Annotated in this window: 402 protein-coding genes, 4 tRNA genes, 3 rRNA genes, 17 pseudogenes and 1 riboswitch (1 of these 427 only partly in view); of the genes and pseudogenes, 244 read left to right on the top strand and 182 right to left on the bottom strand. The window is 52.3% G+C overall.

Annotated elements, in window-relative coordinates; translation table 11 throughout:
- The first annotated feature begins 30 nt into the window (after positions 1–30).
- The 9 genes and pseudogenes from HV350_RS26735 to HV350_RS20675 all read left to right on the top strand — a co-directional run bounded on the left by HV350_RS26735 (position 31) and on the right by HV350_RS20675 (position 8,479).
- Positions 31–246: pseudogene (locus tag HV350_RS26735) on the top strand (DUF2575 domain-containing protein).
- Positions 247–253: 7 nt separating this feature from the next.
- A complete protein-coding gene (ribF, locus tag HV350_RS20710; RefSeq protein ID WP_016155656.1) occupies positions 254–1,192 on the top strand; it encodes a bifunctional riboflavin kinase/FAD synthetase in 939 nt (312 codons plus the stop codon).
- 37 nt (positions 1,193–1,229) lie between these two features.
- Positions 1,230–4,046: an isoleucine--tRNA ligase gene (ileS, locus tag HV350_RS20705; protein ID WP_016155657.1), complete on the top strand. Its 2,817-nt coding sequence runs from the start codon at positions 1,230–1,232 to the stop codon at positions 4,044–4,046.
- Complete coding sequence (gene lspA, locus HV350_RS20700; protein ID WP_003018932.1) at positions 4,046–4,543, top strand: signal peptidase II; 498 nt, start codon at positions 4,046–4,048, stop codon at positions 4,541–4,543. The genes ileS and lspA overlap by 1 nt, the downstream gene beginning before the upstream one ends.
- Before the next feature lie 117 nt (positions 4,544–4,660).
- On the top strand, positions 4,661–5,110 hold the full coding sequence (fkpB, locus tag HV350_RS20695) for an FKBP-type peptidyl-prolyl cis-trans isomerase (RefSeq protein ID WP_003018929.1): 450 nt from the start codon (positions 4,661–4,663) through the stop codon (positions 5,108–5,110).
- Between the two features lies 1 nt (position 5,111).
- Complete coding sequence (ispH, locus tag HV350_RS20690; RefSeq protein WP_016155658.1) at positions 5,112–6,062, top strand: 4-hydroxy-3-methylbut-2-enyl diphosphate reductase; 951 nt, start codon at positions 5,112–5,114, stop codon at positions 6,060–6,062.
- A gap of 66 nt (positions 6,063–6,128) precedes the next feature.
- Positions 6,129–7,043, top strand: a complete 915-nt coding sequence (gene rihC, locus HV350_RS20685; RefSeq protein ID WP_016155659.1) for a ribonucleoside hydrolase RihC — start codon at positions 6,129–6,131, stop codon at positions 7,041–7,043.
- Between the two features lie 97 nt (positions 7,044–7,140).
- The gene (locus HV350_RS20680; RefSeq protein WP_047414460.1) at positions 7,141–7,704 is read left to right on the top strand and encodes a glucose-6-phosphate isomerase family protein; all 564 of its coding nucleotides are present in this window, start codon (positions 7,141–7,143) and stop codon (positions 7,702–7,704) included.
- Positions 7,697–8,479 (top strand): glucose-6-phosphate isomerase family protein, encoded by a 783-nt coding sequence (locus HV350_RS20675; RefSeq protein WP_047414458.1) that lies wholly within the window; start codon positions 7,697–7,699, stop codon positions 8,477–8,479. Before HV350_RS20680 ends, HV350_RS20675 begins: the two co-directional genes overlap by 8 nt.
- Before the next feature lie 748 nt (positions 8,480–9,227).
- Here the strand turns inward: HV350_RS20675 and HV350_RS20670 are convergent.
- Genes HV350_RS20670 through HV350_RS20650 form a run of 5 tightly spaced genes read right to left on the bottom strand, consistent with a single transcriptional unit; the run spans position 9,228 to position 13,541 of the window.
- Positions 9,228–10,046 (bottom strand): PTS system mannose/fructose/sorbose family transporter subunit IID, encoded by an 819-nt coding sequence (locus HV350_RS20670; RefSeq protein WP_181629241.1) that lies wholly within the window; start codon positions 10,044–10,046, stop codon positions 9,228–9,230.
- Complete coding sequence (locus HV350_RS20665; protein ID WP_016151644.1) at positions 10,046–10,846, bottom strand: PTS sugar transporter subunit IIC; 801 nt, start codon at positions 10,844–10,846, stop codon at positions 10,046–10,048. Before HV350_RS20665 ends, HV350_RS20670 begins: the two co-directional genes overlap by 1 nt.
- A gap of 10 nt (positions 10,847–10,856) precedes the next feature.
- A complete protein-coding gene (locus HV350_RS20660) occupies positions 10,857–11,351 on the bottom strand; it encodes a PTS sugar transporter subunit IIB (RefSeq protein WP_049268603.1) in 495 nt (164 codons plus the stop codon).
- A gap of 11 nt (positions 11,352–11,362) precedes the next feature.
- Positions 11,363–11,791 carry a hypothetical protein gene (locus HV350_RS20655; RefSeq protein ID WP_016155663.1) on the bottom strand — a complete coding sequence of 143 codons (429 nt, stop codon included), beginning with the start codon at positions 11,789–11,791 and terminating at the stop codon, positions 11,363–11,365.
- Between the two features lie 4 nt (positions 11,792–11,795).
- Positions 11,796–13,541: a class I mannose-6-phosphate isomerase gene (locus HV350_RS20650; RefSeq protein ID WP_181629240.1), complete on the bottom strand. Its 1,746-nt coding sequence runs from the start codon at positions 13,539–13,541 to the stop codon at positions 11,796–11,798.
- Positions 13,542–13,728: 187 nt separating this feature from the next.
- Between HV350_RS20650 and HV350_RS20645 the strand changes: the two genes are divergently transcribed.
- The 5 genes from HV350_RS20645 to caiF all read left to right on the top strand — a co-directional run bounded on the left by HV350_RS20645 (position 13,729) and on the right by caiF (position 21,210).
- The gene (locus HV350_RS20645; RefSeq protein WP_181629238.1) at positions 13,729–14,736 is read left to right on the top strand and encodes a LacI family DNA-binding transcriptional regulator; all 1,008 of its coding nucleotides are present in this window, start codon (positions 13,729–13,731) and stop codon (positions 14,734–14,736) included.
- Positions 14,737–14,869: 133 nt separating this feature from the next.
- The gene (gene dapB / locus HV350_RS20640; protein WP_181629236.1) at positions 14,870–15,691 is read left to right on the top strand and encodes a 4-hydroxy-tetrahydrodipicolinate reductase; all 822 of its coding nucleotides are present in this window, start codon (positions 14,870–14,872) and stop codon (positions 15,689–15,691) included.
- A 455-nt stretch (positions 15,692–16,146) separates the two neighbouring features.
- The gene (gene carA, locus HV350_RS20635; RefSeq protein WP_103283466.1) at positions 16,147–17,295 is read left to right on the top strand and encodes a glutamine-hydrolyzing carbamoyl-phosphate synthase small subunit; all 1,149 of its coding nucleotides are present in this window, start codon (positions 16,147–16,149) and stop codon (positions 17,293–17,295) included.
- Between the two features lie 17 nt (positions 17,296–17,312).
- Entirely contained in the window at positions 17,313–20,540 is a 3,228-nt protein-coding gene (gene carB, locus HV350_RS20630; RefSeq protein ID WP_016151650.1) for a carbamoyl-phosphate synthase large subunit, read from the top strand.
- A 274-nt stretch (positions 20,541–20,814) separates the two neighbouring features.
- Positions 20,815–21,210, top strand: a complete 396-nt coding sequence (caiF, locus tag HV350_RS20625; RefSeq protein ID WP_016151651.1) for a carnitine metabolism transcriptional regulator CaiF — start codon at positions 20,815–20,817, stop codon at positions 21,208–21,210.
- 42 nt (positions 21,211–21,252) lie between these two features.
- On the opposite strand, the gene caiE is transcribed toward caiF, so the two are convergent.
- The 6 genes from caiE to caiT all read right to left on the bottom strand — a co-directional run bounded on the left by caiE (position 21,253) and on the right by caiT (position 28,383).
- Entirely contained in the window at positions 21,253–21,849 is a 597-nt protein-coding gene (gene caiE, locus HV350_RS20620) for a carnitine operon protein CaiE (RefSeq protein ID WP_047358347.1), read from the bottom strand.
- Positions 21,850–21,909: 60 nt separating this feature from the next.
- The gene (gene caiD, locus HV350_RS20615) at positions 21,910–22,695 is read right to left on the bottom strand and encodes a crotonobetainyl-CoA hydratase (RefSeq protein ID WP_000004376.1); all 786 of its coding nucleotides are present in this window, start codon (positions 22,693–22,695) and stop codon (positions 21,910–21,912) included.
- Positions 22,696–22,749: 54 nt separating this feature from the next.
- Positions 22,750–24,303, bottom strand: coding sequence for a crotonobetaine/carnitine-CoA ligase (gene caiC, locus HV350_RS20610; RefSeq protein WP_181629235.1), 1,554 nt, complete (start codon positions 24,301–24,303; stop codon positions 22,750–22,752).
- Positions 24,304–24,365: 62 nt separating this feature from the next.
- Positions 24,366–25,583, bottom strand: a complete 1,218-nt coding sequence (caiB, locus tag HV350_RS20605) for an L-carnitine CoA-transferase (RefSeq protein ID WP_019078349.1) — start codon at positions 25,581–25,583, stop codon at positions 24,366–24,368.
- Between the two features lie 105 nt (positions 25,584–25,688).
- The gene (gene caiA / locus HV350_RS20600; protein ID WP_003018898.1) at positions 25,689–26,831 is read right to left on the bottom strand and encodes a crotonobetainyl-CoA dehydrogenase; all 1,143 of its coding nucleotides are present in this window, start codon (positions 26,829–26,831) and stop codon (positions 25,689–25,691) included.
- Positions 26,832–26,865: 34 nt separating this feature from the next.
- Positions 26,866–28,383 carry an L-carnitine/gamma-butyrobetaine antiporter gene (gene caiT, locus HV350_RS20595; protein ID WP_047498325.1) on the bottom strand — a complete coding sequence of 506 codons (1,518 nt, stop codon included), beginning with the start codon at positions 28,381–28,383 and terminating at the stop codon, positions 26,866–26,868.
- 481 nt (positions 28,384–28,864) lie between these two features.
- On the opposite strand from caiT, the gene HV350_RS20590 reads away from it, so the two are divergent.
- The 9 genes from HV350_RS20590 to folA all read left to right on the top strand — a co-directional run bounded on the left by HV350_RS20590 (position 28,865) and on the right by folA (position 37,156).
- Positions 28,865–29,635, top strand: coding sequence for an electron transfer flavoprotein FixA (locus HV350_RS20590; protein ID WP_047498327.1), 771 nt, complete (start codon positions 28,865–28,867; stop codon positions 29,633–29,635).
- A gap of 15 nt (positions 29,636–29,650) precedes the next feature.
- Complete coding sequence (locus HV350_RS20585; RefSeq protein ID WP_016155671.1) at positions 29,651–30,592, top strand: electron transfer flavoprotein subunit alpha/FixB family protein; 942 nt, start codon at positions 29,651–29,653, stop codon at positions 30,590–30,592.
- A 49-nt stretch (positions 30,593–30,641) separates the two neighbouring features.
- Positions 30,642–31,928 (top strand): FAD-dependent oxidoreductase, encoded by a 1,287-nt coding sequence (locus tag HV350_RS20580; protein ID WP_016151658.1) that lies wholly within the window; start codon positions 30,642–30,644, stop codon positions 31,926–31,928.
- A complete protein-coding gene (gene fixX, locus HV350_RS20575) occupies positions 31,925–32,212 on the top strand; it encodes a ferredoxin-like protein FixX (protein ID WP_000203736.1) in 288 nt (95 codons plus the stop codon). Before HV350_RS20580 ends, fixX begins: the two co-directional genes overlap by 4 nt.
- A gap of 109 nt (positions 32,213–32,321) precedes the next feature.
- Positions 32,322–33,665 carry an MFS transporter gene (locus tag HV350_RS20570; RefSeq protein WP_181629233.1) on the top strand — a complete coding sequence of 448 codons (1,344 nt, stop codon included), beginning with the start codon at positions 32,322–32,324 and terminating at the stop codon, positions 33,663–33,665.
- Positions 33,666–33,755: 90 nt separating this feature from the next.
- Positions 33,756–33,989: a YgdI/YgdR family lipoprotein gene (locus HV350_RS20565; RefSeq protein WP_003018880.1), complete on the top strand. Its 234-nt coding sequence runs from the start codon at positions 33,756–33,758 to the stop codon at positions 33,987–33,989.
- Positions 33,990–34,092: 103 nt separating this feature from the next.
- Complete coding sequence (gene kefF, locus HV350_RS20560) at positions 34,093–34,623, top strand: glutathione-regulated potassium-efflux system oxidoreductase KefF (RefSeq protein WP_016151660.1); 531 nt, start codon at positions 34,093–34,095, stop codon at positions 34,621–34,623.
- Complete coding sequence (gene kefC / locus HV350_RS20555) at positions 34,616–36,478, top strand: glutathione-regulated potassium-efflux system protein KefC (RefSeq protein ID WP_016151661.1); 1,863 nt, start codon at positions 34,616–34,618, stop codon at positions 36,476–36,478. The genes kefF and kefC overlap by 8 nt, the downstream gene beginning before the upstream one ends.
- Positions 36,479–36,676: 198 nt before the next feature.
- The gene (folA, locus tag HV350_RS20550) at positions 36,677–37,156 is read left to right on the top strand and encodes a type 3 dihydrofolate reductase (protein WP_016151662.1); all 480 of its coding nucleotides are present in this window, start codon (positions 36,677–36,679) and stop codon (positions 37,154–37,156) included.
- Between the two features lie 94 nt (positions 37,157–37,250).
- Here the strand turns inward: folA and apaH are convergent, their stop codons facing one another.
- The 6 genes from apaH to lptD are packed head-to-tail and all read right to left on the bottom strand — an operon-like array spanning position 37,251 to position 43,996.
- On the bottom strand, positions 37,251–38,099 hold the full coding sequence (gene apaH, locus HV350_RS20545) for a bis(5'-nucleosyl)-tetraphosphatase (symmetrical) ApaH (protein ID WP_094760778.1): 849 nt from the start codon (positions 38,097–38,099) through the stop codon (positions 37,251–37,253).
- A 10-nt stretch (positions 38,100–38,109) separates the two neighbouring features.
- Entirely contained in the window at positions 38,110–38,487 is a 378-nt protein-coding gene (gene apaG / locus HV350_RS20540; RefSeq protein WP_003018867.1) for a Co2+/Mg2+ efflux protein ApaG, read from the bottom strand.
- 2 nt (positions 38,488–38,489) lie between these two features.
- Positions 38,490–39,311, bottom strand: a complete 822-nt coding sequence (gene rsmA, locus HV350_RS20535; protein WP_003018865.1) for a 16S rRNA (adenine(1518)-N(6)/adenine(1519)-N(6))-dimethyltransferase RsmA — start codon at positions 39,309–39,311, stop codon at positions 38,490–38,492.
- A complete protein-coding gene (gene pdxA / locus HV350_RS20530; RefSeq protein WP_181629231.1) occupies positions 39,304–40,296 on the bottom strand; it encodes a 4-hydroxythreonine-4-phosphate dehydrogenase PdxA in 993 nt (330 codons plus the stop codon). The genes rsmA and pdxA overlap by 8 nt, the downstream gene beginning before the upstream one ends.
- The gene (gene surA, locus HV350_RS20525; RefSeq protein ID WP_016155672.1) at positions 40,296–41,582 is read right to left on the bottom strand and encodes a peptidylprolyl isomerase SurA; all 1,287 of its coding nucleotides are present in this window, start codon (positions 41,580–41,582) and stop codon (positions 40,296–40,298) included. Before surA ends, pdxA begins: the two co-directional genes overlap by 1 nt.
- Before the next feature lie 53 nt (positions 41,583–41,635).
- Positions 41,636–43,996 (bottom strand): LPS assembly protein LptD, encoded by a 2,361-nt coding sequence (gene lptD / locus HV350_RS20520; RefSeq protein ID WP_049042515.1) that lies wholly within the window; start codon positions 43,994–43,996, stop codon positions 41,636–41,638.
- 343 nt (positions 43,997–44,339) lie between these two features.
- Here lptD and djlA point away from each other — a divergent pair, with 343 nt between their 5' ends.
- Positions 44,340–45,155 (top strand): co-chaperone DjlA, encoded by an 816-nt coding sequence (gene djlA / locus HV350_RS20515; RefSeq protein ID WP_005124510.1) that lies wholly within the window; start codon positions 44,340–44,342, stop codon positions 45,153–45,155.
- A gap of 94 nt (positions 45,156–45,249) precedes the next feature.
- Here the strand turns inward: djlA and rluA are convergent, their stop codons facing one another.
- The 3 genes from rluA to polB all read right to left on the bottom strand — a co-directional run bounded on the left by rluA (position 45,250) and on the right by polB (position 51,357).
- Positions 45,250–45,909, bottom strand: coding sequence for a bifunctional tRNA pseudouridine(32) synthase/23S rRNA pseudouridine(746) synthase RluA (rluA, locus tag HV350_RS20510; RefSeq protein ID WP_016151668.1), 660 nt, complete (start codon positions 45,907–45,909; stop codon positions 45,250–45,252).
- Between the two features lie 11 nt (positions 45,910–45,920).
- The gene (gene rapA, locus HV350_RS20505) at positions 45,921–48,827 is read right to left on the bottom strand and encodes an RNA polymerase-associated protein RapA (RefSeq protein WP_019078355.1); all 2,907 of its coding nucleotides are present in this window, start codon (positions 48,825–48,827) and stop codon (positions 45,921–45,923) included.
- Positions 48,828–49,005: 178 nt separating this feature from the next.
- Positions 49,006–51,357 (bottom strand): DNA polymerase II, encoded by a 2,352-nt coding sequence (gene polB / locus HV350_RS20500; RefSeq protein ID WP_181629229.1) that lies wholly within the window; start codon positions 51,355–51,357, stop codon positions 49,006–49,008.
- 600 nt (positions 51,358–51,957) lie between these two features.
- Here polB and HV350_RS20495 point away from each other — a divergent pair.
- Positions 51,958–52,341: a DUF4751 family protein gene (locus tag HV350_RS20495; protein ID WP_016155677.1), complete on the top strand. Its 384-nt coding sequence runs from the start codon at positions 51,958–51,960 to the stop codon at positions 52,339–52,341.
- A gap of 44 nt (positions 52,342–52,385) precedes the next feature.
- Here the strand turns inward: HV350_RS20495 and araD are convergent, their stop codons facing one another.
- The 3 genes from araD to araB are packed head-to-tail and all read right to left on the bottom strand — an operon-like array spanning position 52,386 to position 56,361.
- Complete coding sequence (gene araD / locus HV350_RS20490) at positions 52,386–53,081, bottom strand: L-ribulose-5-phosphate 4-epimerase (RefSeq protein WP_047498360.1); 696 nt, start codon at positions 53,079–53,081, stop codon at positions 52,386–52,388.
- Positions 53,082–53,138: 57 nt separating this feature from the next.
- Positions 53,139–54,641 carry an L-arabinose isomerase gene (araA, locus tag HV350_RS20485; protein ID WP_103928900.1) on the bottom strand — a complete coding sequence of 501 codons (1,503 nt, stop codon included), beginning with the start codon at positions 54,639–54,641 and terminating at the stop codon, positions 53,139–53,141.
- Between the two features lie 10 nt (positions 54,642–54,651).
- Positions 54,652–56,361 carry a ribulokinase gene (araB, locus tag HV350_RS20480; protein ID WP_046276051.1) on the bottom strand — a complete coding sequence of 570 codons (1,710 nt, stop codon included), beginning with the start codon at positions 56,359–56,361 and terminating at the stop codon, positions 54,652–54,654.
- Positions 56,362–56,700: 339 nt separating this feature from the next.
- Between araB and araC the strand changes: the two genes are divergently transcribed.
- A complete protein-coding gene (gene araC, locus HV350_RS20475; protein WP_003018834.1) occupies positions 56,701–57,546 on the top strand; it encodes an arabinose operon transcriptional regulator AraC in 846 nt (281 codons plus the stop codon).
- 119 nt (positions 57,547–57,665) lie between these two features.
- On the top strand, positions 57,666–58,433 hold the full coding sequence (locus HV350_RS20470) for a DedA family protein (RefSeq protein WP_016155679.1): 768 nt from the start codon (positions 57,666–57,668) through the stop codon (positions 58,431–58,433).
- Between the two features lie 49 nt (positions 58,434–58,482).
- Here HV350_RS20470 and thiQ read toward each other — a convergent pair whose 3' ends face one another.
- From thiQ to sgrR, 4 genes are all read right to left on the bottom strand, one after another.
- Positions 58,483–59,184 carry a thiamine ABC transporter ATP-binding protein ThiQ gene (gene thiQ / locus HV350_RS20465; RefSeq protein WP_016151677.1) on the bottom strand — a complete coding sequence of 234 codons (702 nt, stop codon included), beginning with the start codon at positions 59,182–59,184 and terminating at the stop codon, positions 58,483–58,485.
- Positions 59,168–60,778 carry a thiamine/thiamine pyrophosphate ABC transporter permease ThiP gene (thiP, locus tag HV350_RS20460; RefSeq protein ID WP_141895900.1) on the bottom strand — a complete coding sequence of 537 codons (1,611 nt, stop codon included), beginning with the start codon at positions 60,776–60,778 and terminating at the stop codon, positions 59,168–59,170. The genes thiQ and thiP overlap by 17 nt, the downstream gene beginning before the upstream one ends.
- Positions 60,754–61,737 carry a thiamine ABC transporter substrate binding subunit gene (gene thiB / locus HV350_RS20455; protein ID WP_181629227.1) on the bottom strand — a complete coding sequence of 328 codons (984 nt, stop codon included), beginning with the start codon at positions 61,735–61,737 and terminating at the stop codon, positions 60,754–60,756. Before thiB ends, thiP begins: the two co-directional genes overlap by 25 nt.
- Positions 61,738–61,770: 33 nt before the next feature.
- Positions 61,771–61,873, bottom strand: a riboswitch (TPP riboswitch).
- 239 nt (positions 61,874–62,112) lie between these two features.
- Positions 62,113–63,768: an HTH-type transcriptional regulator SgrR gene (gene sgrR / locus HV350_RS20450; protein WP_016155682.1), complete on the bottom strand. Its 1,656-nt coding sequence runs from the start codon at positions 63,766–63,768 to the stop codon at positions 62,113–62,115.
- A 99-nt stretch (positions 63,769–63,867) separates the two neighbouring features.
- Here sgrR and sgrT point away from each other — a divergent pair, with 99 nt between their 5' ends.
- Complete coding sequence (sgrT, locus tag HV350_RS20445; RefSeq protein WP_016151681.1) at positions 63,868–63,990, top strand: glucose uptake inhibitor SgrT; 123 nt, start codon at positions 63,868–63,870, stop codon at positions 63,988–63,990.
- Positions 63,991–64,105: 115 nt separating this feature from the next.
- Complete coding sequence (locus HV350_RS20440; protein ID WP_065554749.1) at positions 64,106–65,284, top strand: sugar efflux transporter; 1,179 nt, start codon at positions 64,106–64,108, stop codon at positions 65,282–65,284.
- Between the two features lie 45 nt (positions 65,285–65,329).
- Here HV350_RS20440 and leuD read toward each other — a convergent pair whose 3' ends face one another.
- Genes leuD through leuA form a run of 4 tightly spaced genes read right to left on the bottom strand, consistent with a single transcriptional unit; the run spans position 65,330 to position 70,011 of the window.
- A complete protein-coding gene (leuD, locus tag HV350_RS20435) occupies positions 65,330–65,935 on the bottom strand; it encodes a 3-isopropylmalate dehydratase small subunit (RefSeq protein ID WP_016151683.1) in 606 nt (201 codons plus the stop codon).
- Positions 65,936–65,945: 10 nt separating this feature from the next.
- Positions 65,946–67,346, bottom strand: a complete 1,401-nt coding sequence (leuC, locus tag HV350_RS20430) for a 3-isopropylmalate dehydratase large subunit (protein ID WP_019078363.1) — start codon at positions 67,344–67,346, stop codon at positions 65,946–65,948.
- A 2-nt stretch (positions 67,347–67,348) separates the two neighbouring features.
- Complete coding sequence (gene leuB / locus HV350_RS20425) at positions 67,349–68,440, bottom strand: 3-isopropylmalate dehydrogenase (protein ID WP_181629225.1); 1,092 nt, start codon at positions 68,438–68,440, stop codon at positions 67,349–67,351.
- A complete protein-coding gene (gene leuA / locus HV350_RS20420; RefSeq protein WP_016151686.1) occupies positions 68,440–70,011 on the bottom strand; it encodes a 2-isopropylmalate synthase in 1,572 nt (523 codons plus the stop codon). The genes leuB and leuA overlap by 1 nt, the downstream gene beginning before the upstream one ends.
- Positions 70,012–70,842: 831 nt before the next feature.
- On the opposite strand from leuA, the gene leuO reads away from it, so the two are divergent.
- From leuO to mutT, 23 genes are all read left to right on the top strand, one after another.
- The gene (gene leuO, locus HV350_RS20410; protein WP_016151687.1) at positions 70,843–71,790 is read left to right on the top strand and encodes a transcriptional regulator LeuO; all 948 of its coding nucleotides are present in this window, start codon (positions 70,843–70,845) and stop codon (positions 71,788–71,790) included.
- A 318-nt stretch (positions 71,791–72,108) separates the two neighbouring features.
- On the top strand, positions 72,109–73,833 hold the full coding sequence (ilvI, locus tag HV350_RS20405) for an acetolactate synthase 3 large subunit (protein WP_016151688.1): 1,725 nt from the start codon (positions 72,109–72,111) through the stop codon (positions 73,831–73,833).
- Positions 73,834–73,835: 2 nt separating this feature from the next.
- On the top strand, positions 73,836–74,327 hold the full coding sequence (gene ilvN, locus HV350_RS20400) for an acetolactate synthase small subunit (protein ID WP_003829566.1): 492 nt from the start codon (positions 73,836–73,838) through the stop codon (positions 74,325–74,327).
- A gap of 175 nt (positions 74,328–74,502) precedes the next feature.
- Positions 74,503–75,507: a catabolite repressor/activator gene (gene cra / locus HV350_RS20395; RefSeq protein WP_101700752.1), complete on the top strand. Its 1,005-nt coding sequence runs from the start codon at positions 74,503–74,505 to the stop codon at positions 75,505–75,507.
- 613 nt (positions 75,508–76,120) lie between these two features.
- Positions 76,121–76,579 carry a division/cell wall cluster transcriptional repressor MraZ gene (gene mraZ, locus HV350_RS20390; RefSeq protein WP_005124560.1) on the top strand — a complete coding sequence of 153 codons (459 nt, stop codon included), beginning with the start codon at positions 76,121–76,123 and terminating at the stop codon, positions 76,577–76,579.
- Between the two features lies 1 nt (position 76,580).
- Positions 76,581–77,522 carry a 16S rRNA (cytosine(1402)-N(4))-methyltransferase RsmH gene (gene rsmH / locus HV350_RS20385; RefSeq protein ID WP_016155687.1) on the top strand — a complete coding sequence of 314 codons (942 nt, stop codon included), beginning with the start codon at positions 76,581–76,583 and terminating at the stop codon, positions 77,520–77,522.
- The gene (gene ftsL, locus HV350_RS20380) at positions 77,519–77,884 is read left to right on the top strand and encodes a cell division protein FtsL (RefSeq protein ID WP_006686695.1); all 366 of its coding nucleotides are present in this window, start codon (positions 77,519–77,521) and stop codon (positions 77,882–77,884) included. The genes rsmH and ftsL overlap by 4 nt, the downstream gene beginning before the upstream one ends.
- 15 nt (positions 77,885–77,899) lie before the next feature.
- Positions 77,900–79,666 carry a peptidoglycan glycosyltransferase FtsI gene (gene ftsI / locus HV350_RS20375; RefSeq protein WP_016151691.1) on the top strand — a complete coding sequence of 589 codons (1,767 nt, stop codon included), beginning with the start codon at positions 77,900–77,902 and terminating at the stop codon, positions 79,664–79,666.
- Positions 79,653–81,140, top strand: coding sequence for a UDP-N-acetylmuramoyl-L-alanyl-D-glutamate--2,6-diaminopimelate ligase (gene murE / locus HV350_RS20370; RefSeq protein ID WP_016151692.1), 1,488 nt, complete (start codon positions 79,653–79,655; stop codon positions 81,138–81,140). The genes ftsI and murE overlap by 14 nt, the downstream gene beginning before the upstream one ends.
- Positions 81,137–82,495, top strand: coding sequence for a UDP-N-acetylmuramoyl-tripeptide--D-alanyl-D-alanine ligase (gene murF, locus HV350_RS20365; RefSeq protein WP_181629223.1), 1,359 nt, complete (start codon positions 81,137–81,139; stop codon positions 82,493–82,495). The genes murE and murF overlap by 4 nt, the downstream gene beginning before the upstream one ends.
- A complete protein-coding gene (mraY, locus tag HV350_RS20360; protein ID WP_016151694.1) occupies positions 82,489–83,571 on the top strand; it encodes a phospho-N-acetylmuramoyl-pentapeptide-transferase in 1,083 nt (360 codons plus the stop codon). The genes murF and mraY overlap by 7 nt, the downstream gene beginning before the upstream one ends.
- Positions 83,572–83,573: 2 nt before the next feature.
- Positions 83,574–84,890, top strand: a complete 1,317-nt coding sequence (murD, locus tag HV350_RS20355; protein ID WP_181629221.1) for a UDP-N-acetylmuramoyl-L-alanine--D-glutamate ligase — start codon at positions 83,574–83,576, stop codon at positions 84,888–84,890.
- The gene (ftsW, locus tag HV350_RS20350; RefSeq protein WP_016151696.1) at positions 84,890–86,134 is read left to right on the top strand and encodes a cell division protein FtsW; all 1,245 of its coding nucleotides are present in this window, start codon (positions 84,890–84,892) and stop codon (positions 86,132–86,134) included. The genes murD and ftsW overlap by 1 nt, the downstream gene beginning before the upstream one ends.
- Complete coding sequence (murG, locus tag HV350_RS20345) at positions 86,131–87,198, top strand: undecaprenyldiphospho-muramoylpentapeptide beta-N-acetylglucosaminyltransferase (RefSeq protein ID WP_181629220.1); 1,068 nt, start codon at positions 86,131–86,133, stop codon at positions 87,196–87,198. The genes ftsW and murG overlap by 4 nt, the downstream gene beginning before the upstream one ends.
- A gap of 51 nt (positions 87,199–87,249) precedes the next feature.
- Positions 87,250–88,725, top strand: coding sequence for a UDP-N-acetylmuramate--L-alanine ligase (murC, locus tag HV350_RS20340; RefSeq protein WP_016151698.1), 1,476 nt, complete (start codon positions 87,250–87,252; stop codon positions 88,723–88,725).
- Positions 88,718–89,638: a D-alanine--D-alanine ligase gene (locus HV350_RS20335; RefSeq protein ID WP_181629218.1), complete on the top strand. Its 921-nt coding sequence runs from the start codon at positions 88,718–88,720 to the stop codon at positions 89,636–89,638. The genes murC and HV350_RS20335 overlap by 8 nt, the downstream gene beginning before the upstream one ends.
- Before the next feature lies 1 nt (position 89,639).
- Positions 89,640–90,473: a cell division protein FtsQ gene (gene ftsQ, locus HV350_RS20330; protein WP_003018758.1), complete on the top strand. Its 834-nt coding sequence runs from the start codon at positions 89,640–89,642 to the stop codon at positions 90,471–90,473.
- Positions 90,470–91,732, top strand: a complete 1,263-nt coding sequence (gene ftsA, locus HV350_RS20325) for a cell division protein FtsA (protein WP_003018755.1) — start codon at positions 90,470–90,472, stop codon at positions 91,730–91,732. Before ftsQ ends, ftsA begins: the two co-directional genes overlap by 4 nt.
- A gap of 186 nt (positions 91,733–91,918) precedes the next feature.
- Positions 91,919–93,070, top strand: a complete 1,152-nt coding sequence (gene ftsZ / locus HV350_RS20320; protein WP_003018753.1) for a cell division protein FtsZ — start codon at positions 91,919–91,921, stop codon at positions 93,068–93,070.
- A gap of 100 nt (positions 93,071–93,170) precedes the next feature.
- Positions 93,171–94,088, top strand: a complete 918-nt coding sequence (lpxC, locus tag HV350_RS20315; RefSeq protein WP_006686706.1) for a UDP-3-O-acyl-N-acetylglucosamine deacetylase — start codon at positions 93,171–93,173, stop codon at positions 94,086–94,088.
- A gap of 285 nt (positions 94,089–94,373) precedes the next feature.
- Positions 94,374–94,880, top strand: coding sequence for a secA translation cis-regulator SecM (secM, locus tag HV350_RS20310; RefSeq protein ID WP_181629217.1), 507 nt, complete (start codon positions 94,374–94,376; stop codon positions 94,878–94,880).
- 59 nt (positions 94,881–94,939) lie between these two features.
- Positions 94,940–97,645, top strand: a complete 2,706-nt coding sequence (gene secA, locus HV350_RS20305) for a preprotein translocase subunit SecA (RefSeq protein WP_016151702.1) — start codon at positions 94,940–94,942, stop codon at positions 97,643–97,645.
- Positions 97,646–97,701: 56 nt separating this feature from the next.
- On the top strand, positions 97,702–98,091 hold the full coding sequence (mutT, locus tag HV350_RS20300; RefSeq protein ID WP_016155691.1) for an 8-oxo-dGTP diphosphatase MutT: 390 nt from the start codon (positions 97,702–97,704) through the stop codon (positions 98,089–98,091).
- An 89-nt stretch (positions 98,092–98,180) separates the two neighbouring features.
- Here mutT and yacG read toward each other — a convergent pair whose 3' ends face one another.
- Genes yacG through coaE form a run of 3 tightly spaced genes read right to left on the bottom strand, consistent with a single transcriptional unit; the run spans position 98,181 to position 99,748 of the window.
- Positions 98,181–98,375 carry a DNA gyrase inhibitor YacG gene (gene yacG, locus HV350_RS20295; RefSeq protein ID WP_049269180.1) on the bottom strand — a complete coding sequence of 65 codons (195 nt, stop codon included), beginning with the start codon at positions 98,373–98,375 and terminating at the stop codon, positions 98,181–98,183.
- 9 nt (positions 98,376–98,384) lie between these two features.
- On the bottom strand, positions 98,385–99,128 hold the full coding sequence (gene zapD / locus HV350_RS20290) for a cell division protein ZapD (protein WP_016151705.1): 744 nt from the start codon (positions 99,126–99,128) through the stop codon (positions 98,385–98,387).
- A complete protein-coding gene (gene coaE, locus HV350_RS20285) occupies positions 99,128–99,748 on the bottom strand; it encodes a dephospho-CoA kinase (RefSeq protein WP_046275369.1) in 621 nt (206 codons plus the stop codon). The genes zapD and coaE overlap by 1 nt, the downstream gene beginning before the upstream one ends.
- A gap of 225 nt (positions 99,749–99,973) precedes the next feature.
- Here coaE and HV350_RS20280 point away from each other — a divergent pair, with 225 nt between their 5' ends.
- Entirely contained in the window at positions 99,974–101,017 is a 1,044-nt protein-coding gene (locus HV350_RS20280) for a GMP reductase (RefSeq protein ID WP_003829510.1), read from the top strand.
- Positions 101,018–101,072: 55 nt separating this feature from the next.
- Here HV350_RS20280 and hofC read toward each other — a convergent pair whose 3' ends face one another.
- From hofC to nadC, 4 genes are all read right to left on the bottom strand, one after another.
- Positions 101,073–102,275: a protein transport protein HofC gene (hofC, locus tag HV350_RS20275; RefSeq protein ID WP_181629216.1), complete on the bottom strand. Its 1,203-nt coding sequence runs from the start codon at positions 102,273–102,275 to the stop codon at positions 101,073–101,075.
- The gene (gspE, locus tag HV350_RS20270; protein WP_181629215.1) at positions 102,265–103,650 is read right to left on the bottom strand and encodes a type II secretion system protein GspE; all 1,386 of its coding nucleotides are present in this window, start codon (positions 103,648–103,650) and stop codon (positions 102,265–102,267) included. The genes hofC and gspE overlap by 11 nt, the downstream gene beginning before the upstream one ends.
- Positions 103,651–103,659: 9 nt before the next feature.
- Positions 103,660–104,097: a prepilin peptidase-dependent pilin gene (gene ppdD / locus HV350_RS20265; RefSeq protein ID WP_181629213.1), complete on the bottom strand. Its 438-nt coding sequence runs from the start codon at positions 104,095–104,097 to the stop codon at positions 103,660–103,662.
- Positions 104,098–104,339: 242 nt separating this feature from the next.
- Complete coding sequence (nadC, locus tag HV350_RS20260; RefSeq protein WP_047358402.1) at positions 104,340–105,233, bottom strand: carboxylating nicotinate-nucleotide diphosphorylase; 894 nt, start codon at positions 105,231–105,233, stop codon at positions 104,340–104,342.
- Between the two features lie 87 nt (positions 105,234–105,320).
- On the opposite strand from nadC, the gene ampD reads away from it, so the two are divergent.
- Both ampD and ampE read left to right on the top strand, forming a co-directional pair.
- Positions 105,321–105,884 carry a 1,6-anhydro-N-acetylmuramyl-L-alanine amidase AmpD gene (gene ampD / locus HV350_RS20255; RefSeq protein WP_016151712.1) on the top strand — a complete coding sequence of 188 codons (564 nt, stop codon included), beginning with the start codon at positions 105,321–105,323 and terminating at the stop codon, positions 105,882–105,884.
- Positions 105,881–106,735, top strand: a complete 855-nt coding sequence (gene ampE / locus HV350_RS20250; protein ID WP_016155697.1) for a beta-lactamase regulator AmpE — start codon at positions 105,881–105,883, stop codon at positions 106,733–106,735. The genes ampD and ampE overlap by 4 nt, the downstream gene beginning before the upstream one ends.
- An 81-nt stretch (positions 106,736–106,816) precedes the next feature.
- On the opposite strand, the gene HV350_RS20245 is transcribed toward ampE, so the two are convergent.
- The 3 genes from HV350_RS20245 to aroP all read right to left on the bottom strand — a co-directional run bounded on the left by HV350_RS20245 (position 106,817) and on the right by aroP (position 110,704).
- The gene (locus HV350_RS20245; RefSeq protein WP_181629211.1) at positions 106,817–107,767 is read right to left on the bottom strand and encodes a family 43 glycosylhydrolase; all 951 of its coding nucleotides are present in this window, start codon (positions 107,765–107,767) and stop codon (positions 106,817–106,819) included.
- Positions 107,767–109,173: an MFS transporter gene (locus HV350_RS20240; RefSeq protein ID WP_016151715.1), complete on the bottom strand. Its 1,407-nt coding sequence runs from the start codon at positions 109,171–109,173 to the stop codon at positions 107,767–107,769. The genes HV350_RS20245 and HV350_RS20240 overlap by 1 nt, the downstream gene beginning before the upstream one ends.
- 157 nt (positions 109,174–109,330) lie before the next feature.
- Entirely contained in the window at positions 109,331–110,704 is a 1,374-nt protein-coding gene (gene aroP, locus HV350_RS20235; protein ID WP_087121850.1) for an aromatic amino acid transporter AroP, read from the bottom strand.
- A gap of 564 nt (positions 110,705–111,268) precedes the next feature.
- On the opposite strand from aroP, the gene pdhR reads away from it, so the two are divergent.
- The 5 genes and pseudogenes from pdhR to traT form a co-directional block, all read left to right on the top strand.
- Positions 111,269–112,033: a pyruvate dehydrogenase complex transcriptional repressor PdhR gene (pdhR, locus tag HV350_RS20230; RefSeq protein ID WP_003018699.1), complete on the top strand. Its 765-nt coding sequence runs from the start codon at positions 111,269–111,271 to the stop codon at positions 112,031–112,033.
- 162 nt (positions 112,034–112,195) lie between these two features.
- The gene (gene aceE / locus HV350_RS20225) at positions 112,196–114,859 is read left to right on the top strand and encodes a pyruvate dehydrogenase (acetyl-transferring), homodimeric type (RefSeq protein ID WP_016151717.1); all 2,664 of its coding nucleotides are present in this window, start codon (positions 112,196–112,198) and stop codon (positions 114,857–114,859) included.
- 14 nt (positions 114,860–114,873) lie between these two features.
- Complete coding sequence (gene aceF, locus HV350_RS20220; RefSeq protein WP_016151718.1) at positions 114,874–116,766, top strand: pyruvate dehydrogenase complex dihydrolipoyllysine-residue acetyltransferase; 1,893 nt, start codon at positions 114,874–114,876, stop codon at positions 116,764–116,766.
- A 175-nt stretch (positions 116,767–116,941) separates the two neighbouring features.
- Positions 116,942–118,366, top strand: coding sequence for a dihydrolipoyl dehydrogenase (gene lpdA / locus HV350_RS20215; protein WP_003018686.1), 1,425 nt, complete (start codon positions 116,942–116,944; stop codon positions 118,364–118,366).
- A gap of 58 nt (positions 118,367–118,424) precedes the next feature.
- Positions 118,425–118,616 (top strand): annotated as a pseudogene (traT, locus tag HV350_RS20210) (complement resistance protein TraT); the annotation flags it as partial.
- Between the two features lie 50 nt (positions 118,617–118,666).
- On the opposite strand, the gene HV350_RS20205 reads toward traT, so the two are convergent.
- Complete coding sequence (locus tag HV350_RS20205; RefSeq protein WP_047499851.1) at positions 118,667–119,461, bottom strand: DUF2950 family protein; 795 nt, start codon at positions 119,459–119,461, stop codon at positions 118,667–118,669.
- Positions 119,462–119,471: 10 nt separating this feature from the next.
- Positions 119,472–121,073 (bottom strand): DUF3300 domain-containing protein, encoded by a 1,602-nt coding sequence (locus HV350_RS20200; protein WP_181629209.1) that lies wholly within the window; start codon positions 121,071–121,073, stop codon positions 119,472–119,474.
- Positions 121,074–121,520: 447 nt separating this feature from the next.
- On the opposite strand from HV350_RS20200, the gene acnB reads away from it, so the two are divergent.
- From acnB to HV350_RS20185, 3 genes are all read left to right on the top strand, one after another.
- Positions 121,521–124,118 (top strand): bifunctional aconitate hydratase 2/2-methylisocitrate dehydratase, encoded by a 2,598-nt coding sequence (gene acnB / locus HV350_RS20195; protein ID WP_016151723.1) that lies wholly within the window; start codon positions 121,521–121,523, stop codon positions 124,116–124,118.
- A 174-nt stretch (positions 124,119–124,292) separates the two neighbouring features.
- Complete coding sequence (yacL, locus tag HV350_RS20190) at positions 124,293–124,655, top strand: protein YacL (RefSeq protein WP_016155706.1); 363 nt, start codon at positions 124,293–124,295, stop codon at positions 124,653–124,655.
- Positions 124,656–124,768: 113 nt separating this feature from the next.
- Positions 124,769–125,983 (top strand): rhomboid family intramembrane serine protease, encoded by a 1,215-nt coding sequence (locus HV350_RS20185; RefSeq protein WP_181629208.1) that lies wholly within the window; start codon positions 124,769–124,771, stop codon positions 125,981–125,983.
- 13 nt (positions 125,984–125,996) lie between these two features.
- Here the strand turns inward: HV350_RS20185 and HV350_RS26730 are convergent.
- From HV350_RS26730 to HV350_RS20180, 3 genes and pseudogenes are all read right to left on the bottom strand, one after another.
- Positions 125,997–126,212 (bottom strand): annotated as a pseudogene (locus HV350_RS26730) (hypothetical protein); the annotation flags it as partial.
- 19 nt (positions 126,213–126,231) lie between these two features.
- A pseudogene (locus HV350_RS26725) lies at positions 126,232–126,428 on the bottom strand (polyamine aminopropyltransferase); the annotation flags it as partial.
- 63 nt (positions 126,429–126,491) lie between these two features.
- Positions 126,492–126,839 (bottom strand): YacC family pilotin-like protein, encoded by a 348-nt coding sequence (locus HV350_RS20180; protein ID WP_003018667.1) that lies wholly within the window; start codon positions 126,837–126,839, stop codon positions 126,492–126,494.
- Positions 126,840–126,992: 153 nt separating this feature from the next.
- Here HV350_RS20180 and cueO point away from each other — a divergent pair, with 153 nt between their 5' ends.
- Both cueO and HV350_RS20170 read left to right on the top strand, forming a co-directional pair.
- Positions 126,993–128,609, top strand: coding sequence for a multicopper oxidase CueO (cueO, locus tag HV350_RS20175; protein WP_181629206.1), 1,617 nt, complete (start codon positions 126,993–126,995; stop codon positions 128,607–128,609).
- A gap of 121 nt (positions 128,610–128,730) precedes the next feature.
- Complete coding sequence (locus HV350_RS20170; protein ID WP_016155709.1) at positions 128,731–129,252, top strand: hypothetical protein; 522 nt, start codon at positions 128,731–128,733, stop codon at positions 129,250–129,252.
- Positions 129,253–129,286: 34 nt separating this feature from the next.
- Here the strand turns inward: HV350_RS20170 and HV350_RS20165 are convergent, their stop codons facing one another.
- Positions 129,287–131,677, bottom strand: a complete 2,391-nt coding sequence (locus HV350_RS20165; protein ID WP_181629204.1) for a glucose/quinate/shikimate family membrane-bound PQQ-dependent dehydrogenase — start codon at positions 131,675–131,677, stop codon at positions 129,287–129,289.
- A 203-nt stretch (positions 131,678–131,880) separates the two neighbouring features.
- Here HV350_RS20165 and hpt point away from each other — a divergent pair, with 203 nt between their 5' ends.
- The gene (gene hpt, locus HV350_RS20160) at positions 131,881–132,417 is read left to right on the top strand and encodes a hypoxanthine phosphoribosyltransferase (RefSeq protein WP_016151732.1); all 537 of its coding nucleotides are present in this window, start codon (positions 131,881–131,883) and stop codon (positions 132,415–132,417) included.
- A 70-nt stretch (positions 132,418–132,487) separates the two neighbouring features.
- On the opposite strand, the gene can is transcribed toward hpt, so the two are convergent.
- Complete coding sequence (gene can / locus HV350_RS20155) at positions 132,488–133,177, bottom strand: carbonate dehydratase (RefSeq protein ID WP_016151733.1); 690 nt, start codon at positions 133,175–133,177, stop codon at positions 132,488–132,490.
- A 101-nt stretch (positions 133,178–133,278) separates the two neighbouring features.
- Between can and HV350_RS20150 the strand changes: the two genes are divergently transcribed.
- The 4 genes from HV350_RS20150 to HV350_RS20135 all read left to right on the top strand — a co-directional run bounded on the left by HV350_RS20150 (position 133,279) and on the right by HV350_RS20135 (position 136,807).
- On the top strand, positions 133,279–134,205 hold the full coding sequence (locus HV350_RS20150; RefSeq protein ID WP_046275357.1) for an ABC transporter ATP-binding protein: 927 nt from the start codon (positions 133,279–133,281) through the stop codon (positions 134,203–134,205).
- Positions 134,202–134,972 (top strand): ABC transporter permease, encoded by a 771-nt coding sequence (locus tag HV350_RS20145; RefSeq protein WP_003829467.1) that lies wholly within the window; start codon positions 134,202–134,204, stop codon positions 134,970–134,972. The genes HV350_RS20150 and HV350_RS20145 overlap by 4 nt, the downstream gene beginning before the upstream one ends.
- Positions 134,973–135,075: 103 nt before the next feature.
- Positions 135,076–135,516, top strand: coding sequence for a PTS sugar transporter subunit IIA (locus tag HV350_RS20140; protein ID WP_016151735.1), 441 nt, complete (start codon positions 135,076–135,078; stop codon positions 135,514–135,516).
- A gap of 61 nt (positions 135,517–135,577) precedes the next feature.
- Positions 135,578–136,807: a polysaccharide deacetylase family protein gene (locus tag HV350_RS20135; RefSeq protein WP_016151736.1), complete on the top strand. Its 1,230-nt coding sequence runs from the start codon at positions 135,578–135,580 to the stop codon at positions 136,805–136,807.
- A 6-nt stretch (positions 136,808–136,813) separates the two neighbouring features.
- On the opposite strand, the gene panD is transcribed toward HV350_RS20135, so the two are convergent.
- The 9 genes from panD to thpR all read right to left on the bottom strand — a co-directional run bounded on the left by panD (position 136,814) and on the right by thpR (position 143,974).
- Entirely contained in the window at positions 136,814–137,194 is a 381-nt protein-coding gene (gene panD, locus HV350_RS20130; protein ID WP_000621526.1) for an aspartate 1-decarboxylase, read from the bottom strand.
- A gap of 95 nt (positions 137,195–137,289) precedes the next feature.
- A complete protein-coding gene (gene panC, locus HV350_RS20125; protein WP_016151737.1) occupies positions 137,290–138,144 on the bottom strand; it encodes a pantoate--beta-alanine ligase in 855 nt (284 codons plus the stop codon).
- A gap of 125 nt (positions 138,145–138,269) precedes the next feature.
- Positions 138,270–139,061, bottom strand: coding sequence for a 3-methyl-2-oxobutanoate hydroxymethyltransferase (panB, locus tag HV350_RS20120; RefSeq protein ID WP_003829230.1), 792 nt, complete (start codon positions 139,059–139,061; stop codon positions 138,270–138,272).
- Positions 139,062–139,181: 120 nt separating this feature from the next.
- Positions 139,182–139,661: a 2-amino-4-hydroxy-6-hydroxymethyldihydropteridine diphosphokinase gene (folK, locus tag HV350_RS20115; protein ID WP_016151739.1), complete on the bottom strand. Its 480-nt coding sequence runs from the start codon at positions 139,659–139,661 to the stop codon at positions 139,182–139,184.
- Positions 139,658–141,052, bottom strand: coding sequence for a polynucleotide adenylyltransferase PcnB (gene pcnB, locus HV350_RS20110; RefSeq protein ID WP_203457720.1), 1,395 nt, complete (start codon positions 141,050–141,052; stop codon positions 139,658–139,660). Before pcnB ends, folK begins: the two co-directional genes overlap by 4 nt.
- Positions 141,053–141,123: 71 nt before the next feature.
- A complete protein-coding gene (gluQRS, locus tag HV350_RS20105; protein ID WP_181629203.1) occupies positions 141,124–142,020 on the bottom strand; it encodes a tRNA glutamyl-Q(34) synthetase GluQRS in 897 nt (298 codons plus the stop codon).
- 70 nt (positions 142,021–142,090) lie between these two features.
- Positions 142,091–142,546 (bottom strand): RNA polymerase-binding protein DksA, encoded by a 456-nt coding sequence (gene dksA, locus HV350_RS20100; RefSeq protein WP_003018625.1) that lies wholly within the window; start codon positions 142,544–142,546, stop codon positions 142,091–142,093.
- A gap of 177 nt (positions 142,547–142,723) precedes the next feature.
- The gene (sfsA, locus tag HV350_RS20095; protein WP_016151742.1) at positions 142,724–143,428 is read right to left on the bottom strand and encodes a DNA/RNA nuclease SfsA; all 705 of its coding nucleotides are present in this window, start codon (positions 143,426–143,428) and stop codon (positions 142,724–142,726) included.
- Between the two features lie 15 nt (positions 143,429–143,443).
- On the bottom strand, positions 143,444–143,974 hold the full coding sequence (gene thpR, locus HV350_RS20090) for an RNA 2',3'-cyclic phosphodiesterase (RefSeq protein WP_016155716.1): 531 nt from the start codon (positions 143,972–143,974) through the stop codon (positions 143,444–143,446).
- A gap of 73 nt (positions 143,975–144,047) precedes the next feature.
- Here thpR and hrpB point away from each other — a divergent pair, with 73 nt between their 5' ends.
- The 6 genes from hrpB to fhuB all read left to right on the top strand — a co-directional run bounded on the left by hrpB (position 144,048) and on the right by fhuB (position 155,334).
- A complete protein-coding gene (gene hrpB / locus HV350_RS20085) occupies positions 144,048–146,477 on the top strand; it encodes an ATP-dependent helicase HrpB (protein WP_181626505.1) in 2,430 nt (809 codons plus the stop codon).
- 135 nt (positions 146,478–146,612) lie between these two features.
- Positions 146,613–149,153: a bifunctional glycosyl transferase/transpeptidase gene (mrcB, locus tag HV350_RS20080; RefSeq protein WP_016151745.1), complete on the top strand. Its 2,541-nt coding sequence runs from the start codon at positions 146,613–146,615 to the stop codon at positions 149,151–149,153.
- 232 nt (positions 149,154–149,385) lie between these two features.
- The gene (gene fhuA, locus HV350_RS20075; protein ID WP_016155718.1) at positions 149,386–151,620 is read left to right on the top strand and encodes a ferrichrome porin FhuA; all 2,235 of its coding nucleotides are present in this window, start codon (positions 149,386–149,388) and stop codon (positions 151,618–151,620) included.
- 47 nt (positions 151,621–151,667) lie between these two features.
- Positions 151,668–152,465, top strand: coding sequence for a Fe3+-hydroxamate ABC transporter ATP-binding protein FhuC (fhuC, locus tag HV350_RS20070; protein ID WP_003845793.1), 798 nt, complete (start codon positions 151,668–151,670; stop codon positions 152,463–152,465).
- Positions 152,465–153,355: a Fe(3+)-hydroxamate ABC transporter substrate-binding protein FhuD gene (fhuD, locus tag HV350_RS20065; RefSeq protein WP_049042714.1), complete on the top strand. Its 891-nt coding sequence runs from the start codon at positions 152,465–152,467 to the stop codon at positions 153,353–153,355. Before fhuC ends, fhuD begins: the two co-directional genes overlap by 1 nt.
- Entirely contained in the window at positions 153,352–155,334 is a 1,983-nt protein-coding gene (gene fhuB, locus HV350_RS20060) for a Fe(3+)-hydroxamate ABC transporter permease FhuB (protein ID WP_019078398.1), read from the top strand. Before fhuD ends, fhuB begins: the two co-directional genes overlap by 4 nt.
- Positions 155,335–155,434: 100 nt before the next feature.
- On the opposite strand, the gene hemL is transcribed toward fhuB, so the two are convergent.
- On the bottom strand, positions 155,435–156,715 hold the full coding sequence (gene hemL / locus HV350_RS20055) for a glutamate-1-semialdehyde 2,1-aminomutase (RefSeq protein WP_016151749.1): 1,281 nt from the start codon (positions 156,713–156,715) through the stop codon (positions 155,435–155,437).
- 168 nt (positions 156,716–156,883) lie between these two features.
- Between hemL and clcA the strand changes: the two genes are divergently transcribed.
- The 3 genes and pseudogenes from clcA to erpA all read left to right on the top strand — a co-directional run bounded on the left by clcA (position 156,884) and on the right by erpA (position 158,731).
- A complete protein-coding gene (gene clcA, locus HV350_RS20050) occupies positions 156,884–158,305 on the top strand; it encodes a H(+)/Cl(-) exchange transporter ClcA (protein WP_019078400.1) in 1,422 nt (473 codons plus the stop codon).
- A 23-nt stretch (positions 158,306–158,328) separates the two neighbouring features.
- Positions 158,329–158,394 (top strand): annotated as a pseudogene (gene yadW, locus HV350_RS26545) (small protein YadW).
- The gene (gene erpA / locus HV350_RS20045) at positions 158,387–158,731 is read left to right on the top strand and encodes an iron-sulfur cluster insertion protein ErpA (protein ID WP_003018581.1); all 345 of its coding nucleotides are present in this window, start codon (positions 158,387–158,389) and stop codon (positions 158,729–158,731) included. Before yadW ends, erpA begins: the two are co-directional and overlap by 8 nt.
- Before the next feature lie 119 nt (positions 158,732–158,850).
- On the opposite strand, the gene HV350_RS20040 is transcribed toward erpA, so the two are convergent.
- The 3 genes from HV350_RS20040 to mtnN are packed head-to-tail and all read right to left on the bottom strand — an operon-like array spanning position 158,851 to position 161,003.
- Complete coding sequence (locus HV350_RS20040) at positions 158,851–159,474, bottom strand: TRIC cation channel family protein (RefSeq protein ID WP_006686772.1); 624 nt, start codon at positions 159,472–159,474, stop codon at positions 158,851–158,853.
- 37 nt (positions 159,475–159,511) lie between these two features.
- On the bottom strand, positions 159,512–160,312 hold the full coding sequence (gene btuF, locus HV350_RS20035) for a vitamin B12 ABC transporter substrate-binding protein BtuF (protein ID WP_016155723.1): 801 nt from the start codon (positions 160,310–160,312) through the stop codon (positions 159,512–159,514).
- The gene (mtnN, locus tag HV350_RS20030) at positions 160,305–161,003 is read right to left on the bottom strand and encodes a 5'-methylthioadenosine/S-adenosylhomocysteine nucleosidase (protein ID WP_016151752.1); all 699 of its coding nucleotides are present in this window, start codon (positions 161,001–161,003) and stop codon (positions 160,305–160,307) included. The genes btuF and mtnN overlap by 8 nt, the downstream gene beginning before the upstream one ends.
- A gap of 83 nt (positions 161,004–161,086) precedes the next feature.
- Between mtnN and dgt the strand changes: the two genes are divergently transcribed.
- The 3 genes from dgt (at position 161,087) to cdaR (ending at position 165,473) form a co-directional block, all read left to right on the top strand.
- The gene (dgt, locus tag HV350_RS20025; protein WP_016155724.1) at positions 161,087–162,604 is read left to right on the top strand and encodes a dGTPase; all 1,518 of its coding nucleotides are present in this window, start codon (positions 161,087–161,089) and stop codon (positions 162,602–162,604) included.
- Positions 162,605–162,733: 129 nt separating this feature from the next.
- Entirely contained in the window at positions 162,734–164,167 is a 1,434-nt protein-coding gene (gene degP, locus HV350_RS20020) for a serine endoprotease DegP (RefSeq protein WP_016151754.1), read from the top strand.
- A gap of 148 nt (positions 164,168–164,315) precedes the next feature.
- Entirely contained in the window at positions 164,316–165,473 is a 1,158-nt protein-coding gene (gene cdaR / locus HV350_RS20015) for a DNA-binding transcriptional regulator CdaR (protein WP_016151755.1), read from the top strand.
- Positions 165,474–165,515: 42 nt separating this feature from the next.
- Here cdaR and HV350_RS20010 read toward each other — a convergent pair whose 3' ends face one another.
- The 4 genes from HV350_RS20010 to map all read right to left on the bottom strand — a co-directional run bounded on the left by HV350_RS20010 (position 165,516) and on the right by map (position 170,449).
- On the bottom strand, positions 165,516–165,902 hold the full coding sequence (locus HV350_RS20010; RefSeq protein ID WP_003018562.1) for a DUF3461 family protein: 387 nt from the start codon (positions 165,900–165,902) through the stop codon (positions 165,516–165,518).
- A 109-nt stretch (positions 165,903–166,011) separates the two neighbouring features.
- Entirely contained in the window at positions 166,012–166,836 is an 825-nt protein-coding gene (dapD, locus tag HV350_RS20005; RefSeq protein ID WP_003829186.1) for a 2,3,4,5-tetrahydropyridine-2,6-dicarboxylate N-succinyltransferase, read from the bottom strand.
- Positions 166,837–166,867: 31 nt separating this feature from the next.
- Positions 166,868–169,540: a bifunctional uridylyltransferase/uridylyl-removing protein GlnD gene (gene glnD, locus HV350_RS20000; RefSeq protein ID WP_181629201.1), complete on the bottom strand. Its 2,673-nt coding sequence runs from the start codon at positions 169,538–169,540 to the stop codon at positions 166,868–166,870.
- A 114-nt stretch (positions 169,541–169,654) separates the two neighbouring features.
- On the bottom strand, positions 169,655–170,449 hold the full coding sequence (gene map, locus HV350_RS19995; RefSeq protein ID WP_181629199.1) for a type I methionyl aminopeptidase: 795 nt from the start codon (positions 170,447–170,449) through the stop codon (positions 169,655–169,657).
- Between the two features lie 449 nt (positions 170,450–170,898).
- On the opposite strand from map, the gene rpsB reads away from it, so the two are divergent.
- The 20 genes from rpsB to tilS all read left to right on the top strand — a co-directional run bounded on the left by rpsB (position 170,899) and on the right by tilS (position 194,599).
- Positions 170,899–171,624, top strand: coding sequence for a 30S ribosomal protein S2 (gene rpsB / locus HV350_RS19990; protein ID WP_016151758.1), 726 nt, complete (start codon positions 170,899–170,901; stop codon positions 171,622–171,624).
- Positions 171,625–171,758: 134 nt separating this feature from the next.
- Positions 171,759–172,610, top strand: coding sequence for a translation elongation factor Ts (gene tsf, locus HV350_RS19985; RefSeq protein WP_016151759.1), 852 nt, complete (start codon positions 171,759–171,761; stop codon positions 172,608–172,610).
- 145 nt (positions 172,611–172,755) lie between these two features.
- Positions 172,756–173,481 carry a UMP kinase gene (pyrH, locus tag HV350_RS19980; protein ID WP_005132114.1) on the top strand — a complete coding sequence of 242 codons (726 nt, stop codon included), beginning with the start codon at positions 172,756–172,758 and terminating at the stop codon, positions 173,479–173,481.
- Positions 173,482–173,620: 139 nt separating this feature from the next.
- The gene (gene frr / locus HV350_RS19975; RefSeq protein WP_016151760.1) at positions 173,621–174,178 is read left to right on the top strand and encodes a ribosome recycling factor; all 558 of its coding nucleotides are present in this window, start codon (positions 173,621–173,623) and stop codon (positions 174,176–174,178) included.
- 219 nt (positions 174,179–174,397) lie between these two features.
- Positions 174,398–175,594 (top strand): 1-deoxy-D-xylulose-5-phosphate reductoisomerase, encoded by a 1,197-nt coding sequence (gene ispC / locus HV350_RS19970; protein WP_046275346.1) that lies wholly within the window; start codon positions 174,398–174,400, stop codon positions 175,592–175,594.
- 312 nt (positions 175,595–175,906) lie between these two features.
- Positions 175,907–176,665: a (2E,6E)-farnesyl-diphosphate-specific ditrans,polycis-undecaprenyl-diphosphate synthase gene (gene ispU, locus HV350_RS19965; protein ID WP_003018543.1), complete on the top strand. Its 759-nt coding sequence runs from the start codon at positions 175,907–175,909 to the stop codon at positions 176,663–176,665.
- A 12-nt stretch (positions 176,666–176,677) separates the two neighbouring features.
- A complete protein-coding gene (gene cdsA, locus HV350_RS19960; protein ID WP_016151762.1) occupies positions 176,678–177,535 on the top strand; it encodes a phosphatidate cytidylyltransferase in 858 nt (285 codons plus the stop codon).
- An 11-nt stretch (positions 177,536–177,546) separates the two neighbouring features.
- Complete coding sequence (rseP, locus tag HV350_RS19955) at positions 177,547–178,899, top strand: sigma E protease regulator RseP (protein WP_181629197.1); 1,353 nt, start codon at positions 177,547–177,549, stop codon at positions 178,897–178,899.
- Positions 178,900–178,928: 29 nt separating this feature from the next.
- The gene (gene bamA / locus HV350_RS19950; RefSeq protein ID WP_016151764.1) at positions 178,929–181,343 is read left to right on the top strand and encodes an outer membrane protein assembly factor BamA; all 2,415 of its coding nucleotides are present in this window, start codon (positions 178,929–178,931) and stop codon (positions 181,341–181,343) included.
- 122 nt (positions 181,344–181,465) lie between these two features.
- Positions 181,466–181,951 (top strand): molecular chaperone Skp, encoded by a 486-nt coding sequence (skp, locus tag HV350_RS19945; RefSeq protein WP_016151765.1) that lies wholly within the window; start codon positions 181,466–181,468, stop codon positions 181,949–181,951.
- Between the two features lie 3 nt (positions 181,952–181,954).
- Positions 181,955–182,980, top strand: coding sequence for a UDP-3-O-(3-hydroxymyristoyl)glucosamine N-acyltransferase (lpxD, locus tag HV350_RS19940; RefSeq protein WP_003018531.1), 1,026 nt, complete (start codon positions 181,955–181,957; stop codon positions 182,978–182,980).
- 103 nt (positions 182,981–183,083) lie between these two features.
- The gene (fabZ, locus tag HV350_RS19935; RefSeq protein ID WP_003018528.1) at positions 183,084–183,539 is read left to right on the top strand and encodes a 3-hydroxyacyl-ACP dehydratase FabZ; all 456 of its coding nucleotides are present in this window, start codon (positions 183,084–183,086) and stop codon (positions 183,537–183,539) included.
- A 3-nt stretch (positions 183,540–183,542) separates the two neighbouring features.
- The gene (lpxA, locus tag HV350_RS19930) at positions 183,543–184,331 is read left to right on the top strand and encodes an acyl-ACP--UDP-N-acetylglucosamine O-acyltransferase (protein ID WP_003018525.1); all 789 of its coding nucleotides are present in this window, start codon (positions 183,543–183,545) and stop codon (positions 184,329–184,331) included.
- Entirely contained in the window at positions 184,331–185,479 is a 1,149-nt protein-coding gene (gene lpxB / locus HV350_RS19925) for a lipid-A-disaccharide synthase (RefSeq protein ID WP_080859352.1), read from the top strand. The genes lpxA and lpxB overlap by 1 nt, the downstream gene beginning before the upstream one ends.
- Entirely contained in the window at positions 185,476–186,072 is a 597-nt protein-coding gene (gene rnhB / locus HV350_RS19920; protein ID WP_019078405.1) for a ribonuclease HII, read from the top strand. The genes lpxB and rnhB overlap by 4 nt, the downstream gene beginning before the upstream one ends.
- 24 nt (positions 186,073–186,096) lie before the next feature.
- Positions 186,097–189,579 (top strand): DNA polymerase III subunit alpha, encoded by a 3,483-nt coding sequence (dnaE, locus tag HV350_RS19915; protein WP_094760743.1) that lies wholly within the window; start codon positions 186,097–186,099, stop codon positions 189,577–189,579.
- A 12-nt stretch (positions 189,580–189,591) separates the two neighbouring features.
- Positions 189,592–190,551 (top strand): acetyl-CoA carboxylase carboxyl transferase subunit alpha, encoded by a 960-nt coding sequence (accA, locus tag HV350_RS19910; protein WP_003018513.1) that lies wholly within the window; start codon positions 189,592–189,594, stop codon positions 190,549–190,551.
- Positions 190,552–190,650: 99 nt separating this feature from the next.
- Positions 190,651–192,789, top strand: a complete 2,139-nt coding sequence (ldcC, locus tag HV350_RS19905) for a lysine decarboxylase LdcC (protein WP_181629196.1) — start codon at positions 190,651–190,653, stop codon at positions 192,787–192,789.
- Positions 192,790–192,855: 66 nt separating this feature from the next.
- Complete coding sequence (locus HV350_RS19900) at positions 192,856–193,245, top strand: VOC family protein (RefSeq protein ID WP_016151771.1); 390 nt, start codon at positions 192,856–192,858, stop codon at positions 193,243–193,245.
- Positions 193,246–193,306: 61 nt separating this feature from the next.
- Positions 193,307–194,599 (top strand): tRNA lysidine(34) synthetase TilS, encoded by a 1,293-nt coding sequence (gene tilS / locus HV350_RS19895; protein ID WP_181629194.1) that lies wholly within the window; start codon positions 193,307–193,309, stop codon positions 194,597–194,599.
- Positions 194,600–194,653: 54 nt separating this feature from the next.
- Here tilS and rof read toward each other — a convergent pair whose 3' ends face one another.
- Positions 194,654–194,914 (bottom strand): Rho-binding antiterminator, encoded by a 261-nt coding sequence (gene rof / locus HV350_RS19890; RefSeq protein WP_016151773.1) that lies wholly within the window; start codon positions 194,912–194,914, stop codon positions 194,654–194,656.
- Positions 194,901–195,101 carry a YaeP family protein gene (locus HV350_RS19885; RefSeq protein WP_003018499.1) on the bottom strand — a complete coding sequence of 67 codons (201 nt, stop codon included), beginning with the start codon at positions 195,099–195,101 and terminating at the stop codon, positions 194,901–194,903. Before HV350_RS19885 ends, rof begins: the two co-directional genes overlap by 14 nt.
- Before the next feature lie 188 nt (positions 195,102–195,289).
- Between HV350_RS19885 and HV350_RS19880 the strand changes: the two genes are divergently transcribed.
- From HV350_RS19880 to nlpE, 3 genes are read left to right on the top strand one after another with little or no spacing between them, the layout of a single operon-like run.
- Positions 195,290–195,835 (top strand): YaeQ family protein, encoded by a 546-nt coding sequence (locus HV350_RS19880; RefSeq protein WP_046275338.1) that lies wholly within the window; start codon positions 195,290–195,292, stop codon positions 195,833–195,835.
- Positions 195,832–196,254 carry an alternative ribosome rescue aminoacyl-tRNA hydrolase ArfB gene (gene arfB / locus HV350_RS19875; protein ID WP_016151775.1) on the top strand — a complete coding sequence of 141 codons (423 nt, stop codon included), beginning with the start codon at positions 195,832–195,834 and terminating at the stop codon, positions 196,252–196,254. Before HV350_RS19880 ends, arfB begins: the two co-directional genes overlap by 4 nt.
- Before the next feature lie 30 nt (positions 196,255–196,284).
- Positions 196,285–196,986, top strand: a complete 702-nt coding sequence (nlpE, locus tag HV350_RS19870; protein WP_087121852.1) for an envelope stress response activation lipoprotein NlpE — start codon at positions 196,285–196,287, stop codon at positions 196,984–196,986.
- A 47-nt stretch (positions 196,987–197,033) separates the two neighbouring features.
- Here nlpE and HV350_RS19865 read toward each other — a convergent pair whose 3' ends face one another.
- The 7 genes from HV350_RS19865 to metN all read right to left on the bottom strand — a co-directional run bounded on the left by HV350_RS19865 (position 197,034) and on the right by metN (position 203,505).
- Entirely contained in the window at positions 197,034–197,858 is an 825-nt protein-coding gene (locus HV350_RS19865; RefSeq protein WP_181629192.1) for a YaeF family permuted papain-like enzyme, read from the bottom strand.
- A 52-nt stretch (positions 197,859–197,910) separates the two neighbouring features.
- A complete protein-coding gene (proS, locus tag HV350_RS19860) occupies positions 197,911–199,629 on the bottom strand; it encodes a proline--tRNA ligase (RefSeq protein ID WP_016151778.1) in 1,719 nt (572 codons plus the stop codon).
- Between the two features lie 113 nt (positions 199,630–199,742).
- Positions 199,743–200,450, bottom strand: coding sequence for a tRNA (N6-threonylcarbamoyladenosine(37)-N6)-methyltransferase TrmO (gene tsaA / locus HV350_RS19855; protein WP_181629190.1), 708 nt, complete (start codon positions 200,448–200,450; stop codon positions 199,743–199,745).
- Entirely contained in the window at positions 200,447–200,851 is a 405-nt protein-coding gene (rcsF, locus tag HV350_RS19850; RefSeq protein ID WP_016151780.1) for an Rcs stress response system protein RcsF, read from the bottom strand. Before rcsF ends, tsaA begins: the two co-directional genes overlap by 4 nt.
- A gap of 116 nt (positions 200,852–200,967) precedes the next feature.
- Positions 200,968–201,783, bottom strand: coding sequence for a methionine ABC transporter substrate-binding lipoprotein MetQ (metQ, locus tag HV350_RS19845; RefSeq protein WP_047417107.1), 816 nt, complete (start codon positions 201,781–201,783; stop codon positions 200,968–200,970).
- A gap of 44 nt (positions 201,784–201,827) precedes the next feature.
- Positions 201,828–202,481, bottom strand: a complete 654-nt coding sequence (locus HV350_RS19840) for a methionine ABC transporter permease MetI (RefSeq protein ID WP_016151781.1) — start codon at positions 202,479–202,481, stop codon at positions 201,828–201,830.
- A complete protein-coding gene (gene metN, locus HV350_RS19835) occupies positions 202,474–203,505 on the bottom strand; it encodes a methionine ABC transporter ATP-binding protein MetN (protein ID WP_016151782.1) in 1,032 nt (343 codons plus the stop codon). The genes HV350_RS19840 and metN overlap by 8 nt, the downstream gene beginning before the upstream one ends.
- Before the next feature lie 189 nt (positions 203,506–203,694).
- Between metN and gmhB the strand changes: the two genes are divergently transcribed.
- The 7 genes from gmhB to dkgB all read left to right on the top strand — a co-directional run bounded on the left by gmhB (position 203,695) and on the right by dkgB (position 210,767).
- Positions 203,695–204,261 carry a D-glycero-beta-D-manno-heptose 1,7-bisphosphate 7-phosphatase gene (gene gmhB / locus HV350_RS19830; protein ID WP_016151783.1) on the top strand — a complete coding sequence of 189 codons (567 nt, stop codon included), beginning with the start codon at positions 203,695–203,697 and terminating at the stop codon, positions 204,259–204,261.
- Positions 204,262–204,625: 364 nt separating this feature from the next.
- Positions 204,626–206,167: ribosomal RNA gene (locus tag HV350_RS19825) — 16S ribosomal RNA — on the top strand.
- A gap of 85 nt (positions 206,168–206,252) precedes the next feature.
- Positions 206,253–206,328 (top strand) — tRNA-Glu (locus HV350_RS19820).
- 220 nt (positions 206,329–206,548) lie between these two features.
- Positions 206,549–209,455, top strand: a 23S ribosomal RNA gene (locus HV350_RS19815).
- Positions 209,456–209,551: 96 nt separating this feature from the next.
- A 5S ribosomal RNA gene (gene rrf / locus HV350_RS19810) occupies positions 209,552–209,667 on the top strand.
- The 16S, 23S and 5S rRNA genes sit together here with 2 tRNA genes alongside, the layout of an rRNA operon.
- Before the next feature lie 55 nt (positions 209,668–209,722).
- Positions 209,723–209,799 (top strand) — tRNA-Asp (locus tag HV350_RS19805).
- 164 nt (positions 209,800–209,963) lie between these two features.
- Entirely contained in the window at positions 209,964–210,767 is an 804-nt protein-coding gene (dkgB, locus tag HV350_RS19800; RefSeq protein WP_019076057.1) for a 2,5-didehydrogluconate reductase DkgB, read from the top strand.
- Between the two features lie 20 nt (positions 210,768–210,787).
- Here the strand turns inward: dkgB and yafC are convergent, their stop codons facing one another.
- Positions 210,788–211,702 (bottom strand): DNA-binding transcriptional regulator YafC, encoded by a 915-nt coding sequence (gene yafC, locus HV350_RS19795; RefSeq protein ID WP_016155740.1) that lies wholly within the window; start codon positions 211,700–211,702, stop codon positions 210,788–210,790.
- 104 nt (positions 211,703–211,806) lie between these two features.
- On the opposite strand from yafC, the gene HV350_RS19790 reads away from it, so the two are divergent.
- The 3 genes from HV350_RS19790 to HV350_RS19780 all read left to right on the top strand — a co-directional run bounded on the left by HV350_RS19790 (position 211,807) and on the right by HV350_RS19780 (position 214,761).
- Positions 211,807–212,982 (top strand): MFS transporter, encoded by a 1,176-nt coding sequence (locus tag HV350_RS19790; protein WP_016151799.1) that lies wholly within the window; start codon positions 211,807–211,809, stop codon positions 212,980–212,982.
- 131 nt (positions 212,983–213,113) lie between these two features.
- Positions 213,114–213,914: an endonuclease/exonuclease/phosphatase family protein gene (locus HV350_RS19785; protein ID WP_029139415.1), complete on the top strand. Its 801-nt coding sequence runs from the start codon at positions 213,114–213,116 to the stop codon at positions 213,912–213,914.
- A gap of 76 nt (positions 213,915–213,990) precedes the next feature.
- Positions 213,991–214,761 (top strand): class I SAM-dependent methyltransferase, encoded by a 771-nt coding sequence (locus HV350_RS19780; RefSeq protein WP_046274997.1) that lies wholly within the window; start codon positions 213,991–213,993, stop codon positions 214,759–214,761.
- 49 nt (positions 214,762–214,810) lie between these two features.
- Here HV350_RS19780 and mltD read toward each other — a convergent pair whose 3' ends face one another.
- A complete protein-coding gene (gene mltD / locus HV350_RS19775; RefSeq protein ID WP_029139416.1) occupies positions 214,811–216,169 on the bottom strand; it encodes a murein transglycosylase D in 1,359 nt (452 codons plus the stop codon).
- 71 nt (positions 216,170–216,240) lie between these two features.
- The gene (gene gloB / locus HV350_RS19770; protein WP_181629188.1) at positions 216,241–216,996 is read right to left on the bottom strand and encodes a hydroxyacylglutathione hydrolase; all 756 of its coding nucleotides are present in this window, start codon (positions 216,994–216,996) and stop codon (positions 216,241–216,243) included.
- 33 nt (positions 216,997–217,029) lie between these two features.
- On the opposite strand from gloB, the gene HV350_RS19765 reads away from it, so the two are divergent.
- Positions 217,030–217,752 carry a class I SAM-dependent methyltransferase gene (locus tag HV350_RS19765; RefSeq protein ID WP_016151804.1) on the top strand — a complete coding sequence of 241 codons (723 nt, stop codon included), beginning with the start codon at positions 217,030–217,032 and terminating at the stop codon, positions 217,750–217,752.
- On the opposite strand, the gene rnhA is transcribed toward HV350_RS19765, so the two are convergent.
- The gene (gene rnhA / locus HV350_RS19760) at positions 217,749–218,216 is read right to left on the bottom strand and encodes a ribonuclease HI (RefSeq protein ID WP_016151805.1); all 468 of its coding nucleotides are present in this window, start codon (positions 218,214–218,216) and stop codon (positions 217,749–217,751) included. The genes HV350_RS19765 and rnhA overlap by 4 nt on opposite strands.
- A gap of 64 nt (positions 218,217–218,280) precedes the next feature.
- On the opposite strand from rnhA, the gene dnaQ reads away from it, so the two are divergent.
- Both dnaQ and HV350_RS19750 read left to right on the top strand, forming a co-directional pair.
- Positions 218,281–219,009 carry a DNA polymerase III subunit epsilon gene (gene dnaQ, locus HV350_RS19755; protein ID WP_029139417.1) on the top strand — a complete coding sequence of 243 codons (729 nt, stop codon included), beginning with the start codon at positions 218,281–218,283 and terminating at the stop codon, positions 219,007–219,009.
- Between the two features lie 134 nt (positions 219,010–219,143).
- Positions 219,144–219,220 (top strand) — tRNA-Asp (locus HV350_RS19750).
- A 156-nt stretch (positions 219,221–219,376) separates the two neighbouring features.
- Here HV350_RS19750 and HV350_RS19745 read toward each other — a convergent pair.
- Together HV350_RS19745 and HV350_RS19740 are read right to left on the bottom strand one after the other, a co-directional pair.
- Entirely contained in the window at positions 219,377–219,895 is a 519-nt protein-coding gene (locus HV350_RS19745; RefSeq protein ID WP_016155747.1) for a hypothetical protein, read from the bottom strand.
- A 1-nt stretch (position 219,896) separates the two neighbouring features.
- Positions 219,897–220,580, bottom strand: coding sequence for a winged helix-turn-helix domain-containing protein (locus tag HV350_RS19740; protein WP_225622992.1), 684 nt, complete (start codon positions 220,578–220,580; stop codon positions 219,897–219,899).
- 749 nt (positions 220,581–221,329) lie between these two features.
- On the opposite strand from HV350_RS19740, the gene HV350_RS19735 reads away from it, so the two are divergent.
- Positions 221,330–221,878: a fimbrial protein gene (locus HV350_RS19735; RefSeq protein WP_016155749.1), complete on the top strand. Its 549-nt coding sequence runs from the start codon at positions 221,330–221,332 to the stop codon at positions 221,876–221,878.
- Positions 221,879–221,947: 69 nt separating this feature from the next.
- Positions 221,948–222,382 carry a fimbrial protein gene (locus HV350_RS19730; protein ID WP_249418044.1) on the top strand — a complete coding sequence of 145 codons (435 nt, stop codon included), beginning with the start codon at positions 221,948–221,950 and terminating at the stop codon, positions 222,380–222,382.
- Between the two features lie 10 nt (positions 222,383–222,392).
- Here HV350_RS19730 and HV350_RS19725 read toward each other — a convergent pair.
- Positions 222,393–223,090, bottom strand: a protein-coding gene (locus tag HV350_RS19725) for an IS1-like element IS1B family transposase (RefSeq protein ID WP_095033700.1) whose coding sequence is annotated in 2 segments (ribosomal slippage) — positions 222,393–222,841 and positions 222,841–223,090 — 699 coding nt in all. Because the reading frame shifts where the segments join, the coding sequence is not laid out codon by codon here.
- 224 nt (positions 223,091–223,314) lie between these two features.
- Here HV350_RS19725 and HV350_RS19720 point away from each other — a divergent pair.
- From HV350_RS19720 to HV350_RS19690, 7 genes are read left to right on the top strand one after another with little or no spacing between them, the layout of a single operon-like run.
- Positions 223,315–225,786: a fimbria/pilus outer membrane usher protein gene (locus HV350_RS19720; protein WP_181629185.1), complete on the top strand. Its 2,472-nt coding sequence runs from the start codon at positions 223,315–223,317 to the stop codon at positions 225,784–225,786.
- 26 nt (positions 225,787–225,812) lie between these two features.
- A complete protein-coding gene (locus tag HV350_RS19715) occupies positions 225,813–226,589 on the top strand; it encodes a fimbria/pilus periplasmic chaperone (RefSeq protein WP_046275745.1) in 777 nt (258 codons plus the stop codon).
- 12 nt (positions 226,590–226,601) lie between these two features.
- Positions 226,602–227,207: a fimbrial protein gene (locus tag HV350_RS19710; protein WP_019076065.1), complete on the top strand. Its 606-nt coding sequence runs from the start codon at positions 226,602–226,604 to the stop codon at positions 227,205–227,207.
- Positions 227,204–228,268 carry a fimbrial protein gene (locus HV350_RS19705; RefSeq protein ID WP_181629183.1) on the top strand — a complete coding sequence of 355 codons (1,065 nt, stop codon included), beginning with the start codon at positions 227,204–227,206 and terminating at the stop codon, positions 228,266–228,268. Before HV350_RS19710 ends, HV350_RS19705 begins: the two co-directional genes overlap by 4 nt.
- Before the next feature lie 9 nt (positions 228,269–228,277).
- Positions 228,278–228,820: a fimbrial protein gene (locus HV350_RS19700; protein ID WP_047357614.1), complete on the top strand. Its 543-nt coding sequence runs from the start codon at positions 228,278–228,280 to the stop codon at positions 228,818–228,820.
- 1 nt (position 228,821) lies between these two features.
- Complete coding sequence (locus tag HV350_RS19695; protein ID WP_181629181.1) at positions 228,822–230,489, top strand: Wzy polymerase domain-containing protein; 1,668 nt, start codon at positions 228,822–228,824, stop codon at positions 230,487–230,489.
- A 1-nt stretch (position 230,490) separates the two neighbouring features.
- The gene (locus HV350_RS19690) at positions 230,491–231,210 is read left to right on the top strand and encodes an EAL domain-containing protein (RefSeq protein WP_016155757.1); all 720 of its coding nucleotides are present in this window, start codon (positions 230,491–230,493) and stop codon (positions 231,208–231,210) included.
- Positions 231,211–231,225: 15 nt separating this feature from the next.
- Here HV350_RS19690 and HV350_RS19685 read toward each other — a convergent pair whose 3' ends face one another.
- The 3 genes from HV350_RS19685 to fadE form a co-directional block, all read right to left on the bottom strand.
- Positions 231,226–231,636, bottom strand: a complete 411-nt coding sequence (locus HV350_RS19685) for a Spy/CpxP family protein refolding chaperone (protein WP_016155758.1) — start codon at positions 231,634–231,636, stop codon at positions 231,226–231,228.
- A gap of 177 nt (positions 231,637–231,813) precedes the next feature.
- Positions 231,814–232,581 (bottom strand): amidohydrolase, encoded by a 768-nt coding sequence (locus tag HV350_RS19680; RefSeq protein WP_016151813.1) that lies wholly within the window; start codon positions 232,579–232,581, stop codon positions 231,814–231,816.
- Positions 232,582–232,691: 110 nt separating this feature from the next.
- Entirely contained in the window at positions 232,692–235,136 is a 2,445-nt protein-coding gene (gene fadE, locus HV350_RS19675; protein ID WP_181629179.1) for an acyl-CoA dehydrogenase FadE, read from the bottom strand.
- A gap of 239 nt (positions 235,137–235,375) precedes the next feature.
- Here fadE and lpcA point away from each other — a divergent pair, with 239 nt between their 5' ends.
- Together lpcA and HV350_RS19665 are read left to right on the top strand one after the other, a co-directional pair.
- The gene (lpcA, locus tag HV350_RS19670; protein ID WP_016155760.1) at positions 235,376–235,954 is read left to right on the top strand and encodes a D-sedoheptulose 7-phosphate isomerase; all 579 of its coding nucleotides are present in this window, start codon (positions 235,376–235,378) and stop codon (positions 235,952–235,954) included.
- 149 nt (positions 235,955–236,103) lie between these two features.
- The gene (locus HV350_RS19665) at positions 236,104–236,871 is read left to right on the top strand and encodes a class II glutamine amidotransferase (RefSeq protein ID WP_016151816.1); all 768 of its coding nucleotides are present in this window, start codon (positions 236,104–236,106) and stop codon (positions 236,869–236,871) included.
- On the opposite strand, the gene dpaA is transcribed toward HV350_RS19665, so the two are convergent.
- Complete coding sequence (dpaA, locus tag HV350_RS19660) at positions 236,842–237,582, bottom strand: peptidoglycan meso-diaminopimelic acid protein amidase (RefSeq protein ID WP_016151817.1); 741 nt, start codon at positions 237,580–237,582, stop codon at positions 236,842–236,844. The two genes, HV350_RS19665 and dpaA, sit on opposite strands and share 30 nt — an antisense overlap.
- 349 nt (positions 237,583–237,931) lie before the next feature.
- Between dpaA and HV350_RS19655 the strand changes: the two genes are divergently transcribed.
- Entirely contained in the window at positions 237,932–238,693 is a 762-nt protein-coding gene (locus tag HV350_RS19655) for a C40 family peptidase (protein ID WP_016155761.1), read from the top strand.
- Positions 238,694–238,731: 38 nt separating this feature from the next.
- On the opposite strand, the gene HV350_RS19650 is transcribed toward HV350_RS19655, so the two are convergent.
- Genes HV350_RS19650 through HV350_RS19620 form a run of 7 tightly spaced genes read right to left on the bottom strand, consistent with a single transcriptional unit; the run spans position 238,732 to position 244,989 of the window.
- The gene (locus HV350_RS19650; protein WP_016151819.1) at positions 238,732–240,825 is read right to left on the bottom strand and encodes a flagellar biosynthesis protein FlhA; all 2,094 of its coding nucleotides are present in this window, start codon (positions 240,823–240,825) and stop codon (positions 238,732–238,734) included.
- Positions 240,809–241,948 carry a flagellar biosynthesis protein FlhB gene (gene flhB, locus HV350_RS19645; RefSeq protein ID WP_053389582.1) on the bottom strand — a complete coding sequence of 380 codons (1,140 nt, stop codon included), beginning with the start codon at positions 241,946–241,948 and terminating at the stop codon, positions 240,809–240,811. The genes HV350_RS19650 and flhB overlap by 17 nt, the downstream gene beginning before the upstream one ends.
- Complete coding sequence (gene fliR / locus HV350_RS19640; protein WP_046275396.1) at positions 241,938–242,720, bottom strand: flagellar biosynthetic protein FliR; 783 nt, start codon at positions 242,718–242,720, stop codon at positions 241,938–241,940. The genes flhB and fliR overlap by 11 nt, the downstream gene beginning before the upstream one ends.
- Before the next feature lies 1 nt (position 242,721).
- Positions 242,722–242,994 (bottom strand): flagellar biosynthetic protein FliQ, encoded by a 273-nt coding sequence (locus HV350_RS19635; RefSeq protein WP_016151822.1) that lies wholly within the window; start codon positions 242,992–242,994, stop codon positions 242,722–242,724.
- Between the two features lie 12 nt (positions 242,995–243,006).
- A complete protein-coding gene (fliP, locus tag HV350_RS19630) occupies positions 243,007–243,765 on the bottom strand; it encodes a flagellar type III secretion system pore protein FliP (RefSeq protein WP_131380679.1) in 759 nt (252 codons plus the stop codon).
- A complete protein-coding gene (locus HV350_RS19625) occupies positions 243,762–244,133 on the bottom strand; it encodes a FliM/FliN family flagellar motor switch protein (RefSeq protein WP_016151824.1) in 372 nt (123 codons plus the stop codon). The genes fliP and HV350_RS19625 overlap by 4 nt, the downstream gene beginning before the upstream one ends.
- Entirely contained in the window at positions 244,126–244,989 is an 864-nt protein-coding gene (locus HV350_RS19620) for a FliM/FliN family flagellar motor switch protein (RefSeq protein WP_019076071.1), read from the bottom strand. The genes HV350_RS19625 and HV350_RS19620 overlap by 8 nt, the downstream gene beginning before the upstream one ends.
- Positions 244,990–245,583: 594 nt before the next feature.
- On the opposite strand from HV350_RS19620, the gene HV350_RS19615 reads away from it, so the two are divergent.
- From HV350_RS19615 to HV350_RS19575, 9 genes are read left to right on the top strand one after another with little or no spacing between them, the layout of a single operon-like run.
- Positions 245,584–246,570 carry a sigma-54 dependent transcriptional regulator gene (locus tag HV350_RS19615; protein ID WP_137380715.1) on the top strand — a complete coding sequence of 329 codons (987 nt, stop codon included), beginning with the start codon at positions 245,584–245,586 and terminating at the stop codon, positions 246,568–246,570.
- Positions 246,571–246,617: 47 nt separating this feature from the next.
- Positions 246,618–246,980 (top strand): flagellar hook-basal body complex protein FliE, encoded by a 363-nt coding sequence (locus HV350_RS19610; protein ID WP_029139418.1) that lies wholly within the window; start codon positions 246,618–246,620, stop codon positions 246,978–246,980.
- 4 nt (positions 246,981–246,984) lie between these two features.
- Entirely contained in the window at positions 246,985–248,664 is a 1,680-nt protein-coding gene (gene fliF / locus HV350_RS19605; protein ID WP_142417612.1) for a flagellar basal-body MS-ring/collar protein FliF, read from the top strand.
- Positions 248,642–249,658 (top strand): flagellar motor switch protein FliG, encoded by a 1,017-nt coding sequence (locus tag HV350_RS19600; protein ID WP_003838846.1) that lies wholly within the window; start codon positions 248,642–248,644, stop codon positions 249,656–249,658. The genes fliF and HV350_RS19600 overlap by 23 nt, the downstream gene beginning before the upstream one ends.
- 3 nt (positions 249,659–249,661) lie before the next feature.
- Complete coding sequence (fliH, locus tag HV350_RS19595; RefSeq protein WP_016151829.1) at positions 249,662–250,372, top strand: flagellar assembly protein FliH; 711 nt, start codon at positions 249,662–249,664, stop codon at positions 250,370–250,372.
- On the top strand, positions 250,365–251,705 hold the full coding sequence (gene fliI, locus HV350_RS19590) for a flagellar protein export ATPase FliI (RefSeq protein ID WP_046275400.1): 1,341 nt from the start codon (positions 250,365–250,367) through the stop codon (positions 251,703–251,705). The genes fliH and fliI overlap by 8 nt, the downstream gene beginning before the upstream one ends.
- 2 nt (positions 251,706–251,707) lie before the next feature.
- The gene (locus HV350_RS19585) at positions 251,708–252,145 is read left to right on the top strand and encodes a flagellar FliJ family protein (RefSeq protein ID WP_181629177.1); all 438 of its coding nucleotides are present in this window, start codon (positions 251,708–251,710) and stop codon (positions 252,143–252,145) included.
- Between the two features lie 49 nt (positions 252,146–252,194).
- Positions 252,195–252,875 carry a class I SAM-dependent methyltransferase gene (locus HV350_RS19580; protein ID WP_181629175.1) on the top strand — a complete coding sequence of 227 codons (681 nt, stop codon included), beginning with the start codon at positions 252,195–252,197 and terminating at the stop codon, positions 252,873–252,875.
- A 41-nt stretch (positions 252,876–252,916) separates the two neighbouring features.
- Positions 252,917–253,315 carry an adenylyltransferase/cytidyltransferase family protein gene (locus HV350_RS19575; RefSeq protein WP_181629174.1) on the top strand — a complete coding sequence of 133 codons (399 nt, stop codon included), beginning with the start codon at positions 252,917–252,919 and terminating at the stop codon, positions 253,313–253,315.
- A 64-nt stretch (positions 253,316–253,379) separates the two neighbouring features.
- Here the strand turns inward: HV350_RS19575 and HV350_RS19570 are convergent, their stop codons facing one another.
- The 7 genes from HV350_RS19570 to flgA form a co-directional block, all read right to left on the bottom strand.
- Positions 253,380–254,549, bottom strand: coding sequence for a hypothetical protein (locus HV350_RS19570; protein ID WP_181629172.1), 1,170 nt, complete (start codon positions 254,547–254,549; stop codon positions 253,380–253,382).
- A gap of 42 nt (positions 254,550–254,591) precedes the next feature.
- Positions 254,592–255,794: a CDP-glycerol glycerophosphotransferase family protein gene (locus HV350_RS19565; RefSeq protein WP_181629171.1), complete on the bottom strand. Its 1,203-nt coding sequence runs from the start codon at positions 255,792–255,794 to the stop codon at positions 254,592–254,594.
- A 34-nt stretch (positions 255,795–255,828) separates the two neighbouring features.
- Positions 255,829–258,390 (bottom strand): glycosyltransferase, encoded by a 2,562-nt coding sequence (locus tag HV350_RS19560; protein WP_181629169.1) that lies wholly within the window; start codon positions 258,388–258,390, stop codon positions 255,829–255,831.
- A 56-nt stretch (positions 258,391–258,446) separates the two neighbouring features.
- Positions 258,447–259,391, bottom strand: a complete 945-nt coding sequence (locus HV350_RS19555; RefSeq protein ID WP_181629167.1) for a lysine-N-methylase — start codon at positions 259,389–259,391, stop codon at positions 258,447–258,449.
- Positions 259,392–259,526: 135 nt separating this feature from the next.
- The gene (locus HV350_RS19550; protein ID WP_137379577.1) at positions 259,527–259,955 is read right to left on the bottom strand and encodes a flagellar protein FlgN; all 429 of its coding nucleotides are present in this window, start codon (positions 259,953–259,955) and stop codon (positions 259,527–259,529) included.
- Positions 259,956–259,967: 12 nt separating this feature from the next.
- On the bottom strand, positions 259,968–260,255 hold the full coding sequence (gene flgM / locus HV350_RS19545; protein WP_181629166.1) for a flagellar biosynthesis anti-sigma factor FlgM: 288 nt from the start codon (positions 260,253–260,255) through the stop codon (positions 259,968–259,970).
- 96 nt (positions 260,256–260,351) lie between these two features.
- The gene (gene flgA / locus HV350_RS19540) at positions 260,352–261,122 is read right to left on the bottom strand and encodes a flagellar basal body P-ring formation chaperone FlgA (RefSeq protein WP_047498459.1); all 771 of its coding nucleotides are present in this window, start codon (positions 261,120–261,122) and stop codon (positions 260,352–260,354) included.
- A gap of 82 nt (positions 261,123–261,204) precedes the next feature.
- Here flgA and flgB point away from each other — a divergent pair, with 82 nt between their 5' ends.
- The 12 genes from flgB (at position 261,205) to HV350_RS19480 (ending at position 271,274) form a co-directional block, all read left to right on the top strand.
- Positions 261,205–261,552, top strand: a complete 348-nt coding sequence (flgB, locus tag HV350_RS19535) for a flagellar basal body rod protein FlgB (protein WP_016151840.1) — start codon at positions 261,205–261,207, stop codon at positions 261,550–261,552.
- Positions 261,553–261,554: 2 nt separating this feature from the next.
- A complete protein-coding gene (gene flgC / locus HV350_RS19530; protein WP_016151841.1) occupies positions 261,555–261,986 on the top strand; it encodes a flagellar basal body rod protein FlgC in 432 nt (143 codons plus the stop codon).
- A complete protein-coding gene (locus HV350_RS19525) occupies positions 261,986–262,852 on the top strand; it encodes a flagellar hook capping FlgD N-terminal domain-containing protein (protein WP_181629164.1) in 867 nt (288 codons plus the stop codon). The genes flgC and HV350_RS19525 overlap by 1 nt, the downstream gene beginning before the upstream one ends.
- A 26-nt stretch (positions 262,853–262,878) precedes the next feature.
- Entirely contained in the window at positions 262,879–264,081 is a 1,203-nt protein-coding gene (gene flgE / locus HV350_RS19520) for a flagellar hook protein FlgE (RefSeq protein ID WP_046275408.1), read from the top strand.
- Positions 264,082–264,090: 9 nt separating this feature from the next.
- Positions 264,091–264,828: a flagellar basal body rod protein FlgF gene (locus HV350_RS19515; RefSeq protein ID WP_016151844.1), complete on the top strand. Its 738-nt coding sequence runs from the start codon at positions 264,091–264,093 to the stop codon at positions 264,826–264,828.
- 30 nt (positions 264,829–264,858) lie between these two features.
- Positions 264,859–265,644 (top strand): flagellar basal-body rod protein FlgG, encoded by a 786-nt coding sequence (gene flgG, locus HV350_RS19510; protein WP_019076088.1) that lies wholly within the window; start codon positions 264,859–264,861, stop codon positions 265,642–265,644.
- 68 nt (positions 265,645–265,712) lie between these two features.
- Complete coding sequence (gene flgH / locus HV350_RS19505) at positions 265,713–266,378, top strand: flagellar basal body L-ring protein FlgH (protein WP_029139421.1); 666 nt, start codon at positions 265,713–265,715, stop codon at positions 266,376–266,378.
- 14 nt (positions 266,379–266,392) lie between these two features.
- Complete coding sequence (locus tag HV350_RS19500; RefSeq protein ID WP_016151847.1) at positions 266,393–267,514, top strand: flagellar basal body P-ring protein FlgI; 1,122 nt, start codon at positions 266,393–266,395, stop codon at positions 267,512–267,514.
- Positions 267,515–267,522: 8 nt separating this feature from the next.
- Positions 267,523–267,825, top strand: coding sequence for a rod-binding protein (locus tag HV350_RS19495; RefSeq protein WP_029139422.1), 303 nt, complete (start codon positions 267,523–267,525; stop codon positions 267,823–267,825).
- Positions 267,826–267,923: 98 nt separating this feature from the next.
- Positions 267,924–269,300: a flagellar hook-associated protein FlgK gene (gene flgK, locus HV350_RS19490; RefSeq protein WP_047357628.1), complete on the top strand. Its 1,377-nt coding sequence runs from the start codon at positions 267,924–267,926 to the stop codon at positions 269,298–269,300.
- 17 nt (positions 269,301–269,317) lie between these two features.
- Positions 269,318–270,247 (top strand): flagellar hook-associated protein FlgL, encoded by a 930-nt coding sequence (gene flgL, locus HV350_RS19485; RefSeq protein WP_019076091.1) that lies wholly within the window; start codon positions 269,318–269,320, stop codon positions 270,245–270,247.
- Between the two features lie 25 nt (positions 270,248–270,272).
- A complete protein-coding gene (locus HV350_RS19480) occupies positions 270,273–271,274 on the top strand; it encodes a flagellar hook-associated protein (protein ID WP_181629162.1) in 1,002 nt (333 codons plus the stop codon).
- Here HV350_RS19480 and HV350_RS19475 read toward each other — a convergent pair.
- Together HV350_RS19475 and HV350_RS19470 are read right to left on the bottom strand one after the other, a co-directional pair.
- Entirely contained in the window at positions 271,271–271,750 is a 480-nt protein-coding gene (locus HV350_RS19475) for a hypothetical protein (RefSeq protein ID WP_016151851.1), read from the bottom strand. The genes HV350_RS19480 and HV350_RS19475 overlap by 4 nt on opposite strands.
- A complete protein-coding gene (locus HV350_RS19470; protein ID WP_181629161.1) occupies positions 271,728–272,678 on the bottom strand; it encodes a winged helix-turn-helix domain-containing protein in 951 nt (316 codons plus the stop codon). Before HV350_RS19470 ends, HV350_RS19475 begins: the two co-directional genes overlap by 23 nt.
- A gap of 555 nt (positions 272,679–273,233) precedes the next feature.
- Between HV350_RS19470 and lafA the strand changes: the two genes are divergently transcribed.
- The 11 genes from lafA (at position 273,234) to dinB (ending at position 282,518) form a co-directional block, all read left to right on the top strand.
- Complete coding sequence (lafA, locus tag HV350_RS19465; RefSeq protein WP_181629159.1) at positions 273,234–274,148, top strand: lateral flagellin LafA; 915 nt, start codon at positions 273,234–273,236, stop codon at positions 274,146–274,148.
- Positions 274,149–274,344: 196 nt separating this feature from the next.
- Positions 274,345–275,670, top strand: a complete 1,326-nt coding sequence (gene fliD, locus HV350_RS19460) for a flagellar filament capping protein FliD (protein ID WP_049040790.1) — start codon at positions 274,345–274,347, stop codon at positions 275,668–275,670.
- 33 nt (positions 275,671–275,703) lie between these two features.
- Positions 275,704–276,096: a flagellar export chaperone FliS gene (gene fliS, locus HV350_RS19455; RefSeq protein WP_003843794.1), complete on the top strand. Its 393-nt coding sequence runs from the start codon at positions 275,704–275,706 to the stop codon at positions 276,094–276,096.
- Between the two features lie 4 nt (positions 276,097–276,100).
- On the top strand, positions 276,101–276,418 hold the full coding sequence (locus HV350_RS19450) for a hypothetical protein (RefSeq protein ID WP_016151855.1): 318 nt from the start codon (positions 276,101–276,103) through the stop codon (positions 276,416–276,418).
- Positions 276,415–277,590, top strand: a complete 1,176-nt coding sequence (locus HV350_RS19445; protein ID WP_181629157.1) for a flagellar hook-length control protein FliK — start codon at positions 276,415–276,417, stop codon at positions 277,588–277,590. The genes HV350_RS19450 and HV350_RS19445 overlap by 4 nt, the downstream gene beginning before the upstream one ends.
- 7 nt (positions 277,591–277,597) lie before the next feature.
- The gene (locus HV350_RS19440; RefSeq protein WP_047357630.1) at positions 277,598–278,068 is read left to right on the top strand and encodes a flagellar basal body-associated FliL family protein; all 471 of its coding nucleotides are present in this window, start codon (positions 277,598–277,600) and stop codon (positions 278,066–278,068) included.
- 20 nt (positions 278,069–278,088) lie between these two features.
- Complete coding sequence (locus tag HV350_RS19435) at positions 278,089–278,805, top strand: FliA/WhiG family RNA polymerase sigma factor (protein WP_046275416.1); 717 nt, start codon at positions 278,089–278,091, stop codon at positions 278,803–278,805.
- Between the two features lie 29 nt (positions 278,806–278,834).
- Positions 278,835–279,698: a flagellar motor stator protein MotA gene (gene motA, locus HV350_RS19430; protein WP_181629156.1), complete on the top strand. Its 864-nt coding sequence runs from the start codon at positions 278,835–278,837 to the stop codon at positions 279,696–279,698.
- 2 nt (positions 279,699–279,700) lie between these two features.
- Positions 279,701–280,699, top strand: a complete 999-nt coding sequence (gene lafU, locus HV350_RS19425) for a putative lateral flagellar export/assembly protein LafU (RefSeq protein WP_016151860.1) — start codon at positions 279,701–279,703, stop codon at positions 280,697–280,699.
- A gap of 55 nt (positions 280,700–280,754) precedes the next feature.
- Entirely contained in the window at positions 280,755–281,396 is a 642-nt protein-coding gene (locus HV350_RS19420) for a hypothetical protein (RefSeq protein ID WP_016151861.1), read from the top strand.
- Between the two features lie 66 nt (positions 281,397–281,462).
- A complete protein-coding gene (dinB, locus tag HV350_RS19415) occupies positions 281,463–282,518 on the top strand; it encodes a DNA polymerase IV (protein ID WP_047357632.1) in 1,056 nt (351 codons plus the stop codon).
- 53 nt (positions 282,519–282,571) lie between these two features.
- On the opposite strand, the gene pepD is transcribed toward dinB, so the two are convergent.
- Positions 282,572–284,029 carry a cytosol nonspecific dipeptidase gene (pepD, locus tag HV350_RS19410; protein ID WP_016151863.1) on the bottom strand — a complete coding sequence of 486 codons (1,458 nt, stop codon included), beginning with the start codon at positions 284,027–284,029 and terminating at the stop codon, positions 282,572–282,574.
- Between the two features lie 261 nt (positions 284,030–284,290).
- Between pepD and gpt the strand changes: the two genes are divergently transcribed.
- From gpt to crl, 3 genes are all read left to right on the top strand, one after another.
- The gene (gene gpt, locus HV350_RS19405; protein ID WP_003031380.1) at positions 284,291–284,749 is read left to right on the top strand and encodes a xanthine phosphoribosyltransferase; all 459 of its coding nucleotides are present in this window, start codon (positions 284,291–284,293) and stop codon (positions 284,747–284,749) included.
- 98 nt (positions 284,750–284,847) lie between these two features.
- On the top strand, positions 284,848–286,092 hold the full coding sequence (frsA, locus tag HV350_RS19400) for an esterase FrsA (RefSeq protein WP_016155767.1): 1,245 nt from the start codon (positions 284,848–284,850) through the stop codon (positions 286,090–286,092).
- Between the two features lie 57 nt (positions 286,093–286,149).
- Positions 286,150–286,551: a sigma factor-binding protein Crl gene (crl, locus tag HV350_RS19395; protein ID WP_016151866.1), complete on the top strand. Its 402-nt coding sequence runs from the start codon at positions 286,150–286,152 to the stop codon at positions 286,549–286,551.
- 57 nt (positions 286,552–286,608) lie between these two features.
- Here crl and phoE read toward each other — a convergent pair whose 3' ends face one another.
- Entirely contained in the window at positions 286,609–287,664 is a 1,056-nt protein-coding gene (gene phoE, locus HV350_RS19390; protein ID WP_016151867.1) for a phosphoporin PhoE, read from the bottom strand.
- A gap of 289 nt (positions 287,665–287,953) precedes the next feature.
- Between phoE and proB the strand changes: the two genes are divergently transcribed.
- The 6 genes and pseudogenes from proB to HV350_RS19360 form a co-directional block, all read left to right on the top strand.
- The gene (gene proB, locus HV350_RS19385) at positions 287,954–289,057 is read left to right on the top strand and encodes a glutamate 5-kinase (RefSeq protein WP_003031373.1); all 1,104 of its coding nucleotides are present in this window, start codon (positions 287,954–287,956) and stop codon (positions 289,055–289,057) included.
- An 11-nt stretch (positions 289,058–289,068) separates the two neighbouring features.
- A complete protein-coding gene (gene proA / locus HV350_RS19380) occupies positions 289,069–290,322 on the top strand; it encodes a glutamate-5-semialdehyde dehydrogenase (protein ID WP_181629155.1) in 1,254 nt (417 codons plus the stop codon).
- A gap of 280 nt (positions 290,323–290,602) precedes the next feature.
- A complete protein-coding gene (locus HV350_RS19375) occupies positions 290,603–291,322 on the top strand; it encodes a Crp/Fnr family transcriptional regulator (RefSeq protein WP_047498426.1) in 720 nt (239 codons plus the stop codon).
- 595 nt (positions 291,323–291,917) lie between these two features.
- Positions 291,918–292,505 carry a common pilus major fimbrillin subunit EcpA gene (locus tag HV350_RS19370; RefSeq protein ID WP_181629153.1) on the top strand — a complete coding sequence of 196 codons (588 nt, stop codon included), beginning with the start codon at positions 291,918–291,920 and terminating at the stop codon, positions 292,503–292,505.
- A 53-nt stretch (positions 292,506–292,558) separates the two neighbouring features.
- On the top strand, positions 292,559–293,236 hold the full coding sequence (locus HV350_RS19365) for a hypothetical protein (RefSeq protein ID WP_046276284.1): 678 nt from the start codon (positions 292,559–292,561) through the stop codon (positions 293,234–293,236).
- 47 nt (positions 293,237–293,283) lie between these two features.
- Positions 293,284–293,709: pseudogene (locus HV350_RS19360) on the top strand (fimbrial biogenesis outer membrane usher protein); the annotation flags it as partial.
- A gap of 16 nt (positions 293,710–293,725) precedes the next feature.
- On the opposite strand, the gene HV350_RS19355 reads toward HV350_RS19360, so the two are convergent.
- A protein-coding gene (locus tag HV350_RS19355; RefSeq protein ID WP_103215986.1) for an IS1-like element IS1A family transposase occupies positions 293,726–294,423 on the bottom strand; the annotation gives its coding sequence in 2 pieces (ribosomal slippage) (positions 293,726–294,174 and positions 294,174–294,423; 699 coding nt in all).
- 57 nt (positions 294,424–294,480) lie between these two features.
- Between HV350_RS19355 and HV350_RS19350 the strand changes: the two are divergent.
- The 8 genes and pseudogenes from HV350_RS19350 to HV350_RS19315 all read left to right on the top strand — a co-directional run.
- Positions 294,481–296,553: pseudogene (locus tag HV350_RS19350) on the top strand (CS1-pili formation C-terminal domain-containing protein); the annotation flags it as partial.
- Between the two features lie 4 nt (positions 296,554–296,557).
- Positions 296,558–298,174: a fimbrial protein gene (locus tag HV350_RS19345; RefSeq protein WP_181629151.1), complete on the top strand. Its 1,617-nt coding sequence runs from the start codon at positions 296,558–296,560 to the stop codon at positions 298,172–298,174.
- Positions 298,171–298,866, top strand: coding sequence for a fimbria/pilus periplasmic chaperone (locus HV350_RS19340; protein ID WP_181629150.1), 696 nt, complete (start codon positions 298,171–298,173; stop codon positions 298,864–298,866). The genes HV350_RS19345 and HV350_RS19340 overlap by 4 nt, the downstream gene beginning before the upstream one ends.
- A gap of 144 nt (positions 298,867–299,010) precedes the next feature.
- The gene (locus HV350_RS19335) at positions 299,011–299,742 is read left to right on the top strand and encodes a winged helix-turn-helix domain-containing protein (RefSeq protein WP_141874846.1); all 732 of its coding nucleotides are present in this window, start codon (positions 299,011–299,013) and stop codon (positions 299,740–299,742) included.
- Positions 299,717–300,190: a hypothetical protein gene (locus tag HV350_RS19330; RefSeq protein ID WP_141874847.1), complete on the top strand. Its 474-nt coding sequence runs from the start codon at positions 299,717–299,719 to the stop codon at positions 300,188–300,190. Before HV350_RS19335 ends, HV350_RS19330 begins: the two co-directional genes overlap by 26 nt.
- 342 nt (positions 300,191–300,532) lie before the next feature.
- Entirely contained in the window at positions 300,533–301,981 is a 1,449-nt protein-coding gene (locus HV350_RS19325; RefSeq protein WP_181629147.1) for an EAL domain-containing protein, read from the top strand.
- 313 nt (positions 301,982–302,294) lie between these two features.
- Positions 302,295–302,639: an isoprenylcysteine carboxylmethyltransferase family protein gene (locus tag HV350_RS19320; protein WP_249418018.1), complete on the top strand. Its 345-nt coding sequence runs from the start codon at positions 302,295–302,297 to the stop codon at positions 302,637–302,639.
- 165 nt (positions 302,640–302,804) lie between these two features.
- Positions 302,805–302,880, top strand: a tRNA-Thr gene (locus tag HV350_RS19315).
- Positions 302,881–303,261: 381 nt separating this feature from the next.
- Here the strand turns inward: HV350_RS19315 and ykfI are convergent.
- The 13 genes from ykfI to HV350_RS19250 all read right to left on the bottom strand — a co-directional run bounded on the left by ykfI (position 303,262) and on the right by HV350_RS19250 (position 310,488).
- The gene (ykfI, locus tag HV350_RS19310) at positions 303,262–303,603 is read right to left on the bottom strand and encodes a type IV toxin-antitoxin system toxin YkfI (protein WP_008324514.1); all 342 of its coding nucleotides are present in this window, start codon (positions 303,601–303,603) and stop codon (positions 303,262–303,264) included.
- A 20-nt stretch (positions 303,604–303,623) separates the two neighbouring features.
- Positions 303,624–303,941: a type IV toxin-antitoxin system YeeU family antitoxin gene (locus HV350_RS19305; RefSeq protein WP_008324516.1), complete on the bottom strand. Its 318-nt coding sequence runs from the start codon at positions 303,939–303,941 to the stop codon at positions 303,624–303,626.
- A gap of 12 nt (positions 303,942–303,953) precedes the next feature.
- Entirely contained in the window at positions 303,954–304,181 is a 228-nt protein-coding gene (locus HV350_RS19300; RefSeq protein WP_008324517.1) for a DUF987 domain-containing protein, read from the bottom strand.
- Positions 304,182–304,189: 8 nt separating this feature from the next.
- Positions 304,190–304,666 carry a RadC family protein gene (locus HV350_RS19295; RefSeq protein ID WP_000811693.1) on the bottom strand — a complete coding sequence of 159 codons (477 nt, stop codon included), beginning with the start codon at positions 304,664–304,666 and terminating at the stop codon, positions 304,190–304,192.
- A gap of 15 nt (positions 304,667–304,681) precedes the next feature.
- Positions 304,682–305,140 carry an antirestriction protein gene (locus HV350_RS19290; protein WP_000211838.1) on the bottom strand — a complete coding sequence of 153 codons (459 nt, stop codon included), beginning with the start codon at positions 305,138–305,140 and terminating at the stop codon, positions 304,682–304,684.
- Positions 305,141–305,237: 97 nt separating this feature from the next.
- Complete coding sequence (locus HV350_RS19285) at positions 305,238–305,477, bottom strand: DUF905 family protein (protein WP_000194654.1); 240 nt, start codon at positions 305,475–305,477, stop codon at positions 305,238–305,240.
- Between the two features lie 76 nt (positions 305,478–305,553).
- Positions 305,554–306,021, bottom strand: coding sequence for a protein YkfB (gene ykfB / locus HV350_RS19280; protein WP_001547765.1), 468 nt, complete (start codon positions 306,019–306,021; stop codon positions 305,554–305,556).
- A gap of 22 nt (positions 306,022–306,043) precedes the next feature.
- Positions 306,044–306,487, bottom strand: coding sequence for a YfjS/YafY family lipoprotein (locus HV350_RS19275; RefSeq protein WP_001547764.1), 444 nt, complete (start codon positions 306,485–306,487; stop codon positions 306,044–306,046).
- On the bottom strand, positions 306,487–306,723 hold the full coding sequence (gene ypjK, locus HV350_RS19270) for a protein YpjK (RefSeq protein ID WP_001115854.1): 237 nt from the start codon (positions 306,721–306,723) through the stop codon (positions 306,487–306,489). Before ypjK ends, HV350_RS19275 begins: the two co-directional genes overlap by 1 nt.
- Before the next feature lie 36 nt (positions 306,724–306,759).
- Positions 306,760–307,461 carry a WYL domain-containing protein gene (locus tag HV350_RS19265; RefSeq protein ID WP_008324530.1) on the bottom strand — a complete coding sequence of 234 codons (702 nt, stop codon included), beginning with the start codon at positions 307,459–307,461 and terminating at the stop codon, positions 306,760–306,762.
- A 217-nt stretch (positions 307,462–307,678) separates the two neighbouring features.
- Complete coding sequence (locus HV350_RS19260; protein ID WP_032654809.1) at positions 307,679–308,500, bottom strand: DUF932 domain-containing protein; 822 nt, start codon at positions 308,498–308,500, stop codon at positions 307,679–307,681.
- A 91-nt stretch (positions 308,501–308,591) separates the two neighbouring features.
- Entirely contained in the window at positions 308,592–309,455 is an 864-nt protein-coding gene (locus HV350_RS19255) for a GTPase family protein (RefSeq protein WP_001548935.1), read from the bottom strand.
- 106 nt (positions 309,456–309,561) lie between these two features.
- A complete protein-coding gene (locus HV350_RS19250; RefSeq protein WP_032654813.1) occupies positions 309,562–310,488 on the bottom strand; it encodes a hypothetical protein in 927 nt (308 codons plus the stop codon).
- A 449-nt stretch (positions 310,489–310,937) separates the two neighbouring features.
- On the opposite strand from HV350_RS19250, the gene HV350_RS19245 reads away from it, so the two are divergent.
- The 6 genes and pseudogenes from HV350_RS19245 to appA all read left to right on the top strand — a co-directional run bounded on the left by HV350_RS19245 (position 310,938) and on the right by appA (position 316,288).
- Positions 310,938–311,144: an AlpA family phage regulatory protein gene (locus HV350_RS19245; protein ID WP_032654816.1), complete on the top strand. Its 207-nt coding sequence runs from the start codon at positions 310,938–310,940 to the stop codon at positions 311,142–311,144.
- A gap of 404 nt (positions 311,145–311,548) precedes the next feature.
- The gene (locus HV350_RS19240; RefSeq protein WP_008325050.1) at positions 311,549–312,160 is read left to right on the top strand and encodes an inovirus Gp2 family protein; all 612 of its coding nucleotides are present in this window, start codon (positions 311,549–311,551) and stop codon (positions 312,158–312,160) included.
- A 537-nt stretch (positions 312,161–312,697) separates the two neighbouring features.
- Positions 312,698–313,657, top strand: a pseudogene (locus HV350_RS19235) (cytochrome ubiquinol oxidase subunit I); the annotation flags it as partial.
- An 11-nt stretch (positions 313,658–313,668) separates the two neighbouring features.
- Positions 313,669–314,805, top strand: coding sequence for a cytochrome d ubiquinol oxidase subunit II (gene appB, locus HV350_RS19230; protein WP_032654819.1), 1,137 nt, complete (start codon positions 313,669–313,671; stop codon positions 314,803–314,805).
- Between the two features lie 12 nt (positions 314,806–314,817).
- The gene (cbdX, locus tag HV350_RS19225; protein ID WP_000270305.1) at positions 314,818–314,910 is read left to right on the top strand and encodes a cytochrome bd-II oxidase subunit CbdX; all 93 of its coding nucleotides are present in this window, start codon (positions 314,818–314,820) and stop codon (positions 314,908–314,910) included.
- A gap of 79 nt (positions 314,911–314,989) precedes the next feature.
- Entirely contained in the window at positions 314,990–316,288 is a 1,299-nt protein-coding gene (gene appA, locus HV350_RS19220) for a bifunctional acid phosphatase/4-phytase (protein ID WP_016239723.1), read from the top strand.
- Positions 316,289–316,407: 119 nt separating this feature from the next.
- On the opposite strand, the pseudogene HV350_RS19215 reads toward appA, so the two are convergent.
- From HV350_RS19215 to HV350_RS19185, 7 genes and pseudogenes are all read right to left on the bottom strand, one after another.
- Positions 316,408–317,100: pseudogene (locus HV350_RS19215) on the bottom strand (polysaccharide biosynthesis tyrosine autokinase); the annotation flags it as partial.
- 148 nt (positions 317,101–317,248) lie between these two features.
- Complete coding sequence (locus HV350_RS19210; protein ID WP_181500131.1) at positions 317,249–318,229, bottom strand: IS5-like element ISKpn26 family transposase; 981 nt, start codon at positions 318,227–318,229, stop codon at positions 317,249–317,251.
- Between the two features lie 125 nt (positions 318,230–318,354).
- A complete protein-coding gene (locus tag HV350_RS19205; RefSeq protein WP_000780222.1) occupies positions 318,355–318,636 on the bottom strand; it encodes a helix-turn-helix transcriptional regulator in 282 nt (93 codons plus the stop codon).
- Positions 318,617–318,946, bottom strand: a complete 330-nt coding sequence (locus tag HV350_RS19200; RefSeq protein ID WP_000493286.1) for a type II toxin-antitoxin system RelE/ParE family toxin — start codon at positions 318,944–318,946, stop codon at positions 318,617–318,619. Before HV350_RS19200 ends, HV350_RS19205 begins: the two co-directional genes overlap by 20 nt.
- Positions 318,947–319,993: 1,047 nt before the next feature.
- Positions 319,994–321,016 (bottom strand): IS110 family transposase, encoded by a 1,023-nt coding sequence (locus HV350_RS19195; RefSeq protein ID WP_103283512.1) that lies wholly within the window; start codon positions 321,014–321,016, stop codon positions 319,994–319,996.
- Between the two features lie 160 nt (positions 321,017–321,176).
- Positions 321,177–321,422, bottom strand: coding sequence for a hypothetical protein (locus tag HV350_RS19190; RefSeq protein ID WP_255467584.1), 246 nt, complete (start codon positions 321,420–321,422; stop codon positions 321,177–321,179).
- 39 nt (positions 321,423–321,461) lie between these two features.
- The gene (locus HV350_RS19185; protein WP_001067855.1) at positions 321,462–322,166 is read right to left on the bottom strand and encodes an IS6-like element IS26 family transposase; all 705 of its coding nucleotides are present in this window, start codon (positions 322,164–322,166) and stop codon (positions 321,462–321,464) included.
- Positions 322,167–322,527: 361 nt separating this feature from the next.
- Here HV350_RS19185 and HV350_RS19180 point away from each other — a divergent pair, with 361 nt between their 5' ends.
- The 7 genes and pseudogenes from HV350_RS19180 to HV350_RS26720 form a co-directional block, all read left to right on the top strand.
- Positions 322,528–324,210 carry a methyl-accepting chemotaxis protein gene (locus tag HV350_RS19180; RefSeq protein WP_103283513.1) on the top strand — a complete coding sequence of 561 codons (1,683 nt, stop codon included), beginning with the start codon at positions 322,528–322,530 and terminating at the stop codon, positions 324,208–324,210.
- 99 nt (positions 324,211–324,309) lie between these two features.
- Positions 324,310–324,627 carry a hypothetical protein gene (locus HV350_RS19175; protein ID WP_086550888.1) on the top strand — a complete coding sequence of 106 codons (318 nt, stop codon included), beginning with the start codon at positions 324,310–324,312 and terminating at the stop codon, positions 324,625–324,627.
- Positions 324,628–324,647: 20 nt separating this feature from the next.
- Positions 324,648–324,950: pseudogene (locus tag HV350_RS19170) on the top strand (transposase); the annotation flags it as partial.
- A gap of 67 nt (positions 324,951–325,017) precedes the next feature.
- Complete coding sequence (locus HV350_RS19165) at positions 325,018–326,169, top strand: IS30-like element IS30 family transposase (protein ID WP_001254932.1); 1,152 nt, start codon at positions 325,018–325,020, stop codon at positions 326,167–326,169.
- A gap of 9 nt (positions 326,170–326,178) precedes the next feature.
- Positions 326,179–326,604, top strand: a pseudogene (locus tag HV350_RS19160) (IS3 family transposase); the annotation flags it as partial.
- Between the two features lie 672 nt (positions 326,605–327,276).
- Positions 327,277–328,785, top strand: a complete 1,509-nt coding sequence (gene ltrA, locus HV350_RS19155) for a group II intron reverse transcriptase/maturase (protein WP_181630676.1) — start codon at positions 327,277–327,279, stop codon at positions 328,783–328,785.
- 80 nt (positions 328,786–328,865) lie between these two features.
- Positions 328,866–329,044: pseudogene (locus HV350_RS26720) on the top strand (DDE-type integrase/transposase/recombinase); the annotation flags it as partial.
- Between the two features lie 174 nt (positions 329,045–329,218).
- On the opposite strand, the gene HV350_RS19145 reads toward HV350_RS26720, so the two are convergent.
- From HV350_RS19145 to HV350_RS19125, 5 genes are all read right to left on the bottom strand, one after another.
- Positions 329,219–330,223 carry a LacI family DNA-binding transcriptional regulator gene (locus HV350_RS19145; RefSeq protein ID WP_003029591.1) on the bottom strand — a complete coding sequence of 335 codons (1,005 nt, stop codon included), beginning with the start codon at positions 330,221–330,223 and terminating at the stop codon, positions 329,219–329,221.
- A 29-nt stretch (positions 330,224–330,252) separates the two neighbouring features.
- The gene (locus HV350_RS19140) at positions 330,253–331,653 is read right to left on the bottom strand and encodes a sucrose-6-phosphate hydrolase (protein WP_003029589.1); all 1,401 of its coding nucleotides are present in this window, start codon (positions 331,651–331,653) and stop codon (positions 330,253–330,255) included.
- Positions 331,653–333,023, bottom strand: a complete 1,371-nt coding sequence (locus HV350_RS19135; RefSeq protein ID WP_000345204.1) for a sucrose-specific PTS transporter subunit IIBC — start codon at positions 333,021–333,023, stop codon at positions 331,653–331,655. The genes HV350_RS19140 and HV350_RS19135 overlap by 1 nt, the downstream gene beginning before the upstream one ends.
- Before the next feature lie 137 nt (positions 333,024–333,160).
- Positions 333,161–334,678 (bottom strand): carbohydrate porin, encoded by a 1,518-nt coding sequence (locus tag HV350_RS19130; RefSeq protein WP_003029587.1) that lies wholly within the window; start codon positions 334,676–334,678, stop codon positions 333,161–333,163.
- A gap of 165 nt (positions 334,679–334,843) precedes the next feature.
- The gene (locus tag HV350_RS19125; protein ID WP_003029584.1) at positions 334,844–335,767 is read right to left on the bottom strand and encodes an aminoimidazole riboside kinase; all 924 of its coding nucleotides are present in this window, start codon (positions 335,765–335,767) and stop codon (positions 334,844–334,846) included.
- A 908-nt stretch (positions 335,768–336,675) separates the two neighbouring features.
- Here HV350_RS19125 and HV350_RS19115 point away from each other — a divergent pair.
- Both HV350_RS19115 and HV350_RS19110 read left to right on the top strand, forming a co-directional pair.
- On the top strand, positions 336,676–336,984 hold the full coding sequence (locus HV350_RS19115) for a maltose acetyltransferase domain-containing protein (protein ID WP_003029582.1): 309 nt from the start codon (positions 336,676–336,678) through the stop codon (positions 336,982–336,984).
- A 28-nt stretch (positions 336,985–337,012) separates the two neighbouring features.
- Positions 337,013–337,669 (top strand): ATP-binding protein, encoded by a 657-nt coding sequence (locus HV350_RS19110; RefSeq protein ID WP_123922848.1) that lies wholly within the window; start codon positions 337,013–337,015, stop codon positions 337,667–337,669.
- A 55-nt stretch (positions 337,670–337,724) separates the two neighbouring features.
- On the opposite strand, the gene HV350_RS19105 is transcribed toward HV350_RS19110, so the two are convergent.
- Positions 337,725–338,345: an inovirus Gp2 family protein gene (locus HV350_RS19105; RefSeq protein WP_008321072.1), complete on the bottom strand. Its 621-nt coding sequence runs from the start codon at positions 338,343–338,345 to the stop codon at positions 337,725–337,727.
- 186 nt (positions 338,346–338,531) lie between these two features.
- Here HV350_RS19105 and HV350_RS19100 point away from each other — a divergent pair.
- The 4 genes from HV350_RS19100 (at position 338,532) to HV350_RS19085 (ending at position 341,774) form a co-directional block, all read left to right on the top strand.
- Positions 338,532–339,229 (top strand): IS1-like element IS1B family transposase gene (locus HV350_RS19100; RefSeq protein WP_095033700.1). Its coding sequence is split into 2 segments (ribosomal slippage): positions 338,532–338,781 and positions 338,781–339,229, totalling 699 coding nucleotides; the frame shifts between segments, so codons are not numbered across the junction.
- Positions 339,230–339,266: 37 nt separating this feature from the next.
- Complete coding sequence (locus HV350_RS19095; protein ID WP_181629144.1) at positions 339,267–339,698, top strand: MFS transporter; 432 nt, start codon at positions 339,267–339,269, stop codon at positions 339,696–339,698.
- Positions 339,699–339,747: 49 nt separating this feature from the next.
- On the top strand, positions 339,748–340,878 hold the full coding sequence (locus HV350_RS19090) for a Gfo/Idh/MocA family oxidoreductase (protein ID WP_049281638.1): 1,131 nt from the start codon (positions 339,748–339,750) through the stop codon (positions 340,876–340,878).
- Complete coding sequence (locus HV350_RS19085) at positions 340,875–341,774, top strand: sugar phosphate isomerase/epimerase (protein ID WP_181629143.1); 900 nt, start codon at positions 340,875–340,877, stop codon at positions 341,772–341,774. Before HV350_RS19090 ends, HV350_RS19085 begins: the two co-directional genes overlap by 4 nt.
- A 211-nt stretch (positions 341,775–341,985) precedes the next feature.
- On the opposite strand, the gene cbdX (HV350_RS19080) is transcribed toward HV350_RS19085, so the two are convergent.
- The 13 genes and pseudogenes from cbdX (HV350_RS19080) to puuD form a co-directional block, all read right to left on the bottom strand.
- Positions 341,986–342,075, bottom strand: a complete 90-nt coding sequence (gene cbdX / locus HV350_RS19080) for a cytochrome bd-II oxidase subunit CbdX (RefSeq protein WP_181629141.1) — start codon at positions 342,073–342,075, stop codon at positions 341,986–341,988.
- Between the two features lie 13 nt (positions 342,076–342,088).
- Positions 342,089–343,225: a cytochrome d ubiquinol oxidase subunit II gene (appB, locus tag HV350_RS19075; RefSeq protein ID WP_181629140.1), complete on the bottom strand. Its 1,137-nt coding sequence runs from the start codon at positions 343,223–343,225 to the stop codon at positions 342,089–342,091.
- 11 nt (positions 343,226–343,236) lie between these two features.
- Positions 343,237–344,781, bottom strand: coding sequence for a cytochrome bd-II oxidase subunit 1 (gene appC / locus HV350_RS19070; protein ID WP_181629138.1), 1,545 nt, complete (start codon positions 344,779–344,781; stop codon positions 343,237–343,239).
- An 89-nt stretch (positions 344,782–344,870) separates the two neighbouring features.
- Positions 344,871–345,728, bottom strand: a complete 858-nt coding sequence (locus HV350_RS19065; protein ID WP_016151905.1) for a hydrogenase expression/formation protein — start codon at positions 345,726–345,728, stop codon at positions 344,871–344,873.
- A gap of 1 nt (position 345,729) precedes the next feature.
- Complete coding sequence (gene hyaE, locus HV350_RS19060; protein ID WP_047417026.1) at positions 345,730–346,128, bottom strand: hydrogenase-1 operon protein HyaE; 399 nt, start codon at positions 346,126–346,128, stop codon at positions 345,730–345,732.
- A gap of 5 nt (positions 346,129–346,133) precedes the next feature.
- Positions 346,134–346,715, bottom strand: a pseudogene (gene hyaD, locus HV350_RS19055) (hydrogenase 1 maturation protease).
- The gene (gene hyaC, locus HV350_RS19050) at positions 346,712–347,446 is read right to left on the bottom strand and encodes a Ni/Fe-hydrogenase b-type cytochrome subunit (protein WP_080859990.1); all 735 of its coding nucleotides are present in this window, start codon (positions 347,444–347,446) and stop codon (positions 346,712–346,714) included. The pseudogene hyaD and the gene hyaC overlap by 4 nt, the downstream one beginning before the upstream one ends.
- Before the next feature lie 18 nt (positions 347,447–347,464).
- Entirely contained in the window at positions 347,465–349,258 is a 1,794-nt protein-coding gene (gene hyaB, locus HV350_RS19045; RefSeq protein WP_181629137.1) for a Ni/Fe-hydrogenase large subunit, read from the bottom strand.
- Positions 349,255–350,382 (bottom strand): hydrogenase 1 small subunit, encoded by a 1,128-nt coding sequence (hyaA, locus tag HV350_RS19040; RefSeq protein WP_046276297.1) that lies wholly within the window; start codon positions 350,380–350,382, stop codon positions 349,255–349,257. Before hyaA ends, hyaB begins: the two co-directional genes overlap by 4 nt.
- A 208-nt stretch (positions 350,383–350,590) precedes the next feature.
- A complete protein-coding gene (locus HV350_RS19035) occupies positions 350,591–351,871 on the bottom strand; it encodes an FAD-binding oxidoreductase (protein WP_016155784.1) in 1,281 nt (426 codons plus the stop codon).
- A 2-nt stretch (positions 351,872–351,873) separates the two neighbouring features.
- A complete protein-coding gene (gene puuC / locus HV350_RS19030) occupies positions 351,874–353,361 on the bottom strand; it encodes an aldehyde dehydrogenase PuuC (protein WP_075846746.1) in 1,488 nt (495 codons plus the stop codon).
- 138 nt (positions 353,362–353,499) lie between these two features.
- The gene (gene puuR, locus HV350_RS19025; RefSeq protein ID WP_016151913.1) at positions 353,500–354,057 is read right to left on the bottom strand and encodes an HTH-type transcriptional regulator PuuR; all 558 of its coding nucleotides are present in this window, start codon (positions 354,055–354,057) and stop codon (positions 353,500–353,502) included.
- A 25-nt stretch (positions 354,058–354,082) separates the two neighbouring features.
- Positions 354,083–354,847, bottom strand: coding sequence for a gamma-glutamyl-gamma-aminobutyrate hydrolase (gene puuD / locus HV350_RS19020; protein ID WP_016151914.1), 765 nt, complete (start codon positions 354,845–354,847; stop codon positions 354,083–354,085).
- Positions 354,848–355,058: 211 nt separating this feature from the next.
- On the opposite strand from puuD, the gene HV350_RS19015 reads away from it, so the two are divergent.
- Together HV350_RS19015 and HV350_RS19010 are read left to right on the top strand one after the other, a co-directional pair.
- Positions 355,059–356,477 carry a glutamine synthetase family protein gene (locus HV350_RS19015; RefSeq protein ID WP_046276299.1) on the top strand — a complete coding sequence of 473 codons (1,419 nt, stop codon included), beginning with the start codon at positions 355,059–355,061 and terminating at the stop codon, positions 356,475–356,477.
- Positions 356,478–356,863: 386 nt separating this feature from the next.
- A complete protein-coding gene (locus HV350_RS19010) occupies positions 356,864–358,252 on the top strand; it encodes an APC family permease (RefSeq protein ID WP_181629136.1) in 1,389 nt (462 codons plus the stop codon).
- A gap of 110 nt (positions 358,253–358,362) precedes the next feature.
- Here the strand turns inward: HV350_RS19010 and HV350_RS19005 are convergent, their stop codons facing one another.
- The 16 genes and pseudogenes from HV350_RS19005 to HV350_RS26710 form a co-directional block, all read right to left on the bottom strand.
- Complete coding sequence (locus tag HV350_RS19005; protein ID WP_181629134.1) at positions 358,363–359,931, bottom strand: SUMF1/EgtB/PvdO family nonheme iron enzyme; 1,569 nt, start codon at positions 359,929–359,931, stop codon at positions 358,363–358,365.
- A gap of 48 nt (positions 359,932–359,979) precedes the next feature.
- Positions 359,980–361,194 (bottom strand): FtsX-like permease family protein, encoded by a 1,215-nt coding sequence (locus HV350_RS19000; protein WP_016151918.1) that lies wholly within the window; start codon positions 361,192–361,194, stop codon positions 359,980–359,982.
- Positions 361,184–361,909 carry an ABC transporter ATP-binding protein gene (locus tag HV350_RS18995; protein ID WP_101700573.1) on the bottom strand — a complete coding sequence of 242 codons (726 nt, stop codon included), beginning with the start codon at positions 361,907–361,909 and terminating at the stop codon, positions 361,184–361,186. Before HV350_RS18995 ends, HV350_RS19000 begins: the two co-directional genes overlap by 11 nt.
- Positions 361,909–363,870, bottom strand: coding sequence for a vWA domain-containing protein (locus HV350_RS18990; protein WP_181629132.1), 1,962 nt, complete (start codon positions 363,868–363,870; stop codon positions 361,909–361,911). The genes HV350_RS18995 and HV350_RS18990 overlap by 1 nt, the downstream gene beginning before the upstream one ends.
- A complete protein-coding gene (locus HV350_RS18985) occupies positions 363,867–364,880 on the bottom strand; it encodes a hypothetical protein (RefSeq protein ID WP_181629130.1) in 1,014 nt (337 codons plus the stop codon). The genes HV350_RS18990 and HV350_RS18985 overlap by 4 nt, the downstream gene beginning before the upstream one ends.
- Positions 364,874–367,588: a virulence factor SrfC family protein gene (locus HV350_RS18980; RefSeq protein ID WP_101700575.1), complete on the bottom strand. Its 2,715-nt coding sequence runs from the start codon at positions 367,586–367,588 to the stop codon at positions 364,874–364,876. Before HV350_RS18980 ends, HV350_RS18985 begins: the two co-directional genes overlap by 7 nt.
- A complete protein-coding gene (locus HV350_RS18975) occupies positions 367,588–368,817 on the bottom strand; it encodes a virulence factor SrfB (RefSeq protein ID WP_346267107.1) in 1,230 nt (409 codons plus the stop codon). Before HV350_RS18975 ends, HV350_RS18980 begins: the two co-directional genes overlap by 1 nt.
- Positions 368,818–369,120: 303 nt before the next feature.
- Positions 369,121–369,417, bottom strand: a pseudogene (locus HV350_RS18970) (transposase); the annotation flags it as partial.
- Between the two features lie 263 nt (positions 369,418–369,680).
- A complete protein-coding gene (locus HV350_RS18965; protein WP_001567660.1) occupies positions 369,681–370,703 on the bottom strand; it encodes an IS110 family transposase in 1,023 nt (340 codons plus the stop codon).
- Positions 370,704–370,726: 23 nt separating this feature from the next.
- Positions 370,727–372,583 carry a virulence factor SrfB gene (locus HV350_RS18960; protein WP_249418017.1) on the bottom strand — a complete coding sequence of 619 codons (1,857 nt, stop codon included), beginning with the start codon at positions 372,581–372,583 and terminating at the stop codon, positions 370,727–370,729.
- Positions 372,584–372,600: 17 nt separating this feature from the next.
- A complete protein-coding gene (locus HV350_RS18955; RefSeq protein ID WP_181629128.1) occupies positions 372,601–374,070 on the bottom strand; it encodes an SrfA family protein in 1,470 nt (489 codons plus the stop codon).
- A 50-nt stretch (positions 374,071–374,120) separates the two neighbouring features.
- Positions 374,121–375,266 carry a tellurite resistance domain protein gene (locus HV350_RS18950; RefSeq protein ID WP_181629127.1) on the bottom strand — a complete coding sequence of 382 codons (1,146 nt, stop codon included), beginning with the start codon at positions 375,264–375,266 and terminating at the stop codon, positions 374,121–374,123.
- A 127-nt stretch (positions 375,267–375,393) separates the two neighbouring features.
- The gene (locus HV350_RS18945; RefSeq protein WP_249418016.1) at positions 375,394–375,888 is read right to left on the bottom strand and encodes a hypothetical protein; all 495 of its coding nucleotides are present in this window, start codon (positions 375,886–375,888) and stop codon (positions 375,394–375,396) included.
- A 76-nt stretch (positions 375,889–375,964) separates the two neighbouring features.
- Positions 375,965–376,702 (bottom strand): hypothetical protein, encoded by a 738-nt coding sequence (locus HV350_RS18940; protein WP_181629125.1) that lies wholly within the window; start codon positions 376,700–376,702, stop codon positions 375,965–375,967.
- An 852-nt stretch (positions 376,703–377,554) separates the two neighbouring features.
- Positions 377,555–377,929, bottom strand: a complete 375-nt coding sequence (locus HV350_RS26715) for an agmatine deiminase family protein (RefSeq protein ID WP_230852488.1) — start codon at positions 377,927–377,929, stop codon at positions 377,555–377,557.
- A pseudogene (locus HV350_RS26710) lies at positions 377,901–378,306 on the bottom strand (agmatine deiminase family protein). Before HV350_RS26710 ends, HV350_RS26715 begins: the two are co-directional and overlap by 29 nt.
- Before the next feature lie 561 nt (positions 378,307–378,867).
- Between HV350_RS26710 and HV350_RS18930 the strand changes: the two are divergent.
- Positions 378,868–379,431, top strand: coding sequence for a DJ-1/PfpI family protein (locus HV350_RS18930; protein WP_049281633.1), 564 nt, complete (start codon positions 378,868–378,870; stop codon positions 379,429–379,431).
- Positions 379,432–379,480: 49 nt separating this feature from the next.
- On the opposite strand, the gene HV350_RS18925 is transcribed toward HV350_RS18930, so the two are convergent.
- Both HV350_RS18925 and HV350_RS18920 read right to left on the bottom strand, forming a co-directional pair.
- Complete coding sequence (locus tag HV350_RS18925; protein ID WP_047417017.1) at positions 379,481–380,227, bottom strand: class I SAM-dependent methyltransferase; 747 nt, start codon at positions 380,225–380,227, stop codon at positions 379,481–379,483.
- Positions 380,228–380,240: 13 nt separating this feature from the next.
- On the bottom strand, positions 380,241–380,498 hold the full coding sequence (locus tag HV350_RS18920) for a YjhX family toxin (RefSeq protein ID WP_016151932.1): 258 nt from the start codon (positions 380,496–380,498) through the stop codon (positions 380,241–380,243).
- A gap of 1,319 nt (positions 380,499–381,817) precedes the next feature.
- On the opposite strand from HV350_RS18920, the gene pepT reads away from it, so the two are divergent.
- From pepT to foxA, 7 genes are all read left to right on the top strand, one after another.
- Positions 381,818–383,074 (top strand): peptidase T, encoded by a 1,257-nt coding sequence (gene pepT, locus HV350_RS18915; protein WP_181629123.1) that lies wholly within the window; start codon positions 381,818–381,820, stop codon positions 383,072–383,074.
- On the top strand, positions 383,071–384,432 hold the full coding sequence (gene dcuC, locus HV350_RS18910) for a C4-dicarboxylate transporter DcuC (protein ID WP_016151934.1): 1,362 nt from the start codon (positions 383,071–383,073) through the stop codon (positions 384,430–384,432). Before pepT ends, dcuC begins: the two co-directional genes overlap by 4 nt.
- Before the next feature lie 527 nt (positions 384,433–384,959).
- Positions 384,960–385,595, top strand: coding sequence for a DUF2913 family protein (locus HV350_RS18905; protein WP_016151935.1), 636 nt, complete (start codon positions 384,960–384,962; stop codon positions 385,593–385,595).
- A gap of 91 nt (positions 385,596–385,686) precedes the next feature.
- The gene (locus tag HV350_RS18900; protein ID WP_016151936.1) at positions 385,687–385,926 is read left to right on the top strand and encodes a hypothetical protein; all 240 of its coding nucleotides are present in this window, start codon (positions 385,687–385,689) and stop codon (positions 385,924–385,926) included.
- A gap of 208 nt (positions 385,927–386,134) precedes the next feature.
- The gene (locus HV350_RS18895) at positions 386,135–387,703 is read left to right on the top strand and encodes a methyl-accepting chemotaxis protein (RefSeq protein WP_153690689.1); all 1,569 of its coding nucleotides are present in this window, start codon (positions 386,135–386,137) and stop codon (positions 387,701–387,703) included.
- A gap of 286 nt (positions 387,704–387,989) precedes the next feature.
- The gene (locus tag HV350_RS18890; RefSeq protein WP_032931274.1) at positions 387,990–388,973 is read left to right on the top strand and encodes a helix-turn-helix transcriptional regulator; all 984 of its coding nucleotides are present in this window, start codon (positions 387,990–387,992) and stop codon (positions 388,971–388,973) included.
- Between the two features lie 121 nt (positions 388,974–389,094).
- The gene (gene foxA / locus HV350_RS18885) at positions 389,095–391,203 is read left to right on the top strand and encodes a ferrioxamine B receptor FoxA (RefSeq protein WP_142417636.1); all 2,109 of its coding nucleotides are present in this window, start codon (positions 389,095–389,097) and stop codon (positions 391,201–391,203) included.
- Between the two features lie 106 nt (positions 391,204–391,309).
- On the opposite strand, the gene HV350_RS18880 is transcribed toward foxA, so the two are convergent.
- The 4 genes from HV350_RS18880 to HV350_RS18865 form a co-directional block, all read right to left on the bottom strand.
- Complete coding sequence (locus tag HV350_RS18880; RefSeq protein WP_223307927.1) at positions 391,310–391,819, bottom strand: hypothetical protein; 510 nt, start codon at positions 391,817–391,819, stop codon at positions 391,310–391,312.
- A 183-nt stretch (positions 391,820–392,002) separates the two neighbouring features.
- Complete coding sequence (locus HV350_RS18875; protein WP_047499123.1) at positions 392,003–393,097, bottom strand: 4Fe-4S binding protein; 1,095 nt, start codon at positions 393,095–393,097, stop codon at positions 392,003–392,005.
- 219 nt (positions 393,098–393,316) lie between these two features.
- Positions 393,317–394,705: a diguanylate cyclase gene (locus tag HV350_RS18870; protein WP_046275627.1), complete on the bottom strand. Its 1,389-nt coding sequence runs from the start codon at positions 394,703–394,705 to the stop codon at positions 393,317–393,319.
- Positions 394,706–394,784: 79 nt separating this feature from the next.
- Positions 394,785–395,417 (bottom strand): LysE family transporter, encoded by a 633-nt coding sequence (locus HV350_RS18865; protein WP_016151943.1) that lies wholly within the window; start codon positions 395,415–395,417, stop codon positions 394,785–394,787.
- A 273-nt stretch (positions 395,418–395,690) separates the two neighbouring features.
- Here HV350_RS18865 and yahO point away from each other — a divergent pair, with 273 nt between their 5' ends.
- A complete protein-coding gene (gene yahO / locus HV350_RS18860; protein WP_016151944.1) occupies positions 395,691–395,966 on the top strand; it encodes a DUF1471 family periplasmic protein YahO in 276 nt (91 codons plus the stop codon).
- Positions 395,967–395,998: 32 nt separating this feature from the next.
- On the opposite strand, the gene prpR is transcribed toward yahO, so the two are convergent.
- Positions 395,999–397,609 carry a propionate catabolism operon regulatory protein PrpR gene (gene prpR, locus HV350_RS18855; protein WP_181629122.1) on the bottom strand — a complete coding sequence of 537 codons (1,611 nt, stop codon included), beginning with the start codon at positions 397,607–397,609 and terminating at the stop codon, positions 395,999–396,001.
- Positions 397,610–397,860: 251 nt separating this feature from the next.
- On the opposite strand from prpR, the gene prpB reads away from it, so the two are divergent.
- The 4 genes from prpB (at position 397,861) to prpE (ending at position 403,408) form a co-directional block, all read left to right on the top strand.
- Positions 397,861–398,742: a methylisocitrate lyase gene (prpB, locus tag HV350_RS18850; RefSeq protein WP_016151946.1), complete on the top strand. Its 882-nt coding sequence runs from the start codon at positions 397,861–397,863 to the stop codon at positions 398,740–398,742.
- An 80-nt stretch (positions 398,743–398,822) separates the two neighbouring features.
- The gene (gene prpC, locus HV350_RS18845) at positions 398,823–399,992 is read left to right on the top strand and encodes a 2-methylcitrate synthase (protein WP_016151947.1); all 1,170 of its coding nucleotides are present in this window, start codon (positions 398,823–398,825) and stop codon (positions 399,990–399,992) included.
- A 38-nt stretch (positions 399,993–400,030) separates the two neighbouring features.
- Positions 400,031–401,482: a bifunctional 2-methylcitrate dehydratase/aconitate hydratase gene (locus HV350_RS18840; protein ID WP_016151948.1), complete on the top strand. Its 1,452-nt coding sequence runs from the start codon at positions 400,031–400,033 to the stop codon at positions 401,480–401,482.
- A 39-nt stretch (positions 401,483–401,521) separates the two neighbouring features.
- Complete coding sequence (gene prpE / locus HV350_RS18835) at positions 401,522–403,408, top strand: propionate--CoA ligase (protein ID WP_181629120.1); 1,887 nt, start codon at positions 401,522–401,524, stop codon at positions 403,406–403,408.
- Between the two features lie 44 nt (positions 403,409–403,452).
- On the opposite strand, the gene HV350_RS18830 is transcribed toward prpE, so the two are convergent.
- The 4 genes from HV350_RS18830 to HV350_RS18815 all read right to left on the bottom strand — a co-directional run bounded on the left by HV350_RS18830 (position 403,453) and on the right by HV350_RS18815 (position 409,474).
- Positions 403,453–403,725 (bottom strand): YceK/YidQ family lipoprotein, encoded by a 273-nt coding sequence (locus HV350_RS18830; RefSeq protein WP_016151950.1) that lies wholly within the window; start codon positions 403,723–403,725, stop codon positions 403,453–403,455.
- A 155-nt stretch (positions 403,726–403,880) separates the two neighbouring features.
- Positions 403,881–405,134, bottom strand: coding sequence for an MFS transporter (locus tag HV350_RS18825; RefSeq protein WP_094761422.1), 1,254 nt, complete (start codon positions 405,132–405,134; stop codon positions 403,881–403,883).
- Positions 405,135–405,186: 52 nt separating this feature from the next.
- Positions 405,187–408,270: a beta-galactosidase gene (locus HV350_RS18820; protein ID WP_181629119.1), complete on the bottom strand. Its 3,084-nt coding sequence runs from the start codon at positions 408,268–408,270 to the stop codon at positions 405,187–405,189.
- A gap of 121 nt (positions 408,271–408,391) precedes the next feature.
- A complete protein-coding gene (locus tag HV350_RS18815; RefSeq protein ID WP_181629117.1) occupies positions 408,392–409,474 on the bottom strand; it encodes a LacI family DNA-binding transcriptional regulator in 1,083 nt (360 codons plus the stop codon).
- Positions 409,475–409,638: 164 nt separating this feature from the next.
- On the opposite strand from HV350_RS18815, the gene HV350_RS18810 reads away from it, so the two are divergent.
- On the top strand, positions 409,639–410,247 hold the full coding sequence (locus HV350_RS18810; RefSeq protein ID WP_181629116.1) for a class I SAM-dependent methyltransferase: 609 nt from the start codon (positions 409,639–409,641) through the stop codon (positions 410,245–410,247).
- A 33-nt stretch (positions 410,248–410,280) separates the two neighbouring features.
- On the opposite strand, the gene HV350_RS18805 is transcribed toward HV350_RS18810, so the two are convergent.
- Complete coding sequence (locus HV350_RS18805) at positions 410,281–410,880, bottom strand: hypothetical protein (RefSeq protein ID WP_137352758.1); 600 nt, start codon at positions 410,878–410,880, stop codon at positions 410,281–410,283.
- A gap of 413 nt (positions 410,881–411,293) precedes the next feature.
- Between HV350_RS18805 and HV350_RS18800 the strand changes: the two genes are divergently transcribed.
- From HV350_RS18800 to HV350_RS18755, 11 genes and pseudogenes are all read left to right on the top strand, one after another.
- A complete protein-coding gene (locus HV350_RS18800) occupies positions 411,294–412,931 on the top strand; it encodes a ShlB/FhaC/HecB family hemolysin secretion/activation protein (RefSeq protein WP_225622990.1) in 1,638 nt (545 codons plus the stop codon).
- A 12-nt stretch (positions 412,932–412,943) separates the two neighbouring features.
- Positions 412,944–424,696, top strand: a pseudogene (locus tag HV350_RS18795) (hemagglutinin repeat-containing protein).
- A 290-nt stretch (positions 424,697–424,986) separates the two neighbouring features.
- A pseudogene (locus HV350_RS26845) lies at positions 424,987–425,121 on the top strand (hypothetical protein); the annotation flags it as partial.
- A gap of 30 nt (positions 425,122–425,151) precedes the next feature.
- Complete coding sequence (locus tag HV350_RS26705; protein WP_137352756.1) at positions 425,152–425,853, top strand: deaminase; 702 nt, start codon at positions 425,152–425,154, stop codon at positions 425,851–425,853.
- 13 nt (positions 425,854–425,866) lie between these two features.
- Positions 425,867–426,238: a hypothetical protein gene (locus tag HV350_RS18785; protein ID WP_225622988.1), complete on the top strand. Its 372-nt coding sequence runs from the start codon at positions 425,867–425,869 to the stop codon at positions 426,236–426,238.
- Positions 426,239–426,428: 190 nt separating this feature from the next.
- A complete protein-coding gene (locus HV350_RS26540; protein ID WP_200047380.1) occupies positions 426,429–426,908 on the top strand; it encodes a polymorphic toxin type 50 domain-containing protein in 480 nt (159 codons plus the stop codon).
- Positions 426,909–426,919: 11 nt separating this feature from the next.
- A complete protein-coding gene (locus HV350_RS18775; RefSeq protein WP_103765924.1) occupies positions 426,920–427,219 on the top strand; it encodes a hypothetical protein in 300 nt (99 codons plus the stop codon).
- Positions 427,220–427,327: 108 nt separating this feature from the next.
- Complete coding sequence (locus HV350_RS18770) at positions 427,328–428,014, top strand: hypothetical protein (protein ID WP_225622989.1); 687 nt, start codon at positions 427,328–427,330, stop codon at positions 428,012–428,014.
- Positions 428,011–428,244 carry a hypothetical protein gene (locus HV350_RS18765; RefSeq protein ID WP_103765925.1) on the top strand — a complete coding sequence of 78 codons (234 nt, stop codon included), beginning with the start codon at positions 428,011–428,013 and terminating at the stop codon, positions 428,242–428,244. Before HV350_RS18770 ends, HV350_RS18765 begins: the two co-directional genes overlap by 4 nt.
- A 264-nt stretch (positions 428,245–428,508) precedes the next feature.
- The gene (locus tag HV350_RS18760) at positions 428,509–429,009 is read left to right on the top strand and encodes an EndoU domain-containing protein (RefSeq protein WP_083261481.1); all 501 of its coding nucleotides are present in this window, start codon (positions 428,509–428,511) and stop codon (positions 429,007–429,009) included.
- Between the two features lie 10 nt (positions 429,010–429,019).
- On the top strand, positions 429,020–429,271 hold the full coding sequence (locus HV350_RS18755) for a MafI family immunity protein (RefSeq protein WP_059180798.1): 252 nt from the start codon (positions 429,020–429,022) through the stop codon (positions 429,269–429,271).
- Between the two features lie 55 nt (positions 429,272–429,326).
- On the opposite strand, the gene HV350_RS18750 is transcribed toward HV350_RS18755, so the two are convergent.
- Positions 429,327–429,512 (bottom strand): SymE family type I addiction module toxin, encoded by a 186-nt coding sequence (locus tag HV350_RS18750; RefSeq protein ID WP_181629115.1) that lies wholly within the window; start codon positions 429,510–429,512, stop codon positions 429,327–429,329.
- 441 nt (positions 429,513–429,953) lie between these two features.
- On the opposite strand from HV350_RS18750, the gene HV350_RS18745 reads away from it, so the two are divergent.
- The 4 genes from HV350_RS18745 (at position 429,954) to HV350_RS18730 (ending at position 432,781) form a co-directional block, all read left to right on the top strand.
- Entirely contained in the window at positions 429,954–430,733 is a 780-nt protein-coding gene (locus HV350_RS18745; RefSeq protein ID WP_019076118.1) for a hypothetical protein, read from the top strand.
- A gap of 445 nt (positions 430,734–431,178) precedes the next feature.
- The gene (locus HV350_RS26700; RefSeq protein ID WP_019076119.1) at positions 431,179–431,397 is read left to right on the top strand and encodes a hypothetical protein; all 219 of its coding nucleotides are present in this window, start codon (positions 431,179–431,181) and stop codon (positions 431,395–431,397) included.
- 575 nt (positions 431,398–431,972) lie between these two features.
- Entirely contained in the window at positions 431,973–432,218 is a 246-nt protein-coding gene (locus HV350_RS18735) for a DUF2543 family protein (protein ID WP_019076120.1), read from the top strand.
- An 86-nt stretch (positions 432,219–432,304) separates the two neighbouring features.
- On the top strand, positions 432,305–432,781 hold the full coding sequence (locus tag HV350_RS18730) for a cold shock domain-containing protein (RefSeq protein WP_016151966.1): 477 nt from the start codon (positions 432,305–432,307) through the stop codon (positions 432,779–432,781).
- Positions 432,782–432,908: 127 nt separating this feature from the next.
- Here the strand turns inward: HV350_RS18730 and HV350_RS18725 are convergent, their stop codons facing one another.
- Complete coding sequence (locus tag HV350_RS18725; protein WP_046275619.1) at positions 432,909–433,217, bottom strand: putative quinol monooxygenase; 309 nt, start codon at positions 433,215–433,217, stop codon at positions 432,909–432,911.
- Between the two features lie 135 nt (positions 433,218–433,352).
- Positions 433,353–434,165 carry a DNA-binding transcriptional regulator gene (locus HV350_RS18720; RefSeq protein ID WP_181629113.1) on the bottom strand — a complete coding sequence of 271 codons (813 nt, stop codon included), beginning with the start codon at positions 434,163–434,165 and terminating at the stop codon, positions 433,353–433,355.
- Between the two features lie 193 nt (positions 434,166–434,358).
- Between HV350_RS18720 and HV350_RS18715 the strand changes: the two genes are divergently transcribed.
- The 9 genes from HV350_RS18715 to mmuM all read left to right on the top strand — a co-directional run bounded on the left by HV350_RS18715 (position 434,359) and on the right by mmuM (position 444,526).
- A complete protein-coding gene (locus tag HV350_RS18715; RefSeq protein ID WP_181629111.1) occupies positions 434,359–436,023 on the top strand; it encodes a bifunctional 3-(3-hydroxy-phenyl)propionate/3-hydroxycinnamic acid hydroxylase in 1,665 nt (554 codons plus the stop codon).
- A gap of 1 nt (position 436,024) precedes the next feature.
- A complete protein-coding gene (gene mhpB / locus HV350_RS18710; protein WP_046275617.1) occupies positions 436,025–436,969 on the top strand; it encodes a 2,3-dihydroxyphenylpropionate/2,3-dihydroxicinnamic acid 1,2-dioxygenase in 945 nt (314 codons plus the stop codon).
- A 28-nt stretch (positions 436,970–436,997) separates the two neighbouring features.
- On the top strand, positions 436,998–437,864 hold the full coding sequence (gene mhpC / locus HV350_RS18705; RefSeq protein ID WP_016151973.1) for a 2-hydroxy-6-oxonona-2,4-dienedioate hydrolase: 867 nt from the start codon (positions 436,998–437,000) through the stop codon (positions 437,862–437,864).
- 9 nt (positions 437,865–437,873) lie between these two features.
- The gene (gene mhpD, locus HV350_RS18700; protein ID WP_016151974.1) at positions 437,874–438,683 is read left to right on the top strand and encodes a 2-keto-4-pentenoate hydratase; all 810 of its coding nucleotides are present in this window, start codon (positions 437,874–437,876) and stop codon (positions 438,681–438,683) included.
- The gene (gene mhpF, locus HV350_RS18695) at positions 438,680–439,630 is read left to right on the top strand and encodes an acetaldehyde dehydrogenase (protein ID WP_181629109.1); all 951 of its coding nucleotides are present in this window, start codon (positions 438,680–438,682) and stop codon (positions 439,628–439,630) included. The genes mhpD and mhpF overlap by 4 nt, the downstream gene beginning before the upstream one ends.
- Positions 439,627–440,640 carry a 4-hydroxy-2-oxovalerate aldolase gene (gene mhpE / locus HV350_RS18690; RefSeq protein ID WP_181629108.1) on the top strand — a complete coding sequence of 338 codons (1,014 nt, stop codon included), beginning with the start codon at positions 439,627–439,629 and terminating at the stop codon, positions 440,638–440,640. The genes mhpF and mhpE overlap by 4 nt, the downstream gene beginning before the upstream one ends.
- 68 nt (positions 440,641–440,708) lie before the next feature.
- Positions 440,709–441,920: a 3-(3-hydroxy-phenyl)propionate transporter MhpT gene (gene mhpT / locus HV350_RS18685; RefSeq protein ID WP_181629106.1), complete on the top strand. Its 1,212-nt coding sequence runs from the start codon at positions 440,709–440,711 to the stop codon at positions 441,918–441,920.
- 274 nt (positions 441,921–442,194) lie between these two features.
- Positions 442,195–443,598 (top strand): S-methylmethionine permease, encoded by a 1,404-nt coding sequence (mmuP, locus tag HV350_RS18680; RefSeq protein WP_032946968.1) that lies wholly within the window; start codon positions 442,195–442,197, stop codon positions 443,596–443,598.
- On the top strand, positions 443,585–444,526 hold the full coding sequence (mmuM, locus tag HV350_RS18675; protein WP_094761417.1) for a homocysteine S-methyltransferase: 942 nt from the start codon (positions 443,585–443,587) through the stop codon (positions 444,524–444,526). The genes mmuP and mmuM overlap by 14 nt, the downstream gene beginning before the upstream one ends.
- Positions 444,527–444,595: 69 nt before the next feature.
- On the opposite strand, the gene fbpC is transcribed toward mmuM, so the two are convergent.
- From fbpC to HV350_RS18645, 6 genes are all read right to left on the bottom strand, one after another.
- Positions 444,596–445,642 carry a ferric ABC transporter ATP-binding protein gene (gene fbpC / locus HV350_RS18670; protein ID WP_016151981.1) on the bottom strand — a complete coding sequence of 349 codons (1,047 nt, stop codon included), beginning with the start codon at positions 445,640–445,642 and terminating at the stop codon, positions 444,596–444,598.
- Between the two features lie 11 nt (positions 445,643–445,653).
- Entirely contained in the window at positions 445,654–447,732 is a 2,079-nt protein-coding gene (locus tag HV350_RS18665; protein WP_019076131.1) for an iron ABC transporter permease, read from the bottom strand.
- A 69-nt stretch (positions 447,733–447,801) separates the two neighbouring features.
- A complete protein-coding gene (locus HV350_RS18660) occupies positions 447,802–448,833 on the bottom strand; it encodes an ABC transporter substrate-binding protein (RefSeq protein ID WP_016151983.1) in 1,032 nt (343 codons plus the stop codon).
- Positions 448,830–450,134: an MFS transporter family glucose-6-phosphate receptor UhpC gene (uhpC, locus tag HV350_RS18655; RefSeq protein WP_047357663.1), complete on the bottom strand. Its 1,305-nt coding sequence runs from the start codon at positions 450,132–450,134 to the stop codon at positions 448,830–448,832. Before uhpC ends, HV350_RS18660 begins: the two co-directional genes overlap by 4 nt.
- Before the next feature lie 85 nt (positions 450,135–450,219).
- Complete coding sequence (locus HV350_RS18650; protein WP_053389831.1) at positions 450,220–451,761, bottom strand: MASE1 domain-containing protein; 1,542 nt, start codon at positions 451,759–451,761, stop codon at positions 450,220–450,222.
- Positions 451,761–452,390, bottom strand: a complete 630-nt coding sequence (locus HV350_RS18645; protein ID WP_075847357.1) for a response regulator transcription factor — start codon at positions 452,388–452,390, stop codon at positions 451,761–451,763. Before HV350_RS18645 ends, HV350_RS18650 begins: the two co-directional genes overlap by 1 nt.
- 256 nt (positions 452,391–452,646) lie before the next feature.
- Here HV350_RS18645 and tauA point away from each other — a divergent pair, with 256 nt between their 5' ends.
- Genes tauA through tauD form a run of 4 tightly spaced genes read left to right on the top strand, consistent with a single transcriptional unit; the run spans position 452,647 to position 456,066 of the window.
- On the top strand, positions 452,647–453,609 hold the full coding sequence (gene tauA / locus HV350_RS18640) for a taurine ABC transporter substrate-binding protein (RefSeq protein ID WP_049042255.1): 963 nt from the start codon (positions 452,647–452,649) through the stop codon (positions 453,607–453,609).
- 14 nt (positions 453,610–453,623) lie between these two features.
- Positions 453,624–454,391, top strand: a complete 768-nt coding sequence (tauB, locus tag HV350_RS18635; RefSeq protein ID WP_103928963.1) for a taurine ABC transporter ATP-binding subunit — start codon at positions 453,624–453,626, stop codon at positions 454,389–454,391.
- Positions 454,388–455,218 carry a taurine ABC transporter permease TauC gene (gene tauC, locus HV350_RS18630; protein WP_181629104.1) on the top strand — a complete coding sequence of 277 codons (831 nt, stop codon included), beginning with the start codon at positions 454,388–454,390 and terminating at the stop codon, positions 455,216–455,218. The genes tauB and tauC overlap by 4 nt, the downstream gene beginning before the upstream one ends.
- The gene (gene tauD / locus HV350_RS18625) at positions 455,215–456,066 is read left to right on the top strand and encodes a taurine dioxygenase (RefSeq protein WP_181629102.1); all 852 of its coding nucleotides are present in this window, start codon (positions 455,215–455,217) and stop codon (positions 456,064–456,066) included. Before tauC ends, tauD begins: the two co-directional genes overlap by 4 nt.
- Before the next feature lie 78 nt (positions 456,067–456,144).
- Here tauD and hemB read toward each other — a convergent pair whose 3' ends face one another.
- The gene (gene hemB, locus HV350_RS18620) at positions 456,145–457,119 is read right to left on the bottom strand and encodes a porphobilinogen synthase (RefSeq protein WP_016151991.1); all 975 of its coding nucleotides are present in this window, start codon (positions 457,117–457,119) and stop codon (positions 456,145–456,147) included.
- A gap of 511 nt (positions 457,120–457,630) precedes the next feature.
- Here hemB and ehaB point away from each other — a divergent pair.
- Together ehaB and iprA are read left to right on the top strand one after the other, a co-directional pair.
- Positions 457,631–460,555 (top strand): autotransporter adhesin EhaB, encoded by a 2,925-nt coding sequence (gene ehaB / locus HV350_RS18615; protein ID WP_181629101.1) that lies wholly within the window; start codon positions 457,631–457,633, stop codon positions 460,553–460,555.
- A gap of 90 nt (positions 460,556–460,645) precedes the next feature.
- Positions 460,646–461,269: a hydrogen peroxide resistance inhibitor IprA gene (iprA, locus tag HV350_RS18610; protein ID WP_181629099.1), complete on the top strand. Its 624-nt coding sequence runs from the start codon at positions 460,646–460,648 to the stop codon at positions 461,267–461,269.
- A 1-nt stretch (position 461,270) separates the two neighbouring features.
- Here the strand turns inward: iprA and ampH are convergent, their stop codons facing one another.
- Positions 461,271–461,373 carry the end of a D-alanyl-D-alanine-carboxypeptidase/endopeptidase AmpH gene (gene ampH, locus HV350_RS18605; RefSeq protein ID WP_016151995.1) on the bottom strand. The gene runs 1,055 nt beyond the window's last position, so 103 of the gene's 1,158 nt are visible here — the last part of the coding sequence; its start codon lies off the right edge, out of view — the gene reads right to left on this strand; its stop codon occupies positions 461,271–461,273.

Raw genomic sequence — 461,373 nt, 5'->3', positions numbered from 1 at the left:
ATGGATTTGTGCAAATAAGCGCCGTTTAAATTGCAGCACTCGTTGCGTAGTGATGGCGCAGGATTCTACCAGCTTGCGGGGCGTGAATACAGCCTTTCCACGAGAAAAATTGCATTGGTGCGCCCGTGAAGGGCGTCAATTTGTTTCATAACGATGAAAACCATCCTCTTTCTGTTTCGTAGAAACAATCGCCGGTTAACGTTGAACGCGGTACAGGGTATACTTTCACGATTTTCACTGTTTTGAGCCAGACATGAAGCTGATACGAGGCATACATAATCTCAGTCAGGCCCCGCATGGGTGTGTGCTGACTATTGGTAATTTCGACGGCGTGCACCGTGGCCATCGTGCGTTGCTGCAGGGCTTACGGGAAGAAGGGCGCAAACGCAATTTACCGGTGATGGTGATGATTTTCGAGCCGCAGCCGCTGGAGCTGTTTGCGACGGACAAGTCACCTGCGCGCCTCACCCGCCTGCGGGAAAAACTGCGTTATCTGGCGGAGTGCGGCGTTGATTACGTGCTGTGCGTGCGTTTTGACAGGCGCTTCGCGGCATTAACGGCGCAGACCTTTATCAGCGATCTGCTGGTGAAGCGCCTTGGTGTACAATTTCTTGCCGTTGGTGATGATTTCCGCTTTGGCGCTAGCCGTGCGGGCGATTTCTTGTTATTACAGGAAGCGGGCGCTGAGTATGGTTTTGATATCACCAGCACCCAAACCTTCTGTGAAGGCGGTGTGCGCATCAGCAGCACCGCGGTACGTCAGGCGCTGGCGGAAGATAACCTGCAACTGGCTGAAAGCCTGCTTGGGCATCCTTTTACTATCTCAGGACGCGTAGTTCACGGTGACGAGTTAGGGCGCACTATCGGTTTTCCGACGGCAAACTTACCGCTTCGTCGCCAGGTTTCTCCGGTGAAAGGGGTTTATGCGGTTGAAGTAATGGGGCTGGGTGACAAACCTTTCCCCGGCGTCGCCAACATCGGCACACGCCCGACGGTAGCAGGCGTACGCCAACAGTTGGAAGTGCATCTATTGGACGTTGTAATGGACCTGTATGGTCGCCATATAGATGTAGTACTGCGTAAAAAAATACGCAGCGAACAGCGATTTGCCTCGCTGGATGAACTAAAAGCGCAGATTGCGCGTGATGAGTTGACTGCCCGTGAATTTTTTGGGCTAACAAAACCGGCTTAATGCCTATACGAGTTTTAAATACGGAACCGAGAATCTGATGAGTGACTATAAATCAACCCTGAATTTGCCGGAAACAGGGTTCCCGATGCGCGGCGATCTCGCCAAGCGTGAACCGGGAATGCTGGCGCGTTGGACTGATGATGACCTGTACGGCATCATTCGTGCGGCCAAAAAAGGCAAAAAAACCTTCATTCTGCATGATGGCCCTCCTTATGCGAATGGCAGCATTCATATTGGTCACTCGGTTAACAAGATTCTGAAAGACATTATCGTGAAGTCCAAAGGACTCACGGGATTCGACTCGCCTTACGTTCCGGGCTGGGACTGCCACGGTCTGCCTATCGAGCTGAAAGTAGAGCAGGAATACGGCAAGCCGGGCGAGAAGTTCACCGCCGCTGAGTTCCGCGCCAAATGCCGTGAATACGCAGCGACGCAGGTTGACGGTCAGCGTAAAGACTTTATCCGTCTTGGCGTGCTGGGCGACTGGTCGCATCCGTACCTGACCATGGACTTCAAAACTGAAGCCAACATCATTCGTGCGCTGGGTAAAATCATCGGCAACGGTCACCTGCACAAAGGTGCGAAGCCGGTGCACTGGTGCGTTGATTGCCGTTCCGCGCTGGCGGAAGCGGAAGTTGAGTATTATGACAAAACCTCCCCGTCCATCGACGTTGCGTTCCACGCCGCCGATCAGGACGCGGTAAAAGCGAAATTTGGCGTTTCTGACGTCAATGGCCCGATCTCACTGGTTATCTGGACTACCACCCCGTGGACGTTACCGGCGAACCGCGCAATCTCTCTGGCGCCTGATTTTGACTATGCGCTGGTGCAGATTGACGGGCAGGCTGTGATTCTGGCGAAGGATCTGGTTGAAAGCGTCATGCAGCGTATTGGTGCGGCTGAATACACTATTCTGGGCACCGTAAAAGGCGCCGAGCTGGAACTGCTGCGCTTTACCCATCCGTTTATGGGTTTTGACGTGCCGGCTATTCTTGGCGATCACGTTACGCTGGATGCGGGTACTGGTGCGGTCCATACCGCCGGTGGCCACGGTCCGGATGACTACGTCATTAGCCAGAAATACGGTCTGGAAATCGCTAACCCGGTTGGCCCGGACGGCGCATATCTGGCGGGTACCTATCCGGATCTGGACGGTGTGAACGTCTTTAAAGCCAACGACAAAATCGTTGCGCTGCTGAGCGATAAAGGCGCTCTGCTGCACGTTGAGAAGATGCAGCACAGCTACCCGTGCTGCTGGCGCCACAAATCGCCGATCATCTTCCGTGCGACTCCGCAGTGGTTCGTCAGCATGGATCAGAAAGGTCTGCGCGCGCAGTCGCTAAAAGAGATCAAAGGCGTGCAATGGATCCCGGATTGGGGCCAGGCACGTATTGAATCGATGGTTGCCAACCGTCCTGACTGGTGTATCTCCCGTCAGCGTACGTGGGGGGTGCCGATGTCTCTGTTTGTTCACAAAGACACCGAAGAGCTGCATCCGCGTGCTATCGAACTGATGGAAGAAGTGGCCAAACGCGTTGAAGTTGACGGCATCCAGGCGTGGTGGGATCTCGATCCGAAAGATATCCTCGGCGATGAAGCTGACCAGTATGTCAAAGTCCCGGATACGCTGGACGTGTGGTTCGACTCCGGTTCAACCCACTCATCCGTTGTGGACGTGCGTCCTGAGTTTGCAGGCCATGCGGCAGATATGTATCTGGAAGGTTCTGACCAGCACCGCGGCTGGTTCATGTCTTCTCTGATGATCTCCACTGCAATGAAGGGCAAAGCGCCATACCGTCAGGTACTGACCCACGGTTTCACCGTTGATGGTCAGGGTCGTAAAATGTCCAAGTCTATCGGTAACACCGTAAGCCCGCAGGACGTAATGAACAAACTGGGCGCGGATATTCTGCGTCTGTGGGTCGCCTCTACCGACTATACCGGCGAAATGGCCGTTTCTGACGAAATCCTGAAACGTGCTGCCGACAGCTATCGTCGTATCCGTAACACCGCGCGCTTCCTGCTGGCGAACCTGAACGGGTTCGATCCGGTAAAAGATATGGTGAAACCGGAAGAGATGGTGGTGCTGGATCGCTGGGCGGTAGGTTGTGCGCAAGCTGCGCAGGAAGAGATCCTGAAAGCTTATGAAGCCTATGACTTCCACGAAGTAGTACAGCGCCTGATGCGCTTCTGCTCCGTAGAAATGGGTTCGTTCTACCTCGACATCATCAAAGACCGTCAGTACACCGCGAAAGCGGACAGTGTGGCGCGTCGTAGTTGCCAGACTGCGCTGTTCCATATTGCAGAAGCACTGGTACGCTGGATGGCGCCGATCATGTCCTTCACCGCCGATGAAATCTGGGGTTACCTGCCGGGCGATCGTGAGAAGTACGTCTTTACCGGTGAATGGTACGAAGGTCTGTTTGGCTTAGGCGAAACCGAAGCGATGAACGATGCCTACTGGGACGAGTTGCTGAAAGTGCGCGGCGAAGTGAACAAGGTCATCGAACAGGCACGTGCGGATAAGAAAGTCGGTGGTTCGCTGGAAGCGGCGGTTACTCTGTACGCTGAACCAGAGCTGGCGGCGAAACTGACCGCGCTGGGCGAAGAGTTGCGCTTTGTTCTGCTGACCTCCGGTGCGACGGTTGCGGATTATGCAGCGGCTCCTGCTGACGCTCAGCAGAGCGAACTGCTTAAAGGTCTGAAAATCGTACTGAGCAAAGCCGAAGGTGAGAAATGTCCGCGCTGCTGGCATTACACTACCGATGTCGGCCAGGTGGCGGAACATGCAGATATCTGCGGACGCTGTGTCAGCAACATCGCCGGTGATGGCGAACAACGTAAGTTTGCCTGATGAGTAAGCCTCTCTGTTCAACAGGACTACGCTGGCTGTGGCTGGTGGTAGTCGTGCTGATTATCGATTTAGGCAGCAAATACCTGATCCTCCAGAACTTTGCTCTGGGGGATACGGTGTCGCTGTTCCCGTCGCTTAATCTGCACTACGCGCGTAACTATGGCGCGGCGTTTAGCTTCTTAGCCGACAGCGGTGGCTGGCAACGTTGGTTCTTTGCCGGTATCGCCATTGGTATCTGCGTTATCCTGATGGTGATGATGTATCGCTCGAAGGCGACGCAGAAGCTAAACAACATCGCGTATGCGTTAATCATTGGCGGTGCGCTGGGCAACCTGTTCGACCGCCTGTGGCACGGCTTCGTGGTTGATATGATTGACTTTTACGTCGGTGACTGGCATTTCGCGACATTCAACCTTGCCGATACGGCGATCTGTATCGGTGCGGCATTGATTGTCCTCGAAGGCTTCTTACCGTCGAAAGAGAAAAAAGCCGCATAAAAAAATGCCGGATGGCGCTATGCTAATCCGGCCTACAATATACTGCGATCCTTGTAGGCCCGGTAAGCGTAGCGCTATCGGGCAAACAGGCGGCAGCAATTTTAAAGAGCAACCTGCATGTCTAAATCAGTACAGAGTAACAGTGCGGTGCTGGTGCACTTCACCCTTAAGCTCGACGATGGCTCCACCGCAGAGTCAACCCGCAATAACGGCAAGCCTGCGCTGTTTCGCCTGGGCGACGGTTCTCTGTCTGAAGGACTGGAACAACACCTGCTGGGGTTAAAAGAAGGTGATAAAACCACTTTTGCTCTGGAGCCGGATGCCGCCTTCGGCGTGTCCAGCCCGGACTTAATTCAGTATTTCTCGCGTCGGGAATTTATGGACGCGGGTGAGCCAGAAATTGGCGCTATCATGCTCTTTACCGCAATGGACGGCAGTGAGATGCCTGGTGTGATCCGCGAAATCAACGGTGACTCGATCACGGTTGATTTCAACCATCCGCTGGCCGGGCATACCGTTCATTTTGATATTGAAGTGCTGGAAGTCGAACCGGCACTGGAGGCGTAAAATGCAGATCCTGTTGGCCAACCCGCGCGGTTTTTGCGCTGGCGTAGACCGCGCTATCAGCATTGTGGAAAACGCGCTGGCTATTTACGGCGCACCGATTTATGTCCGTCATGAAGTGGTGCATAACCGCTATGTGGTGGATAGCCTGCGCGAGCGCGGCGCTATTTTTATTGAGCAAATCAGTGAAGTACCGGATGGCGCGATCCTGATTTTCTCCGCTCATGGTGTGTCTCAGGCGGTGCGTAACGAAGCCAAAGGCCGCGACCTCACGGTTTTTGATGCGACCTGCCCGCTGGTAACGAAAGTGCATATGGAAGTTGCCCGCGCCAGCCGTCGCGGTGAAGAGTCAATTTTAATTGGTCACGCCGGGCATCCGGAAGTTGAAGGCACGATGGGCCAGTACAGTAACCCGCAGGGGGGAATGTATCTGGTCGAATCACCTGAAGATGTGCTGAAACTGAATGTAAAAAATGAAGGTAAATTGTCCTTCATGACGCAGACCACTCTCTCCGTTGATGACACCTCTGACGTTATTGACGCGTTGCGAAGCCGTTTCCCGAAAATTGTCGGGCCGCGCAAAGACGATATCTGTTATGCCACGACCAACCGCCAGGAAGCGGTCCGTGCGCTGGCAGAGCAGGCCGATGTTGTGCTGGTGGTCGGCTCGAAAAACTCTTCTAACTCCAACCGTCTGGCTGAACTGGCCCAACGAATGGGGAAAGCGGCGTATCTGATTGACGATGCGACCGATATCCAGGAAGCGTGGGTGAAAGAAGCCAGGTGCGTGGGCGTGACGGCCGGTGCCTCGGCGCCTGATATCCTGGTTCAAAACGTGATTGCTCGCCTGCAGGAGCTTGGCGGTGGGGAAGCTATTCCGCTGGCAGGGCGTGAAGAAAACATCGTTTTCGAAGTACCGAAAGAGCTGCGTGTGGATGTTCGTGAAGTAGAGTAAGTCTTTCCGGTTACGATTATGAGAAGATGCCAGACTTAACGTCTGGCATTTTTTTATGGAGAAACCATGCGCTTACCGATCATTCTTGATACCGATCCCGGCATTGATGATGCTGCCGCTATTGCCGCCGCGCTGTTTGCCCCTGAGCTGGATCTGCAACTGATGACCACGGTAGCAGGTAATGTGTCGGTGGAAAAAACCACCCGTAATGCATTGCAACTGCTGCACTTCTGGAATGCGGATATTCCACTGGCGCAGGGGGCATCGATGCCGCTGGTGAGACCGCTACGAGATGCCGCTTCCGTACACGGTGAATCAGGTATGGAAGGGTATGAATTTGTCGAACACGACCGCCAGGTGATGGCAAAACCTGCCTTCCAGGCCATTCGCGATGCGTTGATGCATGCCCCGCAGCCTGTGACGCTGGTGGCAATTGGCCCCCTGACCAACATTGCGCTGCTGCTGACTCATTATCCTGAATGCATATTCAACATTCACCGTCTGGTGATTATGGGCGGTTCTGCCGGGCGCGGGAACTTCACGCCAAACGCCGAGTTTAATATTGCTATTGATCCCGAGGCCGCCGCAAAAGTCTTCCAGAGCGGGCTGGAGATTGTGATGTGCGGACTGGATGTCACTAATCAGGCCATGCTCACCCCTGACTACCTGGCGACGTTGCCGCAGCTTAACCAGACGGGAAAAATGCTGCACGCGCTGTTTAGCCATTACCGTAGCGGCAGTATGAATACGGGGCTACGAATGCACGACCTGTGCGCTATTGCCTGGCTGGTGCGCCCGGAACTGTTTACCCTGCAGCCGTGCTTCGTGGCGGTTGAAACCCAGGGGGAATATACCTCGGGTACGACGGTGGTGGACATTGAAGGACGTTTAGGGCATCCGGCAAATGCCCAGGTCGCGCTGGGGCTGGACGTTGAGGGGTTCCAGCAGTGGGTGGCAGAGGTACTTACGCTGGCACCTTGAGGCTGTGATCCGGCCCGCAATATGCAGATAGCGATAGCAGGTTAATCGATTAATCTGCTAATCTGATCCCGTTGTTCTCCTCGGGCCGGAGACACATATGAACCTTTCTTTTATCCAGCCACCGCAGGTGGCGTGGGCAAGCGGCGCTTTAGCTGATGGCCTGTTATTGCGTAAATCCACCCGTATTGAGGATCTTCCAGACGTTTTTGCCGATGAACACGCCCGTCAACAGCTGGTTGGCGAGCAGGTCGTGTATGACGTCGAGATGCTGGATACCTCTCCCGCTGAAGGTGAACTCTACACCGGCGTTACCCATCTTTACCCTGGCCGGGTCGGCTGTGAGTATTTTATGACCCGCGGGCATTTCCATGCGCGCCGCGAACAGGGGGAAGTCTATTTTGGTCTGCGTGGCACCGGTTTGCTGCTGTTGCAAACTGAGCAGGGCGACGCGAGGCTGGAAAAAGTATTCGCGGGATCTGTCCACATTATCCCCGGCTTTACCGCGCATCGGTTAATCAACACCGGGGAAGAGGTTCTGTCGGCGCTCGCCGTATGGCCAGGGATTGCGGGTCATGATTATGCAGCGCTCGCCAGCGGCTTCAGAATAAGGGTCTTTGAGGAAAATAAGACGGTTCAGGCGAAGGAGGTACAGAATGGGTGACTTAGCGCATTCTTACGGCCTGGATATGACGGTCCATCATCATCCGCTTGGTTTTAGCTATGGGGATGAGGTTACCGGGCCGATGCCGGAGATTCGTCAACTTGACCAGATTCGCGCCTCGCTGCGCGATCCGCACTGTGAAGGGCCGCAAGAGGTGTATGCCATAGCGATGGATGTGGCGCGAATGCAGGATCGCGAAGAGTTGAAAAAGCGGATGCTGTTGTTTGGCGTGGTGACCTATGCGGCGGGACGGCTGGGAGAAGAGCCGGTGCGTAGTCAGGGACATATTCATCGTATTAGTCAGCACAGCGGCTGGTCTCCGCCGGAGCTTTATGAAATCTGGCAGGGAAAAGCGATCATTTATATGCAGGAATATGTTGAGGATGACCCAGGCCGCTGTTTTGCTGTAATTGCCGGACCCGGTGAGAAAGTGTTGGTACCACCCGGTTGGGGGCATGCGACTATATCCGCAGACCCGGATGTACCGTTAACCTTTGGCGCGTGGTGCGATCGTGAATATGGTTTTGAGTACGACGCCGTGCGTGCGCATAAAGGACTGGCATGGTATCCGCTGCTGCAGGGCAACAACGTTATCTGGCAGCATAATCCGCGTTACATCCCTGGACGACTGCAGGCCGTTACGCCCAGACAATATACGGAATTCTCGATTACTTCCGCACCTGTTTATCAACAATTCATCGAGGACCCGGCGCGTTTCCAATTTATCTCACGCCCGGACAAGCACCCCGAGCTATGGCAAAACTTTCATCCATAAAAAAACCGGGGCATAGCCCTAATGCTTGTCAGTTAACGATGATGAGTGGCCCTACGGAGGTAATGAATCTGTTGCCTCCGGCGTATTGCTACGTTCACCTTAGTGATATCACTTCTCTAAGACAATACGAGCTGTGAACGTGTTAAGGGTACTATCTGTACTGAACCCCGGCTCCCGGCGGGAAAATTGCCGCTCCGCGGTCCCCTCCGTTTATTCCTCCAGGCTACCGGGCCGGGCGCGAGGTAGCGTCCCTGCAAAACGCGCCCTGAACCCGCATTCCTGCGGGTTCTCCCGGCCTTACGGAAACACGTCGGCAATTTTCAGCCGGACCAGCCCACACCTGACCCCCTGCGCTTTTTATCTGAACAGCAAAACAGAGTTAACTGGAAGTCAGTGCGTTGCAGCGATGACCCCGTTCCGGCTGAAAATCGATGAGGCGTTGACGGCTAACCGGGTCTGCCCGCAGGGATGCGGGCAGAGGGGGCGGCCTGCAGGGACGCAGGCCCGGCCCCGGCCCGACAGGCAGACGGCATAAGACGAATGAATCGCGTAGCGACGATTTTCCCGCCGGGAGCCTGGGATGCAAGGGAGGCGGCGGTGAGCCTCTCTTGCACGTTCACGGGTATCTGCGCTTCAGAAAAGTGATACCACTGAGGTGAACGGAACCCTGAGCCGAAATCACATGTTCTCCATAATGCTTAACTGACTGACATTAGGGCATAGCCCCGGTTGTACCGTTTTCTGTGTGTTATCCCGCAAACAGGCCCGTGGCGACGCCGAGGGCGGCCAGTATCAACAGTAAAATCATCGCTTTCACTGGTGACACACCGCGCTTGGCCATCAGATACCAGGTACCAAGCACCACAATCAGCAGCAGTAACTGCGGGAAGATACCGTCCAGCATCTGTTGAACATGGATATTCACCCCATCTTTGGTAATAAACTCCAGTCCGGTGCCAAGTTTAACGTAGCTGGCCGCCACGCCCCCCATGACAAACACACCCAGCAGCGATAACGCTTCACGCAGACGGGCTGACTTGCTGCTCACCAGCATTTCCACCGAGCCAGAACCCATTTTGTAGCCTTTCAGGAACAAGAACCACGAACCGGGAATGATGATGGCCAGCCAGGCAACGGTATAAAACAGCGGCCCCAGAATGTTACCGCCGGCCGCCAGGGCCATGCCGATGCTGAGCAGGATAGGGATCAGCATGCCAGGGATCATTGAATCGCCGATCCCGGCAATAGGGCCCATCAGGCCAACCTTCAGGGTATTGATGGTCTCCCCATCGATCGGCTCACCGTTCGCTTTTTTCTCCTCCAGCCCTAGCACCATACCGTTTACGATCGCGCCTATCTGGGGTTCCGTATTATAGAATGAGGCATGACGGCGCAGCATTTCAGTACGTTGGGCTGCGTCGGGATAGAGCTTTTTCGCCACCGGAAGCATACTCAAACAAAAGCCAAAAGATTCCAGACGTTCAAAACTCATCGATGACAAGTTGTGCATCATCCATGCGCGCCAGCAGCGGCGAAGATCTTTACGCGTAAGTGTACGTTCTTCCATCAGAATTCATCCTCATCATCATCGGCTACCGACTTTGCATTCGCGGCCTGCGGCGGTTCCGGTTTGTAGTTGTAATGGATCAACGCCAACAGCGAACCGACGATCACCAGCGCGACCATGTTGAGTTTTAAAAATACGATGCAGACAAAACCGACGAGGAAGTAGATCAGCATGGTGTAGTTTTTGATGATCTGCTTCAGCAAAATCGCGATCCCGACGGCGGGTAAAATGCCGCCCAGTACGTTCATCGTTGACAGAACTATTTTCGGCAAGCTGTCCATAAAACCGCTGATGTATTGCGCGCCGAAGTAAACCGCAATAAAAGTTGGCACAAAACGCAGGACAAAGTTTGTCACCTGTGGCCAGATGGCGCTGTTCAGGTAAATACCGCGTTCGTCGCCCCGTTCCAGCGCCACATCTGCCCGGTGATTCCAGAAAGAGTTCAGTACCATCATCGCGTTAAACAAAATGGTTCCGGCGATACCGATGGTCGCCGCCAGCGCGACCGCGACCTCGGGGCCTTTTCCTGAAAGGATCCCTAAGGCGATTGCGGGGTAAGCGACAAAGTTGAGATCGGCCGGCATCGAACCGCCAGGCGTTACCATCGCGATATACACCGCCTGAACCGCGACGCCAATCATGATCCCGGTTTTAATGTCGCCGAGAATTATCCCGACCAGCATTCCGGAAATCAGCGGGCGGGTGATCAGATACCAGCCGCCGGTCAGCCCCAGAAGCCAGGGACTGCTGAGGGCGCCGAGATAGCAAAGTATGCCAATCAACGTAGCTTCGATAATCATCGTGCGCTCCTTATTTCAGCTTCTGACGTGCGTCCTGCCAGCTGTAGCAACTGGCATCAGGAACCAGGCGAAACTCAACCAGGTGTCCATGTTGCGTCAGCCAGTCAAAGGCGGCAATTTCATCCCCGTTGACCGACTGATTCGGGCCGATGGTGGTGGTATCAGCACGCGCGCTCATCGGACCTACATTAATCTTGCCGTTGTCATTTTTCAGGCTGATACCTGCTTCTTCAATGCGTTTGAGCGTGACGGGTGATTTGCCAATGACGAAATAACGTTTCTCGCTGGCAATGACTTTTGGCAATTTTTCAATCGCGGTGGCCGTATCAAACAACCAAACTTTGGTGTCCTGTACGGCGCCTTTCATCACCGAAGAGAGCAAAGGGTCGGCCGCGACGGCGTCGTCTATAGCGACGATCCCATCACAGGGCAGCTCTTTGGCCCAACGTGTCACGAGCTGCCCATGGATTACGCGGTCATCGATACGTACAAAAGAAATACTCATAGTGGTTTCCTTTAAAAATCGTCGGACTGAACGGATAAAACCGGGGCGGCTTTAATCAGCGTGGGTATCGTCAGCGCCAACAGCTCGACGGCTGCGGCGTGAACATCCGTTAAATGGCAAATCTCCTCGCTTTGTAACAGCATCGGGAAATTGACCCCCGCTACGACGGCAACGGGAGGAACCGTTTGTGAAGAAAAAGCATGATGGCAGGCGACATTCCACGGCGTACCGCTTTGCATGTCACACAGCACCAGTACGCCGTCAGCGTCTTTTCCGGCACTGGTGAGAACCTGAGAGAACGTCGCTTTAAACCCTTCGATACCTGCCTGTTCACTCAGCGTGACGGGGTAAACATGCGGTAATTCTCCATAAACCATACGACCGCTGGCGAGAAGCGCGTCCGCCAGGGGACCATGGGTGGCAACAATTACGTTAATCATGCGCTTATCCTCTAACCCAGGCTTTAATCGTGGCGAGCTGTTGACCGATGCCTTTGCCAAACGGCGAAATACGATATTCTCCGACGGCGGCAGGGATGATAAAGGTCTCTGCATAGTTGACGACAAACGGGGGAAACGCGCCGCTCGGGCTTTCAACAACGGCCTGCGCACCCTCGACCAGGTTCAGGACGTTGACGCCGCCATGGGTATGGTGAGTGAGCGGTGCCGTAAACCAATGGCGACGCGTTTCGATAAATTCGCGTTCGTGCATTCCGGTTCTTTCTTCCCGCCAACCCTCTCCTTCAGCAAGGGGTTCAATACGGTTGACGAGGTTGTCGTGCACCCATTGCGTGTCGCGCTGCCAGTCAATAACCTGCTGACCGTGATCCAGATGCACCGGACGCGGTAAGCCGTCTAACCCTAAGCGGCCCCAATCCCACAGCTTGAAGGTGAAGATATAGGGCGTTGCGCTGATCTCCAGCACCATGGTTCCTGCACCCGAGCAGTGTACGGTTCCGGCGGGGATCAGGAAGTGATCGTGTTTATGTGCAGGGATCTGGTTAACGAATCGTTCATCATCAAAGGTTTTTTCGCCACGACCCGCGGCCCGGAGGTCGTCGAGCATATCCTGCGGTGCGATCCCGGTTTTGGTCCCGAGATATACCACGGCGTCCGGCTCAGCTTCGAGAATGTAATAGCTCTCATCCTGGGTATAGTGCATACCAAACTGCTGTTGAATGTACTCCGTGAGCGGATGAACCTGAAAACTCAAATTCTGGCCGCCAATAGTGTCGAGGAAGTCAAAACGGATCGGGAATTCCGCGCCAAAGCGCGCGTGAACTTTTTCACCCAGCAGGGGGCGGGGACAGGTCAGCACCAGATCCTGAGAGGGGATCTCGATCCGCACGTTGCCAAAACGCAGTAACAGGCTGTTTTCCTCGGGCACGCAATCAAAACACCACGCGTAATTGGGGGCTGAGGGATCGAGATCGAAGCGTTGTTTCATCCATTGCCCGCCCCAGACGCCTGGGTCAAAGAAAGGGGCAACGCGAAACGGTTGTTCGGTGGTTTGTTGCAGACCGGCGCGTAACGCGTCCCCGCTGACCATCGCGGGACTATTTTCTACCGTGGTATCGAGCAAATAATCGGCGCGTTTGAGTAACGGCGTTTTATGTTTGTCGAATACCCGCCATTCAATGAAAAAAGCACGTTTGTAACGACGAAGAATATCTTCATCCTGGTTTTCTGCACCCCAGTTACCCAGCCCGTTATGACGCATACGCTGTTGAATTTCCCAGCGCGGAAGATCGGCATAAACCAGTACGTCACCAGGGTGTGCCAGCGCAGCGCCTGAGCCGTACACGACAACCAGCCCTGAGGTAACGGCATCAATCTGTTGGCGGAGTTGGCTGAGTTTGTCGCTATCAAAAAATTCATCCAGGTGATGACAGGAGAGAACGCCGAATACGCGATCGTCGGTAAGGTTACGCGCCAGTAAATCATGCAGGGCCTGCTCATCGCGGCGGGCGGATTCAATATTCAGCACCAGTGCGGTATCTAATGTCGTAACAAGCTGTTGCTCCAGCTCGTCAAGCCGCACGCCCGGATAGCAATCCACGATCAATACGGTTTTGGCGGCGGTAGAAACCCTGGTGTTAAGCACTGAATGAATTGACGACCAACCCTGCCAGGCGTGGTTGTCATAGCCCTGAACGTTAACCTCAGGGAATTTATTATAGGTTGTACGCATATTCTGTCTCCGTGTTGGCTTATTTAAGATTAATCGATTAACCTTATTTTCATAGTGTGGTTAACGCGATTAACCCGCCATAATCAGAATCCAGTGCGGTGAAATTCACGTTAGCGTGATGTGAATCACACGTAAAAAGGCAATGTTTCGGTTATTCGATTAACCTTCGAAATAAACAGGAGAGGTCATGACTACAGTCACGCTGGCGCAGGTTGCTGAACGCGCGGGAGTCTCCACGGCAACCGTTTCAATGGTGTTGCGTAACCGGGGGCGCATTTCTCAGGCCACACGTGACAGGGTGCTCAAAGCGCTGGACGATGCCGGCTACGTTTATAATCAAACCGCCGCCAACCTGCGTAACCGGAGCAGTAATCAGGTCGGATTGTTGTTACACGATATCACTAACCCTTTTTACGGTGAGATGACTGCAGGGCTAAGCCATGAGATGGAGCGACATGACCTGCTTCTGTTTCTGGCAAACAGTGAAGAGTCAGGAGAAAGGCAGCAAAAATTTGTCGACTCGTTGATGCGCAATAATGCCTGCGGCATGGTGCTCTGCGCGGCGCGCGAAACACCGACCTCCTTCTTCGAGGCGCTGAAAAGGCGCAATATTCCCGCCATCATGGTGGTTCGCCCTCTTAGCGACCCTGATTTTGATTTTGTGGGAACCGACAACTTTCTCGGTACGCAAATGGCCACCACCCATTTAGTCAAAATGGGGCATAAGAATATTGCGTTTATCGGTGGTAGCCCAAGTTCCGGGAGCCGGGCACAGCGTATCGGTGGATTCACCAGCACGTTGCTGGAGCAGGGAATATCGCCGAATCCGCAATGGATAGTGGCGACACAGGCCAGCCAAATTGACGGCGCAAAAGTGGCAGAGTCGCTTCTTATGCGGTTCCCGGAAATTACCGCCGCCGTTTGTTATCAGGATATTGTGGCGCTTGGGGTTATGCAGGCATTACGTAAAATGGGGCGTGAACCAGGGCGCGATTTTGCTCTGGTGGGGTTCGATGACATCACTGAAGCGGCGCTGGTACAACCTGCGCTCACCACCGTGTCGGTGGCCGCAAAAGAGATAGGTCGCAAGGCTGGGGAGTTACTTTTTAGTCGCATTCAGGGAAATGACGAACCTCCAAAACGCATTATTCTGCCACCTGCGCTGGTGGTCAGAGAATCATGTGGTTTTCGCTGATCGTCATGCCTTTTACTGATATCTCTGCCTGTTTATCATTAAATTCTAATTATCGACGTTTTCGGCTGGCGGCGCAGCGATGTGCTGGTTAATCTGAAAACGATTTACGTAAAATTAACAAAAGAGAATAGCTATGCATGATGCACAAATCCGCGTTGCCATCGCGGGAGCCGGAGGGCGCATGGGGCGTCAGTTGATTCAGGCCACTCTTGGCATGGATGGCGTACAGCTCGGCGCGGCGCTGGAGCGCGAAGGTTCTTCTTTGCTGGGAAGCGATGCCGGAGAGTTAGCGGGAGCCGGTAAAACGGGCGTTACCGTGCAAAGTAGTCTTGAGGCGGTGAAAGATGATTTTGATGTTTTCATCGATTTTACTCGCCCGGAAGGCACGCTGGCGCATCTGGCGTTTTGCCGCCAGCACGGTAAAGGGATGGTGATTGGCACCACTGGCTTTGATGACGCGGGCAAACAGGCTATTTGTGATGCTGCGCAGGACATTGCTATCGTTTTCGCCGCGAACTTTAGCGTTGGCGTTAACGTCATGCTTAAGCTGCTGGAGAAGGCGGCGAAAGTGATGGGTGATTACACCGATATTGAGATTATTGAAGCCCATCACCGTCATAAAGTGGATGCGCCGTCAGGCACTGCGCTGGCGATGGGGGAGGCGATTGCCGGGGCGCTGGATAAAGATTTAAAAGAGTGTGCCGTCTATTCGCGTGAAGGTTACACCGGTGAGCGCGTACCCGGTACGATCGGTTTTGCCACGGTGCGGGCGGGAGATATCGTTGGTGAGCATACCGCGATGTTTGCCGATATTGGCGAGCGCATTGAGATCACGCATAAAGCCTCCAGCCGCATGACCTTTGCCAATGGCGCAGTACGATCGGCAATTTGGCTGAAATCAAAGTCAAACGGTCTTTTTGATATGAAAGATGTGCTTGATTTACGCAGTTTATAACTTTTATTACCCTTCGTGATGTGGTTATTGTAATCATAACTATTTGATTACATAGGGCAATATTTTATTGCCCTTTTATTTTTCGCTTTTTAATTTTATTTTTTATTTAATGACCTATTTGTTGATGTTTTACAGGGTTATTTTGTTATTTCAATGTAAATTTTGACCAAATGGTCCACTTTTATCTATCGCGCTTCCTGTTTTTACACTCTTTATCTTCCGCAAGCGTTTTCCACCCCAAGTTAGCTGATCTTTTTGCCTGTTAAATCGTGTGTTTTATCTCAGTGGCGTAAAATAATAATAAAAAATGCCCTTTTGGGTAGACTTTTACGTGGGCTATCTCTAGAATGCCGCCGTTTGCCAGAAATCCATAGGTAAGCAAATTTGCATTGATTCATGAGGTGTTAATGAATTAATATGCAAATAAAGTGAGTGAATATTCTCTGGAGGGTGTTTTGATTAAGTCAGCGCTATTGGTTCTGGAAGACGGAACCCAGTTTCACGGTCGGGCCATAGGGGCAACAGGTTCGGCGGTTGGGGAAGTCGTTTTCAATACTTCAATGACCGGTTATCAAGAAATCCTCACTGATCCTTCCTATTCCCGCCAAATCGTCACTCTTACTTATCCTCATATCGGTAATGTCGGCACCAATGAAGCCGATGCAGAATCTTCTCAAGTACATGCGCAAGGCCTGGTCATCCGCGACCTGCCGCTGATTGCCAGCAACTTCCGCGATACCGAAGACCTCTCTTCTTACCTCAAACGCCATAATATTGTGGCAATTGCCGATATCGATACCCGTAAGCTGACGCGTTTGCTGCGTGAAAAGGGCGCACAGAACGGCTGCATTATCGCGGGTGATAACCCGGATGCGGCGCTGGCGCTGGAAAAAGCGAAAGCCTTCCCGGGTCTGAACGGCATGGATCTGGCGAAAGAAGTGACCACCGCGGAGCCTTATAGCTGGACGCAAGGTAGCTGGACGCTGGCCGGTGACCTGCCGGAAGCTAAATCTGCCGATGAACTGCCGTTCCACGTAGTGGCCTACGATTTCGGCGCTAAACGTAACATTCTGCGTATGTTAGCGGATCGCGGCTGCCGCCTGACGGTTGTGCCGGCGAAAACCTCTGCTGAAGATGTGCTGAAGATGAATCCGGACGGTATCTTCCTGTCCAACGGCCCTGGCGATCCGGCGCCGTGCGACTACGCGATTACCGCGATTCAGAAATTCCTCGAAACCGATATTCCGGTATTTGGCATCTGCCTCGGCCATCAACTGCTGGCGCTGGCAAGCGGTGCGAAGACCATTAAGATGAAGTTTGGCCACCACGGCGGCAACCATCCGGTAAAAGATATTGATAACAACACCGTGATGATCACCGCTCAGAACCACGGTTTTGCGGTCGAGGAGGCCTCCATGCCTGCCAACCTGCGCGTGACCCACAAGTCGCTGTTCGACGGCACCCTGCAGGGGATTCATCGTACCGACAAACCGGCGTTCAGCTTCCAGGGGCACCCTGAAGCAAGCCCGGGTCCACACGACGCTGCGCCGCTGTTCGACCACTTTATCGAGTTAATTGAGCAATACCGTCAGTCCGCGAAATAATCAGGAGTAAAAGAGCCATGCCAAAACGTACAGACATAAAAAGTATCCTGATTCTGGGCGCGGGTCCGATCGTTATCGGTCAGGCGTGTGAGTTTGACTATTCCGGCGCGCAGGCGTGTAAAGCCCTGCGTGAAGAGGGTTACCGCGTTATTCTGGTGAACTCCAACCCGGCGACCATCATGACCGACCCGGAAATGGCCGATGCCACCTACATCGAGCCGATTCACTGGGAAGTGGTACGCAAAATCATTGAGAAAGAGCGCCCGGATGCGGTGCTGCCAACCATGGGCGGTCAGACGGCGCTGAACTGTGCGCTGGAGCTGGAACGTCAGGGCGTACTGGCTGAGTTCGGCGTGACCATGATTGGCGCGACGGCGGATGCCATTGATAAAGCGGAAGACCGTCGTCGCTTCGACATCGCGATGAAAAAAATCGGTCTCGATACCGCACGTTCAGGCATCGCTCACACCATGGAAGAAGCGCTGGCGGTTGCCGCTGACGTCGGCTTCCCGTGCATTATCCGTCCGTCCTTCACCATGGGTGGCACCGGCGGCGGTATCGCCTACAACCGCGAAGAGTTTGAAGAAATTTGCGAACGCGGTCTGGATCTTTCCCCAACCAACGAACTGCTGATTGATGAATCGCTGATTGGCTGGAAAGAGTACGAGATGGAAGTGGTACGTGATAAAAACGACAACTGCATCATCGTCTGCTCCATCGAAAACTTCGACGCGATGGGCATCCATACCGGTGACTCCATCACCGTTGCGCCAGCCCAGACGCTGACCGACAAAGAATATCAAATCATGCGTAACGCCTCGATGGCGGTACTGCGTGAAATCGGCGTTGAAACCGGTGGTTCTAACGTCCAGTTTGCAGTAAACCCGAAAAACGGCCGTCTGATTGTTATCGAGATGAACCCGCGCGTCTCCCGCTCCTCGGCGCTGGCGTCCAAAGCAACCGGCTTCCCGATTGCTAAAGTCGCAGCCAAGCTGGCGGTAGGTTACACCCTCGACGAACTGATGAACGACATCACTGGCGGGCGGACTCCGGCTTCGTTTGAGCCGTCCATCGACTACGTTGTGACGAAAATTCCACGCTTCAACTTCGAGAAATTTGTTGGCGCTAACGACCGTCTGACCACCCAGATGAAATCTGTCGGTGAAGTGATGGCGATTGGCCGCACCCAGCAGGAGTCTCTGCAAAAAGCGCTGCGCGGTCTGGAAGTGGGCGCGACCGGCTTCGACCCGAAAGTAAGTCTGGATGACCCGGAAGCGCTGACCAAAATCCGCCGCGAGCTGAAAGACGCGGGCGCCGAGCGTATCTGGTACATCGCCGATGCTTTCCGTGCTGGCCTGTCCGTCGATGGCGTGTTCAACCTGACCAACATCGACCGCTGGTTCCTGGTGCAGATTGAAGAACTGGTGCGCCTGGAAGAAAAAGTCACAGACCTTGGCATCAACGGCCTCGACGCTGACTTCTTGCGCGTACTGAAGCGCAAAGGTTTCGCCGATGCGCGTCTGGCGAAACTGGCCGGCGTACGCGAAGCGGAAATCCGCAAGCTGCGTGACCAATATAACCTGCACCCGGTCTACAAGCGCGTGGATACCTGCGCGGCAGAATTTGCCACCGACACCGCTTACATGTACTCCACTTATGAAGACGAGTGCGAAGCGAATCCAACTCAGGATCGCGACAAGATTATGGTGCTGGGCGGTGGTCCAAACCGTATCGGTCAGGGCATTGAATTCGACTACTGCTGCGTACACGCCTCGCTGGCGCTGCGCGAAGACGGTTACGAGACCATCATGGTCAACTGTAACCCAGAAACCGTTTCTACCGACTACGATACCTCCGACCGTCTGTACTTCGAGCCGGTAACGCTGGAAGACGTGCTGGAAATCGTGCGCATCGAGAAGCCGAAAGGCGTTATCGTGCAGTACGGCGGCCAGACTCCGCTGAAGCTGGCGCGCGCGCTGGAAGCGGCAGGCGTGCCGGTTATCGGCACCAGCCCGGATGCAATCGACCGTGCGGAAGACCGTGAACGCTTCCAGCAGGCGGTTGACCGTCTGAAGCTGAAACAACCGGCTAACGCCACCGTGACCGCCATTGAAATGGCGGTTGAGAAGGCGAAAGAGATTGGCTACCCGCTGGTGGTGCGTCCGTCCTACGTTCTCGGCGGCCGCGCGATGGAAATCGTCTACGACGAAGCCGACCTGCGTCGCTACTTCCAGACCGCGGTCAGCGTTTCTAACGATGCGCCGGTACTGCTGGACCGTTTCCTTGATGACGCGGTTGAAGTGGACGTGGACGCCATCTGCGACGGCGAAATGGTGCTGATTGGCGGTATCATGGAGCACATCGAACAGGCGGGCGTGCACTCCGGTGACTCCGCATGTTCTCTGCCTGCGTATACCCTGAGCCAGGAAATTCAGGATGTGATGCGCCAGCAGGTGCAGAAACTGGCCTTCGAACTGCAGGTTCGCGGTCTGATGAACGTCCAGTTTGCGGTGAAGAATAACGAAGTTTACCTGATTGAAGTGAACCCGCGTGCGGCGCGTACCGTTCCGTTCGTCTCCAAGGCAACGGGCGTACCGTTGGCGAAAGTTGCAGCGCGCGTGATGGTCGGGAAAACGCTGGCACAGCAGGGCGTCACCAAAGAAGTTATCCCGCCGTACTACTCGGTAAAAGAAGTGGTGCTGCCGTTCAACAAGTTCCCGGGCGTTGATCCGCTGTTAGGGCCAGAAATGCGCTCTACTGGTGAGGTGATGGGCGTGGGCCGTACCTTCGCGGAAGCGTTCGCCAAGGCACAGCTCGGCAGCAGCTCCACCATGAAAAAACAGGGGCGTGCGCTGCTCTCCGTTCGCGAAGGCGATAAAGAGCGCGTGGTTGACCTGGCGGCGAAGCTGCTGAAGTTTGGTTTCGAGTTGGATGCGACGCACGGCACCGCGATTGTGCTGGGCGAAGCGGGTATCAATCCACGTCTGGTGAACAAGGTGCATGAAGGCCGTCCGCACATTCAGGACCGTATCAAGAATGGCGAGTACACTTACATCATCAACACTACTGAAGGCCGTCAGGCGATTGAAGACTCCAAGCTGATTCGCCGCAGCGCACTGCAGTACAAAGTGCATTATGACACCACCCTGAACGGTGGTTTCGCAACGGCGATGGCGCTGAATGCCGATGCTACCGAGAAGGTGACCTCGGTTCAGGAAATGCACGCGCAGATCAAAAAGTCATAAAAAAAAAGGCCCGGTGATAATTGCGCTAACCGGGCCTGCAATATAATTGGGAAAGGGTTTCTGTAAAGAAACCCTTTTTTTATCTCTCATAAGGTCATTCCTGGCCAACCGCGCTTTCATAACCACATTTTCAATGTAATAAGCACGATATTGCTCACACTAATCAACATTCAAGTCGCATACTATCCATTATATCCACAATTTTAATATGGCTTAGTTTTTATTAATTTGGACAGGCCGTAGCCAGATTTTTAATTTGTGAAATGGTGTGCTTATGTGTGAAAAATATGTTGAAAGACCGCTTTATTTGTTAATTGCTGACTGGATGATGGCTGAAGATCGTTGGATCACAGCAAAGGAAATTTCCCGCCATTTTGATATTGAACACTGCAAAGCAATTAATACGCTCTCTTATATTCTGTCGGAAGTGGGAGAAATTGTTTGTGAAGTTAAGATGATCCCTAATCAAATTGCAGGCCGCGGCTGCCAGTGCCAGCGTTTGGTGAAAGTCATCAGTATTGATTCTCATCTCTACAGACGCTTGAATCACAATTTGCAGGAAAAAAAGGTGAGTGTGGCGAAAACGCCGCGACTGCCAGCGGTTCCCCCAACAGAGCTTAACCGTGAGCAGAAATGGCAGATGATGCTCTCCAAGAGCATGCGTCGATAATGGTGATTTGCCGGATCGGCGTGAGCGCTTCTCCGGCATAAATTACCGTGCTGATTTTGGCTTTACGTCCGTCGTGCCTTTCAGGCGCGGTCGGTTTTTTTCGACCTGCGTTAATGGCAAGGTTTCGTGTAGTCCTGTTTGGCAGCGGATTGCAAGGTCCTGATATTCTTTGGTGTTCAGCCGTTTCCAGTGCAGCTCCTGGTCCGTGACTTCACGCAGTACGCGAACCGGTGAACCAACCAGCATCTGCCTTGCCTCTCCCTGAAATCCGGCTTTGACAAAGCTCATGGCAGCGACAATGCTCTCTTCGCCAATCACCGCACCGTCCATAATCACGCTGTTCATGCCAATCAGCGCATCTCTGCCCACCACGCAGCCGTGCAGGATTGCGCCATGGCCGATGTGTCCATTCTCATGCACGATAGTGTCGGTGTCGCAATAGCCGTGCATGATGCAGCCATCCTGCAGGTTAGAACCGGCTTCCAGAATCAGGCGACCATAGTCACCGCGCAATGAGGCGTGTGGACCAATATAAACCCCGGCCCCCACAATGACATCGCCAATCAGCACAGCGCTGGGATGGACATAGGCATCCGGATGTACCACCGGAATCAGGCCCTCAAAGGCGTAATAGCTCATTGTCTTATCTCGGTTTTATTGCCGGATTGCGGCGTAAATACCTTATCCGGCATAGGCACATTAACGACCTTTCCATACCGGATCGCGTTTTTCCGCAAATGCCTGTGGTCCTTCGAGCGCATCTTCCGAGTGCAGCACTGATGGATAGTGCTTCAGCACACCGCTGCGGATGTACCGGTAGCCTTCTTCCACCGGCATTTCGCTGGTCGCACGGTAAATCTCTTTCAGCGCGGCGATAGCCAGCGGGGCGCTATTTACCAGCTGCTGCGCCAGTTCGCGCGCGCTATCCATCAGTTCGCTCTGGCTGACAACGCGGTTGACGATGCCCCAGCGCAGTGCTTCTTCGGCGCTCATTCGTCTGCCGGTCATCACCATTTCGTTAACGATTGCCGGTGGCAGCAGTTTAGGTAAACGCAGTACGCCGCCGCTGTCAGGCACGATCCCGAGTTTTGCTTCCGGCAGCGCGAAGCTGGCATTTTCCGCACAGACGATAAAATCCGCCGCCAGCGCCAGCTCAAAACCGCCGCCAAACGCGTAGCCGTTTACCGCGGCGATGACCGGCTTATCGAGGTCGAAAATTTCGGTTAAACCGGCGAAGCCGCCTGGGCCAAAATCGGCATCTGGCGCTTCACCTTCGGCCGCCGCTTTTAAGTCCCAGCCAGCAGAAAAGAATTTCTCTCCGCCGCCGGTGATAATTGCTACGCGTAATTCCGGGTCATCACGAAAATTAAGAAAAGCTTCCCCCATTGCAAAGCTGGTTTTAGCGTCAATGGCATTGGCTTTAGGCCGGTCAAGGGTAATTTCCAGGATCGGGCCGTTACGGGTCAGATGTAATGATTCACTCATAGTTCATCTCCAGATAATTAGGTTTCCCGGCCGGAGGAATTCCGACCGGAAGGGTTATTTCAGATTTTTTTTGATTATTTTTCCTGAACAATTGCGCGGCAGGTCGGTTCTTATCTCCATAAAAGAAGGAACCTTGAATTTCGCCATATTGTTTTCGCAGAAGCTGAAGAACTCAGCTTCGCTTAATGTTTCACCCTCATTAAGGACGATAAAAGCTTTAATGGCTTCATCACGGATCGAGTCCTTAATACCGACAACCACAATGTCCTGAATTTTCGGATGCGCAGAAATAATATTTTCCAGCTCGACGCAGGAGACATTTTCCCCACCGCGTTTAATCATGTTGCAGCGTCTGTCGACGAAATAAAAAAAACCGTCCGCATCCTGGTAACCCGAATCACCGGTATGCAACCACCCTTCAGGTTCCAGCGCTTTGGCAGTAGCGTCGGGTTGCGCGTAGTACTCTTTGAAGATTGTTTTTCCCGGCACGCCTTTAATGCAGATTTCGCCAATTTCTCCGGCGGGCAGGGGACGGTTGTGATCGTCACGGATTTCGGCTTCATAGCTAAAACCCACGCGACCAATAGAGGGCCAGCGTCGTTTGTCTCCGGGGCGATCGCCAATAATGCCTACGATGGTTTCGGTCATACCGTAGGAGGTCAGCAGTCTGACGCCAAAGCGGTCGATAAAGGCATCTTTTTCCTGTTCGGATAAATTGAGATAGAACATCACTTCGCGCAGGTGATGCTGTCTGTCCGTTGGGGCTGCGGGTTGGACCATCAGCGTTCTGATCATCATCGGGATGCATTCGGTGACCGTCGCCTGATATCTACGCACCTGATCCCAGAACGCCCTGGCGCTGTACTTCTCCACCAGCACAAAGGTGCTGCCTGCGGAGAATGCGGCCATGGCAGCCGTACACTGACAGTCGATATGAAAAGCGGGCATCACCGTCATATAGACGTCATCATCGCGCAGAGCGATTTGCCAGGAGGTGTAGTAGCCCGCAAAGCGCAGGTTGTAGTGGGTAATCACCACCCCTTTAGGCCGCGAGGTGGTGCCTGAGGTAAACAGAATTTCCGCCGTATCGTCAGTGGATAACGCAGGCGTATAGCACAGATTAGTCGACTGGCGGGCTTGCAGTTGGGTAAAGTGGCTCACGCCGTCGTCAACCGGAAGCTGCTCGCCAATCAGACAGATATGATTTAGCGGAGTGGTATTTTCCAGCCGCATCTGGCGGTACATTGGATAAAACTCGGCACTGGTGACCAGCAGGCTCACTTGGCTGTTTTGTAGGATCCAGGCGCTCTCTTCGCCCAGCAAGCGGGCATTAATCGGCACCATAATGGCGCCAATTTTTGCCAGTCCAAACCAGCAAAAGATAAATTCCGGACAGTTATCCAGATGCAATGCGACCTTGTCGCCCTTGCGGATCCCTAAGGAATGGAAAAGGTTCGCCGTGCGGTTTATCTCTTCATTGAGCGAGGCATAGCTATACTGCCGAACGATTCCTCCGCAGGATTCGAAAATTAACGCCGTTTTATCTCCGTACACCCCGGCCAGGTCGTCCCACATCTGACGTAAGTTTTGTCCGCCAACGATATCCATAATGCTTTATCCACTGAAATCAGGCGTGAGCGCTAACCAACCAGCGGGTCAGCGCGTCGCGTTTATTCCTCAACTCTGGCCAGGCCTTTGCCGACCAGCTCATTTATGTCTGCTTCGCTATAACCAATGTTTTTCAGAATGGCGGCGGTATCCATGCCGTGTGACGGCATGCCACGCCAGATTTTCCCTGGGTTGTTTTTAAATTTCGGCATGATGTTCGGCCCTTTGCATGTGCGGCCGTCCATCGTTTGCCACTGAGTAATGGATTCACGGGCAACGTACTGCGGGTTGCCTTCCAGTTCAGGAATGGTCAGTACCTTCGCGCAGGCGATATTCAGCTCAGCAAAGCGCGCCTGGACTTCGGCGATGGTGTGCGTTGCCAGCCAGGCGTCCAGTTTCTCTTCCACGAGCGGGCCGTAAGGGCATTCCACGCGATGGATAAGCTGGGTGCCTTCCGGGACTTCCGGTGTGCCAAGAATGTGGGCGAGGCCAATATCCTTGAAGCACTCGTTGATTTGCGTGATGCCGACCAGCTCCATGACGATATAGCCATCGGCGCATTTATAGAGACCGCAGCCAGCGTAATACGGGTCTTTGCCTTTGGTCATACGTGGACAAATTTCGCCACCGTTGAAGTAGTCCATCATGAAGTACTGACCCATGCGCAGCATCACTTCGTACATGGCGATATCAATGCTTTCACCCTTACCCGTTTCGCGTACTTTGTGCAGGGCTGCCAGCGCTGCTGTCGTCGCAGTCATCCCGGAGAAATAATCGGCGGTGTACGGGAAGGCCGGCATCGGCTGATCAACATCACCGTTTTGGATCAAATAGCCGCTGAACGCCTGCGCGATGGTGTTATATGCCGGAAGATTGGTGTACTCCTCGGTACCAAACTGGCCGAAGCCGGAAAGGTGGGCGATAACCAGTTTTGGGTTATGTTCCCACAGCACGTCATCGGTAATGCCGCGGCGAGCAAAGGCCGGGCCTTTACTGGCTTCAATGAAAATATCGGTGGTTTCCATGAGCTTCAGAAACGCTTCCCGGCCTTCATCTTTGAAAATATTCAGCGACAGGGCGTGCAGGTTGCGGCGTGAGAGCTGTGGATAGTTAGGTTGCACGCGGATGGTATCGGCCCATGCGACGTTTTCAATCCAGATAACCTCAGCACCCCATTCGGCGAACATCTGTCCGGCGAACGGGCCGGCAATTTCGATCCCTGAAAAAACCACGCGTACCCCGGCAAGTGGGCCAAAGGTTGGCATTGGTAAATGATTCATAATTTTGCTCCTGGCATTTTTTGTAGGCCCGGTAGGCGCAGCGCCACCGGGCATGTTGCCGGATGGCGGCGTAAACGCCTTATCCGGCCTACGAATCGTGCTGAATTAGCGGTATTGCTTGAGTACCGCACGACCCAACGTCAGGATCTGCATTTCATCAGAGCCACCAGAAACACGGTCAACGCGCAGATCGCGCCAGAAACGCGTGATGCGATGGTTACCCGCGATACCTACACCGCCCAGCACCTGCATGGCGGTATCGACCACTTCAAACGCAGCGTTGGCGCAGAAGTATTTGCACATTGCCGCATCGCCCGAAGTAATGGTGCCGTTATCCGCTTTCCATGCCGCTTCAAGCAGCATGTTTTTCATGGAATTCAGTTTGATCGCCATATGCGCGAACTTCTCCTGAATCAGCTGGAAGCGGCCGATCGTTTCGCCAAACTGCACGCGCTGATTGGCGTAGCGCGCGGCGTCTTCAAAAGCGCACATTGCCGTACCGTAGTTGGTCAGCGCGACGAGGAAACGTTCATGATCGAACTCTTCTTTCACGCGGTTGAAACCATTACCTTCCCGACCGAACATGTCTTTCTCGTCCAGTTCAACGTCGTCAAAGGTGATTTCACAGCAGCTATCCATGCGCAGACCGAGTTTCTCCAGCTTGTTGACCTTGATACCCGCTTTGCTCATGTCAACGAACCACTCGGTGTAAACAGGTTTATCCGGCGATGCACCATCTCTCGCCATAACCACGATGTACGGGGTATAGGCGCTACTGGTGATAAAGCACTTACTGCCATTAAGATAAACCTTACCATTTTTACGTGTATAAGTGGTTTTCAGGCTGCCAACATCCGATCCCGCTCCCGGTTCGGTGATGGCAGAGTTCCACATCTGCTTACCGGTGCCCTGGAACGCCATGATTTTATCGATTTGCTCCTGAGTCCCTTCACGCAGGAACGTGTTAAAACCGCCCGGTAACTGGTACAGCACGTAGGTTGGTGCGCCCAGGCGTCCGAGTTCCATCCAGACTGCAGCGACGGTAACAAAACCCGCTTCCAGTCCACCGTGTTCTTCAGGAATCAACAGGCTATCGATGCCCATATCCGCCAGTGCTTTAACAAAACGCTCAGGGTAGACGCTGTCGCGATCGCACTCGGCAAAATAAGCTTCCCAGTTCTCACTGGCCATCAGTTCACGAATACCGGCGACAAACAGCTCCTGCTCGTCATTTAAGTTGAAATCCATCTTTCAGCCTCTTGATCAATTGGGTTAATAAGAATTACTTGTCTTTCCAGTGCACTTTGGCGTCTTTAATAAAGGACAGCGTCACCATGATGTTGACGAAGAACAGCGGACATCCTCCGGCGATAATCGCGGTCTGAATCGGCTTCAGCCCACCCAGCGCCAACAGAACGATACCGATGATGCCGACCAGAACGGACCAGCCGATACGCACTAACAGCGGCGGTTCTTCACCATCGCGGACTTCACGACAGGTGGACATCGCCAGGGTGTAAGAGCAGGCGTTAATCAGCGTCACGGTGGCAATAAAGCAGAGGATGAAGAATCCCCACATGGTGGCGGTGCTGAGCGGTAGAGCAGCCCAGGTTTCGATAATGGCGCGCGCCACGCCGTGTTGTTCAATCAGCTGCGGGATATTGAGAACGTTTTTATCCATCAGCAGCAGCGTGTTGCTGCCAAGGACTGTCCACAGGATCCAGGTCGACGCGGTCAGGCCCAGCACCATCCCGAAGCACAGTTCACGGACGGTACGACCACGCGAAATACGGGCCAGGAAGATACTCATCTGGATGGCGTAAATGACCCACCACGCCCAGTAGAAGACGGTCCAGCCCTGTGGGAAGCCGCCTTTACCGATGGCATCGGTATAGAACAGCATGCGCGGCAGATACATCAACAGCATGCCGACGGAGTCGGTGAAGTAGTTCATGATGAAGCTGGCGCCGCTGACGATAAACACCCAGCCCAGCATCAGGAAGCTCAGATAGCTACGCACGTCGCTGGCGATCTTGACCCCTTTTTGCAGGCCGCAGGCCACGCAAATGGCGTTCAATATGATCCAGCAGGTAATGATGATTGCGTCGAGTTGCAGCGTATGCGGAATACCGAACAGATACTGCATGCACTCGGTTACCAGCGGAGTGGCCAGACCGAGGCTGGTACCCATCGCGAAGATCAGCGCCACCAGATAGAAGTTATCGACGATGGTGCCGAACAGCCCTTTTGCATGCTTCTCGCCCACTAACGGTACCAGCGTGGAGCTGGGACGGATGACGTCCATCTTGCGCACAAAGAAGAAGTAGGCGAAAGCCACAGAAAGGAAACTGTAGGTTGCCCACGGCAACGGTCCCCAGTGGAACAGGCTGTACGCCAGGCCCAGCTCTTTCGCAGCCGTAGAGTTAGGCGCGAGAGCAAACGGCGGGGTGGAGATGTAGTAGTAGATCTCGATGGAACCCCAGAACAGCACCGCGGCGGATGTACAGGAAGCGAACATCATAAAAATCCAGCTGGTGGTACTAAACTCTGGTTTTTCGTCGCCTAATTTCTTTTTGGCATACGGGCCAAAGACCAACCAGAACCAGCCGAAGAGCATGACGACCATATACCATTCAAATGCCCAGCCCCAGACATTGGTGACATAACTGAATACCGCATTAATAACGACGTTAGCGGCATCGAGATCTCTTACAGTTAGCCAACAAAGTATCCCAACTATTATTAATGGCGGAAAAAAAACCTTCGGTTCAATTCCCGATTTTCTCTTTTCATTTTTCATAAGTGAATTCCAGTGTGAAAACGAAACTTATTTAGCGTGCCCGTGCATGATCGTTTGTTTATTTATTATTAATGATTTGTTGATAACTTTTTAACCTCTGGGAGCGCCTCAGTGAGTAACCCATAATGAGTATTCATATCGGGTGGTTCTGTTATCTTCGTCACACTTTTTTATGCTGAGTAATTCGCTCAAAAATTTGATATTTTTTGTTTATAATCAATTGGTTCTCTGTGGTTTTTTAACTTTTTTAAGTGACTGGCGTTCAATATTGTTGAACCCGCAGACAATATTGAAAATTTTCATATTTGACGTGATTCTTTCAATATTGGTGAGGTGCATAACACTATTGAAAGTTACGAATTTCAATGTGTGACATTTTCAATATTGGTGATTAAGGTTTTATTTCCGAATTAAAGAGCGTGATATCTGTATTTAACACTGCCGATATAAATACGTTTCCTTCATGATTTCTGGAGATGCAATGAAGATAATTACTTGCTACAAATGCGTACCTGATGAACAGGATATTGCGATTAATAATGCTGACGGTTCACTCGATTTCAGCAAAGCGGATGGCAAAATAAGCCAGTATGATCTGAATGCGATCGAAGCGGCTTGTCAGTTGAAACAACAGTCAGGAGAGGCCCAGGTTGTGGCCATGAGCGTCGGCGGCAAAGCGCTGACCAATGCAAAAGGGCGAAAAGATGTGCTTTCCCGTGGCCCAGATGAACTGATTGTTGTTATTGACGATCAATTTGAGCAGGCGCTGCCGCAACAAACTGCCAGCGCGCTGGCTGCCGCCGCGCAAAAAGCAGGTTTCGATCTGCTTATTTGCGGTGACGGTTCTTCCGATCTTTATGCTCAGCAGGTTGGTCTGCTGGTGGGAGAAGCGCTGAACATTCCGGCGATTAACGGCGTGAGTAAAATCCTCTCTCTTACCGACAGCACTCTGACGGTAGAGCGTGAACTGGAAGATGAAGTCGAAACTCTGAGCATTCCGCTTCCGGCGGTGATCGCGGTCTCAACGGACATCAACACCCCACAAATCCCTTCCATGAAAGCCATTCTTGGCGCGGCGAAAAAACCGGTTCAGGTCTGGTCGCCGGCAGACATTGGCCTGAACAGCGCGCAGGCATATTCCGAACAACACGTTGCTGCACCGAAGCAGCGCGAGCGTCAGCGCGTTGTAATTGAAGGTGACGGTGAAGAACAGATTGCCGCGTTTGTCGAGAATCTTCGCAAAATCATTTAATTATCAGGGGATGTTATGAACAAATTTTCCAGTATCTGGGTATTCAGCGATACCCCTTCTCGTCTGCCGGAACTGATGAATGGTGCGCAGGCTTTAGGTGAAAAAGTTAACACGTTTGTGCTGAGTGAAGCGGACTGCGCGACGGCATGCCATTTAGGCGCAGATGATGTCTGGTTACTCAGCGGTAAACCAGAAGACCGTATGGTCGAAGACTACGCTGATGTGATGGCCGAAACTATTCGTCAGCACAGCGAGGGCGGGGCGGTGCTGCTGCCAAATACGCGTCGCGGCAAGCTGTTAGCGGCAAAACTGGGTTTTCGCTTGTCGGCAGCGGTCTCCAACGACGCCAGTGCAGTCGCCGTACAGGATGGAAAAGCGGCGGTAAAACATATGGTCTACGGCGGCCTGGCGATGGGGGCAGAAACAATCGCTTCACCGTTCGCCGTGATAACGCTCAGCAGTGGAACGTTTGACGCACAGCAACCGGATACCGCCCGCAGCGGCGAGGTGCACAGTGTGTCATGGCAGGCTCCGGCTGTAGCCGTTACTCGTACGGCAACTCAGGCACGTCAGAGCAACAGCGTCGACCTCGACAAAGCCCGTCTGGTGGTTAGCGTGGGACGCGGGATCGGCAGCAAAGAAAATATCTCGCTGGCGGAAGCGCTGTGCCAGACGATTGGCGCCGAGCTGGCGTGCTCCCGTCCGGTGGCGGAAAACGAGAAGTGGATGGAACACGAACGCTACGTCGGCATCTCCAACCTGATGCTCAAGCCTGAACTGTATCTGGCCGTGGGGATCTCCGGGCAGATCCAACATATGGTCGGCGCCAACGGCGCGCAGACGATTTTCGCCATCAACAAAGATAAAAATGCGCCGATCTTCCAGTATGCGGATTTTGGCATCGTTGGCGATGCGCTGAAGATCCTGCCTGCGCTGACGGCTGCTTTAGCGCGTTAAACCATTTCGGGCAGGATGCGAAGGTGTCCTGCCGCTGACAGGAGTACGTATGTCCGAAGATATCTTTGATGCCATCATCGTGGGTGCAGGTCTGGCGGGTTCGGTTGCGGCGCTGGTGCTGGCTCGGGAGGGCGCACAGGTGCTGGTTATCGAGCGCGGCAATTCTGCTGGCGCGAAGAATGTCACCGGTGGGCGCATGTATGCGCATAGCCTGGAGAACATCATTCCCGGCTTTGCTGAGCAGGCCCCCATTGAACGCATCATCACCCACGAAAAACTCGCCTTTATGACCGACAAAGGGGCGATGACCATCGACTATTGCAACGGCGAAGACGCCAAATCGTCGCAGGTTTCTTACTCTGTCTTACGCAGTAAATTTGACGCCTGGCTGATGGAACAGGCCGAAGAGGCGGGCGCTCAGCTCATCACCGGTATCCGCGTGGATAACGTTGTGCAGCGCGAGGGCAAAGTCGTGGGCGTGGAAGCCGATGGCGATATTCTGGAAGCCAAAGTGGTGATCCTTGCCGACGGAGTGAATTCTCTGTTGGCTGAAAAGCTAGGTATGGCAAAGCGCGTCGAGGCATCACATGTTGCCGTCGGCGTAAAAGAGCTGATCGAGTTGCCGAAATCGGTAATTGAAGATCGTTTCCAGTTACAAGGGAACGAAGGGGCTGCCTGTCTGTTTGCCGGATCGCCCACCGATGGGTTGATGGGCGGTGGCTTTCTCTATACGAATGAAACGACCCTTTCTCTGGGACTGGTCTGCGGCCTTCATCATCTGAAAGATGCGAAAAAATCGGTTCCGCAAATGCTGGAAGATTTCAAACAGCATCCGGCGGTTGCCCCGCTGATCGCCGGTGGCAAGCTGGTGGAATATGCCGCGCACGTCGTACCGGAAGCCGGTATCAACATGCAGCCAGAACTGGTGGGGGACGGCGTACTGATTGCTGGTGACGCTGCCGGAATGTGTATGAACCTCGGCTTTACCATTCGCGGTATGGATCTCGCCATATCCGCAGGTGAAGCGGCGGCGAAAACGGTACTTTCCGCAATGAAGCGCGACGATTTTAGCAAGCAGTCGCTGGAGGAATACCGTCAGCATCTGGACGAAGGCCCGATGCGCGATATGCGCATGTATCAGAAACTACCCGCTTTTCTTGATAACCCACGCATGTTTACCGCTTATCCGGAAATGGCGGTCAGTATTGCGCGCGACCTGTTCACCGTGGATGGTTCGGCACCGGTGCCAATGCGTAAAAAAATCCTACGCCATGCGAAGAAAGTGGGCTTCATCAACCTGATGAAAGATGGCCTGAAAGGAGTGACCGTATTATGACATCTCCCGTCAACGTGGACGTCAAACTGGGCGTCAATAAGTTCAATGTGGATGAAGACAGTCCGCATATCATTCTCAAAACCGATCCTGATAAACAGGCGCTGGAGGTGCTGATTAAGGCCTGTCCGGCTGGCCTGTATAAAAAGCAGGATGACGGTAGCGTACGTTTTGATTATGCCGGATGCCTGGAATGCGGAACGTGCCGCATTCTCGGGCTGGATACAGCGCTAGAAAAATGGGAATACCCGCGTGGGACGTTTGGCGTGGAGTTCCGCTACGGCTAAACCTGGTGCCGGATGGCGGCTTCGCCTTATCCGGCCTACAGGAACAATGCGTAGGCCTGATAAGCGTAACGTCATCAGGCATTAAGTTAAAATAAAACAGGACATAACCATGCAGCAGCCCAGGAACTTTGATGACATCAAATTCACCTCTATTCACCGCCGGATAATGCTGTGGGGAAGCGGTGGGCCGTTTCTGGATGGTTATGTGCTGGTGATGATTGGCGTGGCATTGGAACAGCTCACGCCAGCATTGAAACTGGATGCACAATGGATTGGTCTGCTGGGTGCCGGTACGCTCGCGGGTCTGTTTGTGGGGACGTCGCTGTTTGGCTACATTTCCGACAAGGTCGGGCGGCGCAAAATGTTCATTATCGATATTATCGCCATTGGCGTGATATCGGCGGCAACCATGTTTGTCTCCTCGCCCGTTGAGTTGTTGGTAATGCGCGTGCTGATCGGCATTGTGATTGGTGCCGACTACCCGATCGCCACCTCGATGATCACCGAGTTCTCCAATACCCGCCAACGCGCTTTCTCCATCGGTTTTATCGCCGCCATGTGGTATGTCGGCGCCACCTGTGCCGATCTGGTCGGTTACTGGTTGTATGATGTTGAGGGCGGATGGCGCTGGATGTTGGGCAGCGCGGTGATCCCCTGCATTTTGATCCTGATTGGGCGTTTCGATCTTCCTGAATCGCCGCGCTGGCTGCTGCGTAAAGGTCGGGTGAAAGAGTGTGAGGAGATGATGATCAAACTGTTCGGTGAACCGGTGGTGTTCGACGAAGAAGCGCCGCAGGAGACGCGCTTTCTTCAGCTATTTAATCGCCGTCATTTCCCGTTTGTACTGTTTGTCGCCGCTATCTGGACTTGTCAGGTGATCCCGATGTTTGCCATTTATACCTTTGGTCCGCAGATTGTGGGGCTGCTGGGGCTTGGTGCTGGGAAAAGCGCCGCGTTGGGAAATGTGGTAATCAGCTTGTTCTTTATGTTGGGATGCATTCCTCCCATGTTCTGGCTCAATAGCGCGGGCCGACGACCGCTGTTAATTGGCAGCTTCATTATGATGACGCTGGCGCTGGCCGTGCTAGGGTTAATCCCTGATATGGGCGCGTGGCTGGTGGTGCTGGCGTTTGCCGTATACGCATTCTTCTCCGGGGGACCAGGAAACCTGCAATGGCTATACCCTAACGAACTGTTTCCCACTGATATTCGTGCGTCTGCCGTCGGGGTGATTATGTCCTTAAGCCGTATCGGCACCATTGTTTCAACCTGGGCGCTGCCGGTGTTCATCACCAAATACGGGATCAGTAATGTCATGCTGATGGGGGCGGGCATTTCGCTGATCGGCCTGCTCGTGTCCATCGCTTTCGCCCCGGAAACGCGAGGTCTGACGCTGGCGCAAACCAGCCAAATGACGATCCGCAGTAAACCCGTGACCAGGGCGGGTTATTAGGAGTGTTCTGTATTTTCCCTGCAACTCAGTCAGTTAGCCTACAGTTAACGGGTATATCACTGAAAACGACTGAAAAGCAGGGAGAACACCATGCAAAAACATATTCTGATCACCTCTATTTTTACCGCAGCAGCACTGTTCACCGTAGCCGGTTGCTCCTCGAACCAGGCGGTTAAAACTACCGATGGCAAAACAATCGTGACCGACGGCAAACCGCAAGTCGATGATGATACAGGCCTGGTGTCGTACAAAAATGCGCAAACGGGTAAGACGGAACAAATTAACCGCGATCAGGTTAAAGATATGAGCGAACTGGATAACTAGTTCAGTTTTCTCCATTCAACCACTCAATAATATTGACTGTTAGCCTGCGGATTAACTGACTAAACTCACTGTTATTACAATAATGCAGTGAAACAGGCTAATCATGATCCTCATCATTTATGCGCATCCCTATCCGCAGCACTCGCATGCGAATAAGCGGATGCTTGAACAGGCAAGGATGCTGGAGGGCGTGGAGATCCGCTCGCTCTACCAGCTCTACCCCGACTTCAATATCGATATTGCCGCTGAACAGGATGCGCTGGCGCGCGCTGATTTGATTATCTGGCAGCATCCTATGCAATGGTATAGCACACCTCCCTTACTCAAGCTGTGGATGGATAAGGTCCTTTCGCACGGTTGGGCATATGGCCACGGCGGGACAGCGCTCCACGGTAAACATCTGCTGTGGGCAGTGACGACCGGCGGCGGCGAAAACCACTTTGATATTGGCTCCCATCCCGGATTTGATGTGCTTTCCCAGCCCTTACAGGCAACGGCGCTCTACTGTGGCCTCAAATGGCTGCCGCCGTTTGCGATGCACTGTACGTTTATCTGTGATGATGAAACTCTGCAGGCGCAGGCGCGTCATTACAAACAGCGTCTGTTGGAGTGGCAGGAGGTTCATCATGGATAACCATACGCTAATACAGGCGCTGATTTATCTCGGATCGGCGGCGCTGATTGTCCCCATTGCCGTGCGACTGGGGCTAGGATCAGTGCTGGGGTATCTCATCGCAGGGTGCATTATTGGACCATGGGGTCTGAGGATGGTGACCGACGCTGAATCAATCCTGCATTTTGCCGAGATCGGCGTGGTGTTGATGCTGTTTGTCATCGGTCTGGAGCTGGATCCGCAACGTTTGTGGAAACTGCGGGCCTCGGTGTTCGGTGGTGGTGCGCTGCAGATGGTGGTATGCGGCGGTCTGATTGGTTTGTTCTGTATGTTCCTCGGCCTGCGCTGGCAGGTAGCGGAACTGATCGGCATGACGCTGGCGCTTTCCTCCACGGCTATTGCTATGCAGGCGATGAATGAGCGGAACCTGATGGTTTCGCAAATGGGACGCAGCGCGTTTGCCGTGCTGTTGTTCCAGGATATCGCCGCTATTCCTCTGGTGGCGATGATCCCATTACTTGCGGCGAGCGGAGCATCGACAACGCTTGGAGCGTTTGCGCTCTCCGCCCTTAAGGTGGCGAGCGCCCTGGTGCTGGTGGTGTTGCTGGGGCGTTATGTGACGCGTCCGGCCTTGCGTTTTGTCGCTCGTTCTGGCCTGCGGGAAGTATTCAGTGCCGTTGCGCTGTTCCTCGTTTTTGGCTTCGGTCTGCTGTTGGAAGAGGTTGGACTGTCGATGGCGATGGGGGCGTTCCTGGCTGGCGTGCTGCTGGCAAGCTCTGAGTATCGTCACGCGCTGGAAAGCGATATCGAGCCATTTAAAGGGCTGCTGCTGGGACTGTTTTTCATCGGCGTCGGGATGTCTATCGACTTTGGTACGCTGATTGATAATCCCTTGCGCATTATCATTCTGTTGGTCGGTTTCCTGGTTATCAAAACCGTCATGCTGTGGCTGATAGCGAAACCCTTACAGGTGCCGAACAAGCAGCGCAGATGGTTTGCCGTGTTATTAGGGCAGGGCAGTGAGTTTGCCTTCGTGGTGTTTGGCGCGGCGCAAATGGCAAACGTGCTTGATCCTGATTGGGCGAAATCTCTGACGCTGGCGGTGGCGCTGTCGATGGCGGCGACGCCGATTTTACTGGTAATTCTGACGCGTCTGGAAAAATCGGCGACCGGTGAAGAGCGGGAAGCAGATGAAATCGACGAGGAACAACCTCGGGTGATCATCGCCGGGTTTGGGCGATTTGGTCAGATAACCGGTCGTCTGTTGTTGTCGAGCGGGGTCAAAATGGTGGTTCTTGATCATGACCCGGACCATATCGAAACGCTGCGTAAATTCGGCATGAAGGTTTTCTATGGCGATGCGACGCGGATGGATCTGCTGGAGTCTGCCGGGGCGGCTAAAGCTGAAGTTATTATTAACGCCATTGATGATCCGCAAACCAGCCTGCAACTGACCGAAATGGTGAAACAGTATTTCCCGCATCTGCAAATTATTGCCCGTGCGCGCGATGTGGATCATTACATCCGCCTGCGCCAGGCTGGCGTGGAGATGCCGGAACGTGAAACCTTTGAGGGCGCGCTGAAGACCGGACGTTTGGCACTGGAAGGTCTTGGGCTTGGACGCTATGAAGCGCGTGAGCGGGCCGATGTATTCCGCCGCTTCAACACGCTGATGGTTGAGGAGATGGTGAAAGGGGAAAATGACGCAACGTCCCGCGCGGCGGTATATAAACGCACCAGCGAAATGCTGAGTGAAATTATTGCGGAAGATCGTCAGCACTTATCATTAATTCAACGCCATGGCTGGCAAGGTACGGATGAAGGTAAGCATACGGGCGACGTCGCCGATGAGCCGGAAGTGAAACCGTCAGCATAGGGTAAAAAATGTGATGTTCTGCAAACTTTACTGCTAATTGGCTGTTTTTGAACTACTGTAATGCTGGCGTACCACCTTAAATAGGTCGGTTCGCCAGCAGAACGGAAAATTTTCATGCTCATCCTCTTTCCGCCAGTCGACGAAAGATTGCGCTTTCCGTATAGTGGCGACAATTTTTTTGTATCCGGGAAACATTCAATGATCAGTCTGATTGCGGCGTTAGCGGTAGATCGCGTCATCGGTATGGAAAATGCCATGCCATGGAACCTACCTGCCGATCTCGCCTGGTTTAAACGTAATACCTTAAACAAGCCGGTTGTCATGGGACGCCACACGTGGGAATCCATCGGGCGACCGTTGCCTGGGCGTAAAAATATCGTCATCAGCAGCAAGCCTGGCACCGACGATCGCGTGCAGTGGGTGAAGTCTGTTGAGGAAGCGATCGCGGCCTGTGGCGATGAACCTGAAATCATGGTTATTGGCGGTGGGCGTGTGTATGAGCAGTTCCTGCCGAAAGCGCAGAAACTGTATCTGACACACATTGATGCGGAAGTTGAAGGGGATACGCATTTCCCGGACTACGAACCGGATGACTGGGAATCGGTGTTCAGTGAATTCCACGATGCTGACGCGCAAAACTCCCACAGCTACTGCTTCGAGATTTTGGAACGTCGTTAATGTGGATGCCTGATGGCGTTGCGCTAATCAGGCCTACAGATTGCACATTCGTCTGCCGGATTAGGTGTAAGCACCGCCATCCGGCAGACGGCTATCAGGCGTTGACGGCCTCGCCGGGATCCAGATTCAGATGGCGATTTGATGGCTGTACAAAGTACTGTTTGTCTTCCCAGCGCAGACAGGTGAGATCCCCGCCCCAGCAACACCCCGTATCTAACGCGTAAATACCTTCTGGCGTACCTTTGCCCTCCAGCGATGCCCAGTGCCCGAATGCAATGCTATAGGCTTCACTGACCGGTCCAGGAATGGCAAACCACGGCTTCAGCGGGGTAGGCGCATCTTCTGGCGACTCTTTGCTGTACATATCCAACTGACCGTTGGGGAAGCAGTAACGCATGCGGGTAAACGCGTTGGTAATAAAACGCAGGCGCGCCAGCCCCGTCAGCTCCGGGGTCCAGTTATTTGGCATGTCGCCGTACATGGCATCAAGAAAGAATGGATAAGAATCGCTCGACAGTACGGCTTCAACATCGCGAGCACAGTCCTTCGCCGTCTGCAGATCCCACTGTGGGGTAATCCCTGCATGCGCCATGACCAGTTTCTTCTCTTCATCAACCTGCAACAGCGGCTGGCGACGTAGCCAGTTAAGCAGCGTGTCAGCATCCGGTGCCTCAAGCAGCGGCGTGAGCCGGTCTTTCGGTTTATTACGGCTGATGCCAGCAAACACGGCCAGCAGGTGTAAATCGTGATTACCGAGGACTAACCGCACGCTGTCGCCCAGCGATTTAACGTAGCGCAAAACGTCTAACGACCCTGGCCCACGCGCGACCAGATCGCCGGTGAGCCATAAGGTGTCTTGTTCTGGATTAAAGTCAACCTGGTGCAGCAAGGCTACCAGTTCATCGTAACAACCGTGAACGTCGCCAATGAGGTATGTTGCCATAGCTATTGTTTTAATGAATGAGTGTAGGAACGGCGAGTCGGAACACGGGAATGTCGATGGTAAAGGCGATCCCTTGCTCATCGATCATTTCGTAATGACCCTGCATGGTGCCCAGCGGTGTTTCAATCACCGCACCGCTGGTGTACTGGTACTCTTCGCCAGGTTCGATGTGGGGCTGAACGCCCACCACGCCTTCGCCCTGAACTTCGGTTTCACGGCCATGACCATTGGTGATCAACCAATAACGCCCCAACAGCTGCACAGGCGCTCGCCCCAAATTGCGGATAGTCACGGTATAAGCAAAAACGTAACGTTCATCATCAGGTGAGGATTGCGCCTCAATGTAGACGCTTTGTACCTGAATGCACACTCGGGGCGAATTGATCATGTTTAACTCTCCTTCGATGGCGCGTTTTCTGACAGATAGTTAGCCATCCGGCAGTATTGCGCGACAGAGATATTTTCCGCTCGCATCGCCGGATCAACGCCCAGCTCTGTCAGTACTTCAACGCTAAACAGGTTGCCGAGACTATTACGTACAGTTTTGCGACGCTGATTAAACGCTTCAGTGGTAATACGGCTCAGCACACGAACATCTTTAACGGGGTACGGCATTGTCGCGTGAGGGACCAGACGTACCACGGCGGAATCGACTTTAGGCGCAGGCGTAAATGCGGATGGCGGCACTTCAAGTACCGGGATCACATTGCAGTAATACTGCGCCATGACGCTTAATCGACCATACGCTTTACTGTTTGGCCCTGCAACCAGACGGTTAACCACCTCTTTTTGCAACATGAAATGCATGTCGGCGATGGCATCAGTATAGGAAAAAAGATGGAACATGAGCGGCGTGGAGATGTTATACGGCAGGTTGCCGAATACGCGCAGCGGCTGACCCATCGTTTGTGCGAGTTCGCCGAAGTTCATGGTCATGGCATCTTGCTGATAAATCGTCAGCTTCGGCCCTAAAAACGGGTGTGTTTGCAGGCGGGCGGCGAGATCGCGGTCCAGCTCAATGACCGTGAGCTTGTCCAGGCGTTCGCCTACAGGTTCGGTCAACGCTGCCAGGCCCGGGCCGATTTCGACCATAGCCTGACCTTTCTGCGGGTTGATAGCAGAGACAATACTTTCGATCACAAACTGATCGTTGAGGAAGTTTTGCCCGAAACGTTTACGGGCTAAGTGGCCCTGATGGACTCGATTATTCATTGGTATTAACAATCATTTTGATGGCGAGATTAAGCGCCGTAATAAAACTGCCGACATCTGCTTGCCCACGACCCGCAAGTTCAAGCGCGGTGCCGTGATCGACGGATGTGCGAATAAAGGGCAGGCCCAGCGTGATATTCACACCGCGACCAAATCCCTGGTATTTTAGCACGGGGAGACCCTGATCGTGGTACATTGCCAGCACGGCATCCGCATGGTCGAGATATTTGGGCTGAAACAGCGTATCTGCGGGCAGCGGGCCGTTTAATTTCATCCCCTGCGCACGCAGTTCATCAAGGACCGGAATGAGGGTGTCTATCTCTTCCGTTCCCATATGACCACCTTCACCGGCATGCGGGTTAAGACCGCACACCAGAATATGCGGATCGGCAATGCCAAACTTGGTGCGCAAATCATGATGCAAAATACCGATCACTTCGTTAAGCAGAGCAGGCGTAATGGCGTCGGCAACGGCTCTGAGCGGCAAATGAGTGGTTGCCAGGGCAACGCGCAGCGCTTCAGTCGCCAGCATCATGACGACTTTCTTCGCCTGTGAGCGCTCTTCAAAAAACTCGGTATGTCCGGTAAACGGGATGCCTGCGTCATTGATTACGCCCTTGTGTACCGGACCGGTAATCAGCGCCGCAAACTCACCTTGCAGACAACCATCGCAGGCGCGAGCCAGCGTATCCACCACATATTGTCCGTTCTCTACCGCCAACTGACCCGCGATAACAGGCGCCCGCAGAGCAATCGGCAACAGCGTCAACGTACCTGCTGATTGCGGTCTGGCTGGGGTATCTGGAGAGTATGGGAGGAGTGAAAGCGGTAAACCGAGCATTGCTGCCCGGTCACTGAGGAGTGCGGCATCCGCACAGACAACGAGTTCTACAGGCCACTCACGCTGGGCGAGCTGAACCACCAGGTCCGGGCCAATCCCGGCGGGTTCGCCGGGAGTGATCACAACGCGTTGAATACGAGTCATTAGTTGCTCAGAACTTTAACGTAGGCGCTGGCGCGCTGTTCCTGCATCCAGGTTGCCGCTTCTTCCGAGAATTTACGGTTCATCAGCATACGATAAGCTCTGTCTTTCTGCGCCGCATCAGTTTTATCAACGTTACGCGTGTCCAGCAGCTCGATCAGATGCCACCCGAAAGAGGAGTGCACCGGGGTACTCATCTGGCCTTTGTGAAGTTTGGTCAGCGCATCGCGGAAAGCGGGATCGAAAATATCCGCTGCAGCCCAGCCCAGATCGCCGCCCTGGTTGGCAGAACCCGGATCCTGAGAAAACTCTTTAGCCGCTGCCGCGAAGGTTGTTTTACCGCTCTTAATATCAGCTGCGATTTGTTCCAGCTTCAGACGCGCCTGTTGATCGGTCATGATCGGCGATGGCTTGAGCAGAATATGGCGGGCATGAACTTCAGTCACGGAGATGCTCTGGCTTTGACCACGCATATCGTTAACTTTCAGGATGTGGAAGCCGACACCAGAACGAATTGGGCCGATGATATCGCCTTTTTTCGCGGTGCTTAGCGCCTGGGCAAAGATGCCCGGCAGCTCCTGAATACGTCCCCAACCCATCTGGCCGCCTTTCAGCGCCTGCTGGTCAGCGGAATAGGTGATGGCCAGTTTGCCGAAATCGCTACCGTTACGCGCTTCATCAACAACAGAGCGCGCCTGACTTTCAGCCGCGTTAACCTGGTCAGAAGTTGGGTTTTCCGGTAATGGGATCAGAATGTGGCTCAGGTTCAGCTCGGTGCTGGCATCGTTTTGGTTGCCGACCTGCTGCGCCAGGGCATCCACTTCCTGAGGCAGGATAGTAACGCGACGGCGAACTTCGTTGTTACGCACTTCAGAGATGGTCATCTCTTTGCGGATCTGGCTACGATAGGTCGAATAGCTTAAGCCATCCTGTGCCAGACGGCTGCGCATCTGATCCAGCGTCATGTTGTTTTGCTTGGCGATGTTGGCAATCGCCTGATCCAGTTGCTCGTCAGAGATTTTAACACCCATCTTCTGACCCATCTGCAGGAGGATTTGATCCATGATCAAACGTTCCAGGATCTGATGACGCAGCGTGGCGTCGTCCGGTAATTGTTGACCAGCCTGACCCGCATTAAGTTTTACTGACTGCATTAAGCCATCGACGTCGCTTTCCAGAACGACGCCGTTATTGACGACGGCTGCGACTTTATCGACTACCTGCGGGGCAGCGAAACTGGTATTCGCGATCATGGCGATACCGAGAAGCAGCGTTTTCCAGTTCTTCATACTTTTTCCATTTCAATTAACCGCAAAGCGGATTACGTTGTAAATCAATCAGATCATAAAGAGCTTTGATACGGCAAAATGTTAGAACGCAACATTTGGTTGGTGCCGAGACCGTAGTTGGAACTCAGGCCGCGTAGTTCGATATTAAAGCCGATCGTGTTGTCATAAACTGCATGTTTCTGAGTGTCATCCCAGCCGTTCAGCTTACGTTCGTAGCCGAAGCGAATGGCGTAACAGCAGGAGTTGTACTGCAGACCCAGCATGGAATCCGCTTCTTTGTTCACGTTGGTATCAAAGTAGTAAGCCCCGACAATCGACCAGCGGTCGGCGATCGGGAAGCTTGCTACCGCGCCCACCTGTGAAATCCCGTTTTTATACTGCTCTGCTGTAGAGTAGTAAGACGGCAGGGTTGCCTGGATATATTCAGAGCTGGCATAACGGTAGTTCAGCTGCAGCATACGGTTTTCGTCGCGGCGGTATTCGATACTGCTGCTGCTGGTTGCAACGCTGTCCAGACGCGTGTCGTACTGGATCCCACTGCGTAAACCCCAGCGATCGGAGATGCGCCAGTAGGTGTCGCCAGCCCATACCAGTGAGCCCGTTTTGTCGTCATTCTCCCATTTAATATTGTCATCGCCAGTGCGAGACTCGGTGAAATAGTAGATTTGACCCACAGAAATATTAAAACGTTCAACGGCCGCGTCATCATAAACGCGAGATGTGACCCCGGTCGTTACCTGGTTGGCAGATGCGATGCGGTCCAGACCGCCATAGGTACGATCGCGGAACAGGCCGCTGTAGTCAGATTGCAGCAGGGACGAGTCATAGTTATAGATATGACTTTGGTCGCGATACGGTACATACAGGTACTGCGCACGGGGCTCCAGCGTTTGGGTATAGCCCGGCGCTAACATGTTCATGTCGCGCTCGAAGATCATCTTGCCGTCAACTTTAAACTGCGGCATGACGCGGTTGGCGGAATCATCGAGCTTGTTAACGTTACTCGGGTTGTTGTTGTACCAATCCAGGTTAGTTTGCTGATAGTGCGTTGCCAGCAGCTTCGCTTCGGTATTGATACTTCCCCAGTTATTCGACAATGGCAGGTTGATGGTCGGTTCGAGGTGAACACGCGTTGCTTCCGGCATGTTGTCGTTGGTATTAACGAAATGGACTGCCTGACCATAAATCCGGGTGTCAAACGGACCCACATCATTCTGGTAGTAGTTGACGTCTAACTGCGGCTGAGCGGAATAGCTACTGTTGTTCTGATCGTCAAAGACCTGGAACTGCTTGGTCGAAACTGTCGCATCAAAGTTTTGTACCGCATAGCCGACGCTGAATTTTTGCGTGGCGTAGCCGTCAGTACTGGAACCGTATTTATTATCAAAATCGTTAAAGTAGCTGGAATCGCTGACCTTGGTGTAGTCGACGTTAAAACGCCACACCTGATCCATTACACCGGCGTGCTGCCAGTAGAACAGCCAGCGGCGGGAATTGTCATCCTTCGGGTGTTCATCCTCGTACACTTTATCGGAATTCAGATAGTCGAACTCCATCAGACCTGCGCCCGCCTGGGTGAGGTAGCGGAATTCGTTCTCCCACATGATACCGCCACGACGGTGTATATAATGCGGCGTGATGGTGGCGTCCATATTGGGCGCAATGTTCCAATAATACGGGAGATAGAACTCAAAATAGTTATTGGTAGAGTATTTTGCGTTCGGGATCAGGAAACCAGAGCGACGCTTATCGCCGACGGGTAACTGTAAATAAGGACTGTAAAAGACCGGAACCGGACCCAGTTTAAAACGGGCGTTCCAGATCTCTGCGACCTGTTCTTCACGGTCGTGAATGACTTCGCTGCCGACGACGCTCCAGGTATTGGAACCTGGCAGACAGGAGGTGAAGCTACCGTTTTCCAGAATGGTATAGCGGTTTTCCCCACGCTGTTTCATCAGATCGGCTTTTCCGCGCCCCTGACGACCTACCATCTGATAATCACCTTCCCAGATGTTGGTATCTTTGGTATTCAGATTAGACCAGCCCTTCGGCCCCTTCAGAATAACCTGATTGTCATCATAATGGACATTGCCCAGCGCATCGACGGTACGAACTGGCTCCGGCTGGCCTTCTGCCTGCTTCTGATGAAGCTGCACTTCGTCGGCCTGCAGGCGGCTGTTACCCTGTGCGATGTCCACATTGCCGGTAAACACCGCGTCATCCGGGTAATTCCCTTTCGCGTTGTCAGCAGTGATGGTGACGGGTAATTCATTAGTCTCGCCCTGTACCAGAGGACGGTCATAGCTTGGCACGCCCAGCATACACTGTGAGGCGAGATCGGCTGCCAGACCCTGATGGCTATAGAGGGCGCTGGCAATCATGGTGGCCAGAAGAGTGGGAATACGTTTTTTCATACGTTGTATTTATTGTTCCATCATCAGTAGCGTCGCGCGTGACAAACGGTCACAGCCTAACTTATCTCATCTTCACTTCGCTAGTATTAATCCTGCCCATTTTATCCCGCCACCTTTCAAGCTGCATCTTCGTTCCAGACGAATTGGTCACTGCGTTGCCGCCTTGTTGCAACTCGAAATCCAACGGGTATAGCGTTTGTGGTGTTAGGCACGGCATAGAATGACAGGTATGATAATGCAAATTATAGGCGATGTCCCACAATTGACCGCAGCCGTAAATCGGTAAAAGCACCTTATATTGTGGGACATATCCTGGCTGAGAGCAGAAAGATTTGGGGAGTCTATGCAGTATTGGGGAAAGATAATTGGTGTCGCCGTGGCCTTAATGATGGGCGGCGGCTTCTGGGGTGTGGTTCTGGGCCTGTTAGTTGGCCACATGTTCGACAAAGCCCGCATGCGCAAAATGGCGTGGTTTGCCAACCAGCGTGAACGCCAGGCGCTGTTTTTTGCCACCACTTTTGAGGTGATGGGGCATCTGACCAAATCCAAAGGTCGCGTCACGGAAGCCGATATCCATATCGCCAGTCAATTGATGGATCGAATGAATTTGCACGGTGACTCGCGTACCGCCGCGCAACATGCCTTCCGGGTGGGAAAATCGGACAATTACCCATTACGTGAAAAAATGCGTCAGTTTCGCAGCGTCTGTTTTGGTCGCTTCGATCTGATCCGCATGTTTCTGGAGATTCAGATCCAGGCAGCTTTTGCCGATGGGTCGTTGCATCCGAACGAGCGTGAAGTGCTGTATGTGATTGCTGAAGAGTTGGGGATCTCACGTACCCAATTTGATCAGTTTCTGCGCATGATGCAGGGCGGCGCCCAGTTTGGCGGCGGATATCAGCAGCAGTCCGGCGGCGGTGGCTGGCAGCAGGCGCAACGCGGTCCGACGCTGGAAGACGCCTGCAATGTGCTGGGTGTGAAAGCGACCGATGATGCGACCACCATTAAGCGCGCATACCGTAAGCTGATGAGCGAGCACCATCCGGACAAACTGGTGGCGAAAGGTCTGCCGCCAGAAATGATGGAAATGGCGAAGCAAAAAGCGCAGGAAATTCAAAAAGCTTACGAGCTAATTAAAGAACAGAAAGGCTTTAAATAATCGTTATGCCGGATGGCAGCTAGCGCCTTATCCGGCCTACGTTAATGAATGTAGGCCGGGCAAGCGAAGCACCCGGCCTAAATGGGGCCTGCGTTTAAAAATCTGCTGGAACTTTAAACGTCATACTGTTGCCGTATTCGGGATGCGTGATAGTTAACATCTCTGCGTGCAGCAGCAGGCGCGGCGCTAACGCCAGGGCCTGTGGCGGGGCGTAGAAGCGGTCGCCCAGAATCGGATGCCCTAATGCCAGCATATGCACACGCAACTGGTGGGAGCGTCCGGTAATGGGTTTGAGCACGACCCGGGCGGTGTTATCTTCCGCAAACTCCACCACTTCATACTCGGTCTGCGCCGATTTTCCGGTCTCATAACACACTTTCTGCTTTGGCCGATTCGGCCAGTCGCAAATCAGCGGTAAATCAACCAGCCCCTCGGCCGGAGCGGGATGTCCCCAGACGCGTGCGACATACTGTTTCTTCGGCTCGCGTTCGCGAAACTGGCGCTTTAGCTCGCGCTCTGCCGCTTTAGTTAGCGCCACTACAATCACGCCGCTGGTTGCCATATCCAGACGATGTACGGATTCAGCCTGCGGGTAATCGCGCTGAATACGCGTCATCACGCTGTCTTTGTGTTCATCCAGACGACCCGGCACGGACAACAAGCCGCTCGGCTTGTTGACCACCATAATGTGCTCATCCTGATACAGGATAACCAGCCAGGGTTCCTGCGGCGGATTATAGTTTTCCATCCCCATGTCAGGCTCCGTTACTGATGCGTCACGACGATCAGGCGCAGGGCATCCAGACGCCATCCCGCCTGATCCAGGCTTTCCATCACCTGCTGACGATTGCTTTCAATGGCGCTGAGTTCGTCATCACGGATGTTCGGGTTAACGGCACGCAGCGCTTCCAGACGGGAGAGTTCAGCCGTCAGCTTCTCGTCCGCTTCTTTGCGCGCCGCGTCGATCAGCGCGCGGGCCGATTTTTCTACCTGCGCTTCACCGAGTTGCAGAATGGCATGCACATCCTGCTGTACGGCGTTGACCAGTTTACTGCCGGTGTGGCGGTTAACGGCGCTGAGCTGACGGTTAAATGTTTCGAATTCAACCTGCGCGGCAAGGTTGTTGCCGTTTTTGTCCAGCAGCATGCGTACCGGAGTTGGCGGCAGGAAGCGGTTTAACTGCAGCTGTTTTGGCGCTTGCGCTTCAACGACGTAGACCAGTTCAACCAGCAGAGTACCGACTGGTAATGCTTTGTTTTTCAGCAAAGAAATGGTGCTGCTTCCGGTGTCGCCGGAGAGGATCAGATCCAGACCATTACGGATCAGCGGATGCTCCCAGGTAATAAACTGCGCGTCTTCACGCGACAGGGCAACATCACGCTCAAACGTAATGGTACAGCCATCTTCCGGCAGCCCAGGGAAATCCGGCACCAGCATATGATCGGACGGTGTCAGCACGATCAAATTGTCGCCACGGTCATCCTGATTAATACCAACGATATCAAACAGGTTCATGGCGAAGGCGATCAGGCTGGTATCGTCGTCCTGTTCTTCAATACTCTCAGCCAGCGCCAGCGCTTTTTCGCCGCCGTTAGAGTGGATCTCCAGCAGGCGATCGCGACCTTGCTCCAGTTGCGCTTTCAGCGCGTCATGCTGTTCGCGACAGGTTTTGATCAGATCGTCAAAGCCATCGGTGTTTTCTGGCTCAGCCAGGTAGCCGATCAGATTGTTATATACCGTGTCATAGATGGTACGTCCGGTCGGGCAAGTGTGTTCGAACGCATCCAGACCTTCGTGGTACCAACGCACCAGCACGGATTGCGCGGTTTTTTCCAGGTATGGAACGTGGATCTGGATATCATGCACCTGACCAATACGGTCCAGACGGCCAATACGCTGTTCCAGCAGGTCCGGATTGAAAGGCAGATCAAACATCACCAGATGGCTGGCGAACTGGAAGTTACGCCCTTCGGAGCCGATTTCAGAGCACAGCATCACCTGGGCGCCGCTATCTTCTTCGCTAAACCAGGCCGCAGCGCGGTCACGTTCAATGATCGACATCCCTTCATGGAACACGGCGGCGCGGATACCTTCGCGCTCGCGCAGAACCTGCTCCAGTTGAAGCGCAGTGGTGGCTTTCGCACAGATGACCAGAACTTTTTGCGAGCGGTGGCTGGTCAGGTAGCCCATCAGCCATTCCACGCGCGGGTCAAAGTTCCACCAGGTGCCGGTGTCGCCTTCGAATTCCTGATAAATCTGCTCCGGGTAGAGCATGTCGCGCGCGCGGTCTTCCGCACTCTTACGCGCGCCCATAATGCCGGAGACTTTAATGGCCGTCTGGTATTGGGTTGGCAACGGCAATTTGATGGTATGCAGCTCGCGTTTAGGGAAGCCTTTCACACCGTTACGGGTATTTCGGAACAGCACGCGGCTGGTGCCGTGGCGGTCCATCAGCATCGAAACCAGCTCCTGACGCGCGCTCTGGGCGTCTTCGCTGTCGCTGTTTGCCGCCTGCAATAACGGCTCAATGTCCTGTTCGCCAATCATGTCACCTAACATGTTCAGCTCATTGTTACTGAGCTTGTTGCCAGCCAGTAACATGGCGACGGCGTCGGCGACCGGACGGTAATTTTTCTGTTCTTCAACAAACTGGGCGAAATCGTGGAAGCGGCTTGGATCCAGTAGGCGCAGGCGCGCAAAGTGGCTTTCCAGGCCCAGCTGTTCCGGCGTTGCGGTCAGCAGCAGGATGCCTGGTACGCGCTCTGCCAGCTGCTCAACGGCCATATATTCACGGCTGGGCGCGTCTTCGCTCCACACCAGGTGATGGGCTTCATCGACAATCAGCAGATCCCACTCGGCATCACACAGGTGCTCCAGACGCTGTTTACTGCGACGGGCAAAGTCCAGCGAACAGATAACCAACTGTTCGGTTTCAAACGGGTTGTAGGCATCGTGCTGCGCTTCGGCATAACGCTCATCATCAAACAGCGCAAAGCGCAGGTTGAAACGACGCAGCATTTCGACCAGCCACTGGTGCTGTAACGTCTCCGGGACGATGATCAGCACGCGCTCCGCGGCGCCTGACAGCAGCTGTTGATGCAGGATCATCCCAGCTTCAATGGTTTTACCTAAACCCACTTCGTCTGCCAGCAGCACGCGAGGGGCATGACGACGGCCGACATCATGGGCAATGTTGAGCTGGTGGGGGATCAGGCTGGTACGTTGACCACGCAAACCACTCCACGGCATACGGTACTGTTCGCTCTGAAATTTACGTGCGCGATAGCGCAGCGCAAAGCGGTCCATACGGTCAATCTGGCCGGCAAACAGGCGATCCTGGGGTTTACTGAAAACCAGTTTGCTGTCGAGCAGCACTTCACGCAGCATTACACCGGTTTCTTCGGTATCAAGGCGGGTTCCGATATAGGCAAGCAGGCCGTTTTCTTCTTTTACTTCATCGACATGCAGTTGCCAGCCTTCATGGCTCGTTATCGTGTCGCCAGGGTTGAACATCACGCGGGTCACGGGGGAATCACTGCGCGCATACAGACGGTTTTCACCCGTCGATGAGAAAAGTAAAGTGACGGTTCGCGCATCCATGGCGACAACAGTACCAAGTCCCAATTCGCTTTCTGTATCGCTGATCCAGCGTTGACCAAGTGTAAAAGGCATATATGTTCGGCTCTATATCTTTAATTGCAGGCAATACTCGTCATTTTCCGGGCTAGTCCCCCGTTATTGAGAGCATACGACCCCGCTACCAGGCTAATAAATCAGTGGTAGGGGTGTTAAATGGGTCCAGGAATGGAAAGGGCGCTATGGTACTGGATGGCGGCGGTTTCGTCACGCGTCAAAATAACCCCAGTTGTCCTGTGAGTAGTGTAGCAAAATTATCGTCAATAAAGGGAAGAATTCCCTCGGCAACCGGCTGGATCTGGCGGGTCAGATAATGCTCGTAATCAAGTGCAGATAGCTGATAATCAACAGGCTCAGGTCCATTTATCGTCCAGACATATTTAATCGTGCCACGATTCTGATACTGCTGCGGACGCCCCAGTTTGACGTTTTGCTCATCGGCGAGCCGCGCGGCGCGAACGTGCGGCGGAACATTCCGCTGGTATTCGCTCAACGGGCGGCGCAGGCGTTTGCGGTACACCAGGTGTTCATCCAGTTCACCCGCCATCAGACGGTCGATAGTCTCGCGAACAAACTCTTGATAGGGCTCGTTACGAAAAATTCGCAGGTACAGCTCCTGCTGAAACTGCTGGGCCAGCGGCGTCCAGTCGGTGCGTACCGTTTCCAGACCTTTAAATACCATGCGTTGCTCAGCAACTGACTGAATCATTCCGGCGTAGCGTTTTTTGCTGCCGGTATCTGCACCGCGAATGGTCGGCATCAGAAAGCGACAAAAGTGGGTTTCAAATTCCAGCTCCAGCGCGCTGGTCAGGTTTTGCTGCTTCAGTGATTGCGCCCACCAGTTGTTGACATAGCTCACCAGATCCCGACCAATCCGGGCCGCATCGTCTTCCGAGTGCGCCTTTTTAAGCCAGACAAAGGTGGAGTCGGTGTCGCCATAGATGACGTCGTAACCCTGAGCCTCAATCAGCGCTTTGGTCTGACGCATGATCGCGTGACCGCGCATGGTGATAGACGAAGCCAGCCTCGGGTCAAAAAAGCGGCAGGCGGTGGTGCCAAGCACGCCGTAAAACGCGTTCATGATGATTTTCAGCGCCTGTGAGAGCGGCTTATTGCCGCGGCGTTTGGCTTCATCACGCCCATGCCAGATCTGGGTAACAATTTCCGGCAGACAGTGCTTTTCGCGTGAGAACCAGGCGTCAAGGAACCCCTCGGTACTGTGTTCCTGATCCGGCTGTGCCATCCCTTCGATAAGTCCCACTGGATCGATCAAAAAAGTACGAATAATTGACGGGTACAGGCTTTTGTAATCCAGCACCAGCACGGAGTCGTACAAACCCGGGCGCGAGTCCATCACGTAGCCACCAGGGCTGGCGTGCGCGGGAACTTCCCCCAGATTCGGTGCCACATAGCCCGCCCGGTGCATTCGCGGTAGGTAGAGATGGCCGAAGGCGGCAACGGAACCGCCATGCCGGTCGACCGGCAGGCCGTTTACCGTCGATCGTTCCAGCAAAAATGGCATGATCTCGGTTTTATGAAAAATACGCGTGACCAGCTCACAGTCTTTGAGATTGTAGGTGGCGAGCGCGGGCTTATCCTGGGCAAACCGGCGATCTATTTCGTCCATCCTGTCCCAGGGATTATCTATCGACTTCCCTTCGCCCAGCAGCTCCTGTGACACCGTTTCCAGCGAAAAGGATGAGAAATTCCAGAATGCGGATTTAAGCGCCTCAATGCCGTCGATAATCAGGCGACCTTTAGCCTGCGCGAAGAATACGCCGTTTTTGAAGCCATGTTCGCGCCACTCCAGCTCGCTATTGTCACGGCCAAAACGCAGGGGAATGCGGTAACGTTCAGCATGCTTTTGCAGGACGCGTAAATCGAATTGCACGACGTTCCAGCCGATTACCACATCAGGATCGTGACGGGCAATCCAGTCGTTGAGCTTTTCCAGTAACTGCGGGCGGCTTGCGACGTATTCAAGTTCAAAATCCAGCGCTGAGGCATCGCCGTTTGCCGGGCCGAGCATGTAGACAATACGCTGCCCACAGCCTTCAAGGCCGATACAGTAGAGTTCGCCGTGGCGCGTGGTTTCGATATCCAGCGAGACCCATTTCAGCGGCGGTCGATAGTCAGGGTTCGGCTTCAACCGGGCATTAACCAGCGTACCGTTATGTCTGTCGCCTTCAACCCAAACAGGTGAGGTGATAAAACGCTCCATCAGATACCGTTCCGGCGGACGCACGTCGGCCTCGTAGACGGTAATTGCGTTTTCACGCAGCAGCTTTTCAAGCCGCATGAGCTGGCGATGTGAGCGGCAATACAGGCCGGAAACGGGCTGGCGGTGGAAGTCTTGCAATTGCAGCGGCGTCAGACGATAGCCATTTTCATTGCGTAATAATGACGCTACGCGAGGAACCTGACTGACAGGAATAAACGCGACCGACTCCTGAGGCGCGAGCGTGACCTGTAGCGGCCCGTCGTCAGTAGCCAGCCAGAATGAGACCTCAGTTCCCTGCGGGGTATCCCGCCAGTGCCGGGTTAAAATAAAGCCTGCCTGCGCCACGCTGTGTATCCATTAAAAAACCAGGCATTATTATAGCCTGGTTTACACGATTGTACTGTTATTTTGTACAGTTAAAAATGAGAGCTGCGGGCAGTTATTGTGACAGTAACAGTAAAATGCCCTCCACAGTAAAAGTGTTACTGGATAGGGTTTGATATTTAATAAATGAATGCCTTAATTGAAAACTCTTTCTTGAATTATTTTATTGGCCTGTCATGGCTATTTGTATCTATTATTCTTTTGTAATTATATTTGTTTCATAAATTGGAAGTCCGTTTCAGGATTTTTATGTCATTTTCGGAATCGTGCTCGTACGGTTTTGTTACTCATCCCTCGGTTCAGGAAAAATGGTTATTTTTTTTATTTGTTTTTATTCATGGTTAGTGTAACTATTTTAATCAAACACTCGGGTTACCAGATTGAATATAATATATTTTTATGGCTTGCTATTGTCTGGATAAAAACGGATTTTCGGTTCGATTTCGTCGGGAATATCTCTCTGTATAATTTGATTTTTATCGCTGAATATAATTTTATTCATCTGATAGCTCGGGTGTTTTATATCAATAGCTTGGGTGCGTAGTGTTATGGAGGCCTATTATGGATATTTATACTCAGGCGTTACAGGTAGGATATGATCACTATTTATTTGTTAATACTCAGTTATCTAACCCTACAATTAAATCAGTAAGTCAATATATTGAGTATAGAACGTGGTCAGGTCAAATTTGGCGTACTGAGGTTATTGAACGTGGGAATGCTTTCTTTCACTGGCAAGGGCATGACAGAATAAATGGTCATCGTGATACGGTGATTAATTATCTGTTGAATGGACAGCGCTGGCAGTCAACGATTACAGATTACATTTTCTTTCATTCACTGGATGGTGAAGAGGCGCAGGGACATTATGACAACGTGATTAAATACGTTTGTGCTAATAACTGTGTGTATCGAAGTGCGTTTGCGGAATATATAAAGGAATAACCAGAGAGCGCGCCACCGAGATTTCGGGCGCGCTCAGATTGTTTTCACTGGCCGTAGTAGGCTTTTGCGCCGTGTTTACGCAGGTAGTGTTTATCTAACAGGGTTTGCTGCATATCCGGCAATTGCGGCGCGAGTTGGCGACAGAAGATCCCCATATAGGCGACTTCTTCCAGCACGATGGCGTTGTGTACCGCATCTTCGGCGTTTTTTCCCCAGGCAAACGGACCGTGAGAGTGAACCAGCACGCCAGGCATCTGCGAAGCGTCAATGCCTTGTTTCTCAAAGGTTTCAACGATCACGTTACCGGTTTCCCACTCATATTCGCCGTTGATTTCTTCCTCGGTCATTTTCCGTGTGCAGGGAATCGATCCGTAGAAATAGTCCGCATGAGTGGTACCCGTGGCTGGAATCGACTGGCCCGCCTGCGCCCAGATGGTTGCATGACGCGAATGGGTATGAACAATGCCGCCAATGGTCGGGAATGCCTGATACAGCAGACGGTGCGTTGGGGTATCGGAGGAGGGTTTCTTCGCACCTTCTACAACCTCACCGGTGGCGATACTGACTACGACCATATCTTCTGCGGTCATAACGCTGTAATCGACCCCGGATGGTTTAATCACAAACACGCCGCGCTCGCGATCGACGGCACTCACGTTCCCCCAGGTCAAGGTGACCAGGTGGTGCTTAGGCAACGCCAGATTGGCTTCCAGCACCTGACGTTTGAGATCTTCTAACATGTTGATTCCTCTGTGCCGGATGGCGGGCAAGCGCAGAGCCATCCGGCAACAACATAATTAACGTTTAAAACCGTAATAGACGTCGTTCCAGCGCAGCGCGTCCTTAAAGGCCGGCAGGCGGGTATCGTTGTCGATCACGGCGATCTCGATATCGTGCATTTCAGCGAACTGGCGCATATCGTTCAGATCCAGCGCGTGGCTGAAGACGGTGTGGTGCGCGCCACCGGCCAGGATCCAGGCTTCAGATGCGGTTGGCAGATCAGGCTGAGCCTTCCACAATGCGTTAGCCACCGGCAGTTTCGGCAGGGAGTGCGGTGTTTGAACTGTGTCGATGCAGTTAACCAGCAGGCGATAGCGATCGCCAAGATCGATCAGGCTGGCAACGACTGCCGGACCAGTTTTGGTGTTGAAGATCAGACGAGCGGGATCGTCTTTACCACCAATGCCGAGATGCTGAACGTCGAGGATCGGTTTATCTTCCACCGCGATGGACGGGCACACTTCCAGCATGTGCGAGCCGAGCACCAGATCGTTGCCTTTCTCGAAGTGGTAGGTGTAATCCTCCATAAATGAGGTGCCGCCCTGCAGACCGGTTGACATCACCTTCATGATGCGAAGCAGAGCGGCGGTTTTCCAGTCGCCTTCGCCCGCAAAGCCGTAGCCTTGCTGCATCAGACGCTGTACGGCCAGACCCGGGAGCTGTTTCAGGCCGTGTAAATCTTCAAATGTCGTGGTAAAGGCGTGGAATCCGCCCTGTTCCAGGAAGCGCTTCATCCCCAGTTCAATACGGGCCGCTTCCAGTACGTTTTGACGTTTCTCTCCGTGGACTTGCGTTGCCGCCGTCATGGTGTAGGTGCCTTCATACTCATCGATTAGCGCGTTGATTTCGCCGTCGCTAATGGAGTTCACTACCTGCACCAGATCGCCTACGGCCCAGGTATTTACCGAGAAGCCGAATTTGATCTGCGCAGCGACTTTATCGCCATCGGTGACCGCGACTTCACGCATGTTGTCGCCAAAACGGCAGACTTTCAGATGGCGGGTATCCTGTTTGGACACGGCCTGGCGCATCCAGGAGCCGATGCGTTCGTGCGCTTGTTTGTCCTGCCAGTGACCGGTGACCACGGCGTGCTGCTGACGCATACGTGCGCCGATGAAGCCGAACTCACGGCCGCCGTGCGCGGTCTGGTTCAGGTTCATAAAGTCCATATCAATGCTGTCCCACGGCAGGGCGGCGTTGAACTGGGTATGGAATTGCATCAGCGGCTTGTTGAGGATAGTCAGACCGTTAATCCACATTTTGGCCGGAGAGAAAGTGTGCAGCCAGACCACCAGACCTGCGCAGCGATCGTCGTAGTTAGCGTCACGACAAATAGCGGTAATCTCGTCAGGTGAAGTACCCAGCGGTTTTAAAACCAGTTTGCAGGGCAGTTTAGCTTCAGTATTCAGCGCGTTAACGACGTGCTCGGCATGTTGGGTTACCTGACGCAGGGTTTCAGGGCCATACAGATGCTGGCTACCAATCACAAACCACACTTCATAGTTATCAAAAATCGTCATTGTCGTGTCCTTAATGTGTCAGGGTTGCCTGGTCTACCGGGGTTTGTTGCGCCGGAGCGGCAGCCGGAAGGTATTGTTGTTCAGCGCTAACCGCCCACTGCTGGTAGCGGCGGTAAAGCTGTTCAAAACGTTGAGCCTGCTCTGGTCGAGGTTGCAGCGTGTTTTCCACGGCGCTTGCCATCTGTTGCTGAGCGGCTGGGATATCGGTGTGTACTTTCGCGGCAACGGCGGCAAAGATAGCCGCACCGAGTGCGCAGCACTGGTCTGAAGCGACAATCTGTAGCGGACGGTTGAGCACGTCACAGCAGGCTTGCATGATGACCGGGTTTTTACGGGCGATGCCGCCTAGCGCCATTACGTTGTTAACCGCAATGCCTTGTTCGGTGAAGCATTCCATGATGGCGCGTGCACCAAAGGCGGTGGCGGCAATCAGACCGCCGAACAGCGCTGGCGCGTCGGTTGCCAGATTCAGATCGGTAATCACTCCTTTCAAACGCTGGTTGGCATTGGGCGTACGGCGACCGTTGAACCAGTCGAGCACCACCGGCAGGTGATCCAGCGACGGATTTCTCGCCCAGGCTTCGGTTAGCGCTGGTAGCAGCTGTTTTTGGCTGGCTTTAATCTGGGTCTTCAGCTCCGGGTGTTGCGTGGCAAGCTGCTCCAGCGGCCAGCTCAGCACACGGCTAAACCAGGCATAGATATCGCCGAACGCGGACTGGCCTGCCTCGAGGCCAATAAAATGCGGCACCACGCTGCCATCAACCTGGCCGCAAATGCCTTTCACCGCGCGCTCGCCGACGCTGTGTTTGTCAGCAATCAGAATGTCGCAGGTCGACGTGCCAATGACTTTCACCAGCGTATTGGGCTGTGCGCCCGCGCCGACCGCGCCCATATGGCAGTCAAAAGCGCCGCCTGCAATCACCACGCTTTCCGGTAGTCCCAGACGCTGCGCCCACTCGGCGCACAGGGTGCCAACCGGCAGGTCGGCTGTGAAGGTATCGGTAAACATCGGGTATTGCAGATGGCGGTTGAGGATGGGGTCGAGTTCGTCAAAGAAACTGGCTGGCGGTAGACCACCCCAGCTTTCATGCCACAGGGATTTATGCCCGGCGCTGCAGCGACCGCGACGAATATCCTGTGGACGTACGGTATTAGAGAGCAGGGCTGGAACCCAGTCGCACAGTTCAATCCACGAAACCGCGGCCTCGGCAACCGCGTGGTCCTGACGGGTCACATGCAGGATTTTGGCCCAGAACCATTCGCTGGAATAAATACCGCCGATATAGCGGGAGTAATCGATCTTGCCCGGTGTGTGGCACAGACGGGTAATTTCTTCAGCTTCTTCTACTGAGGTGTGATCTTTCCACAGGACAAACATTGCATTTGGGTTTTCAGCGAACTCCGGACGCAACGCCAGTACGTTGCCGTCGGCATCGATGGGGGCCGGGGTTGAACCGGTGCTGTCAACGCCAATCCCGACCACTTCCGCACGCTGTTTAACGCTCAGTTCGGCCAGCACGGTTTTCAGCGCCGCTTCCATCGATTCAATGTAGTCGCGTGGATGATGGCGAAACTGGTTGTTTGGGCCATCGCAATACTGTCCTTCCTGCCAACGTGGGTACCACTCTACGCTGGTGGCGATTTCTTCTCCGGTGGCACATTCCACTGCCAAAGCGCGTACTGAATCACTGCCAAAATCGAGGCCAATTGCAATCGCCATCGTCTTACTCCATCCAAAAATACGGGTATGGATAAACAGTAGTTAGTAGGGATAAAAACCGTCAGGCAGGATTCGCTAATCTTATGGACTAAAATGCTGTGGCATCACAAAGTGTGACGCCGTGCAAATAATCAATGTGGACATTTCTGCCGTAGTTATAGACACTTTTGTTAGCCGATTTTAACGTTGGCGCAGTACATATTTTTTACAAAGTGCTTTTCACAAGCGGGGTTGATGGTCCATTACCGCAAACACAGCGGCCCGCAGGGGCGACGGCAATGATGTCTGGCGTAATATGGACAAATTGTTTCTTAGCAGAACATAGGGAGTATTGAAATTATGGCTGAAACGCAAAACGATCCCCTGCTGCCAGGCTATTCGTTTAACGCGCATTTGGTGGCCGGATTAACCCCCATCGAGGCGAACGGATACCTGGATTTTTTTATCGACAGGCCGTTGGGTATGAAGGGCTATATCCTCAATCTCACTATCCGTGGCGAAGGGGTTATCAATAATCAGGGCAAACAATTTGTCTGTCGGCCTGGCGATATTTTGCTGTTTCCGCCCGGAGAAATTCACCACTACGGACGCCATCCTGATGCCAGTGAGTGGTATCACCAGTGGGTTTACTTTCGCCCACGCGCCTACTGGCAGGAGTGGCTGACCTGGCCGGCCATTTTTGCCCAGACTGGATTCTTTCGTCCGGATGAAGCACATCAGCCGCATTTTAACGAACTGTTTGGGCAGATAATCAACGCCGGGCAGGGAGAAGGTCGCTATTCCGAACTGCTGGCGATTAATTTACTGGAGCAGTTATTGCTCCGACGTATGGAAGCCATTAATGAATCGCTGCATCCCCCCATGGACAACCGCGTGCGCGACGCCTGCCAGTACATCAGCGATCACCTGGCGGACAGTAATTTTGATATTGCCAGCGTCGCACAGCACGTCTGCCTGTCGCCTTCCCGTTTGTCGCATCTGTTCCGTCAACAGTTGGGTATCAGCGTATTAAGCTGGCGCGAGGATCAGCGTATCAGCCAGGCCAAGCTATTGCTGAGTACCACTCGTATGCCCATTGCTACGGTGGGGCGCAATGTTGGCTTTGACGATCAGCTCTATTTTTCTCGCGTTTTCAAAAAATGTACTGGCGCCAGTCCGAGCGAGTTTCGCGCCGGATGTGAATAAAAAGTGAATGATGTGTCCTGAAAGTTGTCATAACTCGCAATCTATTCAGACAATTGATGGCTTGACGAAGTTGAGACGGGTTATCAAAATCCCTGCTTCGTAAATCTGACGGACACATTATGCAAGCATTGCTGGAACACTTTATTCTTCAGTCCGCCCTGTACTCCCTGATCGCCGTACTGCTGGTGGCCTTTCTGGAGTCACTGGCGCTGGTTGGCCTGATTCTGCCCGGTACCGTGATGATGGCGGGGCTGGGGGCGCTGATTGGCAGTGGCGAACTGAACTTCTGGCATGCCTGGCTTGCGGGCATCATTGGTTGCCTGTTGGGGGACTGGATCTCTTTCTGGTTGGGCTGGCGCTTTAAAAAGCCGCTGCACCGTTGGTCGTTCATGAAAAAGAACAAGGCGTTGCTGGATAAAACCGAGCACGCGCTGCATCAGCACAGCATGTTTACCATTCTGGTGGGGCGTTTTGTGGGACCGACGCGTCCGCTGGTGCCAATGGTGGCGGGCATGCTGGATCTGCCTGTCGCTAAATTTATCGTCCCGAATATTATTGGTTGCATACTGTGGCCGCCGTTCTACTTCCTGCCAGGGATCCTGGCGGGGGCGGCAATTGATATTCCTTCTGAGATGCAGAGCGGGGATTTCAAATGGTTGCTGCTGGCGACGGCGCTGTTGCTATGGGTAGGGGGCTGGTTTTGCTGGCGACTGTGGCGTAGCGGCAAAGCGGCAGTCGATCGCTTAACCGCGTATTTCCCCCGCAGCCGTTTACTGTATCTGGCGCCGTTGACGCTTGGGATCGGCGTGGTTGCGCTGGTGGCGTTACTGCGCCATCCGCTGATGCCGGTGTATATTGATATTCTGCGTAAAGTCGTGGGTTTCTGACGATTTTTTTGCCGGATGGCGCTGACGCTTATCCGGCCTGGGAAATCAATCACTCGGCTTTGATGCCCAAGAGCGTCGAGGCGCTGGCCTGACCGCTTAATAACTCATCCGTTTTGCCCTGCCAGGCGATGCGCCCGTCGGCGACCACAATCGAACGGGACGCAATTCGCGCCGCATCTTCTACGCTGTGGGACACCATCAGCAACGTAAGCTGTTTATCGCGACAGACCTCGGCAACCAGCGTTAACATCTCCTGGCGCAGCGCGGGATCGAGCGCAGAGAACGGTTCATCAAGCAGCAAAATGGGTTGTTCCCGCACCAGGCAACGCGCCAGCGCTACGCGCTGTCGCTGACCGCCGGAAAGCTCACCGGGGAGGCGCTCCAGCAGTGAGTCGATCCCCATTTGCTGGGCGATGTGATGCATTTTCTCCCGCTGCGATGCATTCAGCTTCAATCCCGGGTTAAGGCCCAGGCCGATGTTTTGCTGCACGCTCAGGTGGCTGAACAGGTTATTTTCCTGAAACAGCATCGAAACGGGGCGACGTGAGGGAGGTGTGGCGGTGTGATCTTCACCTTCAATCAACATGGTACCGCTGGCAGGCGTGAGAAAGCCGGCGATCAGATTCAGCAGCGTACTTTTCCCGGCGCCGCTGGGCCCGAGGATCGCGACCTGCTCACCGCGTGCGATCGACAGCGTAAAGCGCATCGGCAAATGGTGATAAAGCCATGTGATATCAATCAGTTTTAACATTTCGACCCGGCAATTTCTCAATAACGGTAAACAGCGTAAAGCACAGGATCAGCAGCAATAACGCCGTAACTGCGCCATCCTGACTGCGATAAGAGCCAATCTGCTGATATAAATAAAACGGCAGGGTGCGGAAATCCTCATTACCAAATAGCGCAACCACGCCAAAATCGCCAATCGACAGCACGCAGGCAAAAGCCATCGCCTGCGCCAGCGGGCGCTTCAGGGCGCGCAGTTCAACCACTTTCAGACGCGACCACCCCTCAATTCCCAACGACTGGCACAACATACTGTAGCGGGTGGTGACGTCCCGCATTGGGTTTTCCAGCACCTTCAGCGCGTAAGGGATCGCCATCAGCGCATTGGTAAAAATGACAATGCCGTCGGCTGATTCGGGGAGTCCAATGGTGTTATTGAGCAGCAGAAAGAAGCCGGTTGCCAGCACGATGCCCGGCATGGCGAGGATCAACATGCCGCTAAGTTCCAGCATCTGACCTGCCAGCACCTGCTGTCGGGCACGCAGTTCACGACTGCTCCATAACAGCATCATGGTGAGAACAACGCACAACGCACCTGCCGCCAGCGCAATTCGTAGTGAGGTTCCCAGCGCGTGCCACAGTACAGGTTGCTTAAGAACATCCAGCATATGGCGGTTAAAACCATCGACAATTACCGCCAGCAGCGGCGGCAGCAGTAGCAGCAGGGCCAGAATAATCAGCAGTGCGTCTGCCAGGCGGCTGTGCAGACGATCGTCGGGATCGCGCCAGCCCTGAACCAGCGTGGTACCGGGGGCGATGGCGCGGCTCAGACGTTGGCTGAAGAGCACCAGCGCTAAACAACAAACCATCTGGATCAACGCCAGCATGGCGGCGCGGGCGGGATCGTAATCAAAGTTCAGCGCCTGATAAATCGCCAGCTCGATGGTTGTGGCCTGCGGTCCACCGCCCAGCGACAAAACGGTGGCGAAGCTGGCGAAACAGAGCATAAAGATGAGCGCCGCGACGGGAAGGATTTGCCGACGCAGCCACGGCCATTCAACAAAGCGGAAGAAATGCCAGCCGCGCAGACCTAACTGAGCGGCTAACTGTCGCTGTTCGCCGGGAATATTCTCCAGCGACTGCAACAGCAGACGACTGGCCATCGGCAGATTGAAAAAGACGTGCGCCAGCAGAATGCCCTGCAGACCGTACGGCGAAAACGTCCATTCCAGCCCGAATGTATGCCAGATCGAGGCCAGCCAGCCCTGACGACCGTACACGCTAAGAATACCGAAGACTGCGACCAGCACTGGCAGGATTAACGTCATCGCGCACAGGCGCAGCAGCGCCAGTCGTCCTGGAAAACGGCGGCGATAGAGCGCTCTGGCAAGGAAAATCGCCGGGATGACCGACAGCACTGCGGATAAAAAAGCCTGCCAGAAAGAAAAGCGCACCACGTGCCACAGGTAGTCGTCTTGCCACAGTGAGAGCCACTCCCCCCGTGGGGCGTTAAACCACAGCGCCAGAAACGCGGCCAGGGCAACGGCCACCATCAGCGTGGCGGCGGTAAGCCCTGGAACCAGCCAGCCGGGAATTAACGGCTGACGGCGCGTTGCCATTCGCTAATCCATGCCTGGCGTTGAGCCGCAACCTGCTGCGGCGTAAATTCCAGCGCGGTGGCTGGCTTATTCAGTTGCTCGAATCCAGAAGGCAGGGCGACCTGGGTTACCGGATACATCCAGTTGCCGGTCGGAATCGCATTCTGGAAGGCTGGAGACACCATAAACTTGAGGAATTTCTCGGCCAGTTCCGGCTGTTTGCTGGCCGCAGTACGGGCGGCGACTTCTACCTGCAAATAGTGGCCTTCGCTAAAGTTGGCTGCGGCGTAGTTGTCTTTTTTCTCGGCGATGATGTGATAGGCCGGAGAGGTGGTATAGCTGAGTACCAGGTCGCTTTCGCCTTTCAGGAACAGGCCGTAGGCTTCACTCCAGCCCTTGGTGACCGTGACGGTTTTTGCCGAAAGCGCGCGCCAGGCCTCCGGCGCCTTATCGCCATAGACTTTCTGCATCCATAGCAGCAGGCCCAGCCCCGGCGTGCTGGTACGCGGGTCCTGATAAACGACGCGCCATTTTTGATCGCTCTCTACCAGTTCTTTCAGGCTTTTGGGCGGATTCTTCAGCTTGTTCTTATCATAAACGAAGGCGAAATAGCCGTAATCAAACGGAACGAAGGTATCGTTTTTCCAGCCGCCGGGCACGTTTACGGCTTCACTTGCTACACCGCTTTTGGCAAACAGTTTGGTTTGGGTGGCGGCTTCCAGAAGGTTGTTATCGAGGCCCAGTACGACGTCAGCTTTACTGTTTTTTCCTTCCATGCGCAGGCGGTTAAGCAGCGAGACGCCATCTTCCAGCGCGACCAGTTTCAGTTCACAGTTGCAGTCAGCTTCAAAGGCTTTTTTTATTGTCGGGCCCGGGCCCCAGTCAGCTGCGAACGAGTCGTAGGTATATACGGTCAGTACAGGTTTGGCGAAAGCAGGCGCTGCGCACAGCAGTAAAAGCGGAAGACATTTTTTAAACACTTTGCACCTCATAAAGTTGGGTGGCAAAGGACTTGAGTTGCAGCCTCAAATCCCTTCGCCGGCATTATCCGGATCAGGTTCGACGGGTATCTCTCAGCCCATACACTTCATCATTCACGCTGCCTCTGTGTTGGCTGCGTTACTCGGCCCATCTCCGGGCCTCGCCCCTTCGGGGCCGCTGCAAGCAGCGTTCAAATCTGCTCCCGGCAGATTTGTCGCTCACCCCAGTCACATAGTTATCTATGCTCCTGGGGACTCACTCGCTTGCCGCCTTGATGCATCATGAATGATTTTGTGTATGTTTTTATTTAGCACCCCGTTGAGAACGGCGTTAGTGTAATGATTTTGTTGCTATGCGGCAATCAAGAGCCGGATCTAAGGATCCGGTGGTGCAAACCACGCTGATTTAAAATCAAACCAGCCGAGGGTATTCATGCGTAACCCGCGCATACTGCGCTGTCCCTGAATGATCAGCCAGTGGTGGATTAATGGCACAATGGCCTTTGTGGCGAGCAGCTGTTGGCACCATGCCGCCAGGCTCATTTCGCCCGTTCGCCAGCGGGCCGCATCGTTTTCCCAGTCCCGCGAGATACAGTTTTGCAGTAACGGGACTTCGCACAAATGGGCGAACAGCGAGAAATCCAGCGGTAGGGTAAAATTGGCGCTGTTGAGCCAGATATCGCTTACGATTTCACCCGCATGCCATTGATCGTAGTCGATCTCCTGAATATTTAACTGTACCTGATGCTCTGCCAGCAACGTCTTCATGATCTGCGCGATAATCCGATGTTCGATGTGATCGCGATAGTAGGTGATCGTCAGCGTTTCCAGTCCGGCGGGTTTTTCACCATGGCCGGGTTTGGCATGGTGCCAGCGGGGGAGCAAACCGTAGGCGGGAAACCACAGTCGCTGGAACTGTTCGTCGGCGTGGCAGATGAGATGGGTTGGCGAAAGAACGCGGCTAACCCAATCGCGAACCTCCTGATTAGCGCCACGGTGGGTGCGCGCATCAAACAGCAGGTAGTAGCATCCTTCCTCGAGGCGGCTTTCGATCGCCTTTTCATCCTCCGTGGGGCCTTTTAGCGTCAACCCACCGCCAGGCTCTTCACCGATATCGGGTAAAACCCAAACGTTAACTTCGTCGATCAGCGCCCGGTAGCCAAAGTAATCATCAAATGCATGAATTTTCAGTTGGTTATTGGTATTGCGCATCACCGCATAGGGACCAGTGCCAATTGGGTGGCTGGAGAAGTTGCTGAGCGTCTCCCATTCTCGCGGCAGGATCATGGCGGGGACTTGCCCCAATAGCCAGGGAAGCCAGCGGTCGGGTTGGGCGAGATGGATATCCAGCGTCCAGGCCGTGGGAGAAACGATCTGCGTGATGTGCGAGTACAGCGGCAGGGCGTTAATGCGCATCAGCGAGGTGATGACATCTTCCATTTCCAGTTCGCGGCCATGATGAAAATGAATCCCCGGACGCAGGAAGAATCGCCAGTGTAAAGGTGAAATCTGCTGCCAGTGATGGGCGATGTCCGCTTCCAGTTCCCCATTTTCCTCATTTACCCGAATTAAGGCGCTGAAGATTTGCCGGGCGATATGAGTTTCTGAACGGCGTAGCGCCGTACCGGGAAGCAGGTTGTGCATGGGACGATAATAGAGAACGCGCATGATGTGCCGCCCCTGGCGAAAACTGCGCCCCAGGTGAGAAACCAGCATCTGTCGTACGGCCGTTTTGTCACCGACCAACTGCACCAGTTGATCGATGCGATCCTGTTCCAGCAGGTCTTCTGCCCGCTGCTGCTGGAGTGCCAGCCCGGTATAGAGGAAAGTCAGGCGCGAGCGTTTACCTCGCCCAACTTCGGCTTCCCACGTTAACCAGCCTCGTTCTTGCATGGTATTGAGCAGGGTACGCATATGGCGGCGCGAACAACTCAGCAGCTCCGCCAGCTCGTTCAGCGTCGTGTCTTGCGTTTTGCCGTCACAGCATTGCCACAGACGGATGAACTGTTGTTGCAGACGACCAGAAGACATAAAAGGGGAACTCCTGCGAAAAACTCAGCAATTTTATTTTCCCTATATTAAGCCAATAATAGATTCCGATGAAGCGATGAGACAACGAAGGGGTCATCTATGCGTCAGTTCTGGTTGAAATACTTTACCGCGACAGAAAAATCGTCCTGGTTGGCTTGCCTGAGCGCACCGCAGCGCTTAAAGATGCTCGAAGAACTGATGCAGTGGGAGGTGACAGCCTGACTCCTGAATTGGGAATTGCAGACATCATGTGTGACTGAGTATTGGTGTTAATCGCCGCGCCAGCAGATAATCACTGCTGGCTTTTTTTGTTTCTGCTGCGCTAAAAGGAACTGTAATGCTCTGGATTATGACCATGGGACGGCGCCTCAACGGCGTTTACGCGGCATTTATGCTGGTCGCTTTTATGATGGGCGTAGCAGGTGCATTGCAGGCACCCACGCTGAGCTTGTTCCTGAGCCGTGAAGTCGGGGCGCAGCCGTTTTGGGTCGGGCTGTTTTATACCGTCAATGCGATTGTCGGGATTGTTGTCAGCCTTGGCCTCGCGAAACGATCCGACAGCCAGGGCGACAGGCGCAAGCTGATCATGTTCTGCTGCCTGATGGCAATCGGAAACGCGCTGCTGTTTGCGTTTAATCGCCACTATCTCACGCTTATCACCTGCGGTGTGCTGTTGGCCTCGCTGGCGAATACCGCCATGCCGCAGCTGTTTGCGCTGGCGCGGGAATACGCTGATAACTCCGCGCGTGAAGTGGTGATGTTTAGCTCGGTGATGCGTGCACAGCTTTCGCTGGCCTGGGTGATTGGACCGCCACTGGCCTTCATGCTGGCGCTGAATTACGGCTTTACGGCGATGTTTTCCATTGCCGCAGGGATTTTCGCCATTAGCCTGGTGCTGATTGCGCTGATACTGCCGTCAGTCACGCGGGTGGAGCAACCTGTTGACGTACCGCTGGAACAGACCGGCGGTTGGCAGGACAAAAATGTGCGCATGTTGTTTATTGCCTCCACGCTGATGTGGACCTGCAATACCATGTACATCATCGATATGCCGCTGTGGATAAGCCTTGAGCTGGGGTTACCGGACAAGTTGGCCGGTATCCTGATGGGGACGGCGGCTGGGCTGGAAATTCCGGCGATGATCCTGGCGGGCTACTATGTGAAGCGCTTTGGTAAACGGCGAATGATGATCGCGGCCGTCGCGGCTGGCGTCCTGTTTTATCTTGGTTTGATCTTCTTTCACAGCCGCACGGCGCTGCTGGTGCTGCAACTGTTTAATGCAGTATTTATCGGTATCATCGCCGGGATAGGAATGCTGTGGTTTCAGGATCTTATGCCCGGGCGTGCGGGGTCAGCGACCACATTATTTACCAACAGTATTTCAACGGGGGTCATTCTCGCGGGAGTGATTCAGGGGGCTGTTGCGCAAAGCTACGGTCACTTTGCCGTCTATTGGGTGATTGCGGCGATTTCTGTGATCACGCTGGTGATGACCGGGCGGGTAAAGGACGTTTGATTTTTGGAGTGCCGGATGCGCTGCGCTTATCCGGCACCACAAGGACTAGCGCATAAACGCTGGCTGCTTGTCTTCGTACTCGGTGATGGCTGCTTCATGCTGCAGCGTCAGCCCGATGCTGTCCAGACCGTTCAGCATGCAGTGGCGGCGGAAGTCGTCGATTTTAAAGCTGTAGGACTTATCGCCCGCTTTCACCACCTGCGCTTCCAGATCCACTTCAAATTTAATGCCCGGATTGGCTTTCACCAGGGCGAACATTTCATCTACCTGCGCGTCGCTCAAGGTCACCGGCAGCAGTTGGTTATTGAAGCTGTTGCCGTAGAAGATGTCAGCGAAGCTTGGCGCGATCACTACTTTAAAGCCGTAATCGGTCAGCGCCCATGGCGCATGTTCACGGGAAGAGCCGCAGCCAAAGTTTTCCCGCGCCAGCAGAATTGACGCGCCTTTATATTCCGGGAAGTTCAGTACGAACTCTGGGTTAGGCTGTTGCCCTTTTTCATCCAGAAAACGCCAGTCGTTAAACAGATGAGCGCCAAAACCGGTGCGCGTAACCTTCTGCAAAAACTGTTTGGGAATAATCGCGTCGGTATCCACGTTGGCGGCATCCAGTGGGACAACCAGGCCGGTATGTTGGGTAAATTTCTCTGCCATGGTAGTTTCCTTATTTGATGCTGCGAATGTCGGCAAAATGACCGGTAACGGCGGCAGCGGCGGCCATGGCCGGGCTGACTAAGTGCGTGCGACCACCGCGGCCCTGGCGGCCTTCAAAGTTACGGTTGCTGGTGGATGCACAGCGCTCGCCTGGGTTCAGGCGGTCATTGTTCATGGCCAGACACATGGAACAGCCCGGTAAACGCCATTCAAACCCGGCTTCGATGAAGATCTTGTCCAGACCTTCCGCTTCAGCCTGCGCTTTCACCGGACCAGAACCCGGCACAACCAGCGCCTGTACGCCTGGCGCAACTTTGCGCCCTTTGGCGATTTGGGCCGCAGCGCGTAAATCTTCAATACGCGAGTTGGTACAGGAACCGATAAACACTTTATCGATGGCCACTTCTGTTAACGGAATGCCCGGTTTCAGCCCCATATATGCCAGCGCTTTTTCAGCCGATGCGCGCTCAACGGGATCGGAAAATGACGCCGGGTCGGGAATATTATCGTTCACCGAGATGACCTGACCCGGGTTCGTACCCCAAGTGACCTGCGGTGCGATCTCTTCTGCCTGCAGGGTAACGACGGTATCAAACGTCGCGTTGTCGTCGGTTTTCAGCGTTTTCCAGTACGCAACCGCGTTGGTAAAATCCTCACCCTTCGGTGCGTGTAAACGCCCCTGCACATAGTTAAAGGTGGTTTCATCCGGTGCGACCAGACCCGCTTTGGCGCCCATTTCAATGGCCATGTTGCACAGGGTCATACGGCCTTCCATGCTCAGCGCACGGATGGCTTCGCCACAAAATTCAACGACGTGCCCGGTACCGCCTGCACTACCGGTTTTACCGATAATTGCCAGCACGATATCTTTGGCGGTAATGCCAGGTGCTGCCGTGCCGTTAACTTCAATCTTCATGGTTTTGGCACGCCCCTGTTTCAGGGTCTGCGTCGCCAGAACGTGTTCAACTTCAGAGGTGCCAATACCAAAGGCCAGCGCGCCAAACGCGCCGTGTGTGGCGGTGTGGGAGTCGCCGCAAACGATGGTCATACCCGGCAACGTCACGCCTTGCTCAGGCCCCATCACGTGAACGATCCCCTGATACGGGTGGTTCAGGTCGTACAGTTCGACGCCAAATTCATTGCAGTTTTTGATCAATTCCTGCATCTGAATGCGCGCCATTTCGCCGGAAGCGTTAATGTCTTTGGTTTGCGTGGAGACGTTATGGTCCATGGTGGCAAAGGTTTTACACGGCTGGCGCACCTGACGGCCATGCGCACGCAGGCCATCAAACGCCTGCGGAGAGGTCACTTCATGCACCAGATGTCTGTCGATATACAACAGCGGGGTTTCGTTTTGCGCTTCGTAGACGACGTGCGCATCGAACAATTTTTCGTATAACGTTTTGGCCATGATTACACCCCTTCTGCGACGTAACGGGCAATAATGTCACCCATTTCATCGGTACCGACTGCGGCAGCGCCACGGGCTAAGTCACCGGTGCGAATGCCTTCTTCTAATGCGCGGTTGATGGCGCTCTCAATTGCGGTTGCCGCATCATTGGCATCCAGGCTGTAGCGCAGCAGCAGCGCCAGCGAAAGGATTTGGGCGATAGGGTTAGCAATGTTTTTCCCGGCGATATCCGGAGCGGAGCCGCCAGCGGGCTCGTACAGACCAAAGCCCTGCTCATTCAGGCTGGCGGACGGTAACATCCCCATTGATCCGGTGATCATGGCGCATTCGTCAGACAGAATGTCGCCAAACAGGTTGGAGCACAGCAGCACGTCGAACTGGGATGGATCTTTGATCAACTGCATCGTCGCGTTGTCGATGTACATATGCGCCAGCTCAACGTCCGGATATTCATTAGCAATTTCATTGACGATTTGGCGCCACAGAATAGACGTTTGCAGTACGTTGGCTTTATCAATCGACGTGACTTTGCAGCGACGCTGGCGAGCAGATTCAAACGCGATACGTGCGATACGCTCGATCTCGAAACGGTGATAAACCTCGGTATCAAAGGCTTTTTCATGTTGTCCGCTGCCTTCGCGGCCTTTTGGCTGACCGAAGTAGATACCGCCGGTCAGTTCGCGCACGCACAGGATGTCGAAACCGTTCGCGGCAATATCTGCGCGCAGAGGGCAAAATGCTTCCAGACCCTGGTACAGCTTAGCCGGGCGCAGGTTGCTGAATAATTTGAAGTGTTTACGCAACGGCAGCAGCGCGCCGCGTTCAGGCTGCTGGTTTGGTGGCAGATTTTCCCATTTCGGGCCGCCAACGGAGCCAAACAGAATGGCGTCGGCTTGCTCACAGCCTTCAACCGTCGCAGGCGGCAGCGGCTGACCATGGTTATCGATAGCGGCACCCCCCACGTCGTAGTGGCTGGTGGTAATGCGCATGTTAAAACGGTTGCGGATTGCGTCCAGTACCTTCAGGGCTTGCGCCATCACTTCCGGGCCAATACCGTCGCCCGGCAAAACAGCAATATGATAATTCTTCGACATCACACGGTTTCCTTGTTGTTCTCGTTGTTCTGAGCTTTGCGTTGCAATTCTTTTTCGACTTCTTCGGCGCGCCAAATGTTGTTCAGCACATGAACCATCGCTTTCGCGGACGATTCGACGATATCTGTTGCCAGACCGACGCCATGGAAGCGGCGACCGTTATAATTAGCAACGATATCCACCTGGCCCAGCGCATCTTTACCGTGCCCTTTGGCGGTCAGGCTGTATTTCACCAGTTCGATGTTGTACTCGGTCACACGGTTGATGGCCTGATAAATGGCATCGACCGGACCGTTACCGTTCGCCGCTTCGGCTTTGACTTCTTCACCGCAGGCCAGCTTGACGGAGGCGGTGGCGATGTCATTTGAGCCGGACTGCACGCTGAAGTAATCCAGACGGAAATGCTCCGGCTCTTCCTGCTGTTTATTAATAAAGGCCAGCGCTTCCAGGTCGTAATCAAATACCTGACCTTTTTTATCCGCCAGCTTCAGGAATGCGTCGTACAGGTTGTCCAGGTTGTATTCATTCTCTTTATATCCCATCTCATCCATACGGTGTTTCACCGCGGCGCGTCCGGAACGGGAAGTCAGGTTCAACTGCACCTGGTTCAGACCGATGGATTCAGGCGTCATGATTTCGTAGTTTTCACGATTTTTCAGTACGCCGTCCTGATGGATGCCAGAGGAGTGGGCAAAGGCGCCGCTACCGACAATGGCTTTGTTGGCCGGAATGGGCATGTTGCAGATTTGGCTGACTAACTGACTGGTACGCCAGATTTCCTGGTGATTAATGCGGGTCTGTACGTTCAGGATATCTTTGCGCACTTTGATCGCCATGATCACTTCTTCCAGTGAGCAGTTACCGGCGCGTTCGCCGATACCGTTCATCGCGCCTTCTACCTGGCGAGCACCGGCGTGGACGGCCGCCAACGCGTTGCCAACGCCCAAACCTAAATCATCATGGGTGTGCACGGAGATGATGGCTTTATCGATATTCGGTACGCGTTCATACAGACCAGAAATGATTGCTCCGAATTCGAAAGGCATGGTGTAGCCAACGGTATCGGGGATATTGATAGTTTTGGCACCCGCATTAATCGCGGCTTCGACCACGCGGGCCAGATCGGCAATAGGGGTACGGCCAGCATCCTCGCATGAGAACTCCACGTCATCTGTATAATTACGCGCACGCTTCACCATGTAGACTGCTCGCTCGATCACTTCATCCAACGTGCTGCGCAATTTCGTCGCGATATGCATCGGCGAGGTGGCGATGAACGTATGAATGCGGAAGGCCTCAGCGACTTTCAGAGATTCTGCGGCAACGTCGATATCTTTTTCTACGCAGCGGGCTAAGGCGCAAACTCGGCTGTTCTTAACCTGACGAGCGATGGTTTGTACGGACTCAAAGTCACCCGGTGAAGAGACCGGAAAACCGACCTCCATCACGTCAACGCCCATACGCTCGAGGGCCAGCGCAATCTGCAGTTTTTCTTTCACACTCAGGCTCGCCTGTAACGCCTGTTCACCGTCACGTAAGGTGGTATCGAAAATAATGACTTGCTGGCTCATGGTTTAGGTCCTTGGTCTTTAGGGCGCCTTGCTTCGAGCATAAAAAAACCCGCGCAACGGCGCGGGTTTTTTGTCTTAACTGGAGCTGACTTAATGCTGAATGTCGTCCACCAGTCTACCGCGCAATGAGAATGCGTTTAGTAGTAGTAGACCGATAAAACGAGCAATGTAAGTCATCAATCAAGCTCCAGGCGAATGCGATATGCTTTTAGTGGTACTGGATATGAAGACTGATGTCAACCCCATTCCCTGCAAATGCTCCCGTTAAGGGGGAAAGTTTCTGATAAACTTAAGCGAATTGTGCTGAATTTCTCAGGGTATATAAAATTAATCATCTGATCGTTGAACATATTTTTCACGGTTTGACATATTTAAGCATATTTATTTGCATTTATGGTAACGAAGAACTAGAGATAACGCCTCATTTGGGATTTCATATCTTTATGATTTATCAGCTTTTATAGTCATTCTGAATGGATGAAACCAATGTGTTACCCAATAATTGATAAATTAATGTTAACTTTTAATGTGTTAATAATAGAAATGTTTAATTAAAACTTAAATACGTATTCACTGTGCGTATGATTGTGTATTCGCCACGCTTATGGTTATATTGTTTTCGAAATTTAAACATATGAATCATCGCGCAGTGACATCTGCCGCACTACGCTTGTGGTGTTCTTTTGTACATTTAGATTTGTGCCTTTATGTTTTCCTAATTTTAATGTTTTTCCTTTTTCTTATTTTATATGCATGGTAAATCATATTAACGGAGATTATTTCTGCACTCCGTCTGGGAAAAGGGAGTTTAGAGTGACAGTGGAGTTAAATATGCCAGAAGTAAAAATAATAGATAAATCTAATCTCATAGAGATGGGGAAGCCACAGCTTCGCATGGTTGATCTTAATTTATTAACTGTTTTTGATGCGGTGATGCAGGAACAAAATATTACGCGTGCTGCACATACGCTGGGGATGTCGCAACCCGCTGTCAGTAATGCGGTCGCACGCCTGAAAGTCATGTTTAACGATGAGCTTTTTGTTCGTTATGGCCGTGGAATCCAGCCGACAGCAAGAGCCTTCCAGCTGTTTGGCTCCGTTCGTCAGGCATTGCAATTAGTGCAGAATGAACTGCCTGGTTCCGGCTTTGAACCTACCAGCAGCGAGCGTGTATTCAATCTTTGCGTATGCAGTCCATTGGATAATATTCTTACTTCGTTGATTTATAATCGAGTTGAACAAGTCGCGCCGAACATTAATGTCGTTTTTAAATCTTCACTAAATTTAAATACCGAGCACCAATTACGTTATCAGGAAACTGAGTTTGTTATTAGCTATGAAGAATTCCGTCGTCCGGAATTTACCAGTGTTCCGTTATTCAATGACGAAATGGTGTTAGTGGCAAGCAAAAAACATCCGCGCATTAGTGGCCCATTGCTGGAAAGCAATCTCTATCATGAACAGCATGCCGTGGTTTCGCTCGATCGCTTCGCCTCATTCAGCCAGCCGTGGTATGACACACCGGATAAACAATCCTGCGTGGCTTATCAGGGAATGGCATTAATCAGCGTGCTTAATATTGTGTCGCAAACGCACCTGGTCTCTATTGCGCCGCGTTGGTTGGCGGAAGAGTTCGCCGATTCTTTAGAACTGCAGATATTGCCTTTACCTTTAAAATTGAACAGCCGCACATGTTATCTTTCCTGGCATGAGGCTGCGGGGCGCGATAAAGGACATCAATGGATGGAAGAACTGTTGGTCTCCGTCTGTAAGAAGTAGCCGCTGGCAGAATAAATCGGGGAATACATCTGGTTTATTCTGCTTTTATCTTTATATCTAAAATTTTGTGCTGAACTCGACTTTTTACGTATGTCCGAAAGTGTAAAAAAATAGACTAATTGCTGTAAGTCCCCCTTTTTAAGCGATTATTTATCATATCAATTGCTTATGCTGGTTTAATTCTCCATTTATTCAATTCTTACCTCCGTTTTATTCTTATTTACTCCAGTGCCACCCCTTCGGAGTCAATTGCCATGCGTCATCGTCAGCGGTTAATGTGTTGTTAAACCGTAATTCATTATAAGAGTGAGGCAAGCCATGGAGATGTTGTCTGGAGCCGAGATGGTCGTCCGATCGCTTATCGATCAGGGTGTGAAGCAGGTATTCGGTTATCCCGGGGGGGCCGTCCTCGATATTTATGATGCATTGCATACGGTCGGCGGTATTGATCATGTGTTAGTCCGTCATGAGCAAGCCGCGGTACATATGGCTGATGGCCTGGCGCGTGCCACGGGAGAAGTGGGCGTCGTTTTGGTCACTTCCGGACCAGGGGCAACCAATGCGATCACCGGGATTGCAACGGCATATATGGATTCCATTCCGCTGGTGATCCTCTCTGGCCAGGTCGCCACCTCCCTGATTGGCTACGATGCCTTCCAGGAGTGCGACATGGTGGGTATATCCCGCCCGGTGGTAAAACACAGTTTTCTGGTTAAACAAACGGAAGATATCCCGCAGGTGCTGAAAAAAGCCTTTTGGCTGGCGGCAAGCGGTCGTCCGGGGCCGGTGGTGGTGGATTTGCCGAAAGATATTCTGAATCCGGCGAAAAAACTGCCTTATAGCTGGCCGGAGTCGGTGAGTATGCGTTCGTATAACCCGACAACGACCGGGCACAAAGGACAGATAAAACGTGCTTTGCAGACGCTGGTGGCGGCGAAGAAACCGGTTGTCTATGTTGGTGGTGGCGCGGTGAATGCCGCCTGTCACGAACAACTGGGGCAAATTGCCGAAGCACTTAATCTGCCGGTTGTCTCCTCGCTGATGGGGTTAGGCGCGTTTCCGGCCACGCATCGCCAGGCGCTGGGAATGTTGGGAATGCATGGTACTTACGAAGCGAATATGACCATGCATCATTCTGATGTGATCTTTGCCGTCGGCGTTCGTTTTGACGATCGAACGACCAATAATCTGGCAAAATATTGCCCGAATGCGACCGTGCTGCATATTGACATCGATCCGACCTCAATTTCAAAAACCGTCACTGCGGATATTCCGATTGTGGGCGATGCTCGCCTGGTGCTGGATCAGATGCTTGAACTGCTGCCGCAGGAGAAATCGCAGCAGCCGCTGGATGATAACCGTGACTGGTGGCAACAGATCGAACACTGGCGCGCTCGTCAGTGCCTGAAATACGACACGCAAAGTGAAAGTATTAAACCGCAGGCGGTGATTGAAACCATCTGGCGTCTGACGAAAGGGGATGCATACGTGACCTCTGACGTTGGCCAGCATCAAATGTTTGCCGCACTTTACTATCCGTTCGATAAACCACGCCGCTGGATTAACTCAGGCGGCCTCGGCACCATGGGATTCGGTTTACCCGCGGCGTTAGGGGTGAAAATGGCGCTGCCGGATGAAACAGTGGTGTGCGTCACCGGGGATGGCAGCATTCAGATGAACATCCAGGAACTGTCGACGGCGCTGCAATATGAGCTACCGGTACTGGTGCTCAACCTTAACAACCGCTATCTCGGCATGGTCAAACAGTGGCAGGACATGATTTACTCCGGGCGTCACTCCCAGTCTTACATGCAGTCGCTACCTGATTTTGTGCGCCTTGCTGAAGCTTATGGGCATATCGGTATCCAGATTAATCATCCAGGCGAACTGGAGAGCAAACTGGGCGAAGCGCTGGAACATGTGCGTAATCATCGCCTGGTGTTTGTTGATGTCACCGTCGACGGCAGTGAGCATGTCTACCCGATGCAGATTCGTGGGGGCGGGATGGACGAAATGTGGTTAAGTAAAACGGAGAGGACCTGATTATGCGCCGGATATTATCAGTATTGCTGGAAAACGAGTCGGGTGCATTGTCACGTGTGATTGGCCTCTTCGCCCAGCGCGGATACAACATTGAAAGCCTGACCGTCGCGCCGACTGACGACCCGACCTTATCGCGGATGACGATTCAAACGGTAGGGGATGAGAAAGTCCTGGAGCAGATCGAAAAGCAGCTACACAAACTGGTGGATGTTCTGCGCGTCAGCGAACTGGGGCAGGGCGCCCACGTTGAACGAGAAATCATGCTGGTGAAAATCCAGGCCAGCGGCTATGGCCGGGAAGAGGTGAAACGCAACACGGAGATATTCCGTGGGCAAATCATCGATGTTACGCCGTCGATCTACACCGTACAGCTGGCGGGCACCAGTGATAAGCTGGATGCGTTTCTGGCAACGCTACGGGAAGTCGCCAAAATCGTGGAAGTTGCTCGTTCCGGCGTGGTGGGGCTTTCCCGCGGCGATAAAATTATGCGCTAACGCTTACCTGACCTACGCGAGATGCATTGGCTACTGGTTGCTTTTTTTTGCGAAATCAGCAGTAACCAGAGACAAAAGCGGTTGCCGCAGTCATTATTCTGCGCTTAGATGTTAAGAAGTTTAACCCATGCCATCTCAAAGGTTATGGTTTGTACATTTTACGCAAGGGGCAATTGTGAAACTGGATGAAATCGCTCGGTTGGCCGGCGTTTCGCGAACGACTGCAAGCTACGTTATTAACGGCAAAGCAAAGCAATACCGCGTAAGCGACAAAACGGTTGAAAAAGTCATGGCGGTGGTGCGTGAGCATAATTACCACCCGAATGCCGTGGCGGCCGGGCTGCGTGCTGGACGCACACGTTCTATCGGGCTGGTGATCCCGGATCTCGAAAACACGAGCTATACCCGGATTGCAAACTATCTGGAGCGCCAGGCGCGTCAGCGCGGGTATCAACTACTGATTGCCTGCTCTGAAGATCAGCCTGATAACGAAATGCGCTGTATTGAGCATCTTTTACAACGTCAGGTTGATGCCATTATCGTTTCGACTTCCTTGCCGCCTGAACATCCGTTTTATCAGCGCTGGGCGAACAGTTCATTCCCGATTGTGGCGCTGGATCGCGCGCTGGATCGTGAACATTTCACCAGCGTGGTGGGCGCTGACCAGGATGATGCGCAGATGCTGGCGGAGGAGTTACGTAAATTCCCTGCTGAAACCGTGCTCTATCTGGGGGCGCTTCCGGAATTGTCCGTCAGTTTCCTGCGCGAACAGGGTTTCCGTACCGCGTGGAAGGACGATCTGCGTGAAGTGCATTTTCTCTATGCCAACAGCTATGAGCGGGAGGCGGCCGCGCAGTTATTTGATAAATGGCTGGAAACGCATCCAATGCCTCAGGCGCTGTTTACCACGTCGTTTGCCCTGTTGCAGGGGGTGATGGATGTGACCCTGCGCCGCGACGGGCAGTTACCGTCTGATTTAGCGATTGCGACTTTTGGCGACCACGAGCTGCTCGACTTCCTGCAGTGCCCGGTACTGGCGGTGGCGCAGCGCCATCGGGATGTCGCGGAACGCGTGCTGGAGATTGTGTTGGCAAGCCTGGATGAGCCGCGTAAACCCAAACCAGGTTTAACGCGTATACGGCGTAATCTGTACCGTCGCGGTATTCTAAGCCGTAACTAAGTTGCCTCAATTGATGATGTCGGCGGATAAGCCTCTGACATCATCAATTATCCCGTTCTCGGAAATAACCGCATTATAATTAAGAATATTCTTTAGAATTATCTGAAATTGATTCTTCTATTATGCCGAATTAAAAATGCAACTATCCATTTTTGGGTAATTGAGACGTAACGATGCGTTACGGTTGTATTATTTTGTTACAAGCATGTAGGGATTTGCCGAATTAACAAACACTTTACTGGTGTGTTGCGACAATCTCGCCCTTATCTTGCTCCTGTGCGGCGTACAGACTGATTAACTGGTACTGTTATCTCGCTGCATATTGTCCTAAAATGCCGCTCGCGTCGCAAACTGACACTTTATATTTTTCTTTTGATGATATTCAGTTGTTTTAAACAATCATGAGTTGTTGGATTTTTTTCTTACAAATATTCATGGCGTTAATTTGCTTCGTTTGCTGTACGGAATTTGTTCAACGCTGATATTAGCCGTAAACAATGGGTTTTTTGCTCTGCTAAGCGCCGTGACTTGCTTGACAAGGTTTTCCTCCGCTCCGTAAACTCCTTTAAGTGGGAATTTGTGGGATAAAGTGGTAATCGGGGGTGAGGCTGGCATGTTCCGGGGAGCAACGTTAGTTAATCTCGACAGTAAAGGGCGCTTATCTGTGCCTACCCGTTATCGGGATCAACTGCTCGAGAGCGCTACCGGTCAAATGGTTTGCACCATTGACATCCATCACCCGTGCCTGCTGCTGTACCCCCTGCCTGAATGGGAAATTATCGAGCAGAAGTTATCGCGTCTGTCGAGCATGAATCCAGTTGAGCGTCGCGTACAGCGCCTGTTGTTGGGTCATGCTAGCGAATGTCAGATGGATAGCGCTGGCCGATTATTGATAGCGCCCATTCTGCGGCAACACGCAGGGCTAACGAAAGAAGTGATGCTGGTTGGGCAGTTCAATAAGTTTGAGCTGTGGGATGAAACGACCTGGTATCAACAGGTCAAGGAAGATATCGACGCTGAGCAGTCTGTTACCGGCGCGCTGTCGGAACGATTGCAGGATTTGTCTCTATAAAATGATGGAAAATTATAAACATACAACGGTGTTGCTGGATGAAGCCGTAAACGGCCTGAATATTCGTCCAGACGGCATCTACATTGACGGGACATTTGGTCGCGGTGGTCACTCACGTCTGATCCTCTCGCAACTTGGCGAAGCGGGGCGTTTACTGGCCATCGATCGCGATCCGCAGGCGATTGCCGTTGCAAAGACGATTACCGATCCCCGTTTTTCCATCGTCCATGGTCCTTTTTCTGCGCTGGCTGATTATGTCGCCGAGCGCGGACTTACCGGTAAGATCGACGGGATTCTTCTCGATCTTGGGGTTTCTTCTCCACAGCTTGATGATGCTGAGCGCGGATTCTCATTTATGCGTGACGGTCCGTTAGATATGCGTATGGACCCTACACGCGGTCAGTCAGCGGCCGAATGGCTGCAAACCGCCGATGAAGCAGATATTGCCTGGGTGATTAAAACCTTTGGCGAAGAGCGCTTCGGCAAACGTATTGCTCGCGCCATCGTAGAGCGCAACCGCATCGAACCGATGACCCGCACTAAAGAGCTGGCGGAAGTGATTGCGGCGGCAATGCCGGTGAAAGACAAATTCAAACATCCCGCGACCCGTACCTTCCAGGCGGTGCGCATTTGGGTGAACAGTGAACTGGAGGAGATAGAGCAGGCGCTAAAAAGCTCGCTCAGCGTGCTGGCACCAGGTGGTCGCCTTTCGGTAATCAGTTTCCATTCGCTTGAAGATCGCATTGTGAAACGCTTTATGCGCGAACAAAGCCGTGGTCCTCAGGTTCCGGCTGGAATACCGATGACTGAAGCGCAGATCAAAAAGCTGGGCGGCCGTGAGTTAAGAGCACTAGGCAAGATGATGCCGGGTGAAGAAGAGGTAGCTGAAAATCCTCGTGCCCGTAGTTCAGTTCTGCGTATTGCAGAGAGGACGAACGCATGATCAGCAGAGTGACAGAAGCCCTCAGCAAAGTTAAAGGATCGATAGGAAGCAACGAGCGCCATGCCTTGCCTGGCGTGATCGGTGACGATCTTTTGCGGTATGGGAAGCTGCCACTCTGCCTGTTCATTTGCATTATTTTGACGGCGGTTACCGTCGTGACAACAGCACACCATACGCGGTTACTGACCGCGCAGCGTGAGCAGCTGGTTCTGGAGCGAGATGCGTTGGATATCGAATGGCGCAACTTGATCCTTGAGGAGAACGCGCTCGGCGACCATAGCCGTGTTGAACGGATCGCAACGGAAAAGCTGCAAATGCAGCATGTTGATCCCTCACAAGAAAATATCGTAGTACAAAAATAAGGATAAACGCGACGCATGAAAGCAGCGGCAAAAACGCACAAGCCAAAACGCCAGGAAGAACAAGCCAACTTTATCAGTTGGCGTTTTGCGTTACTGTGCGGCTGTATTTTGCTGGCACTGGGTTTTCTGCTGGGGCGCGTTGCCTGGCTGCAAATCATCGCGCCGGACATGCTGGTGCGTCAGGGCGACATGCGCTCTCTGCGCGTACAGGAAGTGTCCACATCGCGCGGGATGATTACTGACCGTTCAGGTCGTCCGCTGGCGGTGAGCGTTCCGGTTAAGGCGATTTGGGCCGACCCAAAAGAGGTGCATGACGCAGGCGGCGTAAGCGTTGGTGAACGCTGGAGAGCGCTGTCGACCGCGCTGAATCTCCCGCTCGATCAACTGGCTTCCCGCATTAACGCCAACCCGAAAGGGCGCTTTATCTATCTGGCGCGTCAGGTAAACCCTGACATGGCTGACTACATCAAAAAACTGAAGCTGCCAGGCATTCACCTGCGCGAAGAATCCCGCCGTTACTATCCTTCCGGAGAAGTGACCGCTCACCTTATCGGCTTTACTAACGTCGACAGCCAGGGGATTGAAGGCGTTGAGAAGAGCTTCGACAAATGGCTCACCGGGCAACCGGGCGAACGTATTGTACGTAAAGACCGTTATGGCCGCGTCATTGAGGATATTTCCTCTACCGACAGCCAGGCGGCGCATAATCTTGCGCTAAGTATCGATGAGCGTTTACAGGCGCTGGTCTACCGCGAACTGAATAACGCCGTGGCGTTTAACAAGGCGGAGTCAGGCAGTGCGGTACTGGTGGATGTGAACACCGGTGAAGTGCTGGCGATGGCCAACAGCCCGTCCTACAACCCGAACAATCTCACCGGTACGCCGAAGGATGCGATGCGTAACCGTACGATTACCGACGTGTTTGAACCGGGGTCCACCGTCAAACCGATGGTGGTGATGACGGCGCTGCAGCGTGGCGTGGTTCGCGAAAATACCGTACTTAACACTATCCCTTACCGAATTAATGGCCACGAAATTAAAGACGTGGCGCGTTATAGCGAATTGACCCTCACCGGGGTTTTGCAGAAGTCGAGTAACGTCGGTGTTTCCAAGCTGGCGTTAGCGATGCCGTCCTCAGCGTTAGTAGACACTTACTCACGTTTTGGGCTGGGAAAAGCGACCAATTTGGGGTTGGTCGGAGAACGCAGTGGCTTATATCCTCAAAAACAACGGTGGTCTGACATAGAGAGGGCCACCTTCTCTTTCGGCTACGGGCTAATGGTAACGCCGTTACAGTTAGCGCGAGTCTATGCAACGATCGGCAGCTATGGCGTTTATCGGCCACTGTCGATCACCAAAGTTGACCCTCCTGTTCCGGGCGAGCGTATCTTCCCGGAATCAACCGTGCGTACCGTGGTGCACATGATGGAAAGCGTGGCGCTGCCCGGCGGCGGCGGCGTGAAGGCGGCGATTAAAGGCTATCGTATCGCCATTAAAACCGGTACGGCGAAGAAAGTAGGGCCGGATGGCCGCTACATCAACAAATACATTGCTTATACCGCAGGTGTTGCGCCTGCGAGTCAGCCGCGCTTCGCGCTGGTTGTTGTTATCAACGATCCGCAGGCGGGTAAATACTACGGTGGCGCCGTTTCCGCGCCGGTCTTTGGTGCCATCATGGGCGGCGTACTGCGCACCATGAACATCGAGCCGGATGCGCTGACAACGGGCGATAAAAATGAATTTGTGAATAATCAAGGCGAGGCAACAGGTGGCAGATCGTAATTTGCGCGACCTTCTTGCTCCATGGGTGCCGGGTGCACCGGAGCGAGCACTGCGGGAGATGACGCTCGACAGCCGTATGGCTGCATCGGGCGATCTCTTTGTCGCAGTATTGGGTCATCAGGCGGACGGGCGTCGGTATATCCCGCAGGCGATAGCGCAAGGTGTGGCTGCCATTATTGCAGAAGCAAAAGATGAAGCTACTGACGGTGAAATCCGTGAAATGCACGGCGTTCCAGTTATCTATCTCAGTCAGCTTAACGAACGTTTATCTGCACTGGCGGGCCGCTTTTACCACGAGCCTTCTGAAAAAATGCGACTGGTCGGCGTGACCGGGACCAACGGTAAAACCACCACCACCCAATTGCTGGCACAGTGGAGCCAACTGCTTGGCGAAACCAGCGCGGTGATGGGAACAGTCGGCAATGGCCTGCTGGGCAAAGTGATCCCGACGGAAAATACCACCGGTTCAGCCGTAGATGTCCAGCATGTGCTGGCAGGGCTGGTTGCACAAGGCGCAACGGTTGGCGCAATGGAAGTGTCTTCACACGGTCTGGTTCAGCATCGCGTGGCGGCGCTGAAGTTTGCCGCATCAGTATTTACTAACTTAAGCCGCGACCATCTTGATTACCACGGCGACATGGAACATTACGAAGCCGCGAAATGGCTGCTGTATTCCACGCACCATTGCGGCCAGGCCATCGTTAATGCGGATGATGAAGTCGGTCGTCGCTGGTTGGCCAAACTTCCGGATGCGGTTGCCGTATCGATGGAAGATCACATCAACCCGAACTGTCATGGTCGTTGGTTAAAGGCGATTGACGTGAATTATCACGACAGCGGGGCAACGATTCGTTTTACCTCCTCATGGGGTGACGGCGAAATTGAAAGTCGCCTGATGGGCGCGTTTAACGTCAGCAATCTGCTGTTGGCGCTGGCAACGCTGCTGGCGTTGGGATATCCGTTAGCTGATTTACTGAAAACGGCAACACAATTACAGCCAGTTTGTGGGCGCATGGAAGTGTTCAGCGCGCCGGGTAAAACCACCGTTGTGGTTGATTATGCCCATACGCCAGATGCGCTGGAAAAAGCGCTGCAGGCGGCACGTCTGCACTGTACTGGCAAACTGTGGTGCGTCTTTGGCTGCGGCGGCGATCGCGACAAAGGTAAACGTCCGTTGATGGGCGCGATTGCCGAGCAGTTTGCTGATGTTGTCGTGGTGACCGATGACAACCCGCGTACCGAAGAGCCGCGCGCCATTATTAACGACATTCTGGCGGGTATGCTGGATGCCGGACAGGCGAAAGTGATGGAAGGTCGCGCAGAGGCTGTGACAAACGCCATTATGCAGGCGAAAGAAAACGACGTGGTGCTGGTGGCCGGGAAAGGTCACGAAGACTACCAGATCGTTGGCTCGCAGCGCCTCGACTATTCTGACCGCGTTACGGCAGCGCGTCTGCTGGGAGTCATCGCATGATTAGCGTAACGCTCAGCCAACTGGCGGAGATCCTCCGCGGCGAACTGAAAGGAGCCGATCTGACTCTTGATGCGGTGACAACTGATACGCGTAAAGTTACGCCGGGCTGCCTGTTTGTCGCGCTGAAAGGCGAACGCTTTGATGCCCACGATTTCGCAGACAAGGCGCAAGAGAGCGGGGCGGGTGCGCTGCTGGTCAGCCGTCCGTTGGACACCAACCTGCCGCAGCTGATTGTTAAAGATACACGTCTGGCGTTTGGTGAACTGGCGGCATGGGTACGCGCTCAGGTTCCGGCGCGCGTTGTCGCGCTGACCGGCTCTTCCGGTAAGACGTCCGTTAAAGAGATGACCGCATCCATTCTGAGTCAGTGTGGCAACACCTTATATACCGCGGGCAACCTGAATAACGACATCGGCGTACCGATGACGCTGTTGCGCTTAAACAACGATTACGACTATGCCGTGATTGAGCTTGGCGCTAATCATCAGGGCGAAATCGCCTGGACCGTTGGCCTGACGCGTCCGGAAGCGGCGCTGGTGAACAACCTGGCAGCCGCGCATCTGGAAGGCTTTGGTTCACTGGCAGGCGTTGCGAAGGCAAAAGGTGAGATTTTTACCGGCCTGCCAGCGAACGGAATCGCCATTATGAATGCCGACAACAACGACTGGCTGAACTGGCAGAGCATTATCGGCGATCGCAAAGTCTGGCGTTTCTCCCCGAATGCGGGCAACAGCGACTTTTCGGCGGCCAACGTTCATGTGACTTCACACGGCACAGAGTTTTCTCTGCAAACGCCAACCGGAAGCATTGATGTTCTGCTGCCGCTGCCGGGTCGTCACAACATTGCTAACGCCCTGGCGGCGGCTGCGCTCTCTATGGCGGTAGGCGCGACGCACGAAGCGATTAAAGCGGGTCTGAAGGAACTGCAAGCGGTACCGGGGCGTCTGTTCCCGATTCAACTGGCAGAAAATCAGCTACTGCTGGATGACTCCTATAACGCAAATGTCGGGTCAATGACCGCAGCGGTAAACGTGCTGTCCGAAATGCCGGGCTACCGCGTGCTGGTCGTTGGCGATATGGCAGAGCTTGGCGCGGAAAGCGAAGCATGCCACGTGCAGGTGGGTGACGCTGCGAAGGCTGCAGGTATCGACCGTGTGCTGAGTACAGGGAAACTGAGTCAGGCAATTAGCCATGCCAGCGGTGTGGGTGAGCATTTTGCGGATAAAACCGCGTTGACCGCGCATCTTAAGGCGCTGATTGCAGAACATCAGATTATGACGATTTTAGTGAAGGGTTCACGTAGTGCCGCCATGGAAGAGGTAGTACGCGCATTACAGGAGAATGGGACATGTTAGTTTGGCTGGCCGAACATTTGGTCAAATATTATTCCGGCTTTAACGTCTTTTCCTATCTGACGTTTCGCGCCATCGTCAGCCTGCTGACCGCGCTGTTCATCTCTTTGTGGATGGGCCCGCGCATGATCGCCCGCTTGCAAAAAATGTCCTTTGGACAGGTCGTGCGTAACGACGGTCCGGAATCACACTTCAGTAAACGCGGTACGCCGACCATGGGCGGGATTATGATCCTTACCGCGATTGTTATCTCCGTACTGCTGTGGGCATACCCGTCGAACCCGTACGTATGGTGCGTGCTGGTGGTATTGGTCGGTTACGGCATTATCGGTTTTGTCGATGACTACCGCAAAGTGGTACGCAAAGACACCAAGGGCCTGATCGCGCGCTGGAAATACTTCTGGATGTCGGTGATTGCGCTGGGGGTGGCCTTTGCCCTGTATCTGGCTGGTAAAGATACCCCGGCCACTGAGCTGGTGGTGCCGTTCTTTAAAGACGTGATGCCGCAGTTGGGGCTGTTCTACGTGCTGCTGGCGTACTTCGTGATTGTGGGTACTGGCAACGCGGTCAACCTCACCGATGGTCTGGATGGTCTGGCGATTATGCCGACCGTGTTTGTGGCCGCAGGTTTTGCGTTGGTGGCGTGGGCGACCGGTAACATGAACTTCGCCAACTATCTGCATATTCCCTATTTACGTCATGCCGGCGAATTGGTGATCGTTTGTACGGCAATTGTTGGCGCGGGTTTAGGCTTCTTGTGGTTTAACACCTATCCGGCGCAGGTCTTTATGGGCGACGTCGGATCGCTGGCGCTTGGCGGCGCGCTGGGCATTATTGCCGTGCTCCTGCGTCAGGAGTTCCTGCTGGTGATCATGGGCGGTGTATTCGTCGTAGAAACACTGTCGGTCATTTTGCAGGTTGGCTCCTTTAAGCTGCGCGGACAGCGCATCTTCCGTATGGCGCCGATCCACCATCACTATGAACTGAAAGGCTGGCCGGAACCGCGCGTAATTGTACGCTTCTGGATTATTTCGCTGATGCTGGTGCTGATTGGCCTGGCAACGCTGAAGGTACGTTAATCATGGCTGATTACCAGGGTAAAAAAGTCGTCATTATCGGTCTGGGTTTGACCGGGCTGTCCTGCGTGGATTTCTTCCTGGCGCGTGGCGTGACGCCGCGCGTAATGGATACCCGCGCGACGCCGCCGGGCCTGGACAAATTACCGGAAGCGGTTGAGCGTCATGTTGGCAGCCTGAATGATGACTGGCTGCTGGCCGCTGATCTTATTGTCGCCAGCCCTGGTATTGCCCTGGCGCATCCTTCGTTGAGCGCCGCCGCCGATGCGGGAATTGAAATTGTCGGCGACATTGAACTGTTCTGTCGCGAAGCACAGGCACCGATCGTCGCGATCACCGGTTCCAACGGGAAAAGCACAGTCACTACGCTGGTAGGTGAGATGGCGAAAGCGGCCGGTGTGAACGTGGGGGTCGGCGGTAATATTGGCCTGCCCGCGCTGATGCTGCTGGATGACGAACGTGAGCTGTATGTTCTGGAACTGTCGAGCTTCCAACTGGAAACGACCTCAAGTTTACAAGCCGTAGCCGCTACCATTTTGAACGTCACCGAAGACCATATGGACAGATATCCGTTTGGCTTGCAGCAGTACCGTGCGGCCAAACTGCGCGTCTATGAAAACGCGAAAGTGTGTGTGGTCAACGCTGATGATGCGCTGACCATGCCGGTTCGCGGGGCGGATGAGCGTTGCGTGAGCTTTGGCATCAACATGGGTGACTATCACCTGAACCGTCAGCAGGGCGAAACCTGGCTGCGAGTGAAGGGTGAAAAAGTCCTTAACGTGAAAGAGATGACGCTTTCCGGTCAGCATAACTATACCAACGCCCTGGCTGCGCTGGCGCTGGCGGATGCTGCGGGTCTGCCGCGGGCGTCGAGCCTGAAAGCGCTCACCACGTTTACCGGTCTGGCGCACCGTTTCCAGACTGTGCTTGAGCACAACGGCGTGCGCTGGATTAACGATTCTAAAGCCACCAACGTCGGCAGCACTGAAGCCGCGCTGAATGGCCTGCACGTTGACGGTACGTTGCACCTGTTGCTGGGGGGAGACGGGAAATCCGCTGACTTTACGCCGCTGCAACGATACCTGACCGGCGACAACATTCGTCTGTATTGCTTTGGTCGCGATGGCGCGCAGCTTGCCGCTCTGCGACCTGACGTTACGGAACAAACTGAAACCATGGAGCAGGCAATGCGTCTGCTCGCACCGCGCGTGAAGCCGGGCGATATGGTGCTGCTGTCGCCCGCCTGCGCCAGCCTTGACCAGTTCAAGAACTTTGAGCAACGCGGTGACGTCTTTACCCGCCTGGCGAAGGAGTTGGGTTGATGCGCTTATCTCTCCCTCGTCTGAGAATGCCGCGCTTACCGGGACTGGGTATCCTGGCGTGGGTCTTCGCGGCACTTAAAGGCTGGGTGATGGCTTCGCGTGATAAAGACGCGGACAGCCTGATCATGTATGACCGCATGCTGCTGTGGTTGACCTTTGGTCTGGCAGCGATCGGTTTTGTGATGGTGACATCGGCATCGATGCCCGTAGGGCAACGCCTGGCGGGCGATCCTTTCCTGTTTGCTAAGCGTGACGCACTGTACATCTTCCTCGCCTTCTGTCTGGCGATGGTGACGCTGCGTCTGCCGATGGAGTTCTGGCAAAAGTACAGTACGACGATGCTGATAGCCTCGATCATCATGCTGCTGATTGTGCTGGTGGTGGGTAGCTCCGTTAACGGGGCGTCGCGCTGGATTGCGCTGGGGCCGCTGCGTATTCAGCCTGCGGAATTTACCAAGCTGTCGCTGTTCTGTTACCTCGCCAACTACCTGGTGCGTAAAGTTGATGAAGTGCGTAACAACCTGCGCGGTTTCTTAAAACCGATGGGCGTGATCCTGGTGCTGGCTATTTTACTGCTGGCACAGCCTGACCTTGGTACGGTGGTAGTGCTGTTTGTCACTACCCTGGCGATGCTGTTTCTCGCCGGAGCGAAACTGTGGCAGTTCATTGCCATTATCGGCATGGGGATTTCAGCGGTCGTGCTGCTGATCCTTGCCGAACCGTATCGTATTCGCCGCGTAACCTCCTTCTGGAACCCATGGGAAGATCCGTTCGGCAGTGGCTACCAGCTGACGCAATCCCTGATGGCCTTTGGTCGCGGTGAGGTTTGGGGGCAGGGCTTAGGTAATTCAGTCCAAAAACTGGAGTATTTACCAGAAGCGCACACCGACTTCATCTTCGCCATCATTGGGGAAGAGCTGGGTTATATCGGTGTGGTATTGGCACTTTTAATGGTATTCTTCGTCGCTTTTCGCGCGATGTCGATTGGCCGTAAGGCGTTGGAAATTGACCACCGTTTTTCAGGCTTTTTAGCCTGCTCTATCGGGATCTGGTTTAGCTTCCAGGCACTGGTAAACGTCGGTGCGGCGGCGGGTATGCTGCCAACCAAAGGTCTGACGCTGCCGCTGATCAGTTATGGTGGTTCAAGTTTGTTGATTATGTCGACGGCCATCATGTTTTTGTTACGTATTGATTATGAAACGCGTCTGGAAAAAGCCCAGGCGTTTACACGAGGTGCACGATGAGTGGTCAACCGAAGCGGTTAATGGTGATGGCGGGCGGTACCGGCGGGCATGTGTTCCCGGGGCTGGCGGTCGCGCACCATTTAATGGCCCAGGGCTGGCAGGTTCGTTGGCTGGGCACCGCCGATCGTATGGAAGCGGACTTAGTGCCGAAACACGGCATTGAAATTGACTTTATTCGTATCTCCGGTTTGCGTGGTAAAGGCGTCAATGCGCTGCTTGCCGCACCTGTGCGTATTTTTAATGCCTGGCGTCAGGCGCGCGCCATCATGAAGCAGTTTAAACCCGATGTGGTGCTGGGTATGGGCGGCTACGTGTCTGGCCCTGGCGGTCTGGCGGCCTGGTCATTAGGTATTCCGGTTGTACTGCATGAGCAGAACGGCATTGCGGGATTAACTAACAAATGGCTGGCGAAGATTGCCACTACGGTGATGCAGGCTTTTCCTGGCGCTTTCCCGAATGCGGAAGTGGTGGGCAACCCGGTGCGCACTGACGTGCTGGCGCTGCCATTGCCCAAAGCGCGTCTGGCCGGGCGTGAAGGTCCGGTTCGTGTGTTGGTCGTCGGGGGATCTCAGGGTGCACGCGTACTGAACCAGACGATGCCGCAGGTTGCCGCAAAGCTTGGCGACGCGGTGACTATCTGGCATCAGAGCGGTAAAGGTGCGCAGCAGACCGTTGAACAGGCGTATGCCGACGCGGGACAACCGCAGCACAAGGTCACTGAGTTTATTGATGATATGGCAGTGGCCTACGCGTGGGCTGATGTCGTGGTTTGTCGCTCAGGCGCGCTGACGGTGAGCGAAATTGCCGCCGCAGGTTTGCCTGCGCTGTTTGTGCCGTTCCAGCACAAAGACAGACAGCAGTATTGGAATGCGCTGCCGCTGGAGAAAGCGGGCGCCGCCAAAATTCTGGAGCAGCCGCAGTTTACTGTGGATGCCGTCGCCAGCACCCTTGCCGGGTGGTCGCGAGAAACGTTATTAACCATGGCAGAACGTGCGCGCGCCGCATCCATACCGGATGCCACAGAGCGCGTTGCAAATGAAGTGAGCCGGGCTGCCCGGGCGTAATTGTGGTGATGCCTTTTGCATCGCATGAACTAAGAAGTTAATGGCTAAAGAATGAATACACAACAACTGGCAAAACTGCGTTCCATCGTGCCCGAAATGCGTCGCGTTCGGCACATTCACTTTGTCGGCATCGGTGGTGCTGGTATGGGCGGTATTGCCGAAGTTTTGGCCAATGAAGGTTATCAGATCAGCGGTTCTGACTTAGCGCCGAATCCTGTGACGCAGCAGTTGACGAATCTGGGGGCCACGATTTTCTTCAACCATCGCCCGGAAAACGTGCGCGATGCGAGCGTGGTGGTGGTATCCAGCGCTATTTCTGCGGATAACCCGGAAATTGTTGCAGCGCATGAAGCACGTATTCCGGTGATTCGTCGTGCTGAAATGCTGGCGGAGTTAATGCGTTTTCGTCACGGTATTGCTATTGCCGGGACGCACGGTAAAACCACGACCACGGCAATGGTCTCCAGCATCTACGCGGAAGCGGGTCTGGATCCCACTTTTGTCAACGGCGGTCTGGTGAAGGCTGCAGGCGTGCATGCGCGCCTGGGTCATAGCCGTTATTTGATTGCCGAAGCGGACGAGAGCGACGCGTCGTTCCTGCATTTGCAGCCGATGGTGGCGATTGTCACCAATATCGAAGCCGACCACATGGATACCTACCATGGCGACTTCGAAAATTTAAAGCAGACGTTTATTAATTTCCTGCATAACTTGCCGTTTTATGGCCGTGCGGTGATGTGCGTTGACGATCCGGTGATCCGCGAACTGTTACCGCGAGTTGGCCGTCAAACCACAACCTATGGTTTCAGTGATGATGCCGATGTGCGCGTTGAAGATTACCAGCAGATTGGTCCACAAGGACATTTCACGCTGGTGCGTCAGGGGATGGCCGATTTACGTGTTACGTTAAACGCGCCGGGTCGTCACAATGCACTGAACGCGGCAGCAGCAGTGGCGGTCGCGACGGAAGAAGGTATTGAAGACGACGCTATTCTGCGCGCGCTGGAAAGTTTCCAGGGTACCGGACGTCGTTTTGACTTCCTCGGCGAATTCCCGCTTGAGCCGGTGAACGGTAAAGCCGGGACCGCGATGCTGGTTGATGACTATGGCCACCACCCAACGGAAGTGGACGCCACGATTAAAGCCGCGCGCGCGGGATGGCCGGACAAAAACCTGGTGATGCTGTTCCAGCCGCACCGGTTTACGCGTACACGCGATCTGTACGACGACTTTGCTAACGTGCTGACCCAGGTCGATGCGCTGTTGATGCTGGATGTGTATGCCGCGGGCGAAGCCGCGATTCCGGGTGCCGATAGCCGTTCGTTGTGCCGTACGATTCGTGGCCGCGGTAAGATCGATCCGATTCTGGTATCCGACCCGGCCCAGGTGGCAGAAATGCTGGCACCCGTATTAACCGGCAACGATCTGATTTTGGTGCAGGGCGCTGGAAATATCGGCAAAATCGCGCGTTCCTTAGCTGAAATCAAACTGAAGCCGCAAAACCCGGAGGAAGAACAACATGGCTGATAAAATCGCGGTCCTGTTCGGGGGAACCTCCGCTGAGCGTGAAGTATCGCTGAATTCAGGCGCGGCCGTATTGGCAGGGTTACGCGAAGGTGGTGTAGATGCCCATCCGGTTGACCCTAAAGAGGTCGATGTCACTCTTCTGAAATCTATGGGGTTTCAGAAGGTGTTTATTGCGCTGCATGGTCGTGGCGGTGAAGATGGCACATTGCAGGGCATGCTGGAGCTGGTTGGCCTGCCGTATACCGGCAGCGGCGTCATGGCTTCCGCGATTTCCATGGACAAACTGCGCAGCAAGCTGCTGTGGCAGGGCGCAGGTTTACCCGTCGCCCCATGGGTTGCGCTGACCCGCGCTGAGTTCGAAAAAGGTCTTAGCGATGAAGCGGTTACAAAAATTTCTGCGTTAGGCCTGCCGTTGATTGTAAAGCCAAGCCGTGAGGGTTCCAGCGTAGGGATGTCAAAAGTTGAAGAAGAAAATGCTTTGCAGGGTGCATTAGCATTGGCTTTTCAGCATGATGAAGAAGTACTGATTGAAAAATGGCTCAGTGGCCCGGAATTTACAGTTGCGATACTTGGCGAAGAAATTTTACCGTCAATACGTATCCAACCCGCGGGAACCTTCTATGATTATGAGGCGAAGTATCTCTCTGATGAGACACAATATTTCTGCCCTGCTGGTCTGGAAGTCGAACAAGAAGCCTTTTTACAGGAATTAGTCCTGAAAGCGTGGACTGCATTGGGCTGTAAAGGTTGGGGTCGCATTGACGTCATGCTGGACAGCGATGGCCAGTTTTATCTGCTGGAAGCGAATACCTCTCCGGGTATGACCAGCCACAGTCTGGTGCCGATGGCGGCGCGTCAGGCGGGCCTGAGCTTCTCGCAGTTGGTGGTAAGAATTCTGGAGTTGGCGGACTGATATGTCGCAGGCTGCGCTGAACACGCGAAACGGTGATGAAGAAGAAGTAAACTCCTCACGCCGCAATAATGGAACGCGTCTTGCAGGAATACTGTTCCTGCTGACAGTGCTGTGCACCGTGTTTGTCAGCGGCTGGGTAGTGTTGGGATGGATGGAAGATGCGCAGCGCCTGCCATTGTCAAAACTGGTGTTAACCGGTGAACGGCATTACACGCGCAATGATGATATCCGTCAGTCCATCCTGGCGCTGGGCGCTCCGGGAACATTTATGACTCAGGATGTGAACATCATCCAGAGTCAGATTGAACGCCTCCCCTGGATCAAACAGGCGAGCGTCAGAAAGCAATGGCCTGATGAATTGAAGATTCATCTGGTTGAATATGTGCCAATAGCGCGTTGGAATGACCAACATATGGTGGATGCTGAAGGAAATACCTTCAGTGTCCCAACCGGTCGGGCCAATAAGCAGGTATTACCTATGTTGTACGGACCGGAAGGCAGCGCAAGTGAAGTGCTGCAAGGGTTCCGCGATATGGGGCAGGTGCTGGCTAAGGACAGATTCACCCTGAAGGAAGCGGCAATGACCGCTCGTCGTTCCTGGCAGTTGACGCTGAATAACGATATTAAGCTGAATCTGGGCAGGGGCGATACGATAAAACGTTTGGCTCGCTTTGTGGAACTCTACCCGGTTTTACAGCAGCAGGCGCAAACCGATGGCAAACGGATTAGCTACGTTGATTTGCGTTATGACTCAGGAGCGGCAGTAGGCTGGGTTCCCTTGCCTCCTGAGGAATCTAATCAGCAACAGAATCAGGCACAGGCAGAACAACAATGATCAAGGCGACGGACAGAAAACTGGTAGTTGGACTGGAGATTGGCACCGCGAAGGTAGCCGCTTTAGTAGGGGAAGTTCTGCCCGACGGTATGGTCAATATCATTGGCGTGGGCAGTTGCCCATCGCGAGGTATGGATAAAGGCGGGGTGAATGACCTTGAGTCAGTGGTGAAGTGCGTACAGCGCGCCATTGACCAGGCTGAACTGATGGCAGATTGCCAGATCTCTTCAGTGTATCTGGCGCTTTCCGGTAAACATATTAGCTGTCAGAATGAAATTGGTATGGTGCCCATTTCCGAAGAGGAAGTGACGCAGGAAGATGTGGAAAACGTGGTACATACGGCAAAATCCGTACGCGTTCGCGATGAACATCGTGTTCTGCACGTCATCCCGCAGGAATACGCCATCGACTACCAGGAAGGTATCAAAAATCCGGTCGGTCTTTCCGGTGTGCGTATGCAGGCAAAAGTCCATCTTATTACCTGCCACAACGACATGGCGAAGAATATTGTCAAAGCCGTTGAACGTTGTGGTCTGAAAGTTGACCAACTGATTTTTGCCGGGTTGGCAGCCAGTTATTCCGTATTGACGGAAGATGAACGTGAACTGGGTGTCTGCGTGGTGGATATTGGTGGTGGTACAATGGACATCGCCGTTTATACTGGCGGGGCGTTGCGCCACACTAAAGTTATCCCTTATGCAGGGAATGTCGTGACCAGCGATATCGCGTATGCCTTTGGTACGCCGCCGAGCGATGCTGAAGCCATCAAAGTGCGTCATGGCTGCGCACTGGGTTCCATCGTGGGTAAAGACGAGAGCGTTGAAGTGCCAAGCGTTGGTGGTCGTCCGCCGCGTAGCCTGCAACGTCAGACTCTGGCAGAGGTCATTGAGCCGCGTTATACCGAGCTGCTCAACCTGGTCAACGAAGAAATTTTGCAATTACAAGAACAGCTTCGCCAGCAGGGTGTGAAACATCATCTGGCGGCGGGGATTGTGTTAACCGGCGGCGCTGCGCAAATTGAAGGCCTTGCGGCCTGCGCACAGCGCGTGTTCCATACACAAGTACGTATTGGCGCACCGCTGAATATTACCGGTCTGACGGATTATGCCCAGGAGCCGTATTATTCAACGGCGGTGGGGCTGCTGCACTACGGGAAAGAATCCCATTTAAGTGGTGAGGCTGAAGTAGAAAAGCGCGTAACTGCCTCGGTCGGATCGTGGATCAAGCGACTGAATAGCTGGTTACGTAAAGAGTTTTAATTTTTAAAGAGACCGACGCAAATTAACGGTCTCAGGCGACAGGCACTACACAAAGTCATTCAAGTTGCATCGCGGCGGCAACTGAGCGAATCTCCTGGAGCATAGTTTACTATGTCACGGGAGTGAGTGAAGGCAGCCAACAAAGAGGCGGCTTGAAGGATGAAGTGTAAAACGGAGAGAGAAACTATGTTTGAACCTATGGAACTAACCAACGACGCGGTGATTAAAGTCATCGGCGTCGGTGGCGGCGGCGGTAATGCCGTTGAACACATGGTGCGTGAGCGCATCGAAGGTGTTGAATTCTTCGCGGTGAATACCGACGCTCAGGCGTTGCGTAAAACTGCGGTTGGACAGACCATTCAGATTGGTAGCGGCATCACCAAAGGTCTGGGCGCGGGTGCAAACCCGGAAGTCGGTCGTAATGCGGCAGACGAAGATCGCGAAGCTCTGCGCGCAGCGCTTGACGGCGCAGACATGGTGTTTATCGCAGCTGGCATGGGCGGCGGTACCGGTACCGGTGCAGCGCCAGTGGTAGCTGAAGTCGCAAAAGATTTAGGTATTCTGACCGTTGCTGTCGTGACTAAGCCTTTCAACTTTGAAGGCAAGAAGCGTATGGCATTCGCGGAGCAGGGTATCACCGAGCTGTCCAAACACGTGGACTCTCTGATCACTATCCCGAACGACAAGCTGCTGAAAGTACTGGGCCGTGGTATCTCCCTGCTGGATGCATTTGGCGCAGCGAACGACGTGCTGAAAGGCGCAGTCCAGGGTATCGCTGAACTGATTACTCGTCCAGGCCTGATGAACGTCGACTTTGCAGACGTGCGCACCGTGATGTCCGAAATGGGCTACGCGATGATGGGTTCTGGCGTGGCGAGCGGTGAAGACCGTGCAGAAGAAGCGGCTGAAATGGCTATCTCTTCTCCGCTGCTGGAAGATATCGATCTGTCCGGCGCACGCGGCGTGCTGGTTAACATTACTGCGGGCTTCGACCTGCGTCTGGATGAGTTCGAAACCGTGGGTAACACGATTCGTGCCTTTGCATCGGATAACGCAACTGTGGTTATCGGTACCTCTCTGGACCCGGATATGAACGACGAACTGCGCGTGACCGTTGTTGCGACTGGAATTGGTATGGACAAGCGTCCTGAAATCACTCTGGTGACCAACAAACAGGTACAGCAGCCGGTAATGGATCGTTACCAGCAGCACGGTATGGCGCCGTTGACGCAAGAGCAGAAACCGGTAGCGAAAGTGGTTAACGACAATACGCCGCAAACCACGAAAGAGCCGGATTATCTGGATATCCCTGCATTCCTGCGTAAGCAAGCTGATTAAGAATTAGCTGGAATTTGGGAATTGTGGCTCTTTGTGCTAAACTGGCCCACCGAATGTATAGTACACTTCGGTTGGATAGGTAATTTGGCGAGATTATACGATGATCAAACAAAGGACTCTTAAACGTATCGTTCAGGCGACTGGCGTCGGTTTGCATACCGGCAAAAAAGTCACCCTGACATTACGCCCTGCGCCGGCCAACACCGGGGTCATCTATCGTCGCACCGACTTGAATCCTCCGGTAGATTTCCCGGCCGATGCCAAATCTGTGCGTGATACCATGCTCTGTACGTGTCTGGTCAATGAGCATGATGTGCGGATTTCAACCGTAGAGCACCTTAATGCTGCTCTGGCGGGCTTAGGTATCGATAACATCGTTATTGAAGTTAATGCCCCGGAAATCCCGATTATGGATGGCAGTGCCGCTCCGTTCGTTTACCTGCTGCTTGATGCAGGTATTGAAGAACTGAGCAGCGCCAAAAAATTTGTTCGCATCAAAGAGACCGTTCGTGTCGAAGATGGCGATAAGTGGGCTGAGTTTAAGCCGTATAATGGTTTTACGTTGGATTTCACCATCGACTTTAACCATCCGGCGATCGACTCCAGCACGCAGCGCTACGCGATGAACTTCTCTGCGGATGCGTTCATGCGCCAGATCAGCCGCGCGCGTACTTTCGGCTTCATGCGTGATATCGAATATCTGCAGTCCCGCGGCCTGTGCCTGGGCGGCAGCTTCGATTGTGCCATCGTTGTTGACGATTATCGCGTATTGAACGAAGACGGCCTGCGTTTTGAAGACGAATTCGTTCGTCACAAAATGCTCGACGCGATTGGTGACTTGTTCATGTGTGGTCACAACATTATTGGTGCATTCACCGCGTATAAATCCGGTCATGCACTGAATAACAAACTATTGCAGGCAGTCCTGGCAAAACAGGAAGCCTGGGAATATGTGACCTTCCAGGACGATGCAGAACTGCCGTTGGCGTTCAAAGCACCTTCGACTGTACTGGCATAACGACATACGCTGTCGCATAAATTCGACTGGTAAATCTGGCACTCTCTCCGGCCAGGTGAGCCAGTCGTTTTTTTATCTTTCGATTGCAAAACCACCTTATCTGAAGCGACTTTTTTCCCACCGACAGATTAAAACACCGTTCGATCGCTGCTTTCTTAAGCATATTTACCCGCGACTTGCTGTCATTACTGCTGTGGAGCGTACGCTTTAATGGTAATATTTATGCGCAAAAAAATGGTTTTGCATTTGTAACCCCAAACGCAGGGTATATCAGGTGGCAATAACGTGAGTGGAATACTGACGCGTTGGCGACAGTTAGGCAGACGGTACTTCTGGCCGCATCTCCTGTTGGGGATGGTCGCGGCTAGTTTTGGCCTGCCTGCGCTCGGTAATGCTGCTGAACCTAATACTCCCGCGAAGGCGACCGCCAGCAATCACGATCAATCTGCCAAAGTTAACTTTAGCCAGCTTGCTTTGCTGGAGGCGACCAATCGCCGCCCGACTTTTACCGTTGACTACTGGCATCAGCATGCCATTCGTACGGTCATTCGCCATCTTTCTTTTGCTATGGCTCCTCAGGCGCTGCCTGTTGCCGAAGAGCCGTTGCCAATCCAGGCGCACCATCTTGCGTTACTGAATACGCTCAGCGCGATGCTGACGCAAGAAGGCAGACCGCCCGCGACCGTGAGTCGCGTGACATATGCCCATTTTACCTCTCAGGCCGCATTTAGCGTTCCGGTCTGGATCAGCCAGCTGCAGGGTATCCGCGCTGGCCCTCAACGCCTCAGCTAAAAAAGAACCTTCCAACTTATAATTTTGACTCCGCATCGCGGGGCGTTTGAGATTTTATTATGCTAATCAAATTATTAACAAAAGTATTCGGTAGCCGTAACGAGCGTACGCTGCGTCGTATGCGTAAAGTGGTCAATGTCATCAATGCAATGGAACCGGAGATGGAAAAACTCTCCGATGATGAACTGAAAGCGAAGACCGCTGAATTCCGCGCCCGTCTGGAAAAAGGCGCCAGCGTTGAAAGCCTGATCCCGGAAGCGTTCGCGGTGGTCCGCGAAGCGAGTAAGCGTGTGTTCGGCATGCGTCATTTCGACGTACAGCTGCTGGGTGGTATGGTGCTTAACGATCGCTGCATCGCAGAAATGCGTACCGGTGAAGGTAAAACCCTGACCGCAACGCTGCCTGCCTACCTGAACGCATTAAGCGGGAAGGGTGTACACGTGGTTACCGTGAACGACTACCTGGCTCAGCGTGACGCCGAAAATAACCGCCCGCTGTTTGAATTCCTCGGCATGACCGTGGGTATCAACATGTCTGGCCTGCCTGCGCCAGCCAAGCGTGAAGCCTACAATGCCGATATTACTTACGGTACCAACAACGAATACGGCTTTGACTACCTGCGCGACAACATGGCGTTTAGCCCGGAAGAGCGCGTTCAGCGTAAACTGCACTATGCGCTGGTCGATGAAGTCGACTCCATCCTGATCGATGAAGCGCGTACGCCGCTGATCATTTCCGGTCCGGCTGAAGACAGCTCGGAAATGTATAAAAAAGTGAACAAAATCATCCCGCACCTGATTCGTCAGGAGAAGGACGATTCCGACACGTTCCAGGGGGAAGGCCACTTCTCTGTTGATGAGAAAGCGCGCCAGGTCAACCTGACCGAACGTGGTCTGGTACTGATTGAAGAGCTGTTGGTTAACGAAGGCATTATGGATGAGGGCGAGTCGCTGTACTCTCCGGGCAACATTATGCTGATGCACCACGTGACTGCTGCACTGCGTGCGCACGTGCTGTTTACCCGCGACGTTGACTATATCGTGAAAGACGGTGAAGTTATCATCGTCGACGAACACACCGGTCGTACCATGCAGGGCCGCCGCTGGTCCGATGGTCTGCACCAGGCTGTTGAAGCCAAAGAAGGCGTAGATATCCAAAACGAGAACCAGACGCTGGCATCTATTACCTTCCAGAACTACTTCCGTTTGTACGAAAAACTGGCCGGTATGACCGGTACAGCAGATACTGAAGCCTTTGAATTCAGCTCCATTTACAAACTGGATACCGTTGTTGTGCCGACCAACCGCCCGATGATCCGTAAGGATTTACCGGATCTGGTGTACATGACTGAAGCGGAAAAAATTCAGGCGATCATTGAAGATATTAAAGAGCGTACCGCAAATGGCCAGCCGGTGCTGGTTGGTACTATCTCTATTGAAAAATCGGAAGTGGTTTCTAACGAGCTGAACAAGGCGGGTATCAAACACAACGTTCTGAACGCCAAGTTCCACGCCAACGAAGCCGCAATCGTCGCCCAGGCGGGTTATCCGTCCGCAGTGACTATCGCGACAAACATGGCAGGTCGTGGTACCGATATCGTGCTGGGTGGTAGCTGGCAGGCGGAAATTGCCGAGCTGGAGGACCCGACTCCAGAACAAATCGCGCAGATCAAAGCCGAGTGGCAGGTTCGCCATGATGCGGTATTAGCAGCAGGTGGTTTACATATTATCGGTACCGAGCGTCACGAATCTCGTCGTATAGATAACCAGCTGCGTGGTCGTTCTGGTCGTCAGGGGGATGCGGGGTCTTCTCGTTTCTATCTGTCGATGGAAGATGCGCTGATGCGTATTTTTGCTTCTGACCGCGTGTCCGGCATGATGCGTAAACTGGGCATGAAGCCTGGTGAAGCGATTGAACACCCGTGGGTGACTAAAGCGATTGCAAACGCGCAGCGTAAAGTAGAAAGCCGCAACTTCGATATTCGTAAGCAACTGCTGGAATATGATGACGTTGCCAATGACCAGCGTCGCGCAATCTACACCCAGCGTAACGAACTGCTGGACGTAACTGACGTTAGCGAAACCATTAATAGCATCCGTGAGGATGTCTTCAAAGCGACGATTGATGCCTATATTCCGCCGCAGTCTCTGGAAGAAATGTGGGATATCCCGGGTCTGCAGGAACGTCTGAAAAACGACTTCGATCTGGAAATGCCTATTTCAGAGTGGCTGGATAAAGAGCCTGAGCTGCATGAGGAAACGCTGCGCGAACGTATTCTGGCAAACGCCATCGAAGTTTATCAGCGTAAAGAAGAAGTTGTGGGCGCGGAGATGATGCGTCACTTCGAAAAAGGCGTGATGCTGCAAACTCTCGATTCTCTGTGGAAAGAGCACCTTGCGGCGATGGACTACCTGCGTCAGGGTATCCACCTGCGTGGTTATGCGCAAAAAGATCCGAAGCAGGAATACAAGCGTGAATCCTTCTCTATGTTTGCATCAATGCTGGAATCACTGAAGTACGAAGTGATCAGCACCCTGAGCAAAGTTCAGGTACGTATGCCTGAAGAAGTAGAAGCGATGGAGCAGCAACGTCGTGAAGACGCTGAACGTTTAGCGCAGATGCAGCAGTTGAGCCATAAAGGTGACGATTCTGCCGCGGCAGAAGAGCTGGCAGCACAAACTGGCGATCGTAAAGTGGGTCGTAACGATCCGTGTCCTTGCGGTTCCGGCAAAAAGTACAAACAGTGCCATGGCCGCCTGAGTTAAGAAAATAACTTACTGAAAAGGCGCAGAATTCTGCGCCTTTTTTATGGACGATAAAGATGAAAATACTACAGATCGCCGTCGGGATTATTCGCAACCAGCACCATGAAATTTTTATTACCCAGCGTGCGGCTGATGCCCACATGGCAAATAAGCTGGAGTTCCCCGGCGGGAAAATTGAAGCGGGCGAAACGCCGGAGCAGGCGCTGATTCGCGAGTTACAGGAAGAAGTAGGCATTACGCCGACTCAAAGCTCACTGTTCGAAAAGCTGGAGTACCAGTTTCCGGACCGGCATATCACTCTGTGGTTCTGGCTGGTTGAAAGCTGGGAAGGCGAACCGTGGGGGAAAGAGGGGCAACCGGCGCAGTGGATTGCGCAAGATGCTCTGAATACAGAAGATTTTCCGCCTGCGAATGCGCCGGTAATTGAAAAGCTGATTGCTGGATAAAGGTGTTCGTAGGCCGGATTAGGCAACCCCACCATCCGGCAAATTAGGGCGGGGTCGCTACGCTTTGCCCGCCCTACGTTTTAGCTGAATTACTTCTGCTCTTCACTCCAGTCGTCGTTTTCCGACAGATCACCAGAGCTTGGGATACGTTTCTCTTCTGCGGCCCACTCACCCAGATCGATTAACTGGCAGCGCTTGCTGCAGAATGGGCGAAACGGGCTGATTTCACCCCACACTACGGGTTTGCCGCAGGTTGGGCAGTTGACGATGGTTTGTTCAGACATGTTGACTCCTTAACAGCACGCCAGATCAAAATCGAGACGCTCAGGCACCTGGCCATTCTCGCTATCCAGCGGCATAAAGCGGATAGCAAAGCGGCTCTTATGACCAGAAATTTGCGGATAAAGCTGCGAATCAAGCGGCAGCTGCAAGCGAAGCAGATCGGCATCTTCGCCGTTGTCCTGATAAAAACCATTCAAGCTGGTTTGCTTACGGAATGGCGCAGAGTTGCGAATTAAATCCAGCACCAGCGACAGTGCCTGATTGAGCGGATTCAGACTTGCAAGCCAGGTTTCAACCTGCGCGTCGCGATGCGACTGCGGTAGATGTAACCAAATATGCAGGGTCGGCAGATCGAAGCTGCAGCATCCGCCAGGAATGCTTAAACGCTGACGTACAAGGCCAATCAGACGATCTTCGCGCAGCGTCTGTCCAATACGCGGAGCCGAAATAAGAATGCTGCCCGCGCTTTTTAACTGCTGGCGCAATGCGTCGATCCTGTTTTGATCGACGCCGGGAACTTCAACCCAGGCCTGGAGTTTACGCTGTTGTCTTTCCAGCTCTTTGAGGAGTTCGGTACGGACTTCGCCGCGTTCAAAGACATCCAGTAAGTCCCCGATGTTGCGGAAAAAATGCAGTGCGCCTGCATGGTCCGCTATGGGTACATTAACGGAGAGCTGTTGGATTAAAAACTCTATGCGCAGCCATGTACGCATCTTCTCATTGAGAGGGTGTTCAAAAAGGACCTGGGTGTGCATTACGGTTTTTCCTGTGAGACAAACTGCAACGCGCATTGCAGATAGAGCGCGTGCAGGCGGGCGACATCCGAGGCGATGGCCTCCGGTGCGCCATTATTATCAATAACATCGTCTGCCACGGCCAGACGCGCTTCGCGCGTTGCCTGGGCAGCAAGAATTTGTTCAACATGCTCACGCGTGACGTCATCGCGCTGCATAGTGCGTCTGAGCTGTGTCTCGGGAGTAACATCCACCACGAGTACGCGGTTGGCTTTTTTATACAGCGAATTTTCCACCAGCAAAGGTACAACCCACAACAGATAAGGGGAGGTTGCTTGCTGAAACTGGCGCTGCGTTTCCTGCTGAATAAGCGGATGGAGCAGGGCATTCAGCCAGCTTTTCTCCTCAGGACTGGAAAAAATGCGTTCGCGTAAAATGCGTCGCTGCAACGATCCGTCGGTAGCTATAACTTCGGTACCAAAATGTTCTTCGATCGCCTTAAGGGCTGGGGTACCGGGTTCAACCACCTGGCGCGCAATAATATCTGCATCAATGACGTTTATTCCGAGGTCTGCGAACGCATTTGCAACGGTACTTTTACCACTGCCAATGCCACCGGTTAAGGCTACCGTATACCTCATAGATGCAGATCCTGGAGTTTAAGTTTGATTATCAAACAGTTAAAAGTTAAGCGTGCGACGGCGAGGTTGCTGCAGGATTAACCTACTATTCGCCAGGTAAATTTATGGGATTGTAGCGTAAAAAAAGAGAATTTCGCAGTCTTGCGCGGCATTGATTAGTGCGTATGATAGCGTCACTGGAGTTGTGAGTTTCGATTTTTCGCCATTAACCCCAGGAATCCGCACATGCGTATCGAAGAAGATCTGAAGTTAGGTTTCAAAGACGTTCTTATCCGCCCTAAGCGTTCTACTCTCAAAAGCCGTTCCGATGTTGAGCTGGAACGTCAATTTACCTTTAAGCACTCAGGTCAGACCTGGTCCGGCGTACCGATTATTGCCGCGAACATGGACACTGTCGGGACGTTTGCCATGGCAACGGCGCTGGCATCCTTCGACATCCTGACTGCGGTACACAAACACTATTCTGTTGAAGACTGGGCTGCTTTCATCGCAGAGAGCTCTGCTGATGTGCTCAAACACGTAATGGTTTCAACCGGCACCTCTGATGCAGATTTCGAAAAAACCAAACAGATTCTGGCGCTCAACCCGGCGCTGAACTTTATCTGCATTGATGTGGCAAATGGCTACTCAGAGCATTTTGTTCAGTTTGTGTCGAAAGCGCGTGAAGCATGGCCGACAAAAACAATTTGTGCGGGCAATGTGGTTACTGGAGAAATGTGTGAAGAGCTGGTACTTTCCGGCGCGGACATTGTTAAAGTCGGCATTGGCCCGGGTTCTGTATGTACCACACGTGTAAAAACCGGCGTTGGCTACCCACAGCTTTCTGCGGTTATTGAATGTGCCGATGCAGCTCACGGTCTGGGCGGCATGATTGTCAGTGACGGCGGCTGCACAATGCCGGGTGACGTGGCAAAAGCGTTCGGCGGTGGCGCGGACTTCGTTATGCTCGGCGGTATGTTGGCCGGTCATGAAGAAAGCGGCGGCAAAATTGTTGAAGAGAACGGTGAGAAATTCATGCTGTTCTACGGCATGAGCTCTGAATCAGCCATGACGCGTCACGTCGGTGGTGTTGCACAATACCGCGCTGCGGAAGGTAAAACAGTTAAGTTGCCTCTGCGTGGCCCGGTTGATAACACTGCACGCGATATCCTTGGTGGCCTGCGTTCTGCCTGTACCTATGTCGGTGCATCTCGCCTGAAAGAACTGACCAAACGTACAACGTTTATTCGTGTACAGGAACAAGAAAACCGCGTTTTCAATAGCCTGTAAGAACAGGTAGTACTATGACATGCCGGATAAGCTGTGCGCCATCCGGCATTTGAATTTATCCCACCCCGCTCATCGCATCTCCTAAATGAAAAATCGGCAAATACATCGCAACGACCAGTGTACCGATTATCAGCCCCGTAATGATCAGCAACGCAGGCTCGAGTAGTGCAGCCAGATTCTCTGCCTGAGACAATGTTTTCTCGCCGTGGTGATAGGCGAGATTACGCAGCATTACATCCAGCGAGCCGGAAGCCTCACCTGTTCTGACCAACTGTATGCACAATGGGCTGAATTCACCGCAATTTTTTAGCGCTAACCAGACCGGTTTTCCGGCGCTGATGTCGTGATGTACCTGCGCTAAGCGTTGCGACCAGAAAGGGTTGGCCAGCGTTTCAGTGACGCTCTCAAGACCTTGCAGAAAAGGAATACCTGCATTTTGCGTTAACGCCAGAACAGTGAAGATCTGTGTGAGTTTTTGCCCTCTCACCATCGGTCCTATGACCGGGAAGCCGAGCAGCAATTTCTGGCGCAGAGTGAGCCAGTATGGCTGCTGCTTCATCAGGTGATATGCTGCAACCGCTACCAGGCTGAATGCTCCCGCCAGCCATCCCCATTGGCTGCTAAAATGCGCGATGGCAATAATCCACTGAGTGAGTGCCGGTAGCGGGGTGTTAAACGTCTGGTAAATGGCGGCAAACTCAGGGAGTACAAACTGCAGCATCGCGAATACCACCATCACTGCCATCGTGATGATGAATATCGGATAGCGTAGGGCTTTTTTAACTTTATCCGCCAGTTGCTGTTGATTCTTCTGCTGGCGAGCGAGTTCAAAGCAGCAGTCGTCCAGCTTACCCGTAAGCTCTCCGGTACGGATCATTGCCTGATAAAGAGGCGGAAAAACGTGTTGCCACTGAGATAGCGAGGTGGAGAGAGAAATACCCTGTTCCATATCGTGAGCCAGCGTGCGCAGTAGCGCTTGCCATTGGCTGCTGGGATGCTGTTCAGCCAGCAAAGCTAAACTTGCCGAGAGTGTTAGCCCTGCTTTCAGCAACGTCGCCAGTTGATGTATGGTTTCAGCGCTTTTTTCACGGCTCCATTGTGAGGCTTTGACACGCATACGATTAATGCGCAGCGGCGTAATATGCCGTTGCTCAAGTGCAAGCATCAATGAGGGGCGGGTATCGGCCCAAAGTACGCCTTCCAGTGGATTACCTTCGTTGCTAATACCTTGCCAGCGCCAAAGCAGTTTAGCTGACATGGGGCATGCCCAGTACGCGTACCAACTCTTCAAATGTTGTTAACCCTTGTTCGACGGCCTTGCAACCATTTTCGAAAAGCGTGCTCATCCCCAGTTGCTGAGCATTCGATTCCACTCCGTCTACGGACGTACCGTTGGCGATGCTCTGGCGCAATGCAGGTGTAACGGGGAGAACTTCAAACAATGCCGTACGGCCATAAAATCCGTGATAGCAATGTTGGCAGCCCGGAGCCTGCCAACGAGGCAGTGGCGTAGGCCAGATCGCTTCCGGGAGCATGATCGGCGTTTCCAGACATTGTCGGCAATGGGGACACAATTTTCTCACCAACCGCTGCGCAATAACGAGCGTTAGCGCGGAGGCGATCATCCAGCGTGCAACCCCCATTTGCTGCAAGCGTATTAGTGTTTCTGTGGTGGAATTGGTATGCAGTGTTGATAGAACCAGATGACCGGTTTGTGCGGCTTTAAGGGCTATTTCAGCCGTTTCGCCATCACGGATTTCACCCACCATGATAATGTCGGGATCCTGGCGCAGCAGCGCGCGCAATACTCCCTGAAAAGTGAGACCGGCACGTGGATGAATTTGTGTTTGGTTAAGACCTGCGATCGGGATCTCTACTGGATCTTCCACGCTACAGAGGTTAACGTCCGGAGTGTTTCGGGTCTGCAGCGCACTGTACAGCGTGACCGTTTTACCGCTTCCGGTTGGTCCGGTGACCAGAATCAGCCCCTGAGGCTGCTGCAACGCTTGTGAAAATGCTGCCAGCTGCGCGTCCTGCATTCCCAGCGCGGTGATTTCCAGCGCTTGATCGACCTGATGCAGTAGCCGTAGCACCACTTTTTCGCCAAAGCGACAGGGCAGGGTGGCGATGCGAAACGAGACCGGCTCTCCTGAAATCTCAACGGTAAATTGACCGTCTTGCGAAAGTCGGTGCTCGGCAATATCCAGACTGCCTAAAACTTTTAGTCTGGCAGTGATGGCGATACCCATCTCGGTCGTGACGTCCGGTAAAGCATGCAGTACGCCATCCACACGTAATCTGATTCGATAGTGATTTTCCGCTGGCTCAAAATGAATATCAGAAGCCCGTTGCACCAGAGCGGATTGAAACGTCTGATTCAGCAAATCTGCTGCGCTGGCGCTGCTTTTCGTGACCACTGCCGGGAGCATTTTCTGTGGCGTGTGCGTGTGGCCTTCCATTTGTTGACGCGTCCAGCAGACGATGTCGATACGTCGGGTGGTGGCAAAATGCAGTGCGTCCAGCAATTCGTGGGATGGAGCGTCCACGACGGCGATGTGCACCACTTCATTGTCTGCATCCAGTAATATTCCCTGATGACGTTGGCACAGCGCCGTAAGTTGGGTGGTATTCATCTCTTTTCCTTAATTGATATCGAAACGGAAAACGTCTTCACAGGCCTGTTGCAATGCGCTGTCATTCTGGATAACGCAGTTACGGCTCCAGCCAGTAATACCGTTGGCATTGTCCCAACCCGGCGTCATGGTGATGCTTAACCCGTTCAGGCTTTCTTGTCCGCTGAGGCTGACCACTCCTTTTTCAACTCTCATGGCGGAGACATAACGGGTGGTGGCTGGAGAAGGGATGCCATTCGTTCCGGCATCACAGGTTGTTGTTCCGCCATGCTCCAGCGCACAGAGCTCAACTGCCGTGCGATAGGGAACAAAGGTTTGCAGCATGTCTGTTAACGCGGCTTTGCGCAGATAGTTTTGATAAGCCGGAATACCGATGGCGCTAAGGATGGCAATAATGCCAATGACCACCATGAGTTCGATAAGTGTGAAGCCTCGTTGCTTGTCCATCGTTCGCTCCTTGAGTTAGCTGGCGCTACTTTGGCAAACGCTCGGGTTTACGGCGAGAGGCAAAAAACAGAACGGGAAGGCGGGTTCCGAGGATTTTTATGAAATTACAGAGTCAGACAACGTATTTGCGAAGAGGCTCGAAGAAACAGCCGTATGGCGGCGTAAACGCTTATCCGGCCGATAGAAAAACCGGCGTGATGGGCCCGATAAGTGAAAGTACTATCGGGCTAAACCATCAGTAATTAGCGAAAACGCATAGAGAGATCGAGCGCGCGAACATGCTTGGTCAGCGCGCCAACAGATATGAAATCCACGCCAGTTTCGGCAAATTCGCGCAGAGTTTCATGAGTGACGTTACCCGACACTTCCAGACGCGCCTGGCCGTTGGTGCGTTTTACCGCTTCCCGCATTTGGTCAGTTTCGAAGTTATCGAGCATGATGATGTCGGCCCCTGCTTTCAGCGCGTCGTCCAGTTCATCCAGGCTTTCTACTTCGACTTCAACCGGCACATCCGGGTGCAGCCAGAAGGCTTTTTCAACGGCCTGACGTACCGAACCTGAAGCAATAATGTGGTTTTCTTTAATCAGGAAAGCGTCAGAAAGGCCCAGACGATGATTCGCGCCGCCGCCGCATAATACGGCGTATTTCAGCGCGGTACGCAGCCCCGGCAGAGTTTTACGTGTATCCAGCAGTTGGGTTTTTGTTCCCGCCAGCAGGTCGACGTATTTACGCACCTCGCTCGCCACACCCGAAAGCGTCTGTACAAAATTAAGCGCGGTACGTTCGCCGGTTAGCAGCACGCGGGAAGGGCCGTCCAGTTCAAATAGCGGCTGATTGGTCTTAATGCTGTCGCCATCTTCGACATGCCAGGTGATGTTGACATCATCGCCCGCCAGTTGAATAAAGACCTCTTCAACCCAACGTTTTCCACAAAAAACGCCATCTTCGCGGGTGATCACGGTGGCGTGGGAGCGCATCTCCGCGGGTAAAAGCTGTGCGGTGATATCGTTATTGGCATCAACTTCTCCGCCTAAATCTTCACGCAGCGCCTGAGCTACAGCGGCAGGGATATCCAGATTTATGCGTTCCAACAGCGCGTCACGTCGGTAGTCAGGGTTATAGCGGCGAGGCGGCATGATAAAACTCCAAATTGCTAACGAATCATAAGGTGGAAACATGCTACCCTGAACCTGATATGAGCACCACCAATAAGGAGATTCTGCATGTTGTTAGACGAGGGCTGGCTGGCAGAGGCGCGACGCGTTCCCTCTCCTCATTACGATTGCCGCCCGGATGACGAAAACCCTTCTCTGCTGGTGGTGCATAATATCAGCCTGCCGCCCGGCGAGTTTGGCGGCCCGTGGATCGATGCGCTGTTTACGGGCACGATTGATCCCAATGCCCATCCTTATTTTGCCGGGATCGCCCATTTGCGCGTTTCGGCACATTGTTTAATTCGCCGTGACGGTGAAATCGTGCAGTATGTCCCCTTTGATAAACGCGCCTGGCATGCTGGCGTGTCGAACTATCAAGGCCGCGAACGCTGTAATGATTTCTCAATTGGTATTGAGCTGGAAGGGACGGATACGCTGGCTTATACCGATGCGCAGTATCAGCAACTGGCAGCCGTGACGAATGCCCTGATTACGCGTTATCCGGCCATTGCCAACAACATGACAGGACATTGCAATATTGCGCCCGAGCGTAAGACCGATCCCGGGCCCTCTTTTGACTGGGCAAGGTTTCGCGCCCTGGTCACCCCCTCGTCGCACAAGGAGATGACATGACGCTGTTTACAACATTACTGGTGTTGATTGTTGAACGCCTGTTTAAGCTGGGTGAGCACTGGCAGCTTGATCACCGGGTTGAAGCTTTTTTCCGCCGGGTGAAGCATTTTTCGATGATGCGTACGGTAGGCATGGCCCTTATTGCGATGGGGGTGACGTTCCTGCTGCTGCGCGCACTTCAAGGCCTGCTGTTTAACGTGCCTTTGCTGGTGGCGTGGATCTTAATTGGTTTGCTGTGCATCGGCGCTGGCAAGACGCGTCTTCATTATCATGCCTATCTGAATGCGGCTGCTCGCGATGACGCTCACGCCCGTGAAGCGATGGCCAGCGAGCTGACCTTGATTCATGGGATTCCGCCTGAGTGCGATGAGCGTGAGTTCTTGCGTGAACTGCAGAACGCGCTGTTATGGAACAACTTTCGCTTTTATCTGGCGCCGTTATTCTGGCTGATTGTCGGTGGCCCGTGGGGACCGGTGACGCTGGTGGGTTATGCCTTTCTACGTGCCTGGCAGTCCTGGCTGGCGCGCTATCAGACGCCGCACCAGCGTTTACAATCAGGTATCGATGCGATCCTGCATGTGCTGGACTGGATCCCGGTGCGCCTGGCGGGTGTCGTCTATGCGCTGCTGGGGCACGGCGAGAAGGCGTTGCCTGCCTGGTTTGCGTCGCTGGCGGATCTGCATACTTCGCAATATCAGGTGCTTACTCGCCTTGCGCAGTTTTCTTTAGCGCGTGAACCACATACCGATAAAGTCGCAACGCCAAAAGCCGCGGTTTCGATGGCGAAGAAGACCTCGTTTGTGGTGGTGGTGGTCATTGCCGTGCTGACCATTTATGGAACATTAATTTAAGCCATTATTAGTGGATGGCGCTGCGCTTATCCGTCGAGGAAAAAAATTGGCCCGGTCGCTTTGTGCTTGCGGGCCAATCTTTCAAAGCGTATCAGCGGGTGGGATGCCAAAATCTGGCATCCCGTTTTCGTTCCAGCGCACCAGCTTCAGACGAGTGTGGCGGTTTGGGTCGTACAGCGGATCGCCCTCGATTTCAGTGTAATTTCTCGCGTGGTACACCAGCACATCTTCTCCTTCCGGCGTTTGCGTAAAGCTGTTGTGTCCCGGCCCGTATTGGCGGTTTTCGTAGCTGGTGGTAAAGACCGGGCGCGGCGATTTGTGCCAGTTCTGCGGGTTGAGCGGATCGGCATTGAGATCAATCCACAATAATCCCATACAGTAGTTCTCATCGGTGGCGCTGGCGGAATAGCTGATAAACAGCTTATCGCCGTGAACCATGACGGCCGGGCCTTCGTTGACCCAAAAACCCCGGCATTCCCAGTCATACTCTGGATGACTGAGCATTACCGGCTCGCCTTTAATCGTCCATGGATTTTCCAGTTCGGCGAGATAGATATTGGAGTTTCCGGCGATATCGGGGGATTTCTGCGCCCACAGATACCACTGTTTTCCCTGATGGTTAAAGGTGGTGGCATCGAGCGCGAAGGTATCAAACTGCGTTTTAATCTGCCCTTTCTCTGTCCATTGGCCGGTCAGCGGATCGGCGTCTGCACATTCGAGCGCAAACATACGGTGCTGGAACATCCCCTGCTTGTCTAGCGCCTGTGTGTGGGCGGCGGCAAAATAGATGTACCACTTGCCTGCCAGACGATGGATCTCAGGTGCCCAGATCAGCTGGCTCATGGGGCCGTTTTCTGGTTTGCGCCAGACGACAACCGGGATAGCGGTGCGTAACCCTTCCAGCGAGTCCGCCCGGCGGGTCTCCAGACGATCGTATTCGGGCACTGAAGCAATGAAATAGTAGTGGCTACCGTCACGTAAAATAAACGGGTCGGCACGCTGTTCAATAAAGGGATTTGGCCACTGATTCATTAGGCTTTCCTTACGTTTTCAGTCGTTTTTATATCGTGGTACTCATTCAGTTCACGGTAGTTGGCGCGGCGCTTTTCTAAATCTGTCTGGATTTGTTGCATAAACTCGCGGTCAACTTTCAGCAGACGAACTACGCCTGCGGTAATCAGGTAGCCTACACCCGGTATGATGGTAAACAGCAACATAATACCGTTAATGGCGGAGTCGCTTTGCGCTTTCGCCCCTGCGTCGTAGCCGTACCAGGAGAGCAGGAAACCAACCATCGCTCCGGCAATCGCCAGGCCCAGTTTCAAGAAGAACAGGTTGCCGGAGAAGCTGATTCCGGTGATACGTTTACCGGTTTTCCACTCGCCGTAATCATCGACATCCGCCATCAGCGACCAGTGCAGTGGGGATGGGATCTGATGCAGAATGTTGAGCAGGAAGTAAAGCACCATAATCATCATGGTGGCTTTAGGATCGAAGAAGTAAAACGCGCCGGAGAAAATCGCCAGGATGATATTGGTCCAGAAGAAGACTTTCAGTTTGCACCAGCGATCGGTTAACACCTTCGCCAGCATGCTGCCGATCATCATGCCCACAACGCCAAGGCTGATAAACAGCGTTGCGAACTGCGTGCTTTGCTGCATAACCCAGGTTACGTAGTACATGGTGGCGGCCATGCGAATAAAGCCCGGACAGACGTTGCACAGGGTTAACAGCAGGATTTTTACCCACTGATCGTTCTTCCATACGTCTTTCAGGTCGGCTTTTAAATCGTCGTTAGTCGGGACGGCAGGACGTACGCGCTCACGGACGGTTGCAAAGCAAAACAGGAACATACACATGCCGATGAAGGCCAGCACTGCCATCGCCATCTGATAGCCTTTAGCTTTGTCTTCCCCGCCAAACCAGTCCGCCATTGGCAGTAAGGTGAGGGAGAGCAGCAGGGTTGCAATTCCTACCAACACAAAGCGATATGACTGGCAGGCGACACGTTCCTTTGGATCGTTAGTGATGACGCTGCCGAGCGAGCAGTAAGGGATGTTGATCGCCGTATAGGTGATAGAGAGCAGGAAGTAGGTGACGAACGCATAGATTACTTTGCTGTTATATGTCCACTCAGGGGTGGTAAACATGAGTACGCTAAATAATGCGTATGGGAAAGCCATCCACAAAAGCCATGGACGAAATCGACCATATTTGCTGCGGGTGCGGTCGGCCATTGCGCCCATAATAGGGTCGGTAACGGCATCTATAACGCGTACTGACAGCAGTAACACGCCGACCAGGGCCGGTGCCAGGCCAAAAATATCGGTGTAAAAATAGTTAACAAACAACATGATGGCGCCAAAGATGATGTTGCATCCGGCGTCGCCCATTCCATAGCCGATCTTTTCTTTCACCGTGAGCTTACTGGTTTCCATCAACTGCACTCCATTAATAAGATATGGAGATAATTATTGTCTGGCAGAGGTGTTTTTGCGTTGCAGGATAACGCCAGTGATATGGACGAAACAGTCGTGAGTGGGAAAGTGTGAGGCAGGTAACAACCCCCACCTGATGCAGGTGGGGGAGGGAGAATTAATGCGCTTTAGCTACTTTGGCGGTTTTCTGTTTGCACAAATAGCCGATGCCAAGAATGGCTATCCATACCGGGATTAAGTACACCGAAATCGCCATGCCCGGCGTCATCAGCATAATCACCAGCACTGCAGCCATGAAAATCAGACATACCCAGTTACCAAGCGGATAGAGCAGCGCCGGGAAACGGGTGGTAACGCCTTGCTGCTGTTTGGCTTTGCGGAACTTCATGTGCGCCAGGCTAATCATTGCCCAGTTGATCACCAGTGCGGAAACCACCAGCGCCATCAGCAGGCCAAAGGCGGATTCCGGTGCCAGATAGTTGATCAGTACACACAGAGCCGTAACCAGCGCGGAGACCAGAATGGTGTTCACCGGTACGCCGCGTTTGTCGACGTTCATCAGCGCTTTTGGCGCGTTGCCCTGCTGTGCCAGACCAAACAGCATACGGCTGTTGCAGTATACGCAGCTGTTATAGACAGAAAGGGCAGCGGTCAGCACTACGATGTTCAGAGCATTGGCAACAAAGGTGTCGCCCAGCTCGTGGAAAATAAGGACAAACGGGCTGGTATCAGCCGTGACGCGCGTCCACGGCATCAGGGAAAGCAGAACAGCCAGCGAACCTACATAGAAAATCAGGATACGGTAGATAACCTGGTTGGTTGCTTTGGGAATGCTTTGCTCCGGGTTATCGGCTTCTGCTGCGGTGATCCCGACCAGCTCCAGCCCACCGAAAGAGAACATAATAATAGCCATCATCATCACCAGACCGGTGAAGCCGTGCGGCAGGAAGCCACCCTGACTCCACAGGTTACTGACGCTGGCCTGCGGGCCGCCGTTGCCGCTAAACAGCAACCAGCCGCCGAACAGAATCATCGCAACCACGGCAATGACTTTGATAATGGCGAACCAGAACTCCATTTCCCCAAACACTTTCACGTTGGTCAGGTTGATGGCGTTGATCAGTACGAAGAAGGCTGCAGCAGAAACCCAGGTGGGGATCTCCGGATACCAGAACTGGATGTATTTACCTACGGCAGTCAGTTCAGCCATGGCAACCAGGACGTACAGTACCCAATAGTTCCAGCCAGAAGAGAAGCCCGCAAAACCGCCCCAGTATTTATAAGCAAAGTGGCTAAAGGAGCCTGCAACCGGCTCTTCAACTACCATTTCACCTAATTGACGCATAATCAAAAAGGCGATAAAGCCGGCAATTGCGTAACCCAGAATAATACCCGGTCCTGCAGACTGGATAACGGATGCGCTACCGAGGAATAACCCGGTACCAATCGCGCCACCCAGCGCGATTAGCTGTATATGGCGGTTCTTAAGACCGCGCTTGAGCTGATCGCCATGCTGTTGACTTTCCATCATTAAACCTCGTGTGTGGTTTTACTCTTCATATTTCGAGTACTTATTTTTTGAACTACGCAGCAATGCGTGTGTAAGTTTGCAATTCCGTTTGTTGTATTTATTTGTTTACAGATGCTTTAGATAAAATGTTGCCTCAATGCTTTTGTCTTGATCAGAATAATGATATGCGAGCGCGAATGCACCTGCTTTATGCGAGCAAGATGACGAGTCGAATAAAAAGAAACCATTTGTAAATGCGAGTTTATCTACCACAAAATTTCCATTTTGAATTTTTATTCACTAATTGTGGCTAATGTGTCGATAAATAATCAGGTGAATCGGTTCAGATGAGATATTTTTTCGTTTCAATTCCGTTAAAACTACCCCGTGGTGGGTAAATTTAACATTTGTGCATAGTTACATGTTTGAAACGTTATTTCTGTAATGTTGTTAAAATATGCCTCCTTTACTGATTTCAATCAAAACCTGTATGGACAGAAGGTGAATACTTTGTTACTTTAGCGTCAAGAACATGAAATTGGTAAGACCAATTGACTCCGGGCAAATGGCTTAAGACAGGAAATCATGGCCTACAGCAAAATCCGCCAACCAAAACTCTCCGATGTGATTGAGCAGCAGCTGGAGTTTTTAATTCTTGAGGGGACACTTCGCCCCGGAGAAAAACTCCCACCGGAACGCGAGCTGGCAAAACAGTTCGACGTCTCCCGCCCCTCCTTACGCGAGGCGATCCAACGCCTTGAAGCGAAGGGGTTACTGCTTCGTCGTCAGGGCGGTGGCACTTTTGTTCAGAGCAGCCTGTGGCAGAGCTTTAGCGACCCACTGGTAGAGCTGCTCTCCGACCATCCTGAATCCCAGTTTGACCTGCTTGAGACGCGCCATGCGCTGGAAGGTATTGCAGCCTATTACGCTGCACTGCGCAGCACGGATGAAGACAAAACGCGTATCCGTGAACTCCACCATGCGATCGAGCTTGCTCAACAGTCCGGCGATCTTGACGGCGAATCTGACGCGGTACTCCAGTATCAAATTGCTGTCACCGAAGCGGCACATAATGTGGTGCTGCTCCATTTGCTAAGGTGTATGGAGCCAATGCTGGCCCAGAACGTTCGGCAAAACTTCGAATTGCTGTATGCGCGTCGCGAGATGCTGCCGCTGGTGAGCAGTCACCGTACCCGCATCTTTGAAGCAATTATCGCCGGGAAGCCTGAAGAAGCGCGTGAAGCGTCTCACCGTCACCTGGCGTTTATCGAAGAGATTCTGCTGGACAGGAGCCGTGAGGAAAGCCGTCGTGAACGCGCCTTACGCCGTCTGGAGCAACGAAAGAATTAGTGATTTTTCTGGCAGAACGTTAACCAGAAGATGTTGTAAATCAAGCGCTATCGAAAGGCGCGGCAACTAAACGCAGAACCTGTCTTATTACGCTCTCTGGTGAGAACGTAATGGGACAGGTTCCAGATAACTCAACGTATTAGATAGATAAGGAATACCCCCATGTCAGAACGTTTCCCAAATGACGTGGATCCGATCGAAACTCGCGACTGGCTACAGGCGATCGAATCGGTCATCCGTGAAGAAGGTGTTGAGCGTGCTCAGTATCTGATCGACCAACTGCTTTCAGAAGCTCGCAAAGGCGGCGTGAAAGTAGCGGCAGGTGCTGGGGCCAGCAATTATGTAAACACTATTGCCGTTGAAGATGAACCGGAATACCCGGGCAATCTGGAGCTGGAGCGTCGTATTCGTTCTGCTATCCGCTGGAACGCCATCATGACCGTACTGCGCGCGTCTAAAAAGGACCTTGAGCTGGGTGGCCACATGGCATCCTTCCAGTCCTCCGCAACGGTATATGATGTCTGCTTCAACCACTTCTTCCGTGCACGCAACGAGCAGGATGGCGGCGATCTGGTTTACTTCCAGGGCCACATCTCTCCGGGCATCTACGCTCGCGCATTCCTGGAAGGTCGTCTGACTGAAGAGCAGATGAACAACTTCCGTCAGGAAGTACATGGCAAAGGCCTGTCTTCCTACCCGCACCCGAAACTGATGCCGGAATTCTGGCAATTCCCGACCGTATCTATGGGTCTGGGCCCGATCGGTGCAATCTACCAGGCTAAATTCCTGAAATATCTGGAACACCGTGGCCTGAAAGATACCTCTAAACAAACCGTTTACGCCTTCCTGGGCGACGGCGAAATGGATGAGCCAGAATCTAAGGGTGCTATCACCATCGCGACCCGTGAGAAACTGGACAACCTGGTCTTTGTTATCAACTGTAACCTGCAGCGTCTTGACGGTCCGGTCACCGGTAACGGCAAGATTGTTAACGAACTGGAAGGCATCTTCGCGGGCGCTGGCTGGAACGTTATCAAAGTCATGTGGGGCGGTCGTTGGGATGAGCTGCTGCGTAAAGATACCAGCGGTAAACTGATCCAACTGATGAACGAAACCGTTGACGGCGACTACCAGACCTTTAAATCCAAAGATGGCGCATACGTACGTGAGCACTTCTTCGGTAAATACCCGGAAACCGCAGCCCTGGTTGCTGACTGGACTGACGAGCAGATTTGGGCTCTGAACCGTGGTGGTCACGATCCGAAGAAAGTCTACGCTGCACTGAAGAAAGCGCAGGAAACCAAAGGCAAAGCAACTGTAATCCTGGCCCATACCATCAAAGGTTACGGCATGGGTGACACCGCCGAAGGTAAAAACATCGCTCACCAGGTTAAGAAAATGAACATGGACGGCGTGCGTTATATCCGCGACCGTTTCAACGTTCCTGTGACCGATGAGCAGGTTGAAAACCTGTCTTACATCACCTTCCCGGAAGGTTCTGAAGAGCACACTTATCTGCACGCTCAGCGTCAGAAACTGCACGGCTATCTGCCTGCTCGTCAGCCGAACTTCACCGAGAAGCTGGAACTGCCTGCTCTGGAAGACTTCGGTGCGCTGCTGGAAGAGCAGAACAAAGAAATCTCCACCACTATCGCTTTCGTTCGTGCCCTGAACGTGATGCTGAAGAACAAGTCGATCAAAGATCGTCTGGTTCCGATCATCGCTGACGAAGCGCGTACTTTCGGTATGGAAGGTCTGTTCCGTCAGATCGGTATCTACAGCCCGAACGGTCAGCAGTACACCCCGCAGGACCGTGAGCAGGTTGCTTACTATAAAGAAGACGAGAAAGGTCAGATCCTGCAGGAAGGCATCAACGAACTGGGTGCTGGCGCATCCTGGCTGGCTGCTGCGACCTCCTACAGCACCAACGATCTGCCGATGATTCCGTTCTACATCTACTACTCCATGTTCGGGTTCCAGCGTATCGGTGACCTGTGCTGGCAGGCAGGCGACCAACAGGCTCGCGGCTTCCTGGTAGGGGGAACTTCTGGTCGTACGACGCTGAACGGCGAAGGTCTGCAGCACGAAGATGGTCACAGCCATATTCAGTCTCTGACTATCCCGAACTGTATCTCTTACGATCCGTCTTACGCGTACGAAGTTGCGGTCATCATGCACGATGGTCTGGAGCGTATGTACGGTGAGAAACAAGAGAACGTTTATTACTACATCACCACGCTGAACGAAAACTACCACATGCCGGCAATGCCAGCAGGTGCCGAGGAAGGTATCCGTAAAGGTATCTACAAACTCGAAACCCTCGAAGGTAAGAAAGGTAAAGTTCAGCTGCTGGGCTCCGGTTCTATCCTGCGTCACGTGCGTGAAGCAGCACAGATCCTGGCGAACGACTACGGTGTAGGTTCTGACGTTTACAGCGTAACCTCCTTCACTGAACTGGCGCGTGATGGCCAGGATTGTGAACGCTGGAACATGCTGCACCCGATGGAAACTCCGCGCGTTCCGTACATCGCTCAGGTGATGAACGACGCTCCGGCAGTGGCATCTACTGACTATATGAAACTGTTTGCCGAACAGGTTCGTACTTATGTACCGGCTGATGATTATCGCGTACTGGGTACTGACGGCTTCGGTCGCTCTGACAGCCGTGAAAACCTGCGTCACCACTTCGAAGTTGATGCTTCTTATGTGGTTGTAGCGGCCCTGGGCGAACTGGCTAAACGTGGCGAAATCGATAAGAAAGTGGTTGCTGACGCAATCATCAAATTCAACATCGATGCAGATAAAGTTAACCCGCGTCTGGCGTAAGAGGTAAAAGAATAATGGCTATCGAAATCAATGTACCGGACATCGGGGCTGATGAAGTTGAAATCACCGAGATCCTGGTCAAAGTAGGCGACAAAGTTGAAGCTGAACAGTCGCTGATCACCGTAGAAGGCGACAAAGCCTCTATGGAAGTTCCGTCTCCTCAGGCAGGTATCGTTAAAGAGATCAAAGTCTCTGTTGGCGACAAAACTGAGACCGGCAAACTGATCATGATTTTCGATTCCGCCGATGGTGCAGCAGCCGCTGCACCTGCTCCGGCAGAAGAGAAGAAAGAAGCCGCTCCGGCAGCAGCACCTGCTGCGGCAGCGGCGAAAGAAGTACACGTACCGGACATCGGCGGTGACGAAGTCGAAGTTACCGAGGTTATGGTTAAAGTGGGCGACACTGTTGCGGCTGAACAGTCTCTGATCACCGTTGAAGGCGATAAAGCGTCGATGGAAGTTCCGGCGCCGTTCGCGGGCACCGTTAAAGAGATCAAAATCAACACGGGCGACAAAGTGTCTACCGGTTCTCTGATTATGGTCTTCGAAGTTGCAGGCGCAGCGCCTGCTGCAGCACCGGCTCAGGCGGCAGCTCCAGCAGCAGCGGCGGCTCCGGCAGCTTCTGGCTCGAAAGAGGTTAACGTTCCGGATATCGGCGGTGACGAAGTTGAAGTCACTGAAGTGATGGTTAAAGTGGGCGATAAAATTGCCGCTGAGCAGTCACTGATTACCGTTGAAGGCGATAAAGCGTCGATGGAAGTTCCGGCACCGTTCGCGGGCACCGTGAAGGAAATCAAAATCAGCACCGGTGACAAAGTCAAAACCGGTTCTCTGATTATGATCTTCGAAGTTGAAGGCGCAGCACCTGCTGCCGCTCCAGCTGCCGCGGCTGCTCCAGCCTCTGCAGCTGCACCGGCTCAGGCTGCTAAACCAGCCGCAGCTCCGGCCGCGAAAGCGGAAGGTAAATCTGAGTTCGCTGAGAACGACGCTTACGTTCATGCAACACCGCTGATTCGTCGCCTGGCGCGCGAGTTCGGTGTAAACCTGGCGAAAGTGAAAGGTTCTGGCCGTAAAGGTCGTATCCTGCGTGAAGACGTTCAGGCTTACGTGAAAGACGCTATCAAGCGTGCTGAAGCTGCTCCGGCAGCAGCAGGCGGCGGTATTCCGGGCATGCTGCCTTGGCCGAAAGTGGACTTCAGCAAGTTTGGTGAAATCGAAGAAGTGGAACTGGGTCGTATCCAGAAAATCTCTGGTGCTAACCTGAGCCGTAACTGGGTGATGATCCCGCACGTTACTCACTTCGACAAGACCGATATCACCGATCTGGAAGCGTTCCGTAAACAGCAGAACGCCGAAGCTGAAAAACGTAAACTGGATGTGAAATTCACGCCAGTGGTCTTCATCATGAAAGCCGTTGCCGCCGCTCTGGAACAGATGCCGCGCTTCAACAGCTCTCTGTCTGAAGACGGTCAGCGTCTGACCCTGAAAAAATACATCAACATCGGTGTCGCGGTAGATACGCCGAATGGTCTGGTTGTTCCGGTCTTCAAAGACGTGAACAAGAAGAGCATTACCGAGCTGTCTCGTGAACTGACCACCATCTCCAAGAAAGCGCGTGATGGCAAGCTGACCGCTGGCGAAATGCAGGGCGGTTGCTTCACCATCTCCAGCATCGGTGGCCTGGGTACGACCCACTTCGCGCCGATTGTGAACGCGCCGGAAGTGGCTATCCTCGGTGTCTCCAAGTCCTCTATGGAGCCAGTGTGGAACGGTAAAGAGTTTATGCCGCGTCTGATGATGCCGATTTCGCTCTCCTTCGACCACCGCGTAATCGACGGTGCTGATGGTGCGCGCTTTATCACCATCATCAACAACATGCTGTCTGACATTCGCCGCCTGGTGATGTAAGCGAAAAAGCCGGCCCGACGGCCGGCTTTTTTCTGGTAATCTCATGAAGTCAGTGAGGTTATTGTGCGAAAGACAAATCGGTTGCCGTTTGTTGTTTCAAAATTGTTAACAATTTTGTAAAATACGGGCGGATAGAACGACCCGGTGGACGACGGGTATAAATTAAGAGGTCATGATGAGCACTGAAATCAAAACTCAGGTCGTGGTACTTGGGGCAGGCCCTGCAGGTTACTCTGCTGCCTTCCGTTGCGCAGATTTAGGTCTGGAGACCGTCATCGTAGAACGTTACAGCACCCTCGGTGGTGTTTGTCTGAACGTCGGCTGTATCCCTTCTAAAGCGCTGCTGCACGTAGCAAAAGTTATCGAAGAAGCCAAAGCGCTGGCTGAACACGGTATCGTTTTTGGCGAGCCGAAAACCGATATCGACAAGATTCGTACCTGGAAAGAAAAAGTTATCACTCAACTGACCGGCGGTCTGGCGGGTATGGCCAAAGGCCGTAAAGTGAAAGTGGTTAACGGTCTGGGTAAATTTACCGGGGCAAACACCCTGGAAGTTGAAGGTGAAAACGGCAAAACCGTGATCAACTTTGACAACGCGATCATCGCGGCGGGTTCCCGTCCGATCGAACTGCCATTCATTCCGCATGAAGATCCGCGCGTGTGGGATTCCACCGATGCACTGGAACTGAAAACTGTTCCTAAGCGCCTGCTGGTAATGGGCGGCGGTATTATTGGTCTGGAAATGGGTACCGTTTACCATGCGCTGGGTTCAGAGATCGACGTGGTTGAAATGTTCGACCAGGTTATCCCGGCTGCCGATAAAGACGTGGTTAAAGTCTTTACCAAACGCATCAGCAAGAAATTCAACCTGATGCTGGAAACCAAAGTAACCGCCGTTGAAGCGAAAGAAGACGGTATCTACGTTTCCATGGAAGGCAAAAAAGCGCCTGCTGAAGCTCAGCGTTACGATGCAGTGCTGGTGGCTATCGGTCGTGTACCGAACGGCAAAAACCTCGACGCGGGCAAAGCTGGCGTTGAAGTTGATGACCGTGGCTTCATCCGCGTTGACAAACAGCTGCGTACCAACGTGCCGCACATCTTTGCTATCGGCGATATCGTCGGTCAGCCGATGCTGGCGCACAAAGGTGTTCACGAAGGTCACGTTGCCGCTGAAGTTATCGCCGGTAAGAAACACTACTTCGATCCGAAAGTTATCCCATCCATCGCATACACTGAACCAGAAGTTGCATGGGTTGGCCTGACTGAGAAAGAAGCGAAAGAGAAAGGCATCAGCTACGAAACCGCCACCTTCCCGTGGGCTGCTTCTGGTCGTGCTATCGCTTCCGACTGCGCAGACGGTATGACTAAACTGATTTTCGACAAAGAATCTCACCGTGTTATCGGTGGTGCGATTGTCGGTACCAACGGCGGTGAGCTGCTGGGTGAAATCGGTCTGGCGATCGAAATGGGTTGTGATGCTGAAGACATCGCGCTGACCATCCACGCGCACCCGACTCTGCACGAGTCTGTGGGCCTGGCGGCAGAAGTGTTCGAAGGTAGCATCACCGACCTGCCAAACCCGAAAGCGAAGAAAAAGTAATCTTCCCGCTTTTGTGAAAACGCCTCTTCGGAGGCGTTTTTTTTGCCTGAAAGCTACCAGTTCTGGTAACGTTGCCGCACTGCGCCAGGGCACGTCCGGTATCAAGCTGCAAACCAGCAGCGCGCAGGGCGATCGCGCAAAATACCAGACCCGCGTCGTGTCTAATGCCAACAAAGTGAACCTGAAGTTCGAAGAAGCGAAACCGGTTCTGGAAGCGCAGCTGGCGAAATCCGTCGCTAACATCCTGTAATCTCTCGTGAGTTGGCCGGAGCCCCGGTCAACTCACTATTTGACTGGCATTCAGGGCGCTACGGGCTGCCAGTTTTTATCCAGATGATATGCGGTTAACGCCTCGGCTTTCTGCTGTGCATCAGCGCCGAGATCGGCCTGATAGACTTTATCATCACCGTTAATCATAAAACTCATAACGCCAGTGTGATCGTAGCTGACGGGCCAGGCAACCATCGCAAAGCCGCTGGTTTTATCGGGAAGGATACGGAAACGATAGCCGTGATAGCCCGTGCCAGGCTCCTGCGGACTAAAGGCCGGGCCAAGCGGGCTTGGCGCTTCGCCGGGCGAAACAGGCCAGTACAGACCATCTTTTTTCCCTTCAGAACTGACAATCTTTTGCGCGTATTTTTGGTTCATCGCAAAGTAGCTTTGCTGAGCATCAACATAGGCGTGTAATGCTTCAATAGCGGCAAGTTCGTTGCGCCCAATCTCACGGGTCAGGATCTCTTCGGCCGCTTCCTTGATATCAAATTGCCAGCCGGAAGCGGTTTTAACAACCGGGATCGGCAGTTGCCAGTCGCTGTCCCCGACCACCAGGTGCGCGCTATTGCCGTCGATGACAGTATTATGGCGGACCTTCCAGTCGCGCAGGAAGCGATCAACCGCATCAGGATCGACGCCTTCCGGTGGCAGAAACTCGCGCCAGTTTTCCCCGAGCAGGTTGTTCATCGCGCTTTCATTCTGCTCGCTTATCGCGGTTGCCAGGGCATCGGTCGCCTGGTCTGGTGTGCTGAAGGATTGCTGTGCCATCGCGGTGGTCGAAACCATGAATAACACCATTCCACTGAGTAGTTTATTTTTCATGTCGGTTCCCTTAACGATGACGGAATTCACGGTGTTCAGCACGGTCGCCGGATAGCTGGCGAGATGGCTGGTTGCGGGCGACCTGCCTGCTTTGAGCCCCTCGCTGCTGCTGCGCCTGCCAACTGGCGGAGCGACTGTCGTTGCCGCTCAGCGCATTGGCCCGCGGCTGGCTAGTCCGCTGTTGAAGATTGCGCTGCTGCACGTTGCGTTGCTGCGCTGGTTGCGTGACCCGTTTCTCTTGTCGCTGAGTGGTGGCCTGGCGATGTTCATGTTGCTGAGCGTTTGCCCGTTTTGCCGTTTGCGGTTTGGTATCGTAACCACGGTAGTTATTACGCTGGGAAATTTGCTTTAGTTGTTGGCTGGATGCCTGACGCTGGGCGTCTTTCGTTCCCGTACGCGCCGTCTGGGGGAAGGTTTTCCCCGTTGATTTTTCCATCTGGCTCAACGCTGCCTGACGCTGGCTATCACGGTTGACCGGTCTTTGCTGGGTTGAGCTTAGGCCCGTAGCCGTGTTAGTGGAGTGGAAGCGGTTATTGAGCTGGCTATTAGGGTACGGCACCCCTTCGCGATAGGCCGGGTTGTGCTGCCAGGTACGGTTGGCATCCGTCAGACGCTGTCCACTGATTTTATTGAAGTTATCTACGTTGATATTGATGTTGTTATCACCGTTGCGGTTATAGCCGCCATGGTTATCCCAGTCATCGTTATGATGGTGATCCCAGTCATCGTCGTCATCCCAGTCAATATTGCTGAAGATGGCATAAGTTGTGGCGACGCCGAGGCTGAAGCCTAAACCGTTAACGAAGCTGTTGCCAAACTGCTCGCCGGGCGTTGGCGGTAGATAGGTTGGCGGATAGGCGGTGTTCGGCCAGGTACCGTAAACCGTATTTGGGTTATAGGTGGGAACGTAAACTACCTGCGGGTCGGCGGATTCAATTTTGATTACCGTTGGGCTTGCTGAAGCAGCGGTCGTGGCTGTTGTGGTCGTTGACTCGCTGGTAACGGTTTTAGCCGGAGCTGCTTTGGCCACGGTGGTAACAGTCTGCTGCGGTGTTGATTGCAATGCTCCGGTCTGTTGCGCCAGCGCACGCAGGCGTTGAACGGAATCCATAACCTCTTTCGGCTGCGCAAGGAATGCATCGCCCAGGCTCTGTACCCACGGCGGATTTTCACCCATCAGCGACATCAACTGCGGAAACGCCACCAGCGATTTTACGCTGGGATCCCAGGGTTGGCTGGCAACGGCCTGAATGGCGGCATCACCCTGCATTTTGGGATTGTCTTTTGACCACTGCGCGGCCTGGATGACGTTCGCCGGGTAGGTTGAGGCCATCAAAATTTGCGACAGCAGTGAATCCGGATAGAGCGCGATAGGCGCAACCCACTGATCGATTTGTGCCGATGTGTACGTAGGGGCTGCGGTGGGCGCTGGTTGATCGGCCGGGGCAGGGGCCGCTACGGGAGCTGGAGCCGGTGCGGACGGTTGCTGTGCGACGGGGGCTGGAGCTGCTGGCTCCGTTGCGCGACTTTTAACGAACATCACGCCAGAGGCGGCAAACAGCCCGGCACTGCACAGAAGGACAAGCAGATGTGGCTTAAAGGGCAACTTCATAAAATGACTCCAACGAGACAAGCGCTGTGCCGTGAGGCGTTCTGTTGCCGCGAGTATTATTCACCCGTGTTAGATAGTTTTGACTTTTATTGGGGATTCACCCGGCAGGTCCGGAAAAAGAGTGTGAAGATTTATTACACAATTATATCTGATGGCTGAAAAATCGCTGGAATATTCAGCATGTCGCGCTTGAAAATCAACCGTTTCACATCGTTTTTAGGGAGCCTAAATTACGCCCTGCCTTGTCGCTACACTATTCTTAACGATTCAGCCAATTTTTTATGTTGCTTTTTTGTAAACGGATTAACACTTAATGAAAATCCTGTTATTGTGCCTTACGCGGTACCGGGCATTTACCCTACTAACTACTGTCTCACAGGAGCGTGAAGAGAATCGCCCATCTACAAAAGCGCCGCATTATGACAATGAGAGCGAGGAGATATCGTCGTGCTAGAAGAATACCGTAAGCACGTAGCTGAGCGTGCTGCCCAGGGGATTGTGCCAAAACCGTTAGACGCAACCCAAATGGCCGCACTTGTCGAGCTGCTGAAGACCCCGCCTGTGGGCGAAGAAGAATTCCTGTTAGACCTGTTGATCAACCGCGTTCCTCCTGGCGTAGATGAAGCCGCTTATGTTAAAGCGGGTTTTCTCGCTGCCGTCGCGAAAGGCGACACCACCTCCCCGCTGGTGACTCCAGAAAAAGCCATTGAACTGCTGGGCACCATGCAGGGTGGTTACAACATTCATCCGCTGATCGACGCGCTTGACGACGCAAAACTGGCGCCGATTGCCGCCAAAGCGCTCTCTTCAACGCTGCTGATGTTCGATAACTTCTACGATGTAGAAGAAAAAGCCAAAGCGGGCAACGAATACGCGAAGCAGGTAATGCAGTCCTGGGCCGATGCCGAATGGTTCCTGAACCGTCCAGCTCTGGCTGAAAAAATCACCGTTACCGTGTTTAAAGTGACGGGTGAAACCAACACCGATGACCTCTCTCCGGCACCGGACGCATGGTCTCGCCCGGATATCCCTCTGCACGCGCTGGCGATGCTGAAAAATGCCCGTGAAGGTATCGAACCGGACCAGCCGGGCGCGGTAGGCCCGATCAAACAGATTGAAGAACTGCAGAAAAAAGGCTACCCGCTGGCTTATGTGGGTGACGTTGTTGGTACCGGCTCTTCGCGTAAATCTGCAACCAACTCCGTACTGTGGTTCATGGGCGATGATATCCCTCATGTACCGAACAAGCGCGGCGGCGGTCTGTGTCTCGGCGGCAAAATTGCACCGATCTTCTTCAATACCATGGAAGATGCGGGCGCACTGCCAATCGAAGTGGACGTCTCGAACATGAACATGGGCGACGTGATTGACGTTTACCCGTTCAAAGGAGAAGTGCGTAACCACGAAACCGGCGAATTGCTGGCAAGCTTTGAGCTGAAAACTGATGTGCTGATCGACGAAGTGCGCGCTGGTGGCCGTATTCCGCTGATCATCGGTCGTGGCCTGACCACCAAAGCGCGCGAAGCGCTGGGACTGCCGCACAGCGACGTATTCCGTCAGGCGAAAGACGTGGCGGAAAGCAGCCGCGGCTTCTCTCTGGCGCAGAAAATGGTGGGCCGCGCCTGCGGCGTGAAAGGTATCCGTCCGGGCGCGTACTGCGAACCGAAGATGACCTCCGTGGGTTCTCAGGATACCACCGGCCCGATGACCCGTGATGAACTGAAAGACCTGGCGTGCCTGGGCTTCTCTGCTGACCTGGTGATGCAGTCCTTCTGTCACACTGCCGCGTATCCGAAGCCGGTTGACGTGACCACGCACCACACTCTGCCGGACTTCATCATGAACCGTGGCGGCGTGTCGCTGCGTCCGGGCGATGGCGTAATCCACTCCTGGCTGAACCGCATGCTGTTGCCGGATACCGTCGGCACCGGCGGTGACTCCCATACTCGTTTCCCGATTGGCATCTCCTTCCCGGCGGGTTCTGGCCTGGTGGCGTTTGCTGCTGCGACCGGCGTGATGCCGCTGGATATGCCGGAATCCGTTCTGGTGCGTTTCAAAGGCAAAATGCAGCCGGGGATTACCCTGCGCGATCTGGTACACGCCATTCCGCTGTACGCGATCAAACAGGGTCTGCTGACCGTTGAGAAGAAAGGTAAGAAAAACATCTTCTCTGGCCGCATCCTCGAAATCGAAGGTCTGCCGGATCTGAAAGTGGAGCAGGCGTTCGAACTGACCGATGCCTCCGCTGAACGTTCCGCTGCCGGTTGTACCATCAAACTGAACAAAGAGCCGATCGTTGAGTATCTGAACTCTAACATCGTTCTGCTGAAGTGGATGATCGCTGAAGGTTACGGCGATCGCCGTACGCTGGAGCGTCGTGTGCAGGGGATGGAAAAATGGCTGGCGGATCCGCAATTGCTGGAAGCCGACGCTGACGCAGAATACGCGGCGGTGATCGACATCGATCTGGCGGATATCAAAGAGCCAATCCTGTGTGCACCGAACGATCCGGACGACGCGCGTCTGCTGTCTGACGTGCAGGGCGAGAAGATCGATGAAGTCTTCATCGGCTCCTGCATGACCAACATCGGCCACTTCCGTGCGGCGGGTAAACTGCTGGATGCACACAAAGGCCAGTTGCCGACGCGTCTGTGGGTGGCTCCGCCAACCCGTATGGATGCGGCGCAGCTGACCGAAGAAGGCTACTACAGCGTGTTTGGTAAGAGCGGTGCGCGTATTGAGATCCCAGGCTGTTCGCTGTGCATGGGTAACCAGGCGCGTGTGGCTGACGGCGCAACGGTGGTCTCGACCTCTACCCGTAACTTCCCGAACCGTTTAGGTACCGGGGCGAACGTCTACCTGGCTTCTGCGGAGCTGGCGGCGGTTGCGGCGCTGATTGGCAAACTGCCGACGGCGGAAGAGTATCAGACCTATGTGGCGCAGGTTGATAAGACGGCGGTGGATACTTACCGTTATCTGAACTTCGACCAGCTGTCTCAGTATACTGAGAAAGCCGATGGTGTGATTTTCCAGACCGCGGTGTAATACGCTAACGCGATTTGTGTAAAAACGCATCAATGCCCGGAGAAGTCTGCTTCTCCGGGCATTTTTATTTCTATTCCTTATACCCGCTACGCTTTTTTTCTGCCGCGCTGCTGCGATAATTACAGCAAGGTGCAATGCGGTATTGGCGCATTGCCGGGAGCAGAGGAAGACATTATGGATTACGAATTTCTGCGCGATATTACCGGAGTGGTAAAAGTGCGTATGTCCATGGGCCACGAGGTGGTGGGGCACTGGTTTAACGAAGAAGTGAAAGAGAACCTGGCCTTACTTGATGAAGTGGAACAGGCGGCGCATGCGGTGAAGGGCAGTGAGCGCTCCTGGCAGCGAGCAGGGCATGAATACACGCTCTGGCTGGATGGTGAAGAGGTGATGGTGCGCGCCAATCAGCTGGAATTCTCCGGAGATGAAATGGAAGAGGGGATGAGCTACTACGACGAAGAGAGCTTTTCACTTTGCGGCGTAGAGGACTTTCTTCAGGTCGTGGCGGCTTATCGTGAATTTTTAAAGCAAAAATGATCTTCTTAGGGTTGTGTAATTAACTGGGAGGTTTTAAATTTAGACATCTTGTGAATTAACAAGATGTCTAAATTTTATGGATGAAAGTAAATCAGAAACAGGGATTATCAATCATGAGTTATCTAAAGATAAGTGGGTTTAAAAATAGTAAATGGGCTGTTACTGCGGTTCTTGTTTTTGTTAATTTTGTTTTCTTTGTTTTTTCGGCTTATTTGGATTCGCGGGCGTTTAATTTATATCAAGCATCCTCATTCATCATTGCATGGGGAGGGAATGCGTCTCCGTTAACCCTATCAGGTGAATACTGGAGACTTTTAAGTAGCATGTTTATGCATTTAAGTGTTTTTCATTTTTTCTCTAATATGATTGCACTACTTGGGATTGGTTTTTTGTTTGAAAACATGTTTTCACGTAGAGTTTTTATTGCTGTCTATATGTTATCTGGTATCGCTGGAGGGATATTAAGTGCTGTAGTTCATCGATATGAGTTGATAGTTAGTTGTGGAGCATCAGGAGCCATTCTTGGTATTACCGGCTATTTGCTAGCTTTTGGATTGTGTAACAAGATCGAGCTTCCATTTTCTAAAATTTTCACCAATGTTATTATTGTAATATGTTTAGGATTATTTCTGCCTGTAGATAACATGGCACATTTGGGTGGTTTTGTTACTGGGTTCGTCTTAGGTGCCCTAAGTGTAGATGGGAAGACCCATTTTTTTAAAAAACCAGGCAAGGTTTCAATAATTCTGATCATGACAGTGTGTATAATTGAAGGTGCTGTGTTTGCTAAATATTCAATTCCTGAGAATATTAAGTTCGTTCGACTTTCTAGATTAGAGTTTATTGTGAAAGACATGCGAGAGGGGGCCCCAGACCAACCGATAGATTTTAGATTTTTTAACCAATGTGTTGATGCTAGTGTTGAAAGCGGAAGTATTGTTCGATCTGAACTAATCGACTGTGAAAAAATGAGGGGGTTGTTTTATAAATATGGCTTAAGAATTAAAGAGCGTATTGAAGAGGATTTGAATAATTGTATAAATATTACTGAGGATCTGCGTTCTGAAAAGATAAGTGAAACTGAAAAACATAGTATAGAAATAATTAGTAATTATTGCGTGGCCCGACAAAAACTTGTTAATATTTCTTTTAAAAATTATCCAAATTCATCTGTAGATATCAAAAAATATTTTGAAGCTGAACATCAATTTAACGAATCAGTGATCGTGAATGATAACTCTAGTAAAATATTTGAGAATATCCCTGAATTAATATTTAATGCTGTTTCTTTAGAGCGGTGCAGAACTACAATTTGTCGTCGGTGGTAATAAACAATTTTTGTCACAAGACCTGTGTTGAAAATCGGTGTCTGAATGTGAAGTTAGATAAAATTACTTGTATATTATGGGGGGAGTAGATTTCGCGTATCTCTCTCCAGAGCAGACCGGTGATGACATTAGGTTCCTCTTCTCTAAACTCTTTCGGTTCAGTATGGGACGTGCAGTGCTGAAGGTAGATTTCTTTCAGTAAAATCTTAGTATGAAAGATATTTTCCTTGTTCACGTCGTAGGTGAAGTCGCGAACGTGGTACTTCACTCGGTATAGCGTCGTCCCCCCTCCTGATAATCAGCATATTCCTGGCATGGCTATGGGCCAATACAGGAACGTGGGCCATCATTTCATGATTCATAAACTCATCGCGCTCGGTGATTTGCACCACGTCATCCAGCAGCCAAAATCTTCGTTTTCAAAAATGATGTGATCTTGGTGATCCAAAGTAAACAATGACAGGGAATGCCCAGTCATTGTTTCAATAGACGTTTCAGTGGATAGAGGCTATTTTACGTAAGCCAACAGGCTCAGGGAGTCACGTGCCAGCGCTTTGCATTTCTTGGCCGTTGGGATGCCTATACCGCTGAGGTCGCGGTAGCTGTCTTCACCCAACGCTTTCATATTGAAGGTGTCGTAATTACTCAGGTCCCACTGGTTTTGCTGGGCAAAAAAGACCAGTGCGCGACGAATCTGCCCATTTGGCAAATTCTGGTATCCACAGTCATTTTTCAGAAAAACAAAAACTGCCGTTAAATCGGCCATATCTTCGGCTTCGGACTCACTAAGCGCGTAGCTGTTTGCGCATACGGCCATCAGGCTGCCGAACAAAACGGTTCTGAAAAACGTCTTCATTGCTTCTACCACTGCATCACGGAATTTAAACGTTAGCACACTGCGAGCGAAGCGACGACCTTTATTATTAGCCGTTTACTTGACCTTCCCGTAAGGGGAAGGCTTATGCTTAAAAGATAGCCTGCTTAAGCTGCTGAATATAAGGAAGTGATTATGCAACGTCGTGACTTTTTAAAGTACTCCGTGGCGCTGGGCGTCGCGTCAGCGTTACCTCTGTGGAGCCGGAGCGTATTTGCTGCAGACCGTCCCGCATTACCCATTCCAGACCTGTTAACCGCAGATGCCTCTAACCGTATGCAGCTGATCGTGCAAGCCGGACAGTCGAGTTTTGCAGGTAAAACAGCCACGACCTGGGGATATAACGGCAGTTTGCTCGGGCCGGCGGTCAAGCTGAGCAAAGGGCAATCGGTGACGGTGGATATCCATAACCAGCTTGCCGAAGAGACGACGTTGCACTGGCACGGGCTGGAAATCCCCGGTGAAGTCGACGGTGGCCCGCAAGGTATTATTCCGGCGGGTGGGAAACGTTCTGTGACCTTCACACCGGATCAGCGCGCGGCAACTTGCTGGTTCCACCCGCATCAGCATGGGAAGACTGGTCATCAGGTGGCGATGGGCCTGGCCGGACTGGTGCTGATTGAAGATGAAGAGATTCGCAAGCTGCTGCTGCCTAAGCAGTGGGGCATTGATGATGTGCCGGTGATTATTCAGGATAAACAGTTCTCTGCTGATGGCCAGGTTAACTATCAACTGGACATCATGACCGCTGCCGTCGGTTGGTTTGGCGATACGCTGCTGACCAATGGGGCGATTTATCCTCAGCATGCTGCACCGCGCGGTTGGCTGCGCCTGCGTCTGCTAAATGGTTGTAACGCACGCTCACTGAATATCGCGGCCAGCGACAATCGTCCTTTGTACGTTATTGCCAGCGACGGCGGACTGTTGGTGGAGCCAGTAAAAGTAACCGAACTTCCTATGCTGATGGGCGAACGCTTTGAAGTGCTGGTGGATGTGAGCGACGGTAAAGCGTTTGATCTGGTCACTCTGCCTGTGGGTCAGATGGGCATGGCGATTGCGCCATTTGATAAGCCGCATCCGGTGATGCGCGTTCAGCCGCTGCTGATTACCGCTTCCGGCACGTTGCCGGATACGCTGACATCCATGCCGGCGCAGCCATCGCTTGAGGGGCTGACGGTGCGCAAACTGCAATTATCGATGGACCCAATGCTCGACATGATGGGCATGCAAATGTTGATGAAGAAGTACGGCGCTCAGACTATGGCGGGTATGGATCATGGCAAGATGATGGGCCATATGAATAATGACAATATGGGCCACGGGAACATGAAGCATGGCAATATGAACCATGGTGAGATGGGGAATATGCAGCATGGTGACATGGGCAACATGAAGCATGGAACATTCGATTTCCATAATGCCAACCGGATTAATGGTCAGGCGTTTGATATGAATAAACCGATGTTTGCCGCGGCGAAAGGTCAACACGAACGCTGGGTGATTTCCGGGCAGGGCGACATGATGCTGCATCCGTTCCACATTCACGGCACGCAGTTCCGTATTCTGTCTGAAAATGGCAAAGCGCCTGCTGCGCACCGCGCGGGATGGAAAGATACGGTGCGGGTAGAGGGCGGCGTGAGCGAGGTGCTGGTGAAATTTGACCACGACGCGCCAAAGGAACATGCCTATATGGCGCACTGCCATTTGTTAGAGCATGAAGACACCGGGATGATGCTCGGTTTTACCGTATAAACAGCGGCGGATAGCGGTGGCGCTATCCGCTAAATGTTTATTTCAAAAACGGATTATTACTCTATCGTCGAGTAAAGGCATTCATATACTGATGAGGTTACTCACTCATCACGAGGTATTCATGACCCTTTTGCGTAAAGTACTGACGGCATCTTTTATTATGCTTCTGGCGGTTTCGGCACAGGCTGCGATGAAGATGGAACGCCAACAGATTTCAAAACTGAATTTAAGTCTCGAAATTCCGCAGACGCTCACGCCAATGCCGGACGAAATGGCAAAAATCAAATATCCTTCTGAAAACCGTCCTCAGGTGATTTACGGTGACGAACGCGGTAAAGCGTCTCTAGGTATTACCGCCGGGCGCAACGCGTTGCCTGCCGCTCAGTTGGATATGGCAAAGGATGCGACGCTGAAGATGCTGACCAATTTCAAGCCGCAGGCGGAACCTGTCACGGTTGATGGACATAAAGCGTGGCTGATTACTTTCCGTTCTCAAGCGCCGGATACTGAAATTCTCAATATGCTGCTGATTACCTCGCAAAACGAGAAAGCGGTGCAGGTCTCCTTCAATATGACCAAAGATCTGGTGGCTCAGTATCAGGAAGCCGCAAAAGCGTCGTTACTGTCACTGAAGTTTGAATAAAAAAACGCCCGCTGATTAGCGGGCGTTGTCCATTTTACTTCGCGTCGTCCGGCAACGCATATGCCACAATATAATCGCCCATCTTGGTGCCAAATGAGCCGTGGCCCCCGGCGGATATCACCACATATTGCTTACCGTTAACTTCATACGTCATCGGCGTTGCCTGGCCGCCTGCCGGAAGCCGACCCTGCCACAGTTTTTCACCGTTGCTCATGTTGTATGCGCGCAGATAGTTATCGGCAGTCGCGGCTATAAACAGCACGTTACCCGCGGTGGAGATAGGTCCACCCAGCATCGGCATCCCCATATTGAACGGCACCGGAACCGGCATTGGGAATGGCATGCTGTCCTGTGGCGTACCAATGCGTTTTTTCCACACCACTTGATTGGTTTTCAGATCTACGGCGGAAATGTAGCCCCATGCTGGCTGTTTACACGGCAGACCAAATGGTGAAAGGAACGGATTGAGCGTTACGCCGAACGGTACGCCGTACTGCGGCTGAATACCTGACTCCGTGCCAGTACCTTTGGCATCTTTCGGCGGCTCCATCGGATTGCCGGGACCGCGTGGGATCAGCTTAGAAACGAACGGCAGCGCCATCGGGTTGGCAATGGCTACCTGACGGTTGGGATCAACGGAAATACCGCCCCATTCGAACATGCCGAGGTTACCCGGGAACACCAGAGTGCCTTGCTCTGAAGGCGGGGTAAAAATGCCTTCATAGCGCAGCTGGTGGAACATTACGCGGCACACCAACTGGTCAAACATGGTTGCGCCCCACATATCCGCACCACTGAGATCTTTTTGCGGACGGAAACTGAGATCGGAGAACGGCTGGGTTTTGCTGACATAATCACCTTTGGCTGCACCTTGCGGCACCGGTTTTTCCGGGGCAGGCACCACCAGTTCACCATTACGGCGGTCGAGCACAAAGATATTACCGGTTTTTGCCGGGGCATAAATGACCGGAATTTTCTCTCCATTGACGTTGATATCCGCCAGGGTTGGCTGCGCCGGTAAGTCCATATCCCACAGATCGTGGTGAACGGTCTGATAGCTCCAGGCCAATTTCCCGGTCGTGGCATTTAACGCCAGAATGGCGCTGGCGTAACGTTCCTGTTCCGGTGTGCGGTTACCGCCCCAGATATCCGGCGTGGTAACGCCCATGGGCAGATACACCAGATCCAGCTTCGCGTCGTAGGCCGCGGGCGCCCAGGAGTTGGGTGAGTTAAAGGTGAAGGTATGTTCATCTGACGGGATGAAATTAGGATCCTTGGCACCGGGATCAAACGCCCACAGAAGCTTGCCGTTATTGACGTCAAAACCACGTATCACCCCGGATGTTTCGCGGGTTGAGTAGTTATCGGTTACCGACCCGGCAATAACGATAGTTTTATCGGTGATTATCGGGGGAGACGTTGGTTCGTACAGGCCCGGTGAGGTATCCGGCATATTGGTCTGCAGATTCAAAATACCTTTATTGGCGAAGGTTTCGCACAGCTTGCCGGTCTCGGCATTCAAGGCAAACAGTCGACCATCATTTACCGGCAAAAGGATGCGGCGCGGACAGTCGGCCATCACCTCTGCAGAAGCCGTATCCGGTCTGGCTTCATGATAAGAAACGCCGCGACAGGTTACGTGCTGGAAGCTGGTATTGGTATTGAGTTGGGGATCGAAATGCCACTTCTCTTTCCCGCTGGCCGCATCCAGGGCGAACAGCCGCTGGTGGGCGGTACATAGATAAAGAGTATCCCCTACTTTTATTGGCGTGACTTCATTGGTGATTTCACCGGGATCGTTGGGTTGTTTTAAATCCCCGGTACGAAATACCCAGGCTTCTTTCAACTGATGAACGTTGCCAGCGTTAATTTGTTTTAACGGTGAGTAGCGCTGACCTTCCTGATTGCGACCGTAAGCCGGCCAATCCTCGTCGGCAACCGCTGAGATTGCATCGGCCTGAGAGGTATCTGCACTCAGCGTGCCGTGAACCTCTTGTGGATCGTTGAAGCCAGCCCAGGTCAGGATACCGCCGCTAATCAGCAAGGCCACCACCAGCGCTGCTACTGCGCCCCTGGAAGGGATAATCAGGCGATGCCAGACGAAAGGCAGGATAAGCCAGATACCAAAGAAGACCAGGATGTCGCTACGCGGCGTCAGCGCCCAGAAATCAAAGCCGACTTCCCAGACGCCCCAAATCATGGTGGCGAGAAGCAGGGCGGCATACAGCCAAAGGGCGGATCGGTTACTGCGCCACAGCAGGAGAGCCACACCGAGCATGGCAAGGCCCGCGATCGGGTAATACCAGGAGCCACCGATGGCGACCAGCCAGCCTCCACCAATCAGGAGATATAGTCCACAAAGTGCCGCAAACAGGGCGCTCAGGGTCACGATAAGCTGTTGAGAACGTACGTTGTTATTTGCCATAAAAAATACCATCACAGGTGTTATTTCTTTAATAGCAGTTAATTATAGGAGCTAAAACGCGTGATAAACGTCACATTATGAACTTTATCAACAGATGCCGCGTATGAATGCTTTTGCTGGTATACTGCGTGCCTTGCGCTTAGATGCTGGCTTATTAAAAGTTAGCATTGAGTGATTTGTTTTTAAATCATATGGTTAGAGATATGAAACATACTGTTGAAGTCATGATCCCGGAAGCGGAGATCAAAGCGCGTATTGCTGAACTGGGACGTCAGATTAACGAACGTTACAAGGACAGCGGCAGCGATATGGTGCTGGTTGGTCTGTTACGCGGCTCATTTATGTTTATGGCCGACCTGTGCCGTGAAGTGCATGTCTCCCACGAAGTCGATTTCATGACTGCTTCCAGCTATGGCAGCGGAATGTCCACCACGCGCGATGTTAAAATCCTGAAAGACCTGGATGAAGACATTCGTGGCAAGGACGTGCTGATTGTCGAAGACATCATCGACTCCGGTAATACGTTGTCCAAAGTGCGTGAGATTCTGAGCCTGCGCGAGCCGAAATCCCTGGCTATTTGTACGCTGCTGGACAAACCTACCCGTCGTGAAGTGGATGTTCCGGTTGAGTTTATCGGATTCTCTATCCCAGATGAGTTTGTTGTCGGCTATGGCATTGACTATGCCCAGCGTTATCGCCATTTGCCGTACGTTGGCAAAGTGGTGCTGCTGGACGAGTAATGTCGGGAGCGCCTGATGGCGCTTTGCTTATTCGGCCTGCACGATACTTCCCCGCAGGCCGAAAAGCGACTTAAGCGTCGCTGCCGCTTGTTGGTATCTGCTTGTGATTGGTATGTTTCTGGCTGAGGTTAGACAGCCCCTGGCGATAGCGCTGCTCCAGCGTCTCGCGACTGGTGGCGGTGACGTCCAGATCGCGCAGCAGGCCATCATGAATACCGTAAGCCCAGCCGTGAATGGTAACTTTCTGACCGCGCTTCCAGGCTGAACGCATGATGGTTGAGTGGCCCAAGTTGTAGACCTGCTCCATTACATTCAGTTCGCACAGGGTGTCAATGCGACGTTCCTGCGGCATTTCGCCCAGCAGTGAACTGTGTTTAAACCAGATATCGCGAATATGCAGTAACCAGTTATCAATCAGCCCCTGTTCTTTATTTTCAATAGCTGCCTGTACGCCACCACATCCATAGTGGCCGCAAATAATAATATGTTCCACTTCCAGCACATCCACCGCATACTGAACCACTGAGAGACAGTTCAGGTCGGTGTGAATAACCAGATTGGCAACATTACGGTGAACAAATAATTCACCCGGCTCAAGACCGGTTAAACGTTCTGCGGGAACGCGACTGTCGGAACATCCAATCCATAAAAAGCGCGGATTTTGTGCGTGAGTCAGCGTTTCAAAAAATCCGGGATCCTCTTCTACCAGCATCTTTGACCATAGCGCGTTGTTGCTGATGAGTGTATCTATGTCTTTCATGGAGGCTGTAACCAATTGAATTGCGTTGCGCTAATATAGGTTAACTCCTGATTTATTAAAACCAAATATCAAGCATTAGAATGTAAGGTAAGTAAAAAACCATGACCATTGCTCTGGAACTTCAACAACTTAAAAAAACCTATCCCGGTGGCGTTCAGGCGTTACGCGGAATAGATTTGCAAGTCGAAGCGGGGGATTTTTATGCGCTTTTGGGACCGAATGGCGCAGGCAAGTCCACCACCATCGGGATAATCAGCTCGCTGGTGAATAAAACCTCTGGGCGGGTGAGCGTCTTCGGATACGATCTTGAAAAAGATACCGTTAATGCGAAACGCCAGCTTGGTCTGGTACCGCAGGAGTTTAACTTTAACCCGTTTGAAACCGTGCAGCAGATCGTAGTCAACCAGGCGGGTTATTACGGCGTTGAGTATAAAGAGGCGGTCAAACGCAGCGAATTATATTTAAAGCAGCTCGATTTATGGGAAAAACGTAACGAGCGCGCGCGCATGCTCTCCGGCGGGATGAAACGCCGTCTGATGATTGCCCGCGCACTAATGCACGAGCCTAAATTACTCATCCTTGATGAACCGACGGCGGGGGTCGACATTGAGCTGCGTCGTTCAATGTGGGGTTTTTTAAAGGATTTAAACGACAAAGGCACCACGATTATTCTGACCACTCACTATCTCGAAGAAGCGGAAATGCTGTGTCGCAACATCGGCATTATTCAGCACGGCGAGCTGGTGGAAAACACCTCGATGAAGAGTCTGCTCTCTAAGCTGAAATCCGAGACCTTTATTCTCGATCTGGCGCCGAAAAGCCCGCTGCCAAAACTGGAGGGCTATCAATACCGGCTGGTGGATACCTCCACGCTGGAAGTGGAAGTCCTGCGTGAACAGGGGGTAAACAGCGTGTTCTCACAGCTGAGCGCCCAGGGCATTCAGGTATTGAGTATGCGAAACAAAGCGAACCGACTGGAAGAACTGTTTGTTTCTCTGGTGCATGAAAAACAAGGAGATCGCGCATGATGCAGCTTTATTGGGTTGCGCTGAAAAGCATCTGGGCGAAAGAGATCCACCGCTTTATGCGTATCTGGGTCCAGACTCTGGTTCCTCCCGTCATTACTATGACGCTCTATTTTATTATCTTTGGTAACCTGATCGGCTCGCGTATCGGCGAAATGCATGGTTTTAGCTACATGCAGTTTATCGTGCCAGGGCTGATTATGATGGCGGTAATTACCAACTCGTACGCCAACGTGGCATCGTCATTCTTCAGCGCCAAGTTTCAACGCAACATTGAAGAGCTACTGGTCGCTCCGGTACCGACGCACGTGATCATCGCCGGTTTTGTTGGCGGCGGCGTGGCGCGTGGCCTGTGCGTAGGGATCCTGGTAACAGCGATTTCGCTGTTCTTCGTGCCGTTCCAGGTGCATTCCTGGGTCTTTGTGGCGCTTACGCTGGTGTTAACAGCGGTGCTGTTTTCGCTGGCCGGTCTGTTGAACGCGGTTTTCGCTAAAACCTTTGACGATATCAGCCTGATCCCAACCTTCGTGCTGACTCCGCTGACCTATCTGGGCGGCGTTTTCTATTCGTTAACGCTGCTGCCGCCATTCTGGCAGGGACTGTCCCATCTGAACCCGATTGTCTACATGATTAGCGGTTTCCGTTACGGCTTCCTGGGGATCCACGATGTTCCGCTGGTCACCACCTTTGGCGTGCTGGTGGTGTTTATCGCGGCGTTTTATTTGCTGTGCTGGTACCTGATTCAGCGCGGACGCGGCCTGCGCAGCTAAGTCTTTCTTCCTCTCCTTACCCAGGAGAGGAAGACTTTTGATGCTTATCACCATTACGGATTTATCACCCTGATAAACTACTTGCCTGCTAAGGAGGTAGGCAATGCTAGGTTGGGTAATTACCTGTCATGATGATAAGGCACAGGATATGCTGCATCGTCTGGAGAAAAAGTACGGCCCGTTGGTTCAATGCCAGGCGGTGAGTTTTTGGCGTGGGCTTAGCTCGAATATGCTAAGCCGCATGATGTGCCATGCCCTGCATGCTACAGACTCTGGCGAGGGTGTGATATTCCTGACGGATATGGCCGGGGCCGCGCCTTACCGCGTGGCTTCGTTAATGAGCCATAAACATCCCCAGTGTGAAGTGATTTCAGGTATCAGTTATCCATTGCTTGAGCGAATGCTTTCGTCGCGGGAATCGATGAGCAGTTCTGCGTTTCGTGATAGCATCGTTGCGCTTGGCGGGCCCGAAGTCTCTAGCCTCTGGCATCAACAACAGAAAAATCCCCCCTTCGTGTTGAAGCATGATTTGTATGAGTATTAATCATTGGTATTGATGGCGCTTTTGCTACAATAGCCGGGGTTTCTCGCCTCGGTTATCTCATATGGTGATGCGCGTTCTGCTTGTTTTATTGCTCCTGTTTTCTGGCAGCATAGCTGCGGCTTTGCCTGCTCGCTACATGCAAACCACCGAAGCGGCCGCCGTGTGGGCGCAGATTGGCAACAAGATGGTGACGGTAGGAAATATTCGCGCCGGGCAGATCCTCGCCGTTGAGCCAATTGCGGCAGACTATTACGAATTTACCTTTGGTTTTGGTACCGGGTTTATTGATAAGGGGCATCTGGAGCCTGTGCAGGGGCGGCAGAAAGTCGACGATGGTCTGGGCGATCTCAATAAACCCCTCAGCAACCAAAGCCTGATCACCTGGAAAGATACGCCGGTTTATAACGCTCCGGATGTTGGTAGCGCCCCGTTTGGCGTGCTGGCGGATAATCTGCGTTATCCGGTTATCAGCAAGCTTAAAGACCGTCTCAACCAAACCTGGTACCAGATCCGTATTGGCGGCAGACTGGCCTATATCAGCGCTCTGGATGCGCAGGAAGACAACGGTATCCCGGTGTTAACCTATCACCATATTCTGCGCGATGAAGAGAATACCCGTTTTCGTCACACCTCCACGACAACCTCCGTACGCGCCTTCAGCAACCAGATGGCCTGGCTACAGGACCGCGGCTACACCACGTTGACGATGTACCAACTGGAAGGCTATGTTCGCAACAATATGAATCTCCCGGCGCGGGCGGTGGTGCTGACTTTTGATGATGGTCTGAAGTCGGTGAGTCGTTATGCTTACCCGATTCTGAAGCAGCACGGCATGAAGGCAACGGCGTTTATTATCTCCTCACGTATCAAGCGCCACCCGCAGAAGTGGGATCCGAAATCACTGCAGTTTATGAGCATCGCGGAACTGAATGAGATCAGAGACGTGTTCGACTTCCAGTCGCATACCCATTTTTTACATCGGGTTGATGCGAATCACCGGCCAATCCTGCTGAGTCGCAGCTATCACAATATTCTGTTTGATTTTGCCCGTTCGCGTCGGGCGTTGTCCCAGTTTAACCCTCACGTTCTTTATCTTTCTTACCCGTTTGGCGGCTATAACGCCACGGCAGTAAAAGCGGCAGGCGACGCGGGATTCCACATGGCGGTCACCACGGTGAGAGGGAAGGTTAAACCGGGGGATAATCCGTTCTTATTGAAAAGACTTTATATTTTAAGAACGGATTCGCTGGAGACGATGTCGCGGCTGATAAGTAATCAGCCGCAGGGGTAAGGGCTGTCAGGCAACCTGTACCGGAATGGCTTTCGCGGTGCGCTTCATTTCGTTGTCGCCTTCAAAATAGGCCACTTTCGGACGCCAGGTGCGGGCTTCTTCATCAGACATGGTGACGAAGCTGGCGATAATCACAATGTCGCCGACTTCAGCACAGTGTGCCGCTGCGCCGTTCACCGAGATGATTCTGGAGCCGCGTTCAGCCGCAATCGCATAGGTTGAGAAACGTTTACCGTTGGTCACGTTCCAGATATCAATAGCTTCGTTTTCCAGAATACCAGAGGCATCGAGGAAATCCTGGTCGATGGCGCAGGAGCCTTCGTAGTGCAGGTCCGCCTGCGTGACTTTTACGCGGTGGAGCTTGCCTTGCAGCATGGTGCGAATCATAACTTCTATACCCTGTCGTTTACCTTGGCTAAGCAGGCACTACTGGCCTGCTTTGAGAAATTCTCAGGCAGTATTGCCTGATTTTTAACCCCTGTCTACTGGGCTAATGTAACGCTTTGATTATCGATCAGACGTGCCTGACCCAGCCAGGCGGCGGCCAGAATCACCGCGCGTTTACTGGTTTCCGTCAGCTCCAGCAGCGTGTCGGCATCACGAATCTGAATATCGTCGGCACGGAAGCCTTTTTCATTCAGTTCCTGCTCGGCAATGGCAATAATCTCTTCCTGGTCACGATGGCCGGCAAGCAGCTTTTCAGCGATGCCGTTCATCACTTTGTGCAGACCCGGCGCAATTTTTCGCTGCTCTGCGGTCAGATAGCCGTTACGTGAGCTAAGCGCCAGACCGTCTTTGGCGCGAATAATCGGCACGCCAACGATCTCAATGTCATAACCCAGATCCGCCACCATTTTGCGGATCAGTGCGAGCTGCTGGAAATCTTTCTCGCCAAAGCAGGCGATATCAGGCTGGATCAGGTTAAACAGCTTGCTGACGATAGTGGAGACGCCACGGAAGTGGCCTGGACGGCTGGCGCCTTCCAGCATGGTGGAGAGACCGGGAACTTCAACGAACGTCTGGCCTTCCAGCCCCTGCGGGTAGATTTCCTCAACGGCTGGCGCAAAAACATAATCGACTTTACGCTTGTTCAGCTTTTCACAATCTTCCTGCAGCGTGCGCGGATAGCGCACCAGATCGTCCGGTCGGTCAAACTGCATCGGGTTGACGAAAATGCTGACGATCACCACATCAGCCCGCGCTTTTGCCTCATCGACCAGCTTCATATGGCCGTCGTGCAGGTTGCCCATGGTGGGAACCAGAGCGACGCGTTTGCCTTCCTGACGCAGACGACGAATATGCTGGCGCAGCAGCGGCAGGGTTTCAATGATTAACACGACAAGACTCCTTGAGTTGCCTGAGGAACCGTAGGCCGGATAAGGCGTTTACGCCGCCATCCGGCAACATGCAGCGAACCGCCTGATGGCGCTACGCTTTTCAGGCCGATATATGGCCTGAAAAATTAGTGGAAACTGTGTTCTTCGCCCGGATAAACGCCGGACTCCACTTCAGCCATATACTGCCGCACTGCGGCGCGCATGTCGCCTGCTTCATTGAGGAAATTCTTCGCAAATTTCGGGATGTGGCCACCGGTAATACCAAAGGCATCGTGCATGACGAGGATTTGTCCATCGGTGACGTTACCAGCGCCGATACCGATAACCGGAATCGACAGCGCTTCGGTGACGCGCTTCGCCAGCTCAACCGGCACGCACTCCAGCACCAGCAACTGAGCGCCAGCGGCTTCTAAGGCCAGCGCGTCATCCAGCAATACCTGCCCGGCGTCGCCGCGGCCCTGAATTTTATAGCCGCCGAAAATATTCACCGACTGCGGTGTTAATCCCAGATGACCGCAAACCGGTACGGCGCGTTCGGTGAGCATTTTTACCGTATCCACCAGCCAGGCGCCGCCTTCAATTTTGACCATATTGGCGCCCGCCCGCATCACCACCGCGGCGTTTTCAAATGCTTGTTCCGGCGTGGCGTAAGCCATAAATGGCAGGTCGGAGAGCAGCAGACAGTTGGGGGCGCCACGACGTACGGCACGAGTGTGGTAAGCAATATCTTCAACGGTGACCGGTAGCGTGGAGTCATGCCCCTGAATCGTCATGCCCAGCGAGTCGCCAACCAGCATCACATTAATGCCTTCGTCGGCAAATAACTTAGCGAAGCTGTAGTCGTAGGCGGTAATGGTTGCGAAGCGTTTTTTCTCTTGCTTGCATTTCTGCAGCAGTGAAATGGTGGTGGGTTTCATAACATTTCCTGATGATGAAAGTCATATTTATCGGCATTCTAACAGTCACATTCAGGGGGGCAATTGTTTTAAGCAACCGTTTGGCACTAAAGTAGTAAACGCTGAAGGGGAGGGGATACTTTACCAGTGTGCAGGTTTTGCGGCACCAAGATGGGTGAGGTGCTGATGCAGGCTGATACCCTCCGGGAAGATAAGCTCAGGTGCGATTTCAGCGAGCGGCCACAGCATAAAACCACGGTTTTTCATGTCGTAGTGCGGCACGGTCAGACGTTCGGTGTTAATCACTTCATCGCCAAACAGCATAATATCGAGGTCCAGAGTGCGCGGCCCCCAGCGTTCGGCTTTACGTACGCGTCCCTGTTGCAGCTCAATGCGTTGGGTATGATTAAGCAATTCTTCGGGAGCGAGAGTGGTTTCCAGCGCCACGGCAGCGTTCAGGTAATCTGGCTGATCCTGTGGGCCTAATGGCGGTGTGCGGTAAAAGGAGGAAACAGCGACGATACGGCTGTCGGGAATGTCGCCAATCGCTTTTACGGCAGCATTGACCTGCTCCAGAGGAGAGGCCAGATTACTGCCGAGAGCGATATAGGCGATGGTCACGCGGAACCTTCACGGCGCGGGGCGCGTTTACGCGGGCGACGATGACGACGGCGTTCCGGTTCTTCGTCGAGTTCGTTGAGCATGCCTTTTTGTTCCGGCGGTGCTGAAACCTGGAATTCTCCCCACCACTGCGCCAGACGCTGCAGCTCAGCGTTGTTTTCCACTTCGGCACGCAGGGCCAGCAGATCGTAAGCGGCGCGGAACTTCGGATGCTCCATCAGCTTCCAGGCGCGTTTGCCCTGGCGACGAGACATGCGTAGCTGCAACTGCCAGATATCACGGGTCAGCGAGGTCAGACGTTTCGGGATCGCCAGCGAGCGGCAGGCTTCATCCAGTACGTCGTTCATCGCCAGTGCGAAAGCATCGTAATAAGCCAGACCGCTTTCCTGGGCAATTTTCTGCGCAGCTTCCAGTAACGGATACCAGAACATGGCGGCGAACAAGAACGCCGGGTTAACGCGCATATCATTGTGGATGCGGTTATCGGTATTCTTCAGCACCTGAGCGATGATGCGTTCCATTGGGCTGTCACCGTCTTCGGTGAAATAGCGCGTAATGGTGGGGAACAGCGGCTGGAACAGGCTGTACTCACGCAGTTTTTTATAGGTTTCATACCCATAGCCCGCCTGTAACAGTTTGAGTGCTTCTTCAAACAGGCGTGCGGGGGGAATATCGTTAAGCAGTGTTGCCAGACGCGGGATTGGCTCAGCGGTTTCCGGGCTGATACGCATGTCGAGCTTGGCGGCAAAGCGCACGGCCCGCAGCATACGTACAGGGTCTTCGCGGTAGCGCGTTTCCGGATTACCGATCAGGCGAACGATGCCCTCTTCGAGATCCTGCATGCCACCAACGTAATCACGCACGGTGAAATCGGCCACGCTGTAATACAGGCTGTTAATCGTGAAGTCGCGACGCTGGGCATCTTCTTCGATGGAGCCGAAGATGTTGTCGCGCAGCAGCATACCGTTTTGTCCGCGCTGTGAGGTTGTGCGATCGGACTCGCTGCCTTCATGATGACCACGGAAAGTTGCCACTTCGATAATTTCCGGGCCAAACATGACATGGGCCAGACGGAAACGGCGACCAACCAGACGACAGTTACGAAACAGTTTTCGCACCTGATCTGGCGTGGCGTTAGTCGTGACATCAAAATCTTTCGGCTTTTTGCCCAGCAAAAGATCGCGTACGCCTCCGCCAACCAGCCATGCCTCGTATCCGGCCTTATTGAGCCTGTACATTACCTTCAGGGCATTTTCACTGATATCTTTGCGGGAGATAGAGTGCTGCTCACGCGGGATTACCGTCATATGTGGACGGGCGACGGCGAGCTCGGCCTCGCGCTCCTCGCGGCTTAGCACCTTGCGGCAAAAATTAGCGACTCGGGTAAAAATAGTGCACCTCGGTAGTGTCAAACTTCAATCAGAACAAGTGTTGCTGTGTAAAAATAGCGGCTAATCATAGCTCAGCATGATGCATTTGAGAATGGCGGATTTACGATCGCCGATTCTGGCACCGCTGTCAGACTCCAGTTTTCAATGGCAAACGTGAGAATCTGATCCATGCGCATCTCCTGCCACGGGATATCGGAGTGCTGGCCGAGAAAGCGCAGCGCAGCAACAATCACCGGGCGTGGATCGCCTTGCGGCAGTGCAGGTGCATGATTTTGTTTTGAAAGTTTAGCGCCTTGTTCGTTGAGCGCCAGCGGCAGATGAATATAGTCCGGCGCTTGCCAGCCGAACTGTTGATACAACGAAATTTGCCGTACCGTCGGTTCGATAAGATCGGCACCGCGCACAATTTCCGTCACGCCCTGGAAGTGGTCGTCTACCACCACCGCGAGGTTATAGGCAAACAGCCCGTCGCGACGGTGAATAATAAAATCTTCCTTTGCAAGCCGCGGATCAGCCTGAATCACACCGCGCAGTTGGTCCGTAAACTGCATCACCGGATGGCGTTGCTTAATGCGGACCGCCGCCTGTTCAGGCCCGTGGCGTAGCTCACGGCAATGACCGTCGTAAATACCGCCGACGCTTTGAATACGCGCGCGCGTACAGGTGCAGTAATAGCTCAGATCCTGCTGATGCAGCCAGGCCAGCGCCTCGCGGTAGGCGTCATGACGCTGGGATTGCCATAAAATATCGCCATCCCAGTGCAGTCCGTAATGTTCCAGCTGACGCAGAATCGTGTCTGCAGCACCGGGAACTTCACGAGGGGGGTCAATATCTTCAATGCGTACCCGCCAGATTCCGCGACGAGCACGGGCCTGCAGGTAACTCCCGAGGGCGGCAATCAGTGAACCAAAATGGAGTTCGCCAGAGGGGGAAGGGGCGAAGCGGCCAATATAATGTGAATCGCTCATTTTGCGGGCTAACAAATAATAAGGCGGGAGAAGCTCCCGCCTGTAGTAAACGTGGTAAAAATGACCGGAATTAACCTGCCATTTGTTTTTCGCGGATTTCTGCCAGCGTTTTACAGTCGATGCACAGATCGGCTGTCGGACGCGCTTCCAGACGGCGAATACCAATTTCTACGCCGCATGATTCGCAGTAGCCGAAATCTTCGTCTTCTACTTTCTTCAGCGTCTTCTCGATCTTTTTGATCAGTTTGCGCTCACGATCACGGTTACGCAGCTCAAGGCTGAATTCTTCTTCCTGTGCGGCGCGGTCCACCGGATCAGGGAAGTTAGCCGCTTCGTCTTGCATATGAGATACGGTGCGATCAACTTCATCCCTAAGTTGATTACGCCATGCCTCAAGAATACGCCTGAAGTGCGACAGCTGGGCTTCGTTCATATACTCTTCGCCCGGTTTCTCCTGGTACGGCTCCACCCCAGCGATGGCGAGAATACTCAGGGACGATGTTTTACGGTTTTGCCCTTCTTGCATGTTGCTTCTCCTTAACACGCACTATCGATCCCCATGTTCGGGGGAAAAATCAGGTCGCTATAAATAGCAGATGCTTTTCCGGATAGCAATTATCTAAACGTAACACTTGACAACCCTGTGAGGAAAAGCGTATTTGCCCACGCGCCCAGAATACTAATTAACCGAATATTTACACCATTACAAGGTAATGGGCAACGGCTCTTTAAGAGTCATACCATGGGCAGAAAGTTCCGCTTTATAAACCAGAATTTCTACCCCCTTAAGCTGTGCTTCAACTAATAATTGCGCATATTTTGCATCGATATGGCGCGCGGGTGAAAACCGTGTAATGGCTGAATGCAACACCGCGAAAAATATCACCGCGCGCTTGCCTTCGGCCGCTACGCTCATCAATTCCCGAAGATGTTTCTGACCTCGTTCAGTGATGGCATCGGGAAAATAACCCTGATCTTTTTCCGCCAACGTGACTGATTTCACTTCAATATAGCAGTCAGGTCGGGAATCCGCCTGTAACAAAAAGTCGATGCGGCTCCCTTCGGCGCCGTATTTTACTTCACTTTTCAAGGTGCTGTAGTCTGAAACTTCCGAAATTAACGAACGCTGAATAGCCTCTTTCGTTAATCTATTGGCCCACAGCGTGTTAACACAAATAAGTGCACCGGATTGGGTTTGCGTTAATTCCCAGGTATGTGGATATTTTCGTTTGGTATTTTCTGATGTCGAATACCAGACTGTATCTCCCGGCGTTGCGCAGCCGGTCATGGCTCCCGTATTGGGGCAGTGTAGCGTTAACGTTGTGCCATCCGGTGTGATCACATCCGCTAAAAAACGCTTATAGCGCTGAATGAGCGTTGCAGGTTGTAAAGGTGGAGAAAATTGCATGAACAGTTCCTTTGATTATTCAGTCAGCGTCCAGCGTTGCAACTGCGTGTAACGCGTGCGTCCTCGCATGAATGAGGAGGAGTAAAGCCCAAACTCCGTTACCGGAAACGACCAGCCAAACCCTGGCGGAGGGATAGATACCGCGTGACCGGCGTCACGCAGCAGCGTGATATGCGGGTGAAACGGCTGCGGGCTCTGGTGGCACCCACTGCGTGCGGCTTGTGCCCGCAACATGTTCGCCAACTGCAGCAGCCCGCGCGGCGGCTGACGCATTCCCAACCACACGACTCGCGAGCGCAGCCATTGCCCGGCATCGTCGAGTTTGAGCGTAAAACCCGGCTGGCGAATACGCCCTGCAAGCTGCGTTAACGCATGCTGCTTCTCAGCGCTGACGTCGCCCAAAAAGGCGAGCGTCAGATGCAGATTATCGGCGGCGACGGGACGACCCGCTTCAGGGGGGAACTGCGCGGCCCGCCAGTGGATTAACTGCTCCCGAACCTCGCCAGGCAATTCAATCGCAAAGAACAGCCTTTTTGGCTCAGACATGATGGATACTCGGTTATGAATTAACGCGATGCTACAATGCAGCGCGAAGAATGTTAACCCTCTGGAGTCATTTGTGACGTCGTTGCCCGTTGCCGCCGTAGTGCCTGAACTACTTACCGCCCTTGATGCCTCGTCGCAGGTTCTGCTGACGGCGCCGACCGGTGCCGGGAAATCAACCTGGCTGCCGTTGCGACTCCTTGAACATCGCGGTATCAAGGGACGGATTATTTTGCTGGAGCCGCGGCGTCTGGCAGCACGCAATGTGGCGCAGCGGTTGGCGGAATTGCTGAATGAAAAGCCTGGCGAGACCGTGGGGTATCGCATGCGTGCGCAAAGCTGCGTAGGGCCGCTGACCCGCCTTGAGGTGGTGACGGAGGGGGTTCTGACGCGCATGATCCAGCGCGACCCCGAATTGACGGGCGTTGGGCTGGTCATCCTCGACGAATTTCACGAGCGGAGTTTGCAGGCCGACCTGGCGCTGGCGCTGTTGCTGGATGTGCAGCAAGGGCTGCGTGACGATCTGAAACTGTTGATCATGTCTGCCACTTTGGACAACGGGCGTTTGCAGCAGATGTTGCCCGATGCGCCGACGATCGTTTCTGAAGGCCGCGCATTTCCCGTTGTTCGACGATATCAGCCGTTGGCGGCGCATCTGCGTTTTGCTGAAGCGGTAGCGGTAGCGACGGCAGAACTCCTGCGCCATGAAAGCGGGTCGCTGCTGCTGTTTTTACCGGGTGTAGGGGAAATCCTGCGCGTGCAGGAGCAACTGGCAACGCGTGTGGGCAGCGATGTGTTGTTGTGCCCACTGTACGGCGCGCTGACGCTTGCCGAGCAGCGTCAGGCGATTTTGCCCGCTCCGCAAGGCAAGCGCAAAGTGGTGCTGGCGACCAATATTGCCGAAACCAGCTTAACGATCGAAGGCATCCGGTTGGTGGTGGACAGCGCCCAGGAGCGCGTGGCGCGCTATGACGCGCGTACCGGTTTGACGCGACTAATTACCCAACGCATAAGCCAGGCCTCGATGACCCAGCGAGCGGGACGCGCGGGCCGTCTGGAACCCGGTATCTGCCTCCATTTGCTTGCCAAAGAGCAGGCGGAAAGAGCGGCGGCACAGGGAGAACCGGAGATTTTACAGTGCGACCTGTCCGGACTGCTGATGGAGTTACTGCAATGGGGATGCACCGACCCTGAGCAACTGAACTGGCTGGATACCCCGCCCGCCATCAACCTGCAGGCGGCAAAACGGCTGCTGCAGATGCTGGGGGCGCTTGAGGGTGACAGGCTCAGCGCCAGGGGGCAGAAAATGGCGACGTTGGGTAACGACCCCCGTTTAGCGGCTATGCTGGTTAGCGCCAACAATGACAATGAAGCGGCAACGGCGGCAAAACTGGCTGCGATTCTGGAAGAGCCGCCGCGCGGTGGCAGTACCGATCTGGCTGTAGCGTTTTCACGAAATCAGCCCGCCTGGCAGCAGCGCAGCCAACAATTACTGAAACGGCTTAACGTTCGCAGCGGACAGCCGGACAGCGCGCTGCTCCCCTCATTACTGGCGCGGGCGTTTGCCGATCGGATCGCGCGTCGGCGCGGGCAGGAAGGGCGCTATCAACTGGCGAATGGCATGGGGGCAATGCTGGATGCCGATGACGCCTCCGGACGCCATGAATGGCTGATTGCGCCGCTGTTACTGCAGGGCAGCGCTTCGCCGGATGCGCGTATTCTGCTGGCTCTGCCGCTGGATATCGAGGTGCTGATACAGGCATGCCCTGAACTGCTACAACAATCTGACACCATCGAATGGGATGAAACTCACGGAACGTTAAAAGCATTGCGTCGGTCGCGCATTGGCCAGCTAACGGTAAAAGTACAGGCGCTGGCCAAACCCTCGGAAGAGGAGTTACACCTGGCGATGTTGAACGGCATTCGCGATAAAGGGCTAAGTGTGCTCAACTGGACGCCGGAAGCCGAGCAATTTCGCCTGCGTCTGCAATGTGCGGCAAACTGGTTGCCAGAGTATAACTGGCCCGCGGTAGATGAGGATTCTCTGCTGGCGACGCTGGAGAGCTGGCTGCTGCCGCACATGAGCGGTGTGCATTCGCTACGCGCGTTAAAAGCGCTAAATGTGGGTCAGGCGTTGCGCGGTTTGCTGGATTGGTCAATGCTGCAACGTCTGGATAGTGAACTGCCAGCGCATTACACTGTGCCGACGGGAAGCCGGATTGCCATTCGCTATCATGAGGATAACCCTCCGGTATTGGCGGTTCGGATGCAGGAAATGTTTGGTGAAGCGAAGACCCCAACCATCGCCGAGGGGCGCGTGCCGCTGGTGCTGGAACTGCTATCTCCGGCGCAACGACCACTACAGGTAACGAGCGATTTGAGCGCGTTCTGGCAGGGATCGTACCGTGAGGTGCAAAAAGAGATGAAAGGGCGCTATCCCAAACATGTCTGGCCGGACGATCCGGCGAATACCGCGCCAACGCGGCGAACAAAGAAGTATTCGTAATGAAACTGTAGGTCGGATAAAGCGAAACCGTCATCCGGTATAAACACGGCAGTAAATTGAGAGATTTCTTCTTCTGTTAACTGACGGAAGAACAGAGAATCGGGCCCTTGCGCCTGAATGTTGCGGAGAAAAAGCATGGCGGGGAATGACCGCGAGCCAATTGGACGTAAAGGGAAACCCTCGCGTCCGGTGAAACAAAAGGTGAGCCGTCGTCAACTCAGAGATGAAGAGTATGACGACGATTATGATGATGATGACTATGAGGATGAAGAACCGATGCCGCGTAAGGGTAAAGGCAAAGGGCGTAAGCCTCGTGGTAAACGCGGCTGGTTCTGGCTGCTGGTAAAACTGTCGATTGTTTTTTTGGTGCTGATCGCCATTTACGGCGTTTATCTGGACCAAAAAATCCGCAGCCGTATAGATGGTAAAGTCTGGCAGCTTCCTGCGGCAGTATATGGCCGTATGGTTAACCTTGAGCCAGAAATGCCGATCGGCAAGAACGAGATGGTGAAACTGCTGGAGGCTACGCAGTATCGTCAGGTGACGAAGATGACGCGCCCTGGCGAATTCACCGTGCAGGCGAAAAGCATCGAGATGATCCGTCGTCCGTTTGATTTTCCGGACAGTAAAGAAGGGCAGGTGCGCGCGCGTCTGACCTTTGATGGCGACCATCTGGATACCATCGAGAATATGGATAACAACCGCCAGTTCGGTTTCTTCCGTCTCGATCCGCGGCTGATTACCATGCTCTCTTCGCCTAACGGTGAGCAGCGCCTGTTTGTCCCGCGCAGTGGATTCCCGGATCTGCTGGTGGACACGCTGCTGGCGACCGAAGATCGTCACTTCTATGAGCATGACGGTATCAGCCTCTATTCCATTGGCCGCGCGGTGCTGGCGAACCTGACGGCGGGGCGCACGGTACAAGGGGCCAGTACGCTGACCCAGCAACTGGTGAAAAACCTGTTCCTGTCCAGCGAACGTTCCTATTGGCGTAAAGCCAACGAAGCATATATGGCGCTGATCATGGATGCGCGTTACAGCAAAGACCGCATTCTTGAGCTGTACATGAACGAAGTCTATCTCGGTCAAAGCGGTGACAATGAGATCCGCGGCTTCCCGCTGGCGAGCCTCTACTACTTTGGCCGTCCGGTGGAAGAGCTGAGCCTCGACCAGCAGGCGCTGCTGGTAGGGATGGTTAAAGGAGCGTCAATCTATAACCCGTGGCGTAACCCGAAGCTGGCACTGGAGCGTCGTAACCTGGTGCTGCGTTTACTACAACAGCAGCAGATTATCGACCAGGATCTGTATGACATGCTGAGCGCGCGTCCGTTAGGCGTACAGCCGCGTGGTGGGGTGATCTCACCGCAGCCCGCCTTTATGCAGATGGTGCGCCAGGAGCTACAGGCAAAGCTGGGCGATAAAGTTAAAGACCTCTCCGGCGTGAAGATTTTCACCACCTTTGATTCCGTGGCGCAGGACGCTGCAGAAAAAGCGGCGGTGGAAGGTATTCCGGTGCTGAAGAAACAACGTAAGCTGAGCGATCTTGAGACCGCGATTGTGGTGGTCGACCGCTTTAGCGGCGAAGTGCGTGCCATGGTCGGTGGGGCAGAACCGCAGTTCGCTGGTTATAACCGTGCGATGCAGGCACGTCGTTCGATTGGTTCTTTGGCTAAACCAGCGACCTATCTGACCGCGCTCAGCCAGCCGAAACTGTACCGTCTGAATACCTGGATTGCCGATGCCCCGATTGCGCTGCGTCAGCCTAACGGCCAGGTGTGGTCGCCGCAGAACGATGACCGTCGCTATAGCGAAAGCGGAAAAGTGATGCTGGTGGATGCGTTAACGCGCTCAATGAACGTGCCAACGGTAAATCTGGGGATGGCGCTGGGCCTGCCTGCCGTAACCGATACCTGGCTGAAGCTGGGCGCGCCGAAAGATCAGCTTAATCCGGTTCCAGCCATGCTGCTGGGGGCGTTGAACCTGACGCCGATCGAAGTGGCGCAGGCGTTCCAGACTATCGCCAGCGGCGGGAACCGCGCGCCGCTGTCGGCGCTGCGTTCGGTGATTGCCGAAGATGGTACGGTGTTGTATCAGAGCTTCCCACAGGCCGAGCGTGCCGTTCCGGCGCAGGCGGCGTATATGACGCTGTGGACCATGCAACAGGTGGTTCAGCGTGGTACGGGCCGCCAGCTTGGCGCGAAATATCCTGGGCTTCATCTGGCAGGGAAAACCGGGACCACTAACAACAACGTGGATACCTGGTTTGCCGGGATCGACGGCAGCCAGGTAACCATCACCTGGGTGGGCCGTGATAACAACCAGCCAACCAAGCTGTACGGTGCCAGCGGTGCGATGTCGATTTATCAGCGTTATCTTGCCAACCAGACGCCAACACCGCTGGTGCTGACGCCGCCGGAAGATGTGGTGGATATGGGCGTGGACTACGACGGTAACTTCGTTTGTAGCGGGGGGATGCGTACGCTTCCGGTATGGACTACCGATCCTGATTCGCTGTGTCAGCAGGGTGAAATGATGCAACAGCCGACCGGGAATCCGTTCGATCAGTCAACGCCGCAACAGCAGCCTCAACAGCAGCAGCAACAACCGGCGCAGCAGGAAAAGAAAGATAGCGACGGCGTCGCTGGCTGGATAAAGGATATGTTCGGCAGTAACTGATATTGCTCAAAACCCGCTTCGGCGGGTTTTTCTTCTTTGGTCCATTCTCAGGGCCGAATAACATTCCAGCCTAATTTATTAACCCTTTCTTTTCATCTGGTTATTTCTTAACCCCTCAGTTTTAGTAGGGACGCGTATTGCTTGCTATCTCGCCAGAGTTTCGAATATTATGCTGCCGTTATAATAATAATTCTCGTTTACGTTATCATTCACTTTCATCAGAGAAATACCAATGGCGCGTCTTAAAACTGCTCAGCCAAGTTCATCGCTGCGTAAAATCGCAGTAGTGGTAGCCACAGCGGTTAGCGGCATGTCTGTCTATGCACAGGCGGCGGTTGACCCGAAAGAAGAAACCATCACCGTAACTGCTGCACCTGCCGCACAAGAAAGCGCATGGGGGCCTTCGCCGACAATTGCCGCGAAGCGTTCCGCCACCGCTACCAAAACCGACACGCCGATCGAAAAGACGCCACAGTCTGTTTCGGTAGTGACAAACGAAGAGATGCAGATCCATCAGTCTCGTTCCGTCAAGGAAGCGCTGGGTTATACCCCAGGGGTTGTGGTCAGTAACCGTGGTGCTTCAAATACATACGATTTTGTCAGCATCCGTGGTTTTACCTCTGTCGGTTTAAGCCAGAACAACTATCTGGATGGTCTGAAGCTACAAGGGAACTTCTATAACGACGCGGTTATCGATCCTTACATGCTGGAGCGTGTAGAGTTGATGCGTGGGCCAACTTCCGTGTTGTACGGTAAGAGTAACCCTGGCGGTATTATTTCGATGGTCAGCAAACGTCCAACCACCGAGCCGCTAAAAGAAGTTCAGTTTAAAATGGGAACAAATAATCTGTTCCAGACAGGATTTGATTTTAGTGATGCATTGGACGATAACGGTGAATTCTCTTACCGTTTAACCGGTCTGGCTCGTTCCACAAATGAGCAGCAGCAAGGTTCTGAATCACAGCGTTATACCGTTGCTCCGTCCTTCTCATGGCGTCCTGACGACAAGACTAACTTTACATTCCTTTCTTATTTCCAGAATGAACCCGAAACGGGTTACTACGGTTGGTTGCCGAAGGAAGGTACGGTTGAACCGCTACCTAACGGCAAGCGTTTGCCGACTGATTTTAATGAAGGTGCTTCAAATAATACTTATTCCCGCAATCAGAAAATGGTGGGGTACAGCTTTGAACACGACTTTAATGACACCTTCACTGTCCGGCAGAATTTACGTTTTGCTGAAATGAAAACGTCGCAGCAGAGCGTGTACGGTACGGGTATCTGTACAACAAATGCGTTTAACGCGCCTTGCCAGGCAATTCCGGCCGATCAGCGCGACCATTATCTTGGTCGTGGCACGGTTGTCGATGATGAACGTTTGCAGAACTTCAGTGTTGATACCCAGTTGCAGAGCAATTTCGCGACAGGAACGGTGGACCATACGTTGCTGACAGGTGTTGACTTCATGCGTATGCGTAATGATATCAATGCTAAATTTGGCACAGCTCCTGTTCTGGATCTTTATAACCCACAGCCTCTGGAAGATTTTGATTTCGACTCTACCGAGCCTTATCAGATGAACGAAACCAAACAAACCGGTATCTACATCCAGGATCAGGCGGAATGGGATAAGTGGGTCTTTACACTGGGTGGTCGTTATGACTGGTCACAGCAAGCGACGACGATTCGTCAGAATTCAACCACTCCGCAAGCGGGTTATATTGAGCGTAACGATCATCAGTTCACATGGCGTGGCGGTGTAAACTACCTGTTTGATAATGGTATTTCTCCGTACGTTAGCTATAGCCAGTCATTTGAACCAAACGCATTCGATCTCTACAGCACTCCACGCATGGCTTTTGCGCCATCCAAGGGTGAACAGTATGAAGCGGGTGTAAAATATGTGCCGAAAGATCTGCCTGTGGTTATTACGGCTGCGGCATATCATCTGACGAAGACGAATACGCTGACAACCGATCCGACCAACTCGAATCTGCAAGTTCCGTCAGGCGAAGTACGTTCTCAGGGCTTTGAATTTGAAGCTAAAGCGGCCTTGAATGCCAATATCAATGTGACTGCTTCATATACTTACACTGATGCGGAGTACACTAAGGACACCAATCTCAAAGGGAACAACGTAGAACAAGTTCCTGAAAATATGGCATCACTCTGGGGCGACTATACCTTTAACGAAGGCGTTCTGTCGGGACTGACCCTGGGAACCGGTGGACGTTTTATCGGTTCAAGCTATGGCGATCCTGCAAACACCTTTAAAGTGGGAAGTGCTGCTGTAATGGATGCCGTCGTGAAATACGATTTAGCGCGTTTTGGTATGGCTGGCTCTAGTGTTGCTGTCAACGTTACCAACCTGCTGGACCGTGAATATGTTTCTAGTTGCTTCCAAACCTATGGCTGCTTCTGGGGCGCAGAACGTCAGGTCGTTGCAACCGCAACCTTCCGTTTCTAATTTCTTTTTGGGCACGCTTTGCGTGCCCGTTTTACAAGTTGGCTGCTATGCAGGAAAACAGATCCCATCCCGACACCACTTTCGCGTTGCGTAATGTCTCCTTTCGTGTGCCTGGCCGCACGCTTTTGCATCCTCTCTCATTAACTTTTCCGGTGGGGAAAGTGACCGGCCTTATCGGTCACAACGGGTCCGGAAAATCGACGTTATTGAAAATGCTGGGACGTCATCAGCCGCCGTCGGAAGGTGAAATCCTGCTCGACGAACAGCCGCTGGAGAACTGGAGCAGTAAAGCGTTTGCCCGCAAGGTCGCCTATCTGCCGCAGCAGTTGCCGCAGGCCGAAGGGATGACGGTGCGTGAACTGGTGGCGATTGGCCGCTATCCGTGGCACGGGGCGCTGGGACGTTTTGGCGTTGCCGACAGAGAGAAAGTAGAAGAAGCTATTTCGTTGGTCGGCTTAAAACCGCTGGCGCACCGCCTGGTGGATAGCCTGTCCGGCGGAGAACGCCAGCGTGCGTGGATTGCCATGCTGGTGGCGCAGGACAGCCGCTGTCTGCTGCTTGATGAGCCGACTTCCGCGCTGGATATCGCTCATCAGGTTGACGTGCTGGCGCTGGTGCATCGCTTAAGCCAGCAGCGTGGGCTAACGGTGATTGCGGTGCTGCATGATATCAACATGGCGGCCCGCTACTGCGATTACTTAGTTGCGCTGCGCGGTGGTGAAATGATTGCGCAAGGAACGCCTGCTGAACTGATGCGCAGTGAAACTCTGGAACAGATTTACGGTATCCCGATGGGCATTTTGCCGCATCCGGCCGGTGCCGCACCCGTGAGTTTTGTCTATTAATGATTGAATTACATCATATTACCCGTCGGCGTCTGCTTACGGCGATGGCGCTCTCGCCGCTGCTGTGGCGGATGAATACGGCGTCCGCCGCGGCGATTGATCCGCAGCGTATTGTGGCGCTGGAATGGCTGCCGGTAGAGCTGTTGCTGGCGCTGGGTATTACGCCGTATGGCATTGCGGATATCCCTAACTACAAGCTGTGGGTCAGTGAGCCACCTCTACCGGACTCGGTGATTGATGTCGGGCTACGCACGGAACCCAATCTCGAACTGCTGACCGAAATGAAACCCTCGTTTCTGCTCTGGTCGGCAGGCTATGGTCCTTCCCCGGAAAAGCTGGCGCGTATTGCACCTGGTCGGGGATTTAACTTCAGCGACGGTAAAAAACCTCTGGTCGTTGCGCGACAATCGCTGCAGGAAATGGCGCAATTGTTCAATCTGCAGGACTCTGCTGAACGCCATCTGACTGAGTATGATCGTTTTATTGCCAGCCTGAAGCCGCGCTTCATTCAACGCGGTGCGCGCCCTGTGCTTCTCACCTCTCTGCTTGATTCGCGGCATATGCTGGTGTTTGGCCCAAACAGCCTGTTTCAGGACGTGCTGGACGAATATGGGATCCCCAACGCCTGGCAGGGAGAGACAAACTTTTGGGGCAGCACTGCCGTGAGTATTGACCGTCTGGCTGCTTTTCAGGATGTCGATGTATTGTGCTTTGATCACGGCAACGATAAAGAGATGGCTGCACTGATGTCTACGCCGTTGTGGCAGGCGATGCCCTTTGTTCGCAGCGGACGTTTTCAGCGCGTGCCGGCCGTCTGGTTCTATGGCGCAACGCTATCAGCCATGCATTTTGCCCGCATTCTGGATAATGCGCTGGGAGGCAAAGCGTGAGTAAACGTATCGCGCTGTTCCCCATTCTCCTGCTGACGGTTCTGTTTGTTGCCGCCTGTTGGCTCACATGGGTTAACTTCTCCGTTGCGCTACCGCGCAACCAGTGGCAACAGGCTATCTGGTCACCGGATATCGATGCCATTAAACAGATGGTTTTCCACTACAGCCTGCTGCCGAGGCTGGCTATTTCGCTGTTGGTCGGTGCCGGGCTGGGACTGGTCGGCGTATTGTTTCAGCAGGTGCTGCGTAACCCACTGGCGGAGCCAACCACGCTAGGTGTTGCGACCGGTGCGCAGTTGGGCATTACCGTCACGACGCTGTGGGCTATTCCCGGTGCGCTCACCACGCAATTTGCTGCGTTGGCAGGTGCTTGTGTCGTTGGGGCGCTGGTGTTTGGCGTCGCCTGGGGCAAACGTCTTTCTCCGGTGACGTTAATCCTCGCCGGACTGGTGGTCAGCCTGTACTGCGGGGCGATTAACCAGTTGATGGTTATCTTCCATCACGATCAACTGCAAAGCATGTTTTTATGGAGCAGCGGCACGCTAACCCAAACCGACTGGAGCGGCGTACAGCGACTGTGGCCGCAACTGCTGGGCGGCGTGATGCTGACTCTGCTGCTGTTGCGTCCAATGACGCTGATGGGACTGGATGACGGCGTGGCGCGTAACCTCGGTCTGGCGTTGTCGCTGGCGCGCCTGGCGGCCTTATCGCTGGCGATTGTCATCAGCGCCTTGCTGGTTAACGCGGTTGGGATTATCGGCTTTATTGGCCTGTTTGCACCGCTGCTGGCGAAAATGCTCGGCGCGCGGCGTCTGTTGGCGCGTCTGATGCTGGCCCCGCTGATTGGTGCGTTGATCCTCTGGCTCTCTGACCAAATCATTCTGTGGCTGACCCGCGTATGGATGGAAGTCTCCACCGGTTCGGTGACGGCGCTGATTGGTGCGCCATTGCTGCTGTGGCTGTTGCCGCGCCTTAGAAGTATGAGCGCACCGGATATGAATGCCAGCAACCGTATCGCCGCGGAGCGTCAGAATGTACTGATGTTTGCGCTGGCGGGCGGGGTGGTTTTGCTGCTGACTCTGGTGGTGGCGCTGTCGTTTGGCCGCGATGCGCACGGCTGGACATGGGCCAGCGGCGCGATGCTGGATGAACTGATGCCCTGGCGCTGGCCACGTATTCTGGCGGCGTTGATTGCCGGGGTTATGCTGGCGGTAGCGGGCTGTATTATTCAGCGTCTGACCGGAAACCCAATGGCTAGCCCGGAAGTTCTGGGCATTAGCTCCGGCGCGGCATTTGGCGTGGTGTTAATGCTGTTTCTGGTCCCCGGAAATGCCTTTGGCTGGCTTCTGCCCGCAGGGAGCCTCGGGGCTGCGGTCACCTTGCTTATCATTATGATTGCCGCCGGGCGCGGTGGTTTTTCGCCGCACCGTATGCTGCTGGCAGGGATGGCGCTCAGTACGGCGTTTACTATGTTGTTGATGATGCTGCAGGCCAGCGGCGATCCGCGTATGGCGGGCGTGCTGACCTGGATCTCCGGCTCAACCTATAACGCGACGGGCGAACAGGTACTGCGCACCGGGATTGTGATGGTTATCCTGCTGGCGCTGACGCCGCTGTGCCGTCGTTGGCTGACGATTTTACCGCTCGGCGGCGATACGGCGCGTGCGGTGGGTATGGCGATCACGCCGTCACGCGTGGGGTTACTGCTGTTGGCTGCGGGGCTAACGGCGACAGCAACCATGACCATTGGACCGTTGAGTTTTGTCGGACTGATGGCTCCGCATATTGCCCGAATGATGGGTTTTCGTCGCGCGATGCCGCATATGCTGATTTCGGCGCTGGCGGGAGGTGTGCTGCTGGTCTTTGCTGACTGGTGCGGCAGGATGGTGCTGTTTCCGTATCAGATCCCGGCAGGATTACTGTCGACATTTATTGGCGCGCCGTACTTTATCTATCTGCTACGTAAGCAGAGTCGCTGAGGTTAATCTCTTCCATTTAGGCGAAGCCGCCATCCGGCAATAAAAAAGCCGGGTGGCGGCTTCGCCTTACCCGGCCTACGTTATTTCTGGGCGTTATCTTTTACAATTTCGCAAACACCCGGCGCGCGGCGTCGATGGTGTTATTGATATCGTCTTCACTGTGCGCGACGGACATAAAGCCCGCTTCGAAGGCGGACGGCGCCAGGTAAATCCCTTCATCCAGCATCATGTGGAAGAAACGCTTGAAGCGTTCAACGTCGCATGCCATCACATCCTGATAGCAGGTCACGGTTTCTGCATCGGTGAAGAAAATCCCGAACATCCCGCCCACATGGTTAACCACCAGCGGAATATTTGTTTCTGCGGCGGCTTCCAGCAGACCTTCCGCCAGACGCGTCGTCAGTTCATTTAGCGTTTCATGAATACCCGGCTGGGCCACTTCGTTCAGACAAGCAAAGCCTGCCGCCATCGCAATCGGGTTACCTGAAAGCGTACCCGCCTGATAAACCGGACCGGTTGGCGCCAGCGCGTCCATCACATCACGGCGACCGCCGAATGCGCCAACGGGCATCCCGCCACCGATGATTTTGCCAAGGCAGGTCAGATCCGGAACGACGCCGTAATAATCCTGCGCACCGGCCAGCGCCACGCGGAAACCGGTCATGACTTCATCGATGATCAACAGCGCGCCAAACTCATCACACAGGGCACGCAGGCCCGGCAGGAATTCCGGCAGCGGCGGGATGCAGTTCATGTTGCCCGCAACCGGCTCAACGATAATGCAGGCGATCTCCTGCGGATACTGTTCAAATGCCGCACGAACTGAAGAGAGATCGTTGTAGGTGCAGGTCAGGGTGTGTTTCGCGAAATCGGCCGGAACGCCCGGGGAGTTTGGCTGACCCAGCGTTAACGCGCCGGAACCAGCTTTAACCAGCAGGCAGTCGGCATGACCGTGATAGCAACCTTCAAATTTGATGATCTTATCGCGACCGGTGAAACCGCGCGCCAGACGGATTGCGCTCATCGTCGCTTCCGTACCGGAGTTCACCATACGCACCATATCCATGGTCGGCACAAGTTCAGTGACCAGCTCCGCCATTTTCACTTCCATCTCGGTCGGCGCGCCGAAGCTTAAACCGCGTTCTGCGGCTTCAATCACCGCATTGCGAATTGCCGGGTGGTTATGGCCCAGTACCATCGGTCCCCAGGAACCGACGTAATCGACATAGGCTTTACCATCGACATCGTACAGATACGCGCCGTCCGCTTTTTCGATAAACAGCGGAGTACCACCCACGCCAGTAAAGGCGCGAACGGGGGAGTTAACGCCGCCAGGGATAAGTTCGCGTGCTGCGCTGTAGAGATTTTCAGACTTACTCATGGATGGGGTCCTGGTTCGTAGAAAAAGTAAATGCCCGCTATTCTAGTTATTCAGAGAAGGTTATGAAAGTTTTACGCATTTGAAACAATGCGATTTGCAGGGGATTTTCGTGAAATGTGCGAGTAGAATGCCGATTCCGTATTTGTATTACCAATTAATGATCATCTGATGAAGACTGACTCTCCCTCTTTTGAAGCACAACAAATTGTGCGTTTACGCCGCAGGGATCAAATCCGTCGACTCCTGGAACGCGACAAAACGCCGCTGGCGATCCTTTTGATGGCCGCCGTTGTCGGTACCGTGACGGGGCTTGTTGGCGTGGCATTTGAGAAAGCGGTGACCTGGGTGCAAAATCAGCGCATTGGCGCCCTGGCCCAGGTTGCGGACCATGCCATTCTGCTGTGGCCGCTGGCGTTTATTCTCTCTGCATTGCTGGCGATGGTCGGCTATTTTCTGGTTCGTAAATTTGCGCCGGAAGCGGGAGGCTCGGGGATCCCTGAGATTGAAGGCGCGCTGGAAGAGCTACGACCTGTGCGCTGGTGGCGCGTTCTGCCGGTAAAATTTATTGGCGGCATGGGCACGCTGGGAGCCGGTATGGTGCTCGGGCGAGAAGGGCCGACCGTACAGATAGGCGGTAACATTGGGCGCATGGTGCTGGATATTTTCCGCATGCGCAGCGCTGAAGCGCGACATACCCTGCTGGCCACCGGTGCGGCTGCGGGTTTGTCGGCGGCGTTTAATGCGCCTCTGGCGGGGATCCTGTTCATTATTGAAGAGATGCGCCCGCAGTTTCGCTATAACCTCGTCTCGATCAAAGCCGTGTTTACCGGCGTTATTATGTCGAGCATCGTGTTTCGTGTGTTCAACGGTGAAGCACCGATTATTGAAGTCGGGAAGCTGTCTAATGCGCCGGTAAATACGCTGTGGCTGTATCTTGTGCTGGGGCTTATTTTTGGCTGTGTCGGGCCGTTGTTCAACACCATGGTGTTGCGTACCCAGGATATGTTCCAGCGCTTCCACGGCGGTGAAATTAAAAAATGGGTGCTGATGGGTGGCGCGATTGGTGGCCTGTGCGGGATCCTGGGATTAATTAAACCGGAAGCGGCAGGCGGCGGGTTTAACCTGATTCCTATCGCCGCGGCGGGTAATTTTAGCGTCGGTTTACTGCTGTTTATATTTATTACCCGGGTGATCACCACGCTGCTGTGCTTCTCGTCCGGCGCGCCCGGTGGGATTTTTGCCCCGATGCTGGCGTTGGGCACATTACTTGGCACTGCGTTCGGTATGGCCGCGGCGGCCTCTTTTCCACAGTATCATCTGGAGGCCGGAACCTTTGCCATTGCCGGAATGGGAGCTTTGCTGGCGGCTTCGGTACGTGCACCGCTAACCGGTATTGTACTGGTGCTGGAGATGACCGATAACTATCAGCTCATTTTGCCAATGATTATTACCTGTCTTGGCGCAACACTATTAGCCCAATTTATGGGTGGAAAGCCGCTATACTCGACTATCCTTGCCCGCACGCTGGCAAAACAGGAAGCGGAGCAGGCAGCAAAAAGCCAGAGTACCGCCGCTGGCGAGAATACTTGAACGAAATACCAGGGTATTAGATAATGGCCTTAACCATTGGGTTATAATTTGCCCAATTGCCAATGTCGTTTGGAGCAAAATATGAGTGATGACGTAGCGCTGCCACTGCAATTTACTGAAGCAGCAGCCAATAAAGTAAAAAGCCTGATCGCTGACGAAGATAACCCGAATCTGAAATTACGCGTGTATATCACCGGCGGTGGTTGCAGCGGTTTCCAGTACGGTTTCACCTTTGATGATCAGGTGAACGATGGTGATATGACCATTGAGAAACAAGGTGTGGGTCTGGTGGTTGATCCTATGAGCCTGCAATATCTGGTGGGCGGCGCGGTTGACTATACCGAAGGTCTGGAAGGTTCCCGCTTCGTTGTGACTAACCCCAATGCGAAAAGCACCTGCGGGTGTGGTTCTTCTTTCAGCATCTGATTGCTGCCTGTAATACCGATGGTCTGATGGTGTAGGCCCGGTAAGCGTAGCGCCACCGGGCAATGTGCCGGTTGGCGGCGTAAACGCCTTATCCGGCCTACATGTTCTGCATCATCACATCAACGCCCGTTATCATCCAGAGCAAACGTCGGCAATTTCAAATGCCAGCGAATGGCGGCAAGCCTAATCAGCAGGGTGACGATCATCCCCATCATACTGGCGTTTTCCAGCGATACATTAAAGGTATAAAAAGCTGTCGCATGCACGATCCCGCCGATAATACATGCCGTGGCGTAGATTTCGGTGCGCAGAATCATCGGGACTTCACGAGCTAACACGTCGCGAATGATCCCGCCGCCGACGCCGGTAATCACCCCCATACAAATCGCCACCAGGGGGCCCGTCCCTGCGAGAAATGCTTTATTGACGCCAATCCCCACGAACACAGCCAGGCCAACGGCATCCAGCACTGGAAGGATCCACTTCGGTAAACGTCGTGGCTGACGTACCAGCAGGATTGTCAGCATGCTGGTGATCATTGCCACCACCAGATCGGTGGGATCCTTAACCCAAAATACCGGCCCATGATCCAGCGCCATATCGCGGATCGTTCCGCCGCCAACGGCGGTAACCACCCCGAGGACCAGGACGCCAAACGGGTCCATTCGCAATTTTCCGGCCAGTAAGACGCCAGAGATAGCAAATACCGCGGTGCCGACAATATCCAGCCAATAGACGAGCATTCTTAAATCCTCACAACAGACCTGGTGGGGGCAGGCGCTAATTTATCTGTGAAAGCGCATTACAGAGTTGTTTTGCGGCGAGGATAATACGCGGGCTCGCGCGTTCGAACCAGTCACTATTAAGTGTAATAATGGGTATTTTTAGCTGGTTTCCCCAGTATTGTTCAATTTTCAGAGTTTCGCCTGGCCCTCCGGTTGCAACAATAGCCTGGGGCGCTCGTGCCAGGACCTGCTCACGGCTAACCTGTGGCCAGGGGACCCGACTGCCGGCAAAGATGTTTTCTCCACCGCATACCTCAAGAACTTCGTGCTGAATGGAGCCTTTTCCACTGGTAAACAGAGGATTTGCGCCAAACTGGAGAAACACGCGTTTTTTCGGTTTGTTGGCATACCGAGATTTTAGTAAAGCATAGTCATCAAGCATGGTTTGCGCCGCCTGTTTTGCCTGCTCAGGTTTTGGGCTCCACGCTGCCAGCTGGCGGAGCGCATCGGCGACCTGCTCGATGGTTACGGCGTCCACCCAGATGACCTTAATTCCCAGGGCGGTCAGCTGATTCACCTGCCGCTCAGCATTTCCCCCGCGCCAGGCGACGACTAAATCCGGTTTAAGCGCCACAATGCGTTCAAGGTTCATACCTTGCCAGGTGGAAACCTCCTCGATATTTTTGGCCGCTGGCGGGTAGTTTGAGTAGCTACTGACGCCTACGGGTGTAATGCCGGCGGCAAAGGCGAGTTCGGTATTGGCAGGAGAAAGCGTCACAACACGCGGTGCGGCGTACAGGAACGCCGGAAGAGTGAATAGCAGGGCGACCAGCGCCCTGGAGAGTAATTTAGCCATGCGCCAGTTTCTGTACCAGCGTTTCAACCATCAGGCTTGACTGTTTCGCGGCAACAACCAGGAACTCGTCAAAGCTGAGATGGGACTGCTGATCGGCGACGTCAGAGATGGCGCGAACCACGACAAACGGCACATTGAAGTTATGGCAAACGTGCGCAATCGCGGTCGCTTCCATCTCAACGGCAATGGCCTGCGGGAAGTTATGCTTAATTTTAGCCAGACCCACGGAGCCATTAATGAAGGCATCGCCGCTGACGATAAGTCCGCGAACGGCGTTCAAATTGAGTTGTGCAATGCAGGATTCTGCTGCAGCAATCAGCGCAGGATCGGCTTTAAAACCAGCCGGGCAGCCCGGTAACTGACCAAATTCATAGCCAAAGGCGGTGACGTCGGCATCGTGATAGCGCGCTTCGTCAGAAACCACAATATCGCCGACTTTCAGCGTAGAGGCCAGGCCGCCCGCGGAACCAGTGTTAATGATGGCATCCGGCTTGCAGCGTTCAAGCAGCAGCGTAGCGCCCAGCGCCGCCGCCACTTTACCGATACCTGATTTCAGTAGCGCAACCTCTGTACCGTTCAGTTGGCCGGTGTAAATTTCACAACCGCCGAGAGAGAGGGTCTGACGGTTTTCGATTTTGTCACGCAGCAGCGTAACTTCTTCTTCCATTGCACCAATGATGCCGATTTTCATAGATTTACTCGCGATAAGCCAGATTTGAGGGCATAGTCTATCATGCGCTTAAGGGGTAGCGCATTTCTCAGGCGGGAGAGGATATGGTACAGATCGATTTCCGAAAAAAAATAAACTGGCATCGTCGTTACCGTTCGCCGCAGGGCGTGAAGACGGAGCATGAGATCCTGCGTATTTTCGAAAGCGATCGTGGACGTATTATCAATTCTCCGGCTATTCGCCGACTGCAACAAAAAACCCAGGTTTTTCCGCTGGAGCGTAACGCGGCGGTGCGCACGCGCCTGACGCACTCGATGGAAGTTCAGCAAGTTGGGCGCTATATCGCTAAAGAGATCCTCAGCCGACTGAAAGAACTAAAACTGCTGGAGCAGTATGGTCTGGATGAACTGACGGGACCGTTTGAGAGTATTGTCGAAATGTCGTGCCTGATGCATGACATTGGCAATCCGCCGTTTGGTCATTTTGGTGAAGCGGCGATTAATGACTGGTTCCGCCAGCGGCTGTATCCCGCCGACGCGGAAAGTCAGCCCCTCAGCGATGACCGCTGCCTGGTGGCGGCGTTACGTTTGCGCGAAGGCGAAGAGTCGCTGAATGATATTCGCCGTAAGGTGCGTCAGGACCTGTGCCATTTTGAAGGTAATGCCCAGGGGATTCGTCTGGTGCATACTTTGATGCGTATGAATCTTACCTGGGCTCAGGTTGGCGGTATTTTAAAATATACCCGTCCGGCGTGGTGGCGTGGAAGTACGCCTACGACGCATGACTATTTAATGAAGAAACCGGGCTATTACCTTTCTGAAGAACCGTATATTGAACGGTTACGTAAAGAATTATCATTAGCGCCCTACAGTCGCTTTCCATTAACCTGGATAATGGAAGCTGCCGATGATATCTCTTATTGCGTGGCCGACCTGGAAGATGCCGTTGAGAAAAGAATCTTTAGCGTCGAGCAACTTTATCACCATCTGCATGAGGCGTGGGGGCATCACGAAAAAGGTTCTCTATTTAGCCAGGTTGTTGAGAATGCTTGGGAGAAATCACGTTCAAATACATTAAGCCGGAGCACGGAAGATCAGTTCTTTATGTATTTACGCGTCAATACGCTGAATAAACTGGTGCCGTATGCAGCCCAGCGGTTTATTGATAATTTACCGCAGGTTTTTGACGGCAGCTTTAATCACGCCCTGTTAGAAGATGCCAGTAGCTTTAGTCAGTTGCTGGGTGTCTATAAAAATGTGGCGGTAAAACACGTATTTAGTCATCCGGACGTTGAGCAGTTGGAATTGCAGGGGTATCGGGTGATCAGCGGGTTGCTGGAGATCTATCAGCCTTTATTAAAAATGTCCCAGTCAGATTTTACTGAGCTGGTCGACAATGAAAGAGTTAAACGTTTTCCTATCGAATCACGATTATTTCAGAAGTTGTCTACTCGCCATCGTCTTGCTTATGTCGAGGCGGTTAGTAAAATATCAACGGGTTGCGCTGAGTTTTCGGTAATGGAATATTATTATCGCTGCCGGCTGATTCAGGATTATATCAGCGGGATGACCGATCTGTATGCCTGGGATGAATATCGTCGCTTGATGGCCGTAGAACAATAAATACTCATTTGTAAAGACGGCCAATAAAATTTTACTTTTTCCTTAAACTCAATTCTGGAACTTAGCGCTATAAAACGACTCTGACGTATACAGCAATTTTGCGTTATCTGTTAATCGAGAACGAAACACATGAAAAAAACCACATTAGCAATGAGTGCACTGGCTCTGAGTTTAGGTTTGGCGTTGTCCCCCCTGTCTGCCACAGCGGCTGAGACGTCGTCTTCAGCAATGACCGCCCAACAGATGCCAAGCCTGGCCCCGATGCTCGAAAAAGTGATGCCATCGGTGGTAAGCATTAACGTCGAGGGGAGCACGACGGTAAATACGCCGCGTATGCCGCGTAATTTCCAGCAGTTCTTCGGTGATAATTCACCATTCTGCCAGGACGGTTCACCGTTCCAGAGTTCACCGTTCTGCCAGGGCGGCGCGCCGGGCGCTGACAACGGCGGCGGCCAGCAGCAGAAATTTATGGCGCTGGGTTCCGGCGTAATTATTGATGCTGCGAAAGGGTATGTCGTGACCAACAACCACGTGGTGGATAACGCCACGGTGATTAAGGTTCAGTTGAGCGATGGCCGTAAATTTGATGCGAAGATTGTGGGTAAAGATCCGCGCTCCGATATCGCGCTGATCCAAATTCAGGATCCGAAAAACCTGACGGCGATTAAGCTGGCAGATTCCGACGCGCTGCGTGTGGGTGATTACACTGTAGCAATTGGTAACCCGTTTGGCCTCGGTGAGACCGTGACCTCCGGTATTGTTTCTGCGCTGGGCCGTAGCGGCCTGAACGCGGAAAACTACGAAAACTTTATTCAGACGGATGCCGCGATCAACCGGGGTAACTCCGGTGGCGCACTGGTTAACCTGAACGGTGAGCTGATCGGTATTAACACCGCGATCCTTGCGCCGGACGGCGGTAACATCGGTATCGGCTTTGCAATCCCGAGCAACATGGTGAAAAACCTGACGTCACAGATGGTTGAGTTTGGTCAGGTTAAACGCGGTGAGCTGGGTATTATGGGTACCGAGCTGAGCTCTGAGCTGGCGAAAGCGATGAAAGTTGATGCTCAGCGTGGCGCATTTGTCAGCCAGGTGATGCCGAACTCTTCCGCAGCGAAAGCAGGTATTAAAGCCGGGGATGTGATTACCTCCCTGAACGGTAAACCGATCAGCAGCTTCGCCGCCCTGCGTGCGCAGGTGGGTACGATGCCGGTAGGCAGCAAAATTAACCTTGGCCTGTTGCGTGACGGTAAGCCGGTCACTGTGAATCTGGAACTGCAGCAGAGCAGCCAGACTCAGGTTGATTCCAGCTCTATCTTCAAAGGCATTGAAGGGGCTGATATGAGCAACAAAGGCCAGGACAAAGGGGTCGTGGTCAGCGAGGTGAAAGCGAATTCTCCGGCTGCACGGATTGGCCTGAAGAAAGGGGATGTGATTATCGGTGCGAACCAGCAGCCGGTGAAAAATATCGCCGAACTGCGCAAAATCCTCGACAGCAAACCGGCTGTACTGGCGCTGAACATTCAGCGTGGTGACAGCTCCATCTATCTGTTGATGCAGTAATCTCCCTAAACCCCTTCCTGCACAGGAAGGGGTTTCTTTTTGTGATACTTCCCACAACTCCATACTTCTCCCTCTCGCTTTGTGCAGTTGCACAATGCCGCCGCTTATTATCTTCCCTATGCTTGAGCTCTGCTCACAGGAGGGGTTTATGGCTGGCTGGCATCTTGATACCAAAATGGCGCAGGATATCGTAGCGCGAACCATGCGCATCATTGATACCAATATCAACGTAATGGATGCCCGCGGGCGGATCATTGGCAGCGGCGATCGCGAACGAATTGGTGAATTGCACGAAGGCGCGCTGCTGGTGCTTTCGCAAGGTCGGGTGGTCGATATTGATGATGCGGTAGCCCGGCATTTACATGGAGTGCGTCAGGGGATAAACCTACCGCTGCGTCTGGAAGGCGAAATCGTTGGCGTTATCGGTCTTACCGGCGAGCCGGAACATCTGCGCAAGTATGGCGAACTGGTGTGCATGACCGCCGAAATGATGCTGGAACAGTCGCGTCTGATGCATCTGTTAGCGCAGGATAGCCGTCTGCGTGAAGAGCTGGTGATGAACCTGATTCAGGCTGAAGAGAATACCCCGGCGCTGATGGAATGGGCACAGCGATTGGGCATTGATTTGAACCAGCCGCGCGTGGTGGCGGTAGTGGAGGTCGACAGCGGTCAGCTTGGCGTTGATAGTGCGATGGCGGAGCTACAGCAATTGCAGAACGCGTTGACTACACCCGAACGTAATAATCTGATTGCGATTGTTTCTCTGACCGAGATGGTGGTGCTGAAACCAGCGCTCAATCAGTTTGGCCGCTGGGACGCTGAAGATCATCGCAAGCGCGTTGAGCAACTGATTGCCCGCATGAAAGAGAATGGACAACTGCGTTTTCGCGTGTCGCTGGGCAACTATTTTACCGGGCCCGGCAGCATTGCCCGTTCGTATCGTACGGCGCGCACCACCATGATGGTCGGCAAGCAGCGGATGCCGGAAAGCCGGAGCTATTTCTATCAGGACTTGATGCTGCCGGTGCTGCTGGACAGCCTGCGCGGCGGCTGGCAGGCCAATGAGCTGGCGCGCCCGCTGGTAAGGCTGAAAGCGATGGATAACAACGGTTTGCTGCGTCGAACATTATCGGCATGGTTTCGACATAACGTTCAGCCGCTGGCGACCTCAAAAGCATTGTTTATTCACCGCAATACGCTTGAGTATCGCCTGAACCGTATTTCAGAGCTGACCGGGCTGGATCTGGGGAATTTTGACGATCGACTGCTGCTGTATGTGGCGTTGCAGCTGGATGAGCAGCATTGATTAATTGCCTGATAAGCGTAGCGCTATCAGGCAACAATCGACTTATTTGCGCGTCAGTTTTTCCAGATCGGCTTCAATCTCGCTGATCTTGTTGGTCACGACGCTTTCCAGGTGACGTAAATCATCGAGGATCTTGCGTTTAAGATCGACTTCGCTGCGATCTCGCTGGCAGATCTGATCCAGTTCGTCGATCACGTAGCGCAGGTTGGGACTGATCTCCTGCACTTCTTTGTAACCCTGACCGACGCCATCGGCGACAACCGTTTTACGCTGACGGGGATATTTGAACTTCACGCTCTTGGCAAAAAACTCGCCTTTATCCTTCTGGAAATAGATTTTCAGGATATCGTTGTTGGCTTCTTGCCGCAGGCTGTAACGATCGATCTCTTCAGGATTAGTAATGCCCAGACTTTTCAGATTGTCATACATAGCGGTACCCTTAAGCTCACTATAACCATTGAATAATTAACGAAAAGCCTTGTTTATGCCACTCGCAGATGTAAAAAAAGCGGGCTAAGCCCGCTTTTTCAAATCGCTGTTAGTCGATGGTGCGTAACAGTTCGTTGATTCCCACTTTGCCACGCGTTTTGGCATCGACTTTCTTCACAATCACCGCGCAGTACAGGCTGTATTTGCCATCTTTCGACGGCAGGTTGCCGGAAACGACCACGGAGCCCGCCGGAACGCGGCCGTAATGCACTTCGCCGGTTTCGCGATCGTAAATACGGGTGCTCTGGCCGATATACACACCCATAGAGATGACGGAGCCTTCTTCGACGATCACGCCTTCAACCACTTCAGAGCGCGCGCCGATGAAGCAGTTGTCTTCGATGATGGTCGGGTTAGCCTGCAACGGTTCCAGTACGCCACCAATACCAACGCCACCGGACAGGTGTACATTCTTACCGATTTGCGCACAGGAACCCACTGTCGCCCAGGTATCAACCATCGTACCTTCATCAACATAAGCGCCGATGTTCACGTAAGACGGCATCAGCACGGTGTTACGGGCGATAAACGCGCCCTGACGCACTGCCGCAGGCGGAACCACGCGGAAACCTTCTTTCTGGAAGCGCGCTTCGTCGTAGTTGGCGAATTTCATCGGCACTTTATCGAAGTAACGGCTTTCCGCACCCTCGATAACCTGATTATCGTTAATACGGAAAGAGAGCAGGACCGCCTTTTTCAGCCACTGATGCGTGACCCACTGACCCTCAATCTTTTCTGCGACGCGCAGTGCACCGGAATCCAGTAAAGAAATAACCTGATTCACCGCTTCGCGGGTTACGGTATCTACATTTGCCGGAGTAATGTCGGCACGGCGCTCGAAAGCGGACTCAATAACGTTCTGTAACTGCTGCATTGTTAAACTCTTTCCATAATAAATAAAAACATTACCCTTTATCGTTTGGATTGAGGGCCTCTGTCAACCGTTGATGCACTTCCTGCTGCAGCTCATTATTAAGGGCGCGCCGGTCGGCGGTGGCGATTATGAATAAATCTTCTACTCGCTCGCCAATAGTTGTAATTCGGGCGCCATGCAGCGAAATTCCCAGATCGGCAAAAATCTGCCCGACCCGCGCCAGCAGTCCTGGCTGGTCGAGAGCGATAAGCTCAAGAAATGATTTTCGGTCGGTATGGGTCGGCAGAAAAGTGACCTCGGTATCGACGGTAAAGTGACGTAATTTTGCCGGCTGGCGACGCGGTTGCGGCGGCTGCCAGCTACGCTGGGTGATCGCCTGTTCCAGCCCAAAACGGATCGCTTCGTGTCGGTCTGACGACAGCGGGCTACCGTCTGGTTCCAGCACAATGAACGTATCCATCGCCATCCCATCGCGGGTGGTGAAAATCTGCGCATCGTGGACGCTAAGGTTGCGCCTGTCCAGTTCGGCACAGACGGCAGCAAACAGGTAAGGGCGGTCAGGGCTCCAGATGAAAATTTCCGTCCCGCCTCGCGTGGCCTGCGGGCTGAGCAGGATCAGCGGCTTGCTGAGATCGTGTTGCAGCAGATGACGCGCATGCCAGGCCAACTGATTTGGGCTGTGACGAACGAAATAGTTGGCGCGACAGCGCGACCAGATATGGTGTAGCGCTTCTTCATCAATGTTGTCCATGCGCAGTAGCGCCAGCGCCTGAAGCTGATGATGGCGTACGCGCTCACGCATATCCGGCGTGTTTTGCATCCCGCGCCGTAACTGTTTTTCCGTCGCGAAGTACAGCTCGCGCAGCAAGCTTTGCTTCCAGCTATTCCACAGCGTTTCGTTGGTGGCGCAAATATCTGCGACGGTCAGGCACACCAAAAAGCGCAGACGATGTTCCGTTTGCACCTCTTCGGCGAATTGCTTAATGACTTCGGGATCCTGAATATCGCGGCGTTGAGCGGTAACCGACATCAGCAAATGCTGGCGCACCAGCCACACGATCAGTTGCGTTTCGCGGGAGTTCAGACCGTGCAGTTCGGCGAATTTGAGCACATCCTGGGCGCCGAGAACCGAGTGATCGCCGCCGCGACCTTTGGCGATATCGTGGAACAGCGCGGCAATCAGAATCAGCTCCGGCTGTCGCAGACGCGGCCACAGATCCACGCACAGCGGATGGCGCTGACGGGTCTCTTCGTTAGCAAAACTTTCCAGCTTGAGCATTACGCGAATAGTGTGTTCATCCACCGTATAGGCATGAAACAGGTCAAACTGCATTTGGCCGACAATATGCGACCATTGCGGCATATAGGCCCACAACACGCTGTGGCGATGCATAGGCAGCAGGCCGCGACTTACCGCGCCCGGATGGCGCAACATACTGAGAAACAGCGAACGCGCCTCCGGGATGTAGCACAGCGGCTGCGTTAAATGACGGCGGGCATGACGTAAATGGCGCAGCGTAGTGGAGTAAATTCCGCTGATCGCGCTATTACGCACCATGATGTAAAACATCCGCAATATTGCTTCGGGTTTGCGAATAAACAGGTCGTCGTCGCGCAGATCAATCAACGTGCCGCGCAGTTGAAAGTCGTCATCAATCGGACGTGGTTTTTCATCGGCGGGCAGGGCGAGGATCGCCTCGTCGAACAGTTGCAACAGCATGTGGTTCAGTTCGCTAACCCGTCGTGTGACGCGGAAATAGTCTTTCATCATCCGCTCGATAGGCTCGTTGCCTTCACCGCCGTAGTTCAGGCGTTGCGCCACGCTGAGCTGACGATCAAACAGCAGACGGTTGTCGTAACGACTAACGACCAGATGCAGGGCAAAGCGAATGCGCCACAGGATATGCAAACATTCATTCAGCTCGGCACGTTCTGCCTGCGTCAAAAAGCCGAAACCGACCATTTCATCCAGTGAGGTGGCGCCAAAATGGCGGCGGGCCACCCATTGCAGGGTATGAATATCGCGCAGGCCGCCGGGGCTACTTTTGATATCCGGCTCCAGGTTGTAGCTGGTGCCGTGATAGCGCTGGTGGCGCTGATTCTGTTCTTCAACTTTGGCTGCGTAAAACTTATCGGATGGCCAGAAACCTTCGCTAAAAATATGCTTTTGTAGCTCAAGAAACAGCGCCACATCACCAATCAGCAGGCGTGTTTCAATCAGGTTGGTGGCGACGGTTAAATCTGACAATCCTTCCAGCAGACACTCTTCCAGCGTGCGCACGCTGTGCCCAACCTCGAGCCTCACGTCCCATAGCAGCGTTAACAGTTCGCCAACTTTTTCGGCCTGCGCGTCTGGTAGCTTTTTACGACTCAGGATCAGCAGGTCAATATCGGAAAGCGGATGCAGTTCGCCGCGCCCGTAACCGCCAACGGCAACCAGCGCCAGGTCGGCAATTTGACCGAAACCGGCTTCAATCCACAGACGTTGCAGTAACTGGTCAATAAACTCGGTGCGGGCTTCAATCAGCTGTTCTGCGGAAATTCCGCTGTCAAACGCGTCACCTAACCAGTGCTGGAAAGTGTCGATATGCGCTTTAATGCCGGGGCAGTTGAGATCGTTCTGTGGCCAGGTTCCGGGGTTCTGCGGTTGGCCTGGCAGGGTGGGGAGGGCAGTATTTGCGTGTTGTTCAGGAAGAGTATTCATTATGCGCCACCCATTAAAAAAGCCGGATGACGGCGTGAACGCCTTATCCGGCCTACGAAGTAGTACAATTTGTAGGCCTGATAAGATGCGGGTGCATCGCCATCAGGCAAAACATTATTCGTCGTGTGTGATGATCGCCGGGATGGTGTCATCCTTGCGTAATGTCAGAATTTCACAGCCTTTTTCCGTCACCACAATAGTATGCTCGTACTGAGCAGACAAGCTCCGATCTTTAGTTTTCACCGTCCATCCGTCTTTCATGGTGCGGATGCGGTAATCACCGGCATTCAGCATGGGCTCTACGGTGAAGGTCATGCCCGGCTGCAGTACCACACCGCCGTCGTCTGCATCGTAGTGCAGAACCTGCGGCTCTTCATGGAAGCCGCGACCGATGCCGTGACCGCAATATTCACGGACCACAGAGAAGCCTTCGCCTTCCGCGTATTTCTGAATCGCAGCGCCCAGCGTGCGCAGTCGAATACCCGGTTTTACCATCCGCAGCGCCAGATACAGGCTTTCCTGTGTGATGCGGCACAAACGCTCGCCCAGAATGGTTGGTTTGCCGACGATGAACATTTTCGAGGTATCACCGTGGAACTCGTCTTTAATCACGGTTACGTCGATGTTGACGATATCGCCGTCTTTCAGGAGCTTGGCGTCGTCCGGGATCCCATGGCACACCACTTCATTAATAGAGATGCACACGGACTTTGGATAACCGTGATAGCCCAGGCAGGCGGAAATGGCCTGCTGCTCATTCACGATGTAGTCATTACAGATACGATCCAGTTCGCCGGTGCTGACGCCTGGCTTAACAAACGGTTCGATCATTTCCAGTACATCGGCGGCCAGACGGCCAGCGACGCGCATTTTTTCGATTTCTTCAGGGGTCTTGATTGAGATAGCCATGAATTCTGTCCATCAGTGCCGATGATATCGGCAATAATTGTTTAAGTGGTGCCAATGGTATCAGTCCGGCATACATGCTGCCAAATTGAGAATCATTCTGAACTTCGCCTTTCGTGCCACAGGTGTGTTGGCTGTATTTGCTCACTCCAGCCGCTTACTGCATGTAGGCTCCCGGAGATGCAAAAATTGGCTGCCTCCCTGTAACACGAAATTCATCGTTCATTCAGCACGCACCGCCAACAATTATTGGTGTCGGTAGCGTATTTGTGGTATAAAGCGCGCCGGACTTCCGATCCATTTGAAGACTACACACGATGGACGGGAGCGACAAATCTCACTTTGTGTAACAACACACACGTATCGGCACATATTCCGGGGTGCCCTTTGGGGTCGGTAATATGGGATGCGTGGAGGCTTAACCCCAACTTTTATATATAGAGGTTTTAATCATGGCAACTGTTTCCATGCGCGACATGCTCAAGGCTGGTGTTCACTTCGGTCACCAGACCCGTTACTGGAACCCGAAAATGAAGCCGTTCATCTTCGGTGCGCGTAACAAAGTTCACATCATCAACCTTGAGAAAACTGTACCGATGTTCAACGAAGCTCTGGCTGAACTGAACAAGATCTCTGCTCGTAAAGGTAAAATCCTTTTCGTTGGTACTAAACGCGCTGCAAGCGAAGCGGTGAAAGAAGCTGCTAACAACTGCGACCAGTTCTTCGTGAACCATCGCTGGTTGGGCGGCATGCTGACTAACTGGAAAACCGTTCGTCAGTCCATCAAACGTCTGAAAGATCTGGAAACTCAGTCTCAGGACGGTACTTTCGAAAAGCTGACCAAGAAAGAAGCGCTGATGCGTACTCGTGAGCTTGAGAAACTGGAAAACAGCCTGGGCGGTATCAAAGACATGGGCGGTCTGCCGGACGCTCTGTTCGTAATCGATGCTGACCACGAGCACATTGCTATCAAAGAAGCAAACAACCTGGGTATCCCAGTATTTGCTATCGTTGATACCAACTCTGATCCGGACGGTGTTGACTTCGTTATCCCGGGTAACGACGACGCAATCCGTGCTGTGACCCTGTACCTGGGCGCTGTAGCTACTACCGTTCGTGAAGGCCGTTCTCAGGATCTGGCTTCCCAGGCGGAAGAAAGCTTCGTAGAAGCTGAATAATAAGGCACGCTCGTTCGAGCCCCCTTATAAACCAGGTAGTATCACGTTTGGTTAGGGGCCCTTTAGGCCCCTTTTTCACTTTTAAATCTGTGCGGTTTCATGCCGGGCAGATCAAATCTTCCGAGGATTTTAGAATGGCTGAAATTACCGCATCCCTGGTAAAAGAGCTGCGTGAGCGTACTGGCGCAGGCATGATGGATTGCAAAAAAGCACTGACTGAAGCTAATGGCGACATCGAGCTGGCAATCGAAAACATGCGTAAGTCCGGCGCAATCAAAGCGGCGAAAAAAGCAGGCAACGTTGCTGCTGACGGCGTAATCAAAACCAAAATCGACGGCAACATCGCTTTCATTCTGGAAGTTAACTGCCAGACTGACTTCGTTGCTAAAGATGCTGGTTTCCAGGCATTTGCTGACAAAGTACTGGACGCTGCCGTTGCTGGCAAAATCACTGACGTTGAAGTTCTGAAAGCGCAGTTCGAAGAAGAACGCGTTGCTCTGGTTGCTAAAATCGGTGAGAACATCAACATCCGTCGCGTTGCTTCCCTGGAAGGCGAAGTTCTGGGTAACTACCAGCACGGTGCTCGTATCGGTGTTCTGGTTGCTGCAACTGGCGCTGACGAAGAGCTGGTTAAACAGCTGGCAATGCACGTTGCTGCAAGCAAACCAGAATTCGTTAAGCCGGAAGACGTTTCTGCTGAAGTGGTAGAGAAAGAATACCAGGTTCAGCTGGACATCGCGATGCAGTCTGGTAAGCCGAAAGAAATCGCAGAGAAAATGGTTGAAGGCCGCATGAAGAAATTCACCGGCGAAGTTTCTCTGACTGGTCAGCCTTTCGTTATGGATCCGAGCAAATCTGTTGGTCAGCTGCTGAAAGAGCACAACGCTGATGTAACAGGCTTCATCCGCTTTGAAGTGGGTGAAGGTATCGAGAAAGTTGAGACTGACTTTGCAGCAGAAGTTGCTGCGATGTCCAAGCAGTCTTAATTTTTAAAGGAGCCGCCTGAGGGCGGCTTCTTTTTGTGTCTGGCTTGTAAATTCAGCGAACCGCTATAGTGGTCATGCTGAAAAGCGACATACAATGTCGCCGGAATTAATTCATCTCATTCGTTGACAGTCTCAGGAAAGAAACATGGCTACCAATGCAAAACCCGTCTACAAACGTATTCTGCTTAAGTTAAGTGGCGAAGCTCTGCAAGGTTCAGAAGGCTTCGGTATTGATGCAAGCATCCTTGACCGTATGGCTCAGGAAATCAAAGAGCTGGTTGAGCTGGGTATCCAGGTTGGCGTAGTGATTGGTGGTGGTAACCTGTTCCGTGGCGCTGGTCTGGCGAAAGCAGGGATGAACCGCGTTGTGGGCGACCACATGGGCATGTTAGCCACCGTCATGAACGGTCTGGCGATGCGCGATGCGCTTCACCGCGCCTATGTGAACGCTCGCTTGATGTCCGCAATTCCTCTGAATGGCGTGTGTGATAACTACAGTTGGGCGGAAGCAATCAGCCTGCTGCGTAACAACCGCGTTGTTATTTTGTCTGCGGGTACTGGCAATCCGTTCTTCACTACCGACTCTGCGGCTTGCCTGCGTGGTATTGAAATTGAAGCGGATGTGGTACTGAAAGCCACCAAAGTCGATGGCGTATTTACGGCTGACCCGGCTAAAGATCCAACGGCGACTATGTACGAACAGTTGACCTATGCTGAAGTACTGGATAAAGAGCTGAAAGTGATGGATCTTGCGGCGTTTACGCTGGCTCGTGACCACAAATTACCGATTCGTGTCTTTAACATGAACAAACCGGGTGCGCTGCGCCGTGTTGTTATGGGTGAAAAAGAAGGCACGTTAATCACGGAATAATTCCCGTTGCGGCTAAATGCAGGTAATATTCCGCTTTAATGTCGCGGGATACGTCCCTCAAAATTAATCAAGACTATACTTGTCACATCTTGAGTGGTGGGTATGGTCTGACTGAAACAAGCTTTCAAGGATTCGTAACGTGATCAACGATATCAGAAAAGATGCTGAAGTACGCATGGACAAATGCGTCGAAGCGTTCAAAAACCAAATCAGCAAAATTCGCACGGGCCGTGCTTCTCCTAGCCTGCTGGATGGTATTGTCGTGGAATATTACGGCACACCGACCCCGCTGCGCCAGCTGGCAAGCGTAACGGTTGAAGATTCCCGTACCCTGAAAATCAACGTGTTTGACCGTTCTATGGGGCCAGCCGTTGAGAAAGCAATTATGGCTTCCGACCTCGGTCTGAATCCAAGTTCTGCGGGTTCCGACATCCGCGTTCCGCTGCCGCCGCTGACTGAAGAACGTCGTAAAGATCTGACCAAGATCGTGCGTGGCGAAGCTGAAGGCGCGCGCGTTGCCGTACGTAACGTACGCCGTGATGCCAACGACAAAGTGAAAGCGTTGTTGAAAGAAAAAGAGATCAGCGAAGATGACGATCGCCGTTCTCAGGACGACGTACAGAAACTGACTGACGCAGCTATCAAGAAAGTTGATGCGGCGCTGGCAGAGAAAGAAACGGAACTGATGCAGTTCTGATTCGCCTGTACGCTAAAAACGCCGCTTAGAAGGCCTGAGAAGGCTGGATGGCGGCGTTTTGCTTTTTTCTGTCTATATACTCTAAATAATTCGAGTTGCAGGAAGGCGGCGACGCAGGGCATCCCCGGGAGCGTACACCCGTGCGTGACAGGGGTGAACGAGGAGAGCCAACGTACATGCAACTTGAAGTATGACGAGTAAAATTCTTCTGGATGTCTGATGAAGCAATTAACCATCCTGGGATCAACCGGTTCCATTGGTTGCAGTACGCTGGATGTAGTACGCCATAACCCGGAAAAATTTCGCGTTGCTGCGTTGGTGGCGGGTAAAAATGTCGTCCGTATGGTTGAGCAATGTCTGGAATTTTCTCCTCGCTATGCGGTAATGGACGATGAAAAAAGCGCTGCGTTGGTAAAAGCAGCTCTGCTGGAGCAGGGCAGTCGTACTGAGGTTATGAGCGGGCAGCAGGCTGCCTGTGATATGGCTGCGCTGGATGATGTTGATCAGGTTATGGCGGCGATTGTCGGCGCGGCGGGCTTGCTACCGACGCTGGCGGCAATCCGCGCGGGCAAAAGCATTTTGCTGGCGAATAAAGAGTCACTGGTGACCTGCGGGCGTCTGTTTATGGACGACGTGCAACGCCACAAAGCACAGCTTTTGCCGGTAGATAGCGAACATAACGCGATTTTTCAGAGTTTACCGCAACCTATCCAACACAATCTGGGATACGCTGACCTTGAGCAAAATGGCGTCATTTCAGTTTTGCTTACCGGGTCTGGTGGCCCTTTCCGTGAAACGCCATTGCGCGATCTGGTTTCTATGACCCCCGATCAGGCATGTCGTCATCCGAATTGGTCGATGGGACGAAAAATCTCTGTCGATTCAGCCACCATGATGAATAAAGGTCTGGAATACATTGAAGCGCGTTGGTTATTTAATGCCAATGCGAGCCAGATGGAAGTGCTGATTCACCCGCAGTCGGTTATTCATTCGATGGTGCGTTATCAGGATGGTAGCGTTCTGGCGCAGTTGGGGGAACCTGATATGCGTACACCTATTGCTCATACGATGGCATGGCCAGAACGAGTGACGTCCGGCGTTAAGCCTGTCGACTTTTGCAAGCTCAGTGCGTTGACGTTTTCCGCACCTGATTACCAGCGTTATCCATGCCTGAAACTGGCGATGGACGCGTTTGAGCAAGGGCAGGCGGCGACGACCGCTTTGAACGCAGCGAATGAAATTACCGTTGCCGCATTCCTGGCGCAGCAGATCCGATTTACCGATATTGCTGACCTGAATTTATCCGTACTGGATAAGATGGATTTGCAGGAACCACAGAGCGTTGATGACGTGCTGAAGGTTGATGCTATCGCGCGGGAAGTCGCCAGAAAAGAAGTGATGCGACGCTCAAGCTGATGATAATCCCTCCACGGAGAATCGCGCTATTTGTTAGCGTTGGGCTTCAGTGATATAGTCTGCGCCACTCGATCGCGGGTATTTGTTTTTTTTCGGTCGGGTAAGCCGTGGTTTGACACGGCTTTTTTGTGGATGCACAAAATCATTCAGGTTGCATCAAGGTGGCAAGTGGATGAGTCCCCTGGAGCATACAAAGAGTATGTGACTGGGGCGAAGATCACAGCCAACGAAGGAGCAGCCTGAAGGATGAAGCGCAAAAGGCTTCAGTATTCCTGAGTACCGTATAATCCTTTCAGGGACTAAAAACGCGTTATGTTGTCTGCAACTAAACCATTAAGCGAAAATTTGCCAGCACATGGTTGTCGCCATGTAGCAATTATCATGGATGGCAATGGCCGCTGGGCGAAAAAGCAAGGGAAGATTCGCGCCTTTGGACATAAGGCCGGAGCAAAGTCCGTCCGCCGGGCTGTCTCTTTTGCTGCCAATAACGGTATTGATGCGTTAACGCTGTATGCCTTTAGCAGTGAGAACTGGAACCGACCCGCGCAGGAAGTGAGCGCGTTAATGGAGCTGTTTGTGTGGGCGCTTGATAGCGAAGTGAAAAACCTGCACCGCCATAACGTACGTCTGCGTATTATCGGGGATATCAGTCGATTTAACTCACGTTTGCAAGAACGGATTCGCAAATCAGAAGCGATTACCGCCCAGAATACCGGGTTGACGCTAAATATTGCAGCGAATTACGGTGGACGGTGGGATATAGTCCAGGGAGTCAGACAACTGGCACAACAGGTGCAGGATGGTCTGCTGCGTCCAGAGCAAATCGATGAAGAGATGCTGGGGCAGCAAATTTGTATGCATGAACTGGCTCCTGTGGATTTAGTGATAAGGACTGGGGGAGAGCATCGAATTAGTAATTTTCTGTTGTGGCAAATTGCCTATGCCGAACTTTACTTTACGGATGTTCTCTGGCCCGATTTCGATGAACAAGACTTTGAAGGTGCGCTGCATGCCTTTGCTAATCGTGAGCGTCGTTTCGGCGGCACCGAGCCCGGTGATGAAAAAGCCTGATGGGGGTCGCTTTTGCTGAAGTATCGCCTGATTTCTGCTTTTGTTTTAATACCCGTTGTCATCGCGGCGCTGTTTTTGCTGCCGCCGGTGGGGTTCGCCATTGTTACGCTGGCCGTCTGTATGCTGGCCGCCTGGGAATGGGGACAGTTAAGCGGTTTTACCACGCGTACGCAGCGAGTCTGGCTGGCTGTTTTGTGCGGGCTATTGCTGGCACTGATGCTATTTTTGTTGCCGGAATACCATCGCAATATTCATCAGCCGCTGGTTGAAGTATCGCTGTGGGCGTCGCTGGGCTGGTGGGTCGTGGCGCTGTTACTGGTGCTGTTTTATCCCGGCTCTGCGTCGGTCTGGCGTAATTCCAAAACATTACGCATAATTTTCGGCGTGTTAACCATAGTCCCTTTCTTTTGGGGAATGCTGGCGCTGCGTGCATGGCACTATGATGAGAATCATTATAGTGGCGCGTTATGGCTGCTGTATGTCATGATCCTCGTCTGGGGAGCGGACTCGGGTGCCTATATGTTTGGTAAGTTGTTTGGCAAACACAAGCTGGCGCCGAAGGTTTCTCCTGGTAAAACCTGGCAGGGTTTTATTGGCGGACTCGCCACTGCGGCCGTGATCTCATGGGGTTATGGCATGTGGGCGAATCTTGAGGTTGCGCCTGTCACCTTGCTTATTTGCTCTATCGTTGCAGCCCTGGCCTCCGTGCTGGGTGACCTGACCGAGAGTATGTTTAAGCGTGAAGCAGGTATTAAGGACAGTGGTCACTTAATACCAGGACACGGCGGTATTTTGGATCGTATTGATAGCCTGACGGCTGCGGTACCGGTCTTTGCCTGCCTGTTGTTACTGGTATTCAGGACGCTCTAACGGATGGTCTTATGCTGAGTATTCTCTGGAATCTGGCTGCATTCATCGTTGCACTTGGTGTGCTTATCACCGTGCATGAATTTGGTCATTTCTGGGTTGCACGGCGCTGCGGAGTCCGCGTCGAACGCTTTTCCATTGGCTTTGGAAAAGCGCTTTGGCGGCGTACCGATAAATCAGGTACGGAATACGTCATCGCCCTGATTCCCCTCGGCGGTTACGTCAAAATGCTGGATGAGCGCGCTGAACCGGTCGCACCGGAGCTGCGCCATTACGCTTTCAACAATAAAACGGTTGGACAACGCGCAGCCATCATCGCCGCAGGTCCGATTGCCAACTTCCTTTTTGCTATTTTCGCGTATTGGCTGGTGTTTATCATCGGTGTCCCTGGAGTTCGTCCGGTTGTTGGTGAAATAACACCCAACTCGATTGCCGCACAGGCGCAAATTCAGCCGGGTACGGAACTAAAAGCGGTTGATGGTATCGAAACCCCTGATTGGGATGCCGTGCGATTACAACTGGTATCCAAAATTGGCGATGAACATACGACTCTCAGCGTGGCGCAGTTTGGCAGCAACCAGCGGCAGGACAAAACGCTGGATTTACGCCATTGGGCATTTGAGCCAGACAAAGAGGATCCTGTTTCCAGTTTAGGGATTCGCCCACGCGGTCCGCAGATTGAATCGGTGCTGTCAGAAGTGCAGGTAAACTCCGCTGCAAGTAAGGCGGGTTTGCAAGCTGGCGACAGGATCGTTAAAGTCAATGGTCAGCCGCTGACGCAATGGATGACGTTCGTGACGCTGGTGCGCGATAATCCGGATAAGCCGTTAGCGCTAGATATTGAAAGACAAGGAAGTTCCTTGTCTTTAACGTTAACCCCAGATTCAAAACAGGTTAACGGGAAGGCTGAGGGTTTTGCGGGCGTGGTGCCTAAAGTTATTCCTCTGCCTGATGAGTATAAGACTGTACGCCAGTATGGGCCATTCAGCGCCATCCTCGTAGCCTCGGATAAAACGTGGCAGTTGATGAAGCTGACGGTCAGTATGCTGGGAAAATTGATTACCGGTGATGTAAAACTGAACAACCTCAGTGGGCCGATTTCTATCGCCCAGGGGGCTGGGATGTCAGCGGAATTCGGGGTTATTTATTACCTGATGTTCCTTGCGCTTATCAGCGTGAACTTAGGGATAATCAACCTGTTTCCGTTGCCCGTTCTTGACGGGGGGCATCTGCTGTTCCTGGCGATTGAAAAGCTGAAGGGCGGTCCGGTATCCGAGCGGGTTCAAGACTTTAGTTATCGCATTGGCTCTATCTTGCTGGTGTTGTTAATGGGGCTTGCACTTTTCAATGATTTCTCTCGGTTGTAAGAGAGTGTTAGGAAGAACGCATAATAACGATGGCGATGAAAAAGTTGCTCATAGCGTCGCTGCTGTTTAGCAGCGCCACCGTATACGGTGCTGAAGGGTTCGTAGTGAAGGACATTCATTTCGAAGGCCTACAGCGAGTCGCCGTTGGTGCGGCTCTCCTCAGTATGCCGGTGCGCACAGGCGACACGGTTAATGATGAAGACATCAGTAATACCATTCGTGCTCTGTTCGCCACCGGTAACTTTGAGGATGTCCGCGTCCTGCGCGATGGTGATACCCTTCTGGTTCAGGTAAAAGAACGTCCGACGATTGCCAGCATCACTTTCTCCGGTAACAAATCGGTGAAAGATGACATGCTCAAGCAAAACCTCGAGGCTTCTGGTGTGCGTGTTGGCGAGTCTCTGGATCGCACCACGCTAGCCGATATCGAAAAAGGGCTGGAAGATTTCTACTATAGCGTCGGTAAGTACAGCGCCAGTGTGAAAGCGGTGGTAACGCCGTTGCCGCGTAACCGCGTTGACCTCAAGCTGGTCTTCCAGGAAGGCGTTTCGGCGAAGATCCAACAGATCAATATCGTCGGCAACCATGCTTTCTCGACCGACGAACTGATCTCTCACTTCCAACTGCGTGATGAAGTGCCGTGGTGGAACGTGGTGGGCGATCGTAAATACCAGAAACAGAAACTGGCGGGCGATCTTGAAACCTTGCGCAGCTACTATCTGGATCGCGGTTATGCTCGCTTCAATATCGATTCCACCCAGGTTAGCCTGACGCCGGATAAAAAAGGTATCTACATTACCGTTAACATCACTGAAGGCGATCAATACAAGCTTTCAGGGGTACAGGTGAGCGGTAACCTGGCTGGGCACTCCGCCGAAATTGAGACCCTGACCAAAATCGAGCCAGGCGAACTCTATAACGGCACCAAAGTGACCAAAATGGAAGATGATATCAAGAAGCTTCTGGGTCGCTATGGCTATGCCTATCCGCGCGTACAGTCGCAACCTGAAATCAACGACGCCGACAAAACCGTTAAATTACGCGTAAACGTAGATGCAGGTAACCGTTTCTACGTGCGTAAGATTCGTTTTGAAGGTAACGACACCTCTAAAGATTCCGTTCTGCGTCGCGAAATGCGCCAGATGGAAGGTGCCTGGTTGGGTAGCGATCTGGTCGATCAGGGTAAAGAGCGTCTGAACCGTCTGGGTTACTTTGAAACTGTCGATACCGATACTCAGCGTGTACCGGGTAGCCCGGATCAGGTTGATGTGGTCTATAAGGTTAAAGAGCGTAACACCGGTAGCTTTAACTTCGGCGTTGGTTATGGTACTGAAAGCGGCGTGAGCTTCCAGGCTGGCGTTCAGCAAGATAACTGGTTAGGTACCGGTTATTCAGTCGGGATCAACGGCACCAAAAACGACTATCAGACCTATACTGAGTTGTCTGTCACCAATCCATATTTCACCGTTGATGGGGTGAGCCTTGGTGGTCGCGTTTTCTACAATGACTTTAAAGCGGATGATGCAGACCTGTCCGACTATACCAACAAAAGTTATGGTACTGACGCAACGCTCGGCTTCCCGATCAACGAATACAACACCTTACGTGCGGGTGTGGGTTATGTGCATAACTCCTTGTCTAACATGGATCCACAGGTTGCAATGCAGCGTTATCTGGTTTCAATGGGTAAGGATCCTGACGCTGATAGCTTTAAATCAGACGATTTCACCTTCAACTATGGGTGGACATATAACAAGCTGGACCGTGGGTACTTCCCAACGGAAGGTACGCGTGTCAACCTGAACGGTAAAGTAACCATTCCGGGTTCTGACAACGAATACTACAAAGCGACGTTGGATACCGCTACCTATGTGCCGATCGATGACGATCACAAATGGGTTGTTCTGGGTCGCACTAAGTGGGGCTATGGTGACGGCATCGGCAGCAAAGAGATGCCGTTCTACGAGAACTTCTATGCCGGTGGTTCCAGCACCGTGCGTGGTTTCCAGTCCAACACCATCGGTCCAAAGGCTGTCTATTTACCGGCTAATCGTTATAACAACGATAGCGATTACGATAACGAATGTGACGCCACCAACACTTCACCGTGTAAATCGGATGATGCGGTGGGCGGTAACGCCATGGCTGTCGCCAGCCTGGAATTTATTACCCCGACGCCGTTTATCAGCGACAAGTATGCCAACTCGGTCCGTACCTCATTCTTCTGGGATATGGGTACCGTTTGGGATACGAACTGGGATTCAGCTAAGTACTCTGGTTATCCGGACTACAGCGATCCGAACAATATCCGTATGTCAGCGGGTATCGCTTTACAATGGATGTCCCCATTGGGGCCGTTGGTTTTCTCCTACGCCCAGCCGTTCAAGAAGTACGATGGAGACAAAGCGGAACAGTTCCAGTTTAACATTGGTAAAACCTGGTAATTGTTCTTCGCAAAGGAATGTAGTGGTAGTGTAGCGATGACTTTAGGCGATCTTATATGGGATCGCCTGGCCACGCAAAGAACTGTACCTTCGGGTGCAAATGGGATGGTAAGGAGTTAATTGTGAAAAAGTGGTTATTAGCTGCAGGTCTCGGTTTAGCGATGGCAACGTCCGCACAGGCTGCTGACAAAATTGCAATCGTCAACATGGGTAGCTTGTTCCAACAGGTTGCACAGAAGACGGGCGTTTCTGCTACGCTGGAAAACGAGTTCAAAGGCCGTGCCAGCGAACTGCAGCGTATGGAATCTGATCTGCAATCTAAAATGCAGCGTCTGCAATCCATGAAAGCGGGTAGCGATCGTACCAAGCTGGAAAAAGACGTCATGGCTCAGCGTCAGACTTTCTCTCAGAAAGCTCAGGCTTTTGAGCAGGATCGTGCACGTCGTTCCAACGAAGAACGTGGCAAACTGGTTACTCGTATCCAGACAGCTGTGAAATCTGTTGCTAACAGTCAGAGCATCGATCTGGTTGTTGACGCAAACACCGTTGCATACAACAGCAGCGATGTAAAAGACATCACCGCTGACGTACTGAAACAGGTTAAATAAGTAATGCCTTCAATTCGACTGGCTGATTTAGCAGAGCAGTTGGATGCAGAATTACACGGTGATGGCGATATCGTCATCACCGGCGTAGCGTCCATGCAATCTGCGCAAACTGGCAATATCACGTTCATGGTGAATCCTAAGTACCGTGAACACTTAGGCGTATGCCAGGCCTCTGCCGTTGTGATGACGCAGGACGATCTTCCTTTTGCTAAGAGTGCAGCGCTGGTAGTGAAGAATCCCTACCTGACCTATGCACGTATGGCGCAAATCTTAGATACCACGCCGCAGCCCGCACAAAACATTGCACCGAGTGCAGTGATCGATGCGACGGCGAAGCTGGGTAATAATGTTTCTGTGGGCGCAAATGCGGTCATTGAGTCTGGCGTAGAACTGGGCGATAACGTCGTTATCGGCGCAGGCTGCTTCGTCGGAAAAAATACTAAAATCGGCGCAGGTTCACGCTTGTGGGCGAATGTGACGATTTACCACGACATTCAGATCGGTGAGAATTGCCTGATCCAGTCCAGCACTGTCGTCGGATCTGATGGATTTGGTTACGCGAACGATCGCGGTAACTGGGTGAAGATCCCGCAGCTTGGTCGCGTGATTATCGGCGATCGCGTCGAGATAGGCGCTTGTACCACCATTGACCGTGGTGCGCTGGACGATACTGTGATCGGTAATGGTGTTATCATTGATAACCAGTGCCAGATTGCGCATAACGTTGTGATTGGCGACAATACGGCGGTAGCCGGTGGCGTCATTATGGCGGGTAGCCTGAAGATTGGCCGTTACTGCATGATTGGCGGCGCCAGCGTGATCAATGGGCATATGGAAATATGCGATAAAGTCACGGTTACTGGCATGGGTATGGTGATGCGTCCTATCACCGAACCTGGCGTCTATTCCTCAGGCATTCCGCTACAGCCCAATAAGGTATGGCGTAAAACAGCTGCACTGGTGATGAATATTGATGATATGAGCAAGCGTCTCAAAGCGATTGAGCGCAAGGTTAATCAACAAGACTAAAGCACCGTTTTTGCATGTCTGACTTTTCGGCCTGTCCCATTCATACGATTGCGACAGGCCGTGTTATTATTGCCTTTTAGTATATTTTGACAGGAAGAGTATTTTGACTACTAACACTCATACTCTGCATATTGAAGAGATTTTAGAACTTCTGCCGCACCGTTTTCCGTTTCTGCTGGTTGACCGCGTGCTGGATTTTGAAGAAGGTCGCTTTCTGCGCGCAGTGAAAAATGTATCTGTTAACGAGCCTTTCTTCCAGGGCCACTTCCCGGGTAAACCTATTTTCCCAGGCGTACTGATTCTGGAAGCAATGGCGCAGGCCACTGGTATCCTCGCGTTTAAAAGCGTAGGGAAACTGGAACCAGGTGAACTGTACTATTTTGCGGGTATTGACGAAGCGCGCTTTAAGCGTCCTGTCGTGCCAGGCGATCAGATGATCATGGAAGTGACTTTCGAGAAAACGCGCCGCGGCCTGACCCGTTTTAAAGGGGTTGCGCTGGTCGACGGTAAAGTTGTGTGCGAAGCAACGATGATGTGTGCCCGTAGCCGGGAGGCCTGATACGTGATTGATAAATCCGCCTTTATTCACCCAACTGCCATTGTGGAAGAAGGCGCCAGCATTGGCGCTAACGCTCACATTGGCCCATTTTGTATTGTTGGACCCCATGTTGAAATTGGTGAGGGTACCGTACTGAAGTCTCACGTTGTCGTGAATGGCCATACAAAAATTGGTCGCGATAACGAGATCTATCAGTTTGCCTCCATCGGTGAAGTTAACCAGGATCTGAAATATGCTGGCGAACCGACCCGCGTGGAAATTGGCGATCGCAACCGCATCCGCGAAAGCGTCACCATTCATCGTGGCACAGTGCAGGGCGGTGGAGTGACGAAGGTGGGCAGCGATAACTTACTGATGATTAATGCGCACGTCGCGCATGATTGTACGGTAGGCAACCGCTGTATTCTGGCGAATAACGCCACGCTTGCCGGGCATGTATCGCTGGATGATTTTGTTATCATCGGCGGCATGACTGCGGTGCATCAGTTCTGCATCATCGGCGCGCATGTGATGGTTGGCGGCTGTTCTGGCGTTGCTCAGGACGTGCCTCCATACGTTATCGCCCAGGGCAACCACGCAACGCCATTTGGCGTCAATATCGAAGGTCTGAAGCGTCGTGGGTTCACCCGCGAAGCGATTACCGCGATTCGTAATGCCTACAAAGCGTTGTACCGTAGTGGTAAAACGCTGGAAGAGGTGAAACCGGAAATCGCGGAACTGGCGAAACAGTACCCTGAAGTTCAGGCTTTCAGCGACTTCTTTGAGCGCTCAACGCGTGGTCTGATTCGTTAATGACTGAGCAGCGTCCTTTAACGATTGCCCTCGTCGCCGGAGAAACCTCCGGCGATATTCTTGGTGCAGGGTTAATCCGTGCACTCAAGGCTCGCGTTCCCAATGCGCGTTTTGTTGGCGTGGCGGGTCCGCTGATGCAGGCCGAAGGCTGTGAAGCCTGGTACGAAATGGAAGAGCTGGCGGTAATGGGCATTGTTGAAGTGCTCGGACGCCTGCGCCGTTTACTGCAAATACGCGCCGATCTCACTCGCCGATTTACCGACTTAAAGCCGGATGTTTTCGTCGGTATTGATGCGCCTGATTTCAATATTACCCTCGAAGGGAATTTGAAAAAGCAGGGCATTAAAACCATTCATTACGTCAGCCCCTCTGTGTGGGCCTGGCGACAGAAACGCGTTTTCAAAATAGGCAGATCCACCAATATGGTGCTGGCCTTTCTGCCTTTCGAAAAAGCGTTTTATGACAAATTTAACGTCCCGTGCCGCTTTATCGGTCATACCATGGCAGATGCCATGCCGTTGGACCCGGATAAAAACGCGGCTCGCGATGTTCTGGGTATTCCCCATGACGCTCACTGCCTGGCGCTATTGCCAGGAAGCCGTGGCGCAGAAGTGGAGATGCTCAGCGCCGATTTTCTGAAAACGGCGCAGTTGTTACGCCAGCATTATCCAGATCTCGAAGTGGTAGTGCCGTTGGTGAATGCCAAACGTCGCGAGCAGTTTGAGCGCATTAAAGCTGAAGTTGCACCGGAGCTTTCCGTACATCTGCTTAATGGGATGGGACGTGAAGCGATGGTTGCCAGCGATGCCGCACTGCTGGCTTCCGGCACCGCTGCGCTGGAATGTATGCTGGCAAAATGCCCGATGGTGGTTGGCTATCGTATGAAACCTTTCACCTTTTGGCTGGCAAAGCGTCTGGTGAAGACCGATTACGTTTCGCTACCTAACCTGCTGGCGGGAAGAGAACTGGTTAAAGAGCTGTTGCAGGAAGAGTGCGAACCGCAGGCGCTGTCGCAAGCGCTGTTGCCGTTGCTGGCGAATGGCAAAACCAGCCATGCGATGCACGACACATTCCGTGAACTGCATCAGCAGATCCGTTGCAACGCTGATGAGCAGGCGGCGGATGCGGTCCTGGAGTTAGCGCAATGATTGAATTTGTATATCCGCATACGCATTTAGTGGCGGGTGTAGATGAAGTTGGACGTGGTCCTTTAGTCGGCGCGGTCGTCACTGCCGCCGTCATTCTGGATCCGGCTCGCCCTATTATCGGTCTTAACGACTCAAAAAAACTGTCGGAAAAACGTCGCCTGGCGCTATTCGATGAGATTAAAGAAAAAGCGTTAAGCTGGAGCCTGGGGCGTGCTGAACCACATGAAATCGACGAGTTGAATATTTTACATGCCACTATGCTGGCCATGCAGCGTGCGGTTGCGGGTCTGCATATAGCGCCGGAATACGTACTGATCGACGGCAATCGTTGCCCGGCATTACCGGTGCCATCGCTGGCGGTGGTAAAAGGTGATAGCCGTGTGGCGGAGATTAGCGCGGCGTCGATACTGGCAAAAGTCACTCGTGATGCTGAAATGGCGGCCCTGGATACGGTGTTCCCGCAGTATGGCTTTGCACAGCACAAAGGCTATCCAACCGCTTTTCATCTGGAAAAGTTGGCAATGCATGGCGCAACAGAGCACCATCGCCGTAGTTTTGGCCCCGTCAAACGCGCACTGGGACTCACGTCCTGATTCTTGTGTCGAAGGAATCTGAAGATGTCTGAACCTCGTTTCGTCCACCTGCGGGTGCACAGCGACTACTCCATGATCGATGGGCTGGCGAAAACCGGGCCGCTGGTGAAAAAGGCGGCCGTGTTAGGCATGCCTGCGCTGGCGATCACCGATTTTACCAACCTGTGTGGTCTGGTGAAGTTTTACGGAGCGGGTCACGGTGCGGGTATCAAGCCGATAGTTGGCGCAGATTTTCATGTCCGTAGCGAACTGCTGGGCGATGAACTCACGCAGCTCACCGTGCTGGCCGCAAACAATACCGGCTATCAGAACCTGACGTTGTTGATATCGAAAGCCTATCAGCGTGGTTATGGCGCAGAAGGGCCGGTCATCGACCGGGATTGGTTGGCCGAGTTAAAAGAAGGTTTGATTTTGCTCTCTGGCGGCCGCATGGGCGACGTCGGGCGCAGCCTGCTGCGCGGTAATAGCGCGCTGGTTGATGAGTGCGTAGCGTTTTACGAAGAACATTTTCCAAATTGTTATTTCCTCGAGCTTATCCGTACCGGTAGGCAAGATGAAGAAAATTATCTGCATGCAGCGGTAGAACTGGCGGAAAGGCGTGGTCTTCCGGTGGTGGCGACCAACGATGTTCGTTTCCTTGAAACCGGTGATTTTGACGCGCATGAAATCCGCGTGGCAATCCATGACGGGTTCACCCTTGACGACCCGAAACGCCCGCGTAATTATTCGCCGCAGCAGTACATGCGTAGCGAAGATGAGATGTGCGAGCTGTTTTCCGATATTCCGGAAGCGCTGCAAAACACCGTTGAGATAGCTAAGCGCTGTAACGTGACGGTACGTCTGGGTGAGTATTTCCTGCCACAATTCCCGACCGGTGATATGACCACCGAGGATTTCCTCGTGGCGAAATCGCGCGAAGGTCTGGAAGAGCGTCTGGCGTTTTTGTTCCCGGACCCTGAAGTTCGCGCGCAGAAGCGCCCGCCTTATGACGAGCGTCTGGAAGTTGAACTGAAAGTTATCAACCAGATGGGATTCCCTGGCTACTTCCTGATCGTGATGGAATTTATCCAGTGGTCGAAAGATAACGGCGTACCGGTAGGCCCTGGACGTGGTTCCGGTGCCGGCTCGCTTGTCGCCTATGCGCTGAAAATTACCGACCTGGATCCGCTGGAATTTGACCTGCTGTTCGAACGTTTCCTGAACCCGGAACGTGTCTCAATGCCCGACTTCGACGTTGACTTCTGTATGGAGAAACGCGACCGGGTAATTGAACACGTGGCGGAAATGTACGGTCGTGATGCGGTTTCGCAGATTATTACCTTCGGTACGATGGCGGCCAAAGCGGTTATCCGCGACGTGGGGCGCGTGCTGGGACACCCGTACGGCTTCGTGGACCGTATTTCGAAACTGGTGCCGCCCGATCCGGGCATGACGCTGGCAAAAGCCTTTGAAGCCGAACCCCAACTGCCGGAAATCTATGAGGCAGATGAAGAGGTTAAAGCGCTGATCGATATGGCGCGTAAGCTGGAAGGCGTCACGCGTAACGCCGGTAAACACGCCGGTGGTGTAGTTATCGCGCCGACCAAAATTACCGATTTTGCGCCGCTGTACTGCGATGAACAGGGGCTGCACCCGGTTACTCAGTTTGATAAGAACGACGTGGAATATGCCGGCCTTGTGAAGTTCGACTTCCTCGGCCTGCGTACGCTCACCATCATCAACTGGGCGCTGGAAATGATTAACGCGCGCCGTGAAAAGAACGGCGAGCCGCCGCTGGATATCGCCGCTATCCCGCTGGATGACAAGAAAAGCTTCGACATGCTGCAACGCTCGGAGACCACAGCGGTCTTCCAGCTTGAATCCCGCGGCATGAAAGATCTTATCAAACGTCTGCAGCCTGACTGCTTCGAAGATATGATCGCCCTGGTGGCCCTGTTCCGTCCAGGTCCGCTACAGTCGGGGATGGTAGATAACTTTATCGACCGTAAGCATGGTCGCGAAGAGATTTCCTACCCGGACGTACAATGGCAGCATGAGTGTCTGAAACCGGTACTGGAGCCGACCTACGGCATTATCCTGTATCAGGAACAGGTTATGCAGATTGCCCAGGAGCTGTCCGGATATACCCTTGGCGGTGCGGACATGTTGCGTCGTGCGATGGGTAAGAAAAAGCCGGAAGAGATGGCTAAGCAGCGCGGCACCTTTGAAGAAGGGGCGAAAAAGCGCGGCGTCGACGGCGAACTGGCGATGAAAATCTTTGACCTGGTGGAGAAATTCGCCGGTTACGGATTTAACAAATCGCACTCCGCTGCCTATGCGCTGGTCTCTTACCAGACGCTATGGCTGAAGGCGCATTACCCCGCCGAGTTTATGGCGGCGGTAATGACCGCCGATATGGATAACACCGAGAAAGTGGTCGGGCTGGTGGATGAATGCTGGCGTATGGGGCTCAAAATCCTGCCGCCGGATATCAACTCCGGGCTTTATCATTTTCACGTGAATGATGATGGCGAAATTGTCTATGGCATCGGCGCGATAAAAGGCGTGGGTGAAGGGCCAATTGAAGCTATTATTGAGGCGCGCAACGAAGGCGGTTACTTCCGCGAGCTGTTTGATCTCTGTGCGCGCACGGACATCAAAAAACTCAACCGCCGGGTGCTGGAAAAGTTAATCATGTCCGGGGCGTTTGACCGCCTTGGTCCGCATCGTGCGGCGCTGATGAATTCGCTCAACGATGCGCTAAAAGCCGCCGATCAGCATGCGAAAGCCGAGGCAACGGGTCAGGCGGACATGTTTGGCGTGCTGGCTGAAGAGCCGGAACAAATTGAACAGTCTTATGCTAACTGTACACCGTGGCCGGAGCAGGTGGTATTAGAAGGGGAACGTGAAACGTTAGGGCTTTACCTGACGGGACACCCCATCAATCAGTATTTAAAAGAAATTGAGCGCTATGTTGGAGGCCACAGGCTGAAAGACATGCATCCGACAGAACGTGGTAAAGTCACCACGGCTGCGGGGCTCGTCATTGCTGCGCGGGTAATGGTCACCAAGCGCGGCAATCGTATCGGCATCTGTACCCTGGATGACCGTTCCGGGCGTCTGGAAGTTATGTTGTTTACCGACGCCCTGGATAAATACCAGCAATTGCTGGAAAAAGACCGCATACTTATCGTCAGCGGACAGGTCAGCTTTGATGACTTCAGTGGCGGGCTTAAAATGATGGCCCGTGAAGTCATGGATATTGACGAAGCCCGGGAAAAATATGCTCGCGGGCTTGCTATCTCGCTGACGGACAGGCAAATTGATGACCAGCTTTTAAACCGACTCCGTCAGTCTCTGGAACCCCACCGCTCGGGGACAATTCCAGTACATCTCTACTATCAGAGGGCGGATGCACGTGCGCGATTGCGTTTTGGCGCAACGTGGCGTGTCTCTCCGAGCGATCGTTTGCTAAACGATCTCCGTGGCCTTATTGGTTCGGAGCAGGTGGAACTGGAGTTTGACTAATACAGGAATACTATGAGTCTGAATTTCCTTGATTTTGAACAGCCGATTGCAGAGCTGGAAGCAAAAATCGATTCTCTGACTGCGGTTAGCCGTCAGGATGAGAAACTGGATATTAACATCGATGAAGAAGTGCATCGTCTGCGTGAAAAAAGCGTAGAGCTGACGCGTAAAATCTTCGCCGATCTTGGCGCATGGCAGGTAGCCCAGCTGGCGCGCCATCCACAGCGTCCGTACACCCTGGATTATGTCCGCCTGGCATTTGATGAATTTGATGAGCTGGCGGGCGATCGTGCCTATGCGGATGATAAAGCTATTGTCGGCGGCATCGCGCGTCTGGATGGCCGTCCGGTGATGATCATTGGTCATCAGAAAGGCCGTGAGACCAAAGAAAAAATTCGTCGTAATTTCGGCATGCCGGCACCGGAAGGCTATCGCAAAGCGCTGCGTCTGATGGAAATGGCCGAGCGTTTCAATATGCCGATCATTACCTTCATCGACACCCCAGGGGCTTATCCGGGAGTGGGCGCGGAAGAACGTGGTCAGTCTGAAGCGATTGCGCGCAACCTGCGCGAAATGTCGCGTCTGAGCGTACCGGTAATCTGCACCGTTATTGGTGAAGGTGGTTCCGGCGGCGCGCTGGCGATCGGCGTAGGCGATAAAGTGAATATGCTGCAATACAGCACCTATTCCGTTATCTCCCCGGAAGGTTGTGCCTCCATTCTGTGGAAAAGCGCCGACAAAGCGCCGCTGGCCGCAGAAGCAATGGGGATTATCGCGCCGCGTCTGAAAGAGCTGAAGCTTATCGACTCTATCATCCCGGAACCGCTGGGCGGCGCGCACCGTAACCCGGAAGTGATGGCTGCGTCCCTGAAAGCACAGCTGCTGGCCGATCTCGCCGACCTCGACGTGTTAAGCAAAGATGATTTGAAAAACCGTCGTTACCAGCGTCTGATGAGCTACGGTTACGCGTAAACTGCATTAATTCTGAAAAGGGCCACAACGCTGTGGCCCTTTTTTTTACCTGTGGTTTCACCAGGCTATGATTAACTAAGGTTTTTCCAGGAGGAACACATGAATATCATTGCCATCATGGGACCGCATGGCGTCTTTTATAAAGATGAGCCCATCAAGGAACTTGAGCGTGCGCTGCAACAGCAGGGGTTTCAGATTATCTGGCCGCAGAATAGCGTCGACCTGCTTAAGTTTATCGAACATAACCCACGAATTTGCGGTGTCATTTTTGACTGGGATGAATACAGTCTGGATCTGTGCAGTGACATCAACCAGCTCAACGAGTATCTCCCGCTCTACGCCTTTATTAATACTCATTCGACGATGGATGTCAGCGCGCACGACCTGCGCATGGCACTGTGGTTTTTTGAGTATGCGCTGGGCCAGTCTGAAGATATTGCAACCCGCATCCGTCAGTACACCAGCGAATACCTCGATAACATCACGCCTCCTTTCACCAAGGCGCTGTTTACCTATGTGAAGGAAGGAAAGTACACCTTCTGTACGCCCGGACATATGGCGGGAACGGCGTATCAGAAAAGCCCGGTAGGCTGCCTGTTCTATGATTTCTTTGGCGGCAATACGCTGAAGGCCGACGTGTCTATTTCCGTGACTGAACTGGGTTCGCTGCTGGATCATACCGGCCCGCATCTGGAAGCGGAGGAGTATATCGCGCGCACCTTTGGCGCCGAGCAGAGCTATATGGTGACCAACGGCACCTCGACGTCGAACAAGATTGTCGGCATGTATGCCGCGCCTTCAGGCAGTACGCTACTGATTGATCGCAACTGTCATAAGTCGCTGGCGCATTTGCTAATGATGAGCGATGTGGTGCCAATCTGGCTGAAGCCTACGCGCAATGCGCTGGGGATCCTCGGCGGTATACCTCGTCGGGAATTCACCCGCGCAAGCATTGAACGCAAGGTAGAAGAGACCCCTCAGGCACTATGGCCGTTACACGCGGTGATCACCAATTCCACCTATGACGGCCTGTTGTATAACACCAACTGGATCAAGCAAACCCTGGATGTGCCCTCCATTCATTTTGATTCTGCCTGGGTGCCGTATACCCATTTTCACCCGATCTATCAGGGGAAAAGTGGGATGAGCGGCGAACGGGTGCCAGGGAAAGTGATTTTTGAAACCCAGTCAACCCACAAGATGCTGGCGGCACTATCACAGGCTTCTCTGATCCACATTAAGGGCGACTACGACGAAGAGACGTTCAACGAAGCCTTTATGATGCACACCTCCACTTCCCCGAGCTACCCGATTGTTGCGTCGATAGAAACGGCGGCGGCAATGCTGCGTGGCAATTCAGGCAAGCGGTTAATCAATCGTTCGGTGGAGCGGGCGCTGCATTTCCGTAAAGAAGTGCAGCGGCTACGCGAAGAGTCGGATGGCTGGTTCTTTGATATCTGGCAGCCGGAAAGGGTAGATGAGGCGGAGTGCTGGCCGGTAGCGCCTGGTGAAGACTGGCACGGATTTGTTGATGCTGACGCCGACCATATGTTCCTCGACCCGGTGAAGGTCACCATTCTTACGCCGGGAATGGATGAACAGGGAAATATGAGTGAAGAGGGGATCCCTGCGGCGCTGGTGGCGAAATTCCTTGATGAGCGCGGCGTCGTTGTCGAGAAAACGGGACCGTATAATCTGTTGTTCCTGTTCAGTATTGGCATTGATAAAACCCGGGCGATGGGGCTACTGCGCGGCCTGACGGAATTTAAACGCTCGTACGATCTGAATTTACGCGTGAAAAATATGCTGCCGGATCTGTATGCCGAGGATCCCGATTTCTATCGTAATATGCGTATTCAGGATCTGGCGCAGGGGATCCATAAGCTGATCCGCCAGCACGATCTCTCCGGGCTGATGCTGCGGGCATTTGATACCTTACCGGAAATGAAAATGACCCCGCACCAGGCCTGGCAGCGGCAGATCAAAGGTGAGGTCGAAACGGTGGCGCTCGATCAACTGGTGGGGCGCATTTCTGCCAATATGATTCTGCCTTATCCTCCCGGTGTGCCGCTCTTGATGCCCGGGGAAATGATCACGGCCAAAAGTCGGGCTGTACTCGATTTTCTGCTGATGTTGTGTTCAGTGGGTCATCACTATCCCGGATTTGAAACCGATATCCATGGCGCTAAACTGGGTGAGGATGGCGTGTATCGCGTGCGAGTCCTAAAAATGGCATGACGACTTGCGTGAACCCATTACGCACGAGTAACGTGCTGGCAGAAAAACGAAAGAGGCGATGACGCTATGCTGGGATTAAAACAGGTTCACCATATTGCCATTATTGCGACGGATTACGCGGCGAGTAAGGCATTTTACTGTGATGTGCTGGGCTTTACGCTAATCAGCGAAGCCTACCGGGAAGAACGTGACTCGTGGAAGGGTGATCTGGCATTGAACGGTCAGTATGTGATTGAGCTTTTTTCTTTTCCATTTCCGCCTTGCCGTCCGAGCCGACCGGAAGCCTGCGGTTTACGCCATCTGGCGTTCAGCGTAGATGACGTGGAAAAAGCGATCGCGCATCTGGAAGCTCACCACGTGAAGTGCGAATCCGTGCGTATCGATCCGTTTACCGGCAAACGCTTTACGTTTTTTAACGATCCGGACGGATTACCGCTCGAACTGTACGAGCTGTAAGTCTTATCATTGTGGCATTAGCCTGGCAATGTGCCGGGCAATGCCCTTGTAAGTAACCATCATGACGACACTCACGCTGAACACTTCACTGCTGAATTCTCAATCGATTCTGGTCGCCTTTAGCGGCGGGCTGGATTCCACCGTGCTGCTGCATCAGCTGGTACTGTGGCGAGCGCAAAATCCTGAGGTTGCCTTGCGTGCAATCCATATTCATCACGGATTAAGCCCGCAGGCAGACAGTTGGGTGCAACACTGTGAGTCGGTATGCGCACAGTGGCAGGTGCCGCTGGTGGTTGAACGGGTCCATCTTGAGGATGATGGTTTGGGCATCGAAGCTCAGGCGCGACGCGCGCGCTATCAGGCATTTGCGCAGACCTTACTACCGGGTGAAGTGCTGATGACCGCCCAGCATCTCGACGACCAGTGTGAAACCTTTCTACTGGCGCTTAAGCGCGGCAGTGGTCCTGCCGGGCTTTCCGCCATGGGCGAAAGCTCACCATTTGCCGGAACCCAACTGATTCGACCGCTGCTGGCGCAAACGCGAGAGGCGCTTGAAGCATGGGCGCGACAGCATGAATTATGCTGGATCGAAGATGAAAGTAATCAGGATGATGCCTACGATCGCAATTTTCTCAGATTGCGCGTTACCCCCTTGCTCCAACAACGATGGCCGCACTTCGCGCAAGCCGCAGCCCGTAGCGCCGCGCTGTGCGCCGAGCAGGAGAGTTTACTGGATGAACTGCTGGCCAATGATTTAGCCGACTGCGTGACTGCCCAAGGCACACTGTTACTGGCACCGTTAATGATGATGAGTGGCGTGCGGCGTGCCGCTCTGCTTCGTCGCTGGTTGGCGGGGGTAAATGCGCCGATGCCTTCCCGGGACGGGCTGGAACGTATCTGGCAGGAAGTGGCGTTGGCGCGAGAAGATGCTTCCCCCTGTTTTCGTCTAGGAGAATATGAGGTCCGTCGCTATCAGTCACAGCTATGGTGGGTTAAATCGGTCGACGGGCAAAGCGAAACAGTCATCCCGTGGTCATGCCGGGAAACGCCGTTGACGCTGCCAGATGGGTTAGGCTCGGTGCAGCTAATCTCTGCTGGCGAATTGCGCATGCCGCAAGCAGGTGAAGCCGTCAGTATTCGTTTTAAAGCGCCAGGCGTATTGCATATTGTCGGGCGTAACGGTGGACGTAAATTAAAGAAAATCTGGCAGGAGCAGGGGATCCCGCCCTGGCGACGAGATACCACGCCGTTGTTGTTTTACGGTGAAACGTTGATTGCGGCTGCGGGTGTTTTTGTGACGCGTGAGGGTGCGGCGGTAGATGAAGAAGGTATGAGTCTGATTTGGCATGCCTGATGGCGGTGCGATTATCAGGCCTGGTCATTTAGGCCTGATAAGGTGCAAGAAAAGTTAAGATTCGCTGACGACCACGGTACCGATTTGCGGGTGGCTGAAGCTGGCAATTTTATCGAGACGAAGCTCCCGGATTTCACCTGCGACATCTGCGACCAGATACTCCACGTTTTTGCGTGAAACCAGGTCATTCGCTTTCGCCTGCAAAACTTCGCCATCTTTAAGCGCCAGCGTCAGTAACAAATGGTTCTGGCAGGCGAGTTCAAGATTGTCGTAATCATCACAATTGATGGGTTGATACGTTTCATTCATTGACATAATCGCTCACCAGTAAGTTGGCGGCAGCATAGGCCGCTTTTTCCCTGACCGACTCTGGAAGGGCGCTGTCTGCCGCCACTTCATTAAGCACCTTCAATACGCAACCCAGCGCATCCGGGATATACCCTAAGTCTCCGCTGGCGATTTCCGCGTACCGCTTGCGTATTAACTCACAATATTTTTCCACATGCCCTCCTGTCAGCACTCTGACTTAACCGTGGATGCAAGTCTAAGCCTACGAAGATAAACTCTGTTTAGCAAGGTGACTATACCATACTCATTCAAGCAATATCAGCGCCTTGATTGAGGAGCTGTTAGCAGCCTTTTGCCGCAGTTTTCGCTACAATGAGCGCCTGATTCGAAAGGAGTTCTCTCATGGCGCTTAAAGCGACAATTTATAAAGCCGTCGTCAACGTAGCGGATCTCGACCGCAACCAGTTCCTTGACGCGGCCTTGACGCTGGCGCGTCATCCCTCTGAAACCCAGGAGCGCATGATGCTGCGCCTGCTGGCCTGGATTAAATATGCCGATGAACGGCTGCAGTTCACGCGTGGCCTGAGTGCTGAAGACGAGCCTGAAGCATGGCTGCGTAACGATCATCTGGGCATCGATCTCTGGATTGAACTGGGACTGCCGGATGAGCGTCGTATTAAAAAAGCCTGTACCCAGTCTGGTGAGGTTGCTCTGTTTACTTACAACAGCCGTGCGGCCCAGATCTGGTGGCAGCAAAATCAGAACAAGTGTGCGCAGTTTAAAAACCTCACCGTGTGGTATCTGGATGATGAACAACTGGCGCAACTGAGTGATTTTGCTGGTCGTACAATGGCGCTGCAGGCAACTATCCAGGATGGCGCCATCTGGCTGTCTGATTCTCAGAACAATCTGGAAATTCATCTGACCGCGTGGCAGCCGCGTTCATGATTGTTATCTCCCGGAACGTCTCTATCCCTGACAGTGAGCTGGAAATCACGGCGATTCGGGCACAGGGCGCGGGCGGTCAGCACGTTAACAAGACCTCCACGGCTATCCATTTGCGCTTTGACATTCGGGCCTCAGGCCTGCCAGAGTATTACAAGGAACGTCTGCTGGCCGCCAGCCATCATCTGATTAGCAGCGATGGCGTTATTATCATTAAGGCGCAGGAATACCGTAGCCAGGAGCTAAATCGGGAAGCGGCAATCTCCCGACTGGTGGCGGTGATAAAAGAATTAACCGCGGTGCAAAAAAGCCGACAGGCAACACGTCCTACGCGCGCCTCGAAAGAGCGCAGGTTGTCATCGAAGGCGCAAAAATCTACAGTGAAAGCACTGCGTGGGAGAGTTCGTCGAACGCAAGACTGACGAGCGGGAATAAAAAATTATAAGGAATTCATAGTGAAAACAGCAATATTGTCCGTGGTCGCTGCATGCACGCTTTTTTCCTTGATCGGCTGTAACAACCGTACTGAAGTCGATGTACTACAGCCGACGCGGGCGGCAGAATTAAAACCGATGCAGCAAAGCTGGCGTGGCATTTTGCCTTGCGCGGACTGCGAAGGAATTGAAACCTCTCTGTTCCTGGAAAAAGACGGCACATGGGTGATGAATGAACGCTATCAGGGCGTGCGAGATGAACCGTCCTCCTTTGCTTCTTATGGTACATGGGCGCGCACTGCCGATAAGCTGGTGCTGACTGACAGCAAAGGTGAGAAGTCGTACTACCGGGCAAAAGGTGAAGCGCTGGAGATGCTCGATCGTGAAGGTAACCCGATTGAGTCACAGTTCAACTACACGCTTGAGCCAGTTTCCGCCAGCTTACCGGTGACGCCAATGCCGATGCGGGGCATGTACTTCTATATGGCTGACGCGGCAACCTTCACTGATTGTGCGACGGGTAAAAGAGTCTCTGTCGCGAACAATGCACAACTGGAGCGAGATTATCTGACTGCGCGTGGTGCAACGGATAAGGCAGTTCTGCTTACTGTGGAAGGGCACTTCACGATGGAAGAAAATCCTGATACGGGCACGCCAGTGAAAACCTTAAGAGCGGATAAAGAAATTAAGTTTATCCCTGGCCAGAGTTGCGATGATTAATCTGCAGCTTATAAAAACTGTCCGGCGATCGCCCGGACAGTTTTTTCTTATCGGATCAATCCAACAAAACGGCTGGTTTTGATATAAATCCCTAACTTCAGGTGGCCGATATACTGTAGCTGCGTTTCAGACTTAAACGCGGAAATGTCACCTTCGCGCATATGCATCAGGTCGGAAGGGCTAATCCAACCCGGCTGCGCCATTGTTAGCGGATGCCCGGCTGTGGCAAACGCATCGGTTACAAATTCGGAGCAAAACCACACCTTCTTTTCTCCTTCGCTGGTATTGTTCAACTGTGCTTTTGCCAGCCCGCTGACGCATTGCTGGCGAAAATCCTCTGAGAAAGGATTCAATGAACATATTTGCCGGGTCACCATAAACGGAATAAATTCGACGATGCCGCGGTAGTTATAGCCGCTATCTTTGATTTTATAAGCGAATGTTTTGATTTCTTCGGCCTGCTGCGGTGTGAGGTTGGGGACCCGCAGAGCAAAAAGCTTATCGCTGTGATTTTCAGCCTTTTTAAGCGAAATGATTTGTACTCCCGCCCCGGTCGCTTCGGCAACTTCATTATCGCCAAGGTAAACGGCGACATGGCTGACAGAAGAGGTGCTGAACGCGCGAATACCAAATGAGGTCACCCCAAGACTGGAGGAGAACAGCAGGTCGCCCGGCCTGAGGTCGGTATCCGTAATTTCATGCAGCGCTTGATCGGTAAATGAACTTTGATGCTGGAGTTTTACCTCCCATTTCTTTGCCTGGGCATCAACAGCGGTTGCTGATGAATTTTGCTGACTGACGTCAGTCGTGCAGGCTGAAAGCAGAAGAACGAAGGGGAGGAGCAGGCGGTAATACGCCGTTGGTTTAGCCATTTTATACAATCCATGTAAAAAAGGCCCTGATCCTCAGGGCCTTGTGCTGGTATTAGCCTTTAATAGCTTTGACCAGGTAGTCGACGATGTCGCCGGTTTTAATCAGCTCTTTCTCGCCGTTACGACGGTATTTGTATTCGATATCGTCGTTGTCGAGGTTACGGTCGCCCAGCACGATGGTATGCGGAATACCGATGAGCTCCATATCAGCAAACATCACGCCTGGACGCTCTTTACGATCGTCCATCAACACTTCAATACCCTGCGCGCGCAGCTCCGCGTACAGCTTCTCAGCCAGCTCCTGCACACGGTAGGATTTGTGCATGTTCATCGGCAGAATAGCAACCTGGAACGGGGCAATGGCGTCTGGCCATACAATGCCGCGATCGTCGTAGTTCTGTTCAATCGCAGCAGCCACAACGCGAGTGACCCCGATACCGTAGCAGCCCATGGTCAGCGTCTGGTTACGACCATCTTCTCCCTGAACGGCGGCTTTCATCGCTTCAGAGTACTTGGTACCCAACTGGAAGATGTGGCCCACTTCGATACCGCGTTTGATCATCAGCGTACCTTTGCCATCCGGGCTTGGGTCGCCGGCGACCACGTTACGAATGTCAGCCACTTCCGGGGTGGCCACGTCACGATCCCAGTTGATACCGAAATAGTGTTTACCGTCGATGTTGGCACCGGCAGCAAAATCGCTCATTACCGCAACGGTACGGTCGATAACCACCGGAATCGGCATGTTCACCGGACCCAGAGATCCAGGACCTGCTTTAACCAGCGCACGAATTTCTTCTTCGGTGGCGAAGGTCAGCGGGCTGGCAACCTGCGGCAGTTTTTCCGCCTTGACTTCGTTCAGCTCGTGATCGCCACGAACCAGCAGCGCAACCAGCGGGTAGCTGCTGCCTTCAACCGCTTTCACCAGCAGGGTTTTCACGGTTTTCTCGATAGGCAGGTTGAATTGTTCAACCAGCTCGGCGATGGTTTTAGCATTCGGCGTATCAACCAGCGTCATTTCCTGTGTTGCAGCGGCGCGCGGTTCTTTCGGTGCAACAGCTTCGGCAAACTCGATGTTTGCCGCATAGTCGGAAGAGTCAGAGAAGATCACATCGTCTTCACCGCTCTGCGCCAGCACCTGGAATTCGTGAGAGGCGCTGCCGCCGATAGAACCGGTATCCGCTTGTACCGCACGGAAATCCAGCCCCATACGGCTGAAGATTTTGCTGTACGCAGCGTACATCGCGTCGTAGGTTTCCTGCAGAGATTCCTGAGAAGTGTGGAAAGAGTAGGCATCTTTCATCAGGAATTCGCGGGAACGCATCACGCCGAAGCGCGGACGCACTTCGTCACGGAATTTGGTCTGGATCTGATAGAAGTTCAGCGGCAGCTGTTTGTAAGAGCTCAGCTCATTACGGATCAGGTCGGTGATCACTTCTTCATGCGTTGGGCCGAGTACGAACGAACGATCGCCACGGTCAGCAATACGCAGCAGTTCCGGGCCGTATTGTTCCCAACGGCCGCTCTCTTCCCACAGTTCAGAAGGCTGAACGACCGGCATCAACACCTCGATCGCACCGGCGTTGTTCATCTCTTCACGCACGATGTTTTCGACTTTTTTCAGGACGCGCACGCCGGTCGGCAGCCAGGTATATAACCCGGAGGCCAGCTTGCGGATCATCCCGGCGCGCAGCATCAGCTGGTGGCTGATGACCTCGGCGTCGGCAGGTGTCTCCTTCAGAGTGGAGAGCAGATATTGGCTAGTACGCATGTTGTTACGGTTCCAGTTGAACGATCGAACAGGCTCAAAATGAGCCTGGCACAAAACAAAAGTGGTTTAGTTTACCAGCGAGAAGGGGATGTCAAAAGAGTACGCGATGCAAATTAGCGGGCTTCCAGAGCAAAGACCTCAAATCCTGACGGCGTCACGCGCCAGCGGACGTTAAAGTCCAGCAACCAGACGGCATAGGTTTTGCCTTCTTCCTCGTTTTTACGGTAGGCAGGACGCGGATCCTGCGCCAGCACTTCGGCAATAAACTGACGAAGATGCGGGTAACGCTGTTCGAGCTTTGGTAGTTGCTCAGCGAGCTCTTCACTGAACGTCACGTCTACACTGGCCTGCGGCGCGTTCTGAGCATAGCTGGCGCGAGCATCAGGCAGCGATTCGGCAAACGGCAGATATGGTTTTATATCCACTACCGGCGTGCCATCAACAAGATCCAGCCCGCCGAGCTCAAGGATTACGTGCTCTTTATGGCAACGGATGCCCCGCAGCTCAACCAACGACATGCCAACAGGGTTCGGACGAAACGTTGAACGTGTGGCAAAGACGCCCATTCTGGCATTGCCGCCAAGACGGGGAGGGCGCACGGTTGGACGCCATCCCCCTTCCATTGTCTGGTGAAAAACAAAAATCACCCACAAATGGCTGAAGGCTTCCAGGCCGCGAACGGCATCGGTCTGGTTATAAGGTGCGAGCAAATGCAGTTCACCGTTGGCACTTTTCACCAGACCCGGCTGGCGTGGAACGGCGAACTTTTCTTTATAAGGTGAGCGGATAACGCCTATTTGCTCGAACTGAAAATGGCTCATTTCGCCGAAATGTTCAGTGCAGAACCGATGCAAACCGCCTGGCGATAGCAACCCGGCGTTCCGCTGGTTACTTCACAACTGTGCAGCAATACCGCATTTGCTTTCATTTTAGATGCGTTAATCTGCATGCGTTTGCGTGCGGTTGGAATGCTCGGCGGTGAATCCTGGTTGGATGCCTGGCAGGATTCGCCGCTGACTTCGCCGAGATCGCGGAACGGTTTGCCAACTAAATCTTCAGCGTTAGTAATGATTCTTACCGGCGCCGCGCGCGGTGCTTTGGGTTTTTCCGGCTCCGCTTTAGGCGGGGTAGCGGTGCTTTGAACGGGTTCAACAGGGGATCTGCTTAACATAGAACAGCCGCTCAGCATGAGTGCTACTAAACAGATCGGTAAAGCACGCATAATATTTCCTCAATGAATAATCTAAACGTCAGATATTGAATCAGGTGCTTGCATAAATGACAAGACGGGCAAGCGCCCGTCCTGATGATATTACAGATTCTGGAAACAGCCTAAAATTACCAGCCCTTAACAGCACCGCCGTTGAAGACTTTGTTTGCTGCTTCGTACACTTCGTCAGACTGGTATGCCTGAACGAATTTCTTCACATTCTCAGCATCTTTATTGTCTTCACGAGTCACGATCAGGTTTACGTACGGAGAATCTTTATCTTCAACAAAGATACCGTCTTTAGCCGGGGTTAGGCCGATCTGGCTGGCGTAGGTCGTGTTGATGACCGCCAGTGCGATTTGCGCATCGTCCAGGGAACGCGGCAGCTGCGGCGCTTCCAGTTCAACCAGCTTCAGGTTTTTCGGGTTTTCAATCACGTCCAGCGCGGTCGGCAGCAGACCAACACCCTCTTTCAGTTTGATTAAGCCCACTTTTTGCAGCAGCAGCAGGGAGCGGCCAAGGTTAGTCGGATCGTTTGGAATCGCGACCTGAGAACCTTCTTGCAACTCATCCAGTGATTTGATTTTTTTAGAGTAGCCCGCAATCGGGTAAACAAAAGTATTACCTGCAGCAACCAGTTTGTAGCCGCGATCTTTGATCTGTTGATCCAGGTAAGGTTTGTGCTGGAAGGCGTTAGCATCAATATCGCCTTTGCTCAGTGCTTCGTTAGGCAGGACGTAATCGTTAAACGTGACCAGCTCAACGTCCAGACCGTATTTTTCTTTAGCCACTTTCTGCGCGACTTCTGCGACCTGCTGCTCTGCGCCAACAATAACGCCCACTTTGATGTGGTTAGGATCTTTTTCATCCTGACCGCAACCCACAAGTGCCAGAGAACCGATCAGGGCTCCAACTGCCGCAAAGGTTTTGAATTTGAACGCCATGCTTATTTCCTTTTCTTAATGAGTTTTTAGTGTTGTGTGCAACGTTATTTGTGCGTGACAGCCCGGACGATGCGATCACCGGATAACTGAATTAAATAAACCAGAATGACGAGCAATACCAGCACTGTATTCATGACGGTAGCGTTGTAGCCAATATAACCGTACTGATAACCAATCTGGCCAAGACCACCGGCACCGACGGCACCGCCCATCGCGGAATACCCCACCAGCGTGATAAGGGTGATGGTGGCCGCATTGACCAGTCCAGGCAGTGCTTCTGGTAGTAATACCTTACGTACAATTTGCAGCGGCGTGGCGCCCATTGCACGGGAGGCTTCAATCAGCCCGGTCGGGATTTCGAGCAGCGCGTTTTCCACCATACGGGCGATAAACGGCGCGGCGCCGACGGTCAGCGGGACGATAGCGGCCTGCAGCCCAATAGAGGTGCCAACGATCATGCGGGTGAACGGAATCATCCACACCAGCAAGATAATGAATGGGATGGAACGGAAAATATTCACCAGTGCAGAGAGTGTGCGGTAGAGCTTCGCGTTCTCAATGATTTGCCCCGGCCGCGTTACGTACAGCAACACGCCAACCGGCAGGCCAATCACAAAACCAAAAAAACCGGACACAAAGGTCATTGCCAGCGTTTCCCATACGCCGCGAACCAGCAGCCACATCATCGGCTCAGACATAACCCAGTACCTCTACTTTTACATGGTGTTCCTGCAACCAGTTAATGGCTGCTTGTGTATCTTCCTGTGTGCCGTGCATTTCAGTCAGCATGATGCCGAACTTCACGCCGCCGGCGTAATCCATCTGCGCGCTAATAATGTTGTTATTCACGTTAAAACGACGGGCCGTCTCCGAAAGTAATGGCGCATCAACCGAATGACCGGTGAATTCCATGCGCAGCATTGGCACGCTGTCGGCTTCTGGCTTTGCTTTTAAACGTTCCAGATAATCTTCCGGGATATCCAGGTGTAGCGTGGACTGGATAAATTTCTGTGCCAGCGGCGTTTTCGGGTGGGAGAACACTTCGCTGACGGTGTCCTGCTCAATCAGCTCACCATTACTGATGACCGCCACGCAGTCACAAATGCGTTTTACAACGTCCATCTCATGGGTAATCAGCAGAATGGTGAGTCCCAAACGACGGTTAATGTCTTTCAATAATTCCAGAATCGAGCGGGTTGTTGCCGGATCGAGTGCGCTGGTGGCTTCATCACACAGCAACACTTTTGGATTGCTGGCCAGCGCACGCGCAATCGCCACTCGCTGTTTTTGTCCGCCGGAAAGGTTGGCCGGGTAGCTGTCGTGCTTGTCGCCAAGGCCGACTAAATCCAGCAGTTCTGTTACACGGCGTTTGATCTCTTCCTTTGGCGTGTTATCCAGTTCCAGCGGCAGCGCGACGTTGCCAAACACGGTACGGGAAGAGAGCAGGTTAAAGTGCTGGAAAATCATGCCGATTTGACGACGAGCTTTAGTCAGCTCGGATTCAGAAAGCGTCGTCAGCTCCTGACCGCCAACCTGAACACTGCCCTCGGTTGGGCGTTCAAGTAAGTTAACGCAGCGAATGAGCGTACTTTTACCGGCACCGGAGGCGCCAATGACGCCATAAATCTGCCCGGCAGGAACGTGCAGGCTGACTTTATTTAGCGCCTGAATGGTGCGAGTCCCCTGCTGGAACACTTTGGTGATATTCGAAAGTTTAATCATTGGTTATTTATTATCGTAATTAAGTTAGCCGTGGCATTTTCGTCTGTCTGGGACGGTCGAAGCCGTCAACAAGATGGATGTTAAGGCATCCAGACGTCTAAATCAATCTAGCTTTGCACGATGAGCACTTTCTTGCCCGCCGAAACATGCGATACTAGAGCCACATGCCTTATTCAGGAGCTATAAAAGGTGGCAAAATCTGTACCCGCAATTTTTCTCGACCGCGACGGCACCATTAATGTGGACCACGGTTACGTACATGAGATTGACGAGTTCGAGTTTATCGACGGCGTTATTGATGCCATGCGTGAACTTAAAAATATGGGTTACGCGCTCATTATCGTGACAAACCAGTCTGGAATCGCTCGTGGCAAATTTACTGAGGCACAGTTTGAAACGTTGACCGAATGGATGGACTGGTCGCTGGCCGATCGCGACGTTGATTTGGATGGTATCTACTATTGCCCGCATCATCCGCAGGGCACAGTAGAAGAGTATCGTCAGGTCTGCGACTGTCGTAAACCGCATCCTGGAATGTTGATCTCCGCCCGAGACTTCCTGCATATCGATATGGCCGCTTCCTATATGGTAGGCGACAAGATAGAAGATATGCAGGCAGCGGCAGCGGCGAATGTTGGAACGAAGGTTCTGGTGCGCACGGGTAAACCTGTTACGCCGGAAGCAGAAAATGCGGCAGATTTGGTCATAAATAGTCTGGCAGACCTGCCAATGGCGATAAAAAAGCAGCAAAAGTAAGCGCAATGGATAAAAGGTGAGCGGTTGAAACAAAAATGCATTTTTCCGCTTGTCTTCCTGAGTCGACTCCCTATAATGCGCCTCCATCGACACGGCGGATGTGAATCACTTCACACAAACAGCCGGTTCGGTTGAAGAGAAAAACCTGAAAATGAGGGTTGACTCTGAAAGAGGAAAGCGTAATATACGCCACCTCGCGACAGAGCGCTAAAGCGCGTCGCAACCGCTCTTTAACAATTTATCAGACAATCTGTGTGGGCACTCGAAGATACGGATTCTTAACGTCGCAAGACGAAAAATGAATACCAAGTCTCTGAGTGAACACGTAATTCATTACGAAGTTTAATTCACGAGCATCAAACTTAAATTGAAGAGTTTGATCATGGCTCAGATTGAACGCTGGCGGCAGGCCTAACACATGCAAGTCGAACGGTAGCACAGAGGAGCTTGCTCCTTGGGTGACGAGTGGCGGACGGGTGAGTAATGTCTGGGAAACTGCCCGATGGAGGGGGATAACTACTGGAAACGGTAGCTAATACCGCATAACGTCGCAAGACCAAAGAGGGGGACCTTCGGGCCTCTTGCCATCGGATGTGCCCAGATGGGATTAGCTAGTAGGTGGGGTAACGGCTCACCTAGGCGACGATCCCTAGCTGGTCTGAGAGGATGACCAGCCACACTGGAACTGAGACACGGTCCAGACTCCTACGGGAGGCAGCAGTGGGGAATATTGCACAATGGGCGCAAGCCTGATGCAGCCATGCCGCGTGTATGAAGAAGGCCTTCGGGTTGTAAAGTACTTTCAGCGAGGAGGAAGGTGTTGTGGTTAATAACCGCAGCAATTGACGTTACTCGCAGAAGAAGCACCGGCTAACTCCGTGCCAGCAGCCGCGGTAATACGGAGGGTGCAAGCGTTAATCGGAATTACTGGGCGTAAAGCGCACGCAGGCGGTCTGTCAAGTCGGATGTGAAATCCCCGGGCTCAACCTGGGAACTGCATCCGAAACTGGCAGGCTAGAGTCTTGTAGAGGGGGGTAGAATTCCAGGTGTAGCGGTGAAATGCGTAGAGATCTGGAGGAATACCGGTGGCGAAGGCGGCCCCCTGGACAAAGACTGACGCTCAGGTGCGAAAGCGTGGGGAGCAAACAGGATTAGATACCCTGGTAGTCCACGCCGTAAACGATGTCGACTTGGAGGTTGTGCCCTTGAGGCGTGGCTTCCGGAGCTAACGCGTTAAGTCGACCGCCTGGGGAGTACGGCCGCAAGGTTAAAACTCAAATGAATTGACGGGGGCCCGCACAAGCGGTGGAGCATGTGGTTTAATTCGATGCAACGCGAAGAACCTTACCTACTCTTGACATCCAGAGAACTTAGCAGAGATGCTTTGGTGCCTTCGGGAACTCTGAGACAGGTGCTGCATGGCTGTCGTCAGCTCGTGTTGTGAAATGTTGGGTTAAGTCCCGCAACGAGCGCAACCCTTATCCTTTGTTGCCAGCGGTTCGGCCGGGAACTCAAAGGAGACTGCCAGTGATAAACTGGAGGAAGGTGGGGATGACGTCAAGTCATCATGGCCCTTACGAGTAGGGCTACACACGTGCTACAATGGCATATACAAAGAGAAGCGACCTCGCGAGAGCAAGCGGACCTCATAAAGTATGTCGTAGTCCGGATTGGAGTCTGCAACTCGACTCCATGAAGTCGGAATCGCTAGTAATCGTGGATCAGAATGCCACGGTGAATACGTTCCCGGGCCTTGTACACACCGCCCGTCACACCATGGGAGTGGGTTGCAAAAGAAGTAGGTAGCTTAACCTTCGGGAGGGCGCTTACCACTTTGTGATTCATGACTGGGGTGAAGTCGTAACAAGGTAACCGTAGGGGAACCTGCGGTTGGATCACCTCCTTACCTTAAAGAAACGTTCTTTGTAGTGCTCACACAGATTGTCTGATGAAAAGTAAATAGCAAGGCGTCTTGCGATTGAGACTTCAGTGTCCCCTTCGTCTAGAGGCCCAGGACACCGCCCTTTCACGGCGGTAACAGGGGTTCGAATCCCCTAGGGGACGCCACTTGCTGGTATGTGTGAGTGAAAGTCGCCGACCGAAGTATCTCAAAACAGACTTTCGAGTCTCGTTTGAGATATTTGCTCTTTAAAAATCTGGATCAAGCTGAAAATTGAAACGACACACTGTTTCATTTCTCCGTAAACAAGAAATGAAAAGCGGTGTGTTCGAGTCTCTCAAATTTTCGCAACACTGAAGTGTTTTACGAAACATCTTCGGGTTGTGAGGTTAAGCGACTAAGCGTACACGGTGGATGCCCTGGCAGTCAGAGGCGATGAAGGACGTGCTAATCTGCGATAAGCGTCGGTAAGGTGATATGAACCGTTATAACCGGCGATTTCCGAATGGGGAAACCCAGTGTGATTCGTCACACTATCATTACGTGAATACATAGCGTAATGAAGCGAACCGGGGGAACTGAAACATCTAAGTACCCCGAGGAAAAGAAATCAACCGAGATTCCCCCAGTAGCGGCGAGCGAACGGGGAGCAGCCCAGAGTCTGAATCAGCATGTGTGGTAGTGGAACGGTCTGGAAAGTCCGGCGATACAGGGTGACAGCCCCGTACACAAAAGTGCATGTGTTGTGAACTCGAAGAGTAGGGCGGGACACGTGGTATCCTGTCTGAATATGGGGGGACCATCCTCCAAGGCTAAATACTCCTGACTGACCGATAGTGAACCAGTACCGTGAGGGAAAGGCGAAAAGAACCCCGGCGAGGGGAGTGAAAAAGAACCTGAAACCGTGTACGTACAAGCAGTGGGAGCCTCTTTATGGGGTGACTGCGTACCTTTTGTATAATGGGTCAGCGACTTATATTCTGTAGCAAGGTTAACCGAATAGGGGAGCCGAAGGGAAACCGAGTCTTAACTGGGCGTTAAGTTGCAGGGTATAGACCCGAAACCCGGTGATCTAGCCATGGGCAGGTTGAAGGTTGGGTAACACTAACTGGAGGACCGAACCGACTAATGTTGAAAAATTAGCGGATGACTTGTGGCTGGGGGTGAAAGGCCAATCAAACCGGGAGATAGCTGGTTCTCCCCGAAAGCTATTTAGGTAGCGCCTCGTGAATTCATCTTCGGGGGTAGAGCACTGTTTCGGCTAGGGGGTCATCCCGACTTACCAACCCGATGCAAACTGCGAATACCGAAGAATGTTATCACGGGAGACACACGGCGGGTGCTAACGTCCGTCGTGAAGAGGGAAACAACCCAGACCGCCAGCTAAGGTCCCAAAGTCATGGTTAAGTGGGAAACGATGTGGGAAGGCACAGACAGCCAGGATGTTGGCTTAGAAGCAGCCATCATTTAAAGAAAGCGTAATAGCTCACTGGTCGAGTCGGCCTGCGCGGAAGATGTAACGGGGCTAAACCATGCACCGAAGCTGCGGCAGCGACACTATGTGTTGTTGGGTAGGGGAGCGTTCTGTAAGCCGTTGAAGGTGTGCTGTGAGGCATGCTGGAGGTATCAGAAGTGCGAATGCTGACATAAGTAACGATAATGCGGGTGAAAAACCCGCACGCCGGAAGACCAAGGGTTCCTGTCCAACGTTAATCGGGGCAGGGTGAGTCGACCCCTAAGGCGAGGCCGAAAGGCGTAGTCGATGGGAAACAGGTTAATATTCCTGTACTTGGTGTTACTGCGAGGGGGGGACGGAGAAGGCTATGTTAGCCGGGCGACGGTTGTCCCGGTTTAAGCATGTAGGCGGAGATTCCAGGTAAATCCGGAGTCTTGTTAACGCTGAGGTGTGATGACGAGGCACTACGGTGCTGAAGTAACAAATGCCCTGCTTCCAGGAAAAGCCTCTAAGCATCAGGTAACACGAAATCGTACCCCAAACCGACACAGGTGGTCAGGTAGAGAATACCAAGGCGCTTGAGAGAACTCGGGTGAAGGAACTAGGCAAAATGGTGCCGTAACTTCGGGAGAAGGCACGCTGATATGTAGGTGAAGTGATTTACTCATGGAGCTGAAATCAGTCGAAGATACCAGCTGGCTGCAACTGTTTATTAAAAACACAGCACTGTGCAAACACGAAAGTGGACGTATACGGTGTGACGCCTGCCCGGTGCCGGAAGGTTAATTGATGGGGTTATCCGTAAGGAGAAGCTCTTGATCGAAGCCCCGGTAAACGGCGGCCGTAACTATAACGGTCCTAAGGTAGCGAAATTCCTTGTCGGGTAAGTTCCGACCTGCACGAATGGCGTAATGATGGCCAGGCTGTCTCCACCCGAGACTCAGTGAAATTGAACTCGCTGTGAAGATGCAGTGTACCCGCGGCAAGACGGAAAGACCCCGTGAACCTTTACTATAGCTTGACACTGAACACTGGTCCTTGATGTGTAGGATAGGTGGGAGGCTTTGAAGTGTGGACGCCAGTCTGCATGGAGCCAACCTTGAAATACCACCCTTTAATGGCTGGTGTTCTAACGTAGACCCGTAATCCGGGTTGCGGACAGTGTCTGGTGGGTAGTTTGACTGGGGCGGTCTCCTCCTAAAGAGTAACGGAGGAGCACGAAGGTTAGCTAATCCTGGTCGGACATCAGGAGGTTAGTGCAAAGGCATAAGCTAGCTTGACTGCGAGAGTGACGGCTCGAGCAGGTGCGAAAGCAGGTCTTAGTGATCCGGTGGTTCTGAATGGAAGGGCCATCGCTCAACGGATAAAAGGTACTCCGGGGATAACAGGCTGATACCGCCCAAGAGTTCATATCGACGGCGGTGTTTGGCACCTCGATGTCGGCTCATCACATCCTGGGGCTGAAGTAGGTCCCAAGGGTATGGCTGTTCGCCATTTAAAGTGGTACGCGAGCTGGGTTTAGAACGTCGTGAGACAGTTCGGTCCCTATCTGCCGTGGGCGCTGGAGAATTGAGGGGGGCTGCTCCTAGTACGAGAGGACCGGAGTGGACGCATCACTGGTGTTCGGGTTGTCATGCCAATGGCATTGCCCGGTAGCTAAATGCGGAAGAGATAAGTGCTGAAAGCATCTAAGCACGAAACTTGCCCCGAGATGAGTTCTCCCTGACCCTTTAAGGGTCCTGAAGGAACGTTGAAGACGACGACGTTGATAGGTCGGGTGTGTAAGCGTAGCGATACGTTGAGCTAACCGATACTAATGAACCGTGAGGCTTAACCTTACAACGCCGAAGATGTTTTGGCGGATGAGACATCGAAATTCAGCTTGATTACAGATTACATCGACATGCGAAAAGCGTGTTGATAAACAGAATTTGCCTGGCGGCTGTAGCGCGGTGGTCCCACCTGACCCCATGCCGAACTCAGAAGTGAAACGCCGTAGCGCCGATGGTAGTGTGGGGTCTCCCCATGCGAGAGTAGGGAACTGCCAGGCATCAAATTGCAGTAAACCGGGATGAATAATCCGGGTAGTGACAAAGAAATTCGGTGGAGCGGTAGTTCAGTTGGTTAGAATACCTGCCTGTCACGCAGGGGGTCGCGGGTTCGAGTCCCGTCCGTTCCGCCACTTATTAAGAGCCCTGAGCTAACGCTCAGGGCTTTTTCTTTTCCAGCGATTTAATTATTGCTGAATTCGCAAAAATCCTCTGCATTTTTCACTCTTTTTCGGCAAAGAACTGATGGTCATAATCCTCTCAGTTAACGAACATAGTGATTAAAAAGAGGAATTCTATGACTATCCCTGCATTCGGTTTAGGTACGTTTCGCCTGAAAGACGACGTGGTTATCGCTTCTGTCAAAACGGCGCTTGAGCTGGGCTACCGTGCTGTCGACACTGCGCAAATCTATGAAAATGAAGCGGCTGTTGGTCAGGCAATTGCCGAAAGTGGCGTACCGCGTAACGAGTTGTACATCACCACCAAGATCTGGATTGAAAATCTCAGCAAAGACAAACTGATCCCAAGTCTGAAAGAAAGTCTGAAGAAACTGCGTACGGATTATGTTGATTTGACGCTGATCCACTGGCCATCTCCGGGCGATGCGGTATCCGTTGAAGAGTTTATGCAGGCGCTGCTTGAAGCGAAAGAGCAGGGGCTGACTCGCGAAATTGGTATCTCAAACTTCACTATTCCGCTGATGGAAAAAGCCATTGCTACAGTCGGTGCAGACAATATCGCGACCAACCAGATTGAGCTGTCTCCGTATCTGCAGAGTCGTAAGGTGGTTGACTGGGCTAAAGCGCACGGTATCCACATCACCTCTTACATGACGCTGGCTTACGGTAAGGCGCTAAAAGATGAAGTGATTGCACGCATTGCCGCTAAACATAACGCGACCCCGGCGCAGGTTATTCTGGCATGGGCAATGGATGAAGGTTACTCCGTGATCCCTTCATCTACCAAGCGTGAAAACCTGGCAAGCAACCTGCTGGCGCTGGACCTGCATCTGGATACTGAAGATAAAAAAGCGATCGCGGCACTGGACTGCAACGATCGTCTGGTCAGCCCGGAAGGTCTGGCCCCTGATTGGGATTAATTGCCCGACCCTCTGTACCTTTAACCCTCTTTCACAGCTCCTTCGGGAGCTGTTCTTATATACTCACTTAAAAAGTCTATAAATGCCCGAATGCGTGTACTGACCGCACGATCGCTGTAGTAAACGGCGCTGAAAGGCATTTCTACCGGCAGACGTTTATCGGCCAGCAGCTCCACCAGTTCTCCCCGCGCGATCTCTTTATCAATCATATAATCTGAAAGACATGCGATACCATTGCCGCTCAGGCAAAGCTGTTTTAACGTTTCCCCGCTGTTGGAAGAAATCCCACATTCGACCTCATGGAGCTGTCCGTCGCTACGGGCAATCGGCCAGGTATTGAGTGAAACGGGTTCGGAAAACCCCAGACACAGATGCTGCTTTAACTGTTCGACAGTCTCGGGCTTGCCAAAACGGGCAATATAGTCCGGTGAGGCAATAATCTTACGATAGCTGGTAAACAACGGACGCGCACGCAGGCTTGAGTCAGTCAGCGTACCTGCTCGTATCGCGACATCCACTTTTCGTTCAATAAGATTGATGAACGTTTCTGAGGAGACAAGAGACAATGTCATCTCAGGATATCGCTCACGGAACGGTTTGATTAGCGGCATCAGGAAATGCAGCATCACCGGCGTTGCCGCGTCGATACGCAGCAGGCCGCGCGGGGTATTGCGTGACTCCATGATTTCCGTTTCTGCTGCTGCCATCTCTTGCAGTATCTGCTGCACACGCCTGAAGTAGCGTTCTCCTTCTTCAGTCAGGCTTAGCTGTCGGGTCGTTCGATTAAGCAGACTCACACCCAATTTCATCTCCAGCTTTTTTACTGCCCGACTGACTGCGGAATTAGCCTGACCGAGTTGTTCTGCCGCCCGGCTGAAGCTGCCGCTTTCCACAACGGCCACAAAAATCGCAAGTTCTTCAGAGGTTGCTTTCATTTTTGCACCTGACGCAAAATTATATTGAGATTTTGAATATTTTTGTTATTAAAACATCCCGGCATACTGCGTGTCATCTGATTACTGATGTTACGGAGTTATTTATGCCTCTCGCTTTATTTGCACTAACAATAAGTGCCTTCGCTATTGGCACGACTGAGTTTGTGATTGTTGGCCTGGTGCCGACCATCGCTCAACAACTGGCGATCTCGTTACCTTCAGCTGGGATGCTGGTTTCAATCTATGCGCTGGGTGTGGCGATTGGCGCACCAGTGCTGACCGCTCTGACCGGAAGCCTGCCACGTAAACAGCTGCTTGTCGCGCTGATGGTCCTGTTTACGGCGGGGAATTTACTGGCATGGCAGGCACCCGGGTATATGACACTTATTGTCGCCCGTCTGCTGACGGGGCTGGCTCACGGCGTATTCTTCTCGATTGGTTCCACTATCGCGACAAGTCTGGTGCCAAAAGAAAAAGCGGCTTCCGCTATCGCTATTATGTTCGGTGGCTTAACCGTTGCGTTGGTCACGGGCGTGCCGCTGGGTACGTTTATCGGCCAGCACTTTGGCTGGCGTGAGACTTTCCTGGCAGTATCAATGTTAGGCGTGATTGCGCTGATTAGTAGCCAACTACTGATCCCGGCTAACATTCCTGGTCGAGCGGCCGCCAGCATTCGCGACCAGGTGAAAGTGCTGACTCATCCTCGTCTGTTGCTGATTTACGCCGTTACGGCATTGGGCTACGGTGGTGTGTTCACGGCTTTCACCTTCCTGGCACCGATGATGCAGGATCTGGCGGGCTTCTCCCCGGCAGCGGTGAGCTGGATCTTACTGGGTTACGGCGTATCAGTCGCTATCGGCAATATCTGGGGCGGTAAACTGGCGGATAAGCATGGTGCGGTTCCTGCATTGAAATTCATTTTCGCCGCGCTGTTTGTTCTGCTGATGGTCTTCCAACTGACGGCTTCCACGCAGTACGCCGCGCTGGCTACCATTCTGGTGATGGGGATCTTTGCCTTCGGTAACGTACCAGGGTTGCAGGTCTACGTGGTACAGAAAGCGGAACAATTTACGCCCAATGCTGTTGATGTGGCGTCAGGGCTGAACATTGCAGCGTTTAACATTGGTATTGCACTGGGTTCCGTGATTGGCGGACAAACGGTCGAGCATTATGGGTTGGCGCAGACACCATGGATTGGCGCACTTATTGTTCTGGTGGCTTTCCTGCTGATGGGGCTGAGCGGCCGTCTTGATAAGCCCACGCACGTTGCTCTGGGGTAAATCATTGATGTAAGCGCCCACTTACAAAACAAACTGCAATTGTTCGTTGAAAGTGAGTGCTAAAATCCCTATAACAGAAGAACCAGTCCGGCTGCGGACTGGTTGACGTTACAGAGGTTTGAAAGTCTAAAGTGCGAAAAAACACCTATGCCATGCGTTATGTTGCCGGACAACCCGCCGAGCGGATTTTACCGCCGGGCTCGTTTGCGCATATTGGCCAGGCATTACCCGCAGGCGTACCGTTGAGCAGTGAAGATCGCATTCGCGTGCTGGTATGGAATATTTTTAAACAGCAGCGAGCAGAATGGCAGTCGGTGCTGAAGAATTTTGGTAAAGACGCGCATCTGGTGTTATTGCAGGAAGCGCAAACCACACCAGAACTGGTGCAGTTTGCGACCACTAACTATCTCGCTGCCGACCAGGTTCCCGCCTTTGTGCTGCCTCAGCACCCCTCTGGCGTTATGACACTCTCCTCCGCCCATCCAGTTTACTGCTGCCCATTGCGCGAGCGTGAGCCTATTTTACGGCTGGCGAAATCGGCGCTGGTGACGGTGTACCCGTTGCCTGACACTCGGTTGTTAATGGTGGTGAATATCCACGCGGTTAACTTTAGCCTTGGCGTTGATGTCTATAGTAAGCAGTTACTTCCCATTGGCGATCAGATTGCTCATCACAGCGGCCCGGTGATTATGGCCGGCGATTTTAATGCCTGGAGCCGTCGACGGATGAATGCGCTGTACCGCTTTGCGCGTGAAATGTCGCTGCGCCAGGTGCGCTTTACCGACGATCAGCGCCGCCGCGCGTTTGGTCGTCCTCTCGATTTTGTGTTCTATCGCGGTCTGAACGTGAGTGAGGCCTCTGTGCTGGTCACCCGCGCCTCCGACCACAACCCGCTACTCGTTGAATTCAGTCCCGGCAAACCTGAACAATAACGGTGTGTCAGGTCTGCCGTAGGGCAGGCCTGTGATGGTTGCCCTTCATATTTCACAACAACCGAAGGACAACACAATGACAACACGCTCTCATCATGACAACGTCGAAAAACAGTTTGGCTCTCAGGCTAATGCCTACTTAACCAGTGCGGTGCACGCCTCTGGTCGTGACTTGCAACGTCTGGGGGAAAGGTTGCTGGCATTTCCGCAGGCCCGCGTGTTGGATATGGGATGCGGAGCGGGGCACGCCAGCTTTGTGGCCGCGCAATACGCAAAGCAGGTAGTGGCATATGATTTATCGTCGCAGATGCTTGACGTGGTCACTGAAGCGGCAAAAGACAGAGGTCTGGAGAATATCGCCACACGGCAGGGTTATGCTGAAAGCCTGCCGTTTGAAGATAACGTATTTGACGTGGTGATTAGCCGCTATTCCGCGCATCACTGGCATGATGTCGGGCGTGCGTTGCGAGAAGTGAACCGCGTTCTGAAGCCCGGCGGCGTGCTGATTGTGATGGATGTGATGTCGCCAGGCCATCCTGTACGTGACATCTGGTTGCAAACTGTGGAGGCGTTACGCGATACCTCGCACGTACGCAACTATTCCAGCGGAGAATGGCTGTCGTTAATCAATGACGCCAATCTGATTGCCGATACCTTGTTAACCGATCGTCTGCCGCTGGAGTTCAGTTCGTGGGTGGCGCGGATGCGTACGCCTGCAGCGTTGAGCGACGCGATCCGTGTATACCAACAAAGTGCTTCTGCGGAAGTGAAAGCCTATTTTGCGTTACAGGAAGATGGCTCGTTTACCAGCGACACGATAATGGTTGAAGCACATAAAGCGGGATAAATAAAAAAGGCACTGGGGGGAAACCAGTGCCTTCATTTCTACAATGCTATCAGGAGTCCGGCATCCCGCTGTTTTTCACAAACAACGTTAGCTGATCGCCTGGCTGCAGATTGTTCGTATCGCTGTTCCAGCGCATCACATCCTTGATGTTAACCCCGTGGCGTTTGGCAATGCTCGAGAGCGAGTCGCCTTTACGCACACGATAGGTGATGCTATCGCTGTTGTTCGCCAGTCGCTGTGCGCTGGTACCAGCGCCCACCGTCAGATTTTGGCCTACTTTCAGCGATGACCCGCGCAGATTATTCCACTGCTTAAGGTCATTGGTGCTCACGCCAAGACGTGAAGCGACGCCAGAAAGCGTATCGCCAGAGCGAACTTTGTAGCTACGGCTGTTCAGCGGCGTGTTATCCGCAACCAACGTTGACTGCACGGCTGCAATTTCGCCTGAGGCCAGAGACTCACGCAGCTTCTCTGCATGCTTCTTTGGCACCATCACATATTGCGGACCGCTGGCACCCAACGTGGAGCCTTTCACGCCTGCATTGAAGGTTTTCAGCTTGCTGACGGAAATACCTGCCATATCGGCAACCTGAGCCATTTCAACCGGGCTACTCAGGCGAACACGTGCCAACGCGCGGCTTTCGTCTGTTGTTGGCAGACGCACGCCATAGCGTTTGCTGTTTTTGAGTATATCGCTCAATGCCAGCATTTTTGGCACATATAGCTTCGTTTCCTGAGGCAATGGCAACGACCAGAAGTCAGTGGGTTTACCACGGGCTTTGTTCGTTTTAATTGCCTTCATGACACGACCTTCACCGCTATTATAAGCAGCAACGGTCAGCAGCCAGTCGCCATCAAACATTTTGTTCAGACGCTGCATCATGTCCAGTGCGGCGGTGGTGGAAGCCACAACGTCGCGACGTGCATCATAATTGCGGGTCTGTTTTAAACCATAATTGCGCCCCGTGCTCGGAATGATCTGCCAAATACCTGCGGCATTGGCGCCAGACGTTGCGTGAGGATCAAAAGCGCTCTCCACTATGGGTAGTAGTACCAGTTCCATTGGCATGTTACGTTTCTTAACCTGCCCGGCTATCCAGTACATATACGGCTCTGCCCGTAAAGTTACATCGTGGAGATAGCTCTTATTGCGTAAATACTTCTGTTTCTGTTCGCGAATCCGGTTGTTTTCCGGAATTCCCATCTTTAGCTCGTCACCAATGAAAGCCCACAAATCTTGATCAGCAGCGATAGATGTTCCGTCGTCCATCCATCGCGCCTGACTTGTAAACTTTCCTGCTTCCCCTTGACCAGCTGCAGAAAGGCTCTGTGCGTGTTGTTGGACGTTACCAGTATTCTGGCACCCAACAAGCAGGACAGAGGCGAGTAATATCGCTTTTGCCTTCATGTGTGTGTCAATAGTTGCTTAAAAGACGACCGATCATAACGGCGAAGTTTTCAAAAGGCAACCCGCAATTGTCAGAACGTATCTTTCTTTGACCTTAACCAGGCAAAACGCTCTTCAGGTTGTTGCAATATTGTTTTTTTATTTATTTCATTAATTAAATCAATATCTTCCGTTCTTAAAAAAAGATTATTTCGTCGCTCATTTTTCAGAATTACGGGCAGTGTCATTTGTTTTTTTACGCGTAACTCATTAACTTTACGATAATATTCATTTATGAACGGATCGTGCGGAAGAATGCTTAAGGCAAACTTCATGTTTGCTAATGTGTACTCATGTGCGCAACAAATCAATGTATCGTCAGGAAGTGCGTTTAGTTTTTTAAGTGATTGATACATTTGAGATGCTGTGCCTTCAAAAAGCCGACCGCAGCCACCGGAGAAGAGCGTGTCGCCGCAAAACAGGTAAGGGTGGCTAAAGTAACAGATATGTCCTAAAGTGTGACCCGGCGTAGCAATTACAGTAAATTCATGCCCCAAAACGAGTGCAATATCGCCATCTTCGACTATATGCGTCGTTCCCTTATCTTGCGTTTCAGACGGTCCGTATACCGCTATTTGTGGGAAATGTTGCAGAAGTTCTTTCACGCCGCCCACGTGATCCTGATGATGATGTGTCAGCAGAATGGCCTCGGGAACCCAGTTATGTTCTGCAATAGCTTTCAGAACAGGTGCTGCTTCACCCGGGTCCACAATCAGACAATGTTTGTCATTATTCGACAGGACCCAGATGTAATTGTCCTGAAATGCAGTAATACTGTTAAGATTCATAGATTACCTCTCAATGCGTAACGGAAGGTTGTGATGAAACCGGCAAGGATCCCTCAAACTGTCGTAGCGCCCGTTAGTTGGGATGATTTTCCCTGGGGCGAACACTATCGTCAGGCGCTGGAGCATCAGCTTAACCCGTGGTTCGCAAAAATGTACGGATTTCATCTGCTTAAGATTGGTAATTTAAGCGCAGAAATCAATTCTGAAGCGTGCGCGGTTTCTCATCAGGTAAATGTTTCTTTGCAAGGCGCTCCCATGCAGGTGACTGCCGATCCTTTACATCTGCCCTTTGCCGATAAGTCCGTGGATGTTTGTTTGTTGGCTCATACGCTGCCGTGGTGTTCCGATCCACATCGCTTACTGCATGAAGCCGATCGCGTGCTTATTGATGACGGTTGGTTGATTCTGAGCGGCTTTAACCCGGTAAGTCTGATGGGATTGCGTAAACTGGTGCCCGTATTGCGTAAAACATCGCCCTACAACAGCCGGATGTTTACCCTCATGCGGCAGTTGGACTGGCTCTCATTGCTGAATTTTGAAGTACTGCACTACAGCCGTTTTCATGTCCTGCCCTGGAACAAGAAGGGCGGGAAAATGTTAAGCGCCCATATCCCTGCGCTGGGCTGTTTGCAACTGGTGGTTGCGCGTAAGCGGACCATTCCGCTTACGCTCAACCCGATGAAACAAAATAAAAGCAAAACGCCTATCCGCCAGGCCGTTGGCGCAACCCGGCAATACCGTAAACCGGACGCTTAAGCCTCCGCCTGATACCCAATATCATCCTGAGTGGGACGCATTGCTGCGGCGCGCGCAAGCTCATCACAGCGTTCGTTTTCCGGATGGCCCGCATGGCCTTTAACCCATTCCCATTTGATTTGATGCGGCCCCAGCGCGGTATCCAGACGTTTCCACAGATCGACGTTCTTCACTGGTTTTTTATCTGCTGTTTTCCAGCCGCGCTTCTTCCAGTTGTGGATCCACTGCGTAATGCCCTGGCGCACATACTGGCTGTCCGTGCTGAGTATCACTTCACACTGTTCTTTCAGGGCTTCCAGCGCAACGATTGCCGCCATCAGCTCCATGCGATTATTGGTGGTGAGGTTGTAGCCTTCGCTAAAGGTTTTTTCGCGCCCGCGATAGCGTAAAATCGCCCCATAACCACCTGGCCCTGGATTTCCCAGGCAAGAACCATCGGTGAAAATCTCTACCTGTTTAAGCATCTCTGGTAGACTTCCTGTTTTAGCAAATCGAAATCAAACGATAAGTCTGACATAAATGACCGTTATGAGCACTGGAATTACACGACAGATCGTCCTCGATACCGAAACCACCGGTATGAACCAGATTGGCGCCCACTACGAAGGCCACAAGATCATTGAGATCGGTGCGGTTGAAGTGGTGAACCGCCGCCTGACCGGGAATAACTTCCACGTTTACCTGAAACCGGATCGGCTGGTGGACCCGGAAGCGTTTGGTGTACACGGAATCGCAGACGAATTCCTGCTTGATAAACCTACGTTTGCCGATGTGGCCGATGAGTTTCTCGACTACATCCGCGGTGCGGAGCTGGTCATCCATAACGCATCGTTTGATATCGGCTTTATGGATTACGAATTCGCTAAGCTCAGGCGGGATATTCCGAAAACAAACGAATTCTGCAAAATTACCGATAGCCTGGCGCTGGCGAGGAAAATGTTTCCTGGCAAGCGCAACAGCCTTGATGCGTTATGCTCACGCTATGAAATAGACAACAGTAAGCGAACCCTGCACGGCGCATTGCTCGATGCCCAGATTCTGGCCGACGTTTATCTGATGATGACCGGTGGGCAGACCACGATGGCGTTCTCAATGGAAGGTGACAGCCAGCAGCAGAATGACACGGGGATCCAGCGTATTGTGCGACAGTCCAGCAAACTACGCGTTGTTTTCGCCACTGATGAAGAGTTAGCGGCCCATGAGTCGCGCCTTGACCTGGTGCAGAAGAAAGGCGGAAGTTGCCTCTGGCGGGCATAGTTTGTACGTTTTCCGTATGGAAATGACCATTCGGGTGATTTTTGCAGCAAACGATTAAAAAACGTGAGAAAAAGCGTTGACGACGCGTGAGGCAATCCGTAATATTCGCTTCGTTCCCAAGCGGAACACAACGCGGAGTGGTAGTTCAGTTGGTTAGAATACCTGCCTGTCACGCAGGGGGTCGCGGGTTCGAGTCCCGTCCATTCCGCCACTATTCAGAAAGCCTGAATCAGAAATGATTCAGGCTTTCGTCGTTTTAGCCCGCCAACAATAATAATCTCATCATCACACTTTATCGACCACGTCCGTGCTATCGGGCAGGCAACACATCAGGTCATCCTTAACCCGACGCATATCCAGGGGCAGATCAACCTGCGAAGTGATTCATCACGCAGGCGAAGCGGGGTGAAAAGTTATCGCCGATAAGCACCGTTTCTTCATTCAAGTGCTTTAGCATATACAGCTTGTCGGCACGTTCGTAAGCGTCGAAGAAGAGATAATCGACAGCATCCGTTGCTTCATCATCGGGGGATTTTTCACGTCCGTTGGGAGTGAGCATGAAAACACCGGCGGTATGGCCGAGTGGTCGGGCATAGCGAAAGAACAGTTTTCGGTTCACAGCAAACTCGCCATCATCACTTTTGAGTTTCCCTTGTACTGACAATGAAAGGTGTCCGGAGTTGTAGCTGGTAATCAGCATTATTCCATGGAGTACCTTTTTTGTATCCTGGATGTCGAGTATCGACGTGAATTCCGAGGAGCAGGAAAAACTGATTTCTTGTTTTTTCGCATTCCCGGCGATAATAAAAAAAGCGATAGCCGCCAGCCCAAAAATGGCAATCACGACTGACCATAGTAAAGGAGAGTGATCGCTTTCTTGCTTCATATCATTCCTCATGATGGCGATACTGGCTGATGCAATGGTAATAGCCGAGGTTCAGCCCGCATTCAGCGGCAAACGACCACTCAACCAGATTATGGTTGCTCGCCCAGGTATTGAGATACAGATCTTTTGGGTACGAACAGTCGGGGTTAATGCCCACGGACTTGAAAATATCCAGTGCTTTCTTTTCGGTTATGGTGTCGGTGAGGGCGTTTCCTAATATATGTACACGGCATTGTTCATAGTCGATAGTCCGCAGGATAGTCGCGTCCGTCATGGCGATTTCATTGGGTATCCATGTTAACCACGCTGTCGCCAGCACGGCGATACCGGTAATTAACGCGGTTATCGCCACAGGCCAACGGCTTTGTTTCTTTTTGTTGAGCGTCGATGCAACATTGGCAATTCTGGCGGGAGCTTGCGCTTCTTCCAGTTGCTGAATATTGATATTAACGTCGCCCATCCGAAATCCCATCCGCGGAATTGTGACGATGAGTTCTGCAGGATGACCCGTAGACGTTATTGCTTTGCGCAGAAATGAAATGTGCTGATTGAGATTCGCATCCGTCGCTCTGGCGCCATTATGCTGAAAAACATTCAGCAGAATTTCATCACGCGAGGATATCTCTTTACCATTTTGCAACAAATAGAGCAGTAATTGTGTTGCCACATTATTCAATGTGGCCATTTCACCAGATGCCAGGTCTTTTAGGGTATTTTTATGTGGTCTGAAAACTAAGCCATCACCAATAATTACGGATTTAATTTTGTTTATTGGTATATGAGAAATCACTGATGTCTCCTTTAAAGCAGGATATCTCGCATTCGAGTGGGTGAAGCAATAGCATAACATAATTCATTTATAAAAAATGGTTGTACCATAGAACGCTTTATTAATATTTATATAACAATATTTTAATATCTCTTATAGAATCCTCTTTTCTCCTTCCTCTCTTTCACTATCTTATTGTCATTACTCGCTTTTGATATCCAATTTCATTTTTACAAAAATTTCATAAATACATTTTGCCTGTTGTTCTGGCTAAATAAAAAAATAGTTGATAGATAAAAACTCTATAAAAATGCTGAATGATAGATATTAACACTGGCTATGTCGTGATTTTTGGCGGTTTTTTAGGTAAACGATCGCTCTGTAGACAGTGTGACAACATGATTCCCTGAGTTTGATTAATACCGGATTTTTGCATTGTGTCATTTTCCCGTCGACTTAATATAAGCCCCGAAACAGCGTAAACAACTGTGGACGGTATTTCGGATGGAATACCAATGAAGTTCAAAATACGGGGCGGCTTGAGATGGATTGTTTGCAAGGATATGCGCTACCGCCACCTGCAGATCAGGATTCCCGGACATAAATTATCTGCGGAAATAGATCTTCGGAATAACTAAAAAACAGATATAAGGTTAAGTAGTAATATGAAAATGAAAAACGTGGCTGTGGCCTGTGCGCTGATGGCGGGAATGACTTTTACTGCCTCTTCTGCTTTTGCTGCAAAAAATGTCGAACCGACTAACGGTAAAATTCACTTCACCGGTTCTCTGGTTAATTCCGCATGTGGTCTGGCACCAGAATCCAGCCCGGTACAGGTTAATTTTGGTGAGATCCCAACTTCTCAGTTAAAAGACAACCAACGTGCTGGCGTTAAGCATGCCAAAATCGTTCTGCAGGGCTGTGATACGACCGTCGCGAAAACGGCCACTGTGACCTATACCCCGGCAACGATTGATACAGACAACAACGCGCTGGCTGCATTCACCTCTGGTACTGCAAAGGGCGCGGGCATCGGTATGATTGACAGTGGCAACCAGGACGTGGAATGGGGCCAAGCCGCCTCTCAGGTCAACATTACCGATGGTGAAACCGACATTGATTTCGTCGCTTACCTGCAGGCAAACAACGCATCTGCCGCGGTAACTCCGGGTGATTTCGAATCTACCGTTAATTTCCAGATCGACTACCAGTAACGATCTGCAGCAGGCGCATTAACGCGCCTGCTTAACCCTTCCTGCGAATAACTGAAAGGAAATGCGGTGATGCCTGGATGGCGAATTTTACTGCTTTTTATCTTCATATCGCCTGCATGGGTTTTGGCTGACACCAATCGTCTTGTCAGTACGCCCGGCAAAATGCGCATGCGCGGAAATATTATTGAGGCTGCCTGTTATGTCGATCCACGCGACCGGTCGCTACTGGTTGAATTTGATGATCTCTCAGCCAGAGATATTTCCGGAAAACCAGAGAAAGTATCAGCGCATGATTTCAGCATTCATTTGTTGGGATGTTCATTAGGGGATTCTCAACACCCCGGGAATCTGTTTCAACGCGCCAATATTACCTTTTCTGGCGCACCGGATAGTGACAATCCTGATTATCTAAGCGTGCAATCGGAAACTGAAAATTTAGCGATAGAAATATATGACAGCAACGGACAGCAAATTCATCTGGGTGAGCCATCACCGGACTGGTAATGACTCCAACTTATTGATAGTGTTTTATGTTCAGATAATGCCCGATGACTTTGTCATGCAGCTCCACCGATTTTGAGAACGACAGCGACTTCCGTCCCAGCCGTGCCAGGTGCTGCCTCAGATTCAGGTTATGCCGCTCAATTCGCTGCGTATATCGCTTGCTGATTACGTGCAGCTTTCCCTTCAGGCGGGATTCATACAGCGGCCAGCCATCCGTCATCCATATCACCACGTCAAAGGGTGACAGCAGGCTCATAAGACGCCCCAGCGTCGCCATAGTGCGTTCACCGAATACGTGCGCAACAACCGTCTTCCGGAGCCTGTCATACGCGTAAAACAGCCAGCGCTGGCGCGATTTAGCCCCGACGTATCCCCACTGTTCGTCCATTTCCGCGCAGACGATGACGTCACTGCCCGGCTGTATGCGCGAGGTTACCGACTGCGGCCTGAGTTTTTTAAATGGCGGAAAATCGTGTTGAGGCCAACGCCCATAATGCGGGCGGTTGCCCGGCATCCAACGCCATTCATGGCCATATCAATGATTTTCTGGTGCGTACCGGGTTGAGAAGCGGTGTAAGTGAACTGCAGTTGCCATGTTTTACGGCAGTGAGAGCAGAGATAGCGCTGATGTCCGGCAGTGCTTTTGCCGTTACGCACCACCCCGTCAGTAGCTGAACAGGAGGGACAGCTGATAGAAACAGAAGCCACTGGAGCACCTCAAAAACACCATCATACACTAAATCAGTAAGTTGGCAGCATCACCCACCGGACTATGTGCTTAATCCAGGGAAAAACACGCTCAATTTTACGGCTTATTTGATCTCCCGCGACGGAAGAATGACATCTGGCGAATTTACTGCGGTCACGCATTTTGTTGTGAATTATCTCTGAGCTGCACTGCAATTCGGGTATCTGAAGGTTTGCGAACGAAAATGATCACGCTGAAAACAGATAAAAAACGTCTGGCGCTTTTTATTGCTCTGGTCTGTGCCTCTTCATGGGCTGAAGCGGATGAGGCCATTGAATTTAATACCGACGTACTGGATGCCAGCGACAGGCACAATGTCGATTTGCAGCGTTTTTCCGAAGGCAACTTTGTGACTCCCGGAGAATATCTGCTGGATGTTCGTATTAACAGCCAGGAGATTCCACAGCAGTCGATCCGTTATATCGTCGATCCTGCCAACCCGCATAAATCCATGGCATGTCTGACCCCGCAACAACTCGAATTACTGGCGCTCAAAGAAGAGGCGCTGGCCTATATTCATCCGATTAGCGCGACCTGCTATGACATTTCCCGCCTGCCGGGTGTCGCGCTGAATAATAGCGCAGGCGTACTGGACATTATCGTGCCACAGGCGTGGATGAAATATACCGATCCAGACTGGACGCCACCGGAGCGCTGGGATAACGGCGTCGCGGGGCTGATTTTTGACTACAGCGTCTCGGGCCAGGCCACACATTATGAACAGGGCGGCGATCGTTATCGCTCTCTGTCTGGCTATGGGCAGACAGGTTTTAACCTCGGCGCGTGGCGATTTCGTGGCCAGTATCAGGCCAATTACGCTTCGGATGATAATCGCGGCCGTATCGACTGGGATCAGGTCTATGCCTATCGACCGTTGCCGATGCAGGCTGCAAAACTGACGGTCGGCGAAATCTACCTGAATTCCCAGGTTTTTGATTCGGTGCGTTTCACCGGGGCTAACCTCGCCAGTGACGAGCGCATGTTGCCACCGAATTTACAGGGCTACGCGCCTGAAGTGCACGGCATCGCCCGCAGCAATGCGAAGGTTACCGTTAGTCAGCAGGGCCGTGTTATCTATCAAACCACCGTTCCTGCAGGGCCATTTAATATTCAGGATCTGCACGGTTCGGTACGCGGCACGCTGGATGTTCGCGTCGAGGAGCAGGATGGCAGCGTACACACTTTTCAGGTCAATACAGCCGATATTCCTTACCTGACGCGACCAGGCTATGTGCGCTACAACGCCGCGGTCGGGAAGCCATCGCGTTATAACCACGACGTTCAGGGGCCTGCGTTTTATAGCGGTGATTTCTCATGGGGGGTCAGCAATGCATGGTCGCTGTACGGCGGCGCGCTGCTGACTGGCGATCGCTATAACGCCTGGTCGATGGGGATTGGGCGGGACTTGAGCTGGCTGGGGGCGCTGTCGGCTGATGCGACGCAATCCGTGAGTCGGGTAAAGCATCAGGCTGAACAAAAAGGCATGTCTTTTAAGCTCAGCTACGCCAAAACTTTTGATGAGTACAACAGCGCCATCACCTTTGCCGGTTACCGCTTCTCACAGCGTAACTTCCGCACTTTCTCGCAGTTTCTCGACGAGCAGTATGAAAATAACAACAGTGCCGGCAACGAAAAAGAGATGTACACCATCACCGGCAACAAAACCTTCTTTGCTGACGATCCACTATTAGCGACCACGTTGTACCTGACCTATACCCACCAGAACTATTGGGATCGCGGTTCCCAGGATCGTTACGGATTATCGATGGGGCACAGCTTTTCATTTGCTGGCATCCAGGGGATCAGCGCCAACGTTGCGGCTTACCGCTCTGAGTATCAGGGCAAACGAGACGACAGTCTTTCGCTTTCAATCTCGGTGCCATGGAGCGATGGCCGCTCTATGGATTACGAATTACAGAACAGCGGCAACCAGACCAGCCAGATGGTTTCGTATTCCGATAACCGCGACCGTAACAATCCGTGGCGTTTGCGCACAGGGGTTTCCGGTGAAGGGCGTACGGCGTTTGATGGCTATTACAAGCACCGCAGCATGATGGCGGAACTGGAATCTAACGTCAGCTGGCAGCAATCACGTTATTTCTCCGTTGGCGGCACGATGCGCGGCGGTTTTACCGCGACGCGTCACGGTGCGGCGCTGCACAACAGCCAGGCGTCGATGAATACCGCCAGGGTGATGGTTGATACCGACGGGGTGGCGAACGTGCCGCTGAACGGCGAACAGGCGCACTCAAACCGCTTCGGTATTGCCGTCGTACCGGACGTCGTTAGCTATCACAGCTTTGATACCCGTATCGATGTGGACGCAATGGACGAGGACATTTCCGCGACTAAAGCCATCGTGACCAACACCCTGACGGAAGGTGCGATTGGCTACCAGCATTTTGCCGTGGCGCAGGGGCAAAAAATGATGGCGCTGCTGCGCCTGAAGGATGGTTCGGTACCGCCGTTTGGCGCCGAAGTGTTTAACGCTAACGGCGTTAGCGTCGCCATGGTAATGGAAAACGGTATGGCCTGGATTGCGGGTGTGAATCCGGCTGAGCGTCTTTCCGTTGCCTGGGCTGGCCGTGCGCAGTGCCACTTACAGGTGCCACAACAAATCAACCCGGAAGGTAACGTGCTGTTGCCTTGTGAATAATTTCAATAACCTGAATGAATTTTGTCATGAATAATCAAGCTTTTTACTCCGTGCAGCGTTGGCTTAAACCCGTGGCCTGTGGCCTGCTTTTGATTGCAGAGATCAACACCTCATGGGCGGGTATTGCGCTCGACCGTACCCGCATGATCATCACGGGTGATGCGCGCTCAGTCAGTGCGAACTTAACCAATACCAGCCCGAGCATTCCGTTTCTGGCTCAGTCGTGGGTGGAAGATGCCAACGGAACAAAAATTACCTCGCCGCTGATGGTCTTACCGCCGCTGCAACGAATTAACGGCGGGCAAAAGGGAATTGCCCGCGTGACGAAAACCAGCGGGATCAACGCCCTGCCGCAGGATCGCGAGAGCTTGTTCTACCTGAACGTACGTGAAATTCCGCCTAAACCGGATAAGCCGAACGTGCTGCAACTGGCGATGCAGTCGCGCATCAAATTGTTCTATCGTCCGGCCGCCATTGTGCCGGAAACGCCGGGCGCCGTGTGGCAAAACCAACTGGTCTTTCACAAGCAGGGCCAGCGCTGGAGTGTGGATAACCCAACGCCTTACTTCGTCACCTTAATCGGCTTAAGCCGCAAGCCAGAAGCGCAGGGAGGCGGCAGATTGACCGACTTCCCCGGCGTTATGGTCTCACCAAAATCCTCTCTCGATTTCAGCGTCACGGACGGCAGCGTCAGCCAGTTCAGCATGATGTACGTGAACGATTTTGGCGGTCATCCCGAACTGAAATTCAGCTGCACAGGCAATGTATGTAAAGCATTGCCGATGGAGCAACAGCCCCGGTAACAGGAATCGTAAATGAAAAAGATGCTTTGCGCCCTGCTGATGGCGGGCATGGCCTGGCAGGTTCAGGCCACCAGCGGCCGCCAGGATATGAGCAACGTGTCCGGTGAGTATGGCAACGTCCGCTTTCATGGCCGGGTCTACGTGTCGCCGTGCGTGCTGGATATGGCCTCACGCGATCAGACCATCAATCTTGGTGATATTTCCGCCAGTCGGTTTCGCCAGGGCGGTGATCGCAGCGAACCGGTGTTGGTCACGCTGTACCTGAACGGCTGCTTAAAGGGCTCTGGTCATACCCTGAGGGATTTCCCCGGGCAGACCAGCGAAATGCCTGAGCTGGCGCACAGCACGGTGGAACGTGGCGTTTCGATGACGCTGATGGCCGAAGGCGCGCCTGAAAACAGTGACCTGGGGCGTATTCGTGGTGATGTGCGCGGCGCGGGCATTCGGCTACTGACCGAGCGTAATCAGCTGATCCATCTGAACCAACCGCAACGTATGTGGATCCTCAAACCAGGCGATAACGCCATTCACTTTCTGGCCACGCTGGAATCTTTTGGGCCAGAGGTGACTGCCGGAGAATTTAACGGCCTGGTGAGACTTAAGCTGGAGTATCTATGAGCGTATTACGCAAAGCGCTGTTGTGGGTTGCCCTGGTTGGCTGTCCACTGGCCGGGCAGGCATTTACACAGGGGGAAGGTGAGCCGGAGGGCGGGTCGCCGCATCAGTACGATATCGAACTGAGTTCGCTGGATGTCAGTAAAAACCACGTGGGGGGCAGAACGGATCCGTTTACCTGGAACCTGGGCAGTTGGTATGTGGTGAATTTCTATTGCGAGCAGGCTGACATCTCCCGGTCGCCGATTTACTACACCACCACGACTACGATGCCGCCTTCAAATCAGGGGGCGAACCGTTTTCGGCTAAACGAGTATCTGGATGTGGAAGTGCAGGTGTGGGTTGCCGGGGGCTATAAACAGTATGTTCAGGCGCCTTTTACCAACGTTTCAAACCGCAACAGCAATAACACTTGCAAAAAGCGCAAGGGCTACACGCGCGCCACTAACGTTGAAAGTGGTTCAAAAGGGAAAGTGACGTTTATTGTCACTAAACCCATTATCAACGGCATCAATATCACTTCCCAATCGCTGGTGGAGGTTGCCGGGCGCATGGGGAGCGCGGGACCTACGCCCACTACGGCGATTTCCCGTGTGGTGATTAAATCCGGGCTGATTACCGTACCGGACAAATGCACCTTCAACCGGGGAGACAAAATCAGTATTGAGTTTGGCGATCTGCCAGGATCCGCTGCCCGGCTCAATGGCACTAACTACAGCAAGTCGATCCCCATTCATGTTGTTTGTGAAGGCGGCAGCTTCGATCAGGGCGCGCTGAACATTAATCTTGGCGTACAAACTACCACGGCGTCAGGCACGGCGGGGTTCAACGATCATCTCCTCGGCACGCTGAGCGGCGGACAAAAGCGCGATGATCTCGGCATTATGCTTAAAGACGAGAGCGGTGGCACCGTCGTGCCCAATCAATTCTATAACGTGAAAGGTTTTTACCAGAATCAGGGCGACTGGAATCTCACTGCTGCACCGGTGGCAAAGCCGGGCGTGGGAAGCGTTAAGGAAGGTGAGTTTGAAGCCTCTGCCACCGTTGTTGCGCAGTTTCAGTAGGGGGATGCCATGAGATTTTCGGCGTTATTCGCGATCGGTGTGTTACTGCTTGGCGGCATGGCGCAGGCCGACACCAAACTGGTCGGCGGCGATATGTATTTTCACGGCACTATCAGAGCGCTGGCCTGCAGCCTGGCACCAGGAGGCGACAAAATCGAGGTCGATTTCGGGCAAATCGCAACGCAGGATCTCTATCTTTCGGGGCGCAGTAAGCCGGAAAAATTCAGCATTCAGCTACGCGACTGCAACCCCGAGGTCTTTCGCGGGATCTCGGTCACTTTCAGTGGTAGTGAGGATGCTGAACTGGACGATCATCTGGCGCTGGATAGCAGTGAACAGGGCGGCGCGACAGGGATCGGTATTGGGATGAGCGAAGAGGACGGCACGGCAATTCGCCTTGATGAGAGCACGTCAGTCAAAGAGATAACTGCAGGCTCGATGACGCTAAATTTTTGGGCGTGGGTCGCAGCAGAGCCGTCGGCGATAAAAAATCAGTCTCTCGAATACGGTCCGTTCAGCGCCAGCGGGACCTGGACACTGAGCTACCAGTAGCATGATGAACGCACTGAATCGTATTGCCCCGCTGCCTGCGCAGAAATTATTGCTCGTTATTAGTCTGTTTTTCTGGTGTGGGGTAATGCATCTCTACTGGCCGAATAACGGCGGCAGCGGTCTGTCGTTGCCGCTTAATATTACGAGCTGGATTTATGCCGTTGTGCTGGCTGCAAGCGCATCAGTGCTGGTGCCTCGTCAACGCTGGCGTATCACTGTCCCCGCCACGGTTTTTTCGATGGGGGCGCTCATCCTGACGCAGCTTTGTCTGCTGACGCCTGGCGTCTGGCAGTTCGAGGCGCAGCTGGTCGCAGGGGCGCTGCTGGGAGGCGTGCTCGTCTATCTGGTGACATTGCAGATTCCGCTTGCGGCAAACACCCTGACGGTACTGCTGACCCTGCTATGGGGCGCGTGCGTCATCGAATGTCTGGCGTTTTTGTATCAGTACTGGCATTTGCCGGGAGTTGATTACTGGGAGTTTGCCTGGCGACGCGGTACGCGGCCCTACGGTATTTTTCAGCAGGTCAATCTGATGGCCAGCTTCACAGCATCTGGTGTGCTGCTGTCAGCTCCGCTCTTTGTACGGCTACGCGACAGATATCGAATTGTCATCGGGATTGCTCTGGTGATGATGGGCTTTGTGCTGCATGAATCCCAGTCGCAAACCGGCTATGTGTCTGTGGTGGTAGGTGAAGTCTTGCTGCTGGTGGTTTTCCCGGCGCAACGCCGTATGTTGTTGCTACTTCTGCTGCCGCTGGCGTTAGGCATGGTGGCGGGCACGCTTGCTCGCCATTTTTTGTCCGTTGCTACAGTCGATCACCTGACCACTTCCCAGGTGCGCTGGACGGTGCTTAAAACGTCACTAGCATTATTTGCCGAACGCCCGTGGACGGGGTGGGGCGTGGGCAGTTTTGCCGCCGTGTTTCTCGAACGCGCGGGGCCGTTGGGGCTGAGCAGCATCTCGCATCCGCACAATGAGCTGGTGCTGTGGCTGGTGGAGGGCGGCCTGGTTGGGTTGGCGGGGGCGCTGTGCTTTATTACGGGAGGCTTCTGGCTGTGGATGCACGGAAATCGCTGGCGTCGCGCTTGTCTGGTGGCGGCGCTGCCGGTGGTTATTCATATGTTGACGGAATACCCCGTCAGGCAGTCAACACCACATTGGTTACTGCTGATCCTGCTGCTTCGTTGTGCAGATAGCCCGCTAAAAGTGGCTCGCCTGACGCTTACGTCGACGTCGCTGATTCGTGCGCTGGCATTGATCTCGTTTTTAACCTTCACGCCACTGTTGCTTCTCTCACTGCACACGCAACAGCAGTTGACGCTGGCGGAGCGACAATCAGCGCAGTGGCGTCTGGCCGAGTCGCTCCCGGTAGGAGGCTGGCTCCTTGCCCCTCGCTACCGGTTTGATGTTCAGATGGGGTATCTGCAACGGTATCAGCGTACCCGGGATGCTCGCTGGCTGGAAGCGGTTCGCCGTTGGGCGCCTGACTATGTGCGTGTTCACCCAGACCCGAATGTCTCCTTCACGCAAATCTTGCTGGCGTTACAGCAGCGCGACCTACCTGAGGCGCATCGTCTGGCGACGCGCTTTTACCTGACATACCCGAACGATCGCCGTATCCCGTGGCTGCAGGATGCACGACGTCCTTTCAATCAAAAAATGGAATGATATGAACAGATTCAGCGAACAGACCCGCCATGTGCCAGAGCTTCCCCGCAACGCCGAGCTGCTGCGGATCACCGGGATCCGTTTGCAGCGCATCCATTTTTTTGATGATGCATCGCTGGATGTCTGTGAGGTGTTAAGTCAGGTACGCACGCCGCTACCGCTCGATCTTTTTTTCAAGCACCTTTCCATCACCGCAAAACAGCAGCTATTTCTGTGGCAAATGCGGCAGGTACTGGCACTCTCAGGAAGTTATTCGCTGAATTTATCCGTCAGGATGCTGACCTGTCTGTCGTGGATTGCGCAGCTCGCCCGGCAGGCGCATCAGGGGCGGATTGTTATCGAAATACAGGATCCTGGCACCATGATGCGACTGGAAAAGGCAGAACAGCAGGCCGTATGCATTGCCGTTAAAACCCTGGTGCGTCACGGGTTTCGCGTGTGGTTGGATGATGTTTCGCCTGAGCTATTTTTTGTCTGGCGACTGTCTGGCATCCGTTTCGATGCCATCAAAATTGAAAGCGGAATGTTTCATCAGTTCAGGACGTCGGATTGGCAGTTAAGGGTACTGGTCAATCAATTTCGCGGGCTGGGAGAACGGGTTGTGATCGAGGGGGTGGAAACGCCGCAGGATTATGCCATTTGCCGTATGAGCGGCGCAGATGCTGTACAGGGATTTTTGTTCGAGCAGGAAGTATTACCGAAAGGCCTGAATCATTGCTGATTCAGGCCATGGTCATTATTCGCTCAGCGTCTGTGCGATATCTTTTTGCACCTGCTGGCGCTGTTCTGGGGTCAATACTTTGTTCAGGTCGAAATAGTATTTCACACGGTAATAACGCGCCTGCTGTTCGATATTGCTGAACGCGGAAAGCTGTTTTTTGACGGCGGCTTCATCCCATTTCCCGGACTTGATGACGTCAATCAACGCGCCGTCTTTAACATCCTTCACCGATATCTGGCTAACGTTGGTTTCAAGCTGCTGGTGCAGTTTTTTAATCTGCGCAACCTGGTCAGTGCTCAGTTTAAGGTGCTGAACTACCGGGTCCTGAGCTGGTGCGGGTACATTGGATACGTTTGCTGCAAGCGTGCTAAAAGAAGCGCCAGCCACGGTTGCCGCCAGCAAAGTCATGCGTACGAAGTTCTTCATTTCGGGATCCTGATAAGGGAATTATTAACATTGTCTGTCACTCGCTGGAGACGAGTGATTATCCTTTGCAGAATACGATGCCCGAAGCACGTCGCCACGCGAATTTGTTTTGCGGTTGGTTACGGAGTGAAACAATCCCGCTACGGAAAACGTTGTGCAGCGGGAAGAAGGCGATATCTACAGCGTGAACGGGTCAGCGTCCTGCCAGGCGGGGAACTTCTCGCGGTACTCGCGCAGCGCCGAGAGTGACAGTTCAGCGTCAATGCGCGTAGCCTGATGCGGCTCGGCGGTGGCAATAATCTCCCCCTGCGGATTAATCACCCGGCTGTCACCGCGATAATGATGGCCGTTACCGTCAGTACCCACGCGGTTACATCCTGCTACATAAGCCTGGTTCTCAATTGCCCGCGCGGTGAGCAGAACCTGCCAGTGTAGCGAACGCGGCGCCGGCCAGTTGGCGACATACAATGCCAGGTCGTAATCGTTGCGGTTGCGCGACCATACTGGAAAACGCAGGTCATAACAGACCAACGGCAGAATGCGCCAGCCGCGCCATTCAAAAATAACCCGCGCGTCACCCGCCTGATAATGTTGATGTTCATCCGCCATGCGGAACAGGTGGCGCTTGTCATAGAAATGGACATTACCTTCGGGTTCGACCAGCAAAAAGCGGTTTACCGGGCCACGTTCAGACAAGAGAGCGGCGCTGCCTGCTATAAGGGCGTTCGTCTGTTGCGCCTTCGTGCGCATCCAACTGACAACCTCTTCCTGCGGCAGCGATTTGCTTGCCGCTTCCATGGCAAATCCGCTGGTAAACATTTCAGGTAACACAATGACATCACGTCCGGTGACGGTTTCCAGTTGGCGGTCGAAATGGCGCAGGTTGGCCGGGCCATCCATCCAGATCAGCGGTTGTTGCAGCAGAGTAATTTTCAAACCGGGCACGATCGAGGCTCCTCATTGAACAACATTTTGACACTGTAGCATGAGCTCTAACTGAAATGTGGCAATAAAAAGCCCCGCATTAAGCGGGGCTAAACGTTGTGCGTGTGTCGTTACGCGGCTTCGACTTTACGCACCTTCTCTGGCAGCTTTACCGGCTGAGTCGCCAGCGCCTCGGGTTCAAAGTCATCCACGTTGATGCTACGCAGACGACTCGCTTCGGCTTTCACCAGAATTGCGGCTTCATCTTTATCAATCAGCCCTTTAGCCAGCGCATTTTGCGCCAGTTCATCCAGGCGGGTAAACGGCAGGTTTTTACCCAGCTCTTTGCAGATCCGCTGGTGGATAGGGTCGGCTGCAATCACATCCAGCAAAGCCTCTTCCAGCAAACCTACCGGGTTATGCTCGCTCGGCGTCAGGTATTGACCGCGGCCAAGGCGAGAACGGGTGGCGCTCGGAACCTGCAGAATCTTCGCGACTTTATGATCCAGCTTGTCAGACGGTGCATGGTAGTGGCGACCGGTAGGGAAGATAACCACATTCAGCAGGCCCACGACCAGTCGGTTTGGGAAGTTTTTCAGCAGGTCGTCCATCGCCTGTTCCGCTTTGTACAACGCATCCTGAACGCCCCAGTGAACCAACGGCAGGTCTGCTTCATTACGGCCTTCATCGTCATAACGCTTCAGTACCGCGGAGGCCAGATACAACTGACTTAATACATCGCCCAGACGCGCGGAGATACGTTCACGGCGCTTCAGGCTACCGCCCAGTACGGCCATGGAGACATCTGAAAGCAGTGCCAGGTTAGCGCTCAGACGGTTCAGATGCTGGTAGTAACGTTTGGTCGCATCGCCGGTTGGTGTGCTGCTGGTTAAGCCGCGCGTCAGGCCCAACCAGAAGCTGCGCACTTTGTTACTACCGACGTGGCCGATGTGTTTGAACAGCAGCTTGTCGAACGCATTCACATCGTTACTCTGTGCCGCGGCCATCTCTTCCAGAACGTACGGATGGCAGCGAATCGCCCCCTGACCGAAGATCATCATGCTCCGGGTCAGAATGTTGGCACCTTCAACGGTAATGGCGATAGGCGCGCCCTGATAAGCACGGGCGAGGAAGTTGCTTTCGCCAAGCATAATGCCTTTACCGCCAGTAATATCCATTGCATCGATAATTGACTGCTGTCCACGGTGGGTACAGTGATACTTCACGATGGCCGACAGCACCGCCGGTTTTTCACCCAGCATAATACCGTAGGTAATCAGCGACGCCGCTGCATCCATCACGTACGCGTTACCCGCAATACGTGCCAACGGCTCTTCAATACCTTCCATCTTACCGATAGAGATTTTGAACTGGCGACGAATGTGCGCATACGCGCCGGTTGCCATTGCGACCGATTTCACGCCGCCCGTCGAGTTAGACGGCAGAGTAATACCGCGTCCCACGGACAGACATTCCACCAGCATGCGCCAGCCCTGACCGGCCATTTTTGGGCCACCGATGATGTAATCAATCGGCACGAAGACATCTTTGCCCAGCGTAGGACCGTTCTGGAACGGCACGTTCAGCGGGAAGTGTCGACGCCCAATTTGTACGCCTGGCGTTGACGTTGGGATCAGCGCACAGGTAATGCCAAGATCTTCTTCACCACCCAGCAGTTTTTCCGGGTCGGAGAGTTTAAATGCCAGACCCAGTACGGTAGCGATAGGCGCCAGCGTGATATAACGCTTATTCCAGGTCAGGCGCATACCCAGCACCTGCTGGCCCTGCCAGTCGCCCATACAAACCACGCCGGTATCAGGGATCGCGCCTGCGTCGGAACCCGCTTCCGGGCTGGTCAGAGCAAAGCAGGGGATCTCCTGACCACGAGCCAGACGCGGCAGGTAATGATTCTTCTGCTCTTCGGTGCCGTAATGCTGCAGCAGTTCGCCAGGGCCTAAGGAGTTAGGTACGCCAACGGTGATCGCCAGGATCCCGGAAACGCCGGAGAGTTTCTGCAGAACGCGAGCCTGAGCATACGCGGAGAATTCCAGCCCGCCGTACTCTTTCTTAATGATCATCGCGAAGAAGCGGTGTTCTTTCAGATACGCCCACAGTTCCGGCGGCAGATCCGCGAGTTCATGGGTGATCTGGAAGTCGTTCGCCATGCGGCAGGCTTCTTCCACTGGGCCGTCAATAAACGCTTGTTCTTCAGCTGTCAGATGCGGCTGAGGATAGTTATGCAGTTTTTTCCAGTCTGGCTTGCCCTGGAACAGGTCGCCTTCCCACCAGGTTGTACCGGCATCAATCGCCTCTTTCTCAGTACGCGACATCGGCGGCATGACTTTACGGAAACCGCGGAATACTGGCGCAGAGATCATGGATTTGCGCATTGGCGTAAAGTTAAACGGTACGAGGAGAATGGCCAGAGGAACCAGCAGCCAGATTGACCACAGGCCAACCACGCCAAGCGCAGCTGTCCAGGCGAGCAAAATTAAGCTGCTGAGGAATAAGCTCACGCGGTGATAAAACAGAACGCTGAGCAGAACAACCGTAGCGATAATACTCAAAATCATCATAACGAAAAGCTCCCTTGCTTGTAGGAGGTCTGACCACTTGTGATGATATGGTTGTAGTGGATGTAAATTCTTTTAGCAATGTGTTTACAAAATAATTACAACAAAGCTCACATTGTTGCTGTTTTAACCGGCACAAAAAATCAAAAGCCGCAGCCATTCCTGTGGCTTGTACTTCTCGCTGGTAGCGCTATCCGGTACACTGCATCTTGTCATTTACATTCATGCTGAAGGATATCCTCATGTACCAGGATCTTATTCGTAACGAACTGAGCGAAGCGGCGGAAACGCTGGCTAATTTTCTTAAAGATGACGCCAATATTCACGCCATTCAGCGCGCGGCGGTCCTGTTGGCAGACAGCTTTAAAGCTGGCGGTAAGGTACTTTCTTGCGGTAACGGCGGTTCCCATTGCGACGCGATGCACTTCGCCGAAGAGCTGACCGGACGTTATCGCGAAAACCGCCCAGGCTACCCGGCGATCGCTATCTCTGATGTCAGCCATATCTCCTGCGTCAGCAACGATTTCGGTTACGATTATGTCTTCTCCCGCTACGTTGAAGCCGTGGGTCGCGAAGGCGATGTCCTGTTAGGCATCTCTACTTCGGGTAACTCCGCTAACGTGATTAAAGCGATTGCCGCAGCGCGTGAGAAAGGGATGAAAGTCATCACCCTGACGGGTAAAGATGGCGGCAAAATGGCGGGCAGCGCGGATATCGAAATTCGCGTGCCGCACTTTGGCTATGCTGACCGCATTCAGGAAATTCATATCAAAGTGATCCATATCCTGATCCAGTTGATCGAAAAAGAGATGGTGAAGTAAGAAGGCTATTTTATTTGCCATTTTGAATCCGGGCAGTGCCCGAAATCCTCACGTACTACGTGTACGCTCCGGTTTCTGCGCGCTGTCCGAATCTAAACTGGCTGCAACAATTACGCCTTCCCGCTTAAAGGCGTTTGTGGAGGTGATGTATGTGCGAACTGCTCGGGATGAGCGCCAATGTGCCAACCGATATCTGCTTTAGCTTCACCGGGCTGGTTCAGCGCGGCGGAGGTACCGGGCCGCACAAAGACGGCTGGGGTATTACGTTTTATGAAGGTAAGGGCTGCCGTACGTTTAAAGATCCGCAACCCAGCTTTAATTCGCCTATCGCCAAACTGGTACAAGACTATCCCATCAAATCCTGTTCCGTGATTGCCCATATTCGTCAGGCGAATCGTGGCGAAGTGGCATTGGAAAATACCCATCCATTTACGCGTGAACTGTGGGGACGTAACTGGACGTACGCTCATAACGGACAGCTCAGCGGCTATAAATCGCTGGAAACCGGTAATTTCCGCCCGGTCGGGGAAACCGACAGCGAAAAAGCTTTCTGCTGGCTGCTCCACAAGCTAACTGAACGTTATCCGCGTACGCCTGGCAATATGACGGCAGTGTTTAAATATATCGCGATGCTGGCAGGAGAATTGCGTGAGAAGGGCGTCTTCAACATGCTGTTGTCTGACGGGCGTTATGTGATGGCTTTCTGCTCGACCAACCTGTTTTGGATCACCCGTCGTGCGCCGTTTGGCGTGGCGACACTGCTGGATCAGGATGTGGAAATCGATTTTAGCTCAGAGACCACACCCAATGATGTGGTCACCGTGATTGCCACTCAGCCGCTAACCGGCAATGAAACCTGGCAAAAGATTATGCCAGGCGAGTGGGCGTTATTTTGTCTCGGGGAGCGTATAGTTTGATGCCAGTTGCGGCTGAACCACTTCGTGACTCAACGGCTTGCTGATAACGTAACGGCCATCGACGACGGAAACGGTCGGTGGCTTACGCGTTTGTTCAAAGTAATCGTAGCCAGGCTTTAGCTGCGCCCAGAATTCTTTGTAATACGAGAACTTATGGCGCTGCATGTTGGCATCGGTCATGCGGAATGGATAAATGCTAACCTGCACGCTGGACTGCCCAAACACCAGTGCGCCGGTGACAAACTGGAAAATCTCATCAATGCCGTTGTCGGTCATTGCGTAGCAGCCGACGGAAACGCAGGCACCGTGGATCATCAGGTATTTACCTTCATAACCGTGTGCGCGGTCGTAGGCGTTAGGGAAACCAATGTTAATCGCTTTATAAAAGCGGCTATCCGGTTTCAGCTGTCCGCGCTGTACGCTGTAAAACCCTTCCGGGCTTTTGAAATCGCCCTGACGCTGTTTCGGACCTAAGCCGCCGGAATAATTGCAGATCTTATAGCTGTCGAGCAATTGATACTGTTCGCCCATCTTGACGTACAGATCCAGCGTTCGCTCTTCTTTGAAGATCTGGATATAGACGGGGGAGCCCATTAATTGCTGCTTATATTCTTTGCTGACAGGCGTAGTCGGGCTGCTGCTGCTCAGCAAACCGGCAAATGAAACGCACGGCAATAAAAGCATCGCAAGAAAAAATGCGATTTTACGCATACTGCTTATTCCTTGATAAAACGATTACACACGCCAGGACGGCAAAAAGAGTTCCCAAATCGGATAAATCTGGATCTGGAGCGCTCACATTATCACCCAGAGAGTTTTTCGCAAGTCTCTCGTGCGGCGTTTACACTTTAGATTTTCTTTATACGGAAAATTGTGCTTAAAGGCAGTCAGACACTGACGTATTTTGCGGGTTAGCGCACGTCATTAAGTCTTCTGAGTGCAGAATTCCTAATATATTGAATTTAAAAAATTAATAATTTAATAATCGAATATTAAAATGGAATGCCCGGCAATAGCGGTAGACTGCGGCGAACGTGTTTGATTAGGTAGTGTTGTTTTCATGTCTTTTGTCTCTGCGCCCCGACGCTTTTTGCCGGGTCTGCTGTCTTTGTGTGTTGTGTTGTCCTCGCCGTCTGTCGCCAAAGTTCAGCCCCTCTTATCTGACGCCCATTTAAGCTATGCGGCGCAATTACGCATGCGTAACCGCGCCCGGCTGCTGAAGCAGTACCACGCGCAGGTAAAAAAGCAGGCAAGTTATGTGGTGGAAGGTAATGCGCAAAGTAAAAGCGCGCTGCGCCAGCAAAACAGGACGCTGATTAAACAGCACCCGGAGTGGTTCCCGGGGCCACTAAAAGCGAGCGATCAACGCTGGCAGGAGCTGGCTGAGAATGACCATTTTCTCAGTAGCGATCATCTGCACAACATAACCGAAGTGGCAATCCACCGTCTTGAGCAGCAGTTAGGTAAACCCTATTTGTGGGGCGGGACCAGCCCGGAACAAGGCTTTGACTGTAGCGGGCTGATCTTTTATGCCTACAACAAAATTCTGGCAGCAAAATTGCCACGTACGGCGAATGAAATGTATCACTATCGGCGGGCGACCATCGTCGCTAATCGCGACCTTCGTCGTGGTGATTTATTGTTCTTTCATATTCACAGTCGGGATATTGCCGATCATATGGGCGTCTATTTGGGGCAGGGACAATTTATTGAATCGCCGCGTACGGGAGAAACGATTCGGGTGAGCAATTTATCCGATGACTTCTGGCAGGATCATTATCTCGGCGCTCGTCGTATTCTGACGGAAAATACCATTCTGTAATCAAAAAGGCGGTGCGAATGGCACCGCCTCGTCAGGGGTTAACTCAACGCCCCCATAATCTTTAATTCCAGCTCATCCGGAACTTCGTTATATGACAACACCTGTAAGCCTGGTGCAAACAGGCGCGCATAGCGCGCAAGCAGAGGACGTAGCTGCGGTGCGACCAGCAGTACCGGCTCTTTACCCGCGGCTTTCATCTGTTCTTTAATCTGCGGCATATTGGTCTGGAACTGATTCAGCATATTAGGATCGACCGGTACGCTATCGAGCACCACTTTGCCGCTTTGCTGAGCCTGATTCACTACATTAGCCAGCAGATTCTCCAGCTCATTATTCAGCGTGTAGACCGCCAGCTCATCTTTGCGCACAAACGGATGGGTAATGCTGCGACGGAGCGCCAGACGCACATCTGCCGTCAACAGAATATGATCTTTAGTGACGGCGCTACTGGCGACCAGTACGGTGGCAATGGTAACGATATCGCGCAGCGGCACGCCTTCGACCAGCAGCGCCCGATAAACCTTCAAGAGCTGGCTGTAATTCAGCGCCGCGCTCAGATCTTCCGCCAGACGGGGGGCCATCGAAGAGAGGCGGTTATGCAGTTGGGTAATATCATCGTAGTTAAACAGGTCGGGAATAAAGTTGCGAATGACCTTATTTACATGCGTCGCAATGACGCTGGCACTATCAATGACCTGATATCCCATATTTAGCGCTTTGGCTTTTTGCGCCGGGACAATCCACGTCACCGGCATACCATAGGCCGGATCGTGGCCTAACACACCATCGATCTCGCCATACGTTTCACTGGAGGGCAGCGCCATCAGCTTATCTGAAGGAATATCGGCCTCATCAGCCTTGATCCCATTGATAAAAATGGCGTACTGGGTCGGTTTTAGACGGAAGTTTTCGCGGATGCGAATTTCCGGGAGCAGCACGCCGTTAGTGTCTGAGATAACCTGCCGTACACCGCGAATACGTTGGGTGAGCGGATTCCCTTTGGATTTGTCTACCAGCGATACCAGCTTGTACCCCAGGCTCAGGCTGATTGGCTCGATCAAAGGAATAGTTTCCCAACTGACCTGTTGCTCGGTGGTTTCAACGATGGTTTTGGTCAGCGTCTCAAGATTTTTCTCTTCAGTTTCAGCCACCTTCGGGCGCTTGCTCATACGCCAGGCGGTGAACCCCATCAGGGCGCTGAACACCAGGAACGGGAAATGCGGCATTCCCGGTACCACCGCCAGTACAAACATAATGCTGGTGGCGGTATAGAGTACGGAGGGGCTGGCCAGCAACTGGCTACGCACGTCTGTGGCGATATCACCGCTGTCGCTCACGCGTGTAACGATAATCGCCGCCGCCGTCGACAGCAGCAGAGACGGGATCTGGGCGACCAGACCGTCGCCGATGGTCATCAGTACGTATTGCTGGAAGGCGGCTTCGGCGCTTAAATCGTATTTAAAAATACCGATACAGACGCCGCCTATCAGGTTGATGGCCAGGATCATCATCCCGGCGATGGCATCACCGCGCACGAACTTCGACGCACCGTCCATTGCGCCATAGAAGTCCGCTTCGCCCGCCACATCTTTACGTCGCGCCTGCGCCTGGGCCTGATTAATCAGGCCTGCGTTCAGATCGGCATCGATCGCCATCTGCTTCCCGGGCATGGCGTCCAGCGTAAAGCGGGCCGAAACCTCGGAGATACGCTCGGCACCCTTGGTAACCACGATAAAGTTGATGATCATCAGGATGATGAACACCACAAAACCGACGACAAAGTTACCGCCGATCACCACCTGACCAAAGGACTCAATCACCTTACCGGCAGCGCCCGCGCCCATATGGCCGTGCAGTAACACCACGCGCGTTGATGCTACGTTCAGCGTCAAGCGCATTAAGGTGGTGATCAGCAAAATGGTCGGGAACAGGCTGAATTCGAGCGGGCGTTTCGCGGAAACGGCCACCAACAGCACCATCACCGCCAGCACGATGTTAAAGGTGAACAGAATATCCAGCACGGCCGGTGGTAATGGCAGGATCACCATCGCCAGGATAGACAGTATGACCAGCGGAATGCCGATGTTACCGTTACGCAGCAGCGCGAGGAATTGTTTAGTTGTTTTCGGCATCCAGTTTAAGAACCTCTTTTGGAATGGAAATATGTCTGTTCAGCGAAGGGCGAGCTTGTGAACCGTCACGCCAGTGCTTCATTTGCAGTACATAGGTCAGGACGTGTGCTATCGCCCGATAAAGTTGAAATGGGATCTGTTGATTGACCTGGGTGGTGTAATAAACGGAGCGCGCCAGCTTAGGAAATTCAACAATCTCAATATTGCTCTCCGCCGCCACCTGACGGATATACAGCGCGATTTCATCGGTGCCTTTGGCGACAACGAAGGGCGCGGCGGCGCGCGACTGGTCATACTGTAGCGCCACGGCATAGTGGGTTGGGTTGGTGATCACCACATCGGCTTTTGGCACCACCTTGCGAATTTGCCCCATCGCCATTTGCCGTTGCAGGCGACGGATCCTGGCCCGTACCTCCGGCTTACCTTCCTGATTTTTATACTCTTCCTTCACTTCCTGTTTGGTCATCTTCAACCCTTTGGTGAACATTTTTTTCGCCAGAGGAACATCAATCAGAGCGAAAAAAATAAACAGGATGACAAAGTTGCGCATGATGCTGCTGTACAGCGCCAGGCCATCGCTGACGGCCTGTTTGAAATACAGCTCCTGTAGCCCCAGAAAGGCGGCAACGTTATTGCGTACGCTAATCCACAGCATCACCAGCAGTACCATCGCTTTGAGCGTCATCTTGCCGGTGTCCACCAGATGGTCGGTGGAAAACAGACGGCCAATCCCTTTGAGCGGGCTTAATTTGCTAAAGTCCGGCAAAATTTTCTTCGGCAGGAACAGCCAGCCTCCGGGAATCAGCGAGGCAAACAACGCGGCGACCGGCATGGGTAACAGCGTCAGGATGAACTTGGCTAAAATCAGCAGATGGTGCTCAAGGAACTGGCCGATAATGTCCGGATCATTAATGTTCTGCGCATACTGATGCACACTGATAAAGCTTTCGCGGACAAAATCTTCATACCAGGGGAAGCTGCTGGAGATCACCATAAATGCGGCAAACATACTGGCGGCAAGCCCCATATCTTTTGAGCGCGGAATTTGCCCCTCTTGCCTGGCTTTGCGAAGTTTTTGCGCCGAGGGTTTTTCTGTTTTTTCTTCGCTGCTGCTATCCGCCATAGTGCCCCTTGAGCGCGTCAAGTTGCTGCAAGACGAAATTTGCCAGGTGCAAATAGTGGTCGGGCAGGTTGTAAAGCAGAGTCGCAAAGCAGACAAGACCCGCCAGCATGTTGATCGGAAAACCTAACGAGTACAGGTTGAGCGGAGGCGCAATGCGGTTCAACAGGCCAAAGCAGCCCTGGACAATCAACATGATAAAGGTTGTCGGTAGCGCCAGCAGGGTGGCCGCGGCAAACACCCAGCCCAGGCCCAGGGAAATGGTGCGCAAAGATTGTGGATGCAGCGCATTACCAATCGGCCAGTAAGTAAAGCCTTTGAATAAAATGCTCACCAGCAGCAAATGCCCATCCATCGCAAAGAACAGGATCACCGCGTAGATGTTGATCATCTCCGCCAGTACCGTCGTTGATGCGCCGCTGCTGGGGTCGTTCATCACCGCCATGCTCATCCCCATATTGAAAGAGAGGATCTGGCCCGCCAGCTGCAGCGCTAAAAATAAAAACTGCAGCATCAGACCGAAAAGCATGCCCCACAGAAACTGCTCTGCGGTCAAAATAATGCTGTTGATCGACAGCAGGCTGTCAGGAACCGGATGGGGAATAAGCGGCGTAATGATAAAGGCCAGCGCCAGGGACAAAATAATGCGTATGCGCACCGTGAGCGCCGCGTTATCCAGTACCGGCGCGTAGTGAATAAACGCCATAATGCGCACGAATGGAAACCACATGCCCAGTATCAGGTTACTTAACTGTGTAACGTCTGTTTCGCGCATGTCAGTGCACCAGAATGGCGGCCTGAGTGAACAGATGCACGCAGAGATCGCTTAACTGGACGATCATCCATTTTCCGCTAATGCCCAAAACTGCGAGGGTGACGATAAGCCTGGGCAAAAAGCTGAGCGTTTGTTCGTTAATCTGCGTAACGGCCTGAAAAATGCTGACCAGCATCCCCACCAGCAGGCTGGGAACGACCAACACGCAGACTAAAATGATCACGACTTTTATGCCGCTGGCGACGATATCTGCGGCTACATCAATGGTTAACATATCCGATCTCCGTTAGCCCAGTCCCAGACCGCGAATACTGGAGGTCAGCGTACCGACGGTCAGCGCCCAACCGTCAATAAGCACAAACAGCATCAGCTTAAAGGGGAGGGAAACGATCAGCGGTGACAGCATCATCATCCCCATCGCCATCAGCACGCTGGCGACGATCAGGTCGATCACCAGGAACGGGATGTAAATCATGAAGCCTATCTGGAAGGCGGTTTTAAGTTCGCTCAGCACATACGCCGGAACGATAATGGAGAGATCCTGATCGGCTGCATTACCTTTCGCGTTGGCGATCGTCATGATCTGCGCAATCGCTTTTTTGTTGGTCTGCGCCAGCATAAAGCGCTTCAGGGGCGAGGCGGCGGTGCTCAGGGCGTCAGGGAGCGTGATTTGATCGTTTTCAAAAGGCACAACCGCGTGGTCGTAAATGTTGATCCAGACCGGACGCATCACCAGCATGGTTAACGACAGCGCAATGCCTATCAGTATGCGGTTGGGTGGCGTTTGCTGTAGCCCCAACGCCTGGCGCAGCAGGGAGAGAACAATAATAAAACGCGTAAAGCAGGTCATCATCAGTACCAGGGTTGGCAGAATGCCCACCAGGGTCATCAGGATCAGGACCTGGATTTTTACGCTGTATTCCTGGCTATTACCGTGTGAAATCACATTCAGCAACGGGATATCTCCCCCTTGCGCGCAGGCAAAGGGAGAAAGGATGAGTAATGAGATACCCAGTATGAGCGTGAGGATTGGTGCGCGTTTCATGGTGCCAGGTCGTTGATTTCATGCGTGTTGAATTCAAGGACGCGCAGGCCATATTTTTCATTGACCACCACCACTTCAGCCTTGCCCAGCAGGATGTTATTAACCTTAATATCCAGCGGTTCACCGGCAAGCTTGTCCATCTCAATGACGGTGTCGTCATCAATGTTCAGCAGATCGGACAGCATCACTTCCACGGATGACACTTCCAGCGTTAGCGTGACCGGAATACGTTTGAGTAATGACATCGACTCGGAAAAGCGGTCTTCTAAACGCGCCACCAACGTTTCTGTTGCCGACGGTGCCGTTGGCGTGGTTGTTTCGGGCGCTAACTCGAAACCTTGCTCTAAAATATCTTCTGGCTTACTCATAGGATTTCTCCGTCTTGCTCGTTAATTCGGATAAAAACAGTTTGTCTTTGTCCTCTACGATCAGGGCATTAAATAATTCGGATTTCCCAATATAAACAGGGAAAGTTTCAGGCATTGCGATAGGTAAAATATCCCCGGGTTTAATTGTCGTCAGGTCGGCGACATTGAGGGGAATTTCTGCAATCTTGACGTTCATGGTCAGCGGCAGCGTATGAATGATTTCTTTAATCAGCGTTTTTTTACGCATCTCAACGTTGGCTTTATCAACCTGCTTTTTCTTCTCGCCGTGCTCGCTACGGCGGATTAAATTCAGAATGTAATCGGTATGGGAATCGTCCAGTAAGATGCGGAAACTGCAATTCTCCTCATCACCTAAAACAAAAGTGAGCTGATAAGCCCAATGTGTTTGTACGGTACTGCTGTCAGGTTTAAGCGTCAGCGGAATGCCTGATATATTTTTATTAAAAATGATATTGCTAATATCCAGCGCCAGCCTGCTTCTCAGCCGGGTTTCCGTCTTGGTTGGTAAATCATCTTCTGAATTTTCGTCTGCAAGCGATGAAGTCAGGCCATAAAAGTTACCTAATAACATTAACAATAACGCGCGATCGATATCAAAAGCCAAATGTCCAACCTGCGAGACTAATAACTCAGCGCTTTTATTGATAACGTCCATCTCACATTGTATTTTTCTGAGTGTTATATTTGTGCGATGTTTTTTCAGGAAATAGTTTCCGAGATGTGATTCAATTGTATCAAAATTACCCGTAAACATAGTCGGCAGACGATGATAAGGACGCCCAAGCCGGTTGCCTTCAAGTTTAAAGATTCCGGGCGTTTGACTATATTTCAGCATGGTACGCTTTCTCAGCTGTAATTTCTGGGGCGGATGAGTTGATACCAAATCCCGCGGTTATAAAAGAAAATACTACTCCATTTAATTTATGGTTCATCCTTGACGCTTTCTCATATTGTTGAAGTCCATTAGATATGAAATGCAGTACCTACTCTCGTCTCTGATGTAGGGCTGGACATTAGATATTTTACCTCTCTCCTCTGCAAGTTATTAATGGTGCCAGGTTATAATTAAAAAATAATTAATTATGTATACGTGATGCTCCCCGCTAATCCTCTTACCTTGGTAAGGCATGTCTTGCATGCCTTGGTTTCATACTGGTATATGCATAACTTATTGTTTTTTATAGAATAATAATTTTATTATCTTTTAATTTAAGATTGTTAAAGGCACCGGTGTTACTATTTTTTTAGGAAAAACCCTATTTTGAAATAGTCTTCGATAGGGCTGCCATTTGATGGGGCGGTAAAACATGAGCAAGGATGGGATTAAAACATGGCACGGGCGATATCTATTATTCGATGATTGTGCTTTGGAATGATTTGTATATTTCTCGTAACGGATGTTAACTTTACTTCTAAGTGTAAAATAATCATGTTTGAACTTATTGCCGAAGCAGCCTCCAGTATCAATATTTTTTCAATGGCAAGGCGTATTGCTGCGTTTAATGTTCCAGTGCTTATCCATGGTGAAACCGGTACTGGTAAAGAATGTATCGCCAAATTTATCCATTCAATTACGTTTGCGCAGGAGCCACAGGCCCCCTATATCGGGGTGAACTGTGCCGCTATCCCTGAAAATATGCTCGAAGCCACGTTGTTTGGTTATGACAAAGGGGCATTCACCGGAGCAGTGGCGACCGTGCCGGGGAAAATGGAATTAGCCAATAACGGTACATTATTACTGGATGAGATTGGCGATATGCCTTTAGCGCTACAGGCTAAAATATTGCGTGTATTGCAGGAACAACAGGTTGAGCGCTTAGGCAGTAACCGTTTAATCAAACTGAACTTCCGTTTAATTGCCTGTACCAATAAAAATCTTGAAGAAGAAGTGGCTGCAGGACGCTTCAGAGAAGATCTCTATTATCGGTTGTCAGTTATTCCGTTGACGATGCCGCCGCTGCGCGAGCGTATGGAAGACATTATTCCGCTGGCGGAGTCGTTTATCAAAAAATACTCCACGGTACTGGTTAAAAATATCAAGCTTTCTGAATCGTCACGCCGGGCGTTACTCAGCTACGAATGGCCGGGGAACGTGCGTCAACTTGAGAACGCTATCCAACGGGGAATGATCCTGAATCGTGATGGTGTCATTTATCCCGATACCTTAGGTCTGCCATCCATTGAATCTGATTCCTGGAGCGAACCGCAATGGCAGCCAAAGCCCAGTATGCCAATAACGACCAGCGATAATCTGGGTCAGCATGGCCGTAGCGCGCAGTATCAATATATCGCTGACCTGATGCGTAAATATCAGGGTAATAAAACCAAAATTGCTGATTTATTAGGCATTACCCCACGCGCGCTTCGTTATCGTCTGGCGTCAATGCGAAAACAGGGAATAGAGATCTTTTCCTGAATCAGTCTGTGGTAGCGAGAACGCTTTTTTAATTTTAAGAGTAGGTCATGAGCATAAATACGATAGCCCCAGCCAGTACGATGCAGACGCAAATGATGCAGGACATGCAGCAGATGAAAGCGGTCGCTCAGGCGCCTGTCCTTTCGCCAATGCAGATTAACGCCGTGGGCGCCCAGTCGGCATCATCTCCGGTCTCGTTCGACCACGTCATGCAAGGCGCGCTGAATCATGTTGATCAATTTCAGCAGGTCGCGGAGCAAAAACAAACGGCCATTGAGATGGGGAAAAGCGACGACCTGGCGGGGGCCATGATTGCCAGTCAGCAGGCATCGTTATCGTTTTCTGCTCTGGTTCAGGTCAGAAATAAAGTCGCTTCCGGATTCAATGACCTGATGAGTATGTCAGTCTAACGCTATGAATGAATTAATAAAAAAACTCACTCAGTTTTTACCCTCGTTCTCTTTTCGCCTGGATGGTAATAAACGTCTGGCGTTACTGGCGGCAGCGGCCATTGCGGCGACTGCCATTATTGTCAGCGTGCTGTGGAACAGCAATCACGGCTATGTTTCGCTGTACGGTAGTCAGGAACATCTCCCGGTTTCACAAATAGTCACCGTGCTGGATGGTGAAAAGCTGGAATATCGTATCGACCCGCAAAGCGGGCAAATTCTGGTTCCGGAAGAGGCGCTGTCGAAAACGCGGATGACGCTGGCGGCGAAAGGCGTGCAAGCCATGCTGCCCAGCGGCTACGAGCTGATGGATAAAGACGAAGTGCTGGGCGCCAGTCAGTTTGTGCAGAATGTCCGCTATAAGCGGAGCCTGGAAGGTGAACTGGCGCAGAGCATCATGACGCTGGACGCCGTCGAGAGCGCCCGCGTGCATCTGGCGCTGAATGAAGAGAGTTCATTTGTCGTCAGCGATGAGCCGCAAAACAGCGCTTCAGTAGTGGTGCGTCTGCATTATGGCAGCAAGCTGGACATGGACCAGGTAAATGCCATTGTGCATCTGGTGTCCGGCAGTGTGCCTAATTTGAATGCGTCGAAGGTTAGCGTTGTCGACCAGGCGGGGAATTTACTGTCCGACGGCATTGGCGCGGGAGAAGCCGTTTCTGCGGCGACGCGTAAGCGCGACCAGATCCTCAAAGATATTCAGGATAAGACCCGCGCCAGTCTCGCCAATGTCCTCGACTCGCTGGTCGGAACCGGCAACTACCGCGTGAGCGTGATGCCGGATCTCGATCTGAGCAATATCGATGAAACCCAGGAGCACTACGGTGACACGCCGAAGGTTAATCGTGAAGAAACGGTACTCGATAGTGATACCAACCAAATCGCCATGGGGATCCCCGGCTCGCTGAGCAATCGTCCTCCGTTGGCGGCAAACCAGGTGGGAAATGGCGCCGCAGGGACGACGCCTGAGGATTCTCGCCAGCCAGCCGCGCTGTCAAAACATAGCGAGAACAAACGCGACTACTCCTGGGACCGTAGCGTTGAACATATCCAGCACCCTGGATTCGACATCAAACGTTTAAATGTGGCCATAGTCCTCAACCAGAGCGCGCCGGCATTAAAGAACTGGAAACCGGAACAAACCACGCAGCTGACGGCGCTGTTGAATAACGCTGCCGGGATTGATGCAAAGCGTGGCGACAATCTGTCCTTATCCCTGCTCAACTTTGTGCCGCAGTCGATCCCCGTCGAGCCGACGCTGCCTTTATGGAAGGATGACAGCATTCTGGCCTGGGTTCGCTTAATTGGCTGTGGCCTGCTGGCGTTACTGTTGCTGCTGTTTGTCGTGCGCCCGGTCATGAAACGTTTGACTGTCGAGCGCCGCCGGACCTCTACGCCTGAACTGGCGCTGGACGCCGCACCGATCGCGATCCCTGCGGACAAGCCCCATTTTGCGGCTGCTGAAGATGAACGCAAAAATATCGAACTGCCTTCTTTCCCTGGTGACGACAGCCTGCCTTCGCAGAGTTCCGGCCTGGAAGTGAAGCTGGAGTTCCTGCAAAAACTGGCGATGAGCGACACCGATCGCGTAGCTGAAGTTCTCAGACAATGGATTACCAGCAATGAGCGAATTGACAATAAATAACGGCAGTAACAACAGCTACCTGGAACAGGCCGCAATTTTATTGCTGTGTCTGGGCGAGGAGGCGGCAGCCACGGTGATGCAAAAGCTCAGCCGTGAAGAGGTGGTTCGTCTGAGTGAAAACATGGCGCGTCTGTCTGGCGTGAAAACCAGCATGGCGAAAAAAGTGATCAATAACTTTTTTGATGAGTTCCGCGAGCAGAGCGGCATCAACGGTGCCTCGCGTTCCATGCTGCAAGGGATCCTCAATAAAGCGTTGGGAACAGAAATCGCCAGCAGTGTGATCAACGGCATTTATGGTGATGAGATCCGCTCGCGGATGGCGCGTTTACAGTGGGTGGAACCGCGCCAGTTGGCGATACTGATCTCAGAAGAACATTTGCAATTGCAGGCCGTCTTCCTTGCCTTCCTGACGCCGGAGATCTCGGCCACGGTACTGTCTTACATGAATGAGTCGGTGCAAAACGAGATCCTCTATCGGGTTGCCAAGCTCAACGATGTGAATCGCGATGTTGTGGATGAGCTGGATCGGTTGATCGAACGTGGGCTGTCGGTGCTGTCCGAACATGGTTCGAAAGTGAAGGGGATCAAGCAGGCCGCGGATATCGTTAACCGCTTCCAGGGTAACCAACAGGTGATCCTCGATCAGCTGCGTGAACGCGATGAAGATGTTCTTGAGCAGTTGCAGGACGAAATGTACGACTTCTTTATCCTGAGCCGCCAAAGTGATGAGGTGCGCCGTCGTCTCCTTGATGAAGTGCCGATGGAAGACTGGGCTGTGGCGCTGAAAGGTACCGAAGCGCTGTTGCGCCGGTCGATTTATGCCGTGATGCCTAAGCGTCAGGTACAACAGCTGGAGGCGATAACGTCGCGCCTGGGTCCGGTTCCGGTGAGCCGTATTGAACAGATCCGCCGTGAAATCATGGGGATTGCCCGCGAGCTTGAGGAAGCGGGTGAAATTCAGCTACAGCTGTTTGCTGAACAGACGGCGGAGTAACACATGGCGATTGAAACCATTCGTGGTCGTTACCGACTGCACCGCTTTCCTCCTCGCCAGCGCCATTTGCAGGCTGAACAGCTCACGCCGGGGATCACGCCTGCGGATTATCAGCGCCAACTGATGGACGGCTTCCAGGAAGGCCTGCAAAAAGGCTTTGAACAGGGGATGACGGAAGGTCAGGAGCAGGGCTTTCAGGAAGGCCATCAGAAGGGACACGATGAAGGCCGTCGTCAGGGATATACTGAAGGCAGCCTGGCCGGGCAACAGGAAGGGCGTAAGCAGTTTGAGCAAGCAGCGCAACCGCTGGAAACCATCACTGGCAAAGTGAACGACTACCTGGCGCACATTCAGCGTAAACAGCGGGAAGACCTGCTGCAACTGGTTGAAAAGGTCACTCGCCAGGTGATTCGTTGCGAGCTGGCGCTGCAACCGACGCAGTTACTGTCGCTGGTTGAAGAGGCGATTTCGGCCTTTCCTGCGATGCCTGAGTCGCTACAGGTCCTGCTAAGTCATGAAGAATTTAACCGTATCAAAGATGCTGCCCCGGAGAAGGTCACTGAATGGGGGCTGACCCCATCACCCGAACTGCAGGCGGGCGAGTGTCGGGTGATTACCGATAAATCCGAGCTGGATATTGGCTGCGAACATCGACTCGACCAGTGCATGTCGGCGCTCAAAGAGTCGCTTCTGCCGGAGCCGACGGGTGAGTGACCTGTCCAGCGTTGACAACGCGCTGCGTTCCATTGAGTCGATCCCTTTAGCCCGGGTTGCCGGGCGACTGGTGCGCGTAAACGGCATTTTGCTGGAGAGCGTGGGCTGTCCGCTGGCGACCGGCCAGCTGTGCCGCGTCGAAAGCGCCGACCATACGTTGATCGACGCGCAGGCGGTGGGGTTTAACCGCGATATCACCTACCTGATGCCCTTCAAGCATCCCGTCGGACTGATGGCGGGTGCGCGCGTTTTCCCCGAAGAAAAAACCCAGGAGATCCTGATCAGCGAAAGCTGGCTGGGGCGGGTAGTCAATGGACTGGGCGAACCGCTGGATGCCAAAGGGCGTCTGACGGGCAATGACGTATTGCCGCCTCAGGCACCTTCCATTAACCCCCTCACGCGTCGGTCGGTGAACCAACCGCTGGATGTTGGCGTTAAAGCAATCAACGGTCTGCTAACTATCGGCAAAGGCCAGCGTGTGGGTTTGATGGCCGGCAGCGGCGTGGGAAAAAGCGTACTGCTGGGGATGATCACCCGCCAGACCAAGGCCGACATCGTGGTGGTGGGGTTAATTGGCGAGCGTGGCCGCGAGGTGAAGGAGTTTATCGATCACGCTCTGGGCGCGGAAGGGTTGGCAAAATCAATTATCGTGGCGGCGCCTGCGGATGAGTCGCCGTTAATGCGTTTGAAAGCCACCGAGCTTTGCCACTCTATTGCCGCCTGGTTTCGCGATCGCGGACATCACGTTTTGCTGCTGGTGGATTCGTTAACCCGTTATGCCATGGCGCAGCGCGAGATTGCGTTGTCACTGGGTGAACCTCCGGCGACGAAAGGCTATCCACCGTCGGCGTTCGGCATGATCCCAAAGCTTGTGGAAAGCGCTGGCAACAGTGAAAGCGATGGGTCAATGACCGCCATTTATACGGTGTTGGCGGAAGGAGACGATCAGCAGGATCCGATCGTCGACTGCGCGCGTGCGGTGCTGGACGGGCACATTGTTCTGACCCGTAAGCTGGCGGAGGCCGGACATTATCCGGCTATTGATATCGGGCAGTCGATCAGTCGATGCATGACCCAGGTAACTCCCCACGCGCATCAGCAGTCGGCCCGCCTGCTCAAACAGAACTATGCCGCCTATATGGAAATTAAGCCGCTGATCCCGTTGGGAGGATATGTTGCAGGAGCCGATCCCGGCGTGGATAAGGCCGTCAAAGTGTTCCCCGCCATTGAGCGTTTTCTGCGCCAGGAAGTCAGTGAACCGGCCTCTCTGGAACTGGTGCAAAGCCGCTTACAGGCCCTTTTCCCGCAGGCAAAGAAAACGGAAGGTAAATAATCATGCGGCAAATTATCGATACCCTGGCGCAACTGCAGCGCCTGCGGGATAAATCAGTCAAAGATATGACGGTACAGCTGGCTAAACAGCAACAAGTTTGCATCGGTTTTGACAATAATATCAAAGCGCTGGGCTACCTGATTCAAAAAACCGGCACCGGCGTGGAGGTGCCTTGCGTTGAATCGCTCAAAAATGTGACCGGATACAAAGGCACGCTGCGCACGGTTATTGCCTGGCAAGAGCAGGAGAAAACGCTGGCTAAAATCAAAGAACAGCGTATTCAGAAAAACCTGGTGTCAGCGGCATGTGAAGAGAAAATTGTCGCCATGACGCTCGATGATAAGCGCGATGAACTGAGCAATGAGGCACTGGTTAAAGAGCAAAAAGCCGTAGATGAAATTGCCGCACAATGCTGGCTAAGACAGAAGACGCTTAGTTAACATTATAAATAAGCATATTGGGATTCGTAGATATATTTAAGAGGTATCAATGTTTAATGAAAGTTGGGTAGCTGAGCTAAGTAAAAGACTCACTCCTACAATCAAAGTAAATTATATTGATAACATGTACAGACATGAAATTGTCAATGGCGCTGATGACCTCTCTTGCGTTGGTATAGAGTTGGGGGTTGCTAAAGGCATCTTTTCTAAGCGAATGATAGATAGTGGTAAATTCTCTGCATACTATGGTGTTGATTTATATGGTGATATCCATGATACCAAGGAATATAAAGAAACGTTAAAATATGTTGGGCTTAGCAATAATTACAAATTGCTGCGCATGTCCTTTGATGATGCTCTTGATGTATTTAATGATGAGTTTTTCGATTTCATTTATATAGATGGTTTTGCTCACACTGGTGAAGAAGGCGGAAAGTCAATTGCGGATTGGTTTTGTAAATTGAAAATTGGTGGGGTTCTTGCTGGCGATGATTATCATGCTGATTGGCCATTAGTCGTATGGGCTGTAAATGATTTTGTTAAAAAAACAGGATTGCAATTAACGGTTACCAGAAGTGTTGAATCTCAAAAATATTGCCAGTATCCGACTTGGTTTGTTGTGAAGGAACAGAATATCAAAGTTGAACCTGATGAGATATTAATGAAAGTGGCAATGTTAGAAAAAGTAAGAATTCATAATGACCGAATGAAAAGGCTTGGAAATATTTAGTCATTTATTACCACGTTTGACGTGGGATAGAGGTTTAGTCAATGAAAGTAATTATAACCTTTGGCACATTTGATGTTTTCCATATTGGGCATCTACGTATTCTTCAGCGGGCAAGGCAGTTAGGTGAACGATTGATCGTGGGTATTTCCTCAGATGCTTTAAATATGCAAAAAAAAGGACGTACGCCTGTTTATCATCAAAATGAACGGATGGATATTGTTGCCGCACTGAAATGTGTCGATAGTGTATTTCTTGAAGAGTCATTGGAAAAAAAAGCAGATTATATTCGGCAGTTTAGCGCAGATACGTTGGTAATGGGAGACGACTGGGCCGGGCGCTTTGATAGTCTCTCTTATCTTTGCGACATAATGTATTTCCCCAGAACACCGTCAATATCGACGACTTCGATTATTGAGGTGGCAAAAAATATTAATCGTTAGAGAGTAAATACCCTAGCGCTGACTAAGATAAAATGATTAGCAATCTATTTTTATTATTTGATTGCTAATCAAGCCAACCGCTTACAAGACTCTTATTAATAACATTTGCTCTGACAAGTTTTTTGATTATTGGATTTTTTAAAGATTCGATTGCTGTATCCGCATCTCCTATAATATGCCGAAATGTGTCTGGTGCCATCGTGAATATCAGTGTACTGAAATTACAGATAATTTCAGCTGGCGCTAAGTCTATCACCGGCAAGATTTCAAATGGAATGTGATTAGGTAGAGTATAAATATTGTCGCTGGCAAATGCGGAAATTATTTTCGCTCTGTTTTCTGGGTGGTTAATTGGATGTGCTTTGAAAATGATCTTATCATCTGGCTTGATGATTCCTGCTGCTCTCATCTTATGAATTTTTATGACTTGCTTTTCAGTAATATCATCATCTTTTTGGCGATTAAAATATCCAGCCCCCATGTACAATAAGCTATTATCTTGCTTGATTTCTTTCTTTATTTCGTTGATTGTGGTGTTTGTTAAGTTCATTAGCGAAAGGCAAAATGCAAGCTGTTTGGGTTTGATCGTTTTGATATCAGCAGTCGTTAATTCTTTCGTGTTTTGTTGTATGGATTTCTGGAAAGATGAAGACGAACTCCATTTTTGTTTGTGCTGTTCCATTAAATGATAGGTGACATCATAAAAATTATGCCATAGGTAATTCATCAATAATGGCCAGGATTCTCTTAGATAGCCAGAGAAGGGATTGATTTCATTTTGCAGGATAGCCTGTAAATATTTAATATGAACTGCCCTTACTTCTGGAAAGACATTCTTGCTTATTTCACTAAGTTGTAGCCTTTCACCTATACTGCGTATGCCGTCATCATATAAATGTATCTTTATTTGTTCTTTTTTTAGTAATTTAGATATAGAGGCAATGACGGGATATAACTCAACATTGGTAAATACAATGTTAGAGTGAATCTCAACCATTTTAGGTTGAGTTTGTTGAATGACATTGATAATTTTAGTAATAAAATCGGAGGTGACAGCATATGCCTGTTTTATGTAATAAGCATTTGTTCCTTTTAACTGAAATGGCGTTACTTCATTGCGGTACCAACATATGATTTTGATAATTTGGGGATCATATGCGCACTCCGCAAAGTCCAACATCTGAGGGATGACGGGGACTGAACCTGATGAAAGATAGATTTTTAAAATATTCAAAATGTTAATCCTGTTTATTTTTATAATACATATTTTTATTTTCTAACATATTATATCTTCTAAAATATCTATGATTAACATCTCCATTTGTTGGCAGGCATTAGTACTGTCATTTGGAAATAACCTTGAAACAGCTAACTCTCTTTCTACTGCTTTGTCATCTTTAAATAATGCTTTATACAGCACGCTGGTAATATTATCTTTAGTAAAGGTATATCGGAATTTATTATTTATTGGCAATAACGCATAATTGGGTTCGAAATTAGCATGCTCGCCTGGAGCAATGTCCAGCGTTAAGACTGGTTTTTTAGTTAGCAGAAAATCAAACATGATAGATGAATAGTCCGTTATCAAAGCATCAAAACGATTCAAAAAAGGGTAGACATCAACATCCGCATCGATAAAGTAAAAATTATTAATTTTTAATGCGTTGCTATCAAAATTGACTGCACGGTATGGATGTGTTTTTATAAACACATCTATATTATTTTTACTTGTGTACAGTAGGAGCTGCGTAAGCATTTCTTTGCTTAAAATTTCGGTATTATCGAATCGTTGCCATGTTGGTGCAATAAATATCTTTTTCCTTTTGCTGGCAATGGCTTTCATTGTCCTGGTATCGATTTTTGAACCCAGTAGTTCTAGCGGCGTGACATTACGCAGTAACACCTCATTACGGGGATAGGATGCGTTGATAATATTATCGCAACCAAATACTTCTCTCCAGTAAGGATTTAAAACCTCTGCGGTACTTAATACGTAATCCGTGCGGGATGCCCATGCCAGAGATGTGCTAAAACCAAGGTCTGTCATACTGAAATAGGGGGTTAACTGTAATAATAGATTTTTAACCGATATACCATGCCATAATTGAATATGTTTTGCCCCCTCCAGACATGCAAAGTATGACCAGTTTCTATGTAAACTATGATGCGGGTTAACGCAGAAAATCGCTATCTTGGCCTCTAATAATAAATTTATGGTTTCATCATTGTTTTTACCTAACAGATGCACAGGCAGATGATGCTTTTGCAACATGTCATAAACTGCTTCGTTCCATGTACACCATATACATTCTAATTGGGGATTCTTCACCATATGTAGATATAAGTATTTAGTATTATCAGCAAAGGCATCACGATCAAAGAACAGAATTCTTTTTTTATTTTTGGTCTTTTTAAGTGATGTCTGCGCCAGTACCTGGCAAAGACGATGATCTATAGCAGGGTAATTATTCATTGTCATATTGACATTCCCTTTGATAACGTTGAATTGAAGCTCAACTAAATAGTTTTTTCTGCAGACTGTGCAGTAACGTATTTGTCATTAGCGGTTGTGGCGCATTTATCAGGCTTTCGATCTCCTGAGCCGCCCGTTTCCCCGCCTGACCATCCCTAAACGCATCGCAATAATGGTGGCGAATCTCCTCCAGTGGCGCTTCCAGCGCAGCCCAGTCAAATGCGGATGACAGGGCGTGGCGCAACGTCTGTATATCCTGTGCCACCGGGAGAACATCGCGAATACGCTGATCAGCGCTGTCAGGAGTAGAGAAACTTTGTTGACCATCGAGCAGCAAGGGCATCTCTGGCCAGCTCAGTAAAATGACGCGTTTATTCATATGAATGGCGTCAAAAATAAAGCCGCTGCTGTCTGTCAGGACGTAATCCGCCTGCGCGATAAGCGCCAGCAGATGCTGTGGATCGTCAATTCGGTTTTTTAAATAGCGCTGCGCCAGCGCCAGAGAGGCGGCTTCTTCCGGTCTGTGCAGGGTGCCATGATGTAGTTTGGTGACGACATTGTATTCATGACTTAACCGGCTGAGCTGTTCCGCCCAGTGAGGGAGAGAGCTTAGCGCGCCATAGGTTGGCGCATACAGGATGGTCTGCTTTTTCGCATTCAGCTTCAGGCTTTTTGGCAGCGCAGTATCGTAAGTGTGATTATGCCACTCATCGAAACGGGGATTGCCCACCACTTTGGCGCTGCCACCGATATCAAGCGCGTGCTGGCTATAGTGGCTGTAACACAGGATGCGGTGATAAAAGGCGTTCCACCAGGCATGATTCCACTCTTCTTTCGCCAGGCCATACAGGGTGCGTACATGGGTATCCGCCAGCCCGTTCAGCAGTGGCGTGTAGTAAGGGCTGACCAGGCACCGGAAGCGCTGACGGTTCTCAATGACCGCTGAAAGACGCGTACCGCCGAGCGCAGGGTCGTTGATGGCTTTAATCGTCGCGGTCATCTCATCCAGAAACGATTTAGGTATTTTGTCACTGACCAGCAGCGAGCAGGTATGGCCCATCGCCTGAAGCGCGGTAATGATAGGGCGGTAGACCGCGTAGTGCAGCGAGGTTTCCATATAGAAGCCAATGGCATCTATCTGCGTGGATGCCGTAGGAAGCGGGTTGCTTACCTGCGTGTTGACGGTGGCGGGTTTCTTATTGATTTTGTTGAAGTAGTAACCGATGTTATCGGTTTCTTTATTCTCAATATCGCTGTATCCCGCGCGCTGATAGCAGATGCTCGGATAACAGGAGAGCCATTTCCCTTCACGCAGCAGCGGCTGCCATTGCCCTTCGAGCGTATCTGAGAGGTCATGCTCCATCTGCTGAGCCAGCACCGGATAATAGCTGCTGTTGACCAGATAGGCGCAAACCTTATTGCAGTCGCGGGCATGGATCATGCCATTGAGGCTTTTGAGTTCGCGGCCTTGTTTAATTTCTCCGCCGAGGATAACCACTTCCCACGGAAAACCAGGCAGCGCGTTCAGAAGCGAATTGAGTACCCGGATATGCTTTTCCTGCTTCAGGATCACGCTATCGTCTTCAAGTAGCAGGTAGTTTTTCCAGCCGTTACGCTGTGCCAGTTGCAGCGCCTGCAGATGGGCCTGGCGGCGACCAGCCTGGCCGTTAGTGGCAACTGATGCCGCAAGGCGGGTGATCTTTTGCGCCGGGAAATTGAGAAACGCCAGCTCTTGCTGGATGTGTGCTAAACGATCCGGGCGTGAGTCCAGATTCACGATCACCACCTGATCGATGTAATCCCACTGGATCGGCTGATGATGGGTGGCGTTATGCAGACTTTGATACCAGTTTTTCAGCATCGGGTCTGTAATCGCCTGTGCCAGCGAGGTTTCCAGCGGCTCGCTGCTGCCCAGCACAAAGTCTTTATCGAACGTATTTTGGCTGTGCGAGATACAAATAATGGTGCGCTCGCCCGGCAATTGCAGCGGGTTCGCGGTGAATTGATTAGTGAATCCTTCCTCTTCGCCTAAGTTACATTCATCATCGTAACGGTGCTTTTTTAAATAGTTGCGGTGGTAGCAAAAGGTGCCGTTGAGAATGTTCTGCGGGCCAAAGCTGCGGCTTTTGAACACGCGGTTGATATGGCTATACCAGATGGGGATCTGATCGGAACCTGAAATCAACGCCCGGTGGCGCTGCATCATGTCGATGGTGTAGGAGATCTTATCCGCCGGATAATAATCATCGTCATCCATACAGAGAATATATTCGCCTAACGCCAGCGCATTGAGCATGTTGCGCTTTTTTCCCAGCGTCAGTTTTTCCGCATGGTAGATATAACGAATATTGAATTTCTCCGGGTGATTCTGCGTCAGCCTGTCAATGATTGACTGATGGCTTTGTGGGGAATCATCCAGGATCACCAGCTCCCGGCGGTCGGCAGGGTAGTCCTGATAGCGGAACATATACAGCAAATAGGGTAAAAAAGCGCCGCGGTTCCACGTGGGAGTAATGACGCTGACAAACGGTTTTTCGCGACCAGTGTCGAGCGTTTTAACGATGCCGGTCAGGGCGGAACGTGCTTTGGAGGATTCAGACATGGTGATGTGTATTCGCGATTCGAAAAAGGACCGGGTATGCACCCGGCCAACAGGCGCTAACGTGTAATCAGGGAAAACGCCGAGAGCAGAGGATCTCCCGGCAGCATATCCAGAATATCCAGACGCAACGAGCGGGCATTCTCGCTGTTGCGCCACGCTTCAAACAGCGCGAAAAGGGCGTAGATTTCGTCATGGCTCAGTGTGGAATCATCCATTGTCCACAGGCAAAATAGGGTGCGAAGCATAAAGATGTCAGCCACCAGCCAGAAGAAGCGCTGCAGCGCGCTTTCACTCTCGTGCTGCGGGAAGGTATCGTGATACAGGCGATAAATCAGATAGTTACTGAATATCCATGCGTCATGGGCAAAGTAGCGCTCATAGGTATTTAACCACTGATCCTGCAACTGCTGCTGAAGCATAGCCTCACTGTTTGCATCCTGGAGCATCAGCAGACTTACCTGCAGAGGTAAGGTCAGCTTGCGCGTGCTTTCCGGCAACAGATCCCAATTGAACTCACAACTGCCCATTTGGGTGATCAGCTCCCGCTGCAGTTGGGGCAGGCTGGGCAGTTGCACGAACTGCTCCTGCAGTTTTCCGCTTTGCGCATGGGCGGCCAGAACCTGCGGCAGCGAGGCCAGTTTTTCAAGCATAGGATCGCTGTCGCCAGGGCATTTCTCGGAAAAAGAGAGCATGATGCCCAGCGCATACAAGCGCAGTTCCGGTGACAAACCGGGGAGCGTGATGGTATGCAGAGCAGATTGATTAAGTACCTGATCGCGTGGAGATAACGCCGGGCTGTCCGCATCGGCTGCACATTGCGAGGTATGCAGCACAAAGGCGTTGGGATCGCCTAACGCAGCCTGACAGCTGGCCGGATCGGTTAATACCAGACTCTGTCGTACTTCCGTTTTCCAGCGCATTTCGGCCAGCAAAGCGGAATCCGGATGGTGGGATAAAAACAACCGGACAAAGTCAGGTTCATAACAATCAATCATACTCATAATGTGTTCTCAGCAATCCCTAAATTCAAAATCTGGCTACATCAATGCAATATCCATGCCTGAATTTTTATTGTATTTATATCAATTAGTTAGGGTGTGCGCGGAAAGTCGTTTTCCGCGTCAGGGAAGGAAGGTTTAGCGCTGGTAAATAAAATCCGGCTCGGTGCCTAAAAAAGTCTGAATAAATTCATACTGGCGGATCAGCAACTCGCCGTTTTTTTCGTTGTACGCCTTGCAGCGTTTCGCTTTTTGCTCAAGGCTCTGCCACCAACTCTTTGCGGCATTTTTCTGTAAGCCCGGCAACCAGCTAAATACCTGTTCCATCCCTGCACGATCGACGCTTACGCCCAGCAATTGCAGGATTGAGCGGCGCTGCTGGCTGCTGTTTTGCAACTGCTCATAATGCTGTTGAATCGTCTCATTGACCGCCAACAGCTCTTCACTGGCGCGACGGATCATGCACAGACGTTGTTGTTCCAACTGCTGTCTGAGCGCGTCATATCGCGTCCCGTCCTCCCGGATACCCTGAAGCAGCGTTTTCACCTGCTGTAGCCTGGTACTCACAATTTTGGCCTCTTATTTCTGGAAAAAGCTGAGCATGTCACCAGCCAGTTGCTGGGTATCAACCTGCATGTCGCCTGCGGCCAGCATGGCCTGCATTTGCGCCACTTTGTCGTAATCAACGTCGCTTTGCGGATCGCTGTTCAGCATTTGCTGCGCCGTTTGCAATCCCGCCTGAGTAATATCGTCGGCGGAAAGCGTCGCGGCGCTGGAGGTCGTGGTCTGCGTGCTGCTCTTGTCTGAACGCGTCTGCCCGGTTGTAGATGCAGGGCGATCGCCTGGCAGAGTCGGGGTAATTTTCATAGCAACCTCGTACATATTTCGTTGGGTTGATTATCTGTTATTGGCTAAAAGCGACGGTAAGAGAGGAAAACTTTAATCCCATCACAAAAAATCCCTTCACTGCTCAGCCGTCAGCGTGGTGACCACGCCGATATCGTCCACCATCCCGCTAATGATCCGCTGGCTGCTGCTGTTGCGAATTTTTATCACATCCCCTTTGCGCCCGTTCTTCAACGCCACGCCCGGCATCGAGGCGGTAATTCCGGCCGTATGGGAGACGATCATCACCGGTTGGTCGCGTTTGACCAGCACCGGTTGAACCAGCTCGCTCCGGGTGATCGGTTTGCCCGGTTGCAGGGCGCGCTTGCTGGTGAGACCAATCGCCTCATCCATATTTGTCATTAATCCTTCCCGCTGGTTGCTGATATTGAATTTTTTAAGCTGCAGGTCGTTGGCCGTAATTACCGTATCTCGGGCAATCAACGACTTTGGCATCACTACCGGCACCGACACGTCGGGGCGTACCGCAACGTTAAATTGCCAGCCCGCGCTGCCCGGACAACTGACCACAAAGTTCATTCGCGTCAGGGCCATTCCTGGGGATGTGCTGGAGGTGATCTGGGGCGCTGTTGCGCATAGCGCGCTGGTGCTCACCGTTGAGGGAATATAGACGTTGAACGTGTAGCGATAGTCCTGCCACTGCTGTTTTTTCGCCAGCGCGTCAATTTCATGACCGGCGGCGGTTATGACCCGCGCGTTGATCTGTTCCCGGGCGCTGTGCTGAATGGGATGGACGGCGGCATGTGCGGGTAAGACACAGCATAACGCCAGCATTATTTCCGCGGCAAAGGGGAAAGAAGGCTTCCTTATGTCGAAGGGGAATTTCATAAAGTCATTTCTCATCAATCACTTAAAAGTTGGCATGCATATTGCTAATAACAGCGATATCTACGCAGGAGTGATGTAAGAAATGGGAATCAGTTTTCAGCAGGCATTGGGTGTACATCCGCAGGCAGTGAAGTTACGTCTTGAGAGGACCGAGCTACTGACTGCGAATCTGGCAAACGTCGATACACCAAATTTCAAAGCTAAAGATATTGATTTTGCCGCTGAGATGCAACGGGCAAGTCGCACAAATGTGCTGCCCGAGGCTGACGTGAAATACCGTGTACCGATGCAGCCCTCAGAGGATGGCAATACCGTAGAGCTGAATACCGAGCAGGCCCGGTTTTCACAAAATAGTATGGATTATCAAAGCAGTCTGACCTTTTTGAACCTGCAACTTAGCGGTATCAAAGAGGCCATCGAAGGGAAATAACCATGTCGTTTACTGATATTTACCAGATTTCCGGTTCGGCGATGACGGCGCAAACCATCCGTCTGAATACCGTCGCCAGCAACATGGCAAATGCGGAATCTCCCGCCAGCAGCGAGGCGCAGGCCTATAAGGCGCGCAGCCCGGTTTTTGCCGCGGTTTACCACAATAGCCTGATGGGTGGGCATAACCGCCATGCCATTGATGGTGCCAGCGTACAGGTACAGGACGTCATGCAAAGCGGCGGGGCGGTGAAGCGTTATGAGCCGCACCATCCGATGGCGGACCAGAACGGTTTCGTCTGGTATCCGGATGTCAATGTGGTCGAGCAAATGGCCGACATGATGTCCGCCTCACGTGATTTTGAAACCGACGTTGATGTGCTGAATAACGTCAAAAGTATGCAGCAAAGCTTACTCAAACTGGGAGAAGTGTAATGAATACCCTGACTCTGTATGCCCAATCTCAGGCGCAGGCTCCTTCTTCGGAGAATACGGCGGTGGCTGAAAATAACGTCGGCGCCACGGCGCAAAGCAGCAATCTGGGAGACAGCAGTTCTTCCTCAACGTCGTCAACAACGAATACCAGCGGGACAAGCGGTACTCCAACCACGACAACGTCCACCGAAACGTCCGCGGTTGATACGTTTTTGACGCTGTTCGTGGCTGAAATTGAAAACCAGGACCCGACCGATCCAACCGATCCTACGGCCTATATCGATCAGCTCGCCTCCATGGCGCAGGTTGCCATGATGGAAGAGATGAGCGTTGAGGCAAACACTAACGCCGTACTGATGAGCAACATTCAGGTGATGGCGCTGGGGAATATGGTCGGCGACGACATCATGGTGCAAACCACCTCGCTGGATATCGAAGACAACAGTCAAGAGATCCAGGGACGCGTGACGCTGGATGACAGTTGTACCGATGTGGATCTGCACTTTACCGATGAAGCCGGTGATGACTACACCGTGTCGCTGATCCCACAAGGTGAAACCTCCGTCGGGCCCGGCCAGGTGGATTTCGACATCAATCCTGCGGATTACGGCATCCCGCCGGGCGATTACAGCGTATCCGTGGTGACCAATACCGGAGAAGAGGAAGTGCCGATTGAGGTGACCGGAACGGTGGAAGATGTGCGTATTCCGCTCGATGGCAGCACGCCGGTGCTCAACGTTGACGGCGTTGGCGAAGTGCCTTTCACCATGATCACCCAGTTTGGCGTACCGGACAGCACTGATGACATCACGCCGCCGGATACTGACGACGGCGGCGATAACGCCGACAGCAACACCGTGATCTGATCTCGTTTACATTACAGGAAGAAACAATGAGTTATGAAATTGCAGCGACGGGACTGAACGCCGTCAACGAACAGCTTGATGGCATCAGTAACAACATCGCAAACTCCGGTACGGTTGGGTATAAATCGATGACCACCCAGTTTTCCGCCATGTATGCCGGAACGCAGGCGATGGGCGTGAGCGTGGCGGGTTCGGCACAAAGCATCTCCACCGGCGGCTCTATGGTTTCAACCGGCAATGCGCTGGATCTGGCGATCAACGACGATGGTTTTTTTGTGATGTGCGACAGCGCCGGGAACATCTCCTATACCCGCGCGGGTTCCTTCGTGACGGACAAAAACGGCTATATCGTCAATGCGTCCGGCGATTACCTGCAGGGCTATCCGGTTGATGACAGCGGCACGCTGCAAACCGGTACCGTTACCGATATCCAGATTAAAACCGGCAACATCCCGGCGCAGGCCACGGACAGCATGACCTTCACGGCAAACTTTGACGCCAGTGATGAAACAATCGATCGCGCAACCGTGCCGTTTGATGCCAACAACAGCGATACCTACACCGACAGCTACACCACCACCGTGTATGACTCGCTGGGTAATGAGCACTCGGTTAGCCAGTACTTTACTAAAACGGCGGATAACACCTGGGAAGTGCAATACACCTTTGATGGTGAAGCGCAGAGCGGTGTACCGCCGACTACGCTGACCTTCGACCCAAATACCGGCAAGCTGACGGCTCCAACCACGCCGCAAACCATCACCTTCACCACCGATGAAGCCGCACCGATTTCAATGACGATTGACTACTCCGATTGTACTCAGTACGGCTCTGACTTCTCGGTTACCACCAACGCCGCCACCGGTTATGCCTCTGCGACACAAAACGGCGTGCAGGTGGATGATGACGGTAAAGTGTACGCCACCTACAGCAACGGTGAGCGCATGCTGCAGGGCCAGGTTGTACTCGCCACCTTCCCGGATGAGAACGGACTGGAAGCAGTGAGCGGTACTGCCTGGGTACAGACGGGCGAATCCGGTACGCCGCTGATAGGTACGCCTGGCTCCGGCTCCTGCGGCACGCTCTCCTCCGGCATGCTCGAAAGCTCTAACGTGGATATCACCAACGAACTGGTCAATCTCATGACCGCCCAGCGTAACTACCAGGCGAACACCAAGGTGATTTCCACCAGTACGCAGCTGGATCAGGCTCTCTTCCAGGCGATGTAAGGCTAAGAAATGGATCGGTTGATTTATACCGCGCTGAGCGGCGCCACCCAGACGTTGCAAGAGCAGCAAATTAGCGCCAACAACCTCGCCAACGTCAACACCAATGGTTTTCGCGCGGATATGGCGATGGCGAGTAATGACAAAGTGAAGGGCGGTGGTTTTGATACGCGTTTTATGGCGAAGGAAAGTCCCAGCGGCGTCAATGACAGCACCGGCGTGGCGGAAAAAACCGAGCGCCCGCTGGACGTCGCCATTCAGGGGACGGGCTATATCGCCGTGCAGGATAAAGCCGGAAACGAGGTCTATACCCGCAACGGCAATATTCAGCAAGACGATCAGGGTCAGCTGACCATCGACGGTAACGTGGTGCTCGGAGATAACGGCCCGATTATTTTGCCGCCAAACGCGATTGCCTCTTTCGGCAGCGACGGCACTCTCTCGGTTACGCCTGACGACGGTGATGTTACCGCCACGATGGATATCGATCGGCTGAAGCTGGTGGATATCCCGGTCGCCAATCTGGCGAAAAACAGCGAGGGAATGCTGGTGACGGCGGATGGCGTACCGGCCCAGCGCGATGAAAACATCAAAGTAAGCGGCGGCTTTCTGGAAGGCAGTAACGTGTCTGCGGTGAGCGAAATGATGTCGTCCATTGCGATGAACCGCCAGTTTGAAGCGCAAATCAAGATGATGAAAACCGCTGAAGATCTCAGCGACTCCGGCAACAGGCTGCTACGCGGCTCCTGAGTCGTAGCCTTTAATCAGGGATAAAGTTTTATGAACGCAGCGTTATGGATCAGTAAAACCGGCCTGTCGGCGCAGGATGCTGAGATGAGTGCGATTGCCAACAACATCGCCAACGTCAACACCACGGGCTTTAAGCGTGACCGCGTGATGTTCCAGGATCTGTTTTATCAGACTCAGGAAGCGCCGGGCGCCATGCTCGATCAAAACAACATCATGCCGACCGGAATGCAGTTCGGTAGCGGTGTGCGCATCGTTGGAACCCAAAAAACCTTCACCGAAGGGAATGTGGAAACCACCGACAATGCGATGAACGTGGCCATCATGGGGCAGGGGTTCTGGCAGGTGCAAAAGGCCAACGGGGATATTGCGTATACCCGTGACGGCAATATGCAGATTAACGCCGACGGCGTGCTAACCAACGCCCAGGGCTTGCCGCTGCAACCGGAAATTGATGTTCCCGCTGGCGCGACCAACGTGGCATTTGGCGAAGATGGCACCGTGACGGCGATCCTGCCCGGCGACAGCGATCCGACCGAACTGGGGCAACTAACGCTGGTGAACTTCGCCAACCCGGCGGGCCTTTCAGCCGAAGGCGACAACCTGTATCTGGAAACGGCAGCCAGCGGTCAACCGACGGAAGGTATTCCGGGGGAAGATGGTCTGGGCACCTTGCAGGACAGCGCGTTGGAAGGCTCGAATGTGGATATTGTCAACGAAATGGTGGCGATGATTAACGTGCAGCGCGCCTATGAGATGAACGCCAAAATGGTCTCTGCGGCAGACGATATGCTGCAGTTTATTAGTCAGACGCTGTAATTCAAGAATGTGAAATGCCGGATAGCGGTTTCGCCTTATCCGGCAAATTTAAAGTAAACAGGCAGAACGTGAAAAATTATCTCTGGCTGGTGGTACTGCTGCCCCTGTTAAGCGGGTGCGAATCGCAGGCCCTCCTGGTCAAAAAAAATGACGAATTCTTTGCTCCTCCCAAAACCGAGTTGCCGCCAACGGCGGATGGTCGCGCGGGAGGAGTGTTCGAAACGGGTTACAAGTGGTCGCTGACGGCAGACCGCCGCGCCTATCGGGTGGGCGACATCCTGACTGTGATGCTGGAAGAATCCACCCAGTCGAGCAAACAGGCGAAAACCAATTTCGGCAAGAACAATACCGTTGATATCGGTGCACCGACTCTTTTTGGACATACCAAAGATAATCTTTCCGCTTCCGTGGACGCCAATCGCGACTTCAACGGGACGGCGACCTCGCAGCAGCAAAACAGTTTGCGTGGCGAAATTACGGTGTCGGTGCACTCGGTACAGTCGAACGGCATTCTGGAAATTCGTGGTGAAAAATGGCTCACCCTCAACCAGGGGGATGAGTACATTCGCCTGAGTGGTCTGGTACGTGCCGATGATATTCAAAACGACAACTCCGTCTCATCGCAGCGCATTGCCGATGCGCGTATCTCCTATGCGGGCCGTGGCGCATTGAGCGATGCCAATGCGGCGGGCTGGCTGACGCGTCTGTTTAACCATCCTCTCTTCCCGATCTAATGCAGGATTTTAATATGCAACACATAAGCGGGCGCTGGATGAAGGCGTTAAACGGCATCGTTATCGCCCTGAGCCTGGTGCTGCCCGGCACTACGCAGGCGCAATCTCTGGAGTCGCTGGTCAACGTCCAGGGGATCAGGGAAAACCAACTTGTTGGCTACAGCCTGGTGGTGGGGCTGGACGGAACCGGGGATAAAAACCAGGTCAAATTCACGAACCAAACTATTACCAACATGCTGCGCCAGTTCGGGGTACAACTGCCGGGTAAAATCGATCCGAAGGTGAAAAACGTCGCGGCGGTAGCGGTCAGCGCGATGCTGCCGCCAATGTACTCGCGTGGGCAGACCATTGATGTCACGGTCTCGTCGATTGGCGATGCCAAAAGCCTGCGCGGCGGTACGTTATTGCTCACCCAGCTACACGGCGCAGATGGGGAGGTTTATGCCCTCGCACAAGGGAGCGTGGTGGTGGGCGGGATGAACGCGACCGGGGCTAGCGGCTCCAGCGTGACCGTGAATACCCCCACTGCCGGACTGATACCGAATGGCGCGTCAGTCGAACGTGAAATTCCCAGCGATTTCCAGATGGGTGACACCATTACGCTTAATCTGAAACGTCCCTCCTTTAAAGATGCCAATAATATTGCGGCGGCGATCAACGCCTCGTTTGGCGGCATTGCTACGGCACAAAGCTCGACCAACGTCAGCGTTCGTGCGCCAACCAGCCCAGGGGCGCGCGTTGCCTTTATGTCTCAGTTAGATGACGTCCAGGTTCAGGCAGAAAAAGTACGCGCCCGCGTGGTGTTTAACTCGCGTACCGGCACGGTGGTGATGGGGGATGGCATTGCCCTGCACGCGGCGGCGGTATCGCATGGCAGCCTGACGGTTTCCATCAATGAAAGCAGCAACGTCAGCCAGCCGAATGCCTTTGCCGGCGGTCGTACGGCGGTGACGCCGCAGAGCAATATTTCGGTGAATCACGCCCGACCGGGGATGATTACGCTGCCTGAATCCAGCAGCCTGAAAACGCTGGTTAATGCGCTCAACAGTCTCGGGGCCACGCCGGACGACATTATGTCCATTTTACAGGCCCTGCATGAAGCCGGGGCACTGGATGCCGATCTGGAGGTCATTTAATGGCCGACATCAAAGTGAATCATAGCGGGGGCATTGACGGTAGCGATGCGTTAATGGGCCCGAAAATTAAAGATAACGATTTGCAGAAAGCCGCCCAGCAGTTTGAAGCCATTTTCTTACGCAACATGCTGAAAGAAATGCGTAAAACCAATGAGATCTTCGACTCCAAAGATAACCCGTTTAACAGCGACTCGGTGCGCATGATGCAGGGGTTTTACGACGATCAGTTATGTAACAGCCTGGCCCAGCAGCACGGTATTGGGATTGCGGCGATGATCGTTAAACAGCTCTCCCCGCATCACAAAGGATAAAGGTTGCGCGGCGGCTTAAGAACTGAGGTTTTTTCGCCGCTTTTAATCGGCAAGGTTGTTAACGACAGACCGGGGAACTGACCGGCGAGGACTCTTTGATGGACATGATTAACATTGGCTACAGCGGCGCATCAACTGCGCAGGTGGAGCTTAACGTAACGGCGCAAAACACGGCGAACGCCATGACCGACGGTTATACCCGGCAGGTGGCCGTCACCAGTACTATTGGCGCCAGCTCAGGCTCGGCGAACAGTGCGGGTAACGGTGTGCAGGTGGACAGTATTCGCCGGGTATCCAACCAGTATCAGGTGAACCAGGTCTGGTATGCCGCCAGCGATTACGGCTATTACAACACCCAGCAGACGTATTTAACTCAACTGGAAACCGTGCTCAGTGATGATAACAGCAGCCTGAGCGGCGGCTTTGACAACTTTTTTGCCGCGCTAAACGCAGCCACCACCAGCCCGGATGACTCTGCTCTGCGTGAGCAGGTGATCAGCGAGTCCGGCGCGCTGGCGCTGCGCGTGGATAACACCCTTGATTATATCGATTCGCAAAGCAGTGAAATCGTTAGTCAGGAGCAGGCGATGGTGGCGCAGGTGAATACGCTTACCAGCGGTATTGCCAGCTATAACCAGCAGATCACTGAAGCCGAAGCCAACGGGGATAACGCGTCTGCGCTCTACGATGCGCGCGACCAGATGGTGGAAGAACTGAGCGGCATCATGGATGTTCAGGTCAATATTGATGATGAAGGTAACTACAACGTCACGCTGCAAAACGGTCAGCCGTTGGTGAGCGGGCAAGAGAGTTCCACCCTCGAACTGGAAACCAACGCCGACGGCACGCAGAGCATGTCGCTGACGTTCGCCGGAACCACGTCATCCATGAACACTGATACCGGCGGCTCGCTGGGCGCGCTGTTTGATTATCAGAATGAGGTACTGACGCCATTGACGGGGACGATTAACAGCATGGCAGAGCAGTTTGCCGATGCGGTTAATACCCAACTGGCGCAGGGCTACGACCTGAACGGAAATCCCGGCGAGCCGCTGTTTATTTATGACGAAAACTCATCGGATGGCCCGCTGGAAGTGAACCCCGATATCACCGCCGATGAGCTGGCGTTTTCCAGTTCGCCGGATGAAAGCGGCAACAGCGATAACCTGCAGGCGCTGATCAACCTCTCAACCGAACCGTTAGATATCGAGGGGCTTGGTAGCGTAACCGTAGGCGAAGCCTGTTCATCAATCATCAGTAACATCGGTATTTACAGCCAGCAAAACCAGACGGAAGCGCAAGCGGCGGCGAACGTGTACTCCGAAGCACAGAACCAGCAGAGCAGCGTCAGCGGCGTCAGCATGGATGAAGAAGCGGTGAACCTCATTACCTACCAGCAAATTTACGAGGCCAACCTCAAAGTTATCTCAACGGGCGCAGATATTTTCGACTCTGTGCTGGAAATGTGTAGTTAATCTGGAGGGCTATTATCATGCGCGTGTCTACCCAACAATCCTATGTGTCTATGACGCAGAGTTTTAACGACCTTTCCAGCGATCTTTCCCACGTTGTCACGCAGATGGCGACAGGGAAAAGTATTCTGCTGCCGTCAGACGATCCTATCGCTGCGACACGAATCACCCAGCTTAACCGCCAGCAATCGGCTCTCGATCAGTATCAAACTAATATTGATTCCGCCTCGGCGGGGATGAGCCAGCAGGAGTCTATTCTGGATGGCGTGAATAACGATCTGTTAGCGATCCGCGACGATCTGCTGGAGGCCGCCAACGGCACCAACACCGCCGAGTCGTTATCCAGCCTGGGGCAGGATATTCAGTCGATGACCGAAGCGATGGTCTCGGCGCTGAATTATCAGGATGAAGACGGTCACTATGTGTTTGGCGGGACGGTGAACGATCAACCGCCCATTGTCGCGGTAGATGAGGACGGTGACGGGGTGACTGACAGTTATACCTATCAGGGTAACGACGATCATCGCCAGACCACGGTGTCCAATGGCGTTGAGGTTGATACCAATGTGGCAGTCAGCGATTTCTTCGGCGATAGCCTCGACGTTCTGAACACTCTGACGTCGTTGTCGAAAGAATTACAGGATCCGTCGGTTGACCCTGCCGATCCACAGGTGCAAAGCGATATTCAAAATGCCATTGATACGGTGGATGTGGCCTCAGACGCGCTCAACGCTTCTATAGCCACCATTGGTGAAACGCAGAATACGATGAGCATGCTGAGCAGTGCTCAGACGGATATCACTACCTCCAACGATCAGCTTATCAGTCAGTTGAGCGATCTGGATTATGGCCCAGCCTCCATTACCTTTACCGGTCTGGAAATGGCGATGGAAGCCACCTTAAAAACCTACTCCAAAGTGAGTGAGTTAAACCTTTTCAGTGTGATTTAACAGTTAGCAGTAGCTCAGGAATAGTATGCAGGTCGGTTTAAATACAACATCACTCTCCGGTAGCGGAGCGCTTAATCCTTCTGTGCAGCAGCATACCGTTGCGCAGAATGCCCCTGTCCGTCAAAAGTTACCCGCAACGGCGAGTGATTACCCGGCCTCACCCCTTATTACTACCCGGCCTCAGCGCTACAGCGTGCAGCTTAACGATCAGCTCACCACGCTGCAGCAAGCTGACCACTACCTGGGTCAACTGGAGCAGCATTTGCTGGACTTTCGTCACGCCTCTCGCCGCGGCGGACAGGCGCTGCAGCAGAAGGGGGCAGAACTTACCCAGTGGCTGGAAAAACGGCCAGCATTGTCCGGTGATGCGGTCGACAGGCAGTTGCGTCCGGTTTTACAGGGCGAGGCACGCGTCACTTTTCACTCGCCTGAACTGGTGCAGATGCTGCAAAAAAACGCGATAAGTTCACGCATGTTCAGTGTTTCTGACGGGAGGCAGACGCAGCACTCTGCGGTGGTGGTAGGCGAGGACCTGGATCCTGGTCAATACAAAATGATGATGAGCAACGCGCTGCGCCGTGTCGGTGTACAGGTGCACGATCAGCAGGGGGCGCTGAGCTTTTCCACGACGGAGAAGCAATGGCAGCAGATCCAACAAACCCTGAGCGTACGCGATGTTGACGCGAAGTCCTCGGCGTTTACTCTGCTAAAGACATTTGCCGATCCCTCTCGTTCAGATGAGCTTCTGCAACATATCGCGCAGGGCAGTTCCCGCACTCAGGATGGGTTACAGCAGGCGCTGGATGCGATTGGCGATCAGCGCGCGCAAATGGCCGCGCAGCAGGAGAAGGCCCGGCAGCTGATTGACGGTATGGCGCGTTTTCCACAGGCAGAAAGTGCGGTTAAAGCATCTGAATCACTGGGCGGGGTACTGGATCATGCTAATCACAACTATCAGGTTTTAGCCCAGGCGGTCAACGGACAAGCCCGGCTTTCCAGCCAGACTGTCCGTAGCTTATTAAGTTAATTCTGCTGACAAGATGTTGTCGAAAAGGTAAATGCCGAGGGGTCTGTGATTAACAGGCCTCCTACATCCTGAGTGAAGAGCAAATTTTGCTGCGGGTTTAAATGAATCCACCACGTATGAAGGTTATGCTCAACAATAAAGGAACTGAAATTGGATAAGCGGAGATCGTTATTATCCGCTTTCGCATCGCTAAAATGAAGCTCACCTTGTTGAGATGATTCTGTAGAACGATTAAGGCAAGTGGAGATCTCGAATACTGAAGGAACCTGGTTATTATGTTCCAAAGGGATGAGCGTAAGGGCCGTATCCTTGTGTTGTGGGCTCAGAATAAGTTGGTAATGTGCATTCCTTCCGGCGTTAAGATCATAATAGGCAATAACCGTGTGCTCAATGTGGGCATGGGCCAGAAAACTAAAAAATAGGGAGGAAATAGCCAGGATATAAAAAGCGTAATTATTTGCATTTTGGCATTTCATTTAACATTTTCTCCACTTCTTTAATTAAAATACCATTCATTTCGTTATCTTTATTTAGCCAGTTATCAAAGCTTAGTGCTAACTGCCAGCTATCATTGCATTGATTGCTCATCACAATATCAAGTGCGAGTTTGTTCAACGAGACCCGATAATAAAGGGTCATCGAGGCGCTATGCGCGACCAACAGTTGATTGATTTGCTCTATACCAGGAAGAATATGTTTTGAAACAAGCGATAACGATTTCTTATTCTCACCTGGATCGTAAAGTTGATAGACCGTAATACGGTTGGCATTTTCAAGCATTTCTTTAACCAGTTGTGGAGTTTCTTCCGTTTTAGTGGCTGATGGTGCTTTAAAATAAGAGATCAGTGCAAACAGCGACAGAGCGACAACGATAACGGGCAAGGTAATCAGAACAGCCCGATAAGGATGATGTTTGGTTGCCAGTTTTTTCTTGCTGGCTTCATGTAATGAACTGTTATTTAAAGTTATTTTTTCTGTTGTTGTTGATGGCAGTTGCTCCTCAGACGCGAGGATTTCAACTACCTCAGCATTCTCTTCGGTTACCTCACTGGCGCTGTCATCAACCTTATTTTCACTAGGAGCAATGATTTCAGTTAGATAGAGTTTATTAAACAAATACCCTTTTTTTGGTATGGTTTTTATAATTTCTTGTTGTTTACCATCATCATCAATAGCGACGCGCAGGGCGTGAACGGCTGTCGGCAGACTATTTCCACCGACGATGCGATTCTTCCAGACAGCGGTCATTAAAAATGAACGAGATAAAACAACATCGGCATTTTTAGCTAATGTCTCTAACAGAATAAAATGGTATTCGCCCAGGCGACGTATCTCACCTGTTTCACAGTGGATTAACGCATTAAGCGAAGAGTCCATCCGCCAATTGTTGACTACAATACTCATGGTTTATTATACCCGCGCAAGATTTTTATATCCCTGGTGTCACACCGTTAAAAATCAGTGCATTAAAATTCTGGAGAAATTGAGATGTCTTCTGCCTGAGAAACAGCAGGTAAATCGGTGTTGAGTGTTTTTTATGCTGTGCAAAAGAGGATTGGAAATGTAGCGAAAGTGTCTGAGACTCACAATATAAAAATACAGGGCATTTGCAACCAAATGTAAAATAAAGTTATAACCAGGCGCTTTAAAACATTTTTATCTAAGTATAATCTTATTTTTATCATAAGGTTAACATAGCAGGTGCGTAATCGATCGGGTCGTTATTAGATATTTCTAATAATCTTTTAATTAAATCTTGATTGAGATCTTCCTTATGTAGTGATTGTTTTGGTGAGGAGCACGGAAAGCTAAAATAGAGGTGAGAGACGTTTTATCTCTCGCGTTAACGATGTTGTGCAAGGCGTAAAAAATTTTTCTGCAGCGCTTTAAGTTTTCCGAAGGGGTGGTCGTTTTTACAGAGTATCGAAACGAAAACGATTATTCCCAAGGAGCAGTACCATGTTATCGATTAATACTAATACCGCATCAATGTCCGCTGTTAACGCTATCAACAAAAGCAGCGCATCACTGTCTACTTCTATGGAACGTCTGGCGACAGGTAACCGTATTAACTCTTCTGCAGATGATGCTGCGGGCAAACAGATTGCCAACCGTCTGACTGCGCAGTCCAGTGGTATGGGCGTTGCGCTGAGCAACATTCAGGACGCGACTGCGATGCTGCAAACTGCAGACAGCATGTTTGACGAAATGACCGACGTACTGGGCCGTATGAAAGACCTGTCCACTCAGGCAGCGAACGGAACCTACAGCGACGAAGATTTGCAGGCGATGCAGGACGAATACGACGAACTGGGTCAGCAGATGTCCGATATGCTGCAGAACACCACTTACGGCGGCACCAACCTGTTCGGTGTTTCCGGTACCAGCAACACCGGCAAAGACGGTCTGTTCCAGGGGGCGGTAACCTTCCAGGTTGGTGCTGAATCTTCTGACACCATGACCGTTGATATCTCCAGCCAACTGGACTCTCTGGTTACCGATTTAAACAGCGTTAGCAACTCTTTCGAAGCTGATCAGTTAGATGCGACCGGTACTGCAGGCATTTCCGGTGGTACTGAGCTGACCGCTTCTGGTTCTGCAAACCAGATGATCACTACTATCCAGACTGCAATGGACGACGTGTCTAAGATCCAGTCCAAACTGGGTGCATCTATCAACCGTCTGAACGATACCGCCGCTAACCTGACCAGCATGCAGGACAACACTGAAGTGGCGATCGGTAACATTATGGATACCGACTACGCGACGGAAGCGTCCAACATGACCCAGCAACAGGTGCTGATGCAAACCGGCATCACCATGCTGAAGCAGTCCAACAGCATGTCCAGCATGGTTTCCAGCCTGCTGCAGTAATTCCTGACTTAACGTCATTTCCAACACCGCCACCCGGCGGTGTTGTGCTTTCAGCGACCTGGCTTTTACCTGGAAACCTTCCTGGGGAAGGGAAAAATCATTTCCGCCATTAAGTTAACTTACTGAATTTTAATTATAAAAATTATTGGCATGTATTTTGCTTTTACATAAATAACGTTGCACGGAGTCATTGATCATGAGCTATACGAGTCCGATCCAAAAATTAGCACAACAATTTGCCTACGCCGATATTGCCACCCAGGCGACGAATCTGCAGAACCAACAGAACGAGTTGAATGCTGAGAGCAGCGGTCTGGACTCGCTAAGTACCGCGCTGACTGATTTTCAGACGGCAATCGATGCGCTGAACAGCGACACCGACGGCCCACTGACGTTTTCCGCCACCACAAATAATGAGTCGAATACGGTGTCGGCTAACTCGCAGGCACAGGCGGGGACCTATTCATTTTATGTTTCGCAGTTAGCTCAGGGGCAACAAACCACGTTCAGCATGAGCGACGATACTTACGCCGCGACGGGTTCATTTGAGATAACCATGGATGACGGCACAACCATGGATATTGACCTGTCTACGGTCGATGAGGATGGCGATAACTGTGTTGATGCCAGTGAACTGGTTGATGCGATTAATAACTCGGACGATAACCCAGGCGTGTCGGCGGCATTGGTTAAGACCGACGGCACGACCACCATCATGCTGACCTCTGATACCACCGGTGAGCAAAGCGGTTTTTCGGTGAGCGTTTCGGGTAACACCGATCTGGCTACGGCGGAATCCTCCAGTGAACAACAGATAACGCAAGCGCAGGACGCCATTATTCACCTCGGTAACGAGGATGGCCCTGCGATCACCAGCAGCACCAATACCTTTGACGATGTGATCCCCGGCGTGACGATGACTTTTTCTGAGGTTAGCGATCCTGATGATCCTAACGATGTGACCACTTTTACCGTCGCGGAAGACTCCAGCGGATCGCAGGCCAAAGTACAGACCTTTGTTGATGCCTACAACACCTTGGTCGACACCATCGATTCACTGACCAGCTACGGCGATGACGACACAGCGTCCGGGGTTTTTGCGGGGGACGCCGGGATGAATTCGCTGGCAAATCAGATGGATGATATTGCTCACGCGTCTTACGGTGGCGTGTCGATTGTTGATTATGGCATCACGCTGGATTCCGACGGTCACTTACAAATTGACTCCACTCAGTTCAGCGAAGCAATGGAAGAAAACCCGGACGGTTTGACCGCTATTTTTGTCGGGGAGGACAGCATGGTCGCGCAGATGGACGACCTGATGGAAAGCTATCTGGATTCCAGCAACGGCATCATCGCCCTGCGCCAGGAAAACATTGATGACCAGCAGAGCAAAATTCAGGACGAAAGCGATCAGCTGACTGAAACCTATAACACCAACTACGAGCGCTATGTGGAAGAGTACACCAATACGCTGGTGGAAACGTACACCATGAAAATGAGTATGGCCGCGTTTATGTAACCGGCTGATTTAAGAGAAGGATTGAGAATCAACATGTACGACACGCAGGATGGTTATTCGCAATACAAAGAGATGGATCTTGCTGCGCGTACCGCAGCAGCATCGCCATTAGAGCTGGTGCTGGTGCTGTTTTCGGGGCTGATGGACGAGCTGGAACGCGCCAAAAGCCACATTGAGAACAAACGCTATGAGCGCAAGGCGCAAAGCATCAACAAATGCATCGATATTCTCAACGCCTTAACCAGCTCGCTGGAGTTTGAAACGGGCGGCGAGTTGGTGGTGAATTTGTCCCGGCTGTATGACCACTGCGTCTACCGCCTGTATGAAGCCAGCGGCGAATTGTCGCTGGAAAAAATTGATGAAGTGATCCTCATCCTGACCAATCTACGCACAGGCTGGGAAGGTCTGTCGGCAAAGCTGGGATAAGACGATGGAAAGAGAGCGTCAGCAACAGCAGCTTTATGCCCTGGTAAAAGAGATGAACGAGGCGCTGGATCGAAAGCGTTGGCGCCGATTACCCGGCCTGCATCAGCAGGTGATGCGCGTTTTTCATGATTATGCCGCCTGGGAAACCGATGCCACCGCGTTGCGAGAGGTCAAAGACACCCTGCATGCGGCGTTTGAGGTGCTGATTGCCCGACGAACGCAGCGTGCGGAAGAACTCAAAGCGCGCATGGATCAACATCAGCAAAATCAGGAAGGAATGTTGGCGTACTCAATGGTTAATTTAATTTCGGAGAAGGCATGAATCCTGTATTACTGGCCTCGGCCAGTGCGTTGGCAGAGGCCACACCGGAAAAGGCGGCTATTTCGGCCCCAACAACGTCAACGAGCGGCAGCACGTTTTCTTTACCGCAGGCCGGGCTTAACGCGGTGACTGAACGTTTGATCGGCGCAAAAATAAACCAACAGCAGGCGTCGTTGCCTGAGCATCAACGCGATGATGCAGATCCTGCGGCCATGCAGGCATTGCTGGCGATGTTACTGGCGCAACCGGCACAGCCGTTAACGCCTGCGGCGGCGCAGAAGCAGCCTGACGGTGAGATGCTGAAAATGCTGACGCAGGCGCAAACTACGGGGACGGGGTCTGCGCTTTTGCGTCAACTGGCGAGCGCGATGGCCGGGCAAGGAAAACAATCCATGCCGTCGGCTGAGCAGCACGCCACGGATTTATCGTCACTGTCGCCAAAGCTGCAAACGTTACTGGCATCGATCACCGAGAATTTGCCCCAGGCAACCCCGGATCAGCAGGCCAAACTGGCGACATTCTCCGCCCAGGATCTGCGAGCGATCGCGCCTGAACCTGTCTCGCTTTCGACCTCACAGCAAATTTCCGCCCGGGTGAAGTCAGCGGATCACGCCGTTCCTCGCCCGATGGCGGTGAGAAAAACGGATAGCGTAACGGTTAACCCATCGCTTGCGTCGCAAAGTTTGCTCAATACGGCGGCGCAGGGAACTCAGCCGGTAAATGCCCTGAGCGACCACAACGTGGTGTCGACGCAAGTTTCCGCGCCTACCACGCTGTCAACAGAGGAGCTCGGCGAGAAGCTCACCGCGCTGCTCAAAGACAGAATTCAGTTCCAGTTGGGTCAGCAACAGCAGGTGTCGACCATTCGTCTAGACCCGCCATCGCTGGGCAAACTGGAAATTGCCGTGCAGCTGGACGCAGGAAAGCTGATGGTGCACATCGGCGCAAATCAGAGCGATGTCTGCCGCTCGTTGCAGCAATTTAGCGAGAACTTACGCCAGCACCTCACGGCGCAGAACTTCATGGAAGTGAATGTTCAGGTCTCTTCCGAGGGACAATCGCAGCAGCAACAACAGCAGTCAGGTCATCAACAGGACGAGGTGACGTCGGCGCTAACGCTTAACGACGAACCTCAATTTCAACAGAACGAATCCGTTCTGATCAAAGTGTAAAAGCAAGATGAAGAAAATTGTTATTGCGTGTGTGATCAGCTCTGTCGTTGCTCTGGGTATTGCTGGTGGGGCTGGATGGGGTATTTATCATTTTATGAATAAAGGTGCGACAGCTAAGGCAGCAAAACCTGCTGAGATACCCGAAGAAAATCAGGATGAGAGCAGCAGCATATTTGTCTCTCTGCCGGAAACGGTGGTTACGCTTCATGATAGTGAAGGGACAGACCGATACATGGTGGCAGAGCTGGTAATGGTCGTTGATTCAGAGAAAGACGCTGAAAAAATTAAGAAAGACGAACCGCTCTATCAAAGTATTACGGTAGATGAACTTTCGAATATGAAATATGAAGAGATTCGGGCGCTGAAGATCTCCGATATCAGAAAGAAAGTTTTTGAAAATCTGAAAATTGAATTAGCGAAACGCAAAATGGCGACACCGTATAAGGACATATTGGTGAAAAAAGTCGTGTTTCAATAAGCGACAAGCCAGGAAATAACATGATCCAGGATGCTTACGAGTCAGAAGATTTTAATGCGACGCCCGTGCTAACGCCAAAGCAAGAGAGCCATTATTTACAGGCTTATCTTCCTTTGGTGCGCAAAGTGGTGCGTCAACTTGCGCCGCAATGTACCTGCGTTATGGACAGGCAGGATATGGAGCAAACGGCGCTGATGGGATTGCTGAATGCGATTCGCCGCTATGGTCAACCGGATGAGGGCTTTGCCGGTTATGCCGTCCATCGTATCCGCGGAGCCATACTCGATGAGCTGCGCAGCCTCGACTGGCGGCCTCGTCAGCTACGACAAAAATACCATCAGATTAAAGATTTGATTCGTGATGCGCGTACTCAGCTCGGGCATGAACCCTCATGGGAAGAGCTTTCCCGGTTGGGTTTGTCGTCTGAAGATTATCAGGAATATCAACAGCTGGAAGGTGCCGAGTCGCTGGCCAGCCTGGATGAATTACTGAATGGCGATATACCGATTGCGCCGCTCGAAGGGCGGGGGCTTGAAGAACAATTCGTCACGCAGGAAATGCTGGGTTATGCCCTGAGCCAACTCAGCGAAAAGGAGGGACTGGTGCTCTCAATGTATTACCAGCACGATATGAATTTAAAAGAAATCGCGCTGGTATTAGGGCTGACTGAAGCTCGAATTTGTCAAATGAATAAAAAAATCACGCACAAGATTCGTGATTGTTTATATCCAGATTAACAATTCCGAATCAACATGCGGAGGACGTAATGCAAAAGATTTTTGGTTTATTGGTGGTTTTAGGCTGCGTATTTGGTGGCTACTTTGAGGCTGGCGGACAGTTAATTGCTATCTGGCAGCCGGCAGAAATTATTATTATCTTGGGGGCCGGTCTGGGGGCGATGATTATCGGTAACCCAATGCATGTGCTTAAAGAGATTGCTCACCAGATCAAAGGCGTGGTCAGCAAAAAGAAAATGGGGCCGGAGTTCCAGCGTCAGTTGCTGATGTGCCTGTATGAACTGCTGGAAATGGTGCAAAACGGCGGTCTGCGTATGTTGGATCAGCATATCGAACAGCCGGAAGAGAGTACCATTTTCCAGAAATACCCGCTGGTACTGACCCAGAAACGACTGGTGACCTTTATCGCCGATAATTTCCGTCTGATGGCGATGGGGAAAATTGATGCCCACGAGCTGGAAGGGATCCTCGATCAGGAACTGGATACCGCGGAAGAATCGCTGTTAACCCCTTCGCGCTCCCTGCAGCGTACCGCCGAGGCGATGCCTGGCTTCGGCATTTGCGCGGCGGTGCTGGGTATCATCATCACCATGCAGTCAATTGATGGTTCCATTGCGCTTATCGGCCTGAAAGTGGCGGCGGCGCTGGTGGGGACATTCTTAGGGGTCTTCATCTGTTATTGCGTGATGGATCCGCTGGCAAACGCCATGGAACAGCAGGCGCGGGCGGAACATTCGCTACTCGAATGTGTACGTACCGTGCTGGTGGCGCAGGCGGGCGGTAAGCCGACGCTGCTGGCGGTTGATGCGGGACGTAAACTTCTTCATCTGGCTTCCAAACCCACATTCGCTAATCTGGATGCGTGGGTGAATGCGATGCTGGAGCAAGAATAAGCATGAGGAAGGGGCCAAATCGTCGCGATCGCGGCGCGAAAACCACCATTATCCGCCGACAAATCAAAAAGAATCATGCAGGTCATCATGGGGGAGCGTGGAAGGTGGCATTTGCTGACTTTACGCTGGCGATGATGGCGTTGTTTATGACGTTGTGGATTGTGAACAGCGTCAGTAAAGCTGACCGCGAAAATATCGTGGCGGCGCTGCATGGTCAGTCAATCTTTAACGGTGGCGGTATGGCGCCGTTAAATAAGCTGGGCAAGCAGCCGATAGCGCCGGGAGCGCAGAAGAAAAACGTCACGCGCAACAAACTCGATAAAACCGTCAACCCGCAGGAGACGGCGAAAATTACGGAAGAGAACGCGAAAAAGGCGCTGGATGTGAATGAAAAAGCGGTGCTGCTGAAACAAAAATCAGCCCGCGAATTGGGCGAACTGGCGACCGACATTAACGTTATCGCCCGCAATGCGCATATGGAAACTAACCTCGAGATGGAGATTGTTCCTCAGGGGCTGCGCGTACTGATTAAAGATGACCAGAATCGCAATATGTTTGAGCGCGGTAGCGCCAGGATTATGCCGTTCTTTAAATCGCTGCTGGTTGAACTGACTCCCGTGTTTGACTCGCTGGATAACAAGATAATCATCACCGGGCATACAGACGCGATGAGCTATAAGAGTAACATTTACAACAACTGGAACCTCTCCGGCGACCGCGCTTTGTCGGCGCGACGCGTGCTGGAGGATGCCGGAATGCCGCAGAATAAAGTCATGCAGGTCAGCGCGATGGCGGACCAAATGCTGCTGGATGCGAAAAACCCGGAAAGTGCCGGGAACCGTCGTATTGAGATCATGGTGCTGACGCAAAGCGCTTCCGATACGTTGTATCAATATTTTGGCCAGCAGGGAGAGAAGGTTGTGCAACCGCTGGTTGATAAGCTGGACAAGCAAAAGCAGGTGACTTCTTTACGTCAACAATCTGCTCCCGTCACTCATTAATTCTGTTCCCGTCCCCCACGCAACGTGGGGGCAATTTATTCCTCAGGAAGGCAATGTGATAGATGTAACCCATATTATTCCATTGGAGATTCATACTGATAACGTCACCGATGTAGCCTGTCAGGGGGCGCATTTCGACAAGGTCTCAGGTATCTGGTACACCGAACCCCACGAGCTAAACGGGGCGCTTCGTGACTATGTCTACGACACCGACAATTTTAATATTGTCGCGCCGTACTATCTGGTGATTACCTCGAAGATGCACTGCTGGAGCTGCCACCAAATTACCCGCATCCATGGCGTGATGTTTACCCGCTTTATTAAGAAAAATCAGGATGGTCAGGGCTGGCAGTCGGTCAGGCGTAACAGCTTTTTGTTCCACATTAATTCTCTGCCTGAAGAGATAAAAAAGAACATCAAAGCCAGCAATTACTACCTCGATAAAAGTAAAACCACCGGGCTACGTTACTGGATGAATCACTGTGAAATTTGTGGTGAACGTCTAGGCGACTACGAACTTTTCTGCGTTGAAAATGATGCCTTCCGCCTGATGACAATCGAAAAACTGCTGCGGGCAAATGTTCGCAAAGTGAATAAACTGTTTGTCAGTACGGCGGGTAATCCCGCAGAACATACGAAAAAGGATATTGTGCGTTACCTGTGCGATGCCCGCTTCGTCATGAATGGTCCGGCGTAAGGAATAATCATACTTCTCACACTATAAAAATACTGTATACTTAAACAGTGTTGTGGGAGGCGAGTGATGCGCAAAATCATACATGTTGATATGGACTGCTTTTTCGCAGCGGTGGAAATGCGCGATAACCCCGCTCTGCGTGACATCCCTATTGCCATCGGCGGCAGCCGGGAGCGCCGGGGGGTTATCAGTACAGCCAATTACCCGGCGCGCAAATTTGGCGTGCGTAGCGCGATGCCAACGGGAATGGCGTTAAAGCTATGCCCGCATCTTACCTTATTACCCGGTCGCTACGAGGCCTACAAAGAAGCCTCCCGCCAGATTCAGGCGATTTTCTCCCGCTATACCTCGCTGATTGAACCCCTGTCGCTGGATGAAGCCTATCTGGATGTAACCGACAGCACCTACTGCCACGGTTCTGCCACGCTGATCGCCCAGGAGATCCGCCAGACGATTTTTAACGAGCTGCAGCTAACCGCTTCTGCCGGGATTGCGCCGGTTAAATTTCTGGCAAAAATAGCCTCCGATCTCAACAAGCCCAACGGGCAATATGTGATTACCCCTGCCGATGTTCCTGAATTTCTCAAAACGTTACCGCTCGGCAAAATTCCCGGCGTCGGCAAAGTCTCCGCCGCGAAGCTGGAATCAATGGGATTGCGTACCTGCGAGGATGTTCAAAAATACGACCTGGCAATGCTGCTCAAACGTTTTGGTAAGTTTGGTCGCGTGCTGTGGGAGCGAAGCCAGGGCATTGACGAGCGGGACGTTAACAATGACAGACTGCGCAAATCCGTCGGCGTGGAGCGCACGCTGGCGGAAGATATTCATGAGTGGTCAGAATGCGAGGCGATTATTGAGCGGCTTTATCCCGAACTGGAACGGCGTCTGGCCAAGGTAAAGCCGGATCTCCTTATCGCTCGCCAGGGGATAAAACTCAAGTTTAATGATTTTCAGCAGACCACGCAGGAGCACGTCTGGCCGCGCTTAAATAAAGATGACTTAATTGCGACGGCGCGTAAAACCTGGGAAGAACGTCGGGGAGGGCGAGGCGTGAGGCTGGTGGGATTACACGTCACGCTGCTGGATCCCCAACTGGAAAGACAGCTGCTGTTGGGGCTGTGACTCTGATGGATTGCCGGATAAGCGCAGCGCTATCCGGCATTTAGCGCAGAATCTTACTTCGCCGGAATCGACTTCAGCAGTTCAGTCAGCAGCGTCCAGTAGTGACCAACGCTTTCGATATGAACCTGCTCATCCGGGGAGTGCGGACCGGTGATGGTTGGCCCGATGGAAACCATGTCCATTTCCGGATACGGTTTCTTGAACAGACCACATTCCAGACCGGCGTGAATGATCTGGATGTTTGGCGTTTTGTTGAACAGACGCTGGTAGGTTTCGCGAACCAGGTGCATAACCGGAGAGTTAGCATCCGGCTGCCAGCCAGGGTATCCGCCTTTGGCCTGGGTTTTCGCGCCAGCCAGTTTACCCAGTGAATCCAGCATGCTTACCACGTAGTCTTTACCGCTGTCGATCAGGGAACGGATCAGGCAGTGAATTTCAACGTTGTCGTCAGTCATGGTTACAACGCCGACGTTCAGGGAGGTTTCAACCACGCCTTTGGCTACGTCGGAGTTGCGGATAACACCGTTCGGGGTGGCGTTCAGCAGACGTACGAAGCTGTCGCGAGACTGAGTGGTCAGCGCGGCTTTGTCGTGAGTCACGGCATCCAGCAGCAGAGCCAGGTTCTTCTCTTTGGCTTCCAGTTCGTTTTTCAGGATTTCCTGGTAGGTGTTGACCAGCGCTTTTAACGCATCAACTTTATCTGCCGCCACGGCGAGGGTGGCAAAGGCTTCACGCGGAATCGCGTTGCGCAGCGTACCGCCGTTGAAATCAACCAGACGCAGATCCAGCTCTTCAGCGTGACCCGCCAGGAAGCGTACCAGCAGCTTGTTAGCGTTACCGAGACCAACGTGGATTTCGCCACCGGAGTGACCGCCTTTCAGGCCTTTCAACGTCAGCTTAAAGCTCTGGAAGCCAGCCGGGATTGCTTCACGGGACAGCGGCAGGTTAGAGGTAAAGTCGATACCGCCTGCGCAACCCATATAGATCTCACCTTCTTCTTCAGAGTCGGTATTGATCAGAATATCTGCCTGCAGCCAGTTAGCCTGCAGACCAAACGCGCCATCCATACCTGCTTCTTCGGTCATGGTCAGCAGCACTTCGAGCGGACCGTGTACCACGTTGTCATCAGCCAGAACGGCCAGTGCGGACGCCATACCGATGCCGTTATCCGCACCCAGCGTGGTGCCACGGGCTTTTACCCATTCGCCGTCAATATAAGGCTGGATAGGATCTTTAGTGAAGTCGTGCACGGTGTCGTTATTTTTCTGCGGGACCATATCCAGGTGCGCTTGCAGAACGACCGGCTTGCGGTTTTCCATTCCTGCGGTAGCGGGTTTGCGAATCAGGATATTACCGACCTGATCGCGCTCGACGTGGAAACCTTTCTCTTGGGCCCAGCTCAGAATGTGTTCAGCGAGCTGCTCTTCATGGTAGGACGGATGAGGAATAGAACAGATTTTGGCAAAAATATCCCACAGCGGTTGCGGGGATAACTGAGACAGTTCAGACACGTTGAGTCTCCTTGGCGATGTCCTACAAAACTTGCTTGCAGGCCACAGGGTTAGCAGAATTAAAAACATCACAAGTCAGGCTTGCGCGATGCGATTGAGAATACCACTTTCTCCGCTGACGGCTAGCATAAAGCATGCAAAAAGAGGCGCGGATTCCGCGAAACACTGGTTTTTAGTGCGTCAGATCTCTATAATCTCGCGCAACCTATTTCCCCCTCGAACACTTTTTAAGCCGTAGATAAACAGGCTGGGACACTTCACATGAGCGAAAAATACGTCGTCACCTGGGACATGTTGCAGATCCATGCACGTAAACTGGCAAGCCGCCTGATGCCTTCTGAACAATGGAAAGGCATTATTGCCGTTAGCCGTGGTGGTCTGGTGCCGGGCGCATTGCTGGCGCGTGAATTGGGTATTCGTCATGTCGATACCGTATGCATCTCCAGCTACGATCACGACAACCAGCGCGAACTGAAAGTGCTGAAGCGTGCCGAAGGCGACGGTGAAGGTTTCATCGTAATTGATGACCTGGTTGACACCGGTGGTACCGCCGTAGCGATCCGCGAAATGTACCCTAAAGCGCATTTCGTCACTATTTTCGCTAAGCCGGCAGGTCGCCCGCTGGTGAATGATTATGTTGTTGATATCCCTCAGGATACCTGGATTGAGCAGCCGTGGGATATGGGCGTAGTGTTCGTTCCGCCGATCTCGGGTCGCTAATCTAAAAAGTTTTCAACGCCCGCACTGTCGGGCGTTGTTCTTTTTGTGCTGTGTCAGGTTACACTATGCCTTAGTGAGTACTCATGGAGGCTGCAATCATGTCACAGGCTAACCTCAGCGAAGTCCTGTTTAAACCCCGCTTCAAACACCCTGAAACGTCAACGCTGGTTCGTCGTTTTAATCACGGCGCGCAGCCGTCCGTACAATCGACCCTGGATGGCAAAACCATCCCGCACTGGTACCGCATGGTGAACCGCCTGATGTGGATCTGGCGTGGCGTCGATCCGCGCGAAATCCTCGAAGTGCAGGCACGTATCGTCATGAGCGAAGCCGAACGCACTGATAAAGAGCTCTACGACACGGTTATCGGCTATCGCGGCGGAAACTGGATTTACGAGTGGGCGAAGCAGGCGATGGACTGGCAACAGAAAGCCTCTATGGAAGAGGATCCGCAGGTGAGCGGACGCCACTGGCTGCATGCTTCCACGCTCTACAACATCGCCGCTTATCCGCACTTAAAAGGCGATGAGCTGGCAGAGCAGGCGCAGGCTCTGGCCAATCGCGCCTATGAAGAGGCCGCACAGCGTCTGCCGGGCACGCTGCGTGAGATGGAATTTGCCGTTACCGGCGGCGCGCCGATTACCGGCTTCCTGCATATGCCAAAAGGCGACGGTCCGTTCCCGACGGTGCTGATGTGCGGAGGCCTCGATTCCATGCAAACGGATTATTACACTCTGTATGAGCGCTACTTTGCCCCGCGCGGTATTGCCATGCTGACGCTGGATATGCCGTCGGTTGGGTTCTCGTCAAAATGGAAACTGACCCAGGACTCGAGCCTGCTGCACCAGCACGTATTAAAAGCGCTGCCGAATGTTCCGTGGGTGGATCACACCCGTGTGGCGGCCTTCGGCTTCCGTTTTGGCGCCAACGTGGCGGTACGCCTGGCGTATCTGGAATCATCACGTCTGAAGGCGGTGGCCTGTTTAGGGCCGGTGGTTCATGCGCTGCTTAGCGACCCGCAGCGCCAGGCAAGCGTCCCGGAAATGTACCTTGACGTTCTGGCCAGTCGTTTGGGGATGCACGACGCATCCGATGAAGCGTTGCGCGTTGAGCTTAATCGCTATTCATTAAAAGTGCAGGGCCTGCTGGGCCGACGCTGCCCGACGCCAATGCTGTCGGGGTTCTGGAAAAACGATCCGTTTAGCCCGGAAGAGGAGTCGCGTTTAATCACATCTTCATCTTCTGACGGTAAGCTGCTGGAGATTCCATTCAACCCGGTGTATCGCAATTTTGACAAAGGGCTGCAGGAAATAACCGGTTGGATCAATCAGAGATTGTGTTAAAAGTTTGCTAAATTTTATCGATTTGGTAAAACAGGTGCTTCACCTAAGGAGATCGTAATGACGTTACCGAGTGGGCATCCGAAAAGTAGATTGATCAAGAAATTCACCGCGCTTGGCCCGTACATCCGGGAAGGGCAGTGCGAAGATAATCGGTTTTTTTTCGATTGTCTGGCTGTTTGCGTCAATGTGAAACCCGCCCCAGAAAAACGCGAGTTTTGGGGCTGGTGGATGGAACTGGAGGCGCAGGAAAAACGCTTCACGTACAGCTACCAGTTTGGCTTGTTCGATAAAGACGGGAACTGGACTGCGGTGCCGGTGAAAGAGACTGAAGTGGTAGAGCGACTGGAATACACCTTACGTGAATTTCATGAAAAATTACGTGGGTTGTTAACGTCGCTGAATCTGGCGCTGGAGCCTGCTGACGATTTTAACGATGAACCGGTTAAATTAACGGCATAATGAACAGTAAAATGCCGGATGGCGGCGCAACCCCATCCGGCATTTTTTTATGCTACATCAGAACTGATAAACCATACCGACAGCAACGATATCATCATTGTTGATGCCCAGTTTATTGTCGCTATCGAGCTGGTTGATTTTATAATCGACAAACGCGGACATATTTTTGTTGAAATAGTATGTTGCGCCAACGTCGATATAATTCACCAGATCCTCATTGCCTACGCCTTCAATATCTTTCCCTTTTGACAGCACATAACCCAGTGACGGACGCAGACCAAAGTCAAACTGGTACTGAACTACCGCTTCGAAGTTCTGTGTTTTATTGGCGAAGCCGCCGGAAATTGGCGTCATATTGCGCGTTTCAGAATAGAACGTCGCAATATAAATATCGTTAGCATCATATTTTAAACCGGTTGCCCAGGCTTCTGCTTTATCGCCAGTCCCGCGCGTTTGCAGATTCTGTTGGTTGGTACGATCGGAGTTGGTATACGCACCGCTCACCGCGAAATCGCTGCCGCCAAAATCATAGGTAACGGAAGTACCAAAACCGTCGCCGTTTTGTTTTTTCACATCGCGGTCCTGATTTTTCCCCTGGTATTGCAGGGTGAGATCCAGACCATCCACGACGCCGAAGAAGTCGGTGTTACGGTAGGTCGCCAGGCCGCTGGCGCGTTTGGTCATAAAGTTATCGGTCTGCGCGGAGGAGTCGCCGCCGAATTCCGGGAACATATCGGTCCACGCTTCCACATCGTACAGCGCGCCGAGGTTACGACCGTAATCAAACGAGCCAAGGTTTTTTAATTTCAGACCGGCAAAGGCCAGACGGGTTTTTTGCTGGTTAGAGTCGCTTTCGGCTTTATTGCCGGCGAACTCTGCTTCCCAGCGGCCATATCCCGTCAGTTCATCGTTAATTTGCGTTTCGCCTTTAAAACCTAAACGGATATAGCTCTGGTCGCCGTCTTTGCTGTCATAATCCGTCATGTAATGCATGGCTTTTACTTTGCCGTACAGGTCCAGTTTATTACCGTTCTTGTTATACACTTCCGCTGCCTGTACGGATGCCGACGCAGTAATACCCATCACCACTAATGCCAGAGTGCTCTTTTTCATTTTCATTCCTGATTAAAAGTACGCGCTAATATTCACTGGGTGTGATCCCCGTTAAAAGACAGGAGGGTTTTTAACGTCTGGTAATGAACGTTTTATGACAAAGTAAGAATATTTTTAAAAAAGGATGTTTTTTTGTTTCTGTAATAAATGTGTCAAAATCTGCCGCTACGCTTGCTGATCCTGCGCAATAAAATTTCATGCTTTGTACGCTGGTTGTTGGCAACCGGGGCCAGTCCTGCTAAAACGTTCGTTTGATATCATTTTCCCCAATTTTGAATGGCAGAGAATCATGAGTGACAGCCAGACGCTGGTGGTAAAACTTGGCACCAGTGTGTTAACGGGCGGATCGCGCCGCCTGAACCGCGCCCATATCGTAGAACTGGTTCGCCAGTGTGCGCAGCTCCATGCCGCAGGGCATCGTATTGTTATCGTTACCTCGGGCGCGATTGCCGCCGGACGTGAGCATCTGGGTTACCCTGAGCTCCCGGCAACGATAGCCTCGAAACAGCTGTTGGCGGCGGTAGGGCAGAGCCGATTGATTCAACTGTGGGAACAGTTGTTCTCGATTTACGGTATTCACATCGGACAGATGCTGCTAACGCGTGCGGATATGGAAGACAGAGAGCGCTTCCTTAACGCCCGCGATACGCTACGCGCGCTGCTGGATAACAACATCGTTCCTGTCATTAATGAGAACGACGCCGTAGCGACCGCCGAAATTAAAGTCGGTGATAACGACAACCTTTCTGCGCTGGCGGCGATTCTGGCCGGGGCCGATAAGCTGCTGCTGCTGACCGATCAGCAAGGGCTGTTTACCGCCGATCCGCGCACCAACCCGCAGGCTGAGCTGATCAAAGACGTTCACGGTATTGATGATGCGCTGCGCGCCATTGCCGGTGATAGCGTCTCGGGTCTGGGAACCGGTGGTATGGGGACTAAACTGCAGGCCGCTGATGTTGCATGCCGCGCCGGGATTGACACCATTATTGCCGCAGGCAGCAAGCCGGGCGTAATTGGCGACGTGATGGAAGGCGTTTCCGTTGGGACGCGTTTCCATGCACAGGCCTCTCCGCTGGAGAACCGTAAACGCTGGATCTTCGGCGCACCGCCTGCCGGGGAAATTACCGTTGATGAGGGTGCGACCGCAGCGATTCTGGAGCGTGGCAGTTCATTACTGCCAAAAGGCATTAAAAGCGTGACAGGCAACTTCTCTCGTGGTGAAGTGATCCGCATCTGCAATCTCGAAGGGCGCGATATTGCCCACGGCGTTACCCGCTATAACAGCGATGCGCTGCGCCGTATTGCCGGACATCACTCACAACAGATCGACACCATCCTGGGCTACGAATACGGTCCGGTTGCTGTCCATCGCGACGACATGATTACCCGTTAAGGAACAGGCATATGCTGGAACAAATGGGCATTGCTGCCAAAGCTGCGTCATACAAGCTGGCGCTGCTCTCCAGTCGCGAAAAAAACCGCGTACTGGAAACGATAGCTGATGAGCTGGAAGCGCAAACGGAAAGCATCCTCAGCGCGAACGTACAAGATGTTGAGCAAGCGCGAGCCAACGGCCTGAGCGACGCGATGCTCGACCGCCTGGCGCTGACTCCGGCGCGTCTGAAAGCGATTGCCGACGATGTGCGTCAGGTATGTAATCTCGCCGACCCGGTCGGGCAGGTGATTGATGGCGGTCTGCTGGATAGCGGCCTGCGTCTCGAACGTCGTCGCGTTCCGCTAGGCGTGATTGGCGTGATTTATGAAGCGCGTCCAAATGTCACCGTTGACGTTGCTTCCCTGTGCCTGAAAACCGGTAATGCGGCGATCCTGCGCGGTGGGAAAGAGACGTACCGGACGAATGCGGCAACCGTGGCGGTTATCCAAAAGGCGCTGGAAGCCTGTGGTTTACCCGCTGCAGCCGTGCAGTCGATAGATAACCCGGACCGCGCGCTGGTCGCTGAAATGCTGCGTATGGATAAGTACATTGATATGCTGATCCCTCGCGGTGGCGCGGGTCTGCATAAGCTGTGCCGTGAGCAGTCGACTATCCCGGTCATCACCGGCGGCATTGGGGTTTGTCATATTTATGTTGATGATAGCGCGGAGATCGACCCGGCGCTGAAGATTATCGTCAACGCCAAAACCCAGCGTCCGAGCACCTGTAACACCGTAGAAACCCTGCTGGTGCATCAGGATATCGCTGCGCGTTTTCTGCCTGCGCTGAGCCAGCAGATGGCACAAAGCGGCGTCACGCTGCATGCCGACGACACCGCGCTGGCCACATTGCAGGCAGGGCCCGCTAACGTGGTTGCGGTGAAAGCCGAAGAGTATGACGACGAGTTTCTGTCGTTGGATCTGAACGTTAAAATCGTTACCGATCTGGACGATGCTATCACCCACATTCGCGAGCATGGGACCCAGCATTCCGATGCCATCCTGACGCGCACCCTGCGTAACGCCGATCGTTTCGTGAATGAAGTGGACTCTTCTGCCGTGTACGTTAACGCCTCTACTCGTTTTACCGATGGCGGCCAATTCGGACTGGGGGCGGAAGTGGCTGTGAGTACGCAAAAACTGCACGCGCGTGGCCCAATGGGTCTGGAAGCACTGACCACCTATAAGTGGGTTGGCTTCGGTGACGACACGATTCGTGTGTAATTGAAAACGGGCGATGCCATAATAGGTCTATGATTTTAAAGTCTATTAAGGCATTGCCCGGTTAATTCTACTCTTTACCCCGCTACCGTATTTGTTTTCTATCCTGCGTTTTATCATCATCCGCATCAGTCTGGTTTTTACCCAGGCGCTCCCTGACGTTGAAAGACGACGTATCACAGAATTTTCCCTGCCAGCATGAATTTTCTGGGTCTGCGGCTCACGTATTGTTCCTATGGTCCAATCTATTAGAATCAGTCTCATTTTTATGAGGAGTCGTTGCGTGAAATCGGATATTCACAAACATAGCATTCCTGTTGTGCCACTCGGCAACCCGTTTCCCCCTCGCCATTGTTCACTGTGTCCAAAGGGAGCGGCGATTGATCGTGATAATCAATACCGATTAATAGACAAAAGAAGGAAGTTTAAAGCGGGGGAGATACTCGCCCGGCAGGATGGAGCCGCGGACATGCTTTTTGTTATTCACGAGGGGTACTGCACGTCCAGCGTGGAATGTGGTGATAACGATTTTATCAGTCGCTTTTATGTTCCGGGAGACATCATGGCACTGGATGCTGTTGAGGGGGGGAAGTATCTGACAACGATCAAGGCTGCAACGGCTGCGGAGGTATGTCATATCGATATTGCGCGGTTGTTCAAGGCAGCAGAAAAGGAGCCGTCGGTTGCAGCGGCAGTCATCAAGTTTCTCTGCAGGGACAATGGATTCATTGTTGAAAAACTACGGCGTTATGCCAATAAACATGCTGAGGCCAGAATCGCTGCTTTCCTCGTGGAGTTTTACGAAATGCATTTACGTATTGGCAGGCCTGAAACGACGCTTCGCTTGCCATTCTCGCGGGAGGAAATTGCCAGTTATCTCGATCTTAAAATTGAAACCGTTAGCCGCTCATTAAAATCCCTCGAACATCAAAAGTTGATTAGCTTACATCGGGTCCGTACGGTAACAATTAATAGTTATTTGGGGTTAAAAGGTTTCAGCTAACCCTATCTTTGCCGTGCGTTATTTATCTCTTGATATTCCAGGGATATTCATTTTATATGGAAAATTCCTGGTTTTATTTATGTGGAATAATTATCAATTCGAATGATAATCCTACAGGTCAGCGCTATTTTTATAAGAATATTCCCCCTTAAATAAATATTTCATGAGAATTTTCTTGTGAAGTTAAAAAATTAGCATAATTGCAACAAATAATAAGCATTATAGAGAGAGTATGTGGATTTTAATTATCTTTATGTTTTGTAAGGGTTTTGCTCCTGGACTATTTGTATGATCTTTTTGATATTTATCAAAAACATAAAAAAGATGAATTGTTTGATTTTTATTGTTCGCGGGGATAATAATTCTAAAAATGTACGTATTTTAAGTGATTATATCTTAGGAAACTTCTTAGATAATGTTTTTTATAGGAAAATTCTTAGTTTTTTGTAATTTTTACGTTTCAGGGTTTGTTGAGATGTTACTTAATCCAAATGATAATTTTTTGGCGCGGCAATTCTGGCTCGCAATTAATGGAACCGCTGGAGTGACTTAATAATAAGACTCGGTGGTGAGTTTGTTCTTAGGAGAAGATAAAATGAAAAAAATATTATTAGTAACATCTCTGGCTTCTGTATTTGTTGCAGCAAATGCAATGGCAGATGTTACTGCTTCTGCAACAGCCTCGTGGGACGCGACGGCAACGAAAGATACCACCAGCATGTTGGTTGTCACCCCGCTGAACTCTTTAACTTTCCAGTATGCTGAAGGGCTGAATGCCTTCAACTCTCAGGACGGTGCTTTTGATGTGACGATTCAGGGTCAGGAGACGGCAACTGATTTTGAACTGACTGCTCAGATTATTAGTAACACTCTGATCAACGCCAGTGGTGATGCTTCTACCCTGAACGTAGGGGTGGCATGGAATGGCACTGCGCTGACTAATTCATCAGATACTGTCCTTGTTAACTCCAGCTCCACTTCTGGTCTTGAAAGCTTGATGGCTGATGGCGCTTATAACGGTGCGGATCGTGTCAGCGATCAATCCAACTTCAAATTCACCATCGCGTCAGCGACTTCTGATGGTAGTCAGACACTAGCAGATTACTCTGCACTGCCAGACGGCTATTGGACTGGCGATGTAAAAGTACAGTTCAATGCAACCTGGACGACTCCGTCTGCCTAAGTAATAAAAAATTCGGGAGAATTTTTTCTCCCGAATTTATCAGGAATGGTGTCATGAAAAAATATTTACCGGCAGCGATGTTGGTAGGGTTAGTAGCATCTTTTCCCGGATGGGCAATTAATGTTGGTGAAATCACATCGATCATGACTTCTGCTGAGAGTTCATTATCGAAAGAAATTATCAATACGACAGATGCGGCGCGTTATGTCAGTGTTTCGGTAAAACAATTGTCATCACCTTTGGCGGGGGGAATCGAAATAAAGCCCGTTAATTCCGGAGAATTACTCTCTACACCTGCCAATCTTATTCTTCCTGGCCAGGCGAAGGATGTATTTCGTTTCTTTTATAAAGGACCTGCAGATGATGTCGAGCGTTATTATCGTCTGCAATGGATAGATGAGCCGGTCACCGAGAGCGCGGAAACCCGGGCGAATAAAATGGCTGTTGCAACAGCGTCGGCTGAAATTGGCACTATCCTGGTAGTCGCGCCGCGCAAGGAGCGTTTTGAATATAGCCGAAATGGCGATGTTATTACTAATACCGGCAATGTTTCGTTTCGTGTGATCGCCTATGGGGCTTGTAAAGATAAGGCTCGCGATCGGGGACGAGGCTGTCGCGAACGTTATTACATTATGCCGGGTACAAAAATAAAATTACAGTTTACCGACATTAGTAATAGCCGTTCACGCATCGGTATCTGGCACGGTAAGCAGTTTATTACAGTGAAGTGATGGTCAATAGCAGGGATAAATAAAATTACCGGAATGTAAGGATGCAGATGACAACAACAAATATTGTCGGCGGTAGCATTTGTCTTTTTCTTGCGCTGACACCAGGATTTTCACATGCAGCCCCAGTAAAAGTGGGTAATTATGTTATCCCCAGCGCTTTCGCCCGTTCACTGGAGCAGGGAATGACGGTGCCGGTATATATTCGTTACAACGAGACTGATGAGAAAAGTCAGCAAAAAGTTGCCGATGCGGTGATTTCCCTTGTTGATGGCAATATTACGGTTAAAGCCCTGGCTCTTGCTGAATTGCCCAATAATGCCGTGTTATCTGGAAAAACCCGCTCGTTGGTGGAAAAAATTCGTGATGTGAAGTTTCACGATAACACCAACATCGAGCTATCGAATGATGCACGTCTGCAACTCAACGTCTCTTCATTTCACCTGGAGATGATTGTCAGCAAAGATGCGTTAACTGGGTAATGACTCCAACTTATTGATAGTGTTTTATGTTCAGATAATGCCCGATGACTTTGTCATGCAGCTCCACCGATTTTGAGAACGACAGCGACTTCCGTCCCAGCCGTGCCAGGTGCTGCCTCAGATTCAGGTTATGCCGCTCAATTCGCTGCGTATATCGCTTGCTGATTACGTGCAGCTTTCCCTTCAGGCGGGATTCATACAGCGGCCAGCCATCCGTCATCCATATCACCACGTCAAAGGGTGACAGCAGGCTCATAAGACGCCCCAGCGTCGCCATAGTGCGTTCACCGAATACGTGCGCAACAACCGTCTTCCGGAGCCTGTCATACGCGTAAAACAGCCAGCGCTGGCGCGATTTAGCCCCGACATAGCCCCACTGTTCGTCCATTTCCGCGCAGACGATGACGTCACTGCCCGGCTGTATGCGCGAGGTTACCGACTGCGGCCTGAGTTTTTTAAGTGACGTAAAATCGTGTTGAGGCCAACGCCCATAATGCGGGCAGTTGCCCGGCATCCAACGCCATTCATGGCCATATCAATGATTTTCTGGTGCGTACCGGGTTGAGAAGCGGTGTAAGTGAACTGCAGTTGCCATGTTTTACGGCAGTGAGAGCAGAGATAGCGCTGATGTCCGGCGGTGCTTTTGCCGTTACGCACCACCCCGTCAGTAGCTGAACAGGAGGGACAGCTGATAGAAACAGAAGCCACTGGAGCACCTCAAAAACACCATCATACACTAAATCAGTAAGTTGGCAGCATCACCCGTTAACTGAAGCGATTGTCGCACGCAGCAGCCTGCTTGGACCTTCCAGCGTGGAGACTCTCTCTAACGTCCTGAACTATAACTTTGGCACCTACTACAACGATTATCATAACGGCAGCAGTACCCGCAGCTATCTGACGATGGACAATACAACATCGCTGCGTGAACACCATGTCAACATTAACGGTTCGTTTTACGGCATAGGCGACAGCAACAGCACCAGTAAACTCTATCGCGCGATGTATGAGCGTGATTATGACGGATATCGACTGGCGCTCGGGATGCTCGACACCTGGAATGTCCAGTCTATTGCCAGCCTGAATGCGCTGAATGGTGGGAAAATTTATGGCGTAAGCTACGGAAACAAAGGAAGTACGGTTGTTGAGAATACCTCGCTTTCGCTCACGCCAATTACCGTATTTTTGCCAGCCGCTGGCGAGGTTCATGTATTTCGTGACGGGCGTTTGCTCAGCGTACAGAACTTTAATATGGGCAGTTATGAAATTGATACCAGTCGTTTCCCGTATGGTGTTTATGATGTCACGGTAGATATCGTGGTCAATGGCCGGACAATTAATAGTCGTATCAGTCGGGTTAATAAAATCTTTGCCCGCCAACAGGCAGCCGGAATTGATCAGCTCTCATGGCAACTGTTTGGTGGCTCACTGGATTATGACCGTGTGAGTTATAAGCGAAACCACTATCAGGATTTAGGCAATGAGCAGACCTGGATTGCCGGCGGTGCCGCATCGGTGACGCTGGCGATATTGTCGGGGCTGGGCCTGAAATCTACGCTCTACGGTTTTGGCAACAATACGGTTAATGAAACGGATGTCACACTCAATGTGAATGAATACGTAAGCATTGGCAATCAGACGCTGGTAGCGAACGATTCGTCATGGCGAAACATCAGTAATATCAATCTCAATATCCCCGAGGGATATGGTTCCCTTTGGGCATCTCGTGAAGACAGTAAAATTGGCGACCGTCTGCCCATGCAGGAGCGTGACAATTATTCCATTGGTGGCACTCTTAACCTCGGAAAGTTTATTCCTCATGGCGGCTCGCTTACCGTGAGTCAGACGGAGAATCGCTACTCGGGAAATAAATACCGTAACCTGGACTACAGCACGAACCTTTATTCAGGCAAGTATGCCACGGTTGGGTTGCGCGCAGGTATTCAGCGTTATTACTACAACAACCGGAATGACGATGGGCGACAGGAACGTTATGTCAGCCTGGATTTATCGTTGCCGTTGGCGTCCTGGATGAGCATGGGCGTCTCCCGGGATCGCTATGGCAGCACTCAGGGTAATCTCAGCGCGCGCAAGCAGTATGCTGAAGGCCCCATTAAATCTGTCGGATTGTCGGCTTCAACACGCCTGAGTGGCGAGCAGTATTACGACAATAATTATTCGGTAAACGGCAATCTGAGTTATGACACGAAATATAACGCCGGCACCGTATCGGTAACGCGTTCTGCGGACAACTCCACCAATATGAACTTCTCTTCTCAAGGTTCCCTGGCGTGGGCAGGAAAAGATTTCGGTCTGAGTAAAGAGAGGCAAAGGTCAGGCATTATTGTGAAAACCGATTTGACCGGCGAAGGGAAACTGGCTGCGAAGATTAATAACCGAAATTATCTTCTCAGCGGTAAATCAAATTTCATTGCACTGCCGCCTTATGCTCAGTACAAGCTGGAGATCCTCAATGATAAAAACTCTGAAGACAGCTTTGATATTGTTTCAGGGCGCAAACAGGAACTGACGCTATATCCGGGTAACGTGGGTGTTATCAACCCTGAAGTGAAAAGTATGGTCACCGTATTCGGGCGTATTCGTTATCCCGATGGGCAGTTGGCTGCAAACACCGATATTCATAATCACATCGGTAAAACGCGTACGGATGAAAAAGGGGAGTTTGCTATCGATATCGATAAGAAATATCCAGTCATCACGCTAATTTCAGCCAATGGCAGCCTATGCGAAGCCGATCTCGATTTGGAAAAAGCACGCGGCGCAGCGTGGGTTGGTGATGTGAAATGTTCCACGCAAACCACGATGGCGCAGAGGTAATAAAATGAAAGTATTAATTAAAGTAGCTACTGTAATCTGTGCCGTGGGGATTTTCACGCCTGCGCCTGCTTTGGCTTTGAATGCAGTATCTTCCGGCTCAGTCAGTAATAACTATTTGTTTATTGAAAATGCCATTGATAGTGAATACTTTATCACCCCCTCCGCACTCGACCCTCGTTTCAGCGGTTCAAACACGTGGATAAAATACGGTACCTCTCAGGTGAGTCTCGGGTATTTAGGTTTTGTCATCTGGACTGCGCCAGGAAATTATTATCAGGACATGTGGATTGATAATTCCCCGATTAACGGGCCTTTTCGGGGGATCCGTTGTTATAGCGGCAGCCAGTGTCCATCAACTGGATTTATTGCCGGGCAAGGCACTGATAAAAACGGTTTTTATCATGCGCAGGTGGGATCTGTCGCAGGTGTTATTGGTGGCGCCTACGGATTCGCTTCCCTGACGGATACTGCCTATGAGTACTTTCGCAATGTGCCTACCGGTAGCAGCGAAACCTATGTGTTCAACCGTTGTTATACTTCCGTGGATTATGATTATTCTTCCGGGCAACGTTGCAAAGATCAATCGAAAGGATTATGGAATTACGTCAATTATACGTTAACCAAACGCGGTCATCTGTCACTGGTATCGACTAATGCATTTCAGGAGCTTTGGGTTGCCAGCGACGGTACGCCGAGCATCACCAAAGACTCTGGTTATTGTGAGCTTGGCGTGGTGGGCGGCGCTGACGGCGTGATTTGCAAAATGGTGAGTTATAACCTGCAACAAACCGCCAATCTGACCGCCTCCCTGACGTTTCGCGCTTATGTCGACACGGCGATGCTTGGTTTTACGCCTGGACCGGCCACCGTGAAATACTCCGGGAATGGTTCAAACTGGTATAACTATGGTACTTCAACTGCTTATTACAACGTTTTCACGACCTCTGGAGAGTACATATATATTTTTCTGTCAAAAGTATTCCTGAAAAAACTCGTCGATTCAGGAATCAGCATTACTAACACTCAACCGTTTACCTTCGGTTTTTATAATGGCTTAACACCTGAGTCAGGGCACTACCAGTTTACGCCTTCGCTACAGATCAATATTGTGCCGAAGGAGTATGGGATCAGTATCGTCTCTTCAGACAACACCGCTTCTGCGAGCGGCAGTGGCACGATTGGCGACGCCGCTCCTATAGAAATAGATTACACCGTGACAGTCTCCGGTCCTCGTCAGGCTGATAGCATTACCGCGCAAGTTATTGGAGAAAGTACGACGATAAACAGTGTGCCTTACTGTCTGTTTACCTCCCCTCAAGGCGGGCTGTCAGTCCCAATCCCCGCCTTTCTGCAGTACAACAGTCAGTCGGGGGGTGTGGTGAAGAAACGAAATAGCTGTAGTGAAGCAGCAATCAATATGAGCGATGCGCAGTGGCAACAGACGCCCTGGGACGCAAATAACAATGATGATGGAAGCTATTATGCTACTGATTTGAAATTGCTTTTCCCAATGAATGATTCACGGTCGATGTTAACTGTTTCCGGAACAGATTGGGAAGGTGTCGTCAGTGCCAGTGGAGAGATAAAAGTCACGGCGAATTGGGTGGGAGTGACGCCATGAACCGCTGCCGTTTGGTGTTTAGATGGGGATTTATCTTACTTTCCGGGTTGACTATATTCTCTGCACAGGCTGTCTACCTGGAGTCGACCATTTATGAGATGCCATCGGATAAATCATTTATCAGCAAACGGATCTATAACGATAGCCAGAAACAGAATTTGTACAGTATTGGCGCAGTAAAAATTGATAAGCCTGGACCGGGAGGTGAAAACAGAAGTGCCATTGCTGAAGGCGAACTTCTGTTTACGCCGCTGAATTTTTCACTGGCTCCGCAGGCGAGTGAGTTTTTTAAGATTTTCTACCGTGGACCGCAGGATGATAAAGAACGCTATTACCGAATTCTGTTTCGTGAAATGCCGATAACGCTGTTTACCGAGCGTAATCAAGGGAAAGGAGGGCAGGCTCTCCCGGTGATCGCTATGGACACCATATTGGTTGTTCGCCCGAGAAAAATGAATCTGGCCTACACCATTGATGAGGCAAACGGAACACTGAAAAACACCGGGAATACTTTTTTTAAAATCATCGTACACCTGGGGTGCAACTCAACCGATGATGAAGCCACCATGCGTTATGTGTTGCCGGGTGAAACCTGGCGTAGTAGCGATTTGAAATCAAAAAACCGGAAATTTATCGTTGCATTGCAGAAATACATACCAGTAGGTCAGGGGTGCTTCAAACTCAATCAATAGTAAGCATTAATTCTGATCCGATATGTCATGGTTAGATATCGAACCTATACTGTAACTGTCTTTATACAATGCAGTAATCAGCTCGGCACAGATGAAATTTTAGTCATTTGCACTCAACGTCACGGTAATTAAGAGTCAGGTAGTATGAACAGTATAATTAATGAACAGGTTGAGTATGATTCCACCAGAAAAAGCCTGAAACATCGCGATACGACAATAATTCTTTCGGCATCTACCGCGAGACTACTTGAGCTATTCATTGCCCATAAAAATCAACAAGTCCACCGCGAGTTTATCATTGAAGAAGTGTGGAAAAAGCATGGCATGGCCCCATCGGGTCATAGTCTTAATAAAAGCATCAGTATTTTGCGAAAAGCATTTAGTGAGCTGGGGGCGGGTAATCCCATTGAAACGCTGCCCCGGCAGGGATTTTTGTTCCATGCTTCGATCAGCGGTGAATCGTCATCTTCCTGTGAAGATGAAACTGTGCGTTCGGTAACTGAGACGGTGAACTCATCCGTAAGACCAAAACGTAAAAATATTATTCTGTTCATTTTATTATTTGCATTTCTTGGAAGCGCTATTTTTATATTTTCAGCACTTAATTCAAGCTCCAAAAATTTTATCTATATCAGGGCAATAGATGATTGTGAACTTTATACTGCCGATGACAATAATGCTGATAAAACGAAAGCATTTTTATCTTCTGATATGTGGCGAAAAGTAAATGCGGCTTGTCATGATGGCAAGAAAACAATTGTTTTTTATGATGATAATAATTTATCAGCCGGCAATGATCTTAGAGTGAATTTGCTTGGGATTTGTACGTTAGAGAAAGGAGGGGTTGTCCGTGAATGTGAAAATTTTGTTTATTAGTGGGGCAATCTTTCTTGCAGCGATAACAGTATATTTTTTATATCGCCATCAAGAACCTGAGACGCTGACCTGCTCGGCAAAAACTTACCTGCATCTGGAGGCGCAAACTCAGGGGGTAAAAATTGAAGGTGAAGTTCTGCTGGTTTTTCGTATTTCTTCTGCTACCGAAGGGCGGGTATCTCAGGTAGGAAGCCTCAATATTCAGGGTAAAAATTATGCTGTAGATCGTAATGTTATCCTGAATTTTATTGGTAAAGATCGTGATGGTTACCTGCAGACCCGTCGTGTAGCTATTGTTAAAAATAAAAATGATAATGTTCCTGATGACGTTACCGAACAACTCATGTCACGACAGGAAATTTTTTATTATAAGATCATCCATATCGCCAAAAATGTCTATGCGATCAGAGATCTGCGACGTACGTTAATGGTTTGTCGGGCAGCATAAGTAACAATAATATGTTATCCTTACGGTTTTATTAGTTTTATATTTTGTCGTTTTTAGTGTTCGTGGTTTTTTGTTTTGTCTTACAGTGAAAATGAGCAATAGGATTTGTATTGATGAAGAATTAGGATTTTTCCTTTTTCAATAATTAAAATGGCCTTAACATTTAATGGTAATATTCATATGGATAATCGTGATTATAAATTCTGAAACTGCGTGAGATGACTTATGGATAAAGTTGATTCGCGGACTGCATTGTAATTTCTGGAGGCTAAAGGTGTTGTATATTCTCTCGTGTATAAAACGAGGGACCTGCCATGCCATAAATTTAAGTTGGTGGTAACTATGAATACGAAAAAGGTTTTTCTGCTCAGTTATGATATTTTTCTTTTCTCAGGGATAAAAGCGTGGTTGCCAAATCTGGTGTTGGTCGATGCGCGGGCATTTATTTCTGGTTCACAGTCAATTATTCCACGGTATCCATCCTGTTTACTGGTGATCGATAACCGGTTACCATTATTCCAGGTCAGGAAGTGGTTTCAGAGAAATAGCACGCAGTTTATCAATATAAACTGTATTGTTCTTCGGATGAATGAAAACCGTTCTATTAATCGGGGATATGAGGAGTATGCATTCATTAATGGACGGGAACTATCGGATCAGCTGATTTCTCAGTTGAGAGCCAATCTAATGGCTCCCAATGAGGTTGTGGAAGTCACTAAAGGTTCAGCGATATTTACTTTTCATTTGACTGAGTTTGAAGAGAAAATGCTGTATGCATCTTTCACAAAGGAAAAATTGCACGATTTTTGTCATGCTAACTCGATAACAATTAAGTCAGTGTATCGATATCGGGAACGCATTACCGCTCGTCTGGGATTTTCTCATTTTAATGAAACTATCATTTTTTTAACCAGGAATAATCTATTGCATGAAGGTTCCTCGACGAACAGTCATTCTGGTAAGAATGTAATATACGGCGAAGCATATGATGTCTCAGATTCTGGTCGACTGAGTATGGCAATAAGGAATGAAGAAATCATTCCTTATTTTCAACCCATCGTAAATATCAACGAAGATGTCTGTGGTGTTGAGGTTTTGGCTCGTTGGCCACAGGGGGATAATTATGCTATCTCTCAGCGTGAGTTTATACCGCTGGCTGAAAAATGTGGCTTAATGAATGAGTTAACGAGCTATTTAATGAACGCCGTCGCGCGTAATCTGGTCGGCGGAAGCGAGGATTTCAATAAAACTTTATTCGTCTCTTTTAATGTGAGTCCATCAGGTTTAAGTAACCCCGTCTTTTATTGGGAGTGTCTTAATTTTATGGAAATAACGCAAAGGCTACCGATAAAATTGATGATTGAAATAACTGAAAACCAGACTCTCACTATTACTCCTGCAATCAAAGAGCTGATACGATCGTTGCGAAACAGAGGGGTTCTGTTTGCTTTAGATGATTTTGGGACGGGATACGCTAACCTTTGCTATCTCAATGAGTTAGACCTGGATGTTATAAAAATTGATAAAATGTTCATCAAAGCTATTAAAGAAGTTGAGCAACATATCCCTATGCTCGAGTCAATCATTCACCTTTCCGGACTCCTGGGGTTACGCATGGTGGCGGAGGGCGTTGAATATGGCTATCAGCAGCAATGGTTGGGGAAAAATAATGTTGATTACCTGCAGGGTTATCAATTTTTACCGCCAGTGACGTTTGATGATTTTATGCGTTACTACAAGCAGTCTTTAGATTTTTTTGAATCAGCGTCGGATTCTACTTTCTCAACGTAAAGCCTTTCGGGAACATCAGGGGCGGATGCCTCTGATGCAGGTATTTTTGTCGAGGTGAGTACGACAACTCCCGCCTGTCTGGTGAAGTCGATAGCCTGTTGTGAGTGAGGCATCGTTTGTTTATGTATCTAATACGGGGTATTTATAGCGGTATCAGCGTTAATTAAACCGATTCCAAGGTGAGTTCCTGGCCATGCGTCATTTCCTGACAAAATTAAGAGTCTGGTTTCCGCCGCCTCTTATCTTAGTACTTTTTCTCGTTGCGGATGTGCTGACGGCGAGTCCGCGTTTCACATTCGGCGGGGTGAATATCGTGATAAGCGCATTGCTGGCCGGCGTCAGTCTGTTGGTGATATTGCATACCGCGTGGCAGATGCGGATGAAACGTACGACCCTGAATCCGCTGCATGCACATAAGTCGACCACGCTTGTTACCGGCGGATGTTATGCCTGGAGCCGCAACCCGATCTACCTTGGTATGAGTGGACTCCAGTTGGCCTTTGCTCTTTGCATCGGTAGCCTGACTGGAGTACTGGCTGTACCGGTGTTTATGCTGGCGGTTGCCAGATTGCATATCGACTTTGAAGAGGAACAACTGCGAAAACATTTCGGGCTGGAGTGGGAGCGCTATGAACAACACGTTCGCCGCTGGTTATAGTAATACCCGACCGCGTATAAGCATGCCTGTAACGACACGATTCGTGCGTAATTGAAACCGGATGATGCAAAAATAGGCGTTTGATTCGCAAGGCCATTGACGCATCGCCCGGTTAGTTTTAACCTTCTACCCCGTGCTCACATTCGTGGACATGTCCTTTTCAGGGCCGATATAGCTCAGTTGGTAGAGCAGCGCATTCGTAATGCGAAGGTCGTAGGTTCGACTCCTATTATCGGCACCATTAAAATCAAATTGTTACGTAAGATCTTATCATTCTCCCACCAAAAAATTATCTTAATGTAACAGCTGGTGTAAGTAAATTCTATCAACGAAGATCAATCTTATCTACTGACCAAAAAGGCCTGATAGGGCTTCGCTCACTATACATCCTTGGCTGCAGGTTTAGTTGTACACTACTCCTAAATTTAATGTGTTGGCAATGTGTTCAATAAAGCTCGAACAAATTAGCTCATTATGATCGGTTAATACTTCAACTTCTGGTTGCATGATTGTTTGTCCGTAAAAAGATAACGCGCCTGCCGGGTAGTAGCAGGCGCATTACGCAATAGGTAAACAAGGGAGGAAGTTCAGAAATGTAAATCGGGAAGGTTGTACGCAATGTTCATCGTACTACGTTGTTACGGCTTTGCCGCAACAAGCCAGTTGCCTGCCGTGCTCGCAGAATGTCTACAGCCCGGAGATAAGGGGATTGTTCCTGCCAGTTAAATCCCTTCCTGTCGATACGCACCAGTTCGTATTTTTCCACCAGAAAATTCACGGCATCGGCTAGGGTGATACCGGCATCGATGTGTTCCTTAATCACAGCCTCATTGCAGAATGGCGTGTCGTTTATTGTCAGACCATAGTGCTGTTCCAGCAGACGTGTCAGTAACATTTGCCAGACAGCCACGGGTGACAGGCAGGGCTTCGCCGCCCGCTGAGTTGTTGCAGGTAAAGTTTTCATGTTTACTCTCGTGAAGGTAATTAACTCTGAGTGGGGTAAATGGCGATGTATACGTAGCCGCAACTGCCAAGAGTATCGGCTTCGCAGGTGAAACCGTTGTGGTACAGGGTGACGCAGTGGGCGTGTTGGGGACTGAGTTCACCGGTGGTTAGCATCGACTCCATATGGCGGATAAAGTGCGGGCATGTTTCATCCAGCTTCCGGCATTCGGTGTCACTGAACCTGCCGGTGATGCTGGCCCTGTCAGCCAGATAGTGCAGTCGGTTACCCTCCTGCACCAGACGGGCTCCCAGGCGCGGCGTGATAGCCCGCTGCAGGCCCCTGGTAGGGTTGCTCATTACAGTTCTCCACTATTGCCAGTTCAGGGTGATGCTCATCAGGCAGGTATAGGGCCCATTGCGGTCCTGGCGGCGTTCGGCGTATACCGCGAGGACTCCGGCGATATCCGGAACGTCCCTGCCGGTGTAATGACAGACGCTACCGTGCCACTGGTATTTGCCGGTGCAGTAGCGAAAGATCCGGGACTCAGGATGCTGGCGGTATATCGTCATTGCCCGGCGTTTACTGATAATTTTCATGTCATACCTCACAACAGACCGTGTTCTGCGAACGAATAGATTTGCCTGCCACCGACAATCAGATGGTCAGGGACACGGATATCCACCAGCTGAAGCACCTGAACCAGTCGCTGCGTGAGGGTTTTGTCGGCCTGGCTAGGTGTCGTCTCGCCGGAAGGATGGTTATGCGCGAGTATCACCGCCGCCGCGTTGAAGTGCAGAGCACGTTTGACCACCTCCCGGGGATGCACCTCGGTGCGGTTAATCGTGCCGGTGAAGAGCGTTTCATGGGCAATCAACTGATTCTGGTTGTCCAGATACAACACCCGGAACTCTTCCCGCTCAAGCGCGGCCATATGCAGTCGCAGCCATTCACGTACGGCGTGGGTAGAGGTGAAGGCTACGCCGGGCTCATGCAGGTGGCGGTCCAGAGCCCTGAGCGCTCGCTGAATGAGACGCCGGTCCTGTGGCGTCATCTCGCCGGGTAAAAAGGAAAGCTGTTTCATCTGTTGCTCCTTCGGTCAGTCGATAATACGCAGAATGGCGTGAGCCTCTGGATGTTGCATGGCATACTCCCGCAGGCGGTAATAGTGTGCGGTCATCGCGTCACATTCTGTACGGCAGGCATGGTGGCTATACGCAATCAGGCAGACAGCAATACCTGCTGCTTCTGCACTCATTTGGGCATCGTTACCGTTCAGGCAGTTAAACAGACGCCATGTCTCATCGTTGTCAGGCTCGGGGGACATAAATGCGCCGCCATTGCTGAGGGTGTAGAACGACCAGATACCACCGCTGTAGCCCTCACAGAAGCGGTCCATCCAGGCGAAGATATGCGGCTCCAGGAGTAGCCACTGCGGGATAGCGCCAAAGTACTGTGGCCAGAAATCGATACGCTGTTCATCGGGGACCGGCGTGACGGTCAGTTCAAATTCGGGTTGGTTAGCGGGTGCGAGGTCGTGCTGCGTCTGTGTTGTCATGGGTATGTCTCCGTCAATAAAAACGCCAGCGGCGATGGCTGGCGTATGGGGATATAAAGTGTGTTCGGGGAGGTGAATGCGGGTAAATGCTTCGCGATCAGCGGGTGGCCGTGTCTGTACGGATGCCTGAGGTGCGGATATAGCGGTTAAGACCTTCACCGGCATCCGGCTCAAAGTTCCATGCCCGCCAGACCATCCGGCCTTCAGTATCACGAACCACCAGACGGAAGTGACTGCCCTGGTCGTCTTCGAGTGTGATATTGCTGTACGTGGTAGTGACCGCTTGCGCTTGTCTCCGGGTGAAAGGCCCCGGTGGCAGCAACACGGATTGGGTCATTTTCGGGCTCCTGATAAAAGAAAACCCCGGCAGCCTGCTAGCTGTCGGGGTGGATTTGCTGGGGAAGATACTACTATCAGTCGTTGCTGCAGTCTCCGAGAGTGGACAGAACTTTCTCAGCGTTCTTCCGGTCCGCAGTGAAGGTCCCTGCTTTGTGGTCATTGACGTAGACGTCGAACTGCCCGGCCTCAGAGATATTGCTGATGAAGTCAAACCAGGCGTTATCGCCGTTACGCCAGCCCAGGCTGGACGGAATAATGTACTGCTGGTGATCCATCACTACGGTGATAGTAGTGTCGTCATCGTGCGAACTGACCATCTTGTCATCGGCAAGGGTAAGAAAGACTGAATGCTGATAGAAACCATTCTGGTCCGGGTTCCCTGTGCAGTTGATGGTAAACGTCTTTCCGCTGGCTTCGGTCACGCTGTATTCCGTATTGCCCTGACCGTAACCCTGCTGCCAGAACCCCGGGATAGCAGAGGCATTAAAGCTCGCGAGCAGTACACCCGCCAGCATAAACCGACTTAGTGAAAGTATTGTCATTCTTGTCTCCTTTGTCGTTGTTTTATTCCTGGTTCTCAGGGTTTGAGGGTATCAGCAGTCGCCCCATCAGTTTGCCGTCATGGGCGTACTCAAAGTATTTTTCTTTGGTATACGGGTCCGTCACCTCCTGGTATTCCAGTTTGATGTTATCGGCAATACACAGCGCATTCATCAGTGGCTGGACGGTTTTTTCCTGCATATCCACGAGGTAGTAGTAACTGCCATCCTCGCAGCCATCGGGCGACTGGCGGGTACGTAAAACCTGCAAGGTGGGACCGGATAAGTAGTCAACCTGTGACCATTCTTCGCTGACATCATCCTGGTGGCTGACCACATCACTGAAACGCGGTGGGGTGAGGTCCTTAAATTTACTGATGGCCTTCAGGTCATCACTTCTGTCATCGCATGCGATGAGAAACAGAGTGGTGGCAACCAGCGCCAGCAGAGGCAGTGTTTTACGTTTCATTATTTTTTTCCTGAAATCAGACGAACCACTTTGGCAAAGACATAAATGCCCACGAAAATACCCACCGGCACGCCGACGAACGGTGTCAGTGCGACACTGGCCGCACCGGCTGCCCCTCCGCCCGTCAGCAGTGCGGCAACGGTGGCAAGGGTCAGGGCCGTGAGGCTGTCGGACACCCCGGTTTTGTTCAGAATGATGACGATGACAACAATGGCGATAATGGCAATAAATGGCATAGGCTCTCCCTGCGGATGAGTTGAGATAGACCTGCACTATTCCGGTGGGCTGTCGGCCGGAACAAACGCAAGCAGCGACTGCTGGATAAAGCGAAAATGGGGTAAGGCCTGAATAAACACCGGGTCTTCAACCAGACTGCACAGACTGTCGTTGCGGCGAAAAGACTCCTGCAGGGGCTGAACCAGATGGATTTCATTCAGGGTGAATACGGCGATATGTCCGTCGTGCTCTGCCACCAGATACCAGGCCTGCTGGTGGATGAGTAACCGGCAGGGAGCCAGCCGCTCACAGCGCTGCCCCTCGGCAATCAGCGTCACCCGCCTGCGCCCGGTAATGGCCTGAATCAGTCGCCAGAAAGACAATGCGCCTGATGGCGAAGGAGCCGGACTGGCGGGTGCGATTACGCAGGGAGACTCATCGCACATCAGCAGTGCGTTTACCAGACGACGGTCAAAGCCAGGGAAAAGACCGGCCATCCCGCTGCGGTGGGCAAAGATAAGCACGTCGGGCACCATCTGCGTCTCACTGCCCGCAGTACGTAAGCGGCAATATCCGGACTGATACTCCAGGTCCAGATACATCAGCCGCTCACGAAAATCACGCCGCAGCGTGCGCACCGACACACCAAACTCAGCGGCCAGCTTACGCACACTCAGTGTTTCCCCTGCCACCAGACGGCTGATTATCAGTGACAGCCTGACAGCCAGCCGGTCATGGCGGCGTTCTGCCTGTGTCATGAGACGTTCTCCGTGAAAGTTAACTGACTGAAAATGATGTGATTACTTTAAAGAGGGGGTCGGACAGGGTATGGACATCACAGAAACTATTTTTCATTTCTGCAAAAGCCAGAGGCAGCGGGGGTTACAGGCCATTCACTCAGTGAGTGAGGACCGCCAGCACGGTGCGATGCGGACAGGTGGTGTCCGATATTAACAAGGCGGCAACATTAAACGGTCACTGCAGTTGCGTGAGCATCGCTTCCGCCATCACCCACAGTGCCCGGTTAAGTTTCACGTCCCCGTCGATACCGCGAACGGCACGGGTATGTGACCGTCCTCCTTTGGCATTACGGCCACTGAGCCCGCCCTTAATCAGGTTCTCCTGAATACGCTGGTACGTGGTCCACAGGTCATTGCTCTCATCCTGCCAGCGGCGAGGGGAGAGGATCTGCGATTCAGTCACCGGCTGGTGGTCTTCACCAAAGCGGTATGTGAGGGCGGCTTTTGCCAGTGCCTGCTGTGCCGGGGGTGGCAACAGCAACGACTGCATGGCATCCCGTTTCTCCTCCACCCGGTCAAAAATCCCCAGCACCTCATACGCGCCTTCAATCACCTGACTCACCACGTCCCCCTTGTGTGGCACCCGCACCTCGCCAAACGACTCACCGCAGACGAGCCCGTTCTGACAAACCGCACGAAATAGTCCCGGCAGCATCTGGTACGAACTGCTGCCATCGTGAGAGTTGAGCAGGATTATTTCCGGCACCTGCTTACCGGTTATCTGTCCCTCACGCCGTAGACGCAGCATATGCTTGGTGTGTTCGCGACGCTCCGGATCACGCACACGGGTCTGACAGGCAAAGAATGGCTGGAAGCCTTCTCGCTGCAGGCTGTCCAGCAAGGAGATGGTGGGTATATAGGTGTAGCGTTCACTACGGGACTCGTGTTTGTCCTCGCTGAACACACTGGGCACCACGCGAAACAGCTCCTCGCGGGTTAACGGACGGTCACGACGAATAATGTTTGCAGCGCCAAAGCGCGAAGCCAGACGGGTCATAAGCAGACTCCTCATAACGGGAAAACAAATAAAGGGGATCCCCGTCGCATCGGCGACAGGGTCAGGGAAATAACAGGGATGGATTAAATACTCAGAAGAAGAAATCCCAGACGGCGCGGGCCACAGAGACCACGGTGGTGCGCACGGCCTGAATGACAGCCCGTACCGGGGCGGGTATCAGGGGAAAGGCACTGATGCTATCGAGTACGGCCCCGACGGTTTCACCAAAATCGCTACGAGCCTGTTCCCGGACTACCGTCGTGCGAAAGGAAGACTGGAGTTGCGACACCACCGGGCTGGTGGCCTCACGTGGCAGGCACTTAATCATTCGCTCGGCCATCACCCGCAGTCCCCACTGAAGACGGACCGACACGGCACACACCGGATGTACGGGCTGGAACAGCTCATGCAGCAGACAGATTTTACGGCTGATATTCTGCTTCTGCGCCGTGGACAACGGTCCCCCACCGCTGGTGGGTTCGGCCTTATCCGACTGGCTGATAACAAACAGCACCTTATGCCGGTATACCTCTCCAATCACCTGATGATAAAAATGTTCATCCACCGCCAGCGCCCGGTCATCGGCCTTAATCAGCCACAGAACCAGGTCGAGCCGGGGGAGTTGTTCGCGGTACATCGCAGCATACTCGGTATCGCGAGCACCACTTTCGCCCACGCCTGGCAGGTCCACCAGCGTCATATAGCGGTCGCCGACTTGCAGGCGAAAGCGCAGTGGCTCACGGGTACATGCAGCCACATCGCTGACCGGTGATATATCTCCGGCAAACAGGGCATTGCACAGACTGCTCTTCCCAACACCGGTTTTACCCATAATGCCGATCACTGGCTCGTAGCGGGTTAACTGATTTATCTGCTGCAATATACGTTCAGACACCCACTGTGGCAGACCAGCGAGCGATTGCTGAAACGGCTTCAATCCTTCAGAATTGTTCATTACTACTCCTCTGAAAAATAATACAAAAACGGCAGAATCGTGAGATTTCACCGTTAATCTGGTATGTTCAAAGGGATGATATATATCTGAAAATTATTAACTTGATCTACTTTTTGTCTTTTTTACGTGATGAAACAGCCTGCTGCCAAGCATGCTTCATTTTCTGAATAAAGAAATATTTTTCTTCAACTCCAGTGTCCCAACTATCCATGCATGCAATGATCATCTGTATTCTCATTGCAGTGTTATATGGTTTTAAATAAAAGGGGGTCATATTTTTATTTCTCAGATACTCCCAGCAATAGATAGCTTGCTTTTCATCTTTTTTATCTAGCCAGTCATAATCAGTAAGGAATGTATTATATTGCTCTAGCCATTTATCATGCAACTTACGAAAATAAGAAATTTTCTGACTTAAACTTACAGGAGCTAAATCAATAAACCTCATCAAAGTACAAATGCGTTCTTGTTCGGATGTTGTATTCGGGCTGTAGTTGTCGGGATCTGCGCCAGATGTTAAATAAAATCTACGCGAGTATTTTTCAGGTGTATCTCTATTTTTTTCTTTATTGCTAGGGGAGATTCCCATCTGCATTTCGGCTTGTACTTCATCAAGTGAGAAATTTTTAATTTCATCAATGTTTTCAAATTCAAAAAAGGATGCAGGAGTTGAGTTCGGGTTGTAAATATTATCTTGTGCAAAGATATTCACGCTCGAGGAGGTTTCAGGACTGATTCTGTTGTTATATATATACATTAAGGCAAACCACGATCCTCTATCAGAACCTTTGAAACAATCGAACTTCTCTTTGTCAATGATTTTGTAATGGAACTGTTTTTTCAAGTAAGTACGCGCACTTTGTATTGCTTCATTATTGAATAGGAATTTAGTGTTCAATATATGATTAATGAGTTTTTGAAATTCCTCAGGCGTGTCGAAATTACTCGCCTGCTTAATGTAATCTTCGTTGTAATACAGACTCAGAACGTAAAGGGAAAAGAACTCCTCTCTCACTTCGTCATACCTAAGCATGTACCCTCCAGTGTGATATCACATCTGTCCGATGCTTTCAAAAGTATAAATGAACCATGATGATTTGGCATCTGCAAGGTGACTGTTGACTGGTTTTTTGCTGATTTTTTAATGATAAAGTAGTGATTACTAACTGATTAGTAAGTGATTAATGGCTGGTTGCCTCCTGTGATTTTTCTGCCTCTGGTAAATTGGGGGAGAGTACTGATCAACTCACCACTCTGAATAATTTTCATGATTGCACTCTACAAAGTTTCGACATCCGTCAAATTGTAACGGTCAGAGAACAGCGTTACACGAGGTTTTCCGTATCTATGCATTCTTAGTTGGGTAGCTCAACTGCTCCTTCCAGATCTTTTTTTACGTCACACCCCATTCATGTGGAGGAGAAGGCGTGAACAATTAGTTATCGCCTGCTCCGGTGCTCTTCTCGCAATGGGACACTCAGCATGAAAACTAAACCTGCACTAATGGAAGATGAGTTCATCGATATGAAGTTTATCACACGCCTTACTGGCCTGAGTGATAAATGGTTCTATAAGTTGATACAGGAAGGGGTATTTCCGAAACCCATTAAGATGGGTAGAGCTTCTCGCTGGTTAAAAAGCGACCTGGAGGAGTGGTTGCAGGCTAAAATTAATGATTCCAGAAATTAAATATTTTGGACTGTGTTTATCAAATTCCATGCCCTTTTTGCTGCTTAATTTTAAATGACACTCTGATCATGCACCGTGATTGAAATAAGTTATAGCCACCCCTTAATCATTTTTTTCAGACGACATTAACTTCGGAGTAAATAATTTAACACAATGAAATATCAAACCGTATCTGGCCTGAATGTTGAGTATTAATACGTGACGGATTGTTAATATATATCAGTACATAAACCCCAATATTCCAGTAATACACACCTACGCAATACACACCAAGCAATTTAGTCAGCATCACCCAACTAACATCCAACACAAACTCAATAAGCCAGATTTGATACCACCTAATTACCTCAACCATCGCGGGTAAGGTTCCGTCCTGCCCGATATTCAGATCACAGGAATCTATTATGCTTAATGATATTTATCTTGACCAACGTCATGCCCCATTCAATACAACGTATTTGCAACGGATGCTGGGTGTAATTGATAACGCTATAGCACAACACCCAAGGACAATGGCTGTCCGTGTCGATCTACGTCTGCCTGATGACAACTGTAATAGGAATAGTGGTCTGATATCCCGTTTCATTGAATCGCTTAATGCAAAAATCGATGCTCGGTACCGAAATAAAATAAAGAATGGCATCAGGAGCTACCCATGCCAGTTGCGTTACGCCTGGGTTCGGGAAGTGGGAGAAATAAACGAGAAGTCCCATTACCACATGGTACTTTTCGTGAACAAAGACACATTCAATGGACTTGGGAGCTATGGAGAAGGGGGAACGGGATTAGCCAGCCTGATACGTGAAGCCTGGCTGAGCGCTTTGCAACTAGGCCCTTACCCCGAATACCGAACGTTGGTCCACATCCCAGATAATCCCCTGTATTATCTGGATGCCAACGCCACAGACTATCGTGCGGTTTACGATAAGCTCACTTTCCGTCTGAGCTACTTTGCGAAGGAGCGCACCAAGTCATACAGCCGAGATGAACGCTCGTTTGGCTGCAGTCAGTCCTGAGGCAAAACAAACTAAGTCTATAAAGATTTTTTCAGCCTGGCTCTAATCGACTGAATCTCAGCATACTCCGCTTTTGAAGCCTTGACACGTCAGTTGTTCTTTCACCTCTGAGTGGCTACTCGCGACTGCCTGCAGGAGACTGATTATGTTATTGACCGCAAAATCCATTAACTGACTTTTCGACTTAATCTCCTTAAGTTATGTGAGAAATTTGCCGATATGAAAACATGATCCTCCAGTCGCTACTGACATGCCCTGTCAGTAGCAACTGGTAATCTCAAGGAAAAATTACAAGGAGAACGCGCATGAGCGGGCATGAGGTAATGGTACAAAGAATGACCGCTATTATTGCAGAACTTTACCAGTACGGTTTTGTATCACGTAAGAAGATGATGGACGAATTCAACATCAGTGAGCGTACTTTGTATCGTGATCTTAATCGTCTGGGCGACAGAATCGTCCCCGATGGTGATGGTATTTACAGGCTGGCTCCCGCTTACGCTAAACCTCAGGCTCTAAAAGAACAACAAAATCTCGGCCATGTTTATTATGGCGATCAGCGCCTGGTATTTACTGCGCGGACGGGAGCGCGATGTCGCATTACGCTCGTTTGCCATCGGTTCCGTCTTCGGTACTCTGGCGATTATTGGCACGCTGCAACTCGGAGACAGTTCTGCGTATGAAGTCGCGCAAGTACAACCGGTAAAACTGGCGGCGATGGAAGGGGAGTGGCAAACGGAACCTGCACCTGCACCGTTCCATGTGGTTGCCTGGCCGGAACAGGATCAAGAGCGTAACGCCTTTGCCATCAAAATTCCCGCGCTGCTAGGGATCCTCGCCACTCACTCATTAGATAAACCCGTGCCGGGTCTGAAGAATTTGATGGCTGAAACCTACCCACGCTTGCAACGCGGACGTATGGTCTGGCTGTTAATGCAGGAAATATCGCAAGGCAATCGTGAGCCGCATGTGTTGCAGGCATTCCGGGAACTGGAAGGTGACCTGGGCTACGGCATGTTGCTCTCCCGCTATGCGCCGGATATGAATCATGTCACAGCCGCACAGTACCAGGCGGCGATGCGTGGTGCAATACCTCAGGTTGCGCCGGTATTCTGGAGTTTCCGCATCATGGTGGGCTGTGGTTCCCTGCTGCTACTGGTGATGCTGATTGCGCTTGTCCAGACGCTGCGTGGCAAAATCGACCAGCATCGCTGGGTGCTGAAAATGGCGCTCTGGAGTTTGCCGTTGCCGTGGATTGCGATTGAAGCCGGGTGGTTTATGACCGAGTTTGGTCGTCAGCCGTGGGCGATACAGGACATCTTACCGACATACTCCGCGCACTCCGCCTTAACCACAGGACAACTGGCTTTCTCACTGATCATGATCGTAGGGCTTTACACCCTGTTCTTAATCGCCGAAGTCTACCTGATGCAGAAATATGCCCGTCTGGGGCCGAGCGCGATGCAGAGTGAACAACCGACGCAGCAACAGGGGTAAAGGAGAAAATCATGTTTGATTATGAAACATTGCGCTTCATCTGGTGGCTGCTGATTGGCGTGATCCTGGTGGTCTTTATGATCTCCGACGGATTTGACATGGGGATCGGCTGTTTGCTGCCGCTGGTGGCGCGTAATGATGATGAACGCCGGATAGTGATTAATAGCGTTGGTGCGCACTGGGAAGGCAATCAGGTCTGGTTGATCCTCGCAGGTGGGGCATTATTTGCCGCCTGGCCCAGAGTGTATGCAGCGGCGTTTTCCGGCTTTTATGTGGCGATGATCCTGGTGCTGTGCTCGCTGTTCTTCCGCCCGCTGGCCTTTGATTATCGCGGAAAAATCGCCGATGCACGCTGGCGTAAAATGTGGGATGCCGGTCTGGTCATCGGCAGTCTGGTGCCGCCGGTAGTCTTCGGTATCGCCTTCGGCAACTTGTTGCTCGGCGTGCCGTTTGCCTTCACACCGCAATTACGCGTGGAGTATCTCGACAGCTTCTGGCAACTGCTGACGCCATTCCCTTTATTGTGCGGATTGCTCAGCCTTGGGATGGTGATTTTGCAAGGTGGCGTCTGGTTACAACTGAAAACTGTTGGTGTGATTCATCTGCGTTCACAGCTGGCGACTAAACGCGCTGCACTGTTGGTGATGCTGTGCTTTTTGCTGGCGGGTTACTGGCTGTGGGTCGGTATTGATGGCTTTGTACTGCTCGCCCAGGATGCTAACGGTCCTTCCAATCCGTTAATGAAACTGGTGGCAGTGCTACCTGGTGCCTGGATGAATAATTTTGTCGAGTCGCCCGTTTTGTTGATCTTCCCGCTACTGGGGTTCTTCTGCCCATTGCTGACGGTGATGGCGATTTATCGTGGTCGCCCGGGTTGGGGATTTTTGATGGCATCATTGATGCAATTTGGCGTGATTTTCACGGCAGGTATCACGCTGTTCCCCTTTGTCATGCCGTCAAGCGTGAGTCCAATCTCCAGCCTGACGTTGTGGGACAGCACTTCCAGTCAGCTGACGCTGAGTATTATGTTGGTAATCGTGCTGATATTTTTGCCCATTGTGTTGCTCTACACTCTCTGGAGCTACTACAAAATGTGGGGGCGCATGACGACAGAAACTCTCCGCCGTAACGAAAACGAGCTGTACTAAGGAGCAGGAACAATGTGGTATTTACTTTGGTTCGTCGGCATTTTGTTGATGTGTTCGCTCTCCACCCTTGTGTTGGTATGGCTGGACCCGCGATTGAAAAGTTAACGAACGTAAGTCTGATGCGGCGCATTAGCGTCGTATCAGGCAATCAATAATGTCGGATATGAAAAGCGGAAACATATCGATGAAAGCGATCTTGATCCCATTTTTATCTCTTCTGATTCCGTTAACCCCGCAATCTGCATTCGCTCAGAGTGAGCCGGAGCTGAAGCTGGAAAGTGTGGTGATTGTCAGTCGTCATGGTGTGCGTGCCCCAACTAAGGCCACGCAACTGATGCAGGATGTCACCCCAGACGCATGGCCAACCTGGCCGGTAAAACTGGGTTGGCTGACACCGCGCGGTGGTGAGCTAATCGCTTATCTCGGACATTACCAACGCCAGCGTCTGGTAGCCGACGGATTGCTGACGAAAAAGGGCTGCCCGCAGCCTGGTCAGGTCGCGATTATTGCTGATGTCGACGAGCGTACCCGTAAAACAGGCGAAGCCTTCGCCGCCGGGCTGGCACCTGACTGTGCAATAACCGTACATACCCAGGCAGATACGTCCAGTCCCGATCCGTTATTTAATCCTCTAAAAACTGGCGTTTGCCAACTGGATAACGCGAACGTGACTGACGCGATCCTCAGCAGGGCAGGAGGGTCAATTGCTGACTTTACCGGGCATCGGCAAACGGCGTTTCGCGAACTGGAACGGGTGCTTAATTTTCCGCAATCAAACTTGTGCCTTAACCGTGAGAAACAGGACGAAAGCTGTTCATTAACGCAGGCATTACCATCGGAACTCAAGGTGAGCGCCGACAATGTCTCATTAACCGGTGCGGTAAGCCTCGCATCAATGCTGACGGAGATATTTCTCCTGCAACAGGCACAGGGAATGCCGGAGCCGGGGTGGGGAAGGATCACTGATTCACACCAGTGGAACACGTTGCTAAGTTTGCATAACGCGCAATTTTATTTACTACAACGCACGCCGGAGGTTGCCCGCAGCCGCGCCACCCCGTTGTTGGATTTGATCATGACAGCGTTGACGCCCCATCCACCGCAAAAACAGGCGTATGGTGTGATATTACCCACTTCAGTGCTGTTTATCGCCGGACACGATACTAATCTGGCAAATCTCGGCGGCGCACTGGAGCTCAACTGGACGCTTCCAGGTCAGCCGGATAACACGCCGCCAGGTGGTGAACTGGTGTTTGAACGCTGGCGTCGGCTAAGCGATAACAGCCAGTGGATTCAGGTTTCGCTGGTCTTCCAGACTTTACAGCAGATGCGTGATAAAACGCCGCTGTCATTAAATACGCCGCCCGGAGAGGTGAAACTGACCCTGGCAGGATGTGAAGAGCGAAATGCGCAGGGCATGTGTTCGTTGGCCGGTTTTACGCAAATCGTGAATGAAGCACGCATACCGGCGTGCAGTTTGTAATGCATAAAAAAGAGCATTCAGCTACCTGAATGCTCTGAGGCTGATGACAAACGAAGAACTGTCTAATGCGTAGACCGGAAAAGGAGTTCACGCCGCATCCGGTCACTTTACCTTCAGTTTTACTCTTTCTCGGAGTAACTATAACCGTAATAGTTATAGCCGTAACTGTAAGCGGTGCTGGCGCGTTTAATCACACCATTGAGGATAGCGCCTTTAATATTGACGCCTGCCTGTTCCAGACGCTGCATTGACAAGCTCACCTCTTTGGCGGTGTTCAGGCCAAAACGCGCAACCAGCAGGCTGGTGCCGACAGAGCGCCCCACGACCGCAGCATCGCTCACCGCCAGCATCGGCGGCGTATCGACAATCACCAGATCGTAATGGTCGTTCGCCCATTCCAGTAATTGACGCATCCGATCGCGCATCAGCAGTTCAGACGGGTTAGGTGGCATCTGACCGCGAGTAATCACATCAAAGCCTCCTTTGCCAAAATGCTGGATCACTTTGTTGAGCTCATCTTTACCTGCCAGATATTCCGACAAGCCATGTGCATTACTCACGGTAAACAGGTTATGCGAATAACCATGGCGTAAGTCGGCATCAATAAATAACACTTTTTGATCGGACTGGGCGATCACCGCTGCCAGAGTTGAACTGACAAATGTTTTACCACTGTCTGGCGTCGCACCGGTGATCATCAGAATGTTATTCTCAGTCTCCATCATAGCGAAATGCAGACTGGTTCGTAGCGCACGTACGGCTTCCACAGCAGAATCCGCCGGGTTATCCACCGCCAGGAAGGGGATATTTTTAGGGAAGGTGCGAATAAGCGGGGAAATTCTTCTCGGCTGACTCAGTCATTTCATTTCTTCATGTTTGAGCCGATTTTTTCTCCCGTAAATGCCTTGAATCAGCCTATTTAGACCGTTTCTTCGCCATTTAAGGCGTTATCCCCAGTTTTTAGTGAGATCTCTCCCACTGACGTATCATTTGGTCCGCCCGAAACAGGTTGGCCAGCGTGAATAACATCGCCAGTTGGTTATCGTTTTTCAGCAGCCCCTTGTATCTGGCTTTCACGAAGCCGAACTGCCGCTTGATGATGCGAAACGGGTGCTCCACCCTGGCACGGATGCTGGCTTTCATGTATTCGATGTTGATGGCCGTTTTGTTATTGCGCGGATGCTGCTTCAAGGTTTTTACCCTGCCGGGACGCTCGGCGATCAGCCAGTCCACATCCACCTCGGCCAGCTCCTCGCGCTGTGGCGCTCCTTGGTAGCCGGCATCGGCTGAGACAAATTGCTCCTCTCCATGAAGCAGATTACCCAGCTGATTGAGGTCATGCTCGTTGGCCGCGGTGGTGACTAGGCTGTGGGTCAGGCCACTCTTGGCATCGACACCAATGTGGGCCTTCATGCCAAAGTGCCACTGATTGCCTTTCTTGGTCTGATGCATCTCCGGATCGCGTTGCTGCTCTTTGTTCTTGGTAGAGCTGGGTGCCTCAATGATGGTGGCATCCACCAAAGTGCCTTGGGTCATCATGACGCCTGCTTCGGCCAGCCAGCGATTGATGGTCTTGAACAATTGACGGGCCAGTTGATGCTGCTCGAGCAGGTGGCGGAAATTCATGATGGTGGTGCGATCCGGCAGGGCGCTATCCAGGGATAATCGGGCAAACAGGCGCATGGAGGCGATTTCGTACAGGGCATCTTCCATGGCACCGTCGCTCAGGTTGTACCAATGCTGCATGCAGTGAATACGCAGCATGGTCTCCAGCGGATAGGGCCGTCGGCCATTGCCCGCCTTGGGATAAAACGGCTCGATGACAGCGGTCATATTCTGCCATGGCAGAATCTGCTCCATGCGGGAGAGGAAAATCTCTTTTCGGGTCTGACGGCGCTTAGTGCTGAATTCACTATCGGCGAAGGTGAGTTGATGGCTCATGATGTCCATCTGGGATGTGCTCCGGATGAATATGATGATCTCATATCAGGAACTTGTTCGCACCTTCCTTAACAAAATTTTGGGACTGACCGAAACAAAAAGGCCAGCCCCGGAGGGCTGGCTATTCAGTACAGGGCAATGACAGGTTTCTTGATGCCGCAGGCGTGAGCGTAGCGGGTCAGTGTGTCGATGCTGGCTTTGGTGATGTTGTTTTCCAGGCGAGAAATAACCGGAGGTGTAACCCCCATGCGTTCAGCAACCTGCGCTTTTGTCAGGTTGTCATGCTTGCGCCATTCAGCAAGCAGCTCCCTGAGCTTTTCCTTACGTTCTTCTTCCTGCCATGCAGCGCGATATTCATCGTCCTGCATCCACTCGTTATGCAGTTCTTTATGGCTTACCAGTTTCATTAAGTACCTCCGCTAACCGCTTTTTGGCGAGATCGATTTCTTTCGCTGGCGTTTTCTGTGACTTCTTGATGAAAACACGGAGCATGATGATGGTATTGCCTTTGTGGTATACCCAGATTCCCCTGGCTATGTCCGTCCCCATCGTGCGGATCTCAAAAAGTCCATCGCCCAGGGGCTTCGTGTCCGGCTCCCGCAGTAATCGGGCGTCATACTCCAGTTTGCCGATGAGACGGTCAAACTTCACCCTGATTTTTACGGGTAATGCTGTGGCTTCTTCCCTGGCTTCCGGGTGATAAACAACGCTAAACATGTGACCTCCCATTTCTATTAATATTAACCTATAGGCTAATTTCAGACAAGGTAGAATTAACCTATAAGCTAATTTTGTTGGCAGTTATCGTGGCTACCCGGTCACTACCCTGTTAGCGTGAGTTTTCGTTCCACTGAGGAACGGGGATTTATGCGCGTTAGCGCATGTAAGGCGGCAGGATGAAATGACAGGTAGCACCGAGGGTTAGCCGCCGATACCAGTGAGGGATCGAAAGGGATCGCCTATCCATCCCTTCACCCTGCAAAGCCATATTCCGCTAAAAGCGGCTCAGAGGCTTTTGTGCGCGGTCGGAGTGGTCACAACAAGGCGAAGCCGCAGTTGGGGCGTATCTCCTCGTTAGCGGGTCGTAAGAGCCGCTTACGAGCGTGTAAGCTAATTCTTCAGCGATATTTGCTGACGTATCCGGCGTGGCCGGATTTGTCCAATCCCTCGATGGCTAACAGGCGAGCTGTTAGCCATCGAGGGATTCCGTTCTGAATGCCCCGCGCTTTAGCGTGGGGAGCTACTTTTGAGGCGCTCGCGCCGATGCTGTTCGGTTATCCACTTTTTAAAGGGGATAACAGTAATGTCTTTTATTTTTTTTGGTTTATCTTTTAATACGTAAGTAATTAAAAGATAAACCAAAAGAGTATTTGCGCCATCTCGTTTGCACTTCATTATCACTTACCCACAAGCTATACAGCAGTTGTGGTGGGTCTACGCCGGAACCGCCGAAAAATCCGTCATTCCTGTAGGCGGGATGGGTTGGATTTCGAAAATTATTGTACTATAAGGGCTTCCCCGGCGTGTCAACGCCGGTGTTTATGGTTTCTGTCTGCTCTTCAGTAAAAATAAAGGGGAGAGACTGCGGTACTATAAACGGCCATGATGAATCGTCATCGATTCGGACCCTGATGAAAGACGCGCGTGAGGTTCTTGTTCGTTAAGCGGATACGTATATCCTGTACAATAGCCAGATAGGCCTCACGGGGTCTAACCCTTTATCATCAACGAATTGCAGGTCAGATGGTTATTTTGTTTCGTGCTTTAGCTGGCTGAGTACAGCCTGAAATCATCACCGTAATGCAATGATGCCCAGCACAGCCTTGCGTTTTTGGCGGCGATGGCTACAACGGCACGCCAGTATCCTCTGCGATCGACCAGTGAACAGACCCAACGACTGAATAAATCAGTCCTTTTCTCGGCACCAATCAGAACCGAACGAGCCCCCTGAACCAGTAGCGTTCGCAGATACGAATCGCCAGCTTTAGTTATCCTGCCAAGCTTTGATTTCCCACCACTGCTGTACTGCGATGGCGTTAGTCCCAGCCAGGCTGCCAGTTGTCGCCCATTTTTAAAATCGTGTGCATTACCGATACTGGCGACCAGCGCACAGGCCGTTGTGGGACCAATCCCTTTCAGTTCCATCAATCGCTGGCTGCGGTGATCTGTTTTTGCCATGCGGGACAAAATCCGGTCATATTCAGTAATATTATCTTCAATACGATCAATGTGTTCCAGCAGGTCATTAACACATTGTTGAACCTGAAGTGGCAAAGAACTCTTCTGCTCAGAAACCATGTGACGCAGGGCATCTGTACTTTGTGGGGCGATGACACCGAATTCCGATATCAAACCTCTCAATCGGTTATATGTTGCTGTTTTCTCTTCGATAAAACCCTGTCTGATACGGTGTAGGCATTGCATCGCCTGCTGGCTCTCATCCTTCACTGGTACAAACCGCATATGCGGGCGACGAACTGCTTCACAGATAGCCTGAGCATCAGCTGCATCATTTTTGCCTGATTTACCGGCCATGCGGTAAGGAGATACAAATTTAGCAGCCATCAGCCGTGGTTCATGACCATATTGCCGAAACAACCTTGCCCAGTAGTGAGCCCCGGAGCATGCCTCCATCCCGATAACACAGGGAGGTAAACTGGCAATCAGCTCAGGAAGGGCAGCACGCGATACTTTGGGTTTAACCAGAACAGTTTTACCGTGTTGGTCAACGCAGTGAACAGCGAACACATTTTTAGCAAGAGCGATACCGACAGTCGTGATGGTCATAACGAATCCCTCCGGGGCTATGTTTACCCCATGATTGCACAAGAGTTAATCAGGCGCATATCCAGGGGAAGTCCCTTCCATTCGTTAAGGCTGTTTTTTGTACTGAGGTTTATTGCAGACGTGCAGAATCCCCGCCAGCTAAGGCGGTAGTAGGCGGGGATCAGGCAAAGGTTAGGGAGTAGTATTCCTGTTTGCGCTGGCGAGCCACTTCACGCTTCGCTTTCATCCTGGCTAACCCGGCAGCGGCCTTACGCGTCCAGTTCTCAACCTTGATAGCGATTAACCGGACATCCCCGGAGGATATGATTTCTTCCGGGTTGGCCTTAAGCAGCCTGGCGCGTTCCCGGTAAACCTGTTTTAGCGGGATGCCGAGAATGGCGAAGAAATCCTCTGGGCACTGTTGCAAAGTTAGCGATGAGGCAGCCTTTTGTCTTATTCAAAGGCCTTACATTTCAAAAACTCTGCTTACCAGGCGCATTTCGCCCAGGGGATCACCATAATAAAATGCTGAGGCCTGGCCTTTGCGTAGTGCACGCATCACCTCAATACCTTTGATGGTGGCGTAAGCCGTCTTCATGGATTTAAATCCCAGCGTGGCGCCGATTATCCGTTTCAGTTTGCCATGATCGCATTCAATCACGTTGTTCCGGTACTTAATCTGTCGGTGTTCAACGTCAGACGGGCACCGGCCTTCGCGTTTGAGCAGAGCAAGCGCGCGACCATAGGCGGGCGCTTTATCCGTGTTGATGAATCGCGGGATCTGCCACTTCTTCACGTTGTTGAGGATTTTACCCAGAAACCGGTATGCAGCTTTGCTGTTACGACGGGAGGAGAGATAAAAATCGACAGTGCGGCCCCGGCTGTCGACGGCCCGGTACAGATACGCCCAGCGGCCATTGACCTTCACGTAGGTTTCATCCATGTGCCACGGGCAAAGATCGGAAGGGTTACGCCAGTACCAGCGCAGCCGTTTTTCCATTTCAGGCGCATAACGCTGAACCCAGCGGTAAATCGTGGAGTGATCGACATTCACTCCGCGTTCAGCCAGCATCTCCTGCAGCTCACGGTAACTGATGCCGTATTTGCAGTACCAGCGTACGGCCCACAGAATGATGTCACGCTGAAAATGCCGGCCTTTGAATGGGTTCATGTGCAGCTCCATCAGCAAAAGGGGATGATAAGTTTATCACCACCGACTATTTGCAACAGTGCCGTTAAAGTTTACCGGACTGTTGCCGATAATCTTATTAACGTTGTGACAGCCCTCTACGCAACGGTAGACCCCATAGACATTGTCAGATTTCAGACCAGCCCTCACCGTCTGGTCTTTTTTGGCAGGACGCTTCGGGGTATTAAGTGGTCGTGTCTGACATACTCCATTCAGGCACACTGATACCGATAACAGATCTCGTTAATCAAAATATGATTCCTCATAAATAAGTCTGGAGGCACCAGTTATTTGTCAGGGACACCGGGGTCCGAAATAACCAGCTTCATTCACGGGTAATAAAATGAAAATCAAAGACTTTAGTGTGGGTATCAGGCTGGCTGGCAGCTTCAGCCTAATTCTGGTTCTTATCATGATCATGACAGTGACCGGAGTGGGGTACCTGAACTCTATGCTCACTTCCACCGAACGCGTGATGAATAATTATCTTCTGCAGGAGCGTATGGCGAATGAATGGCAGACCGGTATTGAATCAAACGGTGCGCTTGGACTGGTTCTGCTGACGTCGGGGGACCCGGATATCAGGACATATGCACAGCAGCGGATAGAGAAAACCCGTGCTCGCGTGGATATACTGCAGGATAAATTTAACAGGGAGCTTACTTCAGAGCAGGGTATTAAGCTGCTGAAAACCATTGGTGAAAAGCGTCAGGTGTATGCAGATACCCTGGTAAAAGCTCTTCAGATCAGTGAGCAGGGGGACCGTGAAGCCCTGAACCGCTTCATTCGGTCACAGCAATTACCGATCATAAATGACTACATGGCCAGTCTGCAGGCACTGGTGGAATACGAAAAAACAAGCATAGATAAAGCGGGTGAAGTTATCGCTGATAATGGTACGGCAGCCATACTGACACTGATCATCACTGGGTGTATGGCGCTTCTTCTGGGAGGTGTGCTGGCATGGCTGATCACCAGAAGCATTACCAGTCCGTTGATTTCAGCCGTCCGGATTGCCCGGGAAGTGGCGGAAGGTAACCTGTGTGTGGAGATTAAAGTGGACTCACAGGACCAGCTGGGGCAACTGATGCAGGCACTGCGTGATATGTGCGGGAGTCTGAGTAACACCGTCCGGGAAGTACGTCAGGGAGCGGACAATATTGCGCTGACTGCAGCAGAAATCAGCAGTGGTAATACAGACCTGTCAGCCCGCACCGAAGAGCAGGCTGCCGGTGTGGAACAGACGGCGGCCACTCTGGAACAACTGACGGCCACCATAAACAATACTGCCGGCAATACAGCACAGGTTTACCAGTTTGTGACAGAAACAACGGCCATTGTGAAACAGAATGGAGTGGTCATGAGTGAGGTGTCTTCCCGGATGCAGGAGATTTACGACACCTCGTCTGAAATGACAGCCATCATCCAGGTCATCGACGGGATTGCCTTCCAGACCAACATTCTCGCGCTTAATGCTGCCGTGGAAGCCGCACGCGCCGGCGAGTCCGGCCGTGGATTTGCGGTTGTGGCCGGAGAGGTTCGTAATCTGGCTCAGCGCAGTGCTTCTGCCGCGCGGGAAATAAAAGAGCTCATTGATGACTCCGTTTCCCGCATTGCATCCGGCCGTACCCTGGTTGAAAAAGCAGACAGGGAAATGGAGGATATCATCAGTAACGTCCAGAGCATGGAAGGGCTGATTGAGGAAATAGCCAAGGCCAGTCGTGAGCAGGGAGATGGTATTGCCCAGATTAACAGCGCCATGGGCCAGATAGACAGCACCACCCAACAAAATGCAGCTCTGGTGGAACAGTCTGCAGCCACTGCCGCTTCGTTGCAGAATCAGTCACGGATTCTGCAGGAGAAGGTGAGCGTATTTCGTCTCCGTGATAATAAAAAACGCGATGCTGAACGAAAAAATACCATAGTACCGACAATCAGCAACACCAGCCCGCAGAGTAAGGTTAAAGCGGTAAAGTCCGTTCGTGAAACGGAACAACACGCCAGCGAGAACTGGGAAACCTTCTGACCCCCGACAACAGCGGGATCCTGTCGTTCCCGTTTTGTCAGCCATAATCTCCCGGCATGGTGTTCGCACTGTGCCGGTTATTTACAGGCGACAGTAATAATGAGTGAAATAAATCCCCGTCAGGCTAAATATGCAGACATACATGCGAAACTGACCGACCGGATGCAGTCTGTCAGGGTCATCCTTGAACAGATGGAAGGACACGAGTACGCCGCAATCAGCACCTACATGAATAACATGGAAGCGATTGCCTGCTTTTACGAGGAGGCAGGGGAAAGTCTCAGTGAGCCAGACTTCCTGAACTACCTGAAACAAAACGACCTTAACCTGTTTATTGAAATTCTCTCTGTGGGACGCGCCATTTCACTGATGAAAAACCTGCTGGTGAATATAAGGTGGCTTGTAGTGGCACAGTAAATTTGGCCACCTGATTAAAGGTGATATTCTCACCTCAACACAAAACAGGTGACTTAATGAACAAGAAAACCAAACGTAGTTTCACCCCTGAGTTCAGGCTGGAATGTGCACAGCTGATTGTTGATAAGGGCTACTCATATCGACAGGCCAGTGAAGCGATGAATGTGGGTTCTACTACGCTTGAGAGCTGGGTACGCCAGCTCAGGAGAGAGCGCCAGGGGATTACGCCCTCTGCCACACCCATTACTCCAGACCAGCAACGTATCCGCGAGCTGGAAAAGCAGGTTCGCCGTCTGGAGGAGCAAAATACGATATTAAAAAAGGCTACTGTAGATTCAATTGGTCAACGCAACAGTTATGTGAAAACATGGGGTTGCGGAGGTTTTTTGAATGAGACGAACATTTACAGCAGAGGAAAAAGCCTCTGTTTTTGAACTATGGAAGAACGGAACAGGCTTCAGTGAAATAGCGAATATCCTGGGTTCAAAACCCGGAACGATCTTCACTATGTTAAGGGATACTGGCGGCATAAAACCCCATGAGCGTAAGCGGGCTGTAGCTCACCTGACACTGTCTGAGCGCGAGGAGATACGAGCTGGTTTGTCAGCCAAAATGAGCATTCGTGCGATAGCTACTGCGCTGAATCGCAGTCCTTCGACGATCTCACGTGAAGTTCAGCGTAATCGGGGCAGACGCTATTACAAAGCTGTTGATGCTAATAACCGAGCCAACAGAATGGCGAAAAGGCCAAAACCGTGCTTACTGGATCAAAATTTACCATTGCGAAAGCTTGTTCTGGAAAAGCTGGAGATGAAATGGTCTCCAGAGCAAATATCAGGATGGTTAAGGCGAACAAAACCACGTCAAAAAACGCTGCGAATATCACCTGAGACAATTTATAAAACGCTGTACTTTCGTAGCCGTGAAGCGCTACACCACCTGAATATACAGCATCTGCGACGGTCGCATAGCCTTCGCCATGGCAGGCGTCATACCCGCAAAGGCGAAAGAGGTACGATTAACATAGTGAACGGAACACCAATTCACGAACGTTCCCGAAATATCGATAACAGACGCTCTCTGGGGCATTGGGAGGGCGATTTAGTCTCAGGTACAAAAAACTCTCATATAGCCACACTTGTAGACCGAAAATCACGTTATACGATCATCCTTAGACTCAGGGGCAAAGATTCTGTCTCAGTAAATCAGGCTCTTACCGACAAATTCCTGAGTTTACCGTCAGAACTCAGAAAATCACTGACATGGGACAGAGGAATGGAACTGGCCAGACATCTAGAATTTACTGTCAGCACCGGCGTTAAAGTTTACTTCTGCGATCCTCAGAGTCCTTGGCAGCGGGGAACAAATGAGAACACAAATGGGCTAATTCGGCAGTACTTTCCTAAAAAGACATGTCTTGCCCAATATACTCAACATGAACTAGATCTGGTTGCTGCTCAGCTAAACAACAGACCGAGAAAGACACTGAAGTTCAAAACACCGAAAGAGATAATTGAAAGGGGTGTTGCATTGACAGATTGAATCTACAACCGCGCTCTTGATGTCAGACTCCCTGAACAGTTCTCGATAATCGGGAAACTCAGAGCGCATTATCCTGTGGCCACACTCTGCCATGTGTTCGGGGTTCATCGCAGCAGCTACAGATACTGGAAAAACCGTCCTGAAAAACCAGACGGCAGACGGGCTGTATTACGCAGTCAGGTACTTGAGCTACATGGCATCAGCCACGGTTCGGCCGGAGGAAGAAGCATTGCCACAATGGCAACCCGGAGAGGCTACCAGATGGGACGCTGGCTTGCTGGCAGGCTCATGAAAGAGCTGGGGCTGGTCAGCTGTCAGCAGCCGACTCACCGGTATAAACGTGGTGGTCATGAACATGTTGCTATCCCTAACTACCTTGAACGGCAGTTCGCCGTGACCGAGCCAAATCAGGTGTGGTGCGGTGATGTGACCTATAGTGTGCCCGGAGTTCAGGGCGGGCATGGATGCTTAAATGAACCGCGAGTCTGTCTGGAATATTGAACCGGTAACTCACGATGAGAAACCCAACAATCCCACCGGGTGTGACGGTGGAGAACCTGAGCGGCAGTGACCTGCGGCATGCCCGCAGGGTGATGTAACCCGCTGACAACGGGGATTGAGGCGAGATCACTAAGCCGAGATGATCCTCAAGGTTAAGTACTGAAAGGCTGAAGAACATGAACCCGTTAATCCGCCTCTGTGGGTTGAAAACGTCACCACGGCCTACGTGATCTGACAGGCCGTGCAGGAGGAACTGGCAGTGATACGTAAGCACTGCCGGTCGAAGGTGTTTTGACATGTATGCGAAACACCGGGGCAGCAGCGTCTATCACGCTTGCGTTGCTGACCTCTGCCAACTTGCGGCAAGCAAGGATAAAGAGTGCGACGGGCAGCCTCCTCAGTATGCCTGAGTCCAGGCAGGTAAACCGGGGAAGGTCAGCGACGGATGTTAAGGGGGCATGGCTCCGATGACGCGCTGGCTGGCGGAGCTTCCGTAGTAGTCCGCGATGGGGAAAGCCCATTACATGGCGAAGGGAAGCAGTTTGAATGTGTTTGCGACGTGAATTAACTGACCTAACGAGGTGAAGACCTTTGATAATCAGCGAAATGCAACGCAAGCTTGCCACATGGGCAGTCACCGATCCGTCCCTACGGATTCAACGGCTGCTGCGTCTGATAACACAACCAGAATGGCTGGCTGAAGCGGCGCGGATCACGCTTTCATCAAAGGGGGCCCATACCCCCGGCGTTGATGGCGTGAACAAAACAATGCTACAGGCCAGACTGGCTGTTGAGCTGCAAATCCTCAGGGATGAATTACTCTCAGGCCACTACCAGCCCTTGCCCGCCAGACGGGTTTACATCCCTAAAAGCAACGGCAAACTGCGACCACTGGGTATCCCCGCGTTGCGGGATCGTATTGTTCAGCGGGCCATGCTGATGGCGATGGAGCCGATATGGGAGAGTGATTTTCATACGCTCTCATATGGCTTCCGGCCTGAGCGCAGTGTCCACCACGCGATCCGCACGGTGAAATTACAGCTCACAGACTGTGGTGAAACCCGGGGACGCTGGGTGATTGAAGGCGACCTGTCCAGTTACTTCGACACCGTACATCATCGACTGCTGATGAAGGCTGTACGCCGCAGGATCAGTGACGCACGTTTCATGACTCTGCTGTGGAAAACCATCAAGGCGGGACATATCGATGTCGGTCTCTTTCGGGCGGCCAGTGAAGGTGTGCCACAGGGCGGTGTTATATCGCCGCTATTATCGAACATCATGCTGAATGAGTTCGATCAATACCTGCATGGGCGCTACCTGAGCGGGAAAGCCAGAAAAGATCGGTGGTACTGGAATAACAGTATCCAACGGGGCCGAAGTACGGCGGTCAGAGAAAACTGGCAGTGGAAACCCGCGGTGGCGTACTGCCGCTATGCCGATGATTTTGTCCTCATCGTCAAAGGCACCAAAGCACAGGCGGAAGCCATCAGGGAGGAGTGTCGGGGTGTGCTCGAAGGCAGTCTGAAACTCAGGCTGAACATGGATAAGACTAAAATCACCCATGTTAATGACGGCTTTATCTTTCTGGGGCACAGGATCATTCGCAAACGCAGTCGTTATGGCGAGATGCGAGTGGTCTCAACGATCCCGCAGGAGAAAGCCAGAAACTTCGCCGCATCGCTGACAGCACTGTTATCAGGCAACTACAGTGAAAGCAAAGTCGATATGGCTGAACAACTCAACCGAAAACTGAAAGGCTGGGCCATGTTCTATCAGTTCGTTGATTTTAAGGCCAAAGTCTTCAGTTATATCGACCGTGTCGTGTTCTGGAAGCTGGCTCACTGGCTGGCCCGCAAATACCGTACAGGTATCGCTTCCCTGATGAGGTGGTGGTGTAAATCACCGAAACCGGGTCAGAGCAAAACGTGGGTTTTATTTGGTAAAACCAATCACGGCAAGCTCAGCGGCGAAATACTGTACCGGTTGGTGGGGCAAGGCAAGAAGCTGTTCCGCTGGCGGCTACCCGAAGGTAATCCCTATCTGAGGACGGAGACCAGAAACACGTATACATCGCGCTTTACAGAAGTGGCAATGGCGTTCGCCAGCATTTAAATGGAGAGCCGGATGCGCTGAAAGGTGCACGTCCGGTTCGGGGAGGAGAGGCAGGGAAATAGTCCGACTACGCCCTGCCTCTTACTCTACTCTGGACAGGCAAGCGTTGGGCTTACCTTGCTGTTGTTCTCGATCTGTTCGCAAGGAAACCTGAGGGTTGGGCAATGTCATTCTCACCGGACAGCAAGCTGACATCAAAGCGCTGGAAATTGCGTGGGAAGCTTGCGGTAAACCCGCCGGAGTGATGTTCCACAGTGACAGTAATAATGCCGGTGTCAGTCTTTACCACCACTCAGTTTGCCGTTTAACCCGATTGGTGTGATTACTGATGCAGTGAAGACCTTTCCGCATCACATCACTACAAATATTGATTTTTGATTGTTGGATTCGCACCAGATTTCACCTCTGTAGGGTATTCAAAAATGCTCAGTTATTACTGATGCCTAAACTGCAGCGTTGCGGGCAGGTAGCGTTGTAGCGTTTCGGGCGTATCGCCCTCGATCAATTGGCTTATCAGATCATAGCAGTGCCAGGCCAACTGGCGGTTATCCTGCTGTACGGTATCGATACGCAGCGACAGCGAATCATAAAGATAGTGATCGTCAAAGCTCGTCAGATGGATATCTGAGTCGAGTAAATGGTGCTGGCTCATATAGCGCAGTACCCCTTCGAGCAGTCCACAGGCGGCAGTGAACAGCGCCTTAGGCGGCCGCCCAAGTCGCGCGCAGAGTGCGGCGAACATCTCATAGCCTGAGCTCGGGTGGTAGTTACCGTTAATCACCCATTCCGGGCGCAGTGCAATACCCGCCTGAGCCAAACCCTGCGTGAAGCCGGTCAGACGATCGCGTGAAGGCGACAGACGCGACTGACCGCCTAAAAACCAGAACTCATCGCTATGCTTAGGTGCAATGCGGGAAATCAGTTCCGCCGTTGGGGTAATCGAATCAGTCATCACCAGCGGCAGCAGGCTTTCATTAGGACAACGGTCAAACAGCACTACTGGCAGTTGTTGGCTGAGCTTAAGATAGTCGGCATCGTTGTGCATACATGAAGCGACGATCAGACCGTCAACCTGGCGGGAAATCATGTTATTGACCACCACGCTCTCCTGACCGGGGTTTTCATCAGTACAAGAGATCAATAGCTGGACGCCTGCTTCGCGGCACAGCATTTCCAGCTCATGTGAAAAGACCGCAAAGCCGTGGTTGGTGATCTCCGGCACCACCAGTCCGATGGTGTGGCTGCGGTTGTCGCGCAGCGAGCGGGCGTGAATGCTTGGCTGATAGTGCTGCTCACGGGCAATCGCCAGTACTCGCTCACGCGTTTCCTGCGCCACACGCAGCTCCTTACCACGACCGTTCAGTACTAGGCTGGCGGTCGCTTTTGAGACGCCAGCCTGTTCGGCGATATCTTTAATGGTTACGCGTTTAGTTTTCATTACGACGCCATGAGCTTGAGGCAAAACGCTTATTCTACCATGCAAGTTCGCAGCGGCCAGTAGCAGAATGCGTCCGGTGTGATGCCAGAGAACATTAGCTGCCCTGAACAGGCCGGGAAGTAGCGGCAGCTCATCACTCCTTCGCCGCCGTTGATGAAAATCTCCACGCTAGACTGGTCGATGAAAATATGCAGCGAGCGGACGTCTCCGCGCCAGTAACGATAATGCTTCTCGTCGCTGGCCAGACTGGGTCGGGCCAGGCGGATCCCGCTGGCATCGCGTTCAAGGATTAATGCGCCGTCAAAATCGAGGCTCAAAATATCGTCCCCAGTGGTTTGTAGAACGATTTCCATCGGTGCCAGCGGCAGGGAGTTCCCTGCCCAGCCGTGCGCTTCGCCGCGCAGGGCGCTCAGCTCTCGTAGAGGACGTTGGTATAGCTGACCATCGATAAACTCCAGCTCACGCAGGCAGGTCATCTGATGGATCCAGCCGTTGGTGAGGGTCGGTTGAAGCATCTCTTCGCCCTCCGGCACGCCCATCCAGCCGACCAGCAGACGGCGGCCATCACTGGTAAGCATGGTTTGCGGGGCGTAGAACTCAAACCCTGCGTCCAATTCGTGCAGTTCGCCATGCTCGAAGGCCGCGCGGTGGTAGTCGAAATCGCCGCTCATCCACACTGCCGGGTAGGTGTTGAGATAGCGCTCTTTCTCACGAGGCACGCCCTGCGGGCAGCAAATCAGGACATGCTGGTCGCCGAGGGCAAACAGGTCCGGGCATTCCCACATATAGCCCGCGTCGTCCAGGCCATTGATGCCATAACCGGCGATTTCGCCCTGACTCGTCCACTCATGAAGGTCCGCTGAGCTGAATAACAACACCTTGCCACGCTTTTGCAAATCCTGTGCGCCCAGCACCATGTACCAGCGACCTTCGTGCTGCCAGACTTTCGGGTCACGCACGTGGCCGGTATAGCCCTCCGGCAGCGGTAATACCGGGCCGAGTTTGGTAAACGTGCCGTCGGCATTTTCCGTCGCCAGGCACTGCCACGCGGTTCGGCTGCCGTCGTCAAATTTTACGTTGCCGGTATAGCACAGGGTGAGCGTGCCCTGACTATCCACGGCGCTTCCGGAGTAGCAGCCGTTGCGGTCATACTCTTCATCCGGCATGAGCGCGATCGGCTCATGTTGCCAGTGCAGCAGGTCGGCAGAGCTCCAGTGCCCCCAGCACTTGAACTTATGATCGCAGGCGAGCGGGTTCCACTGATAAAACAGGTGATAACGTCCGGCAAATTCAATAAAGCCGTTGGGATCGTTCATCAGCCCGGTCACCGGCGCATGGTGCCAGCGGGGATAGTGGCTGTCGGCCAGCGCGCGCGGCTGGCCCTGCATAACAGCCTGCAAAATCGCAGGCAGGCGTGATGGATGTGACATTATTCAGCGTCCGTTTTGTATTTCAGTACCAGGGAGACGACAAAGGCGACGCCAAAGGCGATAACCATCCCGATAATGTAGTTCAGCAGCGAGCTGGCCTGCACGATAGCCATGCCAGGGATAGCCGTCAGGCCCACCGCGGTCATGTAAACATGCATGGATACCACCCACGCGCCGCCCACCGCGCCGCCAATCAGGGCTGCGATAAACGGTTTTACAAAGCGTAAGTTAATACCAAAAATCGCCGCTTCGGTGATGCCGAGCATGGCAGAAAACGCCGAGGGCAGGGTAATGGCTTTGATTTTGGCATCTTTCGTTTTGAACCACACCGCCAGACAAGCACCGCCCTGAGCGACGTTGGCCATCGCCCAAATCGGCAGCAGGAAGTTGACGCCGATGGATGGGTTGCCCAGCAGTCCCGCTTCGATGGCGTGGAAGCTGTGGTGAATACCGGTAATGACGATAACCGAATAGAGACCGCCAAACAGCAGTCCGGCCAGCCAACCGGCGTGGGTAATCAGGGTGCTAAGGACAAACGAAATACCGTCGCCAAGCGCGCGACCAGCCGGGCCGATAATCAGCAGGGCGATAAAACCGGAAATGATCACCGTCAGGAACGGCGTCAGGATCAGATCCAGTGCATCGGGGATCACGCGACGCAGCTGTTTCTCAACGATGCTCATAAACCACACCGCCAGCAGCACCGGGAACACCGTGCCCTGATAGCCGATCATGGCAATCTCAAGGCCGAAGAAGTTCATGGTGTGGAAACCGGCGGCCACACCCCAGGCGTTGGTGAGCGCCGGGTGAGTCAGGATGCCGCCAAGCGTCGCGCCAAGATAAGGATTACCACCGAACTCGCGGGCGGCGGTGAAGCCAATCAGGATCGGCAGAATAATAAACGCCGCTGAGCTGCACATATCCAGCATGATGTAGATGGCGTTACCCGGGTCGACCCAGCCGTACGTTTTAACCATCCCCAGAAGGCCCATCAACAGGCCGGAGGCGACGATAGCCGGGATGATCGGCACAAAGATGTTCGACAACAGGCGGGCAATGCGCTGGAAAGGATTCAGTTTTTTCGCCGCAATGTCGGCAGCTTCCGATTTGCTGGATTCGCCAATCCCTGCCGCCTGGATAAAGGCGGCGTAGACTTTGTTCACCACCCCGGTGCCGAAGATAATCTGCATCTGTCCGGCGTTACGGAAACAGCCCTTCACCCCATCAATTTTGCCGATGGCCTGCTGATCGGCCAGTGAGTCATCGACCAGCACCAGGCGCAGGCGTGTGGCACAGTGCGCGGCGCTGGCGATATTTTCCTTGCCTCCCAGAAGCGGAAGTAGCGAGCGGGAAATCTGTTCAAAATCCATAGTACCCTCTGAATGCGTATTGATTTTCGAGTTGTCGTCCCGTGGTAGCCGGAGCGCATTCTCTTCGTTGTTATTGTGTCCGGGGCGACGAAACGTATTTTGTCGCCCCGGCGGTTACTGTCGCCAGGTGTTAACCATCAAAACCAGGTTTCCATCTGCATCCCGAACGACCATTCGCCGCCCGATTTAAAACCACTGCTGCCCAGCGCGTCATCGCTGGCGTAATTATTGAGTTTTTTGCTCCAGTCCATCCACGAGGTGTAAAGACGGATTTCAGGACGGCTGAAGAAATCGCCGATGTCGCCAACCTTAAAGGTCGGGGCGAAGGTGAGCTTGTAGAAGCTGCCGTTTACCGCATGGCGATCGTTATAACCTTCAGGTTTGAGATCCATATACTGGTAACTGCCTTCATAAGCGAGGGCGAAGTTTTGATTGATCTCCTGGATCAGACGCATGTTGAGGGTTGCCCACTGGTAGCTGTCGCCATCGACATAACGGTCTTTACTGGTTTGTGCCAGTATCGCCGGGGCGATAAACCAGTTCTTGCTCAGTGGCGTGGTGCCGTAGCTGGCGAAGCGCCAGGTGTTAGCCCCCGAGCGTAACGCGCCGTCAGAGCCGACACCTTTAACTTCGGCACCCAGTCCGTGACCGTAGAGCAGGGCGGTTTTGCTGGCACCTTCACGCAGGCCGTAAAAACTGTCGTTGTGCAACCCGAGCAGCGCATGTACACCGGTATTTGCCGCATCGCCTTTGACCGGATTACCGTTGGTATCCTGGCGTTCGTCGTTGTCTTTTGCCCGCATCCCGCTGACCATCATCTGCACCGGCCCGATGAAATTGTTCATGCTGACGATGTAGTTCTGCACACTGTTGCTGGTATCAGCAATATCGCCGAAGTTACGCCCGTAAAGAGAGAAGTTGCTGCGAACGCTGTCGTTCCACCTGACATCGTAAATACCGCCGCCGGTACCGGCGAGGAACACGACATCCGAGTCGATCCAGTGAATGTCAAAGTTATCCCGGTCAAAGCGTTTCCCGGCCCACAGGGTGGAGCCTTTAAACGGCCCGTCGAAGGTGGGCAAGTTGCCCAGTTCAACAAAGGCCTGACGCACGTTCAAATCACTGGTGCTCGCCGTCCAGTCGTTATAAGTGGTTTGACCGTCGGCGACCATGACTTTGAAGCGGGTCGTTGCCCCGTTATCCAGGGTCTGCTTATGTTCAAGATTCATTTCAACATAGGTATCGGCCTGGTTTCCCAGGCGGCCAATAGCCCCACCGGTTTCCCCTGCTGGCGTCATGTAGGCTCCGGATTTGGTGCTGGCGCCGGAGTCATTCATTATCACGCCGGAGCGGGCGTAGCCGTGGAACTCAAACCCGCTTTTCTCATCGGCTTTTTTCTCCAGTTTGGCGGTACGCTGAGCCACTTCCTGAGTGCTGTCCTGGGTTTTTTGTTGCTGTGTCGTGAGCTGCTGTACTTTCTTCTCTGCCGACTCTGCGCGGGTTTCTGCCGTTTGCGCTCTGTTTTCGGCATCCTGTAAGCGTTTTTCCAGCGCAATTAAACGGGCTTCGATACTGCTGAGATCCGTTTGTGCATGGGCTGAGGCGGCGCCGGTTAGCAAAGCGATAAGAACCGCGAGTGTGCTTTTTCTGAACATATTGATTGCATCCCAAAAGGAAAATAAAAAATTGTGTGTTTTTACTAAACCGGTTTAGTAACAATGTTAAGCACGACATTTAACATTTTGAAATTGATTTTGCTAAACCGGTTTAAAAAGTGTGATGGATGCAACAAAGTGGACCGCGTATGACGGTATTTAGGATCAAATCTGGCGGTGTAGATCGCGCTGGTATGGCAGGGCAGTCATCGCGCCTTTCGCCAGGGTTGCCAGGGCACCGCAGGTTTGCGCCAGAGCGAGCGTTGGCTCCAGGGCATTGATATCCGCCGGCATCCCGTTGGCAGCAAGGCTGGCAAGCAGTCCGGCGACAAACGCATCGCCCGCACCGGTGGTATCCACGCTGACAACCGGTTTAGCGCTGAAATGGATAAACTGCTGCTGGAATGCGGCGATGACGCCCGCTTTACCCTGAGTCACCAGCAGTAATTCAGGCTGATAACGCTCAGTGATGCTGGCGATCCCCTGCGCGATATCATTACTCCCGCTGATGAGTATCAGCTCTTCTTCGGACAGTTTCACCACGTTCGCCAGACGCAGGGCGCGGTCGAGACAGGCGTGCAACAGGTTCTGATCTTGCCAGAGATCCAGGCGGATATTAGGGTCAAAGCTCACCCGGCCACCGGCACGTTTGATGTTCTCCATAGCCGCGAAGGTAGCACTGCGGCTGGGCTCGGCGCTGAGCGCGATGGAGCAGATGTGCAACCACTGTCCGGCGGCAAACTGTGGCAGGTCTTCTTCAGCCAGGAACAGGTCAGCGCTGGGGCGTACCATAAAGGTAAAGGTGCGTTCACCTTGGTCATCAAGGTCGACCACCACAGTGGACGTGCGGTGATGATCGTCAAGATACATATGGCTGACGTCGACCTGCTCCTGTTGCAGGGTATGACGCATGTAGCGGCCAAACGGGTCACCGCCGACGCGGCCGATAAATCCGCTGTTGCCGCCAAGGCGGGCAACCCCTACCGCCACGTTAGCCGGCGCGCCTCCAGGGCACTGTAGCAAGCGCCCTTCACTCTCCGGTAGCAGGTCCACCACTGCGTCGCCCAGAACCCAAACTTTTGCTTTCATGCTAAAACCCTCCAAGGCTAAACTTAATTAAACCGGTTTAGCATATTAAATCACAGTGAATGAGTGGGGGAAAGTTCCAGCCGGAAAAGCACTGCTCAGGGCATAAAAACGTGAGCCGCCTTACGAAATAGAATTGATTCGACAGCTGTGAAGACTTACGTCCTGGACACAAATGGATCCTGGATAAATTACCATGCAACTTGATGAAATTATCATGTTTTATCTTATTTACAGATAAATCAAAGGGCTTTTAACACCACACTTCTTGGCATAATGGTTAAGTGTAGTAATGCTCGCTCTGGATGGGTTTGCTTCTATGCTGCGCAGGTATTTGTAAGAAATACCCATTCTACTGGCGAGTTGTTGTCGCATCAGGCCAGCGAAACTGCGCAATTTCATCAGCGTTTCTGGAGGGTTTCCTTTAAAACTTCATCGACAAAACCGCTTTTTACCGTAGATACAGTAAGTGCCTCTTCTCTGCCATTATCCCAGCATCCAAGGTTACCGGGTTCTGATGTAGTCTGCCGATATGCAAGAAATGCAACGGCATCATGCTGGTTATGATGCTGTTTAATCTTCATTGTCACATGGACTATTCAGGGAGCGACAAGCGCTCCCACATGAAAACAGAACCACTCGTTTCATTTACGTGCTTCCTCAAAAGTAATCTCATACCCAATACTTCTGATTTAGTAGGGTTCTGATCATATCATGCAGCTCGATTGCGCTCAATTTGACGGTTTTCATCTTTACACAATGCTCGGTTATGATACTTTGTGATAGGCATGACAAGATCTGGCCGTAATTTTTTAGAAGTGAGTTTGCCCGCCACTTCACGGGACAGCATACATCCGGATAAAACCGGTAACAGGAAAGGCTCCACGCTGCATACGGAGGAAACAGAATTAATGAATGATAAATTGCCGCCCTGCGCTGATACCAGGGTGGAACGTGTCCGTCTTAAAGATGGGGATTACTTTTTCCCTGCTGAACCCGCCATAAAAGCGGATTCTTTGCGGACAAAATCGCTCCTTCATCGTTTTAACCACACCGATCCTGCTCATATTGATTCCCGCCTGCTACTGATGAAAGAGTTGCTGCCTGAATGTGGGGAAGGGGTATCTGTCACCACGTCTTTCCACTGCAGCAGGGGGTATAACATTCGTAAGCGTCGTCTCAGCACCGTCTGGCAGATCCTGAAATTCCTGAGAGGATAGTGGACACCAAATATGGTGGACACTATCCATGAAATCATTAACCACAGTGCGTAAAAAAAGCCCTAATTATCCCGTTGAGTTCAAAATCAAAATGGTTGAACTCTCGCATCGACCAGATATCCGAGTCTTTGCGTTTGCCAGCGAGGATAAGGAGTACCAACCGTTACTCGATGATATTCTGGATGGTCCAATGGTTGGGCGTTTTGATACTGAGGAAGCCGGAAAGGCTTTGATCGATGGTGGATTGATTGAGCGTTTGATGTCAACTATCATGCCCTTTATCACTTCAGAGGCCCCTCTACCCGATACGCATCTACGTCGGGAAACAACCTGGTATTATCCACTGGAAGCTATTCACGAAACTGTTGTAAATGCACTGGCTCATCGTGACTGGACACGCTTTGTTGAGATAGAGATTGGCTTGTATAGCAATCGATTTGAAGTTATTAGCCCAGGGGCGCTGAATAATTCGATGTCGATTGAAAAGATGGTTACAGGTCAGCGATCACCACGCAATACGATTATTATGGAAGTCTTACGTGATTATGGTTACGTTGATTTCAGGGGGATGGGAGTCAGGACAAAGATTATTCCACTAACACAGGCCATGAGTGGCCAACTCCCTGAGTTTACTGCAACAGATGATTACTTGAAAACAATACTTTATCGCTCACCATCTTCTTGATATATAAGGTCTGGCCTTTCCATCCATAAGAAAGGCCATTGCTGTAAAAAATAAATTACCCGCGACTGCAGCCGAAGCTACGGTCGCCATCTCCATATGCTTTTGTATCGAGTTTAGCTAGGTAGTCGAGACGATTCAGTAATTTATTGTATTCTCCTTCAAAGTTAAAATCATTGACGTCTAAAATATAACGACAATTTTCAGGGTAGTGAACCAATCCCGGATAATCATCCAGTTCCAATCCCAGTGCGCTATACCATGCTCTTACAATCATCATCCTTAAATTTCTTTCAGCCTCATAATCACCTAAATGGTAATAAGCATCTTTATTAAAAAAAAGACCAAGGTGAAAGTGACATTTTCCTTCTTCGGAAAACTCCCGTGCCCAAACATGACGAACACGGTTTGGATATATTCTTTTGCCGTTAGCTGCTCTGGTTCTCTCATTGGCCTCCAACATGGCATTTAATGCATTACGGAAACGGGATATGGCACCAGGCTCTAGATTAGGAAAACAGCAAACAGTGTCACCTCTGTCTAAAATGGGTGGATAATGAACATCAACACGTAACGCCATTGTTCTGGGGAATTCACTGATAGCATCATTGACGACTCGTTCAATATGTTTTTTATAGGCGAGCACATGCTCACCATGGGAACCATGATATAATTCCATGTTTCGATCCTGTCGTTAGCCCTACGGCTTTGGATAGCCGTATATAGTAATATGATCAGACATAGCTGAATGTCTGTGGTTAGTTATATTAATTAACTATTAATAGTAATGACTGTTATATAATACCTTTCGGTGATGCTGCCAACTTACTGATTTAGTGTATGATGGTGTTTTTGAGGTGCTCCAGTGGCTTCTGTTTCTATCAGCTGTCCCTCCTGTTCAGCTACTGACGGGGTGGTGCGTAACGGCAAAAGCACTGCCGGACATCAGCGCTATCTCTGCTCTCACTGCCGTAAAACATGGCAACTGCAGTTCACTTACACCGCTTCTCAACCCGGTACGCACCAGAAAATCATTGATATGGCCATGAATGGCGTTGGATGCCGGGCAACCGCCCGCATTATGGGCGTTGGCCTCAACACGATTTTCCGCCATTTAAAAAACTCAGGCCGCAGTCGGTAACCTCGCGCATACAGCCGGGCAGTGACGTCATCGTCTGCGCGGAAATGGACGAACAGTGGGGATACGTCGGGGCTAAATCGCGCCAGCGCTGGCTGTTTTACGCGTATGACAGGCTCCGGAAGACGGTTGTTGCGCACGTATTCGGTGAACGCACTATGGCGACGCTGGGGCGTCTTATGAGCCTGCTGTCACCCTTTGACGTGGTGATATGGATGACGGATGGCTGGCCGCTGTATGAATCCCGCCTGAAGGGAAAGCTGCACGTAATCAGCAAGCGATATACGCAGCGAATTGAGCGGCATAACCTGAATCTGAGGCAGCACCTGGCACGGCTGGGACGGAAGTCGCTGTCGTTCTCAAAATCGGTGGAGCTGCATGACAAAGTCATCGGGCATTATCTGAACATAAAACACTATCAATAAGTTGGAGTCATTACCCTATTTCTATGGCTCGTTGATTATGGGCGTGTCGCTGTTTTTCCTGGGCTTCTCGTTCCATCACTCCTTGCCGGTGCTGGTGACGCTGCTCTTTTTATTTTCCTATATCGCCTGCTTTTCCGCCTGCATCGGACCGGTATTCTGGACCTTGGTCTCGGAAATGTTTCCCAATGCGATACGCAGTAAAGCCGTGGCGCTGGTTTCCTTTACCCAGTGGATATTCAATTTCCTGGTGGTCTGGCTGTTTCCTTTTACGCTGGCAACATTCGGCGGCAATAACACCTTCTATTTCTTTGCCGTAATGTGCCTGATTCAACTGGCGATTGCCAAATTTATGTTGCCGGAAACCAAAGGAAAATCGCTGGAAGAGATCGAGCAGTTCTGGCTGCAAAAACAGCGCCATGCTTCTCCGCTTGCGGACAACGCGTCGGTGAAGGGAAATACGCTGCGCTGAATATTTCCGGCGAGACGAGCTCTCGCCGCCAAACATAAACGGGGTCATTATGGATTCGTTAGAGCGCTTATTAGAGCAGGTGACACGTCCGGCGTTACCACAGCGAAAAGACTACAAAATCGGTATTATCGGCGCGGGTTTTATCGTTGAGCATTGCCATCTGGTGGCTTACCAGAAAGCGGGGTTTACGCCATATGGGATAACCTCGCTGGAAAATGCCCACAGCCAGCGACTGGCCCGGGCATTTAACATCCCTAAAACCTACGCTAGCTGGCAGGAGATGGTGTGCGATCCGAAGATCGAGATTATTGATATCGCCGTGCCGCCGCATATCCAGTTAGCGATTGTGCGTTTTATCTGCGGCAAACATTCTCCGGCGAAAAACGTGAAGGCCATTCTGTGTCAGAAACCGCTGGCGATGTCGCTGGAAGCTGGCCGCGAAATCGTCCGTCTCAGCAAAGAGAGCGGTATCCCCATCGCGGTGAACTCCAATATGCGTTACGACCCGTCGATCCGGGCGCTGAAGTACATTCTCGATAACCAACTGATCGGCACGCCGGTGCTTGCCAGCATTGATATGCGCGCTATTCCCGACTGGCAGCAGTTTCTTCAGCAGTATAAAAAGCTCGAACTGTATGCCATGGCGATCCACCATATCGATGCCTTCCGCTTCCTGTTTGGCGATCCGGTTAAAGTCACCGCTGTTTGCCGCACCGATCCGCGTACCGCTTTTGAACACACCGATGGCATCACCCAGTACACTTTCCAGTATGCCAATGGCCTGATCGCCACCAGTCTGGACGACGTCTGGGCCTGGCCGGGTGGACTCTGCGCTAAAAATAATTATATCAACTGGCGGGTGGAGGGCACCGACGGGTTGGCGGAAGGCGATTTCGGCTGGCATCGCCGTCCGCCGGAGTATTGTGGCAGCACCTTAAAACTGGCGTCACGCGAGTATCCCGAGCGCTGGATCGCCCCGCAATGGAAACGCCAGTGGTTCCCGGATGCCTTTATCGGCACCATGGCGAGCCTGCTGTGCGCTCTGGAACATGGCGCACAGCCGGAAATCAGCGCTGAGGACAACCTCGGCACGCTGGCCTGTATTGAAGCCTGTTATGCCTCTATTCAGGAAGAGCGAACCGTTTATCTCAATGAAATCCTTCAGGAGAATACAAAATGATTAACGTAGGCATCTTTACTGGTTACTACCCCTACTCCTTGGAAGAGACCATCACGAAGATTAAGCAGGCGGGGATGGGTTGCGTGCAGCTTGACCTCGAGTTTACCGATATCGATCTGAGCCGGGGGCATATCACCAAAGCGAAAGCGCACCAGGTGCGCGACGCGTTTCGCAAAGCCAATCTGCCTATCGTCGCTATTTCGGCGTATACGAACCTTGTGCATCCGGAACCGGTGAAGCGTGCCGAGAATATCGCAGCGGTGAAAGAGATCCTCGCTCATGCGCGGGACTTCGGTACGCCGTATGTGATCAGCGAAACCGGCACTTATAACGTCGATAGCGACTGGTTGTACGATCCGCAAAACAGCACTGAGGAGGCGTATCAGGAATTTAAAGCCATCGCCCGCGATTTGGCTGCTTTTGCTTACGCTCACGGCGCGGTATTCCTGGTGGAAAACTACGTGAACAACATTATCGGCTCGGTCAGCCAGGTGGCGCGACTGATGCGCGATATCGATCACCCCGGCCTGGGGCTGGCGCTGGATCCGACCAACTATTTTGATGATAAAAATATCGACGCCATTGATGAAACACTGCACAGCATCTTCAATGTACTGGATAGCAAAATTAAAATTGCCCATGCCAAAGATTGTAAGAAAACCGACGTGGTGATTGAGAAATTCGGGGACGGCGCAGCGGAGCATAACAGCTTCCGTGGAGCCGGTTTGGTGGAGCTGCCCGCAGCAGGGCTAGGGTCGCTTAACTATTTGCTGTATGTGGAGCTGCTCGCGAAAAACCACCCAAATATTCCGCTGATCATTGAACACGTCGACGAGTCGGATATTCCGCGCGCCAAAAACTTTGTAGATGATATGTTGATGGTGACCGGGGCGTAATTCCTAATGTGAATCAGGCATTCCGCGGAACAGGGGGGATGCCTGCGTTAACTGACGTAAAACTCACCACTTAAATTGCAGCACCACACTGCCGTTTATAGATAAGCTTGGTGCCAACCAGGGTTTGGGTACAGCCATGCTGCTTTTGTGCGAACGAATAAAGACTCCCCGAATAAACAAGGGAGCCCGGAAGCGTAACGCACGCGCAGGGCTATTTCTGCCGTGACTCAAGCCAGACCAGCGCCAGCATGGAGAGCGTGCACATCAGCAGAATGCCGACAAACCAAAACAGATACCACATCGTACAGTTCTCCCTAATAAAGTTCGTGGTTGTGGCGGCGGATGGTTTCTACGTTGATTCGTCCCAGCATCTTGTAATAACTCCACAAGGTATAAAGCAGAACTATCGGTAGGAAAATCAGCACGATAACCAGCATGATACTGAGCGTCATCTGGCTGGAGGTACTGTCCCACACCGTCAGGCTAGAGAGTGGATATGCGCTGGATGGCATCACAAATGGAAACAGGGTGATTCCAGCGGTGAAGATCACGCAGGTCTGGGTCAATGAAGTAAACAGAAATCCCCACATGGCCCGACGTTGCCCGCAGGCATAGATCGCGAGCATCGGAAAAATCATGCCCAACAGCGGAATAACCAACAGTAGTGGTGAATTTTCAAAGTGCGCCATCCACGCGCCCGGTGCGGTCGTTACTGCCTTTAATAGCGGGTTGGACGGACCATTAGGATCCTGGCTAAGCAGCACATAGCCATTAATCCCCGTCCACAGCCAATACCCGGCTAACAGGAAGCAGAGCACCACTAACATCGCGCTGCGGCGGGTGGCAGACAGCGCGCGCAGGTGAAGAATGCCGTCGGTTTTCAACTGGAGCCACACGCCCCCCTGCATAATGACCAACATCAGGCTTAATGCGCCGCACAGTAGGGCAAAAGGAGAGAGCAAATCCCAGAAAGTGCCCAGATATTGCACGTGTAATTGTGGTGTGAACACAAAAGGCACCCCCAGGAACAGATTGCCGAAGGCGACGCCGAAGATAACCGGTGGCACCAGGCTGCCGATAACCAACCCGGTGTCCCACATGGCGCGCCAGCGTGCATTCGCTATTTTACCGCGATAATCAAAGGCCAACGGACGAAAGAAAAGGGCGCACAGCACCAGAATCATCGCCACATAAAACCCCGAAAATGCGGCAGCATAGACGCGCGGCCAGGCTGCGAATAATGCACCGCCCGCCAGAATGAGCCACACCTGGTTACCCTCCCAGTGCGCCCCTACGCTATTGATTAACACCCGACGTTCATCATCGTTGCGCGCGATCAGCGGTAACAGGCAGCCGACCCCCATATCAAACCCGTCAGTGACCATAAAGGCCACCAGAATAATGCCAATCAGCAGCCACCAAATGAGCCGCAACGTTTCATAATCCAACATGATGCTCTCCTTTATTCCTGTTGTTGTGCCGGTTGTTGACGTTGCATCGCATCTGGACCAAGACGCGCGTATTTTTGCATCAGGTAGACTTCGGCAATTAAAAACAGGGTGTAAAGCGTGAGGATTAGCCCCATGGAGAAGGCCAGTTGGCCCGCGCTCAGCGCAGAGTGGGCGTACCAGGTCGGCAAAATATCCTGAATCGCCCACGGCTGACGGCCAAACTCCGTCATAAACCAGCCTGCTTCAATGGCAATCCACGGTAGCGGCAGGCTCCACAGCGTTATGTGCAGTACCCAGCGATGCTGGTCGATACGCCAGCGTAAGGTCTGTATCAGCGCAATCGCCATCACCAGCAGCAGAAGGGAACCGCACCCAATCATGATGCGAAAGCTCCAGAACACGGGGGCGACTTGCGGAATAGCGCCGCGTTGTGCGGCTTGATATTGCGCTGGCGTGACATGGTTCATGTCAGGGGCGTAGTTGGCCAACAGGATGCCGTAACCCAGATCTTTTTCCACGGCGTGAAAAGCGTGCAGTAGCTGAGGCGTGCGGTTACCTTTGGCGATTTCCTGCATCAGCAACCATGCTTCCCGGCCCCGCTGCAGGCGGGGTAGCGCGTCTGCCATCAGGTTCTTCAGCCCCGGAACTGGCGTATCTAAAGAGTGAGTTGCCAGGATACCCAGCAGGGCCGGTATCTTCACGGAAAAGGCGTTACGCTCTTGCTCCTGCTGCGGCCAGGCTATCACATGAAAGGGCGCAGGTGCCGGTTCGGTTTGCCATTCCCCTTCCATTGCCGCCAGTTTTACCGGCTGGCGTTGGGCGACCTCATAAGCTGAGCTATCTCCCAGTTGCAGAGTGCCGAGGATAGCCAGTGTGCCAAAGACGGAACCTACCGCGAAGGAGCGCAGGGCGAACTCGCGAGCGCGACCACGCAGCAGATACCAGGCGCTAATGGACATCACAAACATGGCGCCTGTGACATAACCAGACATCACGGTATGCACAAATTTCACCTGGCTGATGGGGTTAAAAACCAGCGCGCTAAAGCTGCTCATCTCCATGCGCAGGGTATCAATATTAAAGTGAGCGCCCGTAGGATATTGCATCCAGCCGTTGGCGTTGAGGATCCACAGGGCAGAGATATTGGAGCCAAACTCTACCAGCCAGGTCACCAGTAAATGCTGGTACTTGTTTAAGCGCTGCCAGCCGAAGAAGAACAGCCCCACGAATGTGGATTCAAGAAAGAAAGCCATCAAGGCTTCCATCGCCAGCGGAGCACCGAAAATATCGCCCACATAGTTGGAATAGAGCGACCAGTTAGTCCCGAACTGAAACTCCATGGTCAGGCCGGTCGCCACACCGAGCGCAAAGTTAATACCGAATAACTTTCCCCAGAAACGCGTCATGTCGCGGTAGACTGTTTTGCCCGTCACCACGAACAGGGTTTCCATGATGGCCAGCAAAAAAATCAGCCCCAGCGTCAGGGGAACAAACAGAAAATGGTACAGCGCGGTCAGCGCAAACTGCCAGCGCGATAAGTCAATGACGTCCCACATGCGAACTCCATCAGGCATTAGAGAGTGAATAGATAAGGAAGAAAACGCCAGACCCGCAGCAGAAAAGTATGCGGGTCGGGAGAAGGGGATCAGGCCGGCGGGCCGGATGCCAGCCAGCTACAGACTTCATCCAGGCGCTGGAGCGAGTCGAGCAGATCCTCCGGAGCAGCCAGTACCAGTTCCGGTAATGGACAGATCTCATAACTCTCGAGCAGAAGCCCTTTCAGGGTATCCAGACAGCGCACATGCCAGACATGGCGCAGCGCCGTGGCGTCGATTTGGCTCTCGCCGTAGCCGATGGTGCGGATCTGAATGCGTCCTTCGCCACACAGGCGGGAGAGGAACTGGCGATCCGCATCGCTAACCGGGAGTTGGGTGAGGTTAATGCTATGAGGTTGCGTGGCCGGATCGCGCACGTGCGCCAGCAGTTCCTGAGCCAGCGTCAGGCCATTCATCAACCCATCGACGGGCGGAGGCAACAGGCTATCGTCTGGCAGCGTCGTGATTGTTGCTGCCTGCCACAGCGCCCGTGGCGCACTGCCTGCCTCCAGATGCTCCTCCCATTGACCCAAGTCATTCTGGCAACGCACCCGCCAGATTCCGCAGAAAATAGACTCCTGAATCTCACTCGCCCTGCCGTCAGCCTGCTGGATACGCACGGAAACTTCGCCTTCGCCGAGCAGCGTATTCAAAAACGTGAGGTCGTCTGCGTTGAGCGTGGATAAATCCCATCCCAGCACGTCCTGTTTTGCGGGAATTTTCTGGCTAAGCTGGTGGCGCACGTCGGCTAACAATGCCATCACCGCCGGGCTGTGCGGACAGTTTTCCAGCCTCGCCATGCTGGGGCTGCTGTTGACCTGGCAGGTGAGGGGCAAGGGATTCATGCTGAAGCTGTCATCGCCCGGCTGGGTTCCCGGCCCCAGCAGATGAAAAAAGGTATCACTCATCTTACAGGCTCCGGGGGATGCGTTCTTCAACGAGGGGGCGCATCAGGTTGAGCAGGTCGGCCCACGGATGGATGCCGCTGAGAATGCCGCGCAGCTCGCCGTGGATAAATACCAGCGTGGCCGGGAAGCGAAATACGCCAAAACGATCGCCGATAGCCTCGCTGTGCTCGAGATCCGCCATAGCGATTTGCCAGTCAAACTGGGGAAACTCGCGGAGCAACTCGGCAATCATTACCGGGTTATCGCTGACTTCCGGCGTGCGGCGGGGATCGCTACTGAGCAGCACCACGCCATCACGCACACGCGTTACCCAGTCATCCAGTTCAGATGCGGTCAGCGGTTGCCAGCCGCGCGCCAGCATGCGTTGCCATAGCGCAGAAAATGGTTTGTCATTCAACATGTTGCTTATCTCTCCAGCGTTACACGATACTGGCGAATACGCACGCCTTCATAGTTTTCCAGCGACAGGCATTCATAGTTCAGGCAACGCGTTTCATCGATTGTCTGTGGCGCGATGCCCCACGCGGCCAGTTGCCTTAGCGCGGCTTGTTCTGCCGCCGGGAGCTGAGCGCGCGCGATGTCGGTCAGGCTGCCGCCATAGTCGTCCAGCTGCACCGGCTGTAGTCCTACGAGGGCGATGTGGGCGGGCAGATGACCGCGAATCTCCGCCAGAGCAAGCACTTCGGAGAAGCTGTTCTGATGCAGACTCATTTTTTTGGCGCTGAGGTAACTGGGGACTTGTTCACCGGCGTAGGATTGCAAAGTGCCTGGCGCGAGTCCGTAGTCGATAGCGTCCAGCAGCAACAAATGGCTGGCCTACTCAACGTAGCCCAGCAGATTCAGCCCTTGCGTGCCGCCGTCGACAATCTCTACCCATTCCGGCCAGTGATAGTGGGCGTACAGGCGTTCGGCAACGCGAATGCCAAATCCTTCATCTGCCCACAGCAGGTTGCCTAAGCCCATCACGATGACGTTAGGTTCGCTCATGACGCCTCCTTATCGCGCTGGCGTTTGGCAAATTTGTGGCTACGGTAGCCGTTGATCATGGTTGAGATGACGGTATCGTCAGACATGATGTCCTCGCGGATAGCCATATACACATGACCGATGATGAAGGCGGCGATGAACCACATCCCCAACCGATGCCAGCTGTGGATATCGAGAGAGTTACCGCCGGTCCAGTAGAAAAACTCCGTCACATAGTGGAAGGGGGTAAAAATGGCGTACTGGCTATGCTCGCTGTATAAGGCAAAACCGGTGAGGATCATAAAAACTGAGAGCAGGAAATAACCGAACATCGCCGCCTGCGCGACGGGGTTATGGCCGATATCTTCTCCCGGTTTTTTTTCCAGGAACAGATACCAACGCACCACCGAAAAGGCACCCTGCCACCAACTGCGACGCCAGACCGGCACGATAAACAGCTCGCGTGAATAGCGATTGCCGACGAAGGCCCAGTAAATGCGACCCAGCAGTATCACCGTAAACACCATGGCTGCGGCGAAATGCACTAACCGGATGTCGCCCATGTAGAACAGGTAAGTGGCTTCGCCGTTGACCGACGGCAGTGGTCGGCCAATGAAGTATCCGGTTACCATCAAAACCAACATGCAGCCCACTGTCAGCCAGTGCCACAAGCGTACGGGCGCTTCAAACACATAGTGGCTGACGGCGGTATCACGCGCCTCCCCGACGCGTGGGGATATCTTTCCAGTCATCGTTCCGTTCCTTAACGCTTAGCGAACCTGGACTGCGATAAGTTCGCTGCCGTCGTCGCCGAGGACGTGGGTTGAACATGCCAGGCAGGGGTCGAAGCTGTGCAAGGTGCGCAGGATCTCCAGCGGTTGATCCGGTATCGCCATTTGGGTGCCCATCAACGCCGCCTCGTAGGCGCCAATTTGCCCCTTCGGATCGCGCGGGCTGGCATTCCAGGTGGTCGGCACTACGCACTGATACACGTCGATCTTCTGGTCGCGAATCGACGCCCAGTGACCGAGTGCTCCGCGCGGCGCCTCGGTAAAACCGATCCCACGGCACTGCTGCGGCCAGCTTGCAGGCTCCCATTTTTCGGTATTCGCCGTAGCCAGATTGCCGTTTTTCAGGTTGGTCATCAGCTTGTCGAAGAAATATTGCAGCTTGCTCACGGCCCACTGCGCCTCGTGCGCGCGGCACAAAATACGCCCCAGCGTCGACTGCATACCCGACAGCGGCAGTTTGAGTGCGGACATCATGCGATCGACGGATTCAATCGTGGCGGCATCCCCTTTGTGATAGGCAATCAGCGTACGCGCCAACGGTCCAACTTCCATGGCGTGTCCGCGCCAGCGCGGGGCTTTAATCCACGAGTAGCGTTCCTGTTCGTTGAGCTGCTGGATATCGGTATCGCTGCCTTTGACATCGCCGGGGTTGTACCAGGGTTCAGTAATCCCCTCGAACGGGTGACGACCTAATTGATCGTCCGGATAACGGTACCAGGCATGATCGACAAACTCCTGAATTTGCTGCTGATCGGCCAGATCCACCGGCATGACGTTGTTAAAATCACCGTTAATGACCGCGCCGCCAGGCATCAACAGGCTCTTCGCGCTGAAGTCGTTGGCAATATCCGGGAACGCGCCGTAGCTTAAGACGCACTTATCAGACAGCCCGGTGCCAATCTGGCTCCAGGGTTTGTTGAACTGGCCGATAGCCAGCGCGTCAGGAACCATGACGTTGTTGATGAAGTCGGCGGTGCGGGTGATGATCGACTGTACCAGGTTAAGACGTTCCATATCGACCGCGCCAACCGCGCCGCTCTGATCGATATTGATAGCGCATGGCATGCCGCCGACAATCCAGTTAGGATGCGGATTCTTGCCGCCAAACACCGTATGGATTTTGATAATCTCGCGCTGAAAATCGAGCGCTTCCAGATAATGGGCAAAGCCCATCAGGTTAGCCTCTGGCGACAGTTTGTACTGCGGATGTCCCCAATAACCGTTGCGGAAAATCCCCAGCTGACCGCCATCGACAAATTTCTTCAGGCGGTTTTGTACGTCAAAGAAGTAGCCCGGGGAGGACATAGGCCAGGCAGAAAGGCTTTGTGCCAACTGCGAGGTTGCGCGCGGGTCGGCTTTCAGGGCATTCAGAACGTCAATCCAGTCCATTCCGGCTAGCTGGTAAAAGTGGACCAGGTGGTCGTGACACCACAGCGTCGCCAGCATAATATTGCGAATGATGTTGGCGTTATCGGGCACCTTGATGCCAATGGCATCTTCAATGGCATAGACCGATGCGAGCGCATGTACGCCAGTGCACACCCTGCAAATTCGTTCGACAAATGCCCAGGCATCGCGCGGGTCGCGCCCTTGCAGAATAATTTCCAGTCCACGGAACATGGTGCCGCAGGACACCGCGTTGGTGATGATGTTCTGCTCATCAATGTTCACCTCACAACGCATATGGCCTTCAATGCGCGTAATGGGGTCGACAACCAGGCGCCGGCCGGCATTATTGACCGTATATCCCTGGGTTTGATACGAATTGCTCATGCCTGTTTATCCTCATTGTCTGGCGACTGTTGTCCGGCGTCGGCTAATTGCTGTTTGTGGCGGTTATGTTGATTGACGGCGCTGGCGACTGCGTGGACACCGACGCTGGCGGCCACCACGCCTAGCGCGGTGAGGCCCACGGTATCGGCGGTTGAATGCGTCCCCATCTGCGGGATATCGACCACGCGGCTGTAGAACGAACCGCGATCCCAGAAGCCGTTCTCTGAACATCCCAGACACCCATGACCGGACTGGATGGGGAAAGAAACGCCGCCATTCCAGCGGGTGGTGGAGCAGGCGTTATAAGTGGTAGGCCCTTTGCAGCCCATTTTGTACAGGCAATAGCCTTTTCGGGCAGCGTCATCGTCCCAACTCTCAACGAACTCCCCGGCGTCAAAGTGGGCGCGGCGGTAGCATTTGTCGTGAATACGCTGACCATAGAACATCAGCGGACGCCCCAAACGATCGAGTTCAGGCAGACGATCAAACGTCACCATATAGGTAATGATGGCGCTCATGACATCCGGAATCGGCGGGCAGCCGGGCACTTTCACGATTGGTTTATCGGTGATCACCTTATCGATCGGCGTTGCCTGGGTTGGATTAGGCCGGGCGGCCTGCACGCAGCCCCAGGAGGCACAGGTTCCCCAGGCGATAATCGCGCTGGCGCCTGCCGCAGCTCTTTTTAGCTTTTCAATAAACGGTCGCCCGCCGCTGATGCAGAACATTCCTTGTTCACCCAGCGGAGGATTGCCCTCGACGGCCAGAATGTATCGGCCGTGGTAGCGGCTCAGAATGTCTTCAAATACCTCTTCGGCCTGCGTTCCGGCGGCGGCCATCAGGGTGTCGTCGTAATCAAGAGAAATCAGGGAGAGGATGACGTCTTTGGCGAGTGGGTGAGAGGAGCGGATAAATGATTCAGTGCAACAGGTGCATTCCAGCCCGTGGATCCAGACGACCGGGATCCGGGGTTTGTTTTCCAGCGCCCAGGCTATTCTGGGCGTCATTGCGGCTCCCAGCCCAAGCGATGTTGCTGCGAGGCTGCAATATTTGAGAAAACTGCGTCGACTCACCCCTTTGCGGCGCATCGCCTGATAAAAGGTCTCCTCGTTATTCGTATTCATAACACGCGTTTCTTCCCCCGTTGAGTTCTGGCCACATCGCCAGCGATAATCTAAAAAAGCCTATCCGATCAGCGGGGAGAAACAATGCAAAGTGTAGGGTTATGTCCTATTGCGATATTTTCGTGCCCGTTACCTGTTTTTCACTGTCCGGGAATAAAAAAACGCACAGGGGAGACCGCCCTGTGCGTCGGGTTTATTGCGGAAGAACTTAAACCCCAAGGCGATCGCGTAAGCTGTAATATGCCGCCCCCATGGCGGTAAACGGAATGCGCAGGCTGCGCCCCCCCGGGAACGGGTAGTGCGGCAGTTTGGCGAAAGCGTCAAAGCGCTCGGCATCCCCGCGCAGCAGTTCAGAAATCAGACGTCCTGCCAGGTGGGTACAGGTCACGCCGTGGCCGCTGTAGCCCTGCATATAGTAAATGTTGGTATCAAGACGGCCAAACTGCGGCATGCGAGATAGCGTTAACAGGAAATTACCGGTCCAGCGGTAATCAATTTTTACCCCCTGCAATTGCGGGAAGGTTTTCAGCAGTTTCGGCATTACCAGACGTTCAATATCGTCCGGATCGCGGGCGCCGTAGACCACGCCGCCGCCGTACAACAGGCGGTTATCGCCGGTCAGACGGTAGTAATCCAGCAGATAGTTACAATCTTCCACGCAGTAGTTTTTAGGAATCAGCGAGCGCGCCATCTCCGCAGACAACGGTTCGGTGGTTAATACCTGTGTGCCGCATGGCATGCTGCTTTTTGCCAGCGCAGGCTCCAGTTTGTCGCCGAGGTAGGCGTTGCCCGCGACGATCACAAAGCGGGCCGTAACCTGACCTTTTTCGGTGCTGACCACCGCCGGGCTGGTGTGCTGGATACGGGTGACCGGCGACTGTTCGAAGACGCGCCCGCCGTTCAGACGAATGGCGTTAGCTTCGCCAATCGCCAGGTTCAGCGGATGAATATGACCACCGCTGTGGTCGAGCAGCGCGCCGACATAACGATCGCTGCTGACTTCGCGACGAATTTCGCTGCTGTCTAACAGTTCAAGCTGCGTGTTGCCGTAGCGTTCCCAGTTCGACTTCTGCTCCTCCAGCGTTTCCATCTGCTTGTGGTTCAGCGCCACAAACAGTCCGCCGGGGCGATAGTCGCATTCGATCTGATAACGCTTGATACGTTCGCGGATGATATTACCGCCTTCAAACATCATGCTGCCAAGCATTTTGGCGGCGTCCGGGCCATAGGTGCGCTCGATGACGTCGATATCGCGACTGTAGGAGTTCACCAACTGACCGCCGTTACGTCCGCTGGCCCCAAAGCCGATACGCGCGGATTCCAGTAGCACTACGTCGTAACCCATCTCCGCTAAGTGCAGGGCGGAGGAGAGACCGGTATATCCACCGCCCACGACGCAAACATCACAGCTAACCGACTCGCTAAGGGTGGGAAACGGTTCGTACTGATTGGCGCTTGCGGCGTAATAACTGCTGGTATGTTCAGTCATGATTAAGGCTCCAGGGAGATCCAAATGGTTTTCAGTTCGCTAAATTTTTCCAGCGCATGCAGGGACTTATCGCGCCCGTTGCCGCTTTGCTTATAACCGCCGAACGGCACAGTCATATCACCGTCGTTGTAGTTATTAACGAAGACCGAACCGGCCTTCAGGCGACGACTCATGCGGTGGGCGCGCGACAGATCGCGGGTCCAGACCGCGGCCCCCAGGCCGTAGTCACTGTCGTTGGCCAGCGCCAGGGCTTCGGCTTCGCTGCTAAAACGGGTGATGACCAGTACCGGGCCGAAGATCTCATCGCGGCTGACGTGGGCTTGCGGGGCTGTATCGACAAAAATAGTCGGGCCGATAGCCGCTGGGTGGACGTGGCTGCGACCATCCAGCGCCAGCGTGCCTTGCGCTTCACCGTCGCGAATAAAACCGTGCACGGTGTCGGCATGCGCGTTGTCGATAAGCGTGCCCATCGTGGTTTCCGGATCCAGCGGGTTGCCCGGCTGCCAGTTTTTCGCCTGCTCTTTCAGCAGGGCAATGAACTCGTCGGCAATACTCTCTTCCAGTAACAGACGCGTACCGGCGATACAGACCTGACCCTGGTTATAGAAGATGCCTGCTGCAGCATTGGCGGCGGCTTTCGGCAGATCCGGGCAGTCGGCAAAAACGATGTTGGCACTTTTACCACCGGCCTCCAGCCAGACGCGTTTCATATTGCTGTCGCCAGCGTCTTTGAGCAGTTGCTTGCCGGTGCGGGTCGAGCCGGTAAAGGTGATCACATCAACATCCGGATGCTGCGACAACGCCTGGCCCGCTTCGTGGCCATATCCGCTCACCACGCTGAGAACGCCATCGGGCAAACCTGCTTTTTTCGCCAACGCAGCAAGGCGAATGGCGGTCAGCGGTGATTTTTCTGAAGGCTTGAGGATCACGCTGTTGCCTGCAGCCAGTGCCGGGCCAAGTTTCCAGCAGGCCAGCAGCAGGGGAAAATTCCACGGCACAATGGCCGCAATGACGCCCACCGGCTCGCGCACAATCAGCGCCAGATCGCTCACCGAGGTGGTGGCCACTTCGCCATAGACTTTATCTATTGCTTCGGCGTACCAACGGATGGCGCGTGCCGCGCCTGGAATATCATCACGCAGGCTATGGCGAATCGGTTTACCGGTGTCGAGCGTTTCCAGTAGCGCCAGCTCCTCGTGATGCTGCTCCATTAAATCGGCGAACTTGTGCAGGACTGCCTTGCGCTCTGCGGGTGATGCTTGCGACCAGTCTCCGCGTTCAAACACGGTGCGGGCTGCGGTGACCGCGCGGTCTACATCTGCTTTTTTGCCGCGGGCGACTTTGGCGAGCGGACGTTGTCCTGCCGGATCCTGCGTAATAAAGGTTTCGTTATCGGCGGCTGCGCAATATTCGCCGTTAATAAATAAACGGGTCTCCGGCGAATAATGGCTGGCTTTTTCACGCCAATATTTAAGATTCTGAAAGTTCATAGCTACTCCTTTTATATCAATAAGATAAAGTTCGTTGCTGATCTTTTTCAGGCAAAATCAGGCTGCACGATGCCCCAGGGATGTACCCTGTTAATGCGCGTTATTTAAGAAGGCCTGAGAAACTCAGGCCGCTACTTATTAGAAAGTGGTAGGAGTGTGGGCACTGATGATGCGGCAGATCCCTGCCGAGGTGTTGCTGAAGCTATGTGGTATACCGGTGTTAATGGCATAACTTTGCCCTGCAACAAGATGATACGTTTGACCGTTGATGGTCAGTATCACTTCACCTTCCAGTATTGTCCCAATCTCTTCACCCTGGTGTTTAATTCTCTCCCCGGTTGTCGTACCTGGCTGATAGGTTTCAAACATCATGGCCAGCGTACGATTCGGATTTCCGTTGTGTACCAGCTTCATGGATACTCCCTGACTCCCGATCTCAATCAAATCATCCTGATTGATAACCACCTGCGGTTCGTCAGGCTTTTCCGGTTCCGCGAAGAACTCGGAGAGCGACAGCCCATAAACTTTCAATAGCTTTTGCAGCGTACTGATGGCAGGACTGACTTTATCCTGCTCTATGGTGCTGATGGCGCTATGCGTTAACCCAGACAGTTCGGCGGCACGACGCTGTGAAAGACCCAATTGCTGGCGGATCTCTGACAAACGTTTACCCGGCGCCAGGCCGTCATCGCTCATAATTGCATTTCCTTAACTGTAGTGGTCAGAGTCGCTGTTTTTCAGCGAGGTGGTTCTGACAAGCGGTGATAAAACCTTCAAGTAACAAACGCGACAGGGCGTATTCGCTACTGTTCCATTCCGGGTGCCACTGCACGCCAAGCGCGAAAGGATGGTCGTGAACGCTGGCTGCTTCCACTAATCCATCCTGCGAGCGTGCTTCCACGCGCAGTTGCGGGCCAAGGGTTTTTGCGCCCTGACCATGCAAGGAGTTAACCCAAAACGTGCTGCAACCTGGTATTAGCTGAGATAGCAATCCTCCCTGTTGAACCTGGACTTCATGAGATGGCGCATATTGCTGCTCCACCGGGAGTTCCGCATCTTCACGATGTTCCAGGAACTGTGAGTGATCGCACAGGCGACGATACAGAGTCCCGCCAGTGGCGACAACTAATTCCTGTAAGCCCCGGCAGATGGCGAAAATGGGAATGCGCCTTTCGAGCCCGGCGGTAATTAGCGCCATGCTCAGAAGATCACGCCCGGGATCGGCGTCAGACTCATCGCCATTTTCACCATAGAGGTGCGGCTGCACATTGCTTGGGCTTCCTGGCAGGAAGATACCATCCAGTTTCGGTAACAGCGCGTTCAGTAATTCGGGTTCCGCAAGCGCATGGGGAATCGCTATCGGTAATCCACCGGCGTTCAATACTGCATTCAGGTACTTTTCTTGCAGAGTCTGGGTCTCGTGACCCTTAAGCCTGTTCCTACACATCACTACACCAATAACTGGCTTGTCAAATATATTGCCCATGATCGACCTCACGTTTTGGAATAAATTATTGCCAAACGGTTCCTTGTTATGTCATTCCGTTCATTATTTTCTCAATCTAGCAGCGGAATAACCTTCTAGCAAACTTAATTTAACATTTGACAAACAATTTATTTGCATCCAGAGTCGAAGAGTGGACATTATATTTAACAGTCAAATCACAGAACAGCTTACAGGCCAACGGCGGTGAATCATGGAAACCAATATCGTAGAAGTTGAGAATTTTGTTCAGCATTCTGAAGAGAGACGAAGTAGCGCGTTTGCGCGTGAAGTTAAGCAGTATCTGGAGCGCTATCCCAACACGCAGTTCGTGGATGTGCTGTTAACCGACCTGAATGGTTGCTTTCGTGGTAAACGCATTCCCGTTGCAGGGTTACACAAGTTAGAGAAAGGCTGCTATTTCCCGGCATCCGTTTTCGCGATGGATATTCTTGGCAATGTGGTCGAAGAGGCGGGATTAGGCCAGGAGCTTGGCGAACCGGATCGGACCTGTGTCCCGGTGCCTGGCACGTTAACACCTTCGGCCGCCGATCCGGAATGTATTGCGCAGATGATGCTGACGATGCTGGATGAAGATGGCGCTCCCTTTGACGTTGAGCCGCGGAACGTACTTAACCGACTCTGGCAGAAACTTCGCCAGCGCGGTCTGTTCCCCGTCGTAGCGGTAGAGCTGGAGTTCTATTTACTCGATCGTAAGCGCGATCCCGAAGGTTATCTGCAGCCGCCGTGCGCGCCGGGAACGGACGATCGGAATACGCAAAGTCAGGTTTACTCGGTTGATAACCTGAACCACTTTGCTGATGTGCTAAACGATATCGATGAACTGGCCCGTTTGCAGCTGATCCCGGCTGACGGCGCGGTGGCTGAAGCCTCCCCTGGGCAGTTTGAAATCAACCTCTACCATACCGATAACGTACTCGACGCCTGCGATGACGCGCTGGCGCTGAAACGGCTGGTACGGCTGGTGGCGGAGAAACATAAGATGCATGCCACGTTTATGGCAAAACCTTATGAGGAGCATGCCGGTAGCGGAATGCATATCCACATCAGCATTATGAATAATAAAGGCGAGAACGTGTTGGCCGATGCGAATGGCGATGATTCCGCGTTACTTAAGCGTGCGCTTGCCGGGATGATTGATCTGATGCCCGCGTCAATGGCGCTGCTGGCGCCGAATGTGAACTCTTATCGCCGCTTCCAGCCGGGGATGTATGTTCCGACCCAGGCTTCCTGGGGGCACAACAACCGTACGGTGGCGCTGCGCATTCCCTGCGGCGATCGTGATAACCATCGGGTTGAATATCGCGTGGCGGGGGCTGACGCCAACCCGTATCTGGTGATGTCGACCATTCTGGCGGGGATCCTGCATGGGCTGGATAACGAGCTGCCGTTGCAGGAAGAGGTGGAAGGCAACGGCCTGGAGCAGGAAGGGCTACCGTTCCCGATCCGCCAGAGCGATGCGCTGTGGGAGTTCATGCAAAATGACAGTCTGCGTGAGTTGCTCGGGGAGCGTTTTAGCCATGTGTATCACGCCTGTAAACACGATGAACTGATCCAGTTTGAACGCCTGATTACCGACACTGAAATTGAGTGGATGCTGAAAAACGCCTGACAGGAAAGTGGCCCGGCGGCGGAATGTTTGTCGGGCCTGTCGCATTGTTTAGTCATTGAAAAAAAGAAGTCGCATCATGCGGTCTGAGCGGAGCCAGCCCGTCAATATTGCAGGATCACCTGCCATTTCCCGGATGTCGCGTAATGGAGCGGCTTGCGACAACGGGTCTTCAGATAACCGACAGAGTTTGTGACGAGGAAATGTGATGATGCCAATGTTTAAAAACCCGCCCCGCGTGAGCATCCATGGCTCCCGCAGTAAGTACGGACCGCATCTGTGCCGTGCAACATTGACGCCTTTCTTTTGGCTTTCCACCCCGACACGACCCAGGTCTGCAGTACCCACGTTTCGAACGCAGATCTGGGCCCGTGGCGGGGAGGAAAGCTATGTCGACTAATTCTTCTGTGGATCTCGCGGCCCAGCCGGGCAAAGCACGGTTGCGTAAATCCCTCAAGCTGTGGCAGGTGGTGGTGATGGGGCTGGCCTATCTCACACCGATGACGGTATTTGACACCTTTGGTATTGTTTCGGGAATCAGCAATGGCCATGTTCCGGCCTCCTATCTGCTGGCCCTGGCGGGCGTGCTGTTTACCGCCATCAGTTACGGAAAGCTGGTACGCCAGTTTCCACAAGCCGGTTCTGCCTACACCTATGCGCAAAAAGCAATCAACCCGCATGTGGGGTTTATGGTCGGCTGGTCGTCACTGCTTGATTACCTGTTCCTGCCGATGATTAACGTCCTGCTGGCGAAAATTTACCTTTCCGCGCTGTTCCCGGGCGTTGCGCCATGGATTTGGGTAGTGATGTTTGTAGGGATCCTCACCGCGGCCAATTTGAAAAGCGTTAATTTGGTGGCGAACTTCAATGCGCTGTTTGTACTGGTGCAGGTCGCGATAATCGTGGTGTTCATTGTTCTCGTGGTGCAGGGGCTGCACAAAGGCGAAGGGGTCGGGACCGTCTGGTCGCTGCAACCGTTTATCAGCCAGAATGCGCATTTGATCCCGATTATCACCGGGGCGACCATCGTCTGCTTCTCGTTTCTCGGTTTTGATGCGGTAACCACGCTCTCTGAAGAGACACCGGATGCCGCGCGTACCATTCCAAAAGCAATTTTCCTTACCGCGCTTTACGGTGGACTGATCTTCATTGCTGCCTCGTTCTTTATGCAGCTGTTTTTTCCAGATATTAGCCGATTTAAAGACCCGGACGCGGCGCTGCCGGAGATTGCGCTGTACGTTGGCGGCAAACTGTTCCAGTCTATTTTCTTGTGTACGACCTTTGTGAATACGCTGGCGTCAGGTCTGGCCTCCCATGCCAGCGTTTCGCGTCTGCTGTACGTGATGGGCCGCGATAACGTCTTTCCGGAGAAGTACTTCGGCTATGTCCATCCGAAATGGCGTACACCCGCGCTGAACGTCATTATGGTCGGGATTGTGGCACTCTCGGCCCTGTTTTTTGACCTGGTGACCGCCACGGCATTGATTAACTTTGGCGCGCTGGTGGCCTTTACGTTCGTTAATTTGTCCGTGTTTAACCACTTCTGGCGTCGTGAAGGGCGTAAGCATACCTGGCAGGAAAAGTTGCACTACCTGGTATTGCCAATGGTCGGCGCCGCCACCGTTGCCGTACTGTGGGTGAACCTGGAGGTGACATCGCTGACGCTGGGACTGGTATGGGCTGGCGTGGGGTTGGTGTATCTCGCCTACCTGACCGGACGTTTCCGCAAGCCGCCGCCGCAGTTTGACGCCGCGAAATCTGAGCAGGCCTGGGAGTGACTTTTTCCAAAGGGTGAGTTATCAACCAACTTGTGAACTCTGTTAGTCACTAAAGGGGCGAACTGCCAGGGTACGCCCCTTTTATTCATGTGCGTTTAATCAGAGTGAAATCAATGATCACTTTTAATTTGCTTACATGTATCCAACCATCTGGTTGCATCAATTTTCCCGTTTGCCAGATATTGTTGCTGGTTCTGCCAGTGCGCGGCGAGGAATGGCTTAAGGCCTGCAAGACGTTTGTTCAGTGTGAGCATTTGATCGAAAACCATCACTTCATGTTTCAGACCTTCCTGACCATAAAGCGTGGCTGAATCAACCAGACTACTGGCGTAGTAACTCGTCAGCTGTTGCAGGCGATCTGTTTGCTCACCAAGTTTTGTTTTTCGGATCGCGCAATTTTTATCACTGTCATCTTTATCTTTACACAGCAATTCATAGTTGTGATTGAGGAAGTCAAGAAAGCGGCCATCATCCTGCAATTTTGTGCAAAGGAAGGAGCCGAGGTTAAGGCTGGCGCGGATCGATTGTGCCCGTTCTTCCTGTTGTTGCTGATTACTGGCGCGGAGCTGATTTTCCAGATCCTTCAGTTTCTTTTTCAGCTCTGTGTCTTCAATGCCTGATGCCAGGCTTCCCAGCGCTTTTGCGGTGTCTGTGGGGACTTCTTTGCTCTTATCTATACCTGGTTTATCTGCGCCGAGAGCAGCCCAATTTTTCTCCAGCTGTTTCACTCGGTCTGTTGATGTAATGGTCGGAGAGACCAGTACCAGACGCAGGCCGGTGGTTTTGCTGGTGAAAGGATGGGCTTCATCGTAGTAGTTAATTTCTTTACGGGTCGCGCTACGGATCTCTGATTCATTCGAGATGACGCTGCCTCCGCGAACCACAAAACCACCAGCCTGGCCGTGAAGTCTGTTGATTTTATTGAGATAAAATGGGGTGAGCATCATCTCAGAGACGTTGCCCAGCATATCGTGTAGGCCGAGGGGGTTAGGGTTCAACAGCCCAATGAGCTGTACTTTGCCGTTAGAGGACTGCGACCCGGAATACCACTCGTAATTTTTCATGTCATCCATCGGATAGTGGGAATCACGGAATTCCGCACTGTTTACCTTGAGGCCGCCGCGTGCTGCAAATTCCCATTCTACTTCAGTGGGCAGACGTAAAAATCCAGGGTTGCCATCCTCTTTCGGTAATTTGTCGAGAGCATTCGTGCGTAACCACTGGTTATATTTATCGGCAAAATTTACTGCATCGAACCAACTGATATTGGTTTCTGCGATGCTTAACTTACGTGATGGCGTGGGACAGGTACCGCTGGTTAATGCCTGGTATTGCAATGCTGTCAGTTCATATTTGGCCATCAAATAGTAACGACCTTTGTTTTTTTTGCTTTCGGTAAAGCTACCGGCGATGAAGGTTGGATAACTGTGTTCAACAAAACCCCATTCTCCGCCATCTTCTCCTAAGGTGATCGGCATATCATCCAGAGGACCTGAGACCGGGATTTCTACCTGACGGAAAACCATGGAGCCTTCACAGGGCATGGGCAAAATAATATCTTCGCTATCCGGCTTGGGGTTATAGATTTTCTCTGCCCACGGTTCGGCCAGCACGGGTGACATCTTCACCAGCAGAGTCAGCGCCAGCCAGCGTGATAATGTGGAAGGGGTAAGGGTCATGGACGTTCTCCGCAAATGATAAATGCCTTGGGCAAGTAGGAATAAGGGTTATGCCTCGCGCAGGCTCTGCGCAGGTTCAATATTAATTGCGCGCCAGGCACCAATGCCGGCGACCAGTGTCGCCACGATGATGGTGAGTATCAGAGCGACGAGGCCGTGCAACGGGGTGATCTTACAAATCATCTGACCCGTTGCCTGACTGCCCGCTAACGCCTGGTTAAAGACCTGACTGGCTAAGAGGTAGATCGCAAAGCCGCCGATATAAGCCACCAGACTAAGCAGACAGCCTTGAAAAATCACATAGGCACCCACTGCCGGACGGGTAAAACCGAGCAGGCGGAGGACAGCAATATGTTTACGTTTGCGGTCAACATTCGCGATAAATGAGCCAATAAGTGAGGAAATACAGCCAACCAGTGCAGTGGCGGCAATGGTATTAAAAATAATGCCCAAAACCCGATTGATGCTTTTCACATTTTCTATATCAGCCAGACGGCTGGTGGTTTCGATGCGCTGCTCCCGGAGATCGCGCTCAAGGCTGGCAACCTGATCAATATCGCGGGCGTATAATCTGGCGCGTGCATAGAGCGGTGGTTTACCGTCAAGCTGCGCACCGCTGGTCATCCCCAACCCAGTTACCGCATAGCCATCGCGGAAATGTTCAAGCGCAAGCAATAACGAAGGCTGGGTAAAGATTGCGGCACGATTAAAATAGGTCGCAGGCAAAATCCCCACGACGGTAACGCTTTTTCGTCCCCATTCCCGGCGTTCATCAAGCATTCTGCCTACTCGCAAAGAGAGCGAATCACCAACACTGACCGCTAATTTACGTGCGGCTTCTTGGGTAATGACAACCTCGTTTTCCTGATGGAGTTCAAGGGACTTGAGTAAAGGGTCCCCTGAGTCTGTTGGAATAACTTCAGCATTCTCAATGAAATGTGTGCTGTCTGTTTGCAGGTCAGCAAGCGTATTTAGTGAACGCGTTTGTCCGATGGCGAAACCCACATCGGGTCGCTGCCGTAACTCTTCGATCCAGTTTTGGTTGTAGCTGCCGCTACTCAGCATACGGATTTCCAGGTTACGAGGGTCACTGGCCAGATCTTCTTGCAGCTGGTTCACAATCCCAAAACGCAAACCGAAAAGAAGTAATAAAGGTGCGATAACAGCGACGAGAGAAGAGACGATGCAAAAAGAAATGATGCGATCGTGCCACAGGTCTTGCATAGCCAGGCGGCCCAGCAGTCTGGCTCGGTTAAAGGACAAAATAGGTTCCTCCCTGTTCGTGATTCGACGATGCCACTAACGGTTCAGGCTGGGCAGTTAAACAGGGTAAATTGAAATGTTGTACCAGTGGCCAGTCATGGCAAACAATCAGCGCCATCATGCCTTCCTGGCGGACCAGTTCAATAAACAGGCTAAATAATTTCTTTGCGTTGTAAGGATCAAGTGCGGCTGTTGGTTCATCCGCCAGTACCAGTTTTGGACGGTGCAATATCGCACGTGCGAAAGCGGTTCTCTGTCGTTCACCAAACGACAACTGCGTTGGATATTTGGCCAATAATGGCGCAAGTTTGAGAGCATCGATTACTCTATCCAGCAGCGCGTTGTCGGGGCGTAATCCCAGCAATTGACACGGCAGAAGGATGTTATCTTTGACGCTCAGATAGGGGAGCAACCCCCCATTTTGTAACACAAAGCCAAGCTGACGGGCGCGAATACCCGCTAGTTTATTATGTTGTTCATCCTTTATCAGCGTTGCGATATCAAATTGCTGTGCACCTTCTTCCAGCTCGAAGCACCCGATTTTACTGGGCTGCAGTAATAAGCCGATGGCTTCCAGTAGCGTGCTTTTACCACATCCACTTTCACCTGTGACCGCGACGACCTGGCCTGGCCGCAGCGTGAACTGCGGCAGGTAAACCCGGTGAGCATGACTGCCCTGACCACGAAGAACGCACAACTCCTCTATGCGCAGCATCAGGGCATCATTTCCAGTGGGATGGGATAAACGCGATCGCGTGGATCGCTTCCTTTTGCCAGCTCAACCCAGCGATCAACATCGGCGTTATATTTTTGGTAATGACGCAGTTTGGATGACAGCGTGCGGATAAATTTCTCCTGTGACAATCCATCCCAGCTTTTCCAGGTCTCTTCGTCGAGGTTCAGGACATCGCTCTTATAGGGAAGATCGGCCAGATATTCTCCCAGTACACACAGATCGCCAATGCGGGCATTATCCTGTTGTTTCAGCTGGTTAGGATCAGCGCCCATTGTTGCTGCAACAGTACGCAGTTGCTCAAACATTTTGGTCGGTGAGATCATCCCCTCATTTGCTGCTTTAAGGATCTGGCTGACAGCATCGCTTAAGTCACTTAGCTGACCTTTGGTCAAGAGAACACGAACGTCGGTGGTAGGAATGTTTTGCTTAATCAGGTCGCGGTCGCTAATCCATGCCTGAAAGACTAACGGGGCTTGTGTGCTGTTACGCTTACCCAGATAGGCCAACTGCATGGCATGTCCAATTAATGCCGTATCCTGAAGCAGCTTTTGCTCCGGTGTCAGTTTCTGTCCATCGTCTTTCGCGTAAAGCGCACTACCAATCGCAGCATCACCCATGTAAGCAGATTTAACCTGCTCAGTAATGGCGGAAGCTAGCGCATCTACCTGCTGGCCAAACATCTTAAGATCACCGGCATTTACGGCCTGGTAAAGGTTGGATTGGGTACTGTCAAAATTGGAGAGATCCCGGTACTGGCTTTCGGCTTTGGCATGGTTATCTTTGCCGACTGATGTTTTTAGGTGCAGCGTATAGATAGCAATACCGCGGTTACCCGCCTCAAGGCGAAGCTGGCTGGCATCCAGACCGGTACCTGACAGTTTGTTGCTGCCGTCAATAGCACCTGCATCGGTAATCAGGACCATGTAACGTGCGCCAAACGGGCTCCAGTCAATGTCATCAATAGCTGATAGCACGCCGGAATACGCATCCTCGTCATACAAAGAACTGGAGACTTTCGCTTCTTTTAAATCAGCGACCTTCTTCAGGAAATCCGCACCATCTTTCACATGGCTAGGATCTGCGTAAATCTTTGTGCGGTACTCAAGGCCCGGAACGGCTTTGGTGTTTGAACGAAATGAGATCAGCCCAAACTTAACCTGCCCATCCAGATGCTCTTGTTTGATCTTGCCATAGATCTTATTAACCGCTTCTTTGGTACGTTCAATGTAAGGCCCCATTGAAATGGTTGAGTCAATAACGAAGACCACCGAGGCGTTAAACCCTTTCAATTGATTTACGTTATCTTCTTGTTTTTTAGCCGTTTCAGCTTTACTGACGGAGGCTACGTTAAGCAGACGAGTATAGAAGCCATCTTCAGTCATGACCTCTTCGCCGCTCAGGATTGGCAGCAGATAAAACTGCTTTTGCAGATCGACAAAATACTCGGGCTCTTCAGCCTGAATACCCTCGGCATGGCCGTCCCGTTTTAACCTGGCGCGAAGCGGGGCAATCAGCGATACGGGATCGGGGGCAGAGAGAATATCATCAAGGCTTTTTCTCTCTTTAAAGAACAGCAAACGGTCACGGTTTGCCGGGTTGGTAAATGCCAATGTGAGCTGCATTTTCCAGTCGACGGTACATGACTTTGGCAACCAGCCAATAGTTTTACCAAAGCTATCCGGCCCGACCTTAAGCCAGCTCTGGCCGTTTGCATCTTCTTTTTGATAAACATACAGGCTGCTGAAGGCCGGCTGTAGCTGACCTTTATCATCACCTGCGGTAGTCCCAAGTTTGCAACCCGGGGTAGTGAGAACACGTTGATATAACGTTTTCTTACCTTCCTGGAGCAGAGGTTTGTCGCCATCAGCGGCAAATACATGCCCGCTGAGCAACAGGCCACATAATGGCAGAGCCAGACGACTCATCGGATTCCAGGTCATTTTCCTAGCTCCTTAAGGCGCTGTTTGGCCGTTTGGTTGTCAGGCTCCGTTTGCAGAACCGTTTCGTACCAATATGCTGCAGTATCTTTATCTGGCGCTTTGAAACATTCACTTGGCTGGTGGTATTTCGGGTCGTATTCACCTGCGTACACGAGCGCGATTTTGGTATCGCCACCCTGGGCACGGTTAGCATACAGACGCTGTGCAACACCACATTTTTTAGCCTCTTTTGCGGCCTGGATAATGGTCAGCAGTTTGTCACTGTCGAGCTTTTCCTGAACACAGCTCTGGACGAAATCAAGCTCGTTCTGGCTGTTCAAACCCTGTGCAGAACAGGTACTATGAGCGACAGGCTCTGGTGCGGAAGCGGGTGCAGACGCCGGTGTTTCTTGCTGTGCTTGTTCAACGGGGGGGACTTCCGGTGATTTATCCCGCCCTAAAAACCACCACAGCGCACCGGCAATCACGACTAATGCCAGTATTGCCGCTCCAATGACAGGAAGACGGGAGGGCCCTGATTTCGCTGGAGTTCTCACTTCAGTATGAATAACCGGCTCTACAGGTTCAGGGGCAACAACGGTTTCTGTCGCAATGACGGGCTCAGAAGGAACTTCTGGAGTAGCCAGCATGCTGCTGCCGCTATAGTTGCCTGTTTCACCTCTTGCTTCAGAAGAGAACAGTTCGTCGCGCGCCAGCTGTAACGTGGTATTGCGTGTTTCTCCAGAATCCAACTTGATCTGAATTTGTACCTGGCTTGCCGTCGCCAGCAATGGGTCAAGCAATGTTGGGCCAATACGAAAACCGCTACCATTATTCAACGCATAACCACCGTTCATGGTAAACCAGTGTTGTGCAGGGCTCCAACTGCCATCGGGTTGTAGGTAGTTCTGCTCGTTATTGCACAGAGTAAAGGTCAGATTAGTCAATATTGCGGTTTCACCACGCAGGCGGACCATTAGTTGTGCAGTACCTGGCTCTGCCGGCTGGCAGGCGATGATTTTAGCTAGCATGGCATGTTCTCTTGTTTCAATTGGCTGATAATCTGACCAAGTTGACGATTCTGTTCGAAGGAAATATCCCGTGTGGCGCTATGACCCGCATTGTCCAGGATGACGCTCATCAAAGCAGAAAGCCAGTCACCCAGATAGGAAACGCCGGGCTGTGGTGCGACGGCGGCGAGTTGTGGCAACTCATCGTTAGCGAGCTGCTTCTGACGCAGAAACACTTTATTTTTCTCGCCAACATAGCTGTTGGGTACCTTTTCTGCTGGCAGCGTGAGATAACCAAACCAGGCAATAAAATCACGTATGGTCAGTTGAGCACGTAAAACCTGACGTGCTCGCATGTGTACGCGGGTTGTTTCAGCCTGCTCTTGACCCGCCAGGGCATGTTTCAATGTCCCTTCCAGATCCAAACGTGTGGCGGCGGTGATTAGCTCTTCGCTGAGTTGATTCATCAGCTCACTGCTCATGCCCAGTTGACGCCACTGCAACGGTTGCTGCGGCAACTCCCGTAGGTGGGCTACCCAGGCTTTAAAGGCCTGATGCGCGAAATCATCATCCTGGCCTACACGTTCCGTTGCGGCAGTTGCTGGCGCATCAACAACGGCGGTTTCAACAGGTGTAGTCGCAAAGGGATCGCTGGCAAAGGGGTTTTCAGCGAAAGGATTACCACCAAACGGGCTGGTTGCGAAAGCATTGATGGTCGGGCTTTCGCCTTCGGTTTGCGGCGCCTGGTCGAGGTCGCGAATACTCAAATAAATGTTGTTGAGCTCCTGAGTCGGCAGAACCAAGCGTTCGATAAGCTCCCCCATATTGTGGGAACATGCAGACAAGCCCTGCCATAACTCTTTGGCAATTGCTTGTTTTTTCACAATCTGCCCATCACCGTCTTTTTCGTACCACCGACCAAGGCGTTGATCGCCGGTTTCCATGCGACATTGCAGCAGTTGTTGCTGTAAACGTTTTAACTTGAAGTCGAGATGGGCGACGCCGCGTAGTGCTTTAGTCAGGCGCGACATTCCACCGTCGTTGAGTTCGAGCATTGCCTGCCAGGCTGCTTTCGGTTCTGCAACGTGCATATTCACATTTTTTCCGCAGACGAAGGTACTGCCCATGGTATCGAGTACATCACGGTAACGATCGCTGATACCCACTTCCAGGAGTCGCTCCTGTCCAGCATCCCCTTCAAGCCTCAGGAAGGGGTTATCGAGCCCGGGTTTGCGTACCAGGAAACAGTTGTTGAAAGGCTGGTTGGGTGCCCATTGTGGAAGCCATTCATAGTGCGAGAAACGCTCCAGTAAAGTCATGTGCATCATACCTTCCCAGCCTTCTTTTAACTGGCTTTCGGTATGTTGCAGGCTGTTGACGATTCGCATATCACACATGGTGATTGCCCAGAACAGACCCGGGTTGCGGCCTCCGCGCTCTTCGGCACTCTTACCCTGGGTTTTCTCTACCCAGCGGTTTAATACCGGACCCACATCAGCAACGTCGCTCTGTTTGGCTGAGCTGGCGCATACGACAAGCGCATTCATTTCCTGGTTATCGGTATAGCGTTCGAACAGGTAAGCAACTTTTCCGCGAAGCAGGAGCTGCGAAATTGCGTTAAGTCCATCCCGGCCAGCCTGTTCAAGTGCAGTGATCTTGAGACGACCGCGATAGCCAGGGAAGTCGAGCAGATCAACCTGTTCCACAACGCTGTCGGTTTCAACTTCTGCCAGAGGAAAAATCAGCTCTGTGGTTAAGGCCGCCAGTTCCGCCTGCGTTAAGTTGGCGCTACCAATTTGTTGTTCTTCTTTCCAATAACGGATCTCAACGTTGCGATCCTGGCTGGAGCCCAGCCTGTTCAGGCTATCAACGTTCATGATACTGCCGCTGCTATGGTCAGTCAGCGTTTCCAGTGGGGCAAATACCATCCGGGTATGGTTCAGTTTCGCCAGTACATTGGCTAATGAACGGTAGGTTTCTGTGAGGGCTGGCTGTTCTCCCCACAACAGGGAAAAGAGCTCTGCACGATCATTTGGGCTCAACGTCGGGGCAATTTTCAACACCTGCGGCCACCAGGCGTGTTCAAGCTTCTCAACTGACTTTTTAAAGGAGGCGTTAAGGTAATCCCACAAGGCGACGACATCTTCCTGGCTGACGCCGTTATATTCCTGTACCTGCACAGCCCGCTGCAGGAATGGGCGCAGGCGCTCTTCAACCCGGCTTTGGTCAAGCTGATAGCTCAATTGCTCATGGTTGAAGTCGTTAAACCACGCGTTGGCCAGAATCTTAGCCAAATCGATTTCACTGAACAGGCGCAACGGCACTGGGTATCCAGCCGGTGCGGCGGGCGCCTGACGGGTAAAGCGAGTGACCAACCCCGTCGCTTCTTTACCTCCGCCGACAGGGTTAACCTCTTTGATAAAGTCAACACGCCTTTCGCCGTAGAGTGCTTCCAGCGACCCATTGCTACCAGCGGCGAGCGCTGAAATGAGGTACGATTTCCCTGCCTGAGAAATACCGAAAAAACCGACGGTCATCGGTGTTTTGGCAACCTGAGTCAGGCTATTGGCCAGGTTTCTCGTACGCAGCAAACTCAAGTTGAGTTTGTCTGCTTCGTTGTCTAAACGACGTGAACCGGGGCGTACGTTGTCGACCCATCCGAGTGCGTCCAGGCATCCCTGAGCGATAGCAGCCCAACCCTGAGTGAGAGATTTTTGTTCGCTATTCATTATTTTTTAACACTCCCGCTATCGAGCCAGTGACGGCTATCAATGAGCCCTCTATCGGGCATCGTATTGAGTTCCAGATCCAAATCACGTTTGCTAAATGACTTATCGGTGTTGCTGCTGACATCGGCGATCGTCAGGCGATCGCTAATCAGTCCAAGTTGACGAGCTCGTTTACCCTTATCGATCGCCAGTCTGACTTTGAGATACGGGGAGCCGTTATCCGTGGACTGAGCCGAAGAGAATTTTTTACGTCCTTCTTCGCTAAAACGTAGGGTATACAGCGGTGCAGCAGTCCAGCGTTCTGCATTCAACTGGCGATAGCCTAAGCGCAGGTCGCCACGCATAACGATGCTTTGTGTGGTTTTCTCGCCATTTTCATCGGTGATAGCCGGAAGCTTGATCTGCCCGTTTTCAGAATCGATATGTTGATAAACGATGTCGGCATCGCGAATCAGGTTATCCATATCAATGGTGCCGATATGGCGAATCGTTGAATACGGTTTCAGCTCTGAGGTGCGGAAATGGAAGTTAGGAATGCTATGGTTTGCACACAATTGCGTGAGCATGGCACCCACTGAAGCCGTACTTTTCGGATCGTCGATATGACCGTTTTTATGGAACGGATACCAGGTACCAGTCTGATAACCATGTAACGGCAGAATACGCCCTGGCGGTAACGGAAGGTTGCGACGAATAATCGCCTGAATCCCAGGTAACTGAGACGGCCGGCCGGTGAGTAGCAGCAGATCGCAATGATAATAAGACAGCACTTCACAGAGTGCGGTCAGGACTTTATCGATGCTGAACTTACCTGCACAGAGATCGCCATGGAGTTTGGCGAGTGGCAGATTAAGCATGATATCCGCGAGCTTAAAGTCGGTCGGACCTCCCGCTTTCTGAACTTCTCGGCGCACGAATCCTTCGACTTCATCACGAATACAACCGACTGGTAGCAAATCGCCGACACGTTGGTTAATCAGGGTATGCGTTTGTTCATCAAGCGGATCATAATGTTCGTATGTTCCCAGGATATGTAATGCGAGCGGGACGAACAGCTGCAGGCTTAGCTGTTGGCGAAGCACGGCTTCGGCTGCACTAATATTCTGCGATCCGCACAACTGGGACATCAATGTTTCAGTGGACATCACACCGACTTCACGCAGGGCTTGCTCAAAAGCGGGGAGAACGTATGACTGAATAACATCCAGCAAAATGTCATCACCTGCGATCTTAAAACTGTCGCGAAAGCGCTGGTTGGGGATGATATGTACTATAAGGGCTTCCCCGGCATGTCAACGCCGGTGTTTACGGTTTCTGTCTGCACTATAGTAAAAAAATAAAGGGGAGAGACTGCGGTACTATAAACGGTCATGATGAATCGTCATCGATTCGGACCCTGATGAAAGACGCTCGTGAGGCTCTAGTTCGTTAGTCGGGTACACTTGCCCTGTACAATAAGCAGATATACCTCACGGGGTCTAACCCTTTATCATCAACGAGTTGCAGAACAGATGGTCATACAGCTTTGTACTTTAGCTGGCTGAGTACAACCTGAAATCATCACCGTAATGCAATGATGCCCAGCACAGTCTTGCATTTTTGGCAGCGATGGCAACAACAGCGCGCCAGTATCCTCTGCGTTCGACCAGTGAGCAGACCCAACGACTGAATAAATCAGTCCTTTTCTCCGCCCCGATCAGTACCGAGCGGGCACCCTGAACCAGAAGTGTTCTCAGATACGAATCGCCAGCTTTCGTTATCCTGCCAAGCTTCGACTTTCCGCCGCTGCTGTACTGCGATGGTGTCAGTCCCAGCCAGGCTGCCAGCTGGCTATAAGGGCTTCCCCGGCATGTCAACGCCGGTGTTTACGGTTTCTGTCTGCACTATAGTAAAAAAATAAAGGGGAGAGACTGCGGTACTATAAACGGTCATGATGAATCGTCATCGATTCGGACCCTGATGAAAGACGCTCGTGAGGCTCTAGTTCGTTAGTCGGGTACACTTGCCCTGTACAATAAGCAGATATACCTCACGGGGTCTAACCCTTTATCATCAACGAGTTGCAGAACAGATGGTCATACAGCTTTGTACTTTAGCTGGCTGAGTACAACCTGAAATCATCACCGTAATGCAATGATGCCCAGCACAGTCTTGCATTTTTGGCAGCGATGGCAACAACAGCGCGCCAGTATCCTCTGCGTTCGACCAGTGAGCAGACCCAACGACTGAATAAATCAGTCCTTTTCTCCGCCCCGATCAGTACCGAGCGGGCACCCTGAACCAGAAGTGTTCTCAGATACGAATCGCCAGCTTTCGTTATCCTGCCAAGCTTCGACTTTCCGCCGCTGCTGTACTGCGATGGTGTCAGTCCCAGCCAGGCTGCCAGCTGGCGCCCATTCTTAAAATCATGTGCATTACCGATACTGGCGACCAGCGCACAGGCCGTTGTGGGGCCAACGCCCTTCAATTCCATCAGCCGCTGACTGCGATGATCTGTTTTGGCCATGCGGGACAAAATTCGGTCATATTCAGCGATGTTATCTTCAATGCGAGCAACGTGCTCCAGCAAATCATCAACACATTGCTGAACCTGAAGTGGTAAAGAATTCTTCTGCTCAAAAACTATGTGGCGCAGGGCATCTGTACTTTGTGGGGCGATAACGCCGAATTCAGATATCAACCCCCGGAGACGATTATATGTTGCTGTTTTCTCTTCGATAAAACCCTGTCGGGTACGATGCAGACACTGCATTGCCTGCTGGCTCTCATCCTTAACCGGCACAAACCGCATATGTGGGCGACGAACCGCCTCGCAGATAGCCTGAGCATCAGCTGCATCATTTTTCCCTGATTTACCAGCCATGCGGTAAGGCGATACAAATTTAGCGGCCATCAGACGCGGCTCATGACCATACTGCCGAAACAGTCTTGCCCAGTAATGAGCCCCGGAGCACGCCTCCATCCCGATAACACAGGGCGGCAAACCAGCAATCAGCCCGGGAAGAGCTGCGCGGGTTACTCTGGATTTAACCAGAACGGTTTTGCCATTCTGGTCAACGCAATGAACAGCGAACACATTTTTAGCAAGATCGATACCGACAGTAGTAATGGTCATAACGAATCCCTCCGGGGTTGTGTTTACCCCATGATTGCACAAGAGTTAATCAGGCGCATAATCAGGGGAAGTCCCTTCCATTCGTTAGTACCACCACCTGTGTGCCCATTATGATCGAGGCGGTAATCGGTGATCACCAGATCGGTGGTCCCGCCGCCAATGTCAATTGAAGCGATAGTGATACTTTCACGATCGGTACGGTCTGGTCGGCCAATTGCGTCGAAAAACTCTTCCGGATGACCGGCAAAGTTCTGATTAATCTCGGTGTACAGGTAAACCAACTGTGCACAGGAGGCTTCGTCCCACTCTACCCTGATTTTAGGTAATGGGATCTTGATGTTAGCTTCCGTATGCTCTTCTTGTACGTCTTTATACGGATCGTTCTCGCCGTTGTGCCAGCGTAACGATTTCCACACCAAGCCGACAGCCTGACGCATGCGTTCATCCAGCACACAGCGTTCAGCCATGGGCATACCTGGTGGAACCGTCAGAATAATATGGCGTAGCTGACGCGGGATCCCGGCGTGTCCCTGACGAATACGCTGCTCCGGGCTGTTAATCTGGCTAATGGCCTGGGTCAGAACTTCAGCCAGCATAAAGGTCATCAGCGAACTGCGTGAGTAGCGTGGCGTAAAGACGGGGATGCGATCCATCTCATCTTCAATGGTGTGCAGGGCTTCGCCTCTTTCATCGATCAGGTTGGCAAACGGTGCCGCCGTTGCCAATGGATTGCTGTCCTGCACATAGCTGCCATTAAAACGCCAACCCTGGCCATAAAACTTCTCATCCCACAAATAGCGTTTAGGGCTGGATAGACCCGTTGAACCTTCGCTGCCTTTACGACGAGCCGCCAGACGACTGGCTTCACCACCAATACGTGCGATAGTTGGCCACTGGAACGCGTCGTGGCGGCCGCTGCGTACAGAGCAGTGATCTTTGCCGAAGAAGGCTTGCGAAAACTCGACCCTGCTTTCAAAAGGATCGGTATAGATATGTTCGGGGGCGCTGAGATCACGTAGTTTCAGCACATAGTTGTGCCTCATGCCTGAACCTGATTGCCCATGATCTTCAATAAGAATGCCACAGGTGCGCGAGTTGCCCACGTCGAGTATCAGGTCGACGGCGATGGGTTTAATCGCATTGGTTTCCTGATTGGCGATCACTCTGAACTGCGGCAGTTCAATGACGGGTTCAGTCTGGATTTGCAGACCTTCGACTGGAATAGCCATCAATGATAGAAGGTTCAGGTAATGTGCCAGCGGGTATTGCTGTGCAAGTTCCTGCTCACGCTCGTCGATATCCCGGCCTTTGCTCGCTTCTTTGAATACTTCTTTGAGCCAGTCGGTTATCCAGTCCTGCGTCAGGTACCAATTTAGGGCATAGGTTGCTGTCGCGACGGCGAAGGTTGCCCCAGCATTCACATCTTCCTGGTTCGGACTGAGATCAGCGGCAGCCTGCTGTTTAGCCATAATACGGGTGTCGATCGCCAGCGTCATGCGATGGCTGTGACCATCTAAATCGGGTTCTGGTAGTTTGACTAAACGAAAACGAGCCCAGTTTAGCGGTCCCTCCTGGTACACATTCGGTGGGCTAAAGCGAAACAAAGGAAGCGGTAACCAGATGCCGTCGAACAACTTCAGGCTCTGTTCGACAGGGATATCGTACTGGCTTTTTGCCTTCTCGATGTTATCGGGGGTCGGCTGATAGAAATAGTAATCGCGCTGCTCGTTGTAAATTAAACGGGTGAGTACACCGTTTGCTAATTTGACAAATTCGCCAGCAGGCAGGCGGCCAAGTGACAATCCGAAATCCATAAACTGGATCCCAGAGTCACCCACGAGGGTAATTTGACGATCGAAAGATACAATCTCAGGCAACATAGTTATCTCGTCCCTGTTCAGGAATTAGGTTGAAGCATGCGAATAGGGAATGTTTTTTCCCCATCATTGCTGCCAATACAATCGGCGTGGCCAGCAGCGGCTGATTTGCACTCGATTGTCGGTACAATAAAGTTTGAACCGTCGCTACATTTCATCTGCTCAGGATTGGTGATACTTAGCGCCCCTTGCTGCACATTGCCGCTGGCAGGGCCACGGCAGGTCACACCGCTGGACTGGCGTATGCTGACGGTGCCATTACCCTGGGCAAAGTTATATTGCAGTTGCAACGGTCGCCCGGTGAGCTTGTCCTGAATACCACCATTCACGCGCCATTCTCCGTTAAGAAACTGCGCCGGGCCATCGGGAAGGGCCGGAGGAAACGTCAGCGGTGTGCCCTGTGCCGGGATGACTGGCTGCGTGGTGACTGGTTGAACTGTGGGGGGCGTTTGAGCGTCTGCGGCTCCAGGTACAGCAAGAGGTGCTGGAATAGTCGACGCATCAGCGTTGGCATCACTTGCAGGAACAACTGGGGGAATTGTGTCGTCACCGACATGCGTGGTTGCTGTCGCTGCCGGAACGGCTGGCGATGTTGGTTCCAGAGCTTGCTGCGCATCGACTGCAGTACCCTCAGATATACCAGGGATGACAGCTGAACCCACGACGGTTTCTGAACCTGTGCGGGAAACCTGCGTTGTTACATCGGAAACGCCTACGGCTGGACGTTCGATGGCAGGAGCCGCATCGATCGCCGTTTTATCCGTGGCGATGGCTGGGAGTCCCGGAATGGAGAGTGATGGTACGCATCCGCGTAGTAGACCTAACAATAATGCCAGCAGCAGCAATGCAAGTAGCAACCAGAGTAACCAACGCCAGCTCCAGCGTCTGCGCACTACGGTATATACATCAGGTGTAACAGCTGGGGTTACAGCGGCGTCTACAGGAGCCAGAGGGGTTGAGGCCGCGTGAGGGGGGGCTGGTAGTAATGCCGGACTCAGCCAATGCATAGGGTTACGTTGTTCGCCTTCCGGATGGACAAATCCCCAAAAGGTAATCACCAGGATCCCGTTTACGAGGTACACAAATTCATAATCCGGGAAATGTGTGACTGACTTCAGCAACTGTGCGAAGACGCGGCGATCGCCCCCAGTCCTGTTTTGCTCAGCATTGAGTAACTGTTCACTTAACGCCTGCACTGACATTTGAAACGCATTAAATTGCTGGCGTGCTGATTCCCGCTCCGCTTCACTCGCACCGCTCCAGGGGATGACATCGCCAGGGAAGCTGCTGTACCAATCGGTTCTGTCACCACCCTGATCGTTTTGTGGGATAGCTAAATGACGAGCCAAATCGCGCCCTGCGTCAAGACGGTAGATTGCTTCACGTAACTGGAACGCCATCTTAAAAACGGGATAGCCCGTTTCACCCAGAGCCTTAAATGAGGAATTATGCCCGGTACGCAGCAGTGGTCCCTGAATCGAATTTCGCATTGTCTAAACCTTGTAAGGCTGTGATTTAACAAAAGCCACAGTGATGCAGTCTATTTTTTACTCGCGCCAGGCGTCCATTCAAAACCCCAGCCATAGTGCTTATCCAGCGACTTCCGGTCAGGGAAGAAACGGTCCAGACGTTCAACCGTGATATTGCCATCGACGTTTTTGAGTCTGGCTATCGCCGCAACGTTATTGCGCTGATTGCTGTCAGTCAGCGTGGATATAATGGGGGGTTGATCGGGCACATAAATCGTGATGGTGGCATTGGTCCCTTGCCAGTTATCGGCACCGCCGTAAATGAAGCTATAAATCAGCACCTCATCAATATCCTGCCAGTGGCTACCATTAATGAAGAGCCATTCACCCTCTTGATTGTTACCTTCACGAAGATCTTGTTGCAGCAACAGATAAGGCGGTTTGTCATAGTTTCCCAAGAACTTACTCAACGCTTCGGCACCACTGATCTTGCCATTTTTAAAACGAATAAAGGCGGCGATATCGAGGTCGATAGGCTCTTTATGGCTTCCCTGTTGCCAGGTCAGGTTAATTTTAATCCGCCCAAAATCTTTGCGTTTCTCCAGATTTATGCTGGGGTTTGCCTGGGTTAAGTTCGTGCTGGCTGGGGCTACAGCAGGCGCAGCGGTAGGCACATCGTGATGCAACGGAGGAGAGGGCGAGGTTAAGGAATTTTTATGCCACCACCACCCGGCACAGGCGATCAGCAGCAACAAGAGCAGCAATAATAGCCATGGCAGGGAGCGTCGCCACCACGGGATAACGACCACGGGAAGTGGGGGCGCTTCACTGATAATGACCCAGTTAATCAGCACAGGTTCGCCACCTACGCTATAGCAGTTAAGATCGCGCGAATGCGTTAACAGCCTTTGTAAGGCATGTGCTGAATGTTCTTCGCCGCGTGCGAGTAACTGCTCGATCAAACCGGCCAGAACATCATGGTACTGCTGGCGTTTACTCTGGACGGAGGCTTGTTCCGCCTCGCTTAGCGCAGAAAAGGGCTTTGCCAGCCCTTGGCGCTCAGTCCACCATTCCAGATGTCCTTGTGAACCACGGCGAGCGGTGGCGTAGAGTAGCGCCAAAGATGGCGGAAGATGACGGTGTATGATCGCAACCGTCTCCTCGTAGATTGTCAGAGTCGCTTCATCAATAGGCGCAGCAGTTGTTAATCGTTGCATAACCGAAATCATTATTGTTGTGAGTTATATGCGTGGTATGCATACAGTTGCATATCAGCAAGCCAGAGCCGTTTTCTTCAGCAGCAGAAAAAGTGGCCAGGGGATTTGCGCCACTTTTAGGGCATCCTTAGCGAAGGGTATTTGCTTCCTCCAGGACTTTGATTTTCTGCTTGGCTTCTGCGACTTTTTTTTCAATTGCAGCAATTTCACTTGCGCCACTGGCATGCTGAGACTGCCGTTGCAAGTCCTGCAATTGTTGAATTTCCTTCTGGCGTTCACTGCTTTTTATTTTGCTGGACTTCAGCTGTGCAAGGGTCTGTGACAGGTCTGAACGCACGGCATTTAACCTTGCTTGTTCATCGGCCAGCTTCTGATTGACGTTCTGCTGTCGGTTTTGGGTATAAGCCTGCTGTTGCTTCGCCGACTCATTTTCATACTGGCTGAGTCGAACCTGCTGCTCTTTTTGATCAACCTGCTGACGATAACCGCCGGATGTGGCGCAGCTTAGTTTGGTAATAAAACTCGGATCTTGTGCGTGTAAATCACAGTCCTGTGGCGATGTGGTACAGCCGGTAAGCACAATTGCGGCGAGAAGCAGATATTTTCTCATCAAATAATCCATAAATTGAGTCAAATAACAACACGTTACATTTCAAAACGGCCCCAAAAAGGCCGATAATCCTATCGGCCTAAAGCTTTTAGCCCAGAGAAATAGCCTGGCGTTGTTCGTAAAACTCGTTCGTTTCTTTTTCCAGGTCGCTAATCTTGCTATTCAGGCTACTGTACTCTTTGTTTAAATTAGCAAGCTTGGTTTTCTCTGCAGATGTGGTAGTAGTTTGTCCTTGCAAAGCGACCTTGTAGGCAGACTCTTTGTCTTTCATACCTTTCACGGTCTCTTTCATCTTGCTGATGTTGGCGTCGATTTGTGCTAATTGTGTTTTGGCTCCTGCTTTATCAAAGCCAGCCTTATCTTTTTGGATGCTAATTTTGGTTAAGGTTGCCTGGTTTTCACTGATAACCTGTTTCATAGCAAGGGTAGATTTTTCTACTGCAGCGGTATCTTTGCTGATATCCGTATCCATTGCCTGCAGGCGATCGGCTGTGGAGGCATAATCTTTTTGCAGACCATCAAGATAGTAGTTAGCCGTCATACCCGCAGCGCACCCAGCAGCACCACCAATGGAAGCACCTGCAATTGCTTTCTTGGTGTCGCCAGCCAGAGCACCAACCACAGCGCCAAGCGCAGCACCTGATACCGCACCAATGCCACAACCTTGCGCGCCAGAAGCACTAAAAAACTGGGATTGCTCGGTGGTTGTCAGACGTGGATCCGGTTTTGCTCCTGACAGCAGAGTGCTTCCAGTATTGGCGCAACCGCTCAGCAGTAATGTTGCGGAAATTAGCAGACAAGCAGTATTTCGGTTAAAAGAGTTCACTTTTTTTTCCTTAAATCATAAATTAGCAACGATAAAAAGCTGTATGGTGATTAAATTTCGCATAAGTAACGATTTCATATAGGGCAAAATTAAATTCTGTATTTTTTATGACGTGATAACTTTTACCCCGGTAATACAATAGAATCAAAATACTAAGTGGTGTATTAATTTCGTGTTGTTACTATTGGTGGCGAAATAAAAAGTATCCACTTTGTTTTATAATTTTTTTAATGTGAACTATTTGTTTTTAAATGATTTATGCTGTTTACGTAAACGAAGTTGTTGAGCCTTCATACGGAGTAAGCCATGGTGAAATGATCAACAGTGCGGTTACCAGAGGGCCCTTCTCACAGAACATAAAAAATTCGTTATGAGTATACCTGATTTATTCGCGATGTGAATTTATCTTAATTTAATATGCTATGTTTTCATAGAGGGTTGAATGTTGTTCATGTAGATTGATCTAAGTCAATAATAAAATGACTATTATGATTGGTAGTTGCGATAAGTGTTATCCGTGGGAACTCGATAACTTACCTGAGGCTGAACTGAGCGGCCTTTCTTTTTTAAAGCATATTAAAGCAGAATTTTTCACTTATGTGATGTGAGTATTATCTTGTGATGACTTTGTTTTTCTTTATTCGAAATATCTAATTTTCGGATAATGAAAGTATACTTTTATTTCTCTTTTCCGAAATTATCTTCAGGCAGGAAAGAATAATTGATGATAAGAGTTGTATCCTGTTTGCATTTACCTCACGTCGTGAGGTTGCAAAACAGAATACATCCGGTAGGTACGCTATCTCTGTTTTACATGTAATCCGCCAGAATCCCTGCTAGCATAATCAACCACTAACGAGGCTGCTGCTGCGTCGCGCAGTGAATGCCACCGCCGGCAGCTGCAATGCCATCAATATTCAGTTGAATAATCTCATGCTCGGCAAACAGCTCCTGCAAAATAGCGTAGGTGCTGCGGTCAGTGCGCTTATCGCCAAATTGTGGTGCAATCACGGCGTTATTACAGAGATAAAAGTTGATGTAGCCCGCGGCGAAATTATCACTCGCATATGTCTGACGGATGGTGGTCGGCCCTTCAAGCGTCACCAACTCCAGGTGCCGATCTTTGGCATCCGTGGCGGCGCATAATATTTCCAGATGACGTCGGGTGATGGTGTAGTCAAAGGAGGATGGATCCTGCTCAAGACCCGCCACCACCGTCCACCTCAATACCACCACCTCCAAGGGGGAGCGCCGAGCGGATAAATTCGGCCTGAGCGTAGTCGGTGACGAATTCAGCCACATCGGCATCACGTTCGTGCTCCTCCTTATTGCCCCAGCCATTGAAATTAAATCCCACACCGCCGAGCGCGCCGTTGGCGCTTTTTACAAATACCAGCCCGGTGGATCCACAGATCGTCGATCGGGTGAACCAACAGATTGACCGACGGCCCGCACAGGCGCGCGGCGAGTTCGCTGTCTTCTTCGCGAACCAGCATATGCACCGGTTCAAATGCCGCGATGGTTTTGGCGACCAATGCCAGATTTTCTTGCACTATCGGCAGCAGATGAGGCTCCCGGATCTCTGCACTGGCATCAAACGCCATCCAGGTTGCCGTATGCGGCGCACCTTCATCCGTCATTAGCCAACTGCGGTTCTCTGCTGCGCGGGCAAGTTGACTCAAGCTGATACCAGCCATGCTGGCGAGTAGCGTACCTGTTGATGTCACCAAACCTTGTCAGATGAACGAACGTCTTGTCATCATGGGAATAACCTTTGCGTATGTTCACCTTACTGCAGGTGAATAAAATAATAATAGATAATAACGAGCGCGCGCATTTTATTTATTAAATAATAAATAAAACGTCCGTCGGTAAATTTCAGACGGAATATAGCACAGGAGATATACGTTGCAATCGCTTTATTTTATATAATGAGTGGTACTGGCTGATATTAAAACCTCTCAACTATATATTTATATATAATTTATATTTATTAACTCTGTTTTGCAATGTCAGCTTGCGCTGAGGCCCTGTCTGGCGGGCCTTGATGCAGATTGTGATCTGGCCGATTGTCCTGCGGTATTTATTAATGTCGTGAAATGCGTGGGCTATAGTAAAGATGGCCGTTATTTCTCATCATTAATAACCGTGAGCGGGGGATGTGAATGAAGAAGATACTGATGCTGGTCGGCGATTATGTCGAAGATTATGAAACGATGGTGCCTTTTCAGGCATTGCAGATGCTGGGCCATCGTGTTGATGCCGTCTGTCCGGATAAAAGTCAGGGGGACTACGTTCAAACCGCTATTCATGATTTTGATGGGGCGCAGACCTACAGTGAAAAACCGGGTCATCGTTTTACGCTGAATGCGAATTTTGCCGAGGTGCGGGCCACCGATTACGACGCGCTGCTGATCCCCGGCGGACGTGCTCCGGAATATCTCCGGCTGAATCCGGATGTCATTAAGCTGGTGCAAGATTTCAACGCTGCCGGTAAGCCTATCGCCGCAGTCTGTCATGGACCTCAGCTGTTAGCGGCGGCGGGGGTGTTAGAAAACCGGACCTGTAGCGCCTATCCGGCCTGTGCGCCAGAAGTTCGTCTGAGCGGCGGGCATTACGCAGATATCGGCATTGATCAAGCCCACGTGGATGGCAATCTGATTACCGCGCCTGCATGGCCCGCGCATCCGCAATGGCTGGCTAAATTTGTTGAAGTATTAATGAAGTAAGCGATGAAAAAAGTCGGTATAACCTGCCTGGTTATACCGACTGTAGATATTACCTCTGTATGAGTGCGAACACGCCCCAACCAATGTACTCCCGGGTGAAGGCTACGTGGCGTGCTGGTGAACTCCTCAGTTGCTCTCTGACTTCCGGGGCAAATTCATCGTCCGGATTTGCCTCCAGCCACCGGCGCATCGTCAGCCATTTTGCCGCCTCGTATCTGTCCCAACCCTCCTGGTCAGCCAGTACCATTTCAACCACGTCATAACCGAGCAGGTCGAAAGATGAAACGAGCTCTGGCAGAGAAAGAAAATCAGTCACTGAAGTCGCGCCGCAAGCCTGGGCGATCTTCTCCGTGGCGGGTATTTGACGCCAGTACGGTTCGCCGATGAGTATGATCCCACCTGGTTTGAGACTTTGTTCCAGTTGTCTGATCGTTCCAGCGACGCCGCCGGCAATCCAGGTCGCACCAACGCAGGCGGCAATATCGAATTTTTCTTCGGCGATATAACCTGTTGCATCGGCATGAATAAAACGCACGTGCTCATTGACTCCCAACTCTTTGGCCCGCAGGGTGGCTTGCTCACTGAACAGCCGGCTCATATCGATACCCACGCCGGAAATACCGTGATCGCGTGCCCAGGTGCACAACATCTCACCCGAACCGCTGCCGAGGTCCAGAATGCGTGTTCCCGGTGCCATCCGTAAAACCTGGCCTAACGTGGCGTATTTCTGTGCGGTGAACGGATTATGAATGCGATGTGCGCTTTCGCTGATGGTAAAAATCTTCGGGATATCCATCTCTCTCTCTCCTTTAGCGATTATCAAGTTGGGCGCGAACGTTGTTCAGGCCGGTCGTATTAATACGGTAGGGCTGACCATTGACGGATTTGATCAGTTTCTTGGTTCTGAGCTTTTTGAACACCTCGAGCGTGCAGTCGCAGAGCAGCAACCCTTCACGGCTATAGCATTCGACGGAAGTGACGCGGCCAGAGGCATCGCGGACGTGAGCAATACGGCCACCTTTGGCGAGAACGTGTAAGGTACGTTGTTCCTGACGGGATAAATTCATACTGGAAAACCTGTTTAATCATCATGTGCAAAACGTGCAAACACACAGCGGTGTCCGCATTCGAATTCGGCGCATTGATAACCAGTCCGGCCTGAAAAGGTCGGGAAGCTGATTATCAGATGATTACATTCTCCAGCATCAAAGCCTCGGGTTGAGTTGAAAGGTATTTACATGCTGAATCATACCTGCAAGAAACAGTAGGGGAACTTCCTTGTAGTGGAAGTGTGATCTGTAACGAAAAATTGTATTTCTTTTATTTAATGACTTTTTAATTCTCGTTATGTAAATCGCATTTATTCATTAAATTAATTTAATGTTTCAGCGTCGCCAGAAACGCTATCGGTAGCCATACAGCATTGCTATTCTTTTTTTATCACCTCATTGATTAGTATGATTTACTCTTTTTGTTGGTTAATTTTGTTCTTTGATAAATGCTCCTTTATCATAATTGTGGTTTTAAATGAAATTTGCAATTTAATGTTTTTAAGAATTTTCTTAACGTGGCTAAGTGTGTATACTCGGTCCTGCAAGAAGCGCTTCTGTTATCATTAAAACTATAAGTATGTCCTTAACACCCGTATTACCTCTGCCCTGAATCTCTTCTCGGGGGAGAGGTTTTTTTTTGCCTGCATATTATTTGGCTTATCGTCATAAATAGAATTTTTAATATTATCGTTATTGATGTTAAACATTATTGATTACGACGATTTAGCTCTACTGACCCCTACGGCAATATTGAAATAGTATCAGCCTGAATCTATTTCATAGTGAATAGTATAATTCTGGCTATGTTTATGTGGGTATTATATAGCTTTCCTTATAACTGCCTTTTTTTCAGCGCGATAGAAGTTTTTTGCTTTTGAGGTAATTGTGATTTTGTTCACGGATTTTAGTGCGCGAAGTGGCTATTTGTAGAGAGGTGCAAACGGTTGCATGTTGCTGATACAGTATTCGTTCATTAAAAAAATATAGCGATGGCATGTCTTATGCCAGTACAGAGTACAGGAATCTAAATGATTTCTATTATCTCATAGGTATAGGGATGCCGTTTATGACTTCTGTTAGCTTAACACCATGGGAAATAGCAGTAAAAACAGACAGGGAATATGATTTTATCAATCAGAAAGGAGTTTTTTAATCGCAGGTATAATCACTAGCCTTTTTATCTTCCTTTATATAAATCGTTGTCGTAATGCCCATAAAATCAGCGTTCTGGGATGAGCGCTGATTTTATTTGGTTCTCAGATTATTTACTCCACGCTGCATGCAGAACACCTCTCGCAGTACCTCATAAATGATACATTAAAGGATCTCCTGGAATGGATATTGTTGAACGCTTTATTAACTACACGAAAATCAATACCACGACATCAAGGGAAAACGGCGCTAATGGGATAATGCCTTCTTCTCCTGGTCAAATGGAACTGGCAAAACTGCTTGCAGCAGAACTTGAAGCATTAGGAATGGAAAACATTGAGGTCAGGGATACCGCTATAGTGACGGCAACCTTACCTGCAAATACCGATGACACGATCCCGGTGGTCTCTTTTTTTGGTCATCTGGATACCAGTGCGGAACAGACGGCAGACACCAAAGCACAGCGCCTGCATTATCACGGCGGGGATTTATGCCTGAACAAAGAGCTGAATATTTACCTGCGCGAAAGTGAATTTCCGGAACTGAAAAATTATATCGGTGATGACCTGCTGGTGACCGACGGGACCAGTCTGTTGGGCGCTGATGATAAAGCAGCCATCGCCGCGATTATGAATGCTCTTGAGTATCTGGTCGCACACCCGGAAATAAAACATGGGCCGGTAAAAGTGGGTTTTGTCCCGGATGAGGAACAGGGCTTGCGTGGCGCAAAAGAGTTTGATGTTGCCGCGTTTGGTGCTGATTTTGGCTATACCCTGGATTGCTGCGGTATCGGTGAGTTTGTTTACGAGAACTGGAATGCGGGCGATGCGGAAATCATCTTTACCGGCCAGTCCGCACACCCGATGTCGGCCAAAGGTAAGTTAAAGAATTCGCTGCTGATGGCGCATAAGTTTATTGCCATGCTCCCAGGGGGAGAAGCGCCTGAATATACGGAAGGGCGCGAAGGGTATTACTGGGTAAAACAGCTACAGGGTAACAGCGCCCGCACGGTACTTAAGCTGGATATCCGCGATTTCAGTGAAGAAGGTTATAAGGCGCGTATGGCGTTTATTCGCCAGCTTGCCGTCAGCACCTGTGCCCTGTGGGGGGAAAACAGCGTGGTCTGTCATTTAGCCGATCGCTACGCGAATGTGTTGAACAGTTTGCAGGGGGACGCTCACTACCCGATTGATATTGCATTCCGCGCGTATCAGAAATGCGGCATAACACCCGCACCTGTCGCCATGCGTGGCGGGTATGATGGCGCGGTGCTGTCGCAGAAAGGATTGCCGTGCCCGAATATTTTTACCGGTGCTCATAACTTCCATTCAATTTATGAGTATCTGCCGGTGCGTTCTCTGCGGGCCGCCAGTGATGTGGTGGTGGCGGTGATTGAGGAAACTTATACTGAGTTCGCGCAGCGGAGAGCTCAGTCATGATTCAGGTGTTAATCGCACTTCTGGTTATCGTGGTGGTCGCGCGTCTGATTCTGAAAGGTTACCGCGCTGAACCGGTGCTCTTCATTGCGGGCTTAGTCCTGATGATTTGCACCGCGTTAACCGGATGGGGTTCCGTATTACCGAAGGGGGTTGCCAGTACGGGAATTTCCTTTCTCGATCCTTTCGAGGTAATGCGCGATCTCTTCAGCACGCGCGCCGCCGATCTCGGCCTGATGATCATGGCGTTAATGGGATTTGCGCATTACATGGATCATATCGGCGCAAATGAGGCGGTCGTGCGGGTAGTAACGAAACCCTTACGGGCGCTGCGTTCGCCCTATGTGCTCCTCTTTTTCTCCTACCTGCTCGCCAGCCTCCTGCAGTTGGCCATTCCTTCTGCAACCGGGCTTGCCGTGTTGCTGATGGGGACGATGTTCCCCATTATGCTGGGGTTAGGGCTCTCAGCGGCCTCGGCTGCCGGGGTCATTGCTACTTCGCTTGGCGTGGCTTACACCCCGACGGCAATCGATGCTATCAGGGGCTCTAAAGCAGTGAATATGGATGTAGTGGAATATGTTGTTTACCACCAGGGACCCGCCGCGCTGGCAACGGTTCTGGTTGTCGGCGTGTGCCATTTTTTCTGGCAGCGGCATTGCGACCGTAAAGCAGGGACGTTACCGCGGGAAATCGGTAGCGCAGAAGTGACTGATTCAGGAAAATCCCCGGCTTTTTACGCGCTGCTCCCCATGCTTCCGATACTGATGGCAGTAGGGTCATCCGAAATGTTCGTCAGGGGTATCAACCTGAATATTATCACCATTGTCCTCATTTCAATGACCATCTGTATGCTGATTGAATGGCTGCGAGTGCGTGATTTAAAGTCGGTCTGCGAAGGTTTCAGCCATTTCCTGAAAGGAATGGGCACTGCGTTTACCGGTGTGGTTGGACTGTTGGTTGCGGCAGGGGTTTTTGCTCACGGAATTAAAGTCATCGGTGCGATCGATCAGCTCATTCTGATGGCCGAACACGTGGGATTACCGCCGTTTGCCATGGCGGTAGTATTTGCGCTGGTGACGCTGGCCGCGGCTATCATTATGGGGTCGGGGAATGCGCCATTCCTCGCCTTCGTTGAGCTCATCCCGCAAATTGCCGCCAGTATGGGCGCTAACGCCGTTGCCATGATCCTGCCGATGCAGCAGGCATCGCATATGGGACGGGCCATTTCACCGGTATCCGGCGTCGTGATTGCCGTTTCCAGCGGAGCGAAAATAACCCCATTCGATGTGGTGAAGCGTACCGCCGTACCGCTGATTGTGGGGTTCGTTACTCACACCCTGATCATTGGTATTTTCTATTAACCGTACCAGCGACAAGCCAACTTCCGGTTCATTGAATCCGGATGTTGGCTTTTTGAATTAGGCAAAATTTAAAAGCGTTAATATTACTGATACCTGTATAAAAAGCCTTGCCTGCTGCTGTGAGGCTGTCTGTCGCTCAGCGGAGGATAAAATGCGATTCCATTAGGATGTTTAATGGCTGTTTAGCGTTGAAATGGGTGTTTGTCTGGGGCGTCTGGTAAAAACTATCAGGATATTTCTTCTAATCAGCAATTTTTGAAGTTTTATGATGGTCATATTTTTAACAGTAGGTGGAATTGATAACCTGTGAGTATTATTAGTTTTTATCTTTATCGTATAATTCTTATTATTTATCGCTGAGCCATCCGGGCATCAATGATTAATAAGAGTGATGTGTTAAGTTTGCAATTTTATTACATAGGGATAAATTAATCTGGATCATATTTTGATGTTTTTAGTTGTAGTATTTTTTTAAATGAAATAATGCAAGATTTACATGTAATAATGATTTATTTGGGCAGGTTTAAGTGGTAAGGGATTCAGGAAAAGTTAGTACGTTACGACACCATTATCAGGATGACCTGGAAGCGTTTACCTGGAGTGCATTGGTAGCAATTGGTATCGCAATACGGGACCGTAAGATTCATTCTAAAATGTCAGAGCATCTTTTTATTATGCAATGGCTGGCCATCGCTAAAAAAAGAAAACTCTTCTCAAGGAACGTAATCAATGAACTTCAATGGCTAATTGATGAAGGCAAGAAAAAAAGCCTCAATGCACAACTTAAATTTAAAATAGAATATCTATACTCGACTTCGAGTGGCGATGTATCGATGCAGAACGACTATTTTAAGTTTACTCATACGATTGAGGTGTTGAGAAATAATGGCTGGGAAAGCTTTCTGCTTACGCCAGAGAAATGGCGAGATCTGCATGAAAAGATTAAGGTAAGAGAAGGTAATTTTATTTTTATGGATGACACTCGGCTGCAGGCGTGTTTTGGCGTGCAGGGTGAGATTGTCAAACCCTTCTGTATCCGGGTATATGGCGATGTTGAGTTTGCAAAGTTAACGTTCATTAAACATAACCTTCCGGCTGAATTTGTAAAACACGTTTCAAATGAGTTTTATCACTTCCATTTTCTTCTGGTAAGTAATGCTTAACTGACGATGTGGACAATGTGCTGTTAATGCAAAGAATAGATTGATCAACTTGTAAATTTATCGGATAGAAACCACGCGCCAAGGACAGCGAATGTTTACTCGAAAGTTAGTGATTGCCAACGAATGGATAAGGTTGTCTGATATTCCAGACAGTGTGTCCATTTCTTTTCGGGGCGTTCTCGAGATAACTGAAAGTACAGGTGTGCCAGACGCCAGCACGCCGTTGTTACGTTTAGAAAATGAAATGGCACCGATCACCGTCGATTCGTTGTCCTGGGTGCGGGTGCCTGTCGATAGTCAGAAAGACATTACCGTTTATATCCATAAATAATATTAATATTGAATAGTTTTGGCCTTATTTTTGCCAATGTTAGAGGGCTGCTGTTTATCGCAGTATGTCCCCCTGAGTAATTAATTTATTACGTGAGAATGAATGCGGAAACTTTCTAATAATTAATCATTTTACAGGTTAAGGTATTGCGTGATGTGTCGATAACAATTAAGTCGTAGAGGATTTTTATTGTTATGGAGATGTTTAAATGTTAAAGAATATGAGAATTAAAACCAGCCTGTTATTATTGCTGTTGTTATTTACCTTCATGCAGTTCTTTTCCAATGGGTTTGAGTTGGTTGATCTCAAAGGAAATCAAAAAAATACGTTATTACTACATAACATCATTAAGGAGCAGGATACCCTGCATAAGGTCGTTGAGGCTGTTTATAAGGTCAGAAGCGTTCGTGATAATATTCAACAACATAATGCGACCGATGCCCGACAGACAGTGAATCAAATGCAAGATCAGATGGCGTATGCCAGAAAACAGTTCGATATTTTCTGGGGTATTCCTGGATTGACGGCTGACGATCCGCAAATCGGTAAAGTCATCAGAACGGCTTTTGAGCAACAAATGAATGCTGAGCAAAAGTCTATTGATACATTAAATCAGATGCTTTCCAGCAACAGTATTATTAATGCACAAGAAAATGCTAATGCGGAACTGCTCGCGGCTCGCAAAAATTTCGATAACGAAGTGACGAATTATTACAAATCAACAATGCTGATTGGTGAGAAGATCGTTGCACAAACACACGTTCAGTTTAATACCTCGATCCTGAAAGTATCCGTGATCCTGGTCATTACGGTACTTATCTTCTTTATCTGTAATTTCTGGTTGAACCGGACCATCATTCAGCCTTTAAAAATCGTTTCTGAACATTTTGCGCGGATTGGTAAGGGCGATCTCAGCCATCCTGTTAAGGTGTCGGGTAACAATGAAATCGGCGTACTGTGCTTAAATTTGCATAATATGCAAAAAGGCCTGCGGGAGACTGTCAGCACTATTCGCGATGGCGTTGAGTCTATTAATATCGGTATGCAGGAAATTGCTTCCGGTAATTCCGATTTATCAACCAGAACGGAACAGCAGGCTGCGGCAGTCGTTGAAACGGCGGCCAGTATGGAGCAGATTTCAGTCACAACAAAAAATAATACTGATAAGTCACATCAGGCATCCGTCATGACCAGCGAAAGCACGGAAATGGCATTGCGTGGCGAGCGTTTAATGAGTGATATGGTTGAGAAAATTCACCTGATCAGCCGTAATGCGCAAGGCGTGAACGAAATATCCAATGTTATTGATAGTATTGCTTTTCAAACCAATATCCTGGCATTAAACGCGGCGGTGGAAGCCGCACGCGCTGGTGAGTCCGGGCGTGGGTTTGCCGTTGTGGCGAGTGAAGTCCGAACGCTTGCTCAGCGCAGCGCCTCCTCGGCGAAAGAAATCAGTGAACTGGTTGCCAAAGCGGCAATTAGCGTCAAGGAAGGGGTAGAGATAGCCGAAAACAGTGGCGCCATGATGGCGGATATTGCGAAGGCAATACGCAACATTAATGTCTTAATGGAAGATATCTCTGGAGCCTCGGGGGAACAGAGTCGCGGCATCGAACAGATCCGGGTTGCGGTAACGCAAATGGAGCAAGTGACTCAGCAAAACGCCTCGCTGGTTGAGGAGATAGCCGCCACGACAGGCAGTGTGGAAGAGCAGTCAGCAATGCTATCCCAGGCTGTGGCGGTGTTCCAGGTGGAGGAAAACCAGCCTTCAGCATAATAAGTAGAGTACAAACTCGGCGGGTATCGTGGTGCGTTTGACGTGCCCGTTTATGACAGTGAGAAAGGTTGAGCTGCACATGGCTCACAGACCGCAGCTCATCAGGCGTCAATGTTGCCTGATGAGCTGCGCGAGAAGAATATCGGGAATGACGTTCTCCAGCGCGATTTGAAATCGCATACGTCATGTTGATAATAATTATCATTATTATTGTTGTGTTGTACAGGTAATGGTAATGTTGCTTCAGTTATCAACCGTTAATCCCATTTCCTGTGCAGAAGACAGCATGAACAACACCACCGCCCTGAATACGTCCAGACGCGTAGCCCGCACCTTCTCCGTCAGCGAGTTTATGGATTTTGGTGAGCGTTACGGGATCGATTACCGTTTTCCCCTGCTGGCGCAAAAGCCGGATTTGTCGTCTTGCAGCCCCGTTCTGCAGGGTGAGGTTGAGGAGATGACGCTCCCCTGCGGGATGTGTGTCACGCACTCAGATGTGCAGGTGCTACAACCCTACGAAACCACCTCCCGCCACAGCAGTCCTCTGTATATGCTGGTGGTTCTGGAAGGCTGCGTCATCCTGACGCTCAACGGGCAGGAGCATGTGGTACGTTCCGGGATGGCGTTTAGCTCACGCCTGAGCGAGCATCAGACGATGCGTGCCCGCCATCATGCTGACTGCAAACTGCGCACGTTATCGCTCGGCCTGTATCCCGACGGCGCGTGGCGCACGGGGTTGCTCGAATCGTTGATGCGTGAGTGGGAAAGATGCGAAACGCCGACGCTTATCTGGCAGGTGCCGGGGTTTTTACTCAGCGGCCTGCAGTATGCGCAGCGGAGCACGATCGGCCATGTATCTCGCCAACTGATGCTGGAAGGGCTGATATTACAACTGTTCGGCCATGGCCTCAGCGTGTGTCAGGTCGAGAGTGGCAAGCGGCTTGCGGCAAGCGGTGAACAGCAGCGGCTGGAGGTCGTTCGTCGTCTGCTGGAGCAGAGTCCCGAGAATGACTACACCCTCAATGCCCTGGCCCAACGCGCGGCGATGAGCCCCAGCAGCCTGCGCAGCAAGTTCCGTGCGGCCTATGGCTGTTCCGTCTTTGACTACCTGCGTGATTGCCGTCTGGAACGCGCGCGCGGCTATTTACTGGAAGGATACAGCGTACAGCAGGCGGCCTGGATGTCGGGTTATCAACATGCTACCAACTTCTCTACCGCATTTCGGCGTCGTTACGGCTTTTCGCCTGGCGATGTGCTCAAACTTTGCTAATCCATTTTTACGTTTTGCGCACGTGCCTTCCCGACAATTTGGCACTGCGCATAGGCAACCTGGCATCCTGCATAGCTATCTCTGTTAGCAAAAAGGTAATAATTCTCACTTACAATTAGACATGCCTTTGGAGATATTCATGTTCGCGAAGACTCGGTTGGCGCTAGTGGTGGGATGGGTGACCGGTAGCGTGGCTTTTCCACTGCTGGCGCAGGAAACAACAAAAAACGATACGGTGGTTGTCACCTCGCAAATGCAAAGCGGGGCCACGAAGCTCGCCACGCCGGATATTGAAACGCCTCAGTCGGTATCGATCATTACCCGTGAGCAGTTTGAAGAGCAGGGCGCCACCAGCGTGCGCCAGGCCGTGAGCTATACGCCGGGGGTGTACAGCAATCAGATTGGTGCCTCCAACCGCTTTGACTATATTGTGCTGCGTGGTTTCTCGGATGGTAGCCTGGACAACGTCTATCTCGATGGCCTGAAGATGATGGGGGACACCAACTCACACAGCTCGCTGGTGGTTGATCCGTGGTTCCTCGAAGATATCGAAGTGGTACGCGGCCCGGCTTCCGTACTGTATGGCCGTTCTTCTCCGGGCGGTATTGTCGCGCTGACATCACGTAAGCCGTCGTTTGATGCTGGCGGAGAAGTGAAACTGTTTGCTGGCAACAATAACCAGCGCGGCGCGGCGTTTGACGTCACCGGGGCGCTGGATGATAACGATCGCGTGGCGGCACGACTGAGTGGAATGACGCGTTACGCGGACTCGCAGTTTGGCCCATTGAAGGAAGAACGTTATGCGCTGATGCCAAGCCTGACCTGGCGCATCACCGACCAGACGCGTCTGGATCTGATGGCTTATCTGCACCGTGACCCGGAAGGCGGAAGCCACTCCGGTCTGCCGTATGACGGCACCGTGGTTCCACATTACGGGCAAAAGATCTCCAACACCTTTTACGAAGGCGAGGATGATTACGACAAATACGATCGCCGTGAAAACATGGTGGGCTACAACGTTGAGCACCTGTTTGATAACGGCTGGTCGGTGCGGCAAAAACTGCGCTACCTGCATACCGACGTTGAGCTGAATCAGGTGTATGCGGCGGGCTGGCTGAATGAAACCGAGCTTAACCGCGGCTACTCCGGCTCCGATGAAAAAATGTCAGCGATTACGCTGGATAACCAACTCGACGGCAGCTTTGATACCTGGCAGGTCAACCACCGTGTGCTGGTGGGGATCGACTATCAGGATCGCAGCAACAATACCACCGGTTACTACGGTGCATTCCCGCCGATTGACGCCTTTAACCCGGTATACGGCGCGCAGCCTGATTACATCAACATGTATGCGCGTGAGAAGCACAAGCTGCGCCAGACAGGCTACTATTTGCAGGATCAGATGTCATGGGATCGCTGGCGTATTACGCTCGGCGGTCGCTACGATCAGGTGAGCGTTTCTAACATTGATAAGATCAACGATACCCGTAGCGATCTGGACAAAAACAACTTCAGCACCCGTGCTGCGCTGCTCTATTTGTTCGATAACGGCTTTGCGCCGTATGTGAGTTATTCCACCGCCTTTACGCCAACCAGCTTTGCCGATGAGAACGGCAATCTGCTGGATCCGATGAAAGGCAAGCAGTGGGAAGCCGGGCTGAAATATGAGCCGGAAGGACTCAACAGTCAGTTCAGCGCGTCGGTATTCCGTATCAATCAGACGAATATCGCCACCAAAGAAGAGCCGACCGATCCGTACCGCTCGATTGGGGAAATTGAGTCTGAAGGGGTAGAGCTGGAGGCCATTAGCCAACTGACGGAGAGCTTCCGTCTGCAGGCGGCGTATACCTATACCGACATTCGCTATAAGAAAAGCAGCCCGGAAGAGCAGGGTAAGCGCGCAGTGTACGCGCCGCGTAACCAGGCCAGTACCTGGCTGAGCTACGATGTGAAAAGCGGTCCGCTGGATGGCCTGACGCTGGGCTCAGGCGTGCGTTATGTCAACGGTATTGCCAGCGATCGCCTGAATACTCACACTCTGCCGTCCTACACGCTGGTGGATATGGCAATTGGCTACGACTTAACGAATATCGGTATTAAAGGGTTGAGCGCTCAGTTGAACGTCAACAACCTGACCGACAAGCGCTACGTTGCGGCTTGTAATTCGCTCTCATACTGCTACTTCGGCGCCGAGCGCAGCATTGTCGGCAGCGTTTCATGGAAGTTCTGAGTATCGTTTTTTAGCCGGATGGCGGTGCTGGCGTCTTATCAAGCCTACAGATGCGTGCAAAGTGTAGGCCTGATAAGCGCAGCGCCATCAGGCTGGGGGATTGCGGTTATTGTGTAAAACCGTTTTGCATACAAATCTGCGCGCTGGTTCTCAGGGTAAAGGCGACTTTGTCTGGGTACTGGCTGTAATAGTTATGCTCTTCTTCCAACCCTTTTGCCTGCGCCAGACGTACCGTTTCCAGCGAGCAGGTACGGTAGATCAGGTCTTTATTCATATTGGTCTGCTTTTCACGCTGTTTATCTGCGGACAGCGCCAGCCAGCTCTCGGACAGCGAGTAATCGTAGACCACCCGGTTTCCTTTCGCCTGCACATTTTCAATGGTAATGAATTCGTCGATTTTCAGTCTTGGCTGCCCACGCATTTTTTTCTTATCTTCTGCGGCGGCATATTGGGCCAACGCATTAATATCCATGCCTGCTATTTTCTGTTTATAGATATCGACATAAGCGGCGGGCTGCTGATAACGCTGAGCGTAAGCGTTTCTTAATTCTCCATCGCTCACCGTACAACCCGCCAGAAACAGAGGTAAAAGCAGCGCCAGTTTTATTTTAGTCATGATGTTATCCCGTTCATTATTGTGGTCCCAGTCGCCCATAACATAATAAAAAAATGATTACGGGTGATATTTAAGGTTGTATAAACGGGGACACGATGACACAAGTTCAATAGTCTTAAAATGGCGTTACAGGCAGGAAACCCTGCCAGAATTGGCAGGGGTTTTGAACATACTGGTAAAGAATTAATGGCCGATCATTTTTGCTTTCGGGATCAACTGGAAATACAGGTGATCCGGCACCGGCGTATCCCAGACATTGGCATATACCGCATAACCAATGGTGGCAAAGAGAATCCCCAGCACTAGTATTGTCATGGCAATACCCGACAGTGCCGTTTGTCGCCATAACGCTTTACCGCTGCCTTTTGCACCCGGCGGTGTCTGCAGGGAAAAGCTCAATGTTGAAGCCACCGGGCAGGATTCAACACAGGTCATGCAGCCAGTGCATTCCACAGTACGCACCTGAATCAGTCTGTCGACCGGGATTTTCGATGGGCAATTTTTCGCGCATTTCCCGCAATCAATGCAACTGTCGGCGTTGCGGCGGATTTTAAACGGCGAGAACAGCGAGAACAGACCAAGCAGTGCGCCGTAAGGACACAGATAACGACACCAGGCGTTGCGAATAAACAGGCTCAGGAGGCTGATAACCACTACGGAGATGAGCGTAGCGGAGCCAATATGGCGAAAGAAATCGAGCATCTTCACATCGATGATGATTCCATAGGCTGACGTCAGAAAGTACTGAATCCCCTGGGCGGGCATCGACAGGGCGATATACAAGAAAAACCCCAGTAGCAGATACTTCAGGCTGAGCAGCGGGATATCCAGCCAGCGCGGTAGCGTAAAGTTACGACCGAATAATTTTCTCCCCAGATTACCGAGCAGTTCGGAAAGCGTCCCCACCGGGCATAACCATGAACAGAAAGCTTTTTTTAACAACAGGCTAATCAGGATAAACGCAACTAACAGCAGCATAGAGGCGGCATGGATGGGCGGAAGAAAACCGGTCTCTAGCGTATAGCGGAAATTCATCAAACCCGCTATCGGCAGCCATCCCTCAATACCGCCGGGCCTTGGAATATAAACGCTGGTGCCGGCGGTTTCGAAATAGCGGACCCAATACCAGAACGCCACGCCAATATAAATATTGATAGCCAGCAGGAGAAACTGGGTGGCTTTTCGCCAGCTGCTGGCGTTGCGCCAGTCATTCCACGGCAGTTTACCCCCGGTCGTGCCTGGGCGGCGCTGCCAGCGCGTTCTCATCTTCCCGTTCATGGTTTTATAGTATCCCTCATATTTCCCCTTCTGCATTCAGAAGGCGTCATCACCGGGATATGCTAGCGCTATTCAGATTTGGTGTATTTGATTTGCATCTTATTACGCGGCTGTTATTTTCTTCATGCCAATATGCCTGAAAAATAATAACAGCCCGATATTTATCACAGGTCAGATAAATACCCTGAACGGGGTATTTATTTCTCTGCAGGGCAACGATTATTCCTGATAAACCTCAACGCGGTCGCGGCCATTACTTTTCGCCAGATAAAGTGCGCGATCGGCTTTATCAACCAACTGTTTATAGTCGGGATGATAGTCATATTCGGCAATACCAATACTGACGGTAATAGAAAACGTTTCTGTCGCTGAGGCTGCCATGCGCATCTCGGCAATTTTCATACGTAGCGTTTCCAGAATAATACTGGCCTGTGATTCATCTGACTCGACGAGCAGAATCATAAATTCTTCGCCACCGTAGCGGAACACGTAATCGCTGCTGCGGATATGATCGTAAATGACCGCCGCGACGTTTTTGAGCGTCAGATCGCCAGTATTATGCCCGAAGTTATCGTTAATTTGCTTGAAGTAGTCGATATCCAGCATCGCCAGGGTAAAAGGCTTACGCGTATGTAACGCCAGCGAGATCTCGCGCCGCATGATGGTCGGAATAAAGCGGCGATTAAGCAACTGGGTCAGCGAATCTTTACCATTTTCCTGCTTAACCAGCGCGTCGAACATTGAGGCGAGCAGGAAATGGATTTTTGCCGATAGCTGGCGTACATCCTGCAATAAGCTCATCCGCTCGGGTTCTGTCGGCTGATGCTGATGCGACAGGGTTGTTGTCAGACGACTGTCGATCTCTGCAATCAGTGATTCCATCTTATTCAGCAGATTGCTGTTGCCGAGGATATGTTTTCCCTTATGTGATAACCACATACCGAAGTCAGAATTCGCCAAAAACACCATCTCACCGAAAGGCATTCCGGTGGCGATGTTATAGATAAACTGGTTTTCCCAGTCGGTAAACGAACGGATTTGCCGCTCGCGCTCGACGTTAACGTCATCGTAAATAGTCTGTAGACGGTACTGCTCCTGCGTGTGCATAGAGTTTTGAAAACTGGGGGAATAGGAGACCGTCATGGCCTCCAGCGCAGTATCCATTGCCAGACTGCTGAAACAGATAGCATCGCTCAGCAAGGCGGGAGTGGAATCCGCCTTTGTTTTTAACACCCTGTACAGCTCATCTTTCAGCTTGCGCGCGCCGCGGTTTACCAGATCGATGGGCAGGCCGATACGGGCATGCACCACACCAATTTTGCGCTGTTTGGCCAGCAGTTGTGAGAGATCTTCGTGGGCGCTGCCAAGTACGCTGCGCAGCCAGTCAAACATGCTGCCGCTGAGGCGGGTACTGACCTGTTCTGTATTGAGGAACAATGCGCTCTCCGCATGGGAGAGCATATAGTCATAAAAAACGGTTACTAAATGGCGGATCTCTTCATCGCTTAACGATGTCAGGAGCGTGTGAACTTCAGGCGATGTTTGACGTAACAGCGCCTGCCATTCTGTAAGGAGTAATGTGTCGTTTACCGGTTCAACCTGTTCCATCTTACTGCCACTCAACGTGCGATTAAAAATTCAGGCGGTATTACGGACAATTACCTCACGATGGTCAAGTTAAACTCTCTTATCGATGGCTAATACCTTCATAAATAAGCCTGAGCGCGAAGACACCAATAATGGCGCCAATCACCCGGCTGGCAACCCGTTGGATTCGGCCATACGCACGGCGCACGGCGGGCAACGAAAACGCCTGGCTGAGAAAAATACGCCAGATAACGGAAGACAACACAATGCCTGCCCAGGCCATCAACCTGGCCCACGTTGGCGTGTCTGCGCTTAAGGTGACCGAGAAGATACTAATAAAAAACAGCACGGTTTGCGGATTAGATAAATCCGTTAATAACCCACGGCGGAAAAACACATACCAGGGGGCGGAAAGCGGCTGCTGTAGCGTTGGCATTTGTGGTGTAGCCTGATGCCGGATGCTGTTCCAGGCGAACCACAGCAGATAGGCGCCGCCGACAATCTTAATCAACGAAAAAATCTCTTCACACTGAGTGATAAGCGTCGCCATGCCAAAGAGCCCGAGGCCAGAGTAGAACGCATCGCCTAAGGCGACGCCCAGACCGGTTATCACGCCCGCGCGTCGCCCTGACGCCAGGCTGGTTTGCACCACCACAAACAGGTTCGCGCCGGGGTTAAAAAAAGTTAAAACAAACAGGCTGACGGTGAGTACGACGGCGTGCAGAGGTTCCATAGACAACAATTCCTCAGATTCTCATAAAGTTAACACTATAATTTCAGTGCGCTGCCTGTTCTGAGGATCAACTCACACTGGCTATTGAAACTTTGAACAGGTTGACGCACTGCTACCCGGTGACCGGTTTTTTCTGCGCCGCAAAATCTCTATATATTCCTGCTGAATGTGGATTTTTTATCCAGGCTGGACTAGTTATTAATCATCCTTGAATCGCGTTATGTAATGTTCAGGGATCGATGATGGCGTAATAACAAAACCTGGAGCTGGTCTATGAAAACTGGAATTAAAGTACTTATTGGTGCATTAGCTTTTGTCGTGACCAACGCATATGCCGCGGAATTTATGACAAAACTTGAATTTGAAAAGGTTGAGTCGCAGTACACAAAAATCGGTGATATCTCAACGAGTAATGAAGTTTCTGTCTCAGACGCTAAAGAAGAGCTGCTGAAGAAAGCAGAAGAGAAAGGGGCCGATGTGGTGGTATTAACCTCCGGTCAAACGGATAATAAAATCCATGGCACAGCCAATATCTACAAGAAAAAATAATACGCTACTGTAAAAATCACGATACCCGCCGGTCATTGTATCGGCGGGTTTTCTTTTAATCTGCGCCAGAAGGTGGTTCGGCTTACCCCGAGATATCGTGCAGCCGCGGTTTTATCGCCATTGAATTGCGCCAGCACCTGCTGTGGCGTGAGCGATGAGGATACCTGCGGCGCGTCAGCAGCAACGGCCAGTTCCGGTAACAGCTGCTGCAGGAATTGTACGTTCAGCTCCGGCTGCGGCTCGACGCTTAAAAACAGCGCCAGGCGCTCCATCATATTACGCAGTTCACGGATATTCCCAGGCCAGCCATAATTCAGTAACGTCGGTTGACTCAGACCCAGCCCTTTGCGCACAGGTTCAGAAAACGGCACCTCCAGTTCCGCCAGCGACTGTTTTAAAAAGCCTTCCGCCAGCGGCAGGATATCGGGCAATCGCTCGCGTAGCGGCGGTAGCGTGAGGCGCAAAATACTCAGGCGATAAAACAGATCGGTGCGAAATTCTCCCAGTTTTATCTCCTGCTCCAGATGACAGTGGGTGGCGCTAATCACCCGTACATCGACTGGAATTGGCTGATGTCCTCCGACCCGGGTGACCTCTTTTTCTTCCAGTACGCGCAACAGTCGGGTTTGTAACGGCAGCGGCATTTCGCCTATCTCATCAAGAAACAGCGTTCCGCCGTGGGCGATTTCAAACAGGCCCGCGCGTCCTCCCCGACGGGAGCCGGTAAAGGCGCCATCCTCATAGCCGAACAGCTCCGCTTCCAGTAATGATTCGGTGATTGCCCCGCAGTTGACGGCAACAAACGGCGGCGAAGGTTTACCGCGCCGGTTCTCCTGACGGGTGAAAAACTCACGATGAATTGCCTGCGCCGCCAGCTCTTTGCCCGTGCCGGTTTCGCCCTGAATCAGCACCGGTGCACGCGAACGGGCATAAAGCATAATGGTGTGCCGCACCTGTTCCATCTGTGCCGAGTGACCGCGCATATCCCCCAGCGCATAGCGGGTGCGCAGCGTATCGCCGGAAACGTACGGACCGTTTCTGCGCAGCGTCAGACGAGTCATATCGAGCGCATCGACAAAGGCCTGGCGCACGGTGGCCGCCGAATAGATAAAGATGCCGGTCATGCCTGCTTCTTCAGCCAGGTCGGTAATCAACCCCGCGCCGACGACCGCCTGCGTGCCGCTGGCTTTCAGCTCGTTGATTTGCCCACGGGCATCTTCTTCCGTGATATAGCTGCGCTGTTCAAGCTGCAAATTGAAGGTTTTTTGAAAAGCGAGCAGCGCGGGGAGGGTTTCCTGATAGGTAATGACGCCAATCGACGAGGTGAGCTTTCCCGCTTTGGCCAGCGCCTGTAGCACGTCAAACCCGCTGGGTTTAATCAGGATCACCGGAATCGATAAACGGCTTTTCAGATACGCCCCGTTGGAACCCGCGGCAATGATGGCATCACAACGCTCGGTGGCTAACTTCTTGCGGATATACGTCACCGCTTTTTCAAAACCAAGCTGAATAGGGGTGATGGTTGCCAGGTGGTCGAACTCCAGGCTGATGTCGCGAAACAGTTCGAACAGGCGCGTGACCGAAACGGTCCAGATAACCGGTTTGTCGTCGTTCACCCGCGGCGGAAGATGCGTATCAGCCATAACCATCCTAAAAAATAAGGCACCGAGTATTAGGGTTTAGTTGTGTTTCATGAATGTTGCAATGAAACGTGAAGGAACGTTTCATGAAACGATAGCTGACACGCTTTTGTGCAACAAAGATACAAAGATTTAATTTAATATATTGTTTTTAAAGGTAAATATATAAAATAATTAAAAATTAAAGTCTTTGGCATACCCCTTGCTTTAAATAAATCAACGAATGATAACAAGTTGATAACAAAGGACGGGATATGTCTCTACACTCCCCAGGGCAGGCGTTTCGCGCCGCGCTCAGCAAAGAAAACCCATTACAAATCGTTGGCACCATCAACGCCAACCACGCTCTGCTGGCCCAACGCGCCGGATATCAGGCGATTTATCTCTCCGGCGGCGGCGTCGCGGCTGGGTCTCTGGGTCTGCCGGATCTCGGTATTTCTACCCTTGATGATGTGCTAACCGATATTCGCCGCATTACTGATGTTTGCCCGCTGCCATTGCTGGTGGATGCGGATATCGGTTTTGGATCGTCAGCTTTCAACGTGGCGCGGACCGTGAAGTCGATTTCCAAAGCCGGTGCCGCCGCGCTGCATATTGAAGATCAGATCGGCGCCAAACGCTGCGGTCATCGCCCGAACAAGGCGATCGTCTCGAAAGAAGAGATGGTTGACAGGATCCGCGCCGCCGTGGATGCGCGTACCGATCCCAACTTTGTGATCATGGCGCGGACCGATGCATTGGCGGTGGAAGGGTTAGAGGCCGCCATCGATCGTGCCCAGGCGTACGTCGAAGCAGGCGCGGATATGTTGTTCCCGGAAGCCATTACCGAGCTTGCCATGTACCGTCAGTTTGCTGATGCGGTACAGGTGCCGATCCTCGCCAACATTACCGAATTTGGTGCTACGCCACTGTTCACCACTGATGAACTGCGCAGCGCGAACGTCGCGATGGCGCTGTATCCACTGTCGGCCTTCCGCGCCATGAACCGCGCTGCGGAAAAGGTTTACAACGTGCTGCGCCAGGAAGGAACGCAAAAGAGCGTTATCGACATTATGCAGACGCGCAACGAGCTGTACGAAAGCATCAATTACTACCAGTTCGAAGAGAAACTCGACGCGTTGTATACCAAGAAGTAACCGTCGTAGGCCGGATAAGGCGTAGCTGCCATCCGGCAATAAATTTGTACCCTACATATTATAAAAATGACGAGGACAACATGAGCGACACAACGATCCTGCAAAATAGTACCCATGTCATTAAACCTAAAAAATCGGTTGCGCTGTCAGGCGTCGCCGCCGGAAATACCGCGCTGTGTACCGTAGGCAAAAGCGGTAACGACCTGCACTATCGCGGCTACGATATTCTCGACCTGGCGCAGCAGTGCGAATTTGAAGAAGTCGCGCACCTGCTGATCCACGGGAAATTGCCCACCCGTGATGAGCTCACCGCCTATAAAAGCAAATTAAAAGCGCTGCGCGGACTGCCCGCAAACGTGCGTACCGTTCTGGAAGCGCTGCCTGCTGCCTCGCACCCGATGGACGTGATGCGCACCGGCGTCTCCGCGCTGGGCTGTACGTTGCCGGAAAAAGAAGGGCATACCGTCTCCGGCGCACGCGATATTGCCGATAAGCTGCTGGCATCGCTCAGTTCTATTCTCCTGTACTGGTATCACTACAGCCATAACGGCGAGCGTATTCAGCCTGAAACTGACGATGATTCCATTGGCGGCCACTTCCTGCATCTGCTGCATGGCGAAAAGCCGTCGCGAAGCTGGGAAAAAGCGATGCATATTTCGCTGGTGCTGTACGCCGAACACGAATTCAACGCCTCCACCTTCACCAGCCGCGTGATTGCAGGGACCGGATCCGATATGTATTCCGCGATTATTGGCGCGATTGGCGCACTGCGTGGTCCGAAACACGGCGGGGCGAATGAAGTATCGCTGGAGATCCAACAGCGCTACGAAACGCCAGACGAAGCGGAAGCGGATATCCGTAAACGCGTTGAAAACAAAGAAGTGGTGATTGGCTTTGGTCATCCGGTTTACACCATCGCCGACCCGCGCCATCAGGTGATAAAGCGCGTGGCGAAACAGCTTTCTCAGGAAGGCGGTTCGCTGAAAATGTACAACATCGCCGACCGTCTGGAAGACGTGATGTGGGAAACGAAAAAGATGTTCCCCAACCTCGACTGGTTCTCGGCAGTCTCCTACAACATGATGGGCGTCCCGACCGAAATGTTCACTCCGCTGTTTGTCATCGCCCGCGTCACCGGCTGGGCGGCGCACATCATTGAACAGCGCCAGGACAACAAAATTATCCGTCCTTCCGCCAATTACACCGGCCCGGAAGATCGTGTCTTTGTCGCGATAGATCAGCGTTGCTAATGCAAAACCTCTAAATATAAAAAACAGGAACCCTTGTTATGTCTGCACATATTTCGAACGTCCGCCCGGAATTTGACCGTGAAATCGTTGATATCGTTGATTACGTCATGAATTACGAGATCACTTCGACGGTAGCGTATGACACCGCGCATTATTGCCTGCTTGATACCTTAGGCTGCGGCCTGGAAGCGCTGGAATATCCGGCCTGTAAAAAACTGCTGGGGCCGGTAGTCCCAGGGACTGTGGTGCCGAACGGCGTGCGCGTTCCGGGCACCCAGTTCCAGCTCGATCCGGTGCAGGCGGCGTTTAACATCGGCGCGATGATCCGCTGGCTGGACTTTAACGACACCTGGCTGGCCGCGGAATGGGGGCATCCTTCCGATAACCTCGGCGGCATTCTGGCTACGGCTGACTGGCTGTCACGCAATGCGGTAGCGGTGGGGAAAGCGCCGTTAACCATGAAAAAAGTGCTCACCGGAATGATTAAAGCCCATGAAATTCAGGGCTGCATCGCGCTGGAAAACTCTTTTAACCGCGTCGGTCTCGATCACGTCCTGCTGGTCAAAGTGGCCTCCACGGCGGTGGTCGCCGAGATGCTTGGCCTGAACCGGGATGAAATTCTCAACGCCGTATCGCTGGCGTGGGTTGACGGGCAGTCGCTGCGTACCTATCGCCATGCGCCAAATACCGGCACGCGTAAATCCTGGGCAGCTGGCGATGCAACTTCGCGCGCGGTACGTCTGGCGCTAATGGCGAAAACCGGTGAGATGGGGTATCCGTCTGCGCTGACGGCGAAAACCTGGGGCTTTTATGACGTCTCTTTCAAAGGCGAATCGTTCCGCTTCCAGCGCCCGTACGGCTCTTATGTGATGGAAAACGTGCTGTTTAAAATCTCCTTCCCGGCCGAGTTCCACTCGCAGACTGCGGTAGAGGCGGCGATGACGCTGTACGAGCAGCTACAGGCTGCAGGGAAAACGGCGGCGGATATCGAAAAAGTGACCATTCGTACGCACGAAGCCTGTATCCGTATCATCGATAAAAAAGGCCCGCTGAATAACCCGGCGGATCGCGATCATTGCATCCAGTATATGGTCGCTATTCCGCTGCTGTTCGGGCGTTTAACCGCGGCAGATTATGAAGACGGCGTGGCGCAGGACAAACGCATTGATACCCTGCGCGAGAAGATCAACTGCTTTGAAGATCCGGCCTTTACAGCCGATTACCACGATCCTGAAAAACGCGCCATCGCGAATGCCATCACCCTGGAATTCACCGACGGCTCACGTTTTGAAGAAGTGGTGGTGGAGTACCCAATCGGCCACGCGCGCCGTCGTAACGACGGGATGCCGAAGCTGGTCGAGAAGTTCAAAATCAACCTGGCGCGTCAGTTCCCGACCCGTCAGCAGCAGCGCATTCTGGATGTCTCCCTGGACAGAACTCGCCTGGAGCAGATGCCGGTCAATGAGTATATGGATTTGTTTGTTATCTGAAACCCGACTCATCAGGCGTAAGTTCAACAGGAGAGCATTATGTCTTATAGCGAGTTTTATCAACGTTCTATTACGCAGCCGGAGTCGTTCTGGGCCGAGCAGGCCCAGCGTATTGACTGGCAGCAGCCGTATACGCAGGTACTGGACCACAGCAATCCGCCGTTTGCCCGCTGGTTTTGCGGCGGGACGACCAATCTGTGCCATAACGCCATCGACCGCTGGCTGGAGAAACAGCCCGAGGCGCTGGCGCTGATTGCGGTGTCATCAGAAACCGAAGAAGAACGCACGTTTACCTTTCGTCAGCTGTATGACGAAGTGAATGTTGTGGCAGCGATGCTGTTGTCGCTCGGCGTACAGCGCGGGGATCGGGTACTGGTTTATATGCCGATGATCGCCGAAGCGCACATTACGCTGCTGGCCTGCGCACGCATTGGGGCGATCCATTCAGTGGTGTTCGGTGGTTTTGCTTCGCACAGCGTGGCGGCGCGCATCGATGACGCCCGACCGGTGGTTATCGTTTCGGCGGATGCCGGGGCGCGCGGCGGCAAGATACTGCCCTATAAAAAGCTACTCGATGATGCGATCGATCAGGCTCAGCATCAGCCGCGTCATGTGGTGCTGGTCGACCGCGGTCTGGCGAAAATGGCGCGGGTGGAGGGGCGTGACCTCGACTTTGCCGCGCTACGCCAACAGCATCTCGGCGCACGGGTGCCGATTGTCTGGCTGGAGTCGAACGAAACGTCCTGCATTCTCTACACCTCAGGGACAACCGGTAAACCGAAAGGCGTTCAGCGCGACGTTGGTGGCTATGCGGTCGCGCTGGCGACCTCGATGGACACCATTTTCGGCGGCAAAGCGGGCGGCGTGTTCTTCTGCGCGTCGGATATCGGCTGGGTGGTTGGGCATTCCTATATCGTGTATGCCCCGCTGCTGGCGGGGATGGCGACGGTGGTTTACGAAGGGCTGCCAACGTATCCGGACTGCGGCGTATGGTGGAAAATTGTTGAGAAGTATCAGGTCAGCCGGATGTTCTCGGCCCCGACCGCCATCCGCGTGCTGAAAAAATTCCCGACCGCGCAAATCCGCAATCACGATCTCTCCTCGCTGGAGGTGCTGTATCTGGCGGGTGAGCCGCTGGATGAACCGACCGCCAGTTGGGTAACGGAAACGCTGGGCGTCCCGGTTATCGACAACTACTGGCAGACTGAATCCGGCTGGCCGATTATGGCTATCGCCCGCGGGCTGGACGACCGACCGTCGCGGCTGGGCAGTCCTGGCGTGCCGATGTACGGCTATAACGTGCAGTTGCTCAATGAGGTGACCGGTGAACCTTGTGCGGCGAACGAGAAGGGGATGCTGGTGATTGAAGGGCCGCTGCCGCCGGGCTGTATTCAGACTATCTGGGGGGATGACGCGCGGTTTGTGAATACCTACTGGTCGCTGTTTTCCCGCCAGGTGTACGCCACCTTTGACTGGGGCATTCGCGATGCCGATGGCTATTACTTCATTCTTGGCCGTACGGATGACGTGATCAACGTGGCCGGACACCGGCTGGGGACGCGCGAGATAGAGGAGAGTATTTCCAGCTATCCAAACGTCGCCGAAGTGGCGGTAGTTGGCGTGAAGGATGCGCTGAAAGGGCAGGTGGCGGTCGCGTTTGTTATTCCAAAACAGAGCGACAGTCTGGAAGACAGCGACATTGCCCATTCGGAAGAGAAGGCGATTATGGCGCTGGTGGATAGTCAAATTGGTAATTTTGGTCGTCCGGCGCACGTCTGGTTTGTGTCGCAACTGCCGAAAACACGCTCCGGCAAAATGCTCAGACGGACGATTCAGGCGATCTGCGAAGGCCGCGATCCTGGCGATCTAACGACCATTGACGATCCCGCATCGTTGCAGCAAATCCGTCAGGCGATCGAGGAGTAACGTCGTGTGATGCCCGGTGGCGCAATGCTTACCGGGCCTACGTGTTAATCAACTTTCTTATACGGCCCGTGATAGTAATCAAACGGCGCATAAACCGTATCGGCCACGAACGATAACGGCACATCAACAAATAACAGCGCTAAATCGAAATAGTTATAATCGTAAGCGCCCGGGTTTTTTAGTTTATCAATATCATGGCGCATACCCACGTAATACGTATCTGAATCCTCGCCTGCCGTGCGCGCATCAATGCTGCCACATCCTGTAAGTAATACGCTGATAAAGAGCGTTGTTACCGCAACCGTCTTTTTGCTCATGCTATGACCTGGCTTCTCGCCCCGTTTTACCATAACGATAAAAAAGCGGCGTGTTGTCCTCGGAACTTAAACCACCAGGTCAGGACTCATCGTGTGAGGATGGCACATCGAAGGCCGGATAAACCACGTGAGTGGTGTATCCGGCAAAGAGGCTTTTACAGCGTGACGCTTTCGCGACGACGCAGCAGAGAAAACGGCCCCGGTCCACTTAGGGTAAATACGGAAATCAACGTGAAGCTTAGCGCAATTATCCCCAGCACCAGATACGCCCCCTGGAAACCAATACTCTCATACATTTTTCCGGCCAGAACTGACATGAAAATCATTGCTAACTGTTTGAAGAAACAGAAGCACACCAGGTAAATTGTGGCCGAGAAGCGCACTTCAAACTGACTGGTGATGTATTTGAAGCAACCGACGATCAGGAACGGTATTTCAAACATATGCAGCGTTTTGAGAATGACGACCTCCAGCGCAGAGGTGGCGAAGGAGGAGCCGATGATCCGCACCGACATTATCGTACCGGCCAGCAGTAGGGCGTTCTTTCCGCCAATGCGGTTCACAATCAGCGGCGCAAAGAACATGATAGAGGCATTAAGTAATTCCCCCATGGTCGTGACGTAGCCAAACACACGGGTACCCTGTTCGCCGGTGGCAAAGAACGAGGTAAAGAAGTTGGCGAACTGCTGGTCAAACACATCATACGTACAGGAAACGCCGACCACGTACAGGGAGAGGAACCAGAGTTTCGGTTGTTTAAATAACTCCAGCGCTAGCTTCAGACTGAATGCTGAGTTGTTGGCGCCTACCGCATCCGCAACTTTTGCAGAAGAGGGGACATCTGTTTTTGAAAAGAGCAGCAGCAATGCCAGAATGACCGCACAGCCGGAACCTAACCAGAAGACAAACTGGTTATTGATGGTGAACATAATCCCGGCAATTGAGGCGCACAGCGCCCAGCCCACGCAGCCAAACATGCGCGCGCGACCAAATTCAAAATTGCTTCGGCGGCTGGCTTTTTCAATATAGGCTTCAATCGCCGGAGCGCCGGCATTGTAGATAAAGCCAAGGTAAATCCCGCCGACAATCGAACCCAGTAAAATATTAGCCTGTAATAACGGGCCAAAGACGTAAATAAAGAATGGGGCAAACATTACCAGCATTCCGGTAATTACCCACAGCAGGTGTTTACGCAGGCCAAGCTTATCGGAAAGCAGTCCGAAAACAGGCTGGAATAATAATGAAAATAGTGAAATACAGGCGAAAATGATCCCGGTGTCACCTTTACTGATATGGTTTACATCGTGTAACCAGATAGGGAAGAAGGGGAAATAGGCACCCATAATGAAAAAGTAAAAGAAAAAGAAGAAGCCGAACATCCAAAAGTTAGTGTTTTTCAAATAATACATAATGGACTTCCTTACGATGAATGCGGGCAGGGGGGAACCTGCCCGATTATTATTATTTTTGACCCCAGACCAGCTGGTAGTGGTAGCGTCCGGCACTCAGCAGGAACTCTGGTGAAACGGAAGGACTCCAGGAGTCGTCACCGCCCACGCCCATATGGAAGCCATCAATATTGACCCAGGTACCTGCCTCCGGTTGCAGCAGATGGCGGTGGCTGGTTTCCATCAGTTGCTTCTGGCTAAAGCGGCTGATGTTGAACAGGAAGTCCCCTCGCCATTGATGCGCGCCGTAGCGTAGCTCACGCGTGTTGCAGCGCAGACCGTTTTCGCCAGGGAAAACATACGGGGTGTACATCTCATCAAGTGACAAATCCCAACGATCAAAACAGGCGGCGCTCAGGCGATCCGGGTAGTTCTCATGTGGGCCGAGACCTAACCAGTTCACGCGCTCAGCGACCTGCGCCAGCTGGCAGCTCAGGCCGATGCGGGCCGGATGTGGCGTGCCGCTGGCGACGTCGACATCCACCGTTATCTGCATCTCACCATTGCCGTCAATACGGTAGCTTTTTCGGCTGACGAACAGCGTTTCGCCCTGATACTGCCACGCATGTTCGGTGGCGATCAGTACCGCATTGCTTAGCGTGTCGGCAGCACAGTGCAGTAACGTTGCTTCGACCAGATAATGACCGGCGGCTTTCCAGCGTTCGACCCAGGCGTTAGGGTCGATGCGGGTTGACTCGCTCACGCCGATGTCGTTGTCCAACGGCGCGCGGGTGAACTGGTCAGTAAGCGGGGTTAACAGTTGGGCTGCGTCGCCAATCCAGTACTGTGTCAGCAGGCCAGACTGACGGTCGAATTGCCAGCGCTTGTCGTTGATCTCAACAGTAAAGGTGTTTTCGCTCACGTTCAGCTGTGGTGCGGTACGGGCAGTTGGCCGTGGCGCCAGGCTGAGTTTCTCTTCCAGCTTCCATTGCTGCCAGGCGCTAATGTGCCCGGCATCTGACCATGCGGTGGCCTGAGGTTGCTCTACGCGTACCGTTAGCCATAACTGGCCGGCGGTTTCCGGCATCGGGACATCTGGTAAGGTAATCACCTGGCGACTCTGTGGGGCGATATCCAGCACGATTTCTCCGGCGGCCAGCGGGTTGCCATCCTGGGCAATCGACCAGTGCAGAACTTCGTTATCGCTGTGGCGGAACAGATATTCGCTGGTTACTTCAATCTGGCGTTTGGGTCCCGGCAGCAGCGTAAACTGGAAAAACTGCTGCACATGTTTGGCCTCGTATAATGCCGGATGCGGGGTGCGATCGGCGAACACCAGGCCGTTCATGCAAAACTGACGATCGTTAGGCGTGTCGCCAAAATCACCACCGTAGGCAGACCATGCTTTGCCGTTCTCATCATATTTAATCAGCGACTGATCTACCCAGTCCCAGACAAACCCGCCCTGTAGGCGCGGAAATTGACGGAACGCTTGCCAGTATTTGGCGAAGCCGCCAAAACTGTTGCCCATGGCGTGGGCGTATTCGCAGAGGATCAGCGGACGCTGCTCGCCGGGCATCGACAGCCACTTTTTAATCGACCATTTGGGTACCGCGGGGAAGGGCTGATCCTGATCGACGCGGGCGTACATCGGGCAAATAATGTCGGTCGCCGTGGTATTTGCGCCGCCGCCTTCATACTGTACCGGGCGGGACGGATCTTCTGATTTTATCCAGCGGTAGAGCGCGTCATGGTTGGCGCCATGCCCGGATTCATTGCCCAGTGACCAGATGATGATGCTCGGGTGGTTGCGATCGCGTTGCACCATGCGCGTGACGCGCTGGCTCATGGCTGGCAGCCATGCGGGATCGTCGGTAAGGCAATTCATCGGCACCATGCCATGGGTTTCAATGTTGGCTTCGTCGACCACATACAGGCCGTAGCGATCGCACAGGGTGTACCACAATGGATGGTTCGGGTAATGGGAGCAGCGCACGGCGTTAAAGTTGTTCTGCTTCATCAGCAGAATATCCTGCACCATCGTCGCCTCGTCCATCACCTGACCGTTGACCGGATGGTGCTCATGACGGTTGGTGCCGCGAATCAACAGCGGCTTACCGTTGAGTAACAGCAGGCCGTTTTCAATACGAACCTGACGAAAGCCGACATCACAGGCTTCCGCTTCAATCAGCGCTCCGTCAGCGGTACGTAACTGGACCACAGCGCGGTACAGATTAGGCGTTTCGGCACTCCACAGCGCCGGGTTTTCGACGTTCAGACGCAGGGTAACCCGATCATGATAAGCGCCGCGTTCATCAATAATTTCGCTGCCGAGCGGGGAAGTCGTTTCGTGAGTGAGCGTTTCACCGTCCCACAATTGCAGGGTGACGCGTAAATCTTCGCTCTCGTTGTCCGCCACTCTGACTTCTGTTTCCAGCGTGGCGCGGCTGAAATCGTCGTTAAAACGGGTGTTAATGCGCAGGTCGCGGATTTGCGTAGTGGGCTTATGCAGCAAAGATACATCGCGAAAGATCCCGCTCATGCGCCACATGTCCTGGTCTTCCAGATAACTGCCGTCGCTCCAGCGCAGCACCATCACAGCCAGGCGGTTTTCGCCGTGCAGCAGATAATCGCTAAGATCGAATTCAGACGGCAGGCGGCTGTCCTGACCGTAGCCAACCCAGCGACCATTGCACCACAAATGAAACGCGGAATTCACCCCGTCAAAAATAATGCGCGTCTGACCTTCATCTAACCACGCGTCTTCGATACTGAATGTGAGCGAGTAACATCCTGTCGGATTCTGTGCTGGAACGTACGGGGGGTTAACCGGGATCGGGTAGGTGACGTTGGTATAAATTGGCGCGTCGTAACCGTCCATCTGCCAGTTAGAGGGGACGTTGATAGTATCAGCCTGTGGCAGATCGCTTGTCAGCCAGCTTTCCGGTACGGCCTCAGGCGCGGAAAACCAGGCGAACTGCCACTTGCCATTCAGCGAGCGTAACTGAGTTGATCGCTGATTGGTGCGCGCATCATCTGCTGAGCGCCAGCTACAAAACGGCGGGTGCGCCTCCAGGCGGTTGAGCTGCGTGACGCCGGGATTTTCCCAGTCACGGCGGGCCAGTACAGCGGAGAGTGAATCTGTGTTCAGGTTCATAACGGTATCCTGTTTGAATTTGTTATTCGCTCACAATTTCAATCAAAATACGAATAAGCGATCCCAACTGTAAAGGATGGGGCGCTCAATGGGTGAACTGACTCACATAATTGTTATGCGTTCACAATTTGGGTGTGAGCTGCGAAACTTGCCGCGCTAGCTGGAGCAGTGAGTCGGCCAGCACCTGGGGTGAGAGGGTTTGCGTATCGGGAGGCAGAACCGTATTGCGCTTAACCAGGGTTACGGGCAGCAGTTGGTTGCCCACGCTTGAGGTCCCACGGGGAAGTTGCAGCAGTCTGTCGACGCTGGTTTCACCCAGTAACGGAAAATCCTGCCTGATGGTGGTCAGTGGTGGGATGTAGCAGGCGCTGTCTTCGGTGTCATCGTAGCCGATCACCGAGATATCAACCGCCACCCGCAGACCGAACTCGCTGATTGCCCGCATCGCGCCCAGCGCCATTTGATCGTTAGCGACCAGCATGGCCGTGGGGAGATTACCACCATTAAGCATATGCAGCGTTTGCTGAAAACCTGACATCGCGCTCCAGTCGCCTTCCAGCTCCGCGGTGGGTTGCAGCTGGTAGTGCGCCAGATATTTATGCCACCCCGCATGGCGAAGCCTTGCCGAAACCGAAGTGTGTGGCCCGCTCAGCAGGGCGATACGCTGATGCCCATGCTGCACCAGATGTTCAACGCCGAGACGTGCGCCGTCGTCATGGGAGAAAATCACGCTGTTAATTGGCGTCTGATCTGAGACATCGAGAAACAGCACCGGCACCGTACCGCAGGCGGCAGCCACGGCAATGGCGTCTTCTTCATCGAGCGGGTAGTTGATGATAAGCCCGGTTACGCGTTGAGAAAGCAGGTTGTGGACTGCGGCTTTACATGCCTCAACGCCGCTACGTTCGACCATGGCGATCACCACGCTGGCCCCGGACTGGTCGGCGCGGGATTTTATGGCGGCAACGATTTGCGAGGGGGCGTGCAGGGCAAGGTTCGCCGTCACGACGCCAATCAGCGGCGTCTGTTTGCCCGCCAGCTGCTGTGCGACGCGGTTGGGGATGTAATTGAGCTCCGCCATCGCGGCCTCAACTTTCTGTCGGGTTTTTGCGGAAACGTGGCTGGCCTGATTCACGACGCGCGAGACGGTCTGGTAAGAGACTCCTGCATGGTCTGCCACATCGTATAGCGTTACCGGTTTCACGTTTATCACCCCTGTCATGACGTTATCTGCGCGCTATGATGCCACAGCGGGACGGTTTTGGGGTATTTGCGCATTGGTTCTGCGAGGCGCATTCCAGGGTTGCGGATCGTGTGCTGGAGGATTTATCGTCGTGATGCTTAACAGAATAAAAAAGTGAGGACATCGTGAGCGACTCTGCGGCAAACAACATTCTGTCCATCTACCAACGTCATGCGGAGGCCTTTGCCAGCCAGCGTTCACGCGCACTGTTCGAGAAAAGCTGGCTGGATAAGTTCATCACCGTGATGGGCGGACAGGGCAGCATTGTGGATATTGGCTGCGGCAACGGCCAGCCGATTGCTGGTTATTTTATTCAGCAAGGCTTTCCGCTTACGGGAATTGATGGTTCTGCGGCGATGCTGGCGCGGGCCCGGCACTCTTTTCCCGCACAGCGCTGGCTGGAGCAGGATATGCGCGAGCTGGGACTTAACGAGACTTTCGATGGTCTGATCGCCTGGGACAGTTTTTTCCATTTAACTCAGCAGGATCAGCAAAAGATGTTCCCGATTTTTGACCGACTCAGCCGTCCCGGCAGCGCGCTGATGTTTACCAGCGGGACGGAAAACGGTATCGCGATGGGGCAATTTGAGGGCGAACCGCTGTTTCACGCCAGCCTCGCACCGGATGAATACCGCGCATTGCTGTCAGAGCACGGTTTTGTGGTGGTAGAGATGGTGATGGAAGATCCGCACTGCGCCGGGCATACCATCTGGCTGGCGCAAAAACGTGGCTAAATTCTAAACGTTAAGCGTTCCCTTCTCCTGATATTATTCTGCAGTGGCTGTTTTAACATTCCGGAACTTCAGTTCAAGGATTTTATTTATTGTTTGATCCAGTTCTGAACCTTTTATTGGAGAGCATATTTCAGCATACTCTTTTACGTATTTTTGGCATGTGTTGACGACTTCTGGTTGTGGGAGGAAATATGCGGCGACTGAGACAGGGGAAAAAATTGCTGAATAGAAAGTAATGTAGAGTCCCTTCGACAAATATTCAACATCCTTGATACGCTCGGTTCCACAAGCAGAGGGGATTCTTTTTATAACAGTGTCGTACCTGTCACGAAAGTGCTCGTTAATGGTAGGGCAGGTTTCAGGGGATGAGCTGTTAAATACCGCTAGATCTATTTGCGCAGAGTAATCCTTCCCATCTGTTTTGGTGAGATCTATTAAAACAAAAGGCATAATTGTTAAAATAAGGGAGGTGGTTGCTAAAAAATACTGATATGGGCTGTATTCGTCGGAACGAAATTTACACAGGGTATAAATCGACAAGAATAAACCCAGGGTTGCAATAAAACCATTGAGCATTGCCAGAATAAGGAAGAAAAGAACGATCGCGGAAGGTTTAATTATGCTGGTATTCATTTCTAATTATTCCATGTTTTTTAACGCTATTACTTTACGACAATTAAGTTAAGCGATAATAGTACAATTTCCAGGTATTGCGGATTCCGCTTATTTAGTGCCGGGGAGGTATGTCTGTTAGCACGATGCGAGTGGCGTCATCGTAGCGTATTATCCAGAATGTTAATGTGGGTAAATGGGCGATTTGCGATGGGATTAGGTCAACAGAGTAAGAATAATTTAACTTAAGAGCATAAGAAATCCTAAAATGCAATTGGAATGAAGTGAAATAGCACTTAATGTCTTTACTTTTGTTTACATTTTGTGCTTTTTTACAAGGATCGGCTGTGCTTTACAGTCAAGTTCGCTTTCGTACTTTTATGGGGGGTGGGGTGAAGTTCAGGGATGAAAGAAAGTTGGCAATATTAATTGGGATGTTAATTTTGCCGTTCACAACTGTTTCTGCGGCGCCACTCTCTCCTGCGGATCGGAATACCATTCAGCAGCAACAGCAGCAGCGACTTAATGAAAACCAGCGCCAGCGTGAAGAGCTGGAGCGTAGCGTTACGCTACCCGAAACCGTAACGCCGAAAACGCCAGCCCAGACTGAAGGGCCGTGTTTTATGATTTCGCGTATTGATATTGACGGCGCAACGAAGTTGTCCGCCGCTGCCTCGGCAAAGCTTACCGCGCCATGGGTGAATCAATGCCTGAATATTCCCCGCCTTACGGAACTGACAAATGCAATTTCCGACTGGTATATCAGTCGAGGCTACATCACCAGTCGTGCCTTTTTAACCGAACAGGATCTCTCATCCGGGGTGCTGCACATTGCGGTGCTTGAGGGTAAATTGCAGCAAATACGTCTGGAAGGCGTCCCATCGCGCACTCTGCTGATGACCTTTCCCGGAATGGAAGGAAAAATTCTCAATCTGCGTGACATTGAACAGGGGATGGAGCAGTTGAACCGGGTTCGCCAGACGCCGGTGGAAATTGAAATTTTGCCGGGCAGTCAGCAGGGGTTCTCAATAGTTAACCTCACCGCCACGCCTGAATTTCCACTCAATGGCTCAGTTAGTTTTGATAACAGTGGACAAAAGAGCACCGGAACCGGACAGCTCAGTGGTGCGCTATTTTTCAATAATATGCTCGGCCTGGCGGATAAATGGTTTATTAGCGGCGGACGCAGTAGCGATTTTTCCAGCAGCAAAGATGCGCAGAATTTTGCGGCCGGCGTGAGTATTCCTTACGGCTACGGACTGCTTGATTACAACTACAGCTGGAGTAACTACCTCAGCACGATTGATAACAATGGTTATGCCTGGCGTTCCACCGGAGATAGCGAAACCCATCGTCTGAACGGATCCTGGGTTTTGTTTCGCAATGGTGATGTCAAAACCGCTGCATCGCTGGGATTGACGCATCGAATTAACCGTAACAAATTGAACGATATCCTGCTGAAGACCAGTAGTCGCAAGCTTTCCAGCGTTTCGCTGGGCATCAACCATACGCAAAAAATTGCTTCCGGCGTTGCGACGTTTAACCCTTCATTCACCCAGGGCGTGCCATGGTTTGGCGCAGAGGATGACAACGATAAACAGGGTGATGTGCCAAGGGCGGAATTTCGCAAATGGAGCGTCAGCGGTAGTTTCCAGCGCCCGTTGGCAGAGAAACTGTGGTGGCTAAGCAGCGTGTATTTTCAATGGTCTCCAGACCGACTCTATGGAAGTGAACGCCTGACGCTGGGCGGAGAAACCTCCGTTCGCGGTTTTAAAGAACAATACATTTCTGGAGATAACGGCGGCTACTGGCGCAATGAAGTGAATTATTCGCTATTTACGCTGCCGGTGCTGGGACAGATTGGCGCGATAGCGGCATTCGACGGCGGCTGGCTGAAACAGGATAACGTTGATAGCTATGCCTCCGGCACGTTGTGGGGGGCTGCGCTGGGATTAACCAGTTCAGGGCGCTGGTTTTCCAGTCAGTTTACCGTAGGAACGCCAGTAAACTATCCGGACTGGCTGGCGCCGGATCATCTCAATGTGTATTACCGCGTTGCGGTGGCATTTTAAGGAATAAGGGTGATGAAAAAGGATCAGGTTCGTTTTTCCCAGCGTTTGCTAAGTGGCATGTTGAGTTTCCTGTTGGCTACCCAACCACTGCTCCCAGCGATGGCTGCCGCCATCACGCCTGAAGGCAATACGCAGATGGATAAAGCCGCCAATGGAGTTCCGGTGGTGAATATTGCCACGCCGAACCAGTCCGGGATTTCACACAATAAATATAACGACTACAACGTGGGAAAAGAGGGGCTGATCCTCAACAACGCGACCGGGCAATTTACCCAGACCCAGCTCGGCGGCATCATCCAGAATAACCCGAACCTGCAACCGGGAAAGGAAGCTTCAGGGATCATCAACGAAGTTACCGGCGCTAACCGTTCGCAGCTTCAGGGCTATACCGAAGTCGCGGGGAAAGCTGCCAACGTCATGGTTGCCAACCCCTATGGCATTACCTGTAATGGTTGTGGATTTATCAACACGCCTAACGCCACTCTGACCACCGGTAAACCCGTGTTGGATGCCAACGGCAACCTACAGTCGCTGGATGTAAGCAAGGGCAGCATTACCATCGAAGGTAAGGGGCTGGATGGTAGTCAGAGCGATGCGGTGTCGATTATTGCCCGTGCCACGGAAATTAATGCTGCGCTGCACGCCAAGGATCTGACGGTTATCGCCGGCGCGAATCGCGTGGCGGCGAATGGCCAGGTGAGCCCGCTGAATGGCGAAGGGGAAGCACCGAAAATTGCGGTAGACACCGGTGCGTTAGGCGGCATGTATGCTAATCGAATTCATCTGGTCTCCAGCGAGAAAGGGCTGGGGGTCAACCTCGGGAATCTGAATGCCCGTCAGGGTGATATCACCCTCAATGCTAACGGGAAATTAACGATCGGCAACAGTCTGGCAAATGGTGGTCTATCCGCCAGTGGCGAAGGCGTCACGTTGACCGGCAGTCATAAGACCGGAAGCGGGATGGTCATCAACAGCACCGGGGCGTTAGCGTTACAGAATGCAAATCTCTCCAGCGGCGCAGGCGTGCAACTGGGCAGCGATGGCAAGGTGACGATCGAGGGGGGCGGGGTTGCCGCAGCTGGCGAGTTGCAGGTGGCTGCTAAACAGGATGTAGCCATTGCGGCAACCACTTTGGTTAGCCAGAAAAACACCTCACTGCGCAGTGACGGTTCGCTGAAAATCACCGACGGCAGCCTGACCAGTAAAGAAAAAATGCATGTTACGGGTACTAATGGGCTGGCGCTGACCCGTTCCACGCTGGGGAGTGATACTGATGTCAGCCTTAACAGTCAAGGCGAACTGTCGGCGCAGGGGGGATTGCTCTCAGCAGGTAACGGATTAACGCTGAAGGCACAGCACATAGCTCTGAATAACGCCAGTCGGGCCGATGCGAAGGGCGCATTAAGCCTGACCGGTAGCGACATAAACAACCAGGGACAGGTCAATGCGGGAGGCGCGTTGTCCCTTTCTGGTGGGCACCTCGTTAATGGTGGTCAACTGGCTGCAAATGGCAGTCTTGATGTTTCTGTCAGCAGCCTTAACAACGCAGGTCTGATGCAGGGTAACAGCGTATCGGTCAACAGCGGGGCGCTGGATAATATGGGTACGCTGGCGAGCGGCGGCCAGCTTTCAGTACAAACGGTAGCGCTGAACCAGCAGGGGATCCTGAGCGCGAAAAACGATGCGGATATCCGGGCTGATGCCACGTTGAGTAATGGTGGAAAGTTGCTCTCTGATGGCACATTAACGGTGCAGGCCGCGACAGTTGAACAACATGGCGTCCTCTCTGGCAACCAGGGGGTAACGGTCAATGCTGAAAACCTCACCGCCGCGAAAGATTCGCTGATCGCCGGGCAACAGGACATACAGTTAAACGTTACGCAAAACCTTAATCTGAACGGTCAGGTTAATGCCGCTGGTGCGCTTAATGTCGACGCAAAGCAGTTGACTACTGGCAAAGACGGTCATTTGCAGAGCGGTCTGGACCTTGCGATTACGGGCAACAACGTGACGCTGAACGGCGTACAGGCGGCAAAAGGTTCGTTGGATGTGACGGCTGACAGGCTTAGTCATGGCGGGAAATCCACTGGGGAACGCGTCGGTTTCAGCGCGCAGCAGTCAGTTGATAACCATGGAGAGCTGCTGGCCGATACTCTGGCGCTCAGTGGGACAACGCTGACCCATAGCGGTAGCGCCAGCGCCGAACGCATCTCGATTATTGCATCTGATGGACTCGCCAGCAGCGGCTCTCTGATCGCCGACACGTTAACTCTCCAGAGTCAGCATGTCGTGAACAGCGGTTTGATGCAGGGCAACACCGCGCTGAACCTGCATACCGACAGACTGGAAAACCTCAGCGGCGGCTCACTCTACAGCAAAGCATCTCTAGCGCTGGATATACCGTATCTGGCCAACCATGGGTTGATTACAACCGACGGCTCATTGCACCTCAACGGTCGCCAGTTGGTTAACGGCGGAGAAATTAACGGCGTTAATCTGCAAAGTGAATATGCGACGATAAAAAACGAAGCCGCGGGACGCCTGCTGGCTGACACGTCATTATCTGTTCACGGACAGCAGACAGATAACCTCGGACTCATGGCCGCCGATACGCTCGCGCTGAACAGTCAGGACGTGAATAACGACGGTAATGTGTTGTCGGTGGGTGAATTAAGTCTTAAGAATCAGACTCTCCACAACACTGGCTTGCTGCAGGGCGGTACGCTGAATCTGGAAGCAAATACGTGGCAAAATAGCGGTAATGCGTTGGGTGAAACGGGGGTAACGGCAACAGTATACGACGCGTTCACTAACCAGGGAAAAGTACTCAGTCAACAAGGTATGACCGTGCATGCCGCCAGCGTGAATAACAGCGGAATGCTGGCAGCGAAGGTGCTGGCATTACACGGCGATCTCAGCAACAGTGGGATCCTGCAGGGGAATCAGGCGCTCGCCTGGGATGGGAATCGCTTTACAAACCTTGCTGGTGGGCAGGTGACCAGCGGTGAAGATCTACAGCTCAGCGGAAAGCGTTTTGAAAATGATGGTCAACTAGAGGGCCGTACCGCGGCGATTAGACTGGATAACCTGCGCAATAGCGGCAGCGTTCAGGCACTGGACAGTCTGAAGATTAAGGCTAACGGGCGACTGGATAATCAGGGATCGCTGCGCAGTCTCAACCTGTTTGAGTTGGCTGTGGCACAGTTGTTTAACGACGAAATGATTGCTGCAAAATCCCTGAGCATTTCCGCACCGGAGCTGGTGAATAACGGCATTGTGCAGGGTAATTCGGCGCTACAACTCACCACCCGCAATCTGTTCAATGGTCAGCAGGGACAACTGGTTAGCGGCGCGGGGTTGGATTTAGGCCTCGACATGCTGGAAAACCAAGGTCTGCTGCTGACGAATACCGACTTCACACTGCGCGGCAGCAAATTAATTAACGCAGGTGATATTCAGGCCGATTCCCTGAACCTGACGCTGGCGAACTCGGTTGAAAACCAGGGGAGTATGTTGGCGAAACAGGGGGCGTCGATGAATACTGCATCCCTGGATAACAGCGGTACGCTGGCGGCGAAAAGTGTCACTCTGGATGGAAAATCAATCCGTAACAGCGGTCTGGTACAGAGCAACGACAATACCTCGGTTTCTGCGAATACCTTCATCACGGATACCGCAGGTAAATGGCTGGCCGGTAATGCGCTGCTGGTGCATTCCGGTGCGATGGAAAACGCCGGCGTACTGCAAGGCGATACCCTGACATTCACTGCCGACTCGCTGAATAACAGCGGCGTGCTTAACGGTTTGCATGGCCTGGAAGGCAAGCTGTCCGGGCGACTTACCAACCCCGGACACATTCAAAGTGGCGGCGCACTGACGCTTACGGCTGATGATATCAACAGCGCCGGGCGTATTACCGGTGACAGGCTGACACTTGCAGCCTCGACGTTAAACAATACAGGCCTGTGGCAGGGGACGAATGGGCTTGCGCTGGCTGGCGATGTGCTCACGACGGGCATTACGTCCCGTACGCTGAGCGGCGGCGCGTTGAGCGTCAATGCCGGCACTATCACGACGCAGGGAACGCTGCAGGGGCAGCAACTTACGCTGACCGCAGATGACTGGCTGCACAAAGGATCGCTGATAAGCCTGGGTAATCTGACGGCTGATGTAAACAACGGCCTTACTACATCAGGCGAAGTGATGAGTCATGGCGGAATGTCACTGACCGCGCAGCAGCTTGATAACAGCGGCAAGCTGCTCAGCGAAAGCGACGTAACGCTAGACGGCGTGCAGCTTAATAACAGTGGCACGGTACAGGGAAATACCCTGACCCTGCAGCAAAACCGGATCCACAATCAGGGTACGCTGACCGGTCTGCAAAGCCTGACGCTAGAGGCTCGTCAGCGTCTGATGGCGCGCATGGCGATGGCTTCACCGCAACAGGAATTGATTAACGCAGCAGGTGGTTCACTGCTGACGCAGGGGACGCTGAAACTCTCTTCTGGCGAGGTGACGAATAACGGCGTGTGGCAAGGGCAGTCTGTTCTGCTCAATGCGCAAACGCTGACAAACAACGGGGCAATACAAAGCGCCGACGCTCTGCAGCTTACGCTCGCAAATAACCTGACGTCTGCGGCGGGCAGCAAAATTACTGCCCTTGGTAACGCGACGCTACAGGCGCTTTCTCTGGCTAACGCCGGGCAATGGACGGCGAAAAATCTTACGCTGAAGGGGACAACCCTTGATAACAGTGCGGCGATTAGCGGCGTAAATGCGTTTACGCTTGCCATGAACGGCGCGGTCAGGCAGCAGAAAGCGGGCAGTATGCTGAGCGGGGGCGCGTTGAATCTGACTGCGGCGTCAGTCACCAATGAGGGCAAAATTCAGGGGGCGACGCTGGGCATGACGACCGGCGCATTGACCAACAGCGGACGACTGCAAGGGGATAATGGCGCAACGCTGTCGCTGAGCGGTGATTTGATAAACCAGGCTTCCGGGGAGATTGTCAGCCGCCAGGGGCTGACGATTTCTACGCCAGTGCTGTCCAACTACGGTTTAATGCAGGGCGGTGGAGAGACCCATCTTAACGCCACAACTCGCGCACTCAATGACGGCAAACTGCTTTCTGGCGCGGGAATGAAGCTGACCACGCCGCAGTATTCCGGCGCAGGCTGGTTACAGGCGGCAAACCTCATTCTGAATGCAGCAACGGCCACCAATAGCGGGAACTGGCTGGCTGACAGCGCCACGCTTGCAGGGACCAGTTTTACCAACCTGGGAACCGCGCAGGCCGGTCAACTGGCGGTGAAATACACGCAACTGACAAATAACGGTACGCTGTTGGGCACCTCGCAACTGAGTGTTAATGCCAGCCAGATTAATCAGAATGCGGCAGGAAAACTGTTCAGCGGCGGCGATCTGTCCGTTGAGAGTCACGGGCTGGGTACGTTGGGGCAAGTGGTTGCGCTGGGTAATCTGACGCTGAAACTGGTGAATGACTTTACTGTGCAAAGCGCTTTTGCCGCGGGTAAAACGCTGACCATTACCAGCGATGGCGCTATCGACAACCGTAGCGTGCTTCAGGGGCAATCGCTCAACCTGACGGCGGGCGGACAGCTCAGCAATAATGGACAAATCACCACTGGCAACGGCGCCAGTTATCTCAGCGGCGACAGCGTAGCGCTCAATACCGCCGGAACGTTACAGGGCGGCGGCGATATTACGCTGACCAGTCGCGGTAATGTTTCAGTCTCTGGTTTCACCGGAACGCGTGGCTCTCTGACGCTCAATGCACCGGGTGCCATCGTCAATACGGCGCTGTTGTACGCGGCAAATAATCTGGCGCTATATGCTAACACCATTACCAACCAGCGCGGCGATATCCTCGCGGGAAACAATCTGTGGATGCAGCGAGATGCGGCGGGAAATGCCAACAGCGAAGTGGTCAACACCTCCGGTAATATCGAAACCCAGAACGGTGATATCACCATCAAAACCGGGCATCTGCTGAATCAGCGGGATGGGCTGAAAACAAACCAGACACAAATAGCTGGATCAAACAGTATTCCTGGGATAGGTGATGCGACAATAAAAGTTGATATAAGCCAATTACCGTCAGAATCCTATGGTGTTAATGGTTATTCCTACACAACAGAATCAGGAGCCTGTAACGCACATGGAGCCTGTAGCTACCACCATTATTATCAGTATTACTACGCGCCGTTCAAAGATACCGCGACGCAAAAATTCATTTCCAGCCAGGTAAAAACAGAGGTTTCCAGCTCTGGCGGCGCCGGTCGTATTTCATCAGGGCGAAATCTGTCAATTGGCGCAAACGCGCTGGATAACGCAGCCAGTACTATTCTGGCAAATAATAATATCGACCTTTCAGGAAGCACATTAAATAACCAGAGCTGGCAGTCCGGGACGCTTACTGATTATCTGGTTTATACCTATACCCCAGAGAAATACTCACGTCAGAAATTTGCCGTAAATAATATAGATGTGTTACCTCCGCGTTATAATGAGGGAAGAAACAGTAAAGGTGAAACTATTGTGCTTCCTAAAGAACGCACAATATCATTTAGCCTTGAAGGGCATGACCGTGTTCAGGAAGGAGGTGAAACTTACCGTTCGGTGATTCAGGCAGGCGGCAAAGTTACAGCAAATTTTACTGACTCTATTGGTAACGAAAACACAACTTCTAACGCAGGGCGAGTTAGCAATACCATCGTTACCCCTACTCTCAACACCCTCAGCAACCAAACCATCAGTAATGGGGTGCAAAAGCAGGCGTTGGCAGGCAATGACACGGTAAGTGTCAGCTCTCCACAGTGGAACGATCGACTGCATGACGTATTGCAGAAGATTAACGGCGGCGGCGCACTGGAAAGCAGCGGCGTATCAGACGCTACGCTCAACCCTGTTTCTACCACGCAGAAAGGTAACGCCAGCCTCGGCCAACTCAATGGCCTGATTAACCCAGGCGAGAAGGGCGTGAATGCCGCCGGGATAAATCAGGGCAAAACGGTGGATACCAGCGCTTATCCGTTGCCTTCCGGAAAGAACGGGTATTTCGTCGTCTCTGACGATCCGAAAAGCCCGTATCTGATCAACGTTAACCCGAAATTGAATGGTCTTGGTCAGCTCGATCCCAGCCTGTTTGGTGATTTGAATGCAATGCTGGGTATCAAACCTGGCGAAGCGCCGCGTGAAACCAATATTGCGTATACCGATCAAAACCAGTTCCTGGGATCGGCCTATATGCTCGATCGTCTCAAACTGAACCCTGAATATGACTACCGTTTCCTCGGTGATGCGGCGTTCGATACCCGCTATGTTAGTAACGCCGTGCTGAATAAGACGGGAAGTCGATACATCAACGGCATTGGTTCTGACCTTGACCAGATGCGTTATCTGATGGATAGCGCTGCAAGCACTCAGCAGTCGCTGGGACTGAAATTTGGGGTGGCGCTGACGGCAGATCAGATAGCGTCCCTTGAGCACAGCATGCTGTGGTGGGAAGCCGCCACCGTCAACGGTGAGACGGTAATGATACCGAAGCTGTATCTCTCGCCGAAAGATATCACCGTGAACAACGGTAGCGTCATTGCCGGGAATAATGTTCAGCTTACCAGCGGGAATATCACCAACTCCGGCAGTACGCTGTTGGCGAGAAACGACCTCACTCTCGACAGCCAAAACAGTATTAACAACCTTAACAATGGTCTGATGCAGGCCGGGGGCAACCTCGACCTGAGCGCGATTGGTGATATCAATAACGTCAGCTCCGCCATCAGCGGAAAAACGGTAGCGCTGGAAAGCCTGGGCGGCAACATCAATAATCTGACGCTGGCGGAACAGATTGATGTGAGTGCCAGGGACAAATACCGCAATGTGAGCTTTAAAGATACTCTGCTGGGGTCTACGGCATCGATAACCGCGCAGGACGGATTGTCGCTCTCGGCAGGCAAAGATATCACTGTTACTGGCGCGAATCTCTCTGCAGGCGGCTCATTGCTGATGGATGCGTGGGGGGATATTGCGGTAAATGCCAACCAGATTAACGATGCCCGGAGTCGCTCCGGACGCTGGATAACTGAGACTGGTCGGTCGTCAGTGGACTGGCAGGGTAGCGCCATCAGCGCGGGCGGTAACCTCGGTATCAATGCCGGGAATAACCTCAATATCACCGCCAGCGATGTTAAAGCGGGAGGGAATGCTCAGCTAACAGCGGGTAACGATCTCAATCTGAATGCGGCTACCACTCAGCAAAGTAGCCGTAACGGGGGCAGTGAATCGCACAGCACCGGGCTTTCCCGTACTACCGTTTCAGCGGGTGACAATCTGGTGTTGAAAGCGGGTCAGGATATTAATTCCCATGCGGCTGGGCTGGCTGCGGAGAATGATGTCGGTCTGCTGGCCGGGCGAGATGTCAACCTGCTGGCTGAAGCAACGACCGACGGCGACAGCTATCGTGCGAAGAAGAAAACCGTGGTCAATGACGCCGTACGCCAGCAGGGAACGGAAATTGCCAGCGGCGGCGATGCCGTCATTATTGCCGGGCGTGATGTAAACGCACAGGCAGCAGATGTTACGGCACAGGCCGATATCGGCGTAACGGCAGGCCGGGATGTGAATCTCACGACCGCCACAGAGAGCGATTATCACTACCAGAAACCACGAAAACCAAAAAAGGATTCCTTAGTAAAAAGACTACCCATACGATTGAAGAAGACAGCGCTACGCGGGAAAAAGGCGCGCTGCTGAGTGGGAACAATGTAACTGTCACCGCCGGGAATAACATTTTGGTACAGGGCTCAGCCGTTGCCGGTGACGGCAATGTGGCGCTGGGGGCTGGCAACAATGTGGATATTGTTGCCGCCACCAATACCGATACCTCATGGCGCTTTAAAGAGACTAAAAAGAGCGGCCTGATGGGGTCAGGCGGGATCGGCTTCACCATCGGTAGCAGCAAAACCACGCACGATCTGCGCGAAAAAGGCACCACCCAAAGCGAGAGCTTCAGTACTGTCGGCTCAACGGCGGGCAACGTCAGTATCACCGCAGGCCAGCAGGCACATATCGGCGGCGCGGATATCATCGCCCAGAAAGATATTGCTGTTCGCGGCGACAGCGTACTTATTGAACCGGGTCATGACAAACGCACACGTGATGAGAAGTTTGAGCAGAAAACCAGCGGACTGACGGTGGCGCTGTCGGGGGCTGCGGGCAGTGCGGTGAACAGCGCGGTTTCAGCAGCACAGGGAGCAAAACAAAGCAGCGATTCCCGACTAGCGGCACTGCAGGGTACGCAGGCAGTTCTCTCCGGAGTACAGGCCGGGCAGGCTGTGGCTCTGGATCAGGCGAAAGGGACCGCTAAAGACAATACCAATACGATAGGTGTCAGTGCTTCTCTGGGCTCACAGTCCTCAAAATCGACCTCCCACAGTGAGCAGGATTCAACGACGGGAAGTACTCTGAACGCAGGCAACAGCGTCAATATCACGTCCACAGGAAGCGATATTACTATTGCAGGCAGTGAAGTGAAGGCCGGTAAGGATGTGGTGCTGGATGCCACACGTGACGTGAATCTTATCGCTTCGCAGGATACGCAACTGACGACCGGTAAAAACAGCAGCAGCGGTGGCAGTATTGGCGTGGGTATCGGTGTGGGTTCCGGTGGCGCGGGGATCAGCGTCTCGGCGAACGCCAACAGCAGTAAAGGGCGTGAGAAAGGCAACGGCACCTGGCAGAATGAAACCACGGTGGATGCGGGTAATCAGGTCACGATAAACAGCGGGCGGGACACTACGCTTGCTGGTGCGCAGGTCAACGGCAATCAAGTGACGGCAGATGTAGGCCGCGATCTGACGATTACCAGTACGCAGGACAGCGACCACTACGATAGCAAACAGAACAGCGTGAGCGGAGGAGTGGGATATACCTTCGGCGCGGGGACGGCTTCTGCGAGTATCAATGCCAGCCGCGACAGGATGAAGAGCGACTATGACTCGGTGCAGGAGCAGAGCGGGATATTCGCGGGAGACGGTGGCTTTGATATCACCGTGGGCAAGCACACCCAACTGGATGGCGCGGTCATTGCTTCTACCGGTTCAGTGGATAAAAACAGTCTGGATACGGGCACGCTGGGCTTTGGCGATATCCACAATCAGGCAGATTACAAAGTGGAGCACCAGGGGGGAGGGATCAGTACGGGAGGCAGTATTGGTCAACAGTTCGCGGGTAATCTGGCGAACGCCCTGATTGCAGGAGGTGGCAGCAGCGGGCATGCGGAAGGAACAACGCAGGCGGCGGTGAGTGAGGGGACGTTAACTGTTCGCGACACGGAAAACCAGAAGCAGGATGTCGCCGGTCTGAGCCGGGATGCGGAGCATGCAAACGGCAGCATCAGTCCTATTTTTGACAAGGAAAAAGAGCAGAGACGTCTGCAAGAAGTGCAACTGATAGCCCAGATAGGTAACCAGGCGGCGGATATCGCGCGGACGCAAGGTGAGATAAATGGCCTGAACGCGGGTAAAAAAGCACTGGCAAAGGAAGGCATTCCTGAGCCGGATGTGAACGCCAGTGATGAAGAAAAAGCAAGATACCAGACGCAACTACGGAACTCAGCGGCATATAAAACCGAGCAGACGAAATACGGTACGGGCAGTGACGTGCAGCGGGGTATTCAGGCTGCAGTAGGCGCTCTGCAAGGGCTGGCTGGCGGTAATATTGGCGCGGCGCTGGCGGGGGCATCGGCACCGGAGCTTGCCAATATCATAGGCCATAAGGCGGGCCTCAGCGAGGATGATATCGCGGCTAAAGCCATCGCGCATGCGATACTGGGTGGTGCTGCGGCGGCTATGCAGGGGAACAATGTAGCAGCCGGAGCGGCTGGCGCAGCGGCAGGAGAGCTTGCTGCTAATGCGATACTGAAAACGATGTATCCGGGCAAGCGCGTCAGCGAACTGGATGAAAGTGACAGGCAGTTAGTCAGCAATCTTGCGACTATTGCATCCGGGCTGGCAGGTAATCTGGCCGGGGGGGATTCGAAAAGCACGACAACAGGGGCGCAGTCTGGTAAAAATTCAGTTGAGAATAATTTACTCGGTGGTAGTGAAGATGCTCAGGCTGCATGGATACGTCAGCATGGGCTCGATATGGCGAGCTGTTCTGATAATCCTGATGGAGCCGCATGCCATAAGGCTAAAAATGAACGGGATGCGGTAGGACTTGCTCTGGCAACAGGTACAGTGGCTCTGCTTCCTGGTGGTGCTCAGGCTATGTGGGGACTGGGAGCAAGTGCGAATGCCGGTATCAGTTATCTGGCTGATGGTACTATAGACCCTGCAAACGCAGCCATTGCTGGTTGGGTGAATGTATTCAGTATGGGGAATGGCCTGGCAGGTACAGTCGGCTGGAATGCCGCAGGTGGTGCGCTGGGTAACTGGATTGACAACAAAGACCCGCTGTCGGGGGCGCTAATCAATGGGGCCGGTTCGGGTATTGGCTATGGCATCGGTAAAGGGGTCTCATGGGGCGTTAATTCTGGTGTTAACTGGTGGAAAGGTGGTTGGGATCCTAAGTTTAATCCTGCTCTGAGGCAGTTTACTGAAGTGAAAGGAGAGCTTGGGCTTTCAAAAGAAATGACACCTAGCTATTTTCCAGGTATAGCTGGCGATATCGGTGGTAGCGTGGGATCTGAACTTAGCGGGAAATATATAGAGCAGAAATCCTCTCAGGAGGATCGCAAAAAATGAGAAAGCAAAATAAGTTTCTGCACCTGCCTCTTTTTATCGCATTAAGTATTGTGTCCATTTTTTTGACATCAATTACTTTATACGTAGCAGGGGAGTTGTTGTTCTTCTTTTTCAAAGGGATACCAATTAATTTCACTATGGAAAATATATTGCTACTCTGTAAGATTAGTCTCAGTGTCGGAAGCTTTGTCGGTGGTGGGATGTGGATAGCTCGGTTATTGAAATTAAAAGGATTCTAAGTTGTTGTTGAGAATAACTTCCTCAGCGTATCGGATAAGACAGAGCTTGAAATAGCTAAACAGAAGCTCAACAGCAAAGATCAGGCTGTACGTGAAAAAGCGCAGCAAACCATTAATGATCTGTGCGAAAAAGACATCACCAGCGATCAGAAGGTCATCAGTGCCTGCGGCAATGGCAATGCAGCCAGTTCAGCCTGCGCCACTGCCAGGCTGGATGTGATTAAAGCAAGAGGAGAGTACGAAAATACCGGGAACTATAATTCAAAGGCCAGCCAGCAGTACGCAGATGCTTATGGCCAGATAGTTAACCTGCTCGATATCACCGGTGTTGATGCGCAAAATCAGCAGCAGGTGAAAGACGCCATGATTAACTACTTCATGGTCACCAAAGGGGTGGATCGTCAGACCGCAGAAAGCTACACCGAAACAAAGCAGGGCCTGGAGATTATTGCGGCTTCGGTAACACCAATTTTGGGTTCTGCTGCAGCAAAACAATTAAGTAAAATAGTTGATGCTAGTCTTAAGGTCGTGGCGAAAGGTAATGTTGATGGAGCTAAGTTCACTGATACTAATCAGGGGGCAAGGCCTTCCAACTTAGCAGATGTGAATAAGCCAACACTCATTGATGGACGAATCCAAGCTAAAATAGATAAGCAAAACAAGCCTCTTCCTAATGGCAATATGGCTACAGCTCATGCTGAAGTAGGTGTTATACAGCAAGCTTTTGAAAAGGGTATGTCTCAAGGGCGTGAGATGACAATGAGTGTATCTAAAGAGCCTGTATGTGGTTATTGCCGCGGTGATATAGCAGCTATGGCTGATAAAGCGGGGCTAAAATCTTTAACAATTTATGAAGAGGCTACAGGTTCTGTCCTCTACTGGCAGCCTGGCATGAAATCTCTCAAGGTTAGGGATTAAAATGAAATTTAAAATGAGTTGGACACTGGACGAAACAGGTGGCAATAAACAGATCTCAAATTGGGATATGGTATTAAATCAGTTTAAACAAATTCAGGGGAAAAAAGGAACCCTTACTCTTGATATACTGAACAGTGGCGATGATAGCGCTGAAATGCTTCAGGTCAGAACGGAGAATGATTATTACTTGATAACATTAGGTGAAATTGTCGAAGATGAATACCAAGTAAGAACGTACTGGGATTCATCTAAACCTGATATAGGAATGGTGATTCTTGGAGATTACTGGCCGGAATCTCAGCTTACAAAAGACTGTGAACTTATTGTAAAAATCTTAAAAGAGTTTTTTGATACTGGCAACGTATCAAAAGAACTTCTTAATTGAAATATAAATCCAAGACTTCAGCATCCTAAGTGGTACTGTAGTTTGCTTATATGATGGTGGCGCGATAAACCTTGTGTCACGGCAGGGCGGTAGCGTCTGTGGCCCCAAAAACGCTTAACAGCGCAAAAATCCTAGGCATAAAGTACAACAGGAAAAAGCAGTTGTAACCCACGGAAAGTACAGGGGAAAAGTGGTTACGGCGGCTGAGTTCGCACCGGAGCGAGTTGTTGTGGAGAATAACTCGCTGAGCAAGGATAAGCCCGGTATCTTTGATATCAATCCAATGCTGAAAATCGGGATTGAAGGGGCTGATGGCGAGCTACTGCCCGGCGGTGGTGGGATTGGTAAAGGGAAAACATCAATTAACAAGGGCCAGCAGAATAAGCATATTCCTGGTACGAATGAGTATAAAATTGCGTCTGAAGCAGGGTTGAATAAGAGTACTCTTTCCGTTTCCGCAGATTCATTGCTTTCCAAATTAGGGACTGGTCAACAAGTAGGTAATGCTCCCGTTGGAACGCCAGGCTCGAAGGAACGCATAAATTATGGACAGCCTATTGGAAATTATATAGATCCCCAAACAGGCGTCTCCACACCAACAACAAATGGTATCGTGCACTATGGAAAAAATGGCGTCCACATTGTTCCAGCGAGGCCATCAGAAAAATGAAGGGAAATGTGATGATTTCTTCTGATTTAAATTCGTATGTAAGGCTCTCATTGCAAAGGGCTTTGTTAGGGAATGTAACTTCAAATATTCGAGCTGTTACTGTTGAATTAAAAAATAAAAATATAAGTTTGCATTTTTATTTCGATGGCGAGCCAGATGACAGCGATCAAGAATCGGTGTCAGTGGTCGAAGCTGAAGTGATCGCTGATTTTGATGAGGATTTTGCTATAGAAGCGATTGCTATGAGGCTTGATTATCCTCAACCCATTAAAAATTTCAATGGATTTTTGGTCTATTTAAGAAAGGAATAGTTCAAACGTGCGTCAGGGAAAAATGTTGCTCGCGTTAAAGTTCGTCAGCAAAAACAGGCTGTAACCTGCTGACAGAACAGGAAAAATGCTCGTTCGTTCTCGATAGTCGTGTCGGAACGAGTTGTTGTTGAGAATAATTTACTCGGTGGTAGTGAAGATGCTCAGGCTGCATGGATACGTCAGCATGGCATTGACATGGCAACCTGTGATACAGCACCCTCCTCAGACAGTTGTAAGAAAGCAAAGAATGAACGCGATGCGGTAGGATTTGCGCTGGCGACAGGCAGTGTAGCCCTCTTACCTGGCGGCGCTCAGGCTATGTGGGGATTGGGTGCGGGAGCCAATGCAGGGATCAGCTATCTCGCAGATGGTTCAATTGACCCGGCTAGTGCAGCGATTGCTGGCTGGACAAACGTGTTCAGTATGGGAAGTGGTCTGGGTGGCACAGTAGCCTGGAATGCGGCAGGAGGTGCGCTTGGTAACTGGGTTGATGATAAAGATCCACTGTCTGGTGCGTTAATCAATGGAGCAGGTTCTTTTGTTGGTTATGGCATTGGTCAAGGGTTGTCCAAGGGGATTAATGTCGGAGTAAACTGGTGGAAAGGAGGCTGGGATCCGAAGTTTAATGCAGACCTGAGACAATTTACTGAAGTGAAAGGGGATTATGGCCTTTCAAAAGAAATGAAACCAAGCAATGTCCCCAGCTCAATTGGTGACATTGGTGGTAGTATCACTTCAGAAGCTGGAGGTAAGTATACAGAGTACAAAATGAAGCAGGAAGGTGGTGGCAAATGAAAGCTCTAAAATTCATTCTTCCTCTGGTTTTTTTTATTGTATTCAGCATGGTTTCAATTTTTCTAACAGGGGTGGTTTTATATGTATGCGGGGAATTTTTTTTCTTTTTTTATAAAGGAATACCTGTGTCTTTTTCATCGAACATTGTTTTATTTTTAGGTAAGATAGGTATATATATTGGTAGCTTTGCAGGTTTAATGTTATGGATTACCAACTTGCTAAAGAAATGATTAATTGTAACTTAAGATAGTTGTTGAGAATAACGCGCTGGGTCCGAACAGCTTCGGAAAAGGCATGGCTGATATGGGGTTATCCCAGCAGTCACTTGCAGCCAGTATGATCCAGAGTGGCGCTACACAGATGAGTTAACAGAAGCACTGATTAAAAACTCACAGGGTCAGATACCTGAAGGGCAGGATGCCGTTAAAGGTCTGTTGACTGCCTGGGGCGAATTCTTTGGGGTTCCGGTCAGTGCGTTGACCGCAAATGGAGAAATGACACCGCAACAAGCTGCGGAAATCCTGGCGAGTGGTGTGCCGACCAGTGAAGCAAAACTGATTCAGTATGTAGCAGCTAAAGCGTTTTTATCTGTTGCGAAAAGCTCCGATCTTGGATTATCACCTGCAAACCAGAAATATGTGGATATCCTTTCGCCGGAAGCGAAACAGCATATTTTATATGGGGATAGCCCTACACAAGGTGGACATCTGTATCCCGGAAATCCAGGAAAAACAGTTTTCCCTCAAAGTTGGTCAGCAGACAAGGTTGTTCATACTGTGGGTGATATAGCTACTTCACCCGATACCAAATGGTTTGCCCAGACCGGAACGGGCGGGACGTATACAAATGCAGGAAGACCAGCAAGATGGGTTGCCTGGGAAGAGCGAGAGGGTGTTAGAGTTCGTGTGGTATACGAGCCAGCTAGTGGGAAAATAGTAACAGCGTTCCCGGATAATAATCCGACTCCTCCAGCTTTAAAGCCAATTAAGAAATAGTGTGGGCGCAATGGATATTAATGACAAAATTAGATCTTTAGGTGAAGGGTTAAAGGATCGGTTGGATCCTTCGCTAGTTGACTTTGCCCTAGATTATATTGGGTTCTCAGAGAACGTATTAGCATTCGAAACGCTATGTGATCACATCGCTGATTATGATGTTGTGATTAGCAAAGATGAATATACACAAGTGCTTAAAATAGCTAATGATCTTGGACTAGAAATAGATAGTAGATATACATATATCAATCCAGAGAAATAACATCCTGATAGCTATGACTAATCCCTGCCTCAGGCCGGGATCTTCTTCTTAACCGTCAGCCCTTAACCGGCTCGATTACCAGTCGTCTCTGTTCCACGCTGACAATGACCGGCGTGTCGGTGCTGAATCCCACTTCTGCCAGCCAGTTACCGTTCAGGCGCAGTCTGGGGCTGCGGGAAAACCAGGTGGCAGTGTAGTTGTGGTGGTAAAAATGCCGGATACTGACATAGCCGATCTTCATCCGCCGCTGTGCTTTGGAAAAAGATCTTTGGCGTAGAATCGCGTTTACAGGCTCTTTTACAGCAAGAAGACGGTGAGAATAACATCAAAGTTGAGTTTTCACCGAATATTAGGGTGGTAGATTTTGATTGGCTTCAACAAGCATTGTTGGAAGCCAGAAGAGCCGTAATTGCACAGCCCTGGTCGCTTCGGGAGCGTGTTTCTACAACCTAAAACCTCGCTCTTCACTCCGCTACTGTGCGGCGTTGGGAGGATTACGTAATGGGCTGAAAAAAGCGCGTCGGGGCAAAAAGTAACGGCCAGCGAAACGCCTCATCAAAAAACGGATGTAACTGACGGAAAGGACAGGGAAAAAGCGTGTTCACCGTCAGACTGTACACCGGAGCGAGTTGTTGTTGAGAATAATTTCCTGAGCAGTACCTCCTCGGAAAAACGTGATGCTTTGGCAGAGAAAGTCTTAAAAGGCGATAAATCCCTGCAAACCGCGAAAGAGTTTTTACAACTTGAGAATGCCGATAAACGTAGCGATGCACTGGTTGCTAAGTTCAATAAAGAACCAGCGGAGTTGAGCACGGCAGAGCGAACCGAGTTGGTAAGTTATTTGAAAATATATGCATCTGACATGCAGGCTAAATATGGTGAGGCAGTAACTAAAGAGCTGATCGCAGGAATGCTGACTGGGCAGGATTATATGAAGTCAGCGCCACAGACAGAGGCGCAGCAGAAAGCACAAACCATCATGAATACATGGGGTTATCATAAATCCAATGCCAGTATTGGAGACCCGGTATTGTTATTTGGCAGCAGTGTCCTTGGCACCACAATAAAAGAAGGTATGGCGCTTAATGCGGCAATCGGTGTGGGCGTGAATACGGGCGTACAACTTAGCGGGAATGATCCTTTCAGCTATGTTGATGCAATTCTCGCCGGTGTGACAGCTGCCGCGACTACAGGTAAAAGTTGGCAGGCATCAGCAGCGATCAATATGGGAGGTGCTGCGATTGGCAGTGCGATTAAAGGAGAAGATCCGACTAACTCTGTGATAAGTACTGGCTTTGGTAGTGCGGCTGGTAGTTTAGGGGGAAAAGTTGTTGATTCATTGTCTCCGGTAACTGATCAAGTGACAAAGGATGTTATTGGTGCAGTTACAGGTTCTACTGCTTCTGAACTTACAGGAAAAGCTGTAAAAGATGAATTAGACAAGCGGGAGAAGAAGCAATGAATCTCTTCAGCAAGGTTGGTACCCTTTGGCTTCTTTTCTTGGTTGTGTACTGTACTGCCTTAATCTCTGTTGTTCTTTTCATATGCCAACTAGGAGTGTCAACAATTTTCTACTTCAAGGATGGGGCATTCCTTTTTTCATGGGAAGAGGCATTATATATCGCATTGAAAAAAGGGAGCATCGCAGGAGTAGTATTAGGTGCTGGAGTATGGTTGAAAAATAAATTGCATGAGCGTCATAGGAAATAATAGTTGTTGAGAATAACTCGCTCAGTGGTGACCGGGCCCGTGAAGCGGCGAAACAGGCCGCTGAATCGCTGAAAAATCAAGTCAGGGAAAAGCTGGGTGACGGTACAACCTCTTCCATCGCGAACGGTATTATCAATGCCCTCGCTGATACCGGTGATGCAGCACTAGGCTCAGCGGATTATGTTGCTGATGCGGCCATGGCGCTGGCAGCCTGTGCTGCGGGTGATAGTTACTGCAGCAAGGCCATGAGTGACCTGGCCGGGAAGAATCAGGTGGTGGCGGATACGGTTACTGCGCTGATGAAGAGTGAAACCTGGTCGGCGATAGCGGACACAGTTAAAGACGCTTCATCAGGGAACCAGGTTGCGCTTGAAGCGCCAGGTGGTTTGCTGGCTTGCATTATATTGCCAGGTTAGATAGTACCTGGCTCAGTAACTCGAATTGAAACAATATTAAAGTCTGAGAAAAACTGGGAAAGTGCTCGAAATAAGGCGCTAAATATTGTAGGTAATTTAGGTGCTGACTCTACACCTGTAATTGGGTGGTTAGAAGCAAGCGTAGGGAATGGAAAAATAATTGGACGCCAATCGAAGGGATGGACTCGCGGTCTGGCCGCCATCCTGGAGGGGGAGTGGCGGCGAGGATAAATGCTCGATGGCGCTTCGCTTAGCAGGCTAGCAGGGGAATCATTATTTTTTGCTGTTTAATCACCGGAATATCCCCTAAATCATTTAATGCTCCGGGAAAAGACTTTAACTACTTTCCTTCGTTACTACACTATTTAACCTGTGGCTGTTATACCGAGCTGAATAAAACGTCATTTAAATAAGAGTAGATTTATTAAATACGAAGCGGCTCCAGAAAATAGTGTTGATATATGCAACGTATTACAGCCAATAAAACATATCGCGAACCATGAAATAAGAATGCTATCATTCACACCAGACGCGGCAGGCAACTGCTGGCACACGCATTTACCCCGGAGCACCCGATGAACAACGACATTCCGCTAAAATTTTATGATATCGCCGACGAATACGCGACTGAAGCTGCAAAGCCGGTGAGCGATACAGAACGCGACGCACTGGCACTCTACTTCCAGCAGTTGATCACTCGTTTGATGAACAATGAAGAGATCAGCGAAGAAGCGCAGCAGGAGATGGCAACCGAGGCCGGAGTCGACGCACAGCGTATCGATGATATCGCGGAGTTCCTCAATCGTTGGGGTAACGAGTAGCCAAAGACATGGCCTGTGTTTTACACTGCGCGCAAATTGAGTAGGTATACTCTACAAGTAATAGGTTTAATCAGGCGGAAACAGCAATGAACGGAACAATCACAACGTGGTTTAAAGATAAAGGCTTTGGATTTATCAAAGATGAAAACGGCGACAACCGCTATTTTCATGTGATTAAGGTTGCTAATCCTGAGCTGATCAAGAAAGACGCGGCGGTGACCTTTGAGCCTACCACCAACAACAAAGGCTTATCTGCCTACGCGGTAAAAGTCATACCCGACAGCAAATACATCTATATCGCCGGCGAGCGTCTGAAGCTCACGGCGATCAAGTCTTACCTGGTCTACAGCGAAGAAGTCCCTGCTGAGACTCGTATCGACAAAGAAAATGCGGTGCTGTCCGTTGGTGTGCTGATGAACAGCATCCGACCGAAATCAGACGTGAAGCCTGGTGAAATGCGCACGCTGAAAAAGCTGGCCATCACCACCTTCCAGGGCACGACGCTGATCTTCTCGGAAGATGAAATCGACATCGACGAGACGGTGAAACTGCTTAAGGTCTGAAGCCCTTCAGAGTGAATGAAAACCGAAATCCTGCTCTTTTCAGAAGCGGGGTTTCGGTTTTTTTATGCGTATTTTTGTCAGAAGGGAATATCCATTTGAGCCAAATAGCAAATTCCATTCTGTTTTTTTATTTTGACGAGGCACCTGGAATTACCACGTCATCCATCAGTATGTAACGTGCTTCCTGGCGTGTGTATTGATCGATTAACGGTACAAGTCGCCGGAAATGCTCACTGGCACAATGTTCATCGAGAGCCGCGTGGTTTGGCCATTCTTCGATAAAAATAAAATGCCCCGGATCTTTTTCATCAATATAGAGGTCATAAGCAATGCATTGCGGCTCTTTCTTCGTCGCCGATATTAGCTCACGGTACCAAGGGAGAACGGTTTCAATATACTCAGGTTTGATGAAATCTTCGGCAATGACCTTTAACATGCAGCCTCCTGGCAGAAAACGAATGCACACTATGTGATGAAGATATATTTAGGGCAAGACGCCACAGTGTTATATCGGTCGGTGAGTGAGTTATCTCAGCTATTAATCCGATGATCCGCTTAAATGTGATCCATCTCACCTCCCGGCAACCAAAATCTCCTGCGACTCAACGCCGTCCTCTATCTGTTTCGCCACCTTTTGTAAGGCCGGAAGATGTTTTTCCGCGGCCTGGTCGATGGTCATGGCGCTGGCCATATACACCAGATTCAGGCAGCCGATCACCCGCTGTTCACTGCGAATGGGGACGGCGATGGAGGCGATTTTCTCCTCCTGATCCCAACCGCGAAAGTTCTGGCCAAAACCGTCTTTTCGCGCACGGCTCAAAATGGCGTCGAGCTTCAGCGGTTCGCGCGCCAACTGGAACTCATCTCCCGGTCGTGAAGCCAGCATTTCAATCAGTTCCTGACGTTCATTCTCCGGGCTAAATGCCAGCCAGGTCAGGCCGGATGCGGTTTTCAGCAGCGGCAAACGACGCCCGACCATCGCCCGATGAAACGACAGGCGGCTGAAGCGATGGGTGGTTTCACGCACCACCATCGCGTCCACATCCAGCGTGGAAACGTCGGTCGGCCAGATGACCTCGCGCAGCAAATCTCCCAACAGCGGGGCGGCGAGCGCAGAAATCCACTGCTCGTCACGAAATCCCTCACTGAGCTGACGGACCTTAATGGTTAAGCGAAAGCTGTCATCGGACAGACTGCGCCGGACGTAACCCTCATCCAGCAGGGTTTCCAGTAGTCGCCTGACCGTGGTGCGGTGCAGGCCGCTCAGCTCTGCCAGCAGGCCAACGCTGGCCCCGCCGTCGAGGCGATTTAACATATTTAATAACATTAGTCCGCGCGTTAACCCGCGCACGGTTTTGTATTCGGTACTGTCGTCACTTTTCATATTTATTGATAAATATACAGTTAAAACAACGTTGTGCACTTAGTGCACATCCAGGCATGTTTTGATTGTAGCGCAAAAACTCACTTCTATACTGACCGCACAATAAAAAATTATTCACATTCTTTTAACAAAAAAACAATTGCGCCTCACCAGGGTCTGCAATTGCATTTTGTCCGAGTAGTGAGGTTCTGAAATGACAACAATAAATCCAGATATCCAACCCGCTGTGCAGCACACCGTGCAGGTAGCGATTGCCGGAGCCGGTCCGGTAGGGCTGATGATGGCGAACTATCTTGGCCAGATGGGCATTGAGGTGTTGGTGGTGGAGAAGCTCGATACCCTTATCGACTATCCTCGCGCTATCGGCATTGACGATGAAGCGCTGCGCACCATGCAGTCCGTCGGTCTGGTCGAAAATGTTCTGCCGCACACCACGCCGTGGCATGCGATGCGCTTTCTCACCCCGAAAGGGCGCTGTTTTGCTGATATCCAGCCGATGACCGACGAATTTGGCTGGTCGCGCCGCAACGCGTTTATTCAGCCGCAGGTGGACGCGGTGATGCTGGAAGGGCTGTCGCGTTTTCCCAACGTGCGCTGCCTGTTCTCCCGCGAACTGGAAGCTTTCAGCCAGCAAAATGGTGAAGTGACGTTGAACCTGAAGGCGCCGGATGGCCAGCGTGAAACGGTGAAAGCTCAGTGGCTGGTGGCCTGCGACGGTGGGGCCAGCAACGTCAGACGTTCGCTGAATGTGCCATTTGAAGGCAAAACCGCGCCGAATCAGTGGATTGTGGTGGATATCGCTAACGATCCGCTCAGCACGCCGCATGTGTATCTGTGCTGCGATCCGGTGCGCCCGTATGTCTCCGCCGCGCTGCCGCACGCGGTGCGCCGCTTTGAATTTATGGTAATGCCAGGGGAAACCGAAGCGCAGCTCAGCGAACCGCAGAATATGCGCCAGCTTTTGAGCAAAGTGCTGCCGAACCCGGACAACGTCGAGCTGATCCGCCAGCGCGTATATACCCATAACGCACGTCTGGCCGAACGTTTTCGCATTGACCGCGTGCTGCTGGCGGGCGATGCGGCGCACATTATGCCGGTCTGGCAGGGGCAGGGGTACAACAGTGGCATGCGCGATGCCTTCAATCTGGCGTGGAAACTGGCGCTGGTGATTGAGGGTAAAGCCGGTGATGCGCTGTTGGATACCTACCAGCAGGAACGCCGCGACCACGCCAAAGCGATGATCGATCTCTCGGTGACCGCAGGCAACGTACTTGCGCCGCCGAAACGCTGGCACGGCGCGGTGCGCGACGGGGTTTCCTGGCTGCTGAACTACATTCCGCCGGTCAAACGCTACTTCCTTGAAATGCGCTTTAAGCCGATGCCGCAGTACCACGTTGGGGCGCTGGTGCGTGAAGGCGATGCGAAAACCTCCCCCGTTGGCAAGATGTTTATCCAGCCGAAGGTAACGCTGGAATCAGGTGAAGTGACGCTGCTCGACAACGTCATCGGACCGAATTTCGCGGTGATCGGTTGGGGCTGTAACCCGCTGTGGGGCATGAGCGAGGCGCAGATCCAACAGTGGCAGGCGCTGGGGACACAGTTTATCCAGGTGGTGCCGGATACACAGATACAAACCGATCAGGATAACCACGACGGCGTTACCCGCATTGGCGATACGCAAAACCGCCTGCGCGCGTGGTTTGCCCAGCACAACGCCGCGCTGGTGGTGATACGCCCGGACCGCTTTGTGGCCGCCATCGCCATTCCACACACCCTGGGTAGTACCCTGAATAAACTGGCGTCGGTGATGACGCTCACCCGCGTTAATGCCCACATTCCCGCTGAAAAGGTGGCCTGATATGCACGCTTATCTTCACTGTCTTTCCCACTCGCCGCTGGTGGGTTACGTCGACCCGGCGCAGGCCGTGCTCGACGAGGTTAACGGTGTGATCGCCAGCGCCCGGGCACGTATTGCGGCGTTCGACCCTGAACTGGTGGTGCTGTTTGCCCCCGATCACTACAACGGATTTTTCTACGACGTGATGCCGCCGTTCTGTTTAGGCGTAGGCGCTACGGCGATCGGCGATTTCGGTAGCGCGGCGGGGGAACTGCCGGTGCCGACAGATCTCGCTGAAGCCTGCGCCCACGCGGTAATGAAAAGCGGCATCGATCTCGCCGTGTCCTACAACATGCAGGTCGATCACGGCTTCGCGCAGCCGCTGGAGTTTTTGCTCGGTGGTCTGGATAACGTGCCGGTGCTGCCAGTGTTTATTAACGGCGTCGCCACGCCGCTGCCGGGCTTTCAGCGTACCCGCATGCTCGGTGAAGCGATTGGCCGATTCGCCAGCTCGCTGAATCAGCGTGTGCTGTTTTTAGGCTCCGGTGGCCTGTCACATCAGCCGCCGGTCCCGGAGCTGGCGAAGGCTGATGCCCATATGCGCGACCGCCTGCTCGGCAGCGGCAAACAACTACCTGAAAACGAGCGCGAGCTGCGCCAGCAGCGGGTGATCAGCGCCGCCGAGAAGTTTGTGGCCGATCAACACACGCTGCATCCGCTTAACCCTGTCTGGGATAACCGCTTTATGACGCTGCTTGAACAGGGGCGTTTGCAGGAGCTGGACGCGGTCAGTAACGAAGAACTGTCCGCGATGGCGGGCAAATCAACGCACGAAGTTAAAACCTGGGTTGCTGCCTTCGCCGCTATTTCTGCCTTTGGCAACTGGCGCAGCGAAGGCCGTTATTACCGCCCGATCCCAGAGTGGATCGCTGGATTCGGCTCCCTGAGCGCCACCACACAGAACTGAAACAGAACTGAATATGCAGGAGAACATCATGACTTACCAACCGCAAACCGAAGCCGCAACCAGTCGTTTTCTGCAGGTGCAGGAAGCAGGCGAAACGCTGCGCGTGCATTTCAATGACTGTGGGCAGGGCGAAGAGACCGTCGTGCTGTTGCATGGATCTGGTCCGGGTGCGACGGGCTGGGCGAACTTCAGCCGCAATATCGATCCGCTGGTGGAGGCTGGATACCGGGTGATCCTGCTGGATTGTCCTGGCTGGGGCAAAAGCGATGGCATCGTTAACCGCGGTTCGCGATCCGATCTTAATGCTCGCATCCTGAAAAGCGTGGTCGATCAGTTGGATATTCAGAAAATCCATCTGCTGGGCAACTCGATGGGGGGCCACAGTGCCGTGGCGTTCACCCTGAGCTGGCCGGAGCGTGTGGGCAAGCTGGTGCTGATGGGCGGCGGGACGGGGGGCATGAGCCTGTTTACCCCGATGCCGACCGAAGGCATCAAGCGCCTGAATCAGCTGTACCGCGAACCGACCATTGAGAACCTGAAGCTGATGATGGAGATCTTTGTCTTCGACACCAGCGACCTGACCGAGGCGCTGTTTGAGGCGCGTCTGAATAACATGCTGTCGCGTCGCGATCACCTGGAAAACTTTGTCCACAGCCTTGAAGCCAACCCGAAACAGTTTCCGGATTTCAGCCCGCGCCTGGGGGAAATCAAAGCCCAGACCCTGATTGTCTGGGGACGCAACGACCGCTTCGTGCCGATGGACGCCGGCCTGCGCCTGCTCTCCGGGATTGCCGGGTCTGAGCTGCACATCTACCGCGACTGCGGGCACTGGGCACAGTGGGAACATGCGGATGCTTTTAACCAGCTGGTGCTGAACTTCCTCGCACGCCCTTAAGGAACGGACATGACGAATCTTAATCTTGAGCAGTTAGCCGCCGATTTACGTCAGGCTGAGGAAAAAGGGGACGCTATCGCCCCGCTGCGTGAACTGATCGGCGTGGATAACGCCGAAGCGGCCTACGCCATTCAGCGTATCAATGTGCAGTATGACGTGGCGCGAGGGCGTCGCGTCGTCGGGCGCAAAGTGGGGCTGACGCACCCGAAAGTGCAACAGCAGCTGGGCGTCGATCAGCCGGACTTCGGCACGCTGTTCGCCGACATGTGCTACGGCGACAACGACACCATTGCGTTTGCCCGCGTGCTACAACCGCGTATTGAAGCGGAGATTGCGCTGGTGCTGAACCGCGATCTGCCCAATGCCGATACCACCTTTGACGAGCTGTACAACGCCATCGAGTGGGTGCTACCTGCGCTGGAAGTGGTCGGCAGCCGTATTCGTGACTGGTCGATCAAGTTTGTTGATACCGTGGCGGATAACGCCTCCTGTGGCGTGTATGTGGTCGGCGGCCCGGCACAGCGTCCTGCAGGATTAGATCTGAAAAACTGCGCGATGAAAATGACGCGCAATAACGAAGAGGTTTCCAGCGGGCGCGGTAGCGAATGTCTGGGACATCCGATCAACGCCGCCGTGTGGCTGGCGCGCAAAATGGCCAGCCTCGGCGAGCCGCTGCGTGCCGGGGACATTATTCTCACCGGGGCGTTAGGCCCGATGGTGGCGGTGAATGCGGGCGATCGTTTCGAAGCCCATATCGACGGTATTGGTTCAGTTGCCGCCACCTTTTCAGCGGCGGTTACAAAAGGAAGTCAGTCATGAGTAAGCGTAAAGTCGCCATTATCGGCTCTGGCAACATCGGCACCGATTTGATGATTAAAATTCTGCGTCGCGGCGTACGTCTGGAGATGGCGGTGATGGTGGGGATTGATCCGCAATCCGACGGTCTGGCACGCGCCCGGCGTATGGGCGTTGCCACCACCCATGAAGGGGTGACGGGGCTTCTTGCGATGCCAGAATTCGCTGACATTGACATCGTGTTTGATGCCACCAGCGCGGGCGCGCACGTGAAAAATGACGCCGCGCTGCGCGCCGTAAAACCGGGGATCCGTCTGATCGACCTGACGCCCGCAGCGATCGGCCCGTACTGCGTCCCGGTGGTGAATCTGGAGGCCAACGTTAACCAGCAGAACGTCAATATGGTGACCTGCGGCGGGCAGGCGACCATCCCGATGGTGGCGGCGGTTTCTCGCGTGGCAAAAGTCCATTACGCCGAAATTATCGCCTCGATCGCCAGTAAATCTGCGGGACCGGGCACCCGAGCCAATATCGACGAGTTTACCGAAACCACCTCGAAGGCGATTGAAGTGGTGGGGGGCGCGGCCAAAGGCAAAGCCATTATCGTACTTAACCCGGCTGAGCCGCCGCTGATGATGCGCGACACGGTGTATGTGTTGAGCGAAGCGGCCTCCCAGCTTGAAGTTGAAGCGTCGATTAATGACATGGCGGCGGCGGTGCAGGCGTATGTGCCAGGCTATCGCCTGAAACAGCGCGTCCAGTTTGAAGTCATCCCGGAGGATAAACCGGTGAATCTGCCGGGTATTGGTCAGTTTTCCGGGCTGAAAACCGCGGTGTATCTGGAAGTGGAAGGTGCGGCGCACTATTTACCCGCCTACGCGGGCAACCTCGACATTATGACCTCCAGCGCGCTGGCGACCGCTGAGCAGATGGCGCAGTCACTCACCCGTCAGGCAGGAGAAGCAGCATGAACGGTAAAAAACTCTATATCTCTGACGTGACCCTGCGCGACGGCATGCATGCGATTCGTCACCAGTATTCGCTGGAAAACGTGCGCCAGATTGCCAAAGCGCTGGACGATGCGCTGGTTGATTCCATTGAGGTGGCCCACGGCGACGGTTTACAAGGTTCCAGCTTTAACTACGGCTTTGGCGCGCACAGCGACCTCGAGTGGATTGAAGCGGCAGCAGACGTGGTCAAACACGCAAAGATCGCCACGCTGTTGCTGCCGGGCATCGGCACTCTTCATGACCTGAAAAACGCGTATCAGGCCGGCGCGCGAGTGGTGCGTGTGGCGACCCACTGCACTGAAGCGGACGTGTCGGCCCAGCATATTCAGTACGCGCGTGAGCTCGGCATGGATACCGTCGGCTTTCTGATGATGAGCCATATGACCACGCCGGAGAATCTGGCGCAGCAGGCGAAGCTGATGGAAAACTACGGCGCGACGTGTATCTACGTGGTCGATTCCGGCGGGGCGATGAATATGAGCGATATTCGCGCCCGCTTCCGCGCCCTGAAAGCGGTGCTGAAGCCGGAGACAGAAACCGGAATGCATGCGCATCACAACCTGAGTCTCGGCGTGGCGAACTCGATTGCCGCGGTGGAAGAGGGCTGCGACCGTATCGACGCCAGCCTGGCGGGTATGGGCGCTGGCGCGGGCAACGCGCCGCTGGAAGTGTTTATCGCCGCTGCGGATAAGCTCGGTTGGCAGCACGGCACCGATCTGTATGCGCTGATGGACGCCGCCGACGATCTGGTGCGTCCATTGCAGGACCGTCCGGTGCGGGTGGATCGCGAAACGCTGGCACTGGGCTATGCCGGGGTGTACTCCAGCTTCTTGCGTCACTGCGAAGTGGCGGCGGCGCGTTATGGCCTGAGCGCGGTCGATATTCTGGTTGAACTGGGCAAACGCCGAATGGTGGGCGGCCAGGAAGATATGATCGTCGACGTGGCGCTGGATCTGCGCAATAGCAAATAAAAATGATTACGCGGCTGGCAACGTATCAGCCGCGACTCACCTGCATCGTGACCTCAGAGGTACATCTTATGACTACCCGTACCCCCACATCTTACCGCCTGACGTTAACCGTCGGGCTTTGCTTTTTAGTTGCCCTGATGGAAGGGCTGGATCTACAGGCCGCCGGGATCGCTGCTGTCGGTATCGCCCAGGCATTTTCGCTGGATAAAATGCAGATGGGCTGGATCTTCAGTGCGGGCATTCTCGGGCTGCTGCCCGGCGCGCTGGTGGGCGGCATGCTGGCCGATCGCTATGGCCGCAAGCGTATTCTTATTGCCTCCGTGGCGCTGTTCGGCCTGTTCTCGCTGGCGACGGCGATTTCCTGGGATTTCTCGTCGCTGGTGTTTGCCCGTCTGATGACCGGCGTCGGGTTGGGCGCGGCGTTGCCGAATCTGATCGCGCTGACCTCCGAAGCGGCGGGCCCCCGTTTTCGCGGTACGTCGGTGAGTCTGATGTACTGCGGCGTGCCGATTGGCGCGGCGTTAGCGGCGGCGCTCGGGTTTAGCGGTCTGGCCGCCGCCTGGCAAACGGTGTTCTGGGTTGGCGGAGTGATCCCGCTGCTGCTGGTGCCGTTGTTGATGCGCTGGCTGCCAGAATCACAGGTTTATGCCCAGCAAACACAGGTGGCCGCCGCGCCGTTGCGCGCCCTGTTCGCACCTGCTACCGCCACAGCCACGCTGCTGCTGTGGTTGTGCTATTTCTTCACCCTGCTGGTGGTGTATATGCTGATCAACTGGCTGCCGATGCTGCTGGTGGAGCAGGGCTTTCAGCCCTCGCAGGCGGCTGGCGTGATGTTTGCTCTGCAAATCGGTGCGGCCAGCGGCACGTTAATTCTCGGGGCGTTAATGGACAAACTGCGCCCGGTGGTCATGTCGCTTCTGATCTACACCGGGATGTTGGCTTCGCTGCTGGCGCTGGGGACGGTGTCGTCATTGAGCGGTATGCTGATGGCTGGATTTGTGGCGGGGATGTTTGCCACTGGAGGACAAAGCGTGCTGTATGCGCTGGCTCCGCTGTTTTACAGTACGCAGATCCGCGCGACAGGCGTGGGTACCGCCGTCGCCGTTGGGCGTCTGGGGGCGATGAGCGGCCCGCTGCTGGCAGGAAAAATGTTAGCGCTCGGCACTGGAACGGTAGGCGTGATGGCAGCTTCTGCGCCGGGCATTTTACTGGCAGGGCTGGCGGTATTTTTCCTGATGAGCCGTAAATCGCAGATGCCGATCCCGACCAGTGGCTCATAAACAATCGTTCGGTTGTATGAGTGGGGAGATACGGTTCCCACTTCCGGGTGAACGCCAGCCGGCGATGACGTTGCCAGAGTTTATGTAAAGCCTGGCAACGGAGGCGTTATGAGCTGGCGGCCCTTTTTATATTTGATAATTAACCCCCACCCGATATTAAGCGCCCGGCGCGGTCATCTGCGTCTGGTGCAGGGTTGATTTTGCATTGTGTTAACAAACGCGGTATAACACACCTTCTTTGGATGTTTAGATGTCCATACGTTTGGAAGGTTATATGCAAACAACACAACAAAATGCGCCACTGAAGCGCACGATGAAAACGCGTCACCTGATTATGCTCTCCTTAGGCGGCGTGATTGGCACAGGGTTATTCTTCAATACCGGCTACATCATCTCCACTACCGGGGCCGCGGGAACGCTGCTGGCCTATCTGATTGGCGCGCTGGTGGTCTGGCTGGTTATGCAGTGTCTGGGCGAGCTGTCGGTCGCGATGCCGGAGACCGGGGCGTTTCACGTCTATGCCGCGCGCTATCTCGGCCCGGCGACGGGGTATACCGTGGCCTGGCTCTACTGGCTGACCTGGACCGTGGCGCTTGGTTCGAGTTTTACCGCTGCCGGATTCTGTATGCAGTACTGGTTTCCGTTGGTGCCAGTATGGGTCTGGTGCGTGGTGTTCTGTGTGATTATTTTTGGCCTGAACGTTATCTCCACGCGCTTTTTTGCCGAAGGGGAGTTCTGGTTCTCGTTGGTGAAAGTGGTCACTATCATCGCCTTTATTATCCTCGGTGGGGCGGCGATTTTTGGCTTTATCCCGATGCAGGATGGCTCGCCCGCGCCGGGGCTGAGTAATATCACAGCGGAAGGTTGGTTCCCGCATGGCGGCTTACCGATCCTGATGACTATGGTGGCGGTGAACTTTGCTTTTTCGGGAACTGAGCTTATCGGTATTGCCGCCGGTGAAACGGAAAATCCGCGCAAGGTGATCCCGGTGGCGATTCGTACCACCATCGCGCGACTGATTATTTTCTTTATCGGCACCGTGTTTGTGCTGGCGGCGCTGATCCCGATGCAGCAGGCGGGCGTGGAGAAAAGCCCGTTTGTGCTGGTGTTTGAGAAGGTAGGTATTCCGTACGCCGCCGATATTTTTAACTTCGTGATCCTGACAGCCATTCTTTCTGCGGCGAACTCCGGGCTGTATGCCTCCGGGCGCATGCTCTGGTCGCTGTCGAATGAACGTACGCTGCCAGCCTGTTTTGCGCGAGTAACGAAAAACGGCGTGCCGCTGACGGCGCTGTCGGTCAGTATGCTCGGCGGCGTACTGGCGTTGTTTTCCAGCGTGGTGGCTCCGGACACGGTATTTGTCGCGCTGTCGGCAATCTCCGGGTTTGCGGTGGTGGCGGTGTGGCTGAGCATCTGCGCCTCGCACTTTGTTTTTCGCCGCCGTCATCTGCAACAGGGTAAGGCATTGAGTGCATTACATTATCGTGCGCCGTGGTATCCGCTGGTGCCGGTATTGGGATTTGTGTTGTGCCTGGTGGCCTGTGTGGGGCTGGCATTCGATCCAGCGCAGAGAATTGCGTTGTGGTGCGGGTTACCGTTTGTTGCGTTGTGCTATGGTGCATATTTCCTTACTCAACCCCGTAACGCAAAACAGGAGCCAGAACATGTCGCAGAATAATCCGTTACGCGCTCTCCTTGAGAAACAGGATGTCCTGTTACTGGATGGCGCGATGGCGACGGAGCTGGAAGCGCGAGGGTGTAACTTAGCCGACAGCCTGTGGTCAGCCAAAGTGCTGGTAGAAAACCCGGAGCTTATCCGCGAAGTGCATCTTGATTATTACCGGGCGGGGGCGCAATGCGCGATCACCGCCAGCTATCAGGCGACACCGGCGGGCTTTGCCGCGCGTGGTTTGGATGAAGCGCAGTCGAAAGCGCTGATTGGCAAAAGCGTGGAGCTGGCGCGTAAAGCGCGTGAAGCGTATCTGGCAGAGAACCCGCAAGCGGGCACGCTGTTGGTGGCGGGATCTGTCGGACCTTACGGCGCGTATCTGGCGGACGGCTCTGAATACCGTGGCGATTACCAGCGCAGCGCCGAGGCATTCCAGGCGTTTCATCGCCCGCGCGTGGAAGCATTGCTGGATGCCGGGGCCGATCTGCTGGCCTGCGAAACTCTGCCGAATTTTGTCGAGATTGGCGCACTGGCTGAGCTGTTGACCGCGTACCCGCGTGCACGTGCCTGGTTCTCATTTACTCTGCGTGACAGCGAGCATCTGAGCGACGGTACGCCGCTGCGTGACGTGGTCGCGTTGCTGGCGGATTATCCGCAGGTGGTGGCGTTAGGCATTAACTGCATTGCGCTGGAAAACACCACCGCTGCGTTGCAGCATTTACACGGCTTAACGGCGCTGCCGCTGGTGGTGTATCCGAATTCGGGCGAGCAGTACGATGCCGCGAGCAAAACCTGGCATCATCACGGTGAGTCTTGTGCGCAACTGGCGGATTATCTGCCACAGTGGCAGGCCGCTGGCGCACGATTGATTGGCGGGTGCTGTCGCACCACGCCCGCGGATATTGCCGCGTTAAAAGTTCAAGTTCAGGCTCGATAAGACGTAAGCCGCCATCGGGCATTTTTGCCAGATGGCGATACGGTATGAACCGGAAACATGGGTAACACTTTATGCCGCATCCGCCAGCACAAACATGCCGTACGGATGGATTTCGAGATAATACTGCTCGCCGACGTCCGGCTGCAGACGCGTAGCGTTGACCTGCAATAAAATCTCCTGTCCGTGCCACTCCACCGTGACCTCATATTGGGGTCCCATATACGCGACGTGGCGGATCACGCAGCGCTGGCTCTCTTCGCCGCGGTCGCTGAGGGTGATCGCTTCCGGGCGCACGCCTACCATGCCCTCGCCTTGATCGCTAAAGTGCAGTGGGCGCGGCAGATGATAGCCGTAGATATCAACGTATCTGTCGCTGAAGGTGGCCGGGAACAGGTTAGAATCGCCCATAAAGCTCGCCATAAAGCGGGAGGCGGGCTGGCGATAGAGATCCTGCGGCGAGCCGATCTGCATGATGTGTCCCTTGTTCATCACCAGTACGGTATCGGAAACCGCAAAGGCTTCGCTTTGATCGTGGGTGACGTACAGCGAGGTGATATCAAACTGCTTTTGCAGCTCGCGGATCTTGTCGCGCATGCTGCGACGCAGGTTGGCGTCCAGGTTACTTAACGGCTCATCAAACAGCAGCACTTTCGGTTTGAGGATCAACGCACGGGCCAGCGCCACGCGCTGCTGCTGACCGCCGGAGATCTGATCGACAAAGCGGTCTTCAAATCCCTCCAGATCCACCATCGCCAGCGCCTCTTTGACGCGGGTTTTCACCTCCGCGCGCGACACGCCGAGCATCTTCAGGCCATAACCGACGTTCTCCCCTAACGACATGTGCGGGAACAGGGCATATGACTGAAACACCATACAGATATCGCGCTGCTGAATAGAACGATGGGTAACGTCTTCGCCATCAATGAAAATTTGTCCTTCGCTCGGTTTTTCCAGCCCGGCAACCAGACGCAAGATGGTGGTTTTACCGCAGCCGGACGGGCCGAGCAGCGTTACCATTTGCCCCTGCGGAATGGTGAGATTGATATTGTCGATAACCGTGTTGCTGCCAAATCGTTTAGTGACGTTGCGCAGTTCAACGAAATTTTTCTGAGTCATAGTGCGCTCCATTACGCCTGGTTTTTGGCTTTTGAACGGGAGGTACGTGATTCACCGATCAGCCAGTCAAAGATGAAAATAATCGCCAGCATCACCACGATCAAAATGGAACCGTAGGCAATCGCCACGCCGTATTCGCCGTCTTCTACGCGGTTCAGGATGTAGGCCGTGGCCACGCGGGTATCCGGCGTGACGAGGAACACAATGGCGCTGACGGTGGTAATGGCGCGCACAAAGCTGTAGATCAGCGCTGAGAGGATCGCCGGGCGCAGCAGCGGCAACAGGATATGCGTAATGGTGCGCAGGGAACCGGCGCGCAGACTGAGCGAGGCTTCATCCAGCGATTTATCGATTTGGCCTAAGCCCGCAATGCCCGCCCGGATACCGACCGGGACGTTACGCATCACCATTGAGATAATCACGATGGCGGCGGTGCCGGTGAGGTATACCGGGGCGCTGTTAAAGGCCAGAATGTACGATACGCCCGCTACGGTGCCCGGAACGGCAAAGCACAGCATAGTGGTGAACTCGATGGTCTTTTTGCCTTTAAACTGCTGACGCACCACAACCCATGCGATCAGCAGGCCGAAGATGGCGGTGATCGGCGCGGCAATCCCGGCGTAGAGCAGGGTGTCGAGCAGTGAAGGCCACGCGCCGTCGCTCATTCCCTGACCGAACAGTTTGGTAAAGTTCGCCAGTGTCAGGGTGTAGTCCACGCCCCAGTTTACGGTGAAACTGCCGTAGAAAATGCTGCCGTAGAGCAGGGCGTTAAAGGCAATCCACACCGCCAGCAGCGCGACCACGCTCCATACCAGCGTTACCGGCAGCGGCTGCACGTCGCCCCGATAGGATTTACCGGAAACGGTGACGTACGAGCGTTTACCAATCCACATGTACTGCACGCAGAACACCAGCAGCGAGAACAGCAACAGGAAGGCACCCAGCGTACTGGCGGCCTGGTAGTCGAGCTGGGAACCGGTGATGTAGAAGTAGATTTGCGTTGCCAGCACGTCAAAGTTACCGCCAAGCACCAGCGGGTTACTGAAGTCGGCCAGCGACTGCACCACCACAATTAAAAAGGCGTTTGCCAGCGCCGGTTTTAGCAGCGGGACAAACACGCCGTTAAAGGTTTGCCAGCGGCTGGCGCGCAGGGTGTATGACGCCTCCTCCAGCGACGGATGAATGGTTTTGATCGCCCCGTCGAGGATCATAAACGCCATCGGAGTGAAGGCCAGCACCTGCGCCAGCCAGATGCCGGTAAAACCGTACAGCCAGTTGGTGTTGGTCAAACCAAACCATTCGACCATAAATTCGGTGATGTAACCGGAGCGTCCCATCATCAGCGTTACGCCTAAACCCACAACAAACGGCGGGGTGACGATCGGCAGAATCGAGAAAATACGTCCGATAATGGCGCTGCGTTTCGCAATACGGGTGGTGTAGATAGCCAGCACCAGGCCAAAGAAGGTACAGCCGACGCCGACGGCAATCGACAGCATAATCGAGTTGAGGATCACCTGAATGATATGCGCCTGCGACAGCACATTCATAAACGCCAGCGGAGCAAATTCTCCGGCGTCGTTGGTGAACATCGGAATGAAAATAGCGATACTTGGCCAGACGATAAAAATACCGATCAGCGCGACAATCGCGGTGAGCGAGCCGATGACGAAACGGTCGCCGCCCAGCCATTCCAGACGGGTGAGCGCCAGGGTCATGATCGCGCCAAGTGCCACAAACAGCACGATGGTGGCATAGCCTAAGCCGCGTCCCTCAATAGTCGCGCTGGCGACGATAAACGCCATACAGAAAAACGCCCAGCCCGCGTCAAAATAATGGCGGCTGCGCTGTTCGCGTCTGGCTTCATGGAACGGGCGCACCAGCAGCAGGCTTGGCAGCAGATACCAGAGCCAACTGATGTTGAACTGTGACCAGCCGTAGGCGGCGAGAATTTCTTCGCGCGTCGACTCAAGCAGACCGTAGTCCAGGCTCCAGCTCGGCAGCAGGGCAAACGCCAGCCAGCCGAGTAAAATCCAAAGAAATATCGCATCCCGTTTTTTCACGGGATGGAGTGCAAGTGTGTGTGACATAGCGGTTCCGGTATTTCAGGCCGGATATGGCGTTAAGGCCTTATCCGGCAAATGAACGCAAATCTGGGGTTATTTACCCATCTTCACTTCGCTGACCCACTTATTGATCAGGGCTTTACGCACGTCGGTCGAGCCGTACTTATCCATGTCGTAATTGATAAGCTTCAGGTCGTCGAGCTTCAGCGAGTTAGGGGACGTCTCGGCGGTGGTGTTGGTCAGGATCTGATAGGATTTACCTTTCTTCCACGCCAGCTCCTGCGCGTCTTTCGACAGTACCCAGTCAACGAACAGTTTGGCGTTATCGAGGTTGCGCGCGCCTTTCAGGATGCTGACACCGCCGATTTCATAACCGGTACCTTCGCACGGTGAGACAAGTTCCAGCGGTGCGCCCTGTTCTTTTTCCAGTGAGTAGTCGTGCAAGAAACCGATGCCGATAGCCGTTTCGCCACGGGCGGCGTTGCGCGCCGGGGCAATGCCGGATTTGGTGTACTGGGAGACGTTGGCGTTGAGCTGTTTCAGGTAGTCAAAGGCCTGATCTTCTCCCCACAGTTGGGCAAAAGTCGCCAGTGCGGTATAGGCGGTACCGGAGCTTTGCGGATCAGCAATCTGGATTTCGCCTTTGTATTCCGGTTTGGTCAGATCCTTCCAGCATTTTGGCACCGGTAGGTTTTTCTCTTTCAGGCGCTGGGTATTGACGCCAAAGCCCAGAATACCGACATAAACCGCCGAGGAGAGGTTGCCTTTCACTTTTGCCGGATCGCGAAACTTCTCCATGATTTGTTCGAGGTTTGGTGATTTATACGGCTGCAGCAGCCCCATTTCACCGGCCTGAGACTGTGGATCCAGCGTACCGCCGTACCAGACATCCGCTTGCGGGTTTTTCTTCTCGGCATCCACTTTCGCCAGCGTACTGCCTGAGCCGTTGCGAATGAATGAAGTCTTCACATCATATTTTTCACCGAAGGCTTTGGTTTCGGTTTCGCACATTTCGTTGGTGGCGCTGCAATACACCACCAGACGACCCTGCGCCTGAGCTGCACTGCTGAAGGCTGCCAGCGTCAGAGCGGAGGCAATTAGGGTAGAAGTAAGCGTCAGTTTCATTGTTTTATCCTTTGACTGAGAGAAGGGGGAATGCCCGCAATGAGCAATGGCATCAGCAATAAACCCATAAAGACAGCGGCAACCGAGAGCAAACTGAACATTCCCGACCAGCCGTAGTGTTCTATGACCAGCGACAGCGGCCAACCCGCCAGCGCGGCCCCCAGATAGGCGAACAGCCCGAGAAAACCAGTAATTGAACCTGCCGCCGCTTTATGTCCGCATTCCACGGCCGCGAGGCCAATTAGCATCTGTGGGCCAAACACAAAAAAGCCCACGGTAAAGAAACACACTGCCAGTAGCGCGTAGTGGTGCACCGGCGCCAGCCACAGCGCGGCGACGGAGACCATCAGCCCCAGTGTGAATAGCAAAATCATTGGCGCACGCTGACCGCTGAACAGCAGATCCGAACCCCATCCGGCAAACAGCGCCCCCAGCAAGCCACCGACTTCAAACAGCATTACCGTGGCATTGGCGCTGAGCAGGTTCACACCGTGGCTTTCCGTCAGCCAGATGTTGCCCCAGTCGTTCAGCGCTATGCGGATCAAATAGACCAACACATATGACACGCCGAGTAGCCAGATCATCGGGTTCTTCAGCATGGTGGTGCGCAACATTTGCCACAGCCCCATCGGCGGGCTTTGCTGCTCCTGACGCAACTCCAGCGGGTCTTGCCGCCATTCCCCAACCGTGGGTAAGCCTTCTTCCCGGGGTGTGCCTTTCAGTTGCAGGGTGAGCCAGATGCCTAACGCCATGCTGATTATTCCTGGAGCCAGCATGGCTGCCTGCCAACCCCACCAGTGGGCGGCAAAGGCGCTAATCAGCGGGATGATGGCCCCTCCGATGTTGATCGACATATTCCAGCAGCCCCACCAGAAGCCGCGTTCGTTGCGCGAGTACCAGTGAGTCAGTAGTCGGGCGCAGGGCGGCCAGCCCCAGCCCTGAAAAAATCCGTTCAGCGTCCAGACCACCAGGAGCAGCGTCAGCGATTCACCAAAGGCGAACAGCACGTTTAAAACGCCGGTGGCAAACAGGCCAATGCCCATAAACGCGCGCTGTCCGTGGCTGTCGTGCCATAGCCCGGCGGTGAATTTCGACAGGCCATAGGTCAGATAAAACAGCGATCCCAGCAGGCCGATATCGCCTTTATCCAGACCCAGATCCGTTTGCAGCGCCGGGAGGACGTAGTTAACGCTTTTGCGCGTCAGATAAAACGCGGCGTACCCAATCACCATACACATCAGCAGCCGGGGGCGTAGCGCCCGGTATTGTTGGTCTGTTTCGCGTGATGCACGTGCATGCATGGCAGCCTCCGTTTGTGCTGACTATAGGAAAGTGAAAGCAAAATGGGATGAGATAAAGTCCGCAGTGACTAAGACTTTTTCCTGGTTAACGGCTGATTTGTTGCAAATTTGTGGGCAGGTTAACAATTACCCGCGTGCCGTTGTTCGATTCGAGCGTCAGTTCGCCGCCAAGGGCGCTGACCCGCTCACGCATCCCCTGGATACCGAACCCGGGGATTTTCTCTGCGAGAATACCTACACCGTTGTCAGCGACGTGCAGAAACACGCGGTGTTCCTGCTGGCGCAGCGTAATCGATACTTCGCTGGCATCGGCATGTTTACAGACGTTATTGAGCAACTCCTGCAGCAGGCGATACAGTGTGAAACGCACCGTTTCATTTTCTGGCGTATTTTCAAGCTGATAGTCAAACCAACAGCGAATGCCGCGTTCGGCAAAGGCAAATTCATTCACCAGATGATGCAGTGCATCTTTAAAGGCCAGTTCATCGAGCGCGGGCGGCCGCAGCTGGCGCAACAGTTGGCGGGTGGAGTGGTGAATGCGCCGGGCAAGGTCGTTGATCTGATTTGCCGCTTCAAGCGTTTGCTCGCGACCCGGCGCGCGCTTGACCAGTTGCGACTGAATTTGAATGGCGGTGATGTTCTGACCAATTTCGTCGTGTAGCTCCCGCGCCAGGCTTTTGCGCGTATTTTCCTCGGTGCGGATCAGTTGTTCGGTCAGCGCGCGTCGCGCTGCCAGTTCGGCTTCCAGACGCTGGCGATAATGGTGCAGGTTTTGCGCCAGATGCTGCTGGCGGCTGATAGCGATCCCCAGCCCTATGCCCAGCAGCGCCTGGGTGGCGAGGAAAATCTCCAGCTCCAGTAAATTGCTGAACCCGACGCCGATTTGCCGGGCGATGGTGATCATCATGCTGCCGAGCAGTCCGGACAACACGCCGCCCTGCCAGCCAAATTTCCACGCCATCACCACGTTCGGTAAGAACACCACGATTAGCAGCAGGCGCTCGATCTCTGGTGACAGCACCATCTGGGTACCTATGCCAATAATGAAAAACAGACTGCACCAGATGATAAGCGAGGTACGCAGGGGGGGATTGGTGGTATCCAGTCCAAGCAAATGATAGCGGTGCTGCTGGCGCAGAAATTCATAGATCAGATAGACAAACGGCGTCAGCAGCACGCCGCCGGTAAACGACGCCAGGCCAATTAACGTTGCCGGGCTTTGGATAAACGGTGAAAGCAGGAGGGTATTGAGCAATGACGTGATCGTCACCGCGGCCAACAGCAGCGTTAAGCGCTGCCAGTAAAGGGGGAAGCGGTGCCAGTATGACTGGCCGATACTCGCCGGTATCAGGCTAATCAACGGCGCAACTAGCAGGATATAGCCATTCACTAATTGCTCGCTGTGCAGCCAGAACAGCATCAGCACCGGCGGCAGTACCAGCGCGGGCCAGTAACGGCGAGAAAGCAGGATTAGCAGGGCGAGATAGACGCCGTGCGGCAGGAATAGCGCTGCCTGCTGGCCGTTGTGGGTCAGGTAAAACCCCAGCGTCCACAGCATCAGCCAGCCCGATCCCCAGGCCAGCAGAATAAACAGAGAAATAACCCCATGACGAAGGCTGCGTGACATTAATACCCCGTCAGCAACTGGTGGTCGAGTGCAAAATGCACCAGATCGATGGTGCTGTGGCATTGCAGTTTGCCCAGCACGTTCGCACGATGAACGTGCACCGTTTTATGGCTGAGGTCGAGCTTGAAAGCGATCTCTTTTACGCTGTCGCCTTTGACCAGAAGATCAAACACTTCGCGCTCGCGCGGGGTCAGTATCTCCAGTACCTGCGCGGGCTGTTCGCCGCCGCGTAGCGCCCGTAGCGCGTCGGCGCACAGGTAATGCCCGCCCATACCAACCGATCGTACCGCCTGCACCAGTTCCTCTGGCCCGCAGCGTTTGGTCAGATAACCGCTGGCACCGGCATCCAGTGCGCTTTGCACAAACGTGGGTGAGTCATAGATGCTGAGAATAATGGCGCGAAAACCGGGCTTCTGCGCCCGCAGTCGTTTTAACAGGCTCAGGCCATTTTCATCCGGCATGGCGATATCCATCACCGCAACGTTGACGTCATCATGCAGTAGTGCAGGCCACGCCTGTGCCGCGCTGCTGTACTGGCCAGCAACGTTGAGATCGTCTTCGAGACTGAGTAATTGCGCAAAGCCGGAACGCACCACCACATGGTCATCCACCAGCACAACATGAATCATGATCTTGCTCTCTTGCCTGACAATGGCATCTATGATGCCTGCCAGCGCCGCGCTGGCAATCCCCGTGGCGCGGATATGTAACGAATGTAACAAAATCGCAATAATTTGCCGGCCTGCAATCAAATGCATTTCCGGGCTAAGCATTGCCGCTTTTTTTCTAAAAACAGATCGCTATTAGCCAGAATTTTTAATTCCTTTATCAAATTGTGCCGCAACGAAATACTGCCCCCATAACAAGACAGGGGAGCAGACAATCATGGCTATTTCATCGCGTAACGCACTACTTGCCGCACTGGCATTCATCGCATTTCAGGCACAGGCGGTGAACGTCACCGTTGCTTATCAGACCTCCGCTGAACCCGCCAAAGTGGCGCAGGCGGATAACACCTTTGCTAAAGAGAGCGGGGCTACCGTTGACTGGCGCAAATTCGACAGCGGTGCGAGCATCGTCCGTGCGCTGGCATCCGGTGATGTGCAGATCGGTAATCTTGGCTCCAGCCCGCTGGCGGTCGCTGCCAGCCAGCAGGTGCCTATTGAGGTTTTCCTGCTGGCGTCAAAACTCGGCAATTCTGAAGCGCTGGTGGTGAAGAAAAACATCAGTAAACCGCAAGATTTGATTGGTAAGCGCATTGCCGTGCCGTTTATTTCCACTACCCATTACAGCCTGCTGGCGGCGTTGAAACACTGGGGTATCAAAGCAGGGCAGGTGGAGATTGTGAACCTGCAGCCACCCGCGATTATTGCCGCCTGGCAGCGCGGAGATATTGATGGTGCTTATGTCTGGGCGCCTGCGGTAAACGCGCTGGAAAAAGATGGCAAGGTATTAACCGACTCATCGCAGGTTGGCGAGTGGGGCGCACCGACGCTGGACGTGTGGGTGGTGCGCAAAGATTTTGCCGAGAAGCATCCTGAGGTGGTGAAAGCCTTTGCCAAAAGCGCCATCGACGCCCAGCAGCCTTATATCGCTAATCCCGATGAATGGCTGAAACAGCCGGAGAATATCAGCAAACTGTCGCGTTTGAGTGGCGTACCGGAGGCGGATGTGCCGGGCCTGGTGAAAGGTAACACCTATTTGACGGCACAACAGCAAACCGCTGAGCTAACCGGCCCGGTGAATAAAGCGATTATCGACACCGCGCAGTTCCTCAAAGAGCAGGGCAAAGTCCCCGCCGTCGCGACGGATTACAGCCAGTATGTGACCGATCGCTTCGTGCAATAAATAAGGAGGCACTGATGCTGCAAATCTCTCATCTTGCCGCCAGCTACGGTGGAAAACCGGTGCTGGAAGATATCAACCTGACGCTCGATAGCGGCGAACTGCTGGTGGTACTCGGACCTTCTGGTTGCGGAAAAACCACGCTGTTAAATCTGATTGCCGGGTTTGTGCCGTATCAGCATGGCAGCATTATGCTGGCGGGCAACAAGGTTGAAGGTCCAGGCGCAGAGCGCGGGGTTGTGTTCCAGAACGAAGGCCTGCTGCCCTGGCGCAACGTGCAGGACAACGTGGCCTTCGGGCTGCAACTGGCGGGGATGGAGAAGCCCCAACGTCAACGAATCGCGCGGGAGATGCTGCAGAAAGTTGGGCTGGAGGATGCGGGAAAACGTTTTATCTGGCAGCTCTCTGGTGGTCAGCGTCAGCGCGTCGGTATTGCGCGGGCGTTGGCTGCCAACCCGCAGCTGTTGTTGCTGGATGAACCCTTTGGCGCGCTCGACGCCTTTACCCGCGAGCAGATGCAAACCCTGCTGCTGAAGTTGTGGCATGAGACTGGCAAACAGGTGCTGTTGATTACCCACGATATTGAAGAAGCCGTTTTTATGGCAACGGAGCTGGTATTGCTGTCGCCAGGCCCTGGCCGGGTACTGGAGCGTCTGCCGCTGAATTTCGCTCGTCGCTTTGTGGCCGGAGAGCCGAGCCGCAGCATTAAGTCCGACCCGCAGTTTATCGCCATGCGCGAGTATGTGTTAGGTCGTGTCTTTGAACAACGGGAGGCATTCTCATGAGCGTGGTGATTAATGATAAACCCCGTCGCCAGCACGCGCTGAACTGGCGCTGGCCGTTCTCGCGGCAGATTACCTTAAGCTTCGGTACGCTGGTCGTCATTCTGGCGGTGTGGTGGACGGTGGCGGCGCTGCAGTTAATCAGTCCGCTGTTTTTACCCCCGCCGGGCCAGGTTTTGCAAAAACTGATGGTTATTGCCGGGCCGCAGGGGTTTATGGATGCCACGCTGTGGCAGCATCTGGCGGCGAGCCTGACGCGTATTGTTATCGCGCTGCTGGCGGCGGTACTGCTCGGCGTTCCGGTTGGGATCGCTATGGGGCTGAGTCCGACGATGCGCGGCATTCTCGATCCGATCATTGAACTGTATCGTCCGGTTCCGCCATTGGCCTATTTGCCGCTGATGGTGATCTGGTTTGGCATTGGTGAGACCTCCAAGATCCTGCTGATCTATCTGGCGATTTTCGCCCCTGTAGCGATGTCGGCGCTGGCGGGGGTTAAAAGCGCGCAGCAGGTGAGAGTGCGTGCCGCACAGTCGCTGGGAGCCAGCCGTACGCAGGTGCTGTGGTTTGTTATTTTGCCGGGGGCATTGCCGGAGATACTCACAGGGTTGCGTATCGGGCTTGGCGTGGGCTGGTCGACGTTGGTGGCAGCAGAGCTGATTGCCGCCACGCGAGGTTTAGGATTTATGGTGCAGTCAGCCGGTGAGTTTCTGGCAACGGATGTGGTGCTGGCGGGGATCGCGGTGATTGCCGTTATCGCGTTTATTTTAGAACTGGGTCTGCGCGCGCTTCAGCGCCGCCTGACGCCCTGGCATGGAGAAGTACAATGAGCGAACGTCTGAGCATTACCCCGCTGGGGCCGAACATTGGCGCACAAATCACCGGTGCGGATTTGACGCGCCCGCTGAGCGATAATCAGTTTGAACAGCTTTATCACGCCGTACTGCGCCATCAGGTGGTGTTTCTACGTGAGCAGGTGATTACGCCGCAACAACAGCGGGCGCTGGCGCTGCGTTTTGGCGATCTGCATATTCACCCTGTCTATCCGCATGCCGAAGGGGTTGAAGAGATTATCGTGCTGGATACTCATGACGATAATCCGCCGGATAACGACAACTGGCACACCGATGTGACCTTTATCGACACGCCGCCAGCGGGCGCGATTCTGGCGGCAAAAGAGCTGCCATCGACAGGGGGAGACACCCTGTGGACCAGCGGGATTGCCGCTTATGACGCATTATCTGAGCCGTTTCGCCAGTTGCTGAGCGGCCTGCAGGCAGAGCATGATTTTCGTAAATCCTTCCAGGAATATAAATACCGGCAGACGCCAGAGGAGCATCAGCGCTGGTTGGAGGCGGTGGCAAAGCATCCGCCCCTGCTGCATCCGGTGGTGCGCACGCATCCAGTGAGCGGGAAGCAGGCGCTGTTCGTGAATGAAGGATTTACCACGCGAATTGTCGATGTGACGGAAAAAGAGAGCGAGGCGTTACTGCGCTTTTTGTTCGCGCATATCACTAAACCGGAGTTCCAGGTGCGCTGGCGTTGGCAGCCCAACGATGTGGCGATTTGGGATAATCGCGTGACGCAGCATTATGCGAATGCGGATTATCTGCCCCAGCGGCGCATTATGCACCGGGCGACAATTTTGGGAGACAAGCCGTTTTTTCGGGCGGGATGATTATCGGAGACGCTTCATTTACCGGGCCTACGACCTGTAGGTCCGGTAAAGCGAAGCCGTCATTAGGCAACAAAGTGATTAGCGCAGGATTTTTTTCTCAGCCAGATCCAGTGCGAAGTAGCTGAAGATCAGATCCGCGCCAGCGCGTTTGATCGAGCCTAAGCTTTCCAGCACCACTTTCTCTTCATCTATTGCACCCGCAAGGGCTGCAAACTTGATCATCGCGTATTCACCGCTGACCTGATAAGCGCCAATCGGCAGCTCGGTGCGCTCGCGGATATCGCGCAGAATATCGAGGTATGCGCCAGCCGGTTTGACCATCAGGCAGTCTGCGCCCTGGGCTTCATCCAGCAGCGATTCGCGGATCGCTTCCCGACGGTTCATCGGGTTCATCTGATAGGTTTTACGATCGCCCTTCAGCGCGGTACCTGCGGCTTCACGGAATGGGCCATAGAAAGAAGAGGCAAATTTGGTGGAGTAGGACATGATCGCGGTATCGGTAAAGCCCGCGGCATCCAGCGCCTGGCGAATCGCCTGTACCTGGCCGTCCATTGCGGCGGAAGGGGCGATGAAATCTGCGCCCGCAGCGGCGGCAACGACCGCCTGTTTGCCGAGATTGGCAAGGGTTAAATCGTTATCAACGCCGTGCTCACATAATACGCCGCAGTGACCGTGCGAGGTGTATTCACAGAAGCAGGTGTCGGACATGACGATCATCTCCGGTACGGTCTGCTTACAGATACGCGACATGCGCGCCACCAGACCGTCTTCTTTCCAGGCATCGCTGCCGGTGTCATCGGTGTGATGAGAAATGCCGAAGGTCATAACCGAGCGGATGCCTGCATTAGCAATGCGTTCAATTTCGCGCGCCAGATGCTTCTCTGGAATGCGCATCACGCCGGGCATGGCCTCGATAGCTTTGTAATCGTCGAGTTCTTCTTCAACAAAGATCGGCAACACCAGGTCATTTAAGCTGAGTGTTGTCTCTTCAAACATAGCGCGCAGCGCAGGTGATTTGCGCAGGCGGCGAGGGCGTTGGATTAGGTCTGTCATGGTATGCCTGATGTTTGTGGAATCGAAGGCCGTAGTATACCCGAACCTGAGGGTGGGTGGTTTACGAAAGTTGGCGTTATATCTGGATTTTCCATCGTGGAAGGCTGAATCATTAGAGCAATTTATTCACATTTATGGCAAGTTATTTATATTCATTATTTTGCTTGTTTCTGTTTTTATTATTTTAAATATTGATGCGTTTATTTGTGTAGGGCTGGTGATAATTCTTCTTTATTTATTGTTTATTTGTTTGGGTGTGTGGTGAGTTATTTGTTAATTATATACATCAGAGATGTGTTGTGCGGTATTTCATTGAAAGAATGAGTTTTTTTGTTTTTTTGTGTCAGAGGTGAGGATATTCGTAGTGTTGTCCGGTTTCGGACGACTAGCAAAGAATAATTGAACCTTTACTTTGTGAAACCGCATAATCGACCCCGCGAAACATAAAATGTTTTCTTTGCATTGATAATTGATGGATCAACTATATTACGTCCCTGAGGAGGGATGACAAATGCACACTTGGAAAAAGAAACTAGTAGTCTCACAATTAGCATTAGCCTGTACTTTGGCAATCACTTCTCAGGCGAATGCTTCTACTGATATTTCTGGAGCCCCATATACAACGTTCACCCATTATAATGACGCATCACATGTTGATGACGTTTACTTCGATGGCTATGTCGGTTGGAACAATTACGGCACTGATAGTATTTATAATGGTGATATTTATCCGGTAATCAATAACGCTACTGTCAACGGCGTTATTTCTACTTATTATCTGGATGATGGACTGTCAACTAACAGCAATTATAACAGCCTGACGATTAAAAACAGTACCATTCACGGTATGGTGACATCCGAGTGTATGACCACGGATTGTACTAACCGTACGGGTACCGACTATTACTACGACCGTCTGGCAATGAACGTCATCAACTCCACTATCGATGACAACTATGAACATTATACCTACAACGGTACCTATAATGACGTGGCTGATACGCACGTTGTCGATGTTTATAACCTGGGTACGGCTATCACTCTGGATCAAGAAGTTGATCTGTCTATCACCAACAACTCTCACGTCGCGGGTATTACCCTGACTCAAGGTTATGAGTGGGAAGATATTGACGATAATACCGTCATCACCGGCGTAAACAGCGGTGAAGTGTTTAACAACACTATCGCTGTTACCGACTCTACCCTGACCTCCGGTTCCTGGTCTGATGAAGGAAGATCCGGCTGGTTTGGTAACACCAGCAATGCGAGCGACTATCACGGTAACGGTTGGAACGCGAATGATATCGCATTGGCGGTTATTGCTAATCCCAATGCAGATAACGCGATGCAGACCACCGCCACGTTTGATAACGCTACGCTGATGGGCGATGTGCTGTTCTCCAGCAACTTTGATGAGAACTTCTTCCCGAACGGTGCTGATACTTACCGCGATACTGATGCCGATCTGGATACCAACGGCTGGGATGGTACTGACCGTCTGGATCTGACCCTGAACCACGGCAGCAAGTGGGTTGGTGCGGCAATGTCCGTCCATCCGGTTGACGTTGATGGTGATGGCGTTTACGAAAGCTATGCTGAGGGCACTGAAGCCACCCCTACGCTGATTGATATCGCTGCCAACAGCCTGTGGCCTTCTTCAACCTACGGTATCGATAGCGACACATCCTCTTATGACGAAAATGGTCATGTGGTTGGCAATACCGTTTATCAGAGCGGTCTGTTCAACGTGACGCTGAACGGCGCTTCCCAGTGGGATACCACCAAAACTTCTCTGATTGACACTCTGAGCATCAACAGCGGTTCCGTTGTCAACGTGGGCGATTCTGCGCTGGTTTCTGACTCCATCTCTCTGACCGGTGCTTCCGCACTGAACATCAATGAAGATGGTCGTGTTGCGACTAATACGCTGTCTATTGACAACAGTACCGTAACGATTGCTGATGATGTCTCTGCTGGCTGGAATGTGCTTAATGCCGCGCTGTATGCCAATACCATTAAGGTCACCAACAACGGCGTTCTGGATGTGGGCAACAGCACCGGTAACGCGCTGCAGGTTGATACCCTGAATCTGACCAGCTACACCGACGCTTACAACCATGTTAATGCGGGTGTTTTCGACATCAACAGCGCTAACTATGTGTTGAATGCTGACCTGACCAACGATCGTACTAACGATACGCGCCAGGCTAACTACGGTTATGGCGTGATCGCGATGAACTCTGATGGTCATCTGACTATCAACGGTAACGGTGATTCCGACACCTCAGGCGATCAGTCTGAAGTTGATAACTACGGTGATCACGTAGCAGCGGCAACCGGTAACTATAAAGTTCGCATCGATAACGCCACTGGCGCGGGTTCTGTTACCGATTACAAGGGTAACGAGCTGATCTACGTTAACGACAAGAACAGCACCGCAACCTTCTCTGCAGCCAACAAAGCAGACCTGGGTGCTTACACCTATCAGGCTCAGCAGCAGGGTAACACCGTTGTTCTGCAGCAGATGGAGCTGACCGACTACGCGAACATGGCGCTGAGCATTCCGTCTGCCAACACCAATATCTGGAACCTGGAACAAGACACCGTTGGTACTCGTCTGACCAACGCGCGTCATGGTCTGGTAGATAACGGTGGTGCATGGGTGAGCTACTTCGGCGGCAGCTTCGATGCGGATAACGGCAACATCAACTATGATCAGGATGTTAACGGCATCATGGTCGGTGTTGATTCCAAAATCGATGGTAACAACGCTAAGTGGATTGTCGGTGCTGCGGCAGGCTTCGCGAAAGGTGACATGAGTGATCGTACCGGTCAGGTAGATCAGGATAGCCAGACTGCCTATATCTACTCTTCTGCTCGTTTTGCGAACAACATCTTTGTTGACAGTAACTTAAGCTACTCCCACTTCAACAACGATCTGTCTGCCAGCATGAGCAACGGTCAGTATGTTGATGGCAGCACCTCTTCTGATGCCTGGGGCTTTGGCTTGAAACTGGGTTATGACCTGAAGCTGGGTGACGCAGGTTACGTAACCCCTTACGGTAGCGTATCCGGTCTGTTCCAGTCTGGTGATGACTATAAGCTGAGCAACGACATGAAAGTTGACGGTCAGTCTTATGACAGCATGCGTTATGAACTTGGTGTAGATGCGGGTTATACCTTCGCCTACAGCGATGATCAGGCGCTGACCCCGTACTTCAAACTGGCCTACGTTTACGACGACTCTAACAACGATTCTGATGTAAACGGTGATTCTATCGACAACGGCGTAGAAGGTTCTGCGGTACGCGTTGGGCTGGGTACTCAGTTCAGCTTCACCAAGAACTTCAGCGCGTACACCGATGCTAATTACCTCGGTGGTGGTGATGTCGATCAAGACTGGTCTGCAAACGTTGGTGTTAAATATACTTGGTAAAAACTTTCTTGCAGAGAAATAAAAGGTAATTTTATTTAGAAATAATGCCCGTCACGGATTTGACGGGCATTTCTTGCAAGGAATACGCACATGCTATCTTCAAATAAACCTCTTCTTGAGTTTGGTAAGCTTGATAAATGTTTAGCGAAATATGGTAAACACTTTGAGTGTGATAACGACAAAGAAATAATTTTTTCCAGCGATATTAATAGTGACGATACTTTTGTTATTTTAAGTGGTGTTGTTTCCCTACGTAGAGGAGAAAACGTGCTGGTCGGGATTGCACAGGCGCCTTTTATTATGGGCCTTTCTGATGGCGTGATGAAAACAGATGTACAATACAGATTAATAACCGAAAGTAATTGTACGGGATACCACCTGCCTGCTTCGCAAACGATAAATATAATTGAACAATGCCAGCTTTGGCGTGAAGCCTTTTGCTGGTTAGCATGGCAAAATTCCATGTTTGAGTTGCGCGATCTGCAGCTGATCGGCAATAACTCCTACGATCAGATCCGCGCGACGCTGATATCCATGATGAAATGGGACGACGTACTGCGTTCGCGTATCGGCGTCATGAACTATATTCACCAACGCACGCGAATTTCACGCTCAGTTGTCGCTGAGGTTCTCGCGGCATTACGTAAAGGTGGTTACATTGAAATGAATAAAGGCAAACTGGTGAGCATTAACCGTTTGCCTTTTGAGTATTAAGTCAGGATGCAGGAATAACCTGCGGTTTGTTCCCGCTCAACTCTGCAACCAGATCGTTGATACCGTCGCTCATATTGGTAAATCGGGTTAGCGGAGAACGGGTC

Source organism: Citrobacter sp. RHBSTW-01013, assembly GCF_013781985.1.
In the GTDB taxonomy this organism is placed as follows: domain Bacteria; phylum Pseudomonadota; class Gammaproteobacteria; order Enterobacterales; family Enterobacteriaceae; genus Citrobacter; species Citrobacter braakii.
The sequence above is the reverse complement of the archived record's forward strand: the minus strand, read 5'-3'. Positions and strand labels throughout refer to the sequence as shown.

Coding starts and splice junctions, on each gene's coding strand:
- dkgB (WP_019076057.1), top strand. CDS start 209,964: ATGACTATCCCTGCATTCGGTTTAGGTACGTTTCGCCTGAAAGACGAC.
- ispC (WP_046275346.1), top strand. CDS start 174,398: ATGAAGCAATTAACCATCCTGGGATCAACCGGTTCCATTGGTTGCAGT.
- metQ (WP_047417107.1), bottom strand. CDS start 201,783: ATGGCGTTCAAATTCAAAACCTTTGCGGCAGTTGGAGCCCTGATCGGT.
- tilS (WP_181629194.1), top strand. CDS start 193,307: ATGACGACACTCACGCTGAACACTTCACTGCTGAATTCTCAATCGATT.
- appB (WP_032654819.1), top strand. CDS start 313,669: ATGTTTGATTATGAAACATTGCGCTTCATCTGGTGGCTGCTGATTGGC.
- HV350_RS20655 (WP_016155663.1), bottom strand. CDS start 11,791: ATGATTAACGTAATTGTTGCCACCCATGGTCCCCTGGCGGACGCGCTT.
- HV350_RS19475 (WP_016151851.1), bottom strand. CDS start 271,750: ATGAAATGCCAAAATGCAAATAATTACGCTTTTTATATCCTGGCTATT.
- dnaQ (WP_029139417.1), top strand. CDS start 218,281: ATGAGCACTGGAATTACACGACAGATCGTCCTCGATACCGAAACCACC.
- crl (WP_016151866.1), top strand. CDS start 286,150: ATGACGTTACCGAGTGGGCATCCGAAAAGTAGATTGATCAAGAAATTC.
- pdxA (WP_181629231.1), bottom strand. CDS start 40,296: ATGACTCGTATTCAACGCGTTGTGATCACTCCCGGCGAACCCGCCGGG.
- surA (WP_016155672.1), bottom strand. CDS start 41,582: ATGAAGAACTGGAAAACGCTGCTTCTCGGTATCGCCATGATCGCGAAT.
- HV350_RS20135 (WP_016151736.1), top strand. CDS start 135,578: ATGGTGATGCGCGTTCTGCTTGTTTTATTGCTCCTGTTTTCTGGCAGC.
- HV350_RS19690 (WP_016155757.1), top strand. CDS start 230,491: ATGAACAGATTCAGCGAACAGACCCGCCATGTGCCAGAGCTTCCCCGC.
- HV350_RS19265 (WP_008324530.1), bottom strand. CDS start 307,461: ATGACACAGGCAGAACGCCGCCATGACCGGCTGGCTGTCAGGCTGTCA.
- lafU (WP_016151860.1), top strand. CDS start 279,701: ATGAGGAAGGGGCCAAATCGTCGCGATCGCGGCGCGAAAACCACCATT.
- HV350_RS19715 (WP_046275745.1), top strand. CDS start 225,813: ATGAATAATCAAGCTTTTTACTCCGTGCAGCGTTGGCTTAAACCCGTG.
- HV350_RS19445 (WP_181629157.1), top strand. CDS start 276,415: ATGAATCCTGTATTACTGGCCTCGGCCAGTGCGTTGGCAGAGGCCACA.
- HV350_RS19655 (WP_016155761.1), top strand. CDS start 237,932: ATGTCTTTTGTCTCTGCGCCCCGACGCTTTTTGCCGGGTCTGCTGTCT.
- HV350_RS19115 (WP_003029582.1), top strand. CDS start 336,676: ATGAATGATAAATTGCCGCCCTGCGCTGATACCAGGGTGGAACGTGTC.
- HV350_RS18730 (WP_016151966.1), top strand. CDS start 432,305: ATGAACGGAACAATCACAACGTGGTTTAAAGATAAAGGCTTTGGATTT.
- HV350_RS19695 (WP_181629181.1), top strand. CDS start 228,822: ATGATGAACGCACTGAATCGTATTGCCCCGCTGCCTGCGCAGAAATTA.
- dcuC (WP_016151934.1), top strand. CDS start 383,071: ATGATTCAGGTGTTAATCGCACTTCTGGTTATCGTGGTGGTCGCGCGT.
- HV350_RS19125 (WP_003029584.1), bottom strand. CDS start 335,767: ATGAAAGCAAAAGTTTGGGTTCTGGGCGACGCAGTGGTGGACCTGCTA.
- HV350_RS18775 (WP_103765924.1), top strand. CDS start 426,920: ATGATTTCTTCTGATTTAAATTCGTATGTAAGGCTCTCATTGCAAAGG.
- mtnN (WP_016151752.1), bottom strand. CDS start 161,003: ATGAAAATCGGCATCATTGGTGCAATGGAAGAAGAAGTTACGCTGCTG.
- HV350_RS19105 (WP_008321072.1), bottom strand. CDS start 338,345: ATGGAATTATATCATGGTTCCCATGGTGAGCATGTGCTCGCCTATAAA.
- HV350_RS19600 (WP_003838846.1), top strand. CDS start 248,642: ATGAGCGAATTGACAATAAATAACGGCAGTAACAACAGCTACCTGGAA.
- HV350_RS19665 (WP_016151816.1), top strand. CDS start 236,104: ATGTGCGAACTGCTCGGGATGAGCGCCAATGTGCCAACCGATATCTGC.
- fbpC (WP_016151981.1), bottom strand. CDS start 445,642: ATGACTCAGAAAAATTTCGTTGAACTGCGCAACGTCACTAAACGATTT.
- HV350_RS19210 (WP_181500131.1), bottom strand. CDS start 318,229: ATGAGCCATCAACTCACCTTCGCCGATAGTGAATTCAGCACTAAGCGC.
- araA (WP_103928900.1), bottom strand. CDS start 54,641: ATGACGATTTTTGATAACTATGAAGTGTGGTTTGTGATTGGTAGCCAG.
- gspE (WP_181629215.1), bottom strand. CDS start 103,650: ATGAATACCACCCAACTTACGGCGCTGTGCCAACGTCATCAGGGAATA.
- ftsI (WP_016151691.1), top strand. CDS start 77,900: ATGAAAGCAGCGGCAAAAACGCACAAGCCAAAACGCCAGGAAGAACAA.
- flgB (WP_016151840.1), top strand. CDS start 261,205: ATGGGAATCAGTTTTCAGCAGGCATTGGGTGTACATCCGCAGGCAGTG.
- HV350_RS19340 (WP_181629150.1), top strand. CDS start 298,171: ATGAACCGCTGCCGTTTGGTGTTTAGATGGGGATTTATCTTACTTTCC.
- thiP (WP_141895900.1), bottom strand. CDS start 60,778: ATGGCAACGCGCCGTCAGCCGTTAATTCCCGGCTGGCTGGTTCCAGGG.
- HV350_RS20495 (WP_016155677.1), top strand. CDS start 51,958: ATGGATATTTATACTCAGGCGTTACAGGTAGGATATGATCACTATTTA.
- HV350_RS20665 (WP_016151644.1), bottom strand. CDS start 10,846: ATGATTATCGAAGCTACGTTGATTGGCATACTTTGCTATCTCGGCGCC.
- HV350_RS20185 (WP_181629208.1), top strand. CDS start 124,769: ATGAGTTATCTAAAGATAAGTGGGTTTAAAAATAGTAAATGGGCTGTT.
- mutT (WP_016155691.1), top strand. CDS start 97,702: ATGAAAATACTACAGATCGCCGTCGGGATTATTCGCAACCAGCACCAT.
- cbdX (WP_181629141.1), bottom strand. CDS start 342,075: ATGTGGTATCTGTTTTGGTTTGTCGGCATTCTGCTGATGTGCACGCTC.
- caiC (WP_181629235.1), bottom strand. CDS start 24,303: ATGGATATCGTTGGCGGACAAAACTTACGTCAGATGTGGGACGACCTG.
- degP (WP_016151754.1), top strand. CDS start 162,734: ATGAAAAAAACCACATTAGCAATGAGTGCACTGGCTCTGAGTTTAGGT.
- rapA (WP_019078355.1), bottom strand. CDS start 48,827: ATGCCTTTTACACTTGGTCAACGCTGGATCAGCGATACAGAAAGCGAA.
- lpxB (WP_080859352.1), top strand. CDS start 184,331: ATGACTGAGCAGCGTCCTTTAACGATTGCCCTCGTCGCCGGAGAAACC.
- tsf (WP_016151759.1), top strand. CDS start 171,759: ATGGCTGAAATTACCGCATCCCTGGTAAAAGAGCTGCGTGAGCGTACT.
- HV350_RS18725 (WP_046275619.1), bottom strand. CDS start 433,217: ATGTTAAAGGTCATTGCCGAAGATTTCATCAAACCTGAGTATATTGAA.
- fliR (WP_046275396.1), bottom strand. CDS start 242,720: ATGCGCGAAACAGACGTTACACAGTTAAGTAACCTGATACTGGGCATG.
- pdhR (WP_003018699.1), top strand. CDS start 111,269: ATGGCCTACAGCAAAATCCGCCAACCAAAACTCTCCGATGTGATTGAG.
- hyaB (WP_181629137.1), bottom strand. CDS start 349,258: ATGAGCAATTCGTATCAAACCCAGGGATATACGGTCAATAATGCCGGC.
- fhuC (WP_003845793.1), top strand. CDS start 151,668: ATGCAGGAAAACAGATCCCATCCCGACACCACTTTCGCGTTGCGTAAT.
- HV350_RS18985 (WP_181629130.1), bottom strand. CDS start 364,880: ATGCTAGCTAAAATCATCGCCTGCCAGCCGGCAGAGCCAGGTACTGCA.
- flgM (WP_181629166.1), bottom strand. CDS start 260,255: ATGAAAATTACCCCGACTCTGCCAGGCGATCGCCCTGCATCTACAACC.
- appC (WP_181629138.1), bottom strand. CDS start 344,781: ATGTGGGACGTCATTGACTTATCGCGCTGGCAGTTTGCGCTGACCGCG.
- metN (WP_016151782.1), bottom strand. CDS start 203,505: ATGATTAAACTTTCGAATATCACCAAAGTGTTCCAGCAGGGGACTCGC.
- HV350_RS18820 (WP_181629119.1), bottom strand. CDS start 408,270: ATGAACCTGAACACAGATTCACTCTCCGCTGTACTGGCCCGCCGTGAC.
- hofC (WP_181629216.1), bottom strand. CDS start 102,275: ATGTCAGCTAAACTGCTTTGGCGCTGGCAAGGTATTAGCAACGAAGGT.
- HV350_RS19710 (WP_019076065.1), top strand. CDS start 226,602: ATGAAAAAGATGCTTTGCGCCCTGCTGATGGCGGGCATGGCCTGGCAG.
- lpxC (WP_006686706.1), top strand. CDS start 93,171: ATGATCAAACAAAGGACTCTTAAACGTATCGTTCAGGCGACTGGCGTC.
- HV350_RS19240 (WP_008325050.1), top strand. CDS start 311,549: ATGCTTAATGATATTTATCTTGACCAACGTCATGCCCCATTCAATACA.
- bamA (WP_016151764.1), top strand. CDS start 178,929: ATGGCGATGAAAAAGTTGCTCATAGCGTCGCTGCTGTTTAGCAGCGCC.
- HV350_RS19175 (WP_086550888.1), top strand. CDS start 324,310: ATGAGTGAAATAAATCCCCGTCAGGCTAAATATGCAGACATACATGCG.
- HV350_RS19525 (WP_181629164.1), top strand. CDS start 261,986: ATGAATACCCTGACTCTGTATGCCCAATCTCAGGCGCAGGCTCCTTCT.
- ftsL (WP_006686695.1), top strand. CDS start 77,519: ATGATCAGCAGAGTGACAGAAGCCCTCAGCAAAGTTAAAGGATCGATA.
- HV350_RS20145 (WP_003829467.1), top strand. CDS start 134,202: ATGATGCAGCTTTATTGGGTTGCGCTGAAAAGCATCTGGGCGAAAGAG.
- prpE (WP_181629120.1), top strand. CDS start 401,522: ATGTCTTATAGCGAGTTTTATCAACGTTCTATTACGCAGCCGGAGTCG.
- HV350_RS20280 (WP_003829510.1), top strand. CDS start 99,974: ATGCGTATCGAAGAAGATCTGAAGTTAGGTTTCAAAGACGTTCTTATC.
- nadC (WP_047358402.1), bottom strand. CDS start 105,233: ATGCCGCCTCGCCGCTATAACCCTGACTACCGACGTGACGCGCTGTTG.
- HV350_RS19555 (WP_181629167.1), bottom strand. CDS start 259,391: ATGAGTATGATTGATTGTTATGAACCTGACTTTGTCCGGTTGTTTTTA.
- HV350_RS19130 (WP_003029587.1), bottom strand. CDS start 334,678: ATGTTCAGAAAAAGCACACTCGCGGTTCTTATCGCTTTGCTAACCGGC.
- HV350_RS20565 (WP_003018880.1), top strand. CDS start 33,756: ATGCAAAAACATATTCTGATCACCTCTATTTTTACCGCAGCAGCACTG.
- caiB (WP_019078349.1), bottom strand. CDS start 25,583: ATGAATCATTTACCAATGCCAACCTTTGGCCCACTTGCCGGGGTACGC.
- accA (WP_003018513.1), top strand. CDS start 189,592: ATGAGTCTGAATTTCCTTGATTTTGAACAGCCGATTGCAGAGCTGGAA.
- apaG (WP_003018867.1), bottom strand. CDS start 38,487: ATGATCAATTCGCCCCGAGTGTGCATTCAGGTACAAAGCGTCTACATT.
- HV350_RS26700 (WP_019076119.1), top strand. CDS start 431,179: ATGGCGCTGGCAGCCTGTGCTGCGGGTGATAGTTACTGCAGCAAGGCC.
- HV350_RS20205 (WP_047499851.1), bottom strand. CDS start 119,461: ATGAAAAATAAACTACTCAGTGGAATGGTGTTATTCATGGTTTCGACC.
- HV350_RS19470 (WP_181629161.1), bottom strand. CDS start 272,678: ATGAGTATTGTAGTCAACAATTGGCGGATGGACTCTTCGCTTAATGCG.
- HV350_RS19110 (WP_123922848.1), top strand. CDS start 337,013: ATGAAATCATTAACCACAGTGCGTAAAAAAAGCCCTAATTATCCCGTT.
- mhpC (WP_016151973.1), top strand. CDS start 436,998: ATGACTTACCAACCGCAAACCGAAGCCGCAACCAGTCGTTTTCTGCAG.
- frsA (WP_016155767.1), top strand. CDS start 284,848: ATGTCACAGGCTAACCTCAGCGAAGTCCTGTTTAAACCCCGCTTCAAA.
- HV350_RS19720 (WP_181629185.1), top strand. CDS start 223,315: ATGATCACGCTGAAAACAGATAAAAAACGTCTGGCGCTTTTTATTGCT.
- HV350_RS19250 (WP_032654813.1), bottom strand. CDS start 310,488: ATGCTTAGGTATGACGAAGTGAGAGAGGAGTTCTTTTCCCTTTACGTT.
- caiA (WP_003018898.1), bottom strand. CDS start 26,831: ATGGATTTCAACTTAAATGACGAGCAGGAGCTGTTTGTCGCCGGTATT.
- ehaB (WP_181629101.1), top strand. CDS start 457,631: ATGCACACTTGGAAAAAGAAACTAGTAGTCTCACAATTAGCATTAGCC.
- HV350_RS20180 (WP_003018667.1), bottom strand. CDS start 126,839: ATGAAGACGTTTTTCAGAACCGTTTTGTTCGGCAGCCTGATGGCCGTA.
- fliS (WP_003843794.1), top strand. CDS start 275,704: ATGTACGACACGCAGGATGGTTATTCGCAATACAAAGAGATGGATCTT.
- HV350_RS18660 (WP_016151983.1), bottom strand. CDS start 448,833: ATGAAACTGACGCTTACTTCTACCCTAATTGCCTCCGCTCTGACGCTG.
- ispH (WP_016155658.1), top strand. CDS start 5,112: ATGCAGATCCTGTTGGCCAACCCGCGCGGTTTTTGCGCTGGCGTAGAC.
- fhuA (WP_016155718.1), top strand. CDS start 149,386: ATGGCGCGTCTTAAAACTGCTCAGCCAAGTTCATCGCTGCGTAAAATC.
- rseP (WP_181629197.1), top strand. CDS start 177,547: ATGCTGAGTATTCTCTGGAATCTGGCTGCATTCATCGTTGCACTTGGT.
- leuD (WP_016151683.1), bottom strand. CDS start 65,935: ATGGCAGAGAAATTTACCCAACATACCGGCCTGGTTGTCCCACTGGAT.
- HV350_RS18965 (WP_001567660.1), bottom strand. CDS start 370,703: ATGACCATTACTACTGTCGGTATCGATCTTGCTAAAAATGTGTTCGCT.
- HV350_RS19260 (WP_032654809.1), bottom strand. CDS start 308,500: ATGACCCGTCTGGCTTCGCGCTTTGGCGCTGCAAACATTATTCGTCGT.
- rihC (WP_016155659.1), top strand. CDS start 6,129: ATGCGCTTACCGATCATTCTTGATACCGATCCCGGCATTGATGATGCT.
- ribF (WP_016155656.1), top strand. CDS start 254: ATGAAGCTGATACGAGGCATACATAATCTCAGTCAGGCCCCGCATGGG.
- tauA (WP_049042255.1), top strand. CDS start 452,647: ATGGCTATTTCATCGCGTAACGCACTACTTGCCGCACTGGCATTCATC.
- rnhA (WP_016151805.1), bottom strand. CDS start 218,216: ATGCTTAAACAGGTAGAGATTTTCACCGATGGTTCTTGCCTGGGAAAT.
- HV350_RS19700 (WP_047357614.1), top strand. CDS start 228,278: ATGAGATTTTCGGCGTTATTCGCGATCGGTGTGTTACTGCTTGGCGGC.
- leuB (WP_181629225.1), bottom strand. CDS start 68,440: ATGTCGAAGAATTATCATATTGCTGTTTTGCCGGGCGACGGTATTGGC.
- rsmH (WP_016155687.1), top strand. CDS start 76,581: ATGATGGAAAATTATAAACATACAACGGTGTTGCTGGATGAAGCCGTA.
- dksA (WP_003018625.1), bottom strand. CDS start 142,546: ATGCAAGAAGGGCAAAACCGTAAAACATCGTCCCTGAGTATTCTCGCC.
- HV350_RS19135 (WP_000345204.1), bottom strand. CDS start 333,023: ATGGATTTTGAACAGATTTCCCGCTCGCTACTTCCGCTTCTGGGAGGC.
- gpt (WP_003031380.1), top strand. CDS start 284,291: ATGAGCGAAAAATACGTCGTCACCTGGGACATGTTGCAGATCCATGCA.
- dinB (WP_047357632.1), top strand. CDS start 281,463: ATGCGCAAAATCATACATGTTGATATGGACTGCTTTTTCGCAGCGGTG.
- HV350_RS19575 (WP_181629174.1), top strand. CDS start 252,917: ATGAAAGTAATTATAACCTTTGGCACATTTGATGTTTTCCATATTGGG.
- HV350_RS20335 (WP_181629218.1), top strand. CDS start 88,718: ATGGCTGATAAAATCGCGGTCCTGTTCGGGGGAACCTCCGCTGAGCGT.
- murG (WP_181629220.1), top strand. CDS start 86,131: ATGAGTGGTCAACCGAAGCGGTTAATGGTGATGGCGGGCGGTACCGGC.
- fixX (WP_000203736.1), top strand. CDS start 31,925: ATGACATCTCCCGTCAACGTGGACGTCAAACTGGGCGTCAATAAGTTC.
- HV350_RS19610 (WP_029139418.1), top strand. CDS start 246,618: ATGAGCATAAATACGATAGCCCCAGCCAGTACGATGCAGACGCAAATG.
- ileS (WP_016155657.1), top strand. CDS start 1,230: ATGAGTGACTATAAATCAACCCTGAATTTGCCGGAAACAGGGTTCCCG.
- HV350_RS18840 (WP_016151948.1), top strand. CDS start 400,031: ATGTCTGCACATATTTCGAACGTCCGCCCGGAATTTGACCGTGAAATC.
- HV350_RS18650 (WP_053389831.1), bottom strand. CDS start 451,761: ATGTCACGCAGCCTTCGTCATGGGGTTATTTCTCTGTTTATTCTGCTG.
- aceE (WP_016151717.1), top strand. CDS start 112,196: ATGTCAGAACGTTTCCCAAATGACGTGGATCCGATCGAAACTCGCGAC.
- appA (WP_016239723.1), top strand. CDS start 314,990: ATGAAAGCGATCTTGATCCCATTTTTATCTCTTCTGATTCCGTTAACC.
- dapB (WP_181629236.1), top strand. CDS start 14,870: ATGCATGATGCACAAATCCGCGTTGCCATCGCGGGAGCCGGAGGGCGC.
- HV350_RS19165 (WP_001254932.1), top strand. CDS start 325,018: ATGAGACGAACATTTACAGCAGAGGAAAAAGCCTCTGTTTTTGAACTA.
- HV350_RS20580 (WP_016151658.1), top strand. CDS start 30,642: ATGTCCGAAGATATCTTTGATGCCATCATCGTGGGTGCAGGTCTGGCG.
- HV350_RS20440 (WP_065554749.1), top strand. CDS start 64,106: ATGCTCTGGATTATGACCATGGGACGGCGCCTCAACGGCGTTTACGCG.
- HV350_RS20170 (WP_016155709.1), top strand. CDS start 128,731: ATGACCCTTTTGCGTAAAGTACTGACGGCATCTTTTATTATGCTTCTG.
- ppdD (WP_181629213.1), bottom strand. CDS start 104,097: ATGGACAAGCAACGAGGCTTCACACTTATCGAACTCATGGTGGTCATT.
- rsmA (WP_003018865.1), bottom strand. CDS start 39,311: ATGAATAATCGAGTCCATCAGGGCCACTTAGCCCGTAAACGTTTCGGG.
- HV350_RS18900 (WP_016151936.1), top strand. CDS start 385,687: ATGTTTACTCGAAAGTTAGTGATTGCCAACGAATGGATAAGGTTGTCT.
- hyaE (WP_047417026.1), bottom strand. CDS start 346,128: ATGTTGAATGACAAACCATTTTCTGCGCTATGGCAACGCATGCTGGCG.
- fkpB (WP_003018929.1), top strand. CDS start 4,661: ATGTCTAAATCAGTACAGAGTAACAGTGCGGTGCTGGTGCACTTCACC.
- appB (WP_181629140.1), bottom strand. CDS start 343,225: ATGTTGGATTATGAAACGTTGCGGCTCATTTGGTGGCTGCTGATTGGC.
- HV350_RS19295 (WP_000811693.1), bottom strand. CDS start 304,666: ATGAAACAGCTTTCCTTTTTACCCGGCGAGATGACGCCACAGGACCGG.
- thpR (WP_016155716.1), bottom strand. CDS start 143,974: ATGTCTGAGCCAAAAAGGCTGTTCTTTGCGATTGAATTGCCTGGCGAG.
- mhpT (WP_181629106.1), top strand. CDS start 440,709: ATGACTACCCGTACCCCCACATCTTACCGCCTGACGTTAACCGTCGGG.
- HV350_RS18995 (WP_101700573.1), bottom strand. CDS start 361,909: ATGCTGCGCATAGAGGAGTTGTGCGTTCTTCGTGGTCAGGGCAGTCAT.
- mhpB (WP_046275617.1), top strand. CDS start 436,025: ATGCACGCTTATCTTCACTGTCTTTCCCACTCGCCGCTGGTGGGTTAC.
- HV350_RS19580 (WP_181629175.1), top strand. CDS start 252,195: ATGTTTAATGAAAGTTGGGTAGCTGAGCTAAGTAAAAGACTCACTCCT.
- HV350_RS19200 (WP_000493286.1), bottom strand. CDS start 318,946: ATGTTTAGCGTTGTTTATCACCCGGAAGCCAGGGAAGAAGCCACAGCA.
- HV350_RS19735 (WP_016155749.1), top strand. CDS start 221,330: ATGAAAATGAAAAACGTGGCTGTGGCCTGTGCGCTGATGGCGGGAATG.
- HV350_RS19685 (WP_016155758.1), bottom strand. CDS start 231,636: ATGAAGAACTTCGTACGCATGACTTTGCTGGCGGCAACCGTGGCTGGC.
- sgrR (WP_016155682.1), bottom strand. CDS start 63,768: ATGTCTTCTGGTCGTCTGCAACAACAGTTCATCCGTCTGTGGCAATGC.
- HV350_RS18665 (WP_019076131.1), bottom strand. CDS start 447,732: ATGTCACACACACTTGCACTCCATCCCGTGAAAAAACGGGATGCGATA.
- iprA (WP_181629099.1), top strand. CDS start 460,646: ATGCTATCTTCAAATAAACCTCTTCTTGAGTTTGGTAAGCTTGATAAA.
- dapD (WP_003829186.1), bottom strand. CDS start 166,836: ATGCAGCAGTTACAGAACGTTATTGAGTCCGCTTTCGAGCGCCGTGCC.
- panB (WP_003829230.1), bottom strand. CDS start 139,061: ATGAAACCCACCACCATTTCACTGCTGCAGAAATGCAAGCAAGAGAAA.
- HV350_RS18960 (WP_249418017.1), bottom strand. CDS start 372,583: ATGTTGCCTGAGATTGTATCTTTCGATCGTCAAATTACCCTCGTGGGT.
- HV350_RS18735 (WP_019076120.1), top strand. CDS start 431,973: ATGAACAACGACATTCCGCTAAAATTTTATGATATCGCCGACGAATAC.
- mmuP (WP_032946968.1), top strand. CDS start 442,195: ATGCAAACAACACAACAAAATGCGCCACTGAAGCGCACGATGAAAACG.
- mmuM (WP_094761417.1), top strand. CDS start 443,585: ATGTCGCAGAATAATCCGTTACGCGCTCTCCTTGAGAAACAGGATGTC.
- HV350_RS18890 (WP_032931274.1), top strand. CDS start 387,990: ATGAACAACACCACCGCCCTGAATACGTCCAGACGCGTAGCCCGCACC.
- HV350_RS18765 (WP_103765925.1), top strand. CDS start 428,011: ATGAAAGCTCTAAAATTCATTCTTCCTCTGGTTTTTTTTATTGTATTC.
- ampE (WP_016155697.1), top strand. CDS start 105,881: ATGACGCTGTTTACAACATTACTGGTGTTGATTGTTGAACGCCTGTTT.
- flgG (WP_019076088.1), top strand. CDS start 264,859: ATGAACGCAGCGTTATGGATCAGTAAAACCGGCCTGTCGGCGCAGGAT.
- HV350_RS19840 (WP_016151781.1), bottom strand. CDS start 202,481: ATGTCTGAGCCGATGATGTGGCTGCTGGTTCGCGGCGTATGGGAAACG.
- phoE (WP_016151867.1), bottom strand. CDS start 287,664: ATGAAAAAGAGCACTCTGGCATTAGTGGTGATGGGTATTACTGCGTCG.
- HV350_RS18920 (WP_016151932.1), bottom strand. CDS start 380,498: ATGAATTTATCCCGTCAGGAACAACGTACCTTACACGTTCTCGCCAAA.
- HV350_RS20140 (WP_016151735.1), top strand. CDS start 135,076: ATGCTAGGTTGGGTAATTACCTGTCATGATGATAAGGCACAGGATATG.
- HV350_RS20675 (WP_047414458.1), top strand. CDS start 7,697: ATGGGTGACTTAGCGCATTCTTACGGCCTGGATATGACGGTCCATCAT.
- secA (WP_016151702.1), top strand. CDS start 94,940: ATGCTAATCAAATTATTAACAAAAGTATTCGGTAGCCGTAACGAGCGT.
- HV350_RS20570 (WP_181629233.1), top strand. CDS start 32,322: ATGCAGCAGCCCAGGAACTTTGATGACATCAAATTCACCTCTATTCAC.
- gluQRS (WP_181629203.1), bottom strand. CDS start 142,020: ATGAGCGATTCACATTATATTGGCCGCTTCGCCCCTTCCCCCTCTGGC.
- HV350_RS18930 (WP_049281633.1), top strand. CDS start 378,868: ATGAAGAAGATACTGATGCTGGTCGGCGATTATGTCGAAGATTATGAA.
- HV350_RS19365 (WP_046276284.1), top strand. CDS start 292,559: ATGAAAAAATATTTACCGGCAGCGATGTTGGTAGGGTTAGTAGCATCT.
- HV350_RS19740 (WP_225622992.1), bottom strand. CDS start 220,580: ATGGCCACATTGAATAATGTGGCAACACAATTACTGCTCTATTTGTTG.
- HV350_RS19245 (WP_032654816.1), top strand. CDS start 310,938: ATGAAAACTAAACCTGCACTAATGGAAGATGAGTTCATCGATATGAAG.
- HV350_RS19880 (WP_046275338.1), top strand. CDS start 195,290: ATGGCGCTTAAAGCGACAATTTATAAAGCCGTCGTCAACGTAGCGGAT.
- HV350_RS19305 (WP_008324516.1), bottom strand. CDS start 303,941: ATGAGCAACCCTACCAGGGGCCTGCAGCGGGCTATCACGCCGCGCCTG.
- kefC (WP_016151661.1), top strand. CDS start 34,616: ATGGATAACCATACGCTAATACAGGCGCTGATTTATCTCGGATCGGCG.
- prpR (WP_181629122.1), bottom strand. CDS start 397,609: ATGGCTGATACGCATCTTCCGCCGCGGGTGAACGACGACAAACCGGTT.
- HV350_RS19290 (WP_000211838.1), bottom strand. CDS start 305,140: ATGACAACACAGACGCAGCACGACCTCGCACCCGCTAACCAACCCGAA.
- puuR (WP_016151913.1), bottom strand. CDS start 354,057: ATGAGCGATGACGGCCTGGCGCCGGGTAAACGTTTGTCAGAGATCCGC.
- HV350_RS19865 (WP_181629192.1), bottom strand. CDS start 197,858: ATGGCTAAACCAACGGCGTATTACCGCCTGCTCCTCCCCTTCGTTCTT.
- HV350_RS18875 (WP_047499123.1), bottom strand. CDS start 393,097: ATGAACGGGAAGATGAGAACGCGCTGGCAGCGCCGCCCAGGCACGACC.
- HV350_RS18880 (WP_223307927.1), bottom strand. CDS start 391,819: ATGACTAAAATAAAACTGGCGCTGCTTTTACCTCTGTTTCTGGCGGGT.
- caiF (WP_016151651.1), top strand. CDS start 20,815: ATGTGTGAAAAATATGTTGAAAGACCGCTTTATTTGTTAATTGCTGAC.
- HV350_RS19730 (WP_249418044.1), top strand. CDS start 221,948: ATGCCTGGATGGCGAATTTTACTGCTTTTTATCTTCATATCGCCTGCA.
- cbdX (WP_000270305.1), top strand. CDS start 314,818: ATGTGGTATTTACTTTGGTTCGTCGGCATTTTGTTGATGTGTTCGCTC.
- HV350_RS19370 (WP_181629153.1), top strand. CDS start 291,918: ATGAAAAAAATATTATTAGTAACATCTCTGGCTTCTGTATTTGTTGCA.
- aroP (WP_087121850.1), bottom strand. CDS start 110,704: ATGATGGAAAGTCAACAGCATGGCGATCAGCTCAAGCGCGGTCTTAAG.
- flgE (WP_046275408.1), top strand. CDS start 262,879: ATGAGTTATGAAATTGCAGCGACGGGACTGAACGCCGTCAACGAACAG.
- araC (WP_003018834.1), top strand. CDS start 56,701: ATGGCTGAAACGCAAAACGATCCCCTGCTGCCAGGCTATTCGTTTAAC.
- glnD (WP_181629201.1), bottom strand. CDS start 169,540: ATGAATACTCTTCCTGAACAACACGCAAATACTGCCCTCCCCACCCTG.
- HV350_RS19565 (WP_181629171.1), bottom strand. CDS start 255,794: ATGACAATGAATAATTACCCTGCTATAGATCATCGTCTTTGCCAGGTA.
- HV350_RS19625 (WP_016151824.1), bottom strand. CDS start 244,133: ATGAGTAAGCCAGAAGATATTTTAGAGCAAGGTTTCGAGTTAGCGCCC.
- ilvN (WP_003829566.1), top strand. CDS start 73,836: ATGCGCCGGATATTATCAGTATTGCTGGAAAACGAGTCGGGTGCATTG.
- HV350_RS19620 (WP_019076071.1), bottom strand. CDS start 244,989: ATGCTGAAATATAGTCAAACGCCCGGAATCTTTAAACTTGAAGGCAAC.
- ftsA (WP_003018755.1), top strand. CDS start 90,470: ATGATCAAGGCGACGGACAGAAAACTGGTAGTTGGACTGGAGATTGGC.
- hyaA (WP_046276297.1), bottom strand. CDS start 350,382: ATGAATACGAATAACGAGGAGACCTTTTATCAGGCGATGCGCCGCAAA.
- coaE (WP_046275369.1), bottom strand. CDS start 99,748: ATGAGGTATACGGTAGCCTTAACCGGTGGCATTGGCAGTGGTAAAAGT.
- map (WP_181629199.1), bottom strand. CDS start 170,449: ATGGCTATCTCAATCAAGACCCCTGAAGAAATCGAAAAAATGCGCGTC.
- HV350_RS18760 (WP_083261481.1), top strand. CDS start 428,509: ATGACACCGCAACAAGCTGCGGAAATCCTGGCGAGTGGTGTGCCGACC.
- tauC (WP_181629104.1), top strand. CDS start 454,388: ATGAGCGTGGTGATTAATGATAAACCCCGTCGCCAGCACGCGCTGAAC.
- HV350_RS19650 (WP_016151819.1), bottom strand. CDS start 240,825: ATGCCGAAAACAACTAAACAATTCCTCGCGCTGCTGCGTAACGGTAAC.
- HV350_RS20165 (WP_181629204.1), bottom strand. CDS start 131,677: ATGGCAAATAACAACGTACGTTCTCAACAGCTTATCGTGACCCTGAGC.
- gloB (WP_181629188.1), bottom strand. CDS start 216,996: ATGAATCTTAACAGTATTACTGCATTTCAGGACAATTACATCTGGGTC.
- HV350_RS19325 (WP_181629147.1), top strand. CDS start 300,533: ATGAATACGAAAAAGGTTTTTCTGCTCAGTTATGATATTTTTCTTTTC.
- HV350_RS19185 (WP_001067855.1), bottom strand. CDS start 322,166: ATGAACCCATTCAAAGGCCGGCATTTTCAGCGTGACATCATTCTGTGG.
- mltD (WP_029139416.1), bottom strand. CDS start 216,169: ATGAAGGCAAAAGCGATATTACTCGCCTCTGTCCTGCTTGTTGGGTGC.
- prpB (WP_016151946.1), top strand. CDS start 397,861: ATGTCTCTACACTCCCCAGGGCAGGCGTTTCGCGCCGCGCTCAGCAAA.
- HV350_RS18955 (WP_181629128.1), bottom strand. CDS start 374,070: ATGCGAAATTCGATTCAGGGACCACTGCTGCGTACCGGGCATAATTCC.
- lspA (WP_003018932.1), top strand. CDS start 4,046: ATGAGTAAGCCTCTCTGTTCAACAGGACTACGCTGGCTGTGGCTGGTG.
- HV350_RS20645 (WP_181629238.1), top strand. CDS start 13,729: ATGACTACAGTCACGCTGGCGCAGGTTGCTGAACGCGCGGGAGTCTCC.
- HV350_RS18865 (WP_016151943.1), bottom strand. CDS start 395,417: ATGGAACCTCTGCACGCCGTCGTACTCACCGTCAGCCTGTTTGTTTTA.
- proS (WP_016151778.1), bottom strand. CDS start 199,629: ATGCGTACTAGCCAATATCTGCTCTCCACTCTGAAGGAGACACCTGCC.
- clcA (WP_019078400.1), top strand. CDS start 156,884: ATGAAGACTGACTCTCCCTCTTTTGAAGCACAACAAATTGTGCGTTTA.
- flgC (WP_016151841.1), top strand. CDS start 261,555: ATGTCGTTTACTGATATTTACCAGATTTCCGGTTCGGCGATGACGGCG.
- prpC (WP_016151947.1), top strand. CDS start 398,823: ATGAGCGACACAACGATCCTGCAAAATAGTACCCATGTCATTAAACCT.
- djlA (WP_005124510.1), top strand. CDS start 44,340: ATGCAGTATTGGGGAAAGATAATTGGTGTCGCCGTGGCCTTAATGATG.
- cueO (WP_181629206.1), top strand. CDS start 126,993: ATGCAACGTCGTGACTTTTTAAAGTACTCCGTGGCGCTGGGCGTCGCG.
- murF (WP_181629223.1), top strand. CDS start 81,137: ATGATTAGCGTAACGCTCAGCCAACTGGCGGAGATCCTCCGCGGCGAA.
- HV350_RS19285 (WP_000194654.1), bottom strand. CDS start 305,477: ATGACCCAATCCGTGTTGCTGCCACCGGGGCCTTTCACCCGGAGACAA.
- proA (WP_181629155.1), top strand. CDS start 289,069: ATGCTGGAACAAATGGGCATTGCTGCCAAAGCTGCGTCATACAAGCTG.
- HV350_RS20585 (WP_016155671.1), top strand. CDS start 29,651: ATGAACAAATTTTCCAGTATCTGGGTATTCAGCGATACCCCTTCTCGT.
- ftsQ (WP_003018758.1), top strand. CDS start 89,640: ATGTCGCAGGCTGCGCTGAACACGCGAAACGGTGATGAAGAAGAAGTA.
- hyaC (WP_080859990.1), bottom strand. CDS start 347,446: ATGACTGGAAAGATATCCCCACGCGTCGGGGAGGCGCGTGATACCGCC.
- HV350_RS19585 (WP_181629177.1), top strand. CDS start 251,708: ATGCGGCAAATTATCGATACCCTGGCGCAACTGCAGCGCCTGCGGGAT.
- folA (WP_016151662.1), top strand. CDS start 36,677: ATGATCAGTCTGATTGCGGCGTTAGCGGTAGATCGCGTCATCGGTATG.
- HV350_RS18715 (WP_181629111.1), top strand. CDS start 434,359: ATGACAACAATAAATCCAGATATCCAACCCGCTGTGCAGCACACCGTG.
- HV350_RS20200 (WP_181629209.1), bottom strand. CDS start 121,073: ATGAAGTTGCCCTTTAAGCCACATCTGCTTGTCCTTCTGTGCAGTGCC.
- HV350_RS19335 (WP_141874846.1), top strand. CDS start 299,011: ATGAACAGTATAATTAATGAACAGGTTGAGTATGATTCCACCAGAAAA.
- fliD (WP_049040790.1), top strand. CDS start 274,345: ATGAGCTATACGAGTCCGATCCAAAAATTAGCACAACAATTTGCCTAC.
- HV350_RS19275 (WP_001547764.1), bottom strand. CDS start 306,487: ATGAAACGTAAAACACTGCCTCTGCTGGCGCTGGTTGCCACCACTCTG.
- HV350_RS19500 (WP_016151847.1), top strand. CDS start 266,393: ATGCAACACATAAGCGGGCGCTGGATGAAGGCGTTAAACGGCATCGTT.
- mrcB (WP_016151745.1), top strand. CDS start 146,613: ATGGCGGGGAATGACCGCGAGCCAATTGGACGTAAAGGGAAACCCTCG.
- fadE (WP_181629179.1), bottom strand. CDS start 235,136: ATGATGATTTTGAGTATTATCGCTACGGTTGTTCTGCTCAGCGTTCTG.
- HV350_RS19515 (WP_016151844.1), top strand. CDS start 264,091: ATGGATCGGTTGATTTATACCGCGCTGAGCGGCGCCACCCAGACGTTG.
- HV350_RS18755 (WP_059180798.1), top strand. CDS start 429,020: ATGGATATTAATGACAAAATTAGATCTTTAGGTGAAGGGTTAAAGGAT.
- HV350_RS18805 (WP_137352758.1), bottom strand. CDS start 410,880: ATGAATACCAGCATAATTAAACCTTCCGCGATCGTTCTTTTCTTCCTT.
- HV350_RS20670 (WP_181629241.1), bottom strand. CDS start 10,046: ATGGAAGAACGTACACTTACGCGTAAAGATCTTCGCCGCTGCTGGCGC.
- HV350_RS19195 (WP_103283512.1), bottom strand. CDS start 321,016: ATGACCATCACGACTGTCGGTATCGCTCTTGCTAAAAATGTGTTCGCT.
- HV350_RS19005 (WP_181629134.1), bottom strand. CDS start 359,931: ATGACCCTTACCCCTTCCACATTATCACGCTGGCTGGCGCTGACTCTG.
- HV350_RS18825 (WP_094761422.1), bottom strand. CDS start 405,134: ATGTATTATTTGAAAAACACTAACTTTTGGATGTTCGGCTTCTTCTTT.
- HV350_RS19450 (WP_016151855.1), top strand. CDS start 276,101: ATGGAAAGAGAGCGTCAGCAACAGCAGCTTTATGCCCTGGTAAAAGAG.
- ykfB (WP_001547765.1), bottom strand. CDS start 306,021: ATGACAATACTTTCACTAAGTCGGTTTATGCTGGCGGGTGTACTGCTC.
- leuC (WP_019078363.1), bottom strand. CDS start 67,346: ATGGCCAAAACGTTATACGAAAAATTGTTCGATGCGCACGTCGTCTAC.
- HV350_RS19255 (WP_001548935.1), bottom strand. CDS start 309,455: ATGAACAATTCTGAAGGATTGAAGCCGTTTCAGCAATCGCTCGCTGGT.
- rcsF (WP_016151780.1), bottom strand. CDS start 200,851: ATGCGTGCTTTACCGATCTGTTTAGTAGCACTCATGCTGAGCGGCTGT.
- yacG (WP_049269180.1), bottom strand. CDS start 98,375: ATGTCTGAACAAACCATCGTCAACTGCCCAACCTGCGGCAAACCCGTA.
- ypjK (WP_001115854.1), bottom strand. CDS start 306,723: ATGCCATTTATTGCCATTATCGCCATTGTTGTCATCGTCATCATTCTG.
- ldcC (WP_181629196.1), top strand. CDS start 190,651: ATGAATATCATTGCCATCATGGGACCGCATGGCGTCTTTTATAAAGAT.
- lafA (WP_181629159.1), top strand. CDS start 273,234: ATGTTATCGATTAATACTAATACCGCATCAATGTCCGCTGTTAACGCT.
- HV350_RS20040 (WP_006686772.1), bottom strand. CDS start 159,474: ATGCTCGTCTATTGGCTGGATATTGTCGGCACCGCGGTATTTGCTATC.
- lpcA (WP_016155760.1), top strand. CDS start 235,376: ATGTACCAGGATCTTATTCGTAACGAACTGAGCGAAGCGGCGGAAACG.
- araD (WP_047498360.1), bottom strand. CDS start 53,081: ATGTTAGAAGATCTCAAACGTCAGGTGCTGGAAGCCAATCTGGCGTTG.
- pepT (WP_181629123.1), top strand. CDS start 381,818: ATGGATATTGTTGAACGCTTTATTAACTACACGAAAATCAATACCACG.
- leuO (WP_016151687.1), top strand. CDS start 70,843: ATGCCAGAAGTAAAAATAATAGATAAATCTAATCTCATAGAGATGGGG.
- motA (WP_181629156.1), top strand. CDS start 278,835: ATGCAAAAGATTTTTGGTTTATTGGTGGTTTTAGGCTGCGTATTTGGT.
- panD (WP_000621526.1), bottom strand. CDS start 137,194: ATGATTCGCACCATGCTGCAAGGCAAGCTCCACCGCGTAAAAGTCACG.
- zapD (WP_016151705.1), bottom strand. CDS start 99,128: ATGCACACCCAGGTCCTTTTTGAACACCCTCTCAATGAGAAGATGCGT.
- HV350_RS20660 (WP_049268603.1), bottom strand. CDS start 11,351: ATGAGTATTTCTTTTGTACGTATCGATGACCGCGTAATCCATGGGCAG.
- HV350_RS20240 (WP_016151715.1), bottom strand. CDS start 109,173: ATGGAAACCAGTAAGCTCACGGTGAAAGAAAAGATCGGCTATGGAATG.
- cdaR (WP_016151755.1), top strand. CDS start 164,316: ATGGCTGGCTGGCATCTTGATACCAAAATGGCGCAGGATATCGTAGCG.
- HV350_RS18785 (WP_225622988.1), top strand. CDS start 425,867: ATGAGTTGGACACTGGACGAAACAGGTGGCAATAAACAGATCTCAAAT.
- hemB (WP_016151991.1), bottom strand. CDS start 457,119: ATGACAGACCTAATCCAACGCCCTCGCCGCCTGCGCAAATCACCTGCG.
- fliH (WP_016151829.1), top strand. CDS start 249,662: ATGGCGATTGAAACCATTCGTGGTCGTTACCGACTGCACCGCTTTCCT.
- caiT (WP_047498325.1), bottom strand. CDS start 28,383: ATGAAAAATGAAAAGAGAAAATCGGGAATTGAACCGAAGGTTTTTTTT.
- lpxD (WP_003018531.1), top strand. CDS start 181,955: ATGCCTTCAATTCGACTGGCTGATTTAGCAGAGCAGTTGGATGCAGAA.
- puuC (WP_075846746.1), bottom strand. CDS start 353,361: ATGAACTTTCAGAATCTTAAATATTGGCGTGAAAAAGCCAGCCATTAT.
- mhpF (WP_181629109.1), top strand. CDS start 438,680: ATGAGTAAGCGTAAAGTCGCCATTATCGGCTCTGGCAACATCGGCACC.
- apaH (WP_094760778.1), bottom strand. CDS start 38,099: ATGGCAACATACCTCATTGGCGACGTTCACGGTTGTTACGATGAACTG.
- HV350_RS19480 (WP_181629162.1), top strand. CDS start 270,273: ATGCAGGTCGGTTTAAATACAACATCACTCTCCGGTAGCGGAGCGCTT.
- ilvI (WP_016151688.1), top strand. CDS start 72,109: ATGGAGATGTTGTCTGGAGCCGAGATGGTCGTCCGATCGCTTATCGAT.
- araB (WP_046276051.1), bottom strand. CDS start 56,361: ATGGCGATTGCAATTGGCCTCGATTTTGGCAGTGATTCAGTACGCGCT.
- HV350_RS19065 (WP_016151905.1), bottom strand. CDS start 345,728: ATGAGTGATACCTTTTTTCATCTGCTGGGGCCGGGAACCCAGCCGGGC.
- HV350_RS19015 (WP_046276299.1), top strand. CDS start 355,059: ATGGAAACCAATATCGTAGAAGTTGAGAATTTTGTTCAGCATTCTGAA.
- carB (WP_016151650.1), top strand. CDS start 17,313: ATGCCAAAACGTACAGACATAAAAAGTATCCTGATTCTGGGCGCGGGT.
- yafC (WP_016155740.1), bottom strand. CDS start 211,702: ATGAAAGCAACCTCTGAAGAACTTGCGATTTTTGTGGCCGTTGTGGAA.
- HV350_RS19010 (WP_181629136.1), top strand. CDS start 356,864: ATGTCGACTAATTCTTCTGTGGATCTCGCGGCCCAGCCGGGCAAAGCA.
- arfB (WP_016151775.1), top strand. CDS start 195,832: ATGATTGTTATCTCCCGGAACGTCTCTATCCCTGACAGTGAGCTGGAA.
- tauD (WP_181629102.1), top strand. CDS start 455,215: ATGAGCGAACGTCTGAGCATTACCCCGCTGGGGCCGAACATTGGCGCA.
- HV350_RS18830 (WP_016151950.1), bottom strand. CDS start 403,725: ATGAGCAAAAAGACGGTTGCGGTAACAACGCTCTTTATCAGCGTATTA.
- hemL (WP_016151749.1), bottom strand. CDS start 156,715: ATGAGTAAGTCTGAAAATCTCTACAGCGCAGCACGCGAACTTATCCCT.
- HV350_RS19705 (WP_181629183.1), top strand. CDS start 227,204: ATGAGCGTATTACGCAAAGCGCTGTTGTGGGTTGCCCTGGTTGGCTGT.
- HV350_RS18945 (WP_249418016.1), bottom strand. CDS start 375,888: ATGGATTATTTGATGAGAAAATATCTGCTTCTCGCCGCAATTGTGCTT.
- HV350_RS18895 (WP_153690689.1), top strand. CDS start 386,135: ATGTTAAAGAATATGAGAATTAAAACCAGCCTGTTATTATTGCTGTTG.
- flhB (WP_053389582.1), bottom strand. CDS start 241,948: ATGGCGGATAGCAGCAGCGAAGAAAAAACAGAAAAACCCTCGGCGCAA.
- erpA (WP_003018581.1), top strand. CDS start 158,387: ATGAGTGATGACGTAGCGCTGCCACTGCAATTTACTGAAGCAGCAGCC.
- HV350_RS19900 (WP_016151771.1), top strand. CDS start 192,856: ATGCTGGGATTAAAACAGGTTCACCATATTGCCATTATTGCGACGGAT.
- HV350_RS20010 (WP_003018562.1), bottom strand. CDS start 165,902: ATGTATGACAATCTGAAAAGTCTGGGCATTACTAATCCTGAAGAGATC.
- flgA (WP_047498459.1), bottom strand. CDS start 261,122: ATGAAATTCCCCTTCGACATAAGGAAGCCTTCTTTCCCCTTTGCCGCG.
- rluA (WP_016151668.1), bottom strand. CDS start 45,909: ATGGGGATGGAAAACTATAATCCGCCGCAGGAACCCTGGCTGGTTATC.
- aceF (WP_016151718.1), top strand. CDS start 114,874: ATGGCTATCGAAATCAATGTACCGGACATCGGGGCTGATGAAGTTGAA.
- HV350_RS18645 (WP_075847357.1), bottom strand. CDS start 452,390: ATGATTCATGTTGTGCTGGTGGATGACCATGTGGTGGTGCGTTCCGGC.
- dnaE (WP_094760743.1), top strand. CDS start 186,097: ATGTCTGAACCTCGTTTCGTCCACCTGCGGGTGCACAGCGACTACTCC.
- proB (WP_003031373.1), top strand. CDS start 287,954: ATGAGTGACAGCCAGACGCTGGTGGTAAAACTTGGCACCAGTGTGTTA.
- fhuD (WP_049042714.1), top strand. CDS start 152,465: ATGATTGAATTACATCATATTACCCGTCGGCGTCTGCTTACGGCGATG.
- thiQ (WP_016151677.1), bottom strand. CDS start 59,184: ATGTTAAAACTGATTGATATCACATGGCTTTATCACCATTTGCCGATG.
- foxA (WP_142417636.1), top strand. CDS start 389,095: ATGCCTTTGGAGATATTCATGTTCGCGAAGACTCGGTTGGCGCTAGTG.
- mhpD (WP_016151974.1), top strand. CDS start 437,874: ATGACGAATCTTAATCTTGAGCAGTTAGCCGCCGATTTACGTCAGGCT.
- ftsW (WP_016151696.1), top strand. CDS start 84,890: ATGCGCTTATCTCTCCCTCGTCTGAGAATGCCGCGCTTACCGGGACTG.
- HV350_RS19440 (WP_047357630.1), top strand. CDS start 277,598: ATGAAGAAAATTGTTATTGCGTGTGTGATCAGCTCTGTCGTTGCTCTG.
- rof (WP_016151773.1), bottom strand. CDS start 194,914: ATGTCAATGAATGAAACGTATCAACCCATCAATTGTGATGATTACGAC.
- mraZ (WP_005124560.1), top strand. CDS start 76,121: ATGTTCCGGGGAGCAACGTTAGTTAATCTCGACAGTAAAGGGCGCTTA.
- kefF (WP_016151660.1), top strand. CDS start 34,093: ATGATCCTCATCATTTATGCGCATCCCTATCCGCAGCACTCGCATGCG.
- lpdA (WP_003018686.1), top strand. CDS start 116,942: ATGAGCACTGAAATCAAAACTCAGGTCGTGGTACTTGGGGCAGGCCCT.
- HV350_RS19435 (WP_046275416.1), top strand. CDS start 278,089: ATGATCCAGGATGCTTACGAGTCAGAAGATTTTAATGCGACGCCCGTG.
- HV350_RS18950 (WP_181629127.1), bottom strand. CDS start 375,266: ATGCAACGATTAACAACTGCTGCGCCTATTGATGAAGCGACTCTGACA.
- HV350_RS19300 (WP_008324517.1), bottom strand. CDS start 304,181: ATGAAAATTATCAGTAAACGCCGGGCAATGACGATATACCGCCAGCAT.
- HV350_RS19560 (WP_181629169.1), bottom strand. CDS start 258,390: ATGTCTGAATCCTCCAAAGCACGTTCCGCCCTGACCGGCATCGTTAAA.
- can (WP_016151733.1), bottom strand. CDS start 133,177: ATGAAAGACATAGATACACTCATCAGCAACAACGCGCTATGGTCAAAG.
- uhpC (WP_047357663.1), bottom strand. CDS start 450,134: ATGCATGCACGTGCATCACGCGAAACAGACCAACAATACCGGGCGCTA.
- HV350_RS19205 (WP_000780222.1), bottom strand. CDS start 318,636: ATGAAACTGGTAAGCCATAAAGAACTGCATAACGAGTGGATGCAGGAC.
- fliF (WP_142417612.1), top strand. CDS start 246,985: ATGAATGAATTAATAAAAAAACTCACTCAGTTTTTACCCTCGTTCTCT.
- tauB (WP_103928963.1), top strand. CDS start 453,624: ATGCTGCAAATCTCTCATCTTGCCGCCAGCTACGGTGGAAAACCGGTG.
- HV350_RS18990 (WP_181629132.1), bottom strand. CDS start 363,870: ATGACCTGGAATCCGATGAGTCGTCTGGCTCTGCCATTATGTGGCCTG.
- HV350_RS19765 (WP_016151804.1), top strand. CDS start 217,030: ATGAAACCGGCAAGGATCCCTCAAACTGTCGTAGCGCCCGTTAGTTGG.
- HV350_RS19745 (WP_016155747.1), bottom strand. CDS start 219,895: ATGAAGCAAGAAAGCGATCACTCTCCTTTACTATGGTCAGTCGTGATT.
- murD (WP_181629221.1), top strand. CDS start 83,574: ATGGCTGATTACCAGGGTAAAAAAGTCGTCATTATCGGTCTGGGTTTG.
- lptD (WP_049042515.1), bottom strand. CDS start 43,996: ATGAAAAAACGTATTCCCACTCTTCTGGCCACCATGATTGCCAGCGCC.
- HV350_RS20150 (WP_046275357.1), top strand. CDS start 133,279: ATGACCATTGCTCTGGAACTTCAACAACTTAAAAAAACCTATCCCGGT.
- mhpE (WP_181629108.1), top strand. CDS start 439,627: ATGAACGGTAAAAAACTCTATATCTCTGACGTGACCCTGCGCGACGGC.
- HV350_RS19180 (WP_103283513.1), top strand. CDS start 322,528: ATGAAAATCAAAGACTTTAGTGTGGGTATCAGGCTGGCTGGCAGCTTC.
- HV350_RS19615 (WP_137380715.1), top strand. CDS start 245,584: ATGTTTGAACTTATTGCCGAAGCAGCCTCCAGTATCAATATTTTTTCA.
- sfsA (WP_016151742.1), bottom strand. CDS start 143,428: ATGCAATTTTCTCCACCTTTACAACCTGCAACGCTCATTCAGCGCTAT.
- ykfI (WP_008324514.1), bottom strand. CDS start 303,603: ATGAAAACTTTACCTGCAACAACTCAGCGGGCGGCGAAGCCCTGCCTG.
- dpaA (WP_016151817.1), bottom strand. CDS start 237,582: ATGCGTAAAATCGCATTTTTTCTTGCGATGCTTTTATTGCCGTGCGTT.
- HV350_RS19085 (WP_181629143.1), top strand. CDS start 340,875: ATGATTAACGTAGGCATCTTTACTGGTTACTACCCCTACTCCTTGGAA.
- HV350_RS18870 (WP_046275627.1), bottom strand. CDS start 394,705: ATGGAACAGGTTGAACCGGTAAACGACACATTACTCCTTACAGAATGG.
- yacL (WP_016155706.1), top strand. CDS start 124,293: ATGGATTACGAATTTCTGCGCGATATTACCGGAGTGGTAAAAGTGCGT.
- HV350_RS20470 (WP_016155679.1), top strand. CDS start 57,666: ATGCAAGCATTGCTGGAACACTTTATTCTTCAGTCCGCCCTGTACTCC.
- HV350_RS19780 (WP_046274997.1), top strand. CDS start 213,991: ATGACAACACGCTCTCATCATGACAACGTCGAAAAACAGTTTGGCTCT.
- HV350_RS19035 (WP_016155784.1), bottom strand. CDS start 351,871: ATGACTGAACATACCAGCAGTTATTACGCCGCAAGCGCCAATCAGTAC.
- pyrH (WP_005132114.1), top strand. CDS start 172,756: ATGGCTACCAATGCAAAACCCGTCTACAAACGTATTCTGCTTAAGTTA.
- flgK (WP_047357628.1), top strand. CDS start 267,924: ATGGACATGATTAACATTGGCTACAGCGGCGCATCAACTGCGCAGGTG.
- flgL (WP_019076091.1), top strand. CDS start 269,318: ATGCGCGTGTCTACCCAACAATCCTATGTGTCTATGACGCAGAGTTTT.
- HV350_RS19345 (WP_181629151.1), top strand. CDS start 296,558: ATGAAAGTATTAATTAAAGTAGCTACTGTAATCTGTGCCGTGGGGATT.
- HV350_RS19790 (WP_016151799.1), top strand. CDS start 211,807: ATGCCTCTCGCTTTATTTGCACTAACAATAAGTGCCTTCGCTATTGGC.
- hpt (WP_016151732.1), top strand. CDS start 131,881: ATGAAACATACTGTTGAAGTCATGATCCCGGAAGCGGAGATCAAAGCG.
- leuA (WP_016151686.1), bottom strand. CDS start 70,011: ATGAGCCAGCAAGTCATTATTTTCGATACCACCTTACGTGACGGTGAA.
- ltrA (WP_181630676.1), top strand. CDS start 327,277: ATGCAACGCAAGCTTGCCACATGGGCAGTCACCGATCCGTCCCTACGG.
- mraY (WP_016151694.1), top strand. CDS start 82,489: ATGTTAGTTTGGCTGGCCGAACATTTGGTCAAATATTATTCCGGCTTT.
- rpsB (WP_016151758.1), top strand. CDS start 170,899: ATGGCAACTGTTTCCATGCGCGACATGCTCAAGGCTGGTGTTCACTTC.
- caiD (WP_000004376.1), bottom strand. CDS start 22,695: ATGAGTGAATCATTACATCTGACCCGTAACGGCCCGATCCTGGAAATT.
- HV350_RS18750 (WP_181629115.1), bottom strand. CDS start 429,512: ATGAAGATCGGCTATGTCAGTATCCGGCATTTTTACCACCACAACTAC.
- fliP (WP_131380679.1), bottom strand. CDS start 243,765: ATGAAACGCGCACCAATCCTCACGCTCATACTGGGTATCTCATTACTC.
- HV350_RS18800 (WP_225622990.1), top strand. CDS start 411,294: ATGTTAATTTTGCCGTTCACAACTGTTTCTGCGGCGCCACTCTCTCCT.
- HV350_RS20650 (WP_181629240.1), bottom strand. CDS start 13,541: ATGCGTACAACCTATAATAAATTCCCTGAGGTTAACGTTCAGGGCTAT.
- tsaA (WP_181629190.1), bottom strand. CDS start 200,450: ATGAGCCATTTTCAGTTCGAGCAAATAGGCGTTATCCGCTCACCTTAT.
- ispU (WP_003018543.1), top strand. CDS start 175,907: ATGTTGTCTGCAACTAAACCATTAAGCGAAAATTTGCCAGCACATGGT.
- yahO (WP_016151944.1), top strand. CDS start 395,691: ATGAAAACTGGAATTAAAGTACTTATTGGTGCATTAGCTTTTGTCGTG.
- dgt (WP_016155724.1), top strand. CDS start 161,087: ATGGTACAGATCGATTTCCGAAAAAAAATAAACTGGCATCGTCGTTAC.
- HV350_RS19090 (WP_049281638.1), top strand. CDS start 339,748: ATGGATTCGTTAGAGCGCTTATTAGAGCAGGTGACACGTCCGGCGTTA.
- btuF (WP_016155723.1), bottom strand. CDS start 160,312: ATGGCTAAATTACTCTCCAGGGCGCTGGTCGCCCTGCTATTCACTCTT.
- HV350_RS18925 (WP_047417017.1), bottom strand. CDS start 380,227: ATGGATATCCCGAAGATTTTTACCATCAGCGAAAGCGCACATCGCATT.
- HV350_RS19635 (WP_016151822.1), bottom strand. CDS start 242,994: ATGTTAACCATTGATGTAGCCGCAGATATCGTCGCCAGCGGCATAAAA.
- puuD (WP_016151914.1), bottom strand. CDS start 354,847: ATGGGCAATATATTTGACAAGCCAGTTATTGGTGTAGTGATGTGTAGG.
- murC (WP_016151698.1), top strand. CDS start 87,250: ATGAATACACAACAACTGGCAAAACTGCGTTCCATCGTGCCCGAAATG.
- HV350_RS20590 (WP_047498327.1), top strand. CDS start 28,865: ATGAAGATAATTACTTGCTACAAATGCGTACCTGATGAACAGGATATT.
- ftsZ (WP_003018753.1), top strand. CDS start 91,919: ATGTTTGAACCTATGGAACTAACCAACGACGCGGTGATTAAAGTCATC.
- HV350_RS19145 (WP_003029591.1), bottom strand. CDS start 330,223: ATGAAAACTAAACGCGTAACCATTAAAGATATCGCCGAACAGGCTGGC.
- HV350_RS18980 (WP_101700575.1), bottom strand. CDS start 367,588: ATGAATAGCGAACAAAAATCTCTCACTCAGGGTTGGGCTGCTATCGCT.
- HV350_RS19140 (WP_003029589.1), bottom strand. CDS start 331,653: ATGTCACATCCATCACGCCTGCCTGCGATTTTGCAGGCTGTTATGCAG.
- HV350_RS20245 (WP_181629211.1), bottom strand. CDS start 107,767: ATGAATCAGTGGCCAAATCCCTTTATTGAACAGCGTGCCGACCCGTTT.
- HV350_RS19095 (WP_181629144.1), top strand. CDS start 339,267: ATGGGCGTGTCGCTGTTTTTCCTGGGCTTCTCGTTCCATCACTCCTTG.
- caiE (WP_047358347.1), bottom strand. CDS start 21,849: ATGAGCTATTACGCCTTTGAGGGCCTGATTCCGGTGGTACATCCGGAT.
- HV350_RS18720 (WP_181629113.1), bottom strand. CDS start 434,165: ATGAAAAGTGACGACAGTACCGAATACAAAACCGTGCGCGGGTTAACG.
- HV350_RS20680 (WP_047414460.1), top strand. CDS start 7,141: ATGAACCTTTCTTTTATCCAGCCACCGCAGGTGGCGTGGGCAAGCGGC.
- rnhB (WP_019078405.1), top strand. CDS start 185,476: ATGATTGAATTTGTATATCCGCATACGCATTTAGTGGCGGGTGTAGAT.
- sgrT (WP_016151681.1), top strand. CDS start 63,868: ATGCGTCAGTTCTGGTTGAAATACTTTACCGCGACAGAAAAATCGTCC.
- ampD (WP_016151712.1), top strand. CDS start 105,321: ATGTTGTTAGACGAGGGCTGGCTGGCAGAGGCGCGACGCGTTCCCTCT.